The sequence below is a fragment of the Chitinophaga sp. SYP-B3965 genome (assembly GCF_009647655.1).
GTDB lineage: Bacteria > Bacteroidota > Bacteroidia > Chitinophagales > Chitinophagaceae > Chitinophaga.
Genome location: NZ_WJFD01000005.1, coordinates 1 through 379,636 on the forward strand (window position 1 = coordinate 1; position 379,636 = coordinate 379,636).

Annotated in this window: 309 protein-coding genes, 5 tRNA genes and 1 rRNA gene; 197 read left to right on the forward strand and 118 right to left on the reverse strand. The window is 45.5% G+C overall.

All coding sequences use genetic code 11. The features are described 5' to 3' along the window. Window positions 1–9: 9 nt before the first annotated feature. Window positions 10–121, forward strand: a 5S ribosomal RNA gene (gene rrf / locus GFS24_RS23280). A 134-nt stretch (window positions 122–255) separates the two neighbouring features. Next, window positions 256–1,212 carry an SDR family oxidoreductase gene (locus tag GFS24_RS23285; RefSeq protein ID WP_153663810.1) on the forward strand — a complete coding sequence of 319 codons (957 nt, stop codon included), beginning with the start codon at window positions 256–258 and terminating at the stop codon, window positions 1,210–1,212. Window positions 1,213–1,281: 69 nt separating this feature from the next. Here the strand turns inward: GFS24_RS23285 and hisS are convergent, their stop codons facing one another. Continuing rightward, window positions 1,282–2,625, reverse strand: coding sequence for a histidine--tRNA ligase (gene hisS / locus GFS24_RS23290; protein WP_153663812.1), 1,344 nt, complete (start codon window positions 2,623–2,625; stop codon window positions 1,282–1,284). A 31-nt stretch (window positions 2,626–2,656) separates the two neighbouring features. Beyond that, complete coding sequence (locus tag GFS24_RS23295; RefSeq protein WP_153663814.1) at window positions 2,657–3,088, reverse strand: low molecular weight protein-tyrosine-phosphatase; 432 nt, start codon at window positions 3,086–3,088, stop codon at window positions 2,657–2,659. A 571-nt stretch (window positions 3,089–3,659) separates the two neighbouring features. Here GFS24_RS23295 and GFS24_RS23300 point away from each other — a divergent pair. The 18 genes from GFS24_RS23300 to GFS24_RS23385 all read left to right on the forward strand — a co-directional run bounded on the left by GFS24_RS23300 (window position 3,660) and on the right by GFS24_RS23385 (window position 23,625). Further along, window positions 3,660–4,559, forward strand: a complete 900-nt coding sequence (locus tag GFS24_RS23300; protein WP_173003173.1) for a substrate-binding domain-containing protein — start codon at window positions 3,660–3,662, stop codon at window positions 4,557–4,559. 37 nt (window positions 4,560–4,596) lie between these two features. After that, window positions 4,597–6,327 (forward strand): tetratricopeptide repeat protein, encoded by a 1,731-nt coding sequence (locus GFS24_RS23305; protein WP_153663818.1) that lies wholly within the window; start codon window positions 4,597–4,599, stop codon window positions 6,325–6,327. A gap of 295 nt (window positions 6,328–6,622) precedes the next feature. Next, entirely contained in the window at window positions 6,623–8,368 is a 1,746-nt protein-coding gene (locus GFS24_RS23310; protein WP_153663820.1) for a lipopolysaccharide assembly protein LapB, read from the forward strand. A gap of 578 nt (window positions 8,369–8,946) precedes the next feature. Then, complete coding sequence (locus GFS24_RS23315) at window positions 8,947–9,279, forward strand: NADH-quinone oxidoreductase subunit A (RefSeq protein ID WP_253906574.1); 333 nt, start codon at window positions 8,947–8,949, stop codon at window positions 9,277–9,279. Window positions 9,280–9,348: 69 nt separating this feature from the next. Continuing rightward, window positions 9,349–9,912, forward strand: coding sequence for an NADH-quinone oxidoreductase subunit B (locus GFS24_RS23320; RefSeq protein WP_153663824.1), 564 nt, complete (start codon window positions 9,349–9,351; stop codon window positions 9,910–9,912). 19 nt (window positions 9,913–9,931) lie between these two features. Continuing rightward, complete coding sequence (locus tag GFS24_RS23325) at window positions 9,932–10,453, forward strand: NADH-quinone oxidoreductase subunit C (RefSeq protein WP_153663826.1); 522 nt, start codon at window positions 9,932–9,934, stop codon at window positions 10,451–10,453. Window positions 10,454–10,478: 25 nt separating this feature from the next. Continuing rightward, window positions 10,479–11,696 carry an NADH-quinone oxidoreductase subunit D gene (locus GFS24_RS23330; protein ID WP_153663828.1) on the forward strand — a complete coding sequence of 406 codons (1,218 nt, stop codon included), beginning with the start codon at window positions 10,479–10,481 and terminating at the stop codon, window positions 11,694–11,696. Between the two features lie 28 nt (window positions 11,697–11,724). Then, the gene (gene nuoE, locus GFS24_RS23335; protein ID WP_153663830.1) at window positions 11,725–12,219 is read left to right on the forward strand and encodes an NAD(P)H-dependent oxidoreductase subunit E; all 495 of its coding nucleotides are present in this window, start codon (window positions 11,725–11,727) and stop codon (window positions 12,217–12,219) included. Window positions 12,220–12,467: 248 nt separating this feature from the next. Then, on the forward strand, window positions 12,468–13,835 hold the full coding sequence (gene nuoF, locus GFS24_RS23340; RefSeq protein ID WP_153663832.1) for an NADH-quinone oxidoreductase subunit NuoF: 1,368 nt from the start codon (window positions 12,468–12,470) through the stop codon (window positions 13,833–13,835). A 56-nt stretch (window positions 13,836–13,891) separates the two neighbouring features. Then, window positions 13,892–14,989, forward strand: coding sequence for a 2Fe-2S iron-sulfur cluster-binding protein (locus GFS24_RS23345; protein WP_153663834.1), 1,098 nt, complete (start codon window positions 13,892–13,894; stop codon window positions 14,987–14,989). 8 nt (window positions 14,990–14,997) lie between these two features. Then, window positions 14,998–16,056 carry an NADH-quinone oxidoreductase subunit NuoH gene (gene nuoH, locus GFS24_RS23350; RefSeq protein WP_153663836.1) on the forward strand — a complete coding sequence of 353 codons (1,059 nt, stop codon included), beginning with the start codon at window positions 14,998–15,000 and terminating at the stop codon, window positions 16,054–16,056. Window positions 16,057–16,080: 24 nt separating this feature from the next. Continuing rightward, the gene (gene nuoI, locus GFS24_RS23355; protein WP_153663838.1) at window positions 16,081–16,602 is read left to right on the forward strand and encodes an NADH-quinone oxidoreductase subunit NuoI; all 522 of its coding nucleotides are present in this window, start codon (window positions 16,081–16,083) and stop codon (window positions 16,600–16,602) included. A 12-nt stretch (window positions 16,603–16,614) separates the two neighbouring features. After that, window positions 16,615–17,109 carry an NADH-quinone oxidoreductase subunit J gene (locus GFS24_RS23360; RefSeq protein WP_153663840.1) on the forward strand — a complete coding sequence of 165 codons (495 nt, stop codon included), beginning with the start codon at window positions 16,615–16,617 and terminating at the stop codon, window positions 17,107–17,109. A 47-nt stretch (window positions 17,110–17,156) separates the two neighbouring features. Next, window positions 17,157–17,474: an NADH-quinone oxidoreductase subunit NuoK gene (nuoK, locus tag GFS24_RS23365; protein WP_153663842.1), complete on the forward strand. Its 318-nt coding sequence runs from the start codon at window positions 17,157–17,159 to the stop codon at window positions 17,472–17,474. A 24-nt stretch (window positions 17,475–17,498) separates the two neighbouring features. After that, window positions 17,499–19,397: an NADH-quinone oxidoreductase subunit L gene (gene nuoL, locus GFS24_RS23370; protein ID WP_153663844.1), complete on the forward strand. Its 1,899-nt coding sequence runs from the start codon at window positions 17,499–17,501 to the stop codon at window positions 19,395–19,397. A 25-nt stretch (window positions 19,398–19,422) separates the two neighbouring features. Next, the gene (locus GFS24_RS23375) at window positions 19,423–20,865 is read left to right on the forward strand and encodes a NuoM family protein (RefSeq protein ID WP_153663846.1); all 1,443 of its coding nucleotides are present in this window, start codon (window positions 19,423–19,425) and stop codon (window positions 20,863–20,865) included. Between the two features lie 20 nt (window positions 20,866–20,885). Then, window positions 20,886–22,262 carry an NADH-quinone oxidoreductase subunit N gene (locus GFS24_RS23380; RefSeq protein WP_153663848.1) on the forward strand — a complete coding sequence of 459 codons (1,377 nt, stop codon included), beginning with the start codon at window positions 20,886–20,888 and terminating at the stop codon, window positions 22,260–22,262. 88 nt (window positions 22,263–22,350) lie between these two features. Continuing rightward, window positions 22,351–23,625, forward strand: coding sequence for an ABC transporter permease (locus GFS24_RS23385; protein ID WP_153663850.1), 1,275 nt, complete (start codon window positions 22,351–22,353; stop codon window positions 23,623–23,625). 44 nt (window positions 23,626–23,669) lie between these two features. Here the strand turns inward: GFS24_RS23385 and GFS24_RS23390 are convergent, their stop codons facing one another. From GFS24_RS23390 to GFS24_RS23410, 5 genes are all read right to left on the reverse strand, one after another. Continuing rightward, complete coding sequence (locus GFS24_RS23390; protein WP_153663852.1) at window positions 23,670–24,083, reverse strand: hypothetical protein; 414 nt, start codon at window positions 24,081–24,083, stop codon at window positions 23,670–23,672. Between the two features lie 317 nt (window positions 24,084–24,400). Beyond that, on the reverse strand, window positions 24,401–24,847 hold the full coding sequence (gene rplI, locus GFS24_RS23395; protein WP_153663854.1) for a 50S ribosomal protein L9: 447 nt from the start codon (window positions 24,845–24,847) through the stop codon (window positions 24,401–24,403). 6 nt (window positions 24,848–24,853) lie between these two features. Further along, entirely contained in the window at window positions 24,854–25,120 is a 267-nt protein-coding gene (gene rpsR / locus GFS24_RS23400; protein ID WP_074240327.1) for a 30S ribosomal protein S18, read from the reverse strand. Window positions 25,121–25,123: 3 nt separating this feature from the next. Continuing rightward, a complete protein-coding gene (gene rpsF / locus GFS24_RS23405) occupies window positions 25,124–25,477 on the reverse strand; it encodes a 30S ribosomal protein S6 (protein ID WP_153663856.1) in 354 nt (117 codons plus the stop codon). 155 nt (window positions 25,478–25,632) lie between these two features. Then, entirely contained in the window at window positions 25,633–28,740 is a 3,108-nt protein-coding gene (locus GFS24_RS23410; protein ID WP_173003174.1) for an Ig-like domain-containing protein, read from the reverse strand. A gap of 275 nt (window positions 28,741–29,015) precedes the next feature. Here GFS24_RS23410 and htpG point away from each other — a divergent pair, with 275 nt between their 5' ends. Genes htpG through GFS24_RS23425 form a run of 3 tightly spaced genes read left to right on the forward strand, consistent with a single transcriptional unit; the run spans window position 29,016 to window position 32,488 of the window. After that, window positions 29,016–30,839: a molecular chaperone HtpG gene (gene htpG / locus GFS24_RS23415; protein WP_153663860.1), complete on the forward strand. Its 1,824-nt coding sequence runs from the start codon at window positions 29,016–29,018 to the stop codon at window positions 30,837–30,839. A gap of 26 nt (window positions 30,840–30,865) precedes the next feature. Beyond that, window positions 30,866–31,753: an alpha/beta hydrolase-fold protein gene (locus tag GFS24_RS23420; protein ID WP_153663862.1), complete on the forward strand. Its 888-nt coding sequence runs from the start codon at window positions 30,866–30,868 to the stop codon at window positions 31,751–31,753. 27 nt (window positions 31,754–31,780) lie between these two features. Continuing rightward, entirely contained in the window at window positions 31,781–32,488 is a 708-nt protein-coding gene (locus tag GFS24_RS23425; RefSeq protein WP_153663864.1) for an alpha/beta hydrolase-fold protein, read from the forward strand. On the opposite strand, the gene GFS24_RS23430 is transcribed toward GFS24_RS23425, so the two are convergent. From GFS24_RS23430 to GFS24_RS23440, 3 genes are all read right to left on the reverse strand, one after another. Then, window positions 32,485–32,817: a hypothetical protein gene (locus GFS24_RS23430; protein ID WP_153663866.1), complete on the reverse strand. Its 333-nt coding sequence runs from the start codon at window positions 32,815–32,817 to the stop codon at window positions 32,485–32,487. The two genes, GFS24_RS23425 and GFS24_RS23430, sit on opposite strands and share 4 nt — an antisense overlap. 107 nt (window positions 32,818–32,924) lie before the next feature. After that, entirely contained in the window at window positions 32,925–34,628 is a 1,704-nt protein-coding gene (recJ, locus tag GFS24_RS23435) for a single-stranded-DNA-specific exonuclease RecJ (protein ID WP_153663868.1), read from the reverse strand. Window positions 34,629–34,749: 121 nt separating this feature from the next. After that, a complete protein-coding gene (locus GFS24_RS23440; protein ID WP_153663870.1) occupies window positions 34,750–35,715 on the reverse strand; it encodes a polyprenyl synthetase family protein in 966 nt (321 codons plus the stop codon). A gap of 235 nt (window positions 35,716–35,950) precedes the next feature. Here GFS24_RS23440 and GFS24_RS23445 point away from each other — a divergent pair, with 235 nt between their 5' ends. From GFS24_RS23445 to GFS24_RS23455, 3 genes are all read left to right on the forward strand, one after another. Next, complete coding sequence (locus tag GFS24_RS23445; RefSeq protein ID WP_153663872.1) at window positions 35,951–37,501, forward strand: OmpA family protein; 1,551 nt, start codon at window positions 35,951–35,953, stop codon at window positions 37,499–37,501. A 137-nt stretch (window positions 37,502–37,638) separates the two neighbouring features. Continuing rightward, window positions 37,639–39,606 (forward strand): KUP/HAK/KT family potassium transporter, encoded by a 1,968-nt coding sequence (locus GFS24_RS23450; protein ID WP_371731307.1) that lies wholly within the window; start codon window positions 37,639–37,641, stop codon window positions 39,604–39,606. Window positions 39,607–39,665: 59 nt separating this feature from the next. Next, a complete protein-coding gene (locus tag GFS24_RS23455) occupies window positions 39,666–41,405 on the forward strand; it encodes a DUF4091 domain-containing protein (protein WP_153663874.1) in 1,740 nt (579 codons plus the stop codon). Window positions 41,406–41,486: 81 nt separating this feature from the next. Here GFS24_RS23455 and ftsZ read toward each other — a convergent pair whose 3' ends face one another. From ftsZ to mraZ, 13 genes are all read right to left on the reverse strand, one after another. Beyond that, window positions 41,487–43,310, reverse strand: a complete 1,824-nt coding sequence (ftsZ, locus tag GFS24_RS23460; RefSeq protein WP_153663876.1) for a cell division protein FtsZ — start codon at window positions 43,308–43,310, stop codon at window positions 41,487–41,489. A 107-nt stretch (window positions 43,311–43,417) separates the two neighbouring features. Beyond that, the gene (ftsA, locus tag GFS24_RS23465) at window positions 43,418–44,833 is read right to left on the reverse strand and encodes a cell division protein FtsA (protein WP_153663878.1); all 1,416 of its coding nucleotides are present in this window, start codon (window positions 44,831–44,833) and stop codon (window positions 43,418–43,420) included. A 14-nt stretch (window positions 44,834–44,847) separates the two neighbouring features. Continuing rightward, on the reverse strand, window positions 44,848–45,867 hold the full coding sequence (locus tag GFS24_RS23470) for a cell division protein FtsQ/DivIB (RefSeq protein WP_153663880.1): 1,020 nt from the start codon (window positions 45,865–45,867) through the stop codon (window positions 44,848–44,850). Window position 45,868: 1 nt separating this feature from the next. Continuing rightward, a complete protein-coding gene (gene murC / locus GFS24_RS23475) occupies window positions 45,869–47,221 on the reverse strand; it encodes a UDP-N-acetylmuramate--L-alanine ligase (protein ID WP_153663882.1) in 1,353 nt (450 codons plus the stop codon). 1 nt (window position 47,222) lies between these two features. Continuing rightward, window positions 47,223–48,317: an undecaprenyldiphospho-muramoylpentapeptide beta-N-acetylglucosaminyltransferase gene (gene murG / locus GFS24_RS23480; RefSeq protein ID WP_153663884.1), complete on the reverse strand. Its 1,095-nt coding sequence runs from the start codon at window positions 48,315–48,317 to the stop codon at window positions 47,223–47,225. Between the two features lie 11 nt (window positions 48,318–48,328). Continuing rightward, window positions 48,329–49,489, reverse strand: coding sequence for an FtsW/RodA/SpoVE family cell cycle protein (locus GFS24_RS23485; protein ID WP_371731308.1), 1,161 nt, complete (start codon window positions 49,487–49,489; stop codon window positions 48,329–48,331). 15 nt (window positions 49,490–49,504) lie between these two features. Next, the gene (gene murD, locus GFS24_RS23490) at window positions 49,505–50,839 is read right to left on the reverse strand and encodes a UDP-N-acetylmuramoyl-L-alanine--D-glutamate ligase (protein WP_153663885.1); all 1,335 of its coding nucleotides are present in this window, start codon (window positions 50,837–50,839) and stop codon (window positions 49,505–49,507) included. Between the two features lie 5 nt (window positions 50,840–50,844). Beyond that, on the reverse strand, window positions 50,845–52,098 hold the full coding sequence (gene mraY / locus GFS24_RS23495) for a phospho-N-acetylmuramoyl-pentapeptide-transferase (RefSeq protein ID WP_153663887.1): 1,254 nt from the start codon (window positions 52,096–52,098) through the stop codon (window positions 50,845–50,847). Between the two features lie 24 nt (window positions 52,099–52,122). Then, window positions 52,123–53,589, reverse strand: coding sequence for a UDP-N-acetylmuramoyl-L-alanyl-D-glutamate--2,6-diaminopimelate ligase (locus GFS24_RS23500; RefSeq protein WP_153664400.1), 1,467 nt, complete (start codon window positions 53,587–53,589; stop codon window positions 52,123–52,125). Then, window positions 53,589–55,640, reverse strand: coding sequence for a penicillin-binding protein (locus GFS24_RS23505; RefSeq protein ID WP_253906575.1), 2,052 nt, complete (start codon window positions 55,638–55,640; stop codon window positions 53,589–53,591). The genes GFS24_RS23500 and GFS24_RS23505 overlap by 1 nt, the downstream gene beginning before the upstream one ends. 85 nt (window positions 55,641–55,725) lie before the next feature. Next, the gene (locus GFS24_RS23510) at window positions 55,726–56,100 is read right to left on the reverse strand and encodes an FtsL-like putative cell division protein (RefSeq protein WP_371731309.1); all 375 of its coding nucleotides are present in this window, start codon (window positions 56,098–56,100) and stop codon (window positions 55,726–55,728) included. A gap of 79 nt (window positions 56,101–56,179) precedes the next feature. After that, window positions 56,180–57,091 (reverse strand): 16S rRNA (cytosine(1402)-N(4))-methyltransferase RsmH, encoded by a 912-nt coding sequence (gene rsmH / locus GFS24_RS23515; protein ID WP_153663891.1) that lies wholly within the window; start codon window positions 57,089–57,091, stop codon window positions 56,180–56,182. 10 nt (window positions 57,092–57,101) lie between these two features. Beyond that, entirely contained in the window at window positions 57,102–57,569 is a 468-nt protein-coding gene (gene mraZ, locus GFS24_RS23520; protein WP_153663893.1) for a division/cell wall cluster transcriptional repressor MraZ, read from the reverse strand. Between the two features lie 351 nt (window positions 57,570–57,920). Between mraZ and GFS24_RS23525 the strand changes: the two genes are divergently transcribed. The 9 genes from GFS24_RS23525 to GFS24_RS23565 all read left to right on the forward strand — a co-directional run bounded on the left by GFS24_RS23525 (window position 57,921) and on the right by GFS24_RS23565 (window position 65,189). Next, window positions 57,921–58,724 carry an outer membrane protein assembly factor BamD gene (locus GFS24_RS23525; protein ID WP_253906576.1) on the forward strand — a complete coding sequence of 268 codons (804 nt, stop codon included), beginning with the start codon at window positions 57,921–57,923 and terminating at the stop codon, window positions 58,722–58,724. 10 nt (window positions 58,725–58,734) lie between these two features. Further along, window positions 58,735–59,034: a DNA-directed RNA polymerase subunit omega gene (locus GFS24_RS23530; protein ID WP_253906577.1), complete on the forward strand. Its 300-nt coding sequence runs from the start codon at window positions 58,735–58,737 to the stop codon at window positions 59,032–59,034. A gap of 76 nt (window positions 59,035–59,110) precedes the next feature. After that, window positions 59,111–60,316 carry a bifunctional phosphopantothenoylcysteine decarboxylase/phosphopantothenate--cysteine ligase CoaBC gene (coaBC, locus tag GFS24_RS23535; RefSeq protein WP_153663899.1) on the forward strand — a complete coding sequence of 402 codons (1,206 nt, stop codon included), beginning with the start codon at window positions 59,111–59,113 and terminating at the stop codon, window positions 60,314–60,316. Beyond that, window positions 60,309–61,223 carry a DUF4835 family protein gene (locus tag GFS24_RS23540; RefSeq protein WP_153663901.1) on the forward strand — a complete coding sequence of 305 codons (915 nt, stop codon included), beginning with the start codon at window positions 60,309–60,311 and terminating at the stop codon, window positions 61,221–61,223. Before coaBC ends, GFS24_RS23540 begins: the two co-directional genes overlap by 8 nt. Before the next feature lie 4 nt (window positions 61,224–61,227). Next, the gene (locus GFS24_RS23545; RefSeq protein ID WP_153663903.1) at window positions 61,228–61,683 is read left to right on the forward strand and encodes a DUF4296 domain-containing protein; all 456 of its coding nucleotides are present in this window, start codon (window positions 61,228–61,230) and stop codon (window positions 61,681–61,683) included. Between the two features lie 19 nt (window positions 61,684–61,702). Then, window positions 61,703–62,395: a CoA transferase subunit A gene (locus tag GFS24_RS23550; RefSeq protein ID WP_153663905.1), complete on the forward strand. Its 693-nt coding sequence runs from the start codon at window positions 61,703–61,705 to the stop codon at window positions 62,393–62,395. An 11-nt stretch (window positions 62,396–62,406) separates the two neighbouring features. Continuing rightward, on the forward strand, window positions 62,407–63,063 hold the full coding sequence (locus tag GFS24_RS23555) for a 3-oxoacid CoA-transferase subunit B (RefSeq protein ID WP_153663907.1): 657 nt from the start codon (window positions 62,407–62,409) through the stop codon (window positions 63,061–63,063). Window positions 63,064–63,078: 15 nt separating this feature from the next. After that, a complete protein-coding gene (locus tag GFS24_RS23560; protein ID WP_153663909.1) occupies window positions 63,079–63,909 on the forward strand; it encodes an aminotransferase class IV in 831 nt (276 codons plus the stop codon). Window positions 63,910–63,911: 2 nt separating this feature from the next. Continuing rightward, the gene (locus GFS24_RS23565) at window positions 63,912–65,189 is read left to right on the forward strand and encodes a deoxyribodipyrimidine photo-lyase (protein ID WP_153663911.1); all 1,278 of its coding nucleotides are present in this window, start codon (window positions 63,912–63,914) and stop codon (window positions 65,187–65,189) included. Here GFS24_RS23565 and GFS24_RS23570 read toward each other — a convergent pair. Further along, entirely contained in the window at window positions 65,186–65,974 is a 789-nt protein-coding gene (locus GFS24_RS23570) for a 1,4-dihydroxy-6-naphthoate synthase (RefSeq protein WP_153663913.1), read from the reverse strand. The genes GFS24_RS23565 and GFS24_RS23570 overlap by 4 nt on opposite strands. 8 nt (window positions 65,975–65,982) lie before the next feature. Next, on the reverse strand, window positions 65,983–66,627 hold the full coding sequence (gene mqnB, locus GFS24_RS23575) for a futalosine hydrolase (RefSeq protein ID WP_173003175.1): 645 nt from the start codon (window positions 66,625–66,627) through the stop codon (window positions 65,983–65,985). A gap of 75 nt (window positions 66,628–66,702) precedes the next feature. Between mqnB and GFS24_RS23580 the strand changes: the two genes are divergently transcribed. The 4 genes from GFS24_RS23580 (at window position 66,703) to GFS24_RS23595 (ending at window position 69,233) form a co-directional block, all read left to right on the forward strand. Beyond that, entirely contained in the window at window positions 66,703–67,116 is a 414-nt protein-coding gene (locus GFS24_RS23580; RefSeq protein WP_153663917.1) for a 6-carboxytetrahydropterin synthase, read from the forward strand. A gap of 18 nt (window positions 67,117–67,134) precedes the next feature. Beyond that, complete coding sequence (gene folE / locus GFS24_RS23585; protein ID WP_153663918.1) at window positions 67,135–67,740, forward strand: GTP cyclohydrolase I FolE; 606 nt, start codon at window positions 67,135–67,137, stop codon at window positions 67,738–67,740. A 114-nt stretch (window positions 67,741–67,854) separates the two neighbouring features. Next, entirely contained in the window at window positions 67,855–68,763 is a 909-nt protein-coding gene (gene fabD, locus GFS24_RS23590; protein ID WP_153663921.1) for an ACP S-malonyltransferase, read from the forward strand. 86 nt (window positions 68,764–68,849) lie between these two features. After that, window positions 68,850–69,233 (forward strand): hypothetical protein, encoded by a 384-nt coding sequence (locus tag GFS24_RS23595; RefSeq protein ID WP_153663923.1) that lies wholly within the window; start codon window positions 68,850–68,852, stop codon window positions 69,231–69,233. On the opposite strand, the gene GFS24_RS23600 is transcribed toward GFS24_RS23595, so the two are convergent. After that, window positions 69,169–69,678 (reverse strand): GNAT family N-acetyltransferase, encoded by a 510-nt coding sequence (locus GFS24_RS23600; protein ID WP_153663925.1) that lies wholly within the window; start codon window positions 69,676–69,678, stop codon window positions 69,169–69,171. The genes GFS24_RS23595 and GFS24_RS23600 overlap by 65 nt on opposite strands. Next, a complete protein-coding gene (locus GFS24_RS23605; protein WP_153663927.1) occupies window positions 69,675–70,877 on the reverse strand; it encodes a PLP-dependent aspartate aminotransferase family protein in 1,203 nt (400 codons plus the stop codon). Before GFS24_RS23605 ends, GFS24_RS23600 begins: the two co-directional genes overlap by 4 nt. Window positions 70,878–70,951: 74 nt before the next feature. Here GFS24_RS23605 and GFS24_RS23610 point away from each other — a divergent pair, with 74 nt between their 5' ends. From GFS24_RS23610 to GFS24_RS23620, 3 genes are all read left to right on the forward strand, one after another. Continuing rightward, complete coding sequence (locus GFS24_RS23610) at window positions 70,952–71,446, forward strand: DinB family protein (RefSeq protein ID WP_153663929.1); 495 nt, start codon at window positions 70,952–70,954, stop codon at window positions 71,444–71,446. Window positions 71,447–71,455: 9 nt separating this feature from the next. Further along, window positions 71,456–72,139, forward strand: a complete 684-nt coding sequence (locus GFS24_RS23615) for an NUDIX domain-containing protein (protein ID WP_153663931.1) — start codon at window positions 71,456–71,458, stop codon at window positions 72,137–72,139. A 221-nt stretch (window positions 72,140–72,360) separates the two neighbouring features. Continuing rightward, entirely contained in the window at window positions 72,361–72,630 is a 270-nt protein-coding gene (locus tag GFS24_RS23620) for a hypothetical protein (RefSeq protein ID WP_153663933.1), read from the forward strand. 75 nt (window positions 72,631–72,705) lie between these two features. On the opposite strand, the gene GFS24_RS23625 is transcribed toward GFS24_RS23620, so the two are convergent. Then, window positions 72,706–73,707, reverse strand: a complete 1,002-nt coding sequence (locus tag GFS24_RS23625; RefSeq protein ID WP_153663935.1) for a beta-ketoacyl-ACP synthase III — start codon at window positions 73,705–73,707, stop codon at window positions 72,706–72,708. A 90-nt stretch (window positions 73,708–73,797) separates the two neighbouring features. Here GFS24_RS23625 and ruvA point away from each other — a divergent pair, with 90 nt between their 5' ends. From ruvA to GFS24_RS23650, 5 genes are all read left to right on the forward strand, one after another. Continuing rightward, window positions 73,798–74,388, forward strand: a complete 591-nt coding sequence (ruvA, locus tag GFS24_RS23630; protein WP_153663937.1) for a Holliday junction branch migration protein RuvA — start codon at window positions 73,798–73,800, stop codon at window positions 74,386–74,388. Window positions 74,389–74,425: 37 nt separating this feature from the next. Then, window positions 74,426–81,697 (forward strand): cell surface protein SprA, encoded by a 7,272-nt coding sequence (gene sprA / locus GFS24_RS23635; RefSeq protein ID WP_153663939.1) that lies wholly within the window; start codon window positions 74,426–74,428, stop codon window positions 81,695–81,697. Window positions 81,698–81,792: 95 nt separating this feature from the next. Beyond that, window positions 81,793–82,155 carry a hypothetical protein gene (locus GFS24_RS23640; RefSeq protein ID WP_153663941.1) on the forward strand — a complete coding sequence of 121 codons (363 nt, stop codon included), beginning with the start codon at window positions 81,793–81,795 and terminating at the stop codon, window positions 82,153–82,155. A 125-nt stretch (window positions 82,156–82,280) separates the two neighbouring features. Next, window positions 82,281–84,560 carry a TonB-dependent receptor gene (locus GFS24_RS23645; protein ID WP_153663942.1) on the forward strand — a complete coding sequence of 760 codons (2,280 nt, stop codon included), beginning with the start codon at window positions 82,281–82,283 and terminating at the stop codon, window positions 84,558–84,560. A gap of 2 nt (window positions 84,561–84,562) precedes the next feature. After that, entirely contained in the window at window positions 84,563–85,744 is a 1,182-nt protein-coding gene (locus GFS24_RS23650) for a sialidase family protein (RefSeq protein ID WP_153663943.1), read from the forward strand. On the opposite strand, the gene GFS24_RS23655 is transcribed toward GFS24_RS23650, so the two are convergent. Beyond that, complete coding sequence (locus tag GFS24_RS23655; RefSeq protein WP_173003176.1) at window positions 85,745–86,269, reverse strand: CAP domain-containing protein; 525 nt, start codon at window positions 86,267–86,269, stop codon at window positions 85,745–85,747. It abuts the gene before it with no gap. Between the two features lie 226 nt (window positions 86,270–86,495). Here GFS24_RS23655 and GFS24_RS23660 point away from each other — a divergent pair, with 226 nt between their 5' ends. Further along, window positions 86,496–86,858: a response regulator transcription factor gene (locus GFS24_RS23660; RefSeq protein WP_153663947.1), complete on the forward strand. Its 363-nt coding sequence runs from the start codon at window positions 86,496–86,498 to the stop codon at window positions 86,856–86,858. Here the strand turns inward: GFS24_RS23660 and GFS24_RS23665 are convergent. Beyond that, window positions 86,850–87,908 carry a response regulator gene (locus GFS24_RS23665; RefSeq protein WP_371731311.1) on the reverse strand — a complete coding sequence of 353 codons (1,059 nt, stop codon included), beginning with the start codon at window positions 87,906–87,908 and terminating at the stop codon, window positions 86,850–86,852. The two genes, GFS24_RS23660 and GFS24_RS23665, sit on opposite strands and share 9 nt — an antisense overlap. Before the next feature lie 13 nt (window positions 87,909–87,921). Further along, entirely contained in the window at window positions 87,922–89,151 is a 1,230-nt protein-coding gene (locus GFS24_RS23670; RefSeq protein WP_153663951.1) for a PAS domain-containing sensor histidine kinase, read from the reverse strand. Window positions 89,152–89,555: 404 nt separating this feature from the next. Here GFS24_RS23670 and GFS24_RS23675 point away from each other — a divergent pair, with 404 nt between their 5' ends. The 6 genes from GFS24_RS23675 to GFS24_RS23700 all read left to right on the forward strand — a co-directional run bounded on the left by GFS24_RS23675 (window position 89,556) and on the right by GFS24_RS23700 (window position 106,227). Then, entirely contained in the window at window positions 89,556–90,071 is a 516-nt protein-coding gene (locus GFS24_RS23675) for a DUF4402 domain-containing protein (protein WP_153663953.1), read from the forward strand. Between the two features lie 116 nt (window positions 90,072–90,187). After that, on the forward strand, window positions 90,188–90,982 hold the full coding sequence (locus tag GFS24_RS23680) for a molecular chaperone (protein ID WP_153663955.1): 795 nt from the start codon (window positions 90,188–90,190) through the stop codon (window positions 90,980–90,982). A gap of 51 nt (window positions 90,983–91,033) precedes the next feature. Further along, on the forward strand, window positions 91,034–102,178 hold the full coding sequence (locus GFS24_RS23685; protein WP_153663957.1) for a LamG-like jellyroll fold domain-containing protein: 11,145 nt from the start codon (window positions 91,034–91,036) through the stop codon (window positions 102,176–102,178). A gap of 12 nt (window positions 102,179–102,190) precedes the next feature. Continuing rightward, on the forward strand, window positions 102,191–102,703 hold the full coding sequence (locus GFS24_RS23690) for a DUF4402 domain-containing protein (RefSeq protein ID WP_153663959.1): 513 nt from the start codon (window positions 102,191–102,193) through the stop codon (window positions 102,701–102,703). A 4-nt stretch (window positions 102,704–102,707) separates the two neighbouring features. Beyond that, a complete protein-coding gene (locus tag GFS24_RS23695; protein ID WP_153663961.1) occupies window positions 102,708–105,344 on the forward strand; it encodes a hypothetical protein in 2,637 nt (878 codons plus the stop codon). 484 nt (window positions 105,345–105,828) lie between these two features. After that, window positions 105,829–106,227, forward strand: a complete 399-nt coding sequence (locus GFS24_RS23700) for a MauE/DoxX family redox-associated membrane protein (RefSeq protein WP_153663963.1) — start codon at window positions 105,829–105,831, stop codon at window positions 106,225–106,227. Between the two features lie 28 nt (window positions 106,228–106,255). On the opposite strand, the gene GFS24_RS23705 is transcribed toward GFS24_RS23700, so the two are convergent. Beyond that, entirely contained in the window at window positions 106,256–107,362 is a 1,107-nt protein-coding gene (locus GFS24_RS23705) for a glycoside hydrolase family 26 protein (protein ID WP_153663965.1), read from the reverse strand. Between the two features lie 162 nt (window positions 107,363–107,524). Here GFS24_RS23705 and GFS24_RS23710 point away from each other — a divergent pair, with 162 nt between their 5' ends. Further along, a complete protein-coding gene (locus GFS24_RS23710; RefSeq protein WP_153663967.1) occupies window positions 107,525–108,025 on the forward strand; it encodes a DinB family protein in 501 nt (166 codons plus the stop codon). Between the two features lie 424 nt (window positions 108,026–108,449). Here GFS24_RS23710 and GFS24_RS23715 read toward each other — a convergent pair whose 3' ends face one another. The 7 genes from GFS24_RS23715 to dprA all read right to left on the reverse strand — a co-directional run bounded on the left by GFS24_RS23715 (window position 108,450) and on the right by dprA (window position 119,011). Continuing rightward, window positions 108,450–109,202, reverse strand: coding sequence for an SDR family NAD(P)-dependent oxidoreductase (locus GFS24_RS23715; protein ID WP_153663969.1), 753 nt, complete (start codon window positions 109,200–109,202; stop codon window positions 108,450–108,452). Window positions 109,203–109,213: 11 nt separating this feature from the next. Further along, window positions 109,214–111,106, reverse strand: coding sequence for a PKD domain-containing protein (locus GFS24_RS23720; protein ID WP_173003177.1), 1,893 nt, complete (start codon window positions 111,104–111,106; stop codon window positions 109,214–109,216). A 163-nt stretch (window positions 111,107–111,269) separates the two neighbouring features. After that, on the reverse strand, window positions 111,270–113,864 hold the full coding sequence (locus tag GFS24_RS23725) for a gliding motility-associated C-terminal domain-containing protein (RefSeq protein WP_153663973.1): 2,595 nt from the start codon (window positions 113,862–113,864) through the stop codon (window positions 111,270–111,272). A gap of 7 nt (window positions 113,865–113,871) precedes the next feature. Continuing rightward, complete coding sequence (locus GFS24_RS23730; RefSeq protein ID WP_153663975.1) at window positions 113,872–114,675, reverse strand: alpha/beta fold hydrolase; 804 nt, start codon at window positions 114,673–114,675, stop codon at window positions 113,872–113,874. After that, entirely contained in the window at window positions 114,656–116,251 is a 1,596-nt protein-coding gene (gene lnt / locus GFS24_RS23735) for an apolipoprotein N-acyltransferase (RefSeq protein ID WP_153663977.1), read from the reverse strand. The genes GFS24_RS23730 and lnt overlap by 20 nt, the downstream gene beginning before the upstream one ends. Before the next feature lie 117 nt (window positions 116,252–116,368). After that, window positions 116,369–117,847 (reverse strand): IMP dehydrogenase, encoded by a 1,479-nt coding sequence (guaB, locus tag GFS24_RS23740; protein WP_153663979.1) that lies wholly within the window; start codon window positions 117,845–117,847, stop codon window positions 116,369–116,371. Window positions 117,848–117,910: 63 nt separating this feature from the next. Continuing rightward, the gene (dprA, locus tag GFS24_RS23745; RefSeq protein WP_153663981.1) at window positions 117,911–119,011 is read right to left on the reverse strand and encodes a DNA-processing protein DprA; all 1,101 of its coding nucleotides are present in this window, start codon (window positions 119,009–119,011) and stop codon (window positions 117,911–117,913) included. Between dprA and GFS24_RS23750 the strand changes: the two genes are divergently transcribed. Further along, complete coding sequence (locus GFS24_RS23750) at window positions 119,010–119,834, forward strand: 5'-nucleotidase, lipoprotein e(P4) family (RefSeq protein WP_216647515.1); 825 nt, start codon at window positions 119,010–119,012, stop codon at window positions 119,832–119,834. The two genes, dprA and GFS24_RS23750, sit on opposite strands and share 2 nt — an antisense overlap. Here GFS24_RS23750 and GFS24_RS23755 read toward each other — a convergent pair. The 4 genes from GFS24_RS23755 to pckA all read right to left on the reverse strand — a co-directional run bounded on the left by GFS24_RS23755 (window position 119,829) and on the right by pckA (window position 125,141). Next, complete coding sequence (locus GFS24_RS23755; RefSeq protein ID WP_153663983.1) at window positions 119,829–121,709, reverse strand: OmpA family protein; 1,881 nt, start codon at window positions 121,707–121,709, stop codon at window positions 119,829–119,831. The genes GFS24_RS23750 and GFS24_RS23755 overlap by 6 nt on opposite strands. 196 nt (window positions 121,710–121,905) lie before the next feature. Beyond that, complete coding sequence (locus tag GFS24_RS23760; RefSeq protein ID WP_253906578.1) at window positions 121,906–122,526, reverse strand: 7-carboxy-7-deazaguanine synthase QueE; 621 nt, start codon at window positions 122,524–122,526, stop codon at window positions 121,906–121,908. A gap of 19 nt (window positions 122,527–122,545) precedes the next feature. Further along, window positions 122,546–123,433 carry a bifunctional methylenetetrahydrofolate dehydrogenase/methenyltetrahydrofolate cyclohydrolase FolD gene (gene folD / locus GFS24_RS23765; RefSeq protein ID WP_153663985.1) on the reverse strand — a complete coding sequence of 296 codons (888 nt, stop codon included), beginning with the start codon at window positions 123,431–123,433 and terminating at the stop codon, window positions 122,546–122,548. 106 nt (window positions 123,434–123,539) lie between these two features. Continuing rightward, complete coding sequence (gene pckA / locus GFS24_RS23770; protein WP_153663987.1) at window positions 123,540–125,141, reverse strand: phosphoenolpyruvate carboxykinase (ATP); 1,602 nt, start codon at window positions 125,139–125,141, stop codon at window positions 123,540–123,542. A 320-nt stretch (window positions 125,142–125,461) separates the two neighbouring features. Here pckA and GFS24_RS23775 point away from each other — a divergent pair, with 320 nt between their 5' ends. The 22 genes from GFS24_RS23775 (at window position 125,462) to GFS24_RS23880 (ending at window position 151,238) form a co-directional block, all read left to right on the forward strand. Then, entirely contained in the window at window positions 125,462–126,754 is a 1,293-nt protein-coding gene (locus GFS24_RS23775; RefSeq protein ID WP_153663989.1) for an aminopeptidase P N-terminal domain-containing protein, read from the forward strand. Window positions 126,755–126,811: 57 nt separating this feature from the next. Next, window positions 126,812–127,585, forward strand: a complete 774-nt coding sequence (locus GFS24_RS23780) for a phosphatidylcholine/phosphatidylserine synthase (protein WP_153663991.1) — start codon at window positions 126,812–126,814, stop codon at window positions 127,583–127,585. A 26-nt stretch (window positions 127,586–127,611) separates the two neighbouring features. Further along, window positions 127,612–127,857, forward strand: coding sequence for a phosphoribosylformylglycinamidine synthase subunit PurS (purS, locus tag GFS24_RS23785; RefSeq protein WP_153663993.1), 246 nt, complete (start codon window positions 127,612–127,614; stop codon window positions 127,855–127,857). Between the two features lie 47 nt (window positions 127,858–127,904). Continuing rightward, a complete protein-coding gene (rsmI, locus tag GFS24_RS23790; RefSeq protein ID WP_153663995.1) occupies window positions 127,905–128,579 on the forward strand; it encodes a 16S rRNA (cytidine(1402)-2'-O)-methyltransferase in 675 nt (224 codons plus the stop codon). A gap of 102 nt (window positions 128,580–128,681) precedes the next feature. Further along, the gene (locus tag GFS24_RS23795) at window positions 128,682–129,191 is read left to right on the forward strand and encodes a hypothetical protein (protein WP_153663997.1); all 510 of its coding nucleotides are present in this window, start codon (window positions 128,682–128,684) and stop codon (window positions 129,189–129,191) included. A 230-nt stretch (window positions 129,192–129,421) separates the two neighbouring features. Further along, entirely contained in the window at window positions 129,422–130,009 is a 588-nt protein-coding gene (locus GFS24_RS23800; protein WP_153663999.1) for a DUF4255 domain-containing protein, read from the forward strand. Between the two features lie 4 nt (window positions 130,010–130,013). Beyond that, window positions 130,014–131,183: a hypothetical protein gene (locus GFS24_RS23805; protein WP_153664001.1), complete on the forward strand. Its 1,170-nt coding sequence runs from the start codon at window positions 130,014–130,016 to the stop codon at window positions 131,181–131,183. 30 nt (window positions 131,184–131,213) lie between these two features. Continuing rightward, the gene (locus GFS24_RS23810; RefSeq protein WP_153664004.1) at window positions 131,214–132,653 is read left to right on the forward strand and encodes a phage tail sheath C-terminal domain-containing protein; all 1,440 of its coding nucleotides are present in this window, start codon (window positions 131,214–131,216) and stop codon (window positions 132,651–132,653) included. Between the two features lie 31 nt (window positions 132,654–132,684). After that, window positions 132,685–133,116 carry a phage tail protein gene (locus GFS24_RS23815; RefSeq protein WP_074240259.1) on the forward strand — a complete coding sequence of 144 codons (432 nt, stop codon included), beginning with the start codon at window positions 132,685–132,687 and terminating at the stop codon, window positions 133,114–133,116. Between the two features lie 2 nt (window positions 133,117–133,118). Then, the gene (locus GFS24_RS23820) at window positions 133,119–133,625 is read left to right on the forward strand and encodes a phage tail protein (protein WP_153664006.1); all 507 of its coding nucleotides are present in this window, start codon (window positions 133,119–133,121) and stop codon (window positions 133,623–133,625) included. A 17-nt stretch (window positions 133,626–133,642) separates the two neighbouring features. After that, window positions 133,643–133,807: a DUF5908 family protein gene (locus GFS24_RS23825; RefSeq protein ID WP_153664008.1), complete on the forward strand. Its 165-nt coding sequence runs from the start codon at window positions 133,643–133,645 to the stop codon at window positions 133,805–133,807. Between the two features lie 3 nt (window positions 133,808–133,810). Next, a complete protein-coding gene (locus GFS24_RS23830; protein ID WP_153664010.1) occupies window positions 133,811–134,527 on the forward strand; it encodes a LysM peptidoglycan-binding domain-containing protein in 717 nt (238 codons plus the stop codon). 6 nt (window positions 134,528–134,533) lie between these two features. Beyond that, on the forward strand, window positions 134,534–136,276 hold the full coding sequence (gene vgrG, locus GFS24_RS23835) for a type VI secretion system tip protein VgrG (protein WP_216647517.1): 1,743 nt from the start codon (window positions 134,534–134,536) through the stop codon (window positions 136,274–136,276). Between the two features lie 10 nt (window positions 136,277–136,286). Continuing rightward, on the forward strand, window positions 136,287–136,577 hold the full coding sequence (locus GFS24_RS23840; RefSeq protein ID WP_153664012.1) for a PAAR domain-containing protein: 291 nt from the start codon (window positions 136,287–136,289) through the stop codon (window positions 136,575–136,577). Window positions 136,578–136,596: 19 nt separating this feature from the next. Beyond that, a complete protein-coding gene (locus GFS24_RS23845; RefSeq protein ID WP_153664014.1) occupies window positions 136,597–137,031 on the forward strand; it encodes a GPW/gp25 family protein in 435 nt (144 codons plus the stop codon). 3 nt (window positions 137,032–137,034) lie between these two features. After that, window positions 137,035–140,298: a baseplate J/gp47 family protein gene (locus GFS24_RS23850; protein WP_153664016.1), complete on the forward strand. Its 3,264-nt coding sequence runs from the start codon at window positions 137,035–137,037 to the stop codon at window positions 140,296–140,298. Window positions 140,299–140,342: 44 nt separating this feature from the next. Then, window positions 140,343–142,943 carry a hypothetical protein gene (locus GFS24_RS23855; protein ID WP_153664018.1) on the forward strand — a complete coding sequence of 867 codons (2,601 nt, stop codon included), beginning with the start codon at window positions 140,343–140,345 and terminating at the stop codon, window positions 142,941–142,943. Window positions 142,944–142,960: 17 nt separating this feature from the next. Continuing rightward, window positions 142,961–145,825 (forward strand): hypothetical protein, encoded by a 2,865-nt coding sequence (locus tag GFS24_RS23860; protein WP_153664020.1) that lies wholly within the window; start codon window positions 142,961–142,963, stop codon window positions 145,823–145,825. Between the two features lie 3 nt (window positions 145,826–145,828). Continuing rightward, entirely contained in the window at window positions 145,829–147,313 is a 1,485-nt protein-coding gene (locus tag GFS24_RS23865; RefSeq protein WP_153664021.1) for a contractile injection system tape measure protein, read from the forward strand. An 11-nt stretch (window positions 147,314–147,324) separates the two neighbouring features. Next, window positions 147,325–147,999: a chitosanase gene (locus tag GFS24_RS23870; RefSeq protein WP_153664023.1), complete on the forward strand. Its 675-nt coding sequence runs from the start codon at window positions 147,325–147,327 to the stop codon at window positions 147,997–147,999. A 1-nt stretch (window position 148,000) separates the two neighbouring features. Beyond that, on the forward strand, window positions 148,001–149,311 hold the full coding sequence (locus GFS24_RS23875; protein WP_153664025.1) for an ATP-binding protein: 1,311 nt from the start codon (window positions 148,001–148,003) through the stop codon (window positions 149,309–149,311). Window positions 149,312–149,360: 49 nt separating this feature from the next. Next, window positions 149,361–151,238, forward strand: a complete 1,878-nt coding sequence (locus GFS24_RS23880) for a M1 family metallopeptidase (protein ID WP_153664027.1) — start codon at window positions 149,361–149,363, stop codon at window positions 151,236–151,238. 158 nt (window positions 151,239–151,396) lie between these two features. Here the strand turns inward: GFS24_RS23880 and GFS24_RS23885 are convergent, their stop codons facing one another. Together GFS24_RS23885 and GFS24_RS23890 are read right to left on the reverse strand one after the other, a co-directional pair. After that, window positions 151,397–152,401, reverse strand: coding sequence for a patatin-like phospholipase family protein (locus tag GFS24_RS23885; RefSeq protein WP_153664029.1), 1,005 nt, complete (start codon window positions 152,399–152,401; stop codon window positions 151,397–151,399). Between the two features lie 18 nt (window positions 152,402–152,419). Continuing rightward, window positions 152,420–152,941: a hypothetical protein gene (locus GFS24_RS23890; protein ID WP_153664031.1), complete on the reverse strand. Its 522-nt coding sequence runs from the start codon at window positions 152,939–152,941 to the stop codon at window positions 152,420–152,422. A 172-nt stretch (window positions 152,942–153,113) separates the two neighbouring features. Here GFS24_RS23890 and GFS24_RS23895 point away from each other — a divergent pair, with 172 nt between their 5' ends. Then, window positions 153,114–154,154, forward strand: a complete 1,041-nt coding sequence (locus GFS24_RS23895; protein WP_153664033.1) for a sugar transferase — start codon at window positions 153,114–153,116, stop codon at window positions 154,152–154,154. A 32-nt stretch (window positions 154,155–154,186) separates the two neighbouring features. On the opposite strand, the gene GFS24_RS23900 is transcribed toward GFS24_RS23895, so the two are convergent. From GFS24_RS23900 to GFS24_RS23925, 6 genes are all read right to left on the reverse strand, one after another. Beyond that, complete coding sequence (locus GFS24_RS23900; protein ID WP_153664035.1) at window positions 154,187–154,747, reverse strand: DinB family protein; 561 nt, start codon at window positions 154,745–154,747, stop codon at window positions 154,187–154,189. Between the two features lie 28 nt (window positions 154,748–154,775). Next, a complete protein-coding gene (locus GFS24_RS23905) occupies window positions 154,776–155,012 on the reverse strand; it encodes a hypothetical protein (protein WP_234979686.1) in 237 nt (78 codons plus the stop codon). A 61-nt stretch (window positions 155,013–155,073) separates the two neighbouring features. Then, complete coding sequence (locus GFS24_RS23910) at window positions 155,074–155,445, reverse strand: hypothetical protein (RefSeq protein ID WP_216647519.1); 372 nt, start codon at window positions 155,443–155,445, stop codon at window positions 155,074–155,076. 10 nt (window positions 155,446–155,455) lie between these two features. Beyond that, window positions 155,456–156,016: an RNA polymerase sigma factor gene (locus tag GFS24_RS23915; protein WP_153664037.1), complete on the reverse strand. Its 561-nt coding sequence runs from the start codon at window positions 156,014–156,016 to the stop codon at window positions 155,456–155,458. 121 nt (window positions 156,017–156,137) lie between these two features. Continuing rightward, entirely contained in the window at window positions 156,138–156,758 is a 621-nt protein-coding gene (gene rsmG / locus GFS24_RS23920) for a 16S rRNA (guanine(527)-N(7))-methyltransferase RsmG (RefSeq protein ID WP_153664039.1), read from the reverse strand. 3 nt (window positions 156,759–156,761) lie between these two features. After that, window positions 156,762–157,901: a glycosyltransferase gene (locus GFS24_RS23925; protein ID WP_153664041.1), complete on the reverse strand. Its 1,140-nt coding sequence runs from the start codon at window positions 157,899–157,901 to the stop codon at window positions 156,762–156,764. Between the two features lie 99 nt (window positions 157,902–158,000). Here GFS24_RS23925 and tgt point away from each other — a divergent pair, with 99 nt between their 5' ends. The 16 genes from tgt (at window position 158,001) to GFS24_RS24005 (ending at window position 181,260) form a co-directional block, all read left to right on the forward strand. After that, the gene (gene tgt / locus GFS24_RS23930) at window positions 158,001–159,128 is read left to right on the forward strand and encodes a tRNA guanosine(34) transglycosylase Tgt (RefSeq protein WP_153664043.1); all 1,128 of its coding nucleotides are present in this window, start codon (window positions 158,001–158,003) and stop codon (window positions 159,126–159,128) included. 97 nt (window positions 159,129–159,225) lie between these two features. After that, window positions 159,226–160,305, forward strand: coding sequence for an LptF/LptG family permease (locus tag GFS24_RS23935; protein ID WP_153664045.1), 1,080 nt, complete (start codon window positions 159,226–159,228; stop codon window positions 160,303–160,305). A gap of 76 nt (window positions 160,306–160,381) precedes the next feature. Beyond that, window positions 160,382–161,710, forward strand: coding sequence for a citrate (Si)-synthase, eukaryotic (locus tag GFS24_RS23940; protein ID WP_153664047.1), 1,329 nt, complete (start codon window positions 160,382–160,384; stop codon window positions 161,708–161,710). A 90-nt stretch (window positions 161,711–161,800) separates the two neighbouring features. Further along, on the forward strand, window positions 161,801–163,912 hold the full coding sequence (gene recG / locus GFS24_RS23945; RefSeq protein ID WP_153664049.1) for an ATP-dependent DNA helicase RecG: 2,112 nt from the start codon (window positions 161,801–161,803) through the stop codon (window positions 163,910–163,912). 191 nt (window positions 163,913–164,103) lie between these two features. Then, window positions 164,104–167,775 carry a PKD domain-containing protein gene (locus GFS24_RS23950; RefSeq protein ID WP_153664051.1) on the forward strand — a complete coding sequence of 1,224 codons (3,672 nt, stop codon included), beginning with the start codon at window positions 164,104–164,106 and terminating at the stop codon, window positions 167,773–167,775. Window positions 167,776–167,786: 11 nt separating this feature from the next. After that, complete coding sequence (locus tag GFS24_RS23955; protein ID WP_153664053.1) at window positions 167,787–168,806, forward strand: PorP/SprF family type IX secretion system membrane protein; 1,020 nt, start codon at window positions 167,787–167,789, stop codon at window positions 168,804–168,806. A 74-nt stretch (window positions 168,807–168,880) separates the two neighbouring features. After that, window positions 168,881–169,459 (forward strand): hypothetical protein, encoded by a 579-nt coding sequence (locus tag GFS24_RS23960; RefSeq protein WP_153664055.1) that lies wholly within the window; start codon window positions 168,881–168,883, stop codon window positions 169,457–169,459. Between the two features lie 79 nt (window positions 169,460–169,538). Then, entirely contained in the window at window positions 169,539–170,129 is a 591-nt protein-coding gene (locus tag GFS24_RS23965) for an RNA polymerase sigma factor (RefSeq protein ID WP_153664057.1), read from the forward strand. 69 nt (window positions 170,130–170,198) lie between these two features. Beyond that, window positions 170,199–171,206 (forward strand): FecR family protein, encoded by a 1,008-nt coding sequence (locus tag GFS24_RS23970; RefSeq protein WP_153664059.1) that lies wholly within the window; start codon window positions 170,199–170,201, stop codon window positions 171,204–171,206. A 195-nt stretch (window positions 171,207–171,401) separates the two neighbouring features. After that, window positions 171,402–174,686, forward strand: coding sequence for a TonB-dependent receptor (locus GFS24_RS23975; protein ID WP_153664061.1), 3,285 nt, complete (start codon window positions 171,402–171,404; stop codon window positions 174,684–174,686). A 15-nt stretch (window positions 174,687–174,701) separates the two neighbouring features. Further along, on the forward strand, window positions 174,702–175,796 hold the full coding sequence (locus GFS24_RS23980) for a hypothetical protein (RefSeq protein WP_153664063.1): 1,095 nt from the start codon (window positions 174,702–174,704) through the stop codon (window positions 175,794–175,796). A 127-nt stretch (window positions 175,797–175,923) separates the two neighbouring features. Further along, a complete protein-coding gene (locus tag GFS24_RS23985) occupies window positions 175,924–176,622 on the forward strand; it encodes a TIGR00730 family Rossman fold protein (RefSeq protein WP_153664066.1) in 699 nt (232 codons plus the stop codon). 201 nt (window positions 176,623–176,823) lie between these two features. After that, a complete protein-coding gene (locus GFS24_RS23990) occupies window positions 176,824–177,465 on the forward strand; it encodes an O-methyltransferase (protein WP_153664068.1) in 642 nt (213 codons plus the stop codon). 31 nt (window positions 177,466–177,496) lie between these two features. Further along, window positions 177,497–178,876: a glucosaminidase domain-containing protein gene (locus GFS24_RS23995; protein ID WP_153664070.1), complete on the forward strand. Its 1,380-nt coding sequence runs from the start codon at window positions 177,497–177,499 to the stop codon at window positions 178,874–178,876. 7 nt (window positions 178,877–178,883) lie between these two features. Then, window positions 178,884–179,417, forward strand: a complete 534-nt coding sequence (hpt, locus tag GFS24_RS24000) for a hypoxanthine phosphoribosyltransferase (RefSeq protein WP_153664072.1) — start codon at window positions 178,884–178,886, stop codon at window positions 179,415–179,417. A gap of 73 nt (window positions 179,418–179,490) precedes the next feature. Further along, window positions 179,491–181,260: a von Willebrand factor type A domain-containing protein gene (locus GFS24_RS24005; protein WP_153664074.1), complete on the forward strand. Its 1,770-nt coding sequence runs from the start codon at window positions 179,491–179,493 to the stop codon at window positions 181,258–181,260. On the opposite strand, the gene GFS24_RS24010 is transcribed toward GFS24_RS24005, so the two are convergent. The 4 genes from GFS24_RS24010 to GFS24_RS24025 form a co-directional block, all read right to left on the reverse strand. Beyond that, window positions 181,220–182,632, reverse strand: a complete 1,413-nt coding sequence (locus tag GFS24_RS24010; protein WP_153664076.1) for a sodium:solute symporter family protein — start codon at window positions 182,630–182,632, stop codon at window positions 181,220–181,222. The genes GFS24_RS24005 and GFS24_RS24010 overlap by 41 nt on opposite strands. A gap of 250 nt (window positions 182,633–182,882) precedes the next feature. After that, window positions 182,883–183,827: a class I SAM-dependent methyltransferase gene (locus tag GFS24_RS24015; RefSeq protein WP_153664078.1), complete on the reverse strand. Its 945-nt coding sequence runs from the start codon at window positions 183,825–183,827 to the stop codon at window positions 182,883–182,885. A gap of 58 nt (window positions 183,828–183,885) precedes the next feature. Further along, window positions 183,886–185,046 (reverse strand): molecular chaperone DnaJ, encoded by a 1,161-nt coding sequence (gene dnaJ / locus GFS24_RS24020; RefSeq protein WP_153664080.1) that lies wholly within the window; start codon window positions 185,044–185,046, stop codon window positions 183,886–183,888. A gap of 78 nt (window positions 185,047–185,124) precedes the next feature. Then, complete coding sequence (locus GFS24_RS24025; protein WP_253906579.1) at window positions 185,125–185,697, reverse strand: nucleotide exchange factor GrpE; 573 nt, start codon at window positions 185,695–185,697, stop codon at window positions 185,125–185,127. 137 nt (window positions 185,698–185,834) lie between these two features. On the opposite strand from GFS24_RS24025, the gene GFS24_RS24030 reads away from it, so the two are divergent. Further along, a complete protein-coding gene (locus GFS24_RS24030) occupies window positions 185,835–187,007 on the forward strand; it encodes a class I SAM-dependent rRNA methyltransferase (protein ID WP_153664082.1) in 1,173 nt (390 codons plus the stop codon). 228 nt (window positions 187,008–187,235) lie between these two features. Here the strand turns inward: GFS24_RS24030 and GFS24_RS24035 are convergent, their stop codons facing one another. The 4 genes from GFS24_RS24035 to GFS24_RS24050 all read right to left on the reverse strand — a co-directional run bounded on the left by GFS24_RS24035 (window position 187,236) and on the right by GFS24_RS24050 (window position 196,569). Then, window positions 187,236–187,487, reverse strand: a complete 252-nt coding sequence (locus tag GFS24_RS24035) for a T9SS type A sorting domain-containing protein (protein ID WP_173003178.1) — start codon at window positions 187,485–187,487, stop codon at window positions 187,236–187,238. Between the two features lie 239 nt (window positions 187,488–187,726). Then, window positions 187,727–188,776 carry a PorP/SprF family type IX secretion system membrane protein gene (locus GFS24_RS24040; protein WP_153664086.1) on the reverse strand — a complete coding sequence of 350 codons (1,050 nt, stop codon included), beginning with the start codon at window positions 188,774–188,776 and terminating at the stop codon, window positions 187,727–187,729. Between the two features lie 9 nt (window positions 188,777–188,785). Then, window positions 188,786–191,656 carry a PKD domain-containing protein gene (locus tag GFS24_RS24045; RefSeq protein ID WP_153664088.1) on the reverse strand — a complete coding sequence of 957 codons (2,871 nt, stop codon included), beginning with the start codon at window positions 191,654–191,656 and terminating at the stop codon, window positions 188,786–188,788. A gap of 68 nt (window positions 191,657–191,724) precedes the next feature. Beyond that, window positions 191,725–196,569, reverse strand: a complete 4,845-nt coding sequence (locus tag GFS24_RS24050) for a PKD domain-containing protein (RefSeq protein WP_153664090.1) — start codon at window positions 196,567–196,569, stop codon at window positions 191,725–191,727. A 224-nt stretch (window positions 196,570–196,793) separates the two neighbouring features. Between GFS24_RS24050 and GFS24_RS24055 the strand changes: the two genes are divergently transcribed. Together GFS24_RS24055 and GFS24_RS24060 are read left to right on the forward strand one after the other, a co-directional pair. Continuing rightward, complete coding sequence (locus GFS24_RS24055; RefSeq protein ID WP_153664092.1) at window positions 196,794–197,396, forward strand: methyltransferase domain-containing protein; 603 nt, start codon at window positions 196,794–196,796, stop codon at window positions 197,394–197,396. A gap of 12 nt (window positions 197,397–197,408) precedes the next feature. Beyond that, entirely contained in the window at window positions 197,409–198,086 is a 678-nt protein-coding gene (locus GFS24_RS24060) for a rhodanese-like domain-containing protein (RefSeq protein ID WP_153664094.1), read from the forward strand. Between the two features lie 124 nt (window positions 198,087–198,210). Here the strand turns inward: GFS24_RS24060 and GFS24_RS24065 are convergent, their stop codons facing one another. Then, the gene (locus GFS24_RS24065; protein ID WP_153664096.1) at window positions 198,211–199,722 is read right to left on the reverse strand and encodes a carboxypeptidase M32; all 1,512 of its coding nucleotides are present in this window, start codon (window positions 199,720–199,722) and stop codon (window positions 198,211–198,213) included. A 53-nt stretch (window positions 199,723–199,775) separates the two neighbouring features. On the opposite strand from GFS24_RS24065, the gene GFS24_RS24070 reads away from it, so the two are divergent. The 5 genes from GFS24_RS24070 (at window position 199,776) to GFS24_RS24090 (ending at window position 205,781) form a co-directional block, all read left to right on the forward strand. Beyond that, on the forward strand, window positions 199,776–200,870 hold the full coding sequence (locus tag GFS24_RS24070; RefSeq protein ID WP_153664098.1) for a Nif3-like dinuclear metal center hexameric protein: 1,095 nt from the start codon (window positions 199,776–199,778) through the stop codon (window positions 200,868–200,870). Between the two features lie 3 nt (window positions 200,871–200,873). Then, entirely contained in the window at window positions 200,874–201,626 is a 753-nt protein-coding gene (locus GFS24_RS24075; protein ID WP_153664100.1) for a zinc ribbon domain-containing protein, read from the forward strand. 90 nt (window positions 201,627–201,716) lie between these two features. Next, window positions 201,717–203,204 carry a tetratricopeptide repeat protein gene (locus tag GFS24_RS24080; protein ID WP_153664102.1) on the forward strand — a complete coding sequence of 496 codons (1,488 nt, stop codon included), beginning with the start codon at window positions 201,717–201,719 and terminating at the stop codon, window positions 203,202–203,204. 63 nt (window positions 203,205–203,267) lie between these two features. Beyond that, complete coding sequence (gene recN / locus GFS24_RS24085; protein ID WP_153664104.1) at window positions 203,268–204,920, forward strand: DNA repair protein RecN; 1,653 nt, start codon at window positions 203,268–203,270, stop codon at window positions 204,918–204,920. A 48-nt stretch (window positions 204,921–204,968) separates the two neighbouring features. Further along, a complete protein-coding gene (locus GFS24_RS24090; RefSeq protein ID WP_153664106.1) occupies window positions 204,969–205,781 on the forward strand; it encodes an enoyl-ACP reductase in 813 nt (270 codons plus the stop codon). A 159-nt stretch (window positions 205,782–205,940) separates the two neighbouring features. Here the strand turns inward: GFS24_RS24090 and GFS24_RS24095 are convergent, their stop codons facing one another. Further along, window positions 205,941–206,162, reverse strand: a complete 222-nt coding sequence (locus GFS24_RS24095; protein WP_012794455.1) for a DUF2795 domain-containing protein — start codon at window positions 206,160–206,162, stop codon at window positions 205,941–205,943. A 100-nt stretch (window positions 206,163–206,262) separates the two neighbouring features. On the opposite strand from GFS24_RS24095, the gene GFS24_RS24100 reads away from it, so the two are divergent. Further along, on the forward strand, window positions 206,263–206,916 hold the full coding sequence (locus GFS24_RS24100; RefSeq protein WP_153664108.1) for an ABC transporter ATP-binding protein: 654 nt from the start codon (window positions 206,263–206,265) through the stop codon (window positions 206,914–206,916). Window positions 206,917–206,919: 3 nt separating this feature from the next. Here GFS24_RS24100 and rfbD read toward each other — a convergent pair whose 3' ends face one another. The 6 genes from rfbD to GFS24_RS24130 form a co-directional block, all read right to left on the reverse strand. Further along, entirely contained in the window at window positions 206,920–207,771 is an 852-nt protein-coding gene (gene rfbD, locus GFS24_RS24105) for a dTDP-4-dehydrorhamnose reductase (protein WP_153664110.1), read from the reverse strand. Between the two features lie 12 nt (window positions 207,772–207,783). Beyond that, complete coding sequence (rfbC, locus tag GFS24_RS24110) at window positions 207,784–208,344, reverse strand: dTDP-4-dehydrorhamnose 3,5-epimerase (RefSeq protein WP_153664112.1); 561 nt, start codon at window positions 208,342–208,344, stop codon at window positions 207,784–207,786. Continuing rightward, window positions 208,344–209,399 carry a dTDP-glucose 4,6-dehydratase gene (rfbB, locus tag GFS24_RS24115; protein WP_153664114.1) on the reverse strand — a complete coding sequence of 352 codons (1,056 nt, stop codon included), beginning with the start codon at window positions 209,397–209,399 and terminating at the stop codon, window positions 208,344–208,346. The genes rfbC and rfbB overlap by 1 nt, the downstream gene beginning before the upstream one ends. A 92-nt stretch (window positions 209,400–209,491) precedes the next feature. Further along, window positions 209,492–210,436 (reverse strand): UDP-glucuronic acid decarboxylase family protein, encoded by a 945-nt coding sequence (locus GFS24_RS24120; protein WP_153664116.1) that lies wholly within the window; start codon window positions 210,434–210,436, stop codon window positions 209,492–209,494. A gap of 14 nt (window positions 210,437–210,450) precedes the next feature. Next, window positions 210,451–211,764, reverse strand: coding sequence for a UDP-glucose/GDP-mannose dehydrogenase family protein (locus GFS24_RS24125; protein ID WP_153664118.1), 1,314 nt, complete (start codon window positions 211,762–211,764; stop codon window positions 210,451–210,453). A gap of 7 nt (window positions 211,765–211,771) precedes the next feature. Then, window positions 211,772–212,899 carry a DegT/DnrJ/EryC1/StrS aminotransferase family protein gene (locus GFS24_RS24130; protein ID WP_153664120.1) on the reverse strand — a complete coding sequence of 376 codons (1,128 nt, stop codon included), beginning with the start codon at window positions 212,897–212,899 and terminating at the stop codon, window positions 211,772–211,774. Window positions 212,900–213,000: 101 nt separating this feature from the next. On the opposite strand from GFS24_RS24130, the gene GFS24_RS24135 reads away from it, so the two are divergent. Further along, window positions 213,001–214,266 carry a glycosyltransferase N-terminal domain-containing protein gene (locus GFS24_RS24135; RefSeq protein ID WP_153664122.1) on the forward strand — a complete coding sequence of 422 codons (1,266 nt, stop codon included), beginning with the start codon at window positions 213,001–213,003 and terminating at the stop codon, window positions 214,264–214,266. Here GFS24_RS24135 and GFS24_RS24140 read toward each other — a convergent pair. After that, window positions 214,236–215,045, reverse strand: a complete 810-nt coding sequence (locus tag GFS24_RS24140; protein WP_153664124.1) for a hypothetical protein — start codon at window positions 215,043–215,045, stop codon at window positions 214,236–214,238. The two genes, GFS24_RS24135 and GFS24_RS24140, sit on opposite strands and share 31 nt — an antisense overlap. Window positions 215,046–215,143: 98 nt before the next feature. Between GFS24_RS24140 and GFS24_RS24145 the strand changes: the two genes are divergently transcribed. Beyond that, entirely contained in the window at window positions 215,144–215,713 is a 570-nt protein-coding gene (locus tag GFS24_RS24145; RefSeq protein ID WP_153664126.1) for a thymidine kinase, read from the forward strand. Here GFS24_RS24145 and GFS24_RS24150 read toward each other — a convergent pair. Together GFS24_RS24150 and accC are read right to left on the reverse strand one after the other, a co-directional pair. After that, window positions 215,710–216,189, reverse strand: coding sequence for a GtrA family protein (locus tag GFS24_RS24150; RefSeq protein ID WP_153664128.1), 480 nt, complete (start codon window positions 216,187–216,189; stop codon window positions 215,710–215,712). The genes GFS24_RS24145 and GFS24_RS24150 overlap by 4 nt on opposite strands. 99 nt (window positions 216,190–216,288) lie before the next feature. Beyond that, window positions 216,289–217,779 carry an acetyl-CoA carboxylase biotin carboxylase subunit gene (accC, locus tag GFS24_RS24155; protein ID WP_153664130.1) on the reverse strand — a complete coding sequence of 497 codons (1,491 nt, stop codon included), beginning with the start codon at window positions 217,777–217,779 and terminating at the stop codon, window positions 216,289–216,291. Between the two features lie 82 nt (window positions 217,780–217,861). Between accC and GFS24_RS24160 the strand changes: the two genes are divergently transcribed. The 4 genes from GFS24_RS24160 (at window position 217,862) to GFS24_RS24175 (ending at window position 221,081) form a co-directional block, all read left to right on the forward strand. Beyond that, complete coding sequence (locus GFS24_RS24160) at window positions 217,862–218,524, forward strand: heme exporter protein CcmB (RefSeq protein ID WP_371731314.1); 663 nt, start codon at window positions 217,862–217,864, stop codon at window positions 218,522–218,524. Between the two features lie 145 nt (window positions 218,525–218,669). Next, window positions 218,670–219,335 carry a cytochrome c biogenesis protein CcsA gene (gene ccsA, locus GFS24_RS24165; RefSeq protein WP_153664132.1) on the forward strand — a complete coding sequence of 222 codons (666 nt, stop codon included), beginning with the start codon at window positions 218,670–218,672 and terminating at the stop codon, window positions 219,333–219,335. Continuing rightward, window positions 219,328–219,591 (forward strand): CcmD family protein, encoded by a 264-nt coding sequence (locus GFS24_RS24170; protein WP_153664134.1) that lies wholly within the window; start codon window positions 219,328–219,330, stop codon window positions 219,589–219,591. Before ccsA ends, GFS24_RS24170 begins: the two co-directional genes overlap by 8 nt. A gap of 53 nt (window positions 219,592–219,644) precedes the next feature. Beyond that, on the forward strand, window positions 219,645–221,081 hold the full coding sequence (locus GFS24_RS24175; protein WP_153664136.1) for a Glu/Leu/Phe/Val dehydrogenase: 1,437 nt from the start codon (window positions 219,645–219,647) through the stop codon (window positions 221,079–221,081). Between the two features lie 39 nt (window positions 221,082–221,120). On the opposite strand, the gene GFS24_RS24180 is transcribed toward GFS24_RS24175, so the two are convergent. After that, window positions 221,121–221,597: a type I restriction enzyme HsdR N-terminal domain-containing protein gene (locus GFS24_RS24180; RefSeq protein WP_153664138.1), complete on the reverse strand. Its 477-nt coding sequence runs from the start codon at window positions 221,595–221,597 to the stop codon at window positions 221,121–221,123. A 66-nt stretch (window positions 221,598–221,663) separates the two neighbouring features. On the opposite strand from GFS24_RS24180, the gene GFS24_RS24185 reads away from it, so the two are divergent. The 4 genes from GFS24_RS24185 to GFS24_RS24200 all read left to right on the forward strand — a co-directional run bounded on the left by GFS24_RS24185 (window position 221,664) and on the right by GFS24_RS24200 (window position 226,048). Then, entirely contained in the window at window positions 221,664–222,434 is a 771-nt protein-coding gene (locus GFS24_RS24185; protein WP_153664139.1) for an AMP nucleosidase, read from the forward strand. Next, entirely contained in the window at window positions 222,431–224,170 is a 1,740-nt protein-coding gene (locus GFS24_RS24190; protein WP_153664140.1) for an ABC transporter ATP-binding protein, read from the forward strand. The genes GFS24_RS24185 and GFS24_RS24190 overlap by 4 nt, the downstream gene beginning before the upstream one ends. 68 nt (window positions 224,171–224,238) lie before the next feature. Next, window positions 224,239–225,288, forward strand: a complete 1,050-nt coding sequence (gene queA / locus GFS24_RS24195) for a tRNA preQ1(34) S-adenosylmethionine ribosyltransferase-isomerase QueA (RefSeq protein ID WP_153664142.1) — start codon at window positions 224,239–224,241, stop codon at window positions 225,286–225,288. A gap of 76 nt (window positions 225,289–225,364) precedes the next feature. Then, window positions 225,365–226,048: a 2-C-methyl-D-erythritol 4-phosphate cytidylyltransferase gene (locus GFS24_RS24200; RefSeq protein ID WP_153664144.1), complete on the forward strand. Its 684-nt coding sequence runs from the start codon at window positions 225,365–225,367 to the stop codon at window positions 226,046–226,048. Here the strand turns inward: GFS24_RS24200 and GFS24_RS24205 are convergent. Together GFS24_RS24205 and GFS24_RS24210 are read right to left on the reverse strand one after the other, a co-directional pair. Next, complete coding sequence (locus GFS24_RS24205) at window positions 226,039–226,371, reverse strand: hypothetical protein (RefSeq protein WP_153664146.1); 333 nt, start codon at window positions 226,369–226,371, stop codon at window positions 226,039–226,041. The two genes, GFS24_RS24200 and GFS24_RS24205, sit on opposite strands and share 10 nt — an antisense overlap. 54 nt (window positions 226,372–226,425) lie before the next feature. Continuing rightward, a complete protein-coding gene (locus tag GFS24_RS24210; protein WP_153664148.1) occupies window positions 226,426–227,397 on the reverse strand; it encodes a Gfo/Idh/MocA family protein in 972 nt (323 codons plus the stop codon). 133 nt (window positions 227,398–227,530) lie between these two features. Between GFS24_RS24210 and GFS24_RS29510 the strand changes: the two genes are divergently transcribed. After that, window positions 227,531–229,507, forward strand: coding sequence for a gliding motility-associated C-terminal domain-containing protein (locus GFS24_RS29510; RefSeq protein WP_173003179.1), 1,977 nt, complete (start codon window positions 227,531–227,533; stop codon window positions 229,505–229,507). Window positions 229,508–229,510: 3 nt separating this feature from the next. Here the strand turns inward: GFS24_RS29510 and radC are convergent, their stop codons facing one another. Continuing rightward, complete coding sequence (gene radC / locus GFS24_RS24220) at window positions 229,511–230,251, reverse strand: DNA repair protein RadC (RefSeq protein WP_153664152.1); 741 nt, start codon at window positions 230,249–230,251, stop codon at window positions 229,511–229,513. A 154-nt stretch (window positions 230,252–230,405) separates the two neighbouring features. Between radC and GFS24_RS24225 the strand changes: the two genes are divergently transcribed. The 4 genes from GFS24_RS24225 (at window position 230,406) to GFS24_RS24240 (ending at window position 233,477) form a co-directional block, all read left to right on the forward strand. Further along, the gene (locus tag GFS24_RS24225; protein WP_153664154.1) at window positions 230,406–231,359 is read left to right on the forward strand and encodes a ribose-phosphate pyrophosphokinase; all 954 of its coding nucleotides are present in this window, start codon (window positions 230,406–230,408) and stop codon (window positions 231,357–231,359) included. Between the two features lie 37 nt (window positions 231,360–231,396). Further along, complete coding sequence (locus tag GFS24_RS24230; RefSeq protein WP_153664156.1) at window positions 231,397–231,987, forward strand: 50S ribosomal protein L25; 591 nt, start codon at window positions 231,397–231,399, stop codon at window positions 231,985–231,987. A 108-nt stretch (window positions 231,988–232,095) separates the two neighbouring features. Beyond that, complete coding sequence (gene pth, locus GFS24_RS24235; RefSeq protein ID WP_153664158.1) at window positions 232,096–232,671, forward strand: aminoacyl-tRNA hydrolase; 576 nt, start codon at window positions 232,096–232,098, stop codon at window positions 232,669–232,671. A gap of 194 nt (window positions 232,672–232,865) precedes the next feature. Beyond that, a complete protein-coding gene (locus GFS24_RS24240) occupies window positions 232,866–233,477 on the forward strand; it encodes a fumarylacetoacetate hydrolase family protein (RefSeq protein WP_153664160.1) in 612 nt (203 codons plus the stop codon). Window positions 233,478–233,560: 83 nt separating this feature from the next. On the opposite strand, the gene GFS24_RS24245 is transcribed toward GFS24_RS24240, so the two are convergent. Next, entirely contained in the window at window positions 233,561–234,019 is a 459-nt protein-coding gene (locus tag GFS24_RS24245; RefSeq protein WP_153664162.1) for a MarR family winged helix-turn-helix transcriptional regulator, read from the reverse strand. Window positions 234,020–234,075: 56 nt separating this feature from the next. Between GFS24_RS24245 and GFS24_RS24250 the strand changes: the two genes are divergently transcribed. Further along, window positions 234,076–236,178 carry a thiamine pyrophosphate-dependent enzyme gene (locus GFS24_RS24250; RefSeq protein WP_153664164.1) on the forward strand — a complete coding sequence of 701 codons (2,103 nt, stop codon included), beginning with the start codon at window positions 234,076–234,078 and terminating at the stop codon, window positions 236,176–236,178. Here GFS24_RS24250 and GFS24_RS24255 read toward each other — a convergent pair. Genes GFS24_RS24255 through GFS24_RS24265 form a run of 3 tightly spaced genes read right to left on the reverse strand, consistent with a single transcriptional unit; the run spans window position 236,175 to window position 238,000 of the window. Next, window positions 236,175–236,750 (reverse strand): pentapeptide repeat-containing protein, encoded by a 576-nt coding sequence (locus GFS24_RS24255; RefSeq protein WP_153664166.1) that lies wholly within the window; start codon window positions 236,748–236,750, stop codon window positions 236,175–236,177. The genes GFS24_RS24250 and GFS24_RS24255 overlap by 4 nt on opposite strands. Before the next feature lie 10 nt (window positions 236,751–236,760). Then, window positions 236,761–237,255, reverse strand: a complete 495-nt coding sequence (locus tag GFS24_RS24260; protein WP_173003180.1) for a hypothetical protein — start codon at window positions 237,253–237,255, stop codon at window positions 236,761–236,763. Between the two features lie 43 nt (window positions 237,256–237,298). Beyond that, window positions 237,299–238,000 (reverse strand): GDSL-type esterase/lipase family protein, encoded by a 702-nt coding sequence (locus tag GFS24_RS24265; RefSeq protein ID WP_153664170.1) that lies wholly within the window; start codon window positions 237,998–238,000, stop codon window positions 237,299–237,301. A 53-nt stretch (window positions 238,001–238,053) separates the two neighbouring features. Here GFS24_RS24265 and GFS24_RS24270 point away from each other — a divergent pair, with 53 nt between their 5' ends. Next, window positions 238,054–239,001, forward strand: coding sequence for a pectinesterase family protein (locus GFS24_RS24270; RefSeq protein WP_153664172.1), 948 nt, complete (start codon window positions 238,054–238,056; stop codon window positions 238,999–239,001). Here GFS24_RS24270 and GFS24_RS24275 read toward each other — a convergent pair. From GFS24_RS24275 to GFS24_RS24320, 10 genes are all read right to left on the reverse strand, one after another. After that, window positions 238,998–241,343 carry an ATP-binding protein gene (locus GFS24_RS24275; RefSeq protein WP_153664174.1) on the reverse strand — a complete coding sequence of 782 codons (2,346 nt, stop codon included), beginning with the start codon at window positions 241,341–241,343 and terminating at the stop codon, window positions 238,998–239,000. The two genes, GFS24_RS24270 and GFS24_RS24275, sit on opposite strands and share 4 nt — an antisense overlap. 76 nt (window positions 241,344–241,419) lie before the next feature. Next, window positions 241,420–241,932, reverse strand: coding sequence for a hypothetical protein (locus GFS24_RS24280; RefSeq protein WP_153664176.1), 513 nt, complete (start codon window positions 241,930–241,932; stop codon window positions 241,420–241,422). An 887-nt stretch (window positions 241,933–242,819) separates the two neighbouring features. Then, window positions 242,820–247,283: a type II CRISPR RNA-guided endonuclease Cas9 gene (gene cas9, locus GFS24_RS24285; RefSeq protein ID WP_153664179.1), complete on the reverse strand. Its 4,464-nt coding sequence runs from the start codon at window positions 247,281–247,283 to the stop codon at window positions 242,820–242,822. Between the two features lie 489 nt (window positions 247,284–247,772). After that, window positions 247,773–247,857 (reverse strand) — tRNA-Ser (locus GFS24_RS24290). 88 nt (window positions 247,858–247,945) lie between these two features. Beyond that, window positions 247,946–248,032, reverse strand: a tRNA-Ser gene (locus tag GFS24_RS24295). Between the two features lie 5 nt (window positions 248,033–248,037). Beyond that, window positions 248,038–248,123, reverse strand: a tRNA-Tyr gene (locus GFS24_RS24300). 5 nt (window positions 248,124–248,128) lie between these two features. Beyond that, window positions 248,129–248,202, reverse strand: a tRNA-Leu gene (locus tag GFS24_RS24305). Window positions 248,203–248,492: 290 nt separating this feature from the next. After that, window positions 248,493–250,979, reverse strand: a complete 2,487-nt coding sequence (locus GFS24_RS24310; RefSeq protein ID WP_153664181.1) for a phosphocholine-specific phospholipase C — start codon at window positions 250,977–250,979, stop codon at window positions 248,493–248,495. 85 nt (window positions 250,980–251,064) lie between these two features. Then, complete coding sequence (locus tag GFS24_RS24315) at window positions 251,065–253,464, reverse strand: putative Ig domain-containing protein (protein WP_153664184.1); 2,400 nt, start codon at window positions 253,462–253,464, stop codon at window positions 251,065–251,067. Window positions 253,465–253,472: 8 nt separating this feature from the next. Next, window positions 253,473–254,372, reverse strand: a complete 900-nt coding sequence (locus GFS24_RS24320) for a hypothetical protein (protein WP_153664186.1) — start codon at window positions 254,370–254,372, stop codon at window positions 253,473–253,475. Between the two features lie 89 nt (window positions 254,373–254,461). Here GFS24_RS24320 and GFS24_RS24325 point away from each other — a divergent pair, with 89 nt between their 5' ends. After that, the gene (locus tag GFS24_RS24325) at window positions 254,462–255,433 is read left to right on the forward strand and encodes a D-glycerate dehydrogenase (RefSeq protein WP_153664188.1); all 972 of its coding nucleotides are present in this window, start codon (window positions 254,462–254,464) and stop codon (window positions 255,431–255,433) included. Here the strand turns inward: GFS24_RS24325 and GFS24_RS24330 are convergent. After that, the gene (locus GFS24_RS24330) at window positions 255,430–255,993 is read right to left on the reverse strand and encodes a class I SAM-dependent methyltransferase (protein WP_173003181.1); all 564 of its coding nucleotides are present in this window, start codon (window positions 255,991–255,993) and stop codon (window positions 255,430–255,432) included. The genes GFS24_RS24325 and GFS24_RS24330 overlap by 4 nt on opposite strands. A gap of 47 nt (window positions 255,994–256,040) precedes the next feature. After that, complete coding sequence (locus GFS24_RS24335; RefSeq protein ID WP_153664192.1) at window positions 256,041–256,451, reverse strand: glycine cleavage system protein H; 411 nt, start codon at window positions 256,449–256,451, stop codon at window positions 256,041–256,043. Window positions 256,452–256,771: 320 nt separating this feature from the next. Between GFS24_RS24335 and GFS24_RS24340 the strand changes: the two genes are divergently transcribed. From GFS24_RS24340 to GFS24_RS24365, 6 genes are all read left to right on the forward strand, one after another. After that, window positions 256,772–257,314, forward strand: coding sequence for an RNA polymerase sigma factor (locus GFS24_RS24340; protein ID WP_153664194.1), 543 nt, complete (start codon window positions 256,772–256,774; stop codon window positions 257,312–257,314). Between the two features lies 1 nt (window position 257,315). Then, window positions 257,316–258,446: a FecR domain-containing protein gene (locus tag GFS24_RS24345; protein WP_153664196.1), complete on the forward strand. Its 1,131-nt coding sequence runs from the start codon at window positions 257,316–257,318 to the stop codon at window positions 258,444–258,446. 114 nt (window positions 258,447–258,560) lie between these two features. Continuing rightward, window positions 258,561–261,989: a TonB-dependent receptor gene (locus GFS24_RS24350; protein ID WP_153664198.1), complete on the forward strand. Its 3,429-nt coding sequence runs from the start codon at window positions 258,561–258,563 to the stop codon at window positions 261,987–261,989. Window positions 261,990–262,009: 20 nt separating this feature from the next. Then, window positions 262,010–263,839, forward strand: coding sequence for a RagB/SusD family nutrient uptake outer membrane protein (locus tag GFS24_RS24355; RefSeq protein ID WP_153664200.1), 1,830 nt, complete (start codon window positions 262,010–262,012; stop codon window positions 263,837–263,839). 29 nt (window positions 263,840–263,868) lie between these two features. After that, window positions 263,869–265,170: an IPT/TIG domain-containing protein gene (locus tag GFS24_RS24360; protein ID WP_153664202.1), complete on the forward strand. Its 1,302-nt coding sequence runs from the start codon at window positions 263,869–263,871 to the stop codon at window positions 265,168–265,170. A 4-nt stretch (window positions 265,171–265,174) separates the two neighbouring features. Then, the gene (locus GFS24_RS24365) at window positions 265,175–266,710 is read left to right on the forward strand and encodes a DUF1565 domain-containing protein (protein ID WP_153664204.1); all 1,536 of its coding nucleotides are present in this window, start codon (window positions 265,175–265,177) and stop codon (window positions 266,708–266,710) included. Window positions 266,711–266,768: 58 nt separating this feature from the next. On the opposite strand, the gene GFS24_RS24370 is transcribed toward GFS24_RS24365, so the two are convergent. Then, complete coding sequence (locus GFS24_RS24370) at window positions 266,769–267,866, reverse strand: suppressor of fused domain protein (RefSeq protein ID WP_153664206.1); 1,098 nt, start codon at window positions 267,864–267,866, stop codon at window positions 266,769–266,771. A gap of 149 nt (window positions 267,867–268,015) precedes the next feature. On the opposite strand from GFS24_RS24370, the gene GFS24_RS24375 reads away from it, so the two are divergent. The 6 genes from GFS24_RS24375 (at window position 268,016) to GFS24_RS24400 (ending at window position 277,079) form a co-directional block, all read left to right on the forward strand. Next, on the forward strand, window positions 268,016–268,795 hold the full coding sequence (locus tag GFS24_RS24375; protein WP_153664208.1) for an NIPSNAP family protein: 780 nt from the start codon (window positions 268,016–268,018) through the stop codon (window positions 268,793–268,795). Window positions 268,796–269,006: 211 nt separating this feature from the next. Continuing rightward, window positions 269,007–269,549 carry a sigma-70 family RNA polymerase sigma factor gene (locus GFS24_RS24380; RefSeq protein WP_153664210.1) on the forward strand — a complete coding sequence of 181 codons (543 nt, stop codon included), beginning with the start codon at window positions 269,007–269,009 and terminating at the stop codon, window positions 269,547–269,549. Window positions 269,550–269,604: 55 nt separating this feature from the next. Next, window positions 269,605–270,540, forward strand: a complete 936-nt coding sequence (locus tag GFS24_RS24385; RefSeq protein WP_153664212.1) for a FecR family protein — start codon at window positions 269,605–269,607, stop codon at window positions 270,538–270,540. A 58-nt stretch (window positions 270,541–270,598) separates the two neighbouring features. Beyond that, window positions 270,599–273,976, forward strand: a complete 3,378-nt coding sequence (locus tag GFS24_RS24390) for a TonB-dependent receptor (protein WP_153664214.1) — start codon at window positions 270,599–270,601, stop codon at window positions 273,974–273,976. 11 nt (window positions 273,977–273,987) lie between these two features. Next, complete coding sequence (locus GFS24_RS24395) at window positions 273,988–275,796, forward strand: RagB/SusD family nutrient uptake outer membrane protein (RefSeq protein WP_153664216.1); 1,809 nt, start codon at window positions 273,988–273,990, stop codon at window positions 275,794–275,796. Between the two features lie 137 nt (window positions 275,797–275,933). Continuing rightward, window positions 275,934–277,079, forward strand: a complete 1,146-nt coding sequence (locus tag GFS24_RS24400; protein WP_153664218.1) for a sugar MFS transporter — start codon at window positions 275,934–275,936, stop codon at window positions 277,077–277,079. Window positions 277,080–277,127: 48 nt separating this feature from the next. Here GFS24_RS24400 and GFS24_RS24405 read toward each other — a convergent pair whose 3' ends face one another. Beyond that, a complete protein-coding gene (locus GFS24_RS24405) occupies window positions 277,128–278,825 on the reverse strand; it encodes a M56 family metallopeptidase (RefSeq protein WP_153664220.1) in 1,698 nt (565 codons plus the stop codon). A gap of 22 nt (window positions 278,826–278,847) precedes the next feature. Next, window positions 278,848–279,240 carry a BlaI/MecI/CopY family transcriptional regulator gene (locus tag GFS24_RS24410; protein ID WP_153664222.1) on the reverse strand — a complete coding sequence of 131 codons (393 nt, stop codon included), beginning with the start codon at window positions 279,238–279,240 and terminating at the stop codon, window positions 278,848–278,850. Window positions 279,241–279,309: 69 nt separating this feature from the next. Here GFS24_RS24410 and GFS24_RS24415 point away from each other — a divergent pair, with 69 nt between their 5' ends. Then, complete coding sequence (locus GFS24_RS24415) at window positions 279,310–280,806, forward strand: serine hydrolase domain-containing protein (protein WP_153664225.1); 1,497 nt, start codon at window positions 279,310–279,312, stop codon at window positions 280,804–280,806. Here the strand turns inward: GFS24_RS24415 and GFS24_RS24420 are convergent, their stop codons facing one another. Next, complete coding sequence (locus GFS24_RS24420) at window positions 280,807–281,172, reverse strand: helix-turn-helix domain-containing protein (protein ID WP_153664227.1); 366 nt, start codon at window positions 281,170–281,172, stop codon at window positions 280,807–280,809. Window positions 281,173–281,349: 177 nt separating this feature from the next. Between GFS24_RS24420 and GFS24_RS24425 the strand changes: the two genes are divergently transcribed. The 6 genes from GFS24_RS24425 to GFS24_RS29515 all read left to right on the forward strand — a co-directional run bounded on the left by GFS24_RS24425 (window position 281,350) and on the right by GFS24_RS29515 (window position 284,593). After that, entirely contained in the window at window positions 281,350–281,820 is a 471-nt protein-coding gene (locus tag GFS24_RS24425) for a group II truncated hemoglobin (RefSeq protein ID WP_153664229.1), read from the forward strand. 112 nt (window positions 281,821–281,932) lie between these two features. Further along, window positions 281,933–282,006 (forward strand) — tRNA-Met (locus GFS24_RS24430). 128 nt (window positions 282,007–282,134) lie between these two features. After that, entirely contained in the window at window positions 282,135–282,404 is a 270-nt protein-coding gene (locus tag GFS24_RS24435; RefSeq protein WP_153664231.1) for a helix-turn-helix domain-containing protein, read from the forward strand. 10 nt (window positions 282,405–282,414) lie between these two features. Then, entirely contained in the window at window positions 282,415–282,660 is a 246-nt protein-coding gene (locus GFS24_RS24440; RefSeq protein WP_153664233.1) for a hypothetical protein, read from the forward strand. A gap of 351 nt (window positions 282,661–283,011) precedes the next feature. Further along, window positions 283,012–284,301, forward strand: a complete 1,290-nt coding sequence (locus tag GFS24_RS24445; protein ID WP_153664235.1) for an integrase arm-type DNA-binding domain-containing protein — start codon at window positions 283,012–283,014, stop codon at window positions 284,299–284,301. A 109-nt stretch (window positions 284,302–284,410) separates the two neighbouring features. Continuing rightward, the gene (locus GFS24_RS29515) at window positions 284,411–284,593 is read left to right on the forward strand and encodes a helix-turn-helix transcriptional regulator (protein WP_371731315.1); all 183 of its coding nucleotides are present in this window, start codon (window positions 284,411–284,413) and stop codon (window positions 284,591–284,593) included. 49 nt (window positions 284,594–284,642) lie between these two features. On the opposite strand, the gene GFS24_RS24455 is transcribed toward GFS24_RS29515, so the two are convergent. Beyond that, window positions 284,643–285,569, reverse strand: a complete 927-nt coding sequence (locus GFS24_RS24455; protein WP_153664239.1) for a hypothetical protein — start codon at window positions 285,567–285,569, stop codon at window positions 284,643–284,645. 142 nt (window positions 285,570–285,711) lie between these two features. On the opposite strand from GFS24_RS24455, the gene GFS24_RS24460 reads away from it, so the two are divergent. Next, window positions 285,712–285,972 carry a hypothetical protein gene (locus GFS24_RS24460; protein ID WP_153664241.1) on the forward strand — a complete coding sequence of 87 codons (261 nt, stop codon included), beginning with the start codon at window positions 285,712–285,714 and terminating at the stop codon, window positions 285,970–285,972. Between the two features lie 47 nt (window positions 285,973–286,019). Here GFS24_RS24460 and GFS24_RS24465 read toward each other — a convergent pair whose 3' ends face one another. Beyond that, a complete protein-coding gene (locus GFS24_RS24465; RefSeq protein ID WP_153664243.1) occupies window positions 286,020–287,813 on the reverse strand; it encodes a type IV secretory system conjugative DNA transfer family protein in 1,794 nt (597 codons plus the stop codon). Window positions 287,814–288,159: 346 nt separating this feature from the next. Between GFS24_RS24465 and mobC the strand changes: the two genes are divergently transcribed. After that, window positions 288,160–288,552, forward strand: a complete 393-nt coding sequence (gene mobC, locus GFS24_RS24470) for a plasmid mobilization relaxosome protein MobC (protein ID WP_153664245.1) — start codon at window positions 288,160–288,162, stop codon at window positions 288,550–288,552. Next, the gene (locus tag GFS24_RS24475; RefSeq protein ID WP_153664247.1) at window positions 288,542–289,711 is read left to right on the forward strand and encodes a relaxase/mobilization nuclease domain-containing protein; all 1,170 of its coding nucleotides are present in this window, start codon (window positions 288,542–288,544) and stop codon (window positions 289,709–289,711) included. The genes mobC and GFS24_RS24475 overlap by 11 nt, the downstream gene beginning before the upstream one ends. Here the strand turns inward: GFS24_RS24475 and GFS24_RS24480 are convergent. Next, on the reverse strand, window positions 289,706–290,344 hold the full coding sequence (locus tag GFS24_RS24480) for a recombinase family protein (RefSeq protein WP_153664249.1): 639 nt from the start codon (window positions 290,342–290,344) through the stop codon (window positions 289,706–289,708). The genes GFS24_RS24475 and GFS24_RS24480 overlap by 6 nt on opposite strands. Window positions 290,345–290,534: 190 nt before the next feature. Here GFS24_RS24480 and GFS24_RS24485 point away from each other — a divergent pair, with 190 nt between their 5' ends. Further along, window positions 290,535–290,918, forward strand: coding sequence for a hypothetical protein (locus GFS24_RS24485; protein ID WP_153664251.1), 384 nt, complete (start codon window positions 290,535–290,537; stop codon window positions 290,916–290,918). A 423-nt stretch (window positions 290,919–291,341) separates the two neighbouring features. On the opposite strand, the gene GFS24_RS24490 is transcribed toward GFS24_RS24485, so the two are convergent. Further along, complete coding sequence (locus GFS24_RS24490) at window positions 291,342–292,547, reverse strand: site-specific integrase (RefSeq protein ID WP_153664253.1); 1,206 nt, start codon at window positions 292,545–292,547, stop codon at window positions 291,342–291,344. 267 nt (window positions 292,548–292,814) lie between these two features. Between GFS24_RS24490 and GFS24_RS24495 the strand changes: the two genes are divergently transcribed. Continuing rightward, complete coding sequence (locus tag GFS24_RS24495; RefSeq protein WP_153664255.1) at window positions 292,815–293,750, forward strand: alpha/beta fold hydrolase; 936 nt, start codon at window positions 292,815–292,817, stop codon at window positions 293,748–293,750. 5 nt (window positions 293,751–293,755) lie between these two features. On the opposite strand, the gene GFS24_RS24500 is transcribed toward GFS24_RS24495, so the two are convergent. After that, window positions 293,756–294,559: a DUF2306 domain-containing protein gene (locus tag GFS24_RS24500; RefSeq protein WP_153664257.1), complete on the reverse strand. Its 804-nt coding sequence runs from the start codon at window positions 294,557–294,559 to the stop codon at window positions 293,756–293,758. Window positions 294,560–294,618: 59 nt separating this feature from the next. Further along, complete coding sequence (locus GFS24_RS24505) at window positions 294,619–295,203, reverse strand: Crp/Fnr family transcriptional regulator (protein ID WP_153664259.1); 585 nt, start codon at window positions 295,201–295,203, stop codon at window positions 294,619–294,621. A gap of 132 nt (window positions 295,204–295,335) precedes the next feature. On the opposite strand from GFS24_RS24505, the gene GFS24_RS24510 reads away from it, so the two are divergent. After that, window positions 295,336–296,205 (forward strand): NAD(P)-dependent oxidoreductase, encoded by an 870-nt coding sequence (locus GFS24_RS24510; RefSeq protein WP_153664261.1) that lies wholly within the window; start codon window positions 295,336–295,338, stop codon window positions 296,203–296,205. A 48-nt stretch (window positions 296,206–296,253) separates the two neighbouring features. Here GFS24_RS24510 and GFS24_RS24515 read toward each other — a convergent pair whose 3' ends face one another. The 4 genes from GFS24_RS24515 to GFS24_RS24530 all read right to left on the reverse strand — a co-directional run bounded on the left by GFS24_RS24515 (window position 296,254) and on the right by GFS24_RS24530 (window position 298,386). Then, on the reverse strand, window positions 296,254–296,460 hold the full coding sequence (locus GFS24_RS24515; RefSeq protein ID WP_153664263.1) for a helix-turn-helix transcriptional regulator: 207 nt from the start codon (window positions 296,458–296,460) through the stop codon (window positions 296,254–296,256). After that, a complete protein-coding gene (locus tag GFS24_RS24520; protein WP_153664265.1) occupies window positions 296,457–296,867 on the reverse strand; it encodes a hypothetical protein in 411 nt (136 codons plus the stop codon). Before GFS24_RS24520 ends, GFS24_RS24515 begins: the two co-directional genes overlap by 4 nt. 92 nt (window positions 296,868–296,959) lie before the next feature. Next, entirely contained in the window at window positions 296,960–297,751 is a 792-nt protein-coding gene (locus GFS24_RS24525) for an alpha/beta fold hydrolase (RefSeq protein WP_153664267.1), read from the reverse strand. 68 nt (window positions 297,752–297,819) lie between these two features. Next, complete coding sequence (locus GFS24_RS24530; RefSeq protein ID WP_153664269.1) at window positions 297,820–298,386, reverse strand: Crp/Fnr family transcriptional regulator; 567 nt, start codon at window positions 298,384–298,386, stop codon at window positions 297,820–297,822. A 90-nt stretch (window positions 298,387–298,476) separates the two neighbouring features. Here GFS24_RS24530 and GFS24_RS24535 point away from each other — a divergent pair, with 90 nt between their 5' ends. Continuing rightward, window positions 298,477–300,558, forward strand: coding sequence for a polysaccharide lyase family 8 super-sandwich domain-containing protein (locus GFS24_RS24535; protein WP_153664271.1), 2,082 nt, complete (start codon window positions 298,477–298,479; stop codon window positions 300,556–300,558). Window positions 300,559–300,608: 50 nt separating this feature from the next. Here the strand turns inward: GFS24_RS24535 and GFS24_RS24540 are convergent, their stop codons facing one another. From GFS24_RS24540 to GFS24_RS24555, 4 genes are all read right to left on the reverse strand, one after another. After that, window positions 300,609–301,190, reverse strand: a complete 582-nt coding sequence (locus GFS24_RS24540; RefSeq protein ID WP_153664273.1) for a TIGR00730 family Rossman fold protein — start codon at window positions 301,188–301,190, stop codon at window positions 300,609–300,611. A gap of 75 nt (window positions 301,191–301,265) precedes the next feature. Then, entirely contained in the window at window positions 301,266–302,582 is a 1,317-nt protein-coding gene (locus GFS24_RS24545; RefSeq protein WP_153664275.1) for a hypothetical protein, read from the reverse strand. A gap of 358 nt (window positions 302,583–302,940) precedes the next feature. Beyond that, on the reverse strand, window positions 302,941–303,807 hold the full coding sequence (locus GFS24_RS24550; RefSeq protein WP_153664277.1) for a class I SAM-dependent methyltransferase: 867 nt from the start codon (window positions 303,805–303,807) through the stop codon (window positions 302,941–302,943). A gap of 62 nt (window positions 303,808–303,869) precedes the next feature. Beyond that, on the reverse strand, window positions 303,870–304,940 hold the full coding sequence (locus tag GFS24_RS24555) for a nickel-binding protein (RefSeq protein ID WP_173003182.1): 1,071 nt from the start codon (window positions 304,938–304,940) through the stop codon (window positions 303,870–303,872). Between the two features lie 129 nt (window positions 304,941–305,069). Between GFS24_RS24555 and GFS24_RS24560 the strand changes: the two genes are divergently transcribed. Continuing rightward, complete coding sequence (locus tag GFS24_RS24560; protein ID WP_153664281.1) at window positions 305,070–305,468, forward strand: c-type cytochrome; 399 nt, start codon at window positions 305,070–305,072, stop codon at window positions 305,466–305,468. A gap of 134 nt (window positions 305,469–305,602) precedes the next feature. Then, window positions 305,603–305,977, forward strand: a complete 375-nt coding sequence (locus GFS24_RS24565; protein WP_253906590.1) for an SRPBCC domain-containing protein — start codon at window positions 305,603–305,605, stop codon at window positions 305,975–305,977. On the opposite strand, the gene GFS24_RS24570 is transcribed toward GFS24_RS24565, so the two are convergent. Next, the gene (locus GFS24_RS24570; protein WP_153664285.1) at window positions 305,885–306,280 is read right to left on the reverse strand and encodes a DUF2809 domain-containing protein; all 396 of its coding nucleotides are present in this window, start codon (window positions 306,278–306,280) and stop codon (window positions 305,885–305,887) included. The two genes, GFS24_RS24565 and GFS24_RS24570, sit on opposite strands and share 93 nt — an antisense overlap. A 54-nt stretch (window positions 306,281–306,334) precedes the next feature. On the opposite strand from GFS24_RS24570, the gene GFS24_RS24575 reads away from it, so the two are divergent. The 13 genes from GFS24_RS24575 to GFS24_RS24635 all read left to right on the forward strand — a co-directional run bounded on the left by GFS24_RS24575 (window position 306,335) and on the right by GFS24_RS24635 (window position 324,983). Then, window positions 306,335–306,682 (forward strand): hypothetical protein, encoded by a 348-nt coding sequence (locus GFS24_RS24575; protein WP_153664287.1) that lies wholly within the window; start codon window positions 306,335–306,337, stop codon window positions 306,680–306,682. 34 nt (window positions 306,683–306,716) lie between these two features. Further along, on the forward strand, window positions 306,717–307,133 hold the full coding sequence (locus GFS24_RS24580) for a secondary thiamine-phosphate synthase enzyme YjbQ (protein ID WP_253906581.1): 417 nt from the start codon (window positions 306,717–306,719) through the stop codon (window positions 307,131–307,133). 115 nt (window positions 307,134–307,248) lie between these two features. Continuing rightward, window positions 307,249–307,854: an RNA polymerase sigma factor gene (locus tag GFS24_RS24585; protein ID WP_153664291.1), complete on the forward strand. Its 606-nt coding sequence runs from the start codon at window positions 307,249–307,251 to the stop codon at window positions 307,852–307,854. 81 nt (window positions 307,855–307,935) lie between these two features. Further along, window positions 307,936–309,069: a FecR family protein gene (locus GFS24_RS24590; protein ID WP_153664293.1), complete on the forward strand. Its 1,134-nt coding sequence runs from the start codon at window positions 307,936–307,938 to the stop codon at window positions 309,067–309,069. Window positions 309,070–309,306: 237 nt separating this feature from the next. Then, entirely contained in the window at window positions 309,307–312,603 is a 3,297-nt protein-coding gene (locus GFS24_RS24595; RefSeq protein ID WP_173003183.1) for a SusC/RagA family TonB-linked outer membrane protein, read from the forward strand. A 21-nt stretch (window positions 312,604–312,624) separates the two neighbouring features. Beyond that, the gene (locus tag GFS24_RS24600; RefSeq protein WP_153664297.1) at window positions 312,625–314,235 is read left to right on the forward strand and encodes a RagB/SusD family nutrient uptake outer membrane protein; all 1,611 of its coding nucleotides are present in this window, start codon (window positions 312,625–312,627) and stop codon (window positions 314,233–314,235) included. Window positions 314,236–314,262: 27 nt separating this feature from the next. Next, complete coding sequence (locus GFS24_RS24605; protein WP_153664299.1) at window positions 314,263–315,291, forward strand: glycoside hydrolase family 18; 1,029 nt, start codon at window positions 314,263–314,265, stop codon at window positions 315,289–315,291. Window positions 315,292–315,317: 26 nt separating this feature from the next. Beyond that, a complete protein-coding gene (locus tag GFS24_RS24610) occupies window positions 315,318–316,484 on the forward strand; it encodes a DUF1735 and LamG domain-containing protein (RefSeq protein WP_153664301.1) in 1,167 nt (388 codons plus the stop codon). 14 nt (window positions 316,485–316,498) lie between these two features. Beyond that, the gene (locus GFS24_RS24615) at window positions 316,499–317,503 is read left to right on the forward strand and encodes a discoidin domain-containing protein (RefSeq protein WP_173003184.1); all 1,005 of its coding nucleotides are present in this window, start codon (window positions 316,499–316,501) and stop codon (window positions 317,501–317,503) included. Window positions 317,504–317,622: 119 nt separating this feature from the next. Next, window positions 317,623–318,750: a glycoside hydrolase family 5 protein gene (locus tag GFS24_RS24620; RefSeq protein WP_153664305.1), complete on the forward strand. Its 1,128-nt coding sequence runs from the start codon at window positions 317,623–317,625 to the stop codon at window positions 318,748–318,750. A gap of 4 nt (window positions 318,751–318,754) precedes the next feature. Beyond that, entirely contained in the window at window positions 318,755–319,612 is an 858-nt protein-coding gene (locus GFS24_RS24625) for a sugar phosphate isomerase/epimerase (protein WP_153664307.1), read from the forward strand. A gap of 324 nt (window positions 319,613–319,936) precedes the next feature. Further along, complete coding sequence (locus GFS24_RS24630; protein ID WP_153664309.1) at window positions 319,937–322,798, forward strand: BREX system ATP-binding domain-containing protein; 2,862 nt, start codon at window positions 319,937–319,939, stop codon at window positions 322,796–322,798. 10 nt (window positions 322,799–322,808) lie between these two features. Next, entirely contained in the window at window positions 322,809–324,983 is a 2,175-nt protein-coding gene (locus tag GFS24_RS24635; protein WP_153664311.1) for a DEAD/DEAH box helicase, read from the forward strand. A 10-nt stretch (window positions 324,984–324,993) separates the two neighbouring features. Here the strand turns inward: GFS24_RS24635 and GFS24_RS24640 are convergent, their stop codons facing one another. Continuing rightward, window positions 324,994–326,103, reverse strand: a complete 1,110-nt coding sequence (locus GFS24_RS24640) for a VCBS repeat-containing protein (protein ID WP_153664313.1) — start codon at window positions 326,101–326,103, stop codon at window positions 324,994–324,996. 45 nt (window positions 326,104–326,148) lie between these two features. On the opposite strand from GFS24_RS24640, the gene GFS24_RS24645 reads away from it, so the two are divergent. Next, a complete protein-coding gene (locus GFS24_RS24645; protein ID WP_153664315.1) occupies window positions 326,149–327,294 on the forward strand; it encodes an acyltransferase in 1,146 nt (381 codons plus the stop codon). Here GFS24_RS24645 and GFS24_RS29520 read toward each other — a convergent pair. Then, complete coding sequence (locus tag GFS24_RS29520; RefSeq protein WP_153664317.1) at window positions 327,245–327,451, reverse strand: helix-turn-helix transcriptional regulator; 207 nt, start codon at window positions 327,449–327,451, stop codon at window positions 327,245–327,247. The genes GFS24_RS24645 and GFS24_RS29520 overlap by 50 nt on opposite strands. Before the next feature lie 169 nt (window positions 327,452–327,620). On the opposite strand from GFS24_RS29520, the gene GFS24_RS24655 reads away from it, so the two are divergent. The 5 genes from GFS24_RS24655 (at window position 327,621) to GFS24_RS24675 (ending at window position 332,432) form a co-directional block, all read left to right on the forward strand. Continuing rightward, a complete protein-coding gene (locus GFS24_RS24655; RefSeq protein WP_153664319.1) occupies window positions 327,621–327,860 on the forward strand; it encodes a hypothetical protein in 240 nt (79 codons plus the stop codon). A gap of 112 nt (window positions 327,861–327,972) precedes the next feature. After that, window positions 327,973–329,199, forward strand: coding sequence for an Nramp family divalent metal transporter (locus GFS24_RS24660; protein ID WP_153664321.1), 1,227 nt, complete (start codon window positions 327,973–327,975; stop codon window positions 329,197–329,199). An 11-nt stretch (window positions 329,200–329,210) separates the two neighbouring features. Further along, on the forward strand, window positions 329,211–330,218 hold the full coding sequence (locus tag GFS24_RS24665; protein ID WP_153664323.1) for an NAD(P)-dependent oxidoreductase: 1,008 nt from the start codon (window positions 329,211–329,213) through the stop codon (window positions 330,216–330,218). 3 nt (window positions 330,219–330,221) lie between these two features. Beyond that, window positions 330,222–331,244, forward strand: a complete 1,023-nt coding sequence (locus GFS24_RS24670) for a dihydrodipicolinate synthase family protein (RefSeq protein WP_153664324.1) — start codon at window positions 330,222–330,224, stop codon at window positions 331,242–331,244. Between the two features lie 6 nt (window positions 331,245–331,250). Continuing rightward, a complete protein-coding gene (locus tag GFS24_RS24675; protein WP_153664326.1) occupies window positions 331,251–332,432 on the forward strand; it encodes a M20 family metallopeptidase in 1,182 nt (393 codons plus the stop codon). Here GFS24_RS24675 and GFS24_RS24680 read toward each other — a convergent pair. Genes GFS24_RS24680 through GFS24_RS24690 form a run of 3 tightly spaced genes read right to left on the reverse strand, consistent with a single transcriptional unit; the run spans window position 332,424 to window position 336,396 of the window. Continuing rightward, entirely contained in the window at window positions 332,424–333,902 is a 1,479-nt protein-coding gene (locus tag GFS24_RS24680; protein ID WP_153664328.1) for a hypothetical protein, read from the reverse strand. The two genes, GFS24_RS24675 and GFS24_RS24680, sit on opposite strands and share 9 nt — an antisense overlap. A gap of 11 nt (window positions 333,903–333,913) precedes the next feature. Next, window positions 333,914–334,261, reverse strand: coding sequence for a high-potential iron-sulfur protein (locus GFS24_RS24685; RefSeq protein ID WP_153664330.1), 348 nt, complete (start codon window positions 334,259–334,261; stop codon window positions 333,914–333,916). Window positions 334,262–334,266: 5 nt separating this feature from the next. Beyond that, window positions 334,267–336,396 carry a PVC-type heme-binding CxxCH protein gene (locus GFS24_RS24690; protein WP_153664332.1) on the reverse strand — a complete coding sequence of 710 codons (2,130 nt, stop codon included), beginning with the start codon at window positions 336,394–336,396 and terminating at the stop codon, window positions 334,267–334,269. Between the two features lie 229 nt (window positions 336,397–336,625). Between GFS24_RS24690 and GFS24_RS24695 the strand changes: the two genes are divergently transcribed. The 20 genes from GFS24_RS24695 to GFS24_RS24790 all read left to right on the forward strand — a co-directional run bounded on the left by GFS24_RS24695 (window position 336,626) and on the right by GFS24_RS24790 (window position 366,437). Next, window positions 336,626–338,770, forward strand: a complete 2,145-nt coding sequence (locus GFS24_RS24695) for a hypothetical protein (RefSeq protein WP_153664334.1) — start codon at window positions 336,626–336,628, stop codon at window positions 338,768–338,770. Between the two features lie 178 nt (window positions 338,771–338,948). Next, complete coding sequence (locus GFS24_RS24700; protein WP_153664336.1) at window positions 338,949–340,301, forward strand: DegT/DnrJ/EryC1/StrS aminotransferase family protein; 1,353 nt, start codon at window positions 338,949–338,951, stop codon at window positions 340,299–340,301. 25 nt (window positions 340,302–340,326) lie between these two features. Continuing rightward, complete coding sequence (locus GFS24_RS24705; protein ID WP_153664338.1) at window positions 340,327–341,664, forward strand: hypothetical protein; 1,338 nt, start codon at window positions 340,327–340,329, stop codon at window positions 341,662–341,664. Further along, window positions 341,664–342,989, forward strand: a complete 1,326-nt coding sequence (locus GFS24_RS24710; protein WP_153664340.1) for a neutral/alkaline non-lysosomal ceramidase N-terminal domain-containing protein — start codon at window positions 341,664–341,666, stop codon at window positions 342,987–342,989. Before GFS24_RS24705 ends, GFS24_RS24710 begins: the two co-directional genes overlap by 1 nt. Window positions 342,990–343,006: 17 nt before the next feature. After that, the gene (locus GFS24_RS24715) at window positions 343,007–343,882 is read left to right on the forward strand and encodes a hypothetical protein (RefSeq protein ID WP_153664342.1); all 876 of its coding nucleotides are present in this window, start codon (window positions 343,007–343,009) and stop codon (window positions 343,880–343,882) included. Between the two features lie 133 nt (window positions 343,883–344,015). After that, a complete protein-coding gene (locus GFS24_RS24720) occupies window positions 344,016–347,186 on the forward strand; it encodes a TonB-dependent receptor (protein ID WP_153664344.1) in 3,171 nt (1,056 codons plus the stop codon). 21 nt (window positions 347,187–347,207) lie between these two features. After that, window positions 347,208–349,046: a RagB/SusD family nutrient uptake outer membrane protein gene (locus GFS24_RS24725; RefSeq protein WP_153664346.1), complete on the forward strand. Its 1,839-nt coding sequence runs from the start codon at window positions 347,208–347,210 to the stop codon at window positions 349,044–349,046. A 20-nt stretch (window positions 349,047–349,066) separates the two neighbouring features. Further along, complete coding sequence (locus tag GFS24_RS24730; RefSeq protein WP_153664348.1) at window positions 349,067–350,140, forward strand: DUF5017 domain-containing protein; 1,074 nt, start codon at window positions 349,067–349,069, stop codon at window positions 350,138–350,140. A gap of 15 nt (window positions 350,141–350,155) precedes the next feature. Further along, complete coding sequence (locus GFS24_RS24735; protein WP_153664350.1) at window positions 350,156–351,505, forward strand: sugar MFS transporter; 1,350 nt, start codon at window positions 350,156–350,158, stop codon at window positions 351,503–351,505. 6 nt (window positions 351,506–351,511) lie between these two features. Continuing rightward, the gene (gene nagA, locus GFS24_RS24740) at window positions 351,512–352,699 is read left to right on the forward strand and encodes an N-acetylglucosamine-6-phosphate deacetylase (protein WP_153664352.1); all 1,188 of its coding nucleotides are present in this window, start codon (window positions 351,512–351,514) and stop codon (window positions 352,697–352,699) included. Further along, window positions 352,696–353,442: a 6-phosphogluconolactonase gene (locus GFS24_RS24745; protein WP_153664354.1), complete on the forward strand. Its 747-nt coding sequence runs from the start codon at window positions 352,696–352,698 to the stop codon at window positions 353,440–353,442. Before nagA ends, GFS24_RS24745 begins: the two co-directional genes overlap by 4 nt. 15 nt (window positions 353,443–353,457) lie before the next feature. After that, entirely contained in the window at window positions 353,458–354,828 is a 1,371-nt protein-coding gene (locus tag GFS24_RS24750; RefSeq protein ID WP_153664356.1) for an enolase C-terminal domain-like protein, read from the forward strand. Window positions 354,829–354,839: 11 nt separating this feature from the next. Further along, entirely contained in the window at window positions 354,840–355,781 is a 942-nt protein-coding gene (locus tag GFS24_RS24755; RefSeq protein ID WP_253906582.1) for an amidohydrolase family protein, read from the forward strand. Continuing rightward, complete coding sequence (locus GFS24_RS24760) at window positions 355,771–356,556, forward strand: amidohydrolase family protein (protein ID WP_153664358.1); 786 nt, start codon at window positions 355,771–355,773, stop codon at window positions 356,554–356,556. Before GFS24_RS24755 ends, GFS24_RS24760 begins: the two co-directional genes overlap by 11 nt. Before the next feature lie 99 nt (window positions 356,557–356,655). Then, window positions 356,656–357,735 (forward strand): substrate-binding domain-containing protein, encoded by a 1,080-nt coding sequence (locus GFS24_RS24765; RefSeq protein WP_153664360.1) that lies wholly within the window; start codon window positions 356,656–356,658, stop codon window positions 357,733–357,735. Window positions 357,736–357,825: 90 nt separating this feature from the next. Continuing rightward, the gene (locus GFS24_RS24770) at window positions 357,826–358,863 is read left to right on the forward strand and encodes a Gfo/Idh/MocA family protein (protein ID WP_153664362.1); all 1,038 of its coding nucleotides are present in this window, start codon (window positions 357,826–357,828) and stop codon (window positions 358,861–358,863) included. 15 nt (window positions 358,864–358,878) lie between these two features. After that, window positions 358,879–360,231: a DegT/DnrJ/EryC1/StrS aminotransferase family protein gene (locus GFS24_RS24775; RefSeq protein ID WP_153664364.1), complete on the forward strand. Its 1,353-nt coding sequence runs from the start codon at window positions 358,879–358,881 to the stop codon at window positions 360,229–360,231. Further along, window positions 360,228–361,571, forward strand: coding sequence for a hypothetical protein (locus tag GFS24_RS24780; protein ID WP_153664366.1), 1,344 nt, complete (start codon window positions 360,228–360,230; stop codon window positions 361,569–361,571). The genes GFS24_RS24775 and GFS24_RS24780 overlap by 4 nt, the downstream gene beginning before the upstream one ends. A 165-nt stretch (window positions 361,572–361,736) precedes the next feature. Further along, window positions 361,737–364,868: a SusC/RagA family TonB-linked outer membrane protein gene (locus GFS24_RS24785; RefSeq protein ID WP_153664368.1), complete on the forward strand. Its 3,132-nt coding sequence runs from the start codon at window positions 361,737–361,739 to the stop codon at window positions 364,866–364,868. Between the two features lie 6 nt (window positions 364,869–364,874). Further along, window positions 364,875–366,437: a SusD/RagB family nutrient-binding outer membrane lipoprotein gene (locus tag GFS24_RS24790; protein WP_153664370.1), complete on the forward strand. Its 1,563-nt coding sequence runs from the start codon at window positions 364,875–364,877 to the stop codon at window positions 366,435–366,437. 71 nt (window positions 366,438–366,508) lie between these two features. Here GFS24_RS24790 and GFS24_RS24795 read toward each other — a convergent pair whose 3' ends face one another. After that, complete coding sequence (locus GFS24_RS24795; RefSeq protein WP_153664372.1) at window positions 366,509–367,033, reverse strand: dihydrofolate reductase family protein; 525 nt, start codon at window positions 367,031–367,033, stop codon at window positions 366,509–366,511. A gap of 155 nt (window positions 367,034–367,188) precedes the next feature. On the opposite strand from GFS24_RS24795, the gene GFS24_RS24800 reads away from it, so the two are divergent. From GFS24_RS24800 to GFS24_RS24820, 5 genes are all read left to right on the forward strand, one after another. Then, the gene (locus GFS24_RS24800; protein ID WP_153664374.1) at window positions 367,189–367,983 is read left to right on the forward strand and encodes a hypothetical protein; all 795 of its coding nucleotides are present in this window, start codon (window positions 367,189–367,191) and stop codon (window positions 367,981–367,983) included. A gap of 98 nt (window positions 367,984–368,081) precedes the next feature. After that, a complete protein-coding gene (locus GFS24_RS24805) occupies window positions 368,082–371,105 on the forward strand; it encodes a two-component regulator propeller domain-containing protein (RefSeq protein ID WP_153664376.1) in 3,024 nt (1,007 codons plus the stop codon). A 56-nt stretch (window positions 371,106–371,161) separates the two neighbouring features. After that, window positions 371,162–371,809 (forward strand): response regulator transcription factor, encoded by a 648-nt coding sequence (locus GFS24_RS24810; RefSeq protein ID WP_153664378.1) that lies wholly within the window; start codon window positions 371,162–371,164, stop codon window positions 371,807–371,809. Window positions 371,810–371,917: 108 nt separating this feature from the next. Further along, entirely contained in the window at window positions 371,918–372,811 is an 894-nt protein-coding gene (locus tag GFS24_RS24815) for an alpha/beta fold hydrolase (RefSeq protein WP_153664380.1), read from the forward strand. A 91-nt stretch (window positions 372,812–372,902) separates the two neighbouring features. Beyond that, entirely contained in the window at window positions 372,903–373,574 is a 672-nt protein-coding gene (locus GFS24_RS24820; protein WP_153664382.1) for a hypothetical protein, read from the forward strand. Window positions 373,575–373,689: 115 nt separating this feature from the next. Here the strand turns inward: GFS24_RS24820 and GFS24_RS24825 are convergent, their stop codons facing one another. The 3 genes from GFS24_RS24825 to GFS24_RS24835 are packed head-to-tail and all read right to left on the reverse strand — an operon-like array spanning window position 373,690 to window position 375,769. Next, window positions 373,690–374,361, reverse strand: a complete 672-nt coding sequence (locus tag GFS24_RS24825; protein ID WP_153664384.1) for a GNAT family N-acetyltransferase — start codon at window positions 374,359–374,361, stop codon at window positions 373,690–373,692. A gap of 17 nt (window positions 374,362–374,378) precedes the next feature. Continuing rightward, entirely contained in the window at window positions 374,379–375,095 is a 717-nt protein-coding gene (locus GFS24_RS24830; protein WP_153664386.1) for an SUMF1/EgtB/PvdO family nonheme iron enzyme, read from the reverse strand. Next, complete coding sequence (locus GFS24_RS24835; RefSeq protein ID WP_153664388.1) at window positions 375,092–375,769, reverse strand: hypothetical protein; 678 nt, start codon at window positions 375,767–375,769, stop codon at window positions 375,092–375,094. The genes GFS24_RS24830 and GFS24_RS24835 overlap by 4 nt, the downstream gene beginning before the upstream one ends. Window positions 375,770–375,908: 139 nt before the next feature. Between GFS24_RS24835 and GFS24_RS24840 the strand changes: the two genes are divergently transcribed. The 3 genes from GFS24_RS24840 to GFS24_RS24850 all read left to right on the forward strand — a co-directional run bounded on the left by GFS24_RS24840 (window position 375,909) and on the right by GFS24_RS24850 (window position 379,335). Beyond that, window positions 375,909–376,241 (forward strand): helix-turn-helix transcriptional regulator, encoded by a 333-nt coding sequence (locus GFS24_RS24840; protein ID WP_173003185.1) that lies wholly within the window; start codon window positions 375,909–375,911, stop codon window positions 376,239–376,241. Between the two features lie 93 nt (window positions 376,242–376,334). Next, window positions 376,335–378,713 carry a mechanosensitive ion channel family protein gene (locus GFS24_RS24845; RefSeq protein ID WP_173003186.1) on the forward strand — a complete coding sequence of 793 codons (2,379 nt, stop codon included), beginning with the start codon at window positions 376,335–376,337 and terminating at the stop codon, window positions 378,711–378,713. Between the two features lie 142 nt (window positions 378,714–378,855). Further along, a complete protein-coding gene (locus tag GFS24_RS24850; protein ID WP_153664394.1) occupies window positions 378,856–379,335 on the forward strand; it encodes a hypothetical protein in 480 nt (159 codons plus the stop codon). Window positions 379,336–379,636: the final 301 nt, after the last annotated feature.

A 379,636-nucleotide genomic window follows, 5' to 3' on the forward strand; every position in this document is an offset into this window, starting at 1 on the left:
TAAAGATCTTATGGTGGTTTTGCCGAGGGTGTTCACCTCTTCCCATTCCGAACAGAGAAGTTAAGCCCCTCATGGCCAATGGTACTGCACTATCATGCGGGAGAGTAGGTAGCTGCCATATTTATTAAAAAGAGCCTTATCGTTTATTCGATAAGGCTCTTTTGTTTTTATACCCCACCCCCAATTAACCCTTCCCACTGCGCAGATACCTTGCGTAGCCATCCCGCACTTTTACATTTCAACCCAAACACACACATGAAACCACTATCAGGAAAAATAGCTGTTGTAGCTGGTGCTACACGCGGCGCAGGCAGAGGCATTGCATGCATGCTCGGAGAAGCCGGAGCCACTGTTTATTGTACAGGCAGAAGTACCCGGGGAGACTTAGCCTCTGGCAGTAACCGTCCGGAAACTATTGAAGAAACAGCAGAGATGGTCACTGCCAAAGGCGGAACGGGCATTGCTGTGAAAACAGATCATAGTGATGAAGCACAGGTAGCTGCATTATTTGAACGAATTACAAAAGAACAAGGAAGGCTGGATATCCTGGTGAATGATGTGTGGGGCGGAGATGCGCTCATGCAATGGGGCAAATGTTTCTGGGAAGAAGATCTTTCGAATGGATTTAAGATGATGCAGCAGGCTGTGCACACGCACATCCTGACGAGTAAATATGCCATCCCTTTGATGATCCCGGCTAAGAAAGGATTGATCATAGAGGTTACGGATGGTGATGGGTTCTTTTATCGCGGGCACCTGTTCTATGACCTGGTGAAGACTTCTATTATCCGTCTTGCTTTTGGAATGGCTGAGGAATTAAAGGAGCATCATATTACAGCACTTGCCCTGACACCAGGTTTTCTGCGGTCAGAAGCCATGTTAGAACACTTTGGTGTAACAGAAGCGAACTGGCAGGAGGGAACTAAGGTGGATCCTAATTTTATTGCTTCTGAGACACCCTATTTTGTTGGTCGTGCTGCAGCAGCGCTGGCGGCTGATCCGGATGTATTTGAGAAGACGGGCAGAGTATTTAGTTCCTGGAACATGTCTGATGAATATGGATTTATTGATGTTGACGGGAACATACCTCACTGGCGGAATTATATAGAGAAAATTATTCCTGATTATAAATACAAAGAGTGTGATGATGAATTTTATAGCTACTGGCGGTTCCTGTCTGGGAAAAAGATAGGGGCTACTGTATGGGAATAACACCTATTTATTGTTTAGTTTAGTTGTGATAAAAAAAGCGCTGTATTTACAGCGCTTTTTGTTTAGCAATTAGAAGGCAAAGTCAGCCAGTTCTTCCGGCTTGATGGTGAACCTTTGCTTTAAGGGAATATTTTTAATGAAGATGGTATCCGGTGCATCATCTTCTACATATGCAATGAATGGAATACCGCGCTTCTCAGCATATTTATATTGTTTATCCTGCTTGATATCTTCTGTGAACAACTCTGTTACGATGCCTCGCTCACGTACCTGGGATACATACTTGAAAACCTCTGCCAGCCTGCCTTCCCCCGGATGGAAGAATATCACCTTTGTAGATTGTTGTGCTGCTGCAGGGAATAACTGGAGTTCTTCCAGTACATCGTAAATACGATCTACACCAAAAGAAATACCTACACCTGAAATACCGGGTAAACCGAATAAACTGGTGAGATCATCATAACGGCCGCCGCCGCCAATGCTGCCCATATTTACACCAGGAGGAGCTTTTACTTCTACGATCATCCCTGTATAATAATTCAGGCCGCGTGCCAGTGTAAGATCGATCACTGGATCTGAATTGAAAGTAGCGAGGTTACCGTTCAATATGTAACGCAATTCTTCAATGCCTTTCAGACCTGTTTCAGAAGCAGAAAGTAATACGCCGAGCCTTTGCAGTTTTTCTTCATTCGTACCTTCTACTGCAATGAAATCCATTACGGTATCGATCTCTGCAGGTTGTAAACCACGTTCCGTGAGTTCATCCCGTACACCGTTTTCGCCGATCTTATCTAATTTATCAATGGCAACGGTGATATCGATCATCAGATCAGTACGGCCTACCAGTTCCGCTAATCCCGCGAGGATCTTGCGGTTGTTCACTTTCAGCTGATAACCTTTCATGCCGAGATCGGTGAGTACAGTATCGTAGATCTTCAGGAGTTCTATTTCATTGATGAGGGAATTGCTGCCTACCACATCCACATCGCATTGATAAAATTCTCTGTAACGTCCGCGTGCAGGGCGATCTCCTCTCCATACAGGCTGGATCTGATAGCGTTTGAACGGGAGGTTGAGTTTGCCATGGTTCATGGCTACATATCTAGCAAAAGGGATGGTAAGGTCATATTTCAGGGATTTCTCACAGAGCAATAACCCCAGCTCCCTGCTGTCTTTGGCCATTTGTGCCTGCCCGATGATATCACCGTTGTTCAGGATCTTAAAAATAAGCCTATCTCCTTCTTCGCCGTATTTACCCAGGAGTGTGGAGGTGTTTTCCATCGCAGGGGTTTCCAGCGGCTGAAATCCATATAGTTCGAACGTTTTGCGGATGGTTGCGAAGATGTAATTGCGTTTGCGTACAACATCCGGTCCGAAATCTCGTGTACCTCCGGGGATACTTAATTTTGCCATTATGATCAGGAATGAATTTGAATAAAATAGTTTACTGATTTACAATGCGTTCACAAGCGTTATAGATCAGGTTGTAGACAGGCTCAAAGAGTGCATCATCATACCATGGGTCTGGTACGGGTTGCTGGTGTTCGAGCAATAATTGTACCTTTTCACGGTCTGTATCTTTCCTGGCTTTGCGCAGCACATCCCGGTAATTGTCCAGGTCCATCACGAAGATCCTGTCGAAAGTATCAAAATCGCCTGCCTGGAATTGCCTGCCTCTGAGTCGGGAGATATCAATTCCGTGCTGCCTGGCAACTTTTACAGACCTGGCGTCCGGAGGATGTCCTACATGCCAGTTCCCGGTACCGGCGGAATCTATTTCCCAGTTCAAATGCTTTTGTTCTGCCATATGGCGGAGAATGCCCTCCGCCAGGGGAGACCGGCAAATATTGCCGAGGCAAACCATCAATATCTTCATTGTTGTTGTTTCTGGAAGAGTAAACGGCTGGTAACCAGTGGCTTATTTTCCTTGCTGGCGCCGCTTCCTCCTCATTTTTCTGACCGCAAACCTACCGAATTTTCAGGGATTCTGTAATGCATTCTCCTGCAATTGCATATGTTAAAACTTTACTGTAATATGGAAATCGGATGGCTGCGCATCTCTTAAATGAAGGCTGCTGAAGATTTTTAACAAACGAATAAGTTTCTATCACTACCAGAAAACAATTTTTTTTGTATACTTGTAATTTGCCACCATGCAACAGGAGAACGAACACAGGAACAAACGAATGAATGTATCTTACCGCCCAATGGGTGAGTTGATCAGGGGAGTATTTTTTATAGCCTTTGGCTTATATGCTTTTTTCTCCGAGAGGTTAGGCTTTGGCCAACTTTCTTTATCACCGGAAGTACTTTATACACTAGGTGGTATTTTATGTGCGTATGGATTATTTCGTGTGTACAGGGGAGTTAAACAATTATTTTTTTGATCCTATTATTTCGTCACCATTAGACAGACAGTGCGTATGTTTTTAAGAACTAAAAACTGGATGAGGGTTTTGTTTGCAGCCATGAGTAGCATGGTGGTTATAACTGCGTGTAATTCAGGATCAACTTCTAACGGAGAAGAAAAGGATACTCCCACCAGCGGAACTATCCGTATCTCTGTGGATGAGACTTACAAACCGCTCTTAGATTCAGAGATAAAAGTGTTTCAATCTTTATATCCCAAAACAAAGATCATTGCTGAATATAAACCGGAGGCAGATTGCTTTAAAGATCTGTTCAGCGATAGTTCAAGGATGATCATTGTGACCAGGGAACTGAAAGAAGAGGAAAAGGAATATTTTAAAAAGGAACAGATCCGTCCGCAAAGCCTGAAGCTGGCTACTGATGCTATTGCCCTGATCGTGAACCATGCTAATCCGGATTCCATCCTTACGATGGACCAGGTGCGCAAGATCATGGCAGGTGAATCTGATAAGCCATGGCAGATCGTATTTGACAATCAGAATTCCAGCACGGTGCGTTTCATCCGAGATTCCATCAACAAGGGTAAACCTTTGCCAGCTACTACAATGGCAGCGAAAACAAATCCTGAGGTGATAGATCACGTATCCAAGAACAAGAATGCAATAGGGGTGATAGGCGTGAACTGGATCTCAGATACAAATGATTCTACGGCGATTGATTTTACAAAGAAGGTGACCACAGTGAAATTACGTGCTGACGGTTATACTGACTTTGTGCTGCCGTACCAGTTTTACATTGGCATGAAATCATACCCGCTCACACGGGGTATGTATTATATCTTGAAAGAACCATATCAGGGCCTGGGCGCGGGGTTTGCCACTTTCCTCGGAGGCCAGGAAGGCCAACTCCTGATAGGGAAATTTAAATTGTATCCTGCAAGGCTGAATATTGTCTTCCGGGAAGCTACTTTGAAATAATAAATACTGATAAAACACAACTAAAACCGGATTGCTCATGAACAGAAGGAAAAGTTTATTTGTAGCCATGCTCTGCATAGCCAACGGGGCCATGGCACAATCTGTGGAAGATGGTTTAAAGGATTTGTACTATGGCAAATTCCAAACCGCGAAACAGAACCTTGAAAAAGCGATAGCTGCGAAACCAACAGATGACCGCGCTTATTATTATCTCGGCATAGCTGAACTGGGATTAGAAAACCAGGCAGGTGCTGCTGCTGCCTTTGCAAAAGGTCTTACAGCGGTTCCAACTTCTCCGCTGCTGACTGCAGGTTTAGGTCGTATTGACCTCCTGAGCGGAAAGAATGCAGAAGCTAAGCAAAAGTTTGAAGCTGCCAGCACTGCCACTGAAGGCCGTAATGGAGATGTTGCACGTGCTATTGCTGATGCCAACAGTGAAATTGTTACAGGAGATCGTGGTTATGCGTTGACCACTATGGAGAAACTGCTGAATAACGAAGGACGTAAGAAAAAACAAATGTACACCGCTACGGTGGCTGATTATATTGAACTGGGCGATGCTTACCGTTTCCTGGGTGGCGAAAATGGCGGTAAAGCTATTGGCGCTTACGAAAAAGCCCTGGAACTGGATCCTAACAACGCTGAGGCTGTGATGAAGCAAGGGCTTGTAAATTACAACGCACGTTTGCTGCAACAGGCTGTAGGTGACTGGACAAAAGCGACTAACATGGATGCAAATTATGCACCTGCTTATTTTGAGCTTTATCAGTTCTACATCACACAGAAGAAAGAGCAGTTCTCTCTGCCTAATGCTTCTAAATACCTGCAGAAATATGTAGAAGTGGGTGACCCTTCTGATAAAACCAAAAATGAATACTACCTCGCTGCCATCGCTTTCTATTCTAAAGATTATGATGGTGCTATCAGCAAAGCAAAAGCATTGCTGGGTTCTGCGAACGACGTATACAAAGGTAAACTGACCCTGCTGGCTGCTGATGCACACCTGCAAAAAGGCGATTCCCTCACTGCCAAGCAACTGATGGATGATCGTTTAAAAGCGGTTGGAGAAGATAAACTGGAAGCGCTGGATTTCAAATTGCTGAGCGCCATCTATGGTAAGCTGAAACATGCTGATTCTGCTACTAATGCAGGTTACATGGCACAGGCTGGTAACTACCTGGAAAGATATGCTGAAGTAGATACTGCGAAAGATGCTGATAAATACCGTATTGTAGCTGAATCTTTCAAAGATATGCGTAACTACGCTAAGGCTGCTAAATGGTATGGTAAAGCACTGGAGTTCAAAGAGAATACATCAGCTATGAACGATCAGTTCTACAAAGGGTTCTATGAGTACTATGCAGGTAATTACACTGCATCAGATTCAACCTGGACTGATTTCACTGCTAAATATCCTACACAGCTGACTGCTTTCTATTGGAAAGGCATGGCTAACTTTGCTCAAGATCAGCAGGCTAAGGATGGTAAAGCGAAAGAACCTTTCGAGAAGTATATATCTATGATTAAGCCTGAAGATGAAGCAAGATCTAAAAGGAACCTTATCAATGCTTATACTTACCTGATGCTGTATCATTACAATAAGGATGATAAAGCGGCTATGCAGCCTTTCATGGACAAACTGGTAACACTTGATCCGGCTAACGAAACAGTTCGCCAGGTGAAGGAATATCTGGAGTCTACCAATAAAGCTGCTGCCGGTGGTAGTGCAGCTGCTCCAAAGGCTCCTGCTTCTAAAGGCACGAAATAATAATATTTTAGGATAATTTGATCCGGTAAAAAAGCAGCGCTCATGAGCGCTGCTTTTTTTATGGGGTAAACGGGGAAGGGGTAACTGCTTCTTTCCCAATAGCCTTTAAAAACCGGGCAGATTTAACTTTTCATGCATTGTTTTTACCGTAAGAAATGAGTAAATTCAGTTAAGAGTAAGCCCCCAATTTGCCGGACTTCGCTCTCTTTCTGGCATGTTTTTTATACAAGTAACCTATACCGGTTGTAAACTAAACTGACTCCGGTATGAATTTTACGGATTAAAACTAAAACCCATGAACAAGCGTATCAGCACTTTAATAGCCTTGCTGTTCCTGGCCAGCGGGGTCATGGCTCAGTCAATAGAGGATGGACTTAAGAAGCTTTATTACGGCAAATACGCCGGAGCAAAGCAGGATTTCGAGAAAGTGATTGCCGCTAAACCTACTGAGGACAGAGGCTATTACTATCTGGGGATCTCAGAACTTGGCCTGGAAAACACACAAGCGGCAACTGCAGCATTCCAAAAAGGATTGCAGGCTGTTCCCAACTCCCCCCTGCTTACGGCAGGTATGGGCCGCATGGACCTGCTGAGTGGCAATGCTTCTGCTGCCCGTCAGAAGTTTGATGCAGCTAACACCACTACAAAAGGTAAGAATGGTGAAGTGGCCCGGGCCATAGCGGATGCCAATACAGAAGTAAAGGGTGGGGACAGGAATTTCGCATTGACCACCATGCAGACGTTGCTCAATAATGAAGGCGCCAAAAAGCGGGATGTATATAACGCTACTGCTACTGACTATATAGAACTGGGAGATGCTTTCCGCTCCCTGGGCGGTGAAAATGGCGGTAAAGCCATAGCAGCGTATGAAAAGGCCCTGGAACTGGAAGCCAATAATGCAGAAGCGGTAATGAAACAAGGACATGTGAACTACAATGCCAAACTGTTGCAACAGGCTGTAGGGGATTATGCGAAAGCAGCTACCCTGGATCCTAATTATGCTCCGGTATTCTACGAACTGTACCAGTTTTACTACACTCCCAAACCACAGCAGTTCTCTTTGCCTAAAGCAAAAGAGAACCTCCAGAAGTATCTTTCTCTCTCTGACCCGAACGATCGGATCAAGAATGAATATTACCTCGCTTCCATTATGTTCTTTGATAAAGACTATGATGGCGCGATAGCAAAGGCCAAAAGCCTGGTGCCTCAGGCCAATGATTCCTATAAAACAAAGCTGAACCGCATGATCGCGGATGCTTACCTGCAAAAAGGGGATTCCCTGAATGCCAAGCAGACCTTTGATGAATATTCCCAGAAAACGGGAGAAGATAAACTGGAACCTATTGATTTTAAACTAGGTAGCGAGATCTACGGTCGTATTAAATACCAGGATTCTGCCACCCAGGAACAGATAGACACGAAGGCCTTAAACTATTTGGAGAAATATGCTTCTTCAGATACTGTAAAGGACCTGGACAGGTATGAAAGTGTGGCGAAGGCATTTAATGCTGCCCGTGTATATAACAAATCAGCGGAATGGTATCAAAAGTATATTGACCTGAAGACGGAGTTGAAAGAGAAACCTGCTGCGGTTGATTACTTTAATGTGGGCTTTAACTATTACCGCGCTTCTGCGGGTGTTACCACAGATACTAATATGCTGAATAAATCTGGGGAGGCGTTTACCCAGCTGGCTACTAATTACCCGGAACTTACTACGGGGCATTACTGGCAGGGGATGACGTCTGCTGGTAAGGATGTGGAGGCTAAAACAGGGCTGGCGCTTCCTTACTTTGAGAAGTATATTTCCATGGCGGAAGTAGATAGTGCCAAGAATAAGGCGGGATTGGTGAAAGCTTATACTTACCTGATGGTGTATTATTATAATAAAGATGATAAGACCAATATGCAGAAGTATATGGATAAGCTTTTACCGCTGGATCCGAATAGTGAGCCTATTAAACAGATCAAGGATAACCTGAGCAATAAGAATGCGGCTCCGGCTAAGACAAATGCTCCGGCAAAAGCAAAAGCGAAGTAAAAGCCAGGAGTTTGCCGCGCAGCAAAGGGCGGTGGTTTTTTCTTTTTGGGAAGAGTTTCTTTTGAGGAAAAGCAATAAACGAAGTAAAAGCCAGGAGTTTGCCGCGCAGCAAAGGGCAGAGGTTTTTTTCTTTTTGGGAAGAGTTTCTTCCTTTTGGGAAGTTCTACTTTTAGCAAGTTTCTCTTTTGAGGAGGTTTCTGTTGAAAAAAGCAAAAAACCAAGCAAAAACTCAAGGTTATATTTTGACAAAAGTCAAGTAATTATATTTCAGCCACTTATTTTAAGGTGCCTCCGGTTGTTACCGGGGGCATTTTTGTTGTTAGTGCTTTATGATCAATTGTTTAGGAATTGTCATACCCAAACAACTATGCATGTGGAAACTCCGGAAACCCAACCAATCATATCTGATTATATTACATATACAAAAAAAAGATTAGATTTTCCCCCGTCATGGATTTGATTTATGCATTTCTTGCAGTATTTTTGCGCTTTCGGACAATTATATTGGGAAGCTTATGTTTTTTGCCTCTGAATTTTTGACTGCTAGCAACACTCCTTTTAGTTATTTCCCTATCGTTTTGCAATTGATTGCAGCTTTGGGATTTGTTGGCGTTACCATGGTTGCCACCCACTTTCTGGGACCTAAACGGAAAACCAGTGATAAGCTGGTGAATTTTGAGAGTGGTATTGAGCAAATGGGAAATGCTCGTCAGCCTGTGGCTGTTAAATACTTCCTCACGGCTATCCTTTTCGTTTTATTCGATGTGGAGGTGATCTTTTTCTACCCTTACGCTGTTAATTTTAAGGCTTTAGGATGGGATGGCTTTTGGGCTATGCTGGCATTTGTAGGCTTCTTCATGGCAGGTTTCTTCTACATTATCAAGAAGGGAGCGCTGCGTTGGGAAGATTAGTATGGATTTAAGTTAACTAATTATAAAATTCTCCCTGTTTAAAGCGGGGAGAGAAGGAGGGTAAAGATTATGTCTCGTCCTGTTCAGTTTAACGACAAGGTGAAGCTGGTAGAAATACCAGAAGGTTATACCGGCGAAGGATTTTTCGCTACTTCATTTGATAAGGTAATTGGTGCTGCAAGGAAAAACTCCATCTGGCCATTACCTTTTGCCACATCCTGTTGTGGTATTGAATTCATGGCTACCATGGCCTCTCACTACGATATTTCCCGTTTTGGTTCTGAGCGTATAGGATTCACGCCACGGCAGTGTGATCTGCTGATGGTGATGGGTACCATTGCGAAGAAGATGGCCCCGGTTTTACGCCAGGTGTATCTGCAGATGGCTGAGCCACGCTGGGTAATTGCTGTGGGAGCATGCGCCAGCAGCGGTGGTATTTTTGATACCTATTCTGTGTTGCAGGGTATTGACCAGGTGATCCCGGTGGATGTGTATGTGCCAGGATGTCCTCCGCGGCCGGAAGCCATTATTGACGGGTTCATGCGGATCCAGGAACTGGTGGGGCAGGAAAGTTTACGCCGCCGCCATTCAGACCGGTACCAGGAGTTGATGACTTCCTACGGAATACAATAGAAAAGTTAATAGCTTATACATGTCTTTGACGAACGAGCATATAAAAAACAGGCTGGTAGAGAAGTTTGGCGATGTAATGACCAATTTCGAGGAGTCTTTCGGGATGATGTCTTTTCATGCTCCCAAGGAGATCAATCTCAAAGTGATGCAGTTCCTTTACGATGAAAGTGATCTGCAATTCCGTTTCCTCTCTGATCTCACAGCGGTGCATTATCCTGATAACAAAGGAGTCGAACTGGCTGTTGTGTACCACCTGCATAATTTTGTTGATAATGTGCGTGTGCGCTTTAAGGTGTTTACGGATATAAATACACCTCAGGTGTTTACGGCTACGCAGATCTTTTCTTCCGCTAACTGGATGGAAAGAGAAACGTATGATTTCTACGGTGTTGATTTCGTAGGTCATCCAAACCTGATCCGCATCCTGAATGTGGATGAGATGGATTACTTCCCGATGCGTAAGGAATTCCCGCTGGAAGACCAGAGCAGAACGGATAAGGATGATGAAATGTTTGGCCGTGGAGGAAGTACAGGGATCTAAATTTTGAATTTTATTTAGCCAGGATATGTCAGAGCAGCAACATATAAAATTACCGGACGGTTCCATAGAGAAGCAAACCAGCACGCTCAATCTGGGTCCAACACACCCTGCCACGCATGGTGTGTTCCAGAATATTATGGAGATGGATGGCGAACGCATTGTGTCCGCCACCCCTACTGTGGGTTATATTCATCGTGCATTCGAGAAGATTGCAGAGCGGAGACCGTATTATCAGATCACGCCGTTAACAGACCGGCTGAACTATTGTTCTGCTCCTATTAATAACATGGGCTGGCATCTGACGGTAGAGAAACTGCTGGGGATCCAAACGCCTAAGCGGGTGGATTATCTGCGGGTGATCATCATGGAGCTGGCACGTATTACGGATCACCTGATCTGTAATTCTGTGATAGGGGTAGATAGTGGCGCCTTTACAGGGTTCCTCTATGTGATGCAGTACCGTGAGCTGGTATATGAGATCTATGAAGAAGTGTGCGGCTCCCGCCTCACTACTAATATTGGCCGTGTAGGTGGTTTTGAAAGGAACTTTACACCGGCTGCTTTCCAGAAGATAGAGAAATTCCTTGCGGAATATCCTGCGGTGCTGAAAGAGTTTGAAAACCTCTTCACACGTAACCGTATTTTCATGGAGCGTACCCAGAAAGTAGGAGGTATTACTGCTGAAAGGGCTATGAACTATGGATTTACCGGACCTAACTTAAGGGCTACGGGTGTGGATTACGATGTGCGCATTGCGAATCCTTATTGTTCTTATGAGGATTTTGATTTTTCTATTCCCGTTGGTACCACTGGCGATACTTATGATCGCTTCCTGGTGCGTAATGCGGAACAATGGGAGAGTCTCAGTATCATCCGCCAGGCGATGGATAAATTGAAGTCCCTGCCTGCAGATGTGTACCATGCAGATGTACCTGCTTATTACCTGCCGGATAAATCTGATGTATATACGAAAATGGAAGCGCTGATCTATCACTTTAAGATCATCATGGGAGAGACAGATATTTTACCTGGGGAACTGTACAATCCTGTTGAGGGGGCGAATGGTGAACTTGGTTTTTACCTGATCAGTGATGGGGGACGTTCTCCTTACCGTTTGCATTTCCGGAGGCCTTGTTTCATTTACTACCAGGCTTATCCTGAGATGGTACAAGGAGCGATGCTGAGTGATGCTATCATTTGTATGAGTTCGCTCAACCTGATCGCAGGTGAGTTGGATGCTTAAGAAGATTAACAATAAAGAAGTTTTATAAATGGCCGTTCAATTTTCTGAAGAGAATCTGAATAAAGTAAAAGAGATCATAGCCCGCTATCCGGAAGGAAAGCAAAAGAGTGCGCTGCTGCCGGTTTTACACCTGGCGCAGGAATCTTTTGGTGGTTGGCTGAGTGCGGAGTCTATGGATTATGTGGCATCCCTGCTGCAGATAGAGCCGATTGAAGTGTATGAGGTGGCTACCTTTTACTCCATGTACAACCTGAAACCTGTTGGTAAATATCTCTTTGAGGTATGCCATACCGGGCCCTGCATGTTGAATGGTTCTGATAATATCATTGACTACATCAAAGAAACGCTGGGGATCAGTAATGGTGAAACAACGACTGATGGGCTTTTCACTTTGAAAACAGTGGAGTGCCTGGGGGCTTGTGGTTATGCGCCGATGATGCAGTTGGGTAAACACTTCAGAGAGCATCTGACCAAAGCGAAGGTGGATGAGATCATTGCGGAGTGCCGGTCTAAAGCGAACTAGGGGTTGCTGCCTTGTAGTTGCGGTGAAGTACTTGCAACACTAAGCTGGCAGGGGAATAAAAGAAGGAATCTGCCTTGTAGTTGTGGAGGGGTATTAACAAAAACAAGTTGGCAGGGGTAATAAGAGATTAGCCGCTGAATAAAGCACCAACCGTACAAGTGAGTGACACAACGGCGGCTGAACAAAGCAAAAAAAGCTGATAAAAAAATCTTGTTCCGATCATAAGGAACACTATATAAAGCGAGACAATGGGACGAAAATTATTGTTAGACAAGGCGCATATAGAAGGCATCCGGTATTATGATACCTACCGGAACAACGGTGGCTATGCCGCTGCTGAAAAGGCCCTGAAAAGCATGAGCCCGGAACTGGTGATCGAAGAGGTGAAGAAAAGTGGCCTGCGTGGCCGTGGTGGTGCAGGTTTCCCAACCGGCCTCAAATGGAGCTTCCTGGCTAAACCGGAAGGCGTACCCCGCTATCTTGTTTGCAACGCGGATGAATCTGAACCAGGTACTTTCAAAGACCGTTACCTGATGGAATTCCTTCCACACCTTCTCATTGAAGGTCTGCTGATCTCCAGCTTTGCACTTGGCGCCAACTGCACTTACATTTATATCCGTGGTGAATACGCCTGGATCCCTGATATTTTAGAAGAAGCGATCAACGACGCGAAGAAAAATAACTGGCTGGGTAAGAACATCCAGGGAACTGGTTATGACCTGGAGATCTATGTACAACGCGGTGCGGGTGCATATATCTGTGGTGAAGAAACGGCGCTGATCGAATCCCTTGAAGGTAAACGTGGCAATCCCCGTATCAAACCTCCATTCCCTGCTGTAAAGGGTTTGTGGCAATCTCCCACCGTAGTGAACAATGTGGAAACACTGGCAGCAGTGGTGCCCATCATCAATATCGGCGGAGATGAGTATGCAAAATATGGTACGGGAAAATCTACGGGTACTAAACTTATTTCTGCTTGTGGCAATATCAATAAACCTGGTGTTTATGAAATTGACATGAACATTTCTGTGGAGGAATTTATTTATTCTGATGAATTCTGTGGTGGCATACCGAATGGCAAACGCCTGAAGGCTTGTATCCCTGGTGGTTCTTCTGTTCCCATCCTGCCTGCGAACCTGTTGCTGAAAACGGCAAAAGGCGAACCAAGGATGATGACGTATGAAAGCCTGAACGATGGCGGTTTTGCTACTGGTTCCATGATGGGATCGGGTGGCTTTATTGTGTTGGATGAAGATCAGTGTGTGGTGCGTCATACAATGTCCCTCGCACGTTTCTATCACCATGAGAGCTGCGGACAATGCAGTCCTTGCCGTGAAGGAACAGGTTGGATGAAGAAAGTATTGCTGAACATCGAGAACGGTAAAGGCAAAATGACGGACATCGATCTGCTCTGGGATATCCAGCGCAAGATAGAGGGCAATACTATTTGTCCGCTGGGTGATGCAGCTGCATGGCCTGTTGCGGCAGCGATCCGTCATTTCCGTGATGAATTTGAATGGCACGTGACGCATCCGGAAGAAGCGATGATACGCAACTTTGGACTGGCACATTATGCAGATCCCTTGCCGGTAGTAGCAACTGCTGCTGCTGTTTGATAAAATAATTTTGACCCGGATGAATGGCTTTCCGGGGAATGCAAAGTTTTAGAACAATGGCGGAAGAAAAGAAATTATTTAAGGTTAAGATAGATAACATCACCGTAGAGGTGGAGCCGGGTACGACGATCCTGAATGCCGCCCGTTTAATTGGAGGCGATGTGGTGCCGCCTGCGATGTGTTATTATTCTAAACTGCAGGGCAGCGGTGGTAAATGCCGTACCTGCCTCGTAAAAGTATCCAAAGGATCTGATGCGGATCCTCGTCCCATGCCTAAGCTGGTGGCCAGTTGCCGTACAACGGTGATGGATGGTATGGAAGTTGGCAACATCACTTCTCCTGAAGTACTGGATGCCCGCAAAGGTGTAGTGGAATTCCTTTTGCTGAATCACCCGTTGGATTGCCCGGTGTGTGATCAGGCTGGTGAATGTGATCTGCAGGACCTCAGCTATGAACATGGCGTTTCTGCTACCCGCTATGAATTTAAACGCAGAACTTTTGACAAGATAGATATTGGTGATCACATCAAGCTGCACATGACGCGCTGCATCCTTTGCTACCGTTGTGTGTTCACAGCTGATCAACTCACTAACAAACGTGAACACGGGATACTTGGTCGCGGTGACGCTTCTGAGATCAGTACTTATATTCAGAATTCACTGGACAATGATTTCATTGGTAACGTGATTGACGTTTGCCCTGTAGGAGCATTGACGGACAGAACTGCCCGTTTCAAGAACAGGGTATGGTTCCTGAAACCGGTGGATGCAAAGTGCGAGTGTACTAAATGTTCCGGTAAAGCGGTATTGTGGCTGAGAGGTGATGAAATATTCCGGGTAACTGCACGGAAAGATAAATATGGCGAAGTAGAAGAATTCATCTGTGATACCTGCCGGTTTGAAAGGAAAGATCCGAAAGACTGGACGGTGGAAGGACCGCGTAAGGTTTCCCGCCATAGTGTGATCTCCCAGGGTCACTATGTAGGTGTACATAAACCGGATGAAACGATCGCGAAAGTAATGGATGGCCGCGCACCCAAATTGCTGATGGACATTCACGACATAAGCGAAGTGAACATGCCTGCTGTTGATCTGAGCAAGATAGATGGCCCCGCACATTCCAATGATTTCCCTAAAAGCAATGGTGTTCAATAAAGCGAGATATGACGTTACTCACAATAGCAATTGATTGGTTTTATGTTACGGAGAAGATACTGCTCATATCGGCAGTGTTGGGCGTGTCATTGGTAATTGCCATGTATTCTACCTGGCTGGAAAGAAAAGTAGCAGCCTGGATCCAGGACCGCCGTGGTCCTAACCGTGCCGGTCCGTTTGGTTTATTACAACCTTTAGCGGATGGTGGAAAATTATTCTTTAAAGAAGAGATCATTCCTTCTACGGCTAATAAGTTCTTATTTATACTTGGTCCTTCTATGGCCATGCTTACTGCCTGTATGACCAGTGCTGTTATCCCCTGGGGAGATGTGCTGACGATTGCGGGCAGAGAAGTGAGCTTACAGATCGCGGATATCAATATTGGTGTGTTGTGGGTGATCATGGTGGTAGGTATGGGTGTGTATGGAATTATGATAGGGGGCTGGGCTTCCAATAACAAGTTCTCTTTGCTGGCTGCCTGCCGCGGAGCTTCGCAGGTGATCTCTTATGAGTTGCCGATGGGGCTTGCGCTGATCGCTTTGTTTATGATCAGTGGTTCTCCCAGTTTGAAAGATATTGTAGAGCAACAACGGGAAAGTGGTATCTGGAATGTGTTCCTGCAGCCTGTAGGGTTCCTGATCTTTTTGATCTGTGCCTTTGCTGAGTGTAACCGTACTCCGTTTGACTTACCAGAGGCAGAGAATGAATTGAATGGTGGATATCACCTGGAATATTCTTCCATGAAACTGGGCTTTTACCTGTTTGCAGAGTATATCAATATGTTTATCAGCTCTGTGCTGATGGCTACTTTATATTTCGGTGGTTATCATTTCTGGTTCCTGGATAGCCTGGGATTGAGCCCTAATATGGTGACCATCCTGGGCATGGTTATATTATTCGGAAAAACAATTATGTTCATCTTCTTCTTCATGTGGGTTCGCTGGACGTTACCGCGTTTCCGCTATGACCAATTGATGAAGCTTGGCTGGAAGATATTGATACCACTGGCATTGGTGAACATGATCGTAACTGGTGGTGTGATCCTGTACCGCACGATTGGATTTTAATACATAACATTCGAAACTCATTATATGCAAACACTAACGAACAGAGCACAACCGGTGGACAGACGGCCCATGACATTTTGGGAGAAGATGTATTTGCCGGCTATTGCTAAGGGCATGGGGATCACTTTTAAGCATATATTCAAGAAGAAAGCTACTATTAGTTATCCTGAAGAAAAGCGGCCTTTTAGCCCGGTATTCCGTGGTTTACATGTGCTGAACAGGGATGAGGAAGGCCGCGAACGTTGCACGGCCTGTGGTTTGTGTGCAGTGGCTTGTCCTGCTGAGGCCATTACGATGGAAGCGGCGGAGCGTAAAACAGGAGAGGAGAACTTATACCGTGAAGAGAAATATGCGGCCCGTTACGAGATCAATATGCTGCGTTGCATATTCTGTGGTTTCTGTGAAGAGGCCTGCCCCAAAGAAGCTATTTACATGACAGAAACCTTTGCTCCTTCTAATTTCCAGCGTAAAGGTTTTATCTATGGAAAAGATGATCTGCTGATCCCTGATCCTAAGCATCCACTCACTGTAACTAAGAAAGACTAACTAGCAATGGGAATGAGTATAGAACAGATTATTTTTATTGTGCTTTCTTCAATAGCCATTGCAGCTGCACTGGGTGTTATTTTAAGCAAAAATCCCGTTAACAGCGTGTTGTGCATGATCATTTGCTTTGTTGCAATAGCAGGGCATTACATCATGCTGAATGCGCAGTTCCTTTTTATTGTACACCTTATTGTGTACACCGGCGCCATCATGGTACTGTTCCTCTTTGTACTGATGATGATGAACCTCAATGCGGAGATAGAACCACAGAAGCGTAACTGGTTAAAATATGCAGGAGCTATCAGTGGCGGCGCTTTGTTGCTGGTACTGGTAGGTGCGCTGCGGGAAGCTAGTTTGCCCGCCATCAATGCAGGAGCGTCTTCTGACATTGGGTTGATCTCTAACCTTGGAAAAACATTGTTCACCAGTTATGTGGTGCCTTTTGAACTCAGCAGCGTATTGTTCCTGAGCGCGATGGTAGGTGCGGTTGTAATTGGGAGAAAATAATCATTCACGAATGTTCATTGGCCTGTGTGGCCAGCTAATCATATAATATGCCGGTTCAATATTACATTTTCCTGAGTATCGCCCTGTTCTGCATAGGCATTATGGGGGTATTGATGCGCAGGAACGCAATTATCATCTTCATGTGCATAGAGCTCATGCTCAATGCAGTGAACCTGTTGCTGGTAGCATTTTCCAAGATGTGGGTAGATGCGGGCAGAACAGATGCTGCTTCTGCTCAGCTCTTTGTATTTTTTGTAATGGTGGTAGCAGCAGCGGAAGTGTCTGTGGGCCTGGCCATTATTGTGATGATGTACCGTAACACACATTCGGTAGACATCAATATTCTCAGCAGATTGAAAAACTAAGGAATTTAAAAATAGTATAGATCGATGATACATCTTGTTTGGCTGGTACCGTTCTTACCGTTGTTAGGTTTCCTGATCAATGGATTGGGCAGGAGGTATTTATCTAAATCGCTGACAGGCGTAATTGGCAGCGGCAGCGTATTAGCGGCTTTTGTGATCAGCCTGTTCATCTTTTTTGAAGTGCGCCAACCGGGCTTTATGCCGCAGGTTGTGACGCTGTTTGACTTTATTAGTGTAGGTAACCTTCATATTCCCTTTGCCTTCCAGGTAGATCAGCTGAGCGCTTTGTTCCTGCTGATCATCACAGGCGTTGGGTCCCTCATTCACATTTACTCTACTTCTTACATGCATGAGGAAAGTGACGAAGGATTTGCCCGTTACTTTGCTTACCTCAACCTGTTCGTATTCTCTATGCTGATCCTGGTGCTGGGCGCTAACTACGTGATGATGTTCATCGGGTGGGAAGGTGTAGGGCTTTGCTCTTACCTGCTGATCGGTTTCTGGTTTAAGAACACTTCTTATAATAAAGCGGCTAACAAAGCTTTCATCATGAACCGGATTGGTGACCTTGGCTTTTTGCTGGGCATCTTCCTGCTGATCCAGCAGTTCGGTTCTGTTACTTTCTCGGATGTTTTTGCACAGGTGCCAACATTGGGTGAGAACAGCGGGGTGCTTTTTGCAGTGGCCATGCTGCTCTTCATTGGCGCCATGGGTAAATCTGCACAGGTTCCTTTATATACCTGGTTGCCGGATGCGATGGCGGGTCCTACTCCGGTATCTGCATTGATACATGCTGCCACGATGGTAACGGCGGGTATCTATATGATAGCACGCAGCAACGTGATCTATTCCCTGGCTCCCTGCATTCAGAGCATCATTGCTATTGTAGGACTGGTAACTGCTTTACTGGCTGCCACGATTGCACTGAAGCAAAATGATATTAAAAAAGTACTGGCCTACTCTACGGTGAGCCAGTTGGGTTATATGTTCGTAGCATTGGGCGTTGGCGCTTATACAGCTGCGGTGTTCCATGTAATGACGCATGCTTTCTTCAAAGCATTACTGTTTCTTGGTTCTGGTTCTGTGATCCATGCTATGGGTGGCGAGCAGGATATTCGTAAAATGGGTGGATTGAAAAAGTGGATGCCTATAACGAATATCACTTTCCTGATCGGCTGTCTGGCTATTTCCGGTATCCCTGGTCTTTCCGGTTTCTTTTCTAAAGATGAGATCCTGGCAAATGCCTTTGGTTTTAACAAGATCATTTATGCAGGGGCTTTGATCGGTGCTTTACTGACGGCCTTCTACATGTTCCGTTTATATTACATCACATTCACGGGTAAATTCCGCGGTACGCATGAGCAGGAACATCATTTGCATGAAAGTCCTGCTGCCATTACGTTCCCGCTAGTCATCCTGGCAGTGCTTTCTGTGATCGGTGGTTATGTGGGTATGCCGGAAGTATTTGGTGTGCCGCATTTCCTGGGGGAATATTTGTCTCCCATTTTTGCACCTTCTGCTCCTTTCCTGCATGCACATCATTTGAGCCATGAGCTGGAATGGGGACTGATGGGGCTTAGCTCCGGGCTGGTGATCATTGTGATCTTCTTTGCGAGAAGCAAGTTCAGACAGTACCAGGATAATGGTGTTGCAAATACCGGCCTTGCCAAAGTGCTGGAGAATAAATGGTATGTGGATGAACTGTATGAAGCTGTTATCGTAAAACCTTTGATGGTATTGAGCGGATTTTTCCAGGATACGGTGGAGCGATCTGGCATTGATGCTACTGTAAATGGTGTGGGCCGTGGCGTGAAATGGAGCAGCCGGCAGATCCGGTTACTGCAGAACGGGCAGGTAGGCTTTTACATCTTTGCGATGGTGATTGGTATGATCGTATTGTTTGTGATCAGTTTGTTTTTATAAATCGATAGCGGATTAAGAAAAAGATATGTTGACAGTATTACTCATATTGCTTCCTTTGATAACAGGTCTGATCACATTCGGAACGAAAGGTGCCAGTGCGAAAGTACTGAGCCTGTTGTCATCATTAGCCACACTGGTGATTGCAGTAATTGCCTGGTTAAAGTTTAAGACTGCACCGGATGCATTACAATTTACAGTAGACTGGATCCCGCAACTGGGTACGCAGTTCAATGTAGGATTGGATGGCATGGGCGTGATGCTGATCCTGCTGACGGCTATTTCCTTCCCGCTTATCTTCATCACCATTTTCAGCAGGAATTATGAGCGTTCGGGTGCATTCTATGGTCTGATGTTATTGAGCCAGGCCGGATTGATAGGTGTGTTCACTGCTTACGATGCTTTGTTGTTCTATATGTTCTGGGAACTGGCGCTTATTCCGGTGTACTTCCTTTGTTCTATGTGGGGTGGGGAAAGAGCAGTGCCTGTTACGTTTAAATTCTTTGTATACACTTTTGCAGGATCTCTGCTGATGCTGGTTGGCATCATTTATATCTATAGCCAAACGCCTGGCGGTTCTTTCAGCTGGACGACATTCACTTCCATGCAATTGAGCAGTACGGAGCAATCCTGGCTCTTCTGGTTATTCTTTGTGGCCTTTGCTATTAAGATGCCGGTATTTCCTTTCCACACCTGGCAGCCGGATACGTATGAGCAATCTCCTACTCCGGTAACGATGGTGCTGAGTGGTATCATGGTGAAGATGGGATTGTTTGCTGTTGTGCGCTGGTTGTTGCCTGTATTGCCGAAAGGTGCTTACATGTGGCAGGAGGCGGCTATTGTATTATCAGTGATCGGGATCATCTATGCTTCCTGCATCGCTATCATGCAATCTGATATTAAACGCCTGATCGCTTATTCTTCTATTGCACACATTGGTTTAATGAGTGCTGCTATTTTTGCGAATAACGAGCAAAGCATGCAGGGTGTGATGGTGCAGATGTTCAACCACGGTATCAATATCATTGGTTTGTGGATGCTGGTGGAAGTGATACAGAACAGGCTGAACACAAAGAATATGAATGAAATGGGTGGTATTGCCACGCATGCGCCGAAACTGGCGATTGCACTGGTGATCGTAAGCTTCGCAAATATTGCGCTTCCTTTAACGAACGGGTTCATCGGGGAGTTCCTGATGTTCAGCGGTTTGTTCCAGTATAATCCATGGTTTGCTGCGGTGGCAGGTGTTGCTGTTATCCTGTCAGCCGTGTATATGTTGCGGATGCTGCAAAAGGTGATCTTTGGAGAAGCCAATGCACAAACGGCTTCGATGAGAGACCTGAAGGCAGGAGAGATACTGGCCATTGGAGTGGTGGTAGCAGTGATCTTTATCTTGGGCTTTTATCCCAAACCACTGCTGGAACTGGTAAACAGTACTTCACTGTTAGTGAATGCCATTAATTTTAAATAGAGATTCTGTAACGCTAAGATATGAACGCATTAATTTCTACTGCTGTATTTGGAATTGTACTGATGTTTATCGGGCTGTTCGTAAAGAACAGGCAGCACATTAAATATTATGCTGTTGCCGGCACTATCATTGCTTTTATTGCCAACTGGTTTGACGCCCAGCTGGTGACCAATGGGAGTGTTGTACTGCACAACATGATCGAAGTAAGTAAATTCTCTGTGCTCTTCAATGCAGTGGCTATTACTGCTACCTTCCTTTATTTTGTTCTTTGCGGCAGCGCATTTGAAAAAGCGGGAGATGATGTGGCGGATTATTTTGCACTGACCTTCTTTATCCTTGCCGGGATCACACTATCTGGTTCTTTTTACAACCTGCTCATGCTGTTCCTGGCTATTGAGATCATTTCTATTCCGCAATATATCCTTGCCGGTGTGGACAAGAAGAACCTGAAAAGTAATGAAGCATCCCTGAAATACTTTTTGATGGGCTCCTTCACAACAGGTATCCTGTTGATGGGTATTGCCCTGATCTATGGTGCTACCGGTACTTTCAATATCCGTGAAATGGGTCTTGGAACGGGTGATCTGAGTCCGCTGGCTTTATGTGGTATTATCCTGCTGGGTTTTGCGCTGGCCTTTAAAGTATCTGCTGCTCCTTTCCATTTCTGGACGCCGGATGTATATGATGGTTCTCCTACTGTATTTACTGCCTTTATGGCTACTGTGGTGAAAGCGGCCGGTTTTATTGCTTTCATGCGTTTGTTCCATGTGAGCTTTGCGGGTGGAAACCTTAGCACACACTGGCAACTGATCATCGCTATCATTACGGCAGCTACTTTGCTGATCGGTAACTTTACCGCGGTATTCCAGCAAAGTGTAAAAAGGATGCTGGCTTACTCGAGTATTGCGCAGGCAGGATTTATGCTTTTTGCCATTGTGGCGGTGAATGAAAGGTCCAGCCAGGGGATCATCCTCTATTCTGTGGCTTACAGTGTGGCTACCATTGGGGTTTTTGCTATCCTGCTGAAACTGAAGGACTATACTTTTGAAGGATATAACGGCCTGGCCCAGAAACATCCGGTGCTGGCTTTGGTAAATACGATCTTCCTGTTGTCGTTGGCGGGTATCCCTTTAACGGCGGGATTTTTTGCCAAATATTTTGTGCTCAGCGCAGCGGTGCAACAGGGACAATTGCTGTGGCTGGTGATCCTGGCGGTATTATGTGCGGCAGTGAGTGCTTACTACTACTTCCGTGTGATCATAGCCATGTATTTCAAGGCGGGTGATGCGGAAACCTCAGAACCTATCACTATCGGCTTCAAAGCTGTGCTGGTGGTTGGTGCAGGAATAATTATCCTGCTGGGGATCTTCCCGAACCTGCTGCTTCAATTCCTGTAATTTAGCATACAACTATATTAGAAGGCGCTTCTTTTCAAGGAGCGCTTTTTTTATGGGTTTTAGATTAACTTTACTATAACCCGTATTTATGCAAATTCGCGATATATACTTTCTGGCGCTCCGCTCCATCACTGCAAACCGTTTAAGGACGTTCCTGACGGTGACTATCATAGCTATTGGTATCATGGCCCTCGTAGGGATACTCACTGCCATCGATGTGATGCAGAACAAGATCTATGACAGTTTTGCCAATATGGGGGCGAATGGGTTTTCCATCCGGAACCGGGAGCTAAATATCCGGATCGGCGGCCGGGGTAATGCTACCCGGGGCACCAGCCAGAAGCTGAAAGTGCGTAATTCCAACAAGAACAAGGTGATCTCTTTTGATGAAGCGATGGCTTTTAAAGAGCGGTATAATTTCCCGGCTACGGTAGGTGTTTCTTTTCGTGCGGGTGGTGGCATGACGGTATATAAAGACGAAAAGAAAACTAACCCCACAGTGCAGGTGATAGGAGGGGATGATAACTATTTGCAATTATCTAATTACGACCTATTGATGGGCCGTAATTTCAATAAAGCGGATCTTGAGTCCGGGCGGAATGTGGCTATCCTGGGAAATGATGTGGTGAAGAAATTGTTCCCGGATAAACCGGAGCAGGCACTGAATACAAATGTGCGGGTAGGAAACGTGCGGTACCGGGTGATAGGGATCCTGGGAAGCAAGGGTAGCAGTAATCTTTTCAGTGCGGATAATGTGGTGGTGACAACGGTTACCAGTACGCGGCGGGTATTTAACAGACCGAATGCTTCCTACCAGGTGAATGTGAATGTAAATGATGTGGCCCAAATAGACGCGGCTATCGGAGAGGCCACCGGTGATTTCAGGGTGATCCGGAAGATGAATTCTTTTGAGGAGAATAACTTCTACATGAGCCGCAGTGATAGTGTGGCAGAAATGTTATTCAATAGTTTAGCTACTGTTACCATGGCTGCGGGGTTAATAGGATTTATTACACTCTTTGGTTCTGCCATTGGTTTAATGAATATCATGCTGGTGTCTGTGGCAGAACGCACGCGTGAAATTGGGGTGAGTAAAGCCCTGGGGGCCACGTCGTCCACTATTAAGAAGCAATTTATTGTGGAGGCGATCCTGATCAGTGTGTTGGGAGGAGTGAGTGGAGTGATCCTGGGAATGATGATCGGGAACCTGCTGTCTTTGGTGATGGGAACAACTTTCCTGGTGCCCTGGCTTTGGATCATTGGGGGGATCCTGTTGTGTGCTACGGTTGGGTTGATCTCTGGAATTTATCCTGCCATGAAGGCTGCCAAGCTGGACCCTATTGTGGCACTGCGTTACGAATAAAAACATTTACTATCCCGGGGAAGCTTTTCCCCGGGATCGTTTTTTTAAAAGAACAGTTGGGATAATGCATTCGTTGCATCGTTCGTTTTAGGTTTCAGCCCCAGGAACTTGGTGTACTGTGCCACCGTTAATAATCCTTTCAGCTTTTTAAACAATCCACCTTGCAGACCAGCGAATTTAGAGGCATAAGCTGCTTTGTCCGTATTGGCTAATCCCATGATGCCTGATTTATCTTTCAGGAATCCGGTTACGGCTGTCAGGACATTCGGCTTTTGCGTTTCTGAGAGGGAGAGGGCTGGTACCAGTTTCCCAATAATTGAATTGGCCATGCCATTCACATCTATGCCGGCAGCTTGCGCGGCTTTAGCGGTATTTTTTGCTTTGTCCAGCACACTTTGTGCGAGCGTAACGGAACTGGTTACTGACAGGAGCAGCAGGGCTGCGAAGATCTTTTTCATGTTGACGGGGGATTAATTTAGGTTACCAGTTAATTACAAGTAAAGTGGGGCAATTGTTGAGTGATGGGTAAAGGAATAATGGGAGAATGATGGGAGGGTGATGGGAGAACTATGGGAGAATGGTGGAGATGGTGTGGACTTGGTGTGGACTTGGTGTGGAGATGATGTGGACTTGAGGTGGACTTGAGGTGGACTTGAGGTGGACTTGAGGTGGACTTGGTTTGGGCTATTTGTTGATTATCAGTGGATTGTGTTAGGTTAAAAAAGGGTTGTTCATCATAGACAAACAACCCTTTTTCACAAATATCAGCGGGAGATTACTCAGCTACCACTTCGAATTCCAGTTCGGTATCGTTTCCTTTACCGAAATCGAGGCGTGCTTTGTAAGAACCCAGTTCTTTTACATCGCCAATGATATGGATACGACGACGGTCGATCTCATATCCTTTTTGTTCTTTGATAGCACGTGCGATCTGAACGCCGGTAACACTACCAAAGATCTTGCCGGAAGTACCAGTTTTAGCACCGATCTTCACAGGAGAAGCTTTGAGAACTTCCACCACTTTCGCGATTTCAGCCATCATTTTTTCTTCTTTCACCTTTTGCACCTTCACGCGTTCGTTCAGTTGCTTCAGGTTGGAAGAGCTTGCTTCTACGGCAACCTTTTGTGGGATCAGGAAGTTCCTGGCGTAACCGTTCTTTACAGTTACCAGTTCATTCTTCTGGCCCAGATTATCTACATCTTGTATTAAGATTACTTGCATTGTTTCTTACTTTAAAAGGTCAGTAACATAAGGCAATAAAGCCATTTGACGAGCTTTCTTGATAGCCTCAGCTACCTTGCGCTGGAATTTCAGAGAGTTACCACTGATACGGCGAGGAAGCATCTTGCCCTGATCGTTCAGGAATTTTTTCAGGAACTCGGCATCTTTGTAATCTACATACTTGATACCTAATTTCTTGAAGCGGCAGTATTTCTTCTGGCGCTTCTCCTGCTTAACGGCTGTTAAGTACTTGATTTCTTGTTTTACTGCCATAACTTAAGCTTCTACTGGTTTAGGTTCAGCATTCAGGTTACCTCTTTTCCGGGTGTTGTACGCTTGCGCGTGCTTGTCCAGTTTGTTCACCATGTAACGCAATACATTTTCATCGCGATTCAGCTGAATCTTCAGCTTCTCATTGAGGTCGGATGGCGCAGTGTACTCCAGAACCAGGAACATGCCCGTGGTTTTCTTCTGGATTGGGTACGCCAGTGATTTTAGACCCCAGGGATTCTCGTGCACAATTGCACCGCCATTATCCTTGATAATGTCAGCGAATTTTTTCTGAATGGCTTTGTAGTCCTCTTCAGAAAGCACAGGGGTAAAGATCACCATCAATTCGTAGTTTGACATAATTTTCCCTTGTTTGTTAATAATGTAAAAAAAATAAAAATTGGAGTGCAAAGATAGGGGTAATTTCTGATTCTTCCGCTTTACTGGCGCGAATTTCCGTTAATTTAAACGGGGATACTTTTGGTATCCCCGTTTATTTGCTAACATGCTTGTTATCAGCGGGTAATAAATATCTTCTTAACCTCAGTCTTATTGCCGCTTTGAACCCTCAGGAGGTAAATGCCGGCAGGCATGTTCCCAACGTCCACTTTTCTCAGATTCATGCCTTTGGAGAAGTTCAGCTGACTTTGGTAGCGAATTACTCCTTGCAGATCAATTAATTGGATAGAAGCCGGACCAGCTTGCGGGGCATCCATATAAATATAGAGCTGCCTGCCCAGGATGAGGCATAATAACCTGAACCAGGATTCGCGGCTCAATACCAGTACGCTTTGAACGGAACTGTATTGGAAAGTGCTGTCCTTGCTGACCTGTTTCAGGCGGTAATACCAGTAGCCGGGTAATACGGAACCATCGAAACTTTGGTAAGCGGCCCCTTGTATGTTTTGGGCAGGTACAGTATCTATTGGTGTGTAATTCCGCTGGTTCAGAGAACGCTCTACAATAAACTTGTCGTTGTTGATCTCGCGGGTGGTGTTCCAGGTTAATCTTACCCCGCCATCATCTTCCCGGGCTGTGAAAGTGGTCATCACAACCGGATGGGCCAGTACCCGGATATCATAACGACTGATGATCGGGAAGTGGTCTGAAGTAAAGGTACTATAAGAAGGGATGATGGTTTCTACAAACCGCAGCACTTTAGCGGATTGCGGAACATAGGCCAGCTGCATTTCATTGGAGCCCATGGCGTGATCTATCATATCAGGGAAAGAAGCGGTGGAACGTTGTTTGGCCAGGCTGAGTTCATATGTGAATGGTGTATAATTCAGCGAATCCAGTTTGAAATCTATATAAGAAGTAGTGGTGTCCGGCGCCATTTCGGAAGTGATGGTCCTGTCGAAATCATCATTAAAATCTCCTAATACCAGGATGTTCTTATAAGGATATTGTGCATCCAGGGAGTCTTTCATCTCTTTGTTGCCATCTTTCCTTCTATGCCAGCTTTCAATTTTCTCTGCTGTATTGCCTGTATTGGCTTTGGCATGGAGGACGATAAAATGGATGCGGGCGGTATCACTATTCATGACCACATTGGCTTCCATGAGATAAGGGAACCGTCCGGAGGACCAATTGTAATAAGCAGTGGGGCTGCCTCCTTTACGTAAAACACCGTAGGTGCGGATACTTTTTACCAAAGAGTCTTTATATACAAAGGCTAACTTTTGCGCGCTGTCATATAAGGGAGCAGTAAGACTATCCACTCTTGAGCCGAAATCTGATACCAGGTATTTGTAACCGGGCATGGAATCTACGATGGCTTTTAAACGGATGGTGTCTACAACTTCTACGAGGGCGAAAATGTCCGCATTCACGCTGCGCATTACTTTGAGGGCGTTGGCCTGTTGCAATGCTTCGTTTGTTGGGCCAAAATCCAGGTGGCCGAACCATTCCATATTCCAGTTCACCACTTTCAGGGTACGCAGGGAAGTTCCGGTGAGATTCACCCTGCTGGCGGAAAGCGCTGCTGAAGAGAAACTCAGGGTGCCTGTGTAATTCTGATCTGCAGCCGAAGGAGCAAACCTGGCCCATACGGTATGAGGGTCTGTATCATTAAAGGTCAACGTGGGATAGTACTGCACCTTATCCAGTGATATTTCAAAGTTGGAAGGGGCGGTTACATGTAATGGTGCGGTGAGATCATTTGCCCAGAAAGTAAAGGGCTGGGGATCTGAACGGGTGCCGGCTTTGCTGTAATCAAAATCCAGTTGTGCCGGGGAAGTTGTAACAGTAGGAGCAGGTGCTGTGGCGGAATTGGTGATGTGTACATCATCCAAAGTCCAGCGGCTAGCTTGCAAAGTAGGGGAGGAAGTATATACCCAGGCGATGTAAACATCTGTTCCTTTGAAAGCTGCCAGGTTGATGCCCTGAGACGTAAACCACACATCAGAGCCGGTTTCAGGGAAACGGCCGTTGATGGTTGTCCAGCTGGCAAGATGCGGATCCCCGCTGCCACTGTAATCTGTGGATATTTTTAATTCCAGGCCGGGGCCTGCAAATGCACTCCTGCTGGCAAAAGACAACAGCGGGAAGTTGAATCCGCAGAGATCCAGCACTGGTGCGATCAGCCAGTCTTCATTATCTTTTGCCCCGCTGGCAAATCCATTAATTTGCATACCATTGCCGGTTTGGCCAAATGTAGTACAGGCCCAGGTTTGATCCCCGATCACACTGTATTGGGTAAAACCATTTATACAAGTGGTAAAGTCGAAATCCAGTAACTGGCTGCCGGTGGTAAATGACCACTGGGTGCTGTCTGAAATTCCGGCAGCGCCATTTCCGTTGGAATCCTGGATGGCGTTGCTGTCCAGCATCACATAATAAGTACGATTGCCACGCAGGGTGGCAGGGATGGTTAAGGTGTTGCCGGAAATAGTTATCGCGGGGTTATTGATGTCTAATACCTGGGTGTTTATGGTCACATTGCCCGCATTCTTACGGATGTTCTCGTCATATGTTATCACCAAACTGCTGCCGGGTTGTACGCCAGTGGCTCCATTCGCCGGAGATAAACTGCTGATCACAGGAGGTGTAACATCTCCGCTCACACCGCCAACAGTTATACTGTCAATCGCAAAGCTGGGCCTGGAGCCTGCTCCACCGATCTGGCGGTTCACCCATCTTAATTGTACAACAGGTACATTCTCACATTCCGCCGGCAACAATACCTGTTTGAAAACAAGGTTTTGCGGTGTGGTGATCCCGGAGCCGGTTTGCAAGGTGGTATTATTCTGATAGGCCGTGGAGGGCAGATTGGTGAAATTACCGCTGGTGCCCGCCCGGTATTGTAATACCACTTCGTTGATGCGGGTATTACTGTTGTTATCATATGGATTGCGGATCGTCATTACCTCGAAACCCACGCTCACATTGGTGCTGCCGGTTGTGTTTACGCTGAGCGCCACGGAATTGTCCGCGCTGCCGCTATTGAGGAAGCCGACTTTTCCGTTGTAATTGTGAACGCCGTTGGTTGTGGAGGAAGCGGTGCTGTTTGCCGCCAGGGGTTTGTCAGCCGCTGCCGGCGCCACATTGAAACTGCCGGAAGGGGAGCCGCTTAATGTCCAGCCCAGCCATCCGTCTGGTAAAACGGTAGCATTGTGTGGCATGGCGGAAAATGTTTGTAAGTAGGGTATTGACTGTGGTACCGGGTTTGTTTGTGCAAGGGCCAAAAGGGGTACCAATAGACATGATAGGAGTAAAGCTCTTTTCATAAAGGGTTTTTGGGAGGGGTTCTGAAATATGGTTACTATGCTAATTTACATCAGTTCATTTATACGGGAAAAGAAGTTTTTGTTAACTTAAGGGCGGACGGTCATCTTGTCAGCCGGGTATCCACTGGCATAGCCTTTGACCAACAACCTCCGTTAAAAACTGATCAATTATGCAGAAAGGCGCTATACGTGTACAAACAGAGAACATTTTCCCCATTATCAAAAAGTTCCTTTATTCTGATCACGATATTTTTTTACGTGAACTGGTAAGTAATGCGGTGGATGCCACGCAGAAGCTTAAAACACTGGCCAGCGTTGGAGAATTTAAAGGTGACATTGGGAATACAGACATTACTGTATTGCTGGACAAAGAAAAAAAGACCATCACTATTTCTGATCGTGGTGTGGGTATGACGGCTGAGGAAGTTGATAAATATATCAACCAGGTAGCTTTCTCCGGTGCGGAAGAATTTGTGAACAAGTATAAAGGTCAAACTGACGGAGCGAATATCATTGGCCACTTCGGCCTTGGTTTTTATTCTTCTTTCATGGTGAGCAGCCAGGTAGAGATCTATTCTAAATCCTGGCGCCCTGATACAAAAGCCGTTCGCTGGGAATGTGATGGCAGCCCGGAATATGAACTGGAAGAAACAGAGAAAGCAGAACGCGGTACAGACATTGTGATGCATATCAATGAGGAAAGTGAAGAGTTCCTGGATGAAAACCGCATCCGTACTATCCTGGAAAAATTCTGCCGTTTCTTACCTATCCCCATTCGTTTCCAGGATACACAGATCAATAATACTTCTCCTGCATGGGTTAAAAAGCCGAGTGAATTAACCACAGAGGATTATCAGAACTTTTATAAAGAACTGTATCCTTATGCAGAAGCACCATTGTTCTGGATACACCTGAACGTGGATTATCCTTTCAACCTTACAGGGATCCTGTACTTCCCCAAGATCACGAAATCTTACGAGGTCCAGAAGGACAAGATCAGCCTGTACAGCAACCAGGTTTATGTAACAGATGAAGTGAAGAACATTGTGCCGGAATTCCTGATGCTGCTGCATGGTGTGATAGATTCTCCGGATATTCCGTTGAACGTAAGCAGGAGTTATCTGCAGGGAGATCCTAACGTGAAAAAGATCAATGCACACATCACTAAAAAGGTAGCGGATAAACTGGATGAAATGTTCCGGACAGACCGTCCTTCCTTTGAAGAAAAATGGGAACATATTGGCCTGTTTGTGAAATATGGTATGATGACGGAAGACAAGTTTGCTGAAAAGGCAAGCAAATTCCATGTGATGGCAGATGTAGACAACAGTGCATTTTATACATTGGAAGAATACCGCACGGCTACAGCTGCGATACAAACTAATGCAGAAGGTAAGCTGGTGATCTTATATGCTACGAATCCTGTTCAGCAGGATAGTTACATCCAGGCTGCACAAGCGAAAGGATATAAAGTAGTGAAGCTGGATACGATGGTGGATGCTGGTTTCATCAACCAGATGGAAACCAAATGGGAGAATGTACAATTCAACCGGGTGGATGCGGACATCGCAGATAACCTGATCAATAATGAAGCAAAGGCGATCAGCGTATTGAGCGAAGAGCAGGAAGGCAAACTGAAAGACATGTTCGGTCAGCAGATCCCGCAGCCTAATATCAAAGTGGAATTGAAAGGATTAAGCGCACAGGATCAACCGGTGATCGTAACCCGTTCTGAATTTATGCGCCGGATGAAAGATATGGCAGCCATGGGCGGTTCCGCAAGTATGTTTGCCGGTATGCCGGATGAGATCACGATGACGGTAAATGCCAATCACCCCATTTATCTGAACATCCTGGAAGAAGGGAATGCTGAAAAGCAACAGAAACTGGTACGCAACCTGGCAGACCTGGCTTTGCTTTCCCAGAATTTATTGCAGGGAGCTGAGCTCACGGCATTCGTGAACCGCAGTGTGGAACTGATGGGGAAAGATTAGTTATACATATGAATTCCTGACGAATTATGATAATTTGTAAGCTGGTAGCGGTTTTTAGCGCTGCCAGCTTATCTTTTGGTATGATCATTGTTGTTTTGGTTGTAATGAATCTTCGTAACATGGTGGCAATCAGCTTTGCCTTGATAATAATGGTGGCCTGTTCCAAACAGTCCAATACCGTAGTACCTGATCCTCCGGGAGGTGGCACGGGAAATCCTCCACCAGTTGTGGTGGATTCAGGCAATTTTACTCCCCAGACAATCGGTGTTAGTTTCAAAAAAGTAAATAATCCTAAAGGAATTACCGACTACGTACTTCAAATTCCTGCTTCCTATAATGAAAAGAAAAATACCACGAAGTGGCCGGTGATCATCTTCCTGCATGGTATGGGAGAAAGAGGAACGGATCTGAATAAAGTGAAAAATACAGCGCTTCCTGCTATCGCCGGTAAGGATAAAGATTTCCCTTATATCCTGATCTCTCCGCAATGCAAAGAAGAAACAGGAAACGATTGGTGGAATAATGCGAACCTCGATGCTCTATATGCAGATGTGATGAAAACGTATAACGTGGATCCTTCCCGCATTTATCTTACGGGTCTTAGTATGGGAGGATATGGTGCATGGACGTGGGCACAGGGTAGTCCGGATAAATTTGCTGCAGTAGTACCTATCTGTGGTGCGGGCACACCATCCAATGCCTGTGTGTTAAAGAACAAGCCTATTTGGGTTTTTCATAATGCAGATGATGGCACCGTAAATGTTTCCAATTCACGGGACATGGTGGATGCATTGAAGAAATGCGGTTCCACTATGGTAAAATATACAGAGAATCCAACCGGAGGTCATGATTCCTGGACCAAGGCTTATAAAGATCCTGCATTGTTTGCATGGCTGAGTGAGCAAAAGAAATAATCCGATACCGATACTGCCTATACCTATATGATCAGAAAAATCTTCCTCACGATTGTTTTGTGCTTTTTCGTTGTGCTCACTGTTGGAGCAGATGATGATACGGAAAAGACAATTGCCCACCCTGGTGCTTCCATTAAAAAATACCTGGTTTACATGCCGGATAAATATCGCCGCCGAAGTACAAAGCGTTGGCCTGTGCTCTTTTTCCTTCATGGAAAAGGAGAACGGGGAGATGATCTTAGTAAAGCCCGGATTGCAGGTGTTCCGGAAATACTGGGGCATGATCTTCCTTTCATCCTGATCGTTCCGCAATGTAAACTGTCTGCCCCAACATGGGAAGTAGCCAGCCTGGATTCCTTATACGAAGATGTAAAACGTTCTTACCCTATTGATACCAACCGTGTTTACCTGACAGGTTTAAGTATGGGAGGGTATGGTACCTGGATCTGGGCATCTGCTCATCCGGAACGTTTTGCAGCGATTGTTCCCATTGCAGGTTATGGACTTTCCCGTTTAAATCCCTGTGGCATGAAGGCATTGCCTATCCGGACTTTTCATAACACAGATGATCCCACCATCCAGGTAAGTGAAACCAGGAAGATCGTACAGGCTGTGAAAGCCTGTGGCAATACACAAATTTATTATACAGAAACGCCAACCGGTGGGCATGACTCCTGGACCAGGGCGTATAAAGACCCGGCTTTGTTCACGTGGTTGAGTAAGCAAAAGAATTAGAAATCCTGGAAATCGTAGTAAGAAACTACGGGTCCGCTGGTGCCAGTTACGGAAACCTGCACATAGGTATTCGCATTATCCACGGCATTTACATAAACCGGTGTTGACGGAGTAAGGAATCCATATCCGTTTGCAGAATACACAGTGTAGTTACCAGAAGAAATATACAAGTAGTTGCCGGACCAGCTTAAGCCTGATACGGGGCCGTTGCCGAAGGCATAAATGAAATTCCAAGCAAAAGCGGGCGCATGATTGGAGGTTTTGATACCAGAAGTTGCGTTCATGCTTAAAGTAATGGCAACCATCAATAGAGCAATTCCTTTGATCATAAGATAAATTTTTAGAGGGTTAATGTGGGTTGAACTCTCTAAAAATAACAACACCTCTTTTATTCTTCTCGCCGATCCGTATCATTCTGTCGCTGAATTGTATCATTCTAAGCGGAGGCCCTGATATCTATTACTTTCAATTGTAAGGTTGTATTGCCGTTCCATTCATTCTCTTCCAGCGTGAATACCATATCGAATGGTTTTTTGCTGTTGACCAGTTCAAATTTGTCTGCCATAAAAAAGCCGATGCCGGAAATGGAATGGCTGTTACGTTGTTTGATAGACAGTTTGAGGTGTTCTTCTTTTACAATCTTTGAATAGCCGGTATCTGTTACATTTTTGGCAATGAACAAAGGCCTGAGATTTTCCGGGCCGAGGGGTTCAAATTGCCGCATGATATTATAAAAGGAGGGGGTGATGTCGTTGAAAGTTATTTCCGAATCGATCACTATTTCCGGTATCAGCAGATCGGGATCGATGGTGGCAGCTACGATGGATTCAAATCTTTCCTGGAAGGCTTCCACATTTTCCGGTTTCATGGTCATGCCCGCAGCATAAAAGTGCCCGCCATAATTTTCAAGGAGATCTTTACACTGGTGAATAGCTTCATACACATTAAACCCTGTCACGGAACGTGCGGATCCGGCTACCTGCCCATTACTTTGTGTAAGGATAATAGTAGGGCGGTAGAAATATTTATCGATCAGGCGGGAAGCCACGATCCCTACAACACCTTTATGCCAGTGCGGTTGAAATAATACAGTTGATTTGCGGGTATGTTGCAGGATATCATTCTGAATAATGCTCACTGCTTCCTGCGTGATGGTCATATCAATTTCCTTTCGGTCGAAATTATCTGCGTGCAGCATTTCGGCGAAAGTATAAGCTTTATCGTAATCTTTTTCGATGAAGAGGTTCACGGCTTTCCGGGCATCGTCCATTCTGCCGGCTGCATTTACGCGGGGGGCAATAACGAATACGAGATTGGAAGTGGTCAGTTTTTCTTTTAGTCCGCTTAACTGGATGAGTGCCTTGATGCCAGAACTGGGTGTTTCATTTACCTGCTTTACGCCATGATAGGCCAGTATACGGTTTTCGCCGGTCATGGGAACAATATCAGCTGCAATACTGGTAGCTACGAGGTCTAAATATTGGTATACCTCTTTCATAGGGATACCTTTTTTCTGGGCCAGGGCACTGATCAGTTTGAAGCCAATGCCACAACCGCTTAATTCTTTGTAAGGGTAGGGGCAGTCCTGCTGTTTGGGATTGAGGATGGCCACCGCGTTTGGCAGAATGGGATCTGGCAGATGGTGATCGCATACAATGAAGTCAATTCCCCAACTTTTTGCAGTGGCAATATGGTCTGTGGATTTGATCCCGCAATCCAATGCGATGATGAGGCTTACATCATTATCGCGGGCATGTTCAATGCCCTGCAGGGAAATACCGTAACCTTCCCGGTAGCGGTGAGGGATATAAAATTCAAGGTTTGGATAGATGGTTTCAAGAAAGCTGTAAACGGTTGCCACGGCGGTGGTACCATCTACGTCATAGTCTCCGTAAATGAGGATCTTTTCATGGCGGAAGAAAGCTTCTTCGATACGGGAGATGGCTTTATCCATATCTTTCATGATCCAGGGATCGTGGAGATCTTCCAGTGTTGGACGGAAAAAGTGTTTGGCTTCATCGTATTTTTTGATGCCTCTTTGCACCAGTAATCTACATAGTAAGGGATGAATGCGCAAAGCTGCCTGCAGCTGTTGTTCCGGAATTGGTTGATATTTCTTTACTGTCCAGCGTTTCTGCATGAATTGGTACTCCTTTGTTCTAATCAGTCTTCAATAACCGTAATATAAGGATGATTAGCGTATAATCGGCTGTAATGAGCGCTAAATCAGAGATTGTTTGTGCTAAAACGTGTAAAAAACTTTAAAATTTCCTGTCTGTGGTGAATCTCACTAGTGTTTCCAATCCTGCGCGGATATTACTGTCGGGGAATTCATGTAAAATGGCTAGTGCTTCGTCGCGGTATTGCAGCATTTTCTGCCGGGTATAGTCTATACCGCCGCTTTCTTTGACCATGGTGATCACTTCGTTGACCTTGTCTTTTTCCTTATTGTGGTTCTTTACTATATTAATTATATGTCTGCGTTGTTCAGCTGTGCCATGTTGGAGGGTGTAGATCAGGGGGAGGGTCATTTTCTTTTCCCGGATATCGATACCGGTAGGTTTTCCGATATTAGCGGGGCCGTAATCGAAAAGATCGTCCTTGATCTGGAAGGCGATGCCTACTTTTTGGCCGAAAAGGTGCATTTTTTCCGTGATCTCGTCATTGGCGGTGGTGCTCCAGGCGCCGGCTGCACAAGCTGAAGCCAGGAGGGAAGCTGTTTTCCGCTGGATGATATCAAAATAGACGTCTTCCTTAATATCCAGTTTCCGGGTCTTTTCCATTTGGAGGAGTTCCCCTTCGCTCATTTCCCTTACAGCTTTGGACAGGATCTGGAGGGCTTTGTAGTCATTATTATTAAGAGACAATAAAAGGCCTTTAGTGAGGAGGTAATCCCCCACCAATACAGCAATCTTATTTTTCCAGAGTGCATTTACGGAAAAAAAGCCCCGGCGCTCGAGGGAATCATCTACCACATCATCATGAACGAGGGTGGCGGTATGCAGCAGTTCTACGAGGGCGGCGGCCCGGTAGGTACTTTCGTTGATCTCGTTAGTGAACATCCTGGCGGAGAGGATCACGAACATGGGCCGGATCTGCTTTCCCTTTCGTTTTACGATGTAGTGCATGATCCGATCCAGCAGGGGAACGTCACTTTTTACAGCATCTGCAAACTTTCCTTCGAAATCCTGTAATTCCTTCCCAATCAGTTGTTTAATTTCCTCCATATGTTAAAAAAAGGTTCGCTAAGCTACCCCTAAAATACTACATTCTGATAATTTGGCCCCGAATTTGTAGATATTACCGGAAGCGTTCTTTAGATACCCCTTAATTTTGAGGGAGTTATCAATACAAATAAAATCGCAAGAAAAATTTGTATATTCATTAAGGATTTTTACCTTTGCTTGGTAAAAAACGCGTTAATTGTAAAATCTTTAACAGTTTTTAAATAAAAAAACAATTATGGCAAGCAAAAAGTACTTACTACTGGCAGGTGCAATGACTCTTCTGGCAGCATCTCCCGGTTTTGCGCAGGTTAAGCCCTCATACGACGCGCTGGACTCCTCTAAAGTTTCCGCGAAGAATATGGCGCAATTCAACAGTTTCAGAAACAACCAATCTGACTATCCGGCCAAGCCGAGAAATATGTGGGAATTGGGAGTACACGGTGGTTACCACTTTATCCAAGGTGACGTAGCAGCTCTTCCCGGTTTCGGTGGCGGTCTCTCCCTGAGAAAAGCCCTCGGTCATACTTTCTCTATCAGAGGTGAGTATACTGGTTCTTTCGATTATGGTCTGGATTACAAATTGAAACCTAACACAGTAGGTGGCGCTTATAACGCTACTGCCAGCAGAAATGGCGGTTTTGTTGTTCCTGCTTACAGAACAGCAACACACCAACTGTCTTTAGACTTCATCGCTTCTCTGAGCAACATCCTGTTCTACAAAGCTCAACCTAAAGTTAACTGGTACGTTTTCGCTGGTTATGGTTTGATGCTGGCAGACGTTGACGTTGACCAAAATGGTACTACAGGTTATACCTACGGTGCTGGTGGTGCTAACATCAACTTCTCTGGTAAGAAGAAAGATATTCGCGACGCTCTGAAAAACTACCACGACAAAGATTACGAACAAAATGCACCTTCTCAGGGAAATCGCGTTCAGATCGGTCGTAAAGATGACAACCAACTCCTGCGTCATGCGCTGGAATTAGGTACTGGTATTGCTTTCAAAGTTTCTAAACGTTTCAACATTGGTGTTGAAGAGAAATTGACCCTGCCTTTCGATGATTACCTGGACAGTTACACTGCCGGTGCTTACGATGGTACTAAAGATTTCTTCTCTTATACTTCTATTCGTTTGAACTTCAACCTCGGTAACCCCAACAAACGTGTTGAACCATTATGGTGGGTTAATCCGTTGGATTTCGCTTACAACGAGCTGAACAGCCCACGCCGCATGAAGCTGCCTACTCCGGTACTGCCTGATGCTGATGGTGATGGTGTTACTGATCAATTCGATCGCGAACCTAACACTCCAGCTGGTGCTCCCGTTGATTCTCACGGTGTAGCTAAGGATACTGATGGTGATGGTGTTCCTGACTTCAAAGACAAGCAACTGATCACGCCTACTTATTGCTTCCCAGTTGATGCTGATGGCGTAGGTAAATGCCCAGATCCTGAGTGCTGCAAAAACATCGTAGATAAGCCTAATTGCGCTAGCCTGATCTTCCCTAGCGTTGCTTTCAAAGGCAGTGCAACTAAGATCTCTAACGATTTCGAAGCTGTTCTCGGTAGCGTAGCAAATACTCTCCGTTCTAACCCTTCCTGCAACATCCTGGTTACTGGCCACGCTGGTGCTAAAGGTAAAAAAGGTGGTGTTGACCTGAGCTCTCGCCGTGTTGACGCTGTAATCGACTACCTCGCTGAAAAACAAGGTATCGATCGCGGTCGCTTCATCAAGCAAAACACTCCTGGTGATGCTGGTACTGTAGACCTGGCTCCAGCCAACTAATACAACCACACACTGGTAAATATTTAAAAGAGGCTGCTCATATTGAGCAGCCTCTTTTTATGGTAGATATAAATTCGCGATTGATCCGTATTTATTACTAAATTTGAGCCTGCTTTTAATCTTATATTGTACTCTGCGTGGTAAAAGACTTCAATAAAGCTACCCTGGCCGGTCTTATCGTGGCGCTGGGGATCATTTACGGCGATATCGGTACCTCTCCGCTCTATGTGTTCAAGGCAATTGTTGGAACCAACGAAATCAGCGACCTGCTGGTGATCGGAGGGATTTCCTGCATCATCTGGACACTTACTCTCCAAACAACAGTAAAATATGTGATCCTGACCCTCAAAGCCGATAACAAAGGTGAAGGGGGGATCTTCTCACTTTATGCACTGGTGCGGCGGCATGGAAAATGGACTGTAATATTTGGTATGATAGGAGGGGCCGCGTTATTGGCGGATGGTATTATTACCCCACCCATCACGGTTACTTCAGCTGTAGAAGGTTTGCGAACCCTGCCCGTATTCAAAGACCTCGGAGAATGGGCGATCGTAAAGATCGTACTGGTGATCATCACCCTGCTGTTCTTTATGCAGCAGTTCGGTACCATGTCCATCGGAAAGATGTTTGGCCCCATCATGGTGATCTGGTTCGGTATGCTGGCTGTATTGGGGATCTCTCATATTGCAGATGACCTTACTGTATTAAAAGCCTTTAATCCTTATTACGCTATTGAGTTATTAGCCGTGTATCCGCACGGTTTCCTCATTTTGGGGGCTGTTTTCCTCTGTACCACGGGGGCGGAGGCCCTCTATTCGGATCTTGGACATTGTGGCCGTGGTAACATCAGGATCTCCTGGATCTTTGTGAAATCAGCCCTGATCCTCAACTATCTTGGGCAAGGCGCCTGGTTGTTAACGCAACGTGGCGGAACCCTCCATGGAGAGAATCCTTTCTTCCTGATCATGCCGGAATGGTTTGTCATATTCGGGGTATTAATTGCCACGATTGCATCTGTGATTGCCAGCCAGGCCCTGATCTCCGGGTCCTTTACCCTCATTTCTGAAGCCATGCGCCTGAACCTCTGGCCAAAGCTGAAGATCAATTACCCTACAGAATTACGCGGTCAGTTATTCATTCCGGGCATCAACTTAATGTTGTTCACCGGTTGTGTGGCGATCGTATTAATATTTAAGGAGTCGTCCGCGATGGAAGCAGCCTATGGTTTGTCCATCACCATTTGTATGTTGATGACCTCCTGCCTCTTCGCATTCTACCTGTATACCCGAAGGGTAAAACTCCTCTGGATAGGATTATATCTTGTTGTATACCTGACCATTGAGTTCTCTTTCCTCTTTGCCAACCTGGTGAAATTCATGCATGGCGGTTATGTGACGGTGATTGTTGGTGGTGCACTTTTCATGATCATGTATTCCTGGTTCCGGTCCCGCAAGATCAAGAACCGCTATGTGGAATTTGTGAAGCTGGAAGATTTCCTGCCTATTTTGCAGGAGCTGAGTAACGATACCACTATCCCTAAATTCGCTACGCACCTTGTGTATATGAGTAGTGCGGACAATCCGAAAGAGATTGAACACAAGATCATTTACTCCATACTCAATAAGAAACCCAAACGTGCGGACATCTACTGGTTCGTTCACGTGGATGTGGTGGATGAACCTTATATGAGTGAGTATACGGTGCAAACCATTATCCCTAATGAAGTGATCCGGGTGGAATTCCGTCTTGGATTCAGGGTGGAGCAACGGATCAACCTCATGTTCAGAATGGTGGTGGAAGATATGGTGCGGAACAAAGAAGTGAACATCACCAGCCGCTATGAGTCCCTGAGCAAAAACAATGTGGTGGGTGATTTCCAGTTCATCGTTATGGAAAAATTCCTCTCTCACGATAATGACCTTCCCCTGCATGAGCGGATCATCATGCGCATTTACTTCATGCTTAAAAAGATCGGGCTTTCCGAGGAACGTGGTTTTGGGCTGGATTCCAGTTACGTGACCATAGAGAAGTTCCCCCTGGTGGTAGCGCCGGTTACTAACCTTCAATTGAAGAGGGTACAGCAACGGTATACTTACGAAGATTAATAGGTTGCTTGCTAACGTGTCGTGTATTATTTTAGCAATTCCTAAAAACGCTAATTATCATGCTAAAACACGTCTACGCTACAATTTTATTGTTGGCGCTATCCTGTGCAACCTTTGCCCAGACCGGTGTTCGATCTGACTATCGCGAGTTGCCAGACCCTCGCCCAATTGACCCGATAAGCTGGAGTACTATTCAGCCAGGTGTACACGCTAATTTCGGCAGTGCTGATGTACGTTATGAAAAGAACTACGCACCTGTTGCTTCTTCTCTCAGATCTTCCTGGAGCGCCAAAGCCTGGAGGGGAGAGAAAGTGCATACACAATTTGTGATCTACACCACCAAACCCCTCACCGCTGTAAGCATTGAGAAGTCTGATCTTAAAGACAGCAACGGAAACAAGATCCCGGCCAGCGCCATTACACCCGGTTTTGTACGTTACGTGATAACGGATGAGCTAAACAGCGAAGGTGGCGGATGCGGACATCGTCCACCAGGTTCTTTTGATTCTTCCCTGGTAGCAGACGGCATCGATTTTATTCCTGCTATCAATGTGGCCGCCAACACCACACAGCCAGTATGGTTAAGTGTAACGGTGCCTCCTCAAACACCTGCCGGTGTTTATAAAGGTTACGTGAAAGTGAAGGTGGGCAAGGATGTGTATCCTTCCATGCTCAATTATGAAGTGGTAGTTTCCGCGCGTACTTTACCACAACCCAAGGACTGGGCATTTCACCTGGACCTCTGGCAAAGTCCTTATGCCATCGCAAGAGTACACAATACCAAATTGTGGAGTAAAGAGCACTTCGCTGCCATGAAACCATATATGGAAATGCTGGCGAACGCAGGGCAGAAAGTGATCACCACCAGTATCATTTACGATCCCTGGAACAGCCAGACGGAAGATATCTACGGAGATATGGTGAAGTGGACAAAGAAGAAAGATGGTACCTGGAATTTTGATTACACGGTGTTTGATAAATGGGTTGCTTTCATGCAGGAATCCGGTATTAAAAAACAGGTGGCCTGCTACAGCATGATCCCCTGGAACCTGAAATTCTACTATTATAATGAAGCCAGCGGAAAGGATACTTTCATTGTAGCTAAACCTGGCACTACTGAATATGATGAACACTGGCGCCCGATGCTGGCTGATTTTGCCAAACATCTGAAAGCGAAAGGCTGGTTTGATATCACCTGCATTGCCATGGATGAACGTCCTATGGAAGCCATGCAAAGTGCTATTAAGCTGATCCGCAGTGTGGATAAGGACTTCAAGGTGTCTTTAGCCGGTAATTATCATAAGGAACTGGTGAACGATATCTATGATTATTGCGTGGCATCCGGACAGGATTTTTCCAAAGAAGAACGTAAGTGGCGCTTTGAAAAAGGATGGCCAAGTACTTATTATACCTGCTGCTCAGAAGGATATCCCAACACATTTACTTTCTCACCGTTGGCAGAATCCGCCTGGCTGGGATGGCATGCTGCAGCGAAGAATTACAGTGGTTATTTACGCTGGGCATATAATTGCTGGGTGAAGGAACCGTTGCAGGATTCCCGTTTCCGCACCTGGGCTGCAGGTGATACTTATTTGGTATATCCGGGCCCAAGATCTTCCATGCGTTTTGAGAGAATGATAGAAGGTATCCAGGTGTATGAAAAGATCCGGGTACTGAAAGCAGAGGGGAAAGGCGCAGAGCTGGATAAGGTGCTGAAAGCTTTTGAGATCAATGCCCTGAAAGCAAAGACAGCAGGGGATATGGTGAACAAAGCCACCACGATACTAAACACATTATAGGAATAAAAAAATCCTCCGAGGAATCGGAGGATTTTTTTTAACACAACTAAAAAACAATCAAACTTTATAATATTCAAAAGATCAGTCTGGTTTTTTACCATCTAAAAAGGTGTTGATCGTATTGATCTCTGCCTTATTATCCTGGTCGCTACCTACGGTGTAGTTAGAGTAGAACTGCTCAGCAGAACCGGAACCATTATCCAGGTCTACATTCCTTCTCAGGTAAGCTGGTACATTCTCTATCTCCTGGTTGTTATCCATGTTCTTCACATTGAAACTGATGCTACGCAGTTTCGCTACCCTTTCCAGCTGTTTGCGCTTCTGTTCGTCATTAGGCTCTTCCTGCTGAGGAACCAGTTGCTGTGGTTGCTGTTGCTGTACAGGTTGTGCAGGTTGCTGTGGTTGTTCGGGAACGGCTGGTGCTGCATCTTCCTTGAACACCATTTTCATTTCCGGTTTATCTTCTGAAGCATTGTTATTCACCGGTTCCACATATATATTGGAAGGGCGGTTGAGATAACCTCCTGACACAGGTGTTGTTGTTGGCTGTGCCTGTTGCGGTTGAACTTGCTGTTGTTGCTGTACCTGTTGTTGTGGTGCTTGCTGTTGCTGTGCCTGCTGTTGTTGCTGCACTTGTTGTTGTGGTGCCTGAACCTGTTCAACGGGTTCAATGTTCAGCGTGTAAGTTTCCCTTGCAGCTTGTTGTACAGGCTGTTCAAAAGAAGTGGCAGGAGCGGGGTGCGCTACTACAGGCACTACTAATGTTGGCGCCATTACATCCCTGATAACTTCTGGTTCTTCAGAGAACAGCATGCCCTGGTTATGCATTTTCTTTTCATCACCTTCCTGGCCCAGCGTCATCACTATCTTTGGTTCTTCTTTGATCACCTGTTGCTCTGCTGCAGCTGCTGCATTAGCCGCTTTGATCTGCTGGATAGGATTCTGTTCAAACCCTGTAGCAATGATGGTCACACCCAGGTTGCGGTCTAAGGTCTGATCGTAACCAACACCAAGGATCACATCGCAATCCTCACCGGCCATACTTTGTACATAAGCCTGGATAGTATCCATTTCATCCAGTGTGTGTTCAAACTCGCCTTCAGAAGAAGAAATATTGATAAGGATCCATTTGGCTCCTCTGATATCATTATCATTCAGCAACGGAGAAGTTAATGCTTCTTCGATCGCTCTTTGTGCACGGCCTTCACCTTCTGCCAGTGCAGCACCCAGGATAGCCACGCCACCGTTACGCATTACGGTACAAACGTCCGCAAAGTCAACGTTGATCTGACCAGTGGAGTTGATCACATCCGTGATACATTTTGCAGCCGTGGCTAACACGTTGTCTGCTTTTTCGAACGCCGCTTTGAATTTCAGATCACCGAATTTCTGACGGAGCTTGTCGTTGGATATGATCAATAAAGTATCTACACATTCTTTCAGGCGATTGATACCTTCTTCTGCCTGTGCCATCCGTTTTTTCCCTTCATATGAAAAGGGTGTGGTAACAATACCCACCGTAAGGATACCCAGCTCTTTGCAGATCTTGGCAATAATGGGTGCACCCCCGGTTCCGGTTCCGCCACCCATGCCTGCAGTAATGAATGCCATTTTGGTATTCACCTCCAGGATCTTTTTGATTTCTTCAAAGGATTCTTCTGTAGCTTGTTCGCCGATCCTTGGATTGGCGCCTGCTCCTAAACCCTGCGTCAGGTGTGGTCCCAGTTGTACCTTATTGGGTACAGGACTGTTTGCAATAGCCTGTGCATCGGTATTGCAGATAATGAAGTTAACCCCTTCAATGTTCTGGTTGAACATGTGGTTGACTGCATTGCTACCTCCACCACCAATGCCTATGACCTTGATGATAGAGGATTTTTCCTTTGGAAGATCAAAATGTATCATGACTCTTTCTCTTTTTTTGGGTTAGTATTTGATGTACTTTTCCTACGCTCTGTTTTGATCGTGTATTTGAATTTATTTTTAATTGCAACAATCACGCCACAGCGTAATTACAACTTGGCATCTTCCTCTTCGGTGAACATGTCGATGATCTTTGTTTTCATCCTGTCCAGGAATCCCTTGAGGGAAGCATTCCGTTCTCTTGCTTTCCTATCCTGCCTTGCAGAGGCCGTTTCAACAGCTTCCGGTTCTTCTTCTTCCATCCATCCTTCTTCATCTTCTGCTTTACGTGCGGCCTGTTCTTTGGCAAAATAGCTGGTGTTGATCTTCACATAATTTTCTTCCAGCGCTCTTCTGTCATTCTCATAATCATTGTAGCCTTTCAGGATCAAACCAACACAGGTAGCATACATGGGCTTGGTGAGCTCATCTGTATGACCACTGGCCAGGTGCTCGTTCGGATAACCGATCCTTGCACTTACACCGGTAGTATACTCTGTTAACTGGATCAGGTGTTTCAGCTGAGAGCCGCCACCCGTGAGGATGATACCGCCATTCAGCATCTTGTTGTCCATCCCGATCTGTTTCAGGTGATACACCACAAAGTCCAGGATCTCACTCATCCTTGCCTGGATAATGTGTGCCAGGTTCTTTACAGAGATCTCTTTCGGGCTTTGACCACGGAGACCGGGAATAGTGATGTATGCGTTGTTCTTGGCTTCGTCTGCAAGTGCGTAGCCAAACTGTACTTTCATTTGTTCTGCCTGTGTTTTCAAAACACCCAGACCGTTCTTGATATCGTTGGTGATGTTCTCACCGCCGTATGGTATCACAGCTGTGTGTTTCAAAATGCCTTCATAGAAAACGGCGAGGTCTGTAGTACCACCACCAATGTCTACGATCGCAACACCTGCTTCAAAATCCATATCGCACATAACAGCGGCGGCAGATGCCAGTGGTTGCAATACGAGGTCTTTGATGCGCAGGCCTGATTTCTCTACGCTCCGGTTGATATTCCGGATCGCGTTCTTATCGCCTGTGATGATGTGGAAGTTAGCACCCACCTTCACACCACTCATACCAATAGGGTAGGTGATATTCTGGAGACTGTCCACAATGTACTGCTGCGGGATCACGTCAATGATCTGATCGCTGGCAGGGATCACGGTCTTATATTGATCATTGATCAGCTGATCAATGTCTTTCTGAGAGATCTCGGCGTCTGTGTCATTGCGGACAATGTCACCACGCGTTTGAAGGCTTTTTATATGATGGCCCGCAATACCTACATATACCTCATTGATCTCGAGGTTGGGATTAGAAGCATAGCAGTTTTCCAGCGCCTGACGTATAGCCTTGATGGTTTGATCGATATTCAACACCATGCCGTGCTGAACACCAAATGATGGGGCCTTCCCGAATCCGAGGATTTCCAATTTCCCGTATTCATTCTTCCTTCCTGCGATGGCTGCTATCTTCGTGGTGCCAATGTCGAGACCTACAATGATGGGAGCTTCCTGATTCATGGTACTTTATTGTTTTAGTTGCGATTACGATTAGGTTTATTATATACTGCTTTGGGCTTTGGGCCTTCTGCCTTTTCAGGCTTTCTGGCTACCGGCTTTTTAGTAGCAGCTGGTTTGGCAGCTTTGGGTTTATCCTCCGCTGGTTTTGGTGTAATGGCCGGTGCCGGTGTACTGTGATCATCATCATCCATCGCTACATCTGCAACAGTAGAATCTTTGTACATGGGCGGCGGCGGTGCGCTTTTGCCATCTCTCCTGGTACCTATCACTTCTTCATGGTAGGCAATGTTCAGCCTTGAGTAAGTGTTCCATCCTACTTTACTTAAACCTTCGCGGTAGAAGACGAGCAGTTTGTTAAACTTGGCGGCTATATCTGTTCCCTCTCCAAAAACAACCACATGATCACCCAGTTTGGGAATAAACTCAAATTTCCTGTCTCCGGTGATCACCATCTGCTCCACCTGTGCATTCCAGAAAGTATCTGTTGCAATGAAGCGGGCTATTTCTCCCATTTGTGCATACAACAGGCTGTCTTCTTTCTTCAGCTGCACTGCATCTGTAGGGAAACCGGTAAATACAGGTACCCTGGCAGAAAAGCGATCTGAAACGGGAATGCGTTCTCCCTGTTCATCCAGGTAAAAGCTATTTCCGGAGAAGGTGAATACGCGGGCCAGCGGATCGCGTTGCACTACTTCAATGTTTAAGATCTCCTGGTTATCGATGAACAGTTCTGCGGAGCGAACCCATGGATCCCGTTCAACAATGCGTTCCAGGTTGCCGATATTGATCTCGCTGATCTGCATGCCCACAGGGTTCTGCTTCTTATCCTGTGAATTGATCAGTGCTTTAATATCATTCTCATCTATAAAGGCATTCCGGTCATCTCCTTTGAGCGTTACCTTCAGCCCTTTACACTTCGTATTATCTTTCTCTTTTACAGCGGCAACGAGCAATACCATAAAGCCCACCAGCACACCGCTCCAGAGGAGGGCAATGCCAATACGTTTGAGGACTATTTTGGTTTTGCTTTGCATGTTAGTTTAATAAATGTTGTATCGGTTCGCGCAGCAGATCAATATCTCCTGCACCTGCCGTGATTAAAAGTTGGGAAGGATGATCCTTCAGCCATGTTACTACTGCATCCCGCTCTATGATCTTCACTTCCGGGCCATTGATCCGGGAGGCGATCATTTCACTCGTTACACCTTCTATCGGTAATTCCCTTGCAGGATAGATAGGAAGGAGGATCACTTCATCTGCCATGGAAAGGCTTTCGCCAAATCCATCTGCAAAATCTCTTGTACGCGTAAAGAGATGCGGTTGAAAGATGACGGTGCATTTCTTGCCCTGGAATAAAGATTTAGCACTGCTGATCAGCGCTCTTAATTCCTCCGGGTGATGCGCATAGTCATCTATATATACAACGTTATCTTTCTTAACCAGGTATTCAAAACGGCGGCGGATACCTTTAAAATCTGCTACCGCTGCTCTGATCTTTTCATTGCTGATGCCTAACAAGTGCGCCACGCCTATTGCCGCAATGGCATTCTCCACGTTGTGCATGCCCCCGATATACAACTTCACATTATCTATCAGCCAATCCTGCTGTACTACATCAAACTCATAACCGCCGTTATCCATGCGGATGTTCTTCCCATATATATCGGCGGCGTCATTTTGCAGGCTGTAAAAGAGCTTGTTGCTCCCTTCCAGTGCTGCGCCGCGTGGTAAACCAAACCTCGCCAGCAACGTACCGTTAGGCTTGATGTTCTTTGTATATTGAATAAACGCTTCCTCTACTGCTTCTTCTGTTCCATAAATATCCAGGTGATCCGGATCCATGGCAGTGAGTACGGCAACATCCGGACTCAGTTTCAGGAAAGAGCGGTCATACTCATCTGCTTCTATCACAGCTACCTGCTTTTCGCTGCTCCAGAAATTCTTGCCGTAGTTGGAACTGATGCCACCCAGGAAGGCATTGCAGCCGTATCCTGTATGGCGGAGGATGTGTGCGATCATGGTAGAGACCGTTGTTTTTCCATGGGTGCCTGCTACGGTGATGGCAAACAATTCACGGGTGATCTCCTGCAGCACATCACTGCGTTTCACTACTTCAAATCCATTTTCACGGTAATACACCAGTTCTTTTTGTATGGCCGGAATAGCAGGGGTGTACACAACAAGGTCAGCAGCTTTGTCAATCTTATCCAGGTCTTCTGTATAATGAATGGCAATGCCTTCTGCTTCCAGTTGCTGCGTTAGCCCGGTACTTGTTTTATCATATCCGCTCACTTTCACACCCTTCTCATTAAAGAAGCGTGCAATAGCGCTCATACCGATACCACCGATACCAACAAAATAGATCCTATGTATTTTCTTCAGTTCCATATTATTTAATCAACCCAAGCACTGCCCGGGCGATAGTCATGTCTGCGTTTTTATTTCCCAGTGGCGCGATGTTCTGCTCCAGCTGATCCATCAATGCTTTGTTCTGTACCAAACTGAATGCCTCATTTACCAGGCGGCTTTGCGCGTCACCATCTTTGATCAGCAGCGCGGCCTGTTTGTACACAAGGCTCAGGGCATTCTGCGTTTGATGATCTTCTGCTGCAAACGGATACGGCACAAAGATCACGGGCTTCTTCACCACGCAAAGCTCAGCAATGGCCAATGCACCTGCGCGGGAGATCACAACGTCTGCCGCTTTGTAAGCAAAATCCATCACGTTAATAAAGTCATAGACTTTCACATGGGTAGCATAAGCTGCCGCTGCGGACTTTGCTGTTTCGTAGAATGGTTTCCCCGTTTGCCAGATCAACTGGATATCCTTATTCACAAATTCTACGAGATGAGGCAAGATCGCTTCATTAATAGATTTTGCACCAAGGCTTCCTCCCACTGCAAAAATGGTAGGTTTGCCGTCCAGCAATCCAAAATGACGCAATGCTTCTTCTCTCGCTACGGCACTCTGCGTAATAGCACCTCTTACCGGATTGCCGGTGTAGAGGATCTTTTCCGCAGGAAAGAACTTTTCCATTCCTTCATATCCCACACATATTTTCTCAGCCTTACGGCCAAGTATCTTATTACTTTTTCCGGCATAGGAATTTTGTTCCTGTATCAGCGTGGGAATTCCCTTACGCTGTGCCTGCCGCAGAATAGGGAAGCTGGCATAACCACCAACACCTACTACCGCATCTGGTTGAAAACGGTTCAGGATACTTTTTGCATGGCGGAGGCTTTTCAACAGTTTGAACGGCAGCAGGATGTTCTTCAACATATTACTGCGGTTGAAACCTGCTATCTCCAATCCTTCGATAGGATAACCAGCCTGCGGCACCTTCTCCATTTCCATTTTTCCTTTGGCACCCACAAAAAGGATCTCCGTCTCCGGTTCTAACTTGCGGAGCGCGTTGGCAATAGCAATGGCCGGGAAGATATGTCCTCCTGTACCGCCGCCTGCTATGATCACTTTTTTTGCCATTTATGTTTTCTTTATGCGGCAACTGCCACATTGGTAACCTCTTTCTTTGTAGTTTCTTCTACGCTTCGGGACACACTCAGTATAATTCCTATCGCCAGACTTGTAAAGATCACGGACGATCCTCCCATACTCACCAGCGGCAGGGTTAACCCTGTAACCGGTAGCAGGTGTACGTTTACGGCCATATGCATCAATGCCTGTATCACTAATGTAACACTCAGGCCTAATGCGAGGAATGCACCAAATGCGTATGGACAATTCTTGAATATTCTGATACTTCGTAAGAGTAGTACGAGATAGGCGACCAACACTAAAAAGGCGCCAAAGATACCATACTCTTCAAGAATAATCGCAAAAATAAAATCCGAATAGGGGTGCGGTAAGAAATTTCTTGCCGTACTATTACCCGGTCCTTTCCCTACTGTGCCGCCACCTGCAATCGCAATGTTTGCCTGCTGAACCTGGTAGGGCACTTCATGTGCTTCACCACTTGTAAAACTTTCTATCCTCTTTTTCCATGTTTCCGCACGTCCGTATCCTGTTAAACTGGCTATCGCAAACATCAGCACGATCAATACGATTGCACCTCCTATCATGGATAACAAAAACTTCAACGGTACCCGGCCAATGAAACAGAGCAACATACAGCTGGCTCCTAAAAGCAAAGCCGTACTCATGTTTGCCGGCATGATCAGTGCACAGATAACGCCAACCGGTATGATGATGGGCAGGAATCCTTTTTTGAAATCCGTGATCACCAATTGTTTGCGGGACAGTTGCCTGCTTACGTACATGAACAACGCCAGCTTCGCAATGTCCGAGGTCTGGAACGTGAGGTTGATCACCGGCAGCCTGATCCAGCGGCTGGCTTCATTCAGATTGGATCCGAATGCCAGTGTATAGATCAGCAGGGGGATGGACAATATAAAACCTATCTGTGCCACCCTGGAGTAAATGGTATAATTCACCCGGTGCGCAAAGTAGATGATCATCACACCCAGTAGCAATACGGAGAGCTGTTTAAATAAATAGTACTCCGTATGCCCGCTGTAAACCCGATATGCCAAAGAGCCGGTTGAACTGTACACTGCCAACAAGCTTACTGCAGACAGGAAGAACACGATCGTCCAGATCACTTTATCACCTTTTGTCCTTTGAAGTAAGTTGTTCACGCTTGTTATTTATGATTAAAGTTCTCTCACTGCTTCCTTGAACTGGCGGCCTCTCTCTTCATAGTTCTTGAAGAGGTCAAAGCTGGCGCAGGCCGGAGAAAGCAATACTACATCTCCTTTGCTGGACATCTGGAAAGCGGCCGCTACGGCATCCTTCATATTGTCCGTGTTCACCATTACTTCGATGTCTTTGGAAAGACCTTCGTGGATGGGACGGTTATCTACGCCCAGGCAAATGATAGCCTTCACCTTTTCCTTTACCAGGTCACGGATGGCGGTGTAATCGTTGCCTTTGTCCACACCGCCCATGATCAAAACAACGGGGCGTTCCATACTTTCCAATGCGAACCATACTGAATTCACGTTAGTTGCCTTGCTGTCGTTTATAAAATCTACACCACGCACAGTGGCTACATATTCCATACGGTGCTCCAGGCTTTTGAAAGAAGCCAGGCTTTCCCGGATCTTTTCTTTCCGGATATCCATTGTGCGACCTGCGATCCCTGCTGCCATTGAATTATACAAATTGTGCTTTCCTTTTAATGCCAGGTCATACATAGACATAATCACCGGTTCGTCTTTCACGTGAATATTCAATTGTTCGTTTTCTATAAATCCACCTTCTTTCAATGGTTCCATAATGCTAAAAGGTATTGGTTCTGAATAAATGGGTTTCGTTTCTAAATAATGCCTGATCTCTGGATCGTCTTTACAGTAAATGAAAAAATCCTCCTTCGTTTGATTCATGGCTATGCGGAATTTTGATGCCACATAGTTTTCCATCTTATAGTCGTAGCGATCCAGATGGTCTGGCGTGATATTCAGCAGGATAGCTACATCCGGTTTGAAATCACGTATATCGTCCAGCTGGAAGCTGCTGATCTCTATGATATAATAGTCCGCCGGTTCTATCGCCACCTGGCGGGCGTAACTGATTCCGATATTGCCCACCAGTGCGGCGTTGAGGCCGGCTGTTTTGAAAATGTGGTAAGTGAGCGCTGTTGTGGTGCTTTTACCGTTACTTCCCGTGATGGCAATGATCTTTTTGTCTTTACTGAAGCGCCACGCAAACTCGATCTCAGAGATCACTGATACGCCACGCTCCCGTACCTTCTTCATCAGTTCCGACTTTTCCGGTATACCCGGGCTCTTCACAATTTCATCCGCATCCAGTATAATATTCCAGGAGTGATGCCCTTCTTCGAAAGGGATGCTGTTCACCGCCAGCTCCTGTTTATAGATGTCTTTGATCTGACCACCGTCTGAAACAAATACTTCAAACCCTTGTTGTTTTCCCAGCAATGCTGCACCTATCCCGCTTTCTCCAGCTCCCAGTATGACGAGTTTCATGGGCCTTATCTCATTTTTAATGTAGCGATGGCAAATACAACACACATCACCGTCACAATCCAGAACCGCACAGAGATCTTGCTTTCATGATACCCTAACTTCTGGTAATGGTGATGCAGCGGGCTCATTAAGAAGACCCTTCGCCCTTCACCATATTTCTTCTTCGTATACTTGAAGTAAGTTACCTGGATCACCACGCTCAGGTTTTCTACGAGGAAAACACCACAGAAAATGGGGATCAGTAATTCTTTCCGCACAATAATGGCCAGGGATGCAATGATACCTCCCAGTGCAAGGCTGCCCGTGTCACCCATGAAAACCTGGGCGGGGAAAGCATTGTACCAGAGGAAACCCACACAGGCACCAACCATAGCTGCAATAAATATGGACAGTTCTCCCAGGTTGGGGATGTACATAATATTGAGATACTCTGCAAACTTGATGTTACCGCTCACATAAGCGAAAATGCCAAGGCATATCCCTATCACTGCTGAGACCCCTGTGGCTAGTCCATCCAGCCCATCCGTAAGATTGGCTCCATTGGATACCGCCACAATGATGACGATCACGATCAGGATGTACAGGATGAATGTATATTTCTCCGCACCAGGTCCCATCCAGGAGATCAGTTTGGAATAATTGAATTCATGGTTCTTTACAAAAGGGATAGTGGTGATGGGCGTTTTAACGTCCACAAACCTCTGCCCGTCTACCGTTACCCGCTCAGAGCTGTTGATCACTCTTTCATTGGCAGGCATCTTTTTGCCGTTCATTACTTCGCGGGAGATCACCACGTTGTCATTGAAATAGAGGGTAGTGCCTACGATGAGGCCAAGGCCTATCTGCCCGAGTATTTTAAATCTGCCGGCAAGACCTTCCTTATTCTTTTTAAATACTTTGATATAGTCATCAATAAACCCGATCAATCCCAACCAGATAGTGCAAAGCAGGATGAGCAGGATGTATACATTCAATACCCTGGCGAACAGGATAGTAGGGATCACGATAGCAGCAAGGATGATCAGGCCGCCCATGGTAGGAGTGCCTTTTTTGCTCACTTGCCCTTCCAGGCCCAGATCACGGATGGTTTCGCCGATCTGTTTCTTTTGCAGATACCGTACGATGCGTTTACCAAAAAGCAAAGAGATCGCGAGGGACAGTAATAACGCCATCGTTACCCGGAAGGTGATGAATTGCCACATTCCGGTACCGGTGTAGTTAAATTCTGTTTTTAGATAATTGAATAAGTAGTATAACATATAAAACGGATCGTGATCTCTGATTTATTTTTCTAACAGTCCGAACATTTCCAGTAGCACTTGTTTATCGTCAAATGGATGTTTTACCCCATTGATCTCCTGGTATTTTTCATGGCCTTTCCCAGCGATGAGGATGATGTCTTCCTGCTGTGCAAAACTGCAAGCGGTTTTGATAGCTTCCTTGCGGTCTGCAATGGAAATAACTTTCTTGCGTTGATGTACGCCAACACCTGCTTCCATCTGGCGGATGATCTCTCCCGGATCTTCAGAACGGGGATTGTCCGACGTGAAGATCACTTTGTCACTATGTTCTGCCGCTACTTCTCCCATCACCGGACGTTTGGTTGTATCCCTGTCTCCTCCGCAACCCACAACAGTAATGATCTGCTCATGCCCCTGGCGGAGATTTTTGATAGTAGCCAGTACATTGAGCAAAGCATCCGGTGTGTGTGCGTAATCCACAATACCAATGATGCGTTGCTGTTTAGAAATGATATAATCAAAGCGGCCTTCAGCTCCTTTCAGGTCGCTGAGTGCTGCCAGTACTTCATCTTTTTCCTTACCTGCCAGTACCGCTGCGCCATACACTGCCATGAGATTATAGGCATTGAATTCTCCTATCAGGCGGAAGTGTACTTCTCTTTCTCCTACCAGCATCACAAGGCCGGTGATATTATTCTCAACGATCTTTCCTTTAAAGTCTGCCATGCTACGCAGGCTGTAAGTGGCCTTGCGGGCTTTGGTATTTTGCAGCATCACCGGCCCGCGTTTATCATCCAGGTTAGTGAGTGCAAAAGCATTATTCGGCAACTGATCGAAGAACGCCTTCTTTACACGGATATATTCATCAAAGGTTTTGTGATAATCCAGGTGATCGTGGGTGATATTGGAAAAGATGCCGCCTGCGAATTTCAACCCGGCTATCCGTTGCTGGTGAATAGCATGGGAGCTTACTTCCATAAAAGCATAATCGCAACCTTCTGCAACCATGTCTGCCAGCAATGCATTCAGGCTGATAGGATCAGGCGTGGTATGCGTTGCGGGTACGATCCGGTCACCTATCTGGTTCTGCACAGTAGATAATAATCCGCAGTGATGGCCCAGTTGTGTGAACAAACGGAAGAGGAGGGTAGCGATGGTAGTTTTACCATTGGTGCCTGTTATTCCTATCAATGTCAGTTTCTGAGAAGGGTTGTCGAAGAAGTTGCCAGCCATTATGCCACCAGCCTGCGCACTGTTGCTCACCTGCACATAACATACATCCGGGGAAATAGTATCCGGCAGCGTTTCACAGACAACTGCGGAAGCGCCTTGTGCAATTGCTTTGGAAATGAACTGGTGCCCGTCCGCTGCAAAACCACGAATGGCGATGAATGCATCGCCTGTTTTGATCTGCCGTGAATCAATGCTCAAAGCGCGCACGGCAATATCATTATTGCCCTGCACCGCCAGGATGTTCACGTTATATAATATTTCCCGCAGCGTCTTCATCAACCTAATTCTATTATGATTGTTTGTTCTTTTCCAATATTAGTACCACCTGGCAGAGATTGTGAAGTAACTCTTCCGGCTCCTTTGATCACTACCCTGAGTCCTGCATTCTCCAACAGGTATAAAGCATCTTTCAATCCCATTCCTTTTACATCCGGCACCTGGCCATTTGCCTGTGACAGGGATTCAAAGCTGAGCTTGTTATTCTTTACATCTGCACTCACCCAGTTGGAATTATTGATCGTTCCCTGCCATGGTAAGTTCAATGCGGTCGCCACGCTGCGCCATTCACTTCCTTTACCACCTTTCATGGCCATGAGTGTATCTAATCCTATAACACCTGTCATGCTGCGTGGTTTCTGAATAGCCAGCGCGTATAACTTATCCGCTACTTCTCTGAACACGGGTCCTGCTACTGTACCACCATAGAATTTGGCCGCATGCGGTTTATTTTTGATCACCACCACGCAAGTGAATTGCGGATCATCTGCCGGAAAATATCCTGCAAAAGAAGACTGGTAGATCTTATCCGCATATCCGCGGTTTCCGTTAGCCACCAGGGCTGTACCCGTTTTGCCGGCAATACGGTAATAAGGTGTTTGCAGTTTTACGGCGGTACCATTCAGTACCACACCTTCCAGCATATCTTTCAGCTGTGCCAGTGTACGGGGAGAGCAAACGCTGTCCAGTACTACTGTTGGTTCAAATGATTTAACCGGTTTGCCGAACTCCATGATGGCATTCACGAGGTAAGGCCGCATCATTTTTCCGTTGTTGGCTACTGCGTTATACAGCATGGCTGTTTGCAGCGGGCTTTGTAATACTTCATATCCAAAAGCCATCCAGGGCAGGGTGCTGGCACTCCAGCTGCGGGAAGCGGTTGTTTTGATCACCGGCTTTCCTTCTCCCACAATGTCAATTCCAGTAGGTGTATCGAGGTGTAATCTTTTAAAGTGATTGGCAAACTCGTTCGGTTTCTTATAATAATATTGATAGGCCAGTTTTGCCATGCCCACATTGGAACTTCTTTCAAACGCCTTTTTTATGGTTACCGTGGTATAGTGGTGAGGTTCGGAATCATACACCACCCTTTTGCCGATCGGCCATCTGCCATAATTAAGGTCCACCATGTTGTTAGGTGTCACAAATCCATCTTCCAGTAAGGCTATCATAGTAGCCAGTTTGAAAGTGGAACCAGGTTCTCCTACCTGCAGGGCGTAGTTCAGATCTTCCCAATAGCTGCCATCCTTTTGACGGCCCAGGTTGGCAATAGCTTTGATCTTACCGGTCTTCACTTCCATCAGGATGCAGGTGCCATGTTCTGCTTCGTTGTCCGTCAGCATTTTCATGAGGGCGTTCTCTGCGATGTCCTGCATGTTCACATCCAGCGTGGTGATGATATCTTTCCCGTTTTCCGGTTCAATATCAAATCCTTCCACCGGCATGAAAGTGTTGCCTGCAATGCGGCGCATGAGGCGTTTGCCGGTAACACCGTTCAGGTTTTCGTTGTAAGTCCTTTCCAGTCCTACGTTCTGCGAATTTTCACGCGCAAGGCCAATCGTACGATTGGCCAGTAATTTGAAGGGGTTGATCCGTTTATTCTTGGTCTCTGCTATGAGCCCGCTTTTGTTCCTTCCGAGCCGGAACATTGGAAAGGTCCGCAGTTCCTGGTAGTCATCGAATTTGATATCCCTTTTGAGAAGAAAGTAGCGGTCCTTATCCTTGTATCCTTCCTCCAGCATTTTCTTGTATGCATTTGCGGAACGATCCATGAACAGGGCCGCCAGGCGGACGGAGAGAGAATCTATATTATCCTTAAAGATGTTGGCTTTCTTATCCATCAGGCCATCTGCCTGGAAATCTATCCGGATATCGAAATAGGGGATAGAGGTGGAAAGCATGCGCCCTTCTTCGGAATAGATGGTACCACGGTCTGCATCCAGGTCCATAAAGGAAGTATGGAGACTGTCAGACATGCTGCGCCAGTAATCGCCTTTCACATGTTGTATATAGAACACCTTGCCGAGGATTGCCACAGCGAAGATCCCCATGCCGATTAAGCACAGATAAGCTCGCCATAATATGTCCTTTTTTATTTCCATTGCCGGGTCAGGTATCAGTATCTAATGAATATTATTATTGTTCCGCTTTTTCCGTTTTCACTTCAATGCGTTGCGGTGGCGCATTCAGTTCTTTCAATCCCAGCGGTTCTACGGCTTTGCTCACTTCACTCAGTTTACTCCGGAACATCAGTTCGCTTTTCACGCTCAGATATTCCCATTTCAGTTCTTTTATCTCTTTGCTCAGCTTGTTGATGCGGCGGATCTTTTTTTCTGCCAGATGGCTATTGGCGATGTACACCAGTGCCAGTACTGCCAGGAAAAGGAGGAATGGAAGGTTTTGCGTGATGAGCTGATAGTTGATCCGCAGGCGCCATTCTCTTTTCGGCTCCTGTGGAAGTGCATCTGCACCCGCTTCTTCATTCATATGCTTTTCTTCTTCCTGCAACACATTACAAGGTTTAGCAACAGTTTATTCTCAAATTTCTTTTCTCAGTAACTAAGGGATAGGATGGAAATAACCGGCGCTGTTATACTTTTTCTGCGATCCGTAACTTTGCGCTTCTGCTCCGCGGATTTGCCCGCAACTCTGTTTCACTGGCTGTGACTGGTTTTTTTGTGACCAGTTTGAACAGCTTTGGCGGTGTTTCAAAAGCGTAGGGGTTATTATCTTCCGTTGCTTCAAAACTTCCGGTTTTCATATAATTCTTCACCAACCTGTCCTCCAAAGAGTGGAAGGTGATAATGGCCAGTATACCTCCCGGCTTCAAAACCTGCTGCGATTGTGTGAGCAGATCTTTTAAAGCCCCCAGTTCATCATTCACTGCTATCCGCAGGGCCTGAAAAACCTGGGCCAGGTATTTTGCAGGATTGCCTTTCACAATAGGCTGTATGAGAGATTTGAATTCAGTAATGGTGCGTAACGGATGCGCTTTCCGCAACTGTACGATCGTTTTTGCCAGGGTTTTGGAGTTGGTTACTTCTCCGTAATCCTGGAAGATCTGCAGTAACCTTTGCTCAGAATAGGTGTGCAGGATATCTGCTGCCGTTTGGGTGTTCCGGGTATCCATCCGCATATCCAGGTTTCCGTCAAAACGGGTGGAAAATCCCCGGGCGCCTGTATCAAACTGATGTGAAGAAACGCCAAGGTCTGCCAGCAATCCGTCTGCATCCAAAGCTTTATGCAATTTCATGAAGCGGTGGAGGTGACGGAAATTTTCGCGAACGAAGGTGACACGGTCATCAATGATCCGGTTACGGTAAGCATCCTCATCCTGGTCAAACACAATCAGCCTGCCTTGTGGGCTCAGTTTTTCCAGGATCGCCCTGGAGTGTCCGCCGCCACCAAAAGTGACATCCACATACGTGCCGTTGGGTTTGATCTGTAAATGCTCTACTACCTCGTGGAGCAGAACGGGCAGGTGATACTGTGATGGTTCCATATGCGCCGCTTTACAATCCCAAATTTTGTCCCTCTCCGGTCATTACCTGTTGCGCTAAGCTGCTAAAGGCTTCCGGTGAAAAATTATCAAAGAACTCCTGGTATTTAGTCTTATCCCAGATCTCAATCTTGTTGTTGGCAGCCGTCAGCACAATGTCTTTATCCAATCCTGCATGAACCATCAGGTTCTTTGGGATGTTCAGCCGGCCTGCACTATCCAGTTCCAGAATGGTGGCCCCGTTGAGAAAATAGCGGCGGAATTCCCTAACTTTCGGGTCAAAATCATTCAGCTTGCCAATTCTCTCCTGTATAGGTTGCCATTCATTCATCGGGTACAAAGTGAGGCACTTCTCAAAGCCACGGTTCAGCACAAACTGGTTGCCAGCACTCTCCGCTATCTGCCGTTTAAATCCGGCAGGGAGCAGGAAGCGCCCTTTCGCGTCCAGCGTTGCTTCATATTCACCTAAAAATCCTGTCATGCTTTGATTTAGTGGATAAATCCTACTTTCTAACACAAAATAACACTTTTTCCCACTTTTAACCGAGAAAAGGGATTATATATTTTTTCCACAGGTCATTTGTGCCTGATAGACAGGGTTTCAGGGTCCTTTTAGCAGTATGAATGTGGATACTGTGAATAGTAATGTGGATAAAATGTTAGCGGAGGTCATTTATCTGTGGATAAGCCCGTTCCGCAGCCCTTAATCACTGATTTACACCATTTTTGCAAAATTTTAACGGCACCTTCCTGTGCTGTTAACAATATTTGCTTTTAATTCGTACCTTTGCGATTCTTTTTTATGAGGAAAATTCTCTTATACACTGGCCTTTTGGCATTTCTCGTTAGCGCTGTCTCCTGTAACAGGGAATTAAGACGGATTGAAAAAAGCAACGATCTTGAAAAGAAACTATCGTACGCGAATAAGATGTACGATAAGAAAAAGTACCAGATGGCGCAAACGCTGTATGAGGAACTGATTCCAATCTTTAAAGGCACCGAGAAGTTTGAAGATTTGTACTACAGGTACGCCTATTGCTCCTTTTATTTAAAGGACTATACCCAGGCCGCCTTCCATTTCAAGAACTACCTGGAAGCTTTGCCCAGCAGCCCAAGGGCTATGGAGATTGATTATCAGGCTGCTTATAGCTATTACAAGCTGTCTCCCAAGGTACCGTTGGATCAAACCAACTCCATGAAGGCTATCGCCGCCATGCAGACCTTCATCAACTCGTACCCCACTTCCCCCAAGGCAGCGGAAGCGAACGTGGTGATAGAACTGTTGCGCCGGAAGCTGGAACAAAAGGACTATAATGCAGCTGAACTGTATTATAACCTGGGCCACTTTAAAGCAGCAGGTGTTTCATTCAAAAGCCTGATGCGCGCTTACCCGGATTCTGAGAAAAGTGACGGATACAAGTTCATGGCCATTAAATGCTACTACCAGTATGCTAAACAAAGCATACCTACCAAGCAGTTAGAGCGTTATGAGACAGTGGTGACCGAATACCTGGAGTTTTCAGACCGCTACCCGTCCAGCAAATTGAAGGACGATGCCGAAAAATATTTTACCTTAGCAAAAAATAACATAAAAACGCTGGAAAATGAGCAAACTAAAGAGAAGTCTAACCAGTAGCATAAACCCTATGGTTGAAACCAGGAACACCACTGATATCAAAAATCGGACTGGTAACCTGTATGAATCTATTGCCATTATTGCCAAAAGGGCAAACCAGATCAATATTACTGTAAAGGAAGAACTGCATTCCAAACTGGAAGAGTTCGCCAGCCACACGGATAATCTGGAAGAAGTGCATGAGAACAAGGAGCAGATCGAAATTTCCCGCTTCTACGAAAGACTGGCTAATTCTGCTATTCAGGCTACTAACGAATTCCTGGATAACAAGATCTACTACCGTAGGAATGATGACGATCTGTATAGCTGATTCCCATCAGTTATCACGAAAAATATTAACTTCATAGCGGCAGGATGTATCAATTCTGCCGCTTTTGTTTTGCTACATGTTACAAGGGAAAAAGATTCTATTAGGTGTTTCCGGCAGCATTGCAGCTTATAAAGCTGCCCTGTTGGTGCGTTTACTCGTAAAGGAAGGCGCCCAGGTAAAAGTCCTTATGACTCCCGCCGCCACGGAGTTTATCACACCGCTCACACTATCCACGCTTTCCAAACAGGAAGTTGGAGTTACTATCAGTGAGCATGGCAGCTGGAGTAACCACGTAATGCTGGGCCGTTGGGCAGATGTGATGTTGATTGCCCCTGCTTCCGCCAATACCATGGCCAAAATGGCCAATGGGATCACGGACAATCTGCTGCTGGCAGTTTACCTCTCTGCCACCTGCCCTGTATTATTTGCTCCTGCCATGGATGAGGATATGTGGCTGCACCCTGCTACCAGGACCAATGTGGCTAAATTGCTCTCTTATGGCCACCTGCAGATACCCATCGAAAAAGGAGAACTGGCCAGCGGTTTATTCGGAGAAGGCAGAATGGCTGAACCGGAAGCGATGGTCACCTATCTGCAAAATTTCTTTAAAGACCGCGCACAACAAAGACCACTGGCTGGTAAAACTGCCCTTGTGTCTGCCGGCCCTACTCAGGAACCTTTAGATCCGGTTCGTTTTATCAGTAATCACTCCAGCGGAAAAATGGGCATAGCACTTGCAGAAGCATTAGCCGAAGCAGGAGCCAGTGTGCAATTGGTTTTAGGGCCAACACATCTTTCCACCCAACATAGCGGTGTAACTACCACCCGGGTTGTAACAGCAGCTGATATGTTTTCCAGCTGCCTGGAACTTTCTCCCAAAGCGGATATTATTGTGATGGCTGCTGCCGTAGCGGATTACAGACCGAAAACAGTAGCGGATAAGAAGATGAAGAAGAAGGACGATGAACTGAGTATTGAACTGGAAAAAACGAAAGATATTGCCCGTACGCTGGGCAGCCAGAAGAAGAACGGCCAGCTATTGATAGGATTTTCCCTGGAAACGAACAATGAGCGTGAGTATGCGCAAAAGAAGCTACAGGATAAAAATCTGGATATGGTAGTGCTCAATTCCCTGAACGACGCCGGCGCCGGATTCAATTACGATACAAACAAAGTACTGCTCTTATCCCGCGATGGAAAAGAGCAGGCATTGCCCCTGCAGTCAAAGCAGGAGGTGGCCCGAAATATAGTATTGGCTATAATTGACTTGCAACATGCTTAAATACCTGTTATCCTCCCTCTGCCTGTTCTGCTGTTTTCAAACGCAAGCGCAGGAACTGAGGGCCAATGTTTCTGTACAGGCTGCACAACTGAGCACCGGCACGGATAAGAAGATCTTCACTACGCTGCAAAGCGCCCTGGCTGAATTCCTTAATAACCGCCGCTGGACAGATGATGCATTTACACCTGCAGAACGTATTGAATGCAATTTTCTGCTGAATGTAACACAGGCCCTGGGTAACAATACTTACAAGGCTTCCCTGACCATCCAGGCCACCCGCCCGGTTTTCAATGCAGGTTATACCACCAGCATCCTGAACACTCAGGATAACAATATTGTTTTTAAATACATCGAGTTCCAGCCACTGGAATTTAATGAACAGCGTATCGTGGCCAATGATCCGCTGGTTTCCAATCTCACCGCTTCTCTTGCTTATTATATCTATATCATCCTGGGGATGGATTACGATTCCTTCTCTCCCCGCGGTGGCGATAATTATTTCAAAAAGGCACTGAACATTGTGAACAATGCTCCTGACGGGAAAGACATTTCCGGCTGGAAGGCTTTTGAAGGCAATCGTAACCGTTACTGGTTGCAGGATAACCTGCTCAATGTAAAGTTCAGCCGCTTTCATGATGTGATGTACCAGTATCACCGCATGGGTCTGGATCAGATGTATGAAGATGTGAACAAAGGAAGGGCAGCAGTGATGAACTGCCTCAACATGCTCATGGGCATCCAGGAAGAAATGCCGAACTCTATGCTGTTGCAGGTTTTCTTTAATGCAAAGAGCGATGAGCTGTTGAAGATCTTTTCCAAAGCACCGCCCCAGGAAAAAGTAAGGGCGGGGCAGATGCTATCCGTACTGGATATACCTAATGCTAATAAATACCAACAATTAAGATAGATTCATGCGTAAGACGGCCGGAGTGTTTTTGCTCAGTTTGTTATTCGCCTGCGGACAGGCGGACCGTGTACCAAAAGGTGTGCTGCCGAAGGATAAAATGCGGGATGTCCTGCTGGATATGAATTATGCGGAAGTATTTGGAAGGGACCAGGGAATAGATACCGCGAGAATAGCTGATTCCGTCCGCGAACAAAATGTGAAGCGATATTATGTGCAGATCCTTCAGTTACACGGCCTCAGCCGGGAAGAGTTTCAACACAGTTATAAGTACTACGAATATCATCCGGACAAACTGGAAGAGATCTATAAAGAAATGCAGGAGATCGTGAAGCGTAAACGCGAAGTGCTGGATTCTCTTGAACAGATAAAGACGCAGAAGATGAGTGGCATTCCTGGCAGAACCCGCAGGGATTCCCTCTACTGGCCACGTGCGGATAGTATGATCCTGACTTTACCCTAATTAATTATAACACCAAAACATGAAGAAAGTAGTTGCTAACGCCGATGAAGCGATCGCCGATATTCCCAACGGCGCCACCCTCATGCTCGGGGGCTTTGGCTTGTGCGGTATTCCGGAAAACTGCATCTCTGCCCTGGTCCGCAAAGGGGTTCACACATTGACCTGTATCTCCAATAATGCCGGCGTGGATGAATTTGGACTGGGCCAGTTGCTGAATACAAGGCAGGTCAAAAAGATGATGTCCTCTTACGTAGGAGAGAATGCAGAATTTGAAAGACAGTTGTTATCCGGAGAACTGGAAGTGGACCTTATTCCCCAGGGAACTTTAGCCACCCGGATCCAGATGGCTGGTATGGGTATTCCTGCTTTTTTTACCCCGGCAGGGTATGGTACGGAAATAGCAGAAGGGAAAGAAACACGCAATTTTGACGGTAAGGATTATCTCATGGAACTAGCTCTCCATGCGGATTTTGCATTGGTAAAAGCCTGGAAGGGCGATATCATGGGCAACCTTGTTTTCAGGAAAACCACCCGGAACTTTTCTACTTCCATGGCAAAGGCAGGTAAGGTGACCATTGTAGAAGTGGAACATCTTGTACAACCGGGAGAACTGGATGCGGATGAGATCCATGTAGCGGGAATTTATGTTCACCGCATTTTCCAGGGAAGCAATTATGAAAAGCGTATTGAACGTAAAACAGTGAAGATCTAAAATCAATTACAATGGCTCTCGATAAATACGGTATCGCTAAACGCATTGCACAGGAACTGCAGGATGGCATGTATGTGAACCTTGGGATTGGCATTCCCACGCTTGTATCCAATTTTGTTCCTTCCGGGATCTCCATCATGCTGCAATCTGAAAATGGTATGCTGGGCATGGGACCTTACCCCTTAGAAGAAGATATAGACGCAGACCTGATCAATGCAGGTAAAGAAACAGTAACAGTATTGCCCGGCGGCGCTTTTTTTGATTCCGCAGAAAGCTTTGGCATGATCCGCGCAGGGAAAGTAGACCTCACTGTGCTGGGGGCTATGGAAGTTTCTGATAACGGGGATATTGCTAACTGGAAGATCCCCGGTAAAATGGTGAAAGGAATGGGCGGCGCTATGGACCTCGTGGCTTCTGCCAAGAATATCATAGTAGCCATGATGCATACCAACCCAAAAGGGGAAAGCAAATTACTACCCCAGTGTACACTGCCATTAACAGGTGTGCATTGTGTTAAAAAGATCGTAACGGAACTGGCAGTATTGGAGGTAACCCCTGACGGATTTAAGCTGCTGGAGCGGGCGCCGGGTGTTCCTGTGGAAGAGATTGTGGCTAAAACAGCCGGCCGGTTAATCGTAGAAGGAGAAATTCCTGAAATGGTAATATAATCGTAAATTAGAAGTATGCAATTGTGTTATAACGGAAAATTCATGGCGAGTGATAGGCCATTGCTCACCGTAGATAATCGCAGTTTTCGCTATGGCGACGGATGTTTTGAGACGATGAAAGTCTATCAGGGACAACTGTTGTTGGCAGATCTTCATTTTGAAAGACTGATAGCGAGTTTGCATATCCTGCACTTCCACATTCCTGCGCATTTTTCTAAAGAATACTTTACCGGCCTGATACAGGAACTTTGCCGCATGAACAATGTGAGCCCGCTGGCACGTGTAAGGCTTACCGTATGGCGCGCAGGAACCGGGTTGTACGATCCGGTTGATCATACACCGCATTTCATTATCCAGTGCTGGGAATTGCCGAAGCATATCTTTGAATTGAACAATGCCGGCTTAAGGCTGGATGTATATGCGGATGCTACCAAATCCGGGGATAAACTGTCAAACATCAAATCCAACAACTGCCTCCCTTACATCATGGGAGCCTTATATGCCAAACAACATCAGCTGAGCGAAGTGTTGCTGTTGAACCATCGTGGCCGTGCAGCAGATACTACTATCGCTAATATCTTCGCGGTACAGGATGGAAAGATATTTACGCCGCCGCTGAGTGAAGGCTGTGTTTGTGGTGTAATGCGCAAACACTTGTTGCAGGCTGATCTTCCTTTTAAAATAGAAGAAAAGCCTCTCACTATTTCAGACCTCCAGGATGCGGAGGAGATCTTCCTCACCAATGCTATTTACGGGATCCGCTGGGTAGGGGAGTTCCGCAAAGTCAGTTATGGCAATGCAACAGCTGCTATCGTGCATGAACTGTTGTATGAATCTATCTTATAATTATGGTAGCACTTTGCTGGTTACGCCGGGATCTCCGGCTCTCAGACCAGGCGGCTTTATATCATGCTTTACGCAGCGGTATGCCGGTTATTCCTGTTTTTATTTTTGACACCAATATTCTGAATGATCTGGAGGATCGTGCCGATAAGCGATTGCAGTTCATCCATGATGTGTTGACGCAATTGCAACAGCAGCTGGTGAAAAAAGGAAGCACGCTGGATGTTTTCTATGGTACACCGGAACAGGCTTTTGCACACTGGACCAAGCGTTACAAAGTAAAAGCTGTTTTTACCAATCATGATTACGAACCTTATGCACGTGAGCGGGATGCGGCTGTCAGCGTGCAATTGAAGGCATTGGGTATTCCTTTTCATACTTACAAGGATCAGGTGATCTTTGAAAAGGATGAAGTAGTGAAAGATAACGGAGAGCCCTACACGGTCTTCACCCCCTACAGCAAAAAGTGGAAGCTCAAACTGAATGATTTTTATCTGAAGCCTTATCCGGCAGGGGAGGGGTTTTATCAGCAGCCACCATTACCTGTTCCTGCTTTGTCAGATATGGGTTTTGAAGCAACGGATAATAACTTCCCTGATAAAGATATTGAAGAAGCCTTGCTGCGCCACTATGATAAAACAAGGGATTTTCCCGCTGTGGACGGCACTTCCAGGCTAAGTGTACACCTGCGTTTTGGCACTATCAGCATCAGGGCGCTGGCACAAAGAGCAAGGCAACTGAATGAAGTATTCCTGAATGAATTGATCTGGCGGGATTTCTATCAAATGATCTTATGGCATTTCCCGCAGGTGGTGCATCAGTCTTTTAAGAAGGAATACGATGGTATAATGTGGCGCAATAATGAAAAGGAATTTCAGCGCTGGTGTGAAGGACAAACTGGTTATCCTATTGTAGATGCGGGGATGCGGGAACTGAATGCAACGGGATATATGCATAACCGTGTGAGGATGATTGTTGCCAGTTTCCTCACCAAACATCTACTGATAGACTGGCGATGGGGAGAAGCTTACTTCGCGAAAAAGTTATTGGATTATGATCTGGCGGCTAACAACGGAGGCTGGCAATGGGCCGCTGGCAGCGGTTGTGATGCAGCTCCTTATTTCCGTGTATTCAATCCCACCTTGCAAACGCAGAAGTTTGACAAGGACTTGTTATACATTGGTAAATGGGTGACGGAAATAGATAGCCCACCCATAGTAGAACATGATGTAGCCCGAAAACGTGCCCTGGAAGTATACGGCAAGGCATTAAAAAAATCCTAAACCCCCGCCATCTCCTTCAACTTCGCCACCGCAATCTTTCCTTCTTCTCCCAGATCCAGGCTAAATTTATTTACGTAAAGATCAATATGCTGGCGCATTACCTGCTCATCCATTTCCTGTGCATGCGCTGTTACATAAGATGATAATGTGGGATACCCAAAGAAAGCATGTTGAAGGCTGGAGTGGATCAGTTTATCTACCTTTTGCTGCACAGCTTCCGGAAGATCCTTCCGGATAAAGATCCCGCCCAGCGGAATAGGCTGCCCTGTTGTAGCTTCCCAGAATTCTCCCAGGTCTATCAATTTCACCAGACCTTTTAACTGGTAAGTGAAACGGTTCTCATGAATGATCACACCGGCATCCACATCTCCGTTTAATACGGCATTTTCAATATCGGAAAACAGCATGATCTTCTTATTGACAGCACCCGGAAACGCAATACGGAAAAGGAGGTTAGCCGTTGTATTCTCACCGGGAATAGCAATGGTGAGATCCTTTATTTCTGTAAGAGGAATATCTTTTCTGGCAATCAGTAATGGTCCGCAACCACGGCCCAATGCGCTGCCACTGTTCAGCAGTCTGTATGTATCTGCTACTTTGAGTCCTGCGGCAAAGCTCAGTTTTGTGATGTCCAGCTTGCCTTGTAAAGCCCATTGGTTGAGGGTTTCCACATCTTCCAGTTTCGTCTCAAAACTAAATCCTTCCGTATCTATTTTCTGATTCACCAGTGCGTCGAAGATGAAGGTATCATTCGGGCAGGGCGAAAATCCTAATGTCAGATGCATGATTCAATCTATTTTATCGTCTGCAATATACTGCGGAGTGTATTATTCAGATTCGTTACGGCGAGTGGAATATTCCATTTGCTTTTGTCCCGCACTTCCACATAATTTGAAATGGTGCGGAGTTGCAGGAAAGGAATATTTTCCATCAGGCAGCAATAATGAAAGGCCGCGCCTTCCATACTTTCAATGTCCGGCTGGTACTTTTCTTCCAGGCGGGTGATGGTAGCAGCGGAACCACTGACCATATTAACCGTAACCCCCCGCGCTTTACGTAAGCCAAAATCAGGGGATGTATTCGGTAAATAATTATGTGTAAAGGGTGCCATATCAGCCTTCCATAAGCCAATATCAAAGAGGTCTTTATATTGGTCGTTATCCTCTACCCCCAGGTCCCCCAGCACTTCCTGTTCTATTACCACCGTTTCCCCAATGGGCCAGCTGTGCTGGAAACTTCCGGCAATACCCGCCTGTATGGCCAGATCCGGTCTTTTTTTGGCAAAATATTTACCCAGGTGATAAGCCGTGCTGAACATCCCGATCCCTGTGATCATCACCTCCACTTCGATTTGTCCGTTTATTGTAACTTCTTCTTTCAGCCAGTTGATCAAAGGTTTGATCTCTGGCTCTGTAGCAGCTGTGACCAATACTTTCATTCTGCAAAGGTACATTGCCCAACGGGTACTCTCGTCTAATTGCGTTATTTTTGCAGAAATTTATTAAGAAATAAAATGATCTATTTAACGCGCGTGGAGCATTTTAATGCGGCACACAAGTTATTCAACCCGCATTGGAGCAAGGAGCAAAACCTGGAAGTATTTGGCAAATGTGCTAATGACAACTGGCATGGGCATAATTACGACCTGCATGTAACGGTGAAAGGTAATCCTGATCCGGAAACAGGTTTTGTATTCAATGCCAAGACCCTGGGTGTGCTTATCAAAGACCTCGTCATCGAGAAGATGGACCATAAGAACCTGAACATGGATGTTGATTTCATGGCAGGCAAATTCACTTCTGCGGAGAATGTGGCTATTGCTATCTGGGAACAACTGGAAAAGGCGCTGCCGGATACCGTTCAGCTGCATTGTATTAAACTGTATGAAACTGCCAAGATCTACGTAGAGTACTTCGGTGGCAAATAAGCGATAATAAATACAGACATGGCTTACAAGAAGGAAGAAAAATTCGACGAGAAAGTAACATCCGGTTTAATAGAGCATTACAGGGGAGCAATAGAATTGCTGGGAGAAGATCCGGAAAGAGAGGGCCTGCTCAAAACGCCGGAACGCATGGCAAAAGCAATGCAGTACCTGACGCAGGGATACGAAATGGATGCGAAAGCGATCCTCAACGGAGCAAAATTCACAGAGTCCTACAGCGAAATGGTGATTGTAAAGGATATAGAATTGTATTCCATGTGTGAGCACCATATGCTGCCTTTTTTCGGGAAAGCACATGTAGCGTATATCCCTAATGGTTATATCACCGGCCTGAGCAAAATTGCCAGGGTGGTAGATGTATTCTCCCGCAGGATGCAGGTACAGGAACGTTTAACGCATCAGATCCTGGACGCTATCCAGGAAACACTGGAACCGCAGGGCGTGGCAGTGGTGATAGAAGCGCAACATCTTTGCATGATGATGCGTGGTGTGTCCAAACAGAATTCGGTGACTACCACTTCGGCATTCAGCGGTCAGTTTGAACATCCCGCTACCCGTGCAGAATTTATGAAACTGATCAGTTCAGACCTTATCAGCAGAAGATAAATAAGCGCATATAAAAATTATGGTTTAACATGGCATACTCCGGTAGCTAGGTTAAACCATAATTTTTTACATATATTTGCTCGCTGATAATTAATGTAATACAAATCGTAACCAATGAAACACGCTTACGTTTTTCCAGGCCAGGGTTCCCAGTTCCAGGGAATGGGCAAAAGTTTTTACGACAATAATCCCAAAGCGAAATCTTTATTCGAGAGAGCGAATGAAATTCTGGGTTTCCGCATTTCTGATATCATGTTTACCGGAACAGACGAGGACCTTAAGCAGACCAATGTAACGCAGCCCGCTGTGTTCCTGCATTCTGTGATCGGTTTCCTTTGCCTGGATAATCCTACGCCGGCTATGACAGCCGGCCATTCCCTGGGGGAGTTTTCTGCCCTGGTAGCCAATGGCACCCTGGCTTTTGAAGATGCGCTGCGCCTGGTAGCCATCCGTGCCAATGCCATGCAAAAAGCCTGTGAAGCTACACCCAGCACAATGGCGGTAGTATTAGGGCTGGAAGATGCAAAAGTAGAAGAGATCTGTGCTACCATCACAGATGATGTGGTAGTACCGGCTAATTATAATTGCCCCGGTCAGCTGGTGATCTCCGGAACCGTTCCTGCTGTGGAACGTGCTATGGAACTGATGAAAGCAGCCGGCGCCAAAAGAGCTATGCTGTTGCCGGTAGGTGGCGCTTTCCATTCTCCCCTGATGGCTCCGGCCCAGGCTGAGTTGCGTGATGCTATTGAAAAAATGACCTTTAATACCCCTATTTGCCCTGTGTACCAAAACGTGGTGGCAAAAGCAGTATCAGATCCGGCGGAGATCAAGCAAAACCTGATCAGCCAGCTCACGGGTGCCGTAAAATGGACGCAGTGTGTACAAGCAATGATAGCAGATGGCGCTTTGCATTTTACAGAAGTTGGCCCCGGTAAAGTATTGCAGGGACTGATCGGTAAGATCGATAAAATAGCAGTAACAGATGGTATCTCCACTGGTTTGGAAGAAGCCGTAGCAAAATAATTTAAAAGCCGGGGAAGCACATTCCCCGGCTTTTAATATGTAACTTTTTCAGCCCTGTACCCGTTCTAAGAGAACAAACCGATCCCATGCGCCTAGCATTACTCCTTGCCTTAACCAGCCTGATGGCATGTAGCAAATCCGACCAATATGAAGACCGTTGGATAGAAACAAGTCAGCGTCAGGAAGTTATCGTATTCAAACATGAAGAAAAATCTACCCTGCCAGGCACTACTGCTACCGGAACAGAAGGAAGTTTTTATTTTCAATCCCGCAAATTACCAGATTATGTTAGCCGCGCCAATGAATCCGGTATCTACTATTACACCATAGAAGGAGATAGTTTGCTCCTCAAAACCCGCCAGCAGAAATTCTATTTCAAAATGGCGGTGGATAAAAAGAGCTTCACTATCGGGCGGTTCTTTGTTGATCCCGGGGGGCTGCCACAGGATTTGATCTTTGAGAAACAGTAAATTCAATACTGGCGTTCCACCATTCCGGATCAAACTTAGCGTTATATTTTTTATAGAAATTGATAGCTGGCTCATTCCATTCCAGTACCTGCCAAACCATGCCTGAGAAGTTTTTCTCGCCAGCTTCTTCTATCAGTTTATCGAACAATAATTTACCAAGCCCCTGACCCCGGGAGGCCTCAGACACCACCAGATCCTCCAGGAACATACGGCAACCTTTCCAGGTAGAATACCGGATGTAGTACAAAGCAATCCCTTGCACCACGCCGTCTACTTCTGCTACAAATGCCCACCACACAGGGTTTGGCCCAAAGCCGCTTTCTTCAAAATGTTCTTGTGTAACCGTTACTTCCTGCGGCGCTTTTTCATATAAAGCCAGTTCCCGCACCAGTTCCATCATCCGTGGGCAATCTGCTTTTTCCGCTTTACGAATTATTATGCTCATGATAAGGCCTGTTCCAGGTCGTTTAAAATATCAGTTACTGCTTCAATGCCTACACTCACACGGATCAAACCATCCGTGATATCATACTTCTCTCTTAATTCTTTTGGTACGCTGTAATGTGTCATGGAGGCGGGATGGCAGATGAGTGTATCGCAAGTGCCCAATGATACAGCACGCAGGCACATCTGCAAACGGTCTATGAAACGTTTACCTGCTTCCAGCCCATCTTTCAATTCAAAACTGAGCATGGCGCCGGCATGTTTCATCTGGCGGGAAGCAATGGAAAAATCAGGATGATCTGCAAGGCCGAGGTAGTTCACTCTGGCAATGGCCGGATGCCCATCCAGGAAACCAGCTACTTCCATAGCATTATGGCAATGACGTTCCATGCGCACTTCCAGTGTTTTTATACCCTGGGTGAGCAGGAAAGAATCAAAAGGATTACTGTTGGCGCCGAGCATGCGGGCCATTTTTTCTACCGGGCCTCTCATCATTTCCAGGTCTTTTCCAACGAGCACACCTCCAATGGCAGTACCATGGCCATTCAGGAATTTGGTGGTAGAATGGAAAACATAATCTGCGCCATAAGCAAATGGTTGTTGCAGATAGGGGGTAGCGAAAGTATTATCTACGGCAGAAACCAGTTTATACTGCTGTGCAATGCCACACAACGCTTCCAGGTCTACACACTTTAAAGTAGGATTGGCGGGCGTTTCCAGGTACATCATTTTAATGGAAGGATCTGCTTTAATGATCTCTTCCGTTTTGTTGAGGTCCTGCATATCTATGAAGATGGTCTCAATACCCAATGGCGGCAACGTTTTCCGGAACATTTCATCCGTACCGCCGTAGAGGGAATAATGAGAGATCACTTTATCTCCTGATTTGAGATTGGAGAAGAAAAGGGTGGAAAGCGCGCCCATACCGGATGCGTGCAATTTTGCCTTCAGTTGCATGTTGAGTCCGAAGCCTTCCAGGGCTGCAATCTTTTCTTCCGCTTCCCGGAAATTTGGACTGTCCCAGCGGGTGTAGATGTAACCATCTTCTTTTCCACTGAACCGGTGCATGCCTTGTTCTGCAGAATCATATACATAGGTAGAGGAGGCATAAATGGGTGTAAGATGGGCGTATAGTGGGTCTTGCTCATGCCCTGCATGAACGCATACTGAACTGAAACCGGTAAGCGGTGCTTGTTTCATGGTTTGATTTTGTATTGTTTTCGGGTAATGATTATCTTGTTAGTGATTTTACCTCTGTAAAAATAAGATATTAGATGAAGGATCTCTTACTGCGGTTTGCGATGTATAATATCTGGGCCAACCAGCGGATCATCGTTTTGCTGAATGGTTTAACGGAAGAGCAGCTGGATAAGGACCTGGGCAGCAGTTTCTCTTCCATGCGCCAAACCATTTACCACATGTGGGATTCGGAAAGTGTCTGGTATCAAAGGTTACACCTGGCTACACCGGTTATTTTCCCTTCAAAGGATTTTTCCGGGAACTGGCAGGAATTTGTGCACCTGTTCTCCCGGCAAAGCGAGTTGCTGAAAGATTTTGTGGCAACGGCTTCTGATGCAAAACTGGCACATACCATTGAGTATCATCATATAGTGAAGGGGATTTGCAAATCGGCGGTGGATCATGTGGTGTTATCAGCGTTTAATCATTCCACTTATCATCGTGGCCAGCTGGTGACCATGCTGCGTCAGACGGGTGTTACAAAAATACCGCAGACGGATTTTATAGAATATACCAGGATCAAAAAATAAGCGATTAGTATGCCATACGAAAAAGCCCCCCGACATTTAGTTGCGGTCGATTGTATCATCTTCGGATTTGAGGACGGTAAACTGAAACTCCTCATTATCAAGCGGAAGGTGGACCCTATGGAGGGAGCATGGTCTATGGTAGGAGGTTTTGTGCAGGAAGGAGAAAGTACCAATGATGCGGCTACCCGGGTATTACAGCAAACCACCGGTATCCAGGATATTTATATGGACCAGTTGCTATGTTATGGCGATGTGGAAAGGGATTCAGGCGCCAGGGTAATATCCGTGGCCTATTATGCCCTGATCCGTATCAGCGAGCATGACCGCATCCTGGCCAATGCACATGGCGCACACTGGCTGTCCCTCCACCAGATCCCTGAACTGATCTTTGACCATGCGCAGATGCTGAGCGATGCATTGGCGCGTTTGAGAGATAAAGCCCATTTCCATCCGATTGGATTTGAACTGCTGCCGGAAAAGTTCTCCCTGCCGCAACTGAGAAATTTGTACGAAGAAATATACCAGCGTCCATTAGATAAACGTAACTTCAGGAAGAAGATCCTGGCAATGGATATTTTAGAAAAACTGGACGAGAAAGATAAGAGCACTTCGAAAAAGGGAGCACACCTTTACCGGTTCGACAAAACGAAGTATAATGCCCTTACACAGCATGGGCTGGTATTTGAGATATAATAAGAACAGAGTCGCAAAAGCATAACATCACTGAAACCCACCAGATGTGTTTGTTCCACCCGATATGGCACCCGTATTCCCATTCCGTAGCATTCCTGCATCCGGTATATAAAGGCTATTATATCATGTTGAACGCCCCCTAGCCGGGGAAACTTCCGCCGCTCAATAACCAAACCGCCTTGTTACCCATTAACCTAACTACGAAAGAAAATGGCACGAATATGTATCGTAAGTATTGCTGCGCCAGGTTTGGCATCAGACATGAGGTATCCCGTGAAGAAGGGATCAATTTAAGGATCGTAAAGCCCCACCCGGAATTCCGGATGGATCCCAATAATGCGTATAGGTTTTACCTGACGCCCGGATATAAGGAAGGACAAAAAAAGATCGTAAACCATATCAGTATCCGCTATTGCCCGTTTTGCGGAACAGACTTGTATGGCTTTTACCGCTCTGATTTCTATATTAACGAAGAGCCAGGGTTCTTTTGACATAGGCTCGACATAGGCTCAGGGTTTGATACTAAAAAAGGGGCTGTTCTTATCCGGAACAGCCCCTTTTCAAATCTAATTTTTTGCGTCGTAAGCCCATTTAACGAAGCAGGCCCCCCAGGTAAAACCACCGCCAAAGGCAGCCAGTACCAGGTTATCTCCCTTCTTCAGCTTGCTTTCCCAATCCCAGAGGCACAAAGGAATTGTACCTGCTGTGGTATTGCCATAACGTTGGATATTGATCATGATCTTATCTTCCGGTAAACCCATTGCATTGGCAGTGGCGTTGATGATCCGGAGGTTGGCCTGGTGAGGTACCAGCCAGGTGATATCATCTGCAGTAAGGTGGTTGCGTTCCATCACTCCACGGGCAGCGTCAGACATGTTGGCTACTGCGTATTTGAAAACCGTTTTTCCTTCCTGGAACACATAGTGTTCACGGGCAGCTACAGTTTCAAGGGTTGCTGGTTTGGAAGATCCGCCGGCTTTCATGTTAAGGAATTCGCGGCCATGACCATCACTTTTCAGGATGCTGTCAATTACCCCATAGCCATCTGTGTTAGGTTCCAGCAATACACCGCCGGCGCCGTCGCCAAAAATGATGCAGGTGGCCCTGTCTGTATAGTCAATAATGGAGCTCATTTTATCTGCCCCAATGATCATTACTTTTTTATAACGTCCGCTTTCAATGAATTTTGCGCCGGTATCCAGTGCAAAAAGGAAACCAGAGCAGGCAGCGGCAATATCAAACCCAAATGCATTCTTCGCACCGATCTTATCCGTTACCACATTGGCCGTAGCAGGGAACACCATGTCCGGCGTTACGGTTGCTACGATCAGTAAGTCTATCTCTTCCGGACTGATGCCTCTTTTTTTGCAAATTTCCAGAGCCACAGGTACGCATAACTCAGAAGTACCCTTACCTTCGCCCTTCAGTATCCTCCTTTCTTTGATGCCGGTTCGGGTGGTAATCCATTCGTCTGTTGTTTCTACTAGTTTCTCCAATTCCTGGTTAGACAGTACATAGTCGGGAACATACCCACCCACCGCCGTGATGGCGGCCGTTATTTTGCTCATATTATTTGGATAAGTTTAAAATGGGCGTAAAAGTACGACTTAAACGAATATTTCTATTTATGATTTAAATTTACCTCCTGATAAATTGTTATGATAGCATATTTAAACGGCAAACTGGCTTATAAATCACCCACCCTTGTTCACCTGGATGTGAACGGAGTGGGGTACGAAGTCAATATCAGCCTGCATACCTGGTCACATATTCAGAAGCTGGAAGTCTGTAAATTACTCACTTTCGTACATATCAAGGAAGACGCACACACCATGTACGGCTTTTTTGAAGATTCTGAACGCAGCATGTTCTTACAATTGATCAGCGTTTCCGGCATAGGGGCCAGCACAGCCCGTATGATGCTCAGTTCCCTCCATCCGGACGATATTCAGCGGGCCATCCTCATGGAAAACGAGAAAATGCTGGAAGGGGTGAAAGGGATAGGGGCTAAAACGGCCAAGCGACTCATTCTTGAGCTGAAGGACAAAATGAAGAAGCATAATAAAGAGGATGTATTACATTTATCCGTAACTTCTCACAATACTATACAAGATGACGCGTTAAATGCTTTAGTCACCTTGGGTATTGCCCGAAATATGGCAGAGCAGGCAGTACAGAGGGTACTGAAAGCAGAGCCCCAATTAAATGAATTGGAGGTACTTATAAAGAAATCCCTCAAAAGTTTATAAATTTATAGTCCTTGACCTCTATAAAACCTAAGATCGCTTGCCAAGAAAGAAATACTATGGTGCTATTGCAGTAATAGGTGTTGTCTCTTTTATCATTGTTGATTCGGCCGCCAGAAACAGAAATAGTTCGGGATATACCTATAAAAGTGATAGTGGGAAGATTGCGGTTAACCGGAGAACTGATATCGCGAAGCCAGATACTACTGCGAAACCAGACACGCTGAAATTTCCTATCCGCGACCGGAGAGGCACTGCTGTGACGGACCCTGTGAAGAACGCGATCGATCTTAAAGATCCCGCCAACATCAGGAAGGAGGTTGAATATGACCCCGTTACAAAACAATATATCGTTACTGAAAAAATAGGCAGCCAGTTTTACAGGCAGCCTACAGTGATGAGCTTTTCCGAGTTCTACCGCCTCCAGTCTGAACAAAGTGAAAAAGACTACTGGCAGAAAAGGGCCAATACCATCGGAAGCCTCAACCAACGCACTACCGCTCCCCAGTTATATTATGGTGATAAATTGTTCGACCGGGTTTTTGGTGGAACTAAAGTAGATATTAAACCACAGGGATCACTGGGACTTACCTTTGGTTACCAGGGGCAGAACGTGAAAAATCCTGTGCTGGTAGAAAGGGCCCGTAAAAACGGCGGGTTCGATTTCGACATAGATATTAATATGAACGTGACCGGGAAGATCGGGGAGAAGCTGAAGCTGATCACCAATTATAATACCCAGTCCACTTTCGATTTTGAAAACCAGGTAAAACTGGAATATACCGGTTACCAGGATGAGATCATTAAAAAGATAGAAGCCGGTAACGTAAGTTTTCCGCTCAGCAGCTCCCTCATTTCCGGGGTGCAATCTCTTTTTGGTGTTAAAACCCAGTTACAGTTTGGCCGCCTGACGGTAACGAGTGTACTGAGTAACCAGAAATCCCAAAAGCAGAACATGGTGCTGCGGGGAGGAAACAGTATCCAGGATTTCGTGATCAAAGCAGATGAATACGAAGATAACCGGCACTTCCTGATGGGCCAGTTCTTCCGCGATACCTTTAATTATGCGATGGCCACCCTGCCTGTTATCCGTACACAAACCAATATTATACGGGTGGAAGTTTGGGTAACCAATAAAACCGGCGCTACTACAGACACACGGGACATTGTAGGTCTGATGGACCTTGGGGAATACCGTCCTTTTAATACTTCTCTTACTGTTACTACTTCAGACCGTAAACCCAATAACGGAACCAACATCCTTTATTCCAACCTGGTAAGCGATCCCGGATCCCGGAATTCAGGAACTGTGGTGAGCCGATTATTGGCTATGGGCCTGCAGCCCGTGCAGGAGTTTGAAAAAACCTTTGCCCGCAAACTGGATTCTGCAGATTATGTGATCAACCGCCAGCTTGGCTTCATTTCCCTCAACCAGCAATTGCAACCGGATGAGGTGTTAGCCGTAGCGTATCAATATTCTTATAATGGCCGTATCTACCAGGTAGGGGAATTCTCACAGGATATCCCACCGGATCAGAATAATTCCGCCAACCAGCGGATCCTGTTCCTGAAACTCCTGAAAGCTACATCCGCCCGCCCTGCTTTACCCATCTGGGACCTGATGATGAAAAACATCTACGCCACGAACGCCTTCCAGATCAACCGGCAGGATTTCAAACTGGATGTATTGTTCAAAGATCCGGGAACAGGAACAGGGGTAGGAGACAGGGTGCCCAGTGAAAAAAGATACTTACCGGATGCCAAAGGACAATATGTTGGCGCGCCCATCATTTCCATCCTCAATCTGGACAGGCTGAATAATCAGAATGACCCGCAACCGGATGGGGTGTTTGACTACGTGGAAGGATACACGGTGAATTCCATGAACGGGAAAGTGATCTTCCCCGTACTGGAACCTTTCTCTGATGGTTTACGAAAAGCTTTTGAAGGAGACCCTGTGCTGGAAAGGCAATATCTCTATCCCATGCTGTACGACTCCATCAAAGTGATCGCCCAGCAATTCCCGAACCTGAACAGGTACATCCTGAAAGGGTCTTATAAATCTTCCAATTCTTCTGAAATTTCCCTGAACGCTTATAACATTCCACCTGGTTCTGTAACTGTTACAGCCGGTGGCCAGATGTTGCGCGAGAATGTGGATTTCATCATCGACTATAACCTGGGCCGTATCAAGATCATCAACGGAGGTGTGCTCAGTTCCGGTGTTCCCATCAATGTGCAGTTTGAAAATAATGCCCTCTTCGGACAACAGGTCCGTAACTATATGGGTACCCGTCTGGATTATTTCGTGAACGATAAATTGAACCTGGGTGGTACCGTAGTAAGGATGAGTGAAAGGCCATACTATCAGAAAGTGAATTATGGGGATGACCCTATCAAAAATACGGTTGTTGGTCTGGATGGAAATTATGTATCAGAATGGAAGGGCCTTACCCGCATGCTGGATAAACTACCCAACTTCCAGTCCACCCGCCCGGCCTCGATCAATTTCACGGGAGAGGTCGCACGCCTGTTCCCCGGCCATAGCAAATTAGTGAATGCAGCCGGCAGCAAGCAAGGGCAGGTAATGATTGATGACTTTGAAGGCGCGCGCAACGGATATGATCTCAAATTCCCGGCTACCAGCTGGGCTTTGGCTTCCACGCCAAGAGACGCTACCGATGCAAACGGCAACATCCTTTTCCCTGAAGCAGCTTACAATGACTCCCTGCCTTATGGCCGGAACAGGGCATTGCTGGCATGGTATATTATTGAACCCACCCTGCAAATTCCTAACTCCCCGAATTTGCCACCAGGTGTAGGACCTTCTCAAAGTGATCCGCGTACACGCCTCGTTTATCAAAAGGATGTGTTCCCGAACCGCTCTACAGATTTTGGTCAGAGCCAGCTGAGTACTTTAGACCTTGCTTACTATCCGGAAGAAAGAGGACCTTATAACTTTGAGGCTACCGCTGCAGGATTGTTCCCGAGTGGCAGACTGCGTAATCCGCAATCCCGCTGGGGTGGTATCATGCGCGCTATTGATAACAGTGACTTTGAAACAGCTAATATCGAGTTCATCGAATTCTGGATCCAGGATCCGTTCATTACGAATCCTTCCAGTTCCGGTGGTCAGTTATATTTCAACTTAGGTAACGTATCAGAAGATGTATTGAAAGATTCCCGCAAATCTTTTGAGAACGGATTACCTAATCCTATTACGGACAGGAACAAACTGGATTCCAGCCGTTGGGGCCGTGTTCCTAAATTCCAGCAGCAGATCACGCAGGCATTTGATAATGACCCTGCCATCCGCCGCTACCAGGACGTTGGTTTTGATGGTTTGCTGGATGACGATGAGCAACATTTCCGCGCTACTTACATGAATGATCTTTTAGCTGTATTCGGCGCCAGCTCTGATGCTTACCGGAATGTACAGAGAGATCCTTCCAATGATAATTACAAATGGTATCGTCATGCGGATTATGATAATGCCAATAATCCTATCGGTGGTAAAGGTACCGGCATCCTGGGAAGGTATAAATATATTAACGGACCGGAAGGCAACTCCCCGGTTTCCAATGATAACTCCCAATTCTCACAGGCCGCTACCAACTACCCTGAGTCAGAAGACCTGAACAGGGATAATACCATGAACGAAACGGAAGAATACTTCCAGTACCGTGTGAATCTCACACCGAACATGCAGGTAGGAGCTAATTACCTCGTAGACAAATTTTCGGCCAGGGTACAATACCCCGATGGTACAACGCACGACGAAATATGGTACCAGTTTAAAGTACCGGTAAATCAGTACGACAGAAAGATTGGTAATATCCCGGATTTCAAATCCATTCGTTTTATGCGGATGTTCCTCACCGGTTTTGAAGATTCCGTTGTGATGCGTTTTGCCAAACTGGACCTTGTACGTAACCAATGGCGCCGTTACCTGTATGAACTGAAACCAGGTGATCCGATCCCGGTAGATCAAACTACTGCATTCAATGCTTCTGCTGTGAACATTGAAGAGAACTCACGCCGTACACCAATTCCATATGTACTGCCTCCGGGAATCTTACGTCAGAACACCCTGAGTACAAATAATACCAACATCCTGCTCAATGAACAAGCCCTCTCCGCACAGATCTGTGATCTGAAAGATGGTGATACCAGAGCATTATATAAAAACCTGAACCTGGATCTCCGGCAGTACAACCGCATCCAGATGTTTGTACACGCGGAAGCAGTGAAAGTGCCTACTTCTTTAAAAGATAATGATCTGCAGGCGATCGTGCGTGTGGGAAGTGACTTTACAGAAAACTATTACGAATACCGCATACCGTTAAAAGTAACGCCATTCGGTTCCACAACGGAAGCAGCGATCTGGCCGGACATCAACAATCTTGATCTGGAACTGGACCGTTTTAGTCAGTTGAAACAGAAACGGAATAATGATGGAGCTTCTCCATTGATCCCTTATGTGCAGGCGGATGGTAAGAACTTTATTGCCATCATGGGTAATCCAAGTCTGGGAGATGTACGCAGTATCATGATCGGCGTATTGAATCCACAGAATGATGGAATGCCGCTTTGTACAGAAATATGGTTTAATGAATTACGCCTTACCGGTCTCGATGAAAAAGGTGGTTATGCTGCTTTGGCGAGAATGGACCTGCAGCTGGCAGACCTTGGTTCCATCACCTTCAGTGGTAACATGCACACCGCAGGTTTCGGCGGAATTGATCAGCGGGTGAATGAACGTTTCCGCGATAATTACGTGCAATATGATGTGGCCACGAACCTTGACCTAGGTAAATTATTACCTAAACGCAGTGGCATCACAGTTCCTGTATATGCAGGATACTCTCAGACAGTGAGCAATCCGGAATATGATCCATATGATCTGGATATCAAACTGAAAGATAAACTGTCGCTGGCCAGGGATAAAGAACAAAGGGATTCCATCCGCAAGAATGCGCAGGACTTCACTTCTATCACCAGTGTGAACTTTACGAACGTGCGTAGAATGGCAGTGGGTAAATCGAAGAGCCGCCTCTGGGATATTGAGAATTTTGATATCAGCTATTCTTATTCACAGATCAACCGGCATAATCCTGTAATTCAGAGTGATGTGCTTACCCGCCACCGTGGTGGTTTAGGTTACAACTTTGCCGGTACGCCTAAGTTCATAGAGCCGTTCAAAAAACTGATCAAGAGCAAATCTCCATGGTTTGGCCTGGTGAAAGAATTCAACTTCAACTACATTCCTTCTATCATCAGCTTCCGTGCAGATGTAACAAGGCAGTTCGGCGCAACCCGTATGCGTAATGTGGGTGGCGGACCTTTCCTTTTACAGGAAACGTACGATAAGTATTTCACCTTTGACCGTTACTATATTTTCAAACTGGATATAAGCCGTAACCTGTCACTCGATTTCAATGCCTCCAACATGGCCCGTATCGATGAACCGCAGGGACGTATCAATACTGGTCCGAAGAAAGACAGTGTGCGTACTAACTTCTTCAAGTTAGGGCGTACCACCAACTACTTCCACAATGCCACTATCACGTATACCTTACCTACCGGAAAATTCCCGCTCCTGAGCTGGACGAACATTGCGCTAAGTTATGGAACGGAATACAGGTGGATAGGAGCATCCCGCCTGGCGCAATACCTGGGTAATGCCATTGAGAACTCTCATCAGAAAATGGCGAATGTGGAATTGAAGTTCACGGACCTGTATAATAAGAGCAAATGGTTGAGGAAGATGAATGCATCTTCCGGCAGTGATTTTGTACAGCCGCCGATCATGAACAATCCAGCCGCACCAAAAGAGAAACCGAAGGTGGAAGATGATGACCAGGTATCTGGTCTCGTGAAAGGACTGATGCGTGTGGCCATGTCACTGAAGAGAGCTACTATCAACTATTCTGAAAATGCAGGTACCCGTTTGCCGGGTTACCTGGACAGTACGAAGCTGATAGGGATGAACTTTGCGTCTATGTCTCCGGGACTTCCATTTGTATTCGGTTATCAGCCGAATCAAAAATGGATGGATGACTTTGCGAAGAAAGGCCTGCTTTCTCCGGACACACTTTTCAATATTCAGTTCCAACAACAATTCACACAACGCCTGGATGTACAGGTGAACCTGGAGCCCGTTCGTGATCTGCGGATAGATCTGAACCTCACCAAGTCTTTCACTAAAACACACTCAGAACTCTTCAAGGATACTATTGGTAACGGTGCATTTGGTCACCTGAATCCTTATGATGCAGGTGGTTTTGAGATCACTTTCGTGGCTATCAAAACCATGTGGGGCAAGATAGATACAGAGAATGGGGTGTCTTCCACTTTCAAGAAATTTGAATCTTACCGTAAAGTGATCTCTGGCCGTTTAGGAAAAGATAACCCTTACAACAATACGGGTACTGTACCTGAATTTGATCCAAAAGATCCGGAGTACCGTTATGGTTATGGCCGTTATTCGCAGGATGTACTGATCCCTGCATTCCTGGCAGCATATACCGGTAAGAGCGCAGAAACGGTTGCCTTATTAAAACAAGGAGAAGGTGGCGTGAAATCCAATCCATTTAAGAATGTACTGCCAAGACCAAACTGGCGGATCACCTATAATGGCCTGAGCAGGGTGAAACCATTCAGCGATTTCCTGACTAACTTTACATTAACGCATGCTTATATAGGAAGTCTCAGTATGAACTCTTATAATACGGCGCTGATGTTCTTTGATCCGTTGTTACTGGGTTATCCGGCCTTCCGTGATTCCGTTTCCGGCAACTACGTACCTTACTTCTTATTGCCCAACCTCACGGTAAGCGAACAGTTTGCGCCTTTACTGGAAGCAGATATGACCTTTACGAACAGCCTGAACGTAAGGCTTGGTTTCAAACGGAACCGTACTTTGAGCCTTAGCCTGATCGATTATCAATTGAGTGAAATGCGCTCCAGTGAAGTAACGGTGGGCGCAGGATACCGTGTACGCGGTTTCCCGATGCCTTTCAAAATTGGTAAAGACGGCAGCACCCGCCTGGAAAATGACCTGAACTTCCGTTTAGACCTGAGCTTCCGGGATGATAAAACAGTGAACAACCGTCTGGATGCAGACCTGGTGATACCCACCAGTGGTCAGAAAGTGATCGGTATTTCACCTACTATTGATTATGTGGTGAACAACCGTTTGAACATTAAGTTCTTCTACGACCGCCGCCAGACCATTCCGGTGATCTCAACTGCCTACCCGATCACTACTACGCGAGGGGGGCTTACCTTACGATTCATGTTAGCACAATAGATAAACAAAAACGGGGAGCATTTGCTCCCCGTTTTTGGTAATGACTAAAATCATTGTGTAGATTCCCATAAATCCTACATTTGCGGTATCCTCACATGAAAAAGGTATTCGTCATACTAACATTAACAAGCCTTTTGCTGCAAACATTCAGCAAGGGCGTGGTATTGGCGGAATTCATGCTGAACAGGGACTACATTGCCAATGTACTGTGTATTAACAAAGCCAAACCCCAATTGGCCTGTCACGGGCAATGCCAGCTGATGAAACAGATGGAGAAGGAAACAAAGAAAGATCAAAACGGGAATGCCGTTAAAGATAAATACGAAGTGGTGTTCGCAGAGATCAATGCCGCCTTCCACCTTACCCCCTATATAGCTGTAAAAGAGCTATTCACTGCCTACCATGGCGGTTTGCACCGTGATCCCCTTCATGCGGTGTTTCACCCACCTCAGGCCTGATTCCGGGCAATTCAAACATCTTAAGCTTACCCGGGTCCTGGGTATAATGCATCTTTGCACCCATAAAAGCGTGCCCCTGTGGCAACGCATAGTGACCCCATTACGTACAAGCTAAAAGCTAAAACATGCTTCGCATTTTTATCCTTTTTTTATTATCTGTTTATGGCATGTCTGCCGTTGCACAAACGCAACTACAGGGCCGGGTAATAGATGCGCAAACAAGAGAAGCGCTACCCGGTGTTACCATCCAGTGTAAAGCCAATGGCTGCACAACGGATGCACAAGGCAAATTCTCCCTCTCAGAACCACACCGCATTGATTCTATACAGGTATCTTATATAGGGTATACCGCTAAACGTATGCCCGCCGCACAAAAAGGAGAGATGGTCATTTACCTGGAACCCCTTTCCACCCGTTTAAATGAAGTGATCGTTTCCGCCGGCCGGGATAAACAATTCCGTACGGAAGCGCCCATTGCCATCAGTACTATTTCCACCCAGCAGATCAAAGAAACAAAAGCTACTTCGCTGGAACAGATCCTGAATAAAGTAAGCGGTGTATATATGGTGGATCTCGGGAATGAACAACATACCATGGCTATCCGCCAGCCCATTGGTTACCGTAGCCTTTTCCTCTATATGGAAGATGGTATTCCCATCCGTACTACGGGAGACTTCAACCATAATGCCCTCATAGAAATAAATATGGCAGCGCTGAAAACAATAGAAGTGATCCGCGGTCCGGCCTCTTCTTTATATGGAAGTGAAGCTGTGGGAGGCGCTGTGAACTTCATCACGCTTTCCCCCACTTTATTACCTACCGCCAAAGTGCAGGCAGAAATGAGCAACTGGGGTTACAAACGTACTGACTTCAGCGTTTCCGGCACCAAAGGTAAACTGGGTGTGATCCTCGGCGGTTATTATGCTAACCAGCGCAATGGTTACATCGAGCATAGCGACTTCCACAAACTGGCGCTCACCTTAAAAACAGAATATAAAATAAATGACCACACTACTTGGACCAACGGGATCTCTTTAGTGGATTATAAAACGGATCAGACGGGCGGCGTGGACAGCACTAACTTCTTCTCGAAGAACTACAAAAGCTTTCACACCTTCTCTTACAGGCTGGTAAAAGCTTTCAGGGTACGCAGTACTTTAGAGCATCAGTGGAACGAAAATAACTTTACCAGTTTCACTGCCTTCTACCGTCATAATGAAATAGGGCAGAACCCTTTCTATGCTATCAAAACAACCAACGACCCACTGAAAGCCCGCGGTGAAATAAACAGCGATGCTTTTCAGAGTTATGGTGTACTGGTGCAGCATAAGAAACATTTCGGCTGGAAGCATGCCAAGCTGATAGCTGGTGTGAGCGCCGATTACAGCCCTGCTACTTACTATGCTAACTATATTGATGTTGACAGGGATGCCGCCGGATATTTCACCGGCTTCACTCCAACAGACTCCGTATTAACGGATTACCATGCCACTTTGCTAAACACAGCCTTGTATGCGCAGGCTGAGATGAGTCCTATTGAACACATGAAAGTAATTGCCGCATTGCGTTACGACAGGATGGATTATAATTTTGATAATAATCTTTCTCCTTCCGCTTTTACTGGTTCTCCTGATGAACGTAATTACTTTCATGCCTGGACGCCTAAGCTGGGATTGACGTACGACTTCGGTCACGACCGTGGATTGTACGCCAATTACAGCGTGGGTTTTGCTCCCCCAAACATTTCTGAGTTATACCGTGGTGTAAAGGTACCCACCCTAAAATCTGCTACTTATAACAACTATGAGATCGGCGGATGGTTTTCCTTTGCAAAGGAAAAAGGATACATCGATGTGAGCCTTTACCGCATGGACGGCACCAATGAAATTGTAAGCGTGCGTTTGCCAGATGGTTCCTCAGAAAATCAGAATGCCGGTAAAACCCGCCACAGTGGCGTAGAATGGAACCTGCGTTATGCACCGGTACCTTCCATTCTTTTCCGTACCGGCGGCACTTACGCCATACATGATTTCATCACGTACGAAGATAAAGGCAAACAGTTTGGCGGCAACCGTATGAATGGTGCGCCTGCTGTGATCACCAATACAGAGATCACCTGGAAACCCGCTTTCCTGAAAGGTATCCGTACCGCTGTGGAATGGCAGCACGTTGGCAAGTATTTTATGGACCCTGCCAATACGGAAGAATACAGTGGATATGATCTGCTGAATGCCCGCGTGGGATATAGTATCGGAGGTTTTGAATGTTGGGTGAACTGCCGGAATATAGCAGATGTAATGTATGCCGTAACGGTAGATAAAAGCGCCTTCGGCAAAAGCTACCGCCCCGGACCTAACAGAACGTTTAATGTTGGAGTGGCTTATACCTTCAGCGCAAAAAAATAAACATGAGATATTGGTTGATAGGATTGCTCTTTTTAGCAGCTTGTGATACAACAACATTTTCAGGAGGAAAAGAACTGGTACTATCAGATACTACCCGCGATGCCTCCTGTACTTATATGACGCGTAATGCACAGGGCCAGATCGTAGTGAGCTGGGTGGAAAACAGCCAGTTATATTATGCCGTTTCTCCGGATGAAGGAGAAACATTTTCCCCTGCAAAGCTGATCCCCACTACATCAGGTATCCAGGCACATGCAGAGAATATGCCTAAAATGGTATTCCGCCCTAATGGAGAAGTGATAGCCATGTATGGCGGGCAAAGTAATGACCCGCGTAATAAATATGCCGGCAAAGTGTATTACACCCGTTCCCCGGATGCCGGCGCAAACTGGTTACCTGCACAGCCATTAGTAACAGATACCGCCAGTTATGATCAGCGTTATTTTGACATGACCTTATTGCCTTCCGGAGAAGCCGTGACCATCTGGCTGGATAATCGTAAGAACGATACAAAGGAAGGATCTACTTTATACATTGCCACAACCGGTAAGGAGCCTGGCTTTCAGCAGGAGCGGCAGATTGCGCAAACAGTTTGCCAGTGCTGCCGTACTGCTTTGTATGTAGATGCAGACGGTGCCTTACATACCACGTTCAGGGATATTATCAATGATACCATCCGTGATATGGTACACATGGTATCTGTAGATAATGGTGCTACCTTTTCTCCGCCAGTACGCATCAGTCCGGATAACTGGGCTATTAATGGTTGTCCTCATACAGGGCCGGCAATGGTAAAGAATGCACAGGGCCTGCACTTTGCATGGTTTACGATGGGCGGAGGGCAAGGAGTTTTCTATTGCCAGTCGCCGGATAACGGGATCACTTATACGAAGAAGGAAAGTATCAGTGCATTACCCACTGCCAAACATCCGCAGCTGGCTGCATTGAAGAATGGAGACCTTGCTTTGGTATGGGATGAAGCAGTAGATACTATTGGCAGCAGGATCGGTATCCAGCACAAAGCCGGTAACGGTGAAAAGATGGCCGCCGGATTTATCACACCAGCTGATGCTTATGCTAACTTCCCGGTGTTAAAACCTGTGGGAGAGGGGAAAGTGCTGATAGCGTATAAAAAGAGGAAAGGGAAACGGGAAGAAGTATGTGTGCAGTTAGTAACGTTATAGTTACCTAACAGCCAGTTCCTGCGTCCAGAAATTCTTATACAGGGCAACGGCAGTTTCGTTCGCTTTAGGGTTCATCATCGCCTTACAGTGAACGACACTGCCCATCAGCCCTTTTATAAGTGTTTTCTCCGTTAGTATCCCCAGTGCTATGTTTTCTTCATACACCTTCCATTTGTAACCCATTTGCGCAATACGTTTTCCCGCATTGCTGCCATTACTGCCGGTATGACTAAAATAACCGCTATCGCTCATTTCTTTGCTGTGCAGCCAGGAAGCCCTTTCCAGTTTTTCATTCCAGGTGAGGGGAACAGCCGGCGCCATGAAGGTATCTCCGCAATTACATCCTTTACTTCTGTAATCATTGATCAGTTCCAGCAATAATACCTTGTTCACAGGGTTATCGAATGTAAATAGTGTATCTTCAATTATTACCGCAACTTCTGTTGGTGGTTTAATCACCATCAATGGCTCTTTGGAGCAACCCGCCAACACAAATAACATTAATACCGGGACCATACATTTCATAGGATACATTATTTAATCGGTTGCAAAGGTAGGATGGGTGATATTCTTAAAGGATGATGGCAGATAGCGGAAGGAATGAGTGTTGTGCCAGCTTATTCGGATGAGAACAGGTTTTCAGATGATGGTAATGTCATACAGCTGATCACTGTCATCGAAACCGGTGATGCAGATTAGTGGTGGCCCGTATAGAATGAGTTAAATTTGCCTAACTATTTAATTTCCTTAAATGTCTACCATCTTGTTAATTGAGGATAATGAAGATATCCGCATGAATACATCAGAGATCCTTGCCCTGGCAAATTATAGTGTGCTACTGGCGGAAAATGGTTACATAGGGATACAAATGGCCGGTGAACATAAACCAGACCTCATTATTTGTGATGTGATGATGCCAGGACTGGATGGTTATGGCGTGCTCAGTTTATTGCAACAGGATGCAGCCCTGAGTAGTATCCCGTTTATATTTATGACGGCTGTTGATAAAATAAAGGACGAGGACGGCGTGGCAGAATATATCTCCAAACCATTTGATGTGGCAGTTTTGCTGCTTGCCATTGAAGAGAAGATAGGTAAAAAGCTCTCAGCTTAAAATTAACTCCAGCTTCTTCCTGCTAAGAATAAAGATGAGTCCTTCTTTGATAGCGATCAGTTTCTCATCCCTGAAATCGCCCAGCGTACGGATCAATGATTCCTTGGCAACACCCGTCAGGGCTGCAAGACTATCTCTGCTCATATCAATACTATAATTGTCGCTTTCAGAAGGATTGTATTTTTTGTATAGGGACAATAACGCAATAGAGACCTTTTTCCTCAAAGAATTATATGCGATCCCCAGCAACTGTTCTTCCTTCTCTGTAACATTCCGGGAAAGCAACTGTATGAACTTGTGCAGGATGCCTAAATTATTGAAGAGCAGGGATTCAAAATCTTCCCTGGGAATGATCACCAGCTCTGCATCTTCCAGTACATCGGCATTTTCATTATAGGCCCTTTGTTCCAGCAAGGCAGTATATCCGAGGAAATCACCTTCATTATATAAACCTATCACCAGTTCTTTCCCATCGTCATTTCGTTTATAGGTTCTCACCTTCCCCTTCATAATATAATAAAGACAGGAGGGGCGATGGCCTTCCAGGTATATTTCCTGTTTCTTTTTATACTTCTGCACGTTACCGTCTTCTTTCATGGATTCCTGTATATCCTTATTGGTCGCAGTATGAATAAGGGTGTTCAGTCCGTTGGGGGTTGGCGGTAATTCCTGGCTGATCTGTTCTGCTTTTTTCAAACGGCATGCCACTGCATTTAAAAGCTCTGTGGTGTCAAAGGGTTTGGTAATGTAATCATCTCCTCCCATTTCCATTCCTTTCCGGATCTCTGGTTTTTCTGATTTCGCGGAAAGGAAAATGAAGGGTGTATTCCTTAACCGCTTGTTTTTATGAAGCATATGTAAAACCCCATACCCGTCCAGCACCGGCATCATGATGTCGCAGATGATCAGGTCCGGCAGTTGTGCAATGGCTACTTCCATGCCTTCTTTTCCGTTTTCTGCGGTTAAGGTGGTATAACTGGCCAGCTCAAGTATCTCCGCGATATTTTCCCGGATCTCAACGTTATCTTCTATAATTAATATCTTTTTCACGCAGAAACTAATTTTAGAGATTAATAGTGATCGTAAATTCAGTCCCTTTATTTATATCACTCCGGCAACTAATAATGCCATTCATGATCTCAGCGTATTTCCTTACAATATGCAAACCCAAACCAGTACCCTGTATATTGGATACATTACTTCCCCTGAAGAACCGCTCAAACAGATGGTGCATATCTGATGCCGGGATGCCCATCCCATTATCACTAACAGACATCACCAACATTTTTTTTGAGATCGTTGTTTGTACAACGATCCTTCCGTCTGTAGGAGAGAATTTAATAGCATTGGATACCAGGTTCAGCACAATATGTTTTAACAGCGAAGGGTCCGATAGCAGCAGGGCAGCGCCTGTGTGGTGGTATTCTATCGTTTGATCCTGTTTCTTTAATCCGTCCATTTCACTGATAATAGTATCAATATGTTTTTCTAAGTTGAACTTAACTTTCTTTTCATTTGTTTTCCCTTCCTCGATCTTGCCTACTGAAAGGAAGTCATTGAGTATACCCGTTAGCAGGTTTGCAGAGGAAACGATCCGCTGTATATGTTTCTCCCGTTTGGGCTGATCTGTAGGTTCCTCATATTTACTGACCAGATAGGCGGAAGACAAAATGGTGCTGAGTGGCGTTCTGAATTCATGAGAAGCCAGGGAAACAAAGCGGGATTTCAGTTCGTTCAATTCTATTTCTTTTTCAAGTGCTACATTCAGAAAATTATTCACCCGTTGTAATTCTACATCTTTTGCTTTCGCCTCTTTGATCTGTTCTCCGAGTTGCCGTACTGTTTCAGTTAAGGATTCTGTTCGGTCTTCCACTTTTTTCTCCAGTTCTGCATTTAATTGTTTTAATGCTTTTTCTGCATCCTTTCTGCCGGAAATAAAACTGACAAAAGCAATGGCAAACTGCCCCTCTTCTGTTTTATAAGTACCCAGGCTCACTTCAACCGGCACTTCACTTCCATCTTTTCTGACGGCAAAAAGATCCTGCCCCAGGCCCATTGGCCGGTTGCGGGGATTTATGCCATATACTTCCCGGTGCTGTTCATGCTGCGACTTGAAACGGTGGGGTATCAGTTTCTCTACTTTCTGGCCAATGATCTCTGATTCAATGTATCCGAACTCCTTTAAAATGAATGGATTAGCCATCAGGATACAACCACTGCCATCTGCTATTATGATACCCATGGTAGCATAATTGAAAAGCACATCGAAATCAATATGGCGGCTATGATGCATATCTGCAGATAATAAAGGGAAGGGTTAGAACGTCATCATATTACTTATTCCTACACTTTAGAGAATTGTCATAAACTACGTGTATAGATGTAATATAGGTTATTTATACTGCCCTAAATGTTATCGTTCACCAACCGCTGATCAGAATCATTTTTAAATGGATCATGGTCATTGCGCACGGGCATGCACCGGCGTATGTTTGTAAGGAAGAAATGGCAACGTAGATGCCCCCTGTACGATAAAGCTTGTCCTGTTCCCTATACTTACTATAAACTCTTTTTATCATATCCTAATACTGAAGAATTGAAACAAAAAACCTGATGAAAAGCACATGCGGGAAATTTCGTACCGCATTTTTTTTGACCAAACACTATTCTCTCACTTTCTAAACTAAAAAAGGATTAATGAAAAGCACTTTCTATGTATGCATAACTATGGTTGTAATGGCAGGCTTTACTACTCATGCATCTGCACAGGAATCAGCCTCTGCTACTGCTACCGCTACAGTTATAACACCTATCAGTATCGTCAAAGATGTTGATATGAATTTCGGCAACGTAACCGTTCAGTCTACCACTAGTGGTACGGTTGTATTATCTCCGGCAGGTTTGCGAACTGCAACCCTTGGGGTAAAACTTCCTTCAACCAATGGAACAGTATCTGCCGCTTCGTTTACGGTGAGTGGCACAGGCAATTATCATTACACGATCACCTTGCCTCTTTCTGCCGTCACTATCTCAAGTGGTGCCAATACTATGACCGTAACTACGTTTACGAGCACCCCGTCAGGAGCTGGTGGTGTACTCACAGCCGGTGAACAGACCCTCAACGTAGGCGCTACTCTGAATGTAGGAGCGGCTCAACCTTCTGGAGTGTATGTTTCTGATACCCCTTTTGATGTTATCGTGAATTACAATTAATGCCTCTTACTTCCGGATACGGTACACATTGTACCATATCCGGAATTTTATACACCACTACTAAAAACATATCCATGAATGTGCGCGCAAAGGTATTATGCTGTATTACCCTGCTTATGACCTTTTTTCCAATAGGACTTGCAGCACAAGGGGGCTTGTTGATAACCCCGGGAAGGGTGGTCTTTGATGGCCAGAAAAGAATGCAGGAGCTTAACCTCGCTAATGCAGGGAAAGATACAGCAAGATATCTTATCTCTTTTATAGAAATAAAAATGAATGGGGATGGCACTTTTGAGCAGATCACGCAGCCGGAACCAGGGCAATATTTTGCCAGTAATAACCTTCGGTTTTTTCCACGCAGTATAAAGCTTGCTCCCAACGAGTCGCAGGTGGTGAAGTTACAACTGGTGAAGAATAGCCAGCTGGCGCCTGGCGAATACCGTTCGCATATGTATTTCAGAGCCGTTCCAGAAGAAGTGCCGTTGGGAGAAAAAACGCCCGGAAAAGATCCTTCCGGTATATCTGTACAACTCAAACCCATTTTTGGTATTTCCATTCCTGTTATTATAAGAGTGGGGGAAAATAAAGCAGACGTAAGCATTTCAGGTGTAGCCCTTGCATGGGGGGAGGATCTGCAACCCATTCTTAGCATGGTACTCAACCGCACCGGAAATATGTCCGTTTACGGAGATCTTAAAATAGACCTCATTTCACCAAAAGGAAAAATAACACAGGTAGGAGATATAAAAGGAATTGCTGTTTATACGCCCATTTCCAGCCGCAGTATGCGGGTGATGCTCAATAAAATTGCCGGTGTCGATTACAAAACCGGAAAATTACATATCACGTATACAACTCCTTCCACCGGAGGATCCGTAAAAACAATAGAAACAGAGCTCATGCTATTCTAACGGAAATCTATTGCTGCAATCAGGCAGGCAATTGTAATATAATTCCGAAATATGAAAAACATTTACATATCCTCTTTATTCGTTTTACTGGCATTTATAAGCCTCCCGCTATCTGCTCAAACTATTACTAATTATACTTTTGCTGCTTCTACCGGTACTTTTACTGCTTTAACAAGTCCAACAGCTACGACCTGGTCCGGTTTAACCGATGATGCCATTTCTGACATTATACCTATTGGATTTGATTTCTGGTATATGGGTGTTCATTACACTTCCGTATCAGCCAGTACGAATGGCTGGTTGGCACTTGGTACTATTCAGACGGATAATTTATATACCAATAATTTGTCTTCCGCAGGTGCACCCAGGCCAGTGATTGCCCCTTTGTGGGACGATCTGGATGTTGTTGCATTTACAAATGTTACCTATAAAACAACCGGTACGGCTGGCAGCAGGGTGTTTACCATACAATACCTGAATGTAAAATGGTATTACCTGGCCTCACTTAGTGTATGTTCTTTCCAGGTAAAACTTCATGAAAGTACCGGCAAGATTGAATTTGTTTATAGATCAGAATTAGGGCCCGCTTCCAATACTTCCGCATCTATCGGTATTACAGCTGCTGCAACAGGATCGGGAACTTTCCTGTCCGTCAGTAATGCGGGAACTACTGTAAGTTCAACCGTAGAAGCCAGCATCACCACCAAACGTGCTTCTGGCGCCACATATGGCTTTACCCCGCCGGTTCCCGCAGCTCCGGGTAGTTTAACATTCTCGGGTATTAGTAATAACGCTATGACGTTGAACTGGGTTGATCTGTCTGCCAATGAAAGAGGATTTGCCATTTATAGTTCAACAGATGGGGTGAATTATAATTTTGTTACACAAGCTGGTGCTGGTAGTACCAACTCTTCTCAAACCGGATTAACCAGCAATGCTACTTATTACTGGAAGGTATATGCAATTACAGAGGGTGGATTAAGTAGTGCATTAAGCGGTAGCCAGGCCACTATTTGCAGCCCGCCTGCGGCCCCGGTTGTTACAAGCCCGGTGGCGTATTGTCAAAATGCTGTTTCCATACCATTAACTGCCACAGGAACAAATCTTTTATGGAGCGTGGGAACCACCATCACAGGAGCAGCGGGAGGTACAGGTACATTATCGGTAACTGCTCCGATAGATGGTGGAACGAATAATAAGAAGATCAATTTCACCACCACAACAGCGAATGTTACCATTACTGCTGTGGATTATTATATTCCTGCCAATCAGCCCGTAAGCGGCCTTGTTCTGGGTATTTTTAACAGTGCGGGTACTCTTATTTCCACATCCTCCACTACTACCACACAAATAGCCGGTGCTACTTCCGTTACCAAAACCAACCTGTTTAATTATAATATTGCAGTTGCCGGTAACTATAGCATAGGCATAGTGTCTGGTACTGGTATTATAGGAAGTGATAATCCCGGCTTTCCTATCACGGAAGTTACAGGCACCATTAATATTACGGGTGTTTCTGTTGCAGGCTTCAGGTGTTTTAATAATATCCGCTTTGTTGTGAATGGAGGTTCATCTACAGCGCCTGCTCCTTCTACTGTTAGTACAGGCTCCACAATTTACAAGGTTACGCAAACAGTGAATGGCTGTGTTAGTTTGCCTGCAAATATAACAGTTAACATTACAGCCCCTAATATATCCCAGGTACCAACTGCCAGCCTTATCTCCAAATATGTTTTTAACGGGAATGCAAATGACGGCACGGGCAATAATACCGGTACATTGCAAAATGCTCCTGCACTGACCGCAGACCGGTTTGGTATTGCCAACAGCGCTTATGCCTTTAATGGTACATCTCAATACATATCTACTACAAGCGCCTATGTAAACCCCAGTAACTTTACGGTTTCTATCTGGTTTAAAACAAATACAACCACGGGCGGAAAACTAATAGGCTTTGGAAGAGAACAGTTAGGTTCGAGCGGGCAGTTTGATCGTCATATTTATATGAACAATGCCGGCCAGGTATATTTCGGTACTTATGCAAACGGCGTAGTGACCGTCAATTCGGATCTGTCCTATAATGACAATAAATGGCATCTGGCTACGGCTTCTTTATCAACCACAACGGGTATGGCCTTATATATAGACGGCACCCTGATAGCTGCTAATGCTACGGCCACTACTGCTGAAAATTATACAGGTTACTGGAGGATAGGATTTGATAATTTGAGTGGCTGGACGTCACAGCCTTCCAGTTTTTATTTTAACGGTTCGCTGGACGATGCATTGATCTATGACAGAACACTCAGTGGTGCGGAAATAGCAACATTATTTGTTTCTCCGGATGGAGCCGGCAACAACGGTCCGGCATGTGCCGGATCATCCATTACCCTTAGTGCTACAACAATAGGAGGCGCTACGTATGGCTGGACGGGCCCGAATGGTTTTACCTCTTCCCTGCAGAATCCTGTTTTTACTTATACAGCCGCATCAGCAGGTATATATACATTGAAAGTAACAATAGATGGATGTATTGCAACCGCCTATACAAATGTGGTGGCTTCTGCCAGCTCAGGCCAGTGGACCGGTAACGTCAGCACGGATTGGGCAAACGGGGGTAACTGGTGTACCGGTATTGTGCCAACTGCTGCAACGAATGTTGTGATCCCGTCAAGTGCCACACGGATGCCATCTATTATCAGCAGTGTTACGTGTAAAGATCTAACTATTAATAGTGGTGCAACGCTTACCATTTCTGTTGCAGGCACTTTAAATATTGCCGGTGCACTCACTAATGGAGGTACTATCACGAATGGCGGAACCATTAATTTTAATGGTACTGCAGGGCAACAAACATTTTCAGGCATTACTTCCTTCTATAATTTAACCATCAGCAATACCAGCGGGCTCCTGCTGCCGGGCACCATCACCATTAATAATAACCTCACTATTGCTGCCGGTACACTGAATGCTAATAACTTTAATGTAACGGTGAATGGTAACTGGGTGAATAATGTTTCCACTGCAGGTTTCACCGGGGGCACGGCTACCGTAACTTTCAGTAGTGCTGCAGCACAAACCATCGGGGGAACATTTGCCACCACCTTTAATAATTTAACAGTTGCAAATACAGCAGGTGCTGTTACTTTAAATGGCAATATCCAAATAGCCGGCAACCTTTCCGTATCCAGCGGAATTTTCGACCTCGGCGCGTTCACGGCGGACCGTACCAGCATGGGAGGCATACTTACTGTTGCTAATAACGCAACATTGAAGATTGGAGGAACGAATACATTTCCGGCTAATTATGCCACTAATACATTGGTGGTAGCAAGTACAGTATTATATTCCGGCACTAACCAGGCCATAGCCAACCAGGCATATGGAAATCTTACACTGAGCAGTTCTGTTGGCGCAGCTGTGAAAACATTTCCGGCTACAGCATTAGATATTATTGGTAACCTTACCAGTACCGTGGGCACTGGTACTGCGGTTACATTTACAGCAGCTTCCGCTATAACCGTTAACGGAAATGTTACTATTGGCGCCTCCACGATATTTAATGGGGGCAGCTATGTTCACAACATGGGGGCATCCTGGGCTAACGGCGGAACTTTTAACGGGAACAGCAGTACCATCACCTTTACTGGTGCAGGTGCTGCCATCAGTGGCGCAGGCGCACAAAACTTCAATAATCTTACCGCTGCTGCTTCATTGGTCCACTTCTCTGCAGGAAGCATCAGCTTATCAGGTAATCTTACTACAACCGCCGGTGGTTCCTTCAGCCAGGCTTCCGGTGGAACATTATTGATGACAGGTTTGGGTACTACTATCTCTGGTGAAGGCGTTTCTCCGGATAACCTGAGCATTAGCGGAACGGTTAGCAGTACCGCATTATTGAATATTACAGGAAACTTAGCAGTGAGCGGAAGCTTTGATGCAAGTGCGGCGCCTGTAACAATGAGCGGCACTTCAAAAAGCATATCCGGATCAGGAAGCAAGAGTTTTGGCGTATTATCTATTACAGGCACTATCACTACCGATGCAGATCTTTCCATTTCATCAGGTCTTTCCGTGAATGGAAGTTTATCCGCATCTGCAGGAACAGCAACATTCACAGGCGTATCTACGCTCGGTGGACCAGCAAACCTGTACAACGTTACCATCAATGGAACATCATTACAATTGTCCAGCAATGCAACATTGGGAGTTGCCAATGCATTAACTGTCAGCGCCGGTAATCTGGATGTAACTTCATCCATACCCAATATGGTCAATTTTAATGGTCCAGGTGTTCAGAACATTCCAGCTATAACCTATTATGATCTCGTGTTTTCCAATGGCGGCAGCAAATCAGCTCAGGGTAATTTAACTGTCAACAATAATATAAACATTGCCAGTGGGGCCACGTTTCTTCCCGGGGCCTTTACCCATTCAATTTATAATGACTGGACCAACAACGGCAGTTTTACCGCGGGTACCAGCACCATTCAGTTCCTTGGAACTGCAACAACTAGTATCAGTGGGAATACCACGTTTAATATACTGACTATAAATAATAGTGCTTCGTCAGCGGAAATTATCCTGGAAAGTAATGTAACTGCCGATATCGTAAATATGATCATGGGCATTATTACTACCGGTACAAACACGCTCACCATTACAAATACAAGAACGGGCAATGGTAAAATAACAGGGAATATTCAGCGTACGCATAGTTTTACAACAGGCATTCCTTATGCTTTTGAAACCCCCTATAATACCATTACTTTTTCATCCGTGTCTTTGGTAACCAGCATTACCGTTTCTATCACAGAAGAAAACATTAAAGATTTCCCTTTTGGGGGAGCCGCCAATGAGCAGTATATCATATCTGTTCCATCAGGAACATATAATGCTACGCTTAGGCTGGATTATGAGGATGATGAACTGAATGGGAACAATGAAGCGTCCATGACATTATGGAGATTTAACGGAACCTCATGGGCCTCTGCTGGTAAAACAGCCAACAGTACGATCCTGAATTACGTGGAACTGAGTGGTTTAACAAACATTGCCGGCCGCTGGGCTATGTCTGGTGCCGCTAACCTTATTCAATGGAATGGCAGTGTTAGTACGGACTGGCATAATGCTGCCAACTGGACTACATTACAGGGTGCGCCCACAATGCCTCCTTCCATAACAGATATTGTTAATCTGGGAACAGCTCCATTTAATTTTCAACCAACTATCAGTGCCGGTGCATCGGCGAAGAATATCCATTTTGGAGATGCCCAGGCATTAACGTTATCGATTGCCGGCGGCGGATCGCTTGCTGTTGCAGGGAACGTTGATGGTAGCTGGAGCACCAATGTAGTGCATACTATAAATGTAAATAACCAAACCTTCACTGTAAACGGGAATGTAGATCTGAGTAATGGTATCAATGGTCAGGCCACAAACCTGAACATAGGCTCCGGTACCGTTAATATCTTCGGAACACTAACGGAGTCCGGTAATGCCAATATTACTTTCAGTGGTGCCGGAATCCTGAATATTCATGAGGATTTCAATTATATAAATGGTGTATTCAGTGCCGGAAATGGAACCGTAGTATATAATGGAGATGGAAACCAGAACATTGCAAATGTGATCTATCATGACCTTACCATTGATAAACCGGCGGGATTATCTGCTATACATGATTCTGTAACTGTTTTGGGAAATGTATTGATTGCATCCGGTGAACTGGATAATTATGCTATTACTACAATGGCAGGAAATGTTACCATTTCTTCAGGGGCTGTCATGCATAATAATGGAGCTTTGTCTATCGGCGGTAACTGGCTTAATAATGGAACTTATATAGCTACAGGAGCAGGTACTTCATTTAATGGAAACGGTACACAAACGATCTCCGCTTCAACATTCAACAATCTGAACATCAAAAAACCGGTAGGTACGAGTGCTGTGCTCACAGGTAATGTTATTATAAATGGAGATCTGACGATAACATCCGGTACGCTTGATATTCAGACATTTGATTGTAACAGGAGCGTTCTGGGTGGAATTGCTACATTAGGGGATTCCGGTACTATCATCATTGGGGCTGATAACGCCCCTGCTACTTTTACCAGCTATGTATTGGGTGATTCAAGTACGGTTGTTTTCAATGGCAGCAGTGCACAAACACTATACCTGCCCGATGTCAGTTTCGGGCATCTTATTTTGCGTAATGGAGGCCTTAAAACATTAACTTCACCCATTAACATCAAAGGCAATCTAACAATAGAAAGCGGATCTTTCTTTGACGGGAGTGATGATGTCATTACACTGTATGGGCATTGGATAAACAGGGGAACTTTTATCCCATCAGCAAGCACCATTTTATGTAGCGGTACGGCAAAAAACATTGAAGGTAATGTTACTTTTAACCATGTAGCCATTTTTGGAAGTTATACGATCCTGAATGATGTTACTTTTAATGGACTGCTGAATGTTACCAGTACGGGATCCTTAATGGGCGGCCCTGCTATTCATACACTGCTTCATGGGGATCTGATAAACAGCGGGGTATTGTATACCCTGGGAACCACCTCTTATTCAGGGAATACGGTACAAACCCTTAGTTTGATCAATGCCATAACAACCGTTGCATTGACAGTGAATTTTAATGGTACAATACCACCTGTACTTAACTCTACTTCTACTGCGCAATTTGGCTATTTGAACATTAATAATACAGGAGGGATAAATCCAAGCGTAGGCTGGAATATCTTGTATTCATTGACAGTGGGGGCCGGGGCATCATTCAACGGTGGTGTTCCTACACATAATATATTGGGCGCCGTTACTAATAATGGGAAGATCACCAGTAATGGAAGATTGAATTTTATTCCCTCTTTAGCAGCAACGTTAGATCTCGGAAGTGATTTCTCCAGTACCGGGACAGTAAATTTTGGAGGCGCCGGTGCAATGACCCTTGCAGGCGTTCCGGATTCTTTCCACAATGTTATCATTGCCAATACAAATAGTGCAGGAATATCTTCTTCTGCGGACTGGAAGATTAAAAATGATCTGACAGTCAACAGCGGTTCTATACTGAATGCAGGTAGTTATACTTATTTAGTAGGAAGAAATATTGCAAACAGGGGAGTGATCAACAGAGGTACTTCCAAATTTATATTGAATGGAACAGCTATACAGGATGTTTATTCAGCATCTGCATTTAATGATCTTACGATCAATAAAGTAACGGGTTCAACAGTCCAGTCTTCTGATATAACAGTAAATGGGGTCTTAGATTTTATAGCAGGTCAGATCACAACAGGTAACAATATCCTTATACAGCCTTCTGCCGGAACAGTTACCGGCGCTGGCCAGAATACGGGCTGGGTGTTTGGGCAACTCCGCAGGAATATAACAACAGGGGCTAACACTAAAACATTTGAAGTGGGGGATTCTTTAAACTATACGCCTGTTTCTGTAGCGTTTTCAAGTGTAACCACGGCCGGAGACCTTACCGTCTTTACCACTGCCGGAGATCATCCCGATATTAGTAATTCCACTATTAATACGTCTAAAAGTGTGAACAGGTTCTGGACCCTCTCTAATAGTGGCATCTTGTTTACAGACTATAGTGTAACCTTCAATTACGCGGCTACTGATCTGGATGCAGGCATAAACACCAGTGCGCTGATCATAGGAGACCGTGTGGATGGGGTGTGGATGTATCCTTCCATTGGAACGTTATCCGGCAATAGTGTGCAGGCAACAGGACTCAGCCATTTCCAGGATTTCCAGATAGGGCAGATGAATATTTATATAAAAACATGGGATGGCGGTGCAGGGACCAGCAACTGGGGAGATGCCGCCAACTGGAATATTGACGGTGTTCCTGTGGCTACTGATAATGTGGAACTGACGGGTGCCTATGTTATAAACATTGATGTAGCAGCCGCCACTAATAACTTATTGCTGAATAACGCCAACCTGTTGCTTACCAGTACTTCCGGTCATTCCCTTACTGTATCCGGCAACTTTACATTAAGTGCCGGTACATTTAATATGGCTGCTGCATTTCCGTCCATTTCCGGAACAATTGATCTGACTGGCGGCACAGTTGGATTTACCGGTAGCGGCACGCAAACAATTCCGGCATACAATTATAATAATGTAACCAGTAGTTCAACCGGGAACCGTGTATTGGCAGGAAGTGGTATCATTGGTATTGCAGGAGCATTTGCACCAGGCAGTAATAACTATACGGTCACCGGCAGTACAGTTAATTTCAATGGTAACGGGGTACAAACCGTAGCTAAATTTAACTATAATGATCTTGTATTAAGTAATACGGGAGACAAGATATTTAGTAGTGATACAACAGGAATTGCAGGAGCCATATCAATTACAGGAAGTGCAACAATAAATGCAACGGCCAATTCTTCCACGATCAGTTATAATGGGGCGGCAGATCAGACCATAGAAGAGATGACCTATTATAACTTGGATGTAAAGAGTACGGGAGGGGTGGTTTGTTTCCTTGATGCCACAATAAATAATGATCTAAGCGTTACCTCGGGAACTGTTAGCATTGGTAATGATGCAGCAGTGCATACGATAGGAATAAGCAGGAATATAATGGTTGCCAGTGGCGCTACGTTTGATGTTTTCGAAAATTCAGATGCTACACACCTGCTTTATATACAAGGCAACATCGTTAACAATGGCACATTCAACCTGAGGGCTGATGCAGAGAGTTTATGCAATGTGACATTTAATGATAATACTGATCAATCCATTTCAGGGTCTGGTGTGATCACAAATTTTAATCTTATCAATATAGACCTTGGTGATGAGGATTTCCTGGATGTTACTGCCACAAATTTCTCCGCGCCGGCAGGGTTCCTCACCCTCAGCAATGGATCCTTTAATCTGAACAGTGCCGGGGTAAGCATAATACCATTTACTACAGATATTACTACCGGTAACTTTTTAATACCCGCCACGGCTGGCTTATGGGTAAATGCGGGAACTATTAATTCCGCTAATATGAACTGGACAATAGCCGGTGTCATAAAAATTACCGGAGGCACAATGAACATTGGCAGCCTGTCCGATAATGTTGCCATCCCTAAGAGTACAGGTACATTCAGTATTTCGGGTGGAAACCTCAACCTGGCATCCCGGATAAGTAATCCTGGTGCAACATGGACGCTGATGATGAAGGGAGGAACGATGACCGTAAATACCCGGGGAAGTACGATGGCGGATATTGCACCATTTAATATGGATGCAACGAATTGCGTGTTTGATATGTCCGGAGGTACCATCAGTATTCAGCAATCAGGAGGAAGCACAGGCCAGCATCTGGGATATAATAACCTGGCAATGGGGGGACCCGGCTTTGCGGGAGGAACTTTGCAAATCGGGAATATCACTACACCCTCCGCTCAAACGATGATAGTTACTTCAACAAATCCGTTGCATGCTCTGCTGGTGAACAGTACTAATGCTACAGCCCTGCTTCAGTCAACAGATCTGACAATAACGAAAGATGTTACTATTGCGGCAGGTGCGTTGGATATAAACGGCCAGACTTTAAAGATCGGAGGTGTTATCAGTAACAGCGGGATCTTTAAAGCAAGTGTTGGAAAGATAGAAATGAACGGTACTGTTGCGCAAACAATTCCTGCAGCTGCCTTTACCGGGAACGAGGTGGAAAATCTTACTATCAATAATAGTGCAGGCGTAACACTGGGGGGAGCTTTGCAACTCACAGGAATATTACTCGCATCTAACGGGCAGCTGAATGCAGGTGGAAATCTTACCCTTATTTCAACCGCCCTGCAAACTGCATTGATTGATGGAAGCGGAGCAGGAGATGTGCTGGGCAACGTTACCATGCAACGTTATCTTGCTACTGGTTTCGGTTATAAATATTTCAGCTCTCCATTTCAGGCAGCTACTGTCAGCGAATTTTCAGATGACCTGGACCTGGGTGCCGCATTTCATACTTTTTACCGGTATGATGAGGATCTGCCATCTTCCGGCTGGGTCAATTATGTGGCTCCTGCAGGTATCCTTAATCCCCTTGCTGGTTATACCGCTAATTTTGGCGCTTCATCTGCTCCCAGAACAGTAGATGTAACGGGAGTGGTTAACAACAATGTTATTTCTACAACTTTCTATAATCATAACAGGCCTTACACGCTGGGCTTTAACCTTGTAGGAAATCCATACCCTTCACCAATCGACTGGGATGCCTCCAGTGGCTGGAGCCGGGCGGGCATAGATGATGGGGTTTATTACTTTGATAATGGTACTGCCGATCAATATACGGGAACTTACAGTTCATATATAAATGGTATCTCCAGCAATGGTGTTGCCGGAAATGTTATTGCTGCCATGCAAGGCTTTTTTGTGCATGTTTCCAACGGCAGCTTTCCCACGTCAGCCACCTTATCCCTCAATAATAATGCACGTATCAATAACCTGCTGCCTGATTTCCACAGGCCTATGCCTCCGACCATGCCACTGCTCAGGATGAGTGCCGGGTTTGCCGACGAAAGGAAAGCGGTGGACCATGCTGTGATCTATTTTGAGAATGATGCCACTGCAGCTTTTGACCAGGAAATGGATGCGCTCAAGTTGATGAACACAGATGTACTGGTACCAAGCCTTTATGTACTGGCTTCTGATGCGGCAAGGCTTTCCATCTGCGCATGGCCTCGTATGCAGGATAGCACCGTGATACCACTGGGGCTGAAAACGGAACATGCCGGATGGATCACTTTTAATGTAATTGATCTGGACCGGATCCCTGCTGGCCGGCATATTTACCTGTATGATGTGAAGACCGGGATTAAACAGGATCTGCAGGATAATCCTAAGTACCGCCTGCAACTGGATACCGGCAGATATGAGAACAGGTTCTTCCTGGTATTCCAGCTCAAAGATCCCGCAGTACCGCCTGTGGCCACCGGAACATTCAATGCATACAGCATGGGGGGGAATCTGTATGCGGATATCAGCAATATGCCAGGCGGGAAATGTGATGTTGTGGTCACTAACATGCTGGGGCAGGTTGTTCAACGTACGCCGCTTTACGGTAATGGTCATCACAATCTTGGATCCCGGTTCAGCAGTGGAATATTCATTGTGAGTTTTTATACGCAACAGCAAATGATTTCAAAAAAAGTATTTATTAGCCACTAATTATCCAGCTAAATGAACAACGATAAGATATTATTATTCATCGGAAAACTGACAGTGTGGCTGTTGTGTTGCACCTGTTTTTCTGTGCAGGCACAGCAACCGCCTCCACGCCCGATAGCTATATATGTTAACCCGGCACAGGGCCTGATCTTCGGTGCTTTTTTTCAAGGTGTTTCAGGAGGTACGGTGATCGTTTATGCGGATGGTTCACGCTCCGTTACGGGCAGCATTGTACAGGCAAATCTTGGCTTTCCTTTTTCGCCTGCCATTTTTGAGGTAGATGCTAATCCGGGGACGCTCATTACTATATTGAACGGCCCGGACATTACGCTCTCCGGCAGCAACGGAGGATCGCTGCACTTACATCTGGGTGCAGCCAGTACCGGCTCCCCATTTGTTGCAACGGCAATCTCGCCTGGCAGAACACAGATCAGGATAGGAGGTACGCTTACCGTAGGCAGCCCCCTGGCAAATCCCGCCGGGTCTTACAGTGGTTCTTTTTTAGTCACTTTTATCCAGGAATAACAGCATGATATGCAGTATCACCCATATTATATCCTTCTTTTACCACATGCGGTATGCTGCATCTGTGCGCGTACAGTATGTTGTGTTGCTATTGACGGTGTTCTTTACTTTACCTGCACTTGCCAGGCAAAAGGAGCCTGAATACACAGAGACTTCCATCTTTCTTACGGTAGAAGGTATAGGGGGAACGGAGGTCTCAGCGATTGTATATCATGAAACAGGATATTTGTCTATTACCGAGGTGTTTAATTATTTGAGGATCAGGAACCAGCTTTCAAAAAATTCGGATGTTGTCTCTGGCTCTTTTATCTCAGAACAAGCTATTTTCTCCATCGATAAAACGCATAACCAGATATTATTTAAAGGAAAGATCATTGAATTGCAGCAGCAGGACCTCATTGCCACTGCAACTGATCTCTTTATGAAAACGGAGCTCTTTGGCAGCATGTTTGGATTGGACTGTAAATTTAGTTTCCGCAGCCTGTCTGTTAATATGCGTACAAAACTGGAACTGCCGGCTATCCGGGAAATGCGTGAGGAAACGATGCACCGTAATATTAGCCGCCTTAAAGGGCAATTAAAGGCAGATACCGTGATCCGCAGGAGTTACCCGCTTTTTCAATTCGGCATGGCAGATTGGTCTGTTATTGCTTCGCAAAGATCGAAAGGTGTGAGTGATACCCGGCTCGGCTTATCACTTGGAGCCATACTTGCAGGCGGAGAAGCGAATGTATCGCTTAATTACAACAATTACGCCCAACAACAGCGGGCCATCACCCATGATAGCAGCAATAACATAAAACCTTTTGACAGGCGGCAGCAATATTATCGCTGGCGTTATGTAAATAATGATCACCGGGGATTGCGGCAAATAACAGCCGGAAAGATATTTGTACAATCCACCGCTTCTATATATGATCCCGTAGTGGGCGTTCAGATCACTAACACACCTTCAACGTACAGGCGGTCTTTCGGTTCCTATACCCTGAGTAATTTTACAGAGCCGGGTTGGGCAGTAGAACTCTATGTAAACAATGAACTGGTGGATTATAAAAAGGCGGATGCTTCAGGATTTTTTTCTTTTGAGGTTCCATTAGTTTATGGTAACTCATTGGTGAAGCTTCGTTTTTACGGCCCCTGGGGAGAAGAGCGTTTCCGCGAGGAGAATATCAGCATTCCTTTTAATTTCCTTCCCCATCGGGAGTTTGAATATACTGCCAGTGCAGGAGTGGTGGAAGACAGTACTAACAGCCGGTTTGGCCGTATCAGCCTCAATTATGGGGCTACAAGACGCCTGACAGTGGGCGGAGGTGTTGAATATCTTTCTTCTGTAGCATCCGGAAAAAGTATGCCGTTCATTAATGCTTCCATGCGGTTAGGAGCTAAACTCTTATTGGCCGGAGATTATACTTATGGTGTAAGAGCAAGAGGTATTATGACCTATCGCCTGCCTTCCAACCTGCAATTTGAAATGAATTATTCGAGGTATAAAAAAGGACAGAAGGCCATCAATTACAACTACCTTGAAGAACGTAAGCTGATCATCTCTAAATCTTTTACCGGCCGTAATATGGCCGTGTTTTCCAGAGTTACGCTTAACCAGATCATTTTGCCGGAAACAAAGTATACTACTGCAGAATGGCTGATCTCCGGGGCTTTGCTGGGAGTAGGGGCCAACTTAACCACATATGCTATATTAACGGAACAGGCTGATCCATATGTATATAGTAATCTGTCTCTTTCTTTCCGCTTACCGGATCAGATTCTGATCACTCCCCAGGTGCAGTATGAATACAACAACAGCAAGGTCATAGCAGCAAGGTGCGAATTAGGGAAATATCTTTTCCGTTATGCTTACATGAATATATCCTATGAAAAGAACTTCAAAAGTAATTTTACTAATGTAGGAGTAGGTGTGCGCTTTGATTTCTCCTTCTCCCAGATAGGACTCTCTGCATGGCGTACCAATGAAGAAAATTTGCTGATACAATCTGCCAGAGGCGGTTTAATATTTGATGGAGGAACAGGCAGTGTAAGCATGAATAACCGTGTCAGTGTAGGCACCGGGGGGATTGCTATCCTGGCTTTTCTGGACCTCAACGGCAACGACCGCAGGGATAAAGGAGAACCTAAATTAGAGGGTTTACAAATAGCGGTGAACGGTGGCCGCATTTTTCATAATAAAAGGGACACCAGCATACGGATACTGGAATTAGAACCCTATTCAAATTATATCATTGATACGAAAGGCAGCAGCTTTGAGAACATCGCCTGGCGGATCAAGCGGCCTACGATAAGTGTAATGATAGATCCTAATCGTGTAAAGCTGGTGGAAGTGCCGGTTGTGGTAGCAGGAGAAGTATCGGGAAGTGTTTACCTGGAAGGTAAAGGCCTTGGGCGTATCGTCTTAGGTATTTACAGGGAAGATAATACACTGGTTGCAAGGGTGCTTACGGAAACAGATGGATTTTTCAGCTTTATGGACCTTGCCCCAGGCAATTATACGGCAAAGATAGATACTGCACAATTACTAACCCTCGGAATGACCGCAAGTCCTTCGGCTATTCCTTTTCATATATCAGGAAACAGAGAAGGAGATGTGGTAGATACGCTGGAATTCCAGCTGCAGAAAAGCAAATAACACACCCCGAATAGCGTTCCAGGAATCGCTTTATCCCATAAATTAACAATAGCCGGCTTTTTGCTGCCAGTGATCACAATCATTTCTAAATGGATGCTGGTCATTGTTCAGGATGGTATACCGGTGTACTTTTGTCAGGAAGAAATGGCAACGTAGATACAACCTATACCATAAAGCTTGTCCTATCCCCATACTTTTTGTGACCTTTTTTTATCATATCCCTACCAATGAAAAACCGATAGAACCGAAAACACCGCCTGTTTATCCCGTTTAAAAAATTGACCGATGAAAAGGAGACGTAAAAACAATAAAAAATTCACGGGTACAAAATTAGGTACGCTAACTGCCGCAACACAGATCATTAAATTGGACGGCACGCTCCATATATCCGCGGGACCAACCGGGGGAACAATACATTTCTGTTACTCTTTGTATGTGATCGTGAATTATAATTAGTTATTACACATTATTTAAACCATAGACTATGAAAAGAGAATGCGCCGCTAATATTATTACTGCTTTATTGGTCATCGTATTCGTTTTTGCAGGAACAATAGCACTCTTGAATTACGGAGGTTTCAGGGATCAACTGAGCGGCTTTCCTTTAACAACGGATTATGCTGCTGGTTTAGCCTGGCGACTGCCTGCATTTCAACTCATCCTGTCTTATTTCCTTTTATGGCCTAAGACCCGCGTAAAGGCTATGTATGCATCTTTTGTATTGCTGTTCACCATTGCTGTTTATATGGTGTTAATGATAAACGGGCTTTATGATATGCCTTTTATGTCACCTGCATTGTTTGCCATGAACATCATATTGCTGCTGCTGACGATAACAGGTATCATCGCTTCTAAGAAAACATTGGTTGCGATCCCTGCATAAAAAAATGAGACTGACCGTAAGGCCGGTCTCATTTTTTGTAAATATTTTTCAGGTCCTTTTCAAACAAGGTGAAATCATCAGTATAGAATTTCTTAAAATCAGGTACACTCACCTGCCCCGGAAAAGGTGCATAATAATGCGCAGGACTATTCATATCATTACGCCACACCAGTACATAACATAATTGCAAGCCGGGTGTTTTCATTACTTTCAAAAGCGTTCCCGTCCACCAGTTGACATTAGGAATGGATTCCAGTCCTGTTTCCGTGAAAGCGGCCAGCTTTCCATGCTCACGCCCATAATCAGATACGATCTTTAACTTGCGCGCAGCCGTTTCCAGATCATAACGATCCCGTCCCATATCTCCGTAGTTATCCATACCTACCATATCTACCCATTCGTTTCCAGGATAACGTTCCAGGAATTCTTCTCTGGTGTTGAATTTATTATCCGGTGAAAAAGCATAGATGAAATTATGCACCTGCAAACTGTCCCTCAAATAAGAAACCGTAAAGCGCCACAGTGAGATAAAGTCTTCGCGGGAAGTATGTCCTTTGCCCCACCAGAACCAGTCCCCGTCAAATTCATGAAAGGGGCGGAAGATAACAGGTGCCAGTGTTCCATCCTTTCCCTTTACACTGTGTGCCCATTCACCAATGCCGCGGAGGATCTCTTTGTAAGTTTGATGAGCGTTGCCGCCGGGGATGATATATTTAACTGCTGGCAGAGAAAGAGAATCCACCCAATAAAAACCACCTCTAGAAACAGGATTAGAGAAATGCCACGCAGCAGTAACCACACCACCACGGTCATAAGTATCTACCACCGTTTTCCTCACTTGCTCTTTCGCTTGCCGTATCGCTTCAGGAGAGCTGCCAGAGAACCCCATGAAATCAACACCTATCACAGCCGGATGAGAACCCACTACAGATTTTACATCAGACCTGTCTGGTTCATTAGCCCAGCCATGCCCATATTCAGTAGCATGCTGATGCCCAAACAATGTATGGTTATTGGAGAGTTTATAAAGATTTTGAAATAACGCTTTTGTTTCACGCGTGGCTTTTGCATCTATAGTTTGTGCTGCAGTAATCTGTGCATAACAACATAAGATGAGGATAGAGAGCTTTTTCATTACACTAAAAGTAAAACATCTGCTGTATCCCATAGTAGTACTATTTTTTCCAACTCTTGTACTTATCGTCAATTTTGTCACAAAATGCCTCTTAATTAACGTAATACCCCCCGTTTGGAGTGAAAGATGTAGCCTAAGTTTGTAAGTATAAAAACCTACGATATGGCAACGGAACTAAATACGGAAATCAAAGAAACCGCCGCTACATTATTACAAACGCTGGCTTCCTTCAACAAGGAACAACTAAACAAAGTTCCCTTTGAAGGAAGCTGGACGGCGGGGCAGGTGGGAGAACACCTCATCAAAGCAGTATCTGCAGAGATCTTATATGGCAATACAACAGAAACAGAAAGGCTACCGGATGTAATGGTGAAGCCACTCAGGGATCAATTCCTGGACTTTACCATCAAGATGAAGTCGCCGGATTTTATTCTCCCGTCAAACGGGCCGCATGATAAAGAAAGGTTGACCAATAAGCTCAGTAAGATCTGGGAGGATATAGCAGAGGCTGCGGAGACGCTGGACCTCACTAAGACCTGCCTGGATTTTGAATTACCCGGCGCTGGTCATCTTACGCGGTTGGAGTGGCTGAATTTTATGATAGCTCATACAAAACGGCATACCCATCAGCTGAATAATATTTCCAAAGCACTGGCTGCATAAAATAATAAAGGCTTTCGCAAACGAAAGCCTTTATTATGAAAAACGAATGTTATTTCAGCTATAGCCGAAGGAGTACTGCTTTTCGCCCTTCCAGCTTTGACGCATGGCCCAACGACCATAATTGTTTCTACGAGAGCTGTCAAAATAGAAACTAAAAAATTCTTTCCATCTAGGATAGTACAGTCGAATGACGTACATAGTAACAAAAGTTAGCATAGGGATATGGTATATAGGATTATCAATAGGCTCTTCTGATGGTTGCATCCTTTCAATGCAAACAGTGGTTTTCTCGTTCTATTCTGTGGTATTTATAAGGCATCCGGCTCCTGAGCCGTTACAAGGTCTTTATCTGCACTGGTATTACCCGGGATTTCAAATATAGAGATTAATTATAAACTGTAATATAACACGTATGTGTAATTTTCTAGCGGTGGATATAATAAGCATTCGCCTGTGCCGTTGGAGTCACCACCAGGTCGTTTATGCAAACATGCGGAGGTAAGGAGCAGCAGTAAAACACCACATCCGCCACATCTTTGCCGCTTAAAGGAGTGAAACCATCATAGACACTTTTAGCGCGGGAGGCGTCTCCTTTAAAACGTACCAGGGAAAATTCTGTTTCCGCGGCGCCGGGATGTACTGCGGTTACTTTGATATTGTAAGGGAGCAGGTCTATCCGCATTCCCTGGGAAAGGGCATCCACCGCAGCTTTGCTGGCACAGTATACATTCCCTTTGGCATAAACGGTTTTGGCAGCTGTAGAACCTATGTTCACAATATGGCCTTTTTTACGATCCCTCATCCAGGGGATCACCACACGGGAAACATACAGGAGTCCTTTCACGTTAGTGTCTATCATGGTATCCCAATCATCCGTATTACCCTCATCGATGGTGGAGAGGTCCAGGGCCAGGCCTGCATTGTTCACGAGTACGTCTATTGCCCGCCATTCTTCTTCCAGTGACCCTAAAGCAGTTTGTACCGCTTCCTTGTCCCTCACGTCAAATGCGAGGGTCTTTACCCGGATCTTATATTGCTGCTCCAGTTGTTGCTGTAATTCCTGTAACCGCTCTGCTCTGCGGCCGGTGATCACTACATTATATCCTTCTTCGGCAAACCTTTCTGCGCAAGCTTCTCCAAATCCGGCAGTGGCGCCGGTGATCAGGGCAATTTTCATGTTACGTTGTTTTAGCGCAACAAAGTTACCGTTCCTTTTTTGAAAAGTTTCCTGCCGTTGAGGTCTACCCCTTCCAATATCCAGAGGTAAGTGTCTATGGCAGCCGGACGGCCTTTGAAGTAACCGTCCCATCCTCTGCGGAAGTCCAGGGAACTGTGCATGAGTTCTCCCCAGCGGTTGAAGATGCGGAAGAAATGATATTCTTTAATACCTACCGGAATGAACCGGAAGTAATCATTGGTGCCATCGCCATTAGGCGTGAAAGCATTGGGGATATAGAATTCGGGGCCGGTGTAGTATTTAACATTGATGGAATCATACCCCACGCATCCCTGCTGGTTAGAGACCCGCAGCACATAGTTTATTTCATTGTTCCAGTTCAATAGAGGGTCTCGTTTATTGGCATCGCTGAGTCCTGTGGGTGGCCACCAGGCATAGGTATCCCCTCCGGATGCCTGGAACTGCATCGCTTCCCCTCTGGCAAGGATCGTATCGTTCCCTGCAAAGGGATTCACTTCATAGAGCCGCAGGTTCTGCGTTACTTCTGCTGCGCAGCCCCTGTTGGTTTGTAATGTGAGCCGGACCGTATACACTTCTCCCTTCGGGAACTTATATACCGGTCGTTGCTGCAGGGAAGTATCCAGTTTGGTATTGGGTACGCCAAAATCCCACTTCCGGCTGATAATACGGCCATAACGATAAGAAGAGGTATCATCGAAATACACCGGGTTCTCACGGCATAATCCATTCACGGTAAAGCCTGCACGCAATCCCGGATAATTGTTGATCCGGCCTGTTGTACTATCTGTGCAGGGCAGGCCGGGATTTACCACCAGTTTAACGTTGTAAACACCGGTATCAGGGAACTGGTGGAAGAATACATCACGCGTAGTGGTAACCGTGTCTGTACCATCACTGAACGTCCAGCGGAAAGTGGAAGTAAAACCTGCCACGCTGTTGTTGGTGATAGGCACGGAAAACCCGAGTGTATCACTACAGTTATTGAGCAGGGAAGGAGTGGATGCTGTGATCCGTGTTACACAATTGTAGACGGTGATCAGCAAGTCTTTATGATGGGTGCCCAGCGCCTGTTTGGTAACCCTGTCATATTCTGTAACACATACAGATACTACGAATTTGCCGGGCCTGTCCGGCACACCGGTGATGAGGCCATTGTTGTCAATGGCCATAGCGGGATTTCCGCCCATGGGGGCGCCTCCATGATAAGGCGGAATGTAACTGACTGTTGTGGTGTATGGTGGGGGAGAAACGGATTCGTTATTGCGGGTATTTCCGCCCGCCAGCGCACTGCATAGTTCATACGTTAAACTATCACCGTCAGGATCTGTGGCAGAATAGTTATACCGGAAGGGAAGTCCTGCACAGATCACAGGTGCTTCATCAATACCAAAATAAGCGCTGTTATTTCCAGGTCTTGAACCGGTACCGGGTATCACGGTATAAAAGGTAGAACCTTCTCTTTCTGAATTGTAGATGTTAGTGAGTGCTTCCCCGCGGCAGCATCTCTGATAAGAAATATAATAACCGCCGGCGATGGGCGCCAGTTCAATTGTATCGCTGATATAAAAAGCTACTTCCAGGTAAATGGTCTGCGGGGCAAGGCAGGGATTCTTCAACGTGTCCCTCAATGGACGGGTGTATTGTATGTTCAGTATTTTAGCGGGTGTTACGCGGGTGCCTGCTGAATTGAAAATGTTGATCGGTACGGGGTTCTCAAAATAATCCAGGCAGCCCTGCCGGCTGCCGCATACAAAGTCTCCATCCCGGTATAATTTGAGTGTGATCACGTAACGGAAACTGCCATTCATTGGATTGAATCCTACCGTGCGGTAAAAGAGTTCCCCGCCAATTATATGGTAGGCATTTGCGATGCTGAAAAGCATGCAGCTAAAGATAACGAGGAATACAAATTTGCCCATGGGGAAAGGCTTGTTGTGCTCTCTGAATTTACGGAAAATAAAGGGTTTTAGGTGCGATTGGCGGGCTTATCCGCACATAAAAAAGAAGATCAAGTGTAACGCTTTCTTAGTGAGATGTTATCAATATTTAGCGGATCAGCACAACCGTTCCGCGACGTTCCATCGTAATGCCTGCTTCATTCACACCTCTTACTATCCATACATAGGTGCCGGAATCTATCCGTTGTCCGCGGCGGGTACCGTCCCAGCCTTTCAGGTATTCGTTGGTGCTGTACACCTCTTCTCCCCAGCGATTATACACCCTGAAGAATTCCAGTTTGGTGATCCCTACCGGCAGTGGGCGGAACACATCATTCATACCATCACCGTTAGGAGTAAACGCGGTAGGTACATAAATTTCGGGGCCGGTCATGTACCGGATCTTTATATCATCCTCTCCCACACATCCTTCTATCGTTCTGACTACCAGGTGATAAATAATATCGCGGTTGATATTGGTTACCGGATCAAAAACATTTGGGTTGGACAAACCTTCCGCGGGAGACCAGGTATAACTGTATCCACCACTTCCATGAAGGCGGAATAACTGCCCTTTGGTAACAATGGTATCATTTCCGGCAAATGCAGGAACGGGAGGAATGACAGTTACGGTTCTGGAAGCCTGAACTGGTTTGGGGCAGCCAAGTGTATCCGTTACGGTTACCACATAGGTGGTGGTGTTCTTTGGCCATGCCAGTGTAACCGGAAGGCGTGGGCTGGTAAGGGTGGCAGGTGGTGTCCATAAATAATAAGCGCCACCGCTGGCTTCCAGCCATAACTTTTCTCCATAACAGATAGTGGTATCCAAACCTGCAAAAGCAGCAGGCGGATCTACCCCTCTGAAGTTGATGGAATCTGCGGCAAAGCAGGTACCCAGGTCAACCCTGATCTCATAAGAACTTGATCGTGCGGGCGTTACAGTTATGTCTGGCGTTCTTCCTTCTATGGCACGGGTAGCCAGGTTGGTCCAGGTGAATTGATACGCTCCATCTGCCACGGCATGAAGGTTTACGGGATCTCCTGTACAGATCACACTGTCTGCTCCGGTACGCACTAATAATTTATCCCTCACATCGATCTTTACCTGTTTGGTGTTGGTGCAACCGGTAAGGTCTGTAAAGGTGACGTTATAAGTATAGTCTACTTTTGGTGTTACGAAAGGATTAGGAGTTGTTTCTCCTGTAATGTTGTACAAGGGCAATGGGCCCCAGCGATAAGACCCTGCCATAGGGCTTTCTGCTCTCAGCACTAATCCGTCATTGATACAAAGCAAAGTGTCGCTTGTAGTGGAGAAGGGTGGCTTATCATAAATGCTGAGCGTGTCTTTAAATGTTTTTTCGCAGCCCCTGTCCGTTCTGGTATACAAACTCACGATGTAATCTCCCGGCCGGGTATATTGCCAGTTAGTTGTTCTCGCATTAGCCGTATCGTTCAATATAGTACCATCACCAAAGTCCCATTTGTAGTATTCAAAATTGCCGACATCATTGGTGGATGTATTGATGAATTGGGTAGGTTTGGTAATGCACAGTCCATTCGCATCAAAGGATGGCTTTAATACAGGGTACACCAGTACTTTGGCAAACGCGCTGTCTCCGCAGCTGCTGTTCTTGTCTACGGACAGTTTTACGTTGTATGTATTTTGCGTGGCGTAGGTATGCTGGAAAGGATCACGGCTGGTGGTGGTTAAAGTATTACCATCGCCAAAATCCCAAACGTATTCTTTATTGGGAGTACTGTTATTGATAAAGGTGATGGTATATCCGTCGCAATCTGAATATTTATCCGGCATGGCAGCCACTACCTGCCGCACGCAGGATGTTACCGTGAACTGAAATTCCTTGCGGTGTTCGCCAATAAGGATGCTGTTGCGGTATTCTTTTACCGTAACGGTTACAATGTACAAACCACTTTTAGGAGCAATACCTGAGATGATACCCGTTTTGGGATCAATGGTGGCTTTATCGCCTAATGGCTGATCCGCCGAGAAGGGTGGTTTGTAAGTAACTGTTTCGCCGGGAGTATTGGATCTGTCAGGCTTTGGATCATCTCTGTCTGCCCCGGTATACGCGGTAGAAAAAGAATAAACTAAGGAATCTCCATTAGGATCTTCAGCTGCGTAATCATAGGTGAACCTGTTGTCCGCACAAACGATCACCCCTTTTTCTTTTGAAAAGGAAGGGCTGCTGTTGGTGTCAAAACCGTTATGATTGCCAGGTATGTCACAGGAGTAAGTGCCTCCTATATTGTTGTTATCTGAATAGATATTCGCCAGTCCTATGCGCCGGCAGCAACGTTCAAAAGTGGCCACATAGCCGCTGGCGTTAGGAGGTAATTCTACAGCCCCCGTATTATAGTAACCTATCTTATAACAAACTGACGGAGGATTAATGATGCATGGATCTACTTCATTAACAGCATAATTTTGTATATCAGCCAGCCCATTGTCCTTTAGATCCATATAGAACCTGCCGCTGCCATCATAGACAGTGATATTCACGGCCTGATCTATTTGTGCGCTGGTGGCATCGCAGCGGAGAAAGAGTTTGAGTGTGATGGAGTACACATTATTGGCGCCATTTTTTCTAAGGAAGGTATAATACATCTCACCACCGATGATATGATCGGCCCTTGCAGCCATGGAGACCAGGCCCAATAAAGTAATGATTAATATTTTCCGCAAATTCTTTTTACAGCGCCCGTTGGCAAAAAGCAATGAAATGATGAAGGACGAGGTTACTTTCTTCGTAAACCTCTAATAATCCCATGTGTCCTACCTGGTCAAAAATATGCACACTGGCTATAGCCGGGAGCGTTACTTGTCCTAATGTATTATCTGGTGGTACTGCCTGATCATCTTTGCCGATGAAGAACAGTACCGGTACTTTGATCTCTTTTAATACAGCTGTTCTGTCCGGCCGGGCAATCATTGCTTCATAATACGCAATGAGGGATTCTTTATTGCCCGGTAAGGCCTGTTGCACAAAACTTTCTACGCGGGCTGCCTGTTTGCTGCGGAACACTTCTGAGAACATATTCGGCAATAACTGCCGGAGGAAAGGTTCTCTGTCGTATTGCTGCATCATACGGATAGATTTTTGCCGGGCTTCCACTTTCTCAGCGGTATCCGGTTTTGCAGTGGAACTGAATAAACCCAGTCCTTCCAGCAGATGCGGATATTTCTCTGCAAAGGCCATCGCCACATATCCACCCATAGAATGTCCGATAATGGTAACCTCGCTGATCTCTTCCGATACAAGGATGGCATAGATGAACTCCGCCATGCTTTCCATGCTTAAGGGTTGTGTTAGCGGAGATCTTCCGGTTCCCGGCAGGTCTGGTACCAGTACGCGGTAATGTACCCTCAGGAACGCCGTTTGATGTTCCCAAACAGTATGATCTTCTGCAAATCCATGTATTAATACAACTGCTTTGCCTTCGCCTTCTGCCCAATAGGCACCTTCCTGGTTTCCGTTATTGATTTTTTTCCACATGTCGCCTGCGTATTACACGTAAAATAAGGGTGTATGACAGGAGCAATATACAAAAGATCAAGGGAGCTTTGGCGATGAAGCCGCTATATTTTACGTAAAACGTAAGATCATATCGCGGTGTTACATTATGTGCAATAATTCCTTGTTGCCAATATGGTTGAGGATCAATCACTGCGCCCCAGGGATCAATAAAAGCAGAGGTTCCGGTATTAGCACTGCGGGCTACCCAGCGCCTGGTTTCAATAGCTCTCAGTCTTGCGTATTGCAAATGCTGTTTATGCCCCTGCGTATTACCCCACCATCCGTCGTTTGTGCTAATGGCCAATATGTTAGCTCCTTCCCGCACTTTCTGCGCAACAAAATCGCCGTATACGGACTCATAACAGATGGCATCAAAAATGTTGCAGTTATTAGCGGGATCAGAAAATATATTCACACCCGGTGTAAGGCCATAACTCCCTGAAATGCCCCCGAAGTCCAGTGCGAGTTTTTTCATGAATGGGAAATAACGCATATACGGAGTGAGCTCTACACCAGGCACTAATTTAGCTTTATGGTATACCTGTACGCTGCCGGAGGTATCTATCTGTATGGCGGAATTGAATGCATCATAGGGAGGCCCTCCGTCTGCTCTTGTTCTCGCTGTTAAGGGCACTTCCTCTGTTCCGGTATATTGTTTAAACGTGGAAGCGCCCGCGATGATCTTTGCTTTGGGATATTGTTGCAGGAACTGGCGGATAGTGATCACATCCGGCTGAAAGTTCAGCTCATGTTCCCAGGCACCCGTTGGGAAAAGGGCTGTTTCCGGCCAGATCACATACCGGGTTTCCGGGGTGATCTTTTGTTGGGTGAGGGTGAGGAATTTTGCCAGTTGCTGTTGTGCAGATCCTTCACTGAATTTTTCATCATAAGGATCTATGTTGGGTTGCACGACGACTATAGGGATGCCTGTTGTAGCAGCAGGCTTCTGGAAAAATATATAAGAAACAGCCAGTGGGATGATGACCAGTGTGAGTGGTTTCCAAACCGCGGAAGGTTTCGCTTTTATGACATTGTAGAAGAGGATATTTGCGAGCAGCACCCATATTGTTCCGCCGCTGGTACCGGTATATTCATACCATTGCACCCAATCCGGCCGCATGGCAAATGCATTGCCCAGCATCAGCCAGGGCCAGCTGAAATCCCATTCCAGGTGAATATATTCAAAGGTTAACCAGTAAATGATAAGGGCAAAATAACTCATGGCTGCGCCCATCTTTTCCCGGGCAATCTTATAACCCAGCCAGGGGATGGTCATGATCAGTGCATTGAATGCATTGGCAAAAATACCGCTGGCGGGAACAGTGGTATTGCCTACCCACCAGGTGGTGCCGGCGTTCCAGATCCAGAAGCTCAGGAACATCAGCCCCCAGTAAGCGCCACGGCCTTTCACCATATCTGTGATAGCCAGCAGTGGCACTAATCCTATGAATACCAGGAAGGTAAGGGGAGAGGTAGGCCAGGCGGCCCACATAAGCACCCCTGCAAGTATGCTAAGTAGCAGGGGAAGACGTTTGCGCAAGGTCGGGTGCATCATATTGCTCAAAAATAAGATAAAAAGGAACAGGCCGTCCTTGTGAGACGGCCTGTAGAAAATATCATCATTAAAAGATAATAATTATTAGCGGGGTGTTTTTGCACTTCCCCGTAAGTATTAGCGGCTATAGTTCGGCGCTTCTTTCGTGATCACCACATCGTGCGGGTGGTTCTCTTTCACGGTAGCGGAAGTGATCTTCACAAACTGCGCTTCCTGTAAAGTTTTGATGTCTTTAGAACCGGAATAACCCATACCGGCACGTAAGCCACCAACAAATTGCTGCACTACTTCAGAAAGGTTGCCTTTGTATGGTACACGGCCAACGATTCCTTCCGGCACCAGCTTTTTGATATCCGCTTCCACATCCTGGAAATAACGGTCTTTGCTGCCTTCGGACATAGCCTCAATAGAGCCCATACCACGGTAAGATTTAAACTTACGGCCTTCGTAGATGATGGTTTCTCCGGGGCTTTCTTCCACACCGGCAAAGATAGAACCTGCCATGATGGTGGAGGCGCCTGCTACGAGGGCTTTCACCATATCTCCTGTATAACGGATACCACCATCTGCGATCACCGGAACACCGGATTTCTTCAATGCCTGTGCAGCATTCAGGATAGCGGACAATTGCGGGAAACCGGCACCTGTTACTACGCGGGTAGTACAGATAGAACCTGGTCCTACACCTACTTTCACGGCATCAGCACCAGCTGCAGCGAGTGCGAGTGCACCTTCTGCTGTGGCTACGTTGCCACCTATCACCTGGAGTTTAGGGAATGTTTTCTTCAGTTTCTTCAACGCTTCCAAAACATAAATGGAGTGGCCATGCGCACTATCCAGGGTCACTACATCCACGCCTTCATGGATCAAAGCAGCCGCACGGTCCAGTACATCTGGTGTAATACCCAGTGCAGCGCCTACCAGTAAGCGGCCGTAATTATCTTTGGCGGAAATAGGAAAGCTGGAGAGTTGAAGGATATCCCGGTAAGTGATAAGGCCTACCAGTTTACCTTGTTTATTCACCACCGGCAGTTTTTCAATGCGGTGCTGTTGCAGGATCTTTTCTGCTTTTTTCAGATCAGTGCCTTCAGGGGCTATGATCAGGTTTTCTTTGGTCATCACTTCACTGATGAGCCTTTTAGTATTGTGTTTTTCGAAACGGAGGTCACGATTGGTGAGGATGCCTTTCAATTTCTTGTCGCCGTCAACGATGGGAATACCACCAATGCCGTTCTCTTTCATCATCTTCAAAGCATGGCCGATCGTGGAGTCGGCACTGAGTGTGAGAGGTTCCCGGATCATTCCGCTCTCGCTGCGTTTCACTTTCCTTACCAGTTCCGCCTGTTTCTCTGTGCTCATGTTCTTGTGCAGGATGCCGATGCCGCCTTCACGTGCCAGTGCAATGGCCAGTTTGGCTTCAGTAACGGTATCCATAGCGGCAGACACCATGGGTATGTTGATTCGGATGTTTTTGGTAAGTTGGGTAGAGATATTTACTTCTCTGGGCAGCACTTCAGAGTAAGCCGGTACAAGGAGTACATCGTCAAAGGTGAGACCGTCAGCTACAAATTTCTGTTTGGATTTTCCCGCAGGCATATTGCAATTATTTTGATAGTTCGTAAATAATTGCACGCAAATGTACGGGTTTTTTGCGGAACATCACGTATTGATTAATTCGTATGTATTTCCCGGTAAGGGCCGCAGTTTTGCCATCATTTCCAGCTGCATGAGCTTTTCAGAAACCCGGGGCCTGCTCAACGCGCTGCGGTGAAGGATCTCATCCAGGTGGAGGGCTTTATGTTCTGCCAGTAATTTCAGGATCACCTGTTCATCTGAATCCAGCTGATAAAACAGGCTTTGCTGCACAGGCTGTGGTGCCAGGGGCCGCCAGTTTAAAGTTTCCAGTACATCCTGCGGGCTGGTGACCAGCGATGCCTTGTTTTGTTTGATCAGTTCCAGGCAACCGGCAGATCCCGGATCTCCGATCCTTCCGGGGATGGCCATTACATCCCTGTTATAACTGGCTGCTATATCTGCCGTGATCAGCGAACCGCCTTTTACGCCACTTTCTATGACCAGGATGGCATCGCAGATACCGGCAACGATCCTGTTCCTGCGGGGGAAGTTTTGTTTATTGAGAGGGGCGCTGCTGGGAAAATCTGTGAGCAGCCCGCCTTGTTGCTGCATTTGCTGTGCGGTATAATGATGAGCTGCAGGGTAGAGGGTATGCAGGCCATGTGCCAATACACCAATGGTAGGAAGGCCTGCCCGTAAAGCAGCACGGTGCGCGGTAATATCAATGCCATATGCAAGGCCGCTCACGATGGTGATATCTTCATCTTTAAATGCATCAATGAACTGCTCGCATAGTTGTATACCATAAGCAGTGGGTTGGCGTGTTCCAACAATGCCCAGCATTTTAGAAGCCTGCAATGTAGCAGCACCTTTATTATATAACATAACGGGGGAATCATAGCAATGCCGCAGGCGCTCCGGGTAACTGGCAGCTGTATAGAAAATGGGCGCCACATGGTGTTGCTCCATGAACACTATTTCTTTTTCTACGGTGTGGTGGTCACAGAAGTTTTTAATAGCATTGGCCCGGTATTCTCCAACGCCGGGGATCCGTTCCAGTGTTCTTCTCTTAGCGCTGAAAATATCGGCGGCGTTTCCAAAATGAGCAAGTAATTCTTTGGCTACTACATCGCCGATCTGCGGGATTAAAGTTAGTGCTACCTGGTTAAATATTTCTTCACACATGGGTCAACTTATTTTATCCAAATTTACCGACATTTACCAGATGATCCGCACCTCTTTTCTTATCTGTTTGTTATTGGCATTCACCGCATGCCGCACACAAAAAATAACACAAACTACTTCCCTGCAAAATGGTCCTGCATGGGGCGCACTCTGGCAACAACGTGCCGCAGAATATAAAGCGTTATGCCTGCAGGCTTACCAGTTAGCTGAAGCCCGCGTGGAAGTAATGAGCCATCAGCAAACTTTTCGCCCGCGTGCTATTGTTACGGACATTGATGAAACGGTACTGGATAACAGCCCCTTCTCCGTAACATCTGCATTCAGTGGAAAACCTTATTCACAGCAGGCCTGGGAGCAATGGACATCCAAAGCTATCTGCGATACCGTTCCCGGTGCATTATCTTTTTTCAAGTACGCGGCTTCTACAGGATTAACTATTTATTACATCACTAACCGGCAGGAGAGTGAACGTGCTGCTACTTTAAAGAACCTGCAGAAATGGGGTTTCCCTTTTGCGGATAATGAACACCTCATCCTTTCTTCCGGTAGTTCTGATAAAGAACCACGCCGAAAGGAAGTAGAGAAGAAATATGAAATTGCGATGCTGGTAGGAGATAACCTCGGCGATTTTTCTGATGTGTTCTATAAGAAAACATCAGATGAAAGGAATGCCGCCGTGCAAAGATTACATGCAGAATTTGGCGCGCGTTTTATTATGTTACCAAATGTAATGTATGGAGATTGGCTCTCTTCGTTATATCCCAAAGATTTGAATGCACAACAAATAGACAGCGTGTTACGGCACGCCGTGAAAGGTTTATAAGCTGATCACTTTTACTTCCGTTCTCCTGTTTTGTGCACGGCCTGCTTCCGTATCATTGGTATCAATAGCTTTTGTTTCACCAAAACCTTTTGCTTTCAGGCGCTCTGCAGTTATACCTTTTTGAATGAGATACTGTACAACAGATTTTGCACGGTTCTCAGACAACAACTGATTATCTGTATCGCTGCCCACATTATCCGTGTGCCCGCTGATCTCTATCTGCATGGTGGGATTATCTTTCAGCAGGTTTACGAGTTTATCCAGTTCTGTAGCAGAAGCCGGTTGCAGTGCATATTGTTTCGTTTCAAAGAAGATGTTGCGAAGGATCACTACAGCATTCGCTTCCAGTGGTTGCAGCGGAAGGTTCTTTTCAAATGGTTCTCCTGATTTCACTTCTTTTAAAGAAAAGTTATCCGAATAAAAGAGATAACCTTTTTTGTTGACGTTGAAGGCGTAATCCTTTCCGGTTGGAAGCGGTACAATGAAATCACCATTCTCTGTACTGCGGATGGTAGCAATAGTTACCTTGTTTTGCAGGTCTATTAATTCAAGTGATGCTGTTAACCTTGCATTCGTTTTGGCATCGTATACATATCCTTTCAGGTACAGTGTAGGTAATGGCCTTGCTGCTTCATACAATTCAAAACTATAAATATCCAATGTACCCTTGCTGTCTGATCTGTCTGATGCAAAGTAGGCGGTTTTGCCGTCTGCTGCCACTGCGAGGCTGGCATCTTCTTCTATGGTGTTGATGGGATAACCTAGATTGGTGGCTGGCCCCCAACTGCCGTCTGCCTGTTTGCGGGAATAGAAAATATCCAGGCCGCCATAACCGGGATGTCCGTTGGAAGCAAAGTATAAGGTCTGGCCATCTGCATGCAGGAAGGGTGTTGTTTCTCTGCCGGATGTATTAATATTCGGTCCTAATCTTTCTGCGCGGCCCCATTGCCCGTCTTTTCCTAACTGGCTTACAAATATATCCGCACCGGCATCATCCGTTTCGCGTGCAAAGTAAAGCGTTTGTTTATCAGGAGAGAGGCAGGGTTGGGATTCCCAGGCGCGGGTATTGATAGCGGTACCTATATTCTTTGGTGCCTGCCAGCCTTCTGCGGTTTTAATGGCGTAATAAATATCACAGCTGCCATGACCATCAGGGAAATCACAACCGGTGAACACCAGCATTTCACCATCCTGCGAAATATTCTGTGCGCCTTCATTGAAAGCGGAATTCACTGGTTCGCCCATATCTTTTGCGGCCAGCCATTTTGTGGTGCTGTCTTTGAGAGAAACAAAGAAATCTTCATTCCTTCCTTTCACTCTTCGTGTATACACCAACGTTTTACCGTCAATGGTGAGGGAAGGGAAATATTCCGGATCCGGAGAGTTGATATTATCTCCCAGGTTTTGTGGTTGAAAAGGTACAGGCGTGGTGGTTATAGCAAACTCCATGTTCTTTTTGAGTTTATCTGCAGCCGGTACAGGTGCTTTAGCCGTTTCAATGAACTGGTTCACCATGTCCAGCGCTTCCTTAAACTGGCCATTGCCGGCCAGGGCTTTTGTATTGGCAAGGCGTACCCTGCGCATACCATCCGGGTCCAGTTCCTGGAGTTTATTAAAAGCCGTTAAGGCCTGGGGGTATTGTTTGAGTTCCACGTAAGAGAGGCCCATCTGGCCATATGCATCAGCAAATTTGGGTTGCACTTTGATGGCGTCCTGTAAATGTTTGATGGCTTCTTTGGGTTGGTATACCCTCATGGCGTCTATGGCCAGATCAAAGAAGGCCTGGGCTTTTTTGCCGGCCGTTTCATACGTGACAGTTTGTGCCGAAATACGGATGCTGATCAAACAGCAAAGGAGTAACAGGTAGTGTTTCATAGTCGATCACTAAATAACGACAATTTATGCGGTTTAAGTACTGGCAGATAAAAGTAAATTAACAGAGGGGATTTGATGTTTTTAGCGGCTTTTGAGGTGATTTGATGCTGCTATTTTGACAGGTACCCCACCTTAATACGGGATGGATACGGGATTGATACGGGATTGGTACGGGATTGATACGCTTAAGGTATGCTTAAGGCACATTAATATACTTATGCACCTGCAGAGAGATCTGCCATTGAGGATTGTCCTTCACATAATCAATAATATGCGGCGTCATTTCAGCTGCGCGGCTCCATTCAGGCTGTAAGTACAGTTTACACTGCTTGCCCACCAGCGCAGCATACTTCTCTGCCCAGGCAAAATCGGATTTATTGTAGATCACAATCTTTAACTCATGGGCTTGTTTGCAGGATTCCGGTAAAGGCGCTTTGAATTTCTTGGGAGAAAGTGTGATCCAATCCCAACTGCCGCTCAAGGGAGAAGAACCGGAGGTTTCAATATGATTGCGGAAACCCGCTTTATGTAATGCTTTGGTGAGGCCGTCGAGATTATGCATCAGGGGTTCTCCGCCTGTGATAACAGCAATGCGGCCGGGATTTGCTGCTGCTTCCTGCACCATATCTGCAATAGCCAGCTGCGGATGTTTATCTGCATCCCAGCTATCCTTCACATCACACCATACACAGCCTACATCACAGCCGCCGAGGCGGATGAAGTAAGCAGCCTTGCCCTGATGGAATCCTTCACCCTGGATAGTGTAGAAAGATTCCATAACAGGTAATGTGGCAGTATGTATTACGGTGCTTTGCATATGGTACAAAGGTACTTGATTAATTCTGATTGCCTTTCTGACCAATGGCAGAATGGTAGGTGTTCTTCAGCAAAGCTGCAATGGTCATGGGCCCTACACCACCGGGTACCGGTGTGATAAAGCTGCATTTAGGAGCTACTTCGTCAAACTTCACATCTCCGATAAGACGGAAACCACTTTTCTTCGTAGCATCTGCAACACGGTTAATACCCACGTCAATCACTACAGCGCCTTCTTTCACCATGTCCGCCGTTACAAAATCAGGGCGGCCGATGGCGGCTACCACGATGTCTGCCTGGAGGCACAGTTCTTTCAGGTTCTTTGTTTGAGAGTGGCACAGTGTAACCGTACAGTTACCCGGATTGCTGTTCCGGCTCAGCAGGATACTCATGGGCGTACCCACGATATGGCTGCGGCCTATTACTACGGCATGTTTGCCTTTCGTTTCTATCTTATAATGTTCCAGCATCAGCATGATGCCGTAAGGAGTGGCAGGAATAAAAGTAGGGAGGCCGCTCACCATTTTACCCACGTTCATGGGGTGAAAGCCGTCTACATCCTTACTGGGATCAATGGTGTTGATCACCAGTTCTTCGTTGATATTTTTGGGCAGCGGGAGCTGAACGAGAATACCATCTACATCCGGATTTTCATTCAGCATATTGATATGGTCCAATAAATGCTTTTCCGAAATGTGATCGTCGAAACGCAGCAGGGTGGAATGGTACCCGATCTCTGCACATGATTTTACTTTAGAAGCTACGTAAGTCTCGCTTGCTCCGTCATTGCCTACCAGGATGGCGGCGAGGTGAGGAATCTTTTTGCCTTGCGCTTTCAGTTCAGCTACATTGAGCGCCAGTTGATCTTTAATTGCCTTGGAAACAAGTTTACCATCTAAAATTTGCATGCGCAAAGGTATAGAAAATTGGGGACAAGGAAAAGGGGCTGTCAGCCAGACAGCCCCTCAAACCAAATTGTAATTGAACGAAGGAATTTACAAGGCCAAACGGCTGTTATACTCTGGGGGCAGCAGCGAGGATCTCTTTATCGGCCTGTGCTGCATATTTTTCAAAATTCTTAACAAATTGTCGGGCAAGGTCTTTGGCCTGCTTGTCGTATGCTGCACCATCAGCCCAGGTATTACGCGGGTCGAGGATTTCAGCTGGTACGCCGGGGCAGGATTCAGGAATGGATACGCCAAAAACCTCGTGGTTCTTGTAAGCTACCTTTTCCAGTTCACCTTTCAGTGCGGCACTGATCATAGCGCGGGTCAGGTTCAGTTTGATCCTGTTGCCGGTGCCATAAGCGCCACCCGTCCAGCCGGTATTGATGAGCCATACATTCACTTCATGTTTGCGCAATCTTTCGCCCAGCATCTGCGCATAACGGGCAGGGTGTAATGGGAGGAAAGGGGCGCCGAAACATGCGCTGAAAGTGGATTTCGGTTCTGTAACACCCGCTTCCGTACCTGCTACTTTAGCAGTATAACCGGAAATGAACTGGTACATGGCCTGGCCGGGGCTCAGCCTGGAAATGGGAGGCAGTACGCCATACGCATCGCAGGTGAGGAAGAAAATGTTTTTAGGAAGACTGCCAATGGATGGCTCCAGGGCATTATCTATATAATGTAAGGGGTAAGAAACACGGGTGTTTTCCGTAATGCTCTTATCCGCATAATTGATCTTGTGCGTGCCGGGGAAGAAGCCGATGTTCTCTACCAATGCACCTTCACGGATGGCATGGAAGATCTGCGGTTCCTTTTCCTCGCTGAGGTCAATGGTTTTGGCATAACAGCCACCTTCAAAATTGAATACGCCGGTGCCGGTCCATCCATGCTCGTCGTCTCCAATGAGTTTGCGCTCGGGATCAGCGCTCAGGGTAGTTTTGCCGGTGCCGCTCAGGCCAAAGAATACAGCTGTATCTCCACTGCGGCCCTGGTTGGCGGAGCAGTGCATGCTCAGTACATTCTTTTCGTGTGGCAGTACATAATTGAGGACGGAGAAGATACCTTTCTTGATCTCACCGGTATAGGCAGAGCCACCAATGATGATCATCTTTTTGGTAAAGTTCACTACCGCAAAATTGTGCTGGCGGGTACCGTCCGTAGCAGGGTCTGCTACACAACCCGGTGCCTGGATCACTGTCCATTCAGGGTCCATTTGCTCCAGTTCTTCCTCATGAGGGCGGAGGAACATGTTGTAGGCAAAGAGGCTGGACCATGGGGTTTCTGTAATTACCCGGATATTGAGCCGGTATTCCGGATCTGCACATGCCTGGCAATCTCTCACCCAAACTGATTTTCCCGCAAAATAACGGGTCACTTTCTGATAGAGCCTGTCAAAGTTTTCGGCTGAGAACGGCAGGTTGAAGTCGTTCCAGTTCACAGTGTTAGCGGTGATGCTGTCTTTCACAATGAACTTGTCTTTAGGAGAACGGCCGGTAAACTCCCCGGTATTCACCACCAATGCACCCGTGTCGCTAAGACTACCCTGCTTGCGTGCCAGGGTTTGAGCGGTCAGCTCTTCCGGGGTTAATTGGTAATGTACATCGGCGGTGTTCTCTATGCCCAATTCCCGCAATTCCTTAAGTGTATCCCTTACACTGCTGATTTGCATAAAGAAAGATTGTTTTGGTGTATAGGCAAAACTAGGCTTTTTTTGATGTTATCAAATTTTATAGGTGTTGCACCATTAAAATTTATGATATTCTACATGTTTTGACCCCTGTTTTTAGATAATATTTAATTCTTTCGATTTCATTTTAAGCGAAAATCAACAGACTGCAGGAATAATTATTTGTGAATAAGGTACCACTTTGAGGTAATCAACTATAACTTTTGTGTGAGGTTTGGCCACAGCAGGGGAAAGGATAACGTTTTGCAGGTTGCTGATTTTCTGGTAAGTTTGAGCCTTCATACATCAGAAAAAAGCATTCAATGAAATATTTGCCGCTGGATCAGCAACTTTTTATCAAGAACCGTGAACGTTTTGTCGCAAAAATGCAAGGGGACTCCATTGCTATCTTTAACTCAAACGATGAATTACCCGCCAACGGGGACGCACTGTATACATTCCGTCAGAATTCAGACCTGTACTGGCTCACCGGCATTGACCAGGAAGATACCATGCTGGTATTGTTCCCCGGTAACCCGGATACTAAACACCGGGAAGTACTGGTACTCGTACGTCCGAATGAACTGAAGGAGAAATGGGATGGCCACCGCCTCCGTAAAGAAGAAGCTACTGCCATTTCCGGTATTCAAACAATCGTATGGCTGGATAGCCTGGATGCTTTGTTACAGCAATGGATCCATGAAGCCACCAATATCTACCTCAATTCCAACGAGAACAACCGTAAGGCAAATCTCGTTCCGGTAAGGGATTACCGCTATGCGGCAGACATGAAAGAACGTTATCCTTTACATAACTACCTGCGTGCTGCGAAAATCCTGAAAGAAGTACGTGCCGTGAAAACTGCAGAGGAAGTGAAAGTAACACAGGTAGCCATCGATATTACAGAGAAAACTTTCCGCCGTTTATTACAATTCATCAAACCCGGTGTGTTTGAATATGAGATCCATGCAGAGATCCTGCATGAGTTCCTGCGCAACCGCGCCAGTGGAGAAGCATATGGTTCTATCATTGCCTCCGGGGACCGTGCCCGTACTTTACACTATGTAGAGAACAGCCGGGAATGTAAAGACGGAGAAGTGATCCTGATGGACTTTGGCGCTGCCTATGGCGGTTATAATGCAGACCTTACCCGCAGCGTGCCTGTGAATGGTAAGTTCACTGCCCGTCAACGGGAAGTGTACAATGCCTGCCTCAATTTGCACAATTACGCTAAATCCATCCTGAAACCCGGCATCACCATCGCCAAGTACCATGAAATGGTAGGCGTGGAAGCAGGTAAGGAGTTTGTGAAAATAGGTTTGCTCACAGAAGGGGATATCAAAAACCAGGACCCTGAAACACCCGCATACCGCAAGTACCTGTACCATGGCATTTCTCACCATCTGGGTGTGGATGTGCATGACCTGGGGCCTTCTTTCTTCCAGCCTATTCCAGAAGGCGCTTTGATGACCGTGGAGCCGGGTATTTATATTGAAGAAGAACAACTGGGCATCCGCATAGAAAATAACATCTGGGTGAAAGCCGCTGGTAATGTGGATCTGTTTAAGAACATCCCCATCACGGCAGATGAGATAGAAGCTTTGATGAAGAAATAATATATTGTGGAAGGGGGGAACACCCCCTTTCCATTTTGGCACAACGAAAAAACACTGATGAAACAAATTCCGAATATCCTTACCCTGTCTAATCTTTTTTGTGGCGCACTCGCCATTATCTTCATCTTACACGCACCGGAGTATATCGCAGAATTCAATGGCACAGAATACATGGTCACCAATCCGGAACCTATCTATTGGGCTTCAGGGCTGGTAGTACTGGCCGGTATCATTGATTTCTTCGACGGATTTGTTGCACGTTTACTCAAAGTTTCTTCTGAATTAGGCAAACAGCTGGATTCCCTGGCAGACGTAGTGTCCTTTGGCGTAGTGCCGGGCATGATCCTGTTCCGCCTGCTCCGCAGCGCGTATTTTCAAAGTCCGGATGTATTTGACGTTTCTTACTTTAACCTGGCGCCGGCCTTGCTGATCCCCTGTTTTGCGGCTTACCGCCTGGCAGTGTTCAACCTGGATACCCGTCAGTCCGAACATTTCATAGGGGTGCCTACACCGGCTGTAGGTTTCCTGGTGGCTTCTTTCCCCCTGATCATGTTATATAATCCTTATAACCTGGCCCACTGGCTGGAAAATATCTGGGTATTATACGGGATCATTTTTGTGCTCTGCTACCTGATGGTGAGCTCTCATCCCATGATCAGCCTGAAGTTTAAGAACTTTTCCATTAAAGATAACTGGCCTCGCTTTCTATTAGTGATCCTGACGCTCGTAAGCATACCTGTATTGCGTTATGCTGCGGTACCTTTTGTATTTATCGTATATGTAGGGCTTTCGCTGATCGTTCCGCCTAAAAATTCGATAAAAAACTCGTAGGTTTGCGTCTTAAATTTTTGAGACAAATGACATTTACTGCACATATCAACGTGATGCCGCTGAAAGAATTGCTGGACCCTCAGGGCAAAGCTGTATTAGGCGGACTGAAAAACCTGGGCCTCGGAAATGTACATGACGTGCGCGTAGGCAAACATATCACGCTTCAGATCGAAGCCTCTTCCAAAGAAGAAGCGCAACATCTGGCGGAGAATGCCTGCCAGAAGCTGCTCGCTAACCAGGTAATGGAATCTTACGAAGTTAATATTCAATAGAACTGGCATATTCCTGATCATCTGGATAAGCTTTAAACTTCAATAGATTGTCAAAACTCTTCCTCATTCCATCTCCCATCGGTAACCTGGCGGATATCACCTACAGGGCCGTAAAGGTGTTGGAAACGGTAGAACTGATATTGGCAGAAGATACCCGTACATCGGGTGTTCTCCTGAAACACTATGGCATCAACAAGCCTGTAACACCTTATCATCAGCACAATGAGCATAAGGTGTTGCAGCATCTTGTACAACAGATGCAAGGTGGTAAAGAAATGGCCCTGCTCACAGATGCCGGTACACCCGGTGTTTCTGATCCGGGCTTTTTGCTGGTACGGGAATGCATCCGCGCCGGCGTTCCGGTAGAATGTTTACCCGGCGCCACGGCATTTGTTCCTGCATTAGTGAACAGCGGCATCCCCATGAACCGCTTTGCCTTTGAGGGATTCCCTCCTCTTAAAAAAGGTCGTCAAACCTTATTCACCCAATTAGCTACAGAAGAACGCGCCCTCGTTTTCTACGAATCTCCCCACCGCCTGGTAAGAACACTCAACGATTTCATCAAGTACTTCGGTGCAGAAAGGCAATGTTGTGTTTCCCGCGAACTCACTAAAATGTTCGAAGAAAATAAACGCGGCACTTTACAGGAAGTGCATGATTATTTTTTAGAGAAAGGTGTGAAGGGTGAGATTGTGATTATTGTAGAAGGATTTATTGCGTAACTTTTTTCTCAGGCTATTCCCCCTTTAATAATAAAAGCATACTCTTTGTAGAATAAATAACCCGAAGTAGTGCATTGGCTACTTCTTAAAATCTATAAGAGAATGATTAATGCAGATCTTTTTTATGTTTTGTTGGGAATATCTAACCCGACTTCCCCATTCAAGGCAGCTTATAATCGTACAACCCCGCAAACAATAGCTTCACGTTATTTAGGTAAAGGGTATGCCGCTGAATTTTATGAATGGGGTGGAAAGTCCCAAAGAATTTCTTGGTTTTGGGGCCCTGGGGAATTTATAATTCCTACTTCCCCATATAGTACTGTGAAGATGCTTGATGAAGGAACCTGTGTTCACATGACATATGGCAATATGATCAGCATATTAAAGAAACATGATGATGCAAGGGCTCAGTATAAACATTTCAGAGAACAGCATAACATTGCCATAGCGGAGAGAATAAAAGAGATCAAAACAAAAACGCCGTTAGAAGTTTATGTTAACCTTATCTCAAAAAAACCATGGGTGTTGGAACAGGTAAGTCAGGAGGACCTCGCTTCTTACCTGAATGTTGACCTCAAAACCTTGAAAGAATTTAGCAATATGAAAGCTTAGGTTTCAATAAAATATAGTCCCCCAGTGGTTTAACAGCTATGTTAAATTACTGAAAATCCGTATTTATCGCGAATAGTTTTTTTTGCTATAATAAAATTAAATAAGTAATATTACATAGAGCAAGAGCCCCGAAAATTGAAGATCGATAGCATAGCATATTCTCTAACACCCCAAATGTTCCAAAAAGAAATACGCATCAACAACTGATGTGACCCCAAATAATACGCAACATGATCCATGAGGCATTAAAGTTTATTTCCGAGGAAGTAAACCGATATCTGTCCCTGAAACTTGGTTCTGTTACGGATCCCCGTCTCGTATTGGGAAACGTGGCAAAACTCAATGAGAATGATCAGGGAGGTGGGAATAATCCCCTGTCGAACCGCGCCATTTTAACACTGGTGAATATTGAAGAAGACCGTGTGTCCCGTTCACCGGATAATTACAGAAGAGTGGGAGAGTCCATCCAGTACCGTAATCCACGCGTGTTCCTCAACCTCTACTGCCTGTTCTCCGTGAACAGAACTAACTACGACGTATCACTCGAATGGCTTAATTACATTATCCAGTTCTTCCAGTACCGCAATGTTTTCACGCATGGCAACAGCCCCTTGCTGCATGAAAAGATAGACCAGCTGGTGCTGGACCTTACCAGCATGAACCTGGAGCAGCTCAACCAGTTATGGGGTGTGATGGGTGGAAAATATTACCCCTCGGTACTCTACAAAATGAGATTGATAGCCATAGAAGATGATACCCCAGAAGCCTCCGGCGACCTGATCCGCGAAATTAATATCACTGAGCAAGGCATTAACTGATCATATGCAACTGAGTTATAAAATACTATTTGTGATAGAGGTGCTGCATGACTATTACAGCAACTCGCAGTGTGAAGATTTCACGATCGAACCCACTGCCGAAACACAACTGCTATTTAAGAACCAGCAGATCCTCTGGCGCAACATGGGTAATAAGTTCTATGCCCTGGTGAGACTGGTGGAAGGCAAGCCGCTGGTACCGCTTGCGCCGGATCTGGTGTTCCGCTGTTACCTGAAACTGAACAGCATGCAGTTTGCGAACTTCACCAATATGGAAGTGAATTTCGGCGCAGGGCAACGCCTCTATCTTACTAACCTGCATCAGCATCATCTCAGTGGCGTAAAGTATATCACCCACCAGATAGCTGCTTACAATGGCGCTACCAGTTATCTTCCCGGTAGTTTTGTGCAGAATGTGAACGGGGATGTATATGAAGCTATCCGCAGCAGTAATAATGGTAACGCACATGCGCTGAATGAAGCCACCTTCTGGGAGAACCGCTTCCAGCAACGGTATGCCACACCAGAGGACCTCTCCTTTTCCGCCAGTAATTTATTCCGCTTTCAACTGCCCGCACCCGTTGTGGCAGCTGCAATAGAAGTATTCCGTTTCAATTCTGCCAATGGAAATTATGATCTGCCCGCTTTACCAGGTCAGCTCCTGAATTTCCCGCAGGCACAACAGGAAGTGTTGGTGAACCTGGGCGCATTGCCACCAGCCCGTTACAGGGTGCAGGTGAATGCAGAATCCGCATTTGTATATGCGGACGGCAGGATCCAGCAGGAGCAGGTGTTTGGTGTAGTAGAGATCTTCAACCATTTACCTTCCGCCAACGAATCCTCTTTATTAAATAACGACGGCACTGTGAAAGAAACGGCATTCACTGTACGTTTCGCTAACCGTGTTGCACTCTGGAAATACCTGGTGAATGCAGGCTCTGCTGTTACCGCCATCAAAGACAGTAACAACACATACACCTTTGTAAAATCAGGTGATGCATTTATTTCTAACAGGCCCATCCCTTTAACAGAAACACCTATCCGTTCTTTCTTCCTGGAATCCGGTAACGCGGGGCCACCCTTCGCACTCAGCAATGCAGCCATCAACAGGATCAGAACACTGCAAAGAGATGGCGACACCTTTTATTGCAGTGAGATCTTCCTGAATCAATAATCATTTATTTAACCTCAAATATTATTCATCATGCCTTCCACATTCAAGACCCCCGGTGTTTATGTGATTGAGGAATCTAAATTCCCGCCTTCCGTAGCACAAGTGGAGACTGCCATTCCTGCCTTTATCGGGTACACGGAAAAGGCTACCCGGCTTATCACAGATGATCTCCGGGCAACACCTACCCGTATCACTTCCCTGCTGGATTATGAAAGCCTTTTCGGCGGTCCTCAAACAGAGGACAGCTTTGAAGTGACCCTCACAGAAGACCTGGACGCCGATGGCAAACTGCTGGGCATGAATGCCACTGCGGTGTTGCTCAATACCCTGGCAGATCCCCGTTCCAAACACAATATGTACTATGCTTTGCAAATGTACTTTGGCAACGGCGGCGGCCCCTGTTACATTGTTTCTGTAGGAGCATACCTGGCACTGGGTACAGCACCTGCTGCACCTGCATTGACCAGCGGCCTCGCAGTACTGGCAACAGTGGATGAACCTACATTGATCATCTTCCCTGAAGGCCCCAATATGAGCACCCCTGCATTGTATTACACACTGCAACAGGCTTCCCTGGATCAGTGTAATCTTCTGCAGGACAGGTTTGCGATCATTGACCTGTATCAGAACAGCGATACCAACACCAATAACGTAGATCACTTCCGCACAAACGGCCCTGCCAATAACCTGAAGTATGGTGCCGCTTATTACCCTAACCTCGTTACTACACTGCCTTACAAGGTGAATGAAGCCAACGTGGTAGTGAATCATACCATTATCACAGATGGTGTGGCGGCGGCACCGGTAGTGTTCTCTTTAACAGATACACCGGAGAAAAAGAAAACCATCCAGTACGCCAAAGTAATGGAAGCCATTGGTACGATCACCGTAGAACTGCCACCCAGCTCAGCTGTGGCGGGTATCTATGCCAGTGTGGATTCCAACCGCGGTGTATGGAAAGCACCTGCCAATGTGGGCATTAACTACATCGTGAAACTGGCTAAACAGTTAACGGACGATGATAATGGTTACATGAACATCGATCCTACTGCAGGTAAATCCGTGAACGCTATCCGTGCATTCACCGGAAAAGGTACGCTGGTATGGGGTGCACGCACATTAGCCGGTAATGATAATGAATGGCGTTATGTTTCTGTTCGCCGCTTCTTCAACATGGTAGAAGAAAGTTGTAAGAAAGCAAGCGGCCAGTTTGTGTTTGAACCAAATGATGCAAACACGTGGACGAAAGTACGCGCCATGATCTCCAACTTCCTCACTGTTCTCTGGCGCCAGGGCGCATTGGCAGGAGCCAAACCCGAGCACGCATTTTATGTGGCCTGCGGTATTGGTACTACCATGACTGCACTGGATATACTGGAAGGACGTATGAATGTAGAGATCGGTATGGCAGCTGTTCGCCCCGCGGAATTCATCATTCTGAAGTTCTCTCATAAAATGCAGGAATCATAGTAGTTCATCCAAACATTAAAAACCTCATAAAATGGCAAATTATCCATTACCTAAATTCCACTTCAGAGTGGAATGGGCTGGTTCGAATATCGGTTTTACGGAAGTAAGCGGCCTGGACAAAAGTCTGGAAGTAATTGAGTACCGTGATGGTGCAAGCCCTGAGTATCACAAGATCAAGATGCCGGGCATGCAGAAGTTCTCCAACATCACCCTCAAACGCGGCACTTTCAAAGGTGATAATGATTTTTATAAATGGTTGAAGACCGTAAGTCTGAATACCATTGAACGCAGAGATATCACTATCTCCCTGCTCAATGAAAATCATGAACCGGTATTGAACTGGCTGATCAAAAATGCGTGGCCGGTGAAAGTACAATCCACCGATCTGAAAGCAGATGGCAACGAAGTGGCCATTGAAACGCTGGAACTGGCACACGAAGGTCTGGAAGTTGAAATACCCTGATCATGGCTTTATTGAATTTTGAATACCCGATGGTGGGGTACCACTTCCTGGTACTGTTTGAACTATTCCCGCAAACGCCTGTAGATGTGCGTTTCAGGGAAGTGACCGGCCTCTCTGTTTCTATGCTCACGGAAAGTGTGAAGGAAGGAGGAGAGAACCGATTTGAACATAAACTACCCACCCGGTCGTCTTATTCCGATGTAACACTCAAGCGGGGCCTGTTTAACACAGCCCTGCTTACTGAGTGGTGCCGGCAGGCGATCGAGAACTATGATTTCAAACCCGTAAATGTGTTGATCACCTTACAGGATGAAAACCATGTTCCGGTTTTCGGATGGTACCTGATCAACGCATTCCCGGTAAAATGGGAAGTAACAGGCCTCAATGCAGAAGCCAGCCAGATAGCCGTGGAAACCCTGGTCTTAAGTTATAATTACTTCAAGATCATTTCCCCGATATCCCTGGCCGCAGGTATTGCAGGCAGCTTCTCTGCAAGTGTTAGTCTTTAATTTGTAATTAACCTCATATGCCTGTTATCATCCAGGAAATACACATCACGGCAGAAGTAGGTTCTCAGTCATCCGCACAAAGCGAAGGAGCACCAGCAGCACCTGCCATGCCGCAGGCTGATATCGTAGCCGTTTGTGTGGAAGAAGTGTTGCGCATTATTCATGAAAAAGCAGAACGATAAGTTATGTTTGACGAAGGTACACTGGCCAAAATGCGGATCATTCCGTGCATAGATGCCAGCTATACGGAAGAACCGGGAGCTGATCCCTTTATCGTGCAGGTAAACCCTGACACCTATACACTCGCGCACAGCATTGTTTACAATGATGCTGCCGCACAGGGTAACAGTAAGGCGCAATTACAATTCAACCGCATTACACCACAGCAGCTGGATTTTGATTTCCTCTTTGATGGCACCGGTGTGATCAGCCAGGGTGGCGGTTTACTGAAGATCGCCAGTTTGTTTGGCGGCGGAGAAGAAATGGTAGTGGCAGATGAGATTGAGAAATTGAAACAGGTGGTGCTGAACTATTCAGGAGATATTCATGAACCGCGTTATGTAAAACTCTCCTGGGGTGCGCTGCTTTTTAAATGCCGCCTCACCAGCCTGAGGGTACAATACAAATTATTCAAACCGGATGGCACACCCTTGCGCGCAGTAGCGAAATGCAGCTTCCGGGAAAGTGTGGAGCCCACCCGCAGGGAAGCGGAAGAAGGCAACAATTCTCCGGACCTTACGCACGTGCGTGTAGTGAAAGAAGGAGATACACTGCCGCTGATGACGTACCGCATTTACGGTGATTCCAAATATTACCTGGAAGTAGCCAAAGCCAATGGCCTGGTTAATTTCAGAGACCTGAAAGCAGGTCAGCAGATCTTTTTTCCACCTATAGCAAAATAACAGAAAGTGCCCCAGAGCAGAACATTACCGATCGAAAACGCTACGCTTGTTTCATTCGTCATCAAGGTGAACGGATCGGAGATCTCAAGTACCTATGTGGTAACGCACCTGTCCGTGTATAAGGAAGCCAACCGTTTACCGCGTGCTGTAGTGAATATCCTGGATGGCAGTGCTGCTGAGAGTGATTTTCCTGTAAGTAATGAAGACGTATTTATACCGGGTAATGAAATAGAGATACAAGCCGGATACAATGCTACGAACGAAACGATCTTTAAAGGACTGATCGTGAAACATAGTTTAAAGATCAGGGGAGACAGATCGCCGGAATTAAGTATAGAATGCCTGGATAAGGCAGCGAAACTTACCCTCACCCGCAAGAATAAATATTATGCGGAGATGAAGGATAGCGAAGTGATAGAAGAGCTGGCTTCCGCTGCCTCACTGGAAACAGATGTGGAAGCTACCACGGTGAAACACAAAGAACTGGTGCAGTACTATTGTACGGATTGGGATTTTATGATCACGCGTGCAGAATCTAATGGCAAACTTTGTTTTGTGGAGGATGGCAAGTTCGTTGTGAAGAAACCGGATCTGAGCCAGGCTGCTGTATTGAACCTGCTATTCGGTGCTACCATCCTGGAACTGGATGCAGAAATGGATGCGCGTTACCAGGTAACAGGCGTAGAAACAGTTGGATGGGACCCTGCGGAACAACGACTAATCACCACTACCGGGTCAGAACCCGGCCTTGCAGAACAAGGAAATATCAGCAGCAGTGATCTCGCAGATGTATTTAAAACAGACCCTTATCATTTACAGCATGCAGGCAGTATGCCGGAAGATGAATTGCAGGCCTGGGCCGATGCGCAGTTACTAAAGAACAGGCTCGCCAAGATACGCGGCCGGGCCAGGCTCATGGGTAACGCCCTTGTGAAACCAGGTGTGGTGGTAGAGCTGGGTGGTGTTGGCGAACGCTTTAATGGCAAGGTATATGTTACCGGCGTACGGCATGAATTACAGGACGGCAGATGGAACATGGATATCCAGTTTGGCCTGGCGCCGCAATGGTTTGCCACGCAACCGGATGTTACACATGCTTCCGCCAGCGCTGTGATCCCCGGCATCAAAGGGTTACATACTGGTATTGTTACAGACCTCGAAGATCCCGATGGCGGATTCCGGGTGAAAGTAAAACTCCCTGAAATTTCCGCAGATGAGGAAGGTACCTGGGCAAGGATGGCTTCCTTTTATGCAGGTAACAACCGCACCGCTTTCTTCCGGCCGGAGATAGATGATGAAGTGATCGTAGGTTTCCTGCATGAAGATCCCAATTTTCCGGTGATCCTGGGTTCTTTGCACAGTGCAAGGAACACATCGCCGGAAGAACATTCCAATGACAACTTCAAGAAAATAATCTTTACCGCCAGTGAATTGAAAATGACGTTTGATGATGAAAAGAAATCTTTCACCGTTGAAACGCCGGGCGGCAAAAAGATCTCAATAGATGATGATGCAAAGATCATCAAAGTGGAAGATGAGAACGGCAATAAAATGACGATGGAATCTTCCGCCATTAAGATTGAATCTGCAGGAGACCTGGAGCTGAAAGCTGCCGGAGAAATTAAACTCACCGCACCCAATATTACCATCAAAGCAGATGCAGCAGTGGAAGTGGATGGGGGCGGATCCGCCAAAGTGGGCAGCAGTGGTACCTGCACGATCAAAGGTTCATTAGTACAGATCAATTAAATCATAAATAATGGGACAGCCCGCAGCAAGAGTATTTGATATGCATGTTTGCCCGATGGTGACCGGAACGGTTCCTCATGTGGGAGGCCCCATCCTGCCGTCAGGATGCCCTACTGTACTGATCGGTGGCATGGCTGCAGCAAGAGTAGGAGACATGGCTGTTTGCACCGGCCCGCCGGATGTCATTTCCGCAGGATCAGGCTCTGTACTGATCGGTGGCATGCCGGCAGCCAGGCTGGGAGATTCCATGGCACATGGCGGCACTATTACTTTAGGATGTTTTACCGTTTTGATAGGATAATATTTAAAACCCCAATAGCATGAACAAACCTTTTCTCGGCAGGGGATGGAGCTTCCCCCCGGTATTTGAAAAAGGCACCCAGCAGGTGAAAATGCTCGAAGGTGAGGAAGACATTCACAGCAGCCTGGATGTATTACTTTCTACCATGCTGGGAGAAAGAGTAATGCAGCCACGTTTTGGATGTGATATGAAAGACCTGCTGTTTGAATCTGTTAATGTGAGCCTCAAATCTATCATGGTAGACCGTGTGAAAACGGCACTGCTGTATTATGAACCCCGTATAGAAGTTTTGAAGATAGATCTGAAAGCAGAGCGTGAACTGGAAGGAATGATCCAGATCGAAGTGGAATACAAAGTGCGTACCACCAATAACCGGATGAACTATGTATTCCCCTTCTACAGGATTGAAGGCACTGAGATCAAAAACACTACCCCAATAGAAAAAACCGCGTAGAAGATGACCCCACACATCAATGTTCATTTAAGGGACGGCGCCAGCCAGTTGCAACGCCTGATGGCAGAGTTGCAGGATGGGTTCGTGAAAGTAGATGAACGGACCCTGGAAGAGCTGCTGGCGTTTGCTAAACAATACGCAAAATCTGTATTGTACTTTGATCATCTGCCGCCGAATGTGAATAAAGCGAATGGCGACTGGGCCGATTTCTTCAACTTCGATACTAAACAATTACTGGAACAATTGTCCACGCGGGATAATATTGAACCCCACCTCGCATTATACCTTACTTTCCTTCAACTCATACAAACCTTACAGGAACAGGCCAATGGTTTCACGCAGAACCACCTGGATTTTTATTACCGCAATGTGCTGAACCTGCAACCGCTGAAAGGCCGGGCAGATGAAGTGCATGTAGTGTTTGAACTGGCCCGTACGGCCACAGAACAATTCCTGGCGGCCGGCACCACCCTGGACGGCGGGAAAGACGACACCGGCACCAAACGCATTTACAAACTGGATAACGACATCGTTATCAATACCGCCACTATTACTGATCTCCGTTCCTCTTATGTACCGGAAGACAGGATAGATGAAGTGCATTACGCCACCGTGGCTAACAGCATAGACGGCCTTGGCGGTAAACTGCCGCCGGAAGATCCCTCCTGGTCTGCCTTTGGCAGGGAAGCGGATGCAGATAAGAAATTGCCGGCATTACCGGTTCAGAAAACCGGCTTTGCTTTGGCTTCCCAGGTATTGGAAATGAAGGAGGGAGATCGCATTGTAACGGTAGAGATCTTGCTGGCAGTAGACAGCAGCTTTAACCTTACAGATGCCAATAAATTAGGCGCCAATGCACTGGAAATATTTTATAGCGGAGAGAAAGGCTGGATAGGCCCTAATGCGGCTACACTGAAATTCTCTGCTGTTACCGGCAATGCGCAGCAAATTAAAATGGAGATATCAGATGGCGGCCTGAATAAATCAGTGCCTGCTGTAACAGCTTATAACGCTGCCTTATTAGGCAAAGACTTCAACACGCAACAACCTTTAATGCAGGTATTGTTCACCCAAACCACTTCCGGCAAACTGCGCAAGATGCTGCTGAAGTCTACCGTCGTGAACACACGGATGAAAGTAGCCGTGAATGGCGTAACCACTTTGCAATTGCAGAATGATATGGGATTGCTGGACCCTAAAAAGGCTTTCATGCCCTTTGGCCCCATCCCCGTAAAAGGCGCTTCGTTCTATGTTGGCTATGAAGAAGTGTTGCAGAAGAATATCGATCAGTTCTCTTTTGATGTAAGCTGGCAGGGAGCGCCGGAAAGTTTCCGTGCGCATTATGATAATTACTTTGATTCAAATGGCACCCCGAGGTTAGCCGCCTTCAAGATCAACATTGGCGATCGTATTACAGGAAGTGTGTTGAATGATAGTTTAGCAGCATCCAACAGTAATAACCCCATCAGCAATAATGATTACTTTTCAGCTAAGATCGCAGTGAAGGGGCAATCAAATAATATCAATACCAAACTATTTGGCAATAACGCAACAGAAGATGTGCGCTGGCCGTTGGGTGGAGCACCTGCTGTTACGAGTATTCCTTCCAGCTATAAAATACTGAGCAATACATTTAAGAGTTATTATACGGATCAGAAGCTGGTATTGGCCAGCCCTAATTTCTATTCTTACAGTAATGTGGGATTAGGGATCAGTACCTGGTGGAAGCTGCCGCTGCTGAACCTTGTGAATCCTGTTAAACCGGTTGATACAACAAAAGGTTTTGCCCGGATCACTTTGGATAAAGACTTCTTCCATAAAAAGTACCCCGGTGTATTTGCTACGAAGATGCGGGAAGAAGCGGCGGAAGATGAACTGCCACTGGAACCGTATACCCCGCTGATCAAAACATTCTCCCTCAATTACACCGCTTCCACCGCTGTGGTGAATGTGAACGATACGAACTTCTCCACTTTTAATACCCGTGAGTTGCAATTCTTCCATGCAGATGTTTTTGGCGTGGCGGAACAACACGGTTATCTCAAAGATAATTTCAATAAGCTGCTCAAGCTGAACAGCACCAATGTGTTCCTCTTGCCGCAACATCCTGCAGGCGGTTCTTTTTACATCGGGCTGGATAAAGTGGAGTATGGCCAGAGTGTAAGTTGTTTATTCCAGCTGGCAGAAGGCAGTGCTGATCCGGAAGCGGATACGCAGGACATACAATGGAGTATCCTGTGCAGTAATGAATGGCGGAGCTTCAGGCCGGAAGAATTACTGATGGACCACACCAATCATCTCTTACGTTCAGGGATCATTAAATGGGCCATACCGGCAGAAGCCGCAAAAGATAATACCCTGTTCCCGGCCGGAAAACTCTGGATCCGCGGGCAGGTAAAGAACCCCAGGGCTGTGTGCCGCTTTATCCAGCTGCATACGCAGGCGGTGAAGGCCACCTTTGTACCGGGCACCGGTACTACGGTGATGAATGTACTGGCAGCGGGTACCATTTCCAAACTCACAGAGAAGCTGGCTTCCATTAAGAAAGTAGAGCAACCTTATGGCTCGGATAACGGACAGCTGCCTGAAGGTAATGTAGCATTTGAAACACGCATCAGTGAAAGGCTGCGGCATAAGCAACGTGCGGTGATGGTGTGGGATTATGAAAGAATGGTGTTGCAGCAGTTCCCGGAAGTATATAAAGTGAAATGTTTGCAGCATAGTGGTGCAGGTACTGATTCCTGCTGTGCCGGCCAGTCGCCGGGGCATGTGGCTATTATTGTGGTGCCGGACCTCCGTAACAGGAATGCGATCAATCCGCTGGAACCTAAAGTGAGCAAAGATACGCTGGTAAGCATCCAGGATTATTTACAGGCGCATACCGGCTTGTTTGTAACCGTGCATGCAGAGAACCCGCATTATGAAAAGGTGATCCTTGATTTTAAGGTGCGCTTTAAAACCCTTGGTGATACCGGTTATTATAAGAAGTTACTGAACGAAGAGATCAAACAGTTCCTGAGCCCATGGGCATTTTCCGGTACGCAGGATATTTCCTTTGGTGGTTCCGCACGTAAGAGTGTGCTGCTCAATTTTATTGACGGCAGGGATTATGTGGATTTTGTGACGGACTGCAATATGTACCACCAGGTAGGTAATAAGAAGAGCGGAAATGTAAATGAGATCATTGTATCAGATCCCAGGGCCATCCTGGTATCCGGTAACGCGCATACTATCAACGATTACACGCTACAAGACGTTTGCAAATGAGCAACCCCGTAACCATATCACCCAGGCCCCCGGTGATAAAAAGTATGAACTATGAACTGCTGCGCACACAAGGCCTGCAGTACATCGAAAAGGTGGCCAGCCAGCTGTGGACAGATTACAATGTGCACGATCCGGGTATCACCCTGCTGGAACTGTTATGTTATGCCATCACGGACCTGGGGTACCGTACGGCTATGCCGGTAAAAGACCTGCTGGCTACCAAAACGGATAACAAACTCACCTTCCAGCAACAGTTCTATTCCGCAGCACAGATCCTGCCTAACAGGCCTGTTACCGTAAATGATTACCGCAAGCTTTTTATTGATATCCCCGGCATTAAAAATGCCTGGATCAGGAAAGCTGTTTATACACTTTACTACGATGCAAAAACAACTACGCTGGTAGCAACGCCACCACTTGCAAATAGTTTTACACCGCTTGCGCTGAATGGTATTTATGATGTGTTACTGGAATTAGATGCCCTCACCCCGGAAGAAGAGGATACGCTTACGCCCGGCCAGATCAACGACAGGAAAGATGCCCTGATCCTGCTGGCGCGCGAAGCGTACCATGGCAACCGTAACCTCTGTGAGGATTTAGGCAGCATCACCCTCATCCCGGAACAACGCATCCAGATCTGTGCGGACATTGAGATCAAAGCGGAGGCTAATCCGGAGGAAGTGATGGCGGAAGTGTTATTCGGTATTCAACAGTATTTGTCTCCATTGATCAGGCAATATACCCTGGCAGAAATGCTGGAGATGAAATACCCGATGGATGAGATCTTTGAAGGCCCGTATCTCACCAATGGATTCCTGCCGGATAAAGCACTGGCTGAATCTGTACTGCGCACGCATATTTACAGTTCTGATATCATTGGTATTGTGATGGATATCGCCGGCGTGGTGTCTGTAAAAGAGATCCTGCTGAATTACTGTGACATGCCCAATGGCCGCCATGAATGGTGTTTGCCGGTAGCAGCCTGGCATAAACCAACATTGTGCCTGGATAAAGCAGCGATCCATTTCTTTAAAGATGTGATCCCTGTTACGGTAAAGAAGGATGTGGCCCTTGATCTGCTCAATGAGAAAATTAATGTAGTCAACAAACTCGTAAAGAGCTCAGATTATGATTACGGATTGGGCCGTTACATGGATGTAGCGGACTATACACCCTTATTGCATCAACTGCCTATCACATATGGGGTAGGGCCTTTCGGATTACCTGCTCAGGCTACTGAAGAACGCAGGGCCATAGCGAAACAACTGAAAGGTTATCTGCTGTTCTTTGACCAGATGCTCGCCAATTACCTCGCGCAGTTAAGTAATGTACGTAGTTTGTTCCGCGTACAGTTCTCTGAAGCAGAACTAACTGAAGACCCGCATACTTATTTCTTCCAGAAAATAAAAGCAGCAGGTTTCCCAGGGATTGAAGAACTGCTGAAGGATTATGCCACATTTGAACAACCAGGCGTTAACCACCTGCCGGAACTGATCAACAGTTATGATAAGCCGGTAGAACGCAGCAACCGTTTCCTCGATCATTTATTATCCCGTTTCGCAGAACGTTTTTCTGATTATGTGATGCAGTTATATTCCCTGTATGGCCAGAAGGCAGCAGAGGATGTATTGGTGGATAAAAAAGTATTCCTGAATGAATATCCTGCGATCAGTCGCGACCGCTCTGCGGGATTCGATTACTTTAATAACGACGTAGAAGTATGGGATACGGATAATGTAAGCGGCATGGAACACCGGATTGCCCGGCTGATCGGCATCCCTAATTATAACCGCAGGGTGATCTCTGTGATCAAATATGAGATCTATCAAGAACTGGATGCAGATGGCAAAGATGAATTCCGCTTCCGTTTAATAGACCCTGTTACGAATAAGATCCTCCTGAGCAGCAGTCACAAATACAGCGTTCGGGCAGATTGTGAGGTGGCCTTTAAAACCGCCATGCGCCTCTGTGCAGATGGCAGTAATTACAGCGCCAAACTCACTTCAGATGGTAAACATTATTTCAATGTAACAGAAAACGGGAATGTAATTGCCCGCAGGATAGAATACTTTGAAACAGCAGAACAGATGGATGATGCCATCGACTTCCTCATGGCATTTGTGAGAAAGAATTATAGTGATGAAGGATTCTTTGTGGTAGAGCACATCCTGTTAAGGCCGGATATAGCTTATTTAAAGACCGTTCCGGGGGAAGCCGTGAACCCGGATAACTTCCTGCCTGTTTGTGCAGATAAAGATTGTGACGACGGTTGCGCGATGGACCCGTATTCTTTCCGTATCACCGTGATCATGCCGGCTAATACTGCCCGGTTCAGGGAAACAGGTTTTCGCGAGTACATTGAAAAACTCATTCGGATGGAAACACCAGCCCATGTGCAACCTAAGATCTGCTGGCTGAATGATACGGAACTGGGTCTTTTTGAATCCGCTTTCCGCACATGGCTGGAATTGAAACAACAGGAAGAGATGAATACACCGGAAGGATTAGCCGCTTTACAGGAACTGATCAAAATACTCTACCAGGTAAAAAGTATCTATCCGGTAGGTGAACTCAGTGATTGTGCAAGCCCCAGTCAAACCCCCATTTTATTAGGAAGAACAAATCTTGGTAATCAGAACGCCTAAACGTTAAAGTTATTTTTATGGAAAATATACCCGTAAAACTGAAAGTACCCCCTCCTCCCTTCAATTATTTTGAAGACAACCAGGTGTTAACAGCCACCCAACTGAACAATGCTATCCGGTACTTTGATTACCAGGACCGGCTTACCCGTACACGCCTCATTGGCGCCGGTATTGTATGCGGATTAAAAGTGCTCTTTGGCACCAGTGATATTACCGTCACCAAAGGTTGTGGTCTCACTTCTGACGGCGATATCATCAGCCTTCCGCAGGACCTTACTTACGTACAGCTCACCGCATTTGACGACAGCAAGGCACAGTACCTTCCTTTCCGGAATGAGGAAAAGCAGATCCCGCTGTTTGAACTGATGGTGAAAGGAGCACAGTCTCCCGGCAACCAGGAAATAACACCCATCAATACGTTCTTCTCCCAGAACGCGGCGGCGGACTATGTTGTATTGCTTTACCTGAGCCAGTTCCTGGAAGATACAGACATCTGTTCTTCTGTTGATTGCGATAATAAAGGTATCCTGCAGCAAAATAACCTGCATGCTTTACTGATCAGCAAAGCGGATTACGAACGTATCCACCAGGACCCGGATTGCTGTAGCGAACAGTATTTTGATATGCCGGATGCATTTGTACCACGGGTTATATTTAACCCCGCTTCGGATGTATTCAACTATAATAACTTTAAGAAACAGTACCAGACGGCCATTGAAGAAACTTCCAAGTTGCTGGCGAAACCTTTGGGTATGGCAGATGACCTGGCGAAAGCTTTGCAGAAATGTTACCTGCAAAGTGGAGAAGTGCCGCAGTCACCGGCAGTGAATATACGGCCTGTGCTAACGGACAATCCTACACGACCTGTTACAGAAGGTACCGGAACAGTGAGGCCCGTAGCTACTGCCGCTACTTTAAATACAGAACTCATTTCCCGCATCAGCACATTAGGTCTCCGGTTGCCAGCCAGCCTGGTAGCCCGTTTCCGTAATCTCAGTGGCGCCGCCGCTGCTGATTTTCAGTCGCGTATGCCGGAACTGCTGAAAGCTGCGCTGGAAACATACGGCATCCAGTATCTCTATGATTTCATCAAAGATGTAGCAGTTGCTTACACAGAATTCAGAGAAGCTACTTTTGATCTTTGCCAGGGTTGCTGTATTGCACCGGAGCTATTTCCCAAACATCTTGCATTGGGATTGGTACAAGACCCCAGTGAAGATATCAGCTGCCGTTACCGTCAATGTTTTATTGAATCACCCATACTGAATAACAAGGATGAGCAACTGCGCAAGGCGTTGTATTTATACAACCGCCTTGTTCAGATCATCCAGAGCTATGAGTACAATCCCAGCCAAAGGGATCAGGGTGTTAGAGTAACGCCAACAGTTAATACAGAACGTCCGCTGGGAGAGAAGAGTATTCCTTATTATTTCAAACCGCAATCGCTGATAGAAGAATGGGATTATGAACGTTACCGCCGCCGTGCTATTGATACGCACCTGAATTATTTCGCTGCAGAGAATGCGCCGGAAACAATGCCACATATACGCCAGCCTTTGGACTATGACCTGGATAAATACAACTTCTTCCGCATAGAAGGCCATGTGGGCAAAAGCTATGAGAATGTATATTCCCAACTGGATAAACTCCGCGAAGGAAAAGATCTTCCTTTTGAGATCATGGGCCTGCAGCTGGATGCTATCAGGAATTTCATCATCCCCAAATGGGAATACCATCCGCCTTACCTGGATGTGTTGCATGAAATGAATAAGTACAAGCTCACAGATTACCTGGATAAGATGAAAGGGTTTAATGATGACCTGGAGCTTAAGATGCCTACAGAAATAGAACTGGCACAACCGGGTGTTTCCAACTATTACGGTAATGCAAAGGACATCCGTTCCAAAGCAGTGGATAAGAAAAAAGAACTGGATAAAGAGATCGCAGATATCAAACCCTTACTTAACCTGAATATCAGCCAGCTAAAAACAATGGATTTCGCACCCGCGCATGAATCCATTGCCATGAAAGCTGCCGTGCTGAACAACGGAGCCAAACTGCTTACACGTACAGCACTCTCCACACCGCTGCAAAACATTGCGCAGATCCATACGCCTGCTTTGCTTGACTGGATCAAGAACCTGGCAGTAGATACCAGCGAAGCCATCAAGGATAGTTACATCTTCATGAACTTCCTCAAGGATAATCCTTCGCTGCTACATAATGCCGGCGTGCAAAAGGGCGGCACTTTCCTGATCGTATATGCCATCGTGAATACGAATAACAGGAATGAAAGAATAGTAGTGGGAGACTTCTATGTCCCCTATATCGTACAACCGCAACAGGTAGCAAAACCGAATACACCACTGCCTATTAAACCAATAAAGGTAATGCCGGTAAGGCCGTTGCCAGCACATATATTCGACCTGGTACCGGATATCAAAAAGCCACCGATCCTCAACCTGGATTTCATCAATATCAAAGACAAACTGGATAAAGATATCCTCACCGTAAACGGCCTGTTCACAGACCTGAAAGCCACGGTGAATGAAAAGGTACTGGATGTGAATACAAGGCTCGGTACACTGGCCACGAAAGGTGAAGTGCAATCCCTGGTAACAGACAACATGCTCAACGTAGCAAGGGATTACAAACAAAACTTCGACTCTGTGGTACAGGTGATCAAAACGAGAGATGTAACCGGTGGTGTGAAAGGTCAGTTTGAAGCCGCGAACTTTGGTAAGATGGAACTGGATGAAGCAGCTATTAAGAGCCTCTCTGCGAATGAAATGGAGGTGATGGCAGCTAATTACAGGGACTCACTGGCCAAACTGGAACAGAACCGTACAGACTTTAAGAATTTCAATTTTATAAAGAGATAATAGATGCAGTCACACGTCATCCATACCATGAAAGTGTCGCTCCGCGTACCCGATATGGAAAACGCCTTTCCCATGCAACAGCGTGTGAAAGAGTGCCTGGGGAAGGAGTGGGATGAACAGCTGACGGCTATCCTTGATAAATACAGTGCAGCAAACCAGTTCCTGCAGATCCCCCGTTTGCAGATCAACCTGGAACCTATGCCGGCACATCAGTGGGAGACACATTTTAAAGAACGATTTATGGAGGCTTTGGACAAAGCACTATCCCAATACAGTCAAGAGGCTCCTGCACAACAAACAGCGGAGCATGCAGCCGGAGCGTTCCAGGAAGAAGATCGCCCCTGGGGACCCTGTACCGCCAGTGAACAATACCAGGATATCTGGTTGTTCTTCATGCAACATGGTATGCTGCCTTGGTGGGCACAATCAGAAACAGCGGAAGAACTCGAAGATAAAGTGATCACCGCCGTAAGAATGCAACCTGAATTCTGTAAAGAAGAATGGACACGCGCCTGGTTAAAAGGACATCTCTCTGTGCAGCGATGGGTGCAGCAATGTTCCCCTACTTTGCAACATGCAGTACTGGAAGCACTTGCAGGGCAAAGTGTAGCAGGGACTATAGTAGGGTGGGAGGCAACGATGCTGCTGGGGTTTTCAACGAGCACCAGTACCGTGAACCTTCGCCGCCTGCAATGTTTGTATTGGGATGTGATCTTACGCTTGCTATTAACGGAAGAAGAAAGGGTTTTGCAGCCTGTAGCTATTATTCCTTTGCTGAAAAAGCATTGGGAGAAATGGATCAATGTTGAAATGGGAACGGTGGAAATGGAGATATTGGAGATGATTGTTTTTAAAACAGGAAGAACAGAAACAGTTTCTTCAATTGAAACAATTGAAACAAAAACTGAAACAACTCAAATAGGCAAAACAAAGGAAATAACCCAGCCAGCCAAACCATCTTCCCCGGACCTCGGCATAGGAGAACACCTGCTGATCAGAGATGCAGGCCTGGTATTATTACATCCGTTCTTAGTGCATCTTTTTAAACACTTTGAATGGCTGGAAGAGAATGATACCCGCATCCTTCCAATATATGTCCATAGGGCAGTACACCTGTTGTCATTCCTTGTAAGCGGAGAAGAACAAATGCCGGAATACAACCTGGTTTTCCCTAAACTACTATGTGGCCTGCCGCTCGACACGCCGCTGGAAAAAGATGTACACCTCACTGCTGAAGAAAAACAACAGGCACACGAATTGTTGGAAGTAGTGATAAAATACTGGGATGCATTAGGCACTACCAGTCCGGAAGGATTACGGAGCACCTTCCTGCAAAGGGAAGGAAAGCTGATCTTCGAGGAAGACCAGTGGCTGCTGATCGTTACCACCCAAACAGTTGACATTCTTCTGAACCGGTTGCCCTGGGGATTTGGCTTTGTGAAACTCCCATGGATGGAACAACTGCTGAAAGTACAATGGAACCCATAAACCAATTAGCGATGATAACACCAGAGAACAAAAAGAAGATTTTACAGATCGTGAACGTGTTTGAAACCGGCACACCAGAAGGCAAATACGACGCGATCGCCATCTTCCCTGATGGAAAAGGCGGCAGCCGCCAGATCACGTATGGCCGCAGCCAGACAACAGAACAAGGTAACCTGCGTAACCTGCTGGAAAGATATATTTCATTGGGCGGCAGCTTCTCTGCTGCGTTCCAGCCTTTTATGTCCCAGGTAGGAAGAGTACCGCTGGTGGATAATAAAGAATTCAAACAACTGCTGAAGGACAGTGCAAAGGAAGACCCCAGGATGCGTATCGCACAGGATGAAACATTTGAGATCCTGTATTACCAGCCTGCCGTTCACTTCTTTAATGGAGAAGGTTTCACCTTACCGCTCAGCTTACTGGTGATCTACGATAGCTATATTCACTCCGGTTCTATTCCCGGTTTTCTGCGTACCCGTTTTGCAGAACGTACACCTTTAAGAGGAGGGGATGAAAAGGTGTGGATAGAAGAGTACACAAAAGCCCGCCAGAACTGGCTGGCCACTCACAAGCGAAAAATATTACATGCTACTGCAGTGAGGCCTAAAACATACCTCGCACAGATGGCGAAAGGGAACTGGGACCTCTCAGCTCCTGTTACAACTCAAGGCGTTACCATACCATAATATGCATCCTTCTCTATATACCGCCATACAACACCTCACCGCTTTTATACAGGCGCGGCTGGCTACGTACCTGAGCCAGGAAGCCGTGATGATGGGTGATTATCCCGCGCAGATCACCATGGCCAACGCAGAGATACCTGCCTTTTCTTCTTTCGGTGAAAAGGAACAGGTGGTGTTGTTACTGGCATTGATGCCGCATTTGCACCCCGGATATTTTGAAGGGGTTATTCAGCAGTATCTCCCGCAGGGAGGAGACTTTCCTGCGTTTGGCGGTGTGAAAGGAACTAACCACCGCGCCATGCAGCCTACCGGTGAAACGGCGCAATTCCTGCTGGCAGGGAAGGACCTGGCGGAACGCATCCAGGTACAGGAACTTTTTTCCGCAGATCATATTTTCTATCAGCAGGATATCTGCTGGCTGGAAACGGTGAAGGAAGGAGAACCTTTTATGAGCGGCCGTATTGTGCTTTCCTCTGAATGGCTGGACAAAGTTTTACTGGGCCGCGAAACACTGCCGCGCTTCAGTGCTGATTTCCCGGCAAGAAGATTAGAAACTCAGATGACCTGGGAGGATGTGGTCTTACATCCTATCACCAAAGAACAGATCCAGGACATCAGTATCTGGCTGAAACACCATGAGCTTTTCAGCAAGGATAACAACCTTGGCCGGAAAGTGAAACCGGGCTACAGGGCCTTGTTCTATGGCCCTCCGGGAACGGGCAAGACCTTAACGGCTAACCTGCTGGGCCAGCAGTTCGGTAAAGAAGTGTATTGTATTGATCTTTCGCAGGTGATCTCCAAATACATTGGCGAAACAGAAAAGAACCTCGAAAAGATCTTCAACCGTGCAGAGCATAAGAACTGGATCCTTTTCTTTGATGAAGCAGATGCCCTTTTCGGAAAACGCACCAGCGTGCAAAGTTCGCATGACCGTTATGCCAACCAGGAAGTATCCTACCTCCTGCAAAGGGTAGAAGCCTTTTCCGGCTTGCTGATCCTTGCCTCCAATTTCAAGAATAACCTGGATGATGCTTTCCTGCGCCGTTTTCATGCTATTATCCACTTCCCCATGCCGAATGCAGAGGAGCGCCTGATGATCTGGGAAAAAAGCATGCCTGCCAGTTTGCACCGCAACGGCAATCTCGATCTCCGCTCGCTGGCGGAACGTTTTGAACTCTCCGGGGCTTCCATCCTCAATATCATGCATTATGCCTCCCTGCGCGCTTTTGCCCGCAATGATCAGCAGTTACATCTCTCTGAAGTAATGGAGGGGGTCAGGAAAGAACTAATGAAGGAAGAAAAATCATTCTGATCTGCCATGTAGATTCATTATTTTAGCCCCTTATACCAACGATCTGAATATGAGAATTTCATTATTCCCGGCGTTTTTATGCTTGCTCATCACTTCCGCAGCCTGGGCACAACCAGACCGCTGGCAGCAACGGGTGAAGTATAAAATGGACGTACGGATGGATGTACAGACCCAACGCCTGACCGGGAAACAACGGCTGGAATACACAAACAATTCCCCGGACACTTTATTCCGGGTGTTCTACCATTTGCAATGGAATGCTTTTCAACCCGGCAGTATGATGGATGTTCGTAGTCGCGAGCTGGGGAAAAACCCTATAGGCAAAGATGCCAAAGGAAACGACAAGTACGACTGGGATGCAAGGGTAACAGATCGTATCTCCAAGCTGAAGCCGGACGAGATCGGGTATCAGAAAGTAATTTCCCTGAAGCGTGATGGCCACCAGCAGGTGTACCGTACAGAGGAAACCATCCTGGTAGTGGAACTGGATAAACCCATCCTGCCCAAAAGCAGTACGGTGTTTGAAATGGAGTTTGAAGCACAGGTGCCCATACAGATCCGCCGGAGCGGAAGGAATAACAAGGAAGGGATCGATTATTCCATGGCGCAGTGGTACCCTAAATTATGTGAGTACGATGCAGAAGGATGGCACCCTACTCCCTACATTGCCCGTGAATTCTACGGCGTATGGGGAGACTTTGAAGTGAACATCACCATGGATAAAAAATATGTGATCGCTGCCACCGGTTATCTGCAGAATGCCAATACCATCGGTTATGGTTACGAAGCGAAAGGGGTGAAAGTGGTACAGCCAGCCGGTAATACACTTACCTGGAAATTCCTGGCGCCGAACGTATTTGATTTCGTTTGGGCCGCAGACCGGGATTATAAACACATCACCAAAGAAATAGACGGCTTCACGGCGCATTTCTTCTACCAGGAAAATGATACCACGCGTCAGACCTGGCCGCAGCTGGCTGAAATGATCCCTGCTGCCTATGCTTATATTAAAAAGCATTACGGTGCTTATGGTTACAAACAATATTCTTTTATCCAGGGTGGAGACGGCGGCATGGAATATCCCATGGCCACACTCATCATGGGTAATGGTAAAATGAGTGGATTGTATGGCGTGGCCATGCACGAATGGATGCACAGCTGGTACCAATGTATGCTGGGCACTAATGAAAGCCTCTATCCATGGATGGATGAAGGTTTTACTACTTTCGCGGAAGATAATGTGATCGGTAATACACTGGATTCCCTCAAGGGCCGCTGGCACCATGCGGATTCCTACCGCGGTTATTTTGCGCTGGTAAGCAGTCCTTATGAAGAACCGATGAGCACTCACTCTGATCATTATAACACCAATTACGGTTACAGTACTACTGCCTATTTAAAGGGCGCCGTGTTCCTGGAACAACTGGGATATGTAATTGGAGCAGCTAACAGAGATGCAGGGCTTTTACGTTACTATAAAGACTGGCGCTTCAAACACCCCAATGCCCATGATTTTATCCGGGAGATGGAAAAGGAAAGCGGTATTCAGCTGGACTGGTACCTGCAATACTTCATGAACAGCACCAAACACATCGATTATGGGCTGGATAGTATTTATGAAGCAAATGGCAAAACAACGATCCGCCTCCGCCGTGTTGAGGACTTCCCAATGCCCATCGACCTACAGGTAGAATTTGCAGATGGCAGAAAGGAAATGCATTACATCCCTTTAACGCTGATGTTTGCCAACAAGCCTAATGAAGATCCTGCCATCCGGCAGATCGTACACGATGGCTGGAAATGGACGCATCCCACTTATACCTTCACGCTGGATGTACCACTGAGCCAGCTGAAAAGTATTGAGATAGATCCCAGCCAGCGAATGGCGGATATAGAACGAAGGAATAATAAAGCAACTGCCAGATAAAAAAAGGGCTGTCTCTGAGAACGAGACAGCCTTTTTTTATTATGTTAAATAGATTTTGCAGATCGGCCATGGTTGCTTCATCCTAGCTTCATCCTTGCTTCATGTTGCACGCCAGAGCGGGTTTAAGCTACTTTGAAGCTAGGATGAAGCAAGGATTATCAAACTCCTTCAAAGTATTTCCGGGCAACTTCCTCCCCAAGGGCTACCATTTTCTTCATGGCAGGAGGATCAAAAGTTAACCCACCCGGACCACCGCCCAATGGTTTCTCCGGCCTGATAATATGTAATTTCAGGTCTGTTTTCCCCAGGAAGGGATTGTCAAAAGGAATATCAAAGAAAGCCTCTATTTCCTTCGGCTTCAAACCCGCTTCTTTCATTTTTGCTTTTACCGCTTTGAGGTATTGCAGGCTCCTGTTCACATACTTCGGCATCTTCAGATCATTCACGGCAACATCCATCGTAAACCAATCCAGTGTTTGCTGCAGGATCTCAAAGGGGCTTTTAAAATGATGATCATCCACCTCCGGTGTTTCCGGTGTAAGCAGGATGGCGTATACTTCCGTAGCGCCGTTATCAATAGCCAGTTCAATGGGTGCGTATTCCCGCAGGCCGCCATCTACATACTGCCATCTTTCTTTTTCTATCACCTGGTAAGGCGGCATGAAAACAGGCTGGCAGGAGGATGCAAACATCGCACGGCGTAATTCGCTGCTGTTCTGCACACGGATCACATCGTAATCAGAAGAGGTCATGGGCAGATCACTATTCGTGAAATACACGATCCTGCCGGATTGCAGGCATACCGTTGTGAGGTACACTTCCTTTTTACTTTGCAGTAATGCTTCGTAATGTGCTTCCGTAAAAGTTTCTTTAATGAGCAGGGCTAAGGGCTGCGCATCAAAGAGTGAATAGGAATCTTTGCCGGCAAAGCGGTTGATCACATTACCGGTAATGATCACATCGCTGGTGATATGGGTGGTATATAATTTCTCCAGCAGGTTGATTTCTCCTATTGCAGCCATGGGTGCTATGAGGGAGCCTGTGCTGGTACCACAGATGGTATCGAAAGTTATCTTGGGTGTAGCGGCCATGTATTTTAGCACGCCTACGGCAAATGCTCCTTTAGAGCCACCGCCGCTGATCACCAATGCAGTTTTGGGCATGAGTGTGGGGTTTAAAGGTTATAGAACGGGTGGAGGAGCAATCTTTTTTCTGAACAGGTTAACGCCGATAGCACCCTGGAACCACCAGTTGTTCAGCATATAATCCCGGTGGGCTTTAATAGAGAGCGTAGCCATCGTGCCGATCTCTACAGCAAGGCCACCACCAACCAGGCGCTGATCTTTTGTGCCCCAGAGATGTTCTGCTACCAGTTGCACATTGAACACGGAGCTTTCTATCACCTTGGGTCCATCTGATAATAGCAGCGAAAGCCGTCCGCCGCCAATACCATAAATGCGTTTGTTGGTGAAGGCACCGCCACCGGTAACACCGAGGCGCAGCCGGCCGGGTATCACAGCTATCTGCGGAGAAAATGCAAGGGAAGCGAGATACAGATCAGGGCTGCTGTTAAGTGCCGTCACTGCACCCTGGCTTAGTTCCAACGGAAAGATCCATCCTTTCGGAAATTCACTTTGTGCAAAATTTCTCAGAGGATAGCCGCATAACAGGAACAGTAAAATGAAGAGCCATTTACTTTTCATGGAATTAACTATTTGCAGGAGGCAGCAAGCGTAGTTAGTTTTTTGGGGATGCCTGAGGCCTGCCTGTGATGAAGAATTGGGGTTGCTCTATAAATATACTAAATAAACAGGTCTTTGGAAAACGGGAAATATTATTATAGATTCGTTCATTATACTATACCTATCCCTAAACATGAAAGAAATATTAGCTAAGGCAAAGGATACCACGTTCTATTATATTGGTGAAAACACACAGAAGATTGATCTGCTGGCGGGCATTTTTGATGCAGGGTATGATACAGATACCATGGAAAATGCACAGGTCATGTTAAATGATCTCCATTCTTTACCTGATGTGATCTTCTGTGAGTCCGGTTTCAGTTTTGCAGCCATCAGTCATTTCTTCGAATTCCTCCACAATCATCCTGTTTTATCTGCTATTCCATTTGTATTAGACGCCGATGGTTTATCGGAAGAACAAATTGATGCATGCAGGAAAAAACGTGTGGTAGATGAGATCATTAATTTGGACCAAAAAGATCTGTTGAAGAAAGTGAATTTCTTAAAGAAAACTAAAACGTACATAACAGAGCCCGTAAGAATAAGAAAGGAAAATCCTATCGGGCATGTTGCCAAAAGAGCATTCGATATTATAGTGTCGCTTGTGCTATTGATAGCACTCTTACCTTTATTATTAGTCATTGCCCTGATCATACGGATTGAATCCCATGGCCCTGTTCTGTACGCCTCCAAAAGAGCAGGTAAAGCGTATAAGATCTTCCGGTTTTATAAGTTCAGAACAATGGTGGTACATGCAGATAAAAGTATCGATGTATTGAAACAGCTTAACCAATATGATGGGGTAGGACCTGTTTTTCACAAAGTGAATAATGATCCCCGTGTAACAAGGATCGGCGCCTTTTTAAGGAATACGAGCATGGATGAATTACCGCAGCTCTTCAATGTGTTATTAGGAGATATGTCATTAGTAGGCAATCGCCCATTACCATTATACGAAGCCAATACATTAACTACGGACAGCTGGTGCACGCGGTTCCTGGCACCGGCCGGCCTTACCGGTTTATGGCAAATTAAAAAAAGAGGCGAAGCCGAAATGAGCGTGGAAGAAAGGATCAACCTGGATATTGACTATGCACAGAAACAGACTTTCATTTTCGATATGTGGATCATAGCGAATACGCCAACTGCGCTGATCCAAAAGGATAATGTGTAATTATTGTTCCTTTTTACGTGAGCAATGCTTTTTTAGAACAATGCCCTCTCCAGTTGTTCCGCCCAGGGCTGATCTGGTTTTTCTCTTACCTGTAATGTATGCAGGTGGTGGTGATTATGATACGCTGTAAAATACAGGCACTCCCGCACGGTGATCTTTCCCAGTAATGGATGCGGCACCTGGTATTTATCCAGTTCTTCCTCAGACCATTTATCCAGCTGAGTGATCAATTTTTCCCGCTGTGCATTCATCTGCTGCTGTAATATCTCCCGCTGATTGGCTTCTGTAACCGGTGGTATATAAGGCCGGGTGGTTACACCACCTCTGCCGAGTACGGTAACGTACGCTTCTTTCATCTGCTCATAAGAGCGGGACCTGGAAGCGGGTTTGCCAAAAAAGCGTAAGAAGAATTTAGGCAGTCCCAGTGCTGTATTCACCGGCTTTGCGCTGCGGATCAGGTGGTCCAGCTGCTGGCCGGCGGACCATTTACCATCCGGCGAAACGACAAAGCGATGATTGGAAAGGGTATCTATAAAAGTAGAGAAGTCGGTGAAACTGGTGTTCAATAAGGTCTTTATAGCTTGCTTGTTCATATGGTCCCGTTTTTTCGTCTTTGAAAGATCATTCTAATACTTCACAATGAAAGCCCTGCTGTTTCACGAAATCAATGATGTGATGTTCTTCTACTTTAAGGTCAACTATGCGCAGCACTTTATCACAATCCTCAATATCTATGTGGCAGGAGCCCACATCAAAGTTATTACAAATTGCCTTTATTACGAGATTTCGTTCCCGGTACGTGGCTACATTGGTTTTGAAAATACCGATCATAGCGCTGGTGTTTGTAAGCAGTTGCATATTGCCAGGTTAAAGAATACTGTAGTCTGATATCTAATAACGGATATGGGTATATAAAACGTTACAATTGTTCTTTTGTTTCATGCGGAAAGTCTTCTTTTGGTGCATTTCCGCCCCAACGGCCACCCATGCAGCGCTCGAAACTGTTCTTTACGCGTTCTTTCTCTTCCGGGCTCATATGCTGCATTTTAGCTTTCATCCTTTCCTTCCATCTCCTCTTTTTTTCATGACCAGGGCCTCCTTTGGGGAACCCGAAAAGGATCTTGGAGAGCAGGATCAATCCCCAGGCCTGCCAGAAAGTGATCACCGGGCCGTTAAAGAGCGTAGGGATCAGCCAGTTCCAGAGGTACATGGTACCATATCCTAAGGCGATCAAAAAAGCTGCTCCGAGTACGATGCATCCTGCTATTTTCCAGCCAATATATCTTTTCATTGTAGTGAGTTTAGTCGTTCAGTAATTCTTTATATAATGCTGCCAGTTTTTCCCGCAGGTACAATACTGCGTAACGTTTACGGGAAAGGAGCGTGTTTACGGATATGCCTGTTTCAGCGGAGATCTCTTTGAAGGACCGGCCTTCCACTTCATGTTGCAGGAATACGTAACGCTGTTCTTCCGGTAATTCGTCCGTAGCCTCCGTGATGGCCTCTGCGATGATCTTGCGCAGTAAGGGTTCATCCGTTTGTGCGGCGGTATCCGGCAGGATGTCTGAGAGGTATAAGGGGCCGTCTCCCTCCACAGATGGCAATGCAGTATCAGAAAACCTGTCTTCTTTCTTTTTCCTGAACCAGTCTGTTATTCTATTTCTGGTAACTGCAAACAGCCATCCGGTGAGTGAGTTTATATCTGAGCCGACGCGCAGGTATTGGGTGAATTGGAACAGCACATCCTGCAGGATATCTTCCGCATCTGCCACATTATCCACCCGTTTCCGGATGAAATGCAGCAGCCGCTGGCGTTCTTTTTCCACCGTTTGCTTTATGCGCTCGTTTTGTTCCGATGCCATTGATTGTTGTATGGAAAGCCCCTCATTCATCTTATTTAGGTAGACGAACAACAGCAGGGCATATTGTAAATATGCAGATTATTTTTAGGGTTTTCTTAAAATCAGTTGATTTTCAAGGGGATTAACGTACAGCTATCACATATTTTTCCTGGAAATACTCCTCCGGGAAGATCTTATAGATATTCACCATTTTGGGCCTGCTGCCACTTTCTGATACTTCCTGGGCCAGGTCGCCGCCCTTCAGGCAGATGAGCCCGGAAGGTTTGTCCTCAGATGCTCCTTTGCGGATCAGGGGTTTGCTCCAGTGCAGCAGGTCCTTGAGGGGAGCTACCGCCCGGGACACCACCAGGTCGAACTTACGGTTCTTTACTTCCTCCGCGCGGGAATGGGCGGTGGTTACATTCGTCAGGTTCAGGGCTTCCGCAACAGCTTCCACCACTTTTATCTTTTTACCGATAGAGTCTACCAGGTGAAACTTTACTTCAGGAAAGAAAATAGCGAGGGGAATACCGGGGAAACCTCCGCCGGTGCCAAGGTCCAGCACCTGCAAGCCATCCGGCAGTTCCGTTACGGCCGCTATAGCCAGGGAATGCAGGATGTGCTTTTCGTAGAGGGCGTCAATATCCTTGCGGGATATGACGTTGATCTTTTCATTCCACTCTTTGTATAAAGGAGCCAGCGCCTGGAACTGATCCATTTGCTTTGGCGTAAAATCAGAAAAGTATTTCAGTATGATCTCCATCGCTTATTTCCACTTGCTCTTGCCTTTTTTGAAGAACAAAGCGGGCGTAAAGATAACGTAATATAGGAACATGAGGATGTCCATCAGCCAGCTGTAAATGAACAGGTCCTTTTCATCCAGCTTCCGCAGGGCAAAGAAGGTGATCACAGACTGGATCAGGAATTTTGCACCAATAATATATAAGGAGATCTCCCGCAGGGGTGGATAGAACAATGCTGCCACCATAGCCGGGTAGAAAACGAAATGCGAAAGGGAGAACAGCCCCAGCAGCAATTTATGGCCAAAGCGGTAATGTTTACCGGTGCTCATATGCCGGGTTTTCTGATTGAACCAGTGTTTCCACCTTGTTTTAGGTTCTGAATAGGCAAAGGCGTGTTTATTGATCACCACCCCTACATTTTTACCAGTGGCCGCCTTGTTCACAAACAGGTCATCATCTCCTGAAGCCAGGTGCTGATGAGAAGTGAAACCTTTATGCCGGAAGAACAGTTCTTTCTTATAAGCCAGGTTGCGGCCTACCCCCATGTAAGGAATGCCGTTCAAAGCATAGGAGAGGTATTGCAGCGCGCTGAAGAAAGTTTCGTACCGGATCACTTTATTCAGGAAGCCGGACTTTTTATAATAAGGCCCGTAGCCCAATACTATTTCTTTTCCTTCCTCAAAACCCTGGCCCATCATAGACAGCCAGTAGGTGCTGCCCGGTTTGCAATCTGCATCCGTGAGCACCAGCGTGTCGTGTTTGGCACCCTTGATACCAATGGAGAGCGGATATTTTTTGCCGGGGATGAATTGAGCCGCCTGTTTGATCTCAATATGGCGGTAATGTGGATAACCATTCTCAATAGAAGCCAGGTAATACTTGGAATCATCCTCTGAATTGTCGTTCACCACGATAACTTCATAGGCTGGTTCCGCGTGCTCATGATACCGCTGCTGCAATACAGCAGGGAGGTTCTTTGGAAGGCTCCGCTCTTCATTCTTGGCACAGATGATCACGGAGAGTTGCTCCTGTGGCGGAAGTTCTTCTTCGAACCTGCGATTATAAAAGGCTACCCGGGAAAAGAAGATGAGGTAATAGAGAACCTGAACACCTGCCGCCGAGGCAAAAATATAAAAGATGATAATCCCGAGATTGTCCGACATAGACAGCAAAAATATAAGATTTTTATTATCTATATAAGTTTGTGGAAAAATTACCTCCCCAATATTCAATACCTTTGCCCCCTTAAAAACATCTTCGTTTTGAATTTTGAGTTAACAAAGACAGATCCTTCCGGCGCAAGGGCAGGTAGCATTACCACAGATCATGGCACCATCCAAACGCCCATATTCATGCCTGTAGGGACGGTAGGCAGTGTAAAAGCTGTTACCCAGGAGCAATTGCGCAACGATATCAATGCCCAGATCATCCTGGGCAATACTTATCATTTATACCTCCGGCCAGGTTTGGACGTGCTGAAACAGGCCGGCGGTTTACATAAATTTAATGGTTGGGAGCGCCCTTTGCTGACTGACAGCGGGGGATACCAGGTGTTTTCCCTGGCTGCCAACCGCAAGATCAAGGAAGAAGGTTGTCTTTTTCAAAGCCATATAGACGGGAGCCGGCATCTTTTTACGCCGGAGAATGTGATGGACATCCAGCGGGTGATCGGCGCAGATATCATCATGGCTTTTGATGAATGCCCTCCTTACCCCAGCGAGTACCAATACGCCAAACGCAGTATGGAACTTACCCACCGCTGGCTGGACAGGTGTATCAAACGCCTCGGCGAAACCCAACCGGAATATGGTCATGAGCAAACGCTGTTCCCTATTGTACAGGGAAGTACTTATAAGGACCTGCGGAAGATCTCTGCAGAAGCCATCGCTTCCCGCAATTGTGCCGGGAACGCCATTGGCGGCCTGAGTGTGGGAGAACCGGAAGCGGAGATGTATGAAATGTGCGGACTGGTTACCGAGATCCTGCCCAAAGAAAAACCCCGTTACCTGATGGGGGTAGGCACGCCCTGGAACATCCTCCAGAACATTGAACTGGGTATTGATATGTTCGACTGTGTGATGCCCACCCGCAATGGCCGGAACGGGATGTTGTTCACCTGGCAGGGTGTGGTGAATATCCGGAATAAGAAGTGGGCCACGGATTTCAGCCAGCTGGATGCAGAAAACCCCTGTTTTGCCAGTCAGAACTATTCCAAAGCTTACGTGCGGCATTTGTTTATTGCCGGGGAGATCCTGGGCATGACCTTAGCCAGTATCCATAACCTCTGTTTTTACCTGGAACTGGTAAAAGCGGCGAGGGAACAGATCCTGCAGGGAACTTACGGCGCATGGAAGACTAAAATGATCCCGCAACTGAAGACCCGGCTGTAAGCACAATGTTAAAATTGTACATCATAGCATAAAATTGCATATTTGATGCAGAAGGATCGCTAGCTTTGGAGCGCTAAAGCCTGTCCGCAAAAATTATATGAAGAAGATAGACTGGTACATATTACGCAAGTTCATCGGCACCTTTATTTACTCGCTGATGATCCTGCTGGTGATCTCGGTAGTGATAGACATCACGGAAAAGATAGATGACTTCATGACGCACGACCTTTCTTTCGGGTTTGTAGTCATGAACTACTACATCGGGTTCATTCCGCATATCGCTGCCCTGTTGTTCCCCCTGTTCATTTTTATCTCCGTGATCTTCTTCACGTCTAAACTGGCCTATAAAACAGAGATCGTTGCCATCCTCAGCTCAGGCGTGAGTTTCCGCCGGTTCCTGCGTCCTTACTGGGTAGGGGCCATCCTCTTTGGGGGCATCCTCTGGGTAGCCAATCAATGGATAGTACCTAATGCCAACCGCATCCGTACCACTTTTGAAAATAAATACGTTAGCGCTCCTGCCAATTCAGAAGCTCTGCGGGATAAGACCCTGCGGGTAGACAGCAATACCTATATCTCTTTCGGCTATTACGATCCCAATTTCAAAAACGGTTCAGACTTTACGCTGAAGCGGGTGGACGGGCAGAAAGTGATCTATAATATGCGGGCAGAAAGAGTGACCTGGGATTCCGTTGGCAGGAAATGGAAGCTGGAATTTGCCTCGGAGCGCACCATAGACGGACTGAAAGAAAAACTGACATTCAAGAACGATACCACTATTAAGATCCCGTTGTTACCCTCGGAATTAATAGAGGAAAAGAACAAACAGGAAGCCATGACCACCCCGGAACTGAACCGTTTCCTGAAACGGGAGGAGCTCAGGGGCGCGGAAGGTCTGAACACTTATTACGTGGAAAAATACCGCAGGACCTCTGCCGCAGTAGCGGTGGTGATCCTGGTGCTGATTGGGGCTATTATTTCCAGCAGAAAGGTGAGAGGAGGGAGCGGTTTGCATTTGGCCATAGGGATCGTGATCAGCGCTACCTATATCCTCTTTATGCAGTTCTCCACGGTATTTGCCACCAAAGCTAACCTGGACCCCTTACTCGCTGCATGGATACCTAATTTCATCTTCGGGGGGCTGGCCTTATGGCTGTACTTCCGTGCACCGAAATAATTGATACTTTTTACGATTAATCGTTACTTTTGTTCATTGATCGAATTCGTTAATTTTTCTAAATAATTGAGGAAAAATGAGTTATATAAAAGAGAAATTCAAGGCTAAGGCAGACGAGCTGAACACAGAGGTTAAGGATCTGCTGAAGAATCATGGCACAAAAAAGATTGATGAGGGTGTAACCCTTGCCCAGGCTTACCAGGGTATGCGTGGCGTTACCGGGTTGGTTACAGAAACCTCCCTGCTGGATGCAAATGAAGGTATCCGCTTCCGTGGTTACTCTATTCCGGAACTGCGTGAACAACTGCCAAAAGCAGTGAATGGTGCAGAACCCCTTCCTGAAGGTTTGTTCTACCTGATGCTGATCGGTGAATTGCCTACTGAAGCAGATGTACAGAATATCAGCAGCGTACTGGGCCGCCGCTCTCATGTGCCAAACCATGTGTTTGATGCTATCGAGGCGTTACCTATTTCTGCTCACCCCATGACCATGTTCACCGTTGCGGTAATGGCCCTGCAAACTGAATCTGTATTTGCGAAAGCTTATGCAGATGGCATGAATAAAAAAGATTACTGGAGCTATATGTATGAGGATGCATTGAACCTCATTGCACGTTTGCCCCGTGTTGCGGCTTACATTTACCGCCGCAAATATAAAAATGGCGATCACATCCAACCGGATGGTATGATGGACTGGGCCGGAAACTTCGCTCACATGCTGGGTTATGAAGATGAAGGTTTTAAAGAACTGATGCGTTTGTACATGGTGATCCACGCAGACCACGAAGGTGGTAACGTGAGCGCACACACTACACACCTTGTTGGTTCTTCCCTGAGTGATGCCTACCTTTCTTTCGCTGCCGGCATGAACGGTCTGGCGGGTCCTTTACATGGCCTCGCTAACCAGGAAGTGATCAAATGGATCCTCGCTATGCGCGAAGAACTGGGTGGTGGTGTTCCCACTAAAGAACAGATCGAAGCATACGTGAAGAAAACACTGGCAGACGGTAAAGTTGTACCGGGTTATGGCCACGCTGTTCTCCGCAAAACAGATCCGCGCTTCACTGCACAAATGGAATTTGCCAAGAATCACATCCCTGATGATGAACTGGTGAAGATCGTTTGGATGGTATACGAAACTGTTCCGCCGATCCTGAAAGACCTGGGCAAAGTGAAAAATCCATGGCCTAACGTGGATGCTCACTCCGGCGCATTGCTGCTGCACTACGGTTTGGTGGAATATGAATTCTACACTGTACTCTTCGGCGTATCCCGCGCACTGGGCGTTTTAGCCTCTCTCTGCTGGGATCGTGCACTGGGCCTCTCCCTGGAAAGACCTAAATCCGTTACTTCTGAATGGATGAAACTTTTCGTGGAAGGTAAAGTAGAAGCTATCGCAGAATAATTCAATTAAGATAAGCATACTTAAAAAAGGTAAATAGCCATCCGGCTGTTTGCCTTTTTTTATTAAAATGCCGTACTTCGTGCATCATACATGAACCTGATCTCTTCCATATTATCCAATCCGATAGAATACCTCAAAGGGGTGGGACCCCAGCGGGGAGAACTGTTGCGTAAAGAGATCGGTTTACACACCTTCCGCGACCTGCTGGAATATTATCCTTTCCGGTATGTGGACAGAACGAAAGTAGACAAGATCGCGCACCTCAGCGGGATGGAAGATTTTGTGCAGATCCGCGGCCGCATCGTGTACATGGAAGTGATGGGAGAGAAACGTTCCAAAAGATTAGTGGCCACATTACAGGATGAAACGGGAAGGATAGACCTTGTATGGTTCCAGGGCTGGCAGTGGATGGAAAAATCATTGCGGCAGAATGTAGTGTACCTTGTTTTTGGCAGGCTCACACAGTTCAACAGTACACTGCAGATGGCCCATCCTGAAATGGACCTGGTAACAGAAGAAACTGCCACCGGCAAACAACACCTGGAGCCGGTGTATTACACCACAGAAAAGCTAAAAGTAAAAGGCCTAACGGCAAAGGCTATCGGAAAACTCTCGAAGAACCTGCTGGAACAATTATCGCTGGCAGAGATCAGGGAGAATATTCCCGCGCCGGTATTGCAGGTTTTCCGCCTCATGCCACGGGCACAGGCCTTTTTTAAGATCCATTTACCCGCTTCAGAAGAAGAAGCGAAACAGGCGCAAAGACGCCTGAAATTTGAAGAGCTTTTCCTGGCGCAGATCAGGATCTTGCGCCTCAAGATCCGGCGGCACCAGCAGAGCCATGGATTTGTGTTCAATGCCGTGGGGGAGGTTTTCAATAATTTCTATAACGATCACCTGCCTTTCCCTTTAACAGGCGCACAAAAACGCGTGCTGAAAGAGATCCGCAAGGATACCGTTACCGGCCGGCAAATGAACCGTTTGCTGCAGGGGGATGTGGGTAGCGGTAAAACCATGGTAGCTCTGCTTTCCTTGCTGATAGCCATCGATAATGGTTTCCAGGGATGTTTGATGGCGCCTACGGAGATCCTGGCGCAACAGCATTACAACGGACTTTCCGAACTGCTGAAAGACATGCCGGTAAAAGTGGCCCTGCTTACCGGGAACGTGAAAGGCAAGGCCCGGAAAACCATCCTCGCAGAAACCATAGAAGGAACGATCCATATTCTCATAGGTACTCACGCCTTACTGGAAAATGAAGTGAAGTTTAAACATCTTGGCATGGCCATTGTGGATGAACAACACAGGTTTGGTGTGGCACAACGTGCGCGGTTATGGGAAAAGAACAATACCCCGCCGCACATCCTGGTGATGACGGCCACGCCTATTCCCCGTACATTGGCCATGACGGTGTACGGCGATCTGGATGTTTCCATCATTGATGAAATGCCGCCGGGCCGAAAGCCTATTACCACGGTACACTATACGGAATTCCAACGGCCGCGGGTGATGGATTTTATCAAAGAGGAAGTGCAGAAAGGGCGGCAGGCCTATATCGTGTATCCGCTGATTGAAGAGTCCGCCAACATGGATTATGAAAATGTAACGAAAGGATACGAAGAAGTAAAAGCCTTCTTCCCGGAACCTAAATATTACATCAGTATGGTGCATGGGCGCCTGCCACAAGCGCAGAAAGAAACAAATATGCAACGTTTTGTTTCCGGAGATACACAGATCATGGTGGCTACTACTGTAATTGAGGTAGGAGTAAATGTGCCCAATGCTTCTGTGATGGTGATAGAAAGTACAGAACGTTTCGGACTGTCTCAATTGCACCAGCTGAGAGGCCGGGTAGGCCGGGGAGCGGAACAAAGTTTTTGTATCCTCATGACTGGCAATAAATTAGGAAAGGATTCACAGGAAAGGGTAAAGGTAATGGTGCAAACAAACGATGGATTTGTGATCTCGGAAAAAGACATGGAACTGAGAGGCCCCGGCGATATGGAAGGAACCCGCCAGAGCGGCCTGCTGGACCTGAAACTGGCTGATATTGTACAGGACAGAGCTATCCTTGCGGCCGCAAGGGAATGTGCAGAAAAGATCCTGGTAGAAGACCCCGAATTAGAACTGCCTGAGAATAAGCCACTTTCAGATTATTTGGCCACACAACGGTCAAAATCTGCGTGGAGTAAAATATCTTAATCACTTTTACGTTGATGTTTTGGACTGGTTGGCAGGGATGGTTGATACCGAATAAGTTGCTTGCCCTAACCTTCGTGTACCGTCACCTGCCAGCCGCCAACCAATTCCTTTTCCCCGTAACAAATTGACGTCTCTATCCGTTTTAATAAGTATATTAGTTATAACACAGACAATCTTAAATTGGAACCGCTTTGAAATCTACTCGCCCTGTCGGCATTTTTAGTGTATTGCAAGTCTGGATACTGGTTATGGTTGGTTTACCTGGGATCGCACAGGAGCATACGCACACCAGCAATACTTCTCCCATTGAATTTGTGGAGAACAAGGGGCAGTGGGAGGGAGACTTTCAGTACAGGGCGGCTTTAGGGAATGTGAGTGTTTTCACCAAAAAGAACGGCTTCCGTTTCCTGCTCCTTCACAAGGATGATATGAGCAAACTGGAATCTTCCAAACATGGCCAGGTAAGTGATCCTAACAAACCGCCCATCTATTATCCCAAATCCGGCGATGCTGCAAAAGATAATCCCAACTTAACAATCGGTAAACCCGGTAGTGGCGGTGGTGGATATGTGCCCGGCCAGGTAAGAGGGCATTCATACGATCTTGAATTCCTGAATTCATCTCCCAACCCGGAGATCATTCCCACCAAACCCACACAGGAGCATATCTCGTATTTCATAGGCAATGAGCCCTCTAAATGGAAATCAGACATTGGAGCATATACCAATTTGCTGTATAAAGATCTATACCAGGGAATTGACCTCCAGGTTTATTCAGAAAGCGGCCAGATGAAGTACGACCTTATTGTACATCCCGGCAGCGACCCTGACAAAATACAATTTGCCTACACCGGCGCTACGGCACTGACCTTGAAAAAAGGTAACCTGCATGTGCAAACATCTGTAGGGGAAACCATTGAACTCATGCCTTTTGCGTATCAGTATATTGACAATCAGCGGAAATCCGTGAACGTACAGTATCAGCTGAAAGGCAAACAGGTATCTTTCAAAGTGTCCGGTAAATATGATAATCAATATCCGCTTGTAATAGACCCCACGATCGTATTTGCCACTTTATCCGGTTCCCGGGCTGATAACTGGGGCTTTACTGCTACGTACGATGCGCAGGGTAATTTCTACGGTGGCGGTATCGCATTTGATGTAGGTTACCCCGTGTCTCCCGGTTCTTACGATAATTCTTTTAACGGGAAGGCGTTTGACATGGCTATTACCAAATTCAACCCGCAAGGTTCCCGCATTGTTTATTCTACTTACATCGGCGGTGCAGGGGAAGATCAGCCGCATAGTCTTTTCGTAGACGCACAGGGTAACCTCGTGATCTCCGGAAGGTCCAATGCTGCTAATTATCCCGTTACAACAACAGTAGGCCCGCAGGGTGGTTTTGATATTGTGGTCACCAAATTAAATGCGAACGGTTCCGCCCTCATCGGGTCCATGCGTATTGGCGGCAGCTCAAACGATGGCGCTAATATGACGGCCAGTAAAGGCAGCGGTACAGATGTGCTGTTACGGAATTATGGAGATGATGCGCGCAGTGAGGTAGTAGTAGATGGCGGCGGCAATATTTATGTAGCCAGTTCCACACAGTCCAGCAACTTCCCCGCCACACCGGGAACATTCCAGGCCACCTATGGCGGTGGCCGCCAGGATGGGGTGCTTCTTAAAATAGATCCTACCTGCAACACCCTGCTTTGGGGCAGCTTCATCGGCGGCAGCGCAGAAGATGCAGCTTATGTAATAGCCGTAAACGGAACAAGCGGTGTGTATGTGGCAGGAGGAACTGCCAGTTCCAATTTCCCTGCCCGTGGTGGCGCTGTATATCCTACCTACAGAGGTGGCGCCTGCGATGGTTATATCACCCATGTTTCTGCAGACGGCACCAGCATCCTGCAATCTACTTTCATGGGTTCTGATAACGGAAGGGCAGACCAGGTGTATGGTATTCAGCTGGACAGGAATGGAGATGTATATGTAATGGGAACAACAGAAGGTACCTGGCCGGTGCTTCAACCAACAGGCACAGCTACTTTCTACAACGATAATTCAAAACAGTTCATCACGAAATTAAGGCCGGACCTTTCCGCGCTGATCTACTCCACTACTTTCGGAAAGGCTGCACCGCAACCGAGTTTATCGCCGGTGGCTTTCCTGGTAGACAGGTGTCAGAATGTTTATGTATCCGGTTGGGGTGGTTTGCTGAACAGCGGCAGTCATTTTTCCAACTCCGGCACTGCCGGCCTGCGCGTTACGCCGGATGCACGCAAACCCACAACAGACAACAGTGATTTCTACTTCTTCGTCATGAAGCGGGATGCTACAGATATCCTCTACGGATCTTTCTATGGCGGTAACGGATTACTGGAACATGTGGATGGTGGTACCAGCCGCTTTGATCAGAACGGTGTGATCTACCAGGCTATCTGCGCGGCCTGCCCGCAGGAAGACAGGAGGTTACGTTTCCCCACCACGCCGGGCGCTTATAATACCGGCATTCCCGATGGTTGCAACCTGGGATCTTTGAAGATCGCCTTTAACCTGGATGGGGTGAGGGCAGGGTTCACCACGCAGGAAAGGAAAAAGAATTACTGCGTTCCTTCCACCATTACTTTTATTGACACTACACTTATTCCTGCACAAACCTGGACATGGAATTTTGGAGATGGTACACCAGATGTTACCAACACCAGCACTTCCATGACGCATACTTACACCGTGATCGGTGATTACCGCGTGCGGCTGATCAAGTTTGATCCGGGAAGTTGTAATGTGTACGATACAGCGTATCTGGATCTCCGTATCCGCGCAGATCAGGCTGCGGTTGGTTTCACTGAAACACGCCTGCCGCCTTGTACTGCACTGAGATATGAATTTGTGAATACCTCCACGCCTCCGGCTGGCAAACCTTTTACGAATACATCTTTCAGGTGGGATTTTGGAGATGGTACGCCACCCGTAGTAACCGGTACCGCCACGCAACAACATTCGTATGCCAGCGAAGGCGTGTATAACGTAACGCTTACACTCGTTGATACGAACTATTGTAATGCACCGGAAGTGGTCACGCACCAATTGCGTGTGGCCGCCAACGTAGTAGCTGCCTTTGCTGTGCCGGACAGTGCCTGCGCACCTTTCCTCGCACACTTTGATAACATCTCCAAAGGTGGTGTTACCTTCCAGTGGGATTTCGGAGACGGCAGTACTTCCACAGATATCTACCCGGACCATCTCTATACAACACCAGGCAGGTATCCTGTAACGCTGATCGCGAATGATCCTAACACCTGTAACCTGACGGATGATACGACAGTGTTCATCACGATCATGCCAGGCCCAACGGCAGCATTCTCTTTCCAGCCTAACAAACCGCAGGAAAATACGCCTACTATGTTCACCAATGAATCTACTGGTGCTGTGCATTACTGGTGGGATTTTGGAGATGGCAGTACTTCTACAGAAGTGAATCCTACTTACCAGTACGTTAAAACAGGTACGTATGATGTATGCCTGATCGCATCCACCGAATTCGGTTGCCAGGATACGGTTTGCCAGACGGTAAGCGCTATTGTGAATCCTTTGTATGATGTACCTACTGCTTTCTCTCCGAATGGGGATGGCATCAACGATGTGTGGGAGATCAAAGGATTTGGCGTAAGCAAATATGATATGAAGGTATTTAACCGCTGGGGTCAGTTAATGTTCCACTCAACTTCTCAGAAACAGGGATGGGATGGGCGTTTTAACGGAACTATTCAGCCGATGGATGCATATGCTTTTGTACTCAATATAGAGTTCTCAGATGGCGTTAAAGCCAGCAAAACGGGTAATGTAACATTGTTAAGATAGAAGATCAGGATATGAGAAAGAACCGTTACCATATAGTACTGATTTGTTGCCTCGTGGCCGCGCTACCAGCGTCCGCGCAAGACCTGCATTTTTCTCAATACTTTAATTCACCCTTATCTACTAATCCGGCTAATACAGGTTTTATACCGGATGGCAACTATCGCTTAGGTATCAATTACCGTAATCAGTGGGCTACCATTCCGGTGCCGTATAAAACGATGTCCCTGTTTGGAGACTTCCAGCTTTTCCGTGACCAGCTCACGTATGGCTGGGTTGGGATAGGTGGTATGCTGCTGCGCGATGTGGCAGGGTCAGGCAACCTCACCTCTACAAAGGGATATGGTTCTATTGCGTATCACCAGTTGCTGGGCCAGAGCAGTTTGCTCTCTGCCGGTTTCAATGTGGGTTACGCTAATAAAAGAGTAGACCTGAATAAACTCACCTTCGGCTCACAATGGAACGGGAACTTCTTTGATTCCCAGATGGCATCCGGCGAACCGATCGTGAATTCTTCTACAGGATATTTTGATATGCAGGTGGGAATGAACTATGCTTTCTTCCCGAATGAACAGATCTATATCAATGGTGGTTTTTCTGTTCACCACATCAATGAGCCCCGTGAAACTTTTTATAGCGGAGATAACCAGATAGACAGGCGTTACATTGGTTTCTTAAATGCGAGTTTCAAACTGAATGACTATATTATTTTAAACCCCAGTGCATATTATGCAACCCAGGCTGGTTCCAGGGAAATAATGGCTGGTGGTTATGCTGCTTACAATCTTTCCGGTGATGGAACGAAGCAGGTTTTTGGTGGTGCGTATTATCGTTTTGGCGATGCATTTGCCTTACTGGTAGGATACCAACTGAACCAGTTCAGGCTGATGTTCAATTACGATGTAACAGCCAGCCAGCTGGCAGCTTCCAATCAGCGGCAGGGTGCATATGAGCTGAGCCTGATCTATACAGGCCTTTACCCGAACCGCAGCTTTGCCAATGCAAAACGTTATACGTTATGCCCCTCTTTCTAAGGGCATTAAAGAAACGTTAATGTGCGAGGCAGATCGGCAAAAAACAGATAATTTAGCGGGCATAATTACTACCCATGAAACGTATGATCTTTGCTGTTTTGCTTCTTGTGAGTGTTCAGGCAGCTTCCGCACAATACTATCAGACAGATTCTGCAAAAAAAGGGTTTGATCCCAGCCGTTTGCTGATCGGCGGATCGGTTGGTTTTGCATTTGGAGATTATACGTTTGTGAATATTTCCCCGCTGATCGGTTACCGCCTTTCTCCCATGTTTGCAGCAGGGATCAATATCAATGCACAATATGCTTCACAGAAGTTAAATGATAATACCGGGTTCACGTACGAAAGGAATAATTATACCATGTTCGGCGGTGGCATCTTTGCGCGTTTTTATCCCTTCCAGCAGTTCTTCCTGCATGCACAGCCGGAATATAACAGCATCACCATGAAACGTTCAGAATACGACTTTGATCCTGTTAAAAGGACCAAAGATACCTACGGTGCACCCAGCCTTTTGTTAGGTGGCGGATATGCGCAGCCGATAGGAGGGAACGCAGCGTTTACCATCATGATCCTGTATGATGTATTGCAGGATAAGAACTCCCCTTATATGAACCGCCCTATATTCTCCGGCGGTATTAACATTGGACTCTAATATAAATACTTAATATACAGTTAACATCGGTCTGGTTTGCATAGTATTATTTTGTGCACGTAAAAACTGTGCGCAAACAATGTCCCGTACCTTAGAAGATTTACCGGATAACTTGCTTTTAAGGCAATGCAAAGAAGGTAGCGAAGCGGCCTTTAATGTATTGTTCCGCAGGTATTTTGATGATCTTCTGCAATTCGCCGCATGGCAGCTCAAAGACCATGAACTGGCAGAAGAGCTGGTGATGGACCTCATGTTAAAGCTTTGGCAGCAAGATCCGGACACCGCCGAAATACAGCATTTGGGCCAGTATCTGTTCCGTTCCGTAAAAAATTCGATCATTAGCCAGTGGCGGAAAAAGGCACTGTCATTCATCCCGATTGAAGACCTGGCGGAATCCGGGGAACCGCTTACAAGGTCTGCCGATTATCAATTGATGGATTCAGAAGCAGCAACCATTTACCAGGGTAAGCTGGCTGAATTGAGCCCCCAGCGCCGTTTGGTTTACACAATGAGCAGAGAGCAGGAAATGACCCATGCAGAAATTGCTCTCGAAACGAATCTTTCCATTCATACAGTAAAAAATCATGTGAAGGCTTCCCTCCATTACTTCCGTGAAAACCTGAAACCCTACACAGAAATTACTTTTATCCTCCTTTCTTTTCTTTTTTAAAAAAAACTGATCCTGCCATTAGCCCTTGCATGCCTTTTTTGCGTGTGTATAGATGAAGGGGCTATACAAATGACACAAGAAACAGACAAAGCATTCATCAGAAAATTTATAGCAGGCAATTGTACTCCGGAAGAACAGGAGCGCATGAAAGTGTTCATGCAGCAGCCGGGTGCAGAAGAACTGTTCGATGAAGTGCTGAATGAAAACTGGCAGGAATTTAAAAAGGAGGAGCAAACCCCTGATACCTATATCCAAAGCTTTCAGCAGCGTTTGAAGGAACGGCTGGGTACAACAGCGGATCTACAACCCAGGCCTCTTGTAAAACGTCTGAATTTTTACCGTTATGCGGCAATGTGGGCGGCTTTCCTGGTTTTAGGTGCGGCAACCTACGGCGTATGGCAGTTTTCTAAAAAGGATACGGTACAACCGCCAATTACCATGCTTTCCAGCCACAATCCTGATGGACAACGCTCCAGGATAATTTTGGCAGACAGTTCCATTGTTACCCTCGGCGCGGGTAGCAGGCTTAGTTACCCGGAACGTTTTCCCGGAAATACCCGTGAAATTTCGCTGGAAGGGGAAGCTTTTTTTGAAGTAGCAAAAGATCCAAAGAAACCTTTCATTGTACATACTGGTACCGTACAGACACTGGTACTGGGCACCTCCTTTAAGATCAATGCCTTTAAAGGTCAACTGATATCTGTAGCAGTTGCTACAGGAAAGGTACAGGTGGAACGAAAAACAACCGGCGCTGCCCTTGCGGTATTGTTACCTGGGGATGAAGTAGCATGGGACCCTGTTTCCGATAAAGCAATTGTAAATCATGTACAAACCGAAGATGTAACCGGATGGGTAAAAGGCAAACTTTCCTTTGTTGGTGTACCATTATCTGAAATGGCTGTATCTCTTGAACGCTGGTATAATGTGAAGATCGTGATCCGCAACAGGAAAATACGGGATTACAGGATGAGCATTATCCTCGATGGCACCTTACCGTTGAAACAGTCATTGGAAGTATTGAAGGCTACCGTGAAAGCAGACTATCAGATAACCGGGAATACCGTAATTATTCAATAACAAATTCAAGCAGGAGGACTATGATATAAGCAGCTAACAAATAAAAAACCGCTCCCGAAACGGGGAACGGCCTGATGATTTTACTAAGCCATTGGTTTGACGGCCTGGTGGCTTAATAGAAATACCTGTGCAGCAAAATGCTACGCCGATTAACAGCTTTTTTCATTTAAGAAAAAAACGATAACACACGAAATTATGCAAAATGTAGTACAAAACTACGATGGCCCTTCAAATAGTTGTGCCGGAATACCTGCTATAACAGGCAATGAGCAGGGAACGAATGATACTTCCATTAAAGATAAAATAGTATACCTGATGAAGTTATCTTTTATGATACTGATCTTACAGTACACTTTTGCCGGAGTGCTGATTGCAGCAACTGCCAGCGGCCAGGATCTGAACAGCGTAAAAGTAGACCTGAACCTTAAAAATGCCGGGATAGCGGAAAGCCTGCTCACGCTCCAGCGCCAGAGTGGGATAAAGATTTCATTTTTTGAACAACTGTTTGAAAAAGAAACGAAAAAGGTTACGCTTCATACGGGCAGTATTTCGGTAAGTGATGCACTGAAAAGCATATTGAGCAATACCAATCTACGCTACAAACGCTTTAATAATTTTGTAGTGATAGAAGCCAAACCCATCCCGGTAAAGCCAGGAAGGATCTCCGGCAGGATATCGGACGACAGAGGTGAAACACTGCCAGGTGCATCCATTAAAGTGATTGAAACCGGCAACGGAACACAGGCAGGTGCGGACGGGAGTTATATTTTAAATATACCGCCGGGTACATATACTTTAGAGATCAGCTATATGTCGTTCACCACACAACGGGTTACAGGTGTTGTAGTGACGGAAGATAAAAATACGCCATTGGATATAGCGCTGAAACCAGATGCCAAAGGATTGAAGGTAGTAGTTGTTACCGCTACTTACCGGAAAGCATCTATAGAGGGGCTCCTTACCCGTCAGAAAAATGCAGCGGAAGTAAGCAATGGGATCAGTGCAGATCAGATCAGCCGCACCCCGGATAAAAATATTGGTGAAAGCCTGAAACGCATCAGTGGAGTAAGTTCCATAGACAATAAGTTTGTACTGGTCCGCGGCATTGGTGAACGTTATAATGCTGTTATGCTGGATGGAACAGTACTGCCAAGCACTGAAGCACAAAGCCGCTCCTTTTCTTTTGATCTGATCCCTTCCAATATGGTGGACAATGTAGTAGTCAGCAAAACGGTGACGCCGGATATGAATGCCAGCTTTGGAGGTGGGCTGATCCAGGTGAATACCAAAGATATCCCGAACGAAAATTTCACCACCTTTTCCGCCGGTGTTTCTTATAATGATCAGGCAACCGGTAAAGATCTTATCAGTCATAAAAGAGGTAAATATGATTATCTGGGGTTTGATGATGGCAGAAGGGCTTTCCCAAAAGGGTTGATCTCCCAAACAAGTACAACCACTCCGGAGCAAACCACTGAACAAAGCAGGAGATTTACCAACGATAATTTTACTGTTTATCATAATAATGCCGCTCCTTCGCAGAATTATCAATTTACCATCGGGCGTTTGCTTGCCCTGGATACAGCAGGCAGTAAGAAATTCGGATTTACCGGTTCCATCAGCTACCGGAATACGCAGAGCAACAATATCATCGGTCAGCAAAGACGTGCTAATTGGGAAGATCAATCTATAAATACCGGAAATGCTTATGGATTTAATACTACCTGGGGCGGATTATTAAATGTGGGTTTGCAGTTAGGCAAGAGCCGCTTTAGTTTTCGTAATACTTATACGCATTTGTATGATAATGCACTCGTACGTATTACAGGAGACAATACGAACCTGCCTATGGACGAAGGGATGCCACCAAACCGTATCCAGGAAGCGGATGATCCCACGTTCACGGACCTGTTACAAAATAAGTTAAGTGGCCAGCATCAGTTAGGTAAAATAAAAGTTGAATGGGATGTAGCCAGAACGTCCGTTAGCCGGGAAGAAAAGGACATGGTCATTGCTGAAAGCCGCGCCTTAAAATTAGGAAGCCAGTACGAGTATTACTATGTAATGGGCAGTATCAGGGAGCCGCGTATCGATCCTACTTCAAGACAGAATTATCATAACAGGGAACAGCATTATTCCTGGAATGTATCGGCCACTATTCCTTTCAACCTGGCAGGCATCCGCAGCAGTATAAAAACGGGTTACTTCGGCAACCAAAAAAAGGCTGATTTTGATTGGGTGATCGTTCCTTTTACAGCCGATCCGGCGAAACTTCCTGACAGTCTTAAGTATCTCTCTATCGGAGAAATGATCAAGCCAGGGCATTTAGGGCCAAACGGATTTCAGTTTGTGGTGAATTCACAGGATTCCTATGCGGGCAAGAGCAGCAATCACGCAGGTTTTATCATGTTTGATAACCGGTTGTTGGATAAGCTGCGCCTGGTTTGGGGTATTCGTGGAGAATATTATCAATACACAGAGATCAATAATCCTAACAATATTAACGAAACGGTTTACAGCATTAAACCAGACCCGCACTGGCAATGGCTTCCTTCTGCTAATTTAACCTACAGTCCGCTTTCATCGCTTAATGTCAGAGCGGCGTATTCCAGCAGTGTGGTTCGTCCGGAGTTGATGGACAACAGCCAGTTCTGGCGGTATAGCCCCTATCTTGGCGGTCAGTATGGTAACCAGGGTTTATACAGTACCCGGATCAATAGCTGGGACTTTAAAACGGAGTGGTTTTCCGGTTTGGGAGAGATCATTTCTGTTGGAGCCTTCTATAAAAAGTTCGACAAACCCGCAGAACTGACTATCCGCATGCAAAGCGGTAATACATCTTATTATTTGAAAAGCTCCGATTGGGCAAAAGTATATGGATTGGAGTTTGAACTGCGGAAGAATTTCGGGTTTATAGCAGATAGCCGGATACTGCATAACCTGTCTGTATATGGTAACCTCACCTTGCAAAAAGCAGAAGTGAGAGCCACCTATCTTGTTAAAAATCCTGTTGCAGGGCAACCTGATCTGGATGCGCCAAGCAAACAAAGCCGGCCAATGTATGGTCAAACCCCCTACCTGATCAATGCCGGGCTGCAATATAATGGTGATCACTTCGGCTTCAATGTGATGTACAATAAATCCGGTATTAAAACCTATCTCGTTAGCGAAACACCTGATTTAGTGGAATATGAAAATGACAGGGAGCAGATAGATGCTCAGATCAGTTACCGCTTCCTGAAAAAAAGACTGGAGATCAAGCTGAATGCTGGAAATCTATTAAACAAGCCGTCAGTATTTTATCGCAATTCAGGCAGCTATGAGCCTAACCCAGACTATACACCTGGTGCTGATGGAGATATCAGCAATGCACAGCGGTTAAAGCCTGGTTTTACTGAAAAGTTTGAGGAAGGTGATCAGGTAACGTTTAGCCAGAAATTTGGCAGGACGTATAGTGCATCGCTTACCTGGAATTTCTAATCATATAAAAAGATAATGAAAACACAAATTATAAACGCAGCAATTATTATCCTGCTAACATTATTCTCTGCTTGTGACAAGCAGGAACCACTGCTGGCTGAACCGCCTAAAGTTGTTCGTCTTCTTCTTACGGGATATACGCCGAAGAAACTTGAATTTCTATACAAGGACAGTGTTATTGCGGTAGGAAACGTTGTTTCTTCAGGCGCTACTTTCCTGGCAACTGCATTAATTCCTATCGAAAGTCAAAGCGGGGAAATTAAGATAAGGGAAGAAGGATCTGTTGATATTATAGATACCAGAACCATTACATCTGCGCCTTTTGAGCAAAGTATCAATATATACTATGACGGCAGCAACGCATACAGCCAGGTTGTAAGTTACCAGGTGAGAGGCTATGCTTCATCAGGTGAATTGGAGTTCTTACTGGATGGTAATGTTATTGCAACCGGCACGAGTGATATCAATAAATTACTTACAATTCCTATGAATGCAGGTGATACCAGGGAGCTTCAGGTACGAAAGAAGGGTACTACAATCCCTTTAATTACGAAAAGTGTTCCTGCATCGCCGGCCACAGGTCAATCCATTAAATTCTTTTTTGATGGTATTAATATGGTAGATAATATCCAGATCAATCCTCCTGCGAATGCGGCTAATATGGCCATTACTGCGCAGTTTAAATCAACTTATACTACAGGAGCTTATTTGTTTACAGGTGGTGACGAAATTGATCTTGTTTTTTATATCCGAAATAAAAGCACCAGTGTTATTACAAAGGCAGCCCCGGAAATCAGGGTAACGATGCCTACTAATGGTAATTTTGCTTCATTTGAATTACCGCCACTGCCGGATGCTAATTACGAATACAAATTTGATATTTGCACGAAAGGAGCAAATACCTCTCCTTATAATACTTCGAATGCCGCTATAAAGCCACTTGTTGTAAACGAAGGGAAGTCTACGCTTGCAGGCACTTCTATTGCTTTTGAAGCGGGTGCATCAAAGCTATTTTTGATAAAGGATTTCAGGCAACTTAGGACTACTCCGGCTCCACCAAGCAATATTTTTATAGGTCAGATCACTGACCTGTCTCAATACTTCCAATAGATATGCAACCGTTTTTTAAGGCAGGTGCTCAGCGCCTGCCTTATTTTATTGGTTTGGCCAGAGAGGTAACTGCACAGCTTTGCGTTGAATTCGTTATTTTTATTTGACTAAATAAAAAGCGTAGCAGATGAATGACTCATTAAAGAACCTGAAGGACCGTGACTGGACAGAAACCAAAGCTCACTCGAGCTGGCAGATATTCAAGATCATGGCGGAGTTTGTTGAAGGCTTTGAAACATTGGCAAAGATCGGCCCTTGCATATCCATATTTGGTTCAGCCCGTACAAAAGAAGGGAATCCTTATTATGAACTCGCACTGGAAGTAGCGAGCCGCCTGGCAGAAGACGGATTTGGTATTATCTCCGGTGGTGGCCCCGGTATCATGGAAGCCGCCAATAAAGGCGCGCAGAAGGTAAAAGGTAAAAGTGTGGGCCTGAACATTACCCTTCCACATGAACAATATCCTAACCAGTTTATCGATTACGATAAAAGCGTCAACTTCGATTATTTCTTCGTTCGCAAAGTAATGTTCGCCAAATACTCCCAGGGCTTTATCATGATGCCCGGTGGGTTTGGAACGATGGATGAATTCTTTGAAGTAGCCACCCTCATTCAAACCAAGAAGATGACGGAAACGCCATTGGTGCTGGTAGGTAAAGAATACTGGAGCGGTTTGCTGGAATGGATAGATGCCGTGATGATGAAAAAGGAAAGTAATATCCATCCGGAAGATCTGAACCTGCTGAAAGTGTTTGACACAGCAGATGAAGTGGTGGAATATTTCCGTGTGTTCTACACAACAAACAGGTTACGTCCGAACTTCTAGTATTACGATAAGCATATATACATATGCTATATATTTATCCAGCGTAAAAATATTGTATATATTTACTTTAGTCACGCCTATCATTGAACCCGAATTTTTTCAGGTCAATAGTTGTGTCTATTAATGGTTAACATGGGGTAAAGAGCCTGGTATTATTATCAGGCTCATTTTTTTTATATAGGTTTGCAAAAAATATTGGGCATGGAGGTAATACCACAGGAGATTCAGGCGTTTGCTGAGAAGTACACGACTCCGGAAACGGACCTATTGTATCGTTTACACCGGGAAACGTACCTGAAAGTGGAGCAACCTCATATGCTGAGCGGCCATCTGCAAGGGAGGTTCCTCACCATGATCAGTCAGCTGATCAGGCCGAGAAGGATACTGGAGATAGGCACCTACACAGGGTATTCCGCTATTTGCCTGGCACAGGGTTTGGCGGAAGACGGCCATCTGCACACCATAGATATGAATGAAGAACTGGAAGCGATCTGTGCAAAGTATATAGCAGAAGCGGGCCTGGAAAGCAGGATCACGCAGCACATTGGTAAAGCGGCCGGCATTATTCCACAACTGGATGAGGTATTTGACCTGGTGTTCATTGATGCGGATAAGGCAGGTTATGGCGGATACTATGATATGATATGGGAAAAACTCCGCCCCGGTGGTTTTATCCTCGCGGATAATATCCTGTATCATGGAGAAGTATTACTGGCGGAAAGTGAACAGAGCAATAATGCCAAAGCGATGATCCGCTTTGCAGAAAAGGCCATCGCCGATGATCGTGCAGAAACGCTCCTGCTGAGCCTGCGCGATGGGGTACTGATGATCCGTAAGAAGTAGTAGCACCGACCCATTTAAATTCAACATATTCATGCAAATCAAATCTTATTGCCTGATGATCTGCCTGGTGCTGGCCGGAGCTTTTAAAGTTTCCGCACAAAGCGTAAGCACCCCGCAGTACATTGAAACGTACAAGAACCTGGCGATGGAAGAGCAGCGCCGTTCCGGTGTTCCCGCCGCTATTAAACTGGCGCAGGGCATCCTGGAAACACAGTCCGGCAATGGCTGGCTGGTGCTCAATTCCAACAATCACTTCGGGATCAAATGCAAGAATAACTGGAACGGCAAAAGCGTGAACTACGACGATGATGCCCGCCAGGAATGTTTCCGTAAATACGAATCTGCGGAGGAATCCTGGAAAGATCATTCTGATTTCCTGCACAATAATCCCCGCTATAAATTCCTCTTTGATTTTGATCCTACGGATTATAAATCCTGGGCCTATGGGCTTAAAACAGCAGGTTATGCCACCAGCAAAACTTATCCGCAGCAACTGATCCAGATCATTGAAACATACAACCTGCAGCAATACAATGCCCTGGCCATGAGTAATGCGCCCATTCCTGAAGGGCCGGTATTTGTTGAAAACACTGCTACGGCTCCTGCTCCTGCTTCGGCTGAAGTAAAAGAGGTAAATAAACCGCAATACCCTGAGGGTACAGAGTTCCGCATCAACGGCCGTAAAGTGATCCTCGTTAAAGAAGGCACGGCATTGATACAACTGGCCAGTGAAAAAGACATCCGCCTCAGCAACCTGCTCAGCTATAACGATCTTACAGAAGATGTGCCGCTGGAAAAAGACATGCTCATTTTCCTGCAAAGCAAAAACAAACGTGGCCAGAATGATTACCACATTGTAGCACCGGGTGAAACTATGCATGATATAGCACAGGCAGAAGGTATACAGCTGAAATGGCTGCACAAGCGGAATAAGATGGAAGAAGGGGATCAGCCGGCTGCAGGAGAGAGGATAGCACTGGATGGGTATGCTTCCTCAAAACCAAAACTCGGTAGTAACTCTGTAGCGAAAGTAGATGACTATAAAGACCTGAATCCCCGCCAGATCATTAAAGATGTAAAAGAAGAGATTGCCAAAGCAACTGCTGCCCCGGTTGCTAAAGCAGGCCCGGCAGCTCCGGCAGGCAAAGCGCCTGCGCCTGAAAGAGGGATTCCCCGCGAAATGGTAGAAGACCTGAAGAAAGTAGGCTCTGTAACGCCGGCAGGTACTTCCGGCACTGGCACTGCTGGCTCTTCCGCCGCTTCAGGCGCCAGATACCATACCGTAACAGAAAAAGAAACACTCTACAGCATCTCCCGCCAGTACAGCGTAACCGTTGCGCAATTGCAGCAATGGAACAACCTGCAGGAGAATGGCATCAAAATAGGCCAGCAACTGATCGTTAGAAAATAGCCTGTATATGACTATAAAAGTACACGATAAACACTTCGAGCCGTATCTCGATGAAGCTACCCTGCAACAGCGCATTAAAGAGCTGGCAAAGGAGATCAGCGATGACCTGCAAGGCTCTAAGCCCTTATTCATCGGTATCCTGAACGGATCTTTTATGTTTGCAGCTGACCTGTTCAAACACCTTTCCATTGAAGCGGAGATCTCATTCATCAAACTGGCTTCGTATAAAGGCACCAAATCTACCGGTAACGTTATTACTGCCATTGGCCTGGAGGAAGACCTCTTTGGCCGCACCGTAGTGATCGTGGAAGATATTGTGGACACCGGTAAAACCCTCAGCCAGTTCCTCCCCCAACTGGAACACCAGCAGCCTAAGCAGCTTTTGGTAGCTTCCCTCCTCAATAAACCCGACGCAATGACCCATAAAGTGCAGATAGACTACCTGGGCTTTACCGTTCCCAATAAATTCCTGTTGGGCTATGGCCTTGATTATGATGGCTTAGGAAGAAATCTGCCGGAAATATACCAGTTAACCGACTAAATTTTAGCCCGGTTCCAACAACTAATTAAATATTTCCTTAATTTTATGTGTCGTTGTATGTAATAAATTTACGATGCATAAACTCCTCATACTGCTTTGTTGGCTATGCGGGAGCATGATGGCAGAGGCACAACAAAGAGGATGGGTAACAGGAGCAGTACAGGATAGCGTTAGTCGTAATCCCGTACAACAGGTGAGGATCAGTATTTTAGGAGATACGGTCAATGTTAAGACAAACCAGTATGGACTATTTCGTATAGACATTCCAGTTGGCAGCACCCACCTCGTTTTTGAACACCCCGGGTATAGGACTAAGATTGTGCCCCTCGTCAATTATGACCGCATGCTCATTGAGCTGAGCCCGTTAGGAAAAATTGTTGAAGATAACGCGACTATTGCCAAAGCGAAAGCCCGGGCAAGGTTTGCCCATAGCACTAATCCCAACTACGGTAACGTAGGCATGGGGGTATCCTCCTTTTTTGATGAAACATACGGCAAGCTTTACGAGAACAAATTTGTAGATGCGAACAAAAGCAGCGTTTCTTCTTTTGCCATAGACGTAGACAGGGCTGCCTATAGTAATATGCGCCGCTTTGTAAAACTCCGGGAACCCATTCCTGTAGATGCCGTAAGGGTAGAAGAACTGATCAATTACTTCCACTATAGTTATCCCGCTCCCCGTAACGATAGTCTCTTTACTATTTATTCCAATTATACAGACTGCCCCTGGAATAAAGCGAATAACTTATTAGAGATAGCCGTGCGGGCACAGCAGATGGAAACAGATAGTCTTCCTGCCAGCAACCTCGTATTCCTGATAGACATTTCCGGTTCTATGGGTACGCCTAATAAGCTGCCCCTGTTGCAGGCTGCCTTCAGGGTATTGGTGAATAATCTCCGCCCGCGGGACAGGGTGGCGATTGTTGCCTATGCAGGAGCCCCTGGCCTCGTATTGCCCTGCACACCGGGCAACCAGAAAGAGAAAATATTAAATGCGATCGACTACCTCAGTGCCGGCGGCGCTACTGCCGGAGAGGCGGCCATCCAGATGGCCTATCAGCTGGCCGATGAGAATTTCATCCCTAACGGGAATAACCGTGTGATACTGGCTACGGATGGAGATTTTAACGTTGGGCAAACGAGTGACCAGGATATGGAAGACCTGATCATGAAGAAAAAAGAAAGTGGCGTGTTATTAACCTGCCTTGGTTTTGGCATGAAGGATTATAAAGACTCCAAGCTGGAAACCCTTGCCAGCAAAGGTAATGGCAACTTCGCTTATATAGATGACCTGGAAGAAGCCACGAAGGTTTTTGCGAAAGAATTCGGCAGCACACTCTTTACGGTGGCAAGGGATGTACGTGCGCAGGTGAACTTCAATCCTGCACGGGTAAAGTCTTACAGGCTGATAGGATATGAAAACAAAGTGCTGAAAGAAGACAATAGTAACGGAGAAAAGATAGTAGGAGGAATAGTAGGCTCAGGCCATTGTGTGGTGGCCATCTATGAGATCGAACCTGTAGCAGCAGACCCTGGTGGTGTTTTAACAGATGTGAAGATCTGGTACCGCCCTGCATTGGATACCACGATGCATTGCCTGGAAAAATCCATCACAAATAACAAAACCGAATTTGTAAAAGCCTCTGATGATTTCCGGTTTGCGGCTTCTGTGGCATTGTTTGGTATGCTGGTAAGGAAATCTCATTACAAAGGAGAAGGTTCCATTAACATGGTCACAGATATTGCCAGACATGCACTGGGCTATGATCCTGGTGGATACAGAGGCGAATTCTTAAAACTGATCAAACTGGTGAAGAAGAATACGAACTGGTTGAAGGAGTAGTGTCTTTCTTTTTCCAGCAGTAAGTACCTATCACCATACCCGCTATACTACTCAGTAATCCAATAAACAAAGGCGGCGTTTCCGGTTCAAATATTTCACTGAGGATATAACCCACGGTACCCATTATTATGGAAAGCACAGCCCCGGCTTCATTAGACCGCTTCCAATACAAACCTGCCGTAAGCGGTACAAATAAAGAAACAAGACTTAACACGGAAGAAGAAGCTACCAGTTCATAAATGTTCTGGCTACCCAATGCCATCAGCATAGAGATAGCAGATACCACCACAACGGATAAACGAATGATGCGCAGGAACTTTGCATCGGAGATATCTTTAAAGAAAGGGCGGATAATATTTTCTCCCAACACCGTGGAAGGCGCAAGGATCGCGCCGCTGGTGGTGCTCATGATAGCAGATAATAATGCGCCGAAGAACAATACCTGTGTGAACAGGCTGCCATGCTGCAACACCATATTCGGCAGGATCTTTTCTGTATCACCTGCTGCCAGTGAAGGATATAATTGTTGTGCGCATAACACGATCAGTAACGGTAAAGAGCCGATCACCAGGTACATCAGTGCGCCGAGGTAAGAAGAATATTGCGCCACCTTTTCGCTCTTACTGCTCATGAGCCGCTGGAACACATCCTGCTGCGGAATAGAGCCGAGACCTATCGTGAACCAGGCGGCCATGTATTTGAGCCAGCTGTTCCAGTCGCTGTGCGGAAAGAACTGGAAGGTGCCTGCGGGTGCTTTGTCTATCACGGTTTGCAAACCGCCTGCCTGGTCTACCACGTTATAGGTGATCACTAAAATACCAATGATGATCATGATGGTCTGGATGAAATCTGTAATCGATACAGACCACATGCCACCCATGTAAGTATAAGCCATCACGATCAGTCCGCTGGCCAGCATGGCAATGGAAGAGGGGATGCCCATTACGGTATTGATCACAATGCCCATGGCTACGATCTGCGCGGCAATCCATCCGAAGTAGGAGGGCACCATCAGCAGGGCAGAGATCACTTCTGCTTTTTTACCGTATCGTACTTTGAAATAATCGCAGAAGGTGAGCACATTGCTGCGATAGAGTTTCCTGGCGTAGAATAATCCTACCAGCAGGAGGCAGAGGGATGCACCGAAGGGATCTTCCATTACACCCTGTAAACCATGTTGTGCAAATTCACTGGTAGCGCCCAGCATGGTTTCAGAACCAAACCAGGTAGCGAAAATTACGCAGGTGCTGATGCCCAGTGGAAGGCTGCGTCCTGCCACCATAAAGTCGCTGGCGCTTTTTACGCGTTGTGCTGCCCAACGCCCGATGAGGATGGTTACCAGTAGGTAAACCAGGATGAATGCTATTAACATGAAAGGCTAAGATACTTATTTAACGGTCAGGAAGCAATGGGGGCAACGAGCGTGTTTTTTTATTTTAATAATGATCAGGAAGCAATGGGGGCAACGAGCGTTTTTTTTTATTTTAATAACGGTCTGGAAGCAATGGGGGCAACGAGTGTGTTTTTTTTATTTTAATAATGATCAGGAAGCAATGCTGTTATTACTTAACGATCGTAAAGCAATGCCGCAACAGTTTAATGATTTTGAAACAATGCCGCCATCACTTAACGATCCGGAAGCAATGCCGCAACAACTTCCCCTGAAAATCAAAAGGCACCGTCTGTGCCGTAATGTTCTTTATAGACGAAGCATGGATACTTTCCTCTTCCAGCACAAATTTGCGCAGGTTATTACTGAAATAGATCACACCTCCCGGCTTCGTAGCCAGTAACACTTTATTGATGATCTCCACATGATCCCGCTGAATATCCAGGATATCCTTCATCCGTTTGCTGTTGGAGAAAGTAGGAGGGTCCAGCACCACAAGATCGTAGGTGTTCGTTTTAAGCTCATCGAGATATTGCAACACATCTGCATGGATGTATTGATGTTTGGCAGGATCAAAGAGATCATTGAGTTTGATATTCTCTTCTGCCCAGGAGAGATAGGTTTTAGACAGGTCGATAGAAGTAACACTGGCTGCGCCTCCCGCTGCCGCATACACGGAAAAGGAACCGGTATAACAAAACAGGTTGAGCACTTTTTTATCCTTTGCTTCTTCCCGCACCATATGCCGCGTGATGCGGTGATCCAGAAAAAGACCACTGTCTAAATAATCAGAGAGGTTCACTTTGAATTTCAGCCCGTCTTCCTGTACGATCAGTTCTTCTTTGGAAAAGTCCATTTTTTCGTACTGGCTCTGGCGGTTCTGTTTTCGCTGACGGGTACGGAGGTGAAGATCTTCTGCGGGTACTTCCAGTACTTTGGCCAATACTTCCATGCTGGTATGCAGCCATTCATCGTAGGCTTCTTCTTCCATGCCGTGCTGGCTGCGGTACTCCGCTACATACACTTTATCCTCGTACAATTCAATGATAAGGGGAAATTCCGGAAGGTCCCGGTCATAGATCCGGAAGCAGGTGATGCCCTGGCGTTTTGCAGTTTTGCGAAGGTGTTTCAGCACTTTCGCCAGCCGGTTCTCGAACATCTCGAATTTGTGGGACATAGGCGCAAAGATGCATAAAAAAAGCTGCACCGTGTGTGGTGCAGCTTTTAAAATATTATCAGCTAAAGATGTCCTTCACTTTCTCGAAGAATCCTTTATCGCTTTTCTCCGGGTTCGGTTTAAAGTTCCCTGAGTCCTGCAATTTCTCCAGCATGCTCTTCTCTTCTGAAGTAAGTGTCTGCGGCGTCCATACATTTACATGGATCAGCTGATCACCTTTTTCATAACTGTTCACAGAAGGGAAACCCTTGCCTTTCAAACGGAAGATCTTACCGCTTTGGGTGCCTGGTGGTACTTTGATCTTGGCCTTACCATCAATGGTAGGCACTTCCACCTGTATGCCGAAGGCGGCTTCAGGGAAAGAGATATGAAGATCGTAGGCTACGTTCAGTCCATCCCGCTGTAATTCCGGGTGTGGTTCTTCTTCAATGAGGATGAGCAGGTCTCCGGGAGCACCGCCTCTTTCGCCGGCATTTCCTTTTCCGCTCATGCTCAGCTGCATGCCTTCCATTACACCAGCCGGGATATCGATAGATACCGTTTCTTCACCGTATTGACGGCCTTCTCCTTTACAGGAAGAACATTTATTGGTGATGATCTGGCCTTCTCCGTTACAGGTAGGGCAGGTAGTGACGGTTTGCATCTGGCCCAGGAAGGTCTGGGTCACTTTCCTTACTTGTCCGGAACCCTGGCAGGTGGTACAGGTCTGGAATGCATTTTTGTCTTTTGCGCCCAGCCCGTTACAGGTGGTACAGGTTACATGTTTTTTAACCTTGATCTTTTTGTTGGCGCCTTTGGCGATCTCCTCAAAATTGAGTTTGATCTTTACCCGCAGGTTGCTGCCCCGGGTACCTCTGCCACGGCGGTTTCCACCACCACCGCCACGTCCGCCGCCGAAGAAACTACCGAAGATATCTTCTCCGAAGATGTCTCCAAAGTTGGAGAAGATATCATCCATGTTCATGTTTCCGCCGGCGTGCCCGCCACGGTTGCCCATACCGGCATGGCCGAAACGGTCGTATTGTCCGCGTTTATCAGGGTCGCTCAACACTTCATAGGCTTCTGCCGCTTCTTTGAAATGTTCCTCTGCCTCCTTGTTACCGGGGTTACGGTCAGGATGGTATTGCATGGCTACCTTGCGGTAAGCCTTTTTGATCTCATCCTGGGAGGAGGTTTTGGACACCCCTAAAATTTCGTAAAAATCTCTTTTGGTGGACATGTTTATACACTTGAATAGCCCACTCCTCTGAGCGGGCTGTTATGGATTTATGTAGACATTGATGTTGCTGTCACATCGTCATTTTCCTACTACTACGCGGGCATGACGGATGATCTTGTCATTCAGGTAGTAGCCTTTCTGCAGAACGTCCAGGACCTTGCCTTTCAAATCTTCTGCAGGGGCAGGTACCTCTGTGATAGCATCGTGCAGGTCTGCATTGAATTCTTCGTTGAGACTTTCCATAGGTTTAAGGCCTTTGGATTGTAAAATACTGTGTAACTTATTGAAAACCAATGATACGCCGTCCTTCACAACATTAATATCCGTAGCGGTTTCCAGTTGTTTGGCTGCTCTCTCGGAATCGTCCAGTACATCCAGTAAGGCAATCACTACTTCCTTGTTGGCGGTATTTATTAATTCAATGCGCTCTTTGGCATTACGTTTCTTGAAGTTATCGAAATCAGCATTCAGCAGCAGGTATTTCTTCCGCAGTTCATCCAGTTCGCTCCTTACCTTATCCAGTTCATTCTCTTCTGGTACGGCATCATTCAAATGGGAAGACCCACTCATGTTCTCGTCTGAATTAATATCCTGTAAGCCGTCAGCTTCCGGCTGCCCATTTGCCTGCATATCTTTGTCGTTTTCTGTCATGATGGTATAAATTAACTGCAAAAGTACAACGGTCAATTATTTTGCCAAGGGGTAGAATGGGGACAAATTGGCAGAAAATACCATAAAGCCTGCATAAAGCAGGGAATGTGTACCTTTGCGCCTTCGAAATAAAATACATGACAAAGGTTTTTCTAAAGAAAAAAATACAGAACAGGGTCTTGCTCGGGCATCCCTGGATCTTCGGGAATGAAGTAGGACAGATAGACGGGGAAGTGAATCCCGGGGATATTGTGGATGTGTTTACCCATACAGGGGTATTTGTGGGGAGAGGGTATATCAACCCCCAGTCCCAGATCCTGGTCCGTTTGCTTACCCGGGATAAGAATGAGCAGATAAATGATGGCTTCTTCCTGCAGCGGTTGCAGAAGGCCTGGGATTACCGGAAAAAGATAGGGTATGTGGAAAACTGCCGCCTCGTATTCGGGGAAGCGGATGAACTGCCGGCCCTGGTGATCGATAAATTCAACGACTACCTCGTGATCCAGACCCTGGCGCTGGGGATAGACCGTTGGAAACCAGCTATTGTGGCTGCACTGGAAAAAATATTCTCGCCTAAAGGTATTTATGAAAGGAACGATGTGCCTGTTCGGGAACTGGAAGGTTTGCCGCAGCAAAAGGGCTTTTTAAGCGCTCCTTTTGACACGAACATCATCCTGAAGGAAAATGGTTTAAAGTTCCATGTAGATATCGTAAACGGACAGAAAACAGGGTATTTCCTGGATCAGCAGGATAACCGCCGTGCTATCCAGCATATCGTGAAAGGCGCCAATGTACTGGAAGCGTTCTGCTATACCGGTACTTTCTCCTGCCATGCGGCCCATTACGGAGCTAAAAGTGTGCTGGGACTGGATATCTCAGAGAATGCGGTAGCCACCGCCCGCCGGAATGCGGAGCTGAACGGCCTGCAGGATAAATGTGAGTTCCAGGCCGTGAATGCTTTTGACCAGCTGAAGCAATGGACCAAAGAAGACAAGAAATTTGATGTGGTGATCCTGGATCCGCCGGCCTTTACCAAAAGCCGCGAGAATATCCAGAAGGCCATTACGGGTTATAAGGAGATCAACCTGCGGGGGATGAAGTTACTGAAGCCCGGAGGGTTCCTGGTTACCGCCAGCTGTACCAACCTGGTAGATCCCTCTATGTTCCTGGAAACCATTCACTTGGCTGCCAAGGATGCCCGTAAGAAATTACGGCAGGTAACCTTCATGACACAGGCGCAGGACCATCCTATTCTCTGGAATATAGAGAACACTACTTACCTGAAGTTCCTGATCGTAGAGGTGCAGTAAGAGGCTGTTGCTATGGGAGGAAACACGGGAGACATACGGGGGGAACACGAGTGATATACGGAAGGAACACGGGAGAACCGTGGAGATGGTGTGGACTTGGTATGGACTTGATGTGGAGATGAGGTGGACTTGGTCTGGGAGATATACTGTGGTAAAGGCTTTGCGAGACATAAAAAACAAAAAAGGCTATCGATCCGATAGCCTTTTTAATATCTTTAAACCTTCCCTTTACTTGACCACATTGAATTTCCCCGATTCCACGAGGTTTCCGTTCTTTTCACGTAACTGGAAGATATATAAGCCGCTATAGTAATTGTCGAGATTCACCTGGGTACGCTGGGCGATATTTTTGAGGTGATCTACTTTTTTGCCGAGGAAGTTGTAAACAATAATTTCATAAACCTTATCGTTATTACGCTGGATCTCGAAGAAGATCTTTGTTGTAGCAGGATTAGGATAGGCTTTAACAACTTTACTCACACTCTCCGTTTCAGGGAGAGATTTAGTGCTTTGGGACCACGCCGGAAGGGATATGGTACAGAGCATTAAAAATAAAATGAGCGTAGAGTTCTTCAACATAGTATCCAAAGATAATGATTTTTTTAAATATCTGTCAAACTTTTTCGGTTTTGATCTTATTATAAATATAACAAAAGCTAAGCCAAAAAGTATCTATTTGCAGTGGTTTTTTGAAAATTTTAACGCTTGTTAACGCTTTTTTAGAAACTCGGGCAGGTTACACTGTTCAAAGTGGTGTTCCGGCTGTTCAGGAACCTTTTGAAAACCATAGACAATTCAAACCCTCCCATTGCCTGGCTGGCAGTCCGCAGCCGGGAAACATTCACATCGTAACTCATGCCAATTTCGTAAGCGCCCATATCCAGCCGGATCATGGGTACTATCGCATCATTCCAGCGGAAGAACAGTCCTCCGTAGAAGCCCCTGTCTGATTCCAGCCCTTCGTCATACAAGCTGTAACCGATCATGGCCCCGCCGATGAATTCTGAATAAGACCCCTGGTGCACCTCGTTATAATGGGCAATCAGCTTTACCCGTTCAGCCACCGGAACAGTAATGCCCATGTTAAAGCTCAGTTTAGGATCCAGCGTGATGGTCTTATCATCGTAAAAGGACACCTTTGGCCGGTTGAAATGGTAATAGGCTGCCCCGATAAAGTAATTGCCTTCTTCTCCCAAAGACCCGTTATAACTCATGCCCACACCCGCATCCCAGTAAGTGTAACCGATCCTGGCCATTCTTCCCTCTTCCCCGGTAGCGGCGGCAGGGTCAAAACGGCCATTGGTATACTGATTATTGAAAGTAAGGTGTGTAGGATCAAACTGCCGCTGTACCATGCCTCCCATAAAACCGAGGGAGAGGAAGCTGCTTTTGTCCTCACTAAGGGACTTGTGGTAGTTAAGGGCCGGCAGCACCTGAACGGACTGAAGTTTGGAAGTACCAGCCCTGTCGTAGGACATTTGCAAACCTGCCGTAATATGGTCATTGTATTGGCCGATGGGGAATTTCATTTCCCCGCTCATGGTACCTGTTTGATAAGGGATGGTAACGCTGTTCCATTGATTGCGGTAAACGCCCTGTACACGCACGTCTCCCTTAAACAGGCCAATCAACGCAGGATTGCGCAGTATAGGTGTTTCGGCAAATTGTGACAGATGGATGTCCTGGGCATTAGCGTTAAGCGCCATGCCACAGCAAATGACCAGGCGCGCGCTTTTCCACAGTGTTTTCATCGGCTTCGGCGTTTTCATGGTATGGTGTTATCGGAATAAAGTTACGTTTCCTTTTAGTTGGAATTTCTCTTTTGTGTCACAAACCGCTTCGAAAAGGTAAATATACACGTCCGGGGGCAGTGCCTTTCCATTCATGGTACCATTCCAGCCCTGGCTGATATCCTCTACATTGAAATTCTCTCTTTTGAATACTTCCTGCCCAAAGCGGTTAAAGATCCGCAGGGATTTGATCACCTGCACGCCTTTGCCACGGGGATAGAATATGTCGTTAGCACCATCTCCATTGGGTGTAAAACCAGTGGGGAAGAACACATTGCCCTTATCACATACCAGTTTGATGTTCATCACATCCGATTTTGTACAGCCATTGGTACTGGTTACTTCCAGTGCATAGTCCATAGACTGGCGGACAGTGGATACCGTTTGCGGGCATGTAGCACAATCCAGATACGTGCCAGGTTTCCATTCCCACTTTACCACATCGTTGCTGTAAGTAGAAGTGAGGTGCACCAGGCTACCGGCCGTTACTACCTGGTCCGGTCCAACATTCACTGTCGGTACTGGTTTCACTGTCACCGTTACCTGTGCGGTAGCGGCAGGGCAGTCGTTATCATTACGGGCTGTTACGGTATAGGTAGTATTGACTATGGGTGTTGCAACCGGCATGGCCGTAGCCGTTCCGCTGATGGTTTCTGAATTGGGTGCCCAGGTGTAGGTAACAGCACCCGCAGCGCGTAATTGCGCACTCATGCCCAGGCAGATGGCAGTATCCGGGCTCATGGATAAATGAATTGTGGGTACTACTTTTATAGCTACCGTATCACTTGCCGTACAGCCATATGCGTTAGTAGCAACAACTATGTATGAAGTATCTTTTAACGGAGAAACGGAGGGATTGTAACAATTGGTGCAGCTCATCCGGTAAGCAGGTTTCCAGACTACCGGATCATTGCTGAGTGCCTGCAGGGTTACGCTGGTGCCTTCACAGATCTTAGCCAGTGGTGTTACAGCATGCACAAAAGGCGTGGGGCGTATTGGAATTTGGATGGTCACTGAATCCACACAATTACGTGCATCCGTTACCACCAGCTTCACCGGGTAAGCGCCGCTGGCATTATATTTTGTAGGAACAGGTACCTGTATGGCGGATAGTGTGCCATTTCCCAGATCCCATTTCCAGTTCGTTAAAGGGATATTGGGAGAAGGAACGGAAGATTCTGTAAACCTTACCGGCTGGCCTTCGCAGGCAGTAGCAGCCAGCGTGAAACCGGCAACGGGTGCTATCACATTCAGGTGATCTGTTTTCACAACTGTATCTGCACAATACGCAGGATCGTTATAACGAATGATGAGCGTGTCTGTGAACAGCCCTTTCACCAGCATTGTTTTTTTGATGTCTACTTCCGTAGTGGTTAAGGTGGTACCATCTCCAAACTTCCAGTTGTAGCTATCTACCAGCGTATGCGGCACATGCAGCACACCGTAGTCCACTTCACTGCTCCGGCAAATAGTTCCTACGCCGGTATGGAAATCTGCATCGAACACATACACTGTTTTAAAGATCGTGCTCATACAATTCTGGGCGGTGTTCCTTACTGTGAGCCGCACGTTATAAGTACCGGGCTGTGTATAGGCATGGATGGGATGAGCAATGTTTTCCAGGGGGGAATTATCGCCAAAATCCCATTCATATGTATCTGAAGCAGAACCGGCAGATGTATTTGTAAAGTTATAAGCGTTCTTGTTATCACAACGGCGGGCGAAGGTGAAATCAGCCACTGGCCCGTTATTGTTGAGGGTGATGGGTGTTGCACTCGTAAAACAGCCATTGGAACCTGCACTCATTTGTATGGTAACGGGGCCGCTTGTACGAAATACGCGATTGATATCATTCTCTGAACCTTCGTAAGTAGTACCGTCGCCAAAATTCCAGCGGTAGCGGCTGGCATTGGTAGCTGTGGCCAGGAGGCGGGCACTGCTGCCTGCACAGTTATCCGGCCTTGTAGCTGTAAAACTTACATTGGTGGGTGCCGCACCTGTTTTCACCAGTTGCGGGAAGTTGCGTTGTGCTGTGCATCCCTGCTGTGTGGTTACAGAAAGGCTCACGTTGAAATTTCCGGCAGAGTTATAAACATGTGTGATCCCCGGTGTGGTGGCATTCCCGCTTTGACTATCTCCAAAGACCCAGGCGTAAGCAGTAACGGGATCGTTATTGATGGTGGTAACACTCGCGGAAAGGTTAGCAGAAAAAGGTACACAACCCTGTAATCCCGTTCCGGAAACATTGATCACCGGGGCGGCCAGTTTAATGAAGTTTTGCTTCTTAAGGGTTTTGCTGCAACCATTGGTATTGCTAACAGTCAGTGTTACATCAAAAGTGTCTATACGGGTAAATTGATGTTGAACAGTGGGGGAGTTAGTGGTAACCGTTGGCGTGCCATCCCCAAAATCCCATATCCGCTGTACCCCTCCGGGCGTCAGGTCTGTAAAGGTAGCCGTGTAAGGGCCGCAGGCTATTGCCGTATTTACCGTAAAGTCTGGTACAGGTAGTGCATACACCATCAGGTTTTGCGTGGCGCTGCTGCTACCGTTCTGGTAATAAGCCGTGAGGGTTATGGTAAGTGCCCCTGCTGCCGGAAAGGTGATAACAGGGTTTAAGTCGTTGGAAGTGTTGCCATTACCAAAATTCCATAAAACGGAAAGTGGTGTGCCGGTGCTCGTATTTCGAAAGGTGAAAGTGGCAGGGGCACACTGGCTGACAGGTGAACTGGTATATGTAAAGCCAGCCTGCTGCGCTTTTATGACCGCCGGAGCAGCCAGCATACAAAGCAATAGCAGCAGAAGCTGGCTACGCACGGTATGCGGGTTTTTCATATCAGGTGCAGGAACGGTTCTCATTTTTTCAAAGGATATGGGATACTTATGAATTATACAAATCTATAATATTATTTGGACATATCCATCAATTACCTTAATAGGGTCACATTCCCCTTCACCAGCAGTGGTTCGTTAGAATCGCAGGTCATTTCCACGTAATAGATGTACACATCCGGGTTGAGCAATACGCCGCCGAACTTGCCATCCCAACCGCAGCCGGGATCGTCTGTGTTGCAATTACTCCTTTCAAACACCATCTGGCCCCAGCGGTTGAAGATCTTAAAGGACTTGATGCCGCTGATGCCTTTACCCCTTACATAGAAGAGGTCGTTCTGACCATCTCCGTTGGGACTGAAGGTGTTAGGGATGAATGCTGTGCTGGCCGGGCAAACCAGTTTTATGGGTAACAGTGCAATAGTGGCGCAGCCAAATTGGTTAGTAGCCGTAATGTTATAGGTCACATCTCCTTTAGGCGTAGCTATCGGATCGGGGCAATCTATGCAGGTGATCCATTTGTCCGGGTACCACTGCCACTTAATAATATCAGGGGAGCCCTGTACGTTCAGGGTCACTTCCGTACCTGCCGGTACTACCCGTCCGGGGCCGGTGGTGATCTCCGGAGAAGGATTTACCGTAACCAATACGTTAGCCGTATCCGTAAAGCAGGCATCATTACCATACCCGATCACCTGGTATTGTGTGGTGGTGGCCGGTCTGGCAAAAGGCGTGGCGATATCTGCCCTGCTCAGGCCGGTACTGGGGATCCAGCGGTAACGGAGAGCGCCGCTGGCAGTAAGTTGCGTTTGCTTGCCGCTGCAGATCACCGCATCATAAGACTGCACCTGGAAAGGCTGGGATACGGTAATGCGGGCGGAATCATTCACAATACATCCGAAGCTATTTATTACACGAACACGGTAAGTTGTATCCCTCACAGGATTTACCCGCGGGTTGGCACTGCCTGCATCTGAGATATTATAGTTGGTCCAGGAATACGTAGCAGGGCTTGCATTAGACCTGATCTCCAGGGTTTCTCCCAGGCAGATCACAGCTTGTTTAGGCATCACATTTACAGTGGGTAATGGATTGACGCTAACAGGCACCATCGCTATGTCCGGGCATTTGTTATTCTCATTGCGGATCACCAGTTTTACCTGATGGTTGCCGGGTGTTCTGAAAACCATTCGCGGACGGGAGCCGGTAGCGTTGGTGGGCTGATCATCCAGCAGCCAGGTCCATTTTGTACCGGGCAGGTTTTTATTTTCCGATCCTTCAAAAAGAATGGAATCGCCTGCGCAAATAGGATTCACGGGAGCCAGGCGTGTATCTGGCAGCGGATCTACTTTTACCGGCAGCGTCAGGGAATCCATACAGCCATGGAAGCTGGTGATCACCAGCTTAGCCTGGTAGGTGCCCACGCCAACGTAATGGAAGGTGGGGTTGAGTGCCGTACTTACATCATCCGTTCTGTTATCCACACCAAAATCCCAACGATAGGACTGCGGTTGCTGGTGTTTGAGATAAGAAAGGCTGGTGCTGCTATTCGAAAAGATCACATCGCCAAAATCACATGCCTGTGAATCATCCAATACGAAAGACGCTTTCGCCTGATCAACAATGATACTGTCCGGAGAGCCCTCTGCGGGTACCCTGCAGCCTTGTGCATCTTCCAGGATCACCCTTGGGTAATAAACACCCTGTTTATCGTAAGTGTATTTGTAAGAGTTGGTAGTAGTGGTTTGCACATTCCCGTTATCAAGGTCCCAGATGTACTTCACCGCATTAGAGGAAGTAGCCGTGAGGGTGATCTCATGCGGCATGCAACCGGTTTTCGGTGTAAAATCACGGGTACCTGTTGGTCCCTGGATCACAACTTCCTGTGTGATGGAATTGATACAATCCCCGTTGGAATAAACATCCAGGCGAATGGTATATCTGCCTGGGCGGTTAAACACATGGGAAGGGTTTGCTAAGTTGGAACGGCTGCCATCTCCAAAATCCCATACAGAACGTACATACCCGGTGCTTTCATTGGTGAATTGCACCAGCACAGGTGGGCATACCGGCAGGTTGGCCGGTATACTGAACTTAGCTACAGGATCAGGAACAACAACGTATTTACCTTTTGTGATCGTTTCCGTACAGCCAATGGCGTTAGTTGCGGTAAGCGTTACGTCAAACTCTCCGGGTTGTGTATAAACATGTACAGGATGTTGATCTGTGCCGGTTCCGCCATCTCCAAATTGCCAGGCATAACTGAGGTTACTGCCGGTGGATGCATTGCTGAATTGCAATGGACTATTAACACAGGAAATAGTAGAAGCCGTGCGGAACTGTGCGGTAACACCTGTTACCGGTACTGGTTTAGTTACCGTAGTGATACAACCTGCATTGTCCTCTATCCGCAGTTGCACATTATAAGTACCCATCTGGGCGAAGGCATGTTTGTAATCTACCGGTTTGGTTTGCAACACCTGCGGTGTAGTACCATCTCCAAAACTCCACGTCCAGGAACGGAGGTTATAACCATGAGAAGGAGTAGAAGCATCGGTGAATGATTGTTCATCCCCTTTACAATTTCTGCCGGTAAAATTAAAGTCACCTACCGCACCGTTCACTTTCACGGGAATGATGTTGGATGTGCTCGCACAACCATTCCTGTCTAATATGCTTAGATAAACATTATAATCGCCAGGTGTGTCGTATTGTTTGGAAATGGAAGTGCCGGGTACCGGTGCATAAGTGTTGTCTCCCCAGCTCCAGTAATAGGAAACAATGTTTGCAGGGTTGGTATTGCCCCTGGTGAAAGTAACACCACTGCCTGCGCAGATCTCTGTATTCAGGGCTGAAATGATCGGCTTCTCATCAATCACTTCAATGGTTACAGCATGCACAGATTCGCAATTGCCATCGTTCACCGTGAGACGGATAGTATAGGTACCTGGTGCTGCGTACACATGTGTAGGAGAAGGAATGGTAACAAGCGGTGAATTATCTCCAAAGTCCCAAGACCAGAAACGCGGTGTTCCCGGTATAGGGCCAAAGTCAGAATTGTCTACGAAATTCACTGTGTACCTGTCGTTACAATTCCTGTTGATCATGAAATTGGCAATAGGCGGCAGGATGGTGATGAAATCTATTTTGGTGAGGGTACGGCGGCAACCGTAATTACTCACGGTAAGTGTTACATCATGCTTGCCTATCGTGCGGAAGATATGAGAAGGATTCTCTGCTGTTTCAATACTTCCGTTATCGTCCGGGAAATACCAGAGCCATTCTGTACCACGGGGCACAGATTGATTCACGAAGTTAACCGGATAGCGCTGGCAGGGATTTTTCGGATCTCCGTCAAAGTTCACAATAGGGATCTCGCCTGCGCGTACCGTAGTATCTATCGTGTATTGGCAACCACCTGTGATATTCACTATCAATCGTACGTTAAACACACCTTCCGTAGTGTAAGTGTGAGAAGGAGTGGGGGCTGTGGAAGTAGTACCATCCCCAAAGTCCCAGCTGTAACCAGTGATCATACCGGCACTCAGCAATGTAGCGCCGAAGCTGGTTGAATGTGGAAGACAGCCTTCAGGGTTTGAGATGAACATCCGCACATCCGGTTCCTCCACACGTATGTAATCACGCAGCGTTACATTGGCTTCGCAACCTGCGGCGGATTTGATCATGAGGGAAACATCGTATCTGTCAAAGCGTGTATAAGTATGTGTTGGATTCAGTCCGTCTGCCGTGGTGCCATCTCCGAAGATCCAGTGCCATTCTGCTGCGCCGGTGGATTGGGAGGTGAACTGTGTATTGAAAGGAATGCTGCAACCCTGTGGGGGCGTTGCGATAAAGCTGGCTACCGGGGATTCATGCACCGTAATGGTTTTGGTGATGGTTTCCATACAACCCGGCAGGCCGGATTCCAGTGTGAAAACATAATCACCGGGTGCAGAAAAGTAATAGGAAGCATCCGTACCAAACGTTTTCCTTCCATCCGGTAAGGTCCAGGTGGAAAGTGTCGGGCGTGGCATGGTGGTATTGATCAGGGGCACATTAGTGCCGGTACAAACCGGACCCTGTGTGGTAAAGTCTGCTTTGGTCTTCTCAATGGTCACAAATGCAGGTTTGCTGATCACCGCTTCGCAGCCCTGTGCGTTCTTTGCTCTCAGGACCACTGTAAAGCGCCCTTCCTGCGTATAATCCACTACTGGGTTGGCATCTGTAGAGGTGGTGCCGTTTCCCAGGTCCCAGGCGTAGATTAAACCTGCCGGGCCGGAACTGGTGATAGAAACCTTCAGGGGGGTAGTGCAGCTGCTGTATGCATCCGCCGTAAAATTCACCTGGGGTGTTTCCCCTACATTGATAAGCCGGGCCTTTTCCAGACCGGCGGAGCAGCCAAAGCTATTGGTAGCTATGATATTAATGGAAAAATTCCCGCCAACTGTGTAGATATGGGACGGATTGGGATCAGAAGTGATCACCCCGTCCCCAAAGTCCCAGGTCACATTTTGCAGGGTGCCGGATCCCGGGGTACTCTGGTCCGTGAACTGGATCGGTAATGGCGTACATCCGATCACGTTGGATACGGAGAACTGGGGTACCGGTCTTGCATATACTTCAATGTTCTCGCTATACTGCTTAGGACCACTTGGATATGTAACCGTTAACGTTACTTTATAAGAACCAGGGTTCAGATAGGTAACGCCGGCATCCCGCGTAGTAGCAGTGGAGCCTTGTCCAAAATCCCAAAGGTAGGCGGTGGCGCCGTTGTCAGACATGTTGGTAAAAGAGAGTGCATGCGGAGCGCAATCGTTTTGTTTGCCATTAATAGTAAACCTTACTGTCTGTGCACTGGAATGCAGCGTGGCCGCAGTAAATGCAAGCATCAGGATGGCGCAATACGTTCTAAAACAGCACAACTGTTTTCGGTAGTTCATGGATATCGGATATAGTCGCAGGTGTAAGGACAATAATCTGTCCAATTCGTAATCTGAACTAAAATTAATATTTAAAAAACAATTATCTGTCTATATTAACATTATGTTTTCATACTGTTAACTGAATTATCACTTATTTGCTGCCCGGCGGAGGTATGCTACTCAGTCATTCTCAGGCCTTTCTACCATTTGAATCAAGCAATTAGTACAAACAGTTAACAGGTATGCCTGCATTAGACAAGTCTTATTGGAACGCCCGGTACGAGCGCGGCGAAACGGAGTGGGATATGGGAGCAGTTTCCCCACCCCTCAGAGAGTATTTTGATCAACTCCCCAACAAAAATCTTCGTGTATTGATCCCCGGTGGTGGTAACAGCTACGAAGCCAGGTATTTGTGGGATAATGGATTTAAGGATATAACGGTATTGGATATATCCTCTGTGTTGATAGACAGGCTGAAACGAGAACACCAGCAAACAGGGATCAAATTTATTGTGGGAGACTTCTTTGAACACGAATCCGAGTACGACCTTATTGTTGAGCAAACTTTTTTATGCGCATTAGATCCAACTTTGCGGATGGCTTATGCCCGTCACATGTATGATCTCCTGTGGGAAAAGGGTGTTCTGGTAGGTTTGCTGTTCAACAGGGAATTTGATGAACCCGGTCCACCTTTTGGAGGAGGCATCAAAGTGTACCGCAGGATGTTTGAACCGTATTTCAATTTCAAGATCTTTGCGCCCTGCCACAATTCACATCCCGCCCGCCAGGGAAAAGAAGTGTTCATCAATTTCAGGAAACTGGACCAGCTTTCGAAGAAGCGATAGTATCTTTACAGTATGAAAAAGATCCTATTAGCAGCCGGTTTGTTACTGGCTGTGCTGACTGGTTTCGCACAGGATGCGGTACCCGCAGATGCTTTTGAAAAAGGAATGGGGCAACCAGGTATTCAGTTGCTGGATGTACGTACGGCAAAGGAGTTTAATACCGGCTATTTGCCGAATGCCTTACAGGCTGATTTTACAAAGAAGAAAGAATTTTTTGACCGGATCCAGTACCTGGATAAATCCAAACCAGTATATGTTTATTGCCTGAGTGGCGGCCGCAGCGCCGCTGCTGCCAAATGGATGCGCGAAAACGGATACGCGAAAGTAGTGGAAATGGAAGGCGGCGTAATAGCCTGGAAGCAGGCTGGTAAAACATTAACCGGTGAAGCCTTAGGACCGCAGTTCAGCATTCCTGATTTTGAGAAAGCCGTGAAGAGTGATAAATGGATACTGGTGGATGTAGGCGCCACCTGGTGCCCGCCTTGCCGTAAGATGGAGCCAGTTGTGAAACAGATCGTTAAAGAAAAGCAATTGAAACTGGTGAGTGTAGATGCCGGCAAAGATACAGATGTGATGAATAGCATCGGCGCTAAAGCACCCCCTACCTTTGTGTTGTATAAAGATGGAAAAGAAGTGTGGCGAAAGGAAGGGATTGTAACTGTGGAAGAATTCAGATCAGTGATCAAATAAAAACTAAGGGGCCGTATCAAAAGTATGATGCGGCCCCTTTTTATTCGGGTACCTGATGGAGGCATGCCATCATTTATGCAATTCTCCGGGCTATCTTTTATTTTTGATACAACCCCTTAGTTTTTTATAGTTGATAAATGCCACCAAATTTCTTCACGGCATAATCCAGGAAGTATTTGAATTCCAGGTTCTCTCCCGTCACTTTTTTACACAGTTCATTAGAAGTATAGAACCTGCCAAAGCAATGAATATTCTCCCTTAACCATTGCAGCAAAGGACCGTAATTACCATCGGCAATAGCTGCTTCCAGTCCCGGTACTTGTTTTTGTGCAGAGGCATATAACTGCGCAGCATAGAAACTTCCCAATGAGTAAGTAGGGAAATAACCAAAGCTGCCGTGAGACCAGTGAATATCCTGTAAAACACCACTATGATCATCCGGTACTTCCTGTTGCAGGTAATCACGGTAATACTGGTTCCAGGTCTCTCTCAGATCTTTCGTCTGTAATGTTCCGCCGATCAATCCTTTTTCAATTTCATACCGGATCATTACATGGAAATGATAAGTAAGCTCATCCGCTTCTGTACGGATCAGGGAAGGCTGAACAAGGTTGATAGCTTTATAGAAATCCTGGATAGGCACTGCCAGCAAACTGCTGCGGAAAGTGGCCTGCAGGTTATTGTAGTGATATTGCCAGAAGGTAAGGCTGCGGCCTAAATTGTTTTCCCATAAACGGGATTGGGATTCATGGATCCCCAGGCTGGCTGCTTCCCCGCTTGGTAAACCATATTCTTCAGGCGGAAGGCCTTGTTCATAGAGCGCATGACCACCTTCGTGGATACAGCTCCAGGTCATATTGCCAAGGTCCTGTTCATCTATACGGGTGGTCACTCTCACATCCTGCGGGCTGAAGCTGGTGGTAAAAGGATGTTCTGAAATATCCTGCCGGCCTGCTTTGAAATCATATCCCATGCCTTTCAAAAGATTAATTCCGAATTGCCATTGCTGGTCTTTAGGAAAATGCCGGTGCAGGAATGAATTATCAGGCACCTCTTGCTGCGCTATTTTTTTCAGGATAGGCAGGAGGGATTCTTTCACGCCGCTGAAGATCTTATCCAGCATTTGCACATCTGCTCCTTTCTCGTATTCATTGAGCAATGCATCATAAGGATGGCCCTTGTAACCAAGGATCTCTGCTTCCCTTTTCTTGAGTTCCACCATTTTGGCCAGCAGGGGCTCAAACACATCAAAATTATTTTCCTTGCGGGCTTTGATCCATGCATGATAGGCCGCATTGGTAGCGGTGGACAGTTCTGCGACAAAAGCAGCCGGATATTTGCGGTTCTTCTCATAATCTTCCAGGGAGAGGACTACATTCTTTTGCTGAACGGCGCTCAGATCGCTGCGGGAGCTGAGTTCTTTCAGGATATCGCCCAGTGCGTCCTCAGAGAACAGCTCGTGGGCAATGGAGCTAAGCGTAGTAAGCTGCTGCCCGCGGAAGGCCGCACCCTTTTCCGGTAAATAGGTTTCCTGATCCCAGCCCAAAATCGACATGGCATTACGTACGTCTGCCACTTTTTGCATTTTTGTCTTATAATCTTCGTAAAGCTCGGATGAAGTTTTTTGCACTGTCATTAAAACAATTTTATTTTACAAATCTAACGAAAGCTGAATCAGCAATAAAAGATATGACCATCCGTGATATAATACAAGTAATTGAAGCATTTGCTCCCTTATCCTACCAGGAATCGTATGATAATGCGGGGCTGATCTTCGGGAGTGGAGATATGGAGGTAAAGGGCGTATTATTAACCCTGGATGCCACAGAAGCTGTGCTGGACGAAGCTTTGGAGAAAGGCTGCAATCTCGTGATCGCGCATCATCCTATCGTTTTTGGCGGGTTGAAAAAGATCAACGGCAAGAATTATGTGGAAAGGGTGGCTATTAAGGCCATTAAGAACGACATCGCTGTTTACGCCGCCCATACCAACCTGGACAATGTGCGGGCAGGGGTGAGCGCTATGATGGCCGGCCGGCTGAACCTGCGGAACACAAAAGTACTGGCCCCTAAAAGGGAACTGCTCCGGAAACTCTTTACTTTTGCCCCTGTGGCGGATGCAGAGATCGTACGGCAGGCACTTTTTGAAGCAGGGGCAGGCCACATCGGTAAATACAGCGAATGCAGTTTCTACCAGGATGGTACGGGGACTTTTAAGGGCGCTCCGGATACGGACCCCTATGCAGGCACTCCCGGAGAACGCCACCAGGAAGGGGAAACGAAGATAGAAGTGATCTTCCCCGCCCACCTGGAAGGCCAGGTGATCCGGGCCATGCTGCAACACCATCCCTACGAGGAGGTGGCCTACGATATCGTAAAGCTGGAAAATGAATGGGCGGAAGTAGGTTCCGGGCTGATAGGCTCCCTGCCGGAAGCCATGGAGGAGATGGATTTCCTCCGGCTGGTAAAGGAGCAATTTAAGACCGGCTGTGTGCGGTATACCCCCCTCCGGGGCAAAAAAGTACAGAAGGTGGCTGTTTGCGGAGGGGCCGGGAGCTTTCTCCTGAAGAAAGCAATCGCTGCCGGAGCGGATGCCTATGTGTCAGCCGATTTTAAATACCATGAATTTTTTGATGCTGAAAATCAATTGATTATAGCAGATGTGGGACATTTTGAGAGTGAACAGTTCGCAGTGGAGTTATTTTATCATATATTGACCGAAAATTTCCGTAATTTTGCGCCTCTTAAATCTACCATTAGTACAAACCCGGTAAATTATTTATAATACATGGCTACTGTTAAAGAATACAACGTTGAGGAAAAATTGGTTTCTGTACTGAAATTACAGAAGATCGACTCCAAGTTGGACGAAATCCAGATCCTGAAAGGAGAGTTGCCGATGGAAGTGCGGGACCTGGAAGATGAGATTGAAGGTTTGAACCTCCGCCAGGCACATATCGAGGATGAGATTAAAAGCATCACTGATTTCGTTGCCAGCAAGAAAGCGGCGATCAAAGAAGCTGAGGCACTCGCCAAGAAGTACGAAAAGCAGCAGGATAATGTAAAGAACAGCCGTGAGTTTGAAGCCATCACCAAAGAAGTGGAGATGCAGAACCTCGAGATCAAACTGGCTGAGAAACATATCAAGGATGCTAACGAAGAAGTAAAAGACAAATCACGTGCCCTGGAAGTTGCCAAAAAAGCGGTAGCGGACAAGGAGAACAACCTGAAACATAAGAAAGGCGAGCTGGAGAAGATCATCAGTGAAACTGACAAGGAAGAGAAAGCATTACAGAAACTCACCGAAGAAGCACGCGAAAAAGTAGACCCACGTTTACTGCAGGCGTACGAAAAGATCCGTAAGAACTATCGCAACGGCCTGGCTGTTGTTACAGTAATGCGTGATTCCTGCGGTGGTTGCTTCAATGCCATCCCTCCGCAAAGACAAGCTGAGATCCGTCACCGTAAAAAGATCGTAGTGTGCGAACATTGCGGCCGCATCCTGGTGGATAACGACCTCGAAGCCACTGTACAGGCATAATAATATTAAAAGGACATCGAAAGATGTCCTTTTTTATTTTAAGATCACTCCGCGCATATCCATTACGCGGAGTTCCTTATTTTTGCCCCTATGCGTTTTATTTTCATCATTGCACTTTGTTGTGGCATCTCTCTTTCTGTTAATGCGCGGCAAAAAAAATACGAGTTCAATTCCCGCTGCCAGCAGGCATATGATGCTATCATGCAATTACGGTTAAACACCGGTAAGGCATTGCTGGAAGAAGAGAAACGTGCGAATCCTGATAATCTCATTCCTTACTTCCTGGATAACTACGCTGATTTTTTTACGCTGTTCTTTAATGAAGACCCTGTTGTATACGCCCGCCAGAAAGCACAACGTGCCGTAAGACTGGACCTGATGGAAGAAGGACCGGAGGACTCTCCCTATTACCTGTACACGCAGGCGGTGATCAAATTTCAATGGGCCCTGGTGAAAGTAAAGTTTGGAGAGAAGTGGGATGCAGTATGGGAAGTGCGCAAAGCATATGTGACCTTAAAAGACAATCAGAAACAATTCCCGCAGTTCCTGCCCAACAATATGTTGCTGGGTTCCATGCAAACCGTGTTCGGCACTATTCCGGAAGGATACAAGTGGATCACCAATATCCTGGGCCTGCGTGGCAGCATTAAAGAAGGCATGCGCCTGCTGCAGGGTTTTATAGACAGTAATGATCCTTCCGCTGTGGTATTCCGCGAAGAATCCTATTACTATTACTGTTATCTCAAACTATTCATCGAAAATAAACCAGACCAGCTGTGGCAGTTCGTACAGACCAAACAACTGGATACGCATAATAACTATCTTTTTGCACTTATGGTGGCCAACCTTTCGCTTAACAACCAAAAGGCGGCACAAGGTATCAAAGTGCTGGAAGAACGTAAACAAGGCCCTGAATACGCAGAAATATTCTACAAGGATTATGTGCTGGGACTGATGAAACTGGAACGCCAGGATGAGGATGCCATAGAGCACCTGGAATACTTTGTGAATAATTTCAGAGGCAAATTCTATGTAAAAGAAGCGCTGCAGCGTTTAAGCTGGGCTTATTACATGAAAGGGGATATGGCAAAGGCCAACAAATACCGGAGCCTGATCTTCACGAAAGGGAACACAGAAACGGAAGCAGACAAACAAGCGCAGAAAGAAGCAAAGAAAGGCACCTGGCCACATCCTTTGTTGCTGAAAGCAAGGCTGCTCAGCGATGGGGGTTTCTATCAGAACGCCCTCACTATTATGCTTTCCAAACGCTCCAACGATTTTAATACCATAGAAGAAAAACTGGAATATGCGTACCGCCTCGGCCGCATTTATGATGAAATGGGGCAGGATACCAATGCCATCCGCCTGTATGAAGCCACTATCAGAGCCGGAAGTAACCGCCCGGAATACTTTGCCGCACGTTCCGCCCTGCAGATGGGGTATATCTATGAAAAATGGGGAGATAAAGGAAAAGCAAGACAAAGTTTTCAAACCTGCCTGGATATGGAAGGGCACGACTACAAAAATTCCCTTGATCAGAAAGCAAAAGCCGGTATGTTACGGCTGGATGGGAAATAGACGTGCATAAGTCGAATTGATAATTCATAATTATATTGGGATATTGCATTTGGAAATTTAGTTATGTTATACCGACTGGTTATTCAGAATTACGCCATTATAGATAATCTGGAGATTGATTTCTCCGGCAACCTCAACGTGATCACCGGTGAAACGGGTGCAGGTAAATCTATTTTGCTCGGTGCATTAAGCCTTATTCTCGGAGAACGTGCAGACCCTTCTGTGCTGTTTGACAAAACAAGGAAATGTGTGATCGAAGGCATGTTTAAAGTGAAAACAGCGCAGGTGCAGGCTTTCTTTGAAGCACATGAGCTGGACATAGAGGATCAGGTGATCCTGCGCAGGGAGATCAGCTCCGCAGGTAAATCCCGTGCATTTATCAATGACACACCGGTGAACCTGTCTCAGTTATCTCAGTTAACACTGCTGCTGGTAGACCTGCATCAGCAGTTTGATACACTGGAACTGGAGAAGTCGGATTTTCAGCGGGAGGTGGTAGATGCGCTGGCCGGCCACCAGGATGAATTGCAGGGTTATACCCGCAAGTTCCAGCAATATGCCCGTTTACAGAAGGACCTGAAAGAATGCCTTCTTCAGCGGGATAATGCCAATAAAGAATCAGATTACAATAAATTCCTGCTCGATGAATTACTCGAGGCAGATCTGCAGGAAGGTGAAATAGAATCGCTGGAAGCAGAGCAACAGATACTCAGCCATTCAGAAGAGATCAAAGGCACGCTTAACCGTGTTCATTTTCAGTTAAAAGAAGATGAGCAACCCGTATTGCAGCAGTTACGCCAGATCCAGGCTTCTTTGCAAACATTATCTGAATTCCACAAGGATGTACCGGCACTTTCTGCCCGCATGCAATCCACCTACCTGGAATTGCAGGACATTGCCGGAGAAGTGGAAAGGTTGAATGACCAGGTACAGTATGACGGCGAACGGATGGAGGAGTTGAATGACAGGATTACTGCGGCGTACCGGCTCCTTAAAAAGCACAACGCGCAAAACACCGCAGAGCTTCTGCTGATCAAAGGTCAGCTGGAACAAGGTCTGGAAGGTGTGATGAACCTGGACGGCCGCATCCTGGAACTCGAAAAACAGATCGCTGCACTCAAAGAAGAGCTGGAAAAAACTGCAGCAGCCATCACTAAAAAACGGATAGCGCAGGTAGCGCCTTTTGAACAGAAAGTGAATGCTTTGCTGGCCCAGGTGGGGATGCCCAATGCACGGATCAAAGTATCCATCCAGCAGGGGGCCTTGCAAACCTATGGCCAGGATACGATAGAGTTCCTGTTTGATGCCAATAAGAGCAATAATTTTGGCCCGATAAGAAAAGTAGCATCCGGCGGGGAACTGAGCCGGTTAATGCTCTGTATAAAATCCCTGGTAGCACGTTCCGTAGCTTTACCCACCCTGATCTTTGATGAAATAGATACGGGTATTTCCGGAGAGGCGGCACGCCAGGTGGGTATTATCATGAAAGAACTGGCCCGCGGCCACCAGGTGATCTGTATCACGCACCAGCCACAGCTGGCGGGCAAAGCAGACGCACATTACTTTGTTTATAAGCACATGGAAGGAGAAAAAGTGAAAACACATGTCCGTCTTTTATCGCAGGACGAACGGATCACTGCCATAGCTAAAATGCTGAGTGGAGAAAAGCCAACACCTGCCGCTTTAGAGAACGCCAGGGAGATGGTTATGCAATAACATTTCAATTTTCGACTTTAACTGCTAAATTTGCCCAAATTTTAATCAATGGCTCATAACTTATTACAAGGGAAGAAAGGTATCATCTTTGGCGCATTGGATGCAAATTCCATTGCCTGGAAAACAGCAGAGCGTTGCGTACAGGAAGGAGCACAGATCGTGTTGACCAATGCGCCTATTGCCATGCGTATGGGTGAGATCAACAAACTTGCTGAAAGCTGTAATGCCCCGGTAATACCTGCCGATGCCACCAGCATGGATGACCTGAATAACCTGTTTACCAAATCAATGGAGCATTTCGGCGGTAAGATCGATTTCGTTCTCCATTCGATCGGTATGAGTGTGAACGTTCGTAAAGGAAAGCCCTATACTGACCTGGATTACGACTTTTACCATAAAGGCATCGATGTGTCCGCTATGTCCCTCCACCGCGTATTGCAAACAGCCTACAAGCTGGATGCACTGAACGAATGGGGTTCTGTAGTGGCTTTAACTTATATCGCCGCACAAAGGGTATTCCCTGATTACAGCGATATGGCAGATGCTAAATCCATGCTGGAATCTATTGCCCGCAGCTTTGGTTATCATTATGGCGTGAAGAACAAAGTGCGTATCAATACGATCTCTCAATCTCCTACCAGAACAACAGCCGGCAGCGGTGTGAAAGGTTTTGAAGGCTTTATCAGCTACGCGGAGAAAATGAGCCCCCTGGGTAATGCTTCGGCAGATCAGTGTGCAGATTACACCGTATCACTGTTCTCAGACTACACCCGTATGGTGACCATGCAAAACCTCTTCCATGATGGCGGATTCTCCTTCACAGGGATCTCCCATGCCGTAGTGGAACAGATGGAAAAATAAAAGCGAGCTTCACTTATGTGCATAGTAGTGATTTGCTTCAATTCGTTCACTTAGGTGCATAAAAAACCGTCCTGGTATTACCAGGACGGTTAATTTTTTTAGAAGCATAGGAATACGCTGAGGCATTAGCGCATCACTACGAACGGGGCCTTTGGAATATCAGTACTCGTCTTCGTTAAAGAAGAAGTCGTCCTGCGACGGGTAATCAGACCAGATATCCTCGATCCCTTCGTAAATTTCTCCCTCGTCTTCCAGTTCCTGCAAGTTTTCGATAACTTCGATGGGTGCACCGGAACGGATGGCGTAATCTATGAGTTCGTCTTTTGTAGCAGGCCATGGAGCATCCTCCAGGTACGAAGCTAATTCTAGAGTCCAGTACATCGTATATAAATTTTTACTTTTCCGAATTTTCGCAAAAGTATTATTTAATTTGAAATAAACAACTATTACTATTTTAACGGCCTAATTACTTTGTTCGGATATGCTTACTGCCCGCAATGTTACCAAAAATTATTCCAATCTGCAGGTCCTCCAGGGAGTGGATATTTCTGTCAGTAAAGGTGAAATAGTGACCATTGTTGGTTCCTCGGGAGCCGGCAAAAGTACCTTGCTGCACATCCTGGGAACGCTGGACAGCCCTACCAACGGGGAAATCTTTATCAACGACGTTCAAACCAGCAGCCTGAAAGGTAACCGGCTGGCAGACTTCCGTAACCGCCACATCGGCTTCATTTTCCAGTTCCACCACCTTTTGCCGGAATTCACCGCACTGGAAAATGTTTGTATCCCCGGGTACATTGCCGGTGCCCGTAAAAGCGCTGTTAAAGAGCGGGCCGCCTTCCTGCTGGAAACCCTGGGCCTCAAAGACCGTATGGAACACCGTCCTAAAGAACTTTCCGGGGGAGAGCAGCAAAGAGTGGCGGTAGCCAGAGCGCTGATCAATAACCCGGCTGTGATCATGGCAGATGAACCGACCGGTAACCTGGACTCTCACAATGCCAGGGAGCTGCACCAGCTTTTCCTGCAACTCCGCGACCAGTTTGAACAAACCTTCATCATCGTTACCCATAATGAGGAACTGGCTACACTGAGTGATCGCCAGCTGGTCATGAAAGACGGGAAAATAGTCAGTTAACCCCTATTTCCCCAGGCAAACTGCCAAACTGTCCTTCCAATACGGTATTTCCAACCCAAAGGATGCTTTTATTTTTCCTTTATTTAGAACGCTGTAAGCGGGGCGTTTTGCTGCGGTGGGGTATTGATCCGTGGTAACGGGTTTGATAACGCATTTGGAGCCCGTAAGGGCCTTAATGGCCACTGCAAAGTCGTACCAGCTGGCAACACCTTCGTTGCTATAGTGATATATACCGCCGGTGATCCCATCCGGATGTTGCAGGATAGTTAAGATAGCTGCAGCCAGGTCATTTGCATAAGTAGGCGTGCCCGTTTGGTCAAATACCACATTCAGGCTTTCTTTTTCCTGCATCAGCTGCTGCATGCGGAGCGCAAAATTAACGCCGGTGCGGGAGTAGAGCCAGGAAGTACGGATCACCACAGCATTGGGGTGATAACCCAGTACGGCAGCTTCCCCGCGAAGTTTGGACGCGCCATAGATCCCATGGGGAGAGGCGTCGTCTGTTTCCTGGTAAGGACGGTTGGCATTACCATCAAAAACATAGTCCGTAGAAACATGAATAAAAGTAGTGTTGTGTTCAGCACTCACTTCCGCAAGGATCAGGGGCGCCTGGAAATTAAGCAGGAAAGCTGCTTCTTCATCCTGTTCTGCTTTATCGACGGCCGTGTAGGCAGCACAGTTGATCACCGCGTCTATCGTTTGCCGGCCAAAGAAATCTTTAACGGCGGCAGCATCTGTAATATCCAGCTCTTCCCTGTCCGTATATAAAAAAGAAAGATCAGGATACTGAGCGGCGATGGATTGCAGCGCGTTGCCTAATTGGCCATTGGCGCCTGTTACCAGGATGTTTTTCATGAATTCAGATAATTATGACTTATAAACAAAATTGTGCTGGCAGTCTGCCAGGACCGGTAATACCAGGTCTTTTTCAGAAACAATGGCTTCCGCTAAAGGAATGCCCCAATCGATATTCAAGGCAGGGTCATTATAGATCAGACCGCCTTCACTGGCCTTATGATAGAAATTATCGCATTTATACATTACCTCGGCAGTAGGGCTCAGCACAGAATAGCCGTGCGCAAACCCCTTAGGTACCAGCAGCTGGCGTTTGTTCTCTGCAGATAGTTCAATCGTATATACTTTGCCGTAAGCAGGGGAACCCCTGCGCAGATCTACCACCACATCCAGGATGGAACCTTCCAGTGCACGGATCAGTTTGGTTTGTGCATGTGGTTCCTGCTGAAAATGCAGGCCACGCAATACACCATAAGTAGAACGGGCCTGGTTATCCTGCACAAATACGATCTCCACACCTTCTTCCCGGAAAGTACTGGCATTATAACATTCAAAAAAATAACCTCTGCTGTCTCCATGAACTTTGGGTTCGTAGATCAGGAGGTCAGGAATTCCTGTTTCTATAAAAGGCATTATCTTTTCTGGTATTGTGTTTCGTAAAATTGTTGATAAGCTCCGCTGGTAACGTGTTGCAGCCATTCTTCGTTGGCCAGGTACCAGTCTACTGTTTTCTCCAGGCCTTCTTCAAACTGCAGGCTTGGCGCCCATCCCAGTTCTTTGTTCAGCTTGGTAGCATCAATAGCATAACGGAGATCGTGACCGGCACGGTCTTTCACATATGTGATCAACTGTGCGGAAGTACCGGCCGGCCGGCCCAGTTTACGATCCATCACCTCGCATAAAAGATGAATGAGATCAATGTTCTTCCACTCATTGAAACCGCCGATGTTGTAAGTTTCACCAATGCGGCCATTATGGAAGATGGTATCAATTGCACGGGCATGATCTTCTACGAACAGCCAGTCACGCACATTCTCACCTTTACCATAAACAGGCACCGGCTTGTTCGTTTTGATATTGTGGATGGCCAGCGGGATCAGTTTTTCCGGGAAGTGATGAGAGCCATAGTTATTGGAACAGTTACTCAATACAACCGGGATCTTGTAAGTGTGGTAATATGCTTTTACAAAATGGTCGGAACTGGCCTTGGAGGCGGAATAAGGAGAGCGGGGATCATAAGCGGTCTCTTCTGTAAAAAAACCTTCTTCACCCAGCGAGCCGAATACTTCATCTGTAGACACATGGTAGAAACGTTTGTTCTCCATATTATCCTGCCAGTATTTTCTGCAGGCATTCAGCAATACCGCCGTTCCCAGCACATTGGTCTTGATAAAAGCCAGCGGATCAAGGATAGAGCGGTCAACATGACTTTCAGCTGCCAGGTGGATCACACCATCAAACGCATATTTTTCAAAAAGTGCATTCACGGCATTTTCATCCGTGATGTCTACTTTTTCAAAGCCGTAATTGGGGAGGTCTTTAACATCCTTCAGATTCTCCAGATTGCCTGCATAAGTGAGGTTATCACCATTTACTATAGTGTATGCGGGGTATTTATTAACAAAGAGCCTGACAACATGTGAGCCGATAAAGCCGGCGCCACCTGTAATAAGAAGTGTTCTTTTCATAATTCAATGTATGGAGGAAAATAAAAAATGAAAAGTTAAAAATAGATCAACGCATGTAGCATGACCTTACCGTTAACTTTTCATTGTCAATTCTATTTACCTAAAGCCTGTTTAAAGTATTCGTATGTGATCTTCAAACCTTCTTTCCGGTCTACTTTCGGTTCCCAGCCCAGCAAAGCTTTAGCCTTGGTGATATCTGGTTTCCGTTGTTTGGGATCATCAGTTGGTAAAGGACGGTAAACGATCTTCTGATTAGTGCCTGTGAGTTCAACGATCTCCTGTGCAAATTGCAGCAGGGTGATCTCCACAGGATTACCAATGTTCACCGGCAAGTGATAATCACTCAGCAGCAGGCGGTAAATGCCTTCTACGAGATCATCTACATAACAGAAAGAACGGGTTTGGGAACCATCGCCAAATAAAGTGAGGTCCTGACCGGTAAGCGCCTGGCTCATGAAAGCTGGCAAAGCACGTCCGTCATCCAGCCGCATACGGGGACCGTAAGTATTGAAGATCCGGATGATGCGGGTATCCACGCCATGGAAATTATGGTATGCCATGGTCATGGATTCCATAAAACGTTTGGCTTCATCGTACACGCCACGCGGGCCGATGGGATTCACATTTCCCCAGTATTCTTCCGGTTGCGGATGTACGGCAGGATCGCCATATACCTCAGAGGTAGAGGCTACCAGGATGCGGGCCTTTTTATCCTTGGCCAAGCCCAGCAGGTTGTGCGTACCCAAAGAGCTCACTTTCAATGTCTGGATAGGCATTTTCAGGTAATCTATGGGGCTGGCGGGAGAAGCAAAATGAAGGATATAATCCAGGTCTCCCGCTACATGCACAAACTTTGTAACATCGTGGTGATGGTATTCAAAATTCTTCAGGGGGAAAAGATGTTCAATATTTTTGATATTCCCCGTTAGCAGGTTGTCCATGGCAATTACATGGTATCCTTCTTTGATAAAACGATCGCAGAGATGGGAACCAAGGAATCCGGCAGCACCGGTGATCAATACTCTTTTAGTAGTCATATTCAGCCAGGGATTTAAGATTTGGCAGGCAGGCGGCCTACGCTTTCATAATAGAAACCAAGTTCCTGCATGCGTGCAACATCAAACAGGTTCCGGCCGTCAAAGATAACTTTATGTTTCAAGGTAGTGGCAATCTTGTCGAAATCCGGTGTACGGAACACGCTCCATTCTGTTGCAATGATCAGGGCATCGGCATTTTCCAGTGTGGCGTACTGATTTTCTGCATACACTACTTTATCACCGATCACACCTTTTACATTCGGCATAGCTTCCGGATCAAATACAGAAACGGTAGCACCGGCGCTTACCAATGCATCAATGATATATAAAGCCGGAGCTTCACGGATATCATCTGTATTGGGTTTGAAGGCAAGCCCCCACAGTGCAAAGTGTTTCCCTTTGAGGTTTTCATCGAAATGAGCGCTGATCTTTGGCAGGAGGAATAACTTTTGTTTCTCATTCACATCCATTACGGCATCCAGGATCTTGAAGGCATAATTCACTTCCTGGGAAGATTTTACCAGCGCCTGAACATCTTTAGGGAAACAGCTGCCGCCATATCCGATACCGGGGAAGAGGAAGCGTTTTCCAATACGGTCGTCGCTACCAATACCTCTGCGTACCATATCAACGTCCGCTCCCAGCTTTTCGCAAAGGATGGCGATCTCGTTCATGAAAGATATTTTGGTAGCAAGGAAAGAGTTTGCAGCATATTTGGTGAGCTCAGCAGATTTTTCATCCATGTAGATGATTGGATTACCCTGGCGTACAAAAGGTGCATACAGATCTCCCATCACTTTACGGGCTCTGTCTGATTGTGTACCGATCACCACACGGTCCGGTTTCATGAAGTCTTCCACAGCCACGCCTTCCCGGAGGAATTCAGGATTGGATACCACATCAAACTCCACCTTAGCATTTTTCGCGATAGCGGCAATTACTTTATCTGCTGTACCTACCGGTACAGTGCTCTTGTCTACGATCACTTTGTAATCCTTCAGCATACCGCCTAACTTTTCAGCTACGCCAAGGATGTAAGAAAGATCTGCAGAACCGTCTTCTCCGGGAGGTGTGGGCAAAGCCAGGAAGATCACCTGTGCTTCGCTGATCCCTTTTTCAAGGTCAGTTGTAAAACTAAGGCGACCTTCTTTGAGGTTCCTTTCAAATAATTTTTCGAGGCCTGGTTCGTAGATCGTGATCTGACCAGCGGAGAGTTTGTTTACTTTGGTAACATCTATGTCAACACAAGTAACTTGGTTGCCAGTTTCGGCAAAACAGGTACCGGTAACGAGTCCAACGTATCCGGTCCCAACAACGGTAATCTTCATGTGGGGCTTAGTTTAAAAAAGATTTAACTGAATCTGTGATGAGCGTTAATTGATCCTGGTCCATCTCTGTGTGGATGGGAAGTGATATCACTTTACCGGTCAGGCTGTCTGTAACAGGGAGGGACAGATTGGGATCCACCATACCAGCGAACATTTTCTGGCGGTGGGCCGGCACAGGGTAGTAGATCATGGCTGGCACCTGTTTTTCCTGCAGGTAAGCCTGTAATTTATTCCGGTCTGCTCCATTAAGTTGCATAGTATATTGATGGAACACGTGCAATTGATTCGTTGCCTGGAAAGGTGTTACGATCTGTGACATACCGGCAAAAGCAGTATCATAGGCAGTAGCTACGGCGCGGCGGGCTGCAATATACTGGTCTAACAGCTGTAGTTTGATGCGGAGCACTACTGCCTGGAGGGTATCCAAACGGCTGTTTACCCCTACTTCGTCGTGATAATAACGTTGGGATTGGCCATGGTTGGCTATCATCCTGATCTTTGCCGCCAGGGCGTCGTCATCTGTGAAAAGGGCGCCACCATCTCCATAACATCCCAGGTTTTTGGAAGGGAAGAAGGAGGTGCAGCCAATATGGCCAAAGGTGCCTACTTTCTTTGTGGTGCCATCTTTCGTCGTGTAGTGGCTGCCGATAGCCTGGGCATTATCTTCGATCACGTAGAGGTTATGTTTCCTGGCAATTTCCATGATAGGCTCAATAGCCGCACTGTGGCCATATAAGTGAACCGGCACGATTGCTTTTGTTTTAGGCGTGATGGCTTTTTCAATTGCCGCAGGATCAATGCAATAGGTCTGCGGGTCAATATCTACAAAAACCGGTTTCAGGCGCAACAGGGCAATTACTTCAGCGGTGGCAATAAAAGTAAAGGAAGGAGTGATCACTTCGTCACCTGGCTCCAATCCAAGTGCCATCATGGCTATTTGCAGCGCATCTGTGCCATTGGCACAGGGTATTACATGTTTGGTACCAAGGTACTGCCCCAGTTCCTGGGAAAACTGCTGTACGGGCGCTCCGTTTATATAGGCAGCACTTTCCAGCACATCCTGAATGGCTGCGTCAACCTGCGGCTTAATCTTACTATATTGGCGTTTGAGATCCACCATCTGAATAGGAACCATGTAGGGTATCTTTTTTTGAGTCCGCAAATTTACAAATTTTGGGATAGGCAGGAGGACTATCTTTGTGAGATATTCGAATTATTGAGTTAAGTATCAATTCTGTGGGTTTATCGATTCTCATTTACAATACGGGCATACGTCTTTACAGATTTTTCCTGGGACTGGCCGCAAAGTTTGGTGGTAACAAGAAAGCGCAGCTGTGGTTAGCAGGGCGCGAAGGTATGTGGTCTGGTCTGGAAGCCGCCATGAAAGGGGATGTACCTGTTATTTGGGTGCATGCTGCTTCATTGGGGGAGTTCGAGCAGGGGCGGCCTGTTTTGGAGGAATTGCGCCAGCAATACCCCGGTTTTCGTATCCTGCTCACCTTCTTTTCCCCCTCTGGTTACCAGGTGAGAAAAGATTATAAAGGAGCAGATTACGTGTGTTATTTGCCGTTAGATACCCCGGAAAATGCCCGGCGTTTCCTTTCTGCCGTACAGCCAAAGCTCGCCATCTTCATTAAATATGAGTTCTGGTACCACTATTTATCCGGCTTAAATGCCAGAAATGTGCCCGTTCTGCTGATATCCGGCATTTTCAGGGAGCACCAGATCTTCTTTAAATGGTATGGTGGCCTGTTCCGGAAGCTTTTAAAGGGAATGGACCATCTCTTTGTGCAGAATGAAGGCTCTTTGACCCTTTTGCACAATATTGGTGTCCGGCAGGTTACGCTGGCCGGAGATACCCGGTTTGACAGGGTATGGGCCCTGCGGGAGAACCCGGTGGTACTACCTGAAATAGAACGTTTTATCAAAGTGCCCAAAGTAATGGTGGCTGGCAGCACCTGGGAAGAAGATGAAAAACTGCTGGCCGAATGGTGGTATGGGGGAGCACAGGATATCCGCCAGATGATCCTGGCGCCACATGAGATCACAGAGGCCCGTCTGAAACGTGTAGAACAATTATTCCCTGACGCCATCCGCTATTCTGCTTTTGTGAAAGGAGGAACACCCAAAGGCAAGGTATTGATAATAGATAACGTGGGTATGCTGTCTGCCTTATACCGGTATAGCCGTGTTTCTTATGTGGGAGGAGGATTTGGTAAAGCCGGGATCCACAATATCCTGGAACCAGCTACTTATGCCAAACCGGTGATCATCGGGCCTGTTTATGAGCAGTTCAATGAAGCCGTTACACTGGTGCAGCTGAGAGGCGCTATTGTGGTGAATAACCTGGATGATCTGAACCGGGCTATTGAAGCTTTGAATGATACCTACTATCATCAGCAGATCACAGAAATAGCAAGCCGCTTCGTAGAAGAGCATCAGGGGGCTACCAATAAGATCATGCATTATATTCAGGAAAAACGTTTCCTCACGAGAGAGTAGAACTGGTTCACCAGCTCGTCTGTTTCATTCCAGCCCAGTTTGATCTTCAGTTCCCTTTCAATCCAATATTCAGCTTCCTGGAGGGAAGTGCTTTCATTGATCGTTTTAATGGAACGTTCATACATGGTTTTATCGCCCCGGAAGAGTTCCTGGATGAATTGGAATTTATCATTGATGCCAATAGCATTCTTCAGATCGTTCACTGCCATTCCGCCTAATTTCTGACCTACTTCCACTGTATTGCTGGAACGTAAGGAATCATTCAGGGAAGTACTGTGCTTCCCTATCAATTCATTCAGCTCTTTGCGGATGCCAGTATTATTTTCCGTAGAGCGTTGTGGCACTGACGGCGGTGGCGGTGGTGGTGGTGCAGATGGTTGCGGATGTGGATATTGATCAAACAAAGTTGCGGTTGCCGGTCTTTCTTCCGGATTGCGTTTTACCGGAATACGGTCAGGTGCATAACCATTTGTTTGCAGGATCACTTCAGCGGGGGGAGCAGGAATTTCTACGGGTGGTGGTGGCGGAATTTGTACCGGCGGCGGTGCTGCTACTACAGGTGGTGGAGGTGTTACTGCCACTACTACAGGCGGTGGTGCCTGGGCAGGCAGGGATGTGGCTACATGACCGTTACCCTTTAACTCTTGTTGCTTTTGCTTATTGCGTTGATGTAATATCTCTGCCTGTAGCAACTGAGTGTAATAGGATATGGTTTGCAGACCAGCATTGGAATTTTTCAATTCCTGTAATTTGTCAATTAATGCACTTATCTTTTCCATGCCTTAACTGTTAACGCCATCTGGTAGAAATTATTATAATTGCACTAAGTTAAACTTTTTTTAACAACCTAATAATCTAATAATCAAAATACTACAATATGTTTATTGAACCTTCTCTTACAGGAGGCCGCAGAGGATGGATCGAAGTGATATGTGGATCAATGTTTTCCGGAAAAACAGAAGAACTGATACGCAGGTTGAAACGTGCCAGGATCGCTAATCTTTCCCTGGAAATTTTCAAGCCGGCTATGGATACCCGGTACGATGAAATGAATATTGTTTCCCATGATGAATCAAAGATCTTATCTACTCCAGTGGATAGTTCCCAGCAGATCCTGCTCTTAGGGCAGGGCATAGATGTAGTAGGTATTGATGAAGCACAATTCTTTGATGCAGAGCTGCCCAATGTGTGTGATCAGCTGGCCCTCAGCGGTATCCGCGTGATCGTTGCCGGCCTTGATATGAATTTCCAGGGAGAACCGTTTGGTCCCATTCCTCAACTTTTAGCCAAAGCAGATTACATCACAAAACTGCATGCCATTTGCGTGATATGCGGGAACATTGCCACTTTCTCCTATCGGAAAAGCGCTGATACACATACGATATTACTAGGTGAGAAGGATCTGTATGAACCCCGGTGCCGGCACTGTTTTTACAACGTACATTAATTCTGCACTTTCACTTTAAACGTGAACTTCTTCTGGGTAATATAACTGAAGCAAACTACCAGGATCGTAGTGAGGATCTTTGCAATGGTAGGATAGAAGTGACAGTAGTCCACAAATAATTTAATGAACACCACATTGAACAGGAAGCAAATGCCTACCAGCAAAAGGTAGCGGATAAGCTGTACTCTGCCTCTCAGATTGGATTCGGAGAATACAATGTATTTATTCAATAAGAAACCGGTAGGGAAGGTGATCACAAAAGCCATCAGGAAGGCTGCAATATGCGGACTGATCGTGAAAAATGGCAGATGCACCATTTGCTGATGCAGGATGAAGTTGAAGCTAATGAAGTACAGGAAGATGTCCATAGCGGTATTCCCACCTCCGCAAACCAGGTAGCGGAAGGTCTGAAAAGGCATCATCTTAGCGAAAGGCTTGTGAAAATATGCCAGGATATCGAGGATCAATTGCTTCATAAAAACGCCGCAAAACTACGAATGAAATGTTAATAAAGCATGAGGTGGCTGGATTTTAACATTCATTTGATAGGCGGGACCTTTTTAAAAAAAACACCCCTACCGCCAGGTCTTACGTTGTTTCCATTGAGAAGCTTCTCCATTAGTTGAAACCGGCGCCACCTGTGAAGGTTTCACCGCAGATCTCCACAGTTGCTCTGCGAGGATAGCTGCTGCTTTGGCTGCATCCTCATCTTTAATGTCCAGCGCTGCGGCAGTGAAATATTTACCAATGAAGTTTGTATCGAAGTTGCCTTCTATAAAAGGTTTTTGCTGCAAAGCCCATTTGCCGAAGGGCAGTGTTGTTTTGATCCCCGTCACCTGGTATTCATCAATAGCCCGCAGCAGACGCTCTCTTGCTTCTTCCCGGTTGGCGCCCCAGGCAATCAGTTTAGCGATCATGGGATCATAATAAATAGGAATATCCATGCCCTGCTCATATCCATCATCTACTCTAACACCGTACCCCTGCGGGCGGATATATGTTTCCAGTTTACCTGTATCCGGCAGGAAATTATTGGCAGGATCTTCTGCACAGATACGTAATTCAATAGCATGGCCATTGATCTGTAATTCTTCCTGTGTGAAAGGAAGTTTTCCGCCATCAGCGATCCTTATCTGTTCTTTCACAAGGTCTAGCCCGGTGATCATTTCCGTTACAGGATGTTCCACCTGCAGGCGGGTATTCATTTCAAGGAAATAAAAATTCAATTGTTCATCTACCAGGAATTCCACGGTACCAGCTCCATAATAATTACAGGCACGGGCCACATCCACTGCACATTTTCCCATAGCTGCACGGATAGCCGGAGTGAGACAGGAAGACGGTGCTTCCTCTATCAGTTTCTGGTGGCGCCGCTGAATGGAACATTCTCTTTCAAACAGGTATATACAATTACCATGTTGATCTCCCAATACCTGTATCTCTATATGGCGTGGTGCGCCTACATATTTCTCTATAAAAACGGCATCATCCCCAAAAGCGTTGAGGGCTTCACTTTTAGCCATGCGGATCTGTTCTTCCAGTTCACTTTCCTGCTGCACCACCCGCATTCCTTTACCACCACCACCTGCAGAGGCTTTAATGAGAATGGGGAAGCCGGTTTTCTTCACTACTTCTTTTGCTTCTTCCACACTTCGGAGCGGCGTTTCTGTACCAGGTACCATCGGTACGCCAAAACTTTGTGCGGCTTGTTTGGCAGCCAGTTTGCTGCCCATCACTTCAATAGAAGCCGCAGAAGGGCCGATAAAGATGAGGCCGGCATCTGTTACTTTTTGTGCAAACTTCGCATTCTCGCTAAGGAAACCATATCCCGGATGAATAGCATCTGCACCGGTTTGCTGTGCAACCGCAATGATCTTGTCGCCCAGTAAATAGCTTTGGCTGGAAGGGGCAGGCCCTATGCAAACGGCTTCATCCGCATACTGCACAAAAGGCATGGCACGGTCTGCTTCTGAGAAAACAGCTACAGTGGCTATACCCATTTCCCTGGCTGAACGCATAACCCGAAGGGCTATTTCCCCACGGTTGGCTACTACAATCTTTTTCATCCGGTTGTTTTTGAATAAGGGGCTAAAGTTAATGGATTTAGAATTGTGATGCGGGGCAGGTGGTTTTATTATCTTTGCCTCCGTGAAAAGTCCTCTTTCCCAGATCATCGCCCTCGTAAAAAAAGACCTGCTGCTGGAATGGCGCCAGCGGCATGCGCTGTTTGGCATCCTGCTGTATGTGTTCTCTACCGTTTTTGTGATCAACCTGATGGTGAAAGAACCGGAGGATACTATCTGGAATGCCATGTTCTGGGTGGTGCAGCTTTTCGTTTGCGTTAATGCGGTGGCCAAAAGCTTCCTGCAGGAGAACAAGGGACGGTTGCTTTATTTTTATTCGTTGGTTCATCCCCGTTACTTTATTGCTGCCAAGCTGCTCTATAATATGCTGCTGATGATTGTGTTCAGCGCGGTTTCCTTACTCTGCTGTATCCTTTTCCTTGGCAACCCGCTCATTCACCCGCTTTATTTCCTGGGGGTGGTATTACTGGGCGGGATCAGTTTATCCCTTCTTTTTACCATGCTGGCCGCCATTGCGGCACAGGCCAGCCAGAATGCTGCACTGATGGCTATTATGGGTTTTCCGCTGGTGATGCCCATCCTCATGCTGCTAACAGGTATTTCGCAGAGCGCTTTTGCCCCTGTGGTACAACCCGGCCTGCCAGGCATGTTCGCCCTGCTGGCAGGAATGGATGTACTGGTCATAGCCCTTGCGCTGATTTTATTTCCCTATCTCTGGAAGGAATAATCCATACATTTTTTAACAAAAACCTCCCTATGGTAAAGGTTTTTCAAGGATTCGCAGGGCTTTTGCAGGTTCATCAAAATCCGTAAATGGCTTTGCCGTTACCTTTAAAACGTGTAGGTTTGCCCCCACATATTGTATTAGAACAATGGCAAAGCATTGGTGGAAAATCTTAAGTGTAGTTATCCTGCTATACGTAATCATAGGCGGTTTTATGATCAAAGTGCCGGTCATCGGTAACAATCAGCAAGCTGCCCGGAGCATCTTCTTTCACTTACCTATGTGGATGAGCATGTATACCCTCTTCACCATTTCCGTGGTGAATTCAGTCTGGTACCTCGCTACAAACGATCTTCGCCGGGATGTCCGCGCTTCCAGTTCTGCGAGCGTTGGTGTACTGTTTGGCGTGATGGGTTTTTTTACCGGCATGTTGTGGGCCACTTATACCTGGGGCGGCACTATCGTGAATGATCCCAAACAAATGACCACTGCCATCGCACTGACCATTTACATGGCTTATCTCGTATTGCGGCTCTCCTTTACGGACCTGGATAAACGGGCACGGGTTTCGGCCATCTTCAATGTATTTGCTTTCGCTTTACTTATTCCGCTCACTTATATCATTCCCAGGATGGTGGAATCCCTTCATCCGGGTAGTGCCAGCAGCCCGGGCTTTAGTTCCCAGGATACTGCAGGCACCATCAAAATGGTACTCTGGCCTGCATTCATCGGATGGACCTTGCTGGGTATCTGGATCTACACACTGCGGGCTCGTTATAAAAGATTAGTATTAAAAAATATCCTCCATGGCTAAAAGACTCAGCTATTTATTGCTCGTTTGCCTGATGTTACCGATCACTGCTGCCATTGCGCAGGCAACAGATACTGCACGCGTAGTGAATGAAGTGGTGCAGCAGCAGAATACAGAAACCGGTCCTGTGAATGAGTTCTTCCGCAGTAACAACAAAATTTACGTGGCTGTAGGCATCCTTGTGATCATATTTACCTGTATCATATTATACCTTGTAAGGCTGGACCGTAGGATCGGCAAGCTCGAGAAAGAAAATTAGTTAGAAACCCTGCATCGTACAACACCAAAACAATATACATAAAACAGTTTTTTATGGCTAAAGCTAAAGCGCTGGCACAAGAACAGCATTATAACTTTTTCCACAGCGTGGAACAAAGTTTCGACAAGGCTGCGCAGTTCACCAAATGGGAAAAAGGGATCCTGGAGCAGATCAAAGCGTGTAATGCTGTGTATCGTATTAAATTCCCTGTGAGAGTGGGAAACAGTATTGACGTAATTGAAGCTTACCGGGTACAACACTCCCATCACAAATTACCCTGTAAAGGTGGTATCCGTTTCAGTGATGAAGTGAACCAGGATGAAGTAATGGCCCTCGCCGCCCTGATGACTTACAAATGCGCTATCGTGAACGTTCCTTTTGGCGGCGCCAAAGGAGGTATCAAGATCAATCCCCGCAACTATACCCCTTTTCAACTGGAAAACATTACCCGCCGTTACACAGCTGAACTGGTAAAAAAGAATTTTATAGGCCCCGGCATCGACGTACCTGCTCCTGATTATGGAACAGGCGAACGTGAAATGAGCTGGATCCTGGATACATACATGAGCCTTCGTCCCGGTGAAATTGATGGTTACGGTTGTGTAACCGGTAAACCTGTTTCCCAGGGTGGTGTGCGTGGCCGTACAGAAGCCACCGGCCTTGGTGTGTTCTATGGTCTTCGTGAGTTATGTAATGTGAAAGAGGACATGAAGCGCCTTGGACTGGAACCTGGTATCGAAGGTAAAAAAGTGATCGTACAGGGGATGGGGAACGTGGGTTACCACGCCGCCAAATATTTCCACGAAGCAGGCGCGAAAGTGATCTGCCTCATAGAATGGGATGGCGCCATCTTCAATCCTAAAGGATTGAACCCGGACGAAGTATTGAAATTCCGCAAAGAAACAGGTTCCATCGTTAATTTCCCCGGTGCTAAAAACCTGAAGAAAAATACAGACGGATTAGAGCTGGAATGTGATATCCTGATCCCCGCAGCATTGGAGAATGTGATCCACGCAGAGAATGCGCCAAAGATCAAGGCAAAGATCATCGGCGAAGCGGCGAATGGTCCACTGACACCTGAAGCAGATGAGATCCTGTCTAAAAAAGGTGTGATCGTAGTGCCGGATATGTTCCTGAACGCCGGTGGTGTTACCGTTTCTTACTTTGAGTGGCTGAAGAACCTGAGCCATGTGCGTTATGGCCGTTTGGGCAAACGTTTTGATGAGAATATGAATATTCACATCCTGGGCCAGATAGAAGAACTGACCGGTAAAAAGGTGTCAGAAAAAGAAAGGAAGTTCATTGCACATGGTGCGGATGAAGTGGATCTGGTATATTCCGGTCTGGAAGAAACCATGCACACTGCATTACATGAAGTGCGTGAGAAATTAATGGAACATAAAAAGATCAAGGATATGCGTACAGCAGCTTATGTATGTGCTATCGACAAGGTAGGTGCAGCATATGAGCAACTGGGTATTTTCCCTTAATAATATCCTGGTGGCCGGCTTTTATAGCCGGCCATTTTTTTATATGATATCTGGTTCCGGAGGCCCGGGCACACCAGGATATTCTGGCAACGCAGTTTCAAATACCCAATTCCCTTCTTCTGCATTCAGTTTACAGCACCAGGTATTACTGCCATTTGTGATCACCAGGTAGGGCACCGGTAATGCCATATTATACCGCACGATCTGTTCCAGAACCGGCAAACCCAGCGGAACACCCATTTCTTTACATTCCACGATCATCCATGGCGCCGCTTCCCGGCTGTAAATAACAATGTCACAGCGTTTGCGCAATTCACCTAAATGCATTTCCTTTTCAATGCTCATAAGCGCGCCGGGATACTCCAGACTTTTTACGAGATAGTTCAGAAAATTCTGGCGCACCCATTCTTCAGGGGTTAACACCACGTATTTTTTTCGAAATGGGTCAAAGATCATTTCTTGCCCGTCAGTAGCCTGTATACGAAAATCAGGGGGAGGAAACTGGATGTTGATCATGTTGTAAAACTAGGGAATCGTGGCTGTTTCGGAAAAAAACATTACATTCATTTGTCAAAAAAAGCTATGAAGACGAAAGAAGAAATAGTAGCTAATTGGCTTCCCCGCTACACAGGGGAGAAGTTGGAGAACTTCGGCTCTCATATCCTCCTGACTAATTTTACCAATTACGTAACGATGTTTGCCAAACTGCACAACGCTAAGATAGTTGGGGCAGACAGACCCATGCAATGTTGCACGGCAAAGGACATCACCATTATAAATTTTGGAATGGGCAGCCCCGGCGCCGCTACTGTGATGGACCTGCTGAGCGCCATTTCCCCCAAGGCCGTGTTGTTCCTGGGTAAATGCGGAGGTTTAAAGAAGAAGAACAGTATAGGAGATCTGATCCTGCCTATTGCAGCTATCCGCGGAGAAGGTACTTCCAATGATTATTTCCCTCCGGAAGTGCCTGCACTACCGGCCTTTGCTTTGCAAAAAGCCATATCCACCACCATCCGGGAAATGGGTTGTGATTACTGGACGGGTACCTGCTATAGTACTAACCGCCGTGTGTGGGAACATGATGCTGATTTCAAAAAATACCTCGAAAAGATCCGCGCCATGGCCATAGATATGGAAACGGCCACTATTTTCTCCGTAGGTTTTTATAACAAGATCCCAACCGGAGCGTTATTGCTTGTTTCAGATTCCCCCATGGTACCGGAAGGGGTGAAAACAGAGGAAAGCGATAAAAAAGTAACAACAGAATATGTAGAGCGACACCTAAGAGTGGGAATTGATTCCCTGCAGAACCTTATTGATAATCACCAGACTGTTAAACACCTCCTCTTTTGAGTGCAGCACCGCTAGTATCGCTCCAACATCTTACAGTCACCTTTCATACAGAAGGAGAATCCGTTACAGCTGTTAAAGGTATTTCCCTGGATATCCAACCCGGAGAAATAGTGGGTATTGTGGGAGAGTCCGGTTCCGGGAAATCTGTTACAGCCCTGAGCCTGATGAGATTAGTTGAGGCTTCTTTAAGCGGGGAAATCATTTATACCGTGCCCGGTAAAGCACCCATCAACCTGTTAAGTTTAAGCCCAACGCAGATGCGCAGTTTCCGGGGAAGTGAAATCGCTATGATCTTCCAGGAACCCATGACCTCACTGAATCCATTGCATACTTGTGGAAACCAGGTAGCGGAGGCCATTCGCCTGCATAAAAAAATATCCAAACAACAAGCCCGCCAGCAGGCTATCAGCCTCTTTGCGAAAGTAAGGATCCCTGATCCGGAACTGGCTTTTGATAAATACCCCCATGAATTATCCGGTGGCCAGAAGCAAAGAGTGATGATAGCCATGGCTATTAGCTGTAGCCCCCGTTTGCTGATAGCGGATGAACCTACTACCGCTTTGGATGTAACTGTTCAGAAAACCATCTTGACCCTGTTGAAGGAATTGCAGCAGGAAATGGGGATGAGTGTGGTATTCATTACACATGATCTGGGTGTGATAGCAGAAATTGCTTCCCGTGTGGCCGTGATGTATAAAGGAAATATTGTGGAAGAAGGACCGGTGGAAGAAATCTTTCATCATCCCCAACACCCTTATACCAAAGGCTTATTAGCCTGCCGCCCTCCATTGGAAAAACGTTTACGCCGCCTGCCGGTTGTGCGGGATTTTATGGAAACAGGTGCGGATGGCGGCCTTACAGAGAAAGCGGCAGACGTTAGCGCTTTCGTACAGGCCCTGGAACTCCCGGAAGCAGAAATGCTGGCCAGGGAACAAATGCTTTCCACCAGGCCTCCCTTACTAAAAGTAGAAGGCCTGAGTACCTGGTTCCCGCAAAAGCGGAGTTTCCTGGGAAAAGTAGAACGCTGGACAAAAGCCGTGGATAATGTAAGCTTTGAAGTGCGGGAAGGAGAAACGCTTGGGCTGGTTGGAGAGTCCGGTTGCGGAAAAACAACATTGAGCAGAACGCTCCTCCGGCTGATAGAACCAACCGGTGGGAACATTTATTATAAAGGCCGGGACCTGAGGAGTTTGTCTCTCCGGGAAATGCGCAGCATGCGAAAACGTATCCAGCTCATCTTCCAGGATCCCTATTCCTCCTTAAATCCCAGGATCACAGTGGGCAGGGCTATCCTGGAACCCATGAAAGTGCATGGTTTATATGAAAATGATGCTGCCCGGAAGGAAAAAGTACTGGAATTACTGGAAAAGGTAAACCTGCTGCCGGAGCACTATGACCGTTACCCGCATGAGTTTTCCGGCGGCCAGCGTCAGCGGATCGTGATTGCACGGGCATTGGCCCTGAATCCTGAGTTCATTATCTGCGATGAATCTGTATCTGCGCTGGATGTGAGTGTACAGGCCCAGGTACTCAACCTGCTGATGCAATTGCAGCAGGAATTCAACTTCACCTATATATTTATCTCACACAACCTTTCTGTGGTACACTTTATGAGTGACAGGATGATGGTCATGAATAAGGGGAAAATTGAGGAAATGGGACCTGCGAGGCAGGTATATCATCATCCGGCCTCTGAATACACCCGTCATTTGATAGCGGCTATTCCAGGCAGATAGCAATTTATTTGAAACAATGCGTTATATTCGGTACCTTTGCACACTTTAAAATTCATTCATACCGTAATATGAAATTATCACAATTCAAGTTCGATCTTCCTTTAAATCTGATCGCACAGCATCCCACCAAGACAAGAGACGAGAGCCGCCTGATGGTTATTAACCGCGCCACTGGCAAAATCGAGCACAAAGTTTTCAAAGATGTACTGGGGTATTTTAACGACAAAGACGTAATGGTGGTGAACAATACGAAAGTATTTCCCGCAAGACTCTATGGCCGTAAAGAAAAAACCGGTGCTAAAATTGAAGTGTTCCTGCTCCGTGAATTAAACAAACTGAACCGTTTGTGGGATGTGATCGTGGATCCCGCCCGTAAGATCAGGGTAGGTAACAAACTCTATTTTGGAGATGACGAGAGCCTGGTAGCAGAAGTAATAGACAATACTACTTCCCGTGGCCGTACCATCCGTTTCCTCTTCGAAGGAAATGATGAAGAGTTCAAAGCTGTTCTCGATAGCTTAGGTGAAACACCGCTGCCAAAGTACATCAAGCGCAAACCTGAAGATGACGATAAAGAACGTTATCAGACAGTTTACGCCAAGTTCGAAGGAGCTGTTGCCGCACCTACTGCTGGTTTGCACTTCAGCCGTGAGCTGATCAAACGCCTGGAGATCAAAGGTGTTAAATTTGCAGAAGTAACCCTGCACACCGGTTTAGGTACATTCCGCCCTATTGAGGTAGAAGACCTGAGCAAGCATAAAATGGATGCGGAATATTTCCACATTGATGAATATGCGGTGAAGATCGTGAACAAAGCAAAAGAAGAGAACCGCAAGATCTGCGCCATCGGTACCACCACCGTTAGAGCAATAGAATCTTCCGTAACAGCACAGAATCACCTGAAAGCTGCAGAAGGCTGGACGAATACCTTCATCCATCCTCCTTACGATTTTTCTATTCCCAACGCACTGGTAACCAACTTTCACCTGCCAAAAACAAGTTTGCTGATCATGGTTTGCGCCTTTGCGGGTTATGACCTGGTGATGGAAGCTTACCAACAGGCTATCAAAGAGAAGTATCGCTTTTTCAGCTATGGCGATGCCATGCTGATCATTTGATCCCGATCGCCATCATATTTGAAAAGGCAAATAGCATGCTGCTGTTTGCCTTTTCTTTTTTAAATTCCGTCCTGTAATGTCGTCTCGTAGCAAAATTGCCATAATAGTAGCCGGAGGATCCGGTCAGCGGATGGGCAGCACTGTGCCCAAGCAATTCCTGGAACTGGCCGGGAAACCTGTACTGTATCATACTATCGCTGCTTTTCTGGCAGCATATGATGATATGCATATCATCCTCGTATTACCGGAAGCCCATAAAGCCAGCGTTGCCGCTGTACTTACTGCATTTGACAGGCCACCTTCCATTACCCTGGTGGATGGGGGAGAAACCCGCTTCCACTCTGTACTGAATGGTTTGAAGCTGATCAAACAGGATGCAGTGATCTTTGTGCACGATGGGGTAAGGCCATTGGTAAGCCCAACGTTGATCCGTGCCTGTTATGAACAGGCTTTGGCAAAAGGAAGCGCTGTTCCGGCCATTGCACTGAAAGACAGCATCCGTGAAGTAGACGATGAAGGAAACATGGCGGCAGACAGGACCCGTTTCCGGATCATTCAAACACCACAAACCTTTTTATCCGAAATATTATTACCTGCATTCGATCAACCCTATGATCCGCTGTTTACAGACGAAGCCACAGTAGTAGAAAGATTTGGGGAAGAAGTAAACCTGGTGGAAGGAGAAGAACAAAATATCAAGATCACAAAACCGCAGGACCTCGTGATTGCTGCAGCTTTCCTCAAAACCGATCAGGGCTGATAGAAGCCTAATGCCTTTGCTTTATTAAGGTCCCCGTTATTAAATGATACCTGTACTATCCTGGTAGAAGGGCAGGTGCAGGCTTTGCAGGTTGCCACATTCAGATAATCTGTGATCGTTATCCGCAATGCAGTGATATCGTTCTCCAGCAACCAGTTCTTTATTTTCAATGTATCCGATTCCGGGGCAACTGTTTGATGGTCCCATGGATTGGCACATTGTGTTTCTTTATAATGCAGTTCGTTGGCTGGATCAGTCCTGCGTTTCTTACAGGCAACGCCTGCCACCATCAGGCAAATGAGAATAATATAAGCATGTTTCATATTGGGGGAGATTTAATATGAAACGGATGCTATTGCAAAATTGTTACAGCTGATCTATTCTGATTGCCCTTTCCCGATCTTTTGGAGGATCTGGTGTGCAACTTCCAGTGCCTGGAATCCATCTATCACATTCACTTCCACCGGTTTGTTTTCCAGGATGCTATCCCTGAAGAATTCCAGTTCCATGCGGATGGCGTTGGATTGTTTGATCTCCGGATTATCTATGGCAATGGTTTTCTTACCGCCGTTAGTTTCAATATCAAGGGTAAATAAACCTTCGTCTGCAGGAGTTTTCAGCTTGATGATCTCCGTTTTCTTATCCAGGAAATCAATACCGATGTAAGCATCCTTCTGGAAGAGGCGCATTTTGCGCATCTTTTTGAGGGAAATGCGGCTGGAAGTAAGGTTGGCTACACAGCCATTATGGAATTCAATACGTACGTTGGCAATATCAGGTGTGTCGCTCATCACTGCTACACCACTTGCAGAAATGCGGCTGATGCTGGACTTCACAATGCTCAGTACAATATCAATATCATGGATCATGAGGTCCAGGATAACACTCACATCTGTTCCGCGGGGATTAAATTCCGCGAGGCGATGTACTTCAATGAACATGGGTTTAAGGTCATATCCTTTCAGGGCCAGGAAAGCCGGATTGAACCTTTCCACATGACCCACCTGGAATTTTATATTAGCTTCTTCTACCAGTTTCACCAGCAGTTTAGCTTCTTCCATCGTATTGGTCATCGGTTTCTCCACAAAAACATGCTTTCCGTTGCGGATAGCCATTTCGCACAATTTAAAGTGCTGAGTGGTAGGTGCCACAATATCAATCGCATCAGAAGCCAGGATCAGTTCCTCTGCTGAAGTATAGCGTTTGAGGTTATATTGTGCTTGTACCCCTTCGGCATTGGCATCACTGGGATCAAAGTAACCGGTTACTTCCACATCCTTCATCGTGGTCAGCTGAGATAAATGGATCTTACCTAAATGCCCTACACCAAACAAGCCTATTTTGAGCATGAGTTATTTTTTTAGAGAAAATTCCAGCAAATGTAACAAAAGAGGCCGTTATTGCTTTATATATTATCTATATATTGCTAGCTGTAATTACATGCGTTTTCTGATCATATGCATAATCCCCCTTTTATTTGCGGTGAACCGGACTTCGGCTCAGGCTTGTACGCAATTAGGGCAGACTCCCCGCAGCGCTTTTCCCATCTGTGGAACTAAAGCACTGAAGCAGGTGTCTGTGCCGGCATGTGCAGGAAGAGTGATCAGGCTCCCCACTTGCCCTGCAGGTGTAGAGTATAGAGACTTAAACCCCTACTGGTATAAATTCACCTGTTATACAGCGGGTACACTTGGTTTTACGATCACTCCCAACGATCTTAATGATGATTACGACTGGCAACTTTTTGACGTAACCGGCAGGAATGCAGACGATGTATATTCCAACACCAATTTGCAGGTGGGTGGTAACTGGAGCGCCATTCCCGGAGGAACCGGAGCATCCGCAGCAGGAACAACTGCAATGGCCTGTGAGGGACTTTCACAACCAAAATGGAGCAGCATGCCCACATTGGTGGTTGGGCATCAGTATTTATTGATGATCAGCCATTTTACATCAACAAACCAAAGCGGCTACGAATTATCTTTTGGCGGAGGAACCGCCAATATTACAGACCCCTTACCAGGCGCATTCCTTACCGCAAAATATCATTGCCTCAATAACCGGGTGGGCATTAAATTGAACAAACGTTTCCAATGCACGACGCTTTCTGCAAATGGCAGCGAATTTGAAATTGTAGGTGCCGCTACTGCAAATGTGCTGAGTGCAACCGGCGTGAATTGTGCAGGTGGTTTTGATATGGATTCTGTTGTTCTTACGCTGGACAGGCCTTTGCCCGGCGGAAATTATACCGTGAGGATCCGCAACGGGGCAGATGGCAATACTTTGCTGGATGCCTGTGATAATCCTATACAGGCAGGCAGGGATGTGCCATTTGTTATAACCATTCCGCAGGCAGTGCCTTTCGATAAAATAGCTCCCGTAGGATGTGTGCCAACAAAGATCAAAGTACTCCTTTCCGATCCTGTACTTTGTAATTCTATTGCCCCTGATGGCAGCGATTTTCAACTGAGTGGTACAGGCCCTGCAGTTTCTATTGTGCAGGCCAATACTTTTTGCAACAGTCAGTTAACGGATAGTATAGAACTGGTGCTCAGCGCACCCATCTACCTGGATGGAAATTACCGGATTGAACTGATCAGGGGAAATGATGGTAATACGATGATCAGTGAATGTAGTGTGCAAACACCACTGGGATATGTGGTGCCATTCACAACAAAGGATACGGTCAATGCTTTGTTCAGTTACAGGGTAAGGCTGGATTGTGTATATGACACCATCTTCCTGCAACACGACGGTGCGCATGGTGTTAACGACTGGAAGTGGACTTTTGAAGACGGCACTACCATGACTACACGCACACCGAATAAAGTATATACCGTGTTCGGGCAGAAAACAGTAAAACTGGAAGTTTCAAATGGTGTTTGTGTGGATGATCATACAGAAACCATGTTACTGGATAACACCCTGAAAGCAGAGTTCCTCGTAAACACCCCGGTTTTATGTCCGCTTGATATGGCCTCTTTTACCAATCAAAGTATTGGCAACATTGTAACGCATCGCTGGGATTTCAACTATGGGCCTGGCTCCCGGCTGGTAGATCCGCAACCTTTCCGTTATCCGCTGGGAAGTCGTGATCAGGTTTACCAGGTACGGTTGATCGTGGAAGATAATCTGCAATGCGCGGATACTGTTTTTCATTCCATTAAAGCAGTGGCCAGTTGCAGAGTGGCAGTACCTACAGCATTCACGCCTAATAATGATGGTATAAACGATTTCCTCTATCCGCTAAACGGGTATAAAACGGCAGACCTGGTGTTCCGTGTATTTGGCCGGAACGGGCAATTGGTTTTTGAATCCCATAACTGGATGAATAAATGGGATGGTAAGATCAATGGATCTCCTGCCGGTGTTGGTACCTACGCATGGGTGCTTGAATACACCAATACGGAATTGGGCAACCGGGTGTTCCAGAAAGGGGTGGCAACTTTACTGCGTTAAGGATCAGAGCATGCCATCTTCTTTCAAACTAAAATACCCTTCCGTAGAAACGATCACGTGATCTAAAACTTCGATATCCAATAACTTACCCGCAGCTTTTAATTTATTTGTAACATTGATATCTGCATTACTGGGCCGCAGGCTGCCGGATGGATGATTATGACATAACATAATACGTGTGGCCCTCTGCAACAGCGCTTCCTGAAATACCAAACGGGGATCTACGGTTGTGGAGGTAATACCGCCTGAACTGATACAATTATAATGAAGAAGTTTGTTAGCGTGGTTAAGGTAGAGCACATAAAAAGTTTCATAACATTGATCTTCGAGGAGTGGCCTTAATATGGAGGCTACATCATCGGCGCAGGTGATCACCTCCTTTTTAAATGCAAGCTGGGATTTTTTGCGGCGGGAAAGTTCCAGGGAAGCCAAAATGGTAGTGGCTTTCTTATAACCTATTCCATTAAATTGCATGAGCTGCTCTACATTCATGCGGGAAAGCGCAGAAAGATCGTTGCTGCAGCTCAGTAATATTTGCTGGGCCAACTCAATAGCAGATTGCTTTGTATTGCCACAATTGATAAGTATGGCCAGTAACTCGGCCTGACTTAAAGACCGGGCGCCTTTGGTAACCAGTTTTTCCCTTGGCCGGTCATCTTCTGACCATTTTTTAATAGGAGGCAATGCACGCTTTGGCTGCAGGTAATTACTGATACCGGGTAAGAATGTTGGGCTAACATCCATAAAAACAACAAGTTTCCCAAATATACAAAAGCTAATTGGGTTAGCAATTCACAAACTAATTTTTTTAGTATCCTGTTCATTGTTAAGGTTGTTTGATTTTTTTTACGCATATCCCCATATAAAGTCATAGTTTTGCCACCTCTTTTCTTGAACCATGAATCCATCTGTAAAAATCTTTACGGGAAATAGTAATCCCGCTCTGGCAGAGCGTATCGCCTCCAGGTATGGTAACGGTATTGGCAAGATCAACATCCAGAAATTCAGCGATGGCGAATTTCAGCCGGTGTTCCTTGAAAGTATTCGCGGCCACTACGTTTTCCTGGTACAAAGTACCTGTGCCCCTACGGACAACATTATGGAGCTCCTTCTGATGATCGATGCTGCAAAACGTGCCTCCGCAGGATATATTACGGCTGTGATCCCATATTTTGGGTTTGCCCGGCAGGACAGGAAGGATAGGCCACGGGTTGCCATAGGATCCAAGCTGATCGCCAACCTGCTCACCGCAGCAGGAGCTAACAGGGTGATAACCATGGATTTGCATGCTCCGCAAATCCAGGGGTTCTTTGATATCCCCGTGGATCACCTGGATAGTTCAGCTATTTTTATTCCCTATATAGAGAATCTAAAGCTGGAAAACCTTACCTTTGCGTCCCCTGACGTGGGTTCTACCACCCGGGTGCGGGAAGTAGCGAGCTATTTCAATGCTGAAATGGTGATATGCGACAAGCATCGTAAACGGGCAAATGAAATTGCGTCTATGGTGGTGATCGGGGATGTGACCAACAGGGATATTGTGCTGATAGATGATATCTGCGATACCGCAGGTACCCTCACCAAATCAGCCGCTTTGTTGATGGAAAAAGGAGCAAGGAGCGTAAGAGCATTTTGTACGCACCCTGTATTCAGTGGCAAGGCTTACGAAAACATTGAAAATTCTGTGCTGGATGAACTGGTGGTATGTGATACCATTCCGTTGAAACAACATACCAGCAGCAAGATCAAGGTGATCAGTGTAGCAGATCTGTTTGCAGTAGCTATCCGGAATATGCACGAGAATAAGTCTATTACAAGCTTATTTGTGCATGCCCAGCGCAAGATGCAGTAACAACAAGTTTATTTATCATTTATATAAAAGTTAAACAATGAAAACAATAACCATCGAAGGACAGCTCAGGAGCGAATTCGGCAAACAAGCCACCCGCTTACTTCGTTCTGAGTCACAAGTGCCTTGCGTTATTTACGGGGGTGCAGAAACAGTTAGCTTCTCAGCTGCTGCCACTGCTTTTAAGACATTAGTGTACACACCAGACTTCCAGATTGCTGAAGTGAAACTGGGCGCTAAAACTTATCGTTGCATTTTGAAAGATCTGCAATTTGATACCGTTACAGACGAACTGTCTCACATCGACTTCCTTGAACTGGTAGAAGGTAAGAAAGTGGTAGCATCCATGCCTTTGAAATTTACTGGTTCTTCTATCGGTGTAAAAGGCGGAGGTAAACTGGTAGTGAAAATGAAAACGCTGAAAGTGAAGGCTTTGCCTAAACATCTGCGTGAAAACCTGGAAGTAGATATCACTGATCTGGACCTGAACGCAAACATCCGTGTATCTGATGTTAAAGCAGAAGGAATTGAGATCCTGAACTCTCCCCGTATCCCGGTTGCTTCCGTGGTTATGACCCGTCAGCTGAAACAAGAAGAAGCTGAAGCAGCAAAGGATGCCAAGAAGAAATAAATTGGCAAAATAATTATATTAAAAAGCCCGGCGTAATATCAGCCGGGCTTTTTATTTTTGGCATCCCGATCAATAGCTGTTTTTTGACCGGGATCAATTACCTGGTATATGAAGTATCTCATTGTTGGATTAGGAAACATTGGAGCGGAGTATCATCATACCCGCCACAACATCGGTTTTGATGTTGCGGACGCCTTTGCCCAAAAACATAATGTGGTGTTTAAGAGTGACCGGCTAGCGGATGTGGCAGAATGCAAATGGAAAGGCAGGGTAATAATAGTTATCAAGCCCACCACCTTTATGAACCTGAGCGGCAGAGCCGTAAAGTATTGGCTGGACAAAGAAAAGATCCCCGTCGAAAATATGCTGGTGATCCTGGATGATCTGGCATTACCGCTGGAATCCATCCGTTTACGCCCCGGCGGCAGCGATGCCGGGCATAATGGCCTCACAAGCATCCAGGAGTCCATCGCTACCAATCAGTATCCCCGGCTCCGCTTTGGTATTGGTAACAATTTCCCCAAAGGCAGGCAGGTAGATTATGTATTGGGAAGGTGGTCCAACCAGGAAGAACCGGTGGTTTTGCAGAAGATTGACAAGTGTGTGGAAATTGTTGAAAGTTTTGCTACCATTGGTTTACAACGATGTATGAACAATTATAACAACCTTACTTTTCCATTATAGAAGTAAATTGTATATTTCATGCCTGAAAGGTACCCCTACCTTAACCGCTATAGGTCATGATCCGTGTACCACTGATCGTTATATAATTCAGAATTACACCTCGTTAATTGGAATTATAGTACGCACAGTGGGCAATGTATTGTGGACTATGGGTCAAACCATAGGCTTTATTAACCTTACAAAATACACGCATTATGAAAATTATCTGCGTTGGAAGAAACTATGCCAAACATGCAGAAGAATTGAAGAACGAAGTGCCCTCCGATCCCGTGATTTTCATGAAACCAAAGAATGCCCTGCTGCAAAACAACCATCCTTTCTATTATCCGGAATTTACGGATAACCTTCATTATGAATGTGAACTGGTGTTGCGGATTTCGAAGAACGGGAAACACATTCAGGAGCGGTTCGCCTCGAAATACTACGATAGTATTTCTGTAGGGATCGACTTCACGGCGAGGGATTTGCAGGAAAAGCAAAAGTCCAAAGGACTGCCCTGGGAAATCGCCAAATCGTTCGATAATTCTGCTGTTGTCGGAAAGTTCATTCCATTGAAAGAGGACACAGATTTGAAAGACATCAACTTTTGTCTTTACAAGAACAAGGAAATTGTACAGCAAGGCAACACGAAGGACCTGTTATTCTCTTTCGACAAATTGATTGCGTATATCTCGAGATTCTTTACACTGAATATCGGAGACCTTGTGTTTACCGGAACACCTGAAGGCGTAGGGCCTGTTCAGATCGGTGATGGCCTGGAGGCTTTCATTGAAGATGATAGCCTGCTGGAATTCCAGGTGAAGTAGGTAAGGAGTAAAAAGAAAAAATTATAAAGTAAAAAGGATACGTCCCAGCTTAGCTTAAACGATTTTTTTTAGTCTTTTTCTTATTAATTTTTTCCTTTTTTACTTTCTTCCGGTATGTTGCTGTAGATCACATCAAGGATCCTCGTTAACTCTGAATAATCTGCCTCCGAGAGATTCTTCCACCCCGTTTTACGCATGTCCAGTACCAAAGGCCTCACGTCTTTGTATTTGTTCACACCAGCCGGTGTAAGCTGAACAAATACCTTCCTGCGGTCGTCTGTAGATCCCTGCCTTTCCACCAGTTCCTTTTTTACCAATAATTCAATGATCCGGGAAACCGTTGTGATGTCCTTTGAGGTTAATCGGGCTAACTCATTGTGTGTGATGCGCTTATGCTTATAGAGGTTCTCAATCAGCAGCCACTGGTCTACTGTTATATCCTTACGGAGAGCATCAAAGCTCTTCTGCCAGTAGTTACGTATTTTTTTCAGGGTTGCATCCAGCTTAAAAAAAGATGGATTACTAACAAAAGTATCGTGCATATTATTTAATTTGCATTAGCAATAGTTGTTGTAGCAACTAATAATGCTAATTCGCCATGTCATATCACCAAAACAGTCTTACTGTGGTTAAAGATAGTATAAGCAATCCGACTTTGGAAGCCACCATTACTCACCGCGAGCAGGATGCAGCATTCCAGACATTGCTGCTGAAAGCATACCGCACAATGTGCCTGGCCAGGAGCATGGCAGATAAGTACGAAGCCAACCGGCCCATCTGCAAATATGTACATTCCACCTCTTCAGGCCATGAAGCCATCCAGATAGCAGCAGGTATGCTCCTGAAGCCCTGGGATTACGTAAGCCCCTATTACCGGGACGATAGCATGATGCTGGCCATGGGTTTTTCTCCCTACACGCTCATGCTGCAATTACTGGCAAAAGGAGAGGATACTTTCAGTGCCGGCCGTTCTTATTATTGTCATCCCAGCAGCCGCCAACCCGGCAAACCAGTGATCCCGCATCAAAGCAGTGCCACCGGTATGCAGGTGATTCCTACTACAGGCATAGCCCAGGGAATTCAATACCTGGAAAGCGTTGGCCTGATGGATACACCAGAAAGCCCGGTAGTGCTTTGCTCCCTTGGCGATGGAAGTGTAACAGAAGGAGAAGTGAGTGAAGCCTTCCAGTTTGCCGTATTGAAAGGTTTGCCAGTGATCTACCTCGTGCAGGATAACGAATGGGGCATTTCCGTAAGTTCAGCAGAAGCAAGGGCCATGGATGCCTTTGAATATGCTGCCGGTTTCAAAGGCCTGGAAAGGATCCGTGTGGACGGAAGTGATTTTGAAGCCAGTTACCACGCCATGGAATCCGCCCTGCTGTATGTGCGGACAGAAAGAAAACCGGTACTGGTACATGCCACCACGCCTTTATTAGGTCATCATACATCAGGTGTAAGAAAAGAATGGTACCGTACCACAGAAGATCTTAACAAACATCTGAGCCGTGATCCATTACCCCGCCTCAAACAATTACTTGAGCCTGAACAAGCCATAAAAATAGAAGAGGAAGCAAAGCGGCGCATCGATGAAGAGTTCGAAGCCGCCTGCAATAGCCCGGAACCTGATATCACCACCGTTGCCGATCACATATTTGCACCCACACCCATTACAGAAGAATTGGGTGAAAGAACACCTGCAAACGGAAGTAAAGTAGTGATGGTAGATGCCGCGCTGCATGCTATTGAAGAGATCATGCATGCTTATCCGGAAGCAATACTTTTCGGCCAGGATGTCGGCCGTCGTTTGGGAGGTGTATTCAGAGAAGCAGCTACACTTGCAGAGAAATTCGGAGACCACCGTGTATATAATACCGCCATCCAGGAAGCCTATATTATTGGCAGCACCGTTGGACTTTCTGCCGTTGGCGTAAAGCCTATCGTAGAAGTACAGTTTGCAGATTACATCTATCCCGGTTTTAATCAGCTGGTGAGTGAAATATCCAAAAGCTGTTACCTCAGCGCCGGCAAGTTCCCCGTGCAAACGCTCATCCGTGTACCGATTGGTGCTTATGGAGGAGGAGGACCTTATCACTCCGGAAGTATCGAATCCACCTTGCTGAGCATTAAAGGGATCAAGATCGCTTATCCTTCCAACGCAGCGGACCTCAAAGGTTTGATGAAAGCAGCCTTCCTGGATCCCAACCCCGTCATAATGCTGGAACATAAAGGATTGTACTGGAGTAAAGTACCCGGAACCCTGGAGGCCATGACCATCGAACCTGCTGCAGATTACATCCTGCCATTGGGCAAAGGGCGTGTAGTCCTGGAAGGAGAGGGCATGTGCATCATCACTTACGGAATGGGCGTGTATTGGGCAAAAGCCGCAGCTGCATTATACCCCGGGAAAGTAGAAGTAATAGATCTGCGGACGTTATATCCCCTGGATGAAGAGTTGATCTTTGCCACAGTACGTAAACACGGTAAGTGTCTGGTATTAACAGAAGAGCAGTTGAATAATTCATTCGCAGAAAGTTTAGCGGGGAGGATTTCTTTGGAATGCTTCCGTTGGCTGGATGCTCCTGTGATGACAATGGGTGCAATGGATCTGCCTGCCGTGCCTTTGAATATGGCATTGGAGAAGGAGATGTTGCCGAATGCGGAAAAGGTAGGAGCGAAGATTGGAGAATTGTTGAAATATTAAGGCTCAATCTCAATATCATATCTATCTAAAAGGCCTGCTATCCCCATCTGGGAAAAGCGGGCTTTTTTTATCTTATTCAACTCCGGATCAATAGAATAATTATACGCAGTCAGAAAATTAACCTTCTCAAGAATTGTGCTGTCAAATTTAGCCAATGCCAGATCACAGTTATCAAAAGTAGAACCACTCAGATCACAGGCAGTAAAATCCACCTCCCGAAGGTTGCAGTCTTTAAAGGTTGTCTTCTTAGGTTTGGTATGATAAAAAGAAGAATGGTTGAGGATGCAGTTATCAAATTTAACGGCAAAGCCAAATGGATTGCAGTTCCCGAAATCCAACCCCAACATTTTGCTGTCTGAAAATTTAATATCCCTGAAGGCCGTCTTTGCCAGGTTCGCCATATTTAAATTGCAGCCTGAAAAACTGCAGCCTGAAAAATTAATACCGGATAGATCAGCATTTGAAAGATCGCAGTTAATAAAGCTGCATAATTCGTATTCACCTTTGGGCAAAGGCCGCTGGGTAAAATCAATTTTCTCGAACGTTTTTTCTACCTCGTATACCTCTTCCATAAAACATAAATCATGATTCGATCCCTAAGGTAAGAACTATTTGTCCTTTAGCCGTCCTGTAAACTAATATTTCGGACAATACCAGATCTATGATATCGTGCCCCCAGATCCCGTGTTTTCCATTCGTTTCATTTCTATTGATCAGCCCTTTTCTTTCTTCAAGGGGAATTACCTTAGTTGTCGTGGTCTTTTCTTCTTCAGCGTATATTAAATGATAGTGTTTACAGATCTCCTGAATGAGTGTTTGTTTGGTAAACCCGCCAGGGGAAACCAACTCGAATGTATAAGACTTTGTTAGCGGATAATCAATAATTACCGTGATGGTATCCTCATCAATCACCTTTTTATTTTTATCGATAAGGTTGACAAGGGCTTCTTTGGGATTTGCTATTTCAATATAAGGACTAAAATCGTTTCCTTCTTTTACACTAAAACTGATTTCCGATAATAGTTCAGCAGACGTTGCTAACGTATCTTCAGGAACCATTTTTTCCAATGCTGCCATTAGTCCAATGGTATCGGCCAATACTTTTTTCTCCGGCTCTGTGTTATGAGCGCAACTTATAAGAGTAACTGTCAGAATTAACAGGAGGGATAAATGTTTCAAATGATAGGATTTGATGTTTTATAATCTGCTCATACAACCGCTTAGCCATAATTCCAGACCCTTCCGCATTAGGATGTATCTTATCAGGCACCAGCTCAGGTTTATCCACCAGCAGGCTATGCATATCCACTACCTCCCGCTGTGTATTCAAACCCACCTGGCGAATAAGCGGAATAATATCCCGCACAATCACAGGGTCCCAGATCCCGGTACTATCCGTTACAAAAGAAACAGCCGGCAAAAGTAATAGGATCCTTGGATGAGAAGGTAACGCAGCAAACGATTTGATCAGCGTATCATAATCTGCAACAAACTCCCCATAACGAGGCCGGTTCACCAGTTTACTATCATTCCCGCCAAGGTCTATAATAACGATATCCGGTTCAATGGCCAGCGCTTGTTGATATGCGCCCGTTTTATGATAGGGTGAATTGCCATTGCGCAATAGGGTAGTCCCGCTTACCCCAAAGTTGCTTACTTTATAAGTAGCCCCCAGTAATGTTTGCAACTGTGCAGGAAAAGAAAAATGCTCACGGTCTTTGATCGTTGCGCCATAAGTAATGCTGGCGCCGATACAGGCCACTTTTGTCGTATCCTGGCAAAAGCCGGATAGACTGATAAACAGTAAAAAGACAAACTTCATACAGTACCTAAGATATATAATAAATTGCTTAAATTTGAAATAACCCTTAAAACATGAAACCCTTTTTAATCATTCTTATATTCGCAGCGCAATGCCTGAAGGCTCAACAGGTAACAGTGGATGCAAACGGCACAGGAGATTTCAAAACAATACAGGAAGCGATTAATTCCATCCGTGACCTTTCACAGCAAAAGGTTAAGATCTATATTAAGAACGGTGTCTACCATGAAAAGATCGTGGTACCTTCCTGGAAAACCAATATTGCATTCGTAGGAGAGAATAAAGACAGCACCATTATCACCAATGATGACTATTCCGGTAAATTAAAACCAGAAGGGAAATTCAGCACTTTCACCTCCTACACCGTTCTTGTTCAAGGCAATGATTTCAGCGCAGAGAACATCACCATCCGGAACACAGCCGGCAGAGTAGGGCAGGGTGTTGCATTACATGTAGAAGCAGATCGTGCTGTTATAAAGAATTGCAAACTGCTGGGCAACCAGGATACTTTATACGCCGGCAAAGAGAACAGCCGGCAGTATTACGAGGATTGCTATATTGAAGGCACTACTGATTTCATTTTTGGCGAAGCAACCGTTGTATTTCAAAGGTGCACTATCAAGAGCTTAGTGAATTCCTTCATCACCGCGGCCGCTACTTCACCAAGACAACCATTCGGTTTCGTACTCATGAATTGCAAACTGGAAACGGACACCGCTGCAAAAAGAGTATACCTCGGAAGGCCCTGGCGCCCTTATGCCCGTACTGTTTTTATACATTGTGAATTAGGTGCTCACATTGTAGCCGCAGGCTGGGACCCATGGTCCGGCGATGCGAGATTCCCGGACAAAGAGAAAACAACTTACTATGCTGAATACGGAAATACTGGCCCCGGGGCTTCTACAAAGGATCGTGTTTCCTGGTCAAAGCAATTAAGCGCAGCAGAAGCTAAGAAATATACCATTAAGAATATCTTGAACGATTGGAACCCTTTAAATTAGATCTTCAGCTTCATCACCTGCGCAATCTTCAAAAGGGTAGCTAACATTTCCCGTGGGAAGAAAGGTTTATTAAGTATATCAAACACCCCTTTCTGCGCAAATTTCCTTCTTACTTCCGGCATAATATCTGCCGTGAAAATAACGATATGCACATCCTTATATTCATTCCGGATGATCTCTGACAGGGCATAGCCATCCATTTCAGGCATATGAAGGTCCAGCAGGGCAATGTCATACTTGTTCTTCTGCAAAAGTTCCAGTGCTTCTGGTCCGCTCAGTGCGCAATCCGGTTGTATACCAAAGTATTCCAGTTGCCTTTTGGCCACCAGTACATTGATGGGATTGTCTTCCACAAATATTAAGCGGATGTCTTTAAATTTCCTGGCATAACCTGAAATTTCCGGTAAGAGTTCTTCCCGTTTGGCCGGCCTGTTCTTTTTGGTGGGCAGATCAAATACAATGTCGAAGTGAAACTCTGTTCCTACACCAGGTTCGCTTTCCAGGAATATCTGGCTGTTGTGTAAAGTGATCAGTTTCTGCGTGATGGCCAGCCCAAGCCCCGTACCCGCTTGTTTTCTAACGGTAGATTGCTGCACTTGCCGGAAGCTTTCAAATACCGTTTCCAGATGTTCTTTTGGAATACCAATGCCGGTGTCTTTCACAGAGAAATGAACCGTCACCTTTTCCGTTTGTTTTTTCACCAGTTCCACATTGATGCTTATCTGTCCTTTATCTGTATATTTAATAGCATTGCTGAGCAGGTTATTCAGGATCTGATTCAACCGTGTAACATCTGCTATGATCTTCCTGGGGATGTTATCATCTACTGTGCTTACCAGTGAAAGACCTTTAATGTCCGCCAGGGATTTAAACTGGTTTTGGATGTTTTTGATCTGTTCGTGGAGGTTCAGAACAGAATAATTCAGTTCGAATTGTTCCCGGTCTATTTTATTGAGATCAAGGATATCGTTGATCAATTGCAAAAGATGATCAGCGGAGAACAGGAGGTTATGGATATATTCTTCCTGTTCAGGGATATAATTTAGTTTGAGCAGATTGGCAATGCCGATGATACCATTCAATGGCGTCCGGATCTCATGGCTCATGATGGATAAGAAATCTGATTTAGCTCTTGCCGCATCTTCCGCAGAATCCCTGGCCTGGATCAATTCCAGTTCATCTTCTTTTTTACGGGTGATATCCATCAAAGCCCCCCGGAGCATGATCACCTTATTGTGGTCTGAAAAAACAGGTGTACCAATAGCCCGGATCCATTTTTTATTCCCCTTCGCGGTAATGATCCTTAACTCAATATCATATGATTTACCCTGAAACATAGCTGCGGCAAAATGCTCGGCCATCATTACACGATCTTCTTCCGCAACATAAGTATTCACCACATCAAGAGCAGGAGTAAATGTTTCATCCAGATCGTAAATTAAATAGGTATGTTTGGTCCAGAAGATTTCCTGGGTTTGCAGGTTCACTTCCCAGCCCCCTGTTCTGCTCAATTCCTGGCTAACATCTAATAACTGGTTAGTAAGCTCAAGGCGCCCTCTTATATCCTGCAGCGCCAGTTCCGCCTGTTTTTCAGCTGTTACATCCTGTATGCTCAGTACCAATAAATAATTCGAGAGGTCAGGGCTTTTAATAACAGGTTTGATCCTTGCTTTAAACCATTGGTCTTTGGAATCATCAAAGTGTTTGTAAGTAATATCGCGTACTTCTCCCACTTCAATTACTTCCTTTATTACTTCAACGAACATGGATGCTTGTGGTCCCAGTACATCGGCTATCTTTTTACCCAGGAACTCTTTTTTGGGCATGAACAGGATAGCTTCATCATGTACCCATACATTCTTGAAGGTGAGGTGCCCGTCAATTTCAAATACAATATCTTCCATGGAGGTGATCAGCGCCTGGAGATGGGTACTTAGTTCCATCTGCCTGTTCTCGCTCATCTTTTCTTCCGTAATATCCTGTACATAACCAACCAGGTAGCGGCTGTTATCCTCTTCGTCGGTAACAGAGCGAATATTGGCTTTGCAATAGAGCAATCCTGTTTTGGGATGTTTCACCCGGTAATAAAACACGAGGCTGGTATGCGGCGTTTCAACAGATCTGTTAATGACACTCTCCACAGCAGGAAGGTCCTCTTCCACGATGATCTTTAACCAGCCCTTACCTTGTGATTTGTCAAAGCTAAGGCTTGTCATCTTCTCCCATTCCTCGTTCACAAAGAAGCAGTTTCCTTCAATGTCTGTCAAAAAAGCGCCTATTGGAGCAAGTTGTAAGGCTTTTTGGATATGGATTTCCTCCCCATAATGTTGATCCGTTTTCATTGGAAAGGGCGATTTTAAAATATGGCTATTAATGTTTAAACTGAATATAGTGCTTTTTAATAAATCATCAGCAGTCCTAACATAAAATATCCTTTGTATTGACGTTTCCGGTCCTGTCGTAAGCCAGTATCCTGATGATCTTCTCACTACTTCGGAGCTTATACTCCCATTCACGGCGGTTCTTGCCTGGAGTTGCCGGCCGGATTTGCCCTGAAGATTCCACCTTTACATTATCCACTATATAGCTGTCTTTTACCTGTATAGTAACGATTCCCGCTTCCACACTCACTTTTGTGATCTCCGGACCATGGAAGGCTTCCCGGAAAGCTACATTGTAAGCCGAATGCCCCGGTTTGGCCATTGCCAGGTAATATTGCTTTTTAACCGGATCTGCGATGGCAGCTTTTGCGTATGTATTAGCCCTGGAAAACCTTTCCCGGTTGGCCAATTGTTTGTCTGTAGGGGGCTTCTCATAAGGCTTTGGCATTTTGCAGATCACGGTTTTGCCGTTCCGTTGCCTGAAAACGAATTGTTTGCCAAATGTTCCGCTGGCTCCTTTAAGGAGTAGGTTATCTGTGAGCATTGCCATAATACGGCTAAGGTAAGGGATTATCTTTACATAGGGTTGACATAGGCTTAAAATAAGGTATTCAGATAACCTCGCACCTCTAAAGGGCTTTTTGCGACAGAGGGAGCTATTTAGAAAATTGGTTTGATGTTTTCAGGGGAGGAGGGGGCAAATTTATTGGGTTTTCTTTTTTTAAGTGGGGAAGGCGATTTTTTTATTTTCTCTGTATCTTGGACCTTTCACAACAAAATAAACCCCTTAACAATAGCATAGCTTGTTGTGATTTGCTTTCAAATTTCGCAGCATTTTAGACCTTTTACAACTATTATGCTTATGGAAACATCGTTCTAAGCGTTGTGATTTACTTTCAATTTTCTCAGTACCTTAGACCTTTCACAGCATTAGCAAATTCCATAACTCACTAACAGGAGTTGTGATTTTCTTTCAATTTTCTCAGTATCTTAGGCCTTTCACAACAAAACTAAAACGTACCCTTTCTGATTTATGTTGTGATTTGCTTTCAAAATCCTCAGTATCTTATATCTTTCACAGCATAACCCTAATTTGTGCTTTTAAGTAGTTGTGTTTTCTCGGTATCTTAGGCCTTTTACAACCTCTGTGCCCGATTGCCCTAAACCAACTCCTGTTGTAATTTGCTTTCAATTTCTCAGTATCTTAGACCTTTGACAACAGCAGGGTAAAGGAAGGCCCGCCACGAACGGTTGTGATTTACTTTCAAATTTCTCAGTATCTTAATACTTCCTCAACAAAGACAAGGGGTTTTTTCATCCATTGTTTGTGTTGTGATTTTCTTTCAAATTTCTAGGTATCTTCAATCTTTCACAACGACACAAAGATCATTACCAGTGTCTTGCCCGTTGTGATTTGCCTTCAACTTTCCCAGCCTGTTAACTTCCCTCCAGCAACTGCCCCTCCCCACTAAAAGCCGAACACAGCTTCACCTTCCCCAACCGATCCGCCACCAGCTTAAAACAAACATTCTTAATCATTACCTTGTCCACCCCTTCTATCTTATTCCTTTTTGTAAACTCAAACTTATCGATAATGGACTTGGCAACTGCATTAGGTAAACACGAAAGCCTGCTACCCGAAAAGCTGACCACCTTATACACCCTGTCCACCGAAATCTCTCCAATCCCATTCCAGTTCGCCAGCTCCTCCTCCGTAGGAAAATAAACAAGATCATTAGGTGAAAGATGAAATAACAACCGATCCCCCGACTCATTTATTTCCGGAACTGACTTCAATCCATGCTTTTGCCTCTCAATGACTACATGAAGTGGAATTGTTTCCGTAACCCGTTTGCCCTTTTCATCCTGGTAAACGCCAAAGAAGAGATTGGTTCCTTTAGCCGCCTCCACATACTTATCCTTCTTATTACCCGTCTGCCCAACATTGAACTTATTCCCTTTAGGCTCAAAAGTCCTCACTTTCAGAATGGGTTGGTGAGGCTTTCCATCATTGAGAGCAAGGATTTCTTTATTTAAAGCATCCAGTCCATCAGGAGAAAACGCCAACTCAGGATGCTCAATGATCTTTCCGTTTTGAATTTCATTAAATACCGCCAGATGAGCACGAAGAATTTTACGGATCCCTGTATCCGTTATACAGTCAATATAATTAGAATCAAAACTCTCATCTATTTTCACCCGGGTTGCCACAATTTCCTTGTCCCAATAGTATATCTCTATTCTGGAGATTCCCTGCTCCTTTAGCAGCACCGAAGGGTTCTGACCAAGCGCCTTCCATTCCTTGATTTTAGACTTCAGGTCCTTATCCACGATCATTTCCCAATTCTTCAATGCCGCAGATGTTGAAACGATTTTCTTCAGTTGTAATTGAATCAGCCCCTGAATGGTATCTTTGTGAAGGGGTTTCCTGATTGCCCAGTTGTCACCTTTTGTCTGCCTGACAAAGCCTTTCTTTAGTTCTCCGTTTTCATTTTTGATCCAGCCTTGATAACGGTTATTAGTTTTATTGATCACCCGGACGTTTTGCTTAAAGCTGACAATTATATCATTGATGAGTGATCCCGTATCCTGGGTGAAGCTCTCCCAGGGTTTATGAAATGCCCATTTGTAGTTAGTATCGTCATTATATTTCTTAAAGCATAAGGTATGTTTCAGGTCATAACGTTTCTTTTCCTTTTCCGCTTTTGAACGCCCTTTACCAATGGCACTTTCATTGTTCAGATAGTTGATATGATTCCTGGATGTACAGGCTACCACTATTGCATCCAAAGCATGATGCCGGTGATCGATCCTTTTTCTGTTAAACCCTTTTTGATGTTCAAGCGGCAATTCTGTTTGGAATACCAGCTTCCCTTCTTTATTTACCCACTTACCAAATCGGCTGCTTTGCGTCATTTCGTTTAATCTTTCGAATCTCGGGGTGATGATATCATTCCACACATCATTTAGCCCCCAATCTTGTTTAAGTGCTGCCGTAATGTTACCATTACTGCTAATAACGTTCTTTGAAACCGTTTCCTGCTCATTATCTTCTCTGACGATATTAGATAACAGGTTCTTTACAACTTTACTGATATACCTGGTATCATTAAGCTGTCTTTCAATGAAGACTTCCGGAATGTCTTCCGACAGGAGTTTTTTTAATTTCGATCTGTTTTTAGAAAAACTGTTTTTAACAAGGTGTTCATACTGCTCAACGGTAAGGATATTTATTTTCTCTCCATAACTGGCCTCCATTATTTTGCCACCATTGTTCTTTATGTATTCATAGGCGGTGTTTTTATCTTTATCCTTGTTCACCTCCACTTCACAAATAACCTTATTGCTGAAAGAATCATCAAAGTATCTCGACTGCGGAATGATGTGTTCAATATCATAAGCCCTTGTAAACAATTTATTCAGCGGAATTATCTTCCCTGTGTAAGGAGACCTATATTTCTGCTGAAGCCAGATCTTATAACGGGATAGTTCAGCTGTTGTTAGCTGAGACTGTCTGGCTATTTTAGAAATATCTTCGGGTATATCATTTTCAGCATGCAGCACCCCTTCTTCATAGATCTTCAGGATTTCCTGCTGCATGGGAGAATAGGGGCGAACATTCTCAACATTAGGATCATTCATTAACTCCGCTAGTAATGCTTTTATCCGGAGGTTGGTGTTCTCATTTCCAATTACCTGTTTTGTCATTTGCTCACGCTTCTTCGCAGGATTTTTCATTTCCCGGCCAAGTTCTACATGGATTTCATGGAAGAAACCTTCTTTACCATGGCCATATCCATTCCAGATATCCTTTACTACGAGGAGTGTTTCATTGATCACCTTCTCTACGATGGGATTACGCAGGCTGTGTTGTGGCAGGAGGGAAATGTCTGAGGGCCTTCTCCATTGTAAGGCTTCTTTATCTTCTGAATGACGATCGTAAACAATGTAAGAGGCCAGCCAAAGCGGCAATCCTTTAAAATCCGATGCACTCTTAAGTGATATCGCTTTATCTCTCACCCTGTCCTTAATCGATTCGTCATATTCACCGGTTGTGATTTTATCGATCCGCTGTAATGTGTGAGGGTGAATGTTACCTGGCTGCCAGTATTTCCCGATACGCATTAATGACAACAGTTTCCCAATTGCTTTGGCTGAAAATGCACCATAATCCTTCACATATGGAGGGAACTTTTTAAACGTCTCTGCAAAGTCATCCCCCAGTTCCTTCTTTTGGGCGAACGTCTTCAATGCTTTCTGAATTTCGACCCTGTCCTCAACAGAATAAAGGATATGCCATAAAGCTTCTTCATTTTCTTTTGTCAGGAAGGCGACAGGCACACTTTCTACCTTGGACAACCTGGCTAGTATCTGAGATCTTGTTTCGTTGCAGGGGTATGCCTTATCTTCCACATAATTCCATCGATATTCATCCGGTTTTTTTAGCTTGAAGAATTGTTTCAATAGTATTTTCTGTTCGATATCTTTTCTGTCGTTCAACCATTCGAATATTCTTTCCCAGTCCTGTTCTGATTTGAGCAGTTCATCTGTGATGTTTACATCAGTATCTTTCTCATATATCCTTAGGTTCTGAATGAACTGCCATAACCGGAATTCCTGGAATAGAGGATGGGACTTTGGGATGCATTTTACAGGGATCACTTCCCCTTTGGGAGACAGTTTGCTTTCATGGTTACAATTGCTGATAAGCGATTTTTTGCTCTTTAGTGGCCTTTGGTAAAAAATGATGTCATCCACAAATAGATAGGAAAAGTCTTTTTGCCGGATATTATGCTTGTGTAACTCGTTTTGCCGGTATAATTCTTCAATGCAAAGAGAATAGGCTTTTCTGCCATTTAGTGCTGGATGGAATTTTTTTTGCGTATGGAGTATTTGTTGGAGTTCGGTTTTATAAAATTCCCTTTCTATTGTACGGATGAGTTTCCCTTTTATTTTTTGATTGGGATTTTGAAGAAGGGTATCATAGATGTAGGCGCCTACTGTTTTACTACTATGACTCAGGTCATATTCCGCCTTCTTTTTTAGAAGTGTCCAGTCGTTTTCATCAGGAGCACGGAATGAGCGTTTTTCTTTTCCATCCTTGTCGAGTTTTATTGTACCGTCGCTGTTCAGTTCAGTAGTAACAATGAATTCTTTTCTCTTACCAATCCAGTCTAATGGAGCCCTACTGGTTCTCCTGTAGACCCAGCCATTTTCAAGTTGGATGTTGTACCAGGTGTCCTCCTCATTTTTTTTTCGTTCTGCTGCCTGTACGTCTACAATATTAAATGTGTGAAATTCCACCAACTTGTTTGGGGTTTCGTCTTCCTCTTCTCCTCGTAACTGGTAGTAACCTCTTTTTTGATTGAAGTTGAGCAGGAGCCAGGCCAGTTCTTCTTTTTCTATTTTTTCAGTTAATGCTTTCTTGCGGAGATAATAGATGGTCCATGCATGCGGGACTATTCTTCCTTCTGCCAGTAATGCAGGTTGGTGCCTGGAAAAATCCAGTAGCATTTCCGCATACGAGTTTGCGAAAATGAATTGTGTGTGATAGGAGAGTTTAGGTTCTGATCCCGGTATAAATTGACCTAATTTTTTTTCGAAATCAATTTGGTTAGAATAATGTTCAGGAAGAAATCCCAGGATATTCAATACCCTGTGCAATCGCTCTCTACGGAGAAGTGATCTTTCCCTGACCTTGCGTATACTGCGGAAGTTTGTTCTTTCAGCTGTTTGCGAATGTGATTGGCCACTGTCGAAATTTCCCAGGATATCTTGTGACATAGGAATGATCCGGGAGCCTGCTGCGATATTCCTGATAGGCTTACCAGCATCAGTGGTTTCTACTATTGCCCAGCCAATTGAGTTTGTGCCTATATCGAGGCCAAGATTTATTTTCATAGCGTAGTTTGTATGTTGGAATTTATTAATTTCAGTTTGAAAGCAAATCACAATAAGGATTATTCCGTAGTGAAAACTTTTACAGGAGTCCCGCTAATGGCGGGATTGTTGTTTTATGGAAGGATGGGATGCTGTTAAATAGAGGATGGTTGTTTTGGTGTGCATGCTATTTAATAGATAGGTTAGGCCCCAATTTTAAACGAAATATTTATGTATGATTGTTAACTGGAGGTTAAGGTGTAGTGCTGGTGAATTTTAACGGTTGACGACAAACGAGTTTGAATAGACAAAACGGTTGGTATGTTTAGAAGATTGAAAGCAAATCACAACCGACTCCGCTCAGGATGACCATGGGTTGGCGTTTTGAAAGATTCGAGTACAGATAATTTGAAAGCAAATAGCAACTCCTGAATTCATTTCAGAATCTTCGTTGTGAATAATCTAAGATACCGATAATTCTAAAAGAAAATCACACAAGAATACCAACAGAAGAAGATAAAGGATTCGAACCTTTGCCGGTTTTCACCGCCGTCAGTTTTCAAGACTGCGCCATTACCAACTCTGGCAATCTTCCAAATAAGAGATCATGACAGGAATTAAACCTGCGTTAAGTTAGTTTTGCAGACTAACCCCTATAGCAACATTGGGTACATGATCATATGCGGAGGACAATGGAATCGAACCATCACCGGAAAAGACCGGAACACCTTAGCAGGGTGCCGCAACAAACCATCATTTGCCTATCCTCCATTCGTGGGTGATATAGGATTCGAACCTATTACGTTTCTGATGTACCGGATTTACAGTCCGGTGCTACTCCACCATCGTAGCCGATCACCCATAAGTACCCCTGGTGGGAGTCGAACCCACAAAACTCCTGATCCTAAGTCAGGCGACTTTCCCGTTTGCCCACAGGGGTGTATAAAAAACAAAAACGCCTCTCAGTATAAACCAAGAGGCGTTCGAAATTCCTTTATTCAAGTAATCACACGACCTCCCGGTTGCTCAGATAGCAACTCAGTGAAAGGCAATATGACGTAGTTTGTTTCATGATGGTGCAAAGATAAAGGGATTCTAAACTTGCATCCAAGCAGGAAATGATGAATCCGATTCATCATTTATGAAACGAAGATTGAAATTGAAAGCAAATCACAAGAAAACGAGATCAAAAAAAAGGGCCGCTTCAAAGAGCAGCCCTCAAACAAAACTTTAAGAAAGCAACGGATCACTAAACCCTTCCACCCCGTTCTCCACTCTTCCTGCATAACGTTTCTCAAAAGCAGCAAACCCATTCACCTTTATGCTAAAGTCGTACCAGTTATGGTTCTTACCCAGCTCCAGGAAAATATCCTTGGAACTGCCCTTACCGATGATGTGCTGCACATCTGCCTGCTTATAGCTATTGTCCTTCACCGTGATCTTTAGCGCATCTGAGGATGAAGTATTACGGATCTTAATAACCAGACTACCACTTTTATCACGCACATATTCACAACTAACTTCCATAGAAGGATCATGATCATTACCGGTAAATTCCCGGTAGAAACCATTTGGCCCATGTAAGCGAAGATGATATTTACTGTCTGCAAACTGCGCTACCGGCCAGCTATACCCCAGATTCTCCCCTGCCTTCACTGCAAAATCCCAGTTCCTGAAACTTTGACCGGCAAATGAAACAGGAGCATAAACTCTGAAAGGAGAACCTGCTGATGTTGCACCGAATAGTTGATTACCTGCAGCCATCGTGAGATCGAAACTCTTGGTAGCTGCATTCCACTTACCATCCGCATATAACTCATAAGGTAATGCACAGGAAGCACGAAGCCCCGGTTCCTGTTTCGCCAATGGGTTTGGCGTCTTCAGCGCTGCAATTTCACGCGAAGAGAATTGTTTATATCCGGTAGGTTCAGGTTTAAATTGCGCATTATGAATCGTCTCTACGAATTTCTCTTTATTAAGAAAAGGTAAGTCGTTTTTTGTACCGTCGAAGGGCGTGAACGCAGAGGTAAGGTTACCGCAGATCGTACGTCTCCACTGACTGATATTATCGAGGTGAATTTTCTTGGAGAATTTTTTATTCACGAATTCTTCCAGGAACTGAAGGGTGGAAGTATGATCAAAAACCTGTGAGTTTACTTTACCACCACGGCTCCAGGGAGAAGCAATTAATAAAGGTACCCTGAAACCCAGTCCGATAGGGGCCTCGCGGGCTTGTTTCTTCTCAATGCCTTGTGCCAGTTCATTCGCTAATCTTACATGTTCTACTTCTGTATCTATGCCAGGAGAAACTTTTCCTGTACCAGGTTTGTTTTCATCCGGGATGGAGAATGGAACGAAGTGGTCGAAGTAACCATCGTTCTCATCATAAGTAACAATGAAGATAGTTTTTTTCCATACTTCAGGATTACTGGTGAGGATGTCCATGATCTCAGATACATACAATGCACCATACCATGGAGCGCTGGGGTGATCAGAGAATTTCTGTGGTCCTGCTATCCAGGATACAGTGGGTAGTTTATTTTCTTTAACGTCTTTGCGTAATTGATACAGTACATCTCCGGCCGGTACTGTCATTTCACGGGATGTTCCGTTATCATCATATTTTAAAGTAGTAATGGAACGGTAACCTGGATCTTCAGAGTTGATCACGAAAGCGCTATAGTAAAGTTCTTTCTGTTTATCCGTTAGTTTTTCGAAGCTTTCTTTATTCCACTTCGACATTTCGGATACAGCATTATCCAGTACTGCCTGCTTTTTAATCACATCCGCTTTATTCTTTGTAGCAGCAGCTTCTGTGGAAGGTGTAACTTCCTGTAATTTATTGATCTCGTCTGGCAGTGTTTCAATCTGCTTCTGCAGACTTTTCACATATCTTTCAGAGAACTGCACATTATAAGCCGCGAAGAATTCCAGCAGGTTGCAACCGAAGTTGGCTAACCAGGAACGTTCATCTCCCGTATAACCACCACCTGTGCTGAGATCATTCTGATAGAATTTCCATTTGACATCGTTTTCAGACAGCAATTCGGGAAAGGTTTTCCATTTCAGTTTACCATAGCTGTAGTCCGTATTGCGGATGTTCGCCTTAGTAAGCCCATCTTCTTTACTGTTGATCTGACCTGTCCAGAAGAAAGAACGGTTGGGCGTAGTGCTGGTCATGGCAGAGCAGAAATTCTGGTCACATACCGTGAAAGCGTCTGCCATGGCAAAGTTGAACGGAATATCTTCCCGGGTATAATATCCCATGGTTAAGGGGATATGCTCAAATTGCTTGTTACCCGGTTTTTTAGCGATCAGCCATTTATCATATTTACCTTCATTATGAGCATCCACCTGGCTGGCCCTTGAATGGGGCAGGGCACCCATCCAGGTTACTTTGGTATCCTTGATATCCAGCCGGAAAGGGGAGTAGGTTTCATCCTTTGCATTGGTTTGCAGCCATACCGGTTTGCCGTCTGGCAAGGTCACAGCACGGGGATCATTAAAACCCCGAACCCCTTTTAACGTACCAAAGCAGTGGTCAAAGGAACGGTTCTCCTGCATGAGGATCACCACATGTTCTGCATCCAGGAAAGTACTACCCGGCCGGGGATCTATTGCCATGGCCCTTTGTATGGACGCTGGCAAAATAGAAGAAACACCGGCAGCCCCGGATAATAACATAGATTTCTTCAGAAATTCTCTTCTGTTATCCATTGTAAACGTGATATTTTCTAATAAATGGTTCCGTATCAACCACTAAATTATAAATTATGTTGGGCTGTGCAACATGATTTTATTGTTAGGGAATGTACTTGTCCACCGGCTGCACTTCTATCCAGGATTGTTCTTTATCCGTGAGGCAGGACGTGAAGAAGGCCGTTACTTCACCTTTTTCATTGGTAAATACAAAAGGACGCTCCCTCCGCCGGAAGGTGAAAGAGCTGCCATCATCATATGTTACTTTTTTAGAGTAGATGGATTCCTTCGAAAGCAGCGCAAAATGAATACCATCCTTAGAGTAATACTGCGCACCATCTTTATTCACCCCGGTGGCATCTCCCCGAAAATCGCTCAGGATCACATTGTACTGACCGGAGGCCCACCAGATAGTAGGATCTTCCAGTTGATTCAAACCAGGCAGGAGATTCTCTGCTTCCAGGCGCGTATAAGGACCTTTAAAAGAAGGAGCCGTATAACCTTGTGCAATCCGGATATCCTTCACCGCTTTCCTCCCGAATACATACACACTGCCATCTTTTCTAATAAGCGGCGCGGGATTGGAAAACGGCATCGCCAGGCTATCCATTCTCTTCCAGGGCCCTGTGATCTTATCAGCAGTAGCATATCCCGTTTCGTTAGCGGAAGAAATATAATACAGTACAAAGGTATTCCCCGCTTTAACGATCTTGGGATTATGTGCACGGTCATTGTCCCAATAACCTTCTCTCTTTTGCAAAACCACTTCCTGGAAAGTATAAGGGCCATATAAATTATTTGAAGTAGCACGTACTACTTCTGAATATTTCGTCCAGCCGCCTAATCCATATTGCTCCGGCCAGCGGGAAGCAAACATATGATACGTGTTACCCACTTTGATCACAGAAGGGCACCAGAGAATATACCCCGGCATTTTAAATCCACCATTTTTCACAGCAGGTTTCATGGCCGATCTTAATGTTGGAGGAGGAACTGGTTCCAATCGTACCATCACCACGCCGTGTTCTGCCACAGGAGTTTTAAACTCCCCTTCAAAAACGCCGAGGTCTTTTTGCCGCCAGAGGTCCCGCACAACATATTTCCCTTTTATGCCAAGGTCTGCCCATTTCAATGTAAGCTGTTGTGTGCCACTGTCTGCGAGATTAAACAAGCCCGCAGCTTTGCATCCGTCTTCAATATCTTTTGCCATGACTACCAGGTCTCCCTGTTTGGATATAACCGTAGCCTGTTTACCTAAAGCATCCTGGTTAATAGCAATCACTTCATCATTCGTTAATAATCCTAAGGTAAAGTCATCCAGCTTTGTCATATCGTTACCCAATAACAGGGGGACAGACATTAAACACCATGCACTCATATGGGCATATTGCTCATCTGGTGTAAGTTTAGAAGGCCATTTATCTTTTGCATTCCATCCCACTACACCAACGATCATCATATCCGGATCGTTCCAATGACCCGGACGGGCAAAGGGCGCCCATTTATCCTGCGTAGGGATGCGGCTTTTCAGACTTTTCCAGTTGTCTTTGATATCACCACCGGTACGCCATGCATTAGATACAGCAGATAGATCAGCGATCGTAGCAAACGGAATACTGTTAGATAAACTGTAAACAATATCTCTGCCACTATTCCTTAATGCATCATACATCATTTTGGTTTCCGGCAACTCTGCAGGATTCCAGTCATACTTCATATAATCCACATCCCACAATGCCCACTGTTTTACATCCGCATCCACGAAGGAATAAGTACCTATAGCATAAGGGAGTTGTTTTTTATTCCGCGGTACCTGTTCTTTGGTCTTTTCAAATTTTCCTTCTGCATTCATAGCAGTACCGCCTATACGATGACCATAAGATTCTACCCATGGCGTAGAGTATATGCCGAATTTAAGTCCCAGGGCATGGATCTCATCACTCAGTTGCTTCATATCTGAGAAACGGGAAGTATCTGGCTGTATAGCATGTAGCGGTCCGCCACGTTCACCCTGCCAGCCATCATCTATATTCATATAAGACCATCCGTGATTGATCAGTCCGCTGGATGCCATGGCCTTAGCCTGTGCCAATACATCTTCCTGCGTGATGCGGGTACCATAAATATTATAGTGGTTCCAACCCATAGGAGGCGTGAGGGCAATATCTTCTCCCACTACTATTTTAAAATCCCGCCGAACGGTACCGGCTTCATTTTTCGCCTGTAACGAAATAACATACGCACCCGTTTTGGAAATGCTGCCGGTTATCTTACCCGTGTTAGCATCTACTTTTACTCCATCGGGAACATTAGAAGCAGAGAAGGTCATCGGCCGTTTGCCGGAAGCAGGAATAGTGAAAACGATCGGATGCCCCGGCCTTACACCAAATACTTTCGGCCCATTGATCTTTGGCTCAGGGCCATGTGCAGGTGTAAGCGAAACAGTTTGTGCATTTACACCAAGTGCGAACAGCACCACCAGAAAAAAGAAAGAGAATTTCATTTGAAAATTTATTTAGTCAGATCCCATGTAGCATTATAAGGCTTGCCGGATTTAGCCGTCACCCATATCAGTCCTAATTCCTGATCCGGATGTTTGATCAGCGGCAGTATATCATTTCCCCAATCGCGGATAGGGTCTTTCAGTTTCCACCATCCTGATTCCTTACTGCCATTCATGCCATCTTCATCAGCAGGATAACCCAGTTGAAATGCACAGGCAGCAGGATAAAAATGATTCGCCCAGTCAGCAAACCCTTTATTTAATTCAGTAATCGTACCTTCTGATGCATCATCAATAAACAGCAGATCCCCTTTGCCGCGATAAACAGGCGGCATAAAAGAAGGACTATAATGACGAAGGAATAAACGATAAGCAGGGTTATGCGATTTTATTTTTTCATCCCATACTTTAGCGAGAGAATCTGTGGCTTTCCCATAGTATTCCAGTTCTACACCCAGCCCTGCAATGCAGGTATGGTGTGAAAATTTCTTCAACCATTGATCGATCATCGCAGGAACATCATCTCCCTTAAAAGGAAACACTTCCAGGAAAACAGTCACCCCTGCTTTATCCATATGGGATAAATATAACTCATGCTCTTCCGCAGATAAACCTTTGTGTGCAGGTGTGAGTTTAGATAGATCACCTACCGCCCAGGTAGCCAGGGGCGCAGAACCAGGGAACTTTTTATTGACATGGAAAATAACTTTTGCCAGCGCAGCAGGATCCGGGAGATTGATAAAGGCACCTATTTTGATATCAAGTTTGGTAACCCCATCCCCCGCACTTTTGCGGGTAGGCTGCCAGGCGCCGGACCATTTAAATTTGGCAGGAGCATGTTGTGTAATGAAGCCGTACAGGGCAAGCATAACAATGCCGGCAAGTAAGGCGCGCTTTACGTGTTTCATATACTGTGGAATTGGGATAAATATAGATAATAATTTATGCTAAAACAACCTTAACACTAACCTAAGGCAGAAAGCTGTATTTTTAGAACATGAAGGTTTTTATTACAAGGGTTATTCCCGAAAAAGGACTACAACTGTTACAGGACGCAGGTCTCCATATTACACAGTGGACGGAAAAGCGAGACCTCACACCAGCAGAACTGATAGCATATTGTAAACAACATGATGCTTTATTAAGCGTAGGCCCTAATAAAATTAACAGTAGTTTTTTGCAGGAATGCAGTCACCTGAAAGTAATTGCTTTACATGCAGTAGGGTTTGATAATGTAGATGTAAAAGCTGCTACGGAATTAAAGATCCCTATCGGAAACACCCCCGGCGTATTAAGTAACGCCACAGCGGATACCGCTTTTCTATTAATGCTCGCCGTTTCACGCAAAGCATTCTACATGCATAAACAGATCGGTAAAGGAGAGTGGGGCTTTTTTGAACCAACCGCTAACCTGGGTATGGAACTCACCGGTAAAACATTAGGTATTGCGGGTTTAGGAAAGATCGGTTTCGAAATGGCCAAACGTTGCATCGGCGCATACGGTATGAAAGTGATCTACCACAACCGCCACACAAATAAAGAAGCAGAAGAAATATTAAAAGCAGAAAAAGTATCATTCGAAGAGCTGCTCGCACAAAGTGATGTATTATCCGTACACACTGCACTAACACCGGAAACCCAGGGCATGTTCAACAAAGCCGCTTTCGATAGAATGAAACCCACCGCCATTTTTGTGAACGCCGCCAGGGGATCTATTCATAATGAAACAGACCTCATCAATGCCCTGAATGAAAAAGTAATATGGGGTGCCGGTCTTGATGTGACTAACCCGGAACCTATGGCAGCAGATAATCCACTATTAGATATGCCCAATGTAGCGGTATTACCGCATATCGGCTCTGCCACAGTAGAAGCAAGAAATGCTATGGCTACCATGGCAGCGCAAAATATTATTGCAGGATTAAAAGGAGAACGGTTACCGTTTGTGGTAAATCCGGAGATCTATTAGCGCTTGATCCACATTTTTAGCTGGAAGTCGGGAGAAACATCCACCACCTGGTAACTGGGCGGTACTTCATTTTCCAGGCTGTGGAAAGTAACCAGCCGTGTACCGCTGCATTTTTTCTCCAGCGCTCTATAAAGAAAACGGGAGTAGTAAACGTACAGGTTGGCAGAACATTCTACGGCGTTGTCAATCTTGTCCCCGTCATCAATATTCTCAAAGAAGGAATTGTAGAAATAGTAATTATCATATGCATCCAGGTCAATCTTTGTGAAATTGGCATGAATGAAATCCACGTTCTGCACATTGGCCACTTCCTTCGCTTCCAGCGAAAGATGGTATAATTCCTCTCTTTGCTCCACCCCGTAAAAATTCACCTGTGGGAAGCTGATGCCGCCAAGAATGCAAAACTTACCCACGCCGCTGCCAATATCCAGCACTTTTTTACCCGGACTGTTAGCCAGGAATTGTGCTGATTTTCTCGCAACGCTCATGGGCGTCCAATGCCGCTTTGACAATTGCTGGATCCTTTCAGGATACAACCAGTCAAAAGCAGAGTCGGTCACATATCTGGCAGGCTTAACTACTAGATTTGGATTTTGCATACGCTGTATCAGGATACTTTAATGCCGCGAATGAGTTTTTGATAATCTGCCGGTTGCAGTAACTCTTCTTTCTCTTTATTCTGGAACTTCATAGGCGTCACAAAGAAGATCCAACCCTGGTCCTGCGGACTCTCGAGTATAAGGTTCAGGTTGTTCTTTAACTTTGCATTAATGCCCAGGAACTTGCAACGCAACGGAGAGTGCAATGGGATAACGGTACTGCCCGAGTGGATATTTGCGATGAGCGTGTTTTTTTCGATTGTGCCTTTATTATTGACCCATTCGATGTTGTCTATTTTCTTTATTCCTGCGAGTCTGAACATGGATAAGCCTACAAAGCCCACGGTTCCATTAAAATCAATCCATTCATGTTCCTGTGTAAAGTGAATCCTCGGTCTTGAAATAGTTGAAATATTCATGGTGCAAAATTACCATTAATAACCCAACATTCCATTGACTCCTGATAATAGGTTAGTTTGATATACGTAAAAACGTTATAGTGTAAATAAATAGCATAAGTTTAACTGTTGTATCTCAAGGCTTCACGTCAATTCTACACTTATCAAAGAAACGTTAAATTATACAGCCGTAGTCTTTTTAACGCAAAAAATAGCCTATTTGTGGCCCGGTGTTTAATTTTAATTCCCCTTGGAAATAAAAAGTATTTTCTATCTTACTCTTCGATCAACCAGCATAATTCGCCACGATAAGCAAGTATCAACCAGGGAAATAGGATAGAATGAATCATTCTCCAGACACACTATTGGTAGAACAGTTAAAAGAGGGAGACCTGACTGCATTTGATGCTTTATTCGTAAAGTATTATAAAATGCTTTGTGTGAACGCCTACTGGTTCCTTCAGAATGAACAGGAAGCAAAAGACCTGATCCAGACTTTCTTCATGGACATATGGGATAAGAAATTGTATCTCCAGTTTGACGGAGATGTGAAAGGTTATCTGCATACCGCCGTGAAGAACCGTTGCCTCAACTATATTAAAAAACAAAAACTCCGTTACGAACACCAGGAAGCATTTTCAAACCTTCAGGATGAAACCTGCCAGGCACTGCCTGATGTTGCGCCGGATTATTATAAACAATTGCACACTTCCCTCAATAATATTTCCGGCCAGAAAAAGATGGCCATTCAAATGGTATACATCCAGGGAAAACGATATCAGGAAGCAGCCGAGGAAATGGGTATCAGCATTAATTCTTTTAAGACGCATCTGAAAAGAGGATTGAAACTACTGCGGTTCGCAGTAAATAGTAAAAAGTATTAACTTGTTCACCCAATTGGAAACACAGGAAAAAATATTTCAGTTATACATACAAAAGCTTTCGGGGCATCTTTCCCCGGAAGAGGAAATCCATGTGAAAACCATGCTGGCAGAGGATGCCGGTTTCCGTGATACCTGGAAGGCATTGGAAGAACAGGACCGCTCTATCCATGCATCAGATTACATAAAGGACCTGGATCCTGAAGTAGCACTGCAACAGCTTAAATCTAAAAGAACACGCACCCGCAGGCTGAGGATCATGTCCGCCGCCGCTGCAGTATTAATATTATTATCCACCGGCACTTATTTTATGTTCCCCGCCAAAGAGATCAGCATCGCTGAATTTGCAGGGCAGGTGGAAAAGAATAAACAGACCATCAGCCTTGTAATGGCCAATGGGCAATCTGTTACCCTCAATCAGGACAGTGCTGCAAAAACCATCCAACTCAACAATGCCGTATTGAATGCCGGAAATGGAACACTGGCTTACAATTCCCTGGATACCACGGAAAACACACTGCTGGTACCACCGGGAGAAACCTATAAGCTCATTTTATCGGATGGTACCGAAGTACGCCTCAACGCATCCACGAGATTACGTTTCCCTTTCCAGTTCGGCAAAGCCACCCGCGATGTATATGTAGATGGAGAAGCTTACTTTAAAGTGGCCAAAGATGCAGCGCATCCTTTTGTAGTGCATTTACCTCTCTCCAATGTAACCGTATTAGGTACTTCCTTTAATGTGAACACCTATAATGCCACACAGGAAAAAACCTCGCTGGTAGAAGGAAGTGTGATCCTGCAAAACCATAATAGTCAACAATTGGCATTGAAACCAGGCATGCAGGGGATATTAGCTTCCGGTAAAACCTGGTCCGCGAACGAGTTCGATGAAGAAGAAGTACTCTCCTGGATAAATGGTGTGTACTATTATCATAAAATGCCGCTGGCAGAACTTACCGTGATCGCCTCCCGGTTCTACGGCGTAAAATTTATGCCTGATAACGATAAATTTGCCGGTTTAACTGTCACCGGCGTCATGGAAAGAGCCAAACTCTCTGAATTCCTGACAGACCTGAAAACCACCGCCAATGCGGATTTTCATTTCGAGCAACAAACTATCCTCCTTAAGTAACCTTATTCCCCCGAAATTTTTTTATACCGCTGTCACCCATTTTGGGAAAGCAGGTGTAGTTAGTTTGAATTATTGCTGACACCATCGTATAAACTATTTAAACGATTTTCCTACATGAGAAAATGTATGCGCGATTGCCGGCAGGCTACGCGAAGGGCATTACGCACCCTTGCGCTTAGCTGCATCTTTTTTTCCTTATTCCACGCTACAGAAGCACAGGTGAAGTCGCTTCAATCCCCGGTTACCGTATCAGGCAACAATATGTCCCTGTTGCAGGTGTTCCGGGCCATTAAAAAACAAACCGGCTTTACGCTGGTGTACAACAATCAGCTGCTGGACGATGGTGAGAAATTGAACATGAATTTCAGAAATACTGCCTTACAGGAAGTGCTGGACTTTGTATTGAAGAACAAAGGCATCATTTACCAGTTACGCAGTAACCGTATTGTGCTGGACAGGAAGGCGCCGGAAACAACGCCAGCCAAACCCAACATCGCACAGGATGAAAAGAAAACCCAAACAGTAAAAGGCCAGGTAATGGACCCGGAAGGTAACCCCATTCCTGGCGCTACTGTTTCTGTAAATGGTACAGTCAGAGGAGTGATCACGGATGCGCTGGGTGTATTTACCATAGACGCTGCTCCCAACGAAGTATTGCGCGTAGCTATGTTGGGGATGAAACCGGAAGAATTAAAAATGACCGGGCAGAAAACGTTGAAAGTAACCCTCACCGCCAAAGTAGACGACCTCAATGAACTGGTGGTAGTAGGTTTCGGAAAACAAAAGAAAGTAACGGTTACCGGTTCTGTATCCTCTGTGAATATGGCAGACATGCAAACTCCCGTTCGTTCTCTTACTAACGCACTGGCCGGAAAAGTAGCCGGCGTAATTTCCATGCAGAATGCTGGTGGAGAACCCGGGTACGACAATCCGCAATTCACTATCCGCGGTATCGGAACTTTTACCGGAAGTACTTCCCCCCTGATCATTGTGGATGGTGTGCAAAGAGAAGATGTAAACAGTACCTATGGCGGAGCTTTTAATAATATTGATCCGGAAGATGTACAAAGTATTTCCCTGCTAAAAGATGCATCTGCCACAGCAGTGTATGGTGCAAAAGGAGCAAACGGTGTACTGATCATCACTACCAAAAGAGGCGTAGCCGGAAAACCCAGAATTGCGGCCAAAGTAGAAACCGGCTTCAACGGTTTAACCCGTATGCCGGAAATGCTGGATGGTGTTACTTACATGAAGTTATATAATGAAGCCCGCGAAAATGCAGGAGAAACACCTATTTATTCTGATGAACAGATCGCCAAAACTGCCAGCGGACTGGACCCCTATTTATACCCAAACGTAAACTGGATAGACCGTATCTATAAAGACTGGGCATCCATGACCAATGCTAACGTAAATGTAAGCGGTGGTGGAGAATCTATGCGTTATTATGTATCCATGAGTTTTTATAACCAGGATGGACAATATAAAGTATCAAAGATCAACGATTACAATCCCAACCTGAATTTTAAAAGGTACGATTTCAGAAGCAACGTAGATCTGAACGTGACCAAAACAACTACCTTATCGCTCAACCTGGCAGCCATGCTGGTGAACAGCAGGTATCCCGGTTCCCCTGCCAGTCTCATCTGGTATAATTCCTATTCCACGAACCCGATCGCATTCCCGGTACAATATCCGGATAATATGTGGGCTGGCCCCCGTAACAACGGAGGTGCCAACCCCTTCAATCTTGTGCAGAACAGGGGATACAGCACTGAATTCAAACCATCCGTACAATCCGTTTTATCACTCGTGCAAAACCTGGATGGTATTACAAAAGGACTGAAAGCCACCGGCCGTTTTTCTTTTGATACATATGGAGAATTCAATACCAGCAGAACAGGTGATAATGATCTCTGGTATGCAGGCTCCCGTGGTTCAGATGGTAAATTGATCTATGAGCAGGTGAGAACAGGTTCTTCTTTCCTGGGTTATGGTTCCAGTTCACGTGGGGAAAGAGTAATGTACCTGGAAGGAAATGTTACGTATGACCGCACTTTTGGGAAACATAATTTCGGCGCACTGATAGTAGGTACTATGAGGAACCGGTTGATCGGTAATGCAGACGGTCTGAAATTGGCTATTCCCTTCCGCAACCAAAGCGCTGCTGCCAGAGTAACATATGGTTACATGGATAAATACCTCGCAGAAGTGAATATGGGCGCTACCGGTTCTGAAAACTTTGAGAAAGGAAAAAGATGGGGAGTATTTCCTGCTGTAGCAGCAGGCTGGGTGATCTCCAACGAAAATTTCATGGAAGGTATTTCAAATACCCTCACACTGTTAAAACTGAGAGCATCTATTGGTACTACTGGTAATGATGCTTTGGCGTATAATAACCGATTCGGTTACCTGACCTATGTGGATGGAGCAAATGGAATTCAGTTTGGATCTTCTCCCAGAAGTTATGGTGGGATTGCTGCTAATGTAATAGGTACGGAAAACCTGACATGGGAAACATCTGTTAAGACCAACATTGGATTGGATGTAAGCCTCTGGAATAAATTAAACATCAACTTTGATGTATTCAAAGATGAAAGAAAGGATATCCTTATTCAACGAAATTCCATTTCATCCATTGGCGGTTATGGCAGTAATGTAATATTCGCCAATATGGGCGAAATGCAGAACAAAGGTTTTGATGCCAGCCTGGAATATACTGATCAGATCAGTAAAGATATCAGCCTGCGTGTTTTTGGTAACATCACTTATGCAAAGAACAAGATCCTCTTTGCTGATAATCCTGTTATGTTATACGCTTACCAGCAACGGGAAGGCCATCCTGATCGTGAATATTATGGTTATAAAGACCTTGGCCTCTTCATAGATCAGAATGATGTAGATAAAAGCCCCAAACAACTTAGACCTGTTTTTCCCGGAGATATTAAATACGAAGACCTGAATGGTGATGGCGAAATTAATAGCAATGACCAGTCCTATCTGGGAAAAAATTCTTTCCCCACCTGGTCTTACGGATTTGGCCTCAACCTGGGTGTAAAGAAATTTGAACTGTCTGTGATCTTTGCAGGAATTGAAGATGTATGGATCATGGCAAACGGTTCAGAAACCAATCTGTTTGATGGTACTGCACCTGGTGTGGGAGTGGTGCCTTTTACAGGTATTGGTCAGTATCCTGCAAACATTATCAATAATGTTACTGATCGCTGGACGAAAGATAATCCCCGCCAGGACGCTTATTATCCCCGCCTGACTATTACTAACAGCAGCGATAATAATTACCAGAACAGCACCCGGTGGTTAAAAGATGGCAGCTTCATGCGTTTGAAACAGGCTACCCTGAGCTACAATATCATTACACCTGCTATGCAGAAGAAAGGGATCAGCAGTTTGCAGGTTTATGTTGCCGGTACCAACCTGCTCACCATTTCAAAGTTCAAAATATGGGATCCTGAATTAGGTAGCAATGGCGCAAAATATCCTTTTGCAAAAACAGCTACCGTGGGATTAAGAGCTAATTTCTAATTAAGAGTAAAGATCATCATATGAATAAGCATAAATACCTGTTACTGTTTTGTGCCGGCATATTGCTCTCTTGTAGTAAATACCTGGATAAAAAACCGGATAATCTTTTAACGGAAGATCAGATCTGGCAAACAAGGGCAAATGCAGAAGCTTATCTGAATAATATTTATTCCACCATATATAATACAGATGGCGGAGATTATGCCACCATGGGTGCCGCAGACGAAAGTTCTGTTTCTATCGGTACCGTGAATGTAAGACAAATGGTAGGCGGTAACTGGAGTGTTTCCAGCGGCTATTTTTACAATTGGAGCGGATACTATTCTGCACTGAGAAAGTCTTTTATCTTTGAACAGAACATTGATAAAGTACCCGCAGTACAATTAAGCAGCGACCTGAAAGCACAATACAAAGCAGAGAATCTCTTCCTGCGCGGATATTTTTACTGGATGCTGTTGAAACAATATGGCCCATATGTAAAAGTAACCGGGCTTTTTAATCAGGACGAAGATTTTAACAAATTCCCCCGTGCCCCCTTCGATACCTGCGTAACATACATCAACCAGTTGATGGACCAGGCTATGCAAGGCCTCCCATCCGCATGGTCCAGTTCCAGTAACCTGGGCAGACCTACAAAAGGTTCCTGTATGGCAGTAAAAGTAAAAGCCGCCATACTGGGTGCCAGCCCTCTCTGGAATGGCAATCCTAACTTCGCTGGTTTCAAAAACCTGGATGGTACTGCGCTGGCCCCTGCCACCGCAGATGTGAACAGATGGAAAACAGCAGCCGATGCCGCAAGGAGACTAATAGATTCCGCACAGTATAAATTATTCACCAACCTGGACAATGGCGGCACCGTTTTCAATCCATACGAATCTGTAAGGGATGTACACTTAACCAACTGGAACGATGAGATCATCTTCGCCAATGTGGGCTGGAACCGTTGGGGCTGGACGAAATGCGCCTCTCCCGGTCCCGGTGCTTATAACATGTACAATGCCACACAGAACCTGGTAGATGCTTTCTCCATGATCAACGGCCGAACTATCGATGATCCCGCTTCCACTTATGTGGAAACTGGTTTTGCACCAGCAAACAGTACTGCCACCTGGGGTGGCCACAGGAAAGGAGAGTGGAACATGTATGCCAACCGCGAACCAAGGTTCTACGCTAACATCATGTACAACGCAAGGCCTGTAGTACCCGCACAAACAGTAGATGATAAAAATTATTTCTCTTCTGATAATAACATAGATGGTACCGGCCGCGTAGAGTTCTACTACAATGGTAAATCCGGTCAGAAATCCTCAGGTAGTAACAACATCACCGGTTATTTACCATTGAAAAGGATCAGCCCCAACAGTAATATCCGCCAGGATAACGTATCCTTCCACGGCCCCTACATCCTCATCCGTTACGCAGAGATCCTGCTGGATTATGTAGAAGCATTAAATGAATACGATCCGAACAATGCAGATATCGTGAAATACCTGAACATGATCAGAACACGCGCAGGTATTCCGGGAATTGAAGCCGTTTACCCGGATGCTGTAGGGAACACCATCAAAATGCGCGAACATATTTTAAGGGAACGCCAGGTAGAACTTTGCTTTGAAAGCGATCGCTATTATACATTGGTGCGCAGGTTATTACTCGGTCAGGCTAAATATACCGCCATCTACGGTTTAGATGTAAATGCCAACGATAACGGCATGGGTTTCTCTTTTACAGATTTCTACAAACGCAAACTCTTTCAGCAAAGGTTCTGGGATAATAAAATGTATCTCTTCCCTATTCACCTGGGAGATATTGAAAGAGACAGGGCATTGGTGCAGAATCCGGGATGGTAATCAAATTATTGACAATTTAATTTTTGGAAATGATCAAGCCTTTAGTAAGATATATCATATTCGCCGCCGCGCTTATCACCGGTTGTACCAAGGATGACAAAAACGCCCACATAGATGGCGCACCAATGTCTGTAGAGAGTTTCGTACCCCTGCAAGGCGGTGGCGGAACATCTATCCTCATCACCGGCGTTAATTTTACAGGTGATACTTCACAACTGGAGATCACCATCAACGGCAATAAATTAGCCATCGTTGGTACCAACACCAAACAGATCATGGCCGTAGTACCTAAAAAATGCGGATCAGGAAAAGTGATAGTGAAGATCGGGAAAGACGTTGTATCCAGTACCGCGGATTTCAATTATGTATTCACCAGAACTGTTACCACACTGGCAGGAAACGGCACAGCAGGTTATGCCAATGGTAAAGGAGATGAAGTACAGTTTAATTTCAAAGGAGAACCCTGGTACAGAAGTCAGGGTATAACAGTAGATAACGACCTCAATGTGTATGTGGCAGATCCCGGCAATCACTGCATCCGTAAAATAGACAGCACCGGAAAAGTAACACTGTTCTGCGGAGATCCCAACACCAGCGGTTACGCAGATGGCAAAGGTATTGCTGCAAAATTCATCTACCCATATGATGTGGCCGTAGATAAAGACGGAAATGTATTCAGCGTAGATCCTATCAACTGGGATATCCGGAAGATCACACCAGACGGAACAGCCACCACATGGTGCTGGGCTGCAGCAGAACCCTGGTCTGTGGCAGTAGACAGATCTACCAACCTGCCTTACTATGCTAATTGTGGCAATCCGGGCGCCATTTATAAAGTAACCGCACAAAACACAGGAGAAAAGATCATTGGAGATCTTGTATGGCCTGCCGGTTTTGATTTTGATAAAGATGGTAACCTGTATTTGTCTGGCAACGGAGAGCACACCATTACGAAATTCACGAAAGGAACTTGGGCACCTACTATCATTGCAGGGCAGAAAGGAGTGGCTGGTTACCAGAATGGTACAGGTGCCACCGCTAAATTCTCCAACCCCTGGGGGCTGGAAGTAGATGCAGCCGGTAATATTTTCGTTGCCGGAAATGGAACAGGGGGAGGGGATGTAAACAGCCCTGATCAAAGTATCCGCTTCATTGCAGCTAATACCTGGATGGTATCTACTTATGCCGGAAGTGGCTCCGCAGGTTATTCAGATGCCATTGGAGAATCTGCTGCATTCAGTGCACCCGGTGGTGTAGCCATTGATAAGAACGGCACCGTTTACGTGCTGGACAAAAACAACAACAGGGTTAGAAAAATAGTTTCAGAATAACACCATGCGAATATTACTAACGATTTTATTACTGGTTGGAGTTACAAGTTCCGCCTGTAGCAAGAAGAATAGTCCCTCCGGCACACAGGAACCACCTCGTCAGAATTCCTTTTATGTGGCATTAACAGGGAACGATGCAAATCCCGGTACAACAACTGCCCCTTTACGCAGTATCAATACCGCATTGGGAAAAGCTATTCCCGGAGATACCGTGATCGTAAAAGGGGGCACTTATTATGAGAAAGTTGTGTTCCCTAAATCCGGCCGGCTGGAAAAACTGATCACCCTGAAAGCGTTTGCAGGAGAGAGGGCCATCATCGATGGCACCGGCCTTTCTATCACAGGGAAAGAAGCACTCGTTACTATCCGCAATGCCAGTTATGTTGTTTTTGAAGGGTTTGAAGTGTGCAATTACAAAAGCAGCACACCCTGGGTTAATATCAACGGCATCGTGGCAGATCAGGGATCCAGCAATATTATCATACGGAAGAACAAGGTCTATAATATTGAACACAACGTTAATCCGGAAGATGGCAGAAGCGGCCATGCTATTGAGATCATCGGTAACACCGCCACACCCATGAAAAACATTCTCGTGGAAGAGAATGAGATCCATGATTGCAACACCGGTTATAGCGAAAACCTCACTATCAATGGTTATGTAGATGGCTTTGTGATCCGGAAAAATACCATTTACAATGCAGAGAACATCGGAATCGATGCAGCTGGCGGATATGCAGCAAACACAGTGCCTGCCTACAATTACGCCCGCAATGGCCTCATCACCGAAAATCACCTGTACAATATCAATATGAGGACCGGTCCCATTGGTGGTATTCACAGTTACGGCGCAATCGGCATTTATATAGATGGCGCACGCAGCATTATTGTGGAAAGGAACAGGGTACATGATACAGACCGCGGCATCGGTATCGTTAGTGAGAATGATGCATTCCCTACCAGCGATTGTATTGTACGAAACAATCTGGTGTATAATAATTTCAGGGTGGGCATATACCTGGGTGGTTATTTGGGTTATACAGGTGGCGGTACCCGGAATTGTTATGTAGTGAACAACACACTGTATAAGAACAACAGGGTACTGGGGGCTTATGATGAAATTGAAGGAGAAATAAGACTGACGGAAAACTGCTTTGATAATGTGATCCGCAATAACCTGGTATATGGTGGCCCCGCTGATCTGTTCGTACATAAATACACCAACACCGGTAGCGGCAATATCATAGATAACAACTTATACTTTACCGCCAGCACACCCGGCTGGATCTGGAATACAACTAACGGCACACCCTATACGGATTTTGCCGCATGGAAAGCAGCAACAGGTATTGACGCCAACTCAATAACTGGTTCCGACCCGCTGATCACTGATCTCACCCTACCTGATCTGCGGATACTGGCTGCATCTCCTGCTAAGAATACAGGATTTGTTATTGCTGCAGAAAAGCATGGTACACTGGATATTGAAGGTAATCCACGTATCGTAAATGGGAAGATCAGTATCGGAGCATACCAATAAAAGCGAAGAGGGCAACCGGAATGGTTGCCCTCTTTCTTATAATGTTACTCTTTATTGTTTACCGTTTCTTTACCACATGGGTGATCCCGCTCTGGATCATTTTCTCCAGCAGATCATACCCGCCATTTGCTTTGCTGTGTGCAAATTCGCGTTCTGCTTTTGTAATAGGGCTGGCCCAATATAAATTCACTTTATCCCCTTCCATTTGCGGCAGGTTAATAGCAGGCCCATTGTATAAAGCAGAAGAAAGAATGAAGCTTTCAAAGGAAGCAGGCACCGCCTGGGAGCTGATCGTATGCCCTTCGCCTAACCAGCTGAGGTGCCGCCATGGATTATCCGCAATACCGGAAAGCCCTTGTGCCATGGTCATGATCTCACTTTCTGTAAAATCTTTTTTATCCACCGCTATTCCCAGCTCCATTCTCCTGAACCCCGGTGCCTGGTCATTATATAATAACTCTACCCAGGGCATCGGGCGGATACTTACCCCCAGCGATATAAAATAAACGAGGTCGTCTTTTTCAAACCTGGCCAATGCCATGGGTGGCCATTTCTGTTCGTCTATAGCATAGTACTGCAGCATCTTTCCAAATTGTTCCTCGTAAGCGTTGAGGAATTCCTGCTGGATCGGTATCCAGGGATTGTTCTCCTCATCCCCCCACTTCTCCCAGAAAGCAGCACTGCGAGCTATCCGTTGATGTAATACATTGGATTCCGGTTTTCCAAAAGGGAATAAAATGCTTTCTGCCTCGGAACCAATACAGTCCGCCGCATAACCCACCGGCCGGTCTGAGGATAAACTCCAGCCGGGAATGATACCCAGTGGCTGGCCTTCATAGAAAACAGCTGCTCCGTCATCTTCTTCAGACCACATAATGGCCAGTGATTCCTTCTCAAGCGGTGCCTTTCCTTCCGGATGATTACAAAAACGGGCTTCCAGCAAAGGTGCCATACCATTCTTCATGCCCTCCACATCTTTGTCAGCAGGGGCAGGTAATAAATTGCGAAGCCAGCATGGACGCATATTGTAACGGCCACCTAATACGTCAGAAGGATACAGATAAAAATAAGCGGTTCGGTCATCTTGCTCAACCACGGCTGTGATGGTGCCGCGGTTATTGGGTTGTTCTAATAAAACTACAGGTGCATTCGACATAATAGTGGTCTGTTTCTGGCGCCTAAACTACCAAAAAATCATTTATATGTTCAATAATTTAGCGTTAAGCAAAGGAATATACCCATTGCCGGGTAGCTAAGCATTCACCATTATTTTTTTATATTTTGTGTCTAAATAATTAGCAATACATGAAAAATTCCACCTTATCTTTTCTGCTGTTCATTTTTTGCAGCTTGTCAGTATTTGCCGGAGAAAAGCCACCAGCACAGGAGTATTATCAGATCAGGGTCTATCACCTGAAAACAGATGCCCAGGTGGAAATGGTGGAAAACTACCTGAACAAAGCTTATTTACCTGCCCTGCACCGTGCAGGTATTAAACAGGTAGGGGTATTTAAGCCCATTGCACAGGATACGGCAGATCTGCGTATTTATGTGCTGGTTCCCTTCAAAACGCTCACCCAGTTTGAAAACCTGCCTGCCTTACTGGCAAAAGATGCAACTCATGCCAGTGCCGGAAAGGATTACCTGGATGCTCCCCACGACAATAAACCATATGCACGCATCGAAAATATCTTGCTGCTAGCCTTCAAGGGTATGCCGGTACTTACAGCATCCACTGTAACCAGCCCCAAAAGTGAGCGGGTATATGAATTACGCAGTTATGAAAGCCCTACTGAAAAGTATGCGGTGAATAAAATAAAGATGTTCAATGACGGCGATGAATTTGGCATCTTCCGTAAGCTCAATTTCAATACCGTGTTTTGCGGAGAAGTACTGGCCGGCAGTAAAATGCCCAACCTGATGTACATGACCACCTTTAAAGACAAGGCAGACAGGGATGCCCATTGGAAAGCATTTTCAGCGGATCCGGACTGGAAAAAACTGTCCGCCGTTGAATCCTACAAGAACAATGTATCTAAGAATGAGCAGTTGTTTATCCGCCCAACGGAGTATTCTGATCTCTAATGCTTATTTTGCCGGCAATGCCACCCTCTTGCCAAGTGAAAAGACTGTTCAAAAAGACAGTCTTTTTTCATTAATATAGTATTATTTTGGGATAAAATACGCATAGTATTATCTTGGTAAATAGATAGCTTTACGATCATAATACAGTGAACAATAATAGACAGGTGCCACGTTTCAGATACGCTCATTACCCTAATAAACCAGAATCCACATGATGCAGCAGGACCCTCATGGTGAAGACATGGACCCCCTGGATACCGCACAGATATTTCATAAATATTATGTAGCGCTGGTAGGTTATGCCTGTAAGTTTGTAGACCTGCAAACTGCAGAAGACCTTGTGCAGGACGTATTTATTCAAACCCATAATAAGATACCCCTTAATGCCCGCAGTTACCTGTTCCGCAGTGTGCATAATAAATGCCAGGACTATTTTAAACACCTGGAAGTACACCGGAAATATGTGAATGAAGCTAAGATCCTCCAGGATGAATTGATCTACTTTCACCCTGATACCGGGAATAAAAGTATGCTGGAAGAAGAAAGTACGAATGTCTGGAATGCTATAGAGCAATTACCCCCCAAATGCCGTGAAATTGTTAAACTCCGTTACCAGCAAGGGCTTAAGACCGTTGAAATCTCCGATGCCATGGGAATCTCTTCCCGGACCGTGGAAACACAGTTATACAAAGGTATCAGACAACTCCGCAGCATGATCAAAAAGCTCAATTACCTGCTTAGTATCCTGTTTTAAACTTTTTTTAGATTCCTGTACGTAGAAAACAATCATTGATCGTCTATATATTGAAATGATGCAAGAAATAGATTATAACCTGCTGGTAAACGTAATAGATGGCAACGCCACCGGGGAAGAAGTAACGTTAGTTGAAAATTGGTTACTGGCCTCTGAAGAGAACAGGGACCTCTATTTCAAGGTCAAGGATATCCTTGATCAGCAAAAGGCAAATACATTGGAGGTTGATACTGCGGCAGCATGGGAAGATGTATCACGCCAGCTGAAAGAGCGCACGAAAGTAAAACGGATGAAATGGCTGAAGTATGCTGCCATGGTAGCTGTATTGGTACTCGCTGGTGGTCTTGCTGTATATTTTAGCATCGGACGGCCTTCCGCCCCCGAAATGCAGCTGGCACAAACAACCACACTGCAATCAACGGTTTTGCCGGATGGTACCACAGTATGGCTGAAAGCCGGCGGTACCTTATCTTATCGTCCCTCATTCGGAAAGAGTGACCGGGAGATCTGGGTTACCGGTACCGCTTTCTTTGATGTGGCAAAAGAAGAAGCGCCTTTTCTCGTACATGCTTCCAATATGGAAGTCGCAGTACTGGGTACTTCATTCACGGTACATGAAAAAGCCATCATCGTAAACAGCGGTAAAGTTAAAACAACAACGCAGGGCCAGGAAATGCTGGTGTTACCCAATGAACGTGTGACGATAACAACAACCGGATTGAAGAAGGATAAAGTGAACGCACAACTATACGGCGCCTGGAAAGATGGAGATTATCAGTTTGACAATACGACCTTGACCGAGTTAAAAGACATGATCAAAAGTAATTATGGACTTGATGTAACCGTTATACACCCTGCCGTATTTGAGGGAAATGCTATTAGCGGATACATTAAAATATCAGATGAGACCTCCTTAGTAAAGATCTTGACTGCTATGTTAAATGCCAATGTTACAAGAAAGGGAAATTCATTAACTATTCAACCAAAGTAACCGAAAACCGGAATTCATTTCTTTATAGTTCCTCAAACCTAACCAAAATTTAAACGTTATGAAATTTGGATCTCTAAGGCTATGCCTGAGAGTGGCCGGCCTATGCCTGCTCCTGCAGGTAGTAACAGCCGATTTGCAGGCACAGCAATCATTCGCCAGTACAGGACCCGTAGTATTTCAGGATACGCATAGATCAGGGCGAATGATCCCACTTAAAAATGTACTGGAAACAGTTTACCGGAAGTATAAACTGAGGATCGTTCACAATGAGAAATACACCAAAGATGTGTTATTGCCCGAGCAGGTATTGCAGGAAAATAATGAAAAGATCATCGCCTCTATAGAGGCTGCGCTGAAACCTTATCACCTGGTAGTGAACAAGATCAGCGACGAGCAATATATTATTGCACCAGAGGTCGAAAAAAAAGTACCGGCAGAGGTGAAAAAGGACTTCGTTAAAATGAAAGTATCCGGTACTGTCAGGGATAAGATCGGCGGTATCATTATTGGTGTGAACATCAGGGTTCCAGGTACACAAACCGGTACTACCACAAACGTGGAGGGCTTTTACAGCATTGAGGTAGAGCCTACGGACACACTGGAGTTTTCATTTATCGGTTATGAATCCCAGCGGATCAGTGTAAGGAACCGCATGGACCTGAATGTAATATTAGAACCAAAAGAAGGTGGCCTGAATGAAGTGGTAGTAGTAGGTTTTGGTGTACAAAAGAAAGTAAGTCTGGTAGGTGCACAGTCCACCATCAAGCCTTCTGAGCTTAAACTGCCTGGCAGGAGTTTAATGAATGCATTGGGTGGCCGGCTGGCTGGTATTGTTTCTGTTCAAAGAAGTGGAGAGCCGGGATATGATGGTGCGGATATTTATATCCGTGGTATTTCTACTTATGCTTCCAGCCCACAGGGACCATTGGTGATTGTAGATGGTGTGCCGGGACGTAATATAAATGATATTGATCCGGAAGACATTGAAACATTCACCATCCTCAAAGATGCTTCCGCCACTGCTGTATATGGTACACGTGGTGCTAACGGTGTAATTATCGTTAATACAAAAGCAGGCAAGATCGGCAAACCCAGTATCAACTTTGAACTGAATCAGGCCGCCACACGTTTTACACAACTACCGAAATTTGTAGATGCGCCTAATTTTATGCGTATGTACAATGAAGGTTTGCAAATGCGTGGCCGTACACCACTGTATACAGAAGAAACGATCAAAAAACATGAAACAGGAGAAGATCCGGATCTTTATCCTAATGTGGATTGGTTCGATATCGTATTCAATAAATGGGCGCTTAACAGGAAAGCCCTGTTGAATGTAAGAGGCGGATCTGAATTTGCTACATACTATATCAGCGCGGGTTATTATTCAGAAACAGGCATGCTGAAACGCGATAAGATACAGTCCTATAATTCTTCCATCAAACTGGATCGTTTTAATTTCACCACAAATGTAGACGTCAATGTAACTAAAACTACTAAGATCGAATTGGGTGTAAACGGATATATCATCAATAGTAATTACCCCGGTATCGCTACAAATGGACTTTTTAACCTGGCAGCACAGGTGCCGCCACATATGATCCCTCCGAGATATTCAAATGGCTTATGGCCGGAAATTGACAATGGTGGTTTCCCCAGCCCCTTACGTGATCTTACTCAGAGCGGTTACGCAACGGAATACCGTAACTCCGTCCGCTCCAATATCCGTTTAAAACAGAACCTGGATTTTTTGGTGAAAGGATTAAACTTCACCACTATGTTCGCGTTCGACAGCTATAGCTGGAATAACCTGAACCGGAAAAGGGGTGTTCAAACCTATTTCGCTGAAGGAAGAAATCCTGATTCAAGCCTCATAACACGGATCGTAGAACCAGGTTCCAATGTACTGGGATACGAAGGCTCAAGAGGAGGTAACAGAAGTTTCTATACAGAAACAGCGCTTAATTATTCCAATACTTTTGGTAAACATGAAGTCTCTGCATTGGCATTATTCAATCAGTCTGATTATATCAATGGAGATGCTACAGACCTGGTTGCATCTATTCCTTTCCGGATCAGGGGCTTTAGCGGCAGGGCCACTTATGGTTATGGTAACCGGTATTTTGTGGAAGGGAACTTTGGCTATAATGGTGCGGAGAACTTTACGCCCAAAAGGCGTTACGGTTTCTTCCCATCCTTCGGCGTAGGCTGGGTAGTATCCAATGAGGCATTTTTTGATCCTTATAAAAATGCGATCTCTTACCTGAAATTCCGTTACACTTACGGATTAACAGGTAATAGCAATACCGGCAACCGCTTCCTGTTCCTGACAAGGATCAATACTGCCGGTGGATTTACCTTCGGAAATCCCGGCAGCCAGGTATCTTATAATGGATATGAAGAAGGTTTGGCCGGTTCTGAAGTAAGCTGGGAAACAGGTAAACGCCAGAACCTTGGTATTGAAATAAAAGTATTGAAAGACAGGTTGTCGTTGATCGTAGACCTCTTTAAAGAACATCGTACCGGTATCCTCCTCCGCCAGCTGGATGTTCCATATTCTTCTGGTTATACTGCAGCTAACCTGCCCTATGGTAATGTAGGTATTGCTGCTAATAAAGGAATAGATATTACACTGGAATACAACCATGAATTCAATAAGGATTACCGCATCGGCTTCCGTGGTAACTTCAACTATAATAAAAACCTGGCCATAGCAGACGGATTACCACCATGGCAGTATCCATGGCTGAACCGTACCGGGCATACCATCAGTCAACGTTTCGGTTATGTAGCATTGGGTCTGTTCGCTGATTCTGCAGAGATCCTTCGCTCTCCAACACAAGCAGGTGATGTTCGCCCCGGTGATATTAAATATGAAGACCTTAACGGAGATGGCCTGATCAACAGCTTTGATACAAAAGCTATCGGTTATGGAGACGTGCCCCGTATTTTATATGGCCTCAACCTGAGCGCCGGCATTAAACGTTTTGATCTCTTCATGTTCTGGCAGGGAGCAGCCATGGTAGATTTTATGTATTCCGCAGGGCATGGTACCAATCCATTCTACGAAGGTCCCACCATTGGTAATCTATATACACAGGCCCTGGACAGATGGACGCCGGATAATCCAAACCCTCGTCCATTCTATCCGCGTATGTCCACCCGCCAGGATAATACCACCAATTATTATGAAAGTACCTGGTGGGTAAAAAGAGCAGATTATATCCGGCTCAAGGAAGTGATGATCGGATACAACTTTGGCGTGAGAAGCTTGCAACGGTTTGGAGTGAAGAACTTAAGGGTATATTTGCAGGCCACTAACGTGCTTACTTTTTCTCCCTGGAAAATATGGGACCCTGAATTAACAGAAGGCAGAGGTTATCGCTACCCGCAGCTCTCTGCCTACAATTTTGGAATTCGTTTCAACTTCCTTTAAAACCGCGTACAATGATCAACAAAAATATATTTACAATACTCATGGTGGGCCTGCTTTTGGCAGCAGGATGCAAAAAGGGATTCCTGGATACGGTGCCGGATAACATCACCACGATGAAAGATATCTTCACCAATAGGAGCATGACCGAACAATGGCTGGCCCGTTGTTATAATTCATTGCCTGATATGTGGGACCAGCCATATGCCAACGGTTGGAGTGGACAATGTGATGAGTTGGATTATGCATGGGTACAACCAGGAATTAACTCAGGTGCTATTACGCCGGACAATGCCAGTCCCAATACCTGGAATCCTTACTACCAAACCATCCGCCTCTGTGGTATTTTTCTGGAGAATGCAGACCAGAACAAGGAAATACAGGATCAGCCCAACGGCGTGCAGTTATTAAAACAGTATAAAGCAGAAGCACGTTTTTTAAGGGCCTACTATTATTGGTTGATGATGAAGCAATACGGCCCTGTTGTACTAATGGGAGAAAAGTCTGCAGAAGCCAGTGCAGATTTTCAGATCCCAAGAAGCACCTGGGATGAATGTGTGGCTTACGTATTGGAGGAAATGGATAAAGCTAATGTAGATGTGCCGGTGCAACACATGAATCCGGGCAACGCGGCAGAAGTAGATAACACACAAACCGGCCGTATCAATAAATCCGTGATCGCCGCTGTGAAATCACAAATACTGTTATTCCATGCCAGCCCTTTGTTTAACGGCAATACTGAAATGGCGGCTTTTAAGAACCAGGATGGTACAGCACTATTTAACCAAACATATGATAAGGAGCGTTGGAAAGCTGCAGCTGATGCTGCTTTGGCGGTGATCCAAACCAACCGTTTTCAATTATTCAAAGTAGTAGATGCTAATCCTTTTCAGGCGGGATTCCTTTCTTATCGCAATCTCTTCTTTGAAGGATATGGAAAAGAAGGTATCTGGATGAGGTCTAATACAGCAAACGGCCAATGGGAACGTCACTGCTCTCCCCGCGCCTCCAACGGAAATGCATGGAACGGTATTGCCATCCCGCAGGAATCAGTAGATGTTTTTCGCATGGCAGATGGTAAAGCCATTACAGACAATACCAGCAGTTATACAGAAGTTGGATATACCGCAACAGGAAACAATTTCTATGTAGCAGGTACCTACAATATGTATGTAGGCCGTGAGCCAAGGTTCTATGTGAATGTAACCTTTAATGGCGCCACAATTCCTGTAATAGCCACTTCCGGACAAACAAGAGTGGAGTTCTATTTTTCAGGTAACAGTGGTAAGGGTGGTTCTGCAAGGGACTGGCCCACCACAGGATATACCGCAAGAAAGAACCTCCATCCCAATACAGATTTCAGGAACAATAAATCCACTGCGCGCCCCGCTATGATGATCCGCCTGGCAGAGATCTATCTGAATTATGCAGAAGCACTGAATGAATACAGCCCCGGTGATGCCAATATCCTTACTTATCTGAACCTGGTACGCGAACGCTCTGGCCTTACAGCATTGGCAGGTGGCACCCAGGAAGAAATGAGACAACAGATCCGCCTGGAAAGACAGATAGAACTGATGTTTGAAGGACATCGTTACTGGGATGTACGTCGCTGGAAAATAGCAAATGATGCGGCATCACACCAGGGTGGTCCGTTTCACGGCATGAATATAGAAGCCGGAACTTCCCTCTCAGATCCTGCGTTCCATAAAAGAACAGTGGTGTTCACCAGAGCCGCCTGGAATGCTAAATATTATTTCTACCCCATCCCTCAAAGTGAGATCGACCGGAATAAAAAACTGGTCCAGTTCCCGGGTTACTAACATTGGAAACCCTGTTTAATGAAGCCGCTCCGTTCCTTCGGAGCGGCTTTTTTATGGCCCATAGTAACGGAAGGGAATTATTTGTTTGTCTAATCTGGTATACGTTATGGCTGTATTGGCGGTTAATCTGTAAAAGTATGTACAATAAACACCTCGTATTCTGGTCAGCCTGTTTGGGTTTGTTGTTATTCGGCATAACGTTGGTCACATTAGGAGCTGTAGTGATGGACCTTCGGTTAAAGTTCAGCCTGGATGGAGTTGCAGCCGGTACACTTTTTTCTATCATACCCATTGGATTGCTTACCGGATCATTATTATTTGGCCCCATCAGCGACAGGTATGGCTACAAACTGATGTTGATATTGGGATGCTTTGGTTTGTGTGTAAGTTTTCAGGGCATAGCTCATGCATCTGGTATTGAACTCCTGAAGGGTTGCATCTTTATTTTTGGATTATCAGGTGGAGTGATCAATGGAGCAACCAATGCAGTAGTGGCAGATATCAGCACACGTGGCAAAGGAGCGTCGCTCAGCCTGCTGGGAGTTTCATTTGGGATTGGTGCATTGGGCATGCCGCAGGTACTGGCAGCCTTAAAGGATCATTATGTTTGGAGTGAAATAGTTTCTGCAATAGGGTGGTTTATCCTCGTTATGGCATTCCTGTATGCCTGCATTAGTTTTCCACCTGCCAAACAACAAAAGGGCTTTCCATTAGCTAACGGCAGAAAGATGTTTGCTGATCTCACACTCGTACTGATCGGTTTTTTTCTTTTCTGCCAGAGCAGCTTTGAAACCATCATTCATAACTGGGCCACCACTTATTTAACAGCAGGAGATCACATGGAAGAAAGCAGTGCCTTATATGCGCTTTCTTTATACATAGCAGGAATGACCGTCATGCGCTTGCTCACTGGTAGCGTTTTTCGCACTGTTTCTCCGCAGAACATGTTACTGCTCTCTTTGTTGCTTATGCCGGCGGGGATACTGTTGTTGCGCTCTGGGACAACTTTCCCCATATCCGCAGCCGGTCTGATATTATTGGGCGCAGGGCTCGCGGGGGGCTTCCCCATTATGCTGGGGTTTGTGGGAGAACGTTACAGCACACAATCCGGTACCGCTTTCAGTTTTGTACTCGTTATTGCACTAACTGGTAACATGTTGGTGAATTATATGATGGGATTAGTAGTGCAGCATTATGGTGTACAGCATCTGATAACCGTGGCATTTGCAGAATGGCTGGTAATGATGCTGATCTGCAGCAGTATTGTGCAAAGATTAAAATAAAGGCCCGTTATAAAACGGGCCTGCTTCATATTATATCAATCAAATGAATTAACAATTATCTTTTCCTGACGGCGATGCTTTTTTCTGGCGTAAGCTTTCAGGTAAATACTCGTCGAAGAATTTTGAACCTTGTTGCTGGGTTGCTTCGCTCTTCTTTTTAATATCTTTATCTGCCGGCTTTAGAGGAGATTGGGATTTTTTGGTGGAAGGTTTACCTGGACCCTTCTTGCCTGTCATGGCAAACACTTTCATTTTTTCAATTCCCCTTTCTGAATCTGCTTCCAGCAATTGTTTATAGGTGGTCAGGTTATTTTCTTCCGTTACAATTTGTGCTGATATTTTTTCCTTTTTTAACCTGGGTTTTGGAAATTGAACGGTATCTGTAGTGGTGTGTTTTTTCTTTTTCAATACAGGTTCTGGAAATTGAACGGTACCTGCAGATGCTGACAATTTCTTTTTGTGAGATGGTTTAGGGAATTGAACCGTGTCTGTAGCGGTAGCCCATTTATCTTCCGTTGCTTTTTCAGCAGTAGCCCATTTGTCTACAGATTTGGAAACCCATTTATCTTCCTTTGCCTTTTCAGCAGTAGTCTTTTTGTCTGTCTTTGCCTTTTTAGAAGTAGTCCATTTGTCTTTTGAACGCGCCGGTTTGGAAACCCATTTGTCCTTATTAGCAGCTATGGTATCTACCTGTGGGGGAGCACAATACGCTGATGATTCAACAGAATGCGGATTAACCGGAGCAGGTTTTACAATTTCTTTCTCCGGCATGAAGCTAAAGGCGGTAATAGCTATCAGGCCAAAGGTCAGTGAGATTTTTTCCATGAGGTTTAGTTTTTTATTTTCGCGTGTAAGCATACGTTTCACACGGTGTAATAAATGATTCCGCGTACTGCCAAGCCCGATCTGCAGGGATGAACCCAAAGCAGCCTGTTCTTCAAAAGCTACCAGTGCCTGAACGTACGTGGCTTTGTGTGGGGTATGCGCCACAACAATATCATCACAACAGGCTTCCCTTTCTTCCCGCAAACGTGCGGAGATCCATAAGAATGCCGGGTTAAAGAAGAAGATGATTTCTGCAAAATTTTGCAACACATTCAAAAAGTAATCCCTCCTGCGGATATGCGCCAGTTCATGCAACAAGATCGTTTCCAACTGGTCCGCAGGCAATTGGGCTAATAACCCCAGTGGGAGGAAGATAACAGGTTTAAAGAAACCAATAGTGAGCGGCGTTTTTGCAATACCGGATTCTAACAGTTGAACTGCTTTCCGGATCTTCAGTGAATGGGATAATCTTTTAAGCGTATCCTCCCAGGCTGCCGGAACAGGCTGAACATGGACCCTTCTGATCCGGTAGATATGATAGAAACCACCTGCTAATCTGAAACATTTTAACAGGAAGATCACAGCCCATATCAGCATGAGCCAATCAGCATGCGTATTTATATAATTTATAACCTGTTCTCCGGGATAGGAGGGGAGTACAACAGATGCAGCAACTATATCAGTACCCGTAATATCTGCAATGGCGGCTGCAGTAGGACGTAGTTCTGTATAGAAAGTAATGCAGGTTGCAAGGAGTGTTAACAATAAAAGAGATCCCAGCAGGTTATAACGTGTCCGCGCAGAAGAGCGGCGGGTGGCCCAAAGTATGATCCCCGCAAGGGCTGCAGCGATCATGCCCTGCCAGATAGAATGCAGGAAGGTACGGCAGATAGCCTGCAATGTTTCAATCGTTAAGAACATAAAGAAATAGTTTAAGACATGATCACTTATCCATTTTCTTCAACAACTCACGGATGGCATCCAGCTCTTTTTTAGAGGTTTTCTTATTACCGAGCAATTGCATCATCAGGCTGCTGGCGGATCCATTATACATCGTATCCACAAACCTGTCCAGCAAATGCCCCTTTGTGGATTGTTCTTCCACGGCTGCACTGTAAACATGTTTCATCTGGCTTTCATCCCTGGTGAGTAATTCCTTTTCCACCATGATCTGCATCAGCTTGAGGGTAGAAGTGTATTGCACTTCCCGCTTTTGTTCGTTCAGGATATCATTCACAGACCGCACCGTAGACGGGCCATGCTGCCATAATACCTGCAGGATCTCCAACTCAGATTTAGTTGGCTCCGGGTTATTTTCCTTTTTGATCGTCTTCATAATTTAAAGGTAGGAAATATTTCGTACGAAACAAATATTACCTTACTTTTATTCAAAAAACTTATAGTCATGAAAAGATTCCACTTCCTTCTTTCATTACATGTTGTATTGATATTCAATCCCTTAAAAGCGCAGGAGATCAAACAACGTTTAGACTCTTTTTTAGCCATAGCAGCCAATAACGACTATTTCAATGGCTGTGTAATGGTGAGTGAAAAGGGAAAGAACATTTATAGTTATGCTGCCGGTTATGCGGATGAAGAGAAAAAGACGCCGAATTCAATCAACACTTGTTTCAACCTGGCATCCGTATCTAAACCATTTACAGCATTAGCTGTATTGCAACTTGTTCAGCACCGTAAGTGTAAACTATCAGATCCCGTGATGAAATACTTCCCGGACTTTCCTTATCCTGCCATCACCGTCCGCCATTTGCTTTCTCATACAGGTGGTTTACCACAACTGGAAAGATTTATGGACGATGTGATTGAAGCGAATAAAGACAAGATATTTACCAATGAAGAATTATACGGATACCTGTTGGCACAAAAAGGTAAGATGAAATTCCCCGCCGGAGAAAAATGGGATTATAGTAATATGGGCTATCTGATCCTGGCTTTATTAGTTGAAAAAATAAGCGGCCAATCCTTTGAAAAGTACATGGAGCAAAAGATATTCCGTCCGGCTGGCATGAACTCGTCCTTTATAAGGAGCGCAGGATCACCAGAGCCGGACTGTGCAATAAGATATATTATCCCTAGTATGTACGATTCCGTATATCTCTCCATCCCTTCTTTATATAATACGAAGATATACACACATAAGAACCTTGGCAATACAAGAGGTCCCGGAAATATGTTCAGCACGCTGGAAGACCTGATGCGGTTTGATAATGCACTCTATTCCGGAAAATTGCTGGACACCACTTTACTGAGAGAATCCCAAACACCTGTTACACTGAATAATGGCAAACAACACAATTACGGATTTGGATGGAACATCGTGTACAATCAATTTGGCGATACATTAGTATATCACGATGGTCATGTTGTTGGTATCGTAGCCATGATGCTGAAAAACAAAACAAAAGACCAGACCATTTTCTTTTATGATAATCATTCATCAGAAGCCTTCTTTCAAAAGATCAATACTATTAGTCATTTCCTGAATGGGAGAGGAGCCAAGCCGCTCCGGCTCACCAAATCTCTCGTGAAAGCCTATGCACGTGCATTGGTAGAAAAAGGCCCGGACTACGCTGCAGTAGTTTTTAATACCCTGAAAAGCGATACCGCTAACTATTACCTGGATGAGTTGGAAATGAATAACCTGGGGTATAATCTTGTTAACAATGCAGAATTCGAAGGTCATATGCAGTTTGCCTGCGAAGTACTTAAACTAAATACGATATTATTCCCTAAAAGCGCTAACACCTATGATAGTTACGCCATGGCCTTGAGTAGTGCAGGCAAGAAACAAGAAGCTATCATTATGTATCAGAAAGCACTTTTGCTCAATCCCAACAATGAACAGGGAAGGATAGCGCTTGGAAAGCTAATTGCCAAATAGCTATTTGTACAGGTGTTGATCTTTCAGATAATCAATGCCGTTATCCTTTAAATACCTGATACCCCACTGGCTAAGGAATTCCGTAACAGGAGAAAGCGATTGTCCCAGTGGGGTAAGGGTATATTCAACCCTGTAAGGTTTGGCAGACAATACATGCTTTTCAATGAGCAGATCTTTCTCCAGATCTCTCAGCTGTTGCGTGAGCATTTTCTCAGAGATGCCCGGCATCTGTTCCCGCAGATTGCTGAAGCTGCTCCGCTGAAAGCGATGGAGATGACCAAGGATCAATACTTTCCATTTCCCATTGATGAAGGAGAGCGAAACATCTATCGGGCAGGTGAATGTTTTTTCATGTAAGGTGATCATATGGAATCGGGCTTACTTTTCGGTAAGCTATTTTTTGAAAAAGTGAATTCCGGTAACATTGCTTGTCAAAATTACATAAAATGTGTTTTTTCAAGGAGGTAAGGCCTTTTTTCAATAATATTGAGGAAATGAAACATTACTACCTGACTACCATTTCCTGGACTAAGTAATTATTGCATGAAAGAGATACCAAGTTTGTACACCTGGGCCGGCGGACAACCAGCCCTTGAAAAGCTTACCGCTGTTTTTTACGCCAAAGTGATGAAGGATGAACTCCTGGAGCCCATATTCCGCCATATGAGCCCGGAACACAGTAAACATGTGGCCCATTTCATAGGCCAGGTATTTGGCGGCCCACCTGTTTACACAGGAGAAGACCAGGGCAGCCATGCCAATATGGTACAGCATCATATCGGAAAATCACTCACAGAAGCCCAGCGCCGCCAATGGATCAGCCTGTTGCTGGACAGTGCCGACGAAATAGGCCTGGCAGACGATCCCGAATTCCGTTCCGCCCTGGTAGGATACCTGGAATGGGGGAGCCGCCTGGCCGTCATTAATTCCAATACAACAGAGAACCCGATTACCGAAAATGAGCCCATGCCCAAGTGGGGCTGGGGGGAAACGGGAGGCCCATATCAGCCCTGATTCCCCTGAAACCTGCCACAGGAGGGGAATAAAATTTTTCTTCTCAACTTTTGACTTTTAAAGGTTTAGCCTGTATCTTTGCACTCCAAATTTGAAATATCAGTTTGGATATGGCGAGGTAGCTCAGGTGGTTAGAGCGTTGGATTCATAACCCAAAGGTCTCGGGTTCAACTCCCGATCTCGCTACAGAATAGATAAGGCTTTCAGCGTTTTTGCTGAAAGCCTTTTTTCTTTTGGTACAACATAGGTACAACAATTTATCCCGTGTCTAAAGGCCGAAAATATTTTCGTAACTTCTGATAAATATTCCCCCTATGGAAGTTATCTGTTTGGAAGATGCCGCATTTTACGCCCTAATTGATAAAGTCGTCCAGCGCATCACACAAACCCACAAGCAAGTCCCCGACAAATGGATTAGCCCGGAAGAAGCGATGCGAAAACTCAATATCACCAGTAAAACCACTTTACAGAAATTTCGGGATGAAGGAAAAATTCGTTTCAGCCAACCGGAGAAAAAGATCATCTTATATGACACTAATTCTATCGATGAATATTTAGAGAAACATTCCCGCGAAACCTTTTAAACCCTGAACAATGGAAGAGTTACACGAAGAAATCAGCCCGCTCTATATAAAAGCCTTCAATAACGGTTACCTGATGGAGCAATATGAACCGGAATTATTATCTATTCTGCTGACATCAGAAAACCGGAAAAAGCATGACTACATAAAAGCGATGGCCGCAGGTCGCAAGCAATACGAATGGGAAAAAGCCTACCACCAAATAAAAAACATCGACCCATCAAAAGACAAAGACCGGGGTTTTGATGTGGAGATTTAGCGTAATAAAAAGTCTTGCCAAAGAAGCAAAACAGAAATATAATAACCTCATCTGTTTTCCTATTAACACTTGGGGGCATTTCCGGGGGCACTTAAAATTTCCCTCTTAGAATTTTGCTTCTTCTTCAATCAATTACATGAGCAGTCATGATCCTATCATCGGCACCAGAATATATTCCTAGACAACTCGGAAAACCCGTGATATGCTTGTTTTTACAGGCATTTTATCACATTTATAATATAGGATTATATACCTATATTCAGAGAAATACACCCCAATTGGGGATGTATTCGGGGGCATTTTTTTGCCCTCGATTTTTAGATGCCCCCACAAAAAGAAAGGAAGTGAGCCATGCCGCTCAACGATTTGCAATGCCGTAGTGCACCCCTCAAAGATAAACCTTATAAATTGTCAGATGGCGAAGGCCTTTATTTGCAAGTAATGCCAAACGGCCAACGTTATTGGCGTTTGAAATACCGAATACACGGAAAAGAAAAACGCCTTGCGCTGGGTGTTTATCCACAAACATCTTTACAGGAAGCACGAGAGAGACGGTTTGAAGCCAAGAATGATATTAGAAATGGCAAAGACCCTTCACTCATACACCAGCAGAAAAAGAAGTTAGCCAGATATGAGGCCGCGCAAACATTTGAACTGATTGCTCGTGAATGGCACGAGCGAGAGGCTGGAAATTGGACAGAAAAGCATGCAGAAGGCTTATTACGCAGAATTGAATACAATATTTTAAAACATGTCGGCCATTATCCCATCCGATCAATAACCCCCCCGATGCTACTTACATGTCTACAGAAAATCGAAAAAAGAGGCGCTTTTGATATTGCCCATCGTATGAAGCAGTATTGCAGCAAGATATTTTGTTATGCAGTGGTTACAGGCCGCGCAGATCGAGACATCACAGTTGATATGAAAGGCGGCCTTAGACGGTATAAAAAAGGCCATTATGCAGCGATTGAGGTCGATGAATTACCGCAGCTTGTGAAGGCGATTAATGCTAATGAAGCGAGGCTATACAGACAAACAACCTTAGCCATGAAGTTAATGCTGCTCACATTCGTTCGCACTAGTGAACTTATCCATGCAAAATGGCCGGAGTTTGATTTTGATAAGGCCGAATGGATTATTTCCGCCGAGCGCATGAAGATGGGTAATGTCCACATCGTGCCGTTATCAAAACAGTCTATCACGATCCTGAAAGAACTACAGGAATACAACGGGAACCGGGAACACGTATTCCCAAGTATTCCCCGGCCGAGAAAACCAATGAGTAACTGCACAATCCTGGGCGGTCTGAAACGCATGGGTTATAAAGGCAAAATGACAGGCCATGGCTTCCGGGCTTTAGCCATGAGTACGATAAAAGAGAAACTAGGCTACCAACATGAGGTAGTAGATCGTCAGCTTGCGCATGCACCGAAAAGCGGTGTCGATCGAGCCTATGATCGGGCGAAATTTTTGCCGCAGCGCCGAGAGATGATGCAAAAATGGGCGGATTATATCGACAGGGTTGCAAAATCACCGGAAACGGAAAACGCAAGTCCTGTTTTGCCGTCACCCTATATCGGTGCATCTGTTAGCTACACACAGAACTTCAACACCTACCAACATACACCAGCAGCATAAGGAGAAAGAAAAAATGAATACATCTAACCTAACAACAGAGCAATCTGAATTATTGTCAAAGTTGCTGTCAACAATGACGGCATCAGAATTACAATCACTATTGTTACAAATGATAGGATATATACGCTTGCCGGAAGTTTTAACTCTTCTTCCTGTTAGCCGGATGACTTGGTTAAATGGCTGTAAATCAGATTTATATCCTAGGCCTTTTAAGATCGGCGTCCGCAATATTGGATGGAAAATAAGCGAGATTATAGCTTGTTTTAACAGCTTCCCGCGAATAGACGGGTGAACTAAATAAAACAACGAAGCCCCGCGCAGTGTGGGGCTTTTATTATATTTTAGCTTCTTATAAATACCTGTGTTATATTAATTACTTTTGTTTCACCCGGTTTAAAATCAAGACCTTGCACTGTGCTATCTAAATCCACTCCGTTAGGCGTAAGGTTTTTGATTGAATATTTATAGTATTTTGCAGGTAGATTTAAAGTTACCCCTTTGTCATTATTTTTCATTACTCCTTGATAAATTGTATCTAAAATAATTTTCCATTTATTCGATGAGCCACTAGCAATAAAGACAACGCGCCCTTTTCCTTCTCCATAAGGGTTGATTTTAGTATAGAGTGCTGAAATCCTTTTCCCCGCTATCATATCAACTAATAGTGTATCCTGCCCAAACTCATAGAAATCTAGGGCTATAAGATATTTTCCCGGGAATAGGTCTTTAATAAATGTAGTCCTTATTTTATTCGAACTATCATATTGCTCTCCGAACAGTTGATTTATTCTACCACTTTCAGAAATTATTTGAATTCCAAACGAATTAAAATGACGATACCTACAAATCATTTTAAGGGCTATTTGACCAAAACCCTTCTTAGGTGGAGGGACTTCCATTGCAATATTTTGCACATTCCTAGAGTTAATTTGATTGTTTGCTTTTGAATTAATATTTACGACTTTAAAGGTTACATTTTTATTTTTAGAATAATCACGGGAAAACTCTTTATTATCCTCTATATCTGATGCGAGTTTTGTTCTTTCTGTGTTTTCGGTTAAATTCGGAAAACTTGCCTTTAGTGGCTTTTCTTCAATTACAATCGTATTAGGAGAATTAGCTGGTTTGGCATATTCATCATAATGATCTTTTCCTGTAAAAAAGTTTGTTACAGATAATAAATCCGAACTATGACCAAGTATCGTAAGCATTACAGTCACTACCGCGCCTATTGCAGTTAGTATCCTTACTACTGTCTTACCTTGCATATATCTCTATTTTTTACGTAAAACAACTTGAAGCCTTGGCGATTATCATATACAATGCTTTCCAATCAATAATTTAACCTTTTGAAAAAGCATTATTTATAATGGAGATAAAATGCATATGTCGGATAAATTTCATTCTTTCATGGACAATGCTAAAACTATAGTTGCAGCAATATCCATCGTTACAGGAATAGGCTTTACGTCAGCAGGTTTGCATGATTTTTTCACTTCAAAAAAATTGACTTCAATAACAAATGGTTACGAACTCCCTTCGGCTGTTGAATATTTGATAGATCGTTTAGATGCTTCATCTCCCAGAGAAAAATTACCATTAGGATCATCAAATATTTGGTTTGGCTTATACTTACTAAAAACTCGTAGGAAAAAAGCCCTACAAATTTAAACAAGGAAAATTAGAGAGAATACTAAACGATTGTTAAATGCCCGTTATTAAGCGGGGCAACTCTTAATATAAGGATTTCCATCATATCTCCCCCGTAACCCATCCACCTGATCGTAGAATATTTTGGGGATGATGGCGGCGGGTTTGTCGTTGATGAATACGAACATGTTTGTACCGGATTCGCGGCGGAGTTCATCGGGGGTGATAAGCGGGCGGCTGTTGGATTGCGCGCCGACAATGCGGAACCATGTTTTCGTGACGATGACATGAGAGGTCATGCCGATGGCAGCAGAGATATAGTTGGCAGAAAAATTATCGTTGATACTGAAATACTGCTTCACGGCTGTATTAGCGATAAAGGTTTCCCAGTTTTTCGCATACATGTTGGCGAGTTGCGTCAGGGTTTGCAAGATCGCCCAGACGGTGACATTATATCCGGCATAGGTGCTAAGGGCGATTTCTATTTCCGACATGTAACCGAGCGCGGCAAATTCATCGAGAAGAAAGGTCACCCGATTTTGCGGCTTTCGGATCACGGCCCGCATCATGGAGGTGACCACCAACCGCAGCCAACGCGAATGGCTTTGTAATTTATCCGCCGGGATCACGACATAGACGGTTGTTGTGCCGTCCGCCAATGTCGCAGGATCAAAGCCATGCGAAAGGGATTGTTGCAAAGCGGGAGAATTGAGAAACGAAGTTGATTGCAGCGCCACGGCCATGATGCTTCCGTATGTTCTTTCCCCGGCTTCCATTAGCTTCATGATCTCACTTCCGGCCATACGGACGGCAAGACCGTTTGCTTCGTCATCATTTGTGCGCATATCAGCGATCAACTTATTCCAGTCATCCCCGGTATAGCGCAGCCACTTCCAAAGGGTCGTAAGCGTTCTTTCTTTTGTGTCCTCGATACTTGTTACCAGATGCAGCAAAAGCCCCGTCACAATGGAGCGGGCATTATCGGAGAAAAAATTATTCCCGCCGCTTTCCGCTGGCACAATCATTTCCGCGATAACGGCCACGTCATCGATCAAATGAATGCTTGTGCGATCCGATAAAATATCAAGCGGATTATAGTTTTGCGCGTCTCCTATATTTTCCTGCAACAATCCCCAAGGATTGAGGACAACGACATTTTGTCCGCGCTCGCGTTGATAACGCGCGGTAATGGCGGCGTTTTCCGCTTTGGGATCTATCACCACCCATGAGCCGCTATAATTTCCCATACCTAAAAGATTGGGAATAATCAGGCCGCGCCCTTTGCCGCCACGCGTTCCGGCCACGGTCAATAAATGCCCCATACCGGAAAATGTATTCGCGCCGCCGATATACAAACCGTTTTGTTTTTGAAATTCTGCGAGTTCATCCGGACGGGCAAAGCGTGCGGAACCGAATTTGTCCTTTTCAAGCGCCACGGAAGCCGCACCAATTTGCCATTTTTTGAAGAAGATGAACGCCACCACGGAGAAGATGAAATTTCCGAACAGAAAATAAATGAGCGTCTTATTATTCATCCCCAGCACATCAACCCACACCCAAGGCAATATCAAATAGAGTGCAAACAAAGCGACCCATATCAGAGCGGCCCCAATTATCATCGCAACGCGAACGATCGGAAGGAGCGGACCAAGTTTCGGCGGCATATCGATGGGGTCCATAAATTTTTTATACCCGCGCACATAACCGATCAAGGCACCGATAAGCGTGATAGGGGTAAAAAATATGCCGATCACATAGAGGGCTATTTTGTTTATCGGCTCATCTTCCGTTTCAGTGCGAAACAGTTTTGCGATATCCTGCTGGCTGATATCAAACCAGTCTTTCGTTTTTTGCGTGCTCATACGGTATAGGGGTTGGGTTATCCCTACAAATTATGTGTCAGACCCGCAATAATATCGCAGCGATGGAATTTATTTTTAGTATCCGTGATTGCTGAATTGCATTTTACCGTATTATTTTATACTGATTTTGCAGTAGATGGATATCGTGTAAAGCCATGGTTTCATTACATTATTTGAAGGCCCATTCTTGACAGTGGCGAAGATCGATGCTATGTTTTTGGTACACGCAAGACGTGGTTTGTAGCTACAAAACCCTTCGGGATTTTTCCGCACAAACCGTCTTGCAAGGAGACGCTAGGCGCTCTCCCTTGACCCTCACGCAGTAACCCGGCGCTAAATTATACCTATGGCACGTCCCCCCAAGAACGGCGGCAAAAACAACATTGGGCCGCGCGATGACATGATCCGCGTCCGTGTTTCGCAAGCGGAAAAAAAACGCTTGCATATGGCCGCGCAAAATGCGGGCTATACGTTGAGCGATTTTTTGCGCGTGACGGCGATCAATGCCATCCCCCGCACGCGCATTGCCACACCGGAACGCGCGGCCTTTATTCGTGGCCTTGCGGAACTCGGCAAGATCGGCAGCAACATTAACCAGATTGCCCGCAACCTGAACCGCCGCAGTCAAACAGGCGGCGATAACAGCGCGAGCATTTCCGCTGAATTAATCGCGCAAGCCCTACGCAGCGTTGACACCCTCTCTCACCATCTTGCCAAAATGTTTCAAGATGGTGATTAGGGGGAAAACGCGGGGCAATGGCAAACAGCTTGCGAATTACCTGCTCACCCAAGCCGAAAACGAAAACATAGAAATCCTTGACGTGGATGGCCGCGCCGATAAAAGCGCGGCCTATTTACAACAAGCACTTTTGAGCATGTCGCTGACTTCTGAATTATCAAGGCGAAGCGATAAAGGTTTGTATCATGCGCAGATCAACCCCGCCTATGGCGATGATAAAAACATGACCCCGGAAATGTGGCAACAGGCCGCCGATATGCTTGGTGCTGCGTTGAAACTTGAGAACCAACGCCGTGTTATTGTCCTGCACACGAAATTAGGCCGTACGCATGCGCATGTCGTGTGGCAGCGCTATGATCTTGAGAAGCGAAAAATGATATCGAATAGTTTTTCCCGTCTGGCGCAAAACCGCGTCCGGCTGGAAATGGAAAAAGCTTTCGAACACCAACCCACGCCGGAAAAGAATATGCGCCGCCCTGAAATGAAAGAAGCGCTTTCTAAAATCTGGCAACAAACAAAGACAGGTACCGAATTTATCAAAGAAGCGCGTAAGGCTGGTTATACCATAGCCGCAACGACCGGCCGCCGGCCGTTTATGGTGATTGACGAACAGGGCAGATCGTTCGATCTTGTGCGGCAGCTTGAAAAAGTGGTGACAAAAGATGTTCGCGAACGGTTGAAAGATCAAAAGCTACAAACCGAAAAAGACGCCCTAAAATCCGTCAAAGCGGAGAAAGCGCATAAAAAAGACATGCTGAAAAGAAAAGCCCATGTGACGGACTTTACATGGAACAGGGATAAGATAACGAATGATAGACGCCCTGAACCGGACCCAGAGCCATCGGCGTGGACATTATCGCACCGCCAGATAGAAAGACCGCCCTTATCACGGTATCAAGCCCAGCATTATGATCTGATCTTGAAAATGAAAGGAGCCATCAGGCGCGATCAGGAACGCCGCGCGGACTTAGACCGCCAGCAGGAACAGGAGCGCCACAGGCAAGCCGCACAGAGTTTTGCAGACAATAGAGAAACCTCAATAGACAAAGGCAAAATGACGCAGGAGGAAAAAGACCGTATTCAGGAAGAAACCTTGCGCATCCTGCGCGAGATGCAGCAAAACAGATTGCGGGATAAAGGATTGGATTTTGATTTATAGTCTTGCAATCACACCATGAACCGTCGCAAGATGCCATTTGAAATATTTCCCCCTGAATGGCGCGATCCTTCGTTTGTTTAGGTATTCCGTTATTTCTTTTACTGTACTCCCTTTCTCACGCAGCAGCCGGATAATCGGCGATACTCTTTTTTGCACTGATTGGCGTCTCTCTTTATTGTGTTGGGATAATCGTTTGCCATTGGTGCCGAGTTTGACGCCTTTTTTTCTCGCATCGGCCAACGCTTCTCTGGTACGGATGCTGGCCTTTTCCCATTCATCCTGTGCGAACGCCGCCATTACATGAATAAGCAAAGGCGTGGCGTGTGGATTATCGACAGCCACAAATTCAACACCGCTTTCCATGAGCGCGGCAATGAATGCAACATTGCGAGCCAGCCTATCCAGTTTGGCTATTACCAAAAGCGCCCCATGCTCCTTACAATACGCAAGTGCGGCCTGTAATTCGCGCCGCTTGCTGGTTCTTCCACTTTCCACTTCCTTAAATTGTTTTAGGAAAATCATGCCTTGACTTTGTATGTATGCATTTACGGCGGTTCTTTGAGCGCCTAGGCCATAGCCGGTCTTTCCTTGCCTGCGGGTGGATACGCGTAAATAGGTGACTGCTTTCCTCATGTTCTGTTTGCTCCGCCCGTTCAGAATGAATACAGGGATTAATTTTGAACAAACAAAATTTCTCCGCAATATTTTTTCCAATAGGCAAACCCGCACCCATACAGAAACACATCATTGTATCACCTTAAAATCGCTCCTGTACCCCATTCATAATGTGTCCCTAGATTTGAAATGAAAACAATCAATTTGCATGGACTACATACTAAAAAAAATATCCTCTAACCCGACTAAAGAGGAACTTATTCTTCTCTATCAGGAATACGCGAAGAAGGCGGTTCTCGCAGACCAGACCGACCTTATCAATATGCTTTTACTGGAAAAGCGTTCGTTTAAAATAAAGAGAATATACAATCTATATCCCTTTGGGGCAACTCACGGCACGACGAAGAAGCTTGTTTATCAGTGGTTATTGATTGCGCCATGGTTTGCGAATGAACTGATGAAAAGAAAGGAAATCATTTTCTATGTCTGCGGTTGCTGCTACTGGGGAACCGCCCACGGTCAGGATAAAGACGAAACGCTCTTGCGCATCTACGCGGATATTGCCACGTTTGATTTGACTAAAAGCGCATAGAGAAACCAATCAACCTTTGGTGAAAACTAGATAAAAGACAAGAGAGGTATTTACCTCTCTTAAAAGAAATTTCCTGTCTGCTTTCGCAGGGAGACAGGCGGTGTTTATCAATCCATTCGATCAAGACAGAGGCCGCATATCGATGTGGCCTCTCTTAAAAAGAAATTGCGTTGTGTCTTTCGTGTCTCGTTTCGCGGGGCGCGAAGGAGGTTGTCCTTCATACGCACTCAGGCGGAGGCCGCATATCGATGCGGCCTCTCTTTAAAACTAATACGAATGATCAATTTTACTCAGCACCTATTTATCTCAGGCGATAGGGTGCTGCAGGGCGCATATTTTTGCGCCCTTTCTTTTTTAAACCGAGGAAGGCGCTCGCCGCCCTTCCTCCTTCTCCTTCCCGGCGGGTTTCAAACAATGGTTTAATTACCCAAGAACAGCATCCAAAGCTGCATCCGCTTCCTCATGAATAAAGTTTTGCTGGTAAATAGCCGTAGTGCGTATATCCGCATGCCTGTACAATTTTTGTAGCACCTGCAGCGGAATTTTCTTGCCGGAGATATTGCCAAACGTATGACGAGCAATATGCATCGTGAGAGGCTTATCTATCTTTGCTTTTTCGGCAACTCTTCTTAAATACTTATTTAGATATTGAATAGCGTAAGAGGTTTTACGCTGCACTACGTATTGATCGTTGAGGTCTGCAACAACTTCCAAGTCAGGAAATAACAGGCCATTCTTGCAATTCAAAGCCTTGTATCTCTCAATAATAGGGCGGGCTTTCTCCGGGATTTTCAAGGAATCCGCCTTGTCATTCTTATTCATGGAATAGAAAAGGCGGTCATTCTGAAAATCCGAACGCTTGAGCAACAGCACATCGCCGGCGCGTATTCCTGCAAAATAAAAGGAGAGAAGCCACACATTCCGCGCATGATCCTCATGCGGTACGTCCGACAGATCAAGTTTTTCTATCGTCATCACTTCTTCGGGTGTACCGCCAATCTTAAGGGAATTAGGGAATTTGATAGAAATGCCCTCTTTACCACCAAATGGATAGTTGGTTTTGTCCGTTACTTTCGCATCAACCGCCTTATTGTAGACCGTTCGGATAACCAACATGCAGTTAATAATCGAGCGTTCGGACAGATTGCGGGTTGCCTTCAAATGGGCGCAATAGTTTTCCAGCAGAGGCTTTGTAATGTCCGTGAATTCAATATCGCCGCCCAGGAATTCGCGGAAACTTTCCAGCCGTGAATTATCGGGGTTGTAGCAATTATAGTTGCCGGATTTAAGCAGATTATCCAGATAGACTTTAGCTTGCCCGAAGAAGGACGCACCGCCTTTTGGCTTTATCTTCTGTTTAACGGCGTGTGCTGTGGCTGATTTTTTCGTTTCAAGTTCCAGTGAGCTGTTATTCGCTTCTGCCAGCTTTGTCAGGATGAAATTATTTAAACGCGCGCTATTGGGGTGGGACTTCTTAACGCGTGACCTTTCAGCATCCCAATCGGCAGTTTGCAGGTGATAACCCAAATGAATAAAGGAGGTTTTTCTATCGCGCGTGATACGAAGGGCGAGAGGATAAGTATTGTCCTTATTCTGTTTTTGCCTCAAAACGATTTTTACGGATGCCATAAAACCTAGTATTTATAAGGCAAATATACGAAAACTTGGTACAACATAGGTACAACAATTTGACATTTTTCGTGATTTCCCGTGATTTTATATTTTATCAAAACATTGATAATCAATACATATAAAACCACTTAAAACCATATCGAACCATATTTTTTGGATTCATAACCCAAAGGTCTCGGGTTCAACTCCCGATCTCGCTACACAGATAAAATGGCTTTCAGGCATTGCTTGAAGGCCTTTTTCTTTTATTACAATGTATAAATCATGAAAATAAAGAGCCTTTTTATTCTGTTAATGTTACCCATCTTCTGCTCAGCTCAGACAGTAAAAACTGACACACTTCTAACACCTGAAATTGGCGGAATAAAACAGGTCATAGAAATTAAAACAGATGATTCAAATAAACCTATACTTCTCTTTTTATCGGGCGGCCCTGGAAGCTCAATGATGAATAATGCAACTCCATTTACAAATATCCTAAAAAGTAAATTTACCATTGTTCAATGGGATCAAAGAGATGCCGGGAAAACATTGAAATTAAATCCTTCGCCAGTACAACCGTCGGTTGAGCTAATGGAAAAGGACACTTATCAGGTTATAAATTTTCTAAGAAAGGAGCTAAACCAGGAGAAAATATATTTATTAGGCAGTTCCTGGGGAAACGTTTTAGGTTTTTACATCGTTAGAGATCATCCTGAACTATTACATGCTTATTTTGCTGTAAATCCCGTTATCAGTCAATTAGCGAGTGAGAAAGAATTGCTCGAAATTTTGAAGGTTTATTTTAAAGAAAATGCTCGTGCCAGTAAAGAATTAGCGAGCGTAAATATTCCTTTTAAAATTGACGAAGACCTGTTTTATTTAAGAAAATGGCTTTTTTATAAAGAGGGTAAAAAATATGCAACAAGTAATGATTTCAAAAAGTTTTTTCTTGAATGGTCAAAAACCTGGTCGCCTGCGTGGAATGAAGTAATGAATATTGATTTACCAAAGACTTTAAAGAAAGTTGACTGTCCGGTTTATTTTTTTGTTGGCAAAAACGATATTCAAACATCGACCAGGATCACAAAAGAGTATTTTGAGGAATTGAACGCACCAAAGAAGGATCTATTTTTATTTGAAAATTCTGGGCATCAGATTCATCAGGATGAACCTGAAAAGTTTCAGAATGTAATAATCAAAACATTGGATAAAAAGTAAAAAACTCATATCCGGGGGAGCCACATGCCGCTGATAGCCCCCATTGTACCTATCGCAATGCCAATCGTAATAACAAAGAGTAATAATGAAAATGCCAGTTTTTTATAGGCGGAGTTTGAAAATTTAGCTTTAAAGTATAACGCGACTACCGCCTGGGGAAGGATGTAGACAAATACAGCAAGGGCATTTAAAAAAGGCCCTGTAAATGTTTCAGGATCAAAACCAACAGGCGCTCTGTGGATCAACATCCAGAGCATAAAAAATACCCGGAATAACCACACACCACTCATTGCCAGTAACAAGTGCACAGCCCATTGATTATGCAACTTTATATTCCTTTGCATGGCATATCTGATGGCAAAAAATGCACACACGATAATGATCAGCGCATTAATACTTATGCCGACAGCACTAAATAGTCCGCCAATAGCCCCTCTTTTCCAGGTGAGGTATAAACCCGCAGCACTAATTAAGAACGCTGAAAAAATGTAGATCCTGCCACTGATCCTATGAACCCTGGGCATCTTATTTCTGATCTGAGGTATTAATTGTAGAGGCCCCAAAATGGTTATTACGGCAGCCAATGCTACGTGTGAGCCAAAGATCAGGTTTCCAACAACATCACCTTGAACGTAGAAATGCGGACTGGCGGTATTCCACTTTTCGAAATCACCGAGAGCAGTAGACCTGTAATACAGCATTAGTATATAGTATGCAAAGGCTAACTGTCCCAAAAAGGTTATCACAAACCAAAAACGGGTAACATTCCTGAAGAGAGGTATAGCTATAGTTTGGATTACTTGTTTCATGTGGCTGAAGTGGTTGATTAAAGATAACTTCAGCCTGCTGATTTTCTACTTAACAATTGTTAAGAAATGATCTCCCGCCTTATTCTGCTGAGACTTTCAGGTTTTATCCCGAGATAGGAAGCAATATATTTAAGCGGTACGTTTTTTATTATATTCGGACAATCCTTCATTAGCTTTATGTATCGTTGCTCGGCGGTAAGCGTGGCCAGATCATTCATCCGTTGCCTGTCTTCTTCCTGTATTTGCTGGAATAACCTGATCGTGTAGTCCTTTTGTGTTATGCTGGTTTCTGAAGTGCTGTCAGCATCTGCCTTGGTGATCCTAAGCAACTCACAATCAGTAATGCAATGGAGGTATTCGTTGGAGATAGTCTGACTCACGAAAGGGAAATAGGAGGTAAAGAACCGCGGGCCATTATTTAAGTCAACGGTTACTTCTTCCCCTTTATCATTGATATAAAACTTTCGCATAAAACCTGACACAATGAAATTATGATGCTCCGGAACTTTGCCGGCTACCTCCAGCATAGTATCCCTGGGTACCCGCAAAGGCTTAAAAGTAGTGCGGCATTGAGCCCTGTCATGCTCTGGGATATCGATTATCAGGGAGATATATTCAAAAAGGGCATCATAATAGTGTTGCATTACCGGGGTTTATTATAAATATACATATATCATAAATGATAGGGAAAAAATGTTCCCTGCTGAATCTTTGTTCCCTTATTGCCTGAGATGATGGGTTGCCCTAGTTTTGTTTAACACAATTCAGTAAACAAAATGAAAAAGATAAGTATTCTTGGAACAGGGGTCATGGGAAATGCCATAGGCCAGGCCTATCTAAAAGCTGGGTACAACACAACCGTATGGAACAGAACTTTGCAAAAAGCGGAGGCACTGGTCTCCTCAGGTGCTAATCTGGCCAAAACAGAAAAAGAATTAATCCTTGAAGGGGATCTTATTATTTCGGCTGTGGCTACTTATGATAATCTTATAGAAATTTTGGATCCAATTGAAATTGACTGGAAAACAAAAATTTTGATAAACATTAGTTCCGGAACTACGCAGCAGGCCAGAGACTTTGGTGAGTTTGCCCAAAAAAGGAATATTCCATATTTAGATGCGGCAGCAATGAGCGGTGTTAAACGCGTTGGACATAAAGAGGGACTCTTCCTGTTTAGTGGGGACTACAGCTATTTCGAAAAAGCAAAACCACTGCTGGAAGTTTTAGGCTCTCCTGCGTATTTAGGAAGTGATTTTGGGTTAACCCCTCTTTACGATAACGCTTTATTTACTTTGGCCTGGGGAAGCCTTATCGGTTTTTACCATGCATCAGCACTTATCGCGGCTGAAGGTCAGCAAGCAGGCCGCTTTGCTGCCCTTGCAGCTAATCACACGCCATTTTTAAATGCTCTTTTTAAAGAACATGCTGAAGCTATCGGGACTGGCATATACCCTAATGACGATGGTAATATCGAAATTCACAAATCGGCAATGGAACACGTTAAGGCGTTAAGCGAGGAAAAGAATATTGGCACTGATTTCCCATCGTTTATAATCGATATCCTGAGCAGAACTGAGAAAATGGGCCTTGGAGACAGCGGAATAGCTAGTGTAATTGAAGCCATTAAAAAGGATCACGCGAAATAAAAAAGAAAACCACTATTGTGAGGCTCCTGGTTAATTATTCGAAACTCTTTACAACCAATCCTGTTCCTCAAGCTCAAAAAGTTCATCAGCTTTGCAATGTAACACTTTAGCGATTTTAAAGGCTAATATGGAAGAAGGAACAAATCTGCCTGCTTCAATTGAAATAATAGTCTGCCGGGCGACTTTCACTTTTTCAGCTAATTCTGCCTGTGTTAAATTTTGCCTTGCCCGCTCAACCTTTATAAGATTCTTCATTCCTCTCCATTTAAAGTTTCCTGATGCTTCAGGTAATAAAAGTAAGCAGTAGCGATCATTAATGTTAATGCTAAAAACTGATAGGCAGAAATGGAAAGGATGAGATCATGCGCTCGTTTAAAGCGCCAGTTAAGGAAAAGATAATTATAAAGATGGGTGATAGAAAATGCAACAATTACTGCCATCGCCAATGCCTTAAATTTCAGGCTTTGTATCATTTCATCATCTGTCTTCTCCTTAGAAAAGAAGATAAATACAAACCCCCAACTTAATCCCACTGCTAATTCATTGAAATCAAAAACACCCTTTTTATGGTGTTGCAGGAAAAAGCTAATAATACCGGCAGCAATTATCAGAACTCCCAGTATTTTAGCCCAGTATGAATATGGAAAAGGATTTTGCCTCATAAATGTAATGTTTACGTTACCAAATGTAACGTAAACATTACATTATGACAAATTTATTATACTTATTGAGGACGTAATGTAAACCAGCCCACTTAGGATTTGAGAAAATCGGGAATCATTGCCATTAGTAAATTTACTTTTTTTGTTAGTGCGGTATGCATGGTTCCGGGTAATATGGCCAGTTGTGAGGCTGACATTGATAACTCACCAAGGCCGCCGCCACCTAATAATTTATACAATTCCACAACATGCCCGGGTTGAACGATATCTGCATCACCGGCGATGATCAATGCAGGAGCCTTAATCTTTCGAATATCATCTGCTGACCAGTCCTGTATTTTCTGATTGAACGTTATTGCTTTAGCAAGGTGCTTTGGCCAATCCTGGGGCCTTGGTGCTGTGCTGAGATATTCTGCTTCATAGGGGGTATCTTTCATGGCTTCGACAGTAAGCAGTTTATACAATTCAATGAGTGCCGGATGTTGCCCGCTGCTTTTGTAGGTAACGGAAGCCAGGATGAGTTTGCTGACAAGGTCTGGTTTGCGCATGGCTACCTGTAATGCTACACCTGCCCCGGTACTGTATCCAAAAATATCTGTTTGCCTTATATTCAAAACGTGCAGTAATCCAATAACGTCATCTGCAAATTGTTCATAGGAGAGCGGACGTTCTGGAATATCAGCGGTGTGTCCATAGCCTTGAAATTCAAGGGCAATAACCTGTCTGTCTGTTGCCAGCAAAGGAATTAAGTTTCCGAATGCAGTATCGATTCCGGAGACTGCTCCCGGCAAAAGAAGGAGGGGTTTTCCTTCTCCATACACTTCGTAGTACATGCTCAGCCCGTTGACATTTGCATAGTTCCCGTTGTTTTCTGTAGTGATCATAGCTTTTTGGTTTGCTTCATTGCAAAGTTCGCAAGTAGCAGGCAAAGCATTCTTGGTCTGCACCAAGATCAGAATTTCACATGATTGAACAGTTTACTGAAGTTCGTGGGGTCTATACCTAAATAGGAAGCAATGTACTTATGCGGTACCAGGTGCAGCAGTTGCGGATTTCTCTGGCATAACGCTTTGTACCTTTCTTCTATGGTCATAGCACGCAGGTTAATATGGAGGTCTATCATGCCTGCTAACATGGCTTCGGCCATTCGCCTGAAGAGCCTTTCTATTTGTTGGGATTGGTCAACCAGCTTTTGCAGGTCCTCATAGCTGAGATACTCAAATTCACTGTCTGTTAAACAAGTTAAAAAATATTTAGAGGGTACTTGAAACGAAAAGGATTCAGCGATGGCACATAAGTTGGGGAAATAGCTAAAGTCAATGACATGGGTTTTGGTGCCCACGTCTAAGTAAGCCATCTGTACACCACTTCTTACAAAGTAAAGTTCCCGTTGTACCTGCCCGGGCACAGTAATGAAATCTCCTTTCTTAAACGAGCGGAGTTTTAGATTTTCTGTCAGCAAACGATAGTCTGCCATGCTGATATCGAAAAATTGTTTGAAGTACTGGTAACGTTCCATAAGATCAAAAGATAGCAAATCTTGCAATAGGGTGGATAATTGCTCCTTAAATAAAGAAATGGTATTTTGGGTAATATAATTCCACGTTACATGCATCAGAGACTCATTTCTTTATTCGCAATTGCGTTGCTCGTATTGGTATCTTTCACCAACAGCCTGGCACAAGACATACCCATCATCAAAAAAAGGATAGTAGGCGATTTACTGGAGCCTTCCGTAAACAAGACGGCCATCACACAACTGGTAAAAACCCTTCAGCCAGATGGTACCTGGCCTGGTATCAACTACAAAGATGTTTCCCGCACAGGCTTTCAGCATAGAGACCATTTGGAAAACATGTTATCTCTGGCCAGAGCTTATAAAAAGCCCGGCTCTCCTTTCCTGGGAGATCCTGCAGTAAAAAAGACTTTCTCGGCAGCGCTTGATTTCTGGCTGGCAAATGATTTCAGGTGCGACAACTGGTGGTGGAATGAAATGGGCACACCTAACCTGATGATCAATACTTTACTGGTAATGGATAGCAGCCTTACAGAGAAGCAACGGGTGGAAGGATTAAAGATCGCCCACAGGGCAAACCTCGAAACCTTTGGCGCCCGCCCTGGTGGAGACCTCATGCCGATTGCCGGCATGTTGGGAAAGCAGGCATTATTCAACAATGATCCGGATACCCTGCAACGGGTCATCAGGGTAATGGCTGAACAGGTCAAGATCACTACGGACCGGGGGATTAAACCCGATCTGAGTTTTCACCATCGTACAGATAATGTGACTTCTATTCTTACTTATGGGACCAACTTTGCCAGTTCTTTTGCTTATTGGGCTTCAAGGATTGGCGGCACACAATTCTCTTTTCCCGAACCAGCTATGAAGCTATTAGTTGATTATTACCTGGATGGCATCTGCCAGTCGCTTATCTACGCTACATATCCCGATCCTGGTACTATGAACCGTGATATCAGCCGGCGGAATGCGTTGGGAAAAGTAGACATCGGCCTGCCGCAAAACCTGCTGGCCGCTACCAACTATCGCTCTGAAGAGTTGAATACTATCATCCGTGTCCGCAAAGGGGAAATAAAATACAACCGCACACGTGATCGCTATTTCTGGTATTCGCATTATTACAGCCATCAGCGCCCTGATTACTTCGCATCTGTACGTATGCACTCTGCACGTGCAAGTAATATGGAACAACCACACAACGAAGAAGGGATCAGGAACCATCACTACGGCGATGGCTCTCTTTTCATTTCACGGACTGGGCAGGAGTATTTCAACATCTTTCCCGTATGGGACTGGCAGAAGATCCCCGGCACTACCATCCTCCAAAAGGCAAATGTGTCCCATTGGAACGAGCTGGCTAAAAAAGGACTGACTGATTTTGCCGGTGGTGTAAGCGATGGAGCATATGGTGTGGCAGCGTTTGATTTTGCCAGTGTGCACGATCCGCTCAAAGCACGTAAATCATGGTTCTTCTTTGATAATGAAATAGTGTGCCTGGGTGCAGGTATCCATGCAGACGCTGCTTTACCTGTGTTCACAACCCTTAATCAATGTTTATTGAACGGGGAGGTGATCGCAGGTGCGAATAACAAAAGCAGTGCATTGAAAACAGGAGACCATAAACTGCCAGGCGTATCCTGGGTTTATCATGACAGCGTAGCATATATCTTCCCACAACCTGCCAGTGTAAACGTCAGCAACAGGGAAGCGACCGGTAACTGGCGGCTGATTAACCACCAGGCATCGGCTTCAACAGAAACTGTACGGAAAGATGTATTTACCCTTTGGCTGGATCATGGTGTACAACCACAAAATGCCGACTATGCGTGGATTGTGGTTCCTGCAATAGATGCTGTTTCAACCGCCGCGTATAGTAAAAAAGCGCCTGTGAAAATCCTTGCAAATACCGCAGATCTTCAGGCCGTGCAACAAACAGACCTGCAAAGAACAGGCATTGTTTTTTACAAAGCGGGATCTGTAAAGATCAATGACAAGTTAACACTGACGGCTACAGCGCCTTGCATTGTAATGGTCAAAGGCAATGGTACTGCCATAGCGGTAGCAGACCCAACTCAAAAATTAAGTGCACTGCAGTTAAAGTTGAATGAACGTATTATAAATGTGACATTACCTAAGGACGATAAAGCCGGGAGTACTGTTATTGTACAATAAAAAATATGGAGTCAAGATTGAGTTGCTTTTTGAACAAGGGTATGTTGTATTTACAACCGCTCTTTCGTCACCCATTTTCCAATTTCAGGTGCTCTGTAGGCAGCCATTTTATTTAAGAGATCTTCAATATCATCACTGATCAAAAGCATATCTTTATTGAGTTGCTTCAAAAAGCCGCTGTCAACCATCGTCTTTGTCAGTGCGTTTAAACTGTCATAATATCCGTTTATATTAAAAAGGGCCATTGGCTTTTTATGAAGGCCGAGTTGCCCCCAGGTCAGCATTTCAAAAAGTTCTTCTAATGTTCCATAACCACCTGGCAAAGCAATTACTCCTTCACATAAGTCGTTCATTTTAATTTTCCGCTCGTGCATACTGTCTACAAGAATTAGTTCTGTCAGACCTTCATGGGCAATTTCTTTTTCCTGCAGGAATTTTGGCAGTACGCCAATCACTTCTCCGCCTGCATGTAAAGCGCCGTCTGCTACTGCACCCATTAATCCAATGTTTGCTCCGCCATAGATCAGCCGGATCTTTTTCTTTGCTAATGTTTGCCCAAGCAAGGTTGCCTGAGTTTTATAGACTTCATCATAACCGAAACTTGAGCCGCAGAAAACTGTTATGCTATTCATATAGGAAAGTTAGTAAGAAAAAAGGGAACAGCATCTCACGATGTGTTCCCTTTACTATATTGATAATAAACTTAATTATGATCTCTGACGCGAAGGTCGGCTATGTTGCGTACTCCTTTGTGGAGAGGGATTAACAGAGCGTGGACTACGGTTTATCTGACCTCCCTGTGGCCTTGCGGCTGGAGCAGCACGATCAAACTGACGTGATGGTGATGGTGCACTCCTGTTCACGTTGGGATTGCGATCAAATTGACGCGATGGAGCAGTCCTTTCCACGTTACGATCAGCTGGACGCGATGGTGTACTTCTGTCCACATTACGATCAAACTGACGTGACGGTGTACTCCTTTCAGCCGGACGTGATGGTGTGCTTCTATCCACATTGCGATCAAACTGACGTGTCGGCGCACTCCTGTCTGCATTACGATCAAACTGGCGTGATGGCGCACTCCTATCTACATTACGATCAAATTGACGAGACGGTGTACTCCTGTCTGCATTACGATCAAACTGACGTGATGGTACACTCCTGTTCGTGTTGCGATCAAACTGACGTGATGGTGTACTCCTGTTATGATCATACTGCCGTGATGGAGCACTTCTATGGTAATTAGTACGGTAGTTATTCACCACCACACGATTCCTGTTATACACACTCACAGACCTTGCACGTATCGGGCGATAAATATACGGGGCCCGTACAATACGATGCGTATGTATCACCACGTACCTTGGTCTGTAACGATAACAGATCGGCTGGTAAACATCCCATGCCAGCGGCCTCCATGGCCTAAACCAGGTTGGATAATGATACCATCTCCAGGGAGATGCCCAGACACTGTAATACGGTGCATACACAAAACGCACCGATGGCCAGAACCACACGTTCACCACCAATCCTGATGGTGCAAAAGCGGCAGCGGTGGATGTGGATCCGTACGTTACCGTTTCATCATCATTAAAAGCAGCCACTTCATCTTTATCGGAAGGTTCCACAATCTTTGATACACCATAAATGTCTTCATCCCCAACGATCTGTACCACTGCACGATCATCACCGGTTTTCTCCAGTTCTATCACAGCAATGTCCTGACTTTCTGAAGACGACACTAATGCCTGTAATACGAAAAGCTGCACATCTCCATCCTTTTTATTGACAACGCGGATATAATCGATATCCCCGTCCTGATTCAAATCCAGATTATTGACACCATTCTCTCTGGTGTTCAGCATTTTCTCAAATTCTCCGGGATTTTCGGCCTTTTTGAACATCTCCAGGGCGCCTTCCAGGCTAAAGTTGTCCCCAGGCAAACCCGTTTCGTCCTGCGCCTGTACGCCGGTTGTCAGCATTAAGCTGATAAGAACCGCAGGCAATGAATGTAATATTCTCATACGATAGGCTGTTGTTACATATATAAGACGACTAAAGGGGAGGAAAGTTTATGCAAAAGTTATTGTAGAAATGTTAAAATTTTAAGCTCTTTTTAATATCTCGTTCCCTTTGTCTTTCATTAGAACGCAAGAATGGCCGTTTTAATATAGACAATCCTTGCTTCATCCTAGCTTCATCCATGCTTAAACCCGCGCTGGCGTGCAACACGAAGCAAGGATGAAGCAAGGATTAAGCAACCATGGCTGGTTTCAGGCTTGTTGGTTAAGCTAATGTGCTGATAATCAATTGAAAATTCTTTATTATGTTAAATAGAAAGGGCTGCCTCTGTCAAGAAGCAGCCCTTTTATAGCGATAGGATCATTTCTCCCCTACAGCAACGATCATTTCGCAAGGACCCTCAAAGCCACTGCCATTTTCAAATTGTTCCAACGCCTGTTCTATCTCCTGCCATACAGATTCCTTCTCTGCATCGCGAAGACCACTCATCATCTGATGTAAAGCACCAAAGGATTCCTGTTCAAACTGCACGCATTGTTTTGCGGAAGGCAATAACACCGGTGAATGTACCAGCGCAGACTTTACATTTTTGAAACCGGCTTTTGTAAACGCTGCTTCAATGACGCCTTCAGCACCTAAGCTAAACGGCCCTGGTTGTCCTGGCAAAGGAGGTGGTAATGCCGCACGATTGCGAATAATAGAAACCGGTACGGAGAAGAACTTGTTTTTCTCGGGTGTTGAATATACAATGGCGGCTATTTTCCCGCCGGGTTTTAATACCCTGAGCATTTCCCGCAAAGCCTTTTGCTGATCCGGGAAATAGATAAGGCCAACCCTTGAAATAACGGCGTCAAATGTACCATCTGCAACACTCAGGTTTTCCCCGTCCATTTCCTTTGTTCCTATATTTTGCAAACCTGCCTCACGGGCCAGCTGTTGCGCAAATAAAAGGATGTTGGGAGAAATGTCTGTTGCCAGCACGGATCCGGAAGGTCCTACTTTTTGTGCTGCCGTGATGGATTGCTCACCGGCACCGGCGGCAACATCGAGTACATGATGGCCTTCGCTGATGCCGGCCATCTCCATCATTTTTTCAGTTGCATCATGAAGCCATGTATGAAGAAGCGGGCTCCATCTGTACCAGGCTTCTGCTGCTGCCTGCCATTGTTCGTAAGTGGTTTGCTTGTACTTTGTAGCATTAAATTGGGGTGTTTGGGGTGTTTCCATTGTTTAAATTATTGAGGCTGCAAATTAGTGATACCAGCATACCGGCAACCACCACATTTGATTCAAATCCTGCTATTTTCAGACCAGCTCTTTAACACCTTCAATGGAGATATGCCGAAACGATCCTGGAAGTTCTTTGCAAAATAGGAAGGGTTTGTAAACCCGACTTCCATAGCTACCTGTGTAATATTCCCGTAATTACTCCTGATCAGTTGGAGGGCTTTTTGCAACCTTAATTCCCTGATAAAGGAATTAGCTGAGTAGCCGGTAAGCCCTGTTATTTTCCTGTATAACTGTGATCTGCTTGTACCCAGCTTTTTACTGAGCACGTCAATGGAAAATCCCGGATCCTGCAACATCGTGTGAATGTTGTCTATCAATTGATGGAGGAATCGTTCATCTTCGTTATTAAGTATTTTCAATAGTCCAACCTGCTGGAGCGCCGTTTTTTTTGTCAGCTCTATCACTAGCGGAGCGATTACGATCTGGCCGTTCTGCGCAATGTCACATAACCGGTTGGCCAGCTTAATGGTGTCGGCAAATAGCTCATGTTGTTCTGTTACGGGCTCGCCGGCTCCAATACCGATCCGCAGCTCATGACCCGTTCCAAATTTTTCCGGTATGTGCCGTAAAATATCTGTTGCACATCCCATGGCTGCCTGGCCAGTGGAAAACGCCATCATGAGCCGGTTCCCTGGCCGCTGTATAAAACGGCCTCCGGATTGGCCTGCAAGCTGCTCAATCGTTTCATGGATGGCAGATGCTTCTGATACGGAAATGATATCTGTTATGAGGATAATGCGGTAGCCCGTATCCATGGTGCCGTCCGCTCTTTCCACAATATCATATGTATTCACGGTCATGTCATCACCCATGAAAGCCTGGTAATCGCCTCCCTGCAGTTCAATTATATTGCAGGGCATAGCACCATGTGCTTCCCGGTGAACGGCCACACAGGATTCTTTATCGGGTGCTTCCATCATGCAAAATACCAGGCCGGCTTCTTCATTGATCCAGTACTGGAGGAACTTTACATGATATTTTTGTTGTACCGCAAGGTCAGCAATGTGATTGTGTTTGATCTCTTCCACAGTGGGCTTGACGCTGTAGTCAGCGGCCTTGTGGAGGTCCATGAAAAGGGGCATATTTTGGGGTTATTTTGTATTAAGGTAAGAATAATTGCCGAGTTGCCTATATTGTAAGTGATAACTTATATTATCTTTATACAGTATGAATTCGCTAACTCAATAAACTCAATGCGCATGAAAAGGAAGAACAGTATTGTATTAATGGCAACAGTATTGATTTCAATTACTCTTTGCTCGCTTTCACTGCCACAGCAACAGGAAAGGGCCAAAAACCTAAAGGTCCTCCCCAAAAACATCAGCCACGAAGAGCTGGATAATATTATGAAAAGTTACAAAGATGCACTGGGTGTAAAATGTAACTTCTGCCATGCACCCCGCAAAGATGATCCTAAAAAGCTCGACTTCGCCAGCGACGAGAATCATCATAAAGAGATCGCGCGTGATATGATGCGCATGACTGCACGTATCAACAAAAAATATTTCAAAGGCAATGAGGTAACAGCGGTTACATGTTATACCTGTCATCATGGTAGCGATGAACCACTTGTAAGTCCGCAGGCAGCTGCAAAATAAAAAAGAAAGGCTTTGAGCATAAAATCTCAAAGCCTTTCTTTTTAAAATGATATTCAATGACAACAGTTATAATAAACGCAACCGGGGAAAAGGTTTGGAGGATGCTCACAACCCCTGAAATAATGGCTGAATGGATGGGGGGGCCTGAAATGGAAATAAAAGTAAATACTGACTGGAAGATCAATTCCCCTATTCTCATTCAGGGGTTTCATCATGTAAAGTTTGAGAACAAGGGAACAATACTGCAATATGATAAAGGGAATAAATTAAGTTACACCCATCTAAGCAATGTATCCCGCCTTCCCGATATACCAGAGAACTATTCCATACTTACATTTGTGTTAACGCAAATAGAAGAAAAAACGGCGTTGACGATCAATATAGAAAACTTCCCTACAGAAGTCATCCGTAAACATTTAGAATTTTACTGGAGAGGAACTGTTATGACGATTAAAAAAATGGCAGAGGAGAATGAAACCAATACCGAGCGTATAAGCAAGAATATCTGACCAGGTGAAATAATTGCCGATAACAATATTGGCTATCCGTGAATGTTCAAGCCCCAGATGTTTTACCACATTAAAGTACTGTAAGGTTTCCACCAGGTAGGAGAATGCCAGCACAGCTAATGCCACCGGAACCACCGGCGCCTGAAGGAAACTACGAACAAAACAGTAAAGCAGGATAACCACCAGGAAATCCCCTACATAAGGGCGGATAAAATCATCATGCAGATAAGCCGCGATCAGGACTTCTATAATAAACAGGAGGATAGTGAGTGTGAAGTATAGCCAGCTGAAGCGTAGTTTCATGGCGGTAAGATAAGTAAAGAACAATAAACCCCACCCATCACACGTTAAACCCACATGCGTTTCCCCGTACAAATAATAATCGGACTACTGCTGTTATACAGCTGTTCCAATGTAAGGAGCGTATTTCAGCGGAAGCAGCAAGTTTACCAGCCTCCCAGGTTAGGTGCAGAGTCTCGTTTTGAGGATGGCCTGCGAAGGGAAAAGAAACCACAAAACCTGTTCAGCAAAAAAGAAAGGAAAGGGATGGAGAATATGGGAATGATCTCCAAACAAGAGCGCACTGCCCCCAGTACCCGCATTAGCCCTATGCAGGCAGATAGCTTACTAACCGGTAAAACAAGAGATACTACCCGTACAGATAGTACACAGGTCATACCCGTAGACACAACAATTAAACACTAAATCCTGCAGGCTTGCTTATTTTTACCCCATGAGAATGTTCCAGCAAGCATTACGATTGAAACAAAGAAGCCGGGGTTTTCACCTGATCACCGCGGAAATAGTCAGGGCCTTACCGGAAATGGGAGAACTAAAAACAGGCATGTGCCAGGTTTTTATCAGGCACACTTCCGCTTCCCTCACTATAAACGAGAATGCAGACCCAACTGTAAGAAAGGATTTTGAAACCTACTTCAACAAGATAGCGCCAGAAAATGATCCCGACTACCTCCATAATGATGAAGGATCAGACGATATGCCCGCACACCTTAAATCTTCTTTATTAGGCAGCTCCGTACTCATCCCTATATATAATGGAAGAATGGCCTTTGGCACCTGGCAGGGTATTTACCTCTGCGAACATCGGGATGCAGGGGGAGAAAGAGAACTGGTGATCACTGCCTGGGGGATGTAAACACATCTGAAGCAAAACACATCTAAAACACCCGCTTATCAAGAAAACACCTTAGTAATTTTATTTTGCATTAATTTAGTTCCGCAAAATCAACCACTGCCACCGCCACGTAAGAATGAATACAGGAAGCTTTTCACAATGTCACGCTAAAGAGCTATTTGAGGCAATTGCTTCAGGCAGTGAAGCTGCATTTGAAGAACTTTTCCACCGTTACAAGACTACCGTTTATGGTTCCGCTTACAAATGGACCAAATCTGCCCACGTGGCAGAAGAGATCGCCCAGGAAGTATTTATCCGTCTCTGGACAAGCCGCGCCGCCCTCAAAGAGGTCGAAGATCCACTGGCCTACATCTACCGCATCATTTCCAACCGTGTAAAAGACTATCTCCAAAGCGATCTTAACAGGGAAACCATCCTCCGGAAAGTACGCGAAGAGTTACCGGCTTTCTCCAATATCACGGAGGACACCATTGCCGTCAACACCACCAACCGCTTGATCACCGAAGCCATGGACAAGCTTTCCGGACAGAAACGGAACATCTATTTCATGAACCGGCAGGAAGGAAAATCCGTGAAAGAGATCGCGGACGAATTGCATATTTCCCCCAATACTGTAAAGACCCACCTCTACGAAGCCCTCCACATGGTAAGGAATTACCTGAAAAATGCAGAAGGCTTACTGTTTTTAATATTATCCCTCCTCCCTTTTTTAAAAAAGTAACAAAAACTTTAAATCAGCCTCATACTTTTTCCTTTTAGCGCAGTCTCTAATAGGAGGGAATCCCTATCCTTAATTTCACACATGGAAAGAAGACTACAATATTTACTGGAAAAATATGCGCTGAAAAATGCCACAGAAGCGGAAACAGCAGAAATGCTGCAGCTGCTGAAAGAGGACTTCGGAGAAAAAGTGCTGGCAGACTGTGTGGCCCGGGGAACTGTTAGTGCAGACGAGGATTTCCCAACAGCAGACTGGAGCCGCATCTGGCAGGGTGTACAATCTGGTATCAAAGAACCGGCAAAAGTATATCGCTTCCGCTGGTGGGCAGCCGCTGCGGCAGTTTTGATCCTCGCCGGTTCCGGTATATTCTTCTTCCAGCAATCACAACCCACCACAAAAATACAGGCGAAAGCAGATGTTTCCCCGGGAAAGGAAGGGGCTATCCTCACACTGGCCAACGGAACCACTATCGTACTGGATGATAAGAATGACGGTGTAGTGGCCAACCAGCAAGGAGCAAAAGTAGTGTTGAATAATGGCCAGCTTGCCTATACCAAAGATGAGGCCACTGCTTCCGCTATCGCTTATAATACCCTCAGCACACCCAAAGGCAGGTTATTCAGAATAGTATTACCAGACGGTTCCAGGGTATGGCTGAATGCTGCATCCTCTCTTCGTTACCCTACTGTTTTCGCTGGTTCGGAAAGACTGGTAGAAGTAAGCGGGGAAGCTTATTTTGAAGTAACACATAACAGTGAAATGCCCTTTCGCGTAAAGATCAGTAACGGATCAGAAGTGGAAGTATTGGGTACACATTTCAATATCAATTCCTATAAAGAAGAAGGCGATGTGAACATCACTTTGCTGGAAGGCGCTGTACGTTGTACGAACGGCAACGAGAATGCAATCCTCAAACCAGGCCAGCAGGTTAGGATCGGCAGCCATATGAATGTATTGAACGATGCCAATATGGAGAAAGTAATGGCCTGGAAAAACGGCATCTTCAATTTCAATGATGCTACACTCGAAGAAGTAATGCGCCAGCTGGAACGCTGGTATGATATAGAAGTGGTCTATGAAAAGGGAGTTCCCAAACTGGAATTCATCGGCAAAATGGGCAGGGACCTTACCCTGTCTGAAGTGCTAGAGGGCCTCGCAATGTCTAAAGTTCATTTCCGTATAGAGCAGGGGAGGAGGCTTGTTATACTCCCTTAAAAGAACTTAAACGAAAACCGCCACGGACTGGCATCCGGGGCGGCGGTAGTCTGAGTTAATTTCAAATTCTGTGTTCGTCTAAAAACCCATCATTATTAACTAATCAAACTCATGCAATTTATGCAAAAAATGCCGATTTGTGATCGGGATGCTGTATCGGTTGGCTTAGCAGCTTCGCCACGGGGGCTGCACCGGAAAAAGCAACCGCAGCTCTTATTAACCAAAATACTGTTAGCTATGAAGCTTACCGGTTTTTTTATGGTGCTGGGCTTGCTGGGGGCAAGCGCGAAAAGTGTTTCTCAAACGGTCAGTTTTACCGGCAAAAATGTGGCGATCGCCAAGGTTTTTGAAGCGGTAGAGCAACAGACTGGTTACACGGTCTTTGCTAACAAAGGCCTGTTGAAAGATGTGAGACCTGTTACTGTTTCTTCCCGCCAGATGCCACTGAATGAATTTCTGGACATGGTGCTGAAGAACCAGCCGATTGAATACCAGATCAGTAACAAAACGATCTTCATTAAAGAAAGGCCTCGTATATCCCGTCAGCTGCAAGGTGATGAAACAGCAGATGCGCTCTTTCTGGACGTTACCGGGATTGTGCGTAACGCTGCAGGTGTTCCCCTGGAAGGCGCTACGGTTACTATCAAAGGTTCTTCCACTGTAACCACCACCAACGCAGAAGGCCGCTTTTCTATCAAAGCAGAAAAAGGTCAAACACTCGTGATCTCTTATGTAGGCCATCAATCTGAACAACAGATGATTGGTGATGATACGAGTATTACAGTGGTACTGAAAGAAGTGGAAAGCCAGCTGGAGCAAGTAGTGGTGACTGCGTTAGGCATTCCCAAAAAAGTGAAAGCGCTTACCTACAACGTACAGGAGATCTCTGGTAAAGAGGTGACCACCGTAAAGGACGCCAGCTTTATCAACAGCCTCGCCGGTAAAGTTGCCGGTGTTACCATCAACAGCAGTTCTGCCGGTATGGGTGGCAGCACGAGAGTTGTATTGCGCGGTACCAAATCCTTAAGCTCAGTTACCAGTGCTAATAATGCATTGTATGTAGTAGATGGTATTCCACTGCCTTCCCTCACCACTTCACAGCCGAATGATGTATTCTCCGGTGCAGGCCAAACAGGTGATGGTATCTCTAACATCAATCCGGAAGATATTGAATCTATTTCCGTACTGAGTGGCCCTTCTGCTGCTGCACTCTATGGCAGCCAGGCCGCTAACGGCGTAGTGATGATCACAACAAAGAAAGGCTCGAAAGATGGGTTCAGCCTCTCTGCAACTAATAGTACCACCTTCCACTCACCTTTCGTAATGCCTGATTTTCAAAACAGGTACGGATCTGAAAAAGGCAGCTATTACAGCTGGGGTGAAAAACTGGCTACACCAAGCAGTTATGATCCGAAAGATTTTTTCCAGACAGGTACGAATGTGACCAATACGGTGAGCCTTTCCACAGGTAACGAAAAGAACCAGACCTATTTATCCCTGGCTGCTGTGAATGCAAGCGGTATCATCCACAACAATGATCTGGACAGATACAATTTTTCAGTAAGGAACACCAGCAAATTCCTGGACGATAAGTTCACAATGGACCTGAGCATGATGTATGTTAAACTGGAAGAACAGAATATGTTGTCCCAGGGCCAGTACTTCAACCCGCTTATCCCTGTTTACCTGTTCCCACGCGGAGACGATATTTCAAAATACCAGGCTTTTGAACGTTATGATCCTATCCGCAACTTCAAAACGCAATACTGGCCTTTCGGCGATCTGGGCTTCCAGATGCAGAACCCTTACTGGATCACAGAAAGGAATATGTTCACTAATAATAAGGACAGGTTCCTCGTGAGCGCTGCACTGAAATACGATGTCAACAGCTGGATCAATATAACCGGCCGTGCAAGGTTCGACCGTAATTCTGCCGTGAACGAACGCAAATATTATGCGTCCACTTCCGGTTTGTTTGCAGATGCAGCAGGTGCCTATTACAAATACAACATGAACACGCAGCAGATCTATGCAGATGTGCTTGTGAACATAAACAGGAACTTTAACAATTTCTCCCTCAATGCCAACGTTGGTACCAGCATCCAGGATGTGAAGTATGATAATGCCAGCATTGGTGGCGACTTGCAAAGTGTTCCCAACTTATTTACGGCCAGCAACCTGAACCTCTCCCAGATAGAAATATTCCAGGATGGTTACCATGAGCAAACGCAAGGTCTTTTTGCCAGTGCACAGATTGGTTATAAAAGCCTCGTGTTCCTGGATGTAACCGGCAGATCAGATTGGGCTTCGCCTTTGGCTAACACCAAGTCAAGTTCCTTCTTTTATCCTTCCGTAGGTTTATCCGGAGTGCTCTCTGATATCTTCGACATCCGTTCTGATGTATTGTCCTTCCTGAAGGCAAGGGTTTCTTACAGTGAAGTAGGTAATGCTATTCCGCGTTATGTATCGATCGCCACTTTCCCGGTGATCAACGGTTATCCGCAAACCAGCACTTATCTTCCTGCAACAGACATGGAGCCGGAAAGAACAAAATCATATGAAGCCGGTTTCAACGTTGGGCTCTTCAGAAATAAACTGAAGATAGATGCAACCGTTTACCAGTCTTCTACTTACAACCAGCTCTTCAATCCTTCGCTGTCTCCCAGTTCCGGTTACAGCAGCTTTTATGTGAATGCAGGACGGATAGATAACAAGGGCATTGAACTGTCACTAAGCCTGAACCAGAAATTGGGTGAGGTAGACTGGACGTCCAACATCGTGTATTCTCTCAACCGCAACAAGATCAAAGCACTGCTGCCTTCTTATTATAACAAGGAAACCGGTGAAACAGTAGCGGTAGACAGCCTGGATATGGGTGGTACTGCCAGTTATAAAATGATCCTGGTAGAAGGGGGCTCTATGGGAGATGTATATGTAAATACATTGAAAATGGATGAACACGGTTATATCTGGGTGAACTCTACCAACTTCACGGTAGCGCCTGACCAGAACCGTTACATCAAAGCGGGTAATGCAAATCCTGATTTCAATCTTGGTTTCCGCAACAGTTTCGCCTGGAAGAACTTCAACCTTGGCTTCCTGATCACCGGCCGCTTCGGTGGTGTAGGTGTTTCCGTTACACAAGCAGTAATGGATGCCTTCGGTGTATCTGAAGCAACGGCTAAAGCAAGAGAAGAAGGTGCTGTGGTAAATGGTTACAGGTTACCCGCGCAACAATATTATCAGACCATCGGCGGAGGTACTTCCGGTATCGGTGCCATGTATGTGTACAGCGCTACGAACATCCGTTTGGGCGAAGCATACATCGGTTACGATGTTCCGGTGAAGAAGTTTTCGAACTGCATCAAAGGCCTGAACGTGTCTGTGATCGGCAGGAACTTGTTCATGTTCTACAACAAAGCGCCGTTTGATCCGGAATCTACTGCCAATACCGGCACATACTACCAGGGGGTTGACTACTTTATGCAACCCAGCCTGAGAAGCATCGGTTTTGCTGCTAAACTCCGCTTTTGATAACATTTAAGCATTAAGGTTATGAAAATTACTTTTTCTACAATACAGGTATCCCTCCTGGTGCTCTTGTTACTGGGCGCAGGATGTACCAAAAACTTTAAGGACTACAATACCAATCCGCATCAGGCAACGGATGAACAGATGCAGCAGGATAACCTGTCCACCGGTTCTTTCTTCGTGCAGATGCAGAAGAACGTTTTTCCTATCGCACAGCAACCTGATTTCGGGGATGAAGTATACCAGACTTCCCAGAACCTGGTAGGAGATATTTATTCCGGTTACATGGGTGCTACCAATAACTGGTATTCCGGTTCTAACAACACAACATACGACCTGATACCACAATGGTACGGACAAGCTTTTTCCCGCGCATTCCTGGGTATCATGCCCGGATGGAAAGCGATCAGGAAAGTAACGGAAACAGAAGCACCACAAGTATACGCGATGGCCACTATTGTAAAAGTAGAAGCCATGCATCGTGCTACAGACACATACGGCCCGCTGCCTTATCTGAATTTCGGCAATGGTGCATTGCAGAATAAATACGACAGCCAGAAGGATATCTACTACAAGTTCTTCGACGAACTGGATGAAGCAATCGCTATCCTCACAGATTTCAATACGAGGAATCCTACAGCCACCGCATTGGATAAATACGATTTCATCTATAAGGGCAACATCCGCAGCTGGATCAAATTTGCCAATTCACTCAAGCTGAGACTGGCTATCCGCATCGCATATGTAGAACCTGCCAAAGCAAAAGAAGAAGCAGAATCAGCTGTTAATCACCCCATCGGTGTAATGACAGATGCGGCAGATATTGCGCAATTGCAACATTCCTCCGGTTTATCCTACAACCATCCCCTGTACATCATCAGTGAAAACTTTGATGATATCAGGATGGGCGCCAACATGGAATCCTTCCTCACAGGTTACAATGATCCCCGTCTGCCTAAATACTTCAATGCAGCATCCGATGGACTTTATCATGGTATCCGCAATGGTATCACCATCACCAACAAAGCAGACTATGCAGAAGGGCCTTTCTCTAAAGTGAATATATCCGCTACTGCGCCGATCGTATGGATGAATCCAGCAGAGGTTTATTTTCTGCGGGCAGAAGGTGCATTGCGCCAATGGAACATGGGCAGCGATGCGCAGACCTTGTATGAAAGTGGTATCCGTACTTCTTTCGCTGTAAATGGTGTTACTGCTAATGCAGCTGATTACTACAGCAACAGCACCGCTATTCCAGCTGCCTATGCAGACTCAAAAAGAGCAGGTAATAACATCGCATCACCTAATCCAACCCTTCTCAGTACCATCACTATAAAATGGGATGTTACTGCTACCACCGAGAAGAACCTGGAGCGGATCATTACACAAAAATGGATCGCTATGTTCCCGGATGGTCAGGAAGCATGGTCTGAATTCCGTCGTACAGGGTATCCTAAAGTATTTCCTGTGGTCGTGAATAACAGTAAAGGCCTTATCAATACAACCCTCCAGATCCGCCGTTTGCCATTTGCGGCTACGGAATACCAGACAAATCCTGCCGGAGTTACCGACGCAGCTGCTTTGTTAGGTGGTGCTGATAATGGTGGTACGCCACTTTGGTGGGATAGAAATTAGAACGTTTAACGCTCAAATCTTGATGAGATGAAAACAAAATTATTTTATTTATCGCTTCTGTGTTTAGCTGGTCTGATGACCGCCTGTGAAAAACAGAATACGCCGGAAGCTTTACAGATAGAGGTTCCACGTGCATATTCAGCACAGTATTATGCTAACCTCAGAGCATATAAGAAAACAGACCACCAGGTATTTTACGGTTGGTTTGCTGCCTATGGTAACAAAGAAGGGGTAACTGCAGATTACAAACAATCTCCTTCCTATGGTGAGCACATCGCAGGATTGCCGGACAGTCTTGATTTTTGCAGCCTGTGGAGCGGCGTACCTTCCTTAAGGAAAGGAGACTCCCTGAGTACCTATAATCCTATTGCCTACAGCGAAATGCGGTATGCGATGGAAGTAAAAGGCATTAAAATGCTGCTCCCTGAAATTACACGGATGCAGAAATATGCCTGGCTTACATTGGATGATGCCGGTATTAAGAAATATGGTGATTACCTGATAAAGATGGTGATGGATAATGATGTGGATGGTCTTGACCTCGACTATGAACCAGAAGGCGATTGGCTTACAGGAGACAAATTCCTTCAACTGGTAGTTTACATCGGGCAATACCTCGGACCTAAATCCAGCAATCCTGATAAATACCTGGTAATAGATTATTACACACAGATACCACCAGCAGCTGTAGAGCCTTATATCAATTTCCTTGTGAACCAGTCGTACACACAAGGTACAACCTCTTCTTCCGCCACATTCTTGCAAGGCAGATACAACTCGGTGTCCTGGTGCCCTCCAAAGAAGTTCATCGTAACAGAGAACTTTGGTGAATGGTGGGAAAACGGTGGTTCTCCTTTTACAGAAGCAAATGGTAATACCCTCACAAAAGCAGGTCTCCAAATGTATTCACTGGAAGGATTTACCCGCTGGAACCCAACACAGGGAAAGAAAGGAGGCTTTGGTGCATTCTATTTCGACAGGGATTATAACAATAGTGCAGGCCCCTATTCAACGGTGCGTAGTTGCATCCAGATCGCTAATCCGGCCGTACAATAAGTGTTGATCACCTTAAAACAAACAAAATGAAGAAGTTAAACTATAAAATATGGTTGATAACAGCTGCAGTGTTCTGTGTGATCGCAGTAGTTGTTCCAGCCTGCCAAAAGTATGTGGACTTTAAGGACGTGATCCTGATGACCGGTACGGAAAATGATCCGCTGGTGAAGTTCACCGTGGAGAATGCACCATCCAGCTTTTCAGTAAGTGCCACCGCTACAGCAAAAGTAGAAAGTGATATCACTGTGAATTTCGCTATTGATTCCAGCCTGGTAACAAAGTATAACAAGGAAGTGAATGCGAATTACTTCTTCCCTCCGGAAGGAAGTTATGAGCTGTCCGCCGCCAGTGGTACCATCAAAGCAGGTACACATATCTCTGAACCCGTTACCGTAAGGATCCTTTCCACCGCCAACCTGGTAGATGGAAAACCTTACATCATTCCGGTGACCATTAAGAGCACTACAGGCTCATTAGATGTACTGGAAACTTCACGTACCATTTATCTCAAAGTGGCCCGTGTAATAGATTTCAAATCTATAGACATTTCCAGTCCAAACTTCTACGCCACGTATCCATTTACAGAACCATATAACAATGTAACGCAGTATACTTTTGAGATCAAGTGTTATATCAACGATTGGCACACGGGTAATCCTCCTATCAGTCGTTTGTGCAACTGGGGTCCGTTGGATGAATCATTGCCTAACCTGCTGCGTTTTGGAGAAGCTGGTAGCAAAGTGAACCAACTGCAGTGGGTATCCTCAGAAGGTAGTGTGTTTTCCACTACAGAGTTTGCTACTAAAACATGGTACACCATTTCCTGTGTGTATGATGGAAATTCCTACAAGCTTTATATCAACGGAAAGCTGGATGGTAGTTTCGAAGGTGCAGGCAGGGTATACCAGTTTGCTATGCTGGAACTGGGTATGTCCTACAGTGGATACCAAACCTCACAGCGTTTCCTGGGTCGTACTGCTGAAGTACGTTTCTGGAGCAGGGCATTGTCTATGACAGAGATCCAGGAAGGACTCTGTGGTGTAGATGCTGCAGCTAACGGTCTGGTGGCTTATTGGAAAATGAACGAAGGCAGTGGCAATACTTTCTTCGATCGTACCGGCCACGGACGTGACCTGACATGGCCCAAGGCCGTTCTGTGGAATGCAGACAGTGACAACAAATGTGCTCAATAAAAAAAGGATATTACATGAGGAACTCAATATATAAAAACCGCTATGCAGCACTTCTTTTACTGTCAGTATCCTTACTGGGCGCATGTAAAAAAGATGAGCTGGAATCGCAGGACCTGCTGGTGTTCATGACAGGTGAATATGGATCTTACAATAATGAGATCGTTATTCCCTTCATACATACACCCATCGATGTATCTGGCAACAGTGTTGTGAAACTGGCTGTTTCCGCTACACGCGAAGTAGCAGCTGATGTGGATGTTACACTTACGCCAGATACCAGCCTGGTAGCACAATACAACAAGGCGAACAAAACCAATGCCCTGGCGCTTCCTGCCAGTGCGTACAAGATCGTCAATCCGAAAAAATACAAGATCCCTTCCGGAAAGTTGTCATCAGACTCCGTAGAGATCGAGATCACTACACCTGCAGCACTGACCAATCCTGGTGGATATATTTTACCACTCACTATCGGCAATATTGAAGGTGCAGACCGTGGTGTAAAGATCAGCGCAAACAGGCGTACTACTTATCTGTTCGTTACCTATGCCTTCAATAACGTTCAGGCTACACAGGTACCGGTTGCCGGAACACTGGGTGCAAGAACAGGTTGGGTATCATCAGTAAGCAACACAACGGCTGGTGCTTTAGGCCCCGCAATGCTGGATGGCAGTAATACTACGTACTGGAGATCCAGTAATAGTTCTACCGCAGCAAAATGGGTTATTATAGATATGGCATCCGTACAGGAGATCAAAGGCATCCGTATTAATCCGAATTATACGTCTGCCAATGAAAATGCTACTGCCATCACCGTTTCCACCAGTCAGGATAATATTACCTGGACGGTACAGGGTGCATGGAAAGGTACAGGACCCGCAACAGGATCTACTGCTGCAAATCCTGATCTGAAAGGCATCAACTTTATCGCCCCGGTACAGGCACGTTATTTCCGGCTGGACATTACAGCATGGGTAAGTGGCAGCAGGGTAGGGATCGGTGAATTGAATGTGATCAAATAGACTTTAGCAGGGAATACATAATAAGAAGGGCCATGTGTATTATACACTCAGGCCCTTCTTCATTTTGATTAACGACGGAAATTGTATATTTTTCATTTCCACGTTAAATAGCTACCCTAATGGAACGTCGTTCTTTTCTTAAAAATACCGCATTATTAACCGCAGGTTTAGGCCTTGCTGGTTCGTCAGCCTTTGCAGCAGCTGGCAACAAACTACCTAATTGGAAAGGGTTTAACCTTCTCGATTTTTTCACACCCATACCAGCAGGCACTGGTAAAAAAACAACAGAAGATCATTTCCGCTGGATGCGGGATTGGGGTTTTGATTTCGTGCGTATCCCCATCGCTTATCCCAGTTACCTGGCTTTTGACCGTAGCAAACAGATCACTCCGGAAGAAGTATATAAGATAGATCCGGAAAGAGTAGAAGCAATTGAGAAACTGGTGGCGATGGCGCATCAATACAATATGCATGTAAGCCTCAACCTTCACCGGGCGCCTGGTTATTGCATCAATGCCGGTTTCCATGAACCTTATAACTTATGGAAAGATGAAGAAGCGCAAAAGGCGTTTTATTTCCACTGGAACTTCTGGGCAAAACGATTTAAAAATATATCCGCTCAAAAGATCAGCTTTGATCTGTTGAACGAACCTGCTATGCGGGAAGATATGAATGATCAGCATTCCAGGATAACCGCCGTGCCGGGGCAGATCTATCGTAAAGTAGCGCAGGAAGCTGCAGCAGCCATCCGAAAGGAAAACCCTTCACGCCTGATCATTGCCGATGGAAATAATGTAGGTACATCCGTGATCCCGGAGATCATGGATCTGGATATTGCGCAAAGCTGTCGCGGATACCATCCGGGAAAGATCTCACATTACAAAGCCCCATGGGCCAACAAAGATGTTGAAAACCTTCCTGAACCTAAATGGCCCGGGAAGGTGGGTAACGAATACCTGAGCAGAGAAATGCTGGAAAAGCATTACCAGCCATGGATAGATCTGGTGAAAAAAGGAGTAGGTGTACATTGCGGAGAATGTGGCTGCTGGAATAAAACGCCGCATGCCGTTTTCCTGGCCTGGTTCGGTGATGTACTGGATATCCTGCAAAGTAATAAGATCGGTTTTGGGTTATGGGAATTCAGTGGAGATTTTGGTGTGCTCAATTCCCGCAGGGCGGATGTGCAGTATGAAGATTGGTACGGACAGAAATTAGACAGAAAACTACTCACATTACTACAAAAATAATACTATGGCCATTTCCAGACGCAGGTTCCTTCAACAAACGGGCCTTCTTTCCGGTGGATTATTACTGCATTCCACAGGTTTCGCAGCCATGAATAAAAGACCAATCGGCCTGCAACTATGGACACTCCGAAAAGAATTAACTGGTGATGTTCCCGATGTGATTGCGAAAGTAGCAGCAGCCGGTTATACGGACCTTGAGACATTTGGAGGTGGCGGAGATTTCTTCCGGATGAAACCTGCTGCTTTCAGGAAATTACTGGATGATCAGGGACTCGTGTCTTCCAGCGGCCACTATTACTACCCACCGGATGAAACATTCGATGGTTTGATAAAAGAATTTATTACAGCCGCAGGCATCCTGCAACAAAAATACATCGTTATACCAGCTATGCCAGCTGAGTTGTATAAAACGGTTGATGGACTAAAAAGAGGTGCCGCGCAACTTAACAGGGCAGGACGGTTATGCCGCGAAGCTAACCTGCAATTAGCTTATCACAATCATGCTTTCGAGTTCGCCACATTTGGATCACAAACAGGATATGACATTTTGCTGGCAGAAACAGATCCAACCCTCGTGAAGATGGAATTGGATATCTATTTTGCTGTTCAGGCAGGACAAGATCCAATAGCCTTATTCAATAAAGCCCCCGGCCGTTTTGCCCTACTGCATATGAAAGATATGGACAAACAGAACCCTGATCTGAATACAGAAGTAGGCAGCGGGAAGATCGATTTCAAAAACATCTTTCAGCATATCCGTGCTGCCGGGGTAGATCGTATTTTTGTTGAACAGGAAGATTTTGCGATGGACCCTTATCAGAGTTTGCGGAAAAGTGCGGATTATGTCAAAAAGCTACTGTAAGCAGGGGCTTTATCGATGACAAAGAGATACGAAGTGATACAAATATGTTTGTGTTTTTAGCGCCATTTTATCTATATCCTAGCCCTTTCGAAAAACTTTGTTTTTAAGTATCAATTACTTACCTTGTATATGTAAGCCTCAAACCCACGTATGATGAAGAAGATGTACTATTTCTTCCCAGAAGATTTAATGATATAATCCAAGGTTTATTTTAATCATTACCCGGCCTCTTAAGATGAAGTGTTACTCATGTTTCGAGAACTATTTTGAACAAATAGAATCCTGCATTTTAATAACATAACAATTTTCATTCAACCATCCCTTATGAAACTATTGCAAATTCTTGAGAACTATGATATTGCTTTGTTAGACCAACTTTCTACAGATAAAATTGATGAAGCCATTAACCTAAGATTACCCCAGGCAGTTATTGTACAGGAAATTATCTCAGCTTTAAGCTCTCAGTCTTATATATCAAATAAGATCCTTTATGGCAAGCCTCCTACATTCGCCATCCTAAACTTAATCCTCCAATCTCCTGACTTCATGGTTGAAGTAGAAGGTTTTCGAACAAGGGTTTTGGATTATATAAAGGAACTCTCCACAAGGGCCGCTCAAAATAGAACTTCCCAGGAGAAGAATGCTCAACTCTATGTAAAAATCCTAAGAAAGGCTTGGGAGAACGATGGCTTGATTGACAAGAGTGAAGCACATATCCTTGAATTGGTGAAACAAGAACTTGGTATCTGGGATCGGGAGCATTTCACGCTAATACATGATGAATCGATTATTAGTATGTGGGATATTGACCAGGAGTATTATCAGGTAAGAAACCAATTACTCACAACGGGAATAATACTTACCCATGAGAATAAATATGTTATCGCCGATGAAGTAGCCATTCAGATCAGGAAGTCGCTTGGGATTGACATTATGGATGATTCTTACAAAAGACTTCTAGCCAGCCTAAGTAAAGAAGACATGACCGTGGCATTAAATTATTACCAGCTAAATGTCACTGGTTCAAAGGATATTCTTATTGAAAGATTATTAAATAGTTTGATTCCACCAGCAGAAATGTTAGGGTTGTTTCATTTGGAAGATTTGCGTGAACTCTGCAGGAGGAAAAACATTCAGGTTAGCGGCGCAAAAAACATGGTGATTGCCAACATTATCCAATTTTTTGACGAGGATCTGGATTTGCATGCGAATCAAAAAGATGATACACCACCCTTACCCCCCGAACCTGAGTTAAGAGAAATGGACCAGGAAATCTATGGAAAAATATTGGCAAATCTTACTGGTCAGCAGCTGTATGATATCCTGAATCAAAATGTGCTAATGACCAGTGGTTCTAAAGATGAGAAAATACGGCGTATTCTTGATAGCCATCTTTCAGAAAGATCGGTATTTCATTATCTTCGGAAAGAAGATTTGGGACAGCTATGCAGGAAATTCGGTTTCCCCGTTTCAGGATCTAAACAAGAACTGATTGACCGTGTTTTGGATTATGTTCCTTCTCCCTCTACGCCCCCTGTCACGCTGCAATCAGATCAGAGTATATCAATTGTAGAAAACATCCCAGCTATCCAGGTGTCAGATAGACGCGAGATTCAGGTTAATGCAGACCCTGTTGCTTTTCCTCCAAATTGGGACGAAATCAATTCCATGTTCACAGATCTGGAGCAGGATGAAAAAATTGTTCTGGCGATTTTAAAGGAAGCAAAATCCATTACTGAACAGGACCTATCACGAATTGTCGTTAAATATAAACTTGGCTGGTTCCTTCATAAAGCGCACATGGCAGAACTAATGGCTAAACTTAAGAGAGATAAGAAACCTTACATTCAAATAAAAAGTGTTCAAAACGCTAATATATACCAGTGGGTAGCCAATGAAAATTCAGATGATGGAGTCCTGGAAAAAAGATCTGCCCGTGACATTATTGATGCTTTACGCCATGGAGTTGTTCCCCGGCATAACTTGGGCTTGTTGATGGTTGGTCAGCAGACTGCGAGGAATCATTTATCAGAGATATTATTGGAGGTTAATTCGAACAAATCTCATTTCAAATTTATCAGAGGACAATATGGATCTGGTAAAACTTTTCTTTGTTCATGGTTGAAAGAGTTCGCCTTAAGTAATGAGTTTGCTGTTTCATTCATGAATATCAGCCATGATCAACCGCTGTCAGATCTACCCATCTTCTTTTCCGGTATGATTAATGGATTGCGAACACCTGAGAAAACGGATTCGAGTTCTTTGGTCGACATTCTTGAATCATGGTTATTGAATATTCATAATAAAACGGCAAAGCTAGAAGGCGTAGGTATAGCTCAGGCTGGTGGTCAGCATAATTTAAGTACGAGTGTTCAAAAATCTATTGAGGTAGAACTAGCTAATCTGAGTGACATCGAACCGGGGTTTTCAATGGCAATGAGAGCATTTTATGAGGGTAAAGTTAAAGGAGATATGGAATTGGTCTCTAATGCTGTTGCATGGATTACAGGTAGCCGGGCACTTTCATCCCAGGCTTTGAGAGATATTGGGGTTAAAGGATATCTGGAAGCAAACAACGTATTTCCGAGGATGCGTGCCATTTTGGAAATTATTAGTGGTGCCCGCTATAAAGGGTTGCTTCTTTTGGTTGATGAATTGGAGCTTGTTCGTAAATTCCCACATGTACGCCAACGGGAACAGGCACTGGAAACGCTTCGATTGCTTATTGATGAAGCGGGAAGGAATGCACTTCCGGGATGCTTGGTCATATTTACGGGAACAGATGAGTTCTTCGAGGATGAACGTTATGGACTCAAAAGCTATGAGGCATTGGCAGAGCGGGTAATGACTCCTTTCACCCATGAAAGCTTCGTTAGTATGAGACAGCCTATTATTAGCTTGGAATCTCTTGATCAACAAAGGCTAACGAGTGTGCTTGTGAAAATTCGTGATTTGTATGGCATTGCCTATAGCTGGGATGCTAAGCAGTTTGCGGATGATGAAGTCATCGTGAAGCTGATCGAGGAATGGACGGTGTTTGGAGAAGAGAACATCGATAGGAAACCAAGGCCAGTTTTGAGGGAGTTTATACAGATGCTTGATTTGTGTGAAGAGAATAAAGGGGTAAACCTTTCCCAGTTTTTAAAGAAGCCAAAACTATCTGAGTCTACATTCAACACAAATTAATATCCCTGATATGTCGCTGAATAAATTACACCCCAGATTGCAAGATTATGTAAAAGATCAAAAATGGAATGATTTAAGACCTATACAAAAAGCGGCATTCGATCCTATTCATGAGGGGAAAAGTTGCATCATAGAAGCCCCTACGTCCGGAGGAAAGACGGAAGCTGTTTTATTCCCATTATTGACCCGTATCTCAGCATCAAAATCATCAGGCTTTAAAGTCCTGTATATAGCTCCATTAAAGGCATTGCTAAATGATCTTGCATTAAGGGTAATTCCCTATGCGAAAATGTGTTACATGGAAGCATTTAAATGGCATGGGGATGTAAGCCAGGGTGAAAAAGTACAGCAAATGCTTTTTCCTTCTGATATTCTTTTGACAACACCCGAATCTATTGAGGCCATTCTACTTCGGAAATCTAATTGGGTGGAAGTTTTTAAGAACCTGGAGACAATTGTGATAGATGAAGCGCATTATTTTGCTCTTACTGAACGCGGGTCCCATCTGATATCCCTTTTGGAGAGGATTGAAACAGATATAAAGAAACAACCACAGCGTATAGCGGTTACAGCAACCATTGGTAATCCACATGAATTATTAAGCTGGTTGATGGGTAAAAGGGCAGGAGGTGAAAGTATTCAAGCTAGTAGTGAGGTTGAAAAAGAGAGGGATTTTAAGGTTCATTATTTTATGGAGGAAAATCCCGAACGTCCTATGCTTCAGGATAGTTTATATACTATGTTGGGGCAAAAAGATAAGTCAATTGTCTTTGAACGTTCTCGTTCCTGGACGGAAGAAACTGCAGCAAGGATAAATGAACGGAACCTCGCGAGTCAGACGCGGTCTCCTGTGAGGGTTAGAACTCACCATTCATCGATCAGCAAGCGATTAAGAGAGGAGGCTGAAAGCTCTATTAAGAAGAAAACTGAAATGTCGATTGATGCTATAATTAGCACTTCTACTTTAGAATTGGGAATCGATATTGGGGATCTCGATCAGGTAATACAAATTGGAGGATTAAATAGTTCTGGCTCTTTTCTTCAGCGTGTTGGCAGAACTGGTCGAAGAAAGGACCGTCCACAGTATTTTAGAGGGTTATGTACAGAGGCGGATGAATTAGTACTGCTGACTGGTTGTGTTAGCCTTGGGTTGCAGCGTAATTCAGAGAATATCTTGTTTCCAAAGAGAGCCTTCCATATTCTTGCTCACCAGATTATATGTCTTTCCCTCCAAAAATTTGGTGCTACAGCTGAGCACATGTGGGAAATTCTGTCCGGAGCCTCCTGTTTCTCGAAAATAACCAGAGAAGAATTCGACATGTTAGTTAATAATATGTTACAAGATGATTTCCTGCGGCTTGCTGGCGGAAATGTATTATTGGTTAGTAATAGAACAGAAAAGGAGTTTCTACGGGCCAACTGGAAGAGACTTTTCGCCATTTTTGATACAGGTCCAATGTATAATGTCGTGGATGGGAAAAGGATTATAGGAACACTTGATTCGGGATTTGCCTTAATACAGCAATTGCCGTTTGTATTTGTATTGGGAGGTCAGGAATGGAACGCACTCAAAATTGACCATGAGATGCAACAGGTATCAGTGGAAAGGAATGAAACTGGAAAGGCCCCCAAATGGAAAGCAATAAGCAGTTATGATATACCATTTGAATTAGCACAAGAGATTGGTAGGGTCTTGATGAGTGATACAATTCTTGATTTTCTTGATCAGCCAGCTCAGCGAATGATGGAGGCTGAGCGTAACGCACACTATCATCTAAACTGGAATAGCCGGAAATGGATATTCGATTCATCAGAGATAGATGGGAGAATTTATCTCTGGACCTTTGCCGGCGACAAGATTAATCGGACTATATCTAATCTTCTTTGTACAAAAACGGAATTAGAACCGGATTATGATTATAAGAAGGTTATTCTTGATTTTGGAAAAAAGGAGCCAATGTCTATAACTGATATTGGCAACCTTATTTTGTCCCTAAAATCTAGGACCGAACAAGATCTTAGGGAACTAATAGAGCCTAATATAGATGTCAAATGGTTTTCTAAGTTTTCTGAATGTCTGCCACCTTCATTGGCCAAGAAAACGATTTGCGAAAAAGGGTTTGATTTTCAGGGAACTATCCGGGAATTAAATAAGATAAGTTTCGACCATGCCCCTGCAAATTAAGTAGTGTATATTATCTAACCTGCTCAAAGAAATACACTCCTTTCTTATTTGAAGTAATAACATCCTTCAACCCATCACCATTTATATCCTCCACCACAAAACTATTCCCGATCCCGGAATCATTATCGATCTCATGTGCTATCCAGGCAGGAGATTTCCCAGGTTTGTATTCAAACCAATATAACACAGCAGGATCAAGTGCCCCGGGATCTTTTTCATTATGAGCGCCAAAACGTTTGCCGGTAATAAGATCAGGGTGGCCATCGTTGTTGATATCTTCGAAAGCCATGGCATGCGTTTGAGAAAATTGCATACTGATTTCGTGCGTAGTAAAACCCTGAGCCTGCTGTTCATGCCACCAGATGCCATAATCATGTGCGGATGAACTGACTACATCAACATCCCCGTCTCCATCCGCATCCAGTACAAACATATTACCACAATCTTTTCCAAGATTGGCAGCATGGAAGGTCCAATCGGTTTGTTTTGGATCAGCAGGAGCTTCCCACCAGCCGGAAGTGATGATCACATCCTTTCTGCCATCTTTATTCATATCTCCCCAACCAAGACCATGTGTATAGCGGTTAGTAGCCCTGAGGCTGTCTCTGCTGATGATATTCCTTGTCCAGGTTGTATCACCTTTCAGCCATAAAACCTGCCGCGCTTTAGAATCGTTACAGATGAGGTCCTTTTTCCCATCGAGGTCTACATCTACCAGGATAGGCGTTTCAATGCCTGCAGATTGCAGGATAACACGTGATTTCCAGAGGGTGTTCTTCTTGCCCGGATTCTCATACCATACGCAAATACCACCCGGTTGGTCAAATCGGATGAGGTCAACCCATCCATCATTATTTACATCCGTACAGAAGTTCAGGAAACTGGTACTATAACGGGGTACAGGATTCAGGGTATCTGCATGAATGAGATGGCGTTTCCAGGTGGGGGCTTCAAACCAGTAAATGCCAGCCAGGATATCTGTTTTGCCATCATTGTTCACATCACCGGTGGCAGCGCCTTCTGAGATGAAAGTGCTACTGATGGTATGTTTCTTAAACGTAACCTGTGCCTGCACTGCATGACTGAACAATAAGAAGCTAAAGAATAGGATCGTTTTCATAATAGCTTAAAGTAATTATAAAAATCCATATTTTGGGTAGTAACTATGGAACATTCAACATCGCAGAATGGAAAGCTTGCCGGGCTGGATCATTTGAGAGCATTAGCCATTATCGCCGTATTGTTTTACCATTACCGGATGTTTAAACACCCCGAATGGTTAGACAAAATAATGGGTTTTGGCTGGACGGGTGTGGATCTGTTCTTTGTATTAAGTGGTTACCTGATCTCCTCACAGTTGTTTGCAAGCATAGCCGCGGGAAAACCCATATCCTTACCGGAGTTTTTTATTAAGCGGTTTTTCAGGATAATACCTGCTTATCTCGTAGTTCTGGCCATTTACTTTTTAATCCCCGCATTCCATGAAAAGGAAGCGCTACCGCCACTCTGGAAGTTTTTAACCTTTACACAGAACTTTGGTTTTGATATTAAGAACTTCGGCACCTTTTCACATGTATGGTCATTGTGTGTGGAGGAGCATTTCTATTTACTGTTCCCGCTGGTGTTATTTTTCAACCCTACAAAAAGGGGAGGGCTATTATTGCTGGGCGTATTGATCCTGGGTTTTATAGCAAGACTATTCACCTGGTATACCCTCGTTGCTCCTGAAATTGGAAGTGAAACCTTTGGAATCACCTGGTACAAACATATCTACTATCCTACTTACAATCGGCTGGATGGTTTGCTAGCCGGTGTTTCCATTGCTGCCTTATTTACATTCAGGCCATTAGTGAAGGAGCGGATAACGAAATATGGAAATGTAATTTTAGTGTTGGGAATATTGGTACTAACCGCTGCCTGGTTTCTCTGTGAAGATCAGAAAACCTTTTCTGCATCTATATTCGGATTCCCATTAGTATCAGCCGGTTTTGGATTATTAGTAGTGGCCGCCCTAAGCCCTAACTGTATTTTATATAAGTATAACAGCCGCTTTACTGCCTTGATAGCCAAATTATCCTTTGGGCTTTATCTCATACATAAAGGCGTTATTCACCTGATACAACCCTTGTTTGCAGAAATGGGTTTTGCCCCAAAAGGGAATCTAATGTTCCTGATGTGCTTAATAGGAGCTGTAATTGCTGCGTTAATATTAAATAAAACGGTAGAAGCGCCTTTTTTACGGCTTAGATCTAAACTGCTGGCTAAATCTCCAGTAACTCACACGGACCAACTTTCAAAAATTCCGCAATAGCATATAATTCATCCAGGCGAGGCTGCCTGGAATTCGTAGCCCAACTGGACACAGTCTGTGGATTGATCTGCAGATGTTCAGCCAACTCTTTACTGGTCTTATGTTTAAGAGCCAGCATAGCCTTGATACGATTATATGTGCGCTTGCTTTCAGGCATGATGGCGCAAATATAAAACGGCACAAATTATCACTATCGCTGGTGAATAGCACAATAGTTCGATTAAATAGTACCAAAAGTACTAAATTATAAATATTGGTGGACTTTAACCCAAATGTCGTAATTTCGAAATTGTGCGAAAATACACAATAATTAATATTTCCTCCCCATGAAAGAAAGAGAAGAATACCTGAAAACCGTCAGCAGCTTCTATTCATTATTTGGTGAAACCACGGAACTGCGGCATGCGTTATGGCCACTGATCGTTGCTACAATAGGAAGCAGTTATTTTGAGGATCTGGATGTATCCGAAAAAGAAAAAGTATTCATTGCCTACAATGAACTACTCAAATTTACAGAAGCCGCCTGCCATTTATTACAAGAGGATATTATGAACTACCGTCATTAAATACCACCACAAAAAAAATCCCCAAATCGAACTTTCCTATAAATAATTCATTTAAATGAGTATTTTCGGGTACGTTACCGAAATCTTCATTTCTCATATCATTTCATACAATATGGCAGATCAGAAACAATCAAATGTCCTCTCCTGGCTCAAAGGTCTCGGCCCCGGATTAATCATCGCCGCCCTGGTCTTCGGCCCCAGCAAAATGACCATCACCTCCAAGCTGGGCGCCAATTACGGCTTCTCCCTCTTATGGATCATTGCGGTAGCTATCTTCTTCATGATAATATTCACCAACATGTCCGCAAGGATAGGTTACGCCACACAACAATCCCTGCTCAGCAGCATAAAAGCCCGTTGGGGTAAAGGCGCGGGAATTATCATCGGCATCGGCGTTTTCCTGGTCTGCACTTCCTTCCAGGCAGGTAACTCAGTAGGAGTAGGAGTTGCCCTGGCGGAACTGACACACACTTCCACCACACCCTGGATCATCGTTTTTAATATAATAAGCATCAGCCTCCTTTTCTTCAGAGGTTTCTATAAAGTATTGGAATGGCTGATGATTGCCCTGATAGGCCTGATGTTACTATCTTTTATTGTAACAGTATTCCTCATCAGTCCTGATCTGTCAGCAACAGCTGCGGGTTTCATCCCATCCATGCCGGCAGGATCACAGGGGCTTGTAATTGCATTTATGGCTTCCTGCTTTTCGATCGTAGGCGCATTCTACCAGTCTTACCTCGTACAGGAAAGAAGACGCATTCAGCAGGAGAAACAACTGGAACAAAAGAAAAGAAGCGACAGCGTAACAGGTATCATCATCCTGGGTTTCATGAGCGCCATTGTTTTGATCTGCGCAGCTTCTATCCTGCATCCCAGGAACATCAACGTAAATACTGCATCAGATATGTCACTTGCCCTGGAGCCACTCTTTGGCAGTTACGCCTCCGGTTTATTCCTGATAGGGCTGTTCGGCGCTTCTTTCTCTTCCATTATCGGTAATGCAGGCGTAGGCGGACTCTTATTAGGAGACGCCTTAGGTTACGGTAACAATTTCAGCTCAAAAAGCATCCGTTTCTTCATAGCGTTAGTAATGTTAGCCGGAGCCATCATTGCTATTGCCTTCGGAAAGCTGCCATTGGAACTTATCGTATTCGCACAAAGCGTAACCATTTTTATCGTACCCGTGGTGGGCATTGCCATGTATCTCATCGCTAATGATGAAAAACTCATGGGAAAAGACAAGAACAGCAGTTTCGTAAAAGTAGCAGGCGCCATAGGATTGCTTGTTATTATCACACTGGCTGTAATCAATTTTAAAGACATCTTCCTGAAATAAAAAAGTAATAAATGGAAAAGATTTATCAGGCCATGATAGCGCCTTCTGCTGAACTCGTAAACGATATCGCCCGTATAGAAGGAGACATCATTTTACTGGGCGTTGGTGGCAAAATGGGCCCTGCTATGGCAAGACTGGCAAAAGCAGCAGTAGACAAAGCCGGCATCAATAAAAAGATCATCGGCATTTCCCGTTTTTCAGAAACCGGCTTACAGGCAGAGTTAAACAGTTTAGGCATTGAAACGATACAGGCCAATTTATTGAATGATGCTGAATTGCAAAACCTCCCCACTGCTAAGAATATGATCTACCTGGCAGGCCAGAAGTTTGGCACAACCGGCAAAGAGTCCTACACCTGGGCAATGAACACCTACCTGCCGGGAAGAGTAGCAGAAAAATACCGGGATGCAAGGATCGTGGCCTTTTCCACAGGCAACGTGTACCCGCTTTCTCCTGTAATAAAAGGCGGCCTCGCAGAAGATAATCCTGCGGCTCCATTAGGAGAATATGCACAATCCTGCCTTGGAAGGGAAAGGATGTTCCAGTACTTTTCATCTATCTATGGAACACCTTTATGCATCTACCGGCTCAACTATGCAAACGATGTGAGTTACGGTGTATTACTGGAAATAGCCAAAGCCGTAAATGAACAACGGGAGATCGATCTCCGGATGGGACATGTGAATGTGATCTGGCAGGGAGATGCAAATGAGATTGCTATCCGCGCACTGCTGCATTGTTCTACACCAGCAAAGATCCTGAACGTATCAGGACCGGAAACTGTGCCTGTCCGTTGGCTGGCAGCTGAATTCGGCAAAAGGTTGAACAAACAGCCCATCCTGGTGAATGAAGAACAGCCGGATGCGTTACTGAGCAATTCAGCGGAATGTTTCAAACTGTTCGGTTACCCGCATGTAACCCTGAAACAAATGATAGACCTCATCGCAGGATGGGTAGAAACAGGAGGCAAAACTTTGAATAAACCAACACATTTCCAGGAAAGGGAAGGAAATTTCTAGATTATGGCACAGTTAAAAGAAAATATAAAAGCCCTTCTGCAAAAAGGCGCATTCATCCCGGCACACCCGCTGGCGCTGAATGAAGATCTCTCCATAGATGAAAAAAGCCAGCGCAGGTTAACGAGGTATTACATGGCAAGCGGGGTAGATGGAGTGGCAGTAGGTGTGCACACCACGCAATTTGAGATCCGTCAGCCGGAATTTAACTATCTTGAACCTGTATTAAGAATGGCAGCAGAAGAGGTAGGGGACAGGCCACTGATTAAAGTAGCAGGTATTTGCGGACCGCTGGAAAGTGCTGTAAAGGATGCAAAGCTTGCAAACAAATACGGATACGACTTAGGCCTGTTAAGTATGGGCGGTTTGCAATCCCTCACAGAAGAGGAATTAATAGAAAGAACAAAAGCCATTGCAGACATGATCCCCGTTTTCGGTTTCTATCTGCAACCTGCTGTAGGCGGCCGTGTGCTGAGTTATGATTTCTGGAAGGCTTTTGCAGCGATCCCGAATGTTCAGGCCATTAAAGTGGCCGCTTTCAATCGCTACCAGACCCTGGACGTGGTAAGGGCCATTTGTGATACAGATCGTGCAGATGAAATTGTACTTTACACCGGTAATGATGATAATATTGTGGCGGACCTGGTAACGCCCTATCGTTTTGACAAAAGTGAGAAACGATTTACAGGAGGCCTGCTGGGCCACTATGCAGTATGGACGCATAAGTCTGTAGAGTTGTTCAGGCAGATCAGAGATGGTAATACAGACCTGGATACTTTGCTGGCAACCGGAATAGAAGTAACAGACATGAATGCTGCCATCTTCGATCCAAAACATGCATTTAAAGGATGCATCGCTGGTATTCATGAAGTATTGAGGAGGCAGGGCCTGATGAAAGGCATCTGGTGCCTGAACCCGCATGAGCAACTTTCTCCCGGGCAGGCAGAAGAAATTACAAGAGTAGTGAATGCATATCCTCACCTGGTAGAGGATGAGTTCGTGAAGAAATTCTTAGAAACTGACCATTGATTTGATATGTTACTGGAAGAGATTAAAAAATTGTCCGCATCCATTTTCCCGGAGGTGATAAAGGACCGGCGGCATCTGCATGCAAATCCGGAGTTGTCTTTCCATGAACACGAAACATGTGCTTATGTGAAAAAGGCATTGAGCGATCTGGGTATTGAATGGACGCCTGTGGCTGAAACCGGTGTTCTGGCTTTAATAAAAGGAGAACTGCCTTCTGAAAAAGTAGTAGCGCTGCGTGCGGACATGGACGCATTGCCCATCACAGAAAGTAATGAGCTGCCTTATGTGTCCCTGCAAAAAGGTGTCATGCATGCCTGCGGTCATGATGCACATACTGCTTCCTTATTGGGCACTGCAAAGATCCTCCAATCTCTCAAACATTTATTCGGCGGCACTGTAAAGCTGTTATTCCAACCCGGAGAAGAAAAATTACCAGGAGGTGCAACCCTCATGATCCGGGATGGTGTTTTACAAAACCCGGCACCTGTTGCAGTCGTAGGGCAACACGTAATGCCTTCCATTCCGGTAGGAAAGATCGGTATCAGGAAAGGAAAGTTCATGGCTTCCATGGATGAGATCACCCTGCACATTTACGGCAGGGGAGGCCATGGTGCGCAACCACATCTGAATATTGATCCTGTAGCCATTGCTTCACAGGTTATTGTGTCTTTACAGCAGATAGTGAGCAGGGCGGCTAATCCATCCACCCCCAGCGTATTATCATTTGGCCGTTTTATTGCAGACGGAGCAGTGAATGTGATCCCTGATTCCGTTTATATAGAAGGTACCTTCCGTACCATGAATGAAGAATGGAGAGAGGAAGCGCATCAGCGGATCCGTAAGATCATAGAAGGTATTGTGGAAGCAATGGGAGGGACTTGTCAACTTAACATCCGCAAAGGTTATCCTGCGTTGGTGAATGAGGAAACCCTCACCACCAACGTGATAACTTACATAGAAGAATATGCGGGAAAAGAAAATATCATAGACCTGGATATCTGGATGGCCTCAGAAGATTTTGCCTATTACGGCAGAGAGCTTCCAGCCTGTTTCTATTTACTGGGCGTGGGAAACGTTGAACGAAACATCACTGCTTCCCTGCATACACCCGGTTTTAATATTGATGAAGACGCACTTCGTTTAAGTCCTGGCCTGATGGCATACATTGCCATCAAAGCCTTAGCGTAACTTTTGTTCCCATTTCAACAACCGCGCACAAAATACAAATGACTCTTCCTGCTTGCAGAGGTAAGCCTGTTTGATAACAGTAAATACTTTTTCATTTCCGGGCGCCAGTTCCAGCCAGCCATGCAGCTGGTTAAAATAGGCCGGATGAGCAGGCCCTGATCCATCAACCCTTCTTCTCATATCACAACCATCTGGTGTCATTACATTCACCAAAAGCGTATTAGCAAAACGTTTCAGGTCAGTATTGTCAAATACTACTCCCTGTTTTGAAGCCTCCGCGATCATGGCGATATCCAATATCCCGTGAGATACATCTTCCGTTATCGCGTAAGGTTTGAAAACCTTTACATTGAAGGAAATATTATCTGCCGGCTGCCATCCTGTTGTGGTCATCGGCTCAAACCAGTAATTCCACTGGTAAAGATCCTTTTCGGAATCATACCGTAAACGGTTCTTGAACATCCTGCAGATCTTTTCCGCTTTCTCTTTGTACACCTGTTTACCAGTTAAGCGATGTAAAGCCAGCATGGCACATACTTGCCTGGCCTGGAAATTGAAAGGTGCTCCCACATTATCCGCAGGAAAGGATTCTCCTTTCTCGCAGGTGAGGAAGTAACCTTCATTTTTCCCCGGCCCTTCCCGCCAGAGCCGTTTAATGATATCATCATAGGAAGAAGTTGCCGCAACAATGAAGCTATCTGCAGCCGGTACCAAAGACGCTAAAGCAGGGTTCTTTTTTACATGCTCCGCAAAACGCAGCATCGGTTGATAGATAACGCCATAATACCCGCTATACGCTAATGGAACAGGGTGCAGTGTAATCGTCTGTGCAGCAAGCGTCCCCTTCTTCTGTACCTTCACACGGATCAGGTTTGATTTATCTGTATACTCACCAGCCGCACAGGAATATGGAGCGATGGGATCATTGATCACCTTTTCAACAAAGCGCGCATCTGAAGGATCAAGGCTCAAACCCGTAAAGGTTTCTTTCCTTTTAAAGAATTTATTATTCACCACCACCGTGAATGATCCGTTGTCGGGAATCACTTCAACGGTGGTTTGATTATTATAAGCGGAAGGAGTAGAACGTACATCGATAATATCACCCAGTTTCCCGGTAGCTACCACATATTTGGAAGCCATGCTCCATCCCGGTCTTATTTTCCCCGAGCCGTCTGCTATATTACGCCTGTCGTCCCGGTGAGAAAGTAACTGTTGCCCGCGGCGGGCTAATATTTCCAGGTAATGAGGATCATTGGTGGCTTCATACATATCTGCCAGTGCATGCAGCGTAGGTGATTCATTCCAGGCCAAAGTACTGGCATCCGGGCTTCTTACCCAGGGATCTCCTGCAGGAAGTTTAGCCAGTAATTCATCTGCCCGTTCACGTGAAATGATTGACGGCGGAGAAGGTTTGAATGCTACAAGCCAGCATGCGCAGAGTATTAATATGGATTTGGTAGTTGGCATAGGTGTATGAGTTATTCCGCTTCTGTAAGCGGAGCATAATAAGTACAGTATCCTTCTACTTCCACAGGTCCTTTGAATAAGGAGCAGCTGCCGCAATGTTCATCCTTGCCTGGCGGAAGGTATAGTTTGCAGTTGCCGCACTTGCTATCCGGGATAGGTGATTTCTCTACATACCCCAGCCTTTTCCTTTTCTCTATTTCTTCAGGGCTCACGCCGGAAAGATCTTTGCAGTCGGTCGGTTTCTTTTCCTCTGTAGCAGGTTTCTTGCCATCCCCGCAACTGCTGATCATAAAAGCACCACCCAACAGCAGGCCGCCAAGGCTCATGGCGTTCTTGATAAAATGTCTGCGCGTATTCATCTTACTTATTTTGTAGAAGCAACCAGTTTCTTCAGATTATCAATAGTTTCTACCGTAATATTTTTCAGACCGGATTTAACGGAACCCAGTTCTTTTTTCAGTTCAGCGGAAATGGTAGTAGACTTTTCCCATCCATTCACAAATCCTTTTATAGCGATCGCCTGTCTCTTGTTAAAAACCATGCCCGGTTGATCCAGCAGGGAAACGAATTGCGCCAGCTGTGCTTTATCATTCCTGTTACCGATCACATAACTGCAATCATGAATGAAAACATTCGGCAGTTTAGTAGAGTCAGAAGCAATACTGCTTTTAAATAAAGCACTCAGCATGGCAGGAGCAGATCCTGCATTGGAACTAAGTACTGCCATCTGGATCTCCCTGTAGTTTCCGTAATGTTCCATCACCTGTACAAGTGCAGGAGTTACCTGCGGCGCATTAAATTGACCAAGGCTTAAAGCAGTCTGTAAAGTGAGTTTTGCGGAGCTTCCCTTTGCCAAAGAAACCAGCTCAGGTAACAGCTCAGGATAACGTTCAGCAAGTATGACTGCATGTTCTTTTACATCATTGGAACTGTCTGCCAACGCTTCTTTTACGATACCTGCATTCAGTGCATCAAAAGCTTCCAGCACATACAATGCATGCAAACGTGCCCGCGGATCAGCGCTCTGGAGGAACACGTTCTGTAAAGCAGGGATCACCGTTTTATCCTGTCTTTCTACCAGCAGGCGGTGTGCCTGTAATGCATACCATTGGTTAGGATGAGCGAAAAGTTGTACCAGGCTGTCGCTGCTGGCTTTGCTTAATGCAGGGCTTGCTTTCTTATAAGTGCCGCCTGCAGGCATCACTCTGTAAATACGGCCTTTGTCAGATCCTTTATAGAAATCCATATCCGCTTTCAGATCATCAGGAATAGACACAGGTGTTTCAATATGCTGACGATAATAATCCAGCACATAAAGATATCCATCAGGCCCTACGGAAAAATTAACGGGGCGGAACCAGTTGTCTTTAGAGTAGATAAACTCCCTTTTTGCTTCTTCTGCAGAACGTTTTGCCGTAAAGTATATGCTATCAGGATAAGATACCAGGATATCCCTGTGTACAAGGTTACCTGCTACTTCAGCGGTAAAGATGTTACCGTAGAATTGTTTAGGCAATGCATCGCCATTATAAAAAGTACCGCCTGATGCGCCGGTAAAATGATCTCTTTCATATTCTACACGTTTCAGCTTCTTTTCCTGGAACTCCTGGTTCCTTCTCTTCGTTCTTTCTGCTCTCCACCAGGGAGTAGCAGATTCCTGGAACATGATAGGATCATGATCGGAAATGTTTTTGATAGAACGGGTGGAAGGAAGGAAAGCATGACGATGCGTGTAGCGCCATGGTATCAGTATCTGTTGAATGTGAATGGAGTTTTCCGTTACAAACCTGTTGCGGTATTCATCCAGTGCCTGGCCAAACTGCCCGGGGCCTGTTTCCAGTTCAAAAAGCCCACGATCCAGGCGGAACCTGAAATCAGCTCCTTTAACGGAAAGGGGAGGAGTGCCTGGTTTCTCTTTAAAGGTAACGTTACCGTCCTGACCCCTGTTATTGGCATATATCCAGTTATCAACACCAAAGCGGAGGTTAGTGATCTGTGTTTCAGGATTGTCTTTGAAGAAACCACTGAAGAGCACTTCCCGCGTGTCTGCTACAAAGTCTCCCGTAGTATCTTTCATGTAAAGGATCTCCGGTGCAGCGGTTACCAGCAAACCTCCTTTCCAGGGCAGCACGCTGGTGCCTTCTGATAATTTATCTGCAAACACAATAGAAGTGTCCGCTTTACCATCACCATCCAGATCACGGAGCACAAGGATATGCCCTTTTTCTGTTCCCGGTGCTGGTTTATCAGGATAGTCGGACATCACTACCACGTAGCAATTGCCGTCTGCATCAAATTCCATGGTAACGGGATCGGTAACAAGCGGCTCTGCAGCAAACAGCTCCACTTTCAGCCCATCAATGACCTTGATGCTTTCCAATGCCTCTTCCGGCGTAAGAGGACCAGGATACTTTTCTTTGTTTTTACAACCACCGAGGGTGATCAGGAACGCAGCTAAGACAACGCCGGCGTTCAGTTTGAACGTATTCCGCATTATGAATTGAGTTTGTGTATTTGATTGATAAGCCCCTGTTATTTTTTTAAACTGAAGCAAAATTTGCTTGCTTTTAAAACTTATTACTGCTAGATTTGTCCAACTCCGTTAACGTACACGAATATATAGCTAAATTTTCAACACTAGGTAGCGTAAGCCCTTCAAAACCAAAAATATTTTTGAAGGATGCTGCGCAGAGAATGTATTTCACACAGCTTATAGTACAACCATGAAAAATAAGGAGGAAAACAGCAGGCGGGCTTTTATCCGCTCAATTTCATTAACAGGTTTGGGTATGGGAGTGATGCAAACACTTCCGCTGTCAGTAATAGGAGCGTCCCCAGCAGGGCAGCCCTCTATCGGAGGAATAGGCGCGGCGCAATCCGCACAGATCCTCACAGGGCCGGATGTACCATTTATCCCCCGCCGCCTGGGGTCATGGTGGAATACCCTGGAAGACCTGCTCTGGTCGCAGAAAAAGATCACAGATAAGATCAAAAGACGGGCCGCAGGTTTTGCAGAAGCGAATATTGATACAGCCGTCAATTTCGGCTTCCACATTCGTTTCGACTTCGCAAATTATTTCACACAGCTGCACGGTTACTTTGCCCAGGTACGAGAAGAATTACATAAATATGATATCAAGTATATAGAGCATTATTCCTGTAACCACGTAGAACGTCCACGTGGCGAAGCGGAATTTAAGAAACTGCACAGGAACCACCGGCATCACACCCTGCTCTTCCATGATCCCATAGCAGCCGCACACGCACAGTATGAAGGGTATTTTTTTAATGACCTCTGTGAAGTAGACCTTAGGGATGGAAGTCGCGGATATGCCCGCCAGTACCAGTTGGAAGCCTTTTGCCATAATAATCCCGGCTTCAGGGACATGCACCGTAAATACCTGCAAAGACTGGATAAAGAAGTAGGGTATGATGGTTACCAGGTAGATGATATGTGTACTTATGCAGGTCTCACTACATGCGGCTGTACCCATTGCAGGGAAAGATTTAAAAGAGATTACGGGCATGTGATCCCGCCCTTTGCAGATAAAAGTTTCTTTGGAGATACCAACAAACCCATGTTGCAATGGGGTAATTATGAAAACCCCGTGTTCCGCGACTGGCTGAAAATGAAGGATGATAGTGTAGCGGATCATGTAAAGATGGTGAAAGAAACAATCGGCAAAAAACCTTTGATGACCTGCTGTTCCAGCACCGGCCCGGTAGCATTAAATGCTATTTCGCTCAACCTGGAAAGGATGGCGCCACATGTGGATTTTTTCATGCTGGAAAATGTAGGCACTAATATCAAGTCCGTAAACTGGTTGGAAAAAGATGCGGAAGCACTGCAACAGAAAGATATTGCCGCTAAAAGAGGAGCAGCCCCCACTATTGCCTGTAGTTATACTATTTATAAAGAAGGAGGATACCTGGGCTGGGGCCTCGCCAGGTTCTGGGGAGTGGCAGACTGGGCCAGCACCTTGCAATACAGGCTGGAAGAAGATCCTGTAGATAGCATAGAAATGGAAGACGCCATCCGCGATCCGAATAACTGGGAAGTGAAACATAGCCCGCTGGATTTTATAGAAGGAAAAGATCTCGTAGAAGTAAGACTGGTCAACAACAATTATAACAGGGCCAATGGCTGGAAAGGAACAGACGGGAAGGAACACTGGGATAAAGTGAGAGCATGGTCAGAGCAGTTTATAAAGAGTAATATAGGATACCGTTTCCTGCGCGCCGAAGAACTGGCAGATGCAACTGCACTGCTGGCAGAAAAAACACCGCTGGTACTGGATAGCATGGCTTGTGTATCTGATGCGCAATTTAAAAGCCTGCAACAATTCCTCGCCAAAGGAGGTTATGCTTTCCTGGCATTACCATTTGGTACGCATGATGAAAAAGGCCACAAACGCAGTAAACCGCTTGCAGATCAATTGCACGGAAAAGGGCTGCATATCGTACAAACAGCCACAAGCGGCCACGTGGTGGAAATGCTGATCAAAAAAGGACTGATCAAACCAGCTATCCAACAAACAGGAGGTGATAAAGGATGGGCTGTAAGGGGCAGGGATCATAAGGGAAAAACAGTCCTGCACTTTATGAATACAGCCATGGTAGCTGTTCCGCATCCAACTGTTAAGGACACCGGCAATAATCCCATCCTGGTGGATATAAATTCCGCCATCAAAAATAATGCACTTGTTTTTGAAGTGGATACGAGAAAAATCCCTCTTTCCGCGCTTAACATCCTGAGCCCGGAACTGAAAGACCGCAAAATACCCGTGGAAATTACCTGGAAAAGTAAGAACAGCGCTACCCTCAAAGTGAACCTGGAAGGAGTGAAAGTCTATGCAGTAGCCGAATGAACATTATTTTTTTAAGAAATCAACAAAAAGGATAACTAGGAATCATATTTTTTGTTATTTTCGGGTACGTTAACGGTCAACCAGAATAGGACAATAAAGGGAGTTATTTTAAAGCGATGCGGGCACGCCCTTCATCATCCTGAAAGAAAACTTTTATCAAAATCATAAACACATTCAAATGGGTCACACTTCACGAAGGGAGTTTATCCGGCAGGGTTCATTAGGAACAGCCGGGATCTTATTTGCATCTGGCCTAATCAATAGCTCGTTTGCATCATCTGTTAGCCGTACACCCGCTATTCTGGGTGGCAGTCCTATGTGGACAGCCGCAAGTTGGGTAAAATGGCCAATGTGGGTGCAAAGCGAAGATGAAAAAGTATTGCTGGACAGTATCCGCAGTGGTGTATGGTCCCGTGCAAAACTCGTAGATGAGTTTGAAAGTAAATGGGCCGCTACGATCGGCACCAAAAGATGTCTCACTGTTTCCAATGGTACAAACGCATTGATCACTGCTATCAATCGGTTTGACATTGGCGCAGGAGATGAAGTGATAACGACTCCCTATACCTTCATTGCTTCCGTACAGGCCATCCTGGCAAATAATGCCATGCCTGTATTTGCAGACATCGATCCGGCTACCTATCAGATAGATCCTGTAAAACTGGAAAGCAAAATAACCAAACGCACAAAAGCCATCCTGGTAGTGCATATTTTGGGCCTGCCCGCAGACATGGACAAGATCATGAGCATTGCCCGTAAGCATAACCTGATCGTAATAGAAGATGCCTGTCAGGCACACCTCGCGGAATATGATAACAAGAGAGTAGGATCTATTGGAGACGCAGGCTGTTTCAGCTTCCAGAACTCCAAGAACCTTCCCATCGGTGAAGGCGGCGCTATTGTATCTAACAATGAAAAGTTCATAGACGATTGTTTTGCCGCACATAACCTCGGTTATGCTTATGGTACCTCCACCGGTGCCGTGGCAGGGGATAGTTTCATGAAAGCCTCTAAGATAAGGTTAACAGAATACGCAGCAGCTATTGGACTGGCACAATTAAAAAGAGTAGAGGAGCAAACCAAAACCCGCCATGAAAATGCGAAATACCTCTCTTCTATGCTGAAAGAGATAGATGGTATTACGCCTATCAAACTATACGACAAAGTAACACAGGGTGCATACCACCTCTATTCCTTCCGCTACGATGCCGCGAAATTCAAGGGATTGAGCAGAGCAAAATTCCTGGAGGCCCTGCGCAAAGAAGGCCTGCCATGTTCCGGCGGCTACAAAGTAATGCATACCCAGGCGTTCATGCAAGACGCATTTAACTCCCGTGTGTATAAAAGTTTCTACTCCAGGAAAATGCTGGACTTCGAAGATTACAAACAACGCAACAATTGCCCTGAAAACGAACACCTCTGTAACGACGCCGTTTGGCTGCTGCAGAATGTTCTGCTCGGTTCCCGTCAGGATATGGAAGGGATTGCAACCGTTATCAAAAACATCAGCAAAAACGCTGACAAGATCTAATCAGTAAAGGATTTAAAAAATATTCATGCAAGTAGAAAAGAAAAGTGAGCAATCCATACTAGAGCCTTATAGTGCACAAGAAGAAAAACTGATCGCCAAAACATATGATTCCGGATTTGAGTTTGCGCATGACTCTTACAATGCGATAACAGTAGCGGGTGACGGAAGAGTGTATTACGTATTGTCCTCAGAAAAACACGATGTGGCAGGAAGGATCTATGTATTTGATCCGGAGAATGGTACCACTACCTTATTAGGTGATCTCACAGAGATCTGTGGTGAGAAAGGGGAGCAGTTTATTTCACAGGGAAAAAGCCATGTGGAGTTTTTTGAAAGAGGGACTAAATTATATTTTTCCACGCACGTGGGATTTTATGAATTGATAGATGGGATGGACCGCCTGCCGGTAAATGCACCGGCCTCTTATAAGTTGTACAAAGGTGGTCATATCCTGTGTTACGATATGAGCACCGGCAAATTTGAGGACCTGGCCATCATCCCTAACGGGGAAGGCGCCGTGTCTATGACTATGGATGTGGAGCGTGGGAATGTGTATTGCATCTCCTGGCCTGCCGGTAATTTCATCCATTTTAATGTGGATTCAGGAGAGCTGAATCAGTTGGGTGCAACCGCAGAGAAAGGAGAAGGAGGAACACCCGGAACTGATTTCCGTTCCCTCTGCCGCTCTCTCTTTGTAGACCCGCGGAGTGGTATAGCTTATTTCTCTACAGCAGATGGCGACATTTATAGCTATTCGCCGGAAAAGATACAGCTGAAGAAACTGGAAGAAGTAGATCTGCGGATCGATTATTTTGGAAAATACAGTCCGGAGCAACCCGGCAGTATGGGATACAACTGGCGTAAGATCTGCTGGCATGAAGAAGATGAAATGGCTTACGGTGTGCATGGTAATTCAGGTTACCTCTTCAAATTTGATCCCGTTGCACAGAAGATAGAATTGATAGAAAGGATCACATCAGATCTTTCCCGGAAGAGCGGTATGTATGATCAGTTCAGTTACGGATACCTTGGTTTTCAGCTGGGGCCGGATAAAGAAACGATCTATTACCTCACAGGAGGTCCTATCTATGTGAATGGTAAAAGGGTAGGAGGTCTTAACCAGATTGCGAAAGGCGCTGCGAAAGGATTGGAGAACCTGCACCTGGTTACTTACCACATCCCTTCTGCAAAATATACAGACCATGGTCCGATATTTTACGAGAATGGAGACCGGCCGCTGTATGTGAATTCAATTGCCGTGGCAGCAGATGGTACCATCTACACCCTGGCACGTATTAACAGGAATGGAAAAATAATTACAGACCTGATCAGTATTCCTAATCCACTCATGAATCCTGCATAATGAAGAAATATATCCTGTTCATATGGCTCGTGTTGCTGCAGCAGATCGCTTCTGCCGCTTATATCAAAGTAGGTATAGGCAGGATCGTGATCACACCGGACTTACCATTCCAGCTGACTGGTTATGCCGGGCGGGACACACTGGCCACGCAAAAAGCACACGATCTGTGGGCTAAGGCCATGGTGATAGAGGAGAATCCTTCCAACAGGATCGTTATTGTTACAACAGATGTACTGGGCCTCACACCTGCTATTTCAGAAGCAGCGGCACAAAGGCTCATGGCAAAATACGGTATCACCCGTTCGCAGATCATGTTCAATTCCTCGCATACACATGCAGGCCCTATGATCTGGCCAGCGCTGAGTATGATCGGAGATTATGACAGCACTGCCATCAAAGGTTTTACGAAATATGCGATGGGACTTACCGATAAACTGGTAGCGGTAGTAGATATGGCCATGCAGAGCTTAACTCCCATGCAGCTCAGTTATGGGAACGGATCTGCAGAGTTTGCCATCAATCGCCGCAAAGCTCCGGGCAGAGCGGATCATGTAGATCATGATGTACCTGTACTCGTTGCAAAAGATGCGCAGGGAAAAGAAAAAGCGATCCTGTTCGGTTATGCCTGTCACAACACAACATTAACAGGAACCAATAATATTATAAGCGGAGACTATGCGGGTTATGCGCAGATTGAACTGGAAAAGAAATATCCTGGCGCTACCGCCCTCTTTTTCATTGGATGCGCCGGCGATCAGAACCCCTCTCCGAGAGGCACCATAGCACTGGCGGAACAACATGGCCAGGAACTGGCAACAGCCGTAGAAAAAGTGCTTGGTGGAAAAACAACGAACGTCGGCGCGCCATTGCGCAGCGCATTTGTAAAAGCAGAGCTCCCTTACGAGCCCGTAAAAACAGAAACCATCCAACAGGAATTATTGAATGGCAATAAGTACGAAAAGAGAAGAGCGAAGCTGATCATGGAAGCCTCCAACAAAGGATGGGATATCTCCAATCACAGCTATCCCGTACAGGCCATGCGCATCGGGAATAAACTAACCCTGCTGTCCCTGAGCGGAGAAGCAGTCGTAGATTATTCCCTGAATGCAAAAAAGCGATATGCCGGCGAACAACTATTTGTAGCGGGATATTGCAACCAGGTAGTTTGTTATATACCTACTGAAAAGATATTGGAAGAAGGAGGGTACGAGGCAGTGTCTAATATGATGTATTACGGCATGCCCGGCCCCTTCAGTAAAAGCGTGGAAAAGAAAGTGAATACTGCTATTCAGCAGGTCATGCAAAAAGTAGGCGTTAGTAAGTAAGCAATAAATATTTTCACATGCTACAGAAACTCTTTTTTTTCACCTGCCTGCTGGCGCTCACCGCCTGTTCTAACAGGAAGATCGCGCAACAACAGGTTGCAGACAAGTCCCTGAAGAATACCTATGGGACGTACGCTGCGCCACCACGCCTCCCTGGTGGACGTGTCAACCAAACTCAACTACTGGCAGAACTGAAAGAGATCAACGCCACCACCTACAACTGGCTGATCTGGATGAATGAAAATGATTGGGACGATCTCCAGATCTTCCTCCCCCTGGCAAAAAAACAGGGCTTGAAAGTATGGGTAAGCCTGGTGCCACCCAGTGAATCAAAACCAATTGCAAAACGTTCCTCTGAGCCCTATCAGATGGATTACAAAACCTGGGCTACCGCTATCGCACGTTTGAGTGTAAAATATCCAAACCTGGTAGCCTGGAGTATAGACGACTTTGCACACAACCTGAAAACTTTTACAAGGTCATACACGGATTCCTGCCTGAAAGGTGCAAGAGCGATCAATCCGAACCTGGCATTTGTACCCTGTATCTATTACCGCCAGATCAATCCAACCCTCGCTGCTAATTATGGGGATCTGCTGGATGGTATTTTATTTCCTTACAGAGCGCAGTCTGCCGGAGATAACTTAACCAATCCCGCATTGGTGGAAACAGAGATAGCAGCCATCCGTAAACTATTCAGAAAAGATCTCCCGGTATTCGTAGATATATATGCAACAGGCCATTCAAGATTAGGTGAATCAACAGCGGATTATGTGAAAGATGTACTTGCTTTCAGCAAACAATACGCTGACGGAGTACTGATCTACTGTCACCAGGATCCGGTGAGGAATGCTGCAAAATATAACATTATCAGAGAAGGGTTAAACAGATAAGGAATTCATTTTTGGTCCAGCCATTATTACAATACGCAATATCTAACCGTCTTAGTCTATTCATCTTGCATTCATTGTCGTGTACGTACCCGTAGTAGTAAGGCCAACATTTACTTAAAACAACTATTCTGCTATGGAACGAAAGTGTAATTTCCTTCAAGCCGCACTTCTATTTGCATTGTCATTCATTGCGCTGATGCCGCTACTGTCAAAGGCACAGACGCAAACGCAAACGTCACCTGTAGTAACCGGAAGGGTACTGGAAACAGGAACAAATCTCTCAATGCCCGGCGTAACGATCGCCGTGAAGGGCACCAACCGTAAAGTTTATTCAGATGACAATGGCCGGTATTCCATCAATGCCGGACCAACGGACGTACTCATCTTTTCCTTCCTCAGTATGGAAACAACTGAGTTAAAGGTGAATGGCCGTGCTATTGTCAACCTCACCATGATCCCCAAGGAAGAAGCTTTGGGAGAAGTAGTGGTGATCGGTTACAACACCGTAAGAAAAAGGGACCTCACCGGTTCAGTAAGCGTAGTGAATGTAAAAGATATGTCCAAAGCGCCAGTTGGATCTTTTGCAGAAGCACTCGCCGGTCGTGTAGCTGGTGTACAGGTATCCAGTAATGATGGTCAGCCCGGAGGTGCTGTGAACATTGTTATCCGCGGAGCCGGATCACTCACAAACAGCGTTCAGCCTTTGTATGTGATAGATGGTTTCCCTGCGGACGATTTCGATCCTGCCACCCTGAACCCGGACGACATTGAATCGATGACCATCTTAAAAGATGCATCTTCAACTGCCATCTATGGATCAAGAGCTGCCAACGGCGTAGTACTGATCCAAACTAAAAAAGGCAAACTTGGCAGGCCTGTTGTGTCTTTAGGTGCTTCCAGTGGTTTCCAGACGGGAAGAAAAGAGATAGAACTCATGAGCCCCTACGAGTACATCAGGTATCAGCTGGAAAGGTTTCCTACCGGCGGTGAAGGATGGCGCTATCTTGCAGGGGGTAAAACACTGGATGATTACAAAAACGTGGAAGGCGTAAATTTCCAGGACCACGTTTTCACACAAGGCAAGATAAATATCTACAACCTTGCTGTGAGAGGTGGAAACGAACAGACGAAATATTCCATTTCAGGTTCCCTCTTTGATCAGCAGGGTGTTGTAATTAATACCGGGCTCAAAAGATACACCGCCAGGATGACGCTGGATCATACCATCAGTAACCGTATCAGGGCAAACTTCACCGCTGGTTATTCAGACGTTACGCAATGGGGCCAGGTGATCAACAGTACGCCTACCGGTAACACTTCCAGCTACGTGATGTTCCGTACATGGGCATACAGGCCTATCGGTTTCCCTGATACCGGTGAGGACCTGCTGGCAGAAGAGGCAGATGGAGATGCCGTAAATGCCAGCGATTTCAGGATCAATCCTGTTATAGATCTGCAGAATCAATATCAGTATGATTACACCGGCGTGCTGGAAGGTTTGGGAAGTGTGAGTGTGGATATCATAGATGGTCTCGTACTGAAACTGGGAGGCGGGATCAGGAAAACCAGCGGAACGGCGGAAAGGTTCTACAATTCAAAAACAAGTAAAGGAAGCCCTTCCAATCCTAACAACAATGAAGGGATCAATGGCTCCCTTGCGCATAATTTTATCAATAGCTGGTCCAGCGAAAATACCCTTACCTATAATAAGACATTCAATAAGAAACACACGATCGCTGCGCTTGGGCTGATAAGTTTGCAAAAAACAGTATACAGGTCTGATGGTTTCTCTTCCAAACTATTGCCAAATGAAAGCCTGGGTATTGCAGGGCTAAATGAGGGAATTCCTTATAACCCCGTTGCAACTACTTCTTATAATACCCGTAATTCTTTTGGTGGAAGGATCGATTACAATTATGATTCCCGCTATTTGATCACCGTCAATTTCCGGGCGGATGGTTCTTCCAAATTTGCACCCAAAAACAGATGGGGATATTTCCCCGGAGCTTCTGCTGCCTGGAATATGCACAACGAGGCATTCCTGAAGGACCATCCCGTGATCAGTACTTCAAAGATCAGAGGTAGTTATGGGATATTAGGAAATGACAGGGTGGGAGACTTCAGTTATATTTCACAACTCACTACCTCTATCTCCGGATACTCCTTTAATAACGGCACACCATTGCTGGCTGTATACCAGAATAACCTGGGTAATGAGGATCTGACCTGGGAATCAACCACTTCCATGGACGTCGATTATCAACTTGGGTTGTTCAAGAACAGGATAGAGTTAACAGCAGGCGTGTATAAAAAGACAACAGATCACCTGCTGCTGAATGCACAATTGCCACCCACCGCAGGTTTCGCCACTGCCTATAAGAATATCGGGAAGATGGAGAACAAAGGATTTGAGTTCTCGCTGAATGCACGTGTTATTGAATCAAAAGACTTCAGATGGGAAAGCAGTGTCAACATTACCTTCAACAGAAATAAAGTACTCGGGCTTACAGAAGGGCAACGTTCTTTGGACAATGCAGTTGCTACAGACGTAAACTATAGTGATAACCTTTACACCGCTACCATTGGTCAGCCTGCTGGCATGATGGTAGGATATATCTGGGAAGGAAATTACCAGTACAGTGATTTTGATAGTCCGGCTCCCGGGGTTTACCTCCTGAAAGCAGAGGTACCCGCTAATGGTAAAGCACGTAATGTGATACTACCGGGAGACATCAAATACAAAGACCTGAATGGAGATGGTATTGTGAATGCAGATGATAAAACCATCATTGGCAGAGGCCTCCCCATTCATTACGGTGGCTTTGTAAATAATTTCAGCTACAAAGGATTTAGCCTGAACGTTTTCTTTCAATGGTCTTATGGCAATGATATCTACAATGCCAATCGCATCACTTTTGAAGGAAATACCAATGGCAGAAGGAACATGAATCAGTTTGCGAGTTACGTAAACAGATGGAGTCCTGAGAACCAGACCAATGAAAATTTCAGAGCAGGTGGAGAAGGGCCGATCGGGTATCATTCTACCAAATACCTGGAAGATGGATCCTACCTGCGCCTGAAAACATTGTCCCTGGATTATGCATTGCCGCAGCAGATCATCAAAAGAGCATTCATGACAGGCTTATCCCTGAATGTGGCCATGCAGAACGTTTTTACGTGGACAAAGTACACAGGGCTTGATCCTGAAGTATCTACCCGGGGTGGCGTTCTTACACCCGGTTATGATTACTCTGCCTATCCGCAGGCAAGGACCATCACCTTTGGCCTGAAAGCTAATTTCTAAACCTCGCTTAAAATCTCAAGTATGAAAATCAAATATTTCATTTTGTTGAGTTTTATATCAATATTAACAGGGTCCTGTAACAAATTCCTGGATACAAAACCAAAAGATGCTCTCTTCCCGGGAGGTTATTATAAAACAGAAGCAGAACTGGATTATGCACTGGCTGCCGTTTATTCCAGCCTGGGTGCAGATGGTATATATGGTAATAACGCACTTTACCTCTTGGGCTGGTCCGGAGATGAAGGTTTTATGAACCGTTCTTCCATTCCGGTGGGAGCCTTCCGCCTGAACCATGTCCCTGGTGATCAATACATATTGGCATTTTGGAGAGAATGTTACAATGGCCTTAACAGGGCTAACTCCTTATTGGAAAGTGTAAATAACAATCCTGCCATTCCGGAGGTGAAAAGAAATACCGTTAAAGGAGAAGCACTTTTCCTCAGGGCTTATTTTCACTTTTTGCTAGTACAGAATTTTGGCGGAGTTCCGCTGAAGCTGGGATCAGTTAAGTCCGCTATAGATGTACATATTCCCAAAAATACCATCAAAGAAGTATATGATCAGATAGTGAAAGATATGACAGAGGCGGAACCGCTTGTTGGAGATATCAGCAGTTATGGTTTTGGCGGCCGTGTTTCAAAATCTGCTATTCGCGGTATGCTGATGCGTGTGAACCTGTATATGGCAGGTTTCCCCCTGAAAGATGTAACACGTTACCAGGAAGTGCTCAACTGGGGAAAGAAAATAATGGAAGACGGATTGGCAGCACACCGCATGAATCCAAGTTATTCCAACATCTTCATCACGCTCGCCTCGGAGAAATATGATATCAAAGAAAGCATCTGGGAAATTGAATTCATTGGTAACGGAACAGAAGCGTACGCAGAAACCGGCAGGAATGGATGGATCAATGGCATTTCTACTCCCAATACCAACACGGGCAGGTCAGATGGATATATGACCTATACCGCCAAGTTGTACAATAGCTATGAAGCCGGTGACCTGAGAAAGTTCTGGAATATCCCGTTTTTCAATTATGCTGCATTACCTGCCGCCAGTGGTGTGAAAACATTGATCGCTGAGATTCCGCTGGAAGCTACCAAATACTCAAGAACACCAGGCAAGTTCAGAAGAGAGTTTGAAACACAGATCCCTAAATATGCTACCCGTTCACCCATCAATGTGCAGTTGTTGCGGTATACAGATGTGTTGCTCATGTATGCAGAAGCTTTGAACGAATTACAGGGCCCTACCACAGAAGCAGTGGGCCTGGTTAACCAGGTAAGGCGCAGAGGCTGGTCTACCGGAGTGAAGAGTTTCATCGTTGCAAATGGCGGCAGCGGATATACCACAGCACCAACAGTAACCATCTCTGCCGGTAATGGAAGCTCCGCTACAGCAAAGGCTACAGTTGCAGGAGGTGTGGTAACCAAAATAGATCTGGACAGGGACGCTACAGGCATTGAATTTTTCCAGGCAGGTAAATATACAGCTGCACCAACAGTCACCTTAAGTGGTGGAGGGGGAACAGGCGCACAGGCAACTGCTACCATTTGGGTACCGGAAGATGCAGATGTAAAACCTGCATTCACTGCATCCAAAGAAACATTCCGGAAATTCCTCCAGGATGAACGCCTGCGGGAACTCAACTTTGAGAACATTCGCCGGTCAGATCTGGTACGTTGGGAAATATATGAACAAACACACCGCGATATGGCATCTATTATGACAGTAGATATTCCCGGTAATGTTTTCATCTCCTATTATTCCAACATGGAAGTGCCGAAACATTTGTTCCTCCCCATTCCCAGTGCTGAAATGGTGACGAATAATAAAATGGTACAGAACACCGGTTGGTAATCACCTAAAAAAATAAAGACATGCAACATAAATTCTTGTGGTTAATATGCATGGGCCTTGTTTTGGGCGCATGCACCGATAAGCTGGGTGATCTGGAAGATCCGGCATTCGATGTAAAAGTCACGAAAACAACCTTTAAAGTAAATGAACCGGTAACTTTCACTATCTCCGGCATACAGGATAATATCTCCTTGTATTCAGGAGAAGGGTTTAACGATTACGTGTTTAAAGACGATCGTAAAATAGTGATCACCGGTAAAGGAGCAACACTGGATTTTGGTACCCAGTTGGCCGGCACCGGTACGCAAACAGGTCAGATTTCTTTTTGGCTGTCAGACAACTACAATGGCCAGAATGATTTTGCCAGCGTAAAAGCAGCAGCCTGGACGGATATAACCAGCAATTTCGCGCTGGCTACTACAACCACTACCAACGTAGCCTCCGGTAAACTGGATATCAGCACCTGGATAGATTCGGACAAACCCGTTTACCTCGGCATTAAATACATTACTAAACCCCAGGCCGTAAATGGCCTCGCGCGGGTATGGTGGGTTCAGAACATGGCAGTAAGGAGCAAAGCACCCTTTGTAGGAGCAAAAGAACTGCTGATTGCAGATCAGGAAACGATCGGTTTCAGAACCATCAACCAGTTTCCTTTAGATGCACCTGCACAGAATACCATTATTGCATCCAGGGCCACTTTGCTGGGAAACAAGTATAAGAATCCAACTGATTCCATCTACAATCCTAATTATTCTGTCTACGATCCTAATAATGCTATCTATATTCCTGGCAGCCCAACGTACCAGCCATCAGCCAGGGTTCCCGTGTTCGTTCCATACGATCCGGCAAGCCCTTACAATGATCCGCTGACAGAAACATGGGTGATCTCAAAACCGCTTCAGGGGGATACCGTAAGCCTGGGGCCGGACAGGGCTATTTCTGTGAAGGGCATCAATACGGATGCTGTGGATGAATACATTTATACTTATAAAACTCCTGGAAATTATAAAGTTTATTTCATAGCTTATAACCATAATAAGGACGGAGTAAAAACAGTGGTGAAGCAGATCGATCTGACCATCACACCCTGATTAAAAAAATGACGAATGAGTAAAAGCGCAAAAATTTCCGTTGAATCACTCAGCCGTAAGCAGGTGGTGATTTCCATTGCCATCATCGGCGTGATGTTCTTCATGTTTGGATTCGTATCATGGGTGAATGCTATCCTGATCCCGTATTTCAAGATAGCTTGCGAGTTAAGTCATTCACAGGCATACCTGGTTACGTTTGCTTTCTACATTTCCTATTTTATTATGTCCGTGCCCGCTTCCTATCTGTTGAAGGCAACGGGTTTTAAGAAAGGAATGATGGTGGGCTTCTGGATCATGGCAGTGGGGGCATTCCTCTTTGTACCGGCAGCGGCTACACGCACCTATGCCATTTTCCTGGCTGCATTGTTCATACTGGGCACAGGGCTTGCTATCCTGCAAACGGCCGCCAATCCTTATATCACCATATTAGGGCCAAAGGAAAGAGCGGCACAGCGGATCAGCATCATGGGTATTTGCAATAAAGCAGCAGGTATCCTGGCGCCACTGATCTTTGCAGCAGTGGTACTGAAAGCTACGGATACAGACCTGTTTAAACAGCTGCCAACGATGGATGCTATCCAGAAAGCGGCAGCATTGGATGAACTGATCAGCCGGGTAATAGTACCTTACATCTGTGTAGGTATTTTCCTTTTCCTGCTGGGCCTCATGATCCGCTTTTCTCCGTTGCCGGATATTGATACAGATGAAGAATCGCCGGAACAGCAACGTGCGAATGAAGGCAAGTCAAAGATCATGCAGTTCCCGCACCTGGTGCTGGGTGCCATCGCTATATTTTTGCATGTAGGTACCCAGGTGATTGCCATAGATACCATTATCGGTTATGCAGGTTCAATGAACATCTCCCTGCTGGAAGCAAAAGTATTTCCTTCTTATACTTTGTTCTGCACCATTTGCGGATACTTGATAGGGATCATTATTATTCCCCGCTTCATCAGCCAGGTGAATGCATTGCGCGTTTGCACCATCCTGGGAACCATCTTTTCATTGCTCATTATTTTCACAAAAGGGCAGGTGAATTTCCTTGGGCATAACGCAGATGTTTCCATCTGGTTCATCGTATTGCTGGGTCTTGCCAACTCATTGATCTGGGCAGGCATATGGCCCCTGGCGCTGGATGGTTTGGGCAAGTTTACAAAAATAGGTGCATCCGTACTGATCATGGGATTGTGTGGTAATGCCATCCTCCCGCAGATCTATGGATTGCTGGCAGATACACGTGGTCTCAGGGAAGCTTACTGGGTATTGATCCCTTGTTATGCTTACCTGATGTTCTACGCTATTTACGGTCATCGCATCAGGCATTGGTCAACCAGCAGAAGTGAAGGAAAAGTAGCTATTCAATAAAGAGGAATGAAATTAAGAAAGATCTATAACGGCCGCATTGTTACACCTGCTAAAGTGATCCCGAACGGATCAATACTCATCAGGGGTGATAAAATTGTGGCAGTGCAGGAAGGGAATATAACAGCAGAAGGAGCAGAAGAGTGGGATGCAAATGGCAACTACGTGATGCCCGGTTTTATTGATATCCATGTACACGGTGGCGGTGGCCATGATTTTATGGATGGTGATGAGGATGGCTTTGAAAAAATAGCCACCACACATCTGCAATATGGCACAACAGCCATGCTGCCCACCACTCTTACAAGTGACAAAGCAGGCATCCTGGAAACAGTACAATGTTACCAGCGTGCCGCCGCCAAAAATAAAACCGGCGCACAATTCCTGGGCATGCACCTGGAAGGCCCGTATTTTTCCATGCAGCAGCGCGGCGCACAGGATCCTGAATTTATTCGTAACCCGGATCCTGCGGAATATGAAGAGATCACAAAAGCAGCGGACGGCGCTATCAAAAGATGGAGTGCTGCACCAGAATTACCAGGTGCCAATGCATTTGCACGTTTCCTGGTAAAAAATGGCATCCTGGCTTCACTGGCACATACAGATGCTATCTATGAAGAAGCGCTGGAAGGATTTAAGAACGGTTACACACTGGCCACACATTTATATTCCGGCATGTCCGTTGTTACACGCAGAAATGCTTTCCGTTTTGCCGGGGTGATAGAAACCGCTTTTTTACTCGATGAAATGGATGTGGAGATCATTGCGGACGGGAAACATTTGCCTGCGCCGCTGTTGAAACTCATCTATAAAATAAAAGGCCCCGGCCGCATAGCACTCATCACAGATGCCATGCGGGGTGCGGCCATGCCGGAAGGGGATAGTATCCTGGGCAACAGAAGGTCCGGCATGAAAGTGATCATTGAAGATGGTGTAGCAAAACTGCCGGACAGAACTGCATTTGCAGGAAGTGTGGCCACCGCGAACCAATTGGTACGCAACATGGTGACCATGGCAGAAGTGCCGGTACATGAAGCCGTACAAATGATGACATCCACACCTGCCCGCATACTGGGAGTGGAAAACAGGAAAGGCCGGTTAACGGAAGGTTTGGATGCAGACATTACCATTTGTGATGGTGCTTTCAATGTGCAGGCCGTGATGGTAATGGGTGAATTTTTATATAAGAAATCATGATACGGAAATTTAAGAAAGACAAACTGGAAGTAAGGCTGTATGAAGATCGTGCCACGTCTGGCAAAGATGCAGCCCGTTGTGCAGTAGAAAAAGTGCAGGAACTGCTGGCCGTTCAACCGGAGGTGAATATCATCTTTGCAGCGGCACCATCACAGAACGAATTCCTGGAAGCATTCAGCAAAGCGCCATTGGAATGGGAACGGATCAATGCTTTCCATATGGATGAATACATTGGACTGGAAACAGGCGCAGCAGAGCGTTTTGGCAGTTTCCTCTATAAAGCCATATTTGGTAAAGTACCCTTCCGCTCCGTTCATTACCTGAACGGGAACGAAGAAGATGTAACAAGATATGCGGCCCTGCTGGCGCAATATCCCACAGATATTGTATGCATGGGCATTGGAGAGAATGCACACATTGCATTCAACGATCCGCCCGTGGCAGATTTTAATGATCCATACAAAGTAAAAGTAGTAGAGCTGGATGAAGTATGCAGAGTACAGCAGGTGAATGATAAATGTTTTGACACATTGGAAGATGTACCAACACATGCGATCACATTAACTATTCCGGCATTGATGGCCGCCCGTTTTGTGTATTGCATTGTGCCCGGTCCTACAAAAGCTGTTGCAGTGTACAATACACTGAACGGAGTAATAAGGGAATCCGTCCCCGCAACTGCACTCAGGGAACATGAAAATGCCATTCTGTTCATTGATCAGAAAAGTGGAAGCATGCTTTAATACATACACCAGTATATGGACAGAAGAGGATTTGTGAAAAATACCGGCTTACTGGCCATGATGTTTAATCTGCCAATAGATAAACAGACGGAACCATTCATGAAAACGATCAGGGTTGTACATACGGGCGCAGAATTTGAACGGGAGAAACTGAACGGCCCCTTTGGCTTTAAGGGAGGTTATCTCTCTGAGCTCTGGCAGGCCGTGTCAAAACTGAAGTCTGCTTCCGGTGAAAGTGCCATTGGCATCGCAACACAAAGTATCCTTTACGCAGATGCGGACCTGTTTGTGGATAATACAGAAACCGGCGGTAATGCCCTGATGTTCGTGCTGGTCAATGAAGCTTTGAAGCTGGTAAAAGAAACACCCTTTCAGCATCCGGTAGAACTGATGGAAAAGATCATGCCCGCGTTGCAAAAAGCAGCCGTGCGGGTGACCGGAAAGAAAGACCTGAATCAGAATTTTATCTACAATGCCCTGGTAAGCATAGACAATGCTGCCTGGTTATTATACGCAAAAGAGAATGGCTTCACTTCCTTTGATGCCATGGTGCCAACGCCCTACCGGCGGGCACTGCAACATCATAACAAGCGGATCGCCATTATGTACCAGGTGCCATATGATATGCCCATGAGCAACCTGGTGAATGCTATGAAAGAAGGCTACTTTGTTATAAAAATTAAAACCGGTTTCCCGGGTTCGCAGGAAGTGATGCTGGAACGTGATATGGAAAGGCTGACGCAGATCCACCAGACACTGAAAGATTACAGAACACCGCATACGCCAAATGGCAAACTCATTTACACAATGGATGCCAACGGCCGGTACGAAAAGAAATCACTACTGATAAAGTACCTGGACCATGCAAAGAAGATCGGCGCATTTGACCAGGTATTAGTATATGAAGAACCATTCGTAGAATCCAATAACGAACATGTAGGAGACCTCGGCATCCGCATTGCTGCAGACGAAAGTGTACATGTGGTGGCTGATGCAGAGAAAAGGATAGCACAGGGATACAGCGCATTGGTATTGAAAGGCATAGCAAAAACATTGAGCCAGTCCATGAAGATTGCCACCTTTGCGCAGGAGAAGAATATTCCCTGCCTCTGTGCAGACCTCACCGTAAATCCCGTACTGGTAGAATGGCATAAGAACCTGGCAGCAAGAATAGCGCCCTTCCCCGTTATAGGGATGGGACTGATGGAAACCAACGGAGACCTCAACTATGAAAATTGGGAGAAGATGATCGCTTACCAGCAATTGGCAGGCGCATCCTGGATGCAGCGAAAGAAGGGGATATTTGAACTGGACGAGGATTTTTACAACACCAGCGGTGGCATTTTTGGAGTGCCCCGCCATTATGAAGAGATGTTCATTTCTTAAAAATAGCAAACATGTCAAATTCAATGGACAGGCGGAACTTCGTCAGGAACATGGCTGTATCTGCCTCCGGGATCATCCTGGGCAGTAGCATGCTGGCATCAGCGGAAGCAGAAGCTGCTGCCACCACCCAGCTCAGTTCACCGGAAGGCCGGATCAAAAAGATGTTTTCGTACAGGAAATTAGATGCGCATGTGCATCTGGGCCTCTCTGCTGACCTGCCGGAAGTAAATGTTGATTTTGCAGACAGGTTGGGAATAGAGAAGATGTTCCTTTCAAAACCTGTTACAAGAGGATTGGGCACGCCGGATGAATTCCGCGCCTGTAATGATGTGATCCTGGCAGCCATGAAGAAATACCCGGATAAACTGGCGGGCATGCTTACCCTCAATCCGCAATACGGAAAGGAATCGCTGGAAGAGATCAAACGTTGCGTGGGAGAAGGAATGGTGGGCGTGAAAGTGTATTACCAGGTAAAGATCAATGATCCTTTATTCTACCCGATCGTGGAAAAACTGATAGACCTGAAAATGATCATGCTGATGCATGCGGAAGCTACACTGGGTATTGCCGGTTACCGTATGAAGTACGATCAGAAGATAAAGCCAATGGCTTCCATTCCTGAAAACTTTGTGGACATAGCAGCCAGGTACCCTGAGGCCATGTTCCAGTATGCACACACAGGCGGCGGCCCCGATTGGGAATATGCCTGCAAAGCTTTACGCAACAGCCCCAATGTATATGTGGATGTTTCCGGCAGTAACAACGAAAACAACATGGTGGAGTTTGCAGTAGCCACGTTGGGTATAGACAGAGTGTTCTTTGGTTCGGACAATATGTATTACCAGTCCGTAGGTAAGATCATGGACGCTCGTTTAACAGAGGAACAGAAAAAGAAGATCTTCTTCGATAATTATAATAACATCCTGAAAAAAGGAGGCTATCATGTTAATTGATATAAATTCATTTGTAGGCCACTGGCCTTTCAAACGCCTGCATAGTAATAATTGTGACGGCCTGTTGGAAAGGATGAATGAATACGGTGTGGATCTTTCCGTCGTCACCAATCTTCATGGCATATTCTACAAGAATACCCAGTCTGCCAACGAAGAACTGTATGAGGAAATACGTGCAAAGAAAGCATACAAGAACCGTTTCCTGCCTTTCGGCATCATCAATCCCATCTACGCTGGCTGGAAAGATGATTTCAAAACATGTGTGGAACAGTTTGGAATGAAAGGTATCCGTGTATTTCCCGGGTATCATGATTATGCCATTGACGATCCTAATCTGATAGAACTGGTGAAAATGGCCAGGGATAAAGATGTGGCCATTGCCCTCACCATGCGCATCGTGGATGTGCGCCAGCGTTCCTGGATGGACCTGCCAACGGAATGGGGATTGAAAGATTACCTGCCATTGCTAAAAGCAGTACCCGATGCCAAATATATGTTGCTGAACCTGGCCACAGGCATAGCCCTCACACCGGAAGAAGAAGCACTGATCAAAAACACCAATGTACTGTTCGATACCTCCGGCCGCCATATCGTTAATTTCCCCAACGTTTTCAAACGGTTCGGAAAAGAGCGTTTCGCTTTCGGTACCCACTTCCCGGTACTGGATTATTACACCGGCCTGTTGCGGATTGAATCATTACGCAAGGAAGAAGCCAGCGAGGCAGACAGGGCTTTGTTCTGTTCCGGCAACGCCAGCAGGTTCCTGAAGTTATAAATTTGCTTTATTTGAGAAGGAATGATACTTTCATGTATTAACCCCAGGTTGGGAGCGTACACGTAATTATGTTAATTTTGCCGTTAACTACCATTAACCATGAAACTATCAAATAAAGACAATAAGAATAACCAGCTGTCTGGTATCAAGGAAATTGCCCGGAGGGCCAATGTGTCCATTGCAACAGTAGATCGTGTGATCCACGACAGAACAGGCATTGCGAAGAAAACGAAAGAGAAGATCCTGGATATTATCAAGGAATTAAACTACCAGCCTAATATCCACGCGCGGCGCCTGGCCCTGGCAAAACAGTTCAGGATAGCTACCCTCATTCCCCAGCGGTCCAAAGAAACCAGCTATTGGGAAGGCCCGCTGAAAGGAATAGATACCGCTTCTGCGGAAATAAGCCAGTATGGCGTAGTATTAGAGAAGTTCTTTTATGACCAGGATTCCATTTCCTCTTTCCAGCACCAGGCAAACCTGCTGCTGAAAAGCAAACCGGACGGTATCCTGCTGGCACCCTCTTTTATTGAAGAATCCGTGAGTTTTGTACAGAAGTGCCAGAAACAGAACATCCCGTATGTGCTGATAGATTCAGACCTCCCGGCAGAAGGCAGCCTGGCCTACATTGGCCCTAACCTGAATGCCAGCGGTAACTTGTCTGCACACCTCATCAGTTACCTGATCGGGAAGAACGACAGTATCCTGATCGTAAACATCTCCAAAGAACTGGACGATCAGCACCATCTGTTGAAGAAAGAAGAAGGTTTCAGGAACTATTTCCGTACCCACCGCTGGGATAACAAGATCCTGAAGATCAATATCAACAAAACAGATCCTAAATCCATAGAAAAAGGACTGTCCAATGTTTTCAAGGAAAACCCGGGTATCAAAGTAGTGTTCGTCACTAATTCCAGGGTATCCAATGTGGCCGCATTTGTAAAAGACCTGGACAGAAAAGTGATCCTGGTGGGCTACGACTTTGTAAACGAGAATATTGAATACATAGAAAAGGGAGTGATCGATTTCCTGATCTGCCAGAAACCACTGGAACAGGCCTATAAAGGGGTAATGACCATCTATCAGCATCTGGCGGCGGTTTCCGCACCAGTAGAGAAGGTCACTTTTATGCCAATTGATATCATCACACGGGAGAATTACAAGTTTTACAATTATTAAGTAACACCGGAATATTTTATAAGTACATTATTAATTTTTGTGTATTTTACGGGTACGTAAACGGAGCCTTTCACTAAACAGCTTATAACGATGCAAAAGAATCATCCGAGGAGACAATTCATTAAACAGACATTATTTGCAGGCATCGGTGCAGGCATGCTTTCCCAGTTGCCTTTCCAGGCATTTGCCACCTCATCTGCAACCGCAGAAACAGGAAAACGAATTGGCATCATTGGGCTGGATACTTCTCACAGCGTCGCTTTCACCAATCTGCTGAATAGCCCGGAAGCAGGAGATAAGTTCAAAGGATATAAAGTAGTGGCCGCTTATCCTTACGGCAGTAAAGACATAGAAACCAGTGCCAGCAGGATTCCGGATTACATCAACCAGGTAAAAGCAAAAGGTGTGCAGATCACCGCTTCCATTGCTGAAATGCTCAGCCAGGTAGATGTGGTAATGCTGGAAACAAATGATGGCCGCATGCATTATGCACAGGCTATGGAAGTGATCAAAGCCGGCAAAAAAGTATTCATCGACAAACCACTGGCCAATAGCATGAAAGACGCCATCGGCATCTTCAAAGCAGCCAAAGAAAATAATGTACCCGTTTTCTCTTCTTCTTCCCTTCGTTTTACTGCAGGCATGGAAGAGGTAAAGAGCGGTAAGAAGATAGGCAAGATCATTGGGGCGGATGCTTACAGCCCCGCTAAACTGGAAAAAACACATATCGACTTTTACTGGTACGGTATTCACGGCGTAGAAATGTTGTTCACTGCCATGGGCACCGGTTGCAAAACCGTAACACGTTTTTACCAGGATAATATGGACGTTGTGGTAGGCGTCTGGGAAGACGGCCGGATAGGTACCTTCAGGGGAACCCGCGCCGGTAAAGCACTATACGGTGGCACCATCTTTGGCGAGAATGGCAATGCTACCTATGGTGCTTATTCCTACGAAGGCCTGTTAAATGAGATCATCTTGTTTTTTGAAACAGGCACGCCACCCGTACAGGCAGCAGAAACATTAGAGATCTGCGCTTTCATTGAAGCCGCACAGAAAAGTAAATTGAATGGAGGAAAACCCGTGAGCATGCAGGAAATATTCAGACATTATAATTACAAGCCTTAGTAAAATAATCGTCACATGCCTAACAAAGGATTTGGTCGCCGTAAATTCATCGGTACACTTACCGCAGTCTCTCTTGGAGGAATGATACCACAGGTCTTTGCTGCAAATAAAGTCAGTGATAAACTGGCTGCATTGGGAGGTGAACCTGTAAGGTCTAAAACTAAGAAGTGGCCGAAATGGCCATATGTGGATGACAGGATGATCGAAGAGATTGTGAAAACCACCAAAAGTGGTAAATGGAGCAGGATCAATGCTCCAGTAGATGGACAGGTGGCTACTTTCGAAAAACAGTTTGCCAGCTTAACCGGCGCCAAATACTGCATCGGCACAGGTTCCGGCACACAGGCATTGGCTATTGCCGTAGAAGCTTTAGGCATAGGCCCTGGTGATGAAGTGATCACTTCCCCTTACACAGATTTCGGTACCGTATCTGCAATCCTCACCAGCAGAGCTTTACCAGTATTAGCAGATCTGGATCCTGCTTCTTACCAGCTGGATCCGGATGATGTGAAACGCAAGATCAATTCCGCTACAAAAGCAATTCTCCCCGTGCACATGATGGGCCTGCCCGCAGATATGGACAAGATCATGGCCATGGCACAACAACATAAACTGAAAGTAATTGAAGATGCCTGCCAGGCAGCACTTGCTAAGTTCCGTGGAAAAACATTAGGCACCCTTGGAGACCTGGGCTGCATTAGCTTCCAGGCCAGTAAAGCCCTGGCCTGCGGAGAAGGTGGTGCCATCATTGGCAATGATGAACAACTGATGGACCAATGTTTTACTGTACACAATCACGGTACAACAAAGAAAGGTAAACACACCACCATCGGCCCTAAGAACAGGATGAATGAATTTGAAGGCGCTATCCTCAACGGTCAGTTGCCAACTGCTGTAGAACGTTTCGAATTACGTAACAAGAACGCCACTTACCTCAACGAAAAACTAAAAGGCTTCAAAGGGCTGGTACCGCAGAAAATGTATGCAGGTACAGAAAGCGGCGGTTATTACAACTACGCCATGTCCTATAAGAAAGAACATTTTGCAGGCGCTACCCGTCAGCAATTCCTGAAAGCCATAGTGGCAGAAGGTGTTCCCTTCAGTCCGTATATTCCTAATGGTTTGCACAGGGAAGCATGGATAGATCATATCCTTACCCTGAATGAATATAAAAAGATGTTCCCCGCTGCACGTTTAAAGCAATACAGGGAACAGATGTCGTCGCTTCCGGGCTGTGATACCGTGTGCGACGAAATGGTGGCCATGCATGGCTCCGGCTCATTGATAGCCACCACCGCAGATATGGACGATATTATTAACGCTGTGATGAAAGTTTATGATCAGCGGGAACAACTGAAGAATTTATGAAACGTATCCTGAGCATTTGCATCATTATCCTATGTTGTCACATCACTACAAAAGCAGCAGATACTTTAAAAGTATGCAGCTTTGATGTGGATGCCACACCACCGGTGGGCTCTTCATTGGTATACGATAAAATGACCAATAGCTGGGACCAGAGCCTGCGTGCTAAAGGGATCGTTCTCACCGGAGCCGGAAAACCCATTGTGCTCTGTGCCATAGACTGGATAGGCATTGCCAATGAAGGATATGATGAATTCCGGAAAGCCATTGCCGAAGCAGCCGGCACTACACCAGACAGGGTTGCGTTGCATGCATTACACCAGCACGATGCGCCTGTTTGTGATTTCGGCGCAGAGGCATGGTTGAAAAAAGAAGGCATGAACCTGCAGGGCTTTGAAGGGACTTTCGCCCGCGAAGTGATCAGCAGGTTAAAAGTAGCCATAACAGGATCACTGAAAAATGCACAACCTGTTACACATATTGGTCTCGGTAAAGCAGAAGTATATAAAGTGGCATCCAACCGCCGCATCCTGGGAGAAGATGGAAAAGTGATCGCCTCCCGTACCTCTGCCACAAAGGATTCAAGCATAAGGGCAAAACCGGAAGGACTGATAGATCCTATTGTATCGCTCATCAGTTTCTGGAACAATAATAAACCGTTAGCCGTACTAAGTTATTACGCCACACATCCGCAAAGTTATTACCGCACAGGAGTAGCTAATCCTGATATTCCAGGCGTAGCAAGGTTCTTCCGCCAGCTGGCTGTACCGGATGCATTACATCTGCATTTCAACGGAGCCGGTGGAAATATAACAGTAGGGAAGTACAATGATGGTGCGAAGGAAAACCGTTTGCTGATGGCAGAGCGCCTCGCAGATGGCATGTTAAGAGCATGGCAGCAAACAAAAAAAGAAAAGATCACCGCAGCAGATGTAAAATGGGCATCATTGCCAGTAGCGCTGCCCATCAAATCAAGTCTCAACGGCCTGTCGGAGCTATTACATAAAGAAACCAGCGTTTTCGTTGCCAACAACGCATCCAAGCAGGTGTTCATGGAAAGGGCTAAACAGGGAAAGAAAATAGATATCAGTTGTTTACAAATAGGCAGTGCACGTTTAATGCATCTGCCGGGTGAATGTTTTATTGAATACCAATTGGCAGCCAAAGCAATGCGTCCTGATCTCTTTGTGACCGTGGCTGCTTATGGAGATTATGGGCCGGGATATATAGGAACGGCAGAAGCTTACAATGAAGGAGGATACGAAACCGGCCAGGCATCAGCAGTTACAGCAGAAACGGAGAAAGTACTGCTGAACGCCATGAAGCAATTACTACGTAAATAAGAACGATCCATATCAACAGGAAAATACCAGTACAGTAAAGATCAAGATTAGCTAGTTTATACGATAAGGAAACATTTATTCATTTTACGGGTACGTTAACGTCCCCCATGGGAGCGTACTGTCAACCAGGATCAGTTTAAATAATTAACCAAAATTGAAAGTATTATGGCTGTAAACTATCTGTTGAGCGCAGGATGTTATTTCCCTACAGCTCGCAGTTATTCCCGAATGTTACGCAAATTGGCAGGATACATCCTGCCAATCCTTCTCCTGCTCTGTTCATATGCCAACGCACAGGATCACCCCGTAAAAGGAGTGGTGAACGGAGAAGACGGTAAACCAATGCCTGGCGTAACCATTCTCCTCAAAGGAGGAGACCGCCATGCTATTACGGACGAGAACGGTCGTTTTAGTATCCCCGCTAGCACCAATGCTGTATTGGTTTTCACCTTCACCGGTTACGAGAAAAAAGAAGTGCCGGTGAACGGACAGGCAGAACTCACCGTAAACCTTGCACCCTCCGTTACCGCATTGGAAACAGTGGTGGTAACGGCCCTCGGTCTGGAACGTAAGAAAAAGACATTGACTTACAGCACGCAGGGCGTCAGCGCAAAAGAACTCACGGAAGCAAGAGAACTCAACATGGTGAATGCCCTGCAGGGTAAAGTAGCCGGGTTGAATATCAGTTCCGGTTCCACCGGTGTCGGTTCACAGGCAAGAGTGATCCTGCGCGGTAACAGATCTATCAGTGGTAACAGCCAGCCTTTGTATGTAATAGATGGAGTAGTTACACGTGCCAGCCCTGCGGATATTAATACAGATAACATCGCTTCCCTGAATGTGCTGAAAGGAGCCAATGCTGCTGCATTATACGGTAGCGCAGGACAAAATGGTGTGATCGTGATCGAAACAAAAAAAGGAAGGCAGGGCGTGAATGTAAGTGTGAATTCCACCTACATGGTAGAAACACCTATTCATTCCACCCCTTATCAATATGAATATGGACAAGGGGTTACGAATACTTTCCTCAAAACATCAGAATCTTCCTGGGGCCCCAAAATGGATGGCCGCATGGTAGATACCTGGTCGCTGGACCCAGCAGATGCCGGTAAACAATACAATTATCTGCCGGACAAAAAAGCAAGAGAGAACATCTACAACAACGGCAGTAATTTTGCCACCAACCTTTCTGTAAGCACCGGTTCCGAGAAATCAAAAACCCTCTTCACGTACACGCATACCAGCGGAGATGGTATATTGCCCGGCAATGAGCTCTCCCGCCACAATGCAGCATTACGTGTTACCAACCAACTCACAAAGAAACTAACGCTGGATACCAAACTGGATTACATGAAGCAAAAGATCGATAACCAGCTGGATGAAGGAGAGTCCTCCTTTAACCCGCTGCGCCAGATCGCTACCATGCCTTCCAGTATCAGGGACCAGGAAGTAACACATTTTGAATATAAAGATCCAGCCCTGGGTGTGATGAAACAGAATTACTGGAGCCCTGGTACTGTAACAGGCGCCAATCCTTACTGGGCATTATTGCGCAACCTGCGTTATAATAAAGTAGATCGCTTAATGGGCCTCGTATCTCTTTCTTATCAATTTTCAGAAGACTTCCGCGTAATGGTACGGGGATCATTTGACGGAGAGAACAATTCACAGGAAGAAAAATCCTTTTACGGCACCTATCGTGATCCTTCCGGCAGATACGCTGTGGGAAAAGGTTCTGCACTGTTGCTGAATGGAGACTTCCTGCTGAGTTATAAAAAACAACTAAATAAAGACTGGTCAATCGGCGCAAATGCCGGTGGAGAAATAAGGAACACCACCGGAGATGCATTGACTGCTAATACCGGCACAGGTATGAGCGTACCTAATTTCTTTGCACTGTCCAATATCTCATTAGCAGCCATAGCCGCTTACAACCCGGTTGTGGAAATGGAAACACAGTCCCTGTATGCAAATGCACAAGTGGGATGGAAAGATGCCATCTTCCTGGAATTAACGGGCAGGAATGATTGGAGTTCTACATTAGCCGCAAATAACCGCTCGTATTTTTATCCGTCAGCGGGTATCAGTGCAGTGCTGTCAGAACTGGTGAAGCTGCCGGAAGCCATTACGTACCTGAAACTGAGAGGTTCCCTGGCACAAGTGGGTAACGGAGCTTCACCCGGACTGTTGCAACGTTTTGCTGCCAGCGCCCCGGGAGGTAACCTGGGCTATTTATCACTCAGTTCCACTTTACCCAACAAAAACCTGAAACCAGAGATCACCCGTTCCACAGAAGCAGGCCTTGAATTAAGACTGTTCAAAGATCGTATAAGCCTGGACGTTACAGCCTATCAAACCAATACCAGCAATCAGATCTTTTTGCAGGCATTACCTGTTGGCAGCGGCGCCCAGAGTTTATATACCAATGGCGGGGATGTAAGGAACAAGGGTATTGAAGTGATCCTGAATACTACACCCGTAAGATCAGGTGATTTTAGCTGGGACCTCAATTTCAATTTCGCAAAGAACGATAACGTAGTAATAGAATTATCTGATGCCATTCCTTCCCTCATAGTAGGAGGTGATACTTACATGCGGAATTTTGTGCTGGAAGAAGGAAGGCCCTTCGGCCAGATCTACGGAAAAGGTTTTGTGCGCGATAGCAAAGGCCGTGTAATAGTAGGCACCAATGGCCTGCCGCAAACCACACCGGGAAAAACAGTTTTACTGGGTAACGTAAATCCAGACTGGACAGGCGGTATTTCTACTTCTGTCGCTTACAAGAACTGGAGCCTTGGGGCCGTGGTTAGCCACAAACAGGGTGGGGACATTGCTTCCTTCACAGATGCTATCCTTTATGGAGAAGGTTTAACAGAAGAAACACTGCAAGGCAGAGAAGGCGGTTTGTTGTTCGGAAAGAATATCCTCACGCAATATGCTTCCGCCAGACCAGATGGATCAGAGAACACGCAGGCAGTGACTTCACAGCAGTTATGGCAATTCCTGGGAGGAAGAACGGCACCGGTAGGAGAGATGTTCATGCGCAAAGCCACCAATACCCGTTTGCGGGAATTTACACTGGGATACCAGCTGCCGGCTTCTCTTTTCAACAGAGGTCCGCTGGCATCTATACAGGTATCACTGGTAGGCCGGAATCTTTTCTTCTTCCACAGAGCAGCGGAAGGGCTTGATCCTGATTACACGCAAGGTACCGGAACTATTTCCGAAGGTTTCCAGTCGTTTGCATTGCCGCCGACCCGTTCATTTGGTGCCAACATTAAGATCAACTTTAAATAGATAAAGATGAAAAAGTATTTCTTTCTTTTCATGGCCACGCTAACACTGCTAAGCTGCACGAAAAGGTTCGACGAAATGAACACGCCGGAAAACCTGCTTCCTGAAAACGAGATCAGCGCAGCACTCATAGGCCAGTCATTTGCCTTTTCTCAGTATCATGGATTATGTGCCGTATATGTGGAAGTAGGCCAGACATTACACGCAGATATTTACGCGCAATATTTCGCTTCCGTGCCGGCAGCTTTCAGTACAGAGCAGTTTATTCCAAATGGCTCCTGGACAGATCTTTTCTGGAAGGACTTCTATGTGAATGCCGCACCGCAATTATGGCTCACAGAAAAAGTGACAAAAGAAAATAACATGCTGGTAGCAAACGCTATCGCAAAAATTTGGCGCGTAGTGATCTACAGCCGGATGACAGATTATTTTGGTCCCGTTATCTACTCCCACTTCGGAGAGCAAACACAAAGTGTACCTTATGATGCACAGGAAGATATCTACAATGATTTCTTCAAAACACTGGACGAAGCATCTGCTGTATTAAAACAAAACCCCGGCGGCAACGGTTTCGCCGCCCACGATCAGGTCTATGCCGGCAGCGCAGACAAATGGCTGAAACTCGCCAACTCCCTCCGCCTCCGTTTTGCTTTGCGCATCGCTTACGCTGATGCTGCCAGAGCAAAAACAGAAGCAGAGAAAGCAGTGACAGATGGCGTGATCCTCACCAATGTGGACAATGCGAATGTGCTCACTACTACTAACAGCGTGAACATCCTTTCGCGCATCACTTACCTGATAGATTTCCGGGCCAGCACAAGTTTGATCAGCACCTTGAAAGGTTACAACGATCCAAGGTTATCTGATTATTTATCTCCTGCGGTAACCGGTGGCCAGTACACCGGTATCCGTAATGGTTTACCGGCAGTAGAAAGAGGTACCCAACTGGCTAACCTCAATTCCTTTGTAGGCACAAAATGGTTGTCGCCAGACAGGAAAGGAACGCTTACACCTAACCGTGTACTGTCTGCTGCGGAAGTAGCTTTCCTGAAAGCAGAAGGTGCATTGAGAGGATGGAGCATGGGTGGCACGCCGAAAGATCTGTACAACCAGGGGATTGCGCTTTCTCTTGCAGAACGTGTAGCAGCATCTCCCACACAGATCACAGCTTATCAAACCAGTACAACATTACCTGCACCGGTAACAGATAAATGGAACACACCCGCAATGAGTGATATTCCTGTGTTATATGATGAGGTTGGTACTTTTGAAAGAAGGCTGGAGCAGATCATCACGCAGAAATGGCTGGCCCTTTATCCTGATGGATGGGAAGCCTGGTCAGAACGCAGACGAACAGGATATCCAAGAGGATATGCATTGATCGCTTCAGAGAGCCCGAATATCACCAGAACGCAATTGGTGAGAAGGGTAACCTATCCGCCGGTGGAAATATCCACTAACAGGGCTGCTTATGATGCAGCAGTAGGTATGTTGAAAGGGGCGGATGAAAACTTTACAAGAGTATGGTGGGATAAAAAGCCTATAGCTGATTATCCGCTGCCTACTAATTGATATGTGGCAAGAACAAAATAGCGTATAAGAATAATGTAACGGACTGCTTCATTTGGGAGCAGTCCCTTTTTTTACCCAACCTTATCATAATTCAACATCAGCACCCCCATCTTAGAAGACTTCACCTCATTCAACTTCAACCCAACCCTTTCCTGGATATCCTTAAACAAAGGTTTCCCCGCCCCCAGGATAACCGGAAACACCGCCAGCCTGAAAACATCCACCAACCCCGCGTTCATAAAACTCGTAATAAGCTGCCCGCCACCATACAGCCAGATATCTTTCCCCGGCTGTTGTAAAATTTCGGGCACGTCATTCATAGTAGTTTTTGTATGAGAGAAAACATACTTTTTCTTGCTATGAATAGCCTGATACAACTCCTGTATCATCGGAGGTGCATTTTCATCCGGCTGAAAATTCCCCCAGAGATCATAACTCTTTCGCCCATAAAAGATAGTGTCAATGCTGGAAAGAAGTTCTCCAAAAGTGTTATCGAAAGTGGCATCAGGATCTTCACTGATCCAGTCAATTTCTCCGTTAGGCCCTTCAATGAAGCCATCGAGGGTTACTGCTAAGTCTAAGATGATTTTTCTCATGAGGATAATGGGTTAAAGTTTACTGTCATCAATATACGGAAATAACTTATTCCCTCCCCATTTTGAGTGATCCCGCTTACCACATCCGGGGATTGTACAAGGAACTATCCAACCCCATCTTTGCATCATTATTTAAAGAACCCCAAATATTACACATGAAACAACTCACATTCGGCGTAGTGTTCCTGCTCGGCCTTGTACAGGTCAGTTGCGAAAAGGATAACGACGACCATTACGAAGCACCTCCAAAAGTGAAGATGAATGTTTTTCAATCTGCAGGAGACAGTGCCACGATTGTTACCCAGATCAACAACTTCCGCACACAGATCGGCGATCCGGTAAATAATGTACCCGGTGTTACAGTTGGCAGGAGAGAAGTGAACTGGGATGGCGTACCGCCTAATTTCACTAATAACGATCAGTTCCCGGCGGACTTCTTCAATCTCACAGATCCCGCCGGAGCAAACGGCCGTAAAAGAGGATTGGTATACACCGCCGCCAGTTTGCCTTTAAGACTGGATAGCACCAGTTTCTCACAGCTGGATGTTTCTTATGCAGATGAATTCATCCCCTTCAGCCAAAAGAAACTCCTCATTTCTACCAGCTCCAATGTTTCAGAGGTAGAATTTAAAGTAGCCGGCACCAATACAAATGCCTTTGTAAAAGGTTTCGGCATCATCTTCTCTGACGTGGATGATGCTAATTCCACTTCCCTGGAATTCTTTAACGGCAACACGAGCCTGGGGGTAGTGAAAGCCCCAGTCAAAAAACCGGGGGCAGCTTTCTCCTTCCTCGGCGTCTTTTTCCCTGAATCACAGGTGACCCGGATCAGAATAACTGCCGGTAACGCTAAACTGGCCGCTGGCGTAAAAGACCTCAGCGACGGTGGCACCAAGGACCTGGTAGCATATGACGACTTCTTTTACAGCGAACCGCTGGCTCTCCAATAAAGCTGAACCCCAAAAACGCTATCCCCACATTTGGGGATGGCGTTTAACACCAAATACCGGGATTTTTGTATTTTTAGACGTTATCTACAAACCCCGGCATGTTCAGCAGGTTATTACACACCGCTCTTTTCCTCATTTACAGCGCATGGCTCTCTGCGCAGAACCCCCAGCTGATCTTCTCCCGGCTCAACATACAGGACGGTCTTTCGCATAATAAAGTGAATTGCATCCTGCAGGATAAAAGAGGATTTATATGGATGGGAACAGAAGATGGTTTGAACCGCTTCGATGGAAAGTACTTTACCCTTTTCAGGAACACACCCGGCAACACCACTACCATCTCAGGAAATATTATTACCTCCCTGCTGGAAGATGAAGAGGGCGTATTATGGATCGGTTCCGCAGATGCTGGTCTCACAAGATATGATCACCGCCTGCCCGCCGCACAGCAATTCAGGCAATACCGTCATGTGCCGAAAGACAGCTCGTCTATCCCCATCAATATTATCAATGCCATTACACAGGATCATGCCGGTTATCTCTGGCTGGCCACCGGGGGCAACAGGGTACTGCGTTTTTCTAAACAAACAGGAACATTTGATGAACCGGTAAAAGAAGGCACCCGTTATGCCTTGTCCCTTGTAATGGATAATAGTGATACACTCTGGGTAGGCCGGCAGGGAGGGGGGATGCTGAAAGTGAATACCCATGATCTCAAATACAACATGGATCGCCGTTACAGTGATCTCTATGCAGACCTTCCGCATGCATCCGTAAGTTCTTTGTATAAAGACAAACAGGGAAATATCTGGTTTGGATCATGGGATAAAATACTGTACCGTTTTGATATGCAGTTAAAACAGGAACAGGCTTTTACCACACCCGCAGATGAAATATTGTCTTTTGCAGAAGATACCACCGGCACGATCTGGATGGGAGGGAAGAGCAAGGGCTTATTTATCTACGATAAAGAAAAGAACAGTTTTACCAATCTCCGTTACGATCCTGCCCTGGAGGGCACTATCATAGATGACCGCATCAATTGCATCTACGTGGGAAGAGATGGAATGGTATGGCTGGGCACCAATCGTGGCGTAAGTATTTACAACCCATCCCAGCAACCTTTTTCACAGCAGTTCCTGGATAAAAATGGAAAAGATCTGAAAATATACGATCTCCAAAGTGTGAACGGAGACCAGTGGGTAGGCACCAGCGACGGATTATACATCAGGATAAAAGGTGCCACCACATTCCGGCATGTTCCCTTACAATACAAAGGCCACCCGCTGGCCGTATCGAAAATATTCCGGGATGACGATGGTACCCTCTACCTGGGTACCAATTTTACTTTGTTCATCTGTGATCCTGAAAATTTTACATTATCACTACTGCCCAATACGGAAAAAGATCCTGTGATCTATAACATTATAGACTCCCGCATTGTATCCATTATCAAAGATACCATTGCAAACCACCCTGTGCTGATCACAGTACCTTACGGTCATTTCATAGCGTATTACGACTTCGTTACCCAACGCTGGACCTCCCGGGAAGACACTACCATGAACATCATCAAACGGTTCAATTTATCAGATCACCTGATCAGGAAACTCTATAAAACGCCCCTTGGCAACATCTGGATGGCCACTGCCAAAGCAGGTCTTGGCGAATGGAAAAAGGATTCATGGCCTTATGTGGAATACCATAGCGCCCTCAGCAATAATAATGTATACGATATGGCGGAAGATCCCTCCGGCAAATTGTGGGTGAGCACTTACGGCGGAGGTTTGAACCATTTTGATCCCCAAACAGATACTTTCACGCATATCGCCGCATCCAGCAATCTGCTGGAAGGATTACAGCTGGACGGATGGCAAAACGTGTGGATGGTGAGTAATGGACACCTGCATAAATACGATCCTTATATAGAAACCTATTCCACCTACCAGCTGCCGGATCTCGAAAAATCAGGCGGCGTAAGCGGAAGCATCTTTAAGGATACAGACGGCCAGATGTATGTAGCCGGGAATAACTACGTGGTAGCTTTTCGCCCGGAAAAGATCAGGGAAGAAAGAAAGTACCCCAAAGTGTTCTTTACAGATTTCCTCATATTCAATGCCTCCTACAGTGAACGGCTGAAAGAAAAAGAGATCAGGCTGCCACATAATAAAAACTATTTCACCTTCACTTTCTCCGCCCCGGAATTTATGCAGCGCAATACCATCTACGCTTATATGCTGGAAGGTTTTGATAAAGACTGGATAGAAGCAGGAGACCGTAACTACGCCAGCTATTCCAACCTGGATGGTGGTTATTACACCCTGAAAGTAAAAGCCAGCAGCAGTAAAGGCAACTGGGGAAATGAATATGCCGCCATCCGCATTCGTATCATACCACCTTTCTGGAAAGCATGGTGGTTTTTCCTGCTCTGCGCAGCCACTATTGCTGCCACCACTTACGCCATCTACCGTTACCGCATCAATGAACTGCTGGACAGGCAAGCCATTCGTAACAAGATTGCACAGGACCTTCATGATAACGTTGGCTCTACATTAAGCAGTATCGGCGTATACAGCGAAGTAGCGCAGATCTACCTCCAGCAGCAAAAGAACACCGATCTGAAAAGCACACTGGAAAAGATCCGCGATGCCTGCGGTGAAATGATCAGTGAACTCAGTGATACCGTATGGACCATCAACCCGCGTAATGATCATATGAGCACCATCCTGCAAAGAATGGACTCTTTTGCCCGGCCATTGCTCAAAGCACAGGATGTAGACTTCCACATGAACTTCGATATAGATATCACAAGGTTGAACCTGGAAATGACGAAAAGAAAGAACTTCTACCTCATCTTCAAAGAGGCCGTAAGCAATGCTTACAAATACGCACAATGCAAGAACCTTTGGGTAGATGTAAAAGAAGGCCAGCATTTCCTGCAACTGATCGTGCGGGACGACGGGCAGGGCTTTGATCCAGGAAGAGTAAAGTCGGCCAATACGCTCTCCGGTAATGGCTTGCGGAATATGCAGCGGAGGGCAAAGGAAATGAAAGGGGAATGTGTGATCAGCAGTATCCCGGGAGAGGGAACTACCCTTACTTTAAGGTTTCCTATCCCCTGATTTGGGGATGTTATTTCGGTAATTTTAACGGAACTTTATATAAACAGATTTGTCACATGAGCCTGAGGATTGCCATATTCGACGATAATAAGAACATCCGGGAAAGCATCAGTTTGCTGCTTTCTACCGTTCCCCAGTTTGAAGTGGTGGGCTCCTTTTCTCATGTATTAGATTGTGTGGAAGATGTAAAGGAATGTAAACCGGATATCATCCTCATGGATATAGAAATGCCGGGTATGACAGGGATCGAAGCCGTAGTAAAGATCAAAAAAGAATTCCCGCAGATCCAGGTCCTCATGCAAACTGTTTTTGAAGATGACGATCGTGTATTTGATTCCATCTGCAGCGGCGCATCCGGATATATCCTCAAGAATTTCCTGCATACCAAACTATTGGATTCCATCCAGGAGTTGCAATACGGTGGCTCTCCCATGAGTCCATCCATAGCCAGGAAAGTGCTCAACAAAATGCAAACCGTAGCCACGCATATTCGTCCTGAAGAAAAAATAGATTATCAGCTCACCCCCCGCGAAAAAGAAGTATTATCCGCCCTCGTGAATGGCCTCAGTTATAAAATGATTGCCGCAGAACTCACCATCAGCTATGAAACCGTTCGTTCACATGTAAAAAAGATCTACGAGAAACTCCATGTAGCCTCTCTTACCGAAGTAGTGGCAAAAGCCATCAATAACCGCATTGTGTAAACTTATCTGATACCCACATTAGGGGATATATAATACCTGCTTGCGGGATTGCCGGGTTATGCCCATGAAAGTACTTTTGCAGCATTGTTTGACTTCAAAAATACTGCAATGAATAATCGTAATCTTTTGCTGATGGCTTCTTGCGTGATCAGCAGCCACCTGACTTTTGCACAGGCTATCTATGATGAAACATTCATGGAGTTGCCCATCGTTAAGAACATTCAGCTTTCCACAGGTGTGGAAATACAGTATGTGGAACAGGGAGCCGTTTCCGGCACGCCTGTTATCTTTCTCCATGGCTTTACAGATTCATGGTATTCCTACGAAAAAGCCATGATGCATTTACCCTTTTCCATTCATGCATATGTGCTTTCCCAACGCGGTCACGGCCTTTCATCCAAACCCCAAAAAGGATATAAGCCAGAAGATTTCACTGCGGATGTAGAAGCCTTCATGAAAGAACTGGAGATCCCTTCCGCCATTATCGTAGGCCATTCCATGGGTTCCGTTATTGCCCAGCGTTTTGCGATTGATCATCCTGAACGCACCAGGGCCCTGGTGCTGATAGGGGCGTTTGCCAACATTAAAAAGAATCCCGGCATCGTGGAATTCGGCAAAATAGTGGAACAGTTGCAGGACCCCATCGATTCCGTTTTTGTGCATGAATTTCAGAAAGGTACACTGGCCAAAGAACTGGACGGAATGGAACTGCATACTTATGTATCAGAAAGCAGGCTGGTACCCGCAAGGGTCTGGAAAGAATTAATGTACGGCCTGATGGATGTGGATTATGAGAAGGAATTGAAAAAGGTAAAAGCACCCGCACTGATCCTGTATGGTGATAAGGATATGATAGTGCCGGAATCAGACCAGCAGGTATTGGCAGGCGCCCTGAAGAACAGTACTCGCATCACCTACAAGGGAACTGGCCACGGCCTGCATTGGGAAGAACCAGAACGCTTCGCAGAAGATTTATGTCATTTTATTAGTAAATTGCCATGAAGATTATTGTAAGTATCTGTATTGCGTGGCATTACCCCAGCCTGATTGATTTTAACGCCAATATTTAATAAAATAAATCCCCCCTCCTTCGATGAAACTGTATGCATTATTGATCCCATTATTTCTACTTGGCATCTGGAAAGCCATCTCTTCCAAAGAACTGCCCGTCTCCAAAAGAACATTTATGTATTGCGCACCTTCCTTTGATCCCGATATCTGGAAAAAAGGAGATGCTCCCTTACTGAAAGGTTTAGGGAAAACACATTACAAAGTAAACACCCGCTCTGCCAAAGCACAGCAATTCTTCGATCAGGGCCTTACACTCACATACGGTTTCAATCATGGCGAAGCATACCGTTCTTTCAAAACAACGCTGAAACATGATTCCACCTGTGCCATGGCTTATTGGGGAATTGCAATGGTATTAGGCCCTAATTACAATGCACCCCTCATCCCGGCGAGCCTTGCAGATATCAACGCAGCCATTGACAATGCCGTTAAATATTCGGAGGGTGGAAGTCCGGAAGAGAAAGCACTCATACATACGATGACGAAACGTTTTCCAAAAGAAGAAGTAAAAGACATGACCCCGTATTATGAAGCTTATGCACAGGCATTAAAAGAAGCCCATCTGCAATTCCCGGCAGACATGGATATTGCCACTATTTATGCAGATGCATTAATGAACCTGCATCCCTGGGACCTCTGGTTAAAAGGCGGCACGCCACAGGCTGGGCACTCAAAGGATTGTTCAACAGCCTGAAAGGACAAGGAAAGGAAACCGCGGCAGTAAGTAAACGATTTAACGAAGCCTGGAAGTATGCCGATATGGAAATACAAAGCTCCAGGAAATTTTAACACACCCGTAGGACTGTTCGCTAAAGAGCAGTCCTTTTTTTTATCAGCCAGAAAGAGATCTTCCTGCGTGTCACAAATCCCAACCGTTCATACAACCCAATAGCTCTTTCATTACTTTCGGATACATGCAGAAAGGGAATGATCCCTGCCGCCAGGTTACGGTTCACGAGATGGGTGATTAAGTGCCGCGCATATTTACGTCCTGCAAATTCAGGGAGGGTAACGATAGCACTCAATTCCGTTAATCCATCCAAACGCATTCGTTCTCCCGCCATCGCTACCAGCTGCTCATCCTGCCTGATACCAAAATAATTACCCATACGTTGAGTGCCGGGAAGGTAATAACCCGGCTGTACTTTAGTGACCAGGGAGAACATTTCCTGCTGATCTGTTTCAGATAGTGCATGTATCGAAGATGCCTCAACATCAATAACTTGCTGACAGATCATTTGCAAGCAAACCAGTTCGTTCAGTATTTCCCAGTTGGGAGGAAGGGAAGGAAGAGCGCCAATAATAAAGAAAGATTCTCCTGTCTGAATAAAAGGATCTAATGAAGCTGCATGCATATTGGCAAAAGCAACGAAGGATACAATATCAGGAGAATATCGTTTGGCCAGTGCAGTGCCAATAGCAAATTCCTGGTGTTTACTGTTAAGTGCATGCCAGGCCGGGTTGTCCAATGCTGAAAACATAAAGACAAAGATAATAATTATCTCTTCACCACCCTGAACCCCTGGTTGCTGAAAGAAGCCCGCATTTGCACTCTGCCGATATCTGTAGCATTGAAAAAGCTGCACGCATTTTTACTGCACCACCAGGAACCACCACGTGCATGCACCACATTTTTACCATCACCCGGCAAAGCCCCTGAGCAAAATTCAAACACATTCCCGAACAGATCATACAGCCCAATGGCATTCGGCTGGAAGCTCCCAACGGGAGAGGTATACATAAATCCATCGCTGTTGTCTGCCTGCAAATGGTCCCTGCCATGCCAGATATTACCAGGGAAAGTATTACCCACCCGCGAAGCAATTTCCCATTCATCCAAAGTAGGAAGCCTTACTTTGGCCCAGGCACAATAAGCCTGCGCATCATGATAACTGATGGTAGTAACAGGATGATCCATTTTCTGTTCAATACCACCGCGGCTTACTCCGTTAGGATACCGCCAGTAAGCAGTACTATCTTCCAGCCACCTGAATTCCGCAAGGCCGGGAACAAATACCATGGCATTCTTAAACTTTTCCGCATCCGTAACATACCCGGTGGCCAGCACGAACTTTTCAAAAGAAGCATTCGTGAGTTCTGTGTTAGCTATTTTAAATCCGGTTATATGAACTTTACGCACATGCCCTTTCTCCCCGACGGTATAAGTACCCGCGGGAATATTGATGTAGGCAAACAGTAAAAGTGCGTAGATCATTTTTTACTTTTATAGAGATTGCCCGCCCGCTCCAGGATCAGGTCTTCATTCGCTTTATTAAGATCGAGATAAGCCCTGAAGTCTGCATCTTCACCATATAACTTAGTAAAAGAAGTAGAGGTCATGAAGGGCTTATATTCATTCTGCTTCATCAGCAACATCAGCACCGTAAGGATATCATGGTCCTTTTTATCCGTATTATAAGTGCTGATCAGGAAGGGGATCATCTCCCAACTATTCATCGCAACTACCGCAGCTTTATAATTCACCCCCATTCTTTTACTGCGCAGCACAGACTCTTTGATCAATGCCATTACAGAATCCCTTTGGCCGCGCAGGAAATCCTGCTGGCGTTCACTCCAGCTATATTCACCAAAAGCATCCGGCAGGTTCCCAAAGATCTTTTTATGTTCATTTTCGATAGGCGGCATCGCATCACAATTCTGACTGTAACTTTCCGCATGGATCATGTGATAAGTGAATTTCTCCCGCAGCGAAAGAGCGTTATATGATTTGGCCGGCAGTTTAAGGTTTTCTTCCTCATCATGTTCCATTTTCGATACCAGTCCTTTTATCTTCGCCAGCTCATAAGGAGGAACACTTATTTTGGACCGGTCCTGGGCAAACAGTGTGATAGAACAAAACAACACAGCAAATAACAGGAAATACTTCATAGAGGCATAGTTCTTTAATGGAGCTAATTTAAGTACTCTTTAGGCAGGAAATGGAAAAATAATTTAAAAAAGTTAACTAATAGCTTAACTTTGAATAGTTAATAATTCCTGCAGATTTATGAATACAAAATTGAACAGCATGCTTATAAATCCGGCATTCGAAGATTTATTCACCTTCAAAAATGAAGAAGAAAAAATAGAGCATGAGGCCGCCATGATCTCTTTCAGGATATTGAGCGAAGTGGAGAAATTGTGCGATGACAGAAAAATAAAAAGAAAAGACCTTGCAGAAATGACAGGCACTTCCAAAAGTTACATAACACAGCTTTTCAATGGAAAAAAAAGTATCAACACTTACTTCATGGCAAAGCTGGAAAATGTATTGAACGTAACCTTTGAAACCCGCTTAAAACTTAATAAAAAAAGCAGCCTCGTAAAAAAGGAACTAAGAAGCGGAAATTATGATTCCTAATATTTAATGCCCAACTGGTGGTTCCGATCCCCAAACTTCCCAACTCACATATTAAATTCTTTTCATAGTTTAGCTACAGAAAAACATCACTTCATGAGAAACCGGCTGCTGTTATGCTGCATTTTTTTGTTATCCTGCCTGGCCACCATAGCCCAGGATACCACCCGCATAAAAAGAGATTCCACCCGCACAAGAAGAGGAGGGGGAGGAGGAATGTCTGCCTTATTTGCGGACTCCACCGTACTCACCAGCAGTGATTACCAGCTTAAAATAGAAAACTCCTACGTTACGCTGGATAACATAGATAACAAAAGCGAACTCGGCCTCGGCGTAAACCTGATCATAGCAAAACTGGCAGACAGCGATTCCGTACTCAGCGTACTAAAAGACAATGTGCTCAATAACAGCCAGGCCCTCAACCTGCGCAACCTGCAGGTATTCCGCACCCTGCTGCTCAATCTCCAAACGGAATTAAGGGCCAACCGCAAACTGCTGGACAGCTCCGAAACCAAATTAAACAACCTCAAGAACAGCTTCGTCACACTCAGAAGTGATACCGTACTGCGCCAGTTAATGAAAGATTCCCTGCTGCGCATTCAGTTTGCGCCGCAGCTAAAAGATATGCGCGAAGCCTTTCGAACCAGCACCAAACATCTCCGCGAAAGCCTGGCCCAGGTAAACCTCCTGCAAACACACACTTCCGCCAACTCCATTACTACAGCCAAACTGCTGGACAAAGTGAACAACCTCCTGAACACTTCCGCCACCCGCATTTTTGGAAAAGAATATAACTACCTCTGGGAAAAAGATACCGCCGACCTTTCCCAGGCAGCCCGCTCTTCTTTCAACAAAGCATACAGCGGAGAAAGAAAAGCCCTCGATTATTATTTTAAAGACAGTGGCAACAAAAGGGCCTTCCTGTTGCTGATCGGTATCCTGTTCTTCATCTGGATGTTCCGCAACATTCGCACCCTGCGCCGTTTAAACGGTATGGGCGCTATCAGCGAAATGGAATTCAATTACCTGCCATCAGGTTACATCGTTTCTGCTTTCGTGATCATGTTCTCCATCGCACCACTGTTCGATCTGCATGCACCCGCGGCATATATAGAATCCATGCAGTTCCTGCTGATCATCATCCTCACCATCATCTGCTGGAAAAAATGGCCGCGAAGATTGTTCCTGTACTGGATCGCGATGGTAGTGTTGTATGTCTTTTTCTCTTTCGCAAATCATATCATTGATCCCAGCTTCTGGCAACGCAGCTGGTTCATCATCCTGAATATACTATCCGTTATCTTCGGCTGGCTCTTCCTGTCAAAAATGCAGCAGAACCTGCATATGAGAGGTTTCCTGCGGTTCGTGATCATATTGCACAACATCATGAACGTACTGGCCATCTTCTTTAATATATTTGGCCGTTTCTCCCTGGCACAGATCTTCGGGCATGCTGCTATTTTCTCCTTTACGCAGGCAGTAGGCCTGGCTGTATTCAGCAAGATCTGCATGGAAGCCATCCTGCTGCAGATAGTTACCAGTCGCCTTAAAAGAGGGGTAACCACCCATTTCGAATTCCAGCACGTGCTCAATGGTTTCCGCCGCCCAATATTATTCCTGGTGGTGATCTTATGGCTCATCGTTTTCACCACCAACCTGAATATCTACACAACCGTGTTAAACGGACTGATAGAGATCCTGCAGGCAGATCGCAGCATCGGCAATGCCACCTTCTCCATCGGCGGCATCCTGCTCTTCTTCCTCATCATCTGGATAGCCCACCTGTTACAGAAATACGTAGGTTATTTCTTTGGAGACACCGGCACAGATGAAGACATCAGCAACAAAGGCCAGCGCTCCCGTCTCCTGATAGCAAGACTGATCTTACTCTGCCTTGGTTATCTCTTAGCCGTAGCCGCTTCCGGCGTCCCGGTAGACAAGATCACGATTGTATTAGGCGCATTAGGTGTAGGTATTGGTCTCGGCTTGCAGAATATCGTCAACAACTTCGTCTCCGGCATCATCCTCATTTTCGACAGGCCCCTGCAAATAGGCGACGTAGTTGAAATAGGCGATAAATCCGGCCGTGTAAGGGAAATAGGCCTGCGTTCCAGCACCCTGCTCACCCAGAATGGCGCAGAAGTGATCATCCCCAACGGGGACATCCTCTCCCAGCAGATCGTCAACTGGACTTTAACCAATAGCCAGCAACGCCTCGAAATGGATCTGTCTATTAGCGGCAGCAATGATATGGAGGTCGTGTCTTCCGCCATCAAAAAAGCCATCCTGCAATCCAAATATGTAGTCACCGGCAGAGAACCACAGATCTTATTCACCAAAGTAACAGAAGGCGGTTTCGAGCTCAAAGCCTTCTTCTGGAGCATAGACGTGGCCAAATCCGCCGAAGCCAGAAGTGAGATCATCCTCCTGCTGCACAAACACCTGAATGCAGAAAACATTACCATAAGCTTCTGAAAGTAATTGATACACAAGCAAGAGGGCGTCTCATACGAGGCGCCCTCTTTGTTTATCTAAGGGTCCTCCGATTGTTGACATAGGTTTGACATAGGTTTAACATTCGCTTTGCCATATGGAATCTTATGCTTATCTTTAGGATATGGCAATAATTAAAAACAACGTCATTATGCGTGGTGCCAGCGGCAAACACGCAGACCAGGTAGTTCTCCGTCAGCGGTTTGGCCAAACCGTGGTATGCAAGCTTCCATGCGCATACCCTCCCAAAACCGCCGCCCAACTGGCCAATCAGGAGCGCTTCAAAAGAGCCAATGATTTCGCCAAAGCCGCCGTCAAAGACCCGGAAAAGAAGGCGTACTATCAATCCATAAAGAAACCCACCCAAACCGCCTTCAACGCAGCTTTTCAGGATGCTTACCATAAACCGGAAGTAGAAGTAATTGTAGAAGAAAAGGTAGTCATCAAAGCAAAATCAAAACACCCCATAACAAAAGTGAAAGTAGGCACAGGATATGCCGTACTGAATAACAAACAATGGGAGTTTCCCCTCATAGAAAAGCCCTTCACCATAAAAGTCTATGATGTAGCTGGAAACATCTGCACCATAGAAATACAGGTATAGGTTAGTTATGAACAAAAAATTAAAAACCTCCGTCCTTTGCTGCGTGGGTTGGGATATTTTTATAAAATAAAACCGAAAACCTCTTCAAAATAAACACCCTCCGCCCTCTGCTGCGCGGCAAACGCCATGCATACAGTTATAAAAGTTTTTTGGTAATCAGCTTTTGCACATGCATCAGCCGCCGTTGTGTATTCTAAGATAGTTCCAAATTTATATCAGGCAGCTGTCTGTAAATTTTCAGAGTAGGGTGTTTGTCGTTTAATGACGGCAAACATCCTGTCTACGAGTTTATTCCTGATAA

Excerpts from the sequence above, each read along its gene's own strand:
- GFS24_RS23285 (WP_153663810.1), top strand. The coding sequence starts at position 256 with ATGAAACCACTATCAGGAAAAATAGCTGTTGTAGCTGGTGCTACACGC.
- hisS (WP_153663812.1), bottom strand. The coding sequence starts at position 2,625 with ATGGCAAAATTAAGTATCCCCGGAGGTACACGAGATTTCGGACCGGAT.
- GFS24_RS23295 (WP_153663814.1), bottom strand. The coding sequence starts at position 3,088 with ATGAAGATATTGATGGTTTGCCTCGGCAATATTTGCCGGTCTCCCCTG.
- GFS24_RS23300 (WP_173003173.1), top strand. The coding sequence starts at position 3,660 with ATGAGGGTTTTGTTTGCAGCCATGAGTAGCATGGTGGTTATAACTGCG.
- GFS24_RS23305 (WP_153663818.1), top strand. The coding sequence starts at position 4,597 with ATGAACAGAAGGAAAAGTTTATTTGTAGCCATGCTCTGCATAGCCAAC.
- GFS24_RS23310 (WP_153663820.1), top strand. The coding sequence starts at position 6,623 with ATGAACAAGCGTATCAGCACTTTAATAGCCTTGCTGTTCCTGGCCAGC.
- GFS24_RS23320 (WP_153663824.1), top strand. The coding sequence starts at position 9,349 with ATGTCTCGTCCTGTTCAGTTTAACGACAAGGTGAAGCTGGTAGAAATA.
- GFS24_RS23325 (WP_153663826.1), top strand. The coding sequence starts at position 9,932 with ATGTCTTTGACGAACGAGCATATAAAAAACAGGCTGGTAGAGAAGTTT.
- GFS24_RS23330 (WP_153663828.1), top strand. The coding sequence starts at position 10,479 with ATGTCAGAGCAGCAACATATAAAATTACCGGACGGTTCCATAGAGAAG.
- nuoE (WP_153663830.1), top strand. The coding sequence starts at position 11,725 with ATGGCCGTTCAATTTTCTGAAGAGAATCTGAATAAAGTAAAAGAGATC.
- nuoF (WP_153663832.1), top strand. The coding sequence starts at position 12,468 with ATGGGACGAAAATTATTGTTAGACAAGGCGCATATAGAAGGCATCCGG.
- GFS24_RS23345 (WP_153663834.1), top strand. The coding sequence starts at position 13,892 with ATGGCGGAAGAAAAGAAATTATTTAAGGTTAAGATAGATAACATCACC.
- nuoH (WP_153663836.1), top strand. The coding sequence starts at position 14,998 with ATGACGTTACTCACAATAGCAATTGATTGGTTTTATGTTACGGAGAAG.
- nuoI (WP_153663838.1), top strand. The coding sequence starts at position 16,081 with ATGCAAACACTAACGAACAGAGCACAACCGGTGGACAGACGGCCCATG.
- GFS24_RS23360 (WP_153663840.1), top strand. The coding sequence starts at position 16,615 with ATGAGTATAGAACAGATTATTTTTATTGTGCTTTCTTCAATAGCCATT.
- nuoK (WP_153663842.1), top strand. The coding sequence starts at position 17,157 with ATGCCGGTTCAATATTACATTTTCCTGAGTATCGCCCTGTTCTGCATA.
- nuoL (WP_153663844.1), top strand. The coding sequence starts at position 17,499 with ATGATACATCTTGTTTGGCTGGTACCGTTCTTACCGTTGTTAGGTTTC.
- GFS24_RS23375 (WP_153663846.1), top strand. The coding sequence starts at position 19,423 with ATGTTGACAGTATTACTCATATTGCTTCCTTTGATAACAGGTCTGATC.
- GFS24_RS23380 (WP_153663848.1), top strand. The coding sequence starts at position 20,886 with ATGAACGCATTAATTTCTACTGCTGTATTTGGAATTGTACTGATGTTT.
- GFS24_RS23385 (WP_153663850.1), top strand. The coding sequence starts at position 22,351 with ATGCAAATTCGCGATATATACTTTCTGGCGCTCCGCTCCATCACTGCA.
- GFS24_RS23390 (WP_153663852.1), bottom strand. The coding sequence starts at position 24,083 with ATGAAAAAGATCTTCGCAGCCCTGCTGCTCCTGTCAGTAACCAGTTCC.
- rplI (WP_153663854.1), bottom strand. The coding sequence starts at position 24,847 with ATGCAAGTAATCTTAATACAAGATGTAGATAATCTGGGCCAGAAGAAT.
- rpsR (WP_074240327.1), bottom strand. The coding sequence starts at position 25,120 with ATGGCAGTAAAACAAGAAATCAAGTACTTAACAGCCGTTAAGCAGGAG.
- rpsF (WP_153663856.1), bottom strand. The coding sequence starts at position 25,477 with ATGTCAAACTACGAATTGATGGTGATCTTTACCCCTGTGCTTTCTGAA.
- GFS24_RS23410 (WP_173003174.1), bottom strand. The coding sequence starts at position 28,740 with ATGCCACACAATGCTACCGTTTTACCAGACGGATGGCTGGGCTGGACA.
- htpG (WP_153663860.1), top strand. The coding sequence starts at position 29,016 with ATGCAGAAAGGCGCTATACGTGTACAAACAGAGAACATTTTCCCCATT.
- GFS24_RS23420 (WP_153663862.1), top strand. The coding sequence starts at position 30,866 with ATGATAATTTGTAAGCTGGTAGCGGTTTTTAGCGCTGCCAGCTTATCT.
- GFS24_RS23425 (WP_153663864.1), top strand. The coding sequence starts at position 31,781 with ATGATCAGAAAAATCTTCCTCACGATTGTTTTGTGCTTTTTCGTTGTG.
- GFS24_RS23430 (WP_153663866.1), bottom strand. The coding sequence starts at position 32,817 with ATGATCAAAGGAATTGCTCTATTGATGGTTGCCATTACTTTAAGCATG.
- recJ (WP_153663868.1), bottom strand. The coding sequence starts at position 34,628 with ATGCAGAAACGCTGGACAGTAAAGAAATATCAACCAATTCCGGAACAA.
- GFS24_RS23440 (WP_153663870.1), bottom strand. The coding sequence starts at position 35,715 with ATGGAGGAAATTAAACAACTGATTGGGAAGGAATTACAGGATTTCGAA.
- GFS24_RS23445 (WP_153663872.1), top strand. The coding sequence starts at position 35,951 with ATGGCAAGCAAAAAGTACTTACTACTGGCAGGTGCAATGACTCTTCTG.
- GFS24_RS23455 (WP_153663874.1), top strand. The coding sequence starts at position 39,666 with ATGCTAAAACACGTCTACGCTACAATTTTATTGTTGGCGCTATCCTGT.
- ftsZ (WP_153663876.1), bottom strand. The coding sequence starts at position 43,310 with ATGATACATTTTGATCTTCCAAAGGAAAAATCCTCTATCATCAAGGTC.
- ftsA (WP_153663878.1), bottom strand. The coding sequence starts at position 44,833 with ATGAATCAGGAAGCTCCCATCATTGTAGGTCTCGACATTGGCACCACG.
- GFS24_RS23470 (WP_153663880.1), bottom strand. The coding sequence starts at position 45,867 with ATGCAAAGCAAAACCAAAATAGTCCTCAAACGTATTGGCATTGCCCTC.
- murC (WP_153663882.1), bottom strand. The coding sequence starts at position 47,221 with ATGGAACTGAAGAAAATACATAGGATCTATTTTGTTGGTATCGGTGGT.
- murG (WP_153663884.1), bottom strand. The coding sequence starts at position 48,317 with ATGGCAAAAAAAGTGATCATAGCAGGCGGCGGTACAGGAGGACATATC.
- murD (WP_153663885.1), bottom strand. The coding sequence starts at position 50,839 with ATGAAACTCGTCATACTGGGAGCTGGAGAAAGCGGGATAGGTGCAGCA.
- mraY (WP_153663887.1), bottom strand. The coding sequence starts at position 52,098 with ATGTTATACTACTTATTCAATTATCTAAAAACAGAATTTAACTACACC.
- GFS24_RS23500 (WP_153664400.1), bottom strand. The coding sequence starts at position 53,589 with ATGAAGACGCTGCGGGAAATATTATATAACGTGAACATCCTGGCGGTG.
- GFS24_RS23505 (WP_253906575.1), bottom strand. The coding sequence starts at position 55,640 with ATGGGGATCTTCGCTGTGGCAATCCTCGGCAAGGTGTTCTATATACAA.
- rsmH (WP_153663891.1), bottom strand. The coding sequence starts at position 57,091 with ATGGAACCATCACAGTATCACCTGCCCGTTCTGCTCCACGAGGTAGTA.
- mraZ (WP_153663893.1), bottom strand. The coding sequence starts at position 57,569 with ATGACAGGATTTTTAGGTGAATATGAAGCAACGCTGGACGCGAAAGGG.
- GFS24_RS23530 (WP_253906577.1), top strand. The coding sequence starts at position 58,735 with ATGGTTGAAACCAGGAACACCACTGATATCAAAAATCGGACTGGTAAC.
- coaBC (WP_153663899.1), top strand. The coding sequence starts at position 59,111 with ATGTTACAAGGGAAAAAGATTCTATTAGGTGTTTCCGGCAGCATTGCA.
- GFS24_RS23540 (WP_153663901.1), top strand. The coding sequence starts at position 60,309 with ATGCTTAAATACCTGTTATCCTCCCTCTGCCTGTTCTGCTGTTTTCAA.
- GFS24_RS23545 (WP_153663903.1), top strand. The coding sequence starts at position 61,228 with ATGCGTAAGACGGCCGGAGTGTTTTTGCTCAGTTTGTTATTCGCCTGC.
- GFS24_RS23550 (WP_153663905.1), top strand. The coding sequence starts at position 61,703 with ATGAAGAAAGTAGTTGCTAACGCCGATGAAGCGATCGCCGATATTCCC.
- GFS24_RS23555 (WP_153663907.1), top strand. The coding sequence starts at position 62,407 with ATGGCTCTCGATAAATACGGTATCGCTAAACGCATTGCACAGGAACTG.
- GFS24_RS23560 (WP_153663909.1), top strand. The coding sequence starts at position 63,079 with ATGCAATTGTGTTATAACGGAAAATTCATGGCGAGTGATAGGCCATTG.
- GFS24_RS23565 (WP_153663911.1), top strand. The coding sequence starts at position 63,912 with ATGGTAGCACTTTGCTGGTTACGCCGGGATCTCCGGCTCTCAGACCAG.
- GFS24_RS23570 (WP_153663913.1), bottom strand. The coding sequence starts at position 65,974 with ATGCATCTGACATTAGGATTTTCGCCCTGCCCGAATGATACCTTCATC.
- mqnB (WP_173003175.1), bottom strand. The coding sequence starts at position 66,627 with ATGAAAGTATTGGTCACAGCTGCTACAGAGCCAGAGATCAAACCTTTG.
- GFS24_RS23580 (WP_153663917.1), top strand. The coding sequence starts at position 66,703 with ATGATCTATTTAACGCGCGTGGAGCATTTTAATGCGGCACACAAGTTA.
- folE (WP_153663918.1), top strand. The coding sequence starts at position 67,135 with ATGGCTTACAAGAAGGAAGAAAAATTCGACGAGAAAGTAACATCCGGT.
- fabD (WP_153663921.1), top strand. The coding sequence starts at position 67,855 with ATGAAACACGCTTACGTTTTTCCAGGCCAGGGTTCCCAGTTCCAGGGA.
- GFS24_RS23595 (WP_153663923.1), top strand. The coding sequence starts at position 68,850 with ATGCGCCTAGCATTACTCCTTGCCTTAACCAGCCTGATGGCATGTAGC.
- GFS24_RS23600 (WP_153663925.1), bottom strand. The coding sequence starts at position 69,678 with ATGAGCATAATAATTCGTAAAGCGGAAAAAGCAGATTGCCCACGGATG.
- GFS24_RS23605 (WP_153663927.1), bottom strand. The coding sequence starts at position 70,877 with ATGAAACAAGCACCGCTTACCGGTTTCAGTTCAGTATGCGTTCATGCA.
- GFS24_RS23610 (WP_153663929.1), top strand. The coding sequence starts at position 70,952 with ATGAAGGATCTCTTACTGCGGTTTGCGATGTATAATATCTGGGCCAAC.
- GFS24_RS23615 (WP_153663931.1), top strand. The coding sequence starts at position 71,456 with ATGCCATACGAAAAAGCCCCCCGACATTTAGTTGCGGTCGATTGTATC.
- GFS24_RS23620 (WP_153663933.1), top strand. The coding sequence starts at position 72,361 with ATGTATCGTAAGTATTGCTGCGCCAGGTTTGGCATCAGACATGAGGTA.
- GFS24_RS23625 (WP_153663935.1), bottom strand. The coding sequence starts at position 73,707 with ATGAGCAAAATAACGGCCGCCATCACGGCGGTGGGTGGGTATGTTCCC.
- ruvA (WP_153663937.1), top strand. The coding sequence starts at position 73,798 with ATGATAGCATATTTAAACGGCAAACTGGCTTATAAATCACCCACCCTT.
- GFS24_RS23640 (WP_153663941.1), top strand. The coding sequence starts at position 81,793 with ATGAAAAAGGTATTCGTCATACTAACATTAACAAGCCTTTTGCTGCAA.
- GFS24_RS23645 (WP_153663942.1), top strand. The coding sequence starts at position 82,281 with ATGCTTCGCATTTTTATCCTTTTTTTATTATCTGTTTATGGCATGTCT.
- GFS24_RS23650 (WP_153663943.1), top strand. The coding sequence starts at position 84,563 with ATGAGATATTGGTTGATAGGATTGCTCTTTTTAGCAGCTTGTGATACA.
- GFS24_RS23655 (WP_173003176.1), bottom strand. The coding sequence starts at position 86,269 with ATGAAATGTATGGTCCCGGTATTAATGTTATTTGTGTTGGCGGGTTGC.
- GFS24_RS23660 (WP_153663947.1), top strand. The coding sequence starts at position 86,496 with ATGTCTACCATCTTGTTAATTGAGGATAATGAAGATATCCGCATGAAT.
- GFS24_RS23670 (WP_153663951.1), bottom strand. The coding sequence starts at position 89,151 with ATGCATCATAGCCGCCATATTGATTTCGATGTGCTTTTCAATTATGCT.
- GFS24_RS23675 (WP_153663953.1), top strand. The coding sequence starts at position 89,556 with ATGAAAAGCACTTTCTATGTATGCATAACTATGGTTGTAATGGCAGGC.
- GFS24_RS23680 (WP_153663955.1), top strand. The coding sequence starts at position 90,188 with ATGACCTTTTTTCCAATAGGACTTGCAGCACAAGGGGGCTTGTTGATA.
- GFS24_RS23685 (WP_153663957.1), top strand. The coding sequence starts at position 91,034 with ATGAAAAACATTTACATATCCTCTTTATTCGTTTTACTGGCATTTATA.
- GFS24_RS23690 (WP_153663959.1), top strand. The coding sequence starts at position 102,191 with ATGAACAACGATAAGATATTATTATTCATCGGAAAACTGACAGTGTGG.
- GFS24_RS23695 (WP_153663961.1), top strand. The coding sequence starts at position 102,708 with ATGATATGCAGTATCACCCATATTATATCCTTCTTTTACCACATGCGG.
- GFS24_RS23700 (WP_153663963.1), top strand. The coding sequence starts at position 105,829 with ATGAAAAGAGAATGCGCCGCTAATATTATTACTGCTTTATTGGTCATC.
- GFS24_RS23705 (WP_153663965.1), bottom strand. The coding sequence starts at position 107,362 with ATGAAAAAGCTCTCTATCCTCATCTTATGTTGTTATGCACAGATTACT.
- GFS24_RS23710 (WP_153663967.1), top strand. The coding sequence starts at position 107,525 with ATGGCAACGGAACTAAATACGGAAATCAAAGAAACCGCCGCTACATTA.
- GFS24_RS23715 (WP_153663969.1), bottom strand. The coding sequence starts at position 109,202 with ATGAAAATTGCCCTGATCACCGGCGCCACTGCCGGATTTGGAGAAGCT.
- GFS24_RS23720 (WP_173003177.1), bottom strand. The coding sequence starts at position 111,106 with ATGCTTTTCAGCATCGCAAATGCCTACCATATAATTGGCGGGGAACTC.
- GFS24_RS23730 (WP_153663975.1), bottom strand. The coding sequence starts at position 114,675 with ATGTGGAAAAAAATCAATAACGGAAACCAGGAAGGTGCCTATTGGGCA.
- lnt (WP_153663977.1), bottom strand. The coding sequence starts at position 116,251 with ATGATGCACCCGACCTTGCGCAAACGTCTTCCCCTGCTACTTAGCATA.
- guaB (WP_153663979.1), bottom strand. The coding sequence starts at position 117,847 with ATGCCTGCGGGAAAATCCAAACAGAAATTTGTAGCTGACGGTCTCACC.
- GFS24_RS23750 (WP_216647515.1), top strand. The coding sequence starts at position 119,010 with ATGGGTCAACTTATTTTATCCAAATTTACCGACATTTACCAGATGATC.
- dprA (WP_153663981.1), bottom strand. The coding sequence starts at position 119,011 with ATGTGTGAAGAAATATTTAACCAGGTAGCACTAACTTTAATCCCGCAG.
- GFS24_RS23755 (WP_153663983.1), bottom strand. The coding sequence starts at position 121,709 with ATGAAACACTACCTGTTACTCCTTTGCTGTTTGATCAGCATCCGTATT.
- GFS24_RS23760 (WP_253906578.1), bottom strand. The coding sequence starts at position 122,526 with ATGCAAAGCACCGTAATACATACTGCCACATTACCTGTTATGGAATCT.
- folD (WP_153663985.1), bottom strand. The coding sequence starts at position 123,433 with ATGCAAATTTTAGATGGTAAACTTGTTTCCAAGGCAATTAAAGATCAA.
- pckA (WP_153663987.1), bottom strand. The coding sequence starts at position 125,141 with ATGCAAATCAGCAGTGTAAGGGATACACTTAAGGAATTGCGGGAATTG.
- GFS24_RS23775 (WP_153663989.1), top strand. The coding sequence starts at position 125,462 with ATGAAATATTTGCCGCTGGATCAGCAACTTTTTATCAAGAACCGTGAA.
- GFS24_RS23780 (WP_153663991.1), top strand. The coding sequence starts at position 126,812 with ATGAAACAAATTCCGAATATCCTTACCCTGTCTAATCTTTTTTGTGGC.
- purS (WP_153663993.1), top strand. The coding sequence starts at position 127,612 with ATGACATTTACTGCACATATCAACGTGATGCCGCTGAAAGAATTGCTG.
- GFS24_RS23795 (WP_153663997.1), top strand. The coding sequence starts at position 128,682 with ATGATTAATGCAGATCTTTTTTATGTTTTGTTGGGAATATCTAACCCG.
- GFS24_RS23800 (WP_153663999.1), top strand. The coding sequence starts at position 129,422 with ATGATCCATGAGGCATTAAAGTTTATTTCCGAGGAAGTAAACCGATAT.
- GFS24_RS23805 (WP_153664001.1), top strand. The coding sequence starts at position 130,014 with ATGCAACTGAGTTATAAAATACTATTTGTGATAGAGGTGCTGCATGAC.
- GFS24_RS23810 (WP_153664004.1), top strand. The coding sequence starts at position 131,214 with ATGCCTTCCACATTCAAGACCCCCGGTGTTTATGTGATTGAGGAATCT.
- GFS24_RS23815 (WP_074240259.1), top strand. The coding sequence starts at position 132,685 with ATGGCAAATTATCCATTACCTAAATTCCACTTCAGAGTGGAATGGGCT.
- GFS24_RS23820 (WP_153664006.1), top strand. The coding sequence starts at position 133,119 with ATGGCTTTATTGAATTTTGAATACCCGATGGTGGGGTACCACTTCCTG.
- GFS24_RS23825 (WP_153664008.1), top strand. The coding sequence starts at position 133,643 with ATGCCTGTTATCATCCAGGAAATACACATCACGGCAGAAGTAGGTTCT.
- GFS24_RS23830 (WP_153664010.1), top strand. The coding sequence starts at position 133,811 with ATGTTTGACGAAGGTACACTGGCCAAAATGCGGATCATTCCGTGCATA.
- GFS24_RS23840 (WP_153664012.1), top strand. The coding sequence starts at position 136,287 with ATGGGACAGCCCGCAGCAAGAGTATTTGATATGCATGTTTGCCCGATG.
- GFS24_RS23845 (WP_153664014.1), top strand. The coding sequence starts at position 136,597 with ATGAACAAACCTTTTCTCGGCAGGGGATGGAGCTTCCCCCCGGTATTT.
- GFS24_RS23850 (WP_153664016.1), top strand. The coding sequence starts at position 137,035 with ATGACCCCACACATCAATGTTCATTTAAGGGACGGCGCCAGCCAGTTG.
- GFS24_RS23855 (WP_153664018.1), top strand. The coding sequence starts at position 140,343 with ATGAACTATGAACTGCTGCGCACACAAGGCCTGCAGTACATCGAAAAG.
- GFS24_RS23860 (WP_153664020.1), top strand. The coding sequence starts at position 142,961 with ATGGAAAATATACCCGTAAAACTGAAAGTACCCCCTCCTCCCTTCAAT.
- GFS24_RS23865 (WP_153664021.1), top strand. The coding sequence starts at position 145,829 with ATGCAGTCACACGTCATCCATACCATGAAAGTGTCGCTCCGCGTACCC.
- GFS24_RS23870 (WP_153664023.1), top strand. The coding sequence starts at position 147,325 with ATGATAACACCAGAGAACAAAAAGAAGATTTTACAGATCGTGAACGTG.
- GFS24_RS23875 (WP_153664025.1), top strand. The coding sequence starts at position 148,001 with ATGCATCCTTCTCTATATACCGCCATACAACACCTCACCGCTTTTATA.
- GFS24_RS23880 (WP_153664027.1), top strand. The coding sequence starts at position 149,361 with ATGAGAATTTCATTATTCCCGGCGTTTTTATGCTTGCTCATCACTTCC.
- GFS24_RS23885 (WP_153664029.1), bottom strand. The coding sequence starts at position 152,401 with ATGCCCAAAACTGCATTGGTGATCAGCGGCGGTGGCTCTAAAGGAGCA.
- GFS24_RS23890 (WP_153664031.1), bottom strand. The coding sequence starts at position 152,941 with ATGAAAAGTAAATGGCTCTTCATTTTACTGTTCCTGTTATGCGGCTAT.
- GFS24_RS23895 (WP_153664033.1), top strand. The coding sequence starts at position 153,114 with ATGAAAGAAATATTAGCTAAGGCAAAGGATACCACGTTCTATTATATT.
- GFS24_RS23900 (WP_153664035.1), bottom strand. The coding sequence starts at position 154,747 with ATGAACAAGCAAGCTATAAAGACCTTATTGAACACCAGTTTCACCGAC.
- GFS24_RS23905 (WP_234979686.1), bottom strand. The coding sequence starts at position 155,012 with ATGCAACTGCTTACAAACACCAGCGCTATGATCGGTATTTTCAAAACC.
- GFS24_RS23910 (WP_216647519.1), bottom strand. The coding sequence starts at position 155,445 with ATGAAAAGATATATTGGCTGGAAAATAGCAGGATGCATCGTACTCGGA.
- GFS24_RS23915 (WP_153664037.1), bottom strand. The coding sequence starts at position 156,016 with ATGGCATCGGAACAAAACGAGCGCATAAAGCAAACGGTGGAAAAAGAA.
- rsmG (WP_153664039.1), bottom strand. The coding sequence starts at position 156,758 with ATGGAGATCATACTGAAATACTTTTCTGATTTTACGCCAAAGCAAATG.
- GFS24_RS23925 (WP_153664041.1), bottom strand. The coding sequence starts at position 157,901 with ATGTCGGACAATCTCGGGATTATCATCTTTTATATTTTTGCCTCGGCG.
- GFS24_RS23935 (WP_153664045.1), top strand. The coding sequence starts at position 159,226 with ATGAAGAAGATAGACTGGTACATATTACGCAAGTTCATCGGCACCTTT.
- GFS24_RS23940 (WP_153664047.1), top strand. The coding sequence starts at position 160,382 with ATGAGTTATATAAAAGAGAAATTCAAGGCTAAGGCAGACGAGCTGAAC.
- recG (WP_153664049.1), top strand. The coding sequence starts at position 161,801 with ATGAACCTGATCTCTTCCATATTATCCAATCCGATAGAATACCTCAAA.
- GFS24_RS23955 (WP_153664053.1), top strand. The coding sequence starts at position 167,787 with ATGAGAAAGAACCGTTACCATATAGTACTGATTTGTTGCCTCGTGGCC.
- GFS24_RS23960 (WP_153664055.1), top strand. The coding sequence starts at position 168,881 with ATGAAACGTATGATCTTTGCTGTTTTGCTTCTTGTGAGTGTTCAGGCA.
- GFS24_RS23965 (WP_153664057.1), top strand. The coding sequence starts at position 169,539 with ATGTCCCGTACCTTAGAAGATTTACCGGATAACTTGCTTTTAAGGCAA.
- GFS24_RS23970 (WP_153664059.1), top strand. The coding sequence starts at position 170,199 with ATGACACAAGAAACAGACAAAGCATTCATCAGAAAATTTATAGCAGGC.
- GFS24_RS23975 (WP_153664061.1), top strand. The coding sequence starts at position 171,402 with ATGCAAAATGTAGTACAAAACTACGATGGCCCTTCAAATAGTTGTGCC.
- GFS24_RS23980 (WP_153664063.1), top strand. The coding sequence starts at position 174,702 with ATGAAAACACAAATTATAAACGCAGCAATTATTATCCTGCTAACATTA.
- GFS24_RS23985 (WP_153664066.1), top strand. The coding sequence starts at position 175,924 with ATGAATGACTCATTAAAGAACCTGAAGGACCGTGACTGGACAGAAACC.
- GFS24_RS23990 (WP_153664068.1), top strand. The coding sequence starts at position 176,824 with ATGGAGGTAATACCACAGGAGATTCAGGCGTTTGCTGAGAAGTACACG.
- GFS24_RS23995 (WP_153664070.1), top strand. The coding sequence starts at position 177,497 with ATGCAAATCAAATCTTATTGCCTGATGATCTGCCTGGTGCTGGCCGGA.
- hpt (WP_153664072.1), top strand. The coding sequence starts at position 178,884 with ATGACTATAAAAGTACACGATAAACACTTCGAGCCGTATCTCGATGAA.
- GFS24_RS24005 (WP_153664074.1), top strand. The coding sequence starts at position 179,491 with ATGCATAAACTCCTCATACTGCTTTGTTGGCTATGCGGGAGCATGATG.
- GFS24_RS24010 (WP_153664076.1), bottom strand. The coding sequence starts at position 182,632 with ATGTTAATAGCATTCATCCTGGTTTACCTACTGGTAACCATCCTCATC.
- GFS24_RS24015 (WP_153664078.1), bottom strand. The coding sequence starts at position 183,827 with ATGTCCCACAAATTCGAGATGTTCGAGAACCGGCTGGCGAAAGTGCTG.
- dnaJ (WP_153664080.1), bottom strand. The coding sequence starts at position 185,046 with ATGTCCACCAAAAGAGATTTTTACGAAATTTTAGGGGTGTCCAAAACC.
- GFS24_RS24025 (WP_253906579.1), bottom strand. The coding sequence starts at position 185,697 with ATGACAGAAAACGACAAAGATATGCAGGCAAATGGGCAGCCGGAAGCT.
- GFS24_RS24030 (WP_153664082.1), top strand. The coding sequence starts at position 185,835 with ATGACAAAGGTTTTTCTAAAGAAAAAAATACAGAACAGGGTCTTGCTC.
- GFS24_RS24040 (WP_153664086.1), bottom strand. The coding sequence starts at position 188,776 with ATGAAAACGCCGAAGCCGATGAAAACACTGTGGAAAAGCGCGCGCCTG.
- GFS24_RS24045 (WP_153664088.1), bottom strand. The coding sequence starts at position 191,656 with ATGAGAACCGTTCCTGCACCTGATATGAAAAACCCGCATACCGTGCGT.
- GFS24_RS24050 (WP_153664090.1), bottom strand. The coding sequence starts at position 196,569 with ATGAACTACCGAAAACAGTTGTGCTGTTTTAGAACGTATTGCGCCATC.
- GFS24_RS24055 (WP_153664092.1), top strand. The coding sequence starts at position 196,794 with ATGCCTGCATTAGACAAGTCTTATTGGAACGCCCGGTACGAGCGCGGC.
- GFS24_RS24060 (WP_153664094.1), top strand. The coding sequence starts at position 197,409 with ATGAAAAAGATCCTATTAGCAGCCGGTTTGTTACTGGCTGTGCTGACT.
- GFS24_RS24065 (WP_153664096.1), bottom strand. The coding sequence starts at position 199,722 with ATGACAGTGCAAAAAACTTCATCCGAGCTTTACGAAGATTATAAGACA.
- GFS24_RS24070 (WP_153664098.1), top strand. The coding sequence starts at position 199,776 with ATGACCATCCGTGATATAATACAAGTAATTGAAGCATTTGCTCCCTTA.
- GFS24_RS24075 (WP_153664100.1), top strand. The coding sequence starts at position 200,874 with ATGGCTACTGTTAAAGAATACAACGTTGAGGAAAAATTGGTTTCTGTA.
- GFS24_RS24080 (WP_153664102.1), top strand. The coding sequence starts at position 201,717 with ATGCGTTTTATTTTCATCATTGCACTTTGTTGTGGCATCTCTCTTTCT.
- recN (WP_153664104.1), top strand. The coding sequence starts at position 203,268 with ATGTTATACCGACTGGTTATTCAGAATTACGCCATTATAGATAATCTG.
- GFS24_RS24090 (WP_153664106.1), top strand. The coding sequence starts at position 204,969 with ATGGCTCATAACTTATTACAAGGGAAGAAAGGTATCATCTTTGGCGCA.
- GFS24_RS24095 (WP_012794455.1), bottom strand. The coding sequence starts at position 206,162 with ATGTACTGGACTCTAGAATTAGCTTCGTACCTGGAGGATGCTCCATGG.
- GFS24_RS24100 (WP_153664108.1), top strand. The coding sequence starts at position 206,263 with ATGCTTACTGCCCGCAATGTTACCAAAAATTATTCCAATCTGCAGGTC.
- rfbD (WP_153664110.1), bottom strand. The coding sequence starts at position 207,771 with ATGAAAAACATCCTGGTAACAGGCGCCAATGGCCAATTAGGCAACGCG.
- rfbC (WP_153664112.1), bottom strand. The coding sequence starts at position 208,344 with ATGCCTTTTATAGAAACAGGAATTCCTGACCTCCTGATCTACGAACCC.
- rfbB (WP_153664114.1), bottom strand. The coding sequence starts at position 209,399 with ATGAAAAGAACACTTCTTATTACAGGTGGCGCCGGCTTTATCGGCTCA.
- GFS24_RS24120 (WP_153664116.1), bottom strand. The coding sequence starts at position 210,436 with ATGACTACTAAAAGAGTATTGATCACCGGTGCTGCCGGATTCCTTGGT.
- GFS24_RS24125 (WP_153664118.1), bottom strand. The coding sequence starts at position 211,764 with ATGAAGATTACCGTTGTTGGGACCGGATACGTTGGACTCGTTACCGGT.
- GFS24_RS24130 (WP_153664120.1), bottom strand. The coding sequence starts at position 212,899 with ATGGTTCCTATTCAGATGGTGGATCTCAAACGCCAATATAGTAAGATT.
- GFS24_RS24140 (WP_153664124.1), bottom strand. The coding sequence starts at position 215,045 with ATGGAAAAGATAAGTGCATTAATTGACAAATTACAGGAATTGAAAAAT.
- GFS24_RS24145 (WP_153664126.1), top strand. The coding sequence starts at position 215,144 with ATGTTTATTGAACCTTCTCTTACAGGAGGCCGCAGAGGATGGATCGAA.
- GFS24_RS24150 (WP_153664128.1), bottom strand. The coding sequence starts at position 216,189 with ATGAAGCAATTGATCCTCGATATCCTGGCATATTTTCACAAGCCTTTC.
- accC (WP_153664130.1), bottom strand. The coding sequence starts at position 217,779 with ATGAAAAAGATTGTAGTAGCCAACCGTGGGGAAATAGCCCTTCGGGTT.
- ccsA (WP_153664132.1), top strand. The coding sequence starts at position 218,670 with ATGGCAAAGCATTGGTGGAAAATCTTAAGTGTAGTTATCCTGCTATAC.
- GFS24_RS24170 (WP_153664134.1), top strand. The coding sequence starts at position 219,328 with ATGGCTAAAAGACTCAGCTATTTATTGCTCGTTTGCCTGATGTTACCG.
- GFS24_RS24175 (WP_153664136.1), top strand. The coding sequence starts at position 219,645 with ATGGCTAAAGCTAAAGCGCTGGCACAAGAACAGCATTATAACTTTTTC.
- GFS24_RS24180 (WP_153664138.1), bottom strand. The coding sequence starts at position 221,597 with ATGATCAACATCCAGTTTCCTCCCCCTGATTTTCGTATACAGGCTACT.
- GFS24_RS24185 (WP_153664139.1), top strand. The coding sequence starts at position 221,664 with ATGAAGACGAAAGAAGAAATAGTAGCTAATTGGCTTCCCCGCTACACA.
- queA (WP_153664142.1), top strand. The coding sequence starts at position 224,239 with ATGAAATTATCACAATTCAAGTTCGATCTTCCTTTAAATCTGATCGCA.
- GFS24_RS24200 (WP_153664144.1), top strand. The coding sequence starts at position 225,365 with ATGTCGTCTCGTAGCAAAATTGCCATAATAGTAGCCGGAGGATCCGGT.
- GFS24_RS24205 (WP_153664146.1), bottom strand. The coding sequence starts at position 226,371 with ATGAAACATGCTTATATTATTCTCATTTGCCTGATGGTGGCAGGCGTT.
- GFS24_RS24210 (WP_153664148.1), bottom strand. The coding sequence starts at position 227,397 with ATGCTCAAAATAGGCTTGTTTGGTGTAGGGCATTTAGGTAAGATCCAT.
- radC (WP_153664152.1), bottom strand. The coding sequence starts at position 230,251 with ATGGATGTTAGCCCAACATTCTTACCCGGTATCAGTAATTACCTGCAG.
- GFS24_RS24225 (WP_153664154.1), top strand. The coding sequence starts at position 230,406 with ATGAATCCATCTGTAAAAATCTTTACGGGAAATAGTAATCCCGCTCTG.
- GFS24_RS24230 (WP_153664156.1), top strand. The coding sequence starts at position 231,397 with ATGAAAACAATAACCATCGAAGGACAGCTCAGGAGCGAATTCGGCAAA.
- pth (WP_153664158.1), top strand. The coding sequence starts at position 232,096 with ATGAAGTATCTCATTGTTGGATTAGGAAACATTGGAGCGGAGTATCAT.
- GFS24_RS24240 (WP_153664160.1), top strand. The coding sequence starts at position 232,866 with ATGAAAATTATCTGCGTTGGAAGAAACTATGCCAAACATGCAGAAGAA.
- GFS24_RS24245 (WP_153664162.1), bottom strand. The coding sequence starts at position 234,019 with ATGCACGATACTTTTGTTAGTAATCCATCTTTTTTTAAGCTGGATGCA.
- GFS24_RS24250 (WP_153664164.1), top strand. The coding sequence starts at position 234,076 with ATGTCATATCACCAAAACAGTCTTACTGTGGTTAAAGATAGTATAAGC.
- GFS24_RS24255 (WP_153664166.1), bottom strand. The coding sequence starts at position 236,750 with ATGGAAGAGGTATACGAGGTAGAAAAAACGTTCGAGAAAATTGATTTT.
- GFS24_RS24260 (WP_173003180.1), bottom strand. The coding sequence starts at position 237,255 with ATGGCAGCATTGGAAAAAATGGTTCCTGAAGATACGTTAGCAACGTCT.
- GFS24_RS24265 (WP_153664170.1), bottom strand. The coding sequence starts at position 238,000 with ATGAAGTTTGTCTTTTTACTGTTTATCAGTCTATCCGGCTTTTGCCAG.
- GFS24_RS24270 (WP_153664172.1), top strand. The coding sequence starts at position 238,054 with ATGAAACCCTTTTTAATCATTCTTATATTCGCAGCGCAATGCCTGAAG.
- GFS24_RS24275 (WP_153664174.1), bottom strand. The coding sequence starts at position 241,343 with ATGAAAACGGATCAACATTATGGGGAGGAAATCCATATCCAAAAAGCC.
- GFS24_RS24280 (WP_153664176.1), bottom strand. The coding sequence starts at position 241,932 with ATGGCAATGCTCACAGATAACCTACTCCTTAAAGGAGCCAGCGGAACA.
- cas9 (WP_153664179.1), bottom strand. The coding sequence starts at position 247,283 with ATGAAAATAAATCTTGGCCTCGATATAGGCACAAACTCAATTGGCTGG.
- GFS24_RS24310 (WP_153664181.1), bottom strand. The coding sequence starts at position 250,979 with ATGGATAACAGAAGAGAATTTCTGAAGAAATCTATGTTATTATCCGGG.
- GFS24_RS24315 (WP_153664184.1), bottom strand. The coding sequence starts at position 253,464 with ATGAAATTCTCTTTCTTTTTTCTGGTGGTGCTGTTCGCACTTGGTGTA.
- GFS24_RS24320 (WP_153664186.1), bottom strand. The coding sequence starts at position 254,372 with ATGAAACACGTAAAGCGCGCCTTACTTGCCGGCATTGTTATGCTTGCC.
- GFS24_RS24325 (WP_153664188.1), top strand. The coding sequence starts at position 254,462 with ATGAAGGTTTTTATTACAAGGGTTATTCCCGAAAAAGGACTACAACTG.
- GFS24_RS24335 (WP_153664192.1), bottom strand. The coding sequence starts at position 256,451 with ATGAATATTTCAACTATTTCAAGACCGAGGATTCACTTTACACAGGAA.
- GFS24_RS24340 (WP_153664194.1), top strand. The coding sequence starts at position 256,772 with ATGAATCATTCTCCAGACACACTATTGGTAGAACAGTTAAAAGAGGGA.
- GFS24_RS24350 (WP_153664198.1), top strand. The coding sequence starts at position 258,561 with ATGAGAAAATGTATGCGCGATTGCCGGCAGGCTACGCGAAGGGCATTA.
- GFS24_RS24355 (WP_153664200.1), top strand. The coding sequence starts at position 262,010 with ATGAATAAGCATAAATACCTGTTACTGTTTTGTGCCGGCATATTGCTC.
- GFS24_RS24360 (WP_153664202.1), top strand. The coding sequence starts at position 263,869 with ATGATCAAGCCTTTAGTAAGATATATCATATTCGCCGCCGCGCTTATC.
- GFS24_RS24365 (WP_153664204.1), top strand. The coding sequence starts at position 265,175 with ATGCGAATATTACTAACGATTTTATTACTGGTTGGAGTTACAAGTTCC.
- GFS24_RS24370 (WP_153664206.1), bottom strand. The coding sequence starts at position 267,866 with ATGTCGAATGCACCTGTAGTTTTATTAGAACAACCCAATAACCGCGGC.
- GFS24_RS24375 (WP_153664208.1), top strand. The coding sequence starts at position 268,016 with ATGAAAAATTCCACCTTATCTTTTCTGCTGTTCATTTTTTGCAGCTTG.
- GFS24_RS24380 (WP_153664210.1), top strand. The coding sequence starts at position 269,007 with ATGATGCAGCAGGACCCTCATGGTGAAGACATGGACCCCCTGGATACC.
- GFS24_RS24385 (WP_153664212.1), top strand. The coding sequence starts at position 269,605 with ATGATGCAAGAAATAGATTATAACCTGCTGGTAAACGTAATAGATGGC.
- GFS24_RS24390 (WP_153664214.1), top strand. The coding sequence starts at position 270,599 with ATGAAATTTGGATCTCTAAGGCTATGCCTGAGAGTGGCCGGCCTATGC.
- GFS24_RS24395 (WP_153664216.1), top strand. The coding sequence starts at position 273,988 with ATGATCAACAAAAATATATTTACAATACTCATGGTGGGCCTGCTTTTG.
- GFS24_RS24400 (WP_153664218.1), top strand. The coding sequence starts at position 275,934 with ATGTACAATAAACACCTCGTATTCTGGTCAGCCTGTTTGGGTTTGTTG.
- GFS24_RS24405 (WP_153664220.1), bottom strand. The coding sequence starts at position 278,825 with ATGTTCTTAACGATTGAAACATTGCAGGCTATCTGCCGTACCTTCCTG.
- GFS24_RS24410 (WP_153664222.1), bottom strand. The coding sequence starts at position 279,240 with ATGAAGACGATCAAAAAGGAAAATAACCCGGAGCCAACTAAATCTGAG.
- GFS24_RS24415 (WP_153664225.1), top strand. The coding sequence starts at position 279,310 with ATGAAAAGATTCCACTTCCTTCTTTCATTACATGTTGTATTGATATTC.
- GFS24_RS24420 (WP_153664227.1), bottom strand. The coding sequence starts at position 281,172 with ATGATCACCTTACATGAAAAAACATTCACCTGCCCGATAGATGTTTCG.
- GFS24_RS24425 (WP_153664229.1), top strand. The coding sequence starts at position 281,350 with ATGAAAGAGATACCAAGTTTGTACACCTGGGCCGGCGGACAACCAGCC.
- GFS24_RS24435 (WP_153664231.1), top strand. The coding sequence starts at position 282,135 with ATGGAAGTTATCTGTTTGGAAGATGCCGCATTTTACGCCCTAATTGAT.
- GFS24_RS24440 (WP_153664233.1), top strand. The coding sequence starts at position 282,415 with ATGGAAGAGTTACACGAAGAAATCAGCCCGCTCTATATAAAAGCCTTC.
- GFS24_RS24445 (WP_153664235.1), top strand. The coding sequence starts at position 283,012 with ATGCCGCTCAACGATTTGCAATGCCGTAGTGCACCCCTCAAAGATAAA.
- GFS24_RS29515 (WP_371731315.1), top strand. The coding sequence starts at position 284,411 with ATGATAGGATATATACGCTTGCCGGAAGTTTTAACTCTTCTTCCTGTT.
- GFS24_RS24455 (WP_153664239.1), bottom strand. The coding sequence starts at position 285,569 with ATGCAAGGTAAGACAGTAGTAAGGATACTAACTGCAATAGGCGCGGTA.
- GFS24_RS24460 (WP_153664241.1), top strand. The coding sequence starts at position 285,712 with ATGGACAATGCTAAAACTATAGTTGCAGCAATATCCATCGTTACAGGA.
- GFS24_RS24465 (WP_153664243.1), bottom strand. The coding sequence starts at position 287,813 with ATGAGCACGCAAAAAACGAAAGACTGGTTTGATATCAGCCAGCAGGAT.
- mobC (WP_153664245.1), top strand. The coding sequence starts at position 288,160 with ATGGCACGTCCCCCCAAGAACGGCGGCAAAAACAACATTGGGCCGCGC.
- GFS24_RS24475 (WP_153664247.1), top strand. The coding sequence starts at position 288,542 with ATGGTGATTAGGGGGAAAACGCGGGGCAATGGCAAACAGCTTGCGAAT.
- GFS24_RS24480 (WP_153664249.1), bottom strand. The coding sequence starts at position 290,344 with ATGAGGAAAGCAGTCACCTATTTACGCGTATCCACCCGCAGGCAAGGA.
- GFS24_RS24485 (WP_153664251.1), top strand. The coding sequence starts at position 290,535 with ATGGACTACATACTAAAAAAAATATCCTCTAACCCGACTAAAGAGGAA.
- GFS24_RS24490 (WP_153664253.1), bottom strand. The coding sequence starts at position 292,547 with ATGGCATCCGTAAAAATCGTTTTGAGGCAAAAACAGAATAAGGACAAT.
- GFS24_RS24495 (WP_153664255.1), top strand. The coding sequence starts at position 292,815 with ATGAAAATAAAGAGCCTTTTTATTCTGTTAATGTTACCCATCTTCTGC.
- GFS24_RS24500 (WP_153664257.1), bottom strand. The coding sequence starts at position 294,559 with ATGAAACAAGTAATCCAAACTATAGCTATACCTCTCTTCAGGAATGTT.
- GFS24_RS24505 (WP_153664259.1), bottom strand. The coding sequence starts at position 295,203 with ATGCAACACTATTATGATGCCCTTTTTGAATATATCTCCCTGATAATC.
- GFS24_RS24510 (WP_153664261.1), top strand. The coding sequence starts at position 295,336 with ATGAAAAAGATAAGTATTCTTGGAACAGGGGTCATGGGAAATGCCATA.
- GFS24_RS24515 (WP_153664263.1), bottom strand. The coding sequence starts at position 296,460 with ATGAAGAATCTTATAAAGGTTGAGCGGGCAAGGCAAAATTTAACACAG.
- GFS24_RS24520 (WP_153664265.1), bottom strand. The coding sequence starts at position 296,867 with ATGAGGCAAAATCCTTTTCCATATTCATACTGGGCTAAAATACTGGGA.
- GFS24_RS24525 (WP_153664267.1), bottom strand. The coding sequence starts at position 297,751 with ATGATCACTACAGAAAACAACGGGAACTATGCAAATGTCAACGGGCTG.
- GFS24_RS24530 (WP_153664269.1), bottom strand. The coding sequence starts at position 298,386 with ATGGAACGTTACCAGTACTTCAAACAATTTTTCGATATCAGCATGGCA.
- GFS24_RS24535 (WP_153664271.1), top strand. The coding sequence starts at position 298,477 with ATGCATCAGAGACTCATTTCTTTATTCGCAATTGCGTTGCTCGTATTG.
- GFS24_RS24540 (WP_153664273.1), bottom strand. The coding sequence starts at position 301,190 with ATGAATAGCATAACAGTTTTCTGCGGCTCAAGTTTCGGTTATGATGAA.
- GFS24_RS24545 (WP_153664275.1), bottom strand. The coding sequence starts at position 302,582 with ATGAGAATATTACATTCATTGCCTGCGGTTCTTATCAGCTTAATGCTG.
- GFS24_RS24550 (WP_153664277.1), bottom strand. The coding sequence starts at position 303,807 with ATGGAAACACCCCAAACACCCCAATTTAATGCTACAAAGTACAAGCAA.
- GFS24_RS24555 (WP_173003182.1), bottom strand. The coding sequence starts at position 304,940 with ATGGACCTCCACAAGGCCGCTGACTACAGCGTCAAGCCCACTGTGGAA.
- GFS24_RS24560 (WP_153664281.1), top strand. The coding sequence starts at position 305,070 with ATGAAAAGGAAGAACAGTATTGTATTAATGGCAACAGTATTGATTTCA.
- GFS24_RS24565 (WP_253906590.1), top strand. The coding sequence starts at position 305,603 with ATGGGGGGGCCTGAAATGGAAATAAAAGTAAATACTGACTGGAAGATC.
- GFS24_RS24570 (WP_153664285.1), bottom strand. The coding sequence starts at position 306,280 with ATGAAACTACGCTTCAGCTGGCTATACTTCACACTCACTATCCTCCTG.
- GFS24_RS24575 (WP_153664287.1), top strand. The coding sequence starts at position 306,335 with ATGCGTTTCCCCGTACAAATAATAATCGGACTACTGCTGTTATACAGC.
- GFS24_RS24580 (WP_253906581.1), top strand. The coding sequence starts at position 306,717 with ATGTTCCAGCAAGCATTACGATTGAAACAAAGAAGCCGGGGTTTTCAC.
- GFS24_RS24585 (WP_153664291.1), top strand. The coding sequence starts at position 307,249 with ATGAATACAGGAAGCTTTTCACAATGTCACGCTAAAGAGCTATTTGAG.
- GFS24_RS24590 (WP_153664293.1), top strand. The coding sequence starts at position 307,936 with ATGGAAAGAAGACTACAATATTTACTGGAAAAATATGCGCTGAAAAAT.
- GFS24_RS24595 (WP_173003183.1), top strand. The coding sequence starts at position 309,307 with ATGAAGCTTACCGGTTTTTTTATGGTGCTGGGCTTGCTGGGGGCAAGC.
- GFS24_RS24600 (WP_153664297.1), top strand. The coding sequence starts at position 312,625 with ATGAAAATTACTTTTTCTACAATACAGGTATCCCTCCTGGTGCTCTTG.
- GFS24_RS24605 (WP_153664299.1), top strand. The coding sequence starts at position 314,263 with ATGAAAACAAAATTATTTTATTTATCGCTTCTGTGTTTAGCTGGTCTG.
- GFS24_RS24610 (WP_153664301.1), top strand. The coding sequence starts at position 315,318 with ATGAAGAAGTTAAACTATAAAATATGGTTGATAACAGCTGCAGTGTTC.
- GFS24_RS24615 (WP_173003184.1), top strand. The coding sequence starts at position 316,499 with ATGAGGAACTCAATATATAAAAACCGCTATGCAGCACTTCTTTTACTG.
- GFS24_RS24620 (WP_153664305.1), top strand. The coding sequence starts at position 317,623 with ATGGAACGTCGTTCTTTTCTTAAAAATACCGCATTATTAACCGCAGGT.
- GFS24_RS24625 (WP_153664307.1), top strand. The coding sequence starts at position 318,755 with ATGGCCATTTCCAGACGCAGGTTCCTTCAACAAACGGGCCTTCTTTCC.
- GFS24_RS24630 (WP_153664309.1), top strand. The coding sequence starts at position 319,937 with ATGAAACTATTGCAAATTCTTGAGAACTATGATATTGCTTTGTTAGAC.
- GFS24_RS24635 (WP_153664311.1), top strand. The coding sequence starts at position 322,809 with ATGTCGCTGAATAAATTACACCCCAGATTGCAAGATTATGTAAAAGAT.
- GFS24_RS24640 (WP_153664313.1), bottom strand. The coding sequence starts at position 326,103 with ATGAAAACGATCCTATTCTTTAGCTTCTTATTGTTCAGTCATGCAGTG.
- GFS24_RS24645 (WP_153664315.1), top strand. The coding sequence starts at position 326,149 with ATGGAACATTCAACATCGCAGAATGGAAAGCTTGCCGGGCTGGATCAT.
- GFS24_RS29520 (WP_153664317.1), bottom strand. The coding sequence starts at position 327,451 with ATGCCTGAAAGCAAGCGCACATATAATCGTATCAAGGCTATGCTGGCT.
- GFS24_RS24655 (WP_153664319.1), top strand. The coding sequence starts at position 327,621 with ATGAAAGAAAGAGAAGAATACCTGAAAACCGTCAGCAGCTTCTATTCA.
- GFS24_RS24660 (WP_153664321.1), top strand. The coding sequence starts at position 327,973 with ATGGCAGATCAGAAACAATCAAATGTCCTCTCCTGGCTCAAAGGTCTC.
- GFS24_RS24665 (WP_153664323.1), top strand. The coding sequence starts at position 329,211 with ATGGAAAAGATTTATCAGGCCATGATAGCGCCTTCTGCTGAACTCGTA.
- GFS24_RS24670 (WP_153664324.1), top strand. The coding sequence starts at position 330,222 with ATGGCACAGTTAAAAGAAAATATAAAAGCCCTTCTGCAAAAAGGCGCA.
- GFS24_RS24675 (WP_153664326.1), top strand. The coding sequence starts at position 331,251 with ATGTTACTGGAAGAGATTAAAAAATTGTCCGCATCCATTTTCCCGGAG.
- GFS24_RS24680 (WP_153664328.1), bottom strand. The coding sequence starts at position 333,902 with ATGCCAACTACCAAATCCATATTAATACTCTGCGCATGCTGGCTTGTA.
- GFS24_RS24685 (WP_153664330.1), bottom strand. The coding sequence starts at position 334,261 with ATGAATACGCGCAGACATTTTATCAAGAACGCCATGAGCCTTGGCGGC.
- GFS24_RS24690 (WP_153664332.1), bottom strand. The coding sequence starts at position 336,396 with ATGCGGAATACGTTCAAACTGAACGCCGGCGTTGTCTTAGCTGCGTTC.
- GFS24_RS24695 (WP_153664334.1), top strand. The coding sequence starts at position 336,626 with ATGAAAAATAAGGAGGAAAACAGCAGGCGGGCTTTTATCCGCTCAATT.
- GFS24_RS24700 (WP_153664336.1), top strand. The coding sequence starts at position 338,949 with ATGGGTCACACTTCACGAAGGGAGTTTATCCGGCAGGGTTCATTAGGA.
- GFS24_RS24705 (WP_153664338.1), top strand. The coding sequence starts at position 340,327 with ATGCAAGTAGAAAAGAAAAGTGAGCAATCCATACTAGAGCCTTATAGT.
- GFS24_RS24710 (WP_153664340.1), top strand. The coding sequence starts at position 341,664 with ATGAAGAAATATATCCTGTTCATATGGCTCGTGTTGCTGCAGCAGATC.
- GFS24_RS24715 (WP_153664342.1), top strand. The coding sequence starts at position 343,007 with ATGCTACAGAAACTCTTTTTTTTCACCTGCCTGCTGGCGCTCACCGCC.
- GFS24_RS24720 (WP_153664344.1), top strand. The coding sequence starts at position 344,016 with ATGGAACGAAAGTGTAATTTCCTTCAAGCCGCACTTCTATTTGCATTG.
- GFS24_RS24725 (WP_153664346.1), top strand. The coding sequence starts at position 347,208 with ATGAAAATCAAATATTTCATTTTGTTGAGTTTTATATCAATATTAACA.
- GFS24_RS24730 (WP_153664348.1), top strand. The coding sequence starts at position 349,067 with ATGCAACATAAATTCTTGTGGTTAATATGCATGGGCCTTGTTTTGGGC.
- GFS24_RS24735 (WP_153664350.1), top strand. The coding sequence starts at position 350,156 with ATGAGTAAAAGCGCAAAAATTTCCGTTGAATCACTCAGCCGTAAGCAG.
- nagA (WP_153664352.1), top strand. The coding sequence starts at position 351,512 with ATGAAATTAAGAAAGATCTATAACGGCCGCATTGTTACACCTGCTAAA.
- GFS24_RS24745 (WP_153664354.1), top strand. The coding sequence starts at position 352,696 with ATGATACGGAAATTTAAGAAAGACAAACTGGAAGTAAGGCTGTATGAA.
- GFS24_RS24750 (WP_153664356.1), top strand. The coding sequence starts at position 353,458 with ATGGACAGAAGAGGATTTGTGAAAAATACCGGCTTACTGGCCATGATG.
- GFS24_RS24755 (WP_253906582.1), top strand. The coding sequence starts at position 354,840 with ATGTCAAATTCAATGGACAGGCGGAACTTCGTCAGGAACATGGCTGTA.
- GFS24_RS24760 (WP_153664358.1), top strand. The coding sequence starts at position 355,771 with ATGTTAATTGATATAAATTCATTTGTAGGCCACTGGCCTTTCAAACGC.
- GFS24_RS24765 (WP_153664360.1), top strand. The coding sequence starts at position 356,656 with ATGAAACTATCAAATAAAGACAATAAGAATAACCAGCTGTCTGGTATC.
- GFS24_RS24770 (WP_153664362.1), top strand. The coding sequence starts at position 357,826 with ATGCAAAAGAATCATCCGAGGAGACAATTCATTAAACAGACATTATTT.
- GFS24_RS24775 (WP_153664364.1), top strand. The coding sequence starts at position 358,879 with ATGCCTAACAAAGGATTTGGTCGCCGTAAATTCATCGGTACACTTACC.
- GFS24_RS24780 (WP_153664366.1), top strand. The coding sequence starts at position 360,228 with ATGAAACGTATCCTGAGCATTTGCATCATTATCCTATGTTGTCACATC.
- GFS24_RS24785 (WP_153664368.1), top strand. The coding sequence starts at position 361,737 with ATGGCTGTAAACTATCTGTTGAGCGCAGGATGTTATTTCCCTACAGCT.
- GFS24_RS24790 (WP_153664370.1), top strand. The coding sequence starts at position 364,875 with ATGAAAAAGTATTTCTTTCTTTTCATGGCCACGCTAACACTGCTAAGC.
- GFS24_RS24795 (WP_153664372.1), bottom strand. The coding sequence starts at position 367,033 with ATGAGAAAAATCATCTTAGACTTAGCAGTAACCCTCGATGGCTTCATT.
- GFS24_RS24800 (WP_153664374.1), top strand. The coding sequence starts at position 367,189 with ATGAAACAACTCACATTCGGCGTAGTGTTCCTGCTCGGCCTTGTACAG.
- GFS24_RS24805 (WP_153664376.1), top strand. The coding sequence starts at position 368,082 with ATGTTCAGCAGGTTATTACACACCGCTCTTTTCCTCATTTACAGCGCA.
- GFS24_RS24810 (WP_153664378.1), top strand. The coding sequence starts at position 371,162 with ATGAGCCTGAGGATTGCCATATTCGACGATAATAAGAACATCCGGGAA.
- GFS24_RS24815 (WP_153664380.1), top strand. The coding sequence starts at position 371,918 with ATGAATAATCGTAATCTTTTGCTGATGGCTTCTTGCGTGATCAGCAGC.
- GFS24_RS24820 (WP_153664382.1), top strand. The coding sequence starts at position 372,903 with ATGAAACTGTATGCATTATTGATCCCATTATTTCTACTTGGCATCTGG.
- GFS24_RS24825 (WP_153664384.1), bottom strand. The coding sequence starts at position 374,361 with ATGTTTTCAGCATTGGACAACCCGGCCTGGCATGCACTTAACAGTAAA.
- GFS24_RS24830 (WP_153664386.1), bottom strand. The coding sequence starts at position 375,095 with ATGATCTACGCACTTTTACTGTTTGCCTACATCAATATTCCCGCGGGT.
- GFS24_RS24835 (WP_153664388.1), bottom strand. The coding sequence starts at position 375,769 with ATGAAGTATTTCCTGTTATTTGCTGTGTTGTTTTGTTCTATCACACTG.
- GFS24_RS24840 (WP_173003185.1), top strand. The coding sequence starts at position 375,909 with ATGCTTATAAATCCGGCATTCGAAGATTTATTCACCTTCAAAAATGAA.
- GFS24_RS24845 (WP_173003186.1), top strand. The coding sequence starts at position 376,335 with ATGAGAAACCGGCTGCTGTTATGCTGCATTTTTTTGTTATCCTGCCTG.
- GFS24_RS24850 (WP_153664394.1), top strand. The coding sequence starts at position 378,856 with ATGGCAATAATTAAAAACAACGTCATTATGCGTGGTGCCAGCGGCAAA.